Source organism: Salinibacillus aidingensis (assembly GCF_039522525.1).
In the GTDB taxonomy this organism is placed as follows: domain Bacteria; phylum Bacillota; class Bacilli; order Bacillales; family Alkalibacillaceae; genus Salinibacillus; species Salinibacillus aidingensis.
In genome coordinates, this window is the sequence record NZ_BAAADO010000004.1 from 1 (window position 1) to 451,371 (window position 451,371).

The following is a 451,371-nucleotide window of genomic DNA, read 5'->3' on the forward strand; positions in this document are numbered from 1 at the left end:
AAGGTGTTATTACATCATCAGTACAAAAATATAAAAGTTCGGGTCGCATAAATTAGGAGTGAGCGAAGTGCTCACCCCAACATTTGACTTGGAACCAAAATATTATAGCTCTTTAAAGATATCAACATCTTCAACAGAAGTATATGGAGAAAATGAAAATCTTACTGACTCTCTCACTTCATCTATGTTTAGGCCAATTTCCTGTAAAACATGAGACGGCTTTGTACTACTACAGGCAGAACCTGAGGAAGCAGCAATAATTGGCGATAATTTCTTTAACAGTATTTCATTATTTAAACCTTTGAATCTAACATTCACAATTCCTGGTATTTTGTTTTCAGAATCTGAATTATAGGCTATTCTATTGCCAAATTTTTCATTTAACAGTTGTAGCAATTTTGCTTCAAGCTGTTCCAAGGCGTATATATTGCGTTCAAAGTTCTCCTTAGCTATTCTTGCAGCTTCACCAAATCCAGCTATATTATGGACGGAATAAGTTCCACTTCTTATTCCTTCTTCCTGACCACCACCATGAAATAGGGGAGTGAGGGGTGTTAATTTTCCATATTCATCACTTCGAATGAATAATGCTCCAACACCTTTTGGACCGTGCATCTTGTGTGCTGAGCAGGATAGAAATGTAACACCATCCAAGAACTGCAAATCAATATTTAACTTACCTAATACTTGAGTAGCATCAGTATGAAAAAAAACGTCTCTTTCTAGGCAAATTTCAGAAATCCTCTTGATGTCATTAAGGGAGCCTATTTCATTATTACCCCACATAATACTAACTAAAATTGTATCTTGTCGAATAGAGTCTTTCAGATCTGACGGATTGATTCTGCCGTAATGATCGACGTCCAGGTACGTTACTTCAAAACCTTTTGTCTTAAGAAACTCACACACGTCTAAAACTGCGTTATGTTCTGTCTTTGTTGTGATAATGTGTTTACCTTTATCTGAGTAGTAGTCTGCTACACCTTTTATAACAATATTATTACTCTCAGTGGCTCCACTAGTAAAGATTACCTCATGTTCTTTAGATTGAATGAGATTAGCAACGTGTGTTCTTGCTTCTTTTACTGCTATTTTTGCATTTTCAGCTAATTCATAATACTTTCCTGAAGGATTACCAAATTCTTCTGATAAATAAGTAACCATTTTATCCTTAACTTGCGGAAGTATTGCGGTCGTAGCACTATTATCTAAATAGAGCATTAAACTTCCTCCTTAAAATGATCTTCAGACAGTTTGATTAAATTATTTAGTAGCTTTTGATAGTTACCAGCATGTTTATATTCATGTTCTAACAATTTTACCCCACGTTCCAAATGAGCATTAAATACAGCCGGAAAATAGGCTTCTTCAGGAATATTTCTTCTTGCATGCTGCCTAATTAAAGCCTTATAAAAGTAATCTCTTTCACCAGTTAAGGTGTTTCGATTAAATTCTAACCCGCTACTATCGGCTTGTACTTCTTCGGGCTCTGATGGGTCTAGAATTGATAATGAAATAGATATTCTTGCTAATAGATTAGGAGTTAAGCCTGTTGCACTTTGTAAGTTTTTAAGTGAATTGGCTGTGCTTGCTGTTGTTTTTAGACGGAAATTCAATTAACTCCCACCTTTACGTTATGATTAAAGAAATGTGATTCAATTTCTGTTTTCTTTTCTAAATTGTTGTAGTTCAAAGTATATTCATTTGAAATAAATGGAGACAATTTTTCATATAACTCCTCACTAATTTCAGAATCGGTAGACAAGATCATTATTTGATCACTAAATTTAGGTATTAGTTTCGTGATAATCGACTGTTTATGTTCTTTATCAAGTCTTCCTAGCAAAGTATCCAGAATAAATGGTAGTTGCTTTTTAGAAGAGGTTATAGTACCCCATATAACTGACAAGACAAGTAGTTCTTTCTCACCAGCGGAAAGTATCTCTTTGTCTATTTCTTCATTTTCATAACCTACAAGAGATAATTGGAAAGTCTTAAAGTCAATCTTGATTTGATTAATAAATAAATCTTTTCTTAATAATTCATTAATCATTTTAGAGGAGAAGTACTCAACATCTTTTAACTTCTTTCTTAATTGATTTTCTTGGAACTTTTTACTTATATTAATGACTTTCTGAGATTCATTGTAAGAAGACTTCGTTTTGTACAGGTTATGAAGATCATTTTTAACTTTCTCATACTTTTTATTAAGAGACTCAATCTCATCCTGTAGAGGAACAATTTGACCTTGTAATTGGCTAATCTCATTTTCTAATTTTGCGATCTCATGAGTATAACGCTCCATAGCAATAATCATCTCCGAAAATTCGGAAGATGTTTCGTTATCTTTTAATTTACGTCTAAGTTGTTGGAGTTCTTCTAGGTCATTTTTGTTTTTACTAATTAAATTGGATATTTCGTGTAATTTATTAATGTTGGTTTCAGATAACAAGGAAAAAACTGATTGTGCCTCAGTCTTTGAGGCATTGTGAATGATATCAACATCTTTATTTTCAGCTAAATGCCCCATTAAAGTATTCTTTAATTTTGCTTCCTTTTCATTGTTCTGTTGAATTCCTAATTCATTAACAATTTCACTTAATGGGAGATTGCTAATTTTATCTTTTAAAATATTTGATATATGATACTCTTCCTCATCTTTTAATTGTTGAACAAGATTAACTAAATTCGGGATAGCAATATAAAATGGTAGATCGGTAGCAATAAACTCTTTTATTTTGTCATTGACATGCTTTCTCTCCGTCTCTAATGCCGAAATTCTGTTTTCTACTTTTGTTCTTTCTTCATAAATTAATCCGCCATGAAGGGAGAACTCCTTTTTAGTTTCATCAAATTTTTGCTTATTGATTTCAAGCTCTTCTTTTTTTGTATTAAGGTCATCATTTAACTCCTTCAATAATTCAAGCTTAGAAGTTAAGTCTTCTTCAATTACTTCCTTGTCATTTTCTAAACTGGCTTCCTTACTCGTTTTAGAACTTTGAGAAATATAATTCTCTAGATCTTTTTCAAGGTTATGAAAAAGATCTAGATTGAATAAATGAGATGACAGATCCTTAATATATTTCGAAAGAGTATCTTCACTTGTCAATCTTGATATATCTTCCCCGTCAAATAGACAAAGTTCAAGAAGGGAAGGGGGAAATGTCGTTCTTAACGATTCAAAGAATTCATCTTTTTGTACTTCGTTTAAATGTTCATCATCTTTTATAACGGCTACTTTTTCTTTAATCGACTTTTCAGTAACATTCCAGCTTCTAACTATTGATACATTTATATTTTTGAAATTCTCAACTGTTTTAAAATCAATACGAATCTTAAAATGATTGTTAGAGTATGCTTCTAACGCATTAGAATTTAGCAACCCTCTTACTTTTTTTAAATATTCATTAGATTCTGTTTTGTACCCATAAGCAAGAGGTCCATAAAGAGCTAAACGAACACTATTTAAAAATGTTGTTTTACCTGAGCCGTTTTTCCCGCCTATTATAATAGTATTTTTATCATCTTTTGTGTCAAAAGAGAAGCGGTTTACTCCTAGATACGGGCCAATATTTGTTAAAACTAATTTCTTAAAGATCATCTCTTGTTGGTCCTTTCATTTCAAAGTTATAGGTGTAAGTAATCCTGTTTTAAAGCAGATGATATTTTATCCATTAATCCTCTCTTAACTTTGAAACCAGAATAGTCTTTTTCGATTAAGAGTAATTTTTTCATAAGTTTAAAGTCCAAGCCTTCTTCGTGGCACATCATTTCTAGCTGTGATAATTCTTCTTCGTCAAAAATTAAGCTCTCATCTTGTTCCCATTCTAAGTCATGACCCATTATATCTTTATATAGTTTTGGTAGGCTATCCTCAAAGTCACCATGGTCAAACCATATTTTTCTAATTTCCTTTAATTCATCCAGCCTGATTAATTCGTATTCCTCGTCGTGTGGGTGTTTTAAGTTCTTTTGTACTTTTAGAAGTCTTTCTAATATTTCTCGTCTAGCTTCTAGGGTAAAAGGTCCAAGTCCTAATCTACATAAATTACCATCTTCATCTTTAATTAAAATATTCGGATCATCAGATGTGGAGAGGTCAATATTATGCTCTTTAATATAATCATTTAGTTGATTCTTATCTACGATGTCAAAGTCATCAATTGGGATCAATTCTTTTTTTCTGTATCCTTTTTTAGGCACTAAAATACACTCTTTACCTTCATGTTCTTTGATCTGCATTGGTCTGAAGTAGATTTGTCCGTTCATTCGATATTTCATACGCATTGTACGGTCATCTCTTATTGATGTTAACCAATTCCTAAAATTAAGGAGAGGTTTCATCCAATCATGGCCATTATCTATAAAACCTGTTAATGCTTTATCTTCATTAACAACTGTACAAACCCAACAACCAAAACGTGAATTACCACATGAACCGGCTGATTCTTTAACAGTTTTATCAACCACGAGAGGACACTCACCACTATTTGAATCGCTGTATAAACGATAGAGTTCCTGATTGTCATCCCCCCATGGAGAATTAAAGTTTAGTAAATATCCCCAAACATCGTCTAGATCAAACCGCTTAATAGGAGCATAAACATATGCGTTTGAAAGAGTGGAATGTCTCATTAGAACTTTTCCGTCAACAGAATGTGATTTAATAACATTAGCACGAGTAGCACTTTCTTGCTCTCGAACACCTAACACCATAATTACCTCACCAAATGTATTTACTTTGTCCTTTATAAACTGATTTGCTGGATCAATTTTTAATCGATCTGTACACCATCTAAATTGCTGGTTTGGAGAAGGATAGCCTTTACCAATAATATTTACCCAGAAGGATTGATCAACCATTGGTTTAACCTTATGGGTTTCAATAGGAAGCCCTAATTCGATCGCTTTTTCTTCAACTCGCCTTAGAGTAGTGTTAATAGATTGGATAATCAATGGCGTTTCAACTAGGGTGTCTGAAGAAATTACATACACTTTCTTCGTTAATTGATAAGTTTCTAATTCAGAAAGTGCCTCAAAAACTAGTTGAACTACAACAGTTGAGTCCTTTCCACCACTATATCCGAGAACCCATGGTCGATCATCGGAAAGATAAACCTCTTTAATTTCTTTTTTGGCTTGTTCTACGAGGGAATTATCTATATCATTATTTTCTTTTTCATTATACATCTCAGTTATGATACCCATACTCATTTTGATACTCCTTTCAGAAACTCATCTTCCATACTAGATTCTTGTTGTGTTAAAGGTAGTCCTAGCAGCTTTTTAATTTGAATAGCCGTCAACTTTATGGTTTGTGCATTTTTTTGAACACGCCCATTTTTAATAGAACGTCCTTCCCATAATTCTGAATTTGTTCTAGACCAATCAATATTTTTTAGTTTTTTAATGTAAGATTTCCATTCATCTGTATGGTATTTTCTTAAATAATTACCAACAAGCCCAATTGCTTCAAAGAAAACACCATGTCCAATAATATAATTCATTCTCAAATCTTTCGGAGAAATCTGTTTATTTAACACTTGGTTCCATTCATCAAGAGAACTTGTTAAGGTTTCCCAAAAGAGTTTTAAGAATTCTTCATCATTATCACTAATTGAATCTCCCTTCGCCACTCCTAAAATTTTCAGATTACTATTAAAAATATGATTCAAGGCTACAAGTTTTGGGGAATTTTTTGATAAGGAGACTTTTTCTTTGTCCGTGTATCTTTTTAATAAAGGAATGGAATCAACAATATCCTTTGTAACCATAGAAAGTTTATCTCGGTAATCATATAAAATACCGATTGATGAAGTGGTATTCACCGCATGTCTATTTAAATCTGAAAAGATTTGTTGAGATTTTTTTAAACCTGTATCAATAAAAAATACAACAGAAATCGTCTCACTACCTAATTCAGGGTTAATTTTCAGTGCTTCTTCAATCGCTGCACGACGATGCTGTCCATCGTTAATTAAAAATCTTGAATCCAGGGAAATTGCTAGCATACCCATGTCCTTAAACGTGTTATCCTTAGAGACTGGGGTGAAATCAACGTCACCATCAATAGAAGCAGTAAGTGAAGAAAAGACGTAATCATCAGGGTTATCAATTATGTAATTGGTAATATCAGGTATTCTGTTTTTATTTAAAATTCGTTGAGCTCTATGTTCAGGTGGAATTTCATCCTCGTCAAACAGGAATATTTTTGGTATCACACGTAGTGGACACATTGCAATATAGTAATCTTGACCAGCCTGAACCCCTTTAATAGCTGGGAAGTTATAACTGAAACCAAAATCCATCCAATCACTCCTAATTACGTACGTAATCTTATGTATTTATTATGTAATTAAATCAGCTAAAAATCAAATGAAATCACTCAAAAATCATATCAATTCTAGTAGAACATTTGAACCGCATTTTTCCATTCTCTTATACTCCTTTTTTTAACAGTTTAAAAGTCTCTTTTCATACTAATAGACAAATAGACGAGAGATTCTGTTGAAGAAAAGAAAGATTAGTTCAATCATTAAGATATGCGTTGTTTTCATGTTTTTTATTTTTATTTAAAATCTCAATATTTACATTCATTTGGTAAACGGCAGGAAAGGTTGTGAATGTTGACTAGAGGCGTTTCTGTACATGCCGTTGGAAAACACAATGGCTGTATTTGAAAAGCTTTTTATATGAAATCCGATTATACTGAGATAGGTGTGGATAATGACCAAGGATGGAGAAGTAATTACCATTTCATTATACAAAAGTGGACAGGACAACAACGGAATTTGTTGGTGATTTTACATTGAAGGAAATTCTGCAATTGGATGCAGAAAGCATTTTAGTTGAAGAATTTACAGGCGAAAAGGTTCTAGTTTATGAAATATCGTGGATACTGTTCGTGAGAAAAACTGGGATATTAATTGAATTGAAATCACCAGGCTATATCCTGGAATTGTAGAATAAATTGGGGATTTATTAATAAAGCGTAACAGGCATCTTTCGAATAACAATAAGTTGATCATCAAATGTTCAACCATGAGTTGATCCAAAGATCCAATGAACTGCAATTGAATATTCTGTTTGATGCAATTGCAGGAAATACCTGGGATGATGTAACAAACGAACAGCTATTTATGAGAACCTGTATATTCTAGTAAGTGGCATTCTCTTTTTTATAAAGGAAGCGCTCTTCATAAGTATCCTAGTCGATGCAAGTATAGAAAAAACTATGTACATAAAAATGTTGGGTTTACACTAAGTCGAAGTAGGATGGGACATGGGGACTTCCCCCCACATCCCATATTATAGTATTTGTTTCAATTATTGAGTAGTCGTAAATGATTAACTCATTTGTCATAGAAAGGATTATCTCTACGATAGGGTAATTACTTAAATTTGAGTCTTTACATAATCACCTATAATCCCTTCAAAGCTTCCTCAATCGTCTGATCCCCTGATAGTAAATCAAAGGACTTTTTATAGGTATTTTCCTCATCAAGACAGGCGAGAACCGTTTTGGCTACATCTTCACGGGGGATGGAACCGCCTTCTGTCATATTTTCCGCAACCTGAATGTGGCCTGTTCCTGCTTCATTTAACAGGCCGCCGGGGCGCACGATGGTGTAGTTTAATTCGCTGTCAATTAAAGCCCGATCTGCATAATGCTTAGCGACATAGTAGGCCTTGAGCGGTTCATACCAGTTTTCCCGGTTGTTTGCCTGAAATGCACTGACCATGACAAATCGTTTCACATCCGCCTGCTGGGCTGCTTCAATGGTTTTGATGGCCCCATCCAGATCGACAAGCAACGTTTTATCGGAACCGGTGCTGCCACCTGAACCAGCGGTAAAGACCACGGCATCACAATCACTGGCAGCATGCTGAATGTCCTCCACAGACCCTTCCAGGTCCGCAAGTACGGTTTCAATTCCTTCCTGTTTGAATGCTTCTGCCTGCTCTTCTTTTCGAACCATCGCTTTAACGGTGTGTTTGTCGCTATTATGTAATAACTGGACAAGCTGCTTTCCAATTTGACCATTCGCTCCTGCGACGAGTGTTTTCATTTCTTTGCTCCTTTCGTTTTGCATCGTACATTTTCAGTATTTCAAACTCGCATCAAATTATCAAATCTTGTGATACATCCGGGTGAATAGGTTCAGGACAAGGATGTGAAATCCAGTGTTTGCTGGATGTTGTATTGCTTCAGTTTTTTATATAAGGTTGTTCGGCTGACCCCTAAGAGCTGTGCCGTCCTGGTACGATTTCCGCCACATTCCTTAAGCGCTTTCAAAATAGCCTGCTTTTCTGAACTGTGTACTGATTTTTTTCGCTTGTCGGCCAGGTCAAAATCAGGTTGATCACGTTTTTTGTGTGAATCCTGATTTGCCTCGAGTAGATTCAGTTCATCAGGCAAATGATGGGGTTCGATCCAATTGGATGGGCAAAAGTGAACCGCTCGTTCTAAAACATTTTCCAGTTCGCGAATATTCCCCGGCCAGTGATATTGTTCAAATTTCTGAATGACGTCAGGGGAGACGCCAGCAATGGTTTTATTGGTTTTGGCATTAATTTTCGTTATGAAATGTTTACAGAGAAGGGGGATGTCATCCAGGTGTTCCCGTAATGGCGGAATTTTGAGACGAATGACGTGGATCCGGTAAAACAAATCCTCTCTGAAATCCCCATTTCGGACCAGCTTGGCTAAGTCTTTATTCGTAGCTGCCAGGATCCGGACATCTACTTTGGTGGGCTGGGTTGCTCCGATTTTCTCGAATTCCTGCTCCTGAAGAACACGCAGCAGTTTGGTCTGCAAAGTTAAAGGCATATCCCCGATTTCATCGAGAAAAAGGGTGCCTTTGTGAGCCAGTTCGAACTTTCCGGGTTTTCCTCCTTTTTTCGCTCCTGTAAACGCCCCGTCCACATAGCCAAAAAACTCTGATTCCAATAGCTCCTCCGGGATAGCGGCACAGTTGACTTTGATAAAGGACCCTTTTCGGCCGGAATGATGATGGATCCCCTCTGCAAAAAGCTCCTTTCCTGTTCCGCTTTCCCCTGTAATCAGGATATTTGAAAAGGACTTGGAGGCAATCATCGCTTCATCCTTTACTTTATTCATTTGATCATTGGAGGTAATGATGGGGGTGAAAGGGTTTGATTTTTTGGACATTCGCATGAGTTCTTTCCGGTAAAAGGACACTTCACTTTCCAGTTTCTCCATATGTAATAAAATGTCCCGCCAAGTGTCCAGCTGTTGGAAGATGATCTTAAATATAGTACCGATTTTCTGTCCATTTTGATAAATAGGCATACTGGTTGCGATGCATTTTTTTCGGTTGATTTCGATGAGTTCTCCTTCCACTTTCTCCTTGTTTTTCAAGGTTTGATTCGTATGAATTTCTGGAGCAATCGCAGACAGAGGCTCACCCATAACTTCTTCCTTCGTTTGAATTTGATAAAGATTTAGAAAGCCGCGGTTGGTTCTCGTAATTTTTCCATGGTTATCGGTAATGATGACGGCATCATAAGCCAGTTCCAAAGCGCTGTCCAACAGCTGCTTTAGGTGGGTTGTTGTCTCCAGTTCATCAGCAATTTTTTCATAAGAGGTGACATCCCGCAGTACAACCATGGCTCCTGATACCCGGTTGAGTTCCCGAATGGGGATAAAGGAAGCGATAACGGTCTGGTTGTAAATGGTCATTCGTTTTGCATCAATGATGGTCCCTTTCCGGATGGCTTCGGACAACCTTTTTCCCAGTTCAGGAAAGAGCCTTATGATGTGTTCAGGCTGAAGATCCTGTTTCTCGATTTTTAGAAGCTTAAGAGCGGTTTGATTATAAGCTGTTACATTAAGGGATGAATCAACAGAAATAACGGATTCCTGGAGGTTTTCAATAAGCGAGGTCATGCGGTTGATGGTATGTTCCAATGCCGTCATGTGAGAGGTGACTAGGTCTGATTTTGACATTATGCCGAAAATTTTTTCCTGATGATCAAGAACAACCGCCTGGCTTACATTGCCTTCCATCATTTTGTCTCTGGCTTCATAGAGGGTCTGATCCTTATGAATGGTAATGACTCTGGTTTTCATCAGGGGCTCGATACCATCATCCAGGGAGGACTGATTGAGCAGCGCCCGGTAAATGGAATATTTGTGGACGATTCCCAGTAATTGATCCTGATCGGTTACGCAGCCCATATCGACCTGATGATGAAGGAACGCTGACAGGGCTTCTCTTATTGTGCTATCCAGTGAGAGTTGAACATAGTTTACCGTCGTAAAATTTTTTACCTTCAAGTATGCTCCCCCTCCTAAATTATTAGAAAATTCAAACGAAACTAATTTTATTATAGCGTAAGTCAACCGAACTGACAATGAACAGTTGTAAAGGGGAGTACACAATTGTAAACCTTTCTTTACACATGTGTACAGTTGACGGCCGTGTCTGAAAAAGAATTCTCTGACACAAGAAAAATTTTTACCCGGGAGGATCATGGGCGTAAGGGAATGATTGGGTAAAAAATAATTGAATATTATGAATTTGGCATGAATTTTGCATGATACATGTAGTGAAGAGGAAAATTGATATTTTTGGGGAGGCAGTCAATGAAGTATGAAACGATTCTTTATGAAGTGAAGGACTATGTCGCAAAGCTTACCATTAACCTGCCGGATATGCGCAATCCGCTGACAGAGCAATCAGCCGGGGAGCTGCTGTCAGCCATAAGAGAGGCGGACCGGGACCCTGAGGTAAGGGCGATTGTCATCACCGGGGCTGGCAAGGCTTTTTCTGCCGGTGGAAATTTAAATGAATTTAAGAAAAATCTCGAAAAAACCGCACCTGAACTGTATTTTGAAGGGCGGGGGAGTACGGAGCTTTTTAAGGCCGGAGCCGAAGTAAGGACACCGCTGATCGCCAGTGTAAATGGGCCGGCACTTGGAGGAGGGACCGGTCTGGTGGCGATGTGTCACATTGCAATTTCCTCCAGTGAAGCGAAATTGGGGCTTACAGAGCTAAAGCTTGGTCTTGTGCCCTTTGTCATTATGCCCTGGGTACGAAGGGCAGTAGGGGAAAGAAAGTTTCTTGAAATGATGCTGACCGCTCAAGTTTTTAAAGCAGAAGAGGCGAAGGAATGGAATCTTGTCCATCAGGTGGTCGAACCGGAAATTCTTGAAGAAGAAACGATGAAACTGGCCCATCAGGTGGCATCCTTCAGTCCGCTGGCCGTTCAGTTAAGCCTGGATGCCTATTTTCAGTCGGAACAGATGGATCGAATGAAGTCCTTTGATTTCCTGTCAGATTTACGCCTTGTCTCGTTTATGAGTGAGGATCTGAAAGAGGGAGCCAGTGCATTTCTGGAAAAGCGCACCCCGCAGTGGAAGGGGAAATAAATTTTTAAAGGGGGAAATGGGGATGGGTGATATTCAGGCCACCATGGCAGCGAATGTCTGGAAGGTAGAAGTGGAGGAAAAGGACGTGGTAAAAGCGGGAGATATTGTCGTCATCCTGGAATCTATGAAAATGGAAATTCCGATTGAAGCAGAACAGGATGGAGTGGTCACCGCAGTAGAAACTGCAGAAGGCGACTTTGTTCAGGAGGGCCAGGTGCTGTTAACCATAAGTGAAGAATCATAGAAAGGAGACAGATACGGTTATGAAAAAGGTGAGAATCGGAGCTGCACAGGGCTTTTACGGGGATACCATTGAACCTGCTGTCGCCACGGCAAAAAAAGGGGATGTGCAATATATCTGCTTTGATGCCCTGGCAGAACTGACGATGGCAATTTTGAAGAAGGACCAGATGAAAAATGAAAAGGCCGGCTACACGAAGGATATTTCCCTGCAGATGAAGGCGCTTCTTCCTTATGTGAGAGAGAAAGGAATAAAGCTCCTGACCAATGCAGGCGGCATTAATCCTGAAGGGGCCCAGCAGGAGATAATCCGGGTGGCTGAAGAGCTTGGCATGGATGATTTAAAAGTGGCTGTCGTTACGGGGGACAATGTACTCCACCGTATAGATGAATTTCAGGATCGGGGAATTTCACTCAACCACCTGGAAACGGATCAGCCGATCGAAACGGTAAAAGATAAACTTGTTTTTGCAAACGCATACATTGGAGCCAGACCCATTGTGAAGGCGCTGGAATCCGGCGCAGATATTGTGGTGACAGGCCGCACAACGGACACCGCCCAATTTCTTGCTCCCTTAATCCATGAATTTGGCTGGGGAGAAGAGGAGTGGGATAGACTTGCAAGCGGTGTGTTTATGGGGCATTTACTGGAATGCTCGGCCCAATCTACAGGTGGAAATTTTAGTGGGAACTGGTGGGAGATTGAGGGCTTTGACCGGATTGGCTATCCGATTGCAGAGTTCAGCGAAAATGGAGATTTTACCGTAAGCAAAGTGGAAGACCGTGGTGGATTAGTAACAGTGGACACCGTCAAAGAACAGATGCTTTATGAAATTCATGACCCCGCGAACTATATCACACCGGATGTGGTCGTTGATATTACAAATGTGCAACTCGAAAATACCGGTCCGAATAAGGTCAAAGTGACAGGCACCCGCGGGAAACCCCGTCCGGAAACCCTGAAAGTCGTCATGGGCTATGAAAATGGCTATACAGGTCAGGTGATGGTTGGATTTTCCTGGCCCGATCCTCTAAAAAAGGCGAGAAAAGTAGATGAAATCATCCGAAAGCAAATCAAGCAACGAGGGCTGGACTATGACGAGGTCAGAACGGATTTTGTCGGCTATAATTCCCTGCATGGACCGTTAGCTCATGAGTATGAAGAGGATTTAAATGAAATCTATTTACGCATGGCTGTTCGGGCGAAAACAAAAAAAGAGGCAGCAAAATTCAGCCGCTTATTCCCGCCATTAGCCCTGAATGGTCCTCCGACAATGAGTGGTTTTACCGGGAACACAGCACCACGGGCACTGATTGGAATGTGGTCAGCGTTAATACCCCGGGAGCTGGTTGAGGATCACATTCAGATAAAAAATGTGGAGGTGTCGGCCATTGGCTAGTGTGCAGTTAAAAGACGTAGCCCAGGCGCGGGCCGGAGATAAAGGGAACAAGGTGAATATTGGCCTGTTTGCACCTGATGAGGAGTGGTTTGAACGTTTTAAATCCCAGGTGACTCCTGAACGGGTAAAGGATCATTTCAAAGGGCTGGTAAAAGGGGATGTGGTCCGATATGAGCTTCCGAATATTCATGCCTTTAATTTTGTCTTAACAGAAGCGCTCGATGGTGGAGGTTCTTCTTCCATCAGGATGGATAATCTGGGGAAGTGCTTCGGCGCCAATTTGCTGCGAATGGAAATTAATGTAAGTAAAGAAGTGCGAAAAGAAGAAAAGAGGTGAAAGGAATGCCCTATGAACCTTATTTGACCGAAGAACATGATCAATTAAGGGCAACGATTCAGAAATTTGTGGAGAAGGAGATTTCCCCTTACGTCGATGAATGGGAAGCGGCCGGTGAATTTCCAAGAAATCTGTTTGAACGGATGGGAGAGCTGGGATTTTTAGGCTTTCATTATCCTGAATCTGTCGGAGGGCAGGGGGGCGATTATTTTACCAAGCTTGTCCTGGCAGAGGAATTAAATAAATGCGGCTGCGGCGGGGTACCGATGGCCATTGCGGTGCAGACGGATATGGCTACACCACCGATTTATAAGTTTGGCAATGCGGATCAGCATGAACGTTTTCTGACCCCTGCGATAAGAGGTGAAAAAATTGCCGCCATTGGCATTACGGAGACGAATAACGGTTCGGATGTACAGGGGATTCAGACGCGGGCGAGAAGAGATGGCGATGAATGGGTGATTAACGGAACGAAAACCTTTATTACCAATGGGACGAAAGCGGACTTTGTGATACTTGTTACCCGAACCTCGGATGAACCGGGCGCAGATGGAATCAGTCTGTTTCTGGTGGATACAGATACGCCTGGGTTTTCGGTTGGGAAAAAACTCGACAAAGTGGGGATGCGTTCCTCGGATACTGCTGAACTGATTTTTGATCAAGTCCGGGTTCCAAATGAAAATTTACTCGGGGAAGAAGGCAAGGGATTCTATCAAATTATGTGGCAGCTTCAGGGAGAACGGATGATAGGAGCTGCAGGTGCCATAGGCGGTGCTGATTTCGCTTATGAGCAGGCGCTGAACTATGCCCGAAATCGTATTGCTTTTGAACAGCCCATCAGCCGTTTTCAGGTGATCTCCCACTTGCTGGCGGAAATGAAAACGGAAATGGAAGTATGCCGTGAGCTCACCTATGCTACCGCTTACCGCTTCTCTAAGGGGGAGGTTCCGGCGAAAGAGATTTCCATGACGAAATTATCGGCGGTCCAGATGGCCCATTGGGTAGCGGATCGGGCTCTGCAAATCCATGGAGGACACGGGTACATGGCGGAGTATCCGATTGAGCGTAACTGGCGGGACAGCCGTCTGCCACGTATTGGCGGAGGGACAGACGAAATCATGAAAGAGATTATTGCCAAACAAATGGAAATTTAACATGGGAAGGGGGAAGGGCGATGGCGCATTGGATTTTTCAGGATGAACACCACATGTTCCGCAAAGCGGTGCGAAAATTTATTGAAAAGGAAATCATTCCGAATGTTGAAAAGTGGGAAAGAGAAGAGGAGGTTCCCAGGAGTCTGTATGAACGAATGGGAGAGTTAGGCTATTTGGGTATTAAATTTCCCGAAAAATACGGGGGAAGTGATTCAGATATCATTACGGAAGCCGTTCTGATTGAGGAAATGGCCAAATGCGGCTCCGGGGGTGTGGCAGCTGCCATTGGTGCTCATACAGGCATTGCAATGACAAACATTTGGAAGTATGGAAGTGAAGAGCAAAAGCAGAACTATCTTGTTCCAGGGATTAAAGGTGAAAAAATTTCCGCCTTAGCCATCACAGAGCCAAGTGGAGGATCGGACGTTTCTGCGATCAAAACGACAGCAAAGAAAAGCGGCAGCCACTATATTTTGAATGGCTCCAAAACGTTTATTACGAATGGGGTCAATGCGGACTATGTCATTGTCGCGGCGAAAACAAGAGAAGAGCCTGTTCATCGAAACATCAGCCTTTTTATCGTGGAAACGGACTGGGAAGGGTTCTCAGCAGGAAAGAAACTGAAAAAGCTGGGCTGGCATGCTTCAGATACAGGAGAATTATTTTTCGATGAGGTAAAAGTCCCGGAAGAAAATCTGATTGGCCGTGAACATGAAGGCTTTCTTTATATAATGGAAAACTTTCAATTTGAACGTCTCAGTATGGCCCTGGGCTGTGTGGGACTGGGTGAATTGGCGATTGAGACAGCGAAGAAATACAGTCAGGAGCGGATTCAGTTCAATCGTCCTTTATCAAAGTTTCAGGTACTGCGCCACAAGATGGTCGATATGGCTGTTGACCTTGAAAAGGCACGAAATATCACCTACCGTGCCCTGTATTTGTATAACAAAGGGGAGGATGTCGTTACAGAGGCGACCATGGCCAAGGTTTATGCGACCGAAATGATTCGCCGGGTAACGGACCAGGCCCTGCAAATTCATGGTGGAAACGGATATATGATGGAATATGACGTTCAGCGTTTCTGGCGTGACGCCCGTATTCAGTCGATTGGAGGCGGAACCACCCAGATCATGAATGAAATCCTGACGAAGCGTTTAGGAATTATCTCGTAAAAATGGAAAGGATGTGTGCCGTTTGGAAAGAGAGCGTAAAGTATTAGCGGAAAGAGAACGAATCCATAAAGGTGGAAAAAGCCACGATAAATTGGAGAAAGCGGGAAAACGGTTTGTGCGGGATCGTCTGAAGCTTTATTTTGATGAGGAAAAGCCTTTTTACGAAACCGGACTGTTTGCCCAGGTGCTGAATGAGAAGCTCCCGGCAGATGGGGTTGTAACCGGAACAGGGAAGATGGATGATCGAATCGTTTATTTTATGGCCAGTGATTTTACCGTGAAAGCGGGATCAATGGGGAAGTACCACAGTGAAAAAGTGCTGCGGATTCAGGAGGCTGCCATTCGCGGCAAGAGGCCTATTGTTTATATGATTGATTCTTCCGGTGGACGGATTGATGAAGCCGGTGGGTACCATGTTGAAAAATATTCAGGCGGGAAGATTTTCTATAATCATAGTATTCTATCAGGACGGGTGCCCCAGATTGCGGTGCTTTATGGTCCATGTTTTGCCGGAACAGCCTATATGCCTGTCTTTTCCGATTTCACCATTATGGTCGATAAAATGGCCGGAATGGCGATTGCCTCCCCAAGGATGGTTCAAATGGCGACGACGCAAAAGGTGGATATTGAGGAGCTGGGCGGGTCACATATGCACGCAACAAAGAGTGGATCGGCCGATTTTGTAGCAGAATCTGAAGAGCATGCTGCTGAAATCGTGAAAAAGCTGATGACCTATTTGCCGGATCATTTTGATGCTGAACTCCCGGAATTTCCTGCCGCGGATCCGAAACTGGACCCAAAGGACATCGACAATCTTATTCCCCAGGAGCCAAACCGGGCCTATGATGTCCATAAACTCATTGATTCCATAGTAGATGCGGATAGTTTCTTAGAGGTGAAAAAGGATTATGCAAAGGAACTGGTTACAGGCTTTGCCCGGCTGAATGGGAAAACAGTCGGTATTGTAGCTAATCAGCCGATGCATAAAGGGGGAGCCATTTTTCCGGAATCCTCTGATAAAGGAGCCAAATTTGTATGGACGTGTGATGCCTATAACATTCCGCTCTTATATCTTTGCGACACACCAGGCTTTATGGTGGGGACGAAGGTGGAACAGGAAGGCATTTTACGAAAGGGACGTAATTTTATCTTTGCCAGCTCCTGTGCTAATGTACCGAAACTGTGTGTGATCGTGCGGAAAGCCTATGGGGCAGGCATCTATGCCATGGCGGGCCCGGCCTATGAACCGGATACAACCATGGCTCTTCCGTCTGCTGAAATAGCCATCATGGGACCTGAAGCTGCGATCAATGCAGTCTATTACAATAAAATACAGGCGGTGGAGGATCCGAAAGAGCGGGCGGAATTAGTGAAAAAACTGCAGGAGGAATACCGGGAAGGCTATGATATTTTTAAGCTATCGGGTGAACTGGTTGTGGATGATTTAATAGTCCCAAGCGATTTACGTGAGGAGCTGATCAGCCGTTACGAAACCTTTGAAAATAAAGATTTTAAACTGCCTGAGAGGAAACACTCCACGATGTTGAGTTAATCCTCACTTGTTTTAAATATCTAAAGGAGGGTGATGTTTTGGAAACGACTGTTGGCAGCTGGATTACGAAGCATGCAAAGGCTGACCCTGATCGAATGGCCCTTATTTCACACGAAAAAAGGTTTACCTATGAGGAGTTTAATCATCGGGTGAACCGTCTGGGTCATGCTTTAATCTCACTTGGCGTCCGAAAGGGGGATCGGGTGGATGCACTTCTATTTAACACAAACGAAATTCTGGAGTCGATGTTTGCCTGTGCAAAAATAGGGGCCATATTTGTCCCGATCAATTTTCGCCTAAGTGTGGAGGAGGTTCATTATATTGTTCAGGATTCCCGGCCGAATCACTTTATTTATGATGAACGAATGAAGGCGCTGGTGGATCAATTGCGGGAGATGAAGTCCAGTATTTTAGAGTATGTTCACGTAGGCAATAATCCTCATGAGCTTGATTGGCGTTATGAACAGCTCATTGTCAATGCGCCACAGACAGAGCCTGTTATCAACGTATGGACAGAGGATATCCATATGATGATGTATACCTCAGGAACAACCGGTAAACCAAAAGGAGCGATGCTAAGCCACGGGAATACCCTGTGGAATGCGATTAACAGCATTCATGCCAGCCCTTTTGAGAAAAGTGATATTACCCTGTCCGCAGCACCTCTCTTTCATATCGGCGGCATGAGTGTTTTTACAACTCCTTTAATTTATAAGGGAGGAACCGTTATCCTGGATGACAGCTTTGATCCTGAGCGAACCCTGCAAAAAATACAGGAGGAAAACATCACAAGCCTCTTCTTAGTTCCTGCGATGTGGCAGGCGATCATGAATGTTGAGAACTTTGAAGACTACGATATATCATCCCTGCGCTTCTGTGTATCCGGGGGAGCTCCTTGTCCGATCACAGTGATTACCTTTTTCCAGGATAGGGGTATTCCTTTTTATGAAGGATTTGGACTTACGGAAACGGCTCCGTTTGTCTCGATTCTTGATGAAAAAAATACCTTGCGAAAAAATGGCTCTGTAGGCAAAGAACCGATGCACACCCGTGTCCGTATCGTAAACGACTATAACCAGGATGTGGAGACAGGGGAAGTAGGAGAGTTAATTGTTAAAGGTCCAAACGTTATGGCCGGCTACTGGAATAAACCAGAGGAGACAAGAAGGGTTCTGAAAAATGGCTGGTTTTATACAGGGGATTTGGCTAAATTTGATGAAGAAGGATTTATCTATATTGTGGACCGGAAAAAGGATATGATTATCACTGGAGGAGAAAATGTCTATCCCATTGAGGTTGAGCAGGCACTGTACCGTCATCCGAATATCCTGGAAACCGCGGTTGTCGGTTATCCTGATGAAGAGTGGGGAGAATCGGTTAAAGCTGTGATCGCACTGAAGAACAGTGAAGAAACATTAACACTGCAGGATATCCATGACTTTTTAGAAGGAAAAATTGCCCGGTTTAAAATGCCGAGAAAAATCGAAATGGTTGAGGAACTGCCAAGAAATGCAACAGGTAAAGTGTTAAAAACCAAACTGAGACAAAAAAGTCATTCCTGATTAGGAAGGGAGCGAGGAGCAAATGTACGATAAATATTTTGAATATTTTGAAAAAGGTGAAACGTGGAAGTCCAGAGCGAGGACCATAACGGAATCTGATCTCATCATGTTCAGTGCTTTGACCGGTGACTGGTATCCGCTTCATACCGACATAGAATACGCAAAAAAATCTCCTTTTAAACAGAGGATTGCCCACGGAATGCTGGTCCTTTCTATTGGAACAGGACTCACCAAAATGGAGCCTGAGATTATTGTGGCGAATTATGGGATTGATCAGCTGCGGTTCATTCAGCCTGTTTTTATTCATGACACCATCCATGTGGAATTAGAGGTTATGGATTTGAAAGATAAACAAAATGGTACCGGTGTTGTAACGGTGAAGCAGGCTACTTATAAACAAACCGGTGACCAGGTGATTACAGGGATTTCCAAGGCGTTAGTGAAAAAAGAATCGGAAAACTAAGGGAGGAATGAGGATGGAGAGTGTGGTAAGTCGAGTCGCTATTGGAGATATTATCCGGCGGAATGCAGGGAGGTTTCCGGATAAAAAGGCCATTATTGAGGGTGATAAGGAAATAACCTATCAGCAGCTGGATGAATTAACGAATCAGTTTGCCAACTATCTTCTTAATTCCGGGCATAAAAAAGGGGATAAGGTTCTGACGGTCTGCGGAAACCACTGGGAATATGTAGTGATTTCCAATGGGATTGCCAAAGCAGGTCTTATCTGGGTGCCTATCAACCCGGCTATATCTAAAGAGGAAAAGCAATATATTATGAATCTAATCGAACCCAAATTGATTATTGGTGATGCTGTCCTGATGGAGCCGGCTCTCGATGTATATCAAGAGTATTGCTCAACCTTTTTAGCCGTACGGGGAATTTTTGCCGGTGCCCAGCCATTTTTGCCTGCAATAGAAGATGAGGCGAAAAAAGAACCAGCTATAGAGATTCAGGATCGGGATACCGCTCAAATTATGTTTACCAGTGGTACGACCGGCAATCCAAAGGGGGTCATGATCAGTCATTTAGCCGTTTATATTGCCAGCCTGGGAAACATTATTGAAAGTAATTTTAATGAAGATGAAGTCGTCTTAACGATGATGCCCCTTTTCCATTGTGCCCAGCACACGTTTACGATGTCCACCCTTCATCGTGGGGCCACAACCGTCATTATCAGTGGCTTTGAACCGGAGCTGCTGATGAAAACGATACAGGATCATAAAATTTCGAATATGTTTGCACTGCCCATGATGTATCGAATGATTCTGGATCACCCGAAAAAAAGTGAATATGATTTGAGTTCATTAAGAAGGTGCACGTATGCGATGGCGCCTATGGATAAACGTTCCCTGGAGAGGTGCATCAATGAAATCTGCCCTCAGTTCGCTCTGGGTACAGGGCAGACCGAAATGTATCCATCAACCATGGTGTTCAGACCGGAAGAACAACTAAGAAGATTCGGCTCTTATTGGGGTACGTCTTCCCTGATTAATGATACGGCTGTTATGGATGATGAGGGCAATCTTTTACCTGAAGGCGAAGTCGGCGAAATTGTTCACAGAGGGCCGAACGTCATGAATGGCTATTACAAGAACGAAGAGGAAATGGAAAAAAGCCGGGCTTTCGGCTGGCATCATACAGGAGATTTGGGCTATTGGGATGAGGATCTGCAGCTGGTGTTTGTAGACCGGAAGAAAGACATCATTAAAACCGGCGGGGAAAATGTGCCATCGATTAAAGTGGAGAGTGTTTTACTGATGCATGAAGATATCGAAAATGCGGTTGCGGTCGGACTTCCGCATGAACATTGGTCCGAGGCTGTTACGGCATTTGTTGTAAGGAAGGAAGGAGCGGCCACCTCTTCCGATGATGTCATATCCTTCTGCAGGCAGCATTTAGGAGGCTTTCAGGTTCCAAAAGATGTTGTCTTTTTGGAGCAACTGCCGATGACATCAACAGGAAAAATTCAAAAACATATGCTCCGTCAGCAATATCAGAATCATTATCAAGTGACCAATGAACGATTTAAATGAAAGCGTTAACATATTGTGATAGAGTATAGAATAGAGATAGAAACAGTTAGTTCAGACAAAAGGAGGAACCGGTTTGTTTACGAAAATTTTAATCGCTAATCGTGGAGAAATTGCAGCCAGAGTCATTCGAACGTGTAAAAGAATGGGAATCCAAACCGTCGCCATTTATTCCGAGGCAGATGCAGACAGTCCACATGTGAAAATGGCGGATGAGTCGTATCTGGCTGGGGGCAATCAGGTCCAGGAAAGCTACTTAAATATGGACCGGATTTTTGAAATGATTCATGAAAGCGGCGCCGAGGCGGTACATCCCGGCTATGGATTGATGTCCGAAAATCCGGATTTTGCTAAACGGTGTCAGGAGGAGGGGATTGTTTTTATTGGCCCATCCCCTGATGTGATTGCCAGGATGGGAAGTAAAATTGAGGCGAGAAAAACGATGAAAGAGGCAGGTGTTCCCGTCGTACCCGGGATTCAATACCCGCTCGAGGATGGGGATGAGGCTGCCCGTGTGGCGAGTGAAATTGGCTACCCTGTTATGTTAAAGGCTTCTTCAGGTGGTGGCGGAATTGGTATGCAGCTTGCCCATAATGACGAAGAAGTGAAAAAAGCGTTCGAGGGAAATCAGAAGCGTGCGCAGACCTTCTTTGGAGACGGGGCAATGTATGTGGAAAAATCGATTCCGAACCCCCGTCATATAGAGATTCAGGTTTTAGCTGATCAGGCAGGAGAAACCGTTTATTTATGGGAACGGGAATGCTCCATTCAGCGACGGCATCAAAAGGTTGTCGAGGAGGCGCCTTCTCCATTTCTCGATGAAGCGACGAGAGAAAGGATGGGAATGGCGGCTGTCAAGGCGGCAAAATCTATTGGATATTGTAATGCCGGTACGATTGAGTTTTTAGTCGATGAGGATAAGAATTTTTATTTCCTGGAGATGAATACACGTCTTCAGGTGGAGCATCCGGTCACAGAAGAGATTACAGGCATTGATCTGGTGGAGGAGCAAATAAGGATTGCCAGTGGCGAGGCTCTAAGGCTTGAGCAGTCCGAGATAAAAAGGGAAGGGCATGCGATCGAGGTTAGAATTTATGCGGAGGATCCAAAGACCTTTTTCCCTTCCCCAGGGCAAATCACCCAACTGGACTATCCGGAAGGGGAACATATCCGTCATGAATTAGCCGTCCATTCTGAGTCCAAGGTTACTCCTTTTTATGATCCGATGATTGCAAAATTAATTGTAACAGGGCAGGATCGAAATGAAGGCATTGAAAGATTAGGAGATGTACTGGAGAACTATAAAGTAGAAGGAATTAAAACGAACATTCCGATGCTAAGGAAAGTGATTCAGCACCCAGCTTTTCAGGAAGGGAAAACAACCACAGATTTTGTCGAAAAATATTTGCAGGGAGAGCATGCGAAATCATAAAATTTGAAGATTTGATGTGACACTTACGGTTATAACGTCAGCATCTGATCTGGAGGTCCTGATCCAGGTCAGATGCTTTTTTATAGTATGGAAATTAAAAGAATAAAACAGGAATCTTCAGGAAAACGTAAGCGAAAAAAGGAGTACCATCTGCATATGCTTTCATGGATGATTCGTATAGGGCTGCTGGTGATTTCTTTTGTTTCATTGTTGTTTTATCCAGCAAAGGCCCTTCATAAATATTTTCCTGTCTCTTTATTTACGTCCGGCCTTGTTTTAATCATGTGCTCGCTCTCATTTCGATATAAGTTCTGGATGGTAAGTGGCAGTATTTTTAAGCGTCTGGCTAATGATTTAACCTTTGTGTTCGGCCCTTTTTTCGCCGGCACATTATGGACTTTCCATTTGACTTTTGGGAAGTTCTGGCGTTATGTGACCGTAAATGCCGCCCTGAGCATCGGGGTGTCCTTTCTGGTAAATCCGCTGCTTCAAAGATATAATGTATACAAATTTGTAAATTTTAACTCAGCCTATTTGTTTTTAACCTATATGGGCTATGCGCTCGTTATTTATCCTTATCAGCTGCTGATTAAGGATAGGAAGAAAAAGGCTTAGGCATTCCTATAACTGTTTTTCGATTTCATGCCGAACATGAGTGATTTCCGGCAGAATCAGGTCCTTCATCGCCAGCTTCACTGCACCTGATGAACCTGGCATGGAGAAGACGGCTGTGTTCTGATAGATTCCCCCAATCGCTCGGCTTAAAATGGCCGCGGAGCCAATGTCCTTCTGATAGCTCAGCATGCGGAAAAGCTCTCCAAAGCCTGGCATTTCCTTGTCCAGTAGATCCCGAACGGCTTCATAGGTTGTATCACGGGCTGAGATGCCTGTTCCTCCATTTAGCAGAAGGGTGTGGACATCCTCGCGTCTGGCTAAGTCCCGGATTGTGTCCTGGATGGAGGAGTAGTCATCCTTTAAAATCTGATAATCCACCCATTTATGCTGATTTTCCTCAAGTAAATCTTTTATGAGTTTCCCACTATTGTCCGTTTCTTCTGTTCTCGTATCTGAAACTGTAATAATCGCACATTGGACATTCTCAGGGGATGACTTGCGGTGATCGTGTACGCCCATTTCGTATTCCTCCTCATTTTCATTTTGTATACACAGTTTATCACGCATGAACTGGCCGTAATACCCCCACTGATGGAAGTTCCGCTTTTTTATACAAGGCTGTTCTTTAAAAGCATGGAGAATGATAAACTGGTTTAGGAAGACGTATAATGAAACAAAGGGATAGTGCTGAAGTAAAATTCTAGAATCTGCAGATAGAAAGGGAGAGTTTGATGAGCGATAATGAGCAATTTTCAAGATTTCGACGCAAGGCAGTGAAAGTAGAGGATGCCCTTGAATCGATTCTTTCTTACATACCAAAAGCGAAACATGAACAACTCCCGTTGGATCAGGCACTGGGATCCACACTTTCTGAGGATGTGAAGGCTCCTCATCCGATCCCCCATTTCCGTCGTTCAGGCTACGATGGCTATGCAGTCATTTCTCAAGACTTAAAGGACGCCTCGAAGGAACGACCGGTCTATTTAAAGCTGGTAGATGATATTCCTTGCGGGGAAGTGCCGGGTAAAAAGCTCGAAAGCGGCCAGACCGCAAGAATTATGACAGGTGCGATGGCTCCGGATGAGTCGGACAGTGTGATTATGCTGGAAGCGACAGAGCAGGAGGAGCGGGATGACGGAACCTATGTAAAATTCACCAAGCCGATTCCATCGGTAAAAAATATTACATCCATTGGTGAAGAAACGTCAGAAGGAGAGGTTCTTTTACGAGAAGGGACGACGATAAACCCCGGGGCAATGGCGGTATTATCCTCCTTAGGCTATGTACAGGTTCCCGTTTACAAAAAGCCAAAAATTGCGGTACTATCGACCGGTACAGAGCTCCTGGAGGTTGATGAGCCTCTAGAGCCGGGGAAGATCCGGAACAGCAATACGTACATGCTCGCCGGACAAATTCAGGCCAATGGCGGAGAGCCTGTACTAATTGGTAAGTTTCCTGATGAAGTAGGCCCGGCAAAGGCGAAAATTCAGTCCCTATTAGAGGATCCTGAAATAGACGTGATTGTGACTACAGGCGGTGTGTCCGTCGGGGATTACGATATTATGACCGATATTTTCTTGAATTGGGAAGGAAAAACCCTGTTTAACAAGGTTCAAATGAGACCGGGAAGTGTGACAACAGCCGGAGTCTTTAAGGATAAGCTTATGTTCGGACTCTCCGGCAATCCGGGAGCCTGTTATGTAGGATTTGAACTCTTTGTAAAACCGGCGATCGAACGTTTAAGCGGAAGAGAAGCAGGTCACGTAAAGAAAACGGCCTTTTTGGAGCAGGATTATACGAAGCTCAATGCCTTCCCCCGCTTTGTAAGAGGCTATTTTGATGAAAAGGACGGTCAGCTCTGGGCGCATCCGGTCGGCCTCGACATGTCCAGTGCGCTTCTGTCCATGAAGGATACGAATGCCCTGATCGTCATCCCTCCAACCAAAACAGGGTTAAAAGCCGGCGATCAAGTAGATGTAATTCCAGTATAAAAATGTAAAGAAAAGCGGAGGCGACCGTTCAGGCCAGACGGCATAAGCAGAATCTCCGGAGTGGCCGTACTTTGGCCATGGAGGGGATTCTGCTTATATCCGCTTGGGCCTGGGAGCCGCAGCTGGACAACGAAAAGCGGAGGCGACTGCTCAGGTCATGCGGGATAAGACGAAGACATGGAGTGGCATGGTTTTCGCCACGTATTGGCTTTGGCTTATATCCGCCTTGACCTAGGAGCCGTAGCTGGACAAAGAAAAGCGGAGGCGACCGTTTAGGCAAACGGACGCTTCCGCTTTTGTTCTGTACGAAAGCTTCTGAGCACTTAAATAGCGAATTTTCCGTCAAATCTGTTAATATAATAGTAACAGTGATTTTTCCTCTTTGGGTCTTCCTCAATTTTGATGAACACCCTTACTTTCCCATTTTTTATCACGCATGAAGTCCGTAATACCCCACTTCAGTTTTGAGGGTAACCCAACAAGACTAAAGTGGGGGAAAAACGGACAGTAAATTCCTGATAAGTTCAGCTAACCATCATGGGGGATGGAGATAACCCCCACTGATGGAAATTTCACTTTATATACACTTCATAAGTATGTTAAGGCCCGCTATGATTTTTCCATTCATTTAAGAAAGCTATCATTTTTTCATATCCGTATAGGTCTTGTCCGGGTACATAGACCGTTTTCTGTATTTATCACGTATTAACTGGCCGTAATACCCCCACTTCAAGTCTGGAGGGTACCCCAACAGGACTAAGTGGGGGATAAACGGCCAGTAAATCCCTGATAAGTTCAACGAACCATCAGTGGGGGATAGAGAAACCCCCCCACTGATGGAAGTTTCACTTTATCTACAAACGTGAAGGAAGGTTTTATATGGAGAATATTAAAGAAACCATTATGGAAGTGATTTATTCTGTACTGCCCATCACATTAGTGGTAACAGCCCTGCAGTTTACGATTATCTGGCTTCCCATGGAAACGTTTATCCAGTTTCTTGTTGGAGCGGTGATGGTCAGCATTGGACTTATTTTGTTTTTATTAGGAGTTAATGTAGGTTTGCAGCCTGTGGGGGAGATGATTGGTTCGGCTTTATCCAAAACGAGAAGTCTGTGGTTGATTCTCTTTTTTGCCTTCGTGCTGGGAGTGGTTGTTACAGTTGCCGAGCCTGATGTCCGGGTGTTAGCGACCCAGATTGATCAGGTGTCGAATGGAGAAATCCCTCAAAGCATTTTAATTATGTCTGTAGCCTTAGGTGTAGGGATATTTGTCGCCCTGGCGATGCTTAGAATCATTTTCTCTATTAAAATCGTTTACCTGCTTACGATTGGTTATGGACTTGTGTTTTTACTGGCTGCTTTTACACCCCCGATTTTCGTACCCATCTCCTTTGACTCAGGGGGAGTTACCACAGGTCCGTTAACGGTTCCCTTCATCCTTTCCTTAGGGTTAGGGGTAGCCTCGGTCCTGCGAGGGAAATCAGCCTCCAGAGATGGATTCGGACTGGTTGGCCTTGCTTCCATAGGTCCTATTCTGTCTGTCTTGATATTGGGGGTTATCTACGGATGAACATACACATCTTTCACGGGTTTGGTGATGTGCTTCGTGATGTCACCATGGCCCTTTCACCACTGCTCATCTTATTTTTATTCTTTCATTTTTTCTTTTTGAAATTACCGTTACGCAGACTCATAGATATCGGGGTAGGCTTTTTACTTTCCTATTTTGGCCTGGCCTTCTTTCTACAGGGGGTCCACATCGGTTTTCTTCCGATTGGTGAAATTATGGGGGAAAAACTGGGCACCTTCCCACACGAATGGGTGCTCGTGATCGTAGGATTTATTCTAGGGTTTTTCGCAGTATATGCTGAGCCTGCTGTTGCAGTCCTGAATCGGCAGGTGGAAAAGGTTTCAGCCGGATATATTCCGCAAAAGCTGTTATTGTATACACTCTCGATTGGCGTAGGGTTAGCTGTGGCTTTATCCATGCTTCGAATTATTTATGGAATTTCCCTATGGTATTTTATTCTTCCAGGTTATATAATAGCGTTAATCATGATAAACTACTCTTCAAAAGCCTTTACATTAATTGCTTTTGATTCGGGCGGTGTAGCCACCGGTCCGATGACAGCTACCTTTATTTTAGCAATGTTTGTAGGTATTGCCTCTGTTACAGAAGGGCGGGATCCCCTTCTTGATGGTTTCGGAATGGTCGCATTAGTTGCACTCGCTCCGATTCTATCTGTATTAACATTGGGGATTTTATTTGGTAGAAAGGAGAAGAGGCAGGATGGCGATCTTGAATAAGGGTCAAAAGGTAATCGTCACCATCGTGAAGAAGGATAGAGCCAAAAGAATCGTTCAGGCAGCGAAAAATGCCGGAGCCCAGGGCGGGACAACGCTTCTGGGGAATGGCATTAAAATGAATGAGAAAAGACGCGTTTTAGGGATACCTGTGGAGCGGGAGAGAGCGATTATTTTAACCCTCGTTCCAGATGATATATATGAAAGCGTTTTAACGGCAATTACAGAATCTGTGAACTTAAATCAGCCAAAACAGGGAATTGGCTTTGTTATCGATACGAAAAATGTTGCAGGTGTTTGCCATATGCTTGGCTTTGAGGCAGAGAAGGGAGCCTCAGAGGAAGAGGGGGTAAGGGATATGTCCGAAGATCAAAAGGTGCTCTATGATTTAATCGTCACTATTGTAAACAAAGGAGACTCCGATGAGGTTGTCGAAGCATCCAAATCAGCCGGAGCGGAAGGCGGTACAATCATTAATGGTCGGGGCACAGGCATTCATGAGAAGGCAAAGCTGTTTAATATTTTAATTGAACCGGAAAAAGAGGTTGTTTTAACCTTAATCAGCAGGGATAAAACCCAGGATGTACTGGAGGCCATTGAAGTAGAAGGAAAGCTGAATCAACCGGGCAAAGGAATCGCCTTTGTGATGGAAGTGGAGCGTACGGTGGGAATTAACCACATTTTAAATCGCATGGTTAATGAAGAATTCCGTGAAGTGAAAAGATAATCAAACCTTGAGATTGCTGAGTCCTGAAAACAGGGCTCAGCTTTTTTTAGGTCCTAGTGTAATCGGGAAATTTTTCTGTTGACAATCCAGTTTACAGTCGGTAATATACATATCGTGACTCTTCAGTCATACTTTTTGACTGGATGGTTTGTTCAATGTTTTAAAAGACTTTGGACGCGAATCTCACAAAATTTTTTAATGGAAGTGGAAATACAGGGATATATATGCTAAGGAGGGAAAGGTAATGACGGAACAGCAGCAGAAAATAAAAAAAGGACCGATGATTACCGTTATGCTCATTGGTGCCTTCTTTGCTTTACTTAATGAAACCTTGCTTGCAACTGCATTGCCAAAGATCATGAACGACTTTGGGATTACGGAAAATAAAGTGCAGTGGTTAACGACAGCCTTTTTATTGACCAATGGGGTGATGATTCCCATTTCTGCGTTTTTAATTGAACGCTTCAGCACAAGAAAAATCTTTTTAACAGCTATCAGTATCTTTACATTAGGGACGTTTGTCGCTTCGATTTCACATACGTTTCCCCTATTGCTGACGGCACGTGTCATACAGGCTATGGGGTCTGGTGTGATGCTTCCTCTGATGATGACGGTTGTACTTACCATCTTTCCTGCAGATAAAAGAGGGGCAGCGATGGGGACGGCAGGACTCGTCATTGCCTTTGCGCCAGCTATTGGGCCAACTTTATCAGGCTGGTTGCTGGCCCATTTCTCATGGCGGTCGCTGTTTTACGTCGTCTTGCCAATCGCTGTTTTAGCACTGGTGATTGCTTACTTTTATGTGCAGAATGTAACGAAATTGACTTATCCTAAAATTGATGTTTTATCGATTCTTTTATCCTCATTCGGATTTGGCGGTCTGTTATTTGGCTTCAGCAGTGCCGGTGAGGATGGCTGGACAGATCAGACCGTACTGACAAGTATTATTGGAGGGGCAGTGATTATCGGTTTGTTTATCTGGCGTCAGTTGAAAATGAAAACGCCCATGCTGGAGTTCAGGGTGTTTAAATTCAGCCGATTTACCATTGCGTTAATCATTACGATGGTTGTGATGATGTCCATGATTGGGGCAGAAACCATGCTGCCATTATATATGCAGAATACCCGCGGATTCAGTCCGCTTGAGTCTGGTTTAATGCTGCTGCCAGGAGCCATTGTGATGGGGATTATGTCTCCGATTGTAGGGTCTCTCTTTGATAAAATTGGAGCGAGAAAATTAGCCGTAACCGGACTGACGATTGTGGGAGTGACAACTTTAGTCTTTACCAATCTATCTATGGAAACGTCTTTCGTATTTCTGGCCACCATTTATGCCATTCGGATGTTTGGGTTATCCATGGCGATGATGCCAGTGATGACCAGTGGGTTGAATCAGCTGCCACAGGAGTGGAATGCTCACGGATCAGCAATGGCTAACACCATGCAGCAGGTGTCTGCTTCCATCGGTACAGCGATTCTAATGACAGTTATGACAACATCTGCGAAAAATTACGAGCCAAATATGGAAAGCCTTCAGGGATTAACACAGGCAGAAGCGCAGCAGCAAATCGCTGAACAGGCTTCCATCAACGGTTACAATATTGCCTTTATAGTGGCCACAGCACTATCCTTTGGCGGTATGCTTCTGTCATTCTTTTTGGAAAATAAGGCAGCAAAGGAAAAACAAGATCAGCAAGCAGCCACTTCAGCATCTGCTCAGACGGTAAATTAGAGTACTGAAAGCCTGATATCGGTATATATTCGAGGAATTTTAAGAGATTCGGAAAATTTCTTAAAAAAATGGGAAATTCTCTTGTTTATTTTAATTATTTCTGGTAAATTATACGTAATCAAAGGTATACATTCTTATTTTCAATATATTTGAAGTAAGGATAGAGGTGCAGTAACCATTAGTACTCATGTGGAGGGGAATGAGCTCTGAAGAAGCATGGGAAAAGGGGGAGCTGCCGAAGTGGATGGAGCCTCATTCTCCTGAAGCTGGTTCTGTTTTTGAATAAAATTCAGGACTGTCATATAGGAGACTATATGGAGGGCTATCTAATGCTTTAGAACGTAAAAGATATGTTCTATAAGCAACAGCGGGCTCTCTCGTTGTTGCTTTTTATTTTGGTCCTCCACACCTAAAAAAATTTATGAAAAGGGTGTGAAGCTATGAATTTCGGTCAAGTGCTAACAGCAATGGTCACACCATTTGATCAGAATGGTGAGCTTGATTTGGAGGCCGCGAGAGGATTAGTTCATTATTTAATTGCAAATGGTTCTGACGGTTTAGTCGTTGCCGGGACAACCGGTGAATCGCCAACTTTATCTCATGATGAAAAGCTTAGATTATTTCAGTTTGTTGTAGATGCTGTGGACGGAAGAGTACCCGTCATTGCAGGAACAGGTTCAAATAACACTCAGGCTTCCATCGATTTAACGAAAGAGGCAGAAGCTCTTGGAGTCGATGGGGCATTGCTTGTTACCCCTTATTACAACAAGCCTTCCCAGGAAGGAATGTATCAGCATTTCCGTGCGATTGCGGAACAGACCAATCTTCCTATCATGCTTTACAACATTCCTGGACGAAGCGTTGTAAATATGGAGGTTGAAACGATCAGCCGTCTGGCAAGGATCTCTAATATTTCTTCTATTAAAGAAGCAAGTGGGGATCTGGATCGTGTGTCTCAGATTATTACGGAGACACCTGATGATTTCACTGTATACAGCGGTGAGGACAGTCAGACTCTGCCTCACATGTCTGTGGGGGGAACGGGGATTGTGTCCGTTTCTTCCCATGTGATTGGCAATGAAATGCAGCAGATGATTAACCATTATAAAAATGGAGATACAGCCCATGCAGCGGCTATCCATCGTCATATTCTGCCGCTCATGAAAGAGATGTTTGCTGCACCAAGTCCTTCACCGGTGAAAGAGGCTTTAAACTGCATCGGTGTACCCGTAGGAAGCGTCCGTTTACCGCTTGTCCCATTAAATGATACGGAACGGGCTTCCCTTTATAAGGTATTGGCTAATCATCAGGTTGGTTCAGATGAAGCAGCAGGTTAATAAAGAGTGATCGAGAGAATAGGCACAGTCCTATTCTCTTTTTTTTGGCTCTAAAAACGATCATTGAAAAACATAAAACAAAGAATTACACGCAATCGATTTATTTTGTTACACTGAACTAAAAGGGAAATTTGATTCATTATTTAAAATTACTATAAATAAATATTGATTTTTATTTATTATTCATTATAATAATTAGTAGGCAAGCAAACATCTTATATTCATAGGATGAAAGGAGTGAATACACTCATATAAGGATGGATGGACGATTTCCTTAATTGCCTGCCGTTCTCACTTAGAAGGTTACATGTGAGAACATCAGGATGCATTTTTCTTTACATCCAATCTTGTTTTTTACTATTATTTAAGATGTCAGGTTTAATAAGGTTAGATAATAGTAGAATGATAGTTATTTATAATCAAATCTGTAGGAGGGTATTTCATGAGTGATAAGAAGAAAAAAATGACAACAGCCTTTGGAGCTCCAGTACCAAACGATGACAACTCCAAAACAGCTGGTAAGCGTGGTCCATTATTAATGGAAGACTACTGGTTCCTTGAAAAAATGGCGCATTTTGACAGAGAGGTTATTCCTGAGCGTCGTATGCACGCAAAAGGATCCGGAGCTTTTGGTACCTTCACTGTAACAAATGATATTACAAAATATACAAAAGCCGATCTTTTCTCAGAAGTTGGCAAAAAAACCGACATGTTTGTCCGTTTCTCCACGGTTGCAGGTGAGCGTGGTGCAGCTGATGCTGAGCGTGACATTCGTGGAACGGCTATTAAGTTCTATACAGAAGAAGGAAACTGGGACCTTGTTGGAAACAATACACCTGTTTTCTTTATGAGAGATCCTAAGAGATTCCCTGACTTAAACCACGTGGTTAAGCGTGATCCTAAAACAAACATGAAAAACCCACAGGCAAACTGGGATTTCTGGAGTTCACTTCCAGAAGCATTGCACCAGGTTACCGTTGTTATGAGTGACCGTGGTATTCCGGCCAGCTACCGTAACATGCATATGTTCGGAAGCCATACATACAGCATGATTAATGCTGAAAACGAGCGTGTATGGGTGAAATTCCACTTCAAAACACAGCAGGGTATTAAAAACCTGACGGATCAGGAAGCTGAAGAGCTCATTGGTAAAGACCGTGAAAGTCATCAACGAGATCTCTTTAATGCGATCGAAAATGGCGACTATCCAAAATGGACCCTGTACATCCAGGTCATGACTGAAGAGGAAGCACAAAAAGTACACTATAATCCATTTGACTTAACAAAAGTTTGGTATAAGGAAGACTTCCCTCTTATTGAAGTAGGAGAGGTAGAATTAAACCGTAACCCTGAAAACTACTTTGCAGATGTAGAACAAGCTGCCTTTGCACCTACAAATATTGTGCCTGGTATTGGCTTCTCACCAGATAAAATGCTGCAGGGCCGTCTGTTCTCATACGGAGATACGCAGCGTTATCGTCTGGGTGTAAACCATTGGCAAATTCCTGTTAACTATCCGAAGAATGCGAAAAACTTCCATCCATATCATCGCGATGGCGCAGGACGTGTGTTTAACACTTCTGAAGGCTCTGTATCCTACAGCCCTAACAGCTATGGTGAGTGGGAAGACAGCAAAGAGCATCAGGAGCCGGCACTTAATATTGATGGGCCAGCGGATTACCACAACTTCCGTGAAGACGATGACTTATACTATGAACAGCCAGGTAAACTCTTCCGTCTGATGAGTGCAGAAGAGCAGCAGCGCCTGTTCGAAAACACCGCTCGTGCGATGGACGGTACAACAAAAGAAATTCAATTACGTCATATCAACAACTGCTACAAAGCAGATCCTAAGTACGGTGAAGGTGTTGCCAACGCACTTGGTGTTTCCCTAAGTGAAGTTGAGGCAGCAGCCAGCAAAGAATAATGATTTTGATGAAAACTATCCAAGGTTTACCTTGGATAGTTTTTCGTATTATTTATCACGCATGAACTGGCCGTAATACCCCCACTTCAAGTCTTGAGGGTAAACCAAAAAGAATAAGTGGGGGATAAACGGCCAGTAAATTCCTGATAAGTTCAACTAACCATCAGTGGGGGATAGAGAAAACCCCCACTGATGGAAGTTTCCCTTTATGGAATTCCAGTTTCCAGTCAAAGAAGGCATAGAGAACAGAGATTTCATAGGAAGTAGTTCAATTTTGGAGTACACAATTGTAATTTGTACCCCTGATTGAACTGCTTTTTTTATGAAAATACAGCCTACAAAGGTAAGGCTTTTGTAATACAATTTATAAAGTTAATGAAGAGCGTCTTATGATAATCAACTCACATATGGTAAAATAAGGTAAATATGGTTATTCATCTATTCCGGCTAAAGAAGCAGGATTATTGAAAAAGAGAAAAGTAATAGTAGTTAAGAGAAAAAATATTAAAAGGGGAATATTTATGACTGCCGATTTTTATTGTGATGAAGTTTTAAGTGGTAAAACGCAAGTAGATACAGTAGTGGAGACGACTAATGTATTAGCATATTATCATACTCGTCCTTCTTACCCAGTACATATTGTGGCAATTCCTAAAAAACATATATCTTCATTGATTACATTGGAAGATAGTGATAATGAACTATTGTTAGAACTATTAGGAGTGATTAAACAGGTTGCAACTATGGTTACCGAAGAAAATGGGGCTTGTAGAGTTATTACAAATATAGGGGAATATCAGGATTCGAAACATCTCCATTGACGTTCGGTACGGAGCAGGGGAAAAGCCGGAGATAACTTCAAACGCTTACCTATTGCTAACTTTAGTAGAACAGGAAGTAATCAACTAACCTTCACAGAAATTTTACTTTTAATTAATACTAAATAGGCGGTGAATTTATGAAGGCATTACTCGTTATCGATGTTCAAAATGGATTAGTTAATAAGGGGAACTTTCAAGAAGAAATATCAAGGATAGAAAAAGTAATTGAGGATTTTAGAGAAAATAAAGAACCTGTACTTTTTATGAGACATCTAGATGATACAGAAAACAGCCCACTTTATAAAGGCTCTGCTGGGTCTGAACTACATAATTCAATTAAAAAATATGCTGACCATATTATTGAGAAACAGACACCAAATTCATTTCATAACACCGATTTAGAAGATATATTAAAAGACCTTGGGGTTACACATCTATTTATCACAGGTTTTAACACAGAGTATTGTTGTTTGTTTACAGCAATTACTGCTTTTGATAGAGGTTACAAAGTGACCTTTTTAGAAGACGCAACTGCAACGGTTAATACTGCTGAGACATATGAAATGAAAGGATTAGATATTAGAGACTTTGTAGGTTCCGTTTTGTATGTGTCCAATGTTATAGAAGTATTGGAATTTGAGGAATATGTTGAGGAATACAAACTTAACAAATCTGTTGAAGATTGATACGTCGGAAAATATAGTTTTGTGAATTATTGTACTTAAACAAACGGGTGCAAATATTGAATAAGAAGTTGTCGGTGGCAGCTCCTATTGTGTTAAAGGGCAGTTATGTTGAAGAAGGGTTATTGTCAATGATATTTGAGAAAACAGAGATTATTAGAAAAGGCGGGGAATTAACTTGGTTGAATTTAAAATAACAGAAAATAATCATACTTTTAATGGGTATCATTTGGGTAACCGAAACCTCCCAATTCTTGTTTGTCTTCATGGGATGACAGGTGACTTAAATAGCTTTTTGGGTCTTATTAATTTTCTTTCTAAAGACTTTCATCTCATTCTTTTAGATAGTCCCGGTCATGGGAAAACAGAACCATTCAAAAAGGAGGAAGATTATAGGTTTTCTTCGGTCGTAAAGAGGATTGATAAAGTATTAAACCGCATTGTTAATAAACCTTTTTATATAATGGGACATTCTTGGGGAGCAGACCTTGCACTAAGCTATGCAAAGAAGTTTCCAGATAAGGTAAAAGGAGTTGTTCTAATTGATGGAGGATATGTATTTCCTGAGCATGTGGATGGAATGACAGAAGAAAAGGCTCTTTTGGGATGGGAGGAGTATATAAAATCAAGTAGGTATAACTCTTGGAATGAAGTAGTAAAAACTTATCAGGATTACACGACAAAGGAATGGGGCAAAAGTCTGGATTCCATCATACACTCCAACTTTAAACAGGTCAGCGGGAAATACGTGTTAAAGGCTGATAGTTTTAGCATTTTAGCATCAATAAAAGCTTTTTTTAAGGAGCCTTGTTCAACTACATTTGGGAGCATTGAGTGTCCTGTATTATTGTTTTATGCAACGATTCCGGAGACAGACTCCTCCAGAAATAAGGGAATACAAAAAATACAAAAAAGTATTAAGGATGTAAAGATTGTAGGTATAAAAAATACGAAGCACAACATTCACTGGGACAACCCTAACGTAGTTGCTAAAGAATTGTTAATGTGGAGACAACAAAAGGAGACTTAGGATTTTATTCTTCAACTATCGGGTGCTTTAATTGAAGAAGAAAATCAAATATCACGTTTTAGTTTGTTATTAAACTGTTAAATATGGTTTGGATTGTATGCTAATTTATATGCTGTTTCTATTGTTATTAGCATTTTTCTCTCCCAAAACTGAACCCGTTAATCTGTAAATAAAGTTTTAATCGTTTGTAAGGTGATCACTTCGCAATAGAAAGGCAGCTTTAGTTAAAGAAAAATGAGCATCAAATTGCTATGCAACTCAATGCTCATTTTCCATACATTTTATATAGTTTTACTCCTGAAGTATCTGGGATTTATCCACCAATGACCATTTGCGCCAGTTTACCGGTTAACAGTGCCGCGTAGGTTCCGACCACATTACCGAGGATTCCCATTAACAGTCCGACAGGGGCAAGTGCAGGCTGGAATACAGACGCTACAATGGGCGCGGAGCTTGTTCCGCCGATATTTCCCTGTGATCCGACAGCTACGAAGAATAAAGGTGCTTTTAACAGTCGTGCAGCTGTGAAAATGGTAATGATGTGAATAGACAGCCACACAATTCCCATTAGAATAAATTCGGGAGACTCTTTAATATCAGCCAAATTGGCCTGGGCTCCCATACTTGTTAGGAAAAGAAAGATTCCGAGATACCCCACTTTACTTGCTCCGTAGTATTCAAGACGACGAACCTTTGTAAAGGATAGGGCGATACCAACAGCTGTAATAATGATAAAGGTCCAGGTGGAAACATTCATAATATCGCTTTTTGGAATAAAGTCCCACTTAGCCAGTACGCGAATCAGGTATGATCCGGCAAAACCAACTGCCATAATTCCAAACAATTGCGGGAGCTGAAGGGGCTTTGCATTCTTTTCAACATCCGTTGCAATCTCTTCGTTCACCTGCTTAATGGTGGAGTTATCCGCTTTATTCCATTTATTAAACCGATCCTGGAAGTTGGCAAGAGCAATCATAACCCCCATCCAGCTGATTCCAACCAGTGTATCGGTTAAAATAATCGGGCTTAAAATATCGTCTGGCGTACTGAAGGCTTCAAGCATGGCTCCCATGTTGGCTGATCCGCCAATCCAGCTTCCCGCTAGTGCACCAACACCTCTCCAGGCATCCTCTGGTAAAATTCCCTGGAACAAGCCAATCGCGATCGGTCCGCCGATGACAACCCCCAAGGTTCCGGCTAAGAAGACCAGGACGGCTTTTCCGCCGAGTTTAAAAGTAGCAGGAACATTCGTACTAATCATCAGCAGCAATAAACCTGCAGGAAGAATATAAGTGCCTAAGAAGTCATAAAGACCTGAGCTTTGCGGGATGATTCCGAATGTTGTGGAAAGCATCGGTAAAAAATACATCCAAATGACGGGTGGTGCATATTTAAAAAACTTTTGGACGCTCTTTTTCTTTACCGTTGATAGCATAAACATCAAACCCACAATGGCAATGAGATAAGCAAAAACCGCCATGGGTTCCTGTATCAATGGTTCTCCGTTATTCATGATGTTCACTCCTCTAGATGAAAAATATTGTTTTTTTGAATTGTGAAATAAATCACTTTTATAATGCAGAAGGTTAAATTTTAGCATATATGTTTTTAATTATGCAAAGGAATTTATCTCCAGTGCCAATCAAAGGGAGGGAAGAAGGTAAAAATAAGAGAACCCCGACTTAAAAAAAGCCGGGTTTTGTATGCACTGAAATGGAATGTCAGGAATGAGGAGGCAGGGAAAAGCTCATCTCAGATGGCAGAGCTATTATGTCATCTTTAGCACGAAAGGACTGATAGTGGGTAAGCGTCTCACCTCTCTGGCTGATGCGGCACGTAAGGATTTGCTCGTGCTTTTTTCCTTTCGTCTCTAAATAAATATCGAAATCATTCAGCTTTAAATAGCAATCATTGAAGGTCAGGTTTAAATATTCGTTCGGCTTCCTGACTGTTTCAGGATGATGGAGAATCATGACTGCTAAATCCCGAATGGTAATGTGCTCGGTTCCCTCGACCTTTTGCAGCGTCACCTTTATCGTTTCCGCCCATTTACCTGTTTTCTGTCTGACCTGTTTCCACAAACGATTCAGCATTTCATTCATAAACATGCCTCCCTTTTTAGCTTAGCTTTCTCACTTTTTATCACGTATTAACTGGCGATAATACCCCTACTTCAAGTTCTGAGGGTACCTCAACAAGACTAAGGGGGATGGAATGGAGAAAACCCCCACTGATGGAAGTTTCCCTTTATGGAACATGCAGTGTTAGGATGTGTTTCATTTTTATAATTTTGCATTGCTTCCTATTTCATTCAATGATGATTATGGTTATATTGTAGATAGGGTGTAAAATTCTCCGTAGTACGTTTGACGGGGAGTTGGGTGACAAAGCGTATCAGATGACCGATAGGTACGGAAAATAGCTCATGAATACGTTCATGCTACTGGCTGAAAGAGAGGGAGAGTCATGCAAATTGGCGTTGCTTTGTCCGGCGGGGCTGTCCCGAAATTTGCCTGCGTCGGCGTTATCAAAGCACTGGAGGAAATGGATATCGAGATCAGTCATATTGCCGGAACAAGTGCAGGCGGGATTGTAGCTGCTCTGTATGCCTATGGATATACACCGGATCAAATTGCTGATCAGCTCCAAAAGCTGAGTAAGTCCCATATTGATGTGGACTGGAAAGGGATTGGCCGACGTTTTCTTTTCTTCCGCCGAAATCTGGATGGAGGGGTGAAGGGGGAGAAATTGCAAAGGCTGGTTCACCAAATGACTGGAAACGATGATTTTTCTGCCTGTCAGATTCCCTGTGCCGTATCAGTGACGGATCTCAGAACCCAGAAAACGATGGCCATAAGCTCACAGAAGGTAAGGGACTATGAAACCATTCTGGACATGCCGATAGACGAAGCTGTACGGGCGAGCGCTTCCATTCCCGTGATGTATCAGCCGGTCCGATGGAAAGACTATATTTTCATCGATGGGGGTATGCTGAAAAACTGTCCGGTGGATATCGTTCAAGGGTTAGGCGCAGAGAAGGTGCTGGCGGTTGATCCTGTCTCGTCTTATTCACAGAAGGAAACGTTTGATGATCTGTCAACGATCTTAAGTCAGTCGATGAATATTCTGTTAGAGGCACAGATGAAGGAGGATCATAAAAAGGCAGAGCTGTGTTTAAAACCTGATCTGGGGGATACAGGTCTGTTTGACTTTAAGCGAATCGCGGAGTGCGTTGAAAAAGGGTACGCTTATACCAAAGAACGGAAGAACGATATTATGGCTGTATTGTCATGAATCATCCTTTTTGGCCACGATGATAGAATTTTTTCTGATAAGTTTTAGCTCTTCCTCAGGGCCCTGCAGTAGGTATTTCGCAAGCAGGGATCTGATGGTTTTCATGATGAATATCGTGAAAATGTTTCAAAATTGACAAAAAATCCGGGATGTCAGGTTGACTTTCATTTGGAATAAAATTATCATTGTCATTGAAAGGCTAATTGATAATCTTTTTCAATTAGTTTGAATATTCATACATGAATGCCATCGAATTTATTCATTCGTATTTGAAGAGAACGGAAATACAGACGGAAAATACATAACTGAGGAGGAGAATGAGATGAAAAAGCTCGTTATATTACTGCTGACAGGTCTGCTTGTACTCTTGGCGGCATGCGGAAATACGGAAGATACAGAGGATCATGCAAATTCCGATCAGAATAAAGAAGAGTCTGAATCAGCAAAGGAAGAGGCAACGGTTAAGATTAAAGATGTTTACGGTGAGAAAACCGTTGAGAAAAATCCTGAGCGAGTGGTTGTGCTTGAATGGGTTTATGCAGAGGATTTACTGGCCTTAGGTAAGCAGCCTGTGGGAATGGCTGATATTGAAGGCTACCATGACTGGGTAAACATTGAACCTGAATTGTCAGATGAGGTTAAGGATGTTGGAACACGCCAGGAGCCGAATCTTGAAGCGATTTCGCGTTTGAATCCGGACTTGATCATTACCGCCAGCTATCGTCATGACGCGATTATGGAGGACTTGGAATCGATTGCAACAACACTTGCATTCAACCCTTACCCTGAAGAGGGGCAAGGGGATCAATATCAGGAAATGCAGGATACGTTCAATAAGATTGCTAAGGTGATGGGCAAAGAGGATAAGGCCGAAGAGGTGCTGACCAGCATGGAGGATACCTTTAAAGAATCCGAACAGAAGCTCGCTGAAAATGGGTACGAGGATACACCATTTGTTTTAACACAAGCCTATAGCGGTCAAAACACTCCAACCATTCGTCTCTTTACCGAAAATGGAATGGCGACACAAATTATGGGAAAAATGGGGCTGCAAAATGCTTATGACGGAAGCGACTGGGAGCTGTACGGGTATAAACAGACAGACGTAGAGGCGCTCCAAAACTTCCAGAATGCTCATTTCTTCTACATTGTTCAGGAAGATGATAATGTATTTGAAAATCAATTAAGCGGAAATCCCGCTTGGGAAAATCTTGACTTTGTGAAAAATGACCGCCTCTATCAGCTGCCAGGGGATACGTGGACATTTGGAGGTCCTTTATCAGCTGAAACCTTTGCTAAGCAGATTACGAATGTGATGCTGGAAAAGAAGTGATGTAGATGAAGGGTACAAATAAGTGGATAAAAGCGGTTCTCACCTTTGGAGGGGGAGCCGCCCTTTTGTTTTTATTGATTTTTATACATATAAACCAGGGGAATGTACATATTCCCGTTTCAACCGTGCTTGAATCGATTTTTGCCCCAAAGGATCTGATCGAACACCATACGGTCCGCTATTTACGTATGCCTCGTGTTGTGATCGGCATTTTAGCCGGGGGAGCACTGGCTGTCTCAGGTGTCATTCTGCAGACGGTTACAAAGAACCCGCTCGCTTCAGCCAGTACGTTGGGGATTCATTCCGGAACGTACTTCGCTGTTGTGTTTGCCACGGTCTTTTTCCCGTCAGCTTTAGGGGCAAACGGCCTGTTTGTGGCGATGCTCGGTGGTCTGATTACCGCCTTTTTAGTCTATGCTCTGTCAGGTGCCGGTTCAACCGCAACGCCTGTAAAAATGGTGTTAGCGGGCATGGTCGTCAGTATCATGTTCTCCTCCTTTACGTCCGTGATTCAAATCTTTTATGAATATGAAACCAGTGGACTGTTTTTATGGGGATCGGGCTCGCTTGTGCAAAATAACTGGTCCGGGGTTCAGTTTGCCCTGCCATTGGTCATCATCAGTTTTATTATCCTGTTATTTATGTCCCAAAAGCTTGATATTTTGAGACTTGGTGAGGAAGTGTCCACTTCTCTTGGCCAAAATGTGAATCAGGTGAAATTATTTGCTTTACTGAATGCGGTCTTTTTAACGGCTGTAACGGTCAGTGTTGTAGGTCCGATTGGTTTTGTCGGTCTTATCGCCCCTCATCTAGTCAAGTTAATCGGATATCGTCATCACGGGCTACTGCTTCCGGCTGCTTTTTTGTGGGGAGCCAACGTATTAATCGGTGCAGACGTGCTGGCCCGTATTATGGATGATTCCTTCTCTGAGCTTCCGGTTGGTGCGGTGACCGCATTAATTGGGGCGCCGTGGTTAATCATTCTTGTTGTCCGGAATTTCCGGACAGGCTCAGGTGAAAAAGGGGCCATTTCAGCCGGTCGTGTACAGCTGCCCTTTTCTCCTAAGTGGTTGTTTCCATCGTTAATACTGGTTCTCATGCTGGCGATTTTTATCGGCATTTCGACCGGGAATTACGGAGTGGAGATAGGGGTTACCATAGATGCGATTACCGGAAACAGCAATGAATTTATGCGTAATTTAATTTTTGACTTGCGTCTGCCAAGAATACTCGTTGCCGCGGTCAGTGGCGCCGGCCTTGCCATTGCAGGTCTGGTTTTGCAGGGCATTCTGAGAAATCCGCTGGCTGATCCATCCGTCATCGGGATTACGTCAGGGGCAGGGGTTGGTGCCCTGATCGTTCTCTATGTCTTAAGTTTACCGGCGTTCTTTATTCCAATCGGAGCATTTATCGGTGCGATTCTTGCCTTCCTGCTGATTATGTTCTTTTCACTGAAATCCAATTTTCAGCCATCCGTTGTGGCCTTACTTGGAATTGGGGTATCGGCATTTGGTTCCTCGATTATTCAGATTTTAGTTGTGGAAGCAGATATGGGGGTTGCGGCTGCTTTAACCTGGCTGTCAGGAAGTACGTATGCTAAGGGGTGGACAGAGCTTGTTCAATATTTGATCATTCCTGTTCTCATCACTCTTCCGCTGTTATTCTTACACATGAAAAAGCTGGATGTCCTGTCTTTAGGGGATGAGGCTGCTTCAGGCCTGGGCTTAAAAGTCAAATCCACACGCTTTTTCATGGCGATGCTGGCAACGATTTTAGCAGCGGGCAGTGTAGCAACGGTCGGAACCATTGGATTTGTCGGGTTGATTGCACCCCATCTGTCCCGCATTTTAATTGGACCCAAGAATAAGCAGTTGTTGCCTTTAACGGCGATGACAGGGGCGATTTTCCTGACGATTGCTGATATATTAAGCCGCACCTTGCTCGTGCCAAAGGAAATCCCATCCGGAGTGCTCGTGGCTCTAATTGGTGCACCGTACTTTTTATGGCTCATGAAGCGGACGAATAAAGTACGGCGGTAACCGGGGGATTGTTCTTCCCTGTCATTCCAGTCATTGATGATAAGGAAGCAGAAACTCTTCAGGGGTTTCTGCTTTTTTCGTGGTAAATTCTCTATAAAAATGAACTTTTTGAGGCTTTCCATGCTCATATATACGAGAGAGGTGATAACTTGAAGGTAAGGCAGATGGTCAAGAAGGCAAAGAAGGGGGACAAAGAGTCACTCTTAAAACTCATCATGGATCAAAAGGAGGATTACTATAAAATCGCCTATTCATATATGGGAAATCAGCATGACGCACTTGATGCAATGGAAGATATGATTGTAAAACTTTATGAAAAAATTGATCAACTAAAGAAACATGACTCCTTCTATAGCTGGAGCAAAAAAATATTGGTTCATTGCTGTTATTCCATTTACAGAAGCAGAAGCAAAGTGGTTTTGGTTGATGAATGGCAGGACCAAATGAGCACTTCAGGTCATAGCCGTGAACACAACCAGGTCGATAAAAATATGGATATTCATCAATGGTTATCGATGATTAATCCCAGGCAGGCAGAGGCGATTAAACTTCGCTATTTTCAGGATTTGGATTACCAATCGATTGCGAACATGACAAATACATCCCTTGGCACAGTAAAATCCCGTATATTTAATGGTTTGAAAAAATTACATAAATTATCTGGAGGTGCCTTGAATGAAGAAAATTGAACGCATGTTAAATGAGGAAAAACAAAGAATTGACCATAAACAAGCACCACCTGAACTCGAGGAACGATTGAGAACGGCTTTATCCAATGAAGAAAAACATAGAAGCTTCCGAATTCCATTTATTTGGAAGACTGTTGCTGCCATCATGCTTGTTGTGATCCTGGCCGGGTATAACTATCAGGCATTAGCTTATTACGGGAAACGAATTACAGGTTTTGATGGAGTCGTGTCCGATACTTTGCAGGACTTAAATGAGGCTGGTTTGGGACAAGTAATCGATAAAGAGGTTCCTTTAAAGGAAGGAGTCACGATGAAAATCGATGGATTAATGTCTGATGAAAACAGGCTGATTCTCTACTATACTATGACTTCCGAAAAAGGAAACTTGGATGAGCCTGCCTACACCTTTCATCCGTCAAAAATAACCGGGTTGTTTACGGACGCTAAGTTTGAAAGTGGCGGAGGGCAAATGAACCAGGCAAACACTGAACTGAAGGGAACTTATACCTTTGAACCGCCATGTCCATTCGCGAAGGAGCTTACCCTTCACTTTAATCAGCTGAATAAGCAGGTGACCTTTGATTATGATCCATCAAAAGCGATGGAAGCAAGCATTAAACAGAACATCAATGAAGAGGTAACTGTAGACGCAGGGAAAATCCGCTTCGATACCATAACAGCAACTCCGACATTAACAACCATTAAAGGTACAACCGATGTGAATATCAACCAAATGATCCAGCCATTTGAAAACATCAGGTTAATGGCCAATGGTGAACCTGTTCAGCCAAAAGGCGGAGGATACAGTCATTCCTTTGGCAGGACAAATTTTGAATTAGAGTATGATGCACTGCCAAAGAACCTGGATAATCTCGAGCTTAAAGTGGAGAAGTTCCCAGGTTCTGAAATGGTCAATGAGAAATTCCCGCTAAAAAGGGGAGAAACGCTGAATGTTTCAGGTTATGACATCGTGATTAAAGATGTATCAGTGACCAATAAACAAACCAAACTCACGGTTGTTACAGACGAATCTGTCAAGCTTAAGAATGTTTCCATTGGGGATCAGTCACATCAGACGCCCCTTACAGAAACGGTGAACCAGAAGCTGAACAAGGAGAAGGATCATCTATCCGTAGAACGTACCCTTATATTCGATTCCCCAGCCTCCGCGGATTATCTTTATATAGAAAGTATGGAATTTATGAAGCCCTATAATAAAGGAATTCAGATTGTGGGAAATTGACAGGACGGGATAAGCTTCAAAACCTTCCACGACTAGTGCAGAATAGGTGGCAGGTTTTGAAGATTTTCTTTGTTTTTTATACTTACATGCAGTTCATTCAAATCGTTAATAGCCGCATAAAAGACCTCGTTTATATCACCAATATTTTTCCTTTTTTACTCCTCATAAAGCCATGATTCATTTAAATTCCTGGAATACAGGACCTTTTCATAAATCTCACCATCAATCACGATGGGTACATCCATTCCCTTACTGTAAGCATTCGGCTGTGGCAGAATATGTTCCGCTCGTGCCGCTTCCTTTTCAGGATACTGTTTAACAGATAAATACCCATTTGCTTCAATGATGGCCATTTCAACATCCTGCACATTAAAGATTTGCTGTTCTCGTAACATTTGTAATCATTTTAATATGACACAGATATTTAATAATTATTTACATGTAATAAAACGTGGTGACTATCATTCACAAAATCCTTTAGATAACTAAGAAACTTTTGGATGTTTTAAAACGTAGAACCATTTTAAAGACATCTAAAATAAAGAGGGAGGGGGCAAAACATGAAAAAAGTTGCGATTCATTCTTTTATATGGGCGGTCATGATCGCCGCTATTGTGTGGGGAGCAAGTTTGATCTTTGCTTTTTCATATGGTGAGTGGAGCTTTCTTATTGGACTGGGGTTATCGGTTGTCCTTTACTTTTTTAATAGTAGTGGTGGCGTATTATCAAAAATGGCTGCTTACGAGGCAAGTGAAACAGGCTGGAAAATTCAGAAAGACAGCAACGAACTGAAAGCGAACGTTGGTCCTTTATTCTTTGGCTCTGTATTGTATACGCTTATCAGCTTCATAGCGACGATCATCTTATATTTTTAACGATACTGAAACTGTAATGGAATTGTATTTATCAATGAGAAGGAGGAATAGGAAATCATGGAGTATGCCATTATCACTCTGCTTACTCTAATCATTTTATTTTTACTTATAAAAGTCAGTCGGCTGGAACGTCGTTTAAAAGGTCTGCAGGATACATTGCGCCAACAAACCCACCAGGGAAAATTTGACGAAAATCCGGTTGAGGAGGAATTGTATCGCCTCATTCGAGAAGGAAAAGATGTGAAAGCGGTGAAGAAGGCGAGAGAAGCATTTGGATTTTCCTTAATTGAAGGGAAGAGGTATATTGATCAGTTAAAGGCAGATAGATATTAAGGTTATCCTTAAATTAAAATAATCCCCGTTTAAGGGAGGTGGGGAAGTGCGGATTCGTCAAGCATTGGTGAGTGATGCGCTGGATATTGCAAAAGTACAGGTGAACAGCTGGAAGACAACTTATAAGGGGATTGTACCTTCTTCGTACTTAAATCAAATGACCTTTGAACGTCGCCAGCCTAAATGGGAGGAACTGATCCGTAAAACTCCTGTATTTGTGGCTGAAAATAAAAGTGGTGAGATTGTAGGCTTTGCTAATGGCGGAAATGAGCGAACAGGCACGTATCCCGGCTATCCAGGAGAGCTGTATGCCATTTATTTGTTACAGGAATATCAACGGATGGGAGTAGGACAGGAATTATGGAAGAACGTTGTTGATGTTCTCCGTCAAAATGGAATGGATGCGTTGCTTGTATGGGTGTTAAAGGATAATCCCTCCCGCTTCTTTTACGAAAGCCTAGGGGCTGAAGAGATCGACCAAAAAGAAATCGAAATCGGGGGTAAAAGACTTATAGAAGTGGCTTATGGCTGGTAGAGTGAAAAAATTCAGGGAGGGGAATCTAGTGAATGAGCAATCTTATGAAAGGATCCTCAGAAACTTTTTAAACTTTGCAGAGGAAAATGAAAATATTCGAGCTGTTGTGATGGTTGGATCAAGGGCCAGAAGCCATAAGACCGCTGATCAATGGTCTGACATGGATCTGGTGATAGTAGCGCAGAATCCTGACCTGCTGCTCTATCAAGAATCATGGCTTGGAAAAGTCGGAAAGTCGTATATTACTTTTTTGGAACAGACAGCTGTCGGGGATGGAACAGAGCGGAGAGTATTATTTGAAGACGGAGTGGATGTTGATTTTTCTATTATTCCTTTATCGGTCCTTCAAAACTTAATCCATAGTGATGAAGTGAAGGCTGTGTTTAGAAAAGGTTATAAAGTCCTGCTGGATAAGGATCAGTTGACATCGTTCTTAGAGGAAAACACTAAAGCCGTCCAAAAATCAATGGTTCCGCTCCAAGAAAAGGATTTACGCCAGCTGATCCATGACTTCTTGTATCATGCGGTTTTAGCTGCAAAGAAACTCCGGCGAGGGGAACTGCTGGAAGGGAAATCAATCAGTGACTCTTATATGAAGCATCAATTGGTTCAGCTCATTCGGGTTCAAACCCAAATCAAAAGAGGGGGGGATGCTGAAACCTGGCATGGCTATCGATTTTTTGAAGAATGGGCGGATTCATCGGTACTTCAACGATTTCAGGACTTGTATGCCAGATATGATCAGCAGGAAATATGGATAGCGCTTAAGAAGACGATGATGGTGTTCGGTGAAATTGCCAGGGAGGTTTGTGCTTCGATGGATGTTTCCTATCCGTTTGTGGCTGAACGTTATGCAAATCAACTTGTGAGTCGTCTGCATCGGGGTATACAATAAAGTTAGATAAGGAGATAAAACCATAACTACAGAAAAAGAAAAAATGCTAAACGGAAACGATTATTATGCAGATGATCCGGAATTAATAAAAGAACGATTGATGCCCCGCGGAATGCTGTGGTGGGTGGGAATCCTGCCAGGGTCATCAAAAATATGGAGAGTGGTCAATCAGGATCCAGGTGCAGAACTAATGCGGATGCTCTCCTCATTCAGTCTTTCATACTCTGCTGCTGACAGGGAAATACTAACGTTTAAGCAGAGGACAAGGAGGGTCAATCATGGGCAGGAAAAACCGTTTTGAAAAGGATATGGAAAATGTAAAAGCAGAAACAGACAGTTCAGCTGTATTAAACGATGTTGTGGATTCAGAATTTGAACAGTATCCCGGCCACCATGAAAAATTAACCGAAGACGATTCCCTTACACCTTATCAGGAAATTGTCCAAAATAACACAGACGGGAAGACATGGAGTACAAAGGATGATCAAGTGTGATAGCAACGGGACAGCCTACGTGTGAACTGTCCCGTTACATAGGCTTGCCTTCATTATGAATCGTGCTTCTTTAGTCTTCCATAAAGTGAAACTTCCATCAGTGGGGGTTTTCTCCATCCCCCACTGATGGTTAGTTGAACTGATCATGAATTTACTGGCCGTTTATCCCCGACTTCGTCTTGTTGGGGTACCTTCAAGACTTGAAGTGGGGGTATTACGGCCAGTTAATGTGTGAAAAACTGTTTAAAATTATGAAGTAGCCCGTTCCATCCTTCTCGGTAATCCTTTTCCCATGCAGGGTCTATCATTCCGTAAACAGTGTGGTCCAGCTGTAAAATTGTCTCATTTGCAGCCGTTTCTCTTAATTTAAACTTATAATAGCTGTTTACTGCTCCTGTTATTCCTAATGGTCCTTGAAAATGCAGTTCTTCATTCGGTTTGATGATCATGATCGTTGCCCATAGCGCCTGCTTTCCATCCGCGGATTTTTCCATAAACCTCCCTCCAATTTCGTTCTCCACAAAAAGCTCCGAATCATCAAATAAACGAATGGACCACCATTGATCAATATCCTCCGTCAATGCTTTAAATAGGTTTGTTTTACTGCCCTGAATGCTTATCTCCTGTGAAATTTGAAAGGAATCTTTCTCCCTCAGATTTGGCATACTGGAAACACGCTCCTTTTCCTCAAAAAAGTTTTTTACATTCATCAATGAATCGGCATCTTCAGCCTGAAATCGGTTCATCCACCTCCTGTAAACTTCCTGCAGAGGAACAGCATGAAAATAATTGATTTTTTCCCGCCCTTTTTTTCTTGTGAGGACAAGCTGGGAGGCTTCCAGTATATTCAAATGTTTCATTACGGCATATCTGGATACGTCAAAATGGTCACAAATTTCACCTGTTGTTAAAGGATGATGGGATAATACATCAATAATGGTTCTTCTGATGGGATGGGCAAGGGCCTGAAATACATCATTAAGGTTATCGTTTTCCATACAATTCCTCCTAATATGTTACCGATTCGTAACATATATATTATGTGATTAAAAAGTATCATAAATAAACGGATAAGTAAAGAAAATATTTTAATAATTTGAAAATTGAAAGGAAATCATGAAGTTTTAGCGAATCTTTATCACGTATTAACTGGCTGTAATACCCCCACTTCAAGTTTTGAGGCTAACCTAACAAGACTAAGTGGGGGATAAACGGCCAGTAAAAACCTGATAAGTTCAACTAACAAGAAAAGCGGAGGCGACCGTTTAGGCCCGACGGCATAAGCAGAATATCCGGAGTGGCCGAACTTTGGCCATGGAGGGTATTCTGCTTATGACCGCTTGGGCCTGGGAGCCGCAGCTGGACAAATCAGTGGTGGATGGAGAAAACCCCCACTGATGGAAGTTTCACTTTATTGTTAATCGTGATGAAAGGGGCGTTCGTATGTTTTTTGAGATGACGATTCAAATGAGGGTGGATGATTTCCTCAAGGGCCGGTTATGGTATATAAAGCTGCTTCAACGGCAACCAGATTTTGAGCCTCATGAGGGGATTGCTGAGTGGGAGATCGTACCTGGAAGCTGGTTACAACTGGCAGAAGGAACACCTGGTAAAGACAGTGGTCCTTTACGATTAGGAGTCGAGGACATCGAAACAGAACGACATAGACTGGTAAGCGAGCTCGATGTGGATGAGTTTTCCATATATACGAGGGATGAGGTTCCCGTTCACTGGGCTACATTTTTGGACCCTTGGGGGAATCGGTTAGGGTTATTTGAATATAAAAATAAACTTGAAGAGAAGGATAGGATTCAAACTGTATTAGGCAGGCGAAAGGTTTAAAAAGAGGAATAATAACGCTTGGATTGGTTAATCCAAGCGCTTAGGTAGTATGGAAGTTTCACTTTATACGTCGTCACTATGCTGTTCGACTTCCTGAATGTGCTGACGTGTATCATGGAGCTGCTCAAATGCCTGCTGGAATTGGGGATTTTCGGTTGCTTCCGTGCCTGATTGATCCTGAGCATTTTGCAGCTCCTGTTCCGCTTGTCTGAGCACCTGTTTTGCCTGTTCGACAAGCTGGGGGTCCGTTCCCTGAGACAGGCGCACAGCCTCCTGTGCTTTATCAATTTGCTGACTGGCCTGTTGCAATTTTTGATGTAAATGTTCCTGTGACATACTTTTATCCTCCATTATTGAATCATTTCGATACATAGTGTTTGTTATTTTGATACGATTATGTGTTTTTCTATATAGAGAAAGACAAAAAATGGTTTGATATTACTAATTTCATTTAATATCGCAGGGAATTTTTGGGATAGATAGAACTTATATAGAGTGAAACTTTACCTTAAAAGTAGAAAGGGGATCTTATATTTGGCAAGCCCAATCAAAAACAAAGTGCGCGCAGTGTTTATTCCGGTAAGTAATGTAAAAAAAGCAAAGGAATGGTACTCGAAAATGCTGGGGATTGAAAATGGAGAGGTTTATTTTGATCATATATTCGCAGCTGAGATGGATGGGGCAGGAATGATATTGGATACGATGCCGATGTGGCGTAAGGAAAATGAAGACCTTCCAACCTACAATGTACCAGCTGTTCAGTTTGGCACGAATGATATAAAGGCGTCCTTTCAATTTATGAAAGAGAATGGTGTTGAGCTCGTGACTGATATTCAGCATGATCATTTTTTTGTATTTAAAGATCCGGATGGAAATATGTTGATGGTGTGTGAAGATAAATGAGGAATAAGGAATAATCAAGGACTACATGACTATTCCCGTGAATTTGGTGTTATGAATGATGATCCGCGTTTTCAGCCTTTTCTTCTTTTGTTTTCTCCTGCAAATACTGTCCCAGGGCTGAACGCTCTATGCCATTTTTGACAGCCGTTTCAATGATTAAATATAAAATGCTTAAAAACACAATGGTCATGGTAATGTAGAGTAAAATGCCCATGTTTATCCTCCCTTGATTCATTCAAATACTATCTTACCATTGTATCGGAAAAATTTGAATTAATTTTTATCACGCATTACTGTCCGTATTACCCCCCACTTCAAGTCTTGAAAGTAACTCAACAAGAATAAGTGGGGGATATACGACCAGTAAATTTCTGATAAGTTCAACTAACCATCAGTGGGGGATGGAAAACCTCCACTGATGGAAGTTTCACCTTATTCTGTATTTTGGTTCAGCTGTTCCGAGGCCTTCCTCCCACGACGAATAGGACGTTATAGTGTCGGTGTGAGCACAGGACGTTCCGCTTTTAACCGACCAGGAGTCTCCGCTAAAACAGCGATTCACTCCGTTCTAACATTGGATACTATTGAGTTATGACCAGATTTCAATATACTTACATAAGAAAATCCCATTTAGTGGAGGCAGAACACGTAGACTCCTATGGGAACAGCCCGTGGTGAAGGCCCCGCAGGAAGCGTTTTTTGCTTCCGAGGAGACTGAGGCCGGGCCCATGGAAAGCGAAGTGTTCTGCCGGAACGTATGCATACACTCATCATGAATCAGAACAAATAAGTGTTATTTAAACGATATTGTCCTTTAAAAAGCAACAAATCGCTACAAAACGAGCCAATAAATAAAACTGGAGGATGAATAGATGAACTCAATCTCAATAAAAGAACTCACATCCCGGGAGGAAATTTTGGAAGCCTATCCGGTTATGCAGCAACTACGAACACACCTGACTGAAGAAGCGTATCTTGATCTCGTGATGGAAGCGCAGGAAAAGGATCAGTATAAACTGGCGGTATTATTAGATGGTGATAAAATCGTTGCTGTGACCGGTTTTAAGCCGATGATTACTCTCTATTACGGCAGATTCGTATGGGTGTGTGATCTCGTTACAGACGAAGCGGTACGTTCAAAGGGCTACGGAGAAAAACTATTAAGCTATGTGGAGTACTGGGCGAAAAAGCATGATTATGAGAGAATCGCTCTTTCTTCCGGACTACAACGAAAAGACGCCCATCGATTTTATGAGGAGAAAATGGACTATCATAAAGCAAGCTATGTCTTTAAGAAGGACGATCTTTAAATGGATGAAGGGGAGGTAGTAGTGAATTGGGGTTATATTCTAATCAGCGCCGTCTGGATTGCCTATTTTTTCAGAACCAGACGTGTAAAGGCGACGTTCGTACACTAGTTAAGATATGGATTTTAAGAAAAATTCAATCGAAATATCTTCTAAAACAGGAAATGGTGCATAAGATAATTTCGCAAAAGTTTTTTTAGGGGGGGAATTTGAGTGCAATTTATAGTCAACTTTGTCGGTTACTGTGTCTCAAAGAGAAAGAGTCTGGTTTATCGCACAACAAATCATCAGGACTATGTAAAAGTAATCGATCAATTAAATACAGCAGATGTCAGCTATAAGCAGGAAGTGACTGGCATGGTTTCATCGGTCCCGGGAGGTTCCTATGTTAACCTGGGTAATGATTATAGAATCTACGTAAACAATGAGAATAAGGGAAAAGCCCTTCGAGTGATCCATCGAATGGAGGATCAGAACATCCTTCAGGCCAGGTGATCCTAGATAAAAAGCAGTCTGATTCGGCTAGATATCAGACTGCTTACTTTTCCGTAGAATTCAAATGTGATTCGTTATTCTTTCCAATGTTCAGCTATAAACTCATCCCGACCTGACTTTGCCCGGTCTTCCGTGTAATAGTCAGGGTTTTTCTTGTAAAAATCCTGATGCTCCTCTTCCGCTTCATAAAAAGCCTGTGCGGGTAAAATCTCCGTAACGATCGGATCCTTAAATTTTCCGCTGGCTGCTAACTCCGCTTTTGTACGTTCGGCCAATTCTTTTTGGATTTCATTATGATAAAAAATAGCGGTACGATACTGGCTCCCCCGGTCATGAAACTGGCCGTCAGGATCTGTAGGATCAATTTGCTGCCAGTACAGTTCCAATAATTTTTCATAAGGAAAAAGCTTAGGATCATAGGTGATTTGCACGGATTCATAGTGACCGGTTTCACCTGTTTTCACCTGTTCATAAGAAGGATTCTCCACATGTCCGCCGGTATACCCGGAAACAATGCCGTGAATCCCCTCCCATTGATCAAACGGCTTAACCATACACCAGAAACAACCGCCGGCAAATGTCGCTTTTTGTAATTCACTCATAGTCATCATACTTTCTTTTTAAGGTGTAAAAATTATATCACTATCCTGCAAAAATCTTCAACGAATTTTCATCATTCGAAAAAAGGGAATGGATGTATGTTCCCTTCAAGTGCATGGAATCCTAAGAAGTACCAATATTATTAAAAGGAGATAAGTAAATGCTACAGGCATTGTTATGGGGTGGACTAGCTGGTTCAGCCCTTTTTATTGGGGGAATCATCGGTCTCTACTTTAACATAAAAAAGACCATGATTGCTTATGTTATGGCCTTTGGATCGGGGGTTTTAATCGGAGCTTCTTCGTTTGAAATGCTCTATCCATCAGCAGAAGACGAAGGGCTGGTACCAACAACGATCGGGTTTATTTCCGGTGCGTTATTTTTCACCATTATTAATCTTTTTCTCGATAAAAAAGGAGCGAATGAACGAAAACGATCACGGCAAAATCCTGAGGGGCATTCCGGTCTGGCGATTTTTATTGGAACCTTAATTGATTCCCTGCCTGAAGCTGTGGTCATCGGGATCAGCATGATTGATACAAAAGTGAGTATGGTTCTTGTGTCTGCCATTTTCATCAGTAATTTACCAGAAGGATTGTCCAGTACGATTGGGTTGAAGGAAAGCCAGTATTCCAAAGCTAAAATTTTGATTCTCTGGACGACCGTTTTTATCATAACAGGCCTGTGTTCTTTAGGGGGATATGTACTCTTAGATGATGTTTCCGGCCATGTGATCGCCATCATTAATACGTTTGCAGCAGGTGGAATTGTAGCCATGGTCAGCTCTACAATGATGCCTGAAGCCTATGAGGATGGTGGAGCCATAGTCGGGATGATTACATCTGTGGGATTGATTATTTCCTTGGTTTTATCGGTACTGTAAACAGGAGCAGGGATAAATTTAATGAAGATGACGCGAATCTCCGCGTCATTTTTTACTGCAATCTTAAGTTCGATTATGGTAAAATTATACAAGTAAAGTTTACGGAATATTATAAAAGATGATTCATCTTGAAACTTAGTGAACAGATAAGACGTAATGAGATTAGAAACTGAAAAGTAAAATGACACCAATACAAGAAGCGCAAGGAGGGAGAAGAACGTGACATTCAACCTTAAAAAGTCGGCAACAGATAAATCCATAGCCGGAGTCTGCGGAGGAATCGCATCGTTTTTCGGTATATCTTCTCTGCTTGTTCGGGTACTGTTTATTTTTATTCCTGTTAATCTGCTTATTTACATCATTCTGGCCAACCTCATGGACGAAACCCCATCTTCATTGTAGTTCATTTTTTTAATAAGGAGCGTTTGTATGTATATGACTTTTTTGATGGGGGTCGCTATAGCCTATACTTTGGCTTACCTGTTTTTACGGAAAAAATTCGACTTACCTAAAAAGCCGTACAAGGAGGAACCACCCTGGCCGGAATTTCCCGAAGCCTTTTTCATTATTTTTGTGGCAGTGCTGATGTTCATTCTGTCAGGTTTTGTCTGGGAATGGGATGACGGGCTGGAAGGGACCTATGGCCTGCTGTTATTAAGCGGATTATTTGGATTTCGGGCATTCTCGCAATGGAAACATAATAGGGCACAAAAATTTCACATCCTTAACTTTTTAAATAGCGGAATGGCCCTTTTGATCTTTTTTGGCTTTATCTTCATTTCCTATGCGAGAGATATTGAGTACACCTATGAGGCTATATATTTTACAGAGCAGGGGAGAGATCCTGAAGTCATTGAAATTGACTTTAGGGGAGAAAAGCAAAGGAATCTACTGTTCGGATATACTTTAGAAGGTCAATGGAACATTAATGATCATGAATTTTTCCTTTATTCAGGTCGAGATGAGTTTAGAGAAACCCCTTTTGTGGACCGATTCAATGGATCCAATCGACATTACAGACTGCATGAATTTAATGGTATTCGAAAAGGCGAGCTATGGATATCGAGGGATTTACAAACCTTTGCAGGATCCTTCCAAGATTCAGAAGAACGAGTCAGATTTGCGTTTCCCGCCGATAGCGTTCATGAAGCCGAGCAATTATTTGAGACGTTACCTGAAGAATAGATACATGCAGAATACAGCTGAAGGACAGAATTGGGTATAATGAACAGATCCATTCATAATAACTACAGAACCCTTTGCATTTTGTGTTAAAGTAAAAGATAAGGGTAAAGAAAATTGTGTTTTTATATGATTTGGAAGGGTATGACAAAAGGGGTAGGGGAGTGAATGAATTGTTCATCGGTCATATAAAAGAAATCGTTCGACATCCGGTAAAATCGTTTCGCGGGGAGCGTGTACAGAAAACAAAAATCATGGATTATGGGTTATACGGAGACCGCAGTCATGCTTATGCAGACGCAGATACAGGAAAATTTCTGACCATAACCCAGCTACAGGAAATGGTACAATATCAGGCCCGATTTGCGGGAGAACCCTCCATGGAACAATATCCTGATGTAGAGGTCATCACACCTGAAGGGAAGGTTTATCATTGGGATGATGAGGATCTCATAAAAGAATTGGAGCACCTATCAAACCGAACCATTACGACCAGAGAATATCGCCCGACACATGTGCCAATTGGACCTATTGCTGTGGAAAATATTTTGCTTGCGACAGATGCTTCTTTAGAGAAACTGGAGGATTTGTGGGGCAAGGATCAGGTGGATTCAAGGCGATTTCGTCCCAATTTAATACTTTCGTTAAATGAAAAGATTCCTTTTGTGGAAGATGATTGGATTGGACGTCGGATGAAAATTGGAAATGAAACGGAAATTGAATTCGTCGGACATTGTAAAAGGTGTATGATTATTACAGTTGATCCTGATCATGCTGGGCGGGATGCAAGTCTGCATAAAACACTTATAAAAGAAAGGAACAATAATTTTGGCGTATATGCTTCTGTCAAAAGAACAGGTGACATTTACGCCGGTGATGAAGTTCATCTTCTTGACTGATATCTTCACTCATAACCGGACCAGATACCAAATAAAAGTCTCACAGACGGAACAGCCAGTAAGAGCTACAATAATTCAAACAGAATGGAGGAACAAATATTGTACAAATCTGACTCACGATTACCCATGAAAAAATTGACGGATCATCCGGCTGCACTGATGTTTGCAGGAATTGCTTTTATACTATTAGGGGCAGAAGGGATGGTTCAGCTCTTTCATAGTACATATGGATTCGACATTTTCATGGGAATCGCACTTGGAGTAATTGGACTTTTCGCAGGCTTTTTCCTGATGAAACGTTCATTAAGCCTGAAAAATCAAAAAGAAGAGGAGCAGCGTTAGCCTGGGGAGGGCTAACGTCATTAGCCCATTAGGAAAGTTGCTTCAACCATAGATTTAATTAATCTGAATCCTTTGATTTGCCAGATCCATTTCCGGTAGAATAAAACTGAATAGAAAGGGTGTGTCTTATGAAAAAGTTAAAATTAGGGACTAGTGATTTAAACGTTTCCAACATTTCGTTAGGTTGCATGCGTATGGGAAAGTTGTCAAAAGATCAAGCAGCAAAGGTTATTAACAGTGCTCTAGATGCTGGTATTGATTTTTTTGACCATGCGGATATTTATGCTGATGGCAAATCAGAGGAGATTTTTTCTGATGCTATAGGTATGAACTCTTCTGTACGGGAGAACATTGTGCTACAGACAAAAACGGGTATACGTAAAGGATATTTTGATTTTTCCAAAGAACATATTGTAGGATCGGTTGAAGAAAGCTTAAAGCGTTTAAAAACAGATTATATTGATGTATTGCTATTGCATCGTCCAGACACATTGGTAGAACCAGAAGAGGTTGCAGAAGCCTTCCATGAGCTAAAGAAAAGTGGAAAAGTGAATCATTTTGGTGTAAGCAATCACAATCCTCTGCAAATTGAGCTGTTGAAAAAATATGTAGAGCAGGATTTGATTGTGAATCAGCTTCAGTTAAGTGTTATGCATACCGGAATGATTGATAAAGGCTTGTACGTGAACATGAAGCATGAAAATGGATTGGACAGGGATGGAAGTCTTCTGGATTACAGTCGCTTACATAATATGACCATCCAGGCCTGGTCTCCGTTTCAATATGGATTTTTTGAAGGAGTCTTTGTGGATCATGATCAATTTCCAGAGTTAAATGAAAAACTTAAGGAAGTTGGCGATAAGTATGGAATCAATAAATCTGCAACGGCCATTGCCTGGATCTTACGTCACCCGGCCAGGATTCAACCGATTCTGGGCTCGATGAATCCAGAGCGCATCACGAATATTGCCAAGGCATCTGAGGTGGTTATGACAAGGGAAGAATGGTATGAAATTTACCGTGCAGCAGGGAATGAACTGCCATAAGTAAACATGGTGGGGGGAGTCATAGATGAAAATTTTGAGGGCTTTAGTATTTGTGTGCACCATAGGTCTGTTCTTATATGCCGTAATAGGAACGTTGATCTGGGATTATGACGTTCCTCTTTATGGATATGGAGCACTGCTAATGGTCTCGGTTACTTCTGTTGTACTGGAAAAACAGGTGCAGATGAGTAAGGGTTAAGGGATGCGATATCGAGGGCTGTCCGCTTTACTTTTTATAAGGATGATGAACATTCCCTACTTTTCAGGATAGCCCTCGTTTAATATCGCTTCATGTCTGATGGATCTTTCCGAAAGGGTTCGAACGATTTTGTGCTGTACCGATAGATACTCCTCCAGATTTTGATAAGTTTCCGGAATCGCACCGATTTTCCGTTCAATTCTAATCAGTCCATCCCCAAATTGAGCCAGTTGTTTTTCAAATTGCTCTTGTTTCTCAGCAAATTGATGTTGTTCTTTGCTTAATTGATCAAGCTTTATGGCAAACTGATCTTGTCGTTCATCAAACTGATCCAATCGTTTCCCAAATTGATCAAGCTTTACGGCAAACTGATCCTGTCGTTCATCAAACTGATCCAATCGTTTCCCAAATTGATCAAGCTTTACGGCAAACTGATCTTGTCGTTCATCAAACTGATCCAATCGTTTTCCAAATTGATCAAGCTTTACGGCAAACTGATCTTGTCGTTCATCAAACTGATCCAATCGTTTTCCAAATTGATCAAGTTTTACGGCAAACTGATCCTGTCGCTTATCAAACTGATCCAATCGTTTTCCAAATTGATCAAGCTTTACGGCAAACTGATCTTGTCGTTCATCAAACTGATCCAATCGTTTCCCAAATTGATCAAGCTTTTCCGCAAACTGATCCTGTCGCTCATCAGACTTATCGAGTCTCACTGCGAATTGATCCAGTTTTTCGGAAAAATGCTTCTGGTTCTCCTCCAATTTTATTTGTCTGACCGTTAAATCAGATACCTTTTCTGATAGTTTGGCTTGTTCAGTTTCCAGACGTGCCTGTCCTTCCGATAGTTTATCGAAAGACTGCTGTAGTCGATCCTGTCCATTCTTAAGGTTAAGTAATAATTGCTTGGCTTCCTGGTCCACGACTTCACCTCCTTTTGGCAGTATATCCTTCTTTTGTGAATCTGTTAAATACAGACTTTTCCTTTTTTAGCTATGGAACGAATGAAGAATTTGCGAAATGGCTGGTGGGAATTTGTATTTTTAAGAGGTTGGATTTTATACACCTTAATTATATCAAACTTTTTCACGACCTAAATATCTTTTACAAATTTGTCCTGGTATTTCTATATTTCTATGCCTTCTTTTTACATTCCAGATATTCCTTGTAAGCGATTAGCCTTGCATTCATTTTGGATTTATGATGATCCTGAAGGTAGGGTTGCAGGCTGTTTACGTCATCCAGGAGAGTTAACAGCTTTCGTTCGTTGACCAGATAGTCGATTAAAAGTGTAAGGGAGGGGTAATCCTCCACAAAGGATTCATAATAGAGCTCTTTGATTTTCATCGTTTCACCTCATCAAAAAATGTATTGGTTTCCTTTTCAAAGGTCAGGGGAATGGTTCCGGTTGCACCGTTGCGATTTTTGGCAATAATCACTTCCGTCCGCTGATCGTTATCCTGATTCTGGTAATAGCCATCCCGATAAAGAAAGGTAACGACATCGGCAATCTGTTCAATGGAGCCGGATTCCCTTAAATCACTCATATTGGGGCGTTTATCCAGTCGCTTTTCAACACCCCGATTCAGTTGGGCCAAAACGATGACCGGTATTTTTAAGTCCTTGGCCATCTGTTTTAAGTCCTGCACAATATCTGTTACATCTTTATGGGTGTTCTGCGAAGGGCTCGGATGTTTCAGAAGCGTTAAAAAATCAATGGCCACGATATGCTTTTGCTCGGGATAATCCTTCATATTTTTCCGGACAGCCGCGCGAATATCAGGGACCGTATACTCCTCGCGAATGTCAAATTTCAGCCGTTCAAGCTCTCCGACTGTATGGCTGTATTTTTCCCAATCTTGATCCTGAAACACTTTGTTTGGATTTCGAAGTTTCATTAAATTAATGCGGCCTTCAATGGCGATCAGACGGTCAATAATCTGATCACTGGCCATTTCTATAGAGAAGAGGGTGGCAAAATAAGGTGTTTGTTTGGCGGCATAAAGAAGACTGTTTAAAACAAAGGCTGTTTTCCCCATGGAGGGGCGGCCGCCGACAATGATCAAATCAGCAGGCTGCCATCCATCCGTAAAGGCGTTAATCTCCTTAAACCCGGTATGAACACCGCTTAGACCGACTGTTGGACTGTTGTGATGATTAATCACCCGTTGTTTCAGCTGGTCATGAAAGGAAAGCTGCTTTTTTACGGTGGAGGCTTCGAGTTTACTCAGCTGGCTGATCATCGTTTCTAAATGAATCATATCGTGGCTGTGGTGGCATTCATTCAGAAACTGATTGGCAATATCCTGAGCCTTAAAAATCGCATGAAAGCTGCGAATCCCATCCTGATATCTGGAGAAGGCTTTAAGGGAGGGGACCGATTGATAGAGCTCCCTTAGTCGGTCCTTACCGCCAAACTGACTGACTTTAGTATCCTTCTGCTGGGAGAGGGAAATAATATCCGTATCGTTTCCCCGATTGTGTAAGTCCAGCATATTCTGGAATAAAGCGCGATTTTTTTCATGAATAAAATGAGCAGGTAGGAGGTTTACTTCCTCTATTAACTCAGGCTCCTGAAGAATAGACCCTAAGAGGAAGCATTCGTTATCATACTGAAATTGAAGATTGGCCATCGTTATCATTCCTTAAATAAAAAAGTATTTGGACTTGGTTGCTGATGATAAGGCATTGGAGTTGAGGGTTCCGAATTCTGTTCTCTTGCTGCTTTTATTTTGATGATCAGCTGATCGAATTTTTTACGAAGCTTGTCCATCGATAAAATATTGGATTTCCAGAATGAATCCGCTTGACTCCAGCGGATGAGCCATTCAATCTGTTCATACGTTCGCCGGTCCTGTTCATGCATCAGCCGGCAATCCTGGGCCCATTTTTCAATGTTGGGTTTCTTTACATGGGGATTGTTCTGTTTCATAAGGTCAAAGAGTAAGGTCGCCATTTCTAAATCCCTGGGGTTATACTTCGTGGGCGGAGATGTTTGTGTTTCTTTATTTTGCTTTTCTTTTCTTTGGGATTTTTGGCTGTCGGAATGCTGGCGTTCGACGGGGTTTTTGTTTACATTGACTTCCTTTCCGTCTTGATCAACCAGGTAAATCGCCGTTTTTGAATGCCCTAAAATGGATTCGAGATCCTCGAGTAAAAAGTAATGTTTACAAATGCGCACTTCTTTGCGACGTTTGACGGCTTCCAAGTAACGCTTCTGGATGCCATGACTAGTAAGCACACCGTATTTTTCATAGAGGGTCTTGTTAAACAGGCCTTCGTTTAAGCAATCTGAAACAATCTGCTGCACCTTTTCCTGATTCATATGGATCCGTTTGGAGAAGAGCAGTTCTTCCCGCTCGGACCACGCATACACATAGCCTTCCTTATAGATTTTCATCAGAAGCTTAATCATGACCCCAAACCCTTCAATGCCATGCCTGGCCTCAATCAGGGCTACTTTATCATCCTGATCAATATCAACATCTAATGGGAAATAATCAATCCCTGCTTTCAGTGGTCGAACCAATGGACGTCAACTCCTTTTCGATTTTGGATTTGGAACATTCGCGGCAATAGGCAAATGACTGGTGAATCAGCATTAACTCGCAGTCGGGAAAGGCTTTTGGTAACCAGCACTTGACTTCCTGAAAAAACTTCTTCGTATTCTCGTTTCGAATCATCATAAGTTCATAGGGAAGGGGGACTTTCACCCAATGCTTCAAACAATCACTCCTTTTTTGGTCAAATAGCTTTTCTGTGACTATAATCGTTCAGTCTGTGTTTTTCGTGTCTATCAAAATCAGAAAAGAGGTGCGTTTTTGTTAACAGAAACGGCTGACATAAAAAAAGCCCCACTTAGGGAAGTGGGGATGGGTTGATGGGTTACGGTAAAACAGGTTATGGCTGACTCAAAAAGGTTTACACATTAATAACCGCCAGAGAAACCGCCGTAGTTCGTGCCGACAATAATCAGCAGAATAAACAGTACGACGATCAGCACAAACATGCTATTCTGGCCTCCGTATCCGCCGCCGTATCCCATACGTTCACCTCCTTTTTCTTTTGTTAGTATTCTATGAAGACGTACCGAAAACTAGCATGATACCTATCTTGTTTCTATGAAAAATAGATTGATGAACGAGTTATGGCTATCATAAATTTAAGCGCAATGGCTATACTGCCTGGTAAAAGGATTCGTTAAAGAGGTGATGGAATGCATGCTGGAATGTTTTTGGACCGTGATGGAGTGATCAATGAAGTATTAAGTGAACGGGTAAAATTTGTGAACCAGCCTGAAGATTTTTACCTTCTTGAAGGAGCAGGTGAAGCGATTCGTATATTGAACGAAAAAGGGTATAAGGTGTTTGTCGTGACTAATCAGGGCGGGATTGGTCTTGGGTATATGGAGGAGGAAAATTTGCATGCGATCCATGAGAAAATGAGAGAGGACTTAGCAGCGTATGAAGCAAGGGTGGAGGAAATTGCCTATTGTCCCCATAAACCCCATGACCAATGCGCCTGCCGTAAGCCAAAGCCGAAAATGATTGAGGATCTCGCAGAAGCGTATGACATTGATTTATCCAGGAGCTATATGGTCGGGGACCGAAAGCCTGATATAGAAGCAGGCCAGGCAGCAGGAACAAAAACCGTATATGTTGGCCGTCGGAAAAAAGAAGCCCAGGCAGATTTATACTATGACGATTTGCTTTCCTTTGCCCGGGACTGTCCCCACGTGCTTTAAAGCGCTAAAGTGAACATAAATATTTTAAATTTTCGCTTTTTTATATTATGATAAAGGGGATGATCAATAAAGGGGAGGCGATTTTGTGAGTGAAAAGGTAACGATTAAGGTTAATGATAACGGATCTTACCGCATCAAAGGGGATGTAGAACTGGTGGATGCTGAAGGAAATGTATTTGAAACGAAATCAAGCTTTTCTCTGTGCCGCTGCGGTCATTCCGCCAACAAGCCATTTTGTGATGGTACACATAAGAAAATCGGCTTTGACAGTGAGCCAAGAGCGAAATAAGCTATGAATGGCATAAGGAAATCGAGTGTGTAACCGACAGGGCTCGCACTCGATTTCTCTTCCGCCTCATGCAGATATCAAAGGACTAATCAGCACCATAAGAATCACTTCTCGTCAAAGAACAGGAGATGGATTCACTCATCCACGCGAGTTATTTCCTGAACTTTCTTCCCATGAATCTGTTGGTACTCCACAAATTTTGAAACCTGCTCCTCCTACATTTCGTATACTGCATAAAAGCCCATATTTCAGAACCTGTCATCGTAAGAATCCAATCTGCGAATCATTAAAATTCGGCAAAAGATGAGGTGTGAACATGGAAATATCCATTCAAAAACCGAAGCCTGAACATGCGGAGGCCATTGCCTCTATATGTGCTAAGGGATGGCGCCAGACGGTTGAAGGGACATTAAGTGCGGAATATCAGCGTAAAAATATTGAATACTGGTACAATACAGATCGTGTCACGAAAGACATTCAAAATGGCGCTTATACTTATATTGCATCAGCAGGGAATAACGTGGCAGGAGTCATTGGCGGTGCCCCCACTGGACCTGAAGAAGGGGAGATTTTTGTTCTTTATGTAGATGAGCATTATCGCTATCAAGGGATTGGAAGGAAGCTGCTTAAAGCTTTGACAGATGACCAGCTGAAAGAAGGAGTGAAAAGGCAATGGGTGTCTGTCCAGGAGGATAATCAGTACGGCCTTCCTTTTTACCAAGCACGGGGATTTGTGTTTGACAGAAAAAGGGTGACACAAACAGAAACGGGAGAAGAGCAGGTTTCCTTAAGGTTTTCGAGATCGATTGGTTAAAGCGGTTCGTTTACCACTGAATCCTGAGGTACTTATAAATCACCTGAGAAGTCTTAATTCAAGGCTACCGCTAAAGACAGGTGATGATACATACTGAAAGGGGTGTGTTCGTTGCAGGACCCAGTCGGGAATTGTCAAAACTGTGGTGAAATGGTTTACTGTAAGGATGGGTTTTTAGACGGGGTTCATGAAGGAGGAAACCTGTTCTGTAACCCTTGTTATTCACAGCAGGAAAACTCCTCAGATGACTCAGACCGTTAAAGCTTTAAAAATCGGGTAAAGGAAGTTTGCAGAAAGAGATCAAATAAGAACGATAGCCGAACGAAAACATTTTAAGAACATAAAACCAAATTTTTTGTTGTTTAGGGGGAAAAGTATGTTAAAAAAATGGCTGGCGAGTGTAGGAATTGGAAGCGCAAAGGTGGACACACTGCTTGATAATGACCATCTTACGGCAGGAGAGACTTTCTCGGGCAAGGTGGTTATTGAGGGAGGAAATACCGATCAGCAGGTGAACCAGATCCGTTTGTTTGTCATGACCGAGGCGGTTCAGGAAAAGGATGATCGGAAGGTTTATAAGGATGTCATTCTGGCCTCTTTTTCGATTGATCAGTCTTTTACAGTTAAAGAAGGTGAAAGAAAAGAGATTTCATTTGAGGATACACTGCCTGTACATACGCCGCCAACATTGGGCCGGACCAAGGTTTGGGTGCAGACAGGCCTTGATGTTCCGAATGCGATTGACCCCAATGACCGGGACTATATAACGGTGGAGCCTCATCCGTTTATGAGAACCGCACTGGATGCCTTAACCAATGAGCTCGGCTTCCATTTGCGTAAGGTTGAAATGGAATTCTCCAGACGTCATGAATATATTCAGGAGTTTGAGTTTTATCCAGGCGGTGAATTCCGCGGAGATCTCGATGAACTGGAAGCGATGTTCTTTATGGGCCCCAATCAGCTGGAGATTATTCTGCAGGTAGATCGACGTGCCAAAGGACTTGGAGGGCTGTTTGCTGAAGCACTGGATATGGATGAGAGCTTTGTGAGGGTGACCTTGACCGAAGCAGAAATTAATGAAGGAGTTCCTGCTGTTGCCGAAAAGTTCCGTCAGACGATTCGACAATTTCGCTAACAGCTGTTTTGTTCGTTAGGTTTCATGATGGAAAAAGGAGGTGCTGCATTCATGGCTGCAAATGTATACGACTTTACAGCTAATCTTTCAAATGGAGAGGAAGTTTCTCTGGATAAATATAAAGGGCATGTACTGCTGATTGTCAATACGGCAAGCAAATGCGGGTTTACACCACAGTTTGAAGGCCTGCAAAGCTTATATGAACGTTTTAAGGATAAAAAGTTCACGGTTCTTGGTTTTCCTTGTGCCCAGTTTGCCAATCAGGAATTTGCCGAGCAGGAGGACATTATGGAATTCTGTCAAATGAATTATGGTGTGGATTTTCCGATTTTTCAAAGGATTGATGTAAAAGGAGACCAGGCCCATCCGCTGTTTCAATTTCTTACGAGTGCAAAACGGGGATTTTTAACAGAGAATATTAAGTGGAATTTCACCAAATTTCTGATCAATCGTGATGGTGAGGTTGTTAAGCGTTATGCGCCCAGTACAAAGCCTGAAAAAATTGCAGAAGATATCGAAGTGGAACTGCAAAAGTAATCTGGAATGAAAAGGTGGTGTTTCCATGAGTAAGACATCAACCATCTCTGGTATCATTGCGCTGCTCCTCTTAACGATTTTAATCGTACTGGACTTCTTTCCGCAATGGGCGTTTGCTGAAGGCATGGGAGACACCATGTTTTGGATACTGCTGATTGCTATGGCCATCTCAATCGTCATATCAGGCCGCAATCAGAAAGGTCATCATTTTAAAGAATCGCTTTTTATTTTTATCTATCTTATCGCGCTTATTCTTTTATTAACTGCGCTGGGCGGCGATTCTGTACGGGGATTTTCACCCGACCAGACGGGGTTTTGGGTGATTATTTTTATTAAATCATTGAGGTCTATACTCAGTGGAAGAGAAAAAGCGCTCTTAAACATGCTGAGAAATAGGAACGCTCAGATATAGTTAACAGATACGGTTTTCGAGTACAACCTTCGAACTAAGATACCAAAATAGCAGACTAAATCGCATAAGGTTTGGTCTGTACTTAATGCTTGTTATCTCAATGTTTACAGGTTTTTAAAATAAAAATGAACATACGAAATCGCAACCCAAATAGTATAGTGAAGAAATATGTTGTCAATGTGCTATTTCCTTTGTGAATTTGGATGTTATTTGCATTTCAGAAAATGGTTTATTTTAATATAATCACAGAAATTGTGAAGATATGTACTTAAACTATCTGGCAGTATGGTTGAACAAATTTACCAAGAAGGGACTAATCTTTTTTCTGTTAAAATTAAGGTATGTACTATTGAAAAGGGTGTGATTTCGTGAAAAAACATAATAAAATGGGCAGAGTATTATTTTTTATTGGAACGTTTTTAAGTGCATTTGGTATAGCATTTGAAATTATTAAAGATGCACCAGAGCCTTTTTCCGCATTTTCAATGCCTTTAATTATAATTGGGGTAATTTTATTGATTGCTTCAAACTTTTATAAGGGAAGTAAAGATAAATAATTAAATCTAAATAAGGGTGCGATTGTTGAAGGGAGGGATAAAATGTGCCAAAAGGATTAAAAATTATGTTATTTTGGTCGCTTGTATTCCCCACAATAATTACTATTCTTCGCATCATAACAGATTATGTTTTAGGCAAGGAGATTGAATTGTTTTCATATACAGCTGTTTTCTTAGGTATAGGTGCTGGAGGGTTAATTTTTGTTGGACCGCTAATGTATTTTGTATCAAAATCCAAAGAGAAAAAAATTAACAGTCTTGCGGTGCTAGGGGAGGAGATACATTTGCCGAATAAACAGAGAAGTATAGGGTTAGTTTCCTTTATTAGTCTGATTATTGGTATTATTTCTAGTGTTATTTATATATTAACGGGAAATTCATTTATTAATGATAGCCTAACAATGTTATTTAGCTTTGTTTTCTTGATACTGTCTTTTGTTTTATCCTTGTTTAGTAAAAAAGACAAATTCGGAAGGATTTCATTATATATTTTTCCAGTGTTGTTGGTTATTTATTTACTATTCTTTGGGGTTATGTCTGTATTTTGGAAACAACCGGAGTGACTTCAAGATTGGAGAGATTAACAAATGGAAGAAAAAAAATGTCCTAAATGTAATAACAGTCAAATAGAGAAAGGGGTTATTAGAGCAGGAAATGGTGCCGTAGTTCATATGTTTCCCTATAATAATCTAAGAAGTCAATCATCACCAATATCCTCATATTACTGCTCGAACTGTGGGTATGTGTTAGGTTTATATGTTGAAAATCCTGAAAACCTTAAAAAATAAATATCTAAGCTAACGGGTGCGTATCTGTAATATTTTTTCGCATAATTAAGAACAAAAATCCATTCTCAAATTGAAGAGAGAATGGATCTATAGTTTTTCGGTATGGTTCTTGATTGTTGAAACCATTTCCCCAAACTTGTATCTATGATTTACAACATCAACTGTAAAGTTTTGTTCTTCTTCAATGCCCATCGTCCAACGAAGATAGTTTATTTTCAAAAAGACAATTAAGGAAGCAAGGGCTGTTCGCTTATTCGCATTGTGGAAGGCATGGTTCTTAGCTATCGATTCAAAAAGTGCGGCTGCTTTTTCATAAACAGTTGGATAAGCATCACTGCCAAACACGGATTGCTTCGGTCGATTAATAGCTGAATCAAGTAGGCTTGGATCTTTGACTCCTAAAGATTCACCTGGTGAGTATAGACGAATTTGTACGGTATTTATAGCAATCACTTGGTTTGTGGTAAGATAAATGACGTCATCCATTATCGGTTCACTAACCCTTTAAACGCTTTATCATGCTCATTAATGACATCATTTAATATATCCATGAATTCTGCATCAATGCCTTCAGGAAGTGTCATCTGCTCTTTTTTTCTTAAAACAATCTTTCCATCTTTAACTTCAACTTGAACATCATCACCGTGTGTTAATCCGACTTGTTTAAGTAACTCATTAGGAAGGGTGATTCCAAAACTATTTCCAACCTTTGTAACTTTTCTTTCAAATTGTTCCAAAAAATCACATCCTTATTATAATTGTTATAACGATTATAACATATAAAAAGGAGATAGAATAAACTGTTAGTATGTTAATATTGAGCAGTTTAAGTTGGTCAGGGTTCTGTAGTAAAATTATACAAGAACATCACAGGGGAGATATTAAATGATTAAAGGAATATATGAATGTATAAGTGAAGCACAGTTAAAAAAGTATGCAGAACTTGCTGTACGAGTTGGTGTAAATCTGCAAAGAAATCAATTATTGATTATTCATAGTGATATACAAAATGCTGCGTTCGCACGTCTAATCCAAACGGTAGCCTACGAGGCAGGAGCTTCAAATGTATTTATAGATTGGACAGATGAACAGTCTGCCAAAGAATTTTACTTAAATGCTGCAGATAGTGTCATCGATCACTTTCCTGATTGGCAGGCGGCCCGTTTTAAGGAGTGGGACGATGCAGGTGCTGCTTACATCCATATTGTTTCTGAAAACTTAGATGTCTTTAAGGAGGTTCCTACAGAAAGAATAAGTCGTTTCCAAAAAGCTTCTCGTACCAAATTGAGGGATTATTATGCAAAAATTAGATCCCACGAGGTACGCTGGTGTCTTCTGGCTGTCCCGAACGTTGTATGGGCAACGAAAGTATTTCCCAACCTAAGTAAAGAAAGCGCTTTACAATCATTATGGAAATTCATTTTAAAAGGATCACGGGCAGATGGGAAAAATCCTATAAAAGATTGGGAGAGTCACAATAGAGCCTTCGAGTCTCGAAAACAAATCCTAAACGAGAGCCAATTTGAAGCCCTGCATTTTAAAAATAGCAGTGGAACCGATTTATTAGTTGGTCTACCTAAAAATCATCTCTATATCGGTGGGGGTGTCATAGATAAAAATGGAGTATCTTTCTTTCCGAACATTCCTACGGAGGAAATATTTACAGCTCCCCATAAAAATAAGGTGAATGGCAAATTGGCAGGTACGAAACCCCTTATCTATGGGGGAAGTGTCATCGATGAATTTTATTTAATTTTTAAAGATGGACGGATTACCGACTATTATGCCGCAAAGGGACAAGAAGTGTTACAAAATCTCATTGAAACAGACGAAGGTTCATCATTTTTAGGTGAAATTGCCTTGGTTTCGAATAAATCTCCTCTTGCTCAGACAGATACTCTTTTTTACAATACCTTGTTTGATGAAAATACGTCCTGTCACATTGGAATCGGAAATGCATCGCCCTCCAATATACAAAATGGCATGGACCAATCTGAGGAAGAGTTGAAGGCAGCGGGTCTGAATACTTCACTTTTATCAGTCAATGTGACCTTTGGTAGCGATGATATGAAAGTAGTGGGCATTAAAGAAGGTGGAACGGAAGTCCTGTTAATGAAGGATGGGGCTTTCCAATTCTAAAAATCGTCTGCAATTTAAAACAGAGGAGACTGATTTCTGGTGGATTGTACCTAGTTCTAGTTATATTAAAAACAAACTGGGCAGCATTCCTGTAAAAAATAAAGATTATGGTTATGTTTATGAAAAAATGTACATAAAAAACAGGGGCTGAGTATCACAGAGTATATGCCAATATTTGAAAATGATAAATAAACGAAAGGGGAGGATTTAATTAAGGCATTAGTTGATAAACACCAATTTTAAAATGCAATCAAAAGGTGACATTTTCTGTCCGGGCCTCATGATAAAACCGATCCCAAAAGGGTTTTAATACCTGGGAAGAGGACGTATCCAGCCTGAACGTCTCCTCGTTAATTCGGACATGCTGATTTCCTGCAAATTCAACATCTGCAATCATTTTGCCTTCTTTATTAAAAAGCTGGACTTCCTGTTCAGGTGTGGAGGCTTTCGAGCTTATCTTTTTAAATTCAAGCTGTTCAAGTGCTTGTAAAAATTGCTGAATGATCTCTTTGTCCCTGGTTGTATATAACATTTCCTGATGCTCAGCCGAATATCCTGCAAGCTTTGATGGCTCTTCCGTCATGACTTCATTGATTGTCGGTGTTTTCCGATCGTGTATAAACAAAGTCATCACAATCATGAAAAGCAAAATCACAAATCCAAGTTTTTTCATCGTAAATCTCCCCATATTTTCCCTTTACTCTATTTGACGATGATCCCTTCTAGTTGGTTTCAGATTTTTTTGCTTATTTTGGATATTTGTTAGAAATTGACGAGATTTGTATCATTGTGCGAGAAATGGACCCATTGTTTTAGTCATTATGAAGGGTACATACAAACAGCGCTATGCCAATACTCCCAATTTTTTCAAATTTAAAGGAACAGATGCCTGATTTGCAGAAGTTAAATCATGAAAATACAAAAGGGGAAAGGGAGTGTATGAATGAAAAGGATGAAGTTATCAGCCCTTTGGATGATGATGATGATGCTGGTGGCGACACCTGTGTTCGTCTCAGCGGAGGCTCAATCAAATGGAAAATCGGATCAGGCCTTCGATAACAAAATTGTTAAACGGATAAAAGTCGATAACATCTATGAGCATATTTCCTATCTGTCCGAAGAAATTGGCTCACGACCTGCTGGATCAGAAGGAGAACAGCAAACGGTTGACTACCTTGTGGATCAATTGAAAAGCTATGGATATGAGGGTGTTAAGGTAGAGGAGTTTACCGCTACAACCTGGTATGGGGAGGACATTACCTCATACAATGTGGAAGCTGTTAAGGAGCCGAAGAAAAATCACTATATGGGTCAGCAAATTGTGATCGGTGCCCACCATGATTCTGTTCCTAATGGCCCGGGAGCCAATGATGATGCTTCAGGTACAGGGGCATTGCTTGAGTTAGCCAGAGTTTTTGCCAATACTCCAACCGATACAACAATCAAATTTGTCGCATTTGGAGCAGAGGAAAATGGGCTGCTCGGCTCGCAGGAGTATGTAGAAGCCATGTCTGAAGAGGAGATTTCCAATACAGTTGCGATGTTCCAGCTGGATATGGTAGGCAGTGCAGACGCCGGGGATCTTGTGATGTTTACGGCTGATGGTGAACAGAACGTCGTTACCGATTTAGGTGCCGCTGCCGGATCCAGAGTCAGTGAAACCGTACCGTATAGTGAATTAGGGCGCAGTGATCATGTCGCCTTCCATGAGGCAGGAATTCCGGCTGCATTATTCATCCACACACCGCTTGAGCCGTGGTACCATACGGACGAAGATCTTATTCAGTACATCAGTAAGGAAAAATTGAAGGATGTAGGAAATATTGTCGGCGCAGCGGTTTATCAAATTGCACGGAAGGATACACCGGCACTTGAACGGGCCAATGTTGCACCTGAGCCTGTTGAGTATGATTATGAACCGCCGCAGTTGTAAACAGAGAACAGCACCGCAGCCTCTGCGGTGCTGTTTTGTCATTTATCATCTGAATGATTTCTCTTTTCTTCTTTGGCCACTTCCTCCGTATAAGGATCGATTTCATAAGGCTTTAAATCCCCGAATACACTCATGGTATCTTCTTCATCCAGGTTTTCCTCATATTCTTCATGCCTTGGGCTGGGATAGACAGTGACGTTTCGGCCTTCGATATCATTTCCGGCGAAGTTTTCATAATCCTCTACATAACCGACACGATCATCGGATTCAATGTAGGTTTCATTATAATGGTCGGGAGATACGGCAAAATCTGAAGGAGAATTGGAGGTTCCCCACTGTGCAACCTCCTGCCAGGAGTCTTCTGCATCAAACGCCTCGGTGTCTGTATCATCATATTCAAACTTCCCAAATGGGGGCAGAAGCACGCCTTCCTCCACAGGACGCTGTGTGGAAGAAACCTGATCAGGGGAGTGTTCCACACAATAGGTGGTGGTCGGGAGGGCTTCCAGGCGCTCCAGCGGGATTTCCTTTCCACATACCTGGCAGGTTCCATATGTGCCTTCATCGATAGCCTTTAACGCATGTTCAATATTTTTTAATTCATCCTCAGCATGGTCATTCAGGGCAATATCTTTTTCACGTTCATATAATGCCGACCCTTCATCAGCAGGATGATTGTCATAGCTGGACAATTCTCCCATGGATTGATGATAATGGCCATTTTCTATATCAAAATGATCATTTTCTTTTAACCGCTTTTCAATATCCTCTTTGGCCTTCTGCAGCTGTGAACGGAAGGTGGACATTTGCTCATTTGTCAGCATGATCATAACTCCTTCCTGAAACAATCTTATATGACTATTGTCTGTTGAATTTAAGGAAAAAATAAAGGTAAATCTAAGAGGAACTACTAAATGATGGAATGAAAAATTTTTATAAAAAATTCAGAAAAACAATTGACAGAAGATTTATTCTTCTCTATACTCTTTATTAACATTTCATTTCGCACAGGCGAAGGAAATTAAAAAAGTGAGACGAATCATCAAGCGTTTCGCCGGAAGAACAATAAAAGATCTCTTATCCAGAGTGGCGGAGGGAAAGGCCCTGTGAAGCCCGGCAACCTTCAAGTGACGACTTGAAAAGGTGCTAAGTCCTGCAGATCTGACAAACGGATCTGAAAGATAAGAGGAGGAATTGGAACTTACAACCCTCTTCTTATTGAAGAGGGTTTTTCATTTTCCCTCTTATCCCTTATTTGAGCACTTTAACGCTCTGGACATTCAAATCATGCGTTAAAACGGAGTAAGGAAGAGATTTTTTACAAAAACTATTAAAGGAGTGGTAAAATGAGTCAGGAAAAATTTGGATTGGAAACATTACATTTACATGGAGGTCAGGAGCCGGATCCAACAACAGGTTCCCGCGCAGTTCCGATTTATCAAACGACCTCATACGCATTTCGTGATACAGAACATGCCCAGAACTTATTTGGTCTTAAAGAAGAAGGAAATATTTATTCCCGAATTATGAACCCAACCGTTGATGTTTTTGAAAAACGAATCGCGCTTTTAGAGGGTGGAACCAATGCGGTTGGATTATCATCAGGGATGGCAGCTATTTCCTTATCCATTTTTAATCTTGCCAGAGCTGGAGATGAAATTGTTGCTGCCACGGACCTATATGGGGGAACCTATAACCTGTTTAACCATACCTTGCCGAAATACGGAATCAATGTAAAATTTGTGGACCCTAAAGATCCGGAAAACTTCAGAGAGGCCATTACAGACAAAACCAAAGCCGTATTTGCTGAGACAATCGGAAATCCAAGTCTTCATATTTTAGACATTGAAGCAGTAGCCGCTATTGCTCATGAAAACGGAATTCCATTACTTATTGATAACACATTTGCCACTCCTTATTCCTGCCGGCCTATTGAATACGGAGCAGATGTCGTTATTCATTCCGCTACAAAATGGATTGGGGGCCACGGAACGGTCATTGCCGGAGTTGTTGTAGATGGCGGAAGCTTTGACTGGAACAATGACAAATTCCCTGATTTTACAGAGCCTGATCCAAGCTATCATAATCTCGTATTTTCAGAGCTCGGGGAAGCAGCCTTTGGTACGAAGCTTCGTGTACAGCTTCTTCGTGACTTTGGACCATGCTTAAGTCCGCAAAGTGCATTCCAATTGCTGCAAGGTTTGGAAACCCTGCATCTCCGTGTTCCTAAACATAATGAAAATGCTCTGGAAATCGCGAAATTCCTGGAAAACCATGAGAACATAGAGTGGGTGGCTCACCCGGGGCTGAGCAGTCATCCTTCCCATGCACTGGCAGAAAAATATTTTGATCAGGGAGCAGGATCGATTGTCGTCTTTGGAATTAAAGGGGACCGTGAGGATGGACGTAAAGTTGTTGACAATGTCCAGCTATTTTCACACCTGGCAAATGTGGGCGATGCAAAATCCTTAATCATTCATCCAGCCTCAACGACACATCAGCAGCTAAATGAAGAAGAGTTAAAGCAGGCAGGCGTGACAGAGGAATTTATCCGTCTTTCCGTCGGCTTAGAGTCAACAAAAGACCTCATTCATGATTTAGATCAGGCCATCAAAGCAGCCGTCAAAGAGCCAGTATAATTTATCAAAGAAAAAATGACATTTATCAGTCAAACGTAAGTAGGGTGACTCCGGAATCAGGAGTCACCCATTTTTTATGCAAACAAATAAAAATTCAGGTTTTTTGTCATGCTGTTGGAAAATATAAAATATCCGACTTTTAGATCATAAGTCATGTGAGGCCACGTCCGGCTCCAGCGCCCAGCGACTAGCGTGACTTCCTTCACCTCCGTCCGATAAGTCAACATCGACTCACGCTGTTCGTCGTGTTTCCTTTTCCGCGTGTTAACTGGCTGTAAGTCCCCCTGTAGAAATAAAGGGGGGGTCAACAGCCAGTAAACACCCGATTTGTTCAACTAACAATCAGTGGGGATGAACCCCACTGATTAGAGTTTCACTTTATCTCCTACGGCTCAGTCCAGTCCGTACGTCGCTAATAGAAAAGCGGAGGCGACCGTTTAGGCCCGACGGCATAAGCAGAATATTCGGAATGGCCGTATTTTGGCCATGGAGGAGATTCTGCTTATGACCGCTTGGGCCTGGGAGCCGTAGCTGGACAAACGGGCGCTTCCGCCTTTGTCATGGGTAGAACAGTTTTCAACATTATTTTTCTAAATTATGACAGGTATTATACAAGTATGTTACATTCTGCCTATTTCTATTTATTTATGTTAATGTTTTTGGTAGAGTAGTAGAGTGAAAAAAATTAACGATATAACGAACCCTTTTCAGTGATGCTTCCGTGTCACTGGAAATGGACAACATTAATATAAATAGAGAGAACGGATTGGGAGGAACGAGAAGTGCTTGAACAAAATAAGCGCCAAACATCCATAAAGAATAAACAGAAGGCAAGGCTTCCAAAAGTTGTACTGACCACCTGTCTAAGTCTGGGTATTACGTTAGGTTCCGGTTCCATACAAGCTGTCGAATCAGATGAGGAGCTGCCTCGTGTTTACCACGTTTATATGGATGGTGAACATGTAGGTACGGTCGGCAGCAAAAAAGTCATCGAGTCCTTTTTGGATGAAAAAGTTACGGCCGAAGAGGAAAAACGAGGGGATGTTCAATTAGCTGTAAGCCAGGATATTGAATACATACCTGAGGTTACTTTCCAGCCTGTATTTGATAATCAGCGTGTTATGAATCAGCTGAAGGATGAAATCAGCTATAGTCTGGCAGCTGTTCAGCTTAAGGTTGGTGGAGAATTAGTCGGTTATTTTAAGGATGAAAAAGTTGCCAAGAAAGTTCTGGCTAAATATATGGAAAAATACCTGCCTGAAAAGGTGGTTAAGCAAACCATTCAGGATATTGTGAATGAATCAGAAAATACGGAAAAAACTTCTGAATCTGACGAAGATGAAAAGAAAGCGTCAGATGATAAGAAGATTAAAACAGAGGATTCTACTATACTAGACGTTTCTTTTTCAAAAAAGGTTTCACTTTCCGACGAAAAAGTGGATCCCAATGAAATTTTATCCGTCGAACAGGGAATAAAATTACTGGAAAAAGGAACACTCGGCCAAAAGCTTCACGAAGTAAAACAGGGAGAGGCTCTAAGCACGATTGCCTCCAAGCATGATTTAAGTGTAAGTGAACTATTATCCCTGAACCCTGATTTAGAGGAAAACTCCATTATTCAAATCGGGGATAAAGTCAATGTTACCGGTTATGAGCCTTTTTTAAATGTTGAAACAACCGAGGAAAAAACGGTTAAAGAAACGATCGATTATGAAACAGAATATAAACAGACGGATGATTTATTTAAAGGTCAGACCCGTGTTCAGCAGCAGGGGCAGGAAGGAACCAAAAAGATTCATTACCGCTTAAAGAAAAAGAATGGACAGGTTGTTGATCGTGAAGTGATGGACAGCGAAGTGATTAAAGAACCTGTGAAGAAAATTGTACTGGAAGGGACAAAAGTGATTCCGTCCAGGGGTACAGGCGACTTCAGATGGCCGGCAGCTGGTGGTTATGTTTCCAGCGGTATGGGCCAAAGATGGGGAAGCTTCCATAAAGGAATGGACATTGCCCGCCCAAGTAACCGGTCCATCTATGCGGCCGATAATGGTGTGGTCGTATCAGCAGGTTATGATGGCGGCTATGGAAACCGCATTGTGATCAACCATAAAAACGGATATCGTACCACTTACAGTCACTTATCTTCTATTCGGGTAAATGTGGGACAAACCGTACAAAAAGGTCAAGTGATTGGAATAATGGGATCGACAGGAAATTCCACAGGTGTCCATTTACACTTTGAGGTTTATAAAAACGGTGCCTTGAAAAACCCTGCTAATTTCTTTTAATACCTATGTTCAGCAAAAACGATAATAAAAATCCTGATAGGCAGCCACTCTCTATAAGAGGGTGGCTGTTTTTTATACTTTTAAAGTTACCCACCTTAAGAATAAAAACCTTGCAGCAATCCATGATAAAACTATAGAAATAAAGGAGGATGATGATGGGTAAACAATCACTTTTCAAGAAGCTTATGCTAATTGGGCTCATTTTTGTTATGATGGTCAGTTCAACACTTCCGGCCCATGCTCAAGTACAAAACGTTCCGACAGCAGGAGTGGCCATTAACGGAAAGGTCGTTGACGGGATCAATCCCATTAAAATCGATGGGACGTATTACTTACCCTTTGTAAGAATAGCCAAGATCCTGGGTTATAATCATATTAAATTTGAGAAGAGAACGAAAACCTACGAGATTACAGATGGTTCGACGACGATTCGGACAACCATGGGTGGAACGAAGGCGAAGAAGGGGAATGAGTATGTAAACATTAAGCCCCCGAGATGGATCCATGATACCGCATATATTTCGCTGCATGCGGCTGGTGCTTTATTTAATTCCTACATTCGCTTTAAAAAGGAAAATGGCTCTATCCAAATTCAGAAGCCTGCACAAAAATACGTTGTCCATTCCGGTGATACATTATGGAATATTTCCCGTATCCACCACACGAGCGTGCAAAAGCTGAAGTCACTGAATAACCTGAAAACAAATCTTATTGTCGATGGACAGGTCTTAAAATTACCTGCAGGCGACGACAGTGCAAAGGAAATGGAACCGATTCGTGAACGGGAGCCTGTTGAAAATAATAATAAGCTGACAGCCACCAAGCAAAGGGATAATATTATTCGTGAAGCCAAAAAATATCTTGGGGCAGGCTACAAATTTGGGGCAACATTAGCGGAAGCTCCTAAATTGTTTGATTGCTCTTCCTATACCCAGCTGGTCTTCAAAAATAACGGAATTCAGCTCCCAAGAGTCTCAAGAGATCAGGCGAAAAAAGGAAGATCCATCACCAAAAGTCAGCTAAAAACAGGAGATCTAATGTTTTTCACCACGAATGACTTATATTCAGACGGAAGAGTAGGGCATGTCGGCATTTATATGGGAAATGGAGACATGATTCATGCTTCTACCTCCAAAGGGGTAACCATTACGAAAAATGTTTTAAGTAACAGCTACTGGAAACGAAATTATTTGTTTTCCAAAAGAGTGATTGAATAAACAAAGCAATAGAAATGAACTCTTGATTTGAGGGTTTACCATCCGGCAGTCACCGTTCTGGGCTGATGTGCATAGGGTATTAGCACAAAATCACCCTGAGCGGTGAATGGATAAAGGATGGTGAACACTCATGGAGTTGGAATTCAGCCATTTTCTATACGGACTTTTCACAATACTGATTATTGTTACGATGGCCTTTCGAAAAGGTGTCGTTTTACCTACATTGCTGGGAACCTTTCTTGTCGCCTGGGCATTTAAAGGCAGTGTTATCAGTGGATTTACGGCGATATTTAATGCGAATTTAGTGGCGGCAAAGGAACTGTTTAATATTTTCCTCATCATTACCTTCATGGTTGCTCTGTTGCATGCCTTGAAGGACCTCGGAGCCGACCGGCGAATGATTGAACCGATTCAGAAATTCATGACCAATGCACATGTGGCCTTTTTTGTTCTGATCGGGGTTACTTATGTCATTTCGTTATTTTTCTGGCCAACACCAGCTGTCCCATTGATTTGTGCATTGCTTGTTCCTGCGGCTGTGCGATCGGGTCTGCCTGTTATGGTGGCAGCCGTTGCTATTGCTTTAGCGGGTCAGGGCATGGCGCTGTCCTCGGACTATATTATACAGGTCGCACCGGAATTATCTGCAAAAGCAGCAGGTGTGGAAACCGGCTTACTTGCAGACCGGGCACTGGTCCTTTCCCTTATAACCGGGATCATAGCTGTCGCTCTTGTTTATTTTTGGCATCGAAAATCGTTTCGGACCAAACACGATCCTGTCAATGAAAAAGAAATTCAGGCGATGCAGGGGCTTGAAGAAAGTCATCGCACATCAAAATCAAATAGCATTACTGCCTGGAGTAAAGTTTTTGCGGTATTGGTTCCATTATCGATGCTCGCGGTTATGATCACAATGATTTCCTCCAAGCTAACGTCCGGCCGGATGGGAAGCTTTGAAGGAGGAGACGGAGCTGCCTTTATTGGTGGCGTGGCTGTCATTCTGCTGCTGCTTGCATCGGTTGCGTTTGGAAAGCATAAGGCGCTGGATTATATTGGTGAGCATATCACAGAAGGTTTCGTGTTTGCCTTTAAGGCGATGGGACCGGTGATCCCCATTGCAGGCTTCTTCTTCTTAGGAAGCTCGGATTTTTCCGGCAGCATTTTATCGTTGGGCGATCAGTCTGCACCGGCCTTCCTGTTTGATATTGTTAAGGCATCACAGGATATTCTGCCTCAGAGCACCATTCTGGCCGGTTTAAGTATATTAGTTATTGGTATTATTACCGGTTTGGATGGTTCCGGATTTTCAGGATTACCCCTCACCGGTTCCTTATCTGGAGCATTAGCCACAACAGGGGCAGATCCGGCAACACTCGCAGCCATTGGGCAAATGGGCTCGATTTGGACCGGTGGCGGAACAATTATCGCCTGGTCTTCGTTAATCGCAATTGCCGGTTTTTGCGGAATTTCGGTTATGGATCTTGTCCGGAAAAATTTCGCGCCTGTTATTCTCGGCTTAACACTGTCAACGATCATCGCCCTGTTGATCTGGTAACGATTCAGCTTTAACGAACACAGGAACAGTCCCATTAGTGTGGCTGAAATGGGGGTGTTCCTTTGCCATTATTAAGGGTCTTTGGTTGTGTTTTATTTACCAAAAAATGGGACCTGGAATCCCAGGCCCCGTGCTTATTTTCGAACATGATTTTATAGTAGTGAAACGGCAGGCAGGCAAGTGATTGCGCAGAAGCAGTCTAAGTCAACAGTGATGCAGATTCCGGTACGTTCTAAATCGTTCACATTTAATCCATTCAGCTGGTCGCAAGGGTCTTCATCACATTTTGCTCCATGCTGATCTCCAGCCTGATCCGGGTCTCCGTCACAGGTCAGCAATTCCAGAACAGCGCAGCAATCGTCACCTACTTCATTTACACGGAATACAAAGCTTTCAATGCAATCAAAAAGTGCATTTATGCCAGCACCTTGAATGTCAGCTCCAAATCCTTTAAACGGTTTTAAATCTTTTCCATATAGAATAAAAGGTACAGTGTCAAGATTATTTCGGCTTACAGGGGATACAAGGCTGTTAATGGATCTTTCACAGCTAACATCACATAGTTCATCCGTTACATCATCCTGGGCATCTGCAATGGCACGAACAACATCGCACACGCAGTTATCATCAGTAAATTCGCCAGCTACTCGATTATCGTCTTTAAATTTTTTACCGCAACCCATCGATTGGAACACTCCTTTTTTTCTGATTTTTAAATTCTACACTAACAACGTATGAGATTTTCGTGGATAGGTATAGTCGAATATCCCAGGTCTGAGAGGAAAAGTATAAAAATAGGTGAATGTGCCAATGCAGGATTCCTTGTGATAGATATCTTTCATAGATAGGAGAGAAGCAGACCGTCATCTGCTATAATAGACCAAAAAGGGGGATTATTCATGCGAAAGCGAGTTCGGGAGCTGGATGTAAAGATAGGGACCCTTCACCCTGGAGAGCGAAATATGATTTCTGATGTTCCGGGTGTAATGGTGGGCCATGTGACCAAGTGTGAGGATCTGGACAATGAGACCTGCATCAGGACAGGCGTGACAGCCGTATTGCCTCATCAGGGGAATTTGTTTCAGGAAAAAGTACCAGCTGCATCGTTTGTCTTGAACGGTTTCGGGAAAACTGCCGGCCTTGTGCAGGTGGAGGAGCTGGGAACCATCGAATCTCCCATTATGCTTACCAATACGTTTCAGGTGGGAACCGTGTGGCAGGGGACCCTTTCCTATATGCTGGGGCAGAATCCGGATGTAGGGGATACAACAGGTTCACTGAACGTGGTTGTCGGGGAATGCAATGATATGTACTTAAACGATGCAAGAGTTCAACGTCTGACAAATAACGATGCCGTCCAAGCCATTGAGGCTGCAGAAACCGACATTGAAGAGGGCGCGGTCGGAGCAGGAACAGGGATGATGTGCTACCAGTATAAAGGAGGGGTTGGGACTTCATCCAGAAAAGTAAAGGATGGATATACCATTGGCGCGCTTGTGGTCAGTAATTTCGGAAAAAGGGAGGAATTAGAAGCGGCAAGGTATCAAAAAGCGGAGATGGATGAATCCGGCATTCCTGATGGTTCGATTATGATGATTGTGGCGACGAATGCCCCCGTTTCCGATCGTCAGCTAAAACGTATCGCCAGGCGGGCACCGATCGGACTGGCCCGTACCGGAAGCCGGGTACACCATGGAAGTGGAGATGTTGTGATTGCTTTTTCCAATGCCTATACCATTCCACATAATGATCAGGGAGACTATTTGGAAAAGCAGATGCTGATCAGGGATGATTCGCAGGTGATGAATGAGCTTTTTCAAGGGGTGGAGGAAGCAACAGAAGAGGCCATTTTAAACTCTTTAACCAAAGCTCAAACCATGGAGGGCAGAAAGGGAAGAGTTGCCGAGGGGATTCCTTATTCTCTGTTCCAACGCCAATAAAGTTTGACTCCATCGAGATACATATGAAAAAGGACATTATCATTCTTCTTTTGGATAAACTACGGAGTGTGGATGCAATCATACTTAACTCCAGAAGGAAAGGATGATTATGTGAACAGAAATCGTCTGATTGATTGGCCGACTTTTATTGGAGCATTGCTTCTTCTTTTGCTGGTTACTGTTCCGTTAATGATATGGCCTGAAAAAGGCGAGGATATTGTACTGAAAGCCAATGAATATATTACAACCAACTTTGGTGTTCTGTACTTATTGGTCGGTTTAGGGATCTTCTTTTTCCTGCTGGTGGTAGCCTTCAGCAAAAATGGCTGGGTAAAACTGGGGGAAAAAGAAGAAAAACCGGAATTTGGGAACTTTTCCTGGGCAGCCATGCTGTTTTGTGCAGGAATTGGCTCAAGTATTTTATATTGGGGAACGATTGAATGGGCGTATTACCTGCAGGGCCCACCCTTTGGAATTGAAGCCGGATCACAAGACGCCATTCGCTGGGCAGCCACCTATGGAATTTTCCATTGGGGACCGATCGCCTGGGCCATCTATACGCTGCCGGCACTGCCTATGGCTTATTTTTATTATGTACGGAAGAAGCCGGTGTTAAAGGTTAGTGAGGCTTGCCGCCCTCTCATCGGTCGGGCCGCAGATGGAATGATTGGTACAGTTATTGATGTTCTTTTTATGTTCGGACTGTTAGGTGGGGCTGGCACAACCCTTGCCCTTGGAACGCCAATGATTGCACAGGGAATTCATGTACTGACTGGTCTTGAGATTAATATGATTCTTCAAACCGCTATACTCTTAATCTGTACGACCATTTTTGCAATCAGTTCTTATACGGGCTTAAGAAAAGGGATCAAATACTTGAGTGATGTCAATTTATGGCTGGCGATCTTTTTGCTGGCTTTTACGTTGTTGTTTGGTCCAACGCTATTTATCCTGGAAACTACAACAAATAGTATAGGTTTGCTCTTAGATAATTTTTTCCATATGAGCACCTGGACAGAGCCTTTTCAGAATATAGGAGAATTTGAACAAACGGGTTTCCCGGAAGCCTGGACGGTTTTCTATTGGGCATGGTGGCTTGTGTATGCTCCGTTTGTAGGGCTTTTTGTAGCTAAAATTTCCCGGGGACGAACCGTAAGACAAATGGTACTGGGAACGATGATTTATGGAACCCTCGGCAGTGTTTTGTTCTTTGGGATCATGGGAAACTTTGGTTTGTACATGCAGCTAACCGGTGAATTTGATGTGCTACAGGTTTTAAACAACCAGGGAGCACCTGCTGCTATCATCAGTATCGTAAATCAGTTACCTATGGCAGGCTTCATGATTTTTATTTTCACCGTTCTGGCTATTATTTTCTTAGCGACGACGTTTGACTCCAGTTCGTACATTCTCGCTTCTGTTGTACAGACAGAGGTTGACGATGAGCCTATTCGCTGGAATCGTATGTTTTGGGCCTTTGGATTATCCTTTATGCCGTTAATTCTGATGTACCTGGGTGGATTATCTACACTGCAAACCGCAAGTATTGTCGGCGGCTTTCCACTGCTTATTATTTTGACGATGCTGGGCTGGTCGTTTATGAAAGCGTCGAATGGTGACATTAAAGCATCAGAAAATTACAAACCGAAAACCATTAACCTGGATCCGAAAAAGATCAGGGACCGGTTGAGGAGAAGGAAAAAGAGAGAGAAGAAGAAGGATGAGTAGGGTATTTCGGCAGGGGATACTGACTGCAGCAAACGCTAAATCATAAGAGTTTGCAGGATATGCCCGGGTTCAATCCGGGCATTTTTTATTTATTTTGATTATTGATATGAAGGACATATTCCTTGAGTCGCTGGAATGTTATGTCTTTCATCTGCGCCTATCGCGCCGTTCCCCTTTTCTACTTTTCAGAAAACTAGTAAAATAGTAGAGGATATCTCAAAAGACTACATACCACAGAAGGGGAATATGAGATGAACAAAGCCAAACTGATTGTATCACTAACAGCCGTTGTTATCTTTTTCGCTGCGTTTCAGGTGAATACGAAAGGGTACTTACTATTTGCTCCCCCATTAATCGAACAGGAAGTCATTGATCAGCGCTTTGAACTTCAGAAATACCAAATGGGAAATATTGAGGAGATGAATGTGAGTAAAAAAGAAATAAAAACGAGTATTATTGACAGCATCCTGGCCCAAAAAGCATTGGCGGAAAAAGCAAAAGAAGAAAATTTGGAAGTTCATGAAAAAGAGCTTGAGAAGCGGATGGAGCGGGCAATGGAGCAAGCCAGGGAATATAAGGATGAAAAATATGGAATTGGAGATTACCTTGAGACGAAAGATCTGACTATTGAAGAATATTTTAATCAGCATGTAAAGGAGCAAATAAGGGCTCAGCTGTTAGTGGATAAACTGCATGAAAAATGGATGGAGGAGACAGAAGATACTGGTGCATTCAGCGGCATAGAAAAGAAGAGACGGGAAATTATTGAAAGCTTTGAGCAGGAACATCAGGAGGAAATTCAGGAAATTAAAGAAGAGAATTTGTAGAAGAAAATACAATTTAAATAAAAATATATTCGATAGGTCGAAAGGAGTGTGATTAATGTCAGCCAATAGTAATATTTCTGTTACTCTCGATTTTTACAAAGAAGAGTATAAGTCTAAATTAGGTGACTATCACTTATCCGAAGAGCAAAGCACATATGCCCCCGTACCTTTTGAAGCACTTTTAAAATGTGAAGAAGACCGTACAAGATACCCTATTGTAATCCTGTATAATGGGGTGCCAGCAGGCTTTTTTGTTCTACATGGTTGGGAAGGAGTAAAGGCTTATAGCACGAACAAAGATGCAATTTTATTAAGGGGATATTCGGTTAATTCAATGTTTCAAGGTAAAGGGATTGCTAAAGGATCACTGATAGTATTAGACTCTTTTGTGAAAAGAGAATTCCCAAGTAAAAACGAGATTATATTAGCAGCTAATCATAAAAATAAAATTGCACAACACGTATATAAAAGTAGTGGCTTTGTAGATAAGGGTGTAAGAGTTATGGGACGAAAAGGAGAGTTATTTATTTTACATAAAGATCTTTAATACATATTTCAACAAACGGGGGCGAATGCTGTACAAGGGTATTCGCTCTTATCTGTTTAAGGCAGAACAGTGGAATAACATGAAACACTCCTTCAATAAAATTGTCTAAACGATGGGAGGGATAGGTACATATGAGACCAACAAAGATTTTATTTGTTTTAATAATTATAGTGTTAATGGCAGGTTGTCAGAATACAGAAAACTTACCAAATACAAATCAGAAAGAAGATAACATTCCAAATTACAATCCTTCATCTGAAGATATTGTAGATATGCACGGAGACATTGAAAATATAGATAGATTTAAGAAGTTTATAAACAATGTTGAGGCAGGACAGAAGGATAGTATTAGAGTAATCAGATATACAACAGAAGGTGACCCAGTGCTTCGTAACCTTGAATATGATGGTGAAGCTATCATATCAACATCTGACACACGAAGGGATAAATATGGGAAGGGGAGTATAAATACTGCAACTTGTGAATCAATTGAAGTGAATGAAACTACAGAAAGAACGGATTACTTACTTGATGATTGTGAAAATATTATAGATCATACGATTTTAGTGATCTGGAAATAGCAAATAACTTTTTGTTCTACAAACGGCGACGCGCAAATGTTCAAAATAATTGTCACCAATGTAAAACGAAATGAAAGCAGTAGAGGTGAAAATTGTACACACAGGGAAATAGTTATTGTGCTAACGCGGCCAAGAGTTGAACAAGGGCTAATAAGAGGGGGAAATAATGTTGACAGGGAGAAAAATCATTTCTATATCACTTATGGTCAGTTTAATAATATCATTGTGGTTTAATGTATCATATTATCAACAACAACAGCAGGTTCATGAATGGAAAGAAATAACCTACAATCAGTTTGTTTCAAAAATTTACTCGGGTGGTCAATTATTAGGTTTCCAAACATCTTGGTACAACAAAGAAAGAGCATCTTTAGAAATTGGTGAAGCTGCAATGGCTCTCTATCAGTGGTATATATACAGTGATAAAACGGAGACCGAAACAGCTCCACATGTAGAGGAAATTGCGAAATATTTAAGTTATGTTGCTTATATTTTGGTGAATCCTAATGGTCAGTTTGAAGGTGATGATTCCGAGAGTGAGGAATATGTTAAAAACATTGCCAACGTGCTCTATAAAGAATTAGGTGAAAATGGTGTCATTGGTGATATAACTGATGAAAAAGAAGAAAAAATCTTTCATAAATTATATGAGCTTATTCCAGAGTCAAAAGTAGAAGGAACAGAAAGTCGAATTGATTTTTTCTTTTAATTGTATAATTCTATCTCATTTATTGATTTTAATGGCTTATTTGGTCCATATAATCAACCCTCTAAAAGTGACTTTGCTATCTTGATCACTAAGCGAATTGAAGTAGCTGTAGGTTTACACGCATTAACTTGCCGTAATACCCCCACTGTTTGCAGTCACGCTTTACCACGTATTAACAATCTGTAATCCCTTTGTACTGATGAGGAAACAGCTTGAAAAAACCTGATAAGTCTCGCAAACAAACAGTGATCTCCACTGTTTGAAGTCTCGCTTTATTTACGAAAGGAGCTTTTATTTTGCTTGTATTTTTAAGTTTTATACTAATTATCCTCTCTGTTATATTTTTTCTATTGGGATATATGTACTTAAATAATAAAGCTGAAGGCCTGATTATGTGGAGTTTTACGGGAAAGGTTGAAAAAGTGAATGACAAAGAAGGCTATAAAAGACAACAAGGAAAGCATTCAATCCTAATTGGATTCATTTTCTTTTTTATACCAGTTTCTTTATATCTGGTTGAAAATTTGAATATAAATCCAAAATCACTTTACCTTTGGCTTATTGTTTTAGCTGGTGCGACGATTTTAAATGCGGTGCAGGAAAGAAAGTTTTTCAAATAAAAACAACATACTTAAGGGGGAAGAACCCCCTATTGAGCTCTCACTTCAGCTATTCAGCTTCGGTTCATTCCTTTACTTCTTACAAAATCAGTAACATCCTCGCGTTTAGGTTTGGATAATTTGCGGTGGATTTGTCCGGTAAAGGTGTCTGTTCGGCTGTTTTCGCTTCGGCTTTGATAGTAATTGTTTAAATGCTCATCAAATTGGTCTATTTGTTCTTCAATCGCAGTATCATCGGCATACTGGTTTTCAAAGTAAACGGCATCCAATGGCAGTCTTGGTTTCTTTTCCGGCTCATGATCGGGGTGACCAAAGGCCATGCCAAAGAGCGGAATGACATAGTCAGGAAGGCCAAGCAGCTCGCTTACTTTTGCAATGTCATTTCGTAAGCTTCCCAAGTAGCAGATTCCCAGACCCATGCTTTCGGCAGCAATGGCCGCATTTTGTGCAGCAAGCGCCGCATCAACCGTGGCAACAATAAAGTGCTCGGTATTTTGCAGATTTTCACTCATTTTTTCTTTAAGCTCCTCATCAGACTGTAGCTGGGCCCTGTGGAAATCTGCGCAAAAGACCATGAGATGGGCATTTTCCCGTACATAAAACTGTCCGGACACATTGGATAGTTCCTGCTTTATATGGGCATCGGTCACTCCAATGATGCTATAGGCCTGATAGTAGCTGGAGGTAGAGGCCTGCTGTGCCGATTTTACGATGGTACGGATTTGTTCATCAGATAATGGCTGGTCCTTGAATTGACGGATGGATCTGTGGTTTAAAAGGGTTTCAATCGTTTCGTTCATGGTTTTCTCTCCTCTCAATCTTCCTTAAGTGACTTCAAAAAGAATAAATTCTTCTCCTAAATTGTGAGAACTGTTTTCAAGGTTAACGTGCGAAGGGACTCGGACCTTTATGGTGTCGCTATCTGCCCATTCCATAGCCTCAATAGGGTTATTGTAGTTTAATACTTCTTCCGTTAAATCCTCATTTTGTAAGGAAAGCAGTTTATGCTCCGTTAAATCGACCACCTGGATGTCATGTGTTTTAGTCTCTTTTTGGCCCCGCTCAAAGAAAAGCATGATTTTTTCCTGATCCGGCGATAACTGATAGGATACAAAAGCAGCTAAATCGGTTAAGGGGACCGTGTTTTCCTCTTCTCCTTTTTGAATAAGGAGGTAGGAGCAGCTCCTTTTATCCTCCTGACAGGCATAGGACATCATGTATAAACCACCAGCTTCATCCGTCAGATGGCGCGCCTTAAAGGATTGAGCCATCTCCTCAGGCTGTTTTCCGGATGCTGCAATGTAGCGTCCAAGTAAGGGCGCATTCTCCAGATGAATGGTGACGGAATCCTCAGTGTCCGTAACAGGGATGGACAGCGTTTCGGGTAAAGCTTCTTCTTTATTCTCCGTTTCTTGTGTTACTTCTTCCTTATCGGTTGTTTCCTTGACCTGACTCTCGTTGTTATCCTCTGAGCATCCAATGAAAATCAGTGCCATCGATAGGAAAAGCAGCCATTTTTTCATGTTTCCACCTCAATTATGTACGCCTCTTGATTACCCAACTCCTTTTATTATATAGAAACATCCGATTTTTTTAAAATCCTGTGACTTTGCCGTGGGAGGTTTAACAGGTGCCAAAAGCATCACAATATTGTTTGTTCAGAAAAACTGGGCGTAATTATTCACCTGCCATACGTTTCGGCCATATTTTAATAGCAGGCAGGTGATACGTGTGAAGTATATTCATATCCTCCATATTTTTCTTCATCTGATACTGGTTGGGGTCATGGCTCTGCACTTTTTTAATAGGATTAATGATGTCATTGCAGCGTTTATCGTTATCCCCATTTTCGTATATTTTGTCATTCTGTTTGCATGGTTAAATAAACCCAACTCCAAAGATCCCTGACCACGCTTTACCGCTTTAAAGGATGTGGGGACAGTCCCCACATCCTTTAAAGCGCTTTTTTCTTCTTGGCTGTGGTTTTTTTCTTGGGCTTGGATTTGTTTCCTTTCTGGGAGCGTTCGAGGGAGGCTTCGAGGGCTTCCATGAGGTCGGTAACGTTATCCGGCTTTTCGGTTTTCTTTTCTTTCGCTGTTGTGACCTCATCATTCTCCTTTTTCGCCTCAATTAAATCCATTAATGCAGTCCGGTATTCATCAGTGTATTTCTCCGGTTCAAATTCAGTGGTCAGTTCATCAATGAGCATTTTGGCTGTGTTCAATTCCTTTTCGCCCAGGTCCGTCTCTGCAGGAACATTTGGAACCTGATCCACCGCGCGTACTTCATCCGGATAATGGATGGTTTCCATAACTATCGTATTTTCATATACCCTTACAATCGCGAGCTGTTCCTTGGAGCGGATCATGATCTTGGCAATTCCGATTTTACCAGTATCTTTAAGGGATTGCCTTAGAAGAGCATATGCCTTACCGCCACCTTCATTGGGCGACAGATAGTAACTCTTTTCAAAATAGATCGGATCGATTTCTTCCAGCTGTACAAAATCAACGATCTCAACAGCTTTATCATCCTGCTCCTTTTTTAGATTCTCCAGGTCCTCATCATCGAGAACGACAAACTTATTTTTGGCATATTCATACCCTTTCACAATATCATCATTGGAAACTTCTTTATCACAAACCGGACAGACCTTCTCATATTTAATGGGGCTTTCACATTCTTTATGCAAATTGCGAAGGCGGATATCTTTGTTTTCTGTTGCAGCGTGCAATTTTACCGGAATATTCACCAGGCCAAAGCTGATGGTACCCTTCCACATCGTATGCACGTTTCATCAACTCCTTTTCTTCTTAGCATTCATCGGAAGAAACGCTTTTATCCTGCCTGCAAAAAAGATAAACATGTATAAAATGGTCGTTTTCCCCAATTCTAAGGATGGATAAAGTACAGGTAAAGGAGCCATCATCATGTGGAAACCAATGCTCCCGACATTAGCCGATGAAATCCCCGAGGGAAAGGAGTGGGTATACGAGGTCAAATATGACGGCTTTCGTGCTGCCTTAGATTGGACAGAGGAAGGGGCAAGACTTGTTTCTCGCAATGGAAAGGATTTAACGAAACATTTTCCCGAAATCATGACGTTTCTACAGAGTCAGCAGAAAACGATAGAACCCTATTTGCCGCTTCATTTAGATGGAGAAGTGGTCATCCTGAAAACCCCGATGCATGCGGATTTCGGCTTACTCCAGCAACGGGGGAGGACGAAAAAGGAAGAAAAGATTCAGGAGCATGCCCGAAACCATCCGGCCCAATTTTTATGCTTCGATGGTTTGCAGATCGGAACTCAAAAGCTCCAGCATCTTTCTTACTTAGAACGGAAGGAAAAGCTCCGTCAGCTCTTTTCCTCTTTAGGCTGGTCCTTAAATATCTCTTTTATCCATCCTGTTTCTCTCATTCCTTATTATAAAGACAAGCACGCATTATGGAAACAGCTTACCCTTGAATACGGAGAAGGAATCGTGGCCAAGCAAAAGCACCAGACCTATCAGATGGGAAAAAGGGTCACTCACTGGTTAAAAATTAAAAATTGGCGAAAAGTTGCCGGGTTTATTACGGAATATGACCCTGAAAATGATTATTTTACCGCATCCATCTATCATGAAAATGAAATAGAAGCCCTAGGTGTTGTGAAGCATGGATTTTCAGAGGAAGCCTTTACCACGTTAACCAAACTGATGACGGAAAAAGGGGATAAGAGAAACGGAATTTTTCACCTTCCACCGGCCGTATGTGTTCAGATGAACTGCTTAGAGGCGGAGGATGGACAGCTGCGGGAGCCTAATTTTGATCAGTTCCGTTTCGATTTGTCGCCTGAGGAGTGCACGGCTTCAAAAAAAGAGCTCGATTTAGCGATGTTGCCGGAAAAGGTGGAGATCACAAATCCGGACAAGCCATTATGGCCAAAGCCAGGGTTCTTGAAACTGGATCATCTTATGTATTTGCGAAACATGGCCCCATACATGCTTCCTTTTTTGGAACAGAAAAAATTGACCTTAATCCGCTATCCTCATGGGGTTGGGGATGAATCCTTTTTCCAGAAGCACCGGCCTGATCATGCCCCTGACTTTGTGGGTGTCTATCAGGAGGGGGATGAGGAGTTTATCCTTTGTCACACGGTGGAGGCTCTCATATGGATTGGAAATCAGGGGACGCTGGAATTTCATATTCCCTTTCAGAAGACAGAGGAATCCTATCCGGATGAAATTGTGTTTGACCTTGACCCACCCTCAAGAAAAGAATTCTATTTAGCAGTAAAGGCGGCAAAGCTGTTAAAAACCATCTGTGACCAGCTTGACCTTTATGCGTTTGTTAAAACGTCGGGAAATAAAGGGCTCCAGGTTCATCTACCCTTACCTGAAAAAGCACTGACCTATGAGGAGACAAGAGCTTTTACCGAAGCGGCCGCCCAGCTCCTTGTTCAAAAGCATCCTGACGACTTTACAATGGAACGCCTGAAAAAGAATCGCGGGAACCGACTATATGTGGATTATGTGCAGCATGCGGAGGGCAAAACGATTATTGCCCCTTATTCTCCACGGTCGACAGAGGAAGGAACCGTAGCAACCCCTTTATACTGGGAAGAGGTCCATGAAGGATTGGACCCGGCTCAGTTCACAATAAAAACCGTACAGCAGAGAATTTTAAAAGCAGGAAGCCCCATGATAAAATATAAGGAAATTCGAGATCAGCAGACTTTTACGAAGCTTAAAGCATTGATTAATCACTAGGTTTTCATGCCATGGAGGTGCACACAAAACATGTCTGAAAAACGCTTTGATCCGAAAAAGGCAGATAAATTAATTGATCCCGGCCGGCAGGAAAAAGTACCCCAGGATAAAGTTGTGGAGCTTCTTGCACTGTCAGGGGACGAAAAAATTGTGGATCTTGGTGCAGGCAATGGGTATTTAACGCTTCCTTTAGCCCGGCAAACGTCAGAACGGGTGATGGCCGTTGATGTGGAAGATGGAATGTTAACCATGCTTGATCAGCGGGCAAAGGAAGCAGGAATACGCAATATTGACCGGATGATAAGTCAGATCGAACGATTAAAATTTCCAGATGCCATGTTTGATCGTGCAGTTGCAGCTTTTGTTCTGCATGAAGTGGATGGAATAGAGAGGACGCTGAAGGAAATTAGCAGGGTACTCAAAACAGAGGGAAAGCTCCTCGTCTTGGACTGGGAAGCGCACGAATCTGATGATGGTCCGCCTTTAGATCATCGTATCCATTCCAGCCGAATGAAAGGCTTTTTGGAAAACGCAGGATTTAAAACAGAGGAAGGTTATTTGAATTCGGATATTTACTACATATCAGCTCATAAATCCAGCTGAAGGCTAAATCGAACCAGTACCCGATATAACAGGTACTGGTTTTTCATTTGTGTTGAGGTTTGTCAAAGGCTAACAATATGCTTCGAATAAAAAGCCCCACTAACAGTCCCGGTATGAGGGAAAGCATGGGGAGCCAGACAGGTCCAAGCAGTACTCCAAAAATTCTTATCCTTTCAGCAAGCATTAATCCAACAGTGATAAAATATGCCCCAAACACAAAGGGAAGAAATGCATAACGAGTTTCCCCCTGATCCACTTCATAGAAGGCATCCCATAATGCAAACATATACAGGCATGGATAAAACATCAGAAATTGATAGTTGGTGACGGCAAATGCCTGATCGATTTCTCCTAAGAAGCTGTAGCGGATGGCCTCGTTAAAGCCACTGAAAATATTCAGGAAAATTTCCATAAATATGAAGATGAATCCAACTAAGTAACGTCTTTGCAAAACCTGAGCAAATCCCGGTAAGGCTATGTTCCATAAAATTGAAGATAGTTTTCTCTCTTTGTTCAATCTTAATCACTCTTTAACGAAGTATTGTTAATCATGAATTTGTAAAACTTTAGGAAAGTGTCTTATTACATAAAGTAACCTCCTGGCTATTTTTTATACGACCAGCCTGCAGGATCATTATTTTTGTAAAAAAATTTCCCTGTTTTTAATCTCTCCGCCTCAGGATGCAGATGAAAATCCTACTTTTTTCGGTTTTATCATTTTGGGTAAAAAGTTATGATTAAAGTATGTTCATTGAGGGTATATAGAAAAATGTAATCCTGCAATGAATGGAATAACTAAATGGTTGAATGACTGAAAGGACAGTAGTGACACAAATGCCATGAATTCCCCTTTAATGTGAAGTGACCATTTTTGACGTTGCCATAGCCTGACTGGACCATCAGGCTATGGTGTTTTTTTGTGCTTTTTCCAGTCTGTGGTTCCCAGGTCGCCTCTGCTTTTCTATGTCCAGCTGCGGCTCCCAGGCCCAAGCGGTCATAAGCCGAATACCCTACATGGCAAAAGCAGCCACTCCGGATATTCTGCTTATGCTGTCGGGCCTAACCGGTCGCCTCCGCTTTTCTATTGTCCAGCTGCGGCTCCTAGGTCAAGGCGGATATAAGCCAAAGCCATTGCGTGGCCAAAAACATGCCACTCCATGTCTTCGTCTTATCCCGCATGACCTGAACAGTCTCCTCCGCTTTTCTTTCCACCTGAATAATTTTTCGGGTTTCGCTGAAGACTTTTAAAGGAGTGGAATCTGATTGTTTGCAGGGATGATCCTTAAAAGTTGAACAATCAGCTGTTAAACCGAGGAAAAACATTTGCATTTTTTTCACGCATGAACTGGCCGTCATACCTCACTGATGGAAGATTCACTTTATAATTTTTGAAGGAGATTGGATATGGAAAAGCAGAAATGGGCTTTGTTTGCCTTAGCTTCTATACCGTTGATGATGACATTGGGAAATTCGATGTTTATTCCCGTTTTACCGACGATTGAAAAAGAGCTGGATATCAGTCCGTTTCAGTCAAGTTTAGTGATAACCGTTTATTCAGTGGTTGCGATTCCTTTAATCCCGATAGCCGGATATTTATCGGATAAATTTGGTCGTAAGAAAGTAATGATACCAAGTCTCATCATTACTGGCCTGGGAGGGGCGTTGGCGGCGTTTGCAGCCTGGAAAATTGATAGTCCATACATGATGATATTGATTGGCCGTTTTCTTCAGGGAATTGGAGCAGCTGGCGCCTTTCCTGTAGTCATTCCTACCGTTGGGGACTTGTTTAAGGATAAGGAAGACGTCACAAAAGGACTGGGCATTATTGAAACCTCCAATACATTTGGAAAAGTCCTAAGCCCTATACTTGGGGCATTGCTGGCCTTCCTGATCTGGTATGCTCCTTTTATCTCTGTACCTGTTTTGTCGGCGATATCGATTGTGCTGCTTGCTCTATTCGTCCATGCCCCTGAACAGGAACAGAAAGAGAAAAAGGGGACATTCCGGAAATATATTCAATCGATTAAAAAAGTTTTTCACTATAATGGACATTGGCTCACAGCAACCTTCATAATTGGATGTCTGAATATGCTGGTCTTATTCGGTTTTCTCTTCCATTTATCTGAACAATTAGAGCTGAGGTTTGAAATTGAAGGTGTGATGAAAGGGGTACTTTTAGCTGTTCCGCTGCTTGTCTTGTGTACAGCTTCTTTTTTTACGGGAAAAAAGGTAGGGGAGAACAAAAAGGCCATGAAGTGGGTCATCCTGATCGGCAATGCAGGGGCAGCGGTAGGATTATTTTTCATTCGTACCGATATGAACGTCACTTGGACGCTCATTCTGCTGTCTGTCACGGGGCTTGGGATTGGCCTCTCTTTACCTTGTCTGGATGCGTTAATTACAGAGGGGATAAAAAAGGATATCCGGGGCACCATTACATCGTTATACAGCAGCATGCGATTTATCGGCGTTGCTTTAGGTCCTCCTATCATTGCGATGATGATGGATTCATTATCCTCCTATATCTATTGGCTGTTGGGAGGTTTAAGTATCCTGGCAGCTGTTGCCACGTTTTTCTGGATTCGTCCTGATGAAGAGGAACAGAAGGGATAGCCCCTGTCGTACAGCTGGGGCGAATATATGGGATGACAAACGAACCAGTAGCAGGAAAAAGGATTAGAGTACATCGCGCTCTAATCCTTACTGTTTGATTTACCCGGTCATTTCCCGGTTCTTCTGAAAGGCATCCTTCAGTTTTTTCTCTTCGCCTTTGATGATCCGTGAAAAATTTTCCCTGTGCATAAGAACAGCCAGCAGGGTTAAGAAGGCAGCCGATAATAGAGCGAGGGCACCGAAATCAAGCAGATAAGTCGAAATGATAAAAAATGTATAAAGAGCCATCGCACCTATCACAATATAGCTGGTAAATATGGTAAACACAATAAATAAAAATAAACCTAAAAGTCCAAACTGCCAGTCTATAATTAAGAATAAACCGATGATCGATGCGGTTCCTTTTCCACCCTTGAAATTCATAAAGAAAGGAAAGTTATGACCTAATATCACAAAGACTCCATTTAAATAATAAATAAAATGCTCAAAATCACCTTGAAGCGTCCCGTTAAACAGGAAGGTGATCGTCATAACGGAAAGCACAGGCTTAAGAATATCAATTAGCGCAACAAGAGACCCGTATTTCCATCCGAATGTCATGGTTACATTGGAAGCTCCTGCATTTTTACTGCCCACATCTTTAATGTTCCGTTTTTTCCATTTCCCGATAAAGTACGAAGGCTGAATACACCCAAATACATACCCCGTCAAAATACTTGTGAGTACATAAACCATCCCCGTTCCCCCTTTAGTAAAAACATCTCTGGATGATCCTTTCAACTGCTGGTTATCCCTGTCTATTTAGAACATACCCGAAAATTTGGAATTTTCAAGTCTTTTTTTAAACGGCTGTTTGTGATTTGGTATAATACATAATTATAATAGGAAAAGACAGGATGTTTAGCATGGGCTCACGAGTAGATCGTCAATGAGACCGTCTTTTTATTTTGTCATCTCAGCAAGAGTAACTGGAATCCTAATTGTAACAAGTAAAGGCTGGATGTCATATATAATTGACACATATAACAAATGTCATATATAATGTACACATAGATGGTTGAAAGGGTGTTTGACTTGAATAGAGTCAAAGAGTTTAGGAAAAATCGAAACGTTACACAAATTGAGCTTGCGAAAAGAGTCGGTGTGGCAAGACAAACCATTAATTTAATTGAGAACGATAAGTACAACCCGTCTTTGTCATTATGTATATCTTTAGCCAAAGAACTTCATACAGATCTGAATACTTTATTTTGGGAGGAGAAGAACCATGAAGAATAAAATACTAAATCGTTTTATTGGAGCGGTTGATGATCGTGATGAATACCAGCGACATGAAATTTACAAAGAATTAGCTTTTTCCGGAATTTTGTTATGGTACTTAACCTTGTTCCTCATGTTTATCAGTCTTATTTTTGATACAATACATAACACACTATCGTTTGCTACACCCTCACTATTCATTATAAATATGGTTTACGCAGGTATAGTAATTGTGAAAATAAGGAGAAAAAATCTGGATGAAACAGACTGTGCGTCTTTAGAAGAATACGAAGAAAAGAAAAAACAATTGAAAATAACTTCCACTCTGTTTGCTGTCCAATGGGGATTTTTCATGTTGTTTTTTATGGAATATGTATCCCCTTATATTTCGACTGGTGAAATAGACGTGGATTGGTGGGATGTCGTTATATGGCTTATTGCTGGAGCATTTTTTGGTATGACACAATATTCGATTTCAAAATCAAAGATACAGAAACACTTCTAATTCATGAAGGGGGATTGCGAAATGATAAATGTGTGTGCATGTTGTCCATGTTTTAACAAGATGAATCGTGCCATAAAAGTCCTGGCCACTGCTTTAACGGTTATTATTTTTGGAGTACTTGGTTATTTTTTACTGCCTTACATTATGCCGGGCAATTCTGGTTTTGTCCTTTTAATATTCACGCCTTTTCTAATTGGTGGTCTTTTATTTGGTTTGGGGTTATTCGGACTGGCTTTTGCCTTAAGTAAATTATGCGAAAAGATGAAAAGAAAGTAACCGTTTAGTCTGGCATAGGAGACAATCGTATTTTTTTAAATAGATATGGGGGGAGAAGAGTGAATTTGTATTTCCAAAACTATTCGAAAGTATTTAGAAAGAATTTTATGTTAGTAATAATGGCATTAGTTTTATTGATCCTAACCTTCTTTATTTGGGCTGGTGTTCCGTTTTTTGTCATCGGGAATGCAGTTGCAGATTTAACCTCTAATTTGGTAGTTATCCTTCTATGTACTTCACTTTCAGGAGGATTTCTTTTTTCTTTATTTTTTGCTCCAATCAATCTAAAAGTTGCTGAAAATATAGCAAGCCTTAAACAGCGTGGTATATTACGATCTTTTGTGCGAATACAAACGATATGGATATTAGCAAGTTCCTTAATCTTTGCAGTCGTTATGGGTGTTGTTTGATCACGTATGATTCGGTCATAATCCCCCCTCTGATGGGAGTTTAACTGAGTTTCACTTTAATAAATAAAAGTAATATGAGTTTAGGATATTGAGCCTGGGAGCAGGAAAACTCGGATAAGGCTTGAATTGAAAGTGAGGGATAAGGTGAAGGTAATTAAAATCATACTATTTTCATTAATGATTTTTTTTGTTGCCTGCAATGACGAGGAACACCTTATTTTTCATAACATAGAAACTGCAGAACAGGAAATTGGCAAATTCAAAACCCCTGTAATGCCAGTGGGCTATGAGATGAAAAAAATAACATATGATAATGACGGTTTCACCCATCCAGTAACCAAAGTGTTCTATCAAAAGAAAGGGCATCGTATTACGTTTATGATTGCCTCATCCTGGTTTGATGATTATCCAGCGAAGAAGATGGAAAACAATCATATAGCCAATATGGTATGGATTTCAAAAAAACAAGAATTTGTCTTAAAGTGGAGAAATACCCCTAAACAAAGTTACAAATACCTGATCACTAAAAATAAACAGGACAAGGAATGGCTCGTTTCCCTTGCAGAAAATTATTAAATTAAGGAAAAGCGGAGGCGACCGTTTAGGCCCGACGGCATAAGCAGAATATCCGGAGTGGCCGCTTTTGGGCCATGTAGGGTATTTTGCTTATGACCGCTTGGGCCTGGGAGCCGCAGCTGGACAAAGAAAAGCGGAGGCGACTGACCAGGTCATGCGGGATAAGCCGAAGACATGAAGTGGCATGTTTTTGGCCACGTAAAGGCTTTGGCTTATATCCGCCCTGACCTAGGAGCCGCAGCTGGACAAGGAAAAGCGGAGGCGACCGTTCAGGTGCAAACGGGCGCTTCCGCCTTTGTTCTCAAACCTATCCTTTTACGTACGCTTCTGCTTTTTCCGGGATGAATCAGCCTTTTTTCTTCCGGTATCCCTATTTGTGGTGCCTTGTCCTTCCGTTTCCGGAGATCCCAGACCAACTTTAGATGGATTTGCTTTTCTTTCTTTCATTCTTCTCACCTCCAGTTATACGTTTTCCTTCCTATGATTTGGTTATGATTATTTTCATCATGAAGAGGACGATTTCCTTGGATCGTCCTAAACTAAACGCAGGGATCCGTTTGGTACTCGAACGCCATAAATAAAGGACTGCCATTACTTAGTAACAGGTTCAGTTTCGGGAGAGAAAATTGCTAATCACAATAGAAATAACATAATAATTAGCATACATTCCGCCTATATTTCGCAATATAAACGACAAAATTTCGCAATATAAACGACAAACAAAAACGCTCAGATTTTTCTGAGCGTTTTTTATCGTAAAATTTAATTTTTTTGTTAAACAAAAGCAACCGTTACTTTAAGTGTAAAGATTCACAAAGTCTTTATTTTAAATTTCTTCTATACAAAAAAAACACTTTTAATTATTTTTTGTTATAGCTCGCTTTACATCAAAAATTCCTATCGCTCCATATTTTTCTCTCCACTTTGCTAATTTTGAAGAACTATCATTACTCAAATAATCTTCTCTCCTTTTCTTACGCTAACGCACCCGTTGCTTAAAAGGATACAGGTCTTTATCTCATAGATTATTTATTTTTATTCCAATCATATGGCTTCTTTGCCCATTCCCATAAAATATTAATCAAAAATACAATAATTGAAATTCCAATATTATCTACCCACTGGATTTCTTCTGAAAATAAAATGTCCTTAATTGTGAATCCGACAAAAAATATTAATCCATATATCATGCTATTTTTAAACATATTATCCCCCAAAATAAGACATCAAAAGTTACTTACGCATCTGCATTATATACACTATTGGCACTAAACCTTCAGGGAAACGTTCCCGATAGTTTCCTAAGTTCTCTTTCTACTCTTTTTGTTGCTTTTTATTATAATTTTATTTTGACATCTTTTGGGTGTTAATACTTCCAATTACTTTACGAACATCAGCATTATCAGTGATTATCTCCATTGTTCAGTACCTTTCCTTATTCAACATTCGCACCCGTTTATTTAAGTACACTTATACATAAAGTTACTTCTTAGAAAACATTCGAAGTAATAACCAAATGCCTCCTACAATTACAGCAAGTACAACTACAGTTAAGATTAAACCTGGAACACCAACACTACTCATTTAAGCACCCCCTTTTTAGAATAAACGTACTGAGAGGAATTTAACTTTCTTAATTCATTCTTATTCAACTCTTCTGCTCGTTAGCTTAATATCTCCTAAACTAATGTTAACATAATATTCCAACTATTTATCGAATAAAATAAAGATGACCAAAATGTTGATCGCCTTGTTCAACTATTGCACCCCGTTACTTTAAGTGGATTGTTTCACATACTTTATACTTCCTGCACATTCTTTTTCCATTTTACATAATTGTAAGCAAGTGTCTATTAGTAATAAGAAAAGGAATATAATTCCAATAATTGACATTAAGTCACCCAGCCAATATATAACAAGATATATTATGAATACAAAAGGAATCCCCCACAAGGCACGTATAAACCTTCTTCTGTAAGTTAATTTGTGATAGTTTAGTGCGAAGCCTTTATCCTTTTTTTCTACATCCTTATATATTACCGACATTATTGTATTAACAATTAAAACCGCAATAACTGGTCCGACAAAATACAGTAGAATATCCACACTATCCCTCCCTTAAAAAATAACAGTTTTATAAAACAATTAAACAATCTTGCGTCTTTAGTACAATTGGCAGTTTATCATCTTTAACTATTGCACCCCGTTAGGGAGTTGAACAAGACTATCCTGTTCCTTTGTCTATATTTTAACATAAAATACCAAAAAACCTTTCCAAAAGATAGGACAAATCATGATTAGCATCACATATCACAATGAAAATAACATAGCTTTTAACAAGCGTTTTAGCACCCTAATTTCACGTTGTACATAAGTTTTGTTTCTTTGCTAAAAAGGTTGCGATTTATCACGTATTAACTGGCCGTAATACCCCCACTTAGTCTTGAGGGTAACCCAACAAGACTAAGTGGGGGATAAACGGCCAGTAAATCCCTGATAAGTTCAACTAACAAGGAAAGCGGAGGCGACCGGTTAGGTCATGCGGGATAAGATGAAGACATGGAGTGGTATAGGCATGGCCACGGAATGGCTTTGGCTTATATCCGCCTTGACCTGGGAGCCGCAGCTGGCCAAATCAGTGGGGGATGGAGAACCCCCCCCACTGATGGAAGTTTCACTTTATCATGTTAATTTAGGTGTTAGGACGTAATAAATGTTGTGAAATCAATAAAAACAGGAGTACGAAACGCTATGCGATTTGTACTCCTGTCTGGTGTGTGATTTATTGTTTTCTCTACTGGAACTGTAAGTGTTCATTACTTAGGTGCTTCCTCGTAAATCCGGGTCACATCGGTTCCGGGAAAATAAAATTGAAGAATCTCCTGATAGGTTTTCCCGGCCTCGGCCATTTTCTGTGCCCCCCACTGGCTCATGCCGACCCCGTGCCCATAGCCCTTTCCTTTCACCACATAGGCATCATCTGTAGATTCAGACGAGGTGATGAGGTAACTTTTAAAAATCGAACCGCCAATCATAGGGCGGATTTTCGATAGTGGGACATTCTCTAATGAAATTTCATCCATCATCATCATTCCGAGAATCCGGTGCATAAAGGTTATCGTCACCGATCCTCTCACCGAGCGATGGGCAGCGGTTTTCTGATCAGCTATGGAAAAGTGGGGAATCGCTAAAATTTTTACGTCCTGATACCCCTGGTTTTCCACCCAGCTTTCCATCGATTTCATCATTTTTTTGTCCTTGCCCTGTAAATGGGGCCAGACGTCCGGTGCATTCCAGGCCCAGACAAAGGTATCCATGGGCAGCTGCTGTTTATGCAGGGTAAATGTCCACGGACGTCCCGGATCATAAGGGTCCTTTTTGATGGGATAATAGCTGATGGGCTTGCTTCCCCAGACATTTGCATTGGATTCTGTAAACCCTCCATTGCTTGCCGAGTAGAAGGCTGTGATCGGTCTACCGTTATGAGTAATAATTTCGCCCTTCGTTTCCTCGACAGCCTTATTCGTTTTGGAAAAGGTGGAGTAGCCGCCATACACCTGAAATTGGATGGTGTCATTCATCTGTTTTTCCCCATTCAGGTGCATGAGCGCATAGGTTCTGGCGGCCAGACTTTGAGCCTTAAGAGCTTCCAGATTCCAGGTTGAAAAGACTTCAAAGGGAACGACACCTTTTAAATAGTCTTCCAGCAGCAATTGATTCACGGGGCGGACGTATTTTCCTTTTTCAACGGTAAACTCCATGGCCCCCTGGTAAGGACGGTCATTAATGTATAAAAGATTCTCCTCATAGGATTCAGGAATGAGGGTGATCGTGTCCGGAAGCTTATGTTTTCCGTCCTTATCCTTAAGATAAAGCTTTCCTTTCTTTACGAAAAGTGTATAATTCCCTCCTTTCTCAAGACGAAAAAAGGGGCTGAGTGTTCGATATTCCCCTTGAACCTGAATGTGAAGCTTCTTCGGATTGTCGATAAAGTTGACTAATTTGACCGAAACCATATCCTCTCCAGCGGCAGTTGTCAGCGGTACACAAATAACAATTAAACATACAAAGATAGACCATAATGTTTTCATATCCTTATTTTTCTAATTGTCCTTGTCATTATGTATGGTAAGTCGTGGCAGATGGGCAGGAGGTGTAAATGAGGGATCGATGTTCTAAACTTGTACAGCTGTTAATAAGTTGGTTAAAGAAAGGCTTTTCCAAGTTTCAGCGTACAAGGGGGGATGAAGGTGTTTGATTTTTTGCCGGCAAGTAATGATTTTGCACGGATGATTATTGTTGTTACGTTTGTATTTTTAGCCGTTGTGACGGTGCGTGTCATCTGGCAGAATCGCAGCATTTTTACCTTTTTAAGAGCGCAGTTGGATTCAGCTGAGCAAAAGGTAGAAGACAGCGAGTTCTGGCAGGGACTAAAGCAGCAATACGACCGGGCCAACAGCAAAGAAGATGATCATGTGGATGTGCAGGCCTTTGTGGAATCCTATATGTCAAAATTTTCGACTCCATATCAATCGACCAGTATTTTAAGTGGAATTAAACGAATTCAATCCTCGGGGTCTACCGTGATTTTAATCGGGGTGTTCGGTACCTTCGTCGGGCTTATCAGTGCCTTGTCAGGTCTTGATATAAATGGAGCCAATATGCAGTCCTCCATTCAGAATGTTTTAGATGGAATTTACACGGCCTTTTATACCAGTGTATGCGGAATTGCTGCTTCCCTTCTCATTACCTTTGTGTACCGGAATTGGGATGCAGAGAACTTAATGCTGCAGCTGACGTTAAAAGCGGAAAATATGCTTCAGTCCTATGGAAAGCATACGTGGGAAAGCCGAATGGTGGATTCCCTCAATCAGGTAAAGGAAGCTATCACCGATATGCATCAGAGCCTGGAGGAACTGGATGAATTTTCCGACACTATGGAGCAGGCTTCGAGTAATATGCGGGACTACAATGAGAAGTTTTCGGAGAGCACAGATACATTGTACAGAATTTTTGACAACCTGGAGGACGCATCTGATTCCTTCAATAAGCGGATGGACCATATCAATGATCAGTTTACTCAGTTTTTACAGCAGCTGCAATCACAGGAAAACTCCATCAAAAGTGTGGATGAAAGTGTGAAGGATCTGTCAAGCGATATTTCCACGTTTGTCAAAGATACCAGTGCCCACGTACAGCAATTGACGAGCGATAGCAAGGGCTATATGGAGCGGCTGGATGAAAAAATGGAGCAGACGTATCAGAAAATGGCGGACTTTTACAACCATAATGTCAATCAGCTGGAAAAGGTCGCTTACAGTATGGAACAGCTGGAGACGAAAAATCAGAACTATATTACGAATGTCGGGAAAGCCACAGATACAATCAAAAATGTCTTACAGGATCGTTCCTTTGATCAGTTGCTGCATGTGACGAAAAGCTTTGCCGAAAATGTCATGGTGCTGGAGAGTCATCTGGAACGTCTCCAGAATCAATATACAAGTTTAGGACAGGAAAAACAGGAATTTATGAAATTTTACCAGAGCCAAAAGGACGAATTACAGCGTCTGCGGGATGAGATCCAGAGCTTTTCCTCACAAAATGAAGGCATGCGCAGACAGTTTGAGGCTATTAAATACGGCTTTGAGCAGGCGGATAAGTCCAATCGGGAGTTTATTCAGCAATCCTATCAGCTCATCCGTGATGTGAATGACGGTCTGAAGCAGAGCAATCAGGATCAGGCGAATCAGTTAAAACAGGTGATGAATGACATGACGAATCAAATGAATGATGCCTTCCGTAATTTAGACGCGATTATGTCGAAAAATCTGGATAACAGCATCCAGAAGTTTGAGCAATTTGTCTCGAACACCAATCAGGCCATGGAGCGTCAGTTCTCAGCTGTAAATAATTATGTTAACAACCATATGGAATCAAGTCATAACGCGAATCGGGAGGTCATTCATGCTGTTGGTGACATACGGAACCGAATTGATGACTGGGATCAGCGCATGAGGCAATCGGTTCGTACAATAGGTGCCAGGGAGAATGGTAGGCCATGAATTCCAAATATAATCGTTTATTTAAAGCAAGCACCCGGGAAGGAAACTTCTGGCCTGCTTTCACGGACATTTTAGCGACGATTTTGCTGGTGATTCTGCTGATATTAATTACGCTGATGTTTACGAAGCAGCAGCAAATTGAAGGGAAAGAAAAGGAAGTACAGGAGAAAGAAGAGATTATCGATTCGCTCGTTGGCTATGAACGGGGCATGATTGAACAGCTATCCATGGCCTTTCAGCAGGAAGGGGTGGATGTTCAAGTCGACAAGGAATCCGGTGCCATTAAGTTTGATAGTGATCTTCTATTTGACTATAATAAATCCGATTTAAAACCTGAGTTTAAGCAGCAGCTCAAACAAATTATCCCTGTCTATGCTTCGGTTCTGCTGAATGAGAAAAATCGGGATAAAATTGATGCGATTTTAATTGAAGGCCATACTGATTCCGACGGCTCCTATATGTATAATCTGGAGCTTTCACAGGACCGTGCCTTCAGTATTGTCCGTTACATTTTAAGTGATGAGTTCGGGGATTTTCCCCATAAGGATGCCCTGCGTGAAAAAATTTCAGCGATAGGCAAGTCTGAAAGTCATCCGATTCTCGTCGATGGACAGGAGGATATGGACCAGTCCAGACGGGTGGAACTAAAATTCCGCCTTTCCATGAATGAACAGATGGAGGGGGTCTTGAGTGATCTAAATGAGAAAACACAATAAAACTTCTTACTGCTGAGGCTTTATCCCGATAAAAAATACCCGGCTTAGTTAGGCATCTTTAGGAACCATGTTGATTCCATTAAAGAGCGCCTGGATCACTACGTCAATCCAGGCGCTTTTCTATGCTCTTTTTTATTCCAGGACATATTCATACGACCTTCCAGCCGTTTTTATAAAATATATAAGCTCCCGACTCTTGCGCTTTATTTATCCTATCAGCTTTTGCAGACTCATGATTGTTAAGCCCTCCTTAAAGTATAACTCCTCATATTTCATATTTTCGTCTTTCGTTGCTGTGGTCATTTGTTGGACAACTCTTACGTAAAGGTTTTGGTTATTTTAGGGTTTCTGCCATCATAAAATAATCTCGTATGGTGAAATAAGCACACCATGGCTATTATTCATAACCATTGCTGTCATTTAAGGGGGTGAAAGATATGTGGAAGACACCCGAGTACAAAATAATTAATACGGCTTCAGAGGTGACCATGTATTCGTACATCAGTAAGGGGTTTCGGTCAAAAAAGCGTGGACAATAATTTGTAGTTAACAAGCTGAAATAGTATGTGGATGGGGAAACATGCTGTAAATATGGTTGAAAGGATGGAAGAAAAATTCGTATTAGAGTCTTAGGTGTAGCGGCGGGTGGAGGTTTCCCGCAATGGAATTGTGCTTGTCCCAATTGTCGTGATGTTCGTGATGGAGAAAGTGAGCTTAGGCCTTTATTACAGTCTTCTCTTGCAGTAAGTACAAATAATAAGGACTGGTATCTAATCAATGCAGGCCCGGATGTAAGCAGGCAAATTGAGTCATTTGCCTCGCTGCATGCGGGTCGCGGAATTAGGGAAACACCTTTGTCTGGTGTTATTTTAACTGACGCTGAGCTTGATCATACCATTGGTTTATTATCACTTAGAGAAGGTTCCCATTTGACCATATATGGAACGGATACTGTACAGAAGTGTTTACATTCATCTTTCCCAGTGAAGCCGATGCTGCAAAATTATTGCACATGGGAATGGCAGACCCTTCACCACAATGGAAAACAACGTATTGGAAGCCCAGATGAAGGATCTATAATTGTTGAGACTGTCCCTGTTTCAAGAAAACCGCCACTTTATGCCAAGTCAAATGGGGGAAATGATGGCGAAGAAGGTGTTTGGGAGGTGGGTTTGCTTTTTTATAATGAGATTTCCAGTAAATGTATTGCCTATTTCCCTGCAATCGAAACCATCACTCCCGAAATAGAATCTTGTCTACAGAAAGCTGATGTTTTAATGGTTGACGGAACCTTTTGGTCGGATGAGGAATTGGTTGTAATGGGAGCAACGGAAAGAAATGCAAAAAAGATGGGGCATTTACCGATTAGTGGTCCATCGGGGATAATGGAGCAATTAACATCGTTTTCAGCCGAACGAAAAATCCTGATTCACATTAATAATAGCAACCCTATTCTGAGAAAGGATTCAAAGGAAGCGTATGCTTTGGAACAACATGGGTTTGAGATAGCTTATGAAGGTATGGAACTGGAGGTTTGAGAATGATAGAGCAGGGCGGATTCATTAGTAAGGATAAGGAGATTAAAAAAAGAGAAAAGCCTTTGACTCAGGCAGAATTTAAGGAGCAATTAATAGATGTGGGGCGTTTGTTCTATCATGATAAACACCCTTTTCATGTGGCCATGCACGAAGGAAAATTAAGCCGTGAGCAAATTCAGGGCTGGGTGGCCAACCGATATTACTATCAGAAATCTGTCCCGATAAAAGATGCAGTGATCTTATCGAAACTGCCATCAAGGGAGTTCCGTCGGGATTGGATCCAGCGAATAACTGATCATGATGGTAGAAATGAGGGTGAGGGAGGAATTGAAGCGTGGTTAAAACTGGGAGAAGCTGTCGGGTTGTCCCGGGAGGAACTATTAGAAGAAGACCATATCGTCCCTGGGGTTCGATTTTCCGTCGATGCCTACGTTAACTTTGTGCAGGAAAAAACTTGGATTGAAGCTGTTGCCTCCTCGTTAACTGAACTATTTTCTCCTGACCTCATTTCAAATCGAATTCAGGTGTTGGAAGACTTATATCCTTGGATTAATCACTCAGGACTGGGGTACTTTCATAATCGCTTAACACAGGCACCGCGTGATACGAATATTGCACTTAAGATTGTTATGGACTATTGCCAGACCCCCGAAGAACAACAGCGGGCGATTGATGCTTTACGTTTTAAGTGTGATGTGTTGTGGGCGCAGCTTGATGCAATCGAACACGCTTTTCCTCACTAAAAGCACTTTTTTAGGAAACTTAAAAAGATTGGTGGTGGAATAATTTTTGACTGCCAGTTTTCCAAAGCTTTCAACAAAAGGAAGACTAAAATATGATCAGATAAGGGAAAAACATCTTCTTTTGCTGCCAGAAAAGGTTGTGGTCTTAAACGAAACGGCTGCTTCTATTCTGGCTCTTTGTGACGGAAACGAAACGATTCACACCATCACCGGGAAATTGAGGGATTCACTTATGGAAGGTTCAGAAAACACAGAAACAGAAGCCTTACCCAGTTTCGAAAAAATGAAGAGAGAAATCACTCAGTTTCTCCATGACATGGTAGATTATGGATGGGTGGTGATACAATATGATAGAGTCAAAGACAAATAGAGTCGAGCCTCCTTACTCGTTACTGGCTGAATTAACGCATCGTTGTCCCTTGCATTGTCCATATTGTTCGAACCCGATCGAAATGATACAGAAGGAAAGGGAACTCACAACAGAAGACTGGCTTCATGTTTTATCAGAAGCAGCAGAACTTGGGGTTGTAGAGGTTCATTTTTCTGGTGGTGAGCCACTTTTATGGAAGGACCTGGATGTTCTCGTTCAACACGCTTATTCATTAGAGATGTATACGAACCTAATTACAAGTGGCATCGGATTAACAATGGAAAAGGCTAAACACCTTAAAGAAGCGGGTTTAGACAACGTGCAGATAAGCTTTCAGGCAGGTGAAAAAACACAATCGGATAGAATTGGTGGTTATAAGGCCTTTGATAGGAAACGGGAAGCGGTCAGAGCGGTAAAAAAGAGTGGCATGCATTTATCATTGAATTTTGTTTTACACCGTTTAAACATTGATGACTTAGATAAGATTATTGCCCTTGCGGAGGAAATGAAAGCAGAACGTGTGGAGTTAGCTAATACACAGTACTATAACTGGGCCTTACTCAATCGAAACCAGCTTTTACCAACTCGAGAGCAAATCGAACGGGCAAGTGAAGTTTATGAAGCAGCAAAAGCCCGTCTCAAAAATGAAATGGAAATGATTTGGGTTATTCCTGATTATTACGCATCGACCCCCAAACCTTGTATGGGGGGCTGGGGACAGATTGGACTTACGGTAGCACCGAATGGGGATGTCCTTCCTTGCCCAACTGCCGGGATGATTGAGGGTCTCTTCTTTGAAAATGTGCGGGAGTCATCCCTGCGCTATATTTGGAATGATTCAAAGTCTTTCAATCAATTCCGTGGGGAAGAATGGATGCCTGAAACTTGTCGTTCATGTGATCTGAGGCACGTGGATGGAGGCGGATGTCGATGTCAGGCGTTTGCTTTGACCGGGGATGCCTATGCAACCGATCCAGTTTGTCAATGGGCACCACACCACCATATTATTGAAAAGGCTGTAAAGGATACGAATAGCAAAACGGAAAAGCTGTCATCTTCCATAATTTATCGGCAATACGCCCGTAAGCTAAAATAGGGAAGAGTACATATTTGGTGCTAGAGGTGATCAAAAATTACCTTTAGCACCTTTTTTTATGGTATAGGAAATTATAAAATTACTGATTTGTGGATAAAAAATAGGGAGAGGCGACGTCCGGCTCCAGCGCCCAGCGACTAGCGAGACTTCCTTCACCTCTGTCCGATAAGTCAACATCGACTCACGCTGTTCGTCGTGTTTGTTTTATCTCCTCCGGCTCAGTCCAGTCCGTACGTCGCTAAACGGGCGCTTCCGCCTTTGTTCTTAACGTACCAGGAGACTGGAACGTTTGTGCATAAATGGCAGTACAGACTGGAATAATAGATAGGGTTGCTTGAACTTAGCAAAGTTAGCAGCGTACATAAACCTTCATGATAAATTTTACAATAAAGTGAGGAATGAAGTGGTAATATATGTTAGGTGAAGTAAAAGTAGATCATGTACAAAACAAACCCATACATCCAGCGGTTAGAAAACTTATGCTGGTCAATGCCATACGGAGTATTGGAAAAGGTATGATGATTGTTATCTTAGCTTTATACCTCGGCGCATTAGGGTGGAGTTCAGTAGCAATCGGAAGTGTGCTCGCTGCTGGTGGTCTTCTCGGTGTTCTGCTTGCACCATTCATCGGTGTTTTTAGTGATCGATCAGGCAGGAAACCATTCGTACTTTTTTCTGAACTATTAACAGCTGGGTGTGCATTAATAGGAATCCTTTCAACAAGCCCTGTTTTGTTGTTTATTGCCATCACACTTGCTGGTTTCGGGAAAGCTGATGCAGGTTCGTCCAGTCCGTTTGCCCCGGTGGAACAGGCATGGCTTGCCTCCTTTATTCCTGCAACTGAACGTGGAAGGGTATATAGTCTTAATAATGCTCTTAGTTTTTTCGGAATGGCGATGGGCGCATTACTGATTGGGACTTTAAGCACAGGAGGAAATCATATTTCTGGAATTTCCTCTTACCGACTTGCATTTTATTTCACGTTTGTTTTTTCACTTGTAACTACTTTGATTATTTTAACCATTCGGGAAGAAAGCAGTATAAAACAGCAGGAATCCAGACATGAGGAATTTGGTAGTGAGGAAACCGGGAATAGGGAAGAAAACATAATAAAAGAAGAAAATGCTGCGATCTTAAAACTTGCATTGATTAATGTTCTAAATGGGATTGCCATTGGATTAACAGGACCAATGATGTCTTATTGGTTTTCAGTAAAATTTGGGGTTAGCAGCACTCAAATTGGGGGTACATTGGCTATGACCTTTTTTGCAACAGGTGTTGCCTCCATTTTACAAGCAAGACATTCTCATAAACATGGAACCGTTCAATCCGTTGTGTTTATTCGGTTCATTGCAAGCCTGCTTTTGATTTTAATGCCAATCATATCCTCTTACGCTCTTGTCTCAATCGTTTATATCCTCCGAACAGCTTTAAATCGGGGGACACAAGGGGCTCAACAAGCGTTAAGTGTCAGTCTGACTCGTGGAAAGCGCCGTGGTTTCGCATCTAGTATTAATCTTTTTTCCATGCGACTGCCTATCTCAATTGGGCCGTATATAGCAGGGTACTTATATGGGTTAGGTTCACTTTCACTGCCATTTTATCTAGCATCTGGCTTACAATTCAGTTTTGCTTTTTTATATGGTAAAATTTTCAGCTCTTATGATGCCAGAATGAAAGTGAATGTTTCATCCGGGTGATGTTCGTTCTAAGGGAACAGTCACCCTTATATGGTCTCCAAATCAAATTTTTAACCATCACAACTTCAGCTTAAACCAGTCTGCTCCTATTTCAAATTCAGTCGGAATAGCAAATTTCATAATATTTTTTTAGAATAGATAATGAAAAATTTAGCAATAATGGTAAGATAGTAGAAAAGGAAATTTGAAATAGGAATGGTAGGATATGATGGATTTAACAAAAACTAAGTGGTTTCGTGTTTGTATAGGGATTATCCTGTTTTTAACGATTATCTGGCTGATTAATGAAGTGCAGTTCGTTTTTACGCCTGTAGTCGTTTTCTTTCAGACGTTATTTATCCCATTTTTACTGGGAGGCATTCTCTTCTATTTATTCCGGCCCTTTATTCATTTGCTCGAAAAAATAAAGGTACCCCGGAAACTGGGAATTTTGCTTCTTTATCTTATTTTTATCGGTCTATTAACCTTTATTATTTCCGTTATTGCACCCGTGGTCCATCAGCAATTTTCGAATTTGATTGATAATATTCCGGAAATGGTGGATGTGGTGGAACAGGGCATCACTTATTGGCAGGCCAATCAGGAAATGCTTCCACAATATGTGAAGGATGCCATTGATTATGTAAGTACCCGGCTTGAGGATATCCTGATGTCAACAGGAAATTATATAGGTTCTGTTTTAGGCAATGTTGTCAGCTTTATCGTTTCCCTGGTCATTGTACCGTTTATTTTATTCTATTTATTAAGTGATCAGGAAAAATTTGTTCCCAATGTTACCCGTTACTTTTCAAAAACACAGTCCCATCAGATAAGAGAAGTTCTGGGAGATATGGATAAGGCTATTGCCAGCTACATACAGGGGCAATTAATCGTAAGCTCCTTTGTAGGGATTGTGCTCTTTATTGGCTATCTCATCATTGGCCTCGATTATTCACTTTTACTGGCTTTATTTGGAATGGTCACGAATGTGATTCCGTTTTTAGGACCGTTCCTTGCAGCCATTCCAGCTGTCATTGCCGGCTGGTTCCAGGACCCGATCATGTCTCTGTATGTCATTATCGTCATGGTTGTTGCCCAGCAGGCCGAGAGTAATCTGATTTCCCCGGTCGTGATGGGTAAATCCCTGAATGTTCACCCACTGACGATTATTCTCTTAGTATTAGTCGGGGGGAACTTAGCAGGGGTTCTTGGGATGATTTTAATCATTCCTTCCTATGCTGTAGGAAAAGTTATTGTCCAGCATATTTATCGACTCTGGAATATCCACAAACAGACAAAAGTAGAGAAGGCTTAAATATCCTGTTCATGAAGGATGAAATGATGATCATTTCATCCTTTTTTTAATGTCTGGAAAAGGCCGGCTGCAGTTCTTACTTCTATCAATCTTCCTTTCTGCATATACCAGAAATAAGAAAAACATAGGGAGATTGTCCTGTGATGATATGCAGGATGATTTCAGGAAAGGAAGGAATATGAAGAAAGTTGGGTTCATTGGTGCCGGGATATTGCTTGTTCTGCTATTTATGGGAATGTTTTTGTTTGGACAAGAAGACAGCAGGAAAACCTACGCCTACCACCACTCGCTGGAGCATGATGTTTTACAGAAATCAATGCCTGAATCCCCTTTGCCTCTCATACCTCAAGAACCTATCTCCATTTCGTTTGCAGGTGATACGATGTTTGATGGTTCCATAAGATCAGCTATCAATCAGCAGGGGCCGGATTATCCCTTTCAGTATGTAAAGAAGGAAGTAAGAAAATCCGACTATGCCATTCTTAATCTGGAGACGGCCGTAACGACGGAGCAGGAAAAGGATACAGTCCAGCTTTATAATTTCAAAGCAGATCCTAAAGCCTTGTCAGGGATCAAGCAGGCGGGTTTTGATATGGTTACCCTTGCGAACAATCATGCACTGGATTATCAGAAGGATGGATTTAAGGATACGATTAAACATTTGAACAAACACGATTTGAAATATTTTGGGGCAGGGGTTAATCGGGACAGGGCCTATGAAGCACAGACAATAGAGATAAAAGGGAGGACGATTAAGTTTTTAGGGTTTTCCCGCTTTTTACCGGCTGTACGCTGGTATGAAGGAAAGGGACCGGTCATTGCCAGTGCCTATCAGCAGGAGCAGGTTTTGAATACCATCAAACAGGAAAAAGGGGATGCCGACTATTTGTTTGTATACATCCATTGGGGAGTGGAAGGCAATGTCCGGCCAGAGGCGTGGCAGCGGGATTATGCGAGGAAAATGATTGATGCAGGTGCAGATGGAATTATAGGTGCACATCCTCATGTTTTACAGGGCTTTGAGTATTATCAGAATAAACCGATTGCTTATTCTTTAGGGAATTTTTTGTTCCCGGATTATGTTCAGGGAAATACGGCGGAAACAGGTGTACTGACACTGAAAATAGACGGAGACAACCTAACGATGGCATTTACGCCTTATCGTATACGTTCAAATCAGATTCATCCTCTTAACAGGGAAGAAAAAGAACGGATATTACAGAAATTGGAGGAATTGTCCTTTGAAATCAGACGGGAAGGCACACATATTTATTCCTCCTGATATCCAATTCACTCCACCTGTAAAGTAGACGAATGCCTCAGAATATGTCATACTTTTTGAGTAACCATAAGGAGTTCTACAGCTTTTCGAATCATTCTTTTCCTTATTGGGAAACGGTACGTGGAGGCACTCGTATGTTTTTGGATTATTTTTCCTATGAAAATCCAGGAGATCCATTTTCGCTGTTTTCAGCCTCTCACCTGGTTATGCTGGTCAATGGGGTACTTTTCGTCATTGTATTCATGGTTTTTGGAAAGTACATCCGAAATCATTCTCTTTTGCATACATGGGTACGATACATACTGATTGCCGTTTTACTTTTAAGTGAGGCAACTCTAAATCTCTGGTACCTTACAGCGGGAGAATGGGATATTCGGGAAACCTTACCGCTTCAGCTGTGCTCCTTATCCTTAATTATGAGCATTGTTATGCTTGTGACACGTTCAGAAAAATGGTTTGAAATCGTCTATTTTCTGGGAGTTGGAGGTGCCCTGCAAGCCCTGATCACCCCGGAATTATTTTATGATTTTCCCCATTACCGATATTTTCACTTTTTTATTGCCCATATTTTCATCATTTTGGCGTCCATCTACATGATCGTCGTTGAGAGAAAACGGGTAACCATTCATTCGGTGTGGAGGACGATGCTGGTGTTAAATGGAATAGCGGTTGTTATTTTCTTTTTTAACCGGTGGATTGGAGCCAATTACATGTTTTTGGCTCACAAGCCTGCGAATCCAAGCTTGCTGGACTATTTACCTGAATTCCCTTGGTATATTTTATGGCTGGAGATCATCGCTGCATTTATTTTTTTGCTATTATATCTACCTTTTCTTTTAATAAAAAATCTAGACAGTAAGGACATATGAAAGGGGAAGACAGATGTCTATTATGAAGATGCTGCTTATTTCGATTGTAATTGGAATAGCAGTTGGGTATGGATCCGGATATCTGCTGGATGGACGCTTTCAGCCGGATTTCTTTGTTATTTTCACCATTATTTCCTTTATTTCACTTCTGTTAAGGGAAATAAGAAAGGATAAACAAAAGGAGACGGATCAAGAGTAGAAAAGAATCGTCTCTTTTAGCCATTAATCTACTCCTCCAGACTTATTATTAGGAAAATTGCAAAAATATAGTGGATAGATTGGAAAAAATCCTGTATAGTTTAGAAGAGGCAGAGAGGAGTTTTTTGGAAAATGGCTAAAGTTTACATAGTATTAACGAAAACAGGCACAATTTTTTCCCAGACCATCCGCCTTTATACGAAAGAGCCTTATAATCATGTGTCCCTATCGCTTGATAAGGAACTGACTGAGCTGTACAGTTTTGGACGGAAAAAGGCTTATAATCCACTTCGAGCGGGTTTTGTAAAAGAAAATGTGAAGCACGGAATTTATGCCAGATTTCCCGACACAACCTGTGAAATTTTCGAACTGGAAGTAAGTGATCGTCAGAAGGAAAAAATGAGAAAGGTCATTCGTCATTTTCAACTGAATCAACACAACTACCGATATAATCTTTTGGGAATTGCTACTATACCATTTGGCAAATCGCTGGAGCGGAAATATGCGTATTTTTGCTCTCAGTTTGTAGCTACCGTTTTAAATATGGCAGGGATTCGTTTATGGGAAAAACCTCTGGGGCTTATTACGCCGGGAGAATACCGAACCGCTCGTTTGCTGAAAAAGGTTTATGAAGGACCTTTAAGCATTTATGAAGACCATTTAGAAGAGCAGGAGTCCGTCTCTCTGCAGGACGAAATGCTCCAGATTTAGCAGGACTGTTTTCTGATCTATTTTCCGATCCAGCTATTCATAATATTTATATAAAAATCAGAAAACTGGCAGAAAAAGCCTTATTTGTATTTCTTTATACAAATAAGGCTTTTTTGTTCTCCGGATCTTCTGCTTATGCCGTGGGGCCTAAACGCTCGCCTCCGCTTTTCTATTGTCCAGCTCCAGGGCCCAGACCCTCGCTGATGTAAGCAGGGCCCCTCCGCTTTTCTATTAATCTTTACTTTGGATGATGTCGTGGTCTACGTAGCGTTGGCCGTTTAGTTCGCTGATGATGTTAATGGCTACTTTTGCGCCGTGGCCGGATGTGATGATGGTGTGGACACTTTCACCAGCTACAGTTCCGGCTGCCCAAACATTCTTTTTGTTCGTTTTACCTTCGTGATCGACTTTAATATTTCTTGCTATACGCGGCTCCTGCCCATCAACAATTTTTAAGCCCATATCCTCGGCTAAATCTACGGATAAACCGGTCGCAAGGAGAATGTGCTCGGCTTCATATTGATGCTGTCCCATATGAACCAGGTAATGCCTTCCTTTACTCTCAATTTTTGTTACTTCCTCCGTCTTTAATTCAGCTCCTAATGCTTTTGCCTGCTGCATACCTGTTTCAAGCAAATCAGGACCTTCAATTTCCTTTATCCCATAATGGTTTTTTACCCATGCTTTTTTTGTAATACTCTTTCCTGTATCAGTCAGCAGGGTTTTCTTTCCTGCTTTTGCTGCAAAAATGGCTGCACTTGATCCTGCAGGTCCAGCTCCAATAATGGCGATATCGTACATCATTTCGTCCACTCCTTTTCTTATATATTGAATCACTCAGTATGTAAGAATATGAAAGTTGCTATCATTAATATAGCCATTATCAGACCAGATAAAACATCCTGGAACCCAATTGGCGTGATAAGTCAACTAACCATCTGTGGGAGATGGAGAAAATCCCCACTGATGGTAGTTTCACTTTATGTATAATTCTATTTGAAATACTTGGGATAAGATATATAATAGGGGCACAAGGTGGTGCATATGAAAACATTTAAATTGATTTCTTTAGATGTTTTAGAAAAGCAGGGCGACGAACTTAAAAACATGCCTATAGATTTAACGGACGGATTAATCATTAATCGTGAAGATGAAGATAACCATTGGCTGGTCGAGGCGTACATGGATGACTCTTATAAAGATTATTTTCAGCAAATGCAGGACGAAAACAGGGAATATGTCCTGCAGGTAAAAATCTCCAAGGAATCCAATGAGCCTGCAACGATGATGGTGAAATTGGTTGGGTTGAATCAAATCGGTTCGTCTATGAATGTCCTGTTTTTAGGAACATTATTAAATCGAAAACAGGAAAAGGTGGAGGAAATGCTTCAGGCATTAATCCAGGAAGGCTATCAAGGTACAGAGCTGCTGGAGAAGTTTAAGGAAAAAAGCAAACTGTTCGACATTTCTTCTTCCTCTAAATAAAAATCACCCCGCTTTTATGGAGTGGGGTCATTTTTTTAACGTTCGTGAATAAAAAACTTGTCAAAATCGGTTGATAAACGGAAAAAATCTTGTCATGATAAGAAGGATTTTGGTGTATAAAGGGAGAAAGTGTTATGAGAAGTAAAAACAAATTTTCAGAATGGTTAAACCAGCGCTCGCCGGTGCAACTGATCATTATTTTTTATATCATTGCGGTAACCGTATCCTGTTTATTATTGGCCATGCCTGTTGCCCACAAAGATGGGGTCGATTTAACCTTTATGGAGGTCCTTTTCACATCCGTCAGTGCTGTAAGTGTAACAGGATTATCTGTGGTTTCCATAGTGGATAGTTTTAACCAGCTGGGCATCGTCCTGTTAGCGGTTGTTCTTCAATTTGGCGGAGTCGGGGTTATGACCCTGGGTACATTTATATGGCTTGTCGTTGGTAAGAAAATAGGTTTGAAAGAGCGCCGGCTGATTATGGCCGACCAGAACCAATATTCCTTTAATGGAATCGTCAAGCTGATGAAAGGTGTCTTCAAGCTTATATTATGGATCGAGCTTGTTGGCTTTCTTATCCTTGGTACGTATTACTTAACGTATTTTTCAAGCTGGAAGGAGGCTTATTTTCACGGATTCTTTGCCTCTATAAGTGCTACAACCAATGGGGGATTTGATATTACAGGTCAATCTCTCACGCCGTTCAAAGATGATTATTTTGTGCAGATAATCCACATTGCCCTTATTATATTTGGATCTATTGGCTTTCCGGTATTAGTTGAGGTGAAGGATTATTTATTCGCTTCCCAAGAGGAAAGAAAGTTTATGCGTTTTTCCTTATTTACAAAGGTTACATCCATAACATACCTTGGATTATTGATATTTGGGTTTATCATCATGATTGTACTTGAATGGAATCACTTCTATGCTGATAAGTCCTGGCATGAAATGATTTTTTACAGTTTATTTCAATCGACTACGAGCAGAAGTGGCGGTCTTGCTACCTTTGATATGAGCCTTCTGACCGAACAAACGCAATTAGTCACATCTGTGCTGATGTTTATCGGGGCTTCTCCAAGCAGTGTGGGGGGAGGTATACGAACAACCACATTTGCTTTAGTTATTATTTTTATTTTGACCTTTGCCAGAGGAAAGAGCAAGGTTTCGGTATTTAAAAGGGAGATTTTTGAAGAAGACCTGTACAAAGCAGTAGTTGTTGTGCTAATGGCGGTTGGTCTCTGTATCACTGCTATTGTATTGCTAACGATTTTTGAGGATTCTTCACTGATAGCGATTATTTTTGAGGTTTGTTCAGCATTCGGTACAACCGGACTTTCGATGGGCGTCACAGCTGAACTCACAAACATTAGCAAAGTCATCTTAATGGTACTGATGTTTATTGGAAGAATCGGAATTTTAACCTTGCTCTTTTCATTTAATGATGTAACAAAGAAAGGCGAATTCCATTATCCAAAAGAAAAAATTATCATCGGCTAGGAAGTCAGACTTTTAGGAGGAATTACCTTGGGGAAAGGATCTCAGCATACAGAACTCATGACACCAGCCCGGATGCTGGAACAATTGAATGATGCGATTGTCATTTTACATGCGGAAGGGCAGGTTCTGTTTGCCAATCAAGCAGCACATATCTTGCTGGGTGAAGAAGACCTGACGGGACAATCCATAGAGCTGTTCCTTGAGCATGGAACTGTGATGCAAAAGGAAAGAGAACCGATTTTACTTGAATTAAACTCCGCAGATCAGACGCTGGTTCAAATTCGAACTTGGAAGCTTAACGATGGTCATATCTGTTTGTTTATCCATCCTGTTCGTTTCAATGATCAAAAAGAAAACCAGATGTATGCACTGAAATATCGGATGAATCAGTCACATGAAGGGATGGTTTTGCATCAAGCCGGTCAGATTATAGATTGTGATGATTCACTGGCCAAAATTTTTGGCTATAAGAAGTCAGAATTAATCCGTGCATCTATTGATGAATTTATCGATTCCTCTTATTTTCATACGCTTAAAGAGAATATGAAACAGGATCATGATAAGCCTTATTTACTAAAAGGATACAAAAAGACGGGGGAGCCTCTGTACATTGACGTATTACCGCAGCCATATCCCGACAAGGATGGGGACTTGCGCATTGCTGTCATTCGGGATGTCACCGAACGTGTACATAATGAAAAGCAGATCCAGTTTATGGCTTATTATGATGAGCTGACAGACTTGCCGAACCGAAATTATTTTGTAAAGACATTGGAAGAAGCCATTGCTGAATGTCGAAAGGATAACGGTCAGATCGCAGTTCATTTTGTGGATATTGATTATTTTAAACAAATTAATGATACGTTAGGCTATCAGTTTGGCGATGCTTTGCTGCAGGCATGCTCCGATCGCTTAAAGCAGCTGCTGGATGGGAAGAATTTCATTGCCCGTATGAGTGGAGATGAATTTTTGATCCTGCAGCGTGATATTCAGAACAAAGATGAGGCGGAAGCATTTGCGGAAAAGGTGATTCGGGCTTTTCAAATCCCAATAGATGTTCAGGATTTTGAAATTTTTACGACGGTAAGTATCGGAATCAGTCTATTTCCGGAAAATGGAAAACATCCAAATGAGTTAATTAAACAGGCAGACTCTGCGATGTATGTGATTAAGGAGAATCAGCGGAATCATTATAAAATATTTGAATCATCGATCACAGAAGATTTTAAAGAGATGCTTACCATTGAAAATGAGTTAAGAAGAGCCATTAAACAAAAGCAATTTGAGGTTCATTATCAGCCACAGGTGGATATTTCAAATAATCAGGTCATCGGCTTTGAAGCCCTTCTTCGCTGGAAGCATCCATCCAGAGGCTATATATCACCGGGAATGTTTATACCACTGGCTGAGAAAACCGGACTTATTATTGAAATTGGAGATTGGGTGCTGCGGGAAGCCTGCCGTCAAAACCGGAAATGGCATGAAAAAGGCTATGGCCCGACAAAAGTCAGTGTGAACTTATCCGTAAAGCAGTTCCTGCAAAAAGATTTGGTGAAGAAGGTCCGGGACATCTTACAGGAGTCAAAGCTCGATGCGAAATATTTAGAGCTGGAAATAACCGAAAGTATGGCGATGTCCAATGAAGCTTATATTATGGATACGCTTAAGGGTTTGAGAGAGCTCGGAGTAAATGTCTCCATTGATGATTTTGGAACCGGGTATTCCTCAATGAAATATTTGAGTCAGTTCCCTTTGAGTAAGCTGAAGATTGATCAGCTATTTATCAGGGGAGAACAAAAGCAGAATCAGGCGATCGTGAAGTCGATTATTCATCTGTCGCACTCCCTGGATATGAAAGTGATTGCAGAAGGTGTGGAAACCAAGGAACAGCTCGAATTCCTTAAAGGTGAAAAATGTGATGAAATTCAGGGCTTTTATTTTAGTAAGCCTGTAGCTCCAGGAAAAGCTGAGCGATTTTTTTCGTATAGTTAGATGAATCATTTTTCCAAGGTTCATGGTTCGTAAAAAGGAGGAAGCCTCTATTTCAGAGGTTTCCTCCTTTTTTACTTCTCATGTCCTTTGATACCAATTAAAATCTCCAGATCAACTGTAATGGAAGATAAGGAGTGCTTGTCCAGTACCGCTTGAATGTCCGTTTCAGATATGGACCAGGTAAGGGGTGTCATTTGAATTAAGGATTGCATCGATGACGGATTTAAATCCACGTTGTAGGTCACACGAATTCGATCCTTCAGTTGGAAATGGCGTGTGAAAAGGTCAACGGTATCATCATTGGAATACGAAGCCCGGTCGGTATCCTTGAAAAAGGCATCTCTCAATTCCGTTAAATAATTCTGTTGAGGCACGACTTTCAGGACATACCCGCCATTTTTTAACAGCCTGGAAAATTCACCATAATTAGAAGGGGAGAGAATGTTTAAGAGAAGCTGGAAGGACTGATCCCGAAAAGGAGAGTGAGCAAGGTCAGCAACCGCCCAAATCGTCTCTGGATAGTTTTTGGCAGCAGTCATGATTCCCTCTTTTGACAGGTCAATACCAACTCCCGTTACCCCGTTTGTAAATGTGTTGTGCAGTTTTTCGGTAATCCTGGCAAGATGTGAGCCTTCACCACAGCCAGTATCCAGTATGGTAAGGGCATCCTGTCTGGAAACGGTGTTCTGTATCCACGCGTCTATTTTTTCGAGCAGGGGCTCAAACAGCTGCTGCTCGACCATTAATTCTCTCCGGGCCTCAAATAACTCTTTGGTATATTTCGTTTTGGATGGCCGGGTAGTAAGGTTTATATAGCCTTTTTTGGTAAAGTCAAATGTATGACCTTTCTGACATATAAAGCTTTTCGATTCATGTACCTCCATGAATGATTGGCAAATAGGGCAATGAAATAGGGATTGGTGCTGTTGAACCTGCCGTGCACTTTTGATTCTCTTATTCATAGGAATACGCTTCCTCCTTTGTTCTAAAAAAATCCCCTATACGTGGAAATGGTATAGAGGATGACAGGTCAGGATTGTGATGAGTCTTCCTGCTTTCCATCATTGGCAGGGGTTGGTTCTTTCTTTGTCGTCGAGAGAGATGTCTGATTTTTTTCCAGGATCTTTAACTGGTCATTTTCGTAACCAACGATAAATGTCGTTTCATAATGCTCAGTAATTTGAACCTGATTTTTATTTCTGGAAACATGATCAGCGTTTAACGTTATTTTGACTTTCTGATTGGATTGCAATTCAGTATTGAGATTATTGATCGTTAAATCATGTATATGCACATATTCGTTTCGAAAATCCTGATAGCTTTTCTGTCTTTGCCGCTCGATTCCCAGCAGTTTATAAGCATTTAAGTAATCCCGCATTTCAACGTTCTCATAAAAATAATTTACAATATAGGTTGCATCCTGAATCAGTTGCTCCTCATTGACTGTATCCTTTGTTTTCAGAGCTCCATCAAAGCTTAGTTCCTCATCATCCGCCTGGTCTGACCACATATTCACCCGGTCTACTACCTGACCGATAGGAAGACTGAAGCCAATTTGTCCCTCATTGGAACCTGCTGAATTAATCGCAATAATTTTCCCTGACGGACGGTGGATGAGAGGCCCGCCGCTGTTTCCATTCGTAATAGGAGCAGAAATTTGATATAAACCTTCATAATTATACTGATCATCTACATTAAAAGTCCGATTTTTGCCGGAGATAATTCCTGTTGTAACCGTGTTTTGAAAGCCTAATGGACTCCCGACGGCAATAATTTCATCGCCAATCTCAGCTTCATAGTCCGGATTTAACGATAACGTTTTTCGGTCCACCAGCTGGGGAACACGCAGAACAGCAATATCCTTTTTCGTTCCCAGTCCGATAACGGCTGCCGGATACGTACGGGCATCAGAGGTTTTCACATAGACAGAGTCTGCATTTGCTACAACATGAGCGTTTGTCATGATGTCTCCTTTATTGTTATAGATAAAACCAGAACCAATGTTTTTTCCTGATTCACTTTCTGCCTCAATTTGGACAACGGATTTTTGTGCTTCGTGAATAATCGTTTTCAGCGTCGTTTCATTCTCCTGATCATCCGCACGGACCAGACTGGCAATGCTGTTATCGACATCAATGGCTTTCTTGCTCCAATTCTGATAGTAAAGGACCATCGTTAAAATGAGACAAATAGTCATGATAACGGTTATAACAACAGGCCAGAATAAGCGATTCTTTATCATTAAGGTCACTCCTCATTACGGTGAGTCAAGAAACCATTTGACTTGGTCTACTTCCGCTTTTAGTTCTTTATCCATTTCATAATGGGTAAATTCAAAATTTCCCTCTTCTTCAGGGTAGAGGGTATCAGGGTAAATATATACTTCATTGGTTTCAACGATTTCACCATTTTTGTCCAGCAGATTATAGGAAACAGAAACAGAGTAAATCGGGACCGTGGCGACGCTTTTTAAAGTACCTGAGACGATTAAATCGCCAAAGTCATCCTTCTTAGCTTCAATGGAAACCATCTCAATGGCATCATTTTTATTGAGCTTATACTCCTGCTCAGCTGCATTTATGGCCTGTTCAATCCGTTTCTGCTGCTCGGTTTCAAAGGCAACCTTTTCTTTTTCAATGGTCGTCTTCAGGCTTTGCAGCTTTTCACTTTCCGGAGCGTATCTCAGTCCATCCTCTATAATCGCCATCGCATCTGTAAAATGATTGGATTTTAAGCTTTCATTGGCTTTGGAATACGTATAATTCACCAGTCTTGTACGAATTTTCTTCGTTATGTTTCTTGCTTTATCGGTTTGTATACCTTCTGCCTCCCAAAGAAGCAATTTTAACTCTTCTACGGAAGGCTCCTGACTTAATCTTTCTGTTACCTCAGCAGTCTTGATTTCATTTCGTGTCTTAACGAGCTGATCCAGTAATTTATCCACTACTTCGCCATTATAGTTCTGCAGGTCTTCTTCCGCCTGTTTTGTAATTTTAATGGCCTGCTGAAAGGCATTTTCATCTTGTAGATTCTTTGCTGAGTTCAATTGCTGCTGAATAGACATCGCGATATCCATAAACTGGGCATTTTGTACAGCTGCAGGAAACTCAGACTTATATTGCTGTGCTTCTTTATACAGTTTTTTTGCCTGCTGAAAATTTCCATCCACTGCAACTTTGTCCGCCTGTTTATAGGTTTCCAGGGCTTGATTTTCCTGAGATGATAGAAAAAAATAATAGCCTATAAATACGAGGATCGCAAGGAATAGTGCGCCAATGGGTAAAAACCACCATTTATTAAAACCTTGATTTTTCGGCATTCTCTCAGCTAAATCGGTAGGCATTTCTTTTCCACAGTTAATACAATACTCTTCTCCCTGTTTTACCTCTGTTCCGCAAAACGGGCAATGGGCCATCGAAATCACCTGCTTAAGCTTCTATTAATAATGTAAGTCAAATAAATTTTAACATAGAATTTAAAAATTGAGGCTTAAAAGTACGTTTTTTTTGTTAAAATAAAAATGGTAGAATTGACATATATACCTTGTATTTTCCAGTACATTTGTGTGAAAAGACTAATTATCTTTTGGAAAATTGTACTTACAGGAGGTGTGCTTGATTATGCTTGAAACCATTTTGGGTATTGTAGGTGTGGGGATTATTCTTCTTTATATTGGCTTTTGTATTTTTGATAACGCATAAGCTTCATAAAAAGAATGGTTGTTCCTGAAACCCTGTCACATTTTGATGTGACAGGGTTTTTTATGTCCGGGGAAATTATAGAACACTTTTCTCTGTCTTCTTTCGATTATAAAAGTGAAAGGAGGTGGGGGAGATGGCTGTTTCACAAATGATTCGTTCACAGTTACAGCTTGTATTTGAATCAGGTCCTGACAGCGATGGGGAGATTACCTATAAGAACAAAAACTTTAACAATGTAAAAACCGAAGCAACCGCCGATCAGTTAATGGCTGTGACAAACGCGCTGGTGCCTCTGCAGGAGCGTACGTTGTATTCTGTTGAGCGAAATGATTCATCCGTATTGGTTATCTAAAAAATGAAAGCAGTGGATAGAAGGAGGTGGAAAACATGGCAAAGAAGCTGGAGCTGAAGTTTACAAATGCTGATGGCAAGACGGTGACCTATTCTTTAGATCAGCCGGTGGAACCTGTTGATACAGCCCTCATTAATCAGGCAATGGACGAAATTATTACTCAGAATGCTTTTACTTCTTCAGGTGGGGATCTAATCGAGAAGAAAAGTGCCCGAATCGTCGAACGCAATGTACAGGAAATTGAATTGTAAGAATGAAAAGGAGCGAGAAGTCGCTCCTTTTTCTGGTAGATGAAAGGATAGAACCATGGAGATTTGAATGAGGGGGTGAATGGATCATGTTGGAAAGCTGGGCCAATTGGATACCGGAAATCGGTTTTCCTGTTGTGGTTACGTTTTATTTACTGCACCGCATTGAAGGAAAACTTGATATTCTGATTGAATCCATTACGGCTTTACCCGAAAAAATGAGATAAAGCAAACCCCATTGTGAAGAACCACCTCGGTCCACACAATGGGGTTTGCTTATGCTCTCGGGTCTAAGTGGTCATAAGCAGAATACCCTCCATGGCCAAAGTACGGCCACTCCGGAGATTCTGCTTATGCCGTCGGGCCTAAGCGGTCGCCTCCGCTTTTCTATGTCCAGCTGCGGCTCCCAGGCCTAAGCGGTCGCCTCCGCTTTTCTATCTACCTCGTTAGGGAGAATTCGTCGAAGGGGTAGATGATGAGTTCGCTTCGGCCGATGATTTCATCTTCTTTTATAAGTCCTAATCCGTTTCGGCTGTCCTTGCTGATTGACCGGTTGTCTCCCATCACGAAATATTCGCCTTCAGGTACGGTGATAGGTCCAAAATCGGAGGTGGACTTAATAGCTTCATCGTCCAGATAGCTCTGAGTCTGCTTTTGGCTATTAATATATAAGGAATGATTTTTCACCTCAACGACATCATTGGGTAGTCCAATAACACGTTTTACATAATTCTTTGACGGTCTCTGAATGATAACAATATCTCCGCGGTCTGGTTCGCTTAAGTAATAAATAGCCTTATTAAATACAACTCTTTCTCCGTTTTCTAAAGTAGGATGCATGCTTGCTCCTTCTACAACAGATGTAGCAAATATAAAGGATCGAATAATGAACGCAAGAATAATTGCGATAATAATAGCTTTGGTCCATTCCCAAATCTCTTTTGCCAAAATAATTCTTCCCTTCTTAATTAGTCATATATATAACTATTACCATGTTATCACAAGTATTAACAAAAGATGATGGTTTTATATCATATTATAATATTGTTTAAAAAACATTTAAAATGTTAAATCCCTTCTATCAATATTCCTGGATTATTCTCGGGATGTTCTTTGTAAACCCCCCGATAATTGTCGGATATTCTACGTATAAGATGTCGAAAAGCCGGTGAAATAAGGGTCTGTTCCTGTTTTTTCTGAAAACTTTGTCTAATATTGCGATATGGTTTACTTTCTCTATTACTTTTGCCATAATCATAAACGTTGTTTAATATAAAAATAGAAAGGGAATTGGATATGGGAAAGTCTACACAAAAGAACGAATTATTATATGAAGAAATTTTAGAAAAGAGAGAAAAAATGCATGAGGTTGCTGATGATCATGGCATCTCAAGTATTAAAACACTGACGGTCAGTCAGGAGCTGGACCATTTACTCAATCAGTATATAAAAAGTAAATTGCGAGAAAAGCAGGAATTGAAATTGTCAAAAAGTTAAACCATTCCCTGAAATTTTCGGGTTCTATTATGGTATAATAGAACAGAAGCAGTTAATTTTGGGGGGCTCCAGAAGTGGCGTCTACTGAAGATGCAGTAAAACTGAGAAAAGAGATAGAGACAGTTCGTTTTAAAATGGTCGAAGTTGCTACGTGGTATGGTTTTACAAGTAAGGAATCCGTTGAGATTAGTCAGGAGCTTGATACCTTGTTAAATTTATACCAAGCGATCGAGCAAACTCGAAACTAATTCCTTACAAGACTCCTCATGCTTCCTTCAAACTTCATTTTAAAAAAATCAGCGGTTTGGGGCCGCTGATTTTTTTATCACGGATAAACGGCCAGTAAATTCCTGATAAGTTCAACTAACCATCAGTGAGGGATGGAGAAAACCCCCACTGATGGAAGTTTCACTTTATGGTTATTTTAAAGATATTTCCTCAATCTCTTCATTCCTTCTTTGAGGGTTTCCATATCATAGGCATAGGAAATTCTCATATAGCCTTGGCCCAATGGAGAAAAGGCATCACCTGGAACAAGAGCCAGTCCCGCTTTTTTGACTAAATCAAGTCCCAAATCAAATGAGGAACTGTCCCCCACAGGGAATTTAGGGAATAAGTAAAAGGCGCCATCCGGCATAACGGTCTCCAGCCCCATATCTACCAGCTCCTGATAGACAAAATCCCGTCTTCTTTTATATTCCTCCCGCATGAACGTCGCATCTGATTTTCCTTCCGTCAAAGCCTCCAGTGCTGCATATTGACTAATACTTGAAGGACAGGAAACATTATACTGGTGAACCTTAAGAAGATGTTTGGCAATGTTTTCTGATGCCAGTACGTAACCAATTCTCCAGCCGGTCATCGAGTGGGATTTTGACAGTCCCTGAATAATAATGGTCTGTTCACGAACAGCAGGGAAGCTCCCAATGGATACGTGAGGCTTTTCATAGGTTAATTCAGCATAGATTTCATCTGCCAGAAGAAAAATAGATTTTCCCTGGATCAGTTCAGCAATCTCCTGTAATTCCTCCTTTGTTAAGGTTACCCCTGTAGGATTGGAGGGATAAGGAAGGACAATGCATTTAGTCCGGTCCGTTATGTATGACTCCAGAACGTCAGCCGTAGCTTTAAAATCATGATTTCTTGTATCTGCAAAAACAGGCGTTGCTCCAGCTAAACGAATGAGAGGTTCGTACCCGGGATAAACCGGTCCAGGGAGAATGACTTCATCACCAGGAGACAAAATAGTCCGGAACGTAATATCAATGGCCTGAGATGCACCCACAGTTGCAATAATTTCATGTTTTGGATCATACTGCAGCCCATATTTCTCACTGACAAAGGAAGAAATCGCCTCTCTAAGAGGAAGCATCCCTGCATTGTGTGTATAGGTTGTACGATTTTGGTCAATCGCTGTTTTTCCTGCCTCTTTCACATGGTCCGGTGTGTAAAAGTCGGGCTGTCCTATGGTTAAAGAAACAATATCCGACTCTCCGGAAACGAGGTTGAAAAACTTTCGTATCCCGGATATTTCAATGTTTTTTACGTTAGTATTAATGAATGATTCCATGTTATCCCTCCAAAGTTGTTACAAAATGTTCAAAATCTTTCAATGTATTCAGAAAATTCTTTGTTAAAATAGAATTGTAAGAAAATTTAAGGCATTGAAAGGGGTTATCGTATGAGACCGAGATTACCAGGATTTCAGGATTTAGTAAATGAATATAAAGAAGAATTAATGCGTGACGAGAAAATCATGAAAGAAATTGATATAAAAATAGAGAAAAAGCATAGTGATTCAGAAAAAGAAACGACAAAGCCATCATTTAACTAAAACCATTCACACCAAACCTATCATACCATTCCTGATTTTAATTGAAAAAAATATACCAGGGAAGAAGGGGGTTATTACCGCGTAACCCCTTTTTTTCCTGCTGTGCCCGCAATGCTGTTCTGATTTCTGTCCGGCCATTTTTCCAATAGAATCACAGCCCCTATAATACACGCCATACCAGCTGCTTGAAAGACCGAAAAAGCTTCACTGAACAATGTGATTCCAATGACGGTCGCAACAACAGGCTCAATCGTGGAAAATATAGCGGCTTTGGATGCTTCCACTTCTTTCAGCCCGATCGTATAAATGATATAAGCAACGGCCGTTGGGAGCAATCCCAGTCCAATCGCATAGAACAAGGCAGCTGGCTGTGTGAAGATGTATATTTTATCATAGGGAAAAAACGGTAAACAGCCGGCGGTGGCAACGATAAATGTATATAAGGTAATCGTTTTGCTGTGATAGGTTTCCAAGGCATATTTGCTGAAAATACTGTAAAGAGCATAGCCTAATCCGGAGCCAAGACCAAATACAAGAGCCAGCCATTGAAAATTCTGCCCCAGTGAAGGAAGGATTTCAACAATCAGAAGAATCCCCATCATGGACAATAACAGGGCTATAAATTTTTTCTTCGTAAAGGCTTCCTTAAATAAAATTCTCGACAATATAGCAACGATAATAGGTGCTGTATATAATAGAGCTGTTGCAATAGGTAAAGTAGATAAATTCATCGTGGTAAAAAGACAGAAATTAAAAAACACAATACTGAAAATTCCGGTTCCAATAAAATATTTTCCATCCTTAATGGTTTTAAGCTTAAACATCTTCTTTTCCGTCAGTCCGAAATACAGGATTAACAGAATAGCCGTGCTCGTTACCCGAAGAGTCACAACTTCAAAAGGTGTAAAGCCAAATTCATATAAATGGTTGACGTACCAGCCAATCGTTCCCCATAGGGCCGCCCCTGTAATAATAAGAATAAGTGCACGCTTCATGGAATGCTGCCTCCTTCATTACGGCTATTATACGCAAATCACAGAAAAACATAAAGATTATAAAGTGAAACTTCCATCATTGGGGGGGTTCTCCATCACCCACCTAGTCTTGTTGGGTTACCCTCAAGACTTAAAGTGGGGGTATTACGGCCAGTACATGCGTGATGAAAATTCCCGGTTCCTATGTATATCCTTCGTAAAATTATGCAAGAATGCTAATGCCAGGAGGGATATATATGAATCCACTATTCGAATGGGCGGTGAATCCTGCAAAGCTTGCTCCGTTAGGGTTCACAGATGCTCATATTCATTTTGGAGCAGGTTTTCTCGCCATCATAGCTTTCTATTTTTTCTTTCGCCCGATTATACGCTGGTTAATCGATCTCGATTGGAAAAAAGCACTGACCTTCCTAACGGTTAGTGGAATCTACCTGTTTATCACAACCTGGATTGAGCTGTATCAGGGATTAACAGGGACAGGAAATATGGAATGGAGAGATTTAGCCAATTCCACGTTAGCTATGATCTCGTTTGGAATATTCCTGTTTATCAGTCATCTGATTTCTTCTATAATAAACTATATGAAAACACGGAAAAAGAAAACCGTTCCACAGCAAAATGCCAGAGTTTGAAGAGCATGCACTTATCATGCTCTTTTTTTGTGGTATTTCACATCATAACATTTCACACAGAGTTTAAGTACGTCTTCAAGTGTTTCATCACGTCTGAGTTCATAAAAATAAAATCTTTTAGAATACATCATTTTTATAAAACTATTTTCCCATCAAAATGGTCATATATAGTGAAGTGTTAAAAGGGGAGATTTTTCATGGGAGAACAACAGCTGGTAAAAAGGGCCAGAAAAGGGGACGATGAAGCTTTTTATGAACTGCTTCAAACGGTAAAGTCATCACTTTATCGAACGGCATACCGGTATTTTGGGAATGAACATGATGCCCTTGATGCTGTCCAGGAGGTTACTTGTAAAGCTTATTTAAAGCTACATAACCTGCGAAAACCAGGACATTTTAAGCCCTGGATATTAAGGATTATGATGAACTATTGTCATGATGAATGGAGGAGACGAAAGCGAACACTTCCGGTAGAAGAGATTTTCTCAGTTACATCTTATGATGAAGATACAGATAGGTATTTAATACTAAGAGATTTACTGCTTGATCTTGATCCAAAAATGCAGGAGATTATCCAGTTAAAATATTTTGAGGATTGGACATTAAGTCAAATCGCGGAGTGGAAAAGAGTCCCTGAAGGCACCATTAAAACCAGGCTGAATCGCGCTTTGAAACAGCTGCGATTCGAGTGGGAGAAAGGAGAGGAAAGGCATGTCTGATAAGGATAAGTGGTTGAAAGAGTGCAAAGAGTCTGATATGCAGATTCCAATATCTCCAAAAATTGATGATCATATTAAAGCCGGGATCCAGCAGGCACGGCTGAAGCAAACCAGGAAAAGGAGGATCTCGCAAATATTCAGCGCTTCTGCTGCAACCGTGATGGCGGCTTCGATTTTATTCATTGCAGGTCTTTCTGTTTTCCAGGATCAGGACCATTCAAATCAACAGGGTGATTCACTGCGAAATTCGGATCAAGAAATGAAGGATCAGCCTTCTCCACAGGACCATGAAGCGGAATTTACGAATTGGACAGAACCCAATGAGAACTATACAGGATTTGCAAGGCAAATAGAGCAGAAGGAGACACATGATGATATAACATTTACTGTAAAAGAGGTAGTGGCAGATTCAAACCAGCTTGTCATTAACTATTCTATCCATATAGATGGACCACCTGTAAAAGAACTCACAATAAGTAACCTGAATCTTGCAGGAGAGAATGGGGAATCACCAATAGGCAAGGTGGCTGAAAGGAAAAAGAGTATCGCAATTAACAATGAGAGCAATAGCCGGTCAGGAGAAATGAAAATCGAATTAGCCGGTTTATCGGCCGAGCAATTACAGTCCTCTGGAGATACATGGACACTTGAATTACAATTTAGCCGAGCTGAACAACCATTTACTTATAAACTGCCCATCAATTCAAACTGGTTTAATAGTAAGCATTATGAACTGAATAAAGTAGTAGACGTAAACGGACAAAAACTAGTGATTCATGATGTTATCCTTCACCCAACAGTTTCCAAAGTAATCTTATCAAGACATCCGGATAATGATGAGCAAATTTTAGGTATTCATCGATTAGCTCTTCGAAATGGGGAGATCAATCAGTGGTCATCACTGGAACCTGTATTTTTCACTTTGGATAGTGGTAAAAGAATGATTACCCTGCAGAATAATTACAGGCAGGTACCTGATGATTTATTATTAAGTTTTTCCAAGGTACTTGCTGTCGATGAAGGAAAAGAGGAGATTGTATTAAATCTGAAAAATGAAAAATTGGAAGGGGCACCGGATTGGATGTCTGTAGAACAAGTTGAAAAGAAGAATGACGACTACCACGTTACATTCCAAGTAAGACGTGAATTGAAAACTCCTCAATTCCTTCAACCAGTCTACAAAACGCCGGATGGAGAAAAAGGCTCAGTATCACCCTTTAGCAGGAGAACAAATCAAACACAATCGAACACAGTGACCCTTATATCTTCTGTTTTTTACAATGTTCCAGAAACGAATAAGCTTCGTTTTCACACTCAGATCATCGACAAGGAATATAATGAGGAAATTACAATTCCTTTAACAAGCCAGAACTAATGACAAATCCTTACACATAAAACATGTGTAGGGATTTTCATTTTCCTGAAACCTTTGGAAAGCCTATGTCGTATAGAGAAATGGAGGTGAAACACTTGGAAGTCATATCTCTAATCATGGTCTTTTTATTTTTCGGTTTTATTCTTTTAGTATTAAATGTCATCACAAGTATATGGGCTTATCGTGATTCAGTACGTAAAGGAAACAGCAAGGAATATGCCATTGTCGTTCTCATTGGTACCTTGTTTTTTCCTATCATAGGACTCATTGTTTATTTAATCATACGGAATGATTAGCTTCACAATACTAAGGTAGTAGCTGTTACATCGTTTACTAATCATAAATCTATGCACTAGATATTATGTATAAATGAAATCTGTAAAGAAAGGATTGATTTTTGATGATTGTAACAACAACAAGTACATTGCAAAATAAAGAAATTGTGGAGTATATCGATGTGGTATATGGCGAGGCGATTATGGGTGCCAATGTTGTACGGGATTTTCTTGCGGGGATTTCCGATATTGTGGGCGGACGAAGCGGAACCTATGAAGGCAAACTGTCAGAAGGCCGGGAAATCGCTGTGCGTGAGATGAAGGAGAAGGCCTCCAATTTAGGAGCAAACGCAGTGATCGGTGTCGATTTGGACTTTGAAACACTGCGGGACGGAATGATGATGGTAGTAGCCTCGGGTACAGCTGTAAAAATAAACTAAACAGAAAGCCAGCCATCACACAAGTGATGGCTGGCGTTTTTTAACGGTCAAAATAGCTTCTGGAGGCCGGATTCCGCCTTCCTCTGCCAAGCAGGGAAGTGGTAGCCGCTTGCTGGTAGGCTGAATAACGATTTCCGCGGTTTTGGGGCTTCCACCCTAAATAGGAATACAACGTTTGCTTTGCTTTTCTCAGATTCAACTGAGGTTTAGGGTTCCGATAGGATTCATCAAGAGCTCCAAGATGTTTGTACTGCTTAAAATCATCCCGCTTAGGTGGTACATGAAAATAATAGTCGTCAACCTGAATTAATAGTGTGGAATGCTGTTGACTATACTTGGGGTGATTGGAATAGTGGAGGCCTATTTTTTTGGCCTTTTTTTGTTCAAATAGCTTTTGAATGGTTTTTTGCTTTAATGTATAAAGCTGCCGTGGGTCTGGTGCTGCTTTTGCATGTCGATTGACGACAGCAAGTGCTTCGGCAATTTGTCTTGTTGAAATAGGCTGTTCGTCCTGTTTCATTTAGATATCTCCTTTTAATCTATCTCTTATTAACTAGAGTTTAACACAATTTTCAGGAAAAAGGGGGAAAAATCAGTAAGACTTCTCTTACTGATTCATATATTTTTTCAAATCACTCATAAGATTTTTAATTCCTTTTGGTTGTAGGCCATTGTACTTGTTAATGACGTGTCCATTCGGGGCAATTAAATAGAATGACGTGCCGTGTGCAACCTGCCCGTCCATTTTTGTAACCAGGGTTTTAAAAGAATCGGCAGCAAAGGTTTCAATTTCCTTCTGAGAATATCCGGTCAGAAAGTCCCAGGTGGAGAAATCCGCATTGAAATTCTTCCCGTATTTTTTCAGAATTTCGGGTGTATCAACATTCGGATCGACACTAAAAGAAATCAGGCGTGTATTTAAGCCTTCATCCTTCAGCATATTTTGTAAACGTACCATATTAGGTGTCATGGTAAGGCATACATCCGGGCATTGTGTGTAGATAAAATCAGCAACCCAAAATTCACCCTTCAGATCCTTTAATGTTACTTCCTTACCGTCCTGATTTACCGCTGTAAAATCCTGTACTTCAATATCCAGCGTACCTTCATAGCTTTGTTCTGACTGATTACCATCTCCGGATCCATCCTTTTGTCCGGACTGATTTCCTTCGCCACAGGCCGATAAAATCAGAACCGCGGAACTTAGCAGGATGAATAAAAAAACGTTCCATTTCATATTTCTTCCTCCATTGGTTATATTCAGCTTCATTGTAACAAGAAGTATCGTCTTGTTAATATCCCATTGTGACAAAATCCTAACAATATATCACGAACTGTAACCCCTGTTGATTTTAAACATTTTCGAGCTTTTCTAAATAATAGATGTTGATTTCCGGGCGGCACAGAAAACGGAATGGGAGGCGTGTTGTACCGATTCCGCGACTGACAAACAATTGAAGCTGCTGATCGCCCAGTGTGAATTTTCCCTCTACATACTTATTGGCATAGGGCGGGGTGATCAAATGTCCAAAAAAGGGGATCTGAATTTGTCCGCCATGACTGTGAGCGGAGAGCTGAACGTCCACGGGGTACCGCAACGTTTGATCAGCAAAATCAGGCTCATGACACATTAACAAAGTAAACTTATCAGGGTCTGTACCTTCCAAGGTTTGGTGCAGATCCGGCTGTCCCAGCATAACATCATCGAGTCCTGCTAACTGAATCCTGGCATCCTTTAATGGAATATCTGCTGACTGATTCTGCAATAATTGGAAGCCTCCAGAATCCATCACCATCTGAATTTTTTCTGTCCCGTATCCACCGTGATCATGATTCCCATATACCCAGTACTTCCCATAGGGGGCCTTGATATCCTTAAGAATCGGAATACACGCTTCAAGCTGAGCCGATGAATAGCTGTTCGGATCATCCGCTAAATCGCCGGTAAACAATACTAAATCAGGGGTTTGATCATTTATCTTTTTTACAAGATCCCGCAACTTAGTTAAGTCATAGTGGAAGCCCAGGTGAGTATCACTGAATTGCAGAATTTTAAACTGGTTAAAGGAGCTGGGCACCCTGGGAGATTGAATGGTTTCCTCCTTGATGGTTAACATGGAGGGCTCTATATATTTGGAGTAATAATAGGTTCCGCCGCTAAGGCCTAATGTACCTAATAGTCCATATGTAAACCGTTTTAAAAAAGAACGTCTTGATATTTTCTGGTTTCTCATCGTATTCTCCCTTAAATAAAATGAATCATTTGTATTATAGCATGTTCGTTTATGGTATTGACAGCTAAAAATAAGTGCTTTAAAAGAAGGAGTTTTCATTTTTTCAACGAATGGTTTCAGTAGATGAAAGGGAAGGCACAAAAAAGCCGGCTAATGTAGCCGACTGTCAGAGGAATCATTTTAGTCATGATTTATGCGACAATATAATAAAATATGGAGAAGAAGTGAAATCCGCTGCCAAATAAAACAAAAATGTGCCAGATTGCATGATGGTAGGGGAACCCTCTCCACAGGTAAAAGATCGTCCCAATGGAATAGCACAATCCACCAGTGATCAAAAGCACAATTCCATTATAGGCCATTTTGGATGTTAGCGGTTCCCACGCAACGACGACAAACCATCCGAGCAGGATATAAAGAACAGTAGTCAGGATGGTATATTTGCGGATGAAAATCATTTTAAAGATTATCCCGAACAATGCAATTCCCCAAACGGAACAAAACAAAATCCAGCCAATCTTTCCTTTTAATAATAGCAAAGTAATAGGTGTATAGCTCCCGGCAATAAACAAAAAGATGGAGCTGTGATCCAGCTTGAGGAAAAGCTCCTTTAATCTGCCTGAGGGCACTAAATGGACAAACGTTGACGAGGTATACATGAAAAACATAGACAAGCCATATACGGACACAGAAAAGATGCGCCAGAAGCTGCCTGATTCCGCAGCATAAAGAATCAGATAGGAAAGGGCAAATAAACTAAGTATGGCACCAATGGCATGGGTGATTCCATTTACCAGCTCTTCTTTTTTGGTGTAAGTATACATGTGATCACCATTTCCGATGAATTTTAGAGTTTTTACACAGGAACGAGCTGCAATCCCGCCTCCATGCTTCTGTAAAAACGAAAGGTGAAAGGTAGGGTACAGCTCGTAAAAAAACCTGATAAGTTTCGTTCGCAATGAATAGCGACGCGGGCCAAAATTAAGGAAGTCTCAAATTTGTATGTATGCTTTAGGGTTCACGATTTCTTATGATTTACACCTGTTATCATTTGCCATAGCTATTAATTCATACGTCATCATAGAATTTGCTTATATTCAGTTTACGTATAAGCCCAAAAAGTGTGTCTCGTTTTAAAAAGAGAACAATGAGCCGAACCACATTTTTACCTTTCACATATTATATTAAAAAGATTGAAGTGGGTGATTTTATGTACTTTTACTGTTTAGAATGCTGTTCTATGACGGAAGATGAGCATTTTTGTCCTGAATGCGGAAGTATGACCATCCAGCCCATCGAAATCAACGTACATGACCAATATCGTAAATATGACGACCACAATGAAGACTAGTGTTTTATAGCGGACAGTACATCTTTCTAATATTACTGGGTTTTTCCAGTAAACCGGATACGTGTACCTTGAGATTGAGGGATAAATGGCCCAATAAAAAGGTACACGTTATAAGTAGGATTTTGTGAGCAAATATGTTAAACTATAATTGGTTTGTTTTGGTATTCGCTGCAAACCGGGATCAGAACAATCCCGCCTCATTTTATCCCTGCAAAGCCCCCACTGACGGAAGTTTCACTTTATCTCCTGTGCGTAAAGGAGTGACGGAAAATGTTAAGCATACAAAGCACAGAAATTCAGCAAACAAAAGTAAAAGATTTAATGATTCACGCAGAAAAGGTAGCAAATGTACAAAGTCAGAACCCTTTGGAACACGCGTTATTGGTTCTTGTGAAAACGGGATATTCAGCCGTACCAGTATTAGATTCCGATTTTCATTTTGAAGGCGTTATCAGTAAGACGATGATTATTGAAAGCATTCTTGGCATTGAACGGATTGAGGTTGAGAAGCTGTCGAATTTACGGGTCAAATCCGTAATGGAGAAAGAATTTCCTACCTTAAACAAAGAAGACGGATTTATGCAGGGGTTAAAAGTTGTGGTTGACCATCCATTTGTGTGTGTCGTGGATGAGGATGGTTATTTTGATGGCATACTCACGAGAAGAGCCATACTGAAGAGACTCAATCAGTACTTACATGAAAACTTTTACCAGAATGAACAGTCTCAGGGATAACCCTTTACTAATCATAATAATACAAACAGTAGTGAGCATCGACTTTATGTCGGTGCTTTTCCTATGTTTAAAATATTTCTCGGGGGTATTAGGAGCCAAATTATGGTAAAAAAAGAGAGAAGGCACTCGATCATAAATGTATGCTTATATCTTCAAGTCTTTTTTGAATCTTGAGGCAGGGGTCTTACTGCCCGATAAGACGGGAAAAAGAAAGAAAAGGATGGTTAAGGCCATGTACCTTACCATTGTTTCACACACCTTTAGGGGTTTTAATGTCATTTTATTACGCATTAACTGGCCGTAATACCCCCACAGCCCCCACTGATGGAAGTTTTACTTTATGTTTCTAATTAAAAATACCACAAATGGCCTTAATTGAATATAAGTAAATGTTCCGATTAGAAATACAAAACACATACATACCTGTACATTTTTTGTAAAGTGGTTTATTGAGCTAATAGACCTGTTGGAATTGATCAAATCGCTTTAGAACCATCGGGAAAACTTGACACACACTTTCCCTTGCCAGTGTTCGGGTGTTTTGGTAAAGTTAGAGGAAAATGGAATAGAAGAGGTGAATAGGGATGAAGATGATGGATGCAAATGAAATTATTCAATTTATATCCGATAGTGAAAAATCCACTCCTGTTAAGGTTTATGTGAAGGGTGGAGGACTGAATAATCTTGAATTTGGTGAGAACATTCAGGCTTTTGTTGAGGATACAACCGGTGTTTTATTCGGTGAGTGGAAGGATATCAAAGCCTTTTTAGATGTACATAAGGATGAAATCGCGGATTATAAAATTGAAAATGACCGCCGTAATTCAGCGATTCCGTTGCTGGATCTTAAAAATGTCAATGCACGGATTGAGCCGGGTGCGATTATCCGCGACCAGGTTGAGATTGGTGATGGGGCAGTCATTATGATGGGGGCAAGCATTAACATCGGCTCGGTTGTTGGTGAAGGAACCATGATTGATATGAATGTTGTCCTTGGTGGACGAGCTACCGTAGGAAAGAACTGTCATATCGGTGCAGGCTCCGTGCTGGCAGGTGTGATTGAGCCACCTTCTGCCCAGCCTGTTGTGATTGAAGATGAGGTTGTTCTTGGCGCAAATGTTGTTGTCCTTGAAGGAGTTACAGTTGGTAAGGGGGCTGTTGTTGCAGCAGGTGCCATTGTAACAGAGGATGTACCGCCAAACACCGTTGTCGCTGGTACGCCGGCAAAAGTGATTAAAGAAATTGATGAACAGACGAAAGGAAAAACGGAAATTAAGCAGGAGCTTCGAAAATTAGATCAGTAAAAAGGAGAGTAGCAGGAGGGTAAATCTTCCTGCTATTCCTTTTGAAAAGAGGGGTTTTTTATGAACTTTAATGAGATGATTCGAATACGACGCGAGCTGCATCAAATTCCTGAGCTTGGGTTTAAGGAAGTAAAAACCCAAAAGTATTTGCTGGACTATATTCACTCCCTGCCTGACGACCATATTGAAGTGGAAACATGGCGAACAGGAATATTTGTCAGAGTCGAGGGGACAGTTGGAGAAAAAACCATTGGGTACCGGACGGATATAGATGGTCTCCCGATTACGGAGGAAACAGGATTTGAGTTTCAATCCAGGCATGAAGGTCAAATGCATGCATGCGGTCATGACTTTCATATGACGATTGCACTCGGAATTTTAACCGAATTAGTCGAGCATCGCCCGGAACATCACGTGTTAATGATATTTCAGCCTGCAGAAGAAGGGCCGGGTGGAGCAGCACCAATGCTGGAGTCAGAACCGATGAAGAAATGGTGGCCGGATACAATCTTTGCCTTACATATTGCCTCGGAATTACCGGCGGGAACAGTTTCCACCAAAGAAGGACTGCTTTTTGCCAACACAAGTGAATTGTTTATTGATTTAAAAGGAAAAGGCGGGCATGCTGCTTATCCTCATCAGACAAAGGATATGGTCGTTGGCGCAAGTGCACTCGTCACCGATTTACAGCAAATTGTAGCTCGTATGATTGATCCACTGGATGCTGCTGTTCTTTCCATTGGGAAAATTACCGGGGGAACCGTGCAAAATATTATTGCAGAGGAAGCCAGGCTGGAAGGAACGATTCGCACCCTTAATGCCAGCACGATGGATTTTATCAAGTCCAGAATTGAGAAAATGACAGAGGCGATCGAACTGCGTTTTGATTGTAAAGCAACCATTGACTACGGTTCAAATTATTATCAGGTGTGGAATCAGAAAACATACACGGACCAATTCGAAACGGAAATGAATCGTATTCATGTTCCCTTCCAAAAGGCGAATGAGGCCATGACAGGAGAAGATTTTGGCTACATGTTAAAGGAAATTCCAGGTTTTATGTACTGGCTTGGGGTAGATTCTCCTAATGGTTTACATCACGCTAAATTGAATCCGAAAGAGGAAGCGATCCAAACAGGGGTAAAGGCTGGCGTACAAATGCTTCATCATCTGAAGTAATGATTTGTATACTTTTCCATCACCTGGATAAACTATGAGGGATGATTAACATACGTGGATTTCGCCAAGTGTTGAATCCCGGATTAAAAACGGGGTAAATCCACGATGCAACACCATTCATAATAATGATTAATCAACTAGGAGGAATAACATGAGTCGTGTTGGCGTAGAAGAGTCCCTTACAGATGTGAAAAGTGCATTGCAGGAAAAAGGATATGATGTGGTTGATCTGCACAGCATGAATGATGCTCAGAATTGTGATTGCTGTGTAGTAACCGGCCAGGATCAGAATGTGATGGGAATGACTTCAGATGTTCCGGACGCATCCGTTATCCAGGCGAAAGGAATGACTGCCCAGGATGTGTTACAGGAAGTAGAGGAAAGATTGGATCGTACATCCTGATTACTTAGTGACGTCGTCGGAATTTTAGAATTCAAAATAAAAGAGGCTGGGACATAGTCGATTTACCTTTAGCGATAACACTTTTGTCCCAGCCTCTTTTGTTATTTCTGTTCCGTCAGAATTTTTGGTCCTTCTTTCGTAATGGCGATGGTATGTTCATATTGCGCGGATAACTTTCCATCGATGGTTCTTGCAGTCCAGCCATTATCATCCATCATAGACTGCCAGGCACCAACGTTTACCATAGGTTCAATGGTAATGACCATGCCTTCCTTCAAACGAGGACCTTTACCAGGAAGTCCGTAGTGCAGGATTGACGGCTCCTCATGCATGGATTCACCGATTCCATGTCCAGTGAATTCACGGACAACAGAGAAATTTTCGCCTTCTACATAGGATTGAATGGCATGCCCAATATCTCCAACCCGATTACCTGGAACAGCCTGCTCAATTCCTTTATAGAGACTGGTTTTGGTTACATCCAGCAGGCGCTGCTTCTCCTCATCAACCTCTCCAACAGCATAGGACCAGGCTGAATCGGCCAGTGCACCATTTAATTTGACGACCATATCAATGGTTACGATATCCCCATCTTTTAATGGCTCATTCCGGGGAAATCCATGACAAATCTCATCGTTTACAGATGCACAGGTTGCATAGGGATATCCCTGATAGCCCTTTTGCTCTGCTGTAGCTCCATGCTTAGCTAAATACTTTTCAACAAACTGGTCTATTTCCTGGGTCGTAACTCCAGGTTTTATCATTTTGGCAATTTCTTTGTGGGTAGATGCCAGCAGTTCTCCTGCTTCGTGCATTAACGTGATTTCACGTTCACTTTTTCGACTGATCATAAGGTGATTCTCTCCTGACTTTTTTTGTTTCTTCTATCCCATTATACACAAATAAAGGAAAAGTTTGAACTTATCCCTGTTCTGATTTTGAAATGTACACCTGGTGTGGGTAAGGAATTTCAATACCGGCGTTTTCAAGGCCCTGCTTAATTTCTTTTCTTAAGTCCCGTTCGACTGCCCATTGTTCCATGTTTTCTGTCTGGGCAATAATTCTAATCACCACATCAGAGGAGCCGAAGCTTTGGACTCCAACAACATCCGGGCCTTCCTTAACCCGATCATCCTTGTCTGCGAACTGATCACATACATTTTGCAGTACTCGTAAGGCTTCGTCAATATTTTCATTATAGGAAATCCCAATATCCACTAAAGCCTGCATATTGCCGCGGGAATGATTACTGACATTAGAGATGTTTCGGTTCGGGATATAGTGAAGGGTCCCATCAAATCCGCGCATTTGCGTCGTTCTTAAGCCAACCTCTTCCACAATTCCGGATAGACCGCTCATCGTTACATAATCGTCCACTTCAATTTGCTTTTCCAGCAGAATAAAAAAGCCGGTCACCACATCACTGACAAGCCCTTGTGCTCCAAAGCCGACAGCCAGTCCGATCACGCCGGCTCCAGCAAGCATAGGAGTAACCGGGATATTAAAAATTCCGAGAATAGTAATCACCAGAATAAAGATAAGGACGTAGCCGTAAATATTTTTCAGCAGCTTTTCCAGCGTTTTTGCCCTGGCCTCACTTAACCGCTGCTTTTTACTGGTTTTGGTCATGACAGATGATATAAGACGCTTTCCGAGTGGGGAAAGGATAGCATATGCAATAAATACCAGTAAAATTTTAAAAGCGGTCGTCATGATATTCTGTAAAACAGGATGAAGCTGAAAATCGAAAAATTCCACTTTTATCTCTCCTATTCTTGATTCGTTGATCGCAGGGGAATGATCAGAAAATTTCGATTTCTGTCTCTTATTGAAGATTCCTTATTATGTATACCACAAATCTGTTCGGTTAAACAATGAATGAGAAAAGACTGTCGAATAAGCGGAATATTTTGGGTATTCTGGTTTAATTTGCAGGAAAGTGGCGATAATAAATTACTGGGTGTAAGAAAGATTATTTTCACTTACTTGATTTGGAGGGATTACATATGGCAGAACGTATGATAGGAAAACAGGCCCCACGATTTGAAATGGATGCGGTACTTCCAAACAGAGAATTCGGCAAGGTTTCACTGGAGGAAAATATGAAGCATGAGAAGTGGACGGTCTTATTTTTTTACCCGATGGATTTCACCTTTGTGTGTCCGACTGAAATCACCGCTTTATCTGACCGTTATGAGGAGTTTGAGGATCTGGATGCTGAGGTTATCGGGGCTTCAACGGACACGATTCATACCCATTTAGCCTGGATCAAAACGTCCAGAGAGGATAATGGACTTGGAGATGTAAAATATCCGCTCGCGGCAGATACCAATCATGTAGTGTCCCGGGAATATGGGGTAATAATTGAAGAAGAAGGGGTAGCGCTAAGAGGGTTATTTATTATTAACCCTGAAGGTGAACTCATGTATCAGACCGTCAATCATAATAATATCGGGCGGAGTGTAGATGAAACGTTAAGAGTCCTGCAGGCCCTTCAGACAGGAGGACTTTGCCCCGTTAACTGGAAGCCCGGACAGGAAACATTGGAAGTGTAACACATCATAATACAATCACATTTAATAAAGAAAAAAGGTCTAACATTTCGTTAGGCCTTTTTAAATGAAAAGAAGGGGAGGAGAATTGATGAGATTAAGACAGGAAATGCCTGATTTGTCAGGAGCAACTGCCACAATAAATGGACGTAGGACGAAAGAGGAACTGATAGGGGAAGAGCCTGTACTTATCCATTTTTGGTCCACAAGCTGCGGAACCTGCAAAAAAGTCATGCCAAAGATCCACCAAATCCGTGATCATTACGCGGACTATCTGAATGTCGTATCCGTTCACATGCCAAGGAGTGAGTCAGATAAGGATATTGACCATGTAAAGGCAACAGCAAATGAATACCATATCACTGAGCCCATATTTGTCGATAATGATTTAACTTTAACCAATGCTTTTAAGATTAAGCAGGTACCTGCGTATTTTGTTTTTGATAAGGAAGGAAAGCTTCGTCATACACAGACAGGAGGAAATGGTCTGAGGATGCTGACAAAACGAATTCAGCGGGTTTTAAGCCAAAGGTAAGAATTCGTAAGGGAACATTCTTCACCAGTAACGGAACTTTTTTCATTGGTTGTGCCAGGCCATCTGAATCCATACTAAAGGTGTATCCATCCTTTAAAGGAGTGATTCAGATTGGCCAACCAGCAGATGAACAATCCATCCATGAATCCAGTTCCGACACCTGGTGGAAATGTTACATTTAACCATGGTGGTCATGAAGTTCTTGATCTTCATGAGGTTCTATCCGGGCTTATTGGGCAAATGGAGCAGTATATGCTTTATAAAGAGCATATTCAGGATCAGGAGCTCATGACGATTTGCCAAAATCAATCTGCGTTTATGAACTCACAGTACAACATTATGGTAGAGGCCTTTTCTACAGGGAAGGACCCATCCATGCCAACATCGAGCTATAAAATGAATCAGAGCAATGATGTCACTTATGGTTTAACCCCATCCCAGCCATCCAAACCAAAACAATCGGTTAGTGAATTGGATGACAAATGTATATCCAGCTTTATGATGGGGCTTGCAAAGGCAAATGCCACGGCCATGACTACGGCGTCATTAGAAGCAACAAATCCTGTCGTGCGTCGGGTTTTAGCAGACAGCATACCAAACTTTATTGAAATGGCCTATGAGCTGTTCCTTTATCAGAATAAAAATGGCTACTATCAGGTTCCGCAGTTAGCCCAACAGGATATGCAGCAGATTTTGAATTCATTTGCTAAATCTCCAATGCCAGGGCAACCGGGACAAAATAATCTTCAATAAATGCACAGTAAAGGCTTAGAGGTTGTTTCCTCTAAGCCTTTACTGTGCATTTATACGCGATCCTTTAATCAAAATAAGATTAGAAAAACTCATATAATCCCTGTTCAAAATATTGAAATTCCTCTTTCGAAATCTTGTAACGTTTATAGCCCTCGTAAAAAGTATTTAAGTACTCTTCATTCCCCATAATTCCTCTTATTGCTAAGGATTCATCTTACCTAGGGTCTCCAATTGTCATCCCTCTACATCGATAAATAATCCAACTTCTCCGTTTGATACGAGTACATTGTCAGTTGTACAATCTCTTTCACTATTTATATCTGCGTCTTTTTTCCTGTTCCATAAATAAGAAAAGGGTTTCATATGGCGAATGATTAATGTATATAATAATCAGAAAATCAGAAAATTATGAAATAGGAGAGTGAATATGATAGCATTAAGCAGAGTTATGTTAATTTTAAGTCTCGTTTTAGCCTTGTTATCTGTACCTTTTACAAGTCTTGCTGAGGAAAATCAAAAGAAAAACTCGGGGAATAGCTATCCCATTGTAATGGTTCATGGTCTGATGGGCTGGGGAGAAGGTGAAATGGGTGGCTTTCATTACTGGGGTGGACTGCAGGATATTCAAGCTAACCTGAATGAACAAGGTTTTCAGACTTATGTAGCTACTGTAGGGCCTGTATCCAGCAACTGGGATCGTGCCGTTGAGCTATATCATTACATAAATGGGGGCACTGTTGATTATGGAGCCCGGCACGCCAAAGAACATGGTCATGATCAATACGGAAAAACCTTCCCGGGGATTTATACAGAATGGAATCAAAAAAATAAAATTCATCTCGTTGGTCACAGCATGGGCGGACAGACGATTCGAACGCTTGTGGACTTGCTGAAGGATGGATCCGAGGCAGAACGAAGCTACGCGAAAGAGCAGGGGATGGAGTTATCGCCATTGTTTAAGGATGGAAAGAGCCAGGTTCAGAGCGTGACGTCACTGGCCACCCCTCATAATGGTTCAACCTTTGCTGATGAAGAGCTTGTGGTTCCTTTAATTAAGAAAATGGTTATGCATGCAGCAGCTATGGGTGGATTGTCACAGGACAGCCTGGTTTATGATTTTAAGCTCGAGCATTGGGGATTGGAAAGAGAAGAGGGAGAGTCCTTCCTGTCCTATGCTGATCGCATTTACAATAGTTCTGTCTGGGAAAGGCGGGATATTAGTCTTTATGATTTGACGACTCCCGGGGCAAAGGAGCTGAATGAATGGGTCGGGACACATCCGGATGTCTATTACTTTTCCTTTATAGGCCAGGCCACTTATGAGGATTGGTTAACCGGACGTTCTCTGCCTTCCTTATCCATGAGTGCAATGCTGGTCCCTTCCAGCCTCTTTATGGGATCGTATACAAGGAATCATCCGGACCCTGCTATTGATGAAAGCTGGTGGCCGAACGATGGGCTGGTAAACGTGGTTTCAGGGAAGTATCCATTCAGCCAAAAGCATGAAGCGTACGATTATGGAGAAAAAGCGCAAAAAGGTGTGTGGAACCATTTTTCAGTGCAAAATGGCTGGGATCACCTCGATCACATTGGCATTAATGCAAAGGATGCTTTAGGAATCCATGACCTTGATGGCTTTTATCAAAAACTGGCCGCACATCTGCAAAGACTGCCTTAGCTTATACAATGCCTGTCTGAAATGATGACAGGCATATTTTTATGTTCAATTATAAAAATTAAAAAAATTTAAGCAAAAGGGTAGATATTTATTTCGGAACTCGATATATTTATATATACGCGATTTTAAAAATAGAGGAAAGGGAGGGACAACATTGGATACTTTTAAGAAGCTTAAACAATTTTTCTGGCCTTATAAACGGCTGTTATTTATCTCTTTATTTGCCTTACTGTTCGTAACAGGAATTACGGTCGTTTATCCAATCGTCCTTCAGATAACCATTGATGAAGTGGTACTGGGAGAAAGGTATCAGCTGATTCCTTACTTAGCTTTCGGATTTATTGGAATTATGGCTGTGAAAGGTCTGGCTACTTATATTCATCAGTACCTTGGTGAATTATTCGGAATAAAGTCAGTGTTTGATTTGCGGAATGCATTGTATAAAAAGCTGCAGAAATTATCCTTTAAATACTATGATAATGCGAAGACCGGTGACCTGATGTCACGCCTGACATCGGATGTGGAGAGCTTCAGGGCTTTCTTATCCTTTGGTTTTACATCTGTAGTCCGTATTACCTTATTGATTTTCATAAGTCTGGGGGTCATGTTCTATTATTCTGTTCCCCTTGCATTGGTAACCATGGCTTCCATGCCGTTTCTTGCCGTGGTAACCTGGCGATTTGATAAAAAAGTGCATCCGGCCTTTCGCGGGGTGCGGAAGTCACTGGGACGCTTAAATACGAGAGTACAGGAAAATGTCAGCGGAATTCATACGGTTAAATCCCTATCCAGAGAGGATTTTGAGATTGGCCGCTTTGCCGACTCCAATGAGAATTACCGGGACCATTATTTACATACAGCGAGTATCTGGGCAAAATTTTTCCCTTTAATGGAGCTGCTGGGAAACATTAGTGTAGTTGTGCTGCTTGGATTCGGCGGTCACTTAGTCATCCAGGGTGACCTGCAACCAGGTCAATTAGTGGCCTTTTTCAGTTTAGTATGGTATATCGTCTGGCCTTTAACAGACTTTGGTTTTGTTATTAACCAGTTCTCCCAGGCGAAAGCTTCCGGTGAACGTCTGCTGGAGATTCTGGAGCAAAAGGAAGATATACAGGAACGGCCGAATGCTGTAAAAGAACATTCCATACAGGGTCATGTAACATTTCATGATGTCACGCTAACATATGTAGAGGATGATGATGCCGCCTTGAAAGATGTTTCCTTCGATGCACCCCCAGGGAAGGTAATGGGACTGATTGGAGCAACAGGATCCGGAAAAACGAGCATCACACAGCTGATTACCCGTTTTTATGAACCGGAACAGGGACAGGTGCTGATTGACGGAAAACCTGTACAGGAATATGGATTAAAAACCCTGCGGAAGAGCATTGGCTTTGTGCTTCAGGAGGCTTTTCTATTTTCTACGACCATCCTGGAAAATATCCGCTACGGAAATCCGGATGCAACGATGGATGAGGTTATCGATGCAGCTAAGCGGGCTCAGGCTCATGATTTTATTATGGATATGCCTAAAGGCTATGAAACCTTACTCGGTGAAAGGGGAATGGGCCTATCCGGAGGGCAGAAGCAGCGTATTGCCATTGCCCGTGCAATTTTGATTAACCCGCGGATTCTCGTGTTGGATGATGCCACATCAGCGGTGGATATGGAAACAGAATTTAAAATCCAAAAAGCCCTTCGAGAGGTCATGAAAGGAAGAACGACCTTTATTATTGCTCACCGGATTTCAGCTCTTAAACATGCAGACGAAATTCTCGTTCTTGAGGATGGAAAGGTTGCAGAGCGAGGGCAGCATGAGGATCTCCTGAATAATGGAGGCCCTTATCAAAGAATTTATAACATTCAATATCAGGATCAGGATACCGTTTTGGAAAAGCATCCAGGATAGGGGGGGAGAATATGAGTCAAACAAGTTCAGCAACAGAAAGCAAGCATTTAAAACGTTTTTATTACACGATTGATACAGCCGTTGATAAGCCATTTAACTGGAAGCAGACGATACGCTTATTAAAATATATGAAGCCTTATGCCAAGACACTGCTGCCTGCAGCTGTTATTGCGATGTTAGTCTCAACAGCTGTGCGGTTAATTGTCCCGATTATTATTGGACGCTATACGATTGATAAGGCGTTAGCTAACCAGGATGTCAACCTGCTTATTCAATTTGTCATTCTCATCGGCTTCTTATATGTATTTAATTTTATTGCCAATACCTTGCGAATACGCTGGGTCAATAAACTCGGGCAGGGTGTCATCTATGACTTAAGAGATGGGTTGTTTTCCCATGTGCAGCGCCTGTCCCATCGGTTTTTTGATTCCAGGTCAGCCGGTTCTATTCTCGTCAGAATTTTAAATGATGTAAACTCTTTACAGGAGCTGTTTACGAATGGAATTATCAACCTTCTGACAGATGTGATCACATTGCTCGGAATTGTGGTGATTATGTTCGTGTTAAGTCCTAAACTGGCCTTAGCCGTAATGATTGTCATACCGATTATGTTCTTTATTTCAACAAAGCTGCGGAAAAACATCCGCCGTTCCTGGCAGCAGGTGCGAATCCAGCAGTCCCGGTTAAATTCTCATTTAAATGAGAGCATCCAGGGCATTCGAATCACTCAGTCCTTTTCACAGGAAGGGGAAAATACAGAATTCTTTAATGGTGTAAATACAGATAACTATGAAAGATGGAGAATTGCAACGAAGAAGAGTGCCATGTTCCGGCCACTTGTGGAAATGTGTAATGCAGTCGGAACCGCTATTCTTATCTCATATGGGGCTCATTTAATTTTAAATGATCCTTATGTTACAACGGGTATTTTTGTATCCTTTGCCTTTTATTTAGGTATGTTCTGGGATCCGATTTCCCGCCTCGGACAAAGCTATAATCAATTGCTTATGGCCATGTCCTCATCTGAACGTATTTTTGAGTTTCTTGATGAGAGACCAAATGTGAAGGAAAAACCAGACGCGATCGAGTTTAATGACATGAAAGGAAATGTTGAATTTGATCGGGTGCAATTTTCCTACGACAATGATCGTATCGCTCTTCATGAGATATCTCTCAAGATGAAGCAGGGACAGACAGTGGCCCTGGTCGGCCATACTGGCTCAGGAAAATCAACCATCGCCAACCTGATCAGCCGCTTTTACGATCCAACACAGGGGGCTGTAAGAATTGATGGAACAGACCTGCGTGATGTCACCCTTGACAGCTTGCGGCAAAATATCAGTGTAGTTCTGCAGGATACCTTTATTTTCTCAGGAAAGATTAAGGAAAACATCCGTTTCGGACGTCCGGATGCGACGGATAAAGAGGTCATTGAAGCTGCGAAGGTTGTAGGGGCACATGACTTCATTCAACGCCTGGCAGATGGCTATGAGACGGAAGTGGAAGAGAGAGGAAATATCCTGTCCGTAGGCGAAAGACAGCTGCTGTCCTTTGCCCGAGCTTTACTGGCGGATCCAAAGATTATTATTCTGGACGAAGCAACTGCAAGTATTGACACAGAAACAGAGCAGAAAATACAAAAAGCCCTTAAAAGGCTGCTTGACGGCCGCACATCGATTTTAATTGCGCACCGGTTATCAACTATTCGTGAGGCCGATCATATCATTGTTTTAGAAAATGGACACATCATTGAACAGGGCAACCACGATGAGCTCATGGATCACCAGGGAGAATACTATCACCTTGTCAAAGCCCAGTTCCAAATGCTAGGCGCTTAGGCAAGAAAAGCGAAGGCGACTGATCAGGAGCCGCAGCTGGACAAAGAAAAGCGAAGGCGAGCGTTTAGGCCCGACGGCATAAGCAGAATATCCGGAGTGGCCGCTTTTTGGCCATGTAGGGGATTCTGCTTATGACCGCTTGGGCCTGGGAGCCGCAGCTGGACAGAGAAAAGCGAAGGCGACTGATCAGGAGCCGTAGCTGGACAAAAAAAGCGGAGGTGACCGTTTATGACCGCTTAGGCTTACGAGTCACGGTTGAACAAACGGGCACTCCGCTTTTGCTATTTAAATTAAGCCTTAGGAAACGGATAAAAGCTATATAATATCAGTCCCACAATCAGTCCGAACAGAGCGCCAAAAAAGACTTCTAAGGGTTTATGACCTAAAAGCTCCTTAAGCTGCTCTCTCTTTTCATAATTGTTCAGGTTGTGATGCTTCAGAGTGCCCACCAGCTGCTGGAAATCCTTTGCCATTTGATTTAATGCCACAGCGTGCTGCCCAGCCTGTCTTCTGACTCCTGTTGCATCGTGCATAACGATAATGGTTAAAATGAGACTAATCGCAAATGCATTGGATTGAATACCCTCTGTCAGTGCCATGGCGGTTGTAAGTGACACCACAGTTGCCGTATGGGAGCTTGGCATTCCTCCAGTACTGAAAAACAGCTCAAACTTCCATTCCCGCTTTTTTATGTAATGAAGAGGAATTTTTATCACTTGAGCAAGTAAAGAAGCAAGTAAAGCGGCTAAGATTGGATAAGAAATGACCATGGTGTACCTCCTGACTTTCTGTTTAGCAGAGTGAGCTGCAGGGTTTGTATTTTAAAGGAAGTTTTTACAACAATCAAGTGAGCCATTTTGTAGTCTTCCTAATTTCCGTAAACTTATGATAGACTATAGCCATGTACAAACACAGTAGGGAGAGTTAGCCATGAAAAAAAAGGATTATGCAGTCATTGGACTTGGGCGATTTGGCGGTAGTATTTGCCTTGAGCTGAGTAAAGAAGGAATGGATGTCATGGCCATTGACCTGGATCCTGACCGGGTAAATGAATTTAAAGATATCGCTTCTCATTCAGTCATTGCAGATACAACAGATGAAAAGGTTTTAAGAGAGATAGGTATACAAAATATAGATCATGTGATCGTAGCCATCGGTGATAACATTCAGTCCAGTATTTTATCAACCCTTATGTTAAAGGAACTGGGGATAAAGAGGATTACCGTAAAAGCACAAAATGATTATCATGAGAAAGTTTTAAACAAGATTGGTGCCGATTATGTTGTCCATCCTGAACGTGATATGGGACGCCGAATTGCCCATAATATCATTTCCAGTAACGTCTTAGATTATCTGGAGCTTTCCGATGAGCATAGTGTGGTCGAAGTAAAAGCCGGGGAGAAAATGGATGGGCAGACCCTTGTTGATCTCGATATTCGTGCAGAATATGGATGTAATATTGTAGCGATAAAAAGGGATAAAGAAGTGCTTGTATCCCCGCTGGCGACAGAGGAAATTCGCGGAAATGATATTCTGATTGTCATTGGTGCTGATAAGGATATTTCCAGATTTGAGAAAAATTTAGTTGTGGAAGATGACTAAGCACCTGTGGGGAGGAGTCGGGACATAACAAATAGCTTGGTCCTAAACCGAATGACAGGATGTCTTAGCGGAGTATTTTTCCGGAGCGGTGGTTTCTAAACATATCTTAATACTATAAATTGCTGCAACACAAAAAGCTGCCTCTTAATGAGACAGCTTTTTATTATATGACCGTTGATTCTAAACCTCCATAATAATAGGGAGAATCATCGGCTTTCTCTTTGTTTTTTCGTAGAGGAACGGTGCAATGGTGTCGGTAATTTCATTTTTAATTTCGGACCATTGGCTGGTTCTGCGTTCCATTACTTTTAGCAGGTGTTTGGAAACCAGCTTCTGTGCTTCTTTTATTAAATCCTCAGACTCTCTCATATAGACAAACCCTCGAGAGATAATGTCCGGGCCAGAAGCAATCTTAAATTCCTTCATATTGATACTTACGACAACAATTACAAGGCCTTCTTCTGAAAGGATTCTGCGGTCCCGCAAAACAATGTTTCCGATATCGCCTATACCACTACCATCGACGTAAATCGAACCAGAAGGAATTTTACCGGCAAATGAGGCAGTGTCTTTTCCTAATGCAAGTACATCCCCATTATCTAGAATAAATGAATCTTTTGGGTCAACTCCACAATCACTGGCCAGTTTCATATGCTCCACTAACATACGGTATTCACCGTGAATAGGCATGAAGTATTTTGGTTTTAGTAAACGAAGCATAAGCTTTTGTTCTTCCTGGGATCCATGCCCGGAAGTATGGATATCATTTAATGAACCATGAATAACTTCTGCCCCGGCACGGTAAAGCATGTTAATCATACGACTGACACTGATTGTGTTACCTGGGATTGGTGACGAAGAAAATACCACCGTGTCATCAGGCTGAATCTGGATCTGTCTGTGTGTTCCATTGGCAATACGGGAAAGGGCTGCCATTGGTTCACCTTGAGATCCCGTGCATAGTATTGCCACTTCATTACTTGGGAGACGGTTAATCTGGGATGCCTCAATAAAAGCATCCTCAGGTGCCTGAATATAACCTAATTCTTTTCCTACCTGAATATTTTTTTCCATACTGCGTCCAAATACAGCAATTTTTCGATTATTGTTTACAGCTGCTTCGACAGCCTGTTGTAAGCGGTGGATATTGGAAGCGAATGTTGCAAAAATAATTCTTCCTTCCACATTACTGAAAATCTCTCGTATACTTTGTCCTACTACACGTTCAGACAGAGTGAATCCAGGGACTTCACTGTTTGTACTATCTGATAATAAACACAATACCCCATCTCGTCCGATTTCTGCCATTTTCGTCAAGTTGGCAGGTTCACCTACAGGAGTGAAGTCAAATTTGAAATCTCCTGTATGAACAATATTTCCTGGTGGTGTTTTTACAACAATACCGTAAGAGTCAGGAATACTATGCGTTGTGCGGAAAAAGGATACGGATGTCTTACGGAATTTAATCACATCTTCCTCTTGAATGGTATGAAGCTTTGCATTCCGTAATAACCCATGTTCTTCTAATTTACTTTTTACTAAACCGATCGCAAGCTTACCCCCATAAATAGGGATATTAATTTCACGTAATAAATAAGGGATGCCTCCGATGTGGTCCTCATGCCCGTGGGTGAGGAATAATCCCTTAATTTTGTCCTGGTTTTGAACAAGGTAGGTATAGTCTGGAATGACATAATCAATTCCTAAGAGTTCGTCTTCAGGAAACTTAATTCCTGCATCAATTAAAATGATTTCATCCTGGAATTGAATGCCATACGTATTTTTTCCGATCTCACCTAGACCACCTAGTGCAAAAACCGCTGCCTGATCATTTTTAACGAATTTCATTTATAGTTTCTCCACTTCGAAGTTTTCTGAGCCCTGCTCATATTCCAAGTGTTTTTCACTTAGTTGAATAATATGCTCAATATGAACATTGCGATCGGATAGTTTTTTACGAATTTCACGTTCACTTTCTGCTTCCACATACATGGCTTGGGTCCGTTCTCTAATTGGAACTTCCTCCGGGCTTTCTTGATAAAGTACTTTATAAATCATGTCGATCTCTCCTTACTAGATAAAAATTCATATCCTGATTCCACTGTAAATTGTTGTATTGGACAAACGTATATTATATTGATTTAAACAGGTACGGAGGAAATACTATGCATATTTTTTTCGACCCAAAAGATCCTTCCAACGTCTTTTTAGCTTTTCCCTTAAACGTTTCAATCGCATATCGAAGCTCCTTTCATGTGTATTGAAAAGCTAAGAAAAAACGCTATCTATTTATTTGCCGACCCTTTCCCAAGTACTTTTAGTATAATATGGTTTGCGCAAGAATGAAATAGATAAACCTTAAAGTTTATAAAAATTATTTATATCACGCATTGCTTACATGCATTATTCTAACCAGAAAAACCAAATTTCATGAATAGAAGAAAATATAAATTGCTGAAGAACGAACATACAATTTGCAGGAATATAAAAAAGTCGCCAAAACAGAAATGACATCCTGTTTAAGCGACTCTTCGGACATAATATTCAGCCTTGCTCCTGGTCAACAGGCTTTGCGTTTTCCGGAGGGTGGAAGGGATTTTCTTCATTGATATGGTCATAAAACATGACACCGTTAAGATGATCAATTTCATGTTGAATGACAATGGCAGGATAGCCTTTTAATCTTAGTTTCACCTGATTCCCATCAATGTCGTATGCTTTCACGGTTACCCGTGCATGGCGGGGCACAATGCCTGGCACCTCACGATCAACACTTAAACAGCCTTCTCCGCTTGAAAGATAACCACCTTCAACCGAATGACTGACAATTTTAGGATTAAACAATGCATAGCTATGCAATTTTCCTTTTATATCTTCTACATGTATGGCAAGCATACGTTTATCCAAACCTAACTGAGGTGCTGCCAGTCCAACACCAGGACGCAGGTTATATTTTTCAGCCGTTTCTTCATCCTGACTGTTTTTTAAGAATTGAAGCATCTCTTTAAGGGTTTCCTGATCTTCCGTTGTGGGAGGAATCGGAACTTCTTTTGTTACGGTTCGAAGCATTGGATGGCCTTCGCGGACGATATCATCCATTGTAATCATGTTTGACACTCCTCTATATTTCATTGTTCCTATATATTGTATATTATCATAAGGAGTATGAAAATGTTTAAAGATTGAATGCCTAATTGGCTTTTAAAAAACATATTATAGAAAAAACATGTGTGGTATACTTATAAAGAAGTAGCCATAAGGAGGAAGGAAATGTTGCGAAAAGGAAAAGGAATCTTAGTAATGATTTTCGTAATGTTCTTAATGGCCTCGTGTCAACAGGGTCCTTCTGCTTCGGAACAAATGTACAATCATTTAGAGAAAGCAGTTGAGTTGGAAAAGAACTTCGGGGAACAGCAGGAACAGCTGGTTTCATTACAAAATGAAGAACAAGCATTGTATGAACAGATTTTAGAATTGCCGGAAAGTGAAATGGCCAAGATAAAGAAGCTCTCCGATGAAGCCGTTTCGATTTTAGAGCAACGCAAGGAGATCATTCAGTCAGAAAAAGAAAGCATTGATGCGGCAAAAGAAGAATTTGATAACGTTGATTCCGTGATAGAGGATCTGGAATCAGAGGAACTTCAGTCAAAGGCTAATGAATTGAAAAAAGCAATGGAAACACGATACAGTGCCTATGAAGATTTACATAAGGCCTATAAAGAAGCTCTGAAACGTGATGAGAAACTGTACAGCATGCTGAAAAATGAAGAGCTGAAAATGGAAGATCTGGAAGCCCAAATTGAAAAAATCAATGAGAGCTATGACCAGTATAAAGAAGCCAGAGCTGCGTTTAATACTGCTACGGAAAATTATAATGATTTAAAAATTGAGTTTTACGAGGCAACAGACCTGAATATTAAGTTTGAAGGCAATAACCAGGACTCTCAGACAGAGGAAGAGTCTACAGAGGGTGAAGGAAAAGAAAAACAGGATACAGAAGAAAATAATGAAAACAATGAAGAAAATAAAAAAGATGAAAAGGAAAAAAGCACAGATGACTCTAAATCTAAGGAAGACTCCGAGTAGGTAGTTTGATCGTGTGTGTATTCCAAAATAATCGTCTGAATGGCAAAACTTAAAGAAAGGCATACCCGTCGAATGTTGATGGTTATGCCTTTTTATTGTTTTAAAGATAAGATCTCAGGAGAGGCAACATTCGTTCATAACACTGAAGATGAATTAAAAGTGCTGAAGGCAGGCAGATATAAAATAGATAAAACCGCTACAAAGGGTACTTATTCACTAAGATTTAATCCCGGCTTTTATCTGTATCATCAGTAAGTTGTAACAGTTGGGTACTTAAAGTGATACAGTTTGGGCAAAAACTGATACAGAACACCAGGTATACATGCGTGTTATAAAACACTTGTAACACGCTATTTGGAAAGATTTTAAAGAAACAAATTAAATGTTTGACGTATAAATAACTTTGAGCTAAACTCAAATTGTACTAATGAAAAACACCTTTCATTGTGTAACAGTTTTGCACCGATCAGTTCTCAAATAATTGAGCACGAAAAATACAAAAATATTGAGTACTTCTCCTCAATTTTTGGGAAACCTAATGATGGAGATGATTTTTCAAAGGAAAGGATAGGTGATTGAGTTGTTCAAAAATTCACTTGAAAACATCGAGAATCAATTTGAAATGATTCAAATTTTGAATGAAGAAGGCGAAGTTGTAAATAAAGAGGAAATGCCTGATTTATCAGATGATGATTTGAAAGAACTTATGCGCCGCATGGTATATACACGAGTGCTGGATCAGCGTTCTATTGCCTTAAACCGTCAAGGTCGTTTAGGCTTCTATGCACCAACAGCTGGTCAGGAGGCTTCCCAATTAGGCAGTCAATTTGCTCTTGATCAGGAGGATTATCTCCTTCCGGCTTATCGTGATGTGCCTCAATTAATCTGGCAGGGTCTGCCTCTTTATAAGGCTTTCTTATTCTCCCGTGGTCATTATAAAGGGAATCAAATGCCAGAGGGTGTTAATGCTTTAAGCCCGCAAATCATCATTGGTGCCCAATATACTCAGGCTGCAGGTGTTGGCTTAGGCTTGAAAAAACGTGGAGAAAAAGCTGTTGCTATTACATATACAGGCGATGGTGGAGCTTCCCAGGGTGACTTTTACGAAGGGATTAACTTTGCAGGTGCTTATAAAGCGAATAACGTATTTGTTGTTCAAAACAACCACTTTGCCATTTCTGTTCCTGTTGAAAAGCAATCAGCAGCAAGCAGTGTAGCCCAGAAATCAGTTGCAGCAGGTATTCCTGGTATACGTGTAGACGGAATGGATGTATTGGCTGTTTATAAGGCTGTTCGTGAAGCAAGAGAACGCGCAATTAACGGTGAAGGTCCTGCCCTTATTGAGACTGTTACGTACCGTTATGGTCCTCATACTATGGCTGGGGATGACCCTACACGTTATCGTACGGAAGAATTAGATGATGAATGGGAAAAGAAGGATCCATTAATCCGTTTCCGTAAATACCTGGAAGCTAAAGGACTATGGTCTGAAGAAGAAGAGAACAATACCATTGAAACGGCTAAAGAAGAGATTAAAGCCGCTATCAAGGAAGCAGATGGAGTGGAAAAACAAAAGGTAACAGACCTGATCTCCATTATGCATGAAGAACTTCCATCTAACCTTAAAGAACAAATGGAAGAATATAAAGAGAAGGAGTCGAAGTAGATCATGGCACAAATGACGATGATTCAAGCGATAACTGATGCTATGCGTACGGAGTTAAAAAATGACGAAAACGTATTAGTTTTCGGTGAAGATGTCGGTCAAAACGGCGGTGTGTTCCGTGCAACTGAAGGTTTGCAGAAAGAATTTGGCGAAGATCGTGTATTTGATACGCCGCTTGCAGAGTCAGGAATAATTGGTATGTCTGTAGGTCTATCGACACAAGGTTTTCGTCCTGTGCCTGAAATTCAATTCTTTGGCTTCGTCTTTGAGGCAATGGATGCGATTAATGGTCAGGCAGCACGTATGCGTTACCGCACCGGCGATACCAAAAACGCACCAATCACTATCCGTTCTCCATTTGGCGGCGGCGTACACACACCTGAGCTGCACGCAGACAGCTTAGAGGGTCTTATTGCACAGCAACCAGGTGTACGAGTGGTTATTCCATCTACACCATATGATGCAAAAGGTTTGTTGATTTCATCCATTCGTAATAACGACCCTGTTGTTTACTTAGAGCACATGAAGCTTTATCGCTCATTCCGCGAAGAAGTTCCGGAAGAAGAATACACAGTTGATTTAGATAAAGCGAATGTAAAACGTGAAGGCTCAGATATTACACTTATTGCTTATGGTGCAATGGTACACTCTGCCTTAAAAGCTGCAGAAGAACTTGAAAATGATGGCATTAGCGCTGAGGTTATTGACCTTCGTACGGTAAGTCCGGTCGATTACGAGACGATTCTTGAATCTGTGAAGAAGACCAATCGTGTTGTAATGGTTCAGGAAGCACAGCGTCAAGCAGGAATTGGCGGACAGGTAATGTCAGAGATCCAGGAACGTGCAATCCTGCACTTAGAGGCTCCTGTATTAAGAGTTGCGGCTCCAGATACCGTATATCCATTTACAGCAGCAGAAGAGGTATGGTTACCAAATCATCAGGACATTATTGAAAAGGCAAAAGAAGCGATTAACTTTTAATAGAATGAATAGGAGGGAACTCTAGTGGCCTTTAATTTCAAACTCCCAGACATTGGTGAAGGTATACACGAAGGTGAAATTGTAAAATGGTTTGTTAAACCAGGAGACGAAGTAAAAGAAGATGATGTACTTTGTGAGGTACAAAACGATAAATCTGTTGTAGAAATCCCATCTCCTGTTGACGGTACAGTCACAGACGTAAAAGTAGACGAAGGTCAAGTAGCCACCGTAGGCGATACACTAATCGTGTTTGACGCTGAAGGGTATGATGAAGAGCCGGATACAGGTGGAGGCGAAGAAGCCCCTAAAGAAGACGCGCAGGAAGAAACGAAAGAACAGCCTGCACAAGCAGACGAACAGGAAGCTGCAGAAGGCGGACGTGTAATCGCAATGCCATCTGTACGCAAATATGCCCGTGACAAGGGAGTAAACATTCAGCAGGTTAGCGGTTCCGGTAAGAATAATCGTGTGCTGAAAGAAGATATTGATCGTTACCTGAGCGGTGACCAGGCAGACACTGCTCAAGCGGCTGAAGCAGCAGAGCCAGCAGCTGCATCTGGTGCACAGCAGGTGGCAGCAGAAGGACAATATCCAGAAACTCGCGAAAAAATGAGCGGAATCCGTCGTTCTATTGCCAAAGCTATGGTAAAATCGAAACAGACTGCACCGCATGTTACACTTATGGATGATGTGGATGTAACAGAACTTGTTGCACACCGTAAGAAATTCAAACAAGCGGCATTAGACCAGGATATTAAACTTACGTATCTTCCATATGTCGTAAGAGCTCTTGTTTCAACGTTGAAGAAATATCCAACATTGAATACATCCATTGATGATGAAACCGATGAAATCGTTCATAAGCATTACTACAACATTGGTATTGCAGCAGATACAGACAAAGGACTTCTTGTTCCTGTTGTCAAAGATGCTGACCGTAAGTCCATCTTTGAAACCTCTGCAGAAATCAATGAATTGGCAGCCAAAGCTCGTGATGGCAAGCTGGCACCAGACGAAATGAAAGGTGCATCATGCACAATTACCAACATTGGTTCTGCTGGCGGACAGTGGTTCACTCCAGTTATCAACCATCCAGAGGTAGCGATCCTTGGAATTGGCCGAATCGCTGAAAAACCAGTGGTACGCGATGGTGAGGTTGTTGTAGCTCCAGTATTAGCATTGTCATTAAGCTTTGACCACCGTATCATTGACGGTGCAACTGCTCAAGAAGCGTTGAACCATGTTAAACGCTTGTTGAATGATCCACAATTAATCATGATGGAGGCGTAATATTATGGTAGTAGGAGATTTTCCAGTTGAAGTAGACACACTTGTCGTAGGAGCAGGCCCAGGCGGATACGTTGCAGCTATCCGCGCTGCTCAAATGGGCCAAAAAGTTACGATTGCTGACAAAGGCGATCTTGGCGGGGTTTGTTTAAACGTTGGCTGTATCCCATCCAAAGCCTTAATTTCAGCAGCTCATCGTTATGAAAATGCCAATCATTCCGATGATATGGGAATTACGGCAGAAAATGTGTCTGTAGACTTTTCAAAAGTTCAAAAGTGGAAGTCCGGTGTTGTTCATAAGCTTACCAGTGGTGTTGAAGGCTTACTTAAAGCAAACAAAGTGGACATTGTAAAAGGTGAAGTTTACTTTGTTGATCAAAACACAGCAAAGATTATGGATGAGAAAAATTCTCAGACCTATAAGTTCAACAATTGCATTATTGCAACCGGATCCCGTCCAATTGAGCTTAAACCATTTCCATATTCAGATCGTGTATTAGATTCTACCGGAGCGCTAAACCTTTCCGAGATTCCGGAAAAATTAGTGGTTATCGGTGGAGGCTACATCGGTTCTGAGCTTGGTACCGCTTATGCAAACTTTGGTACGGAAGTTACTGTTCTTGAAGGTACAGATGACATCCTTGGCGGTTTTGACAAATCCATGACTTCTATTGTAAAACGTCGCCTGAAGAAAAAAGGTGTAAACGTCATTACAAACGCTATGGCACAAGGCGTTGAAGAAAAGAAAGATGGCGTAACGGTTAAATATGAAGTAAAAGGAAAAGAAGAAACCGTTGATGCTGACTATGTACTTGTTACAGTCGGTCGTCGTCCAAATACAGACGAACTTGGATTAGAGCAAGCAGGTGTGGAACTGACGGATAAAGGTCTGATTAAGATTGATAAGCAGTGCCGTACCAATGTATCCAACATCTATGCTATTGGTGACATTGTTGAAGGACCACCACTTGCACATAAAGCATCCTATGAAGGAAAAATTGCCGCAGAAGCCATCAGTGGTGAAGCATCCGAAATTGACTACATGGGGATTCCAGCTGTAGCCTTTACAGATCCTGAGCTTGCAAGCGTTGGTTATACAGAGGACGCTGCAAAAGAGGATGGATATGATGTAAAAGTAGCGAAGTTCCCATATGCAGCCAATGGTCGTGCTTTATCTCTGAATGACACAGACGGCTTTGTCCAGCTTGTCACTCGTAAAGAGGACGGTCTCGTCATCGGCGGACAAGTAGCAGGTGCAAATGCAAGTGACGTCATTGCTGAAATAGGTCTTGCTATTGAAGCAGGCATGACTGCAGAAGATATTTCTCTAACCATTCATGCACACCCAACATTGGGCGAAATGACTATGGAAGCTTCTGAAGTTGCGCTTGGCATGCCAATCCACGTACCAAAATAAAGGTAATAACATAAAAAAGCTGCTCCTTTTTGGGGCAGCTTTTTTAATGCAACAATATAGTAAAAACGCTATGTCTATTTCAGATTCCTTATTTTTTCTTTTAGGCAATTTTCTAAAAGGTTGTTGTTTTGCACAAAGGATATACGATGTGCAATAAATTCGGAGCTTTAGGATGTGTGCTATCTCGTCGCTACGGGAATATACTTCGCTTTCACCAAAAGGGCACAAATGCGACATCTATTCAACTCCCTAAGGTCGTTTTCATAGTGTCTTCTTTGCCGTGGGCGGCTCCGGTCGCCTTCGCTTTTCTTTGTGGGGTCTCACCTAGGCCTTCCTCCCACGACGAACAGGACGTTCTAATGTCGGTGTTGGCACAGGACGTGCCGCTTTTAACCGACAAGGAGTCTACGCATATTCCCTCCGCTAAAACAGCGATTCACTCGTTACTAACATTGGATAATATAGGTATGACAAGATCTCAATATACTTACAATCAGAACATCCATTTAGTGGAGGCAGAACACGTAGACTCCTATGGGAACAGCCCGTGGTGAAGACCCCGCAGGAAGCGTTTTTTGCTTCCGAGGAGGCTGAGGCCGGGCCCATGGAAAGCGAAGTGTTCTGCCGGAACGTATGCATCCACTCATCTTGATTCAGAACAATCTAGCTGTATTTTAAGGATTTTATCTATGGCGCATGATCTATCAAAAACAACAATCACTATGAAAAGAGCCTTCCTTTAACAGTAAAATCCATTCAGCTTTTTCCCATATTTTATTCCTCTGTTTCATAAATATAAAATACAGGATATTGAAACGATGAGGATGATAGGGATGTATAAATGGACATTTTTACAGCTCCTGATCATTTTATGGAGTGTATACATATTGACAACCTACCTGTCTGCTAAGGATCATCCGGTTGTGAATGTACTATTTTTTATCTGGTTTTTTGTTTTAGCCTTTTATGGAGGAAAGTATTTTATTTCAAACTCTAAAATCCGACTCTTGTACATTGCGCTTGCATTTGGTGCCGTTTATGGAGGTTACTGTCTTTGGCATCTCTTTACATAAAAAGACTCCCTTGACCTTAACTGGACAAGGGAGTCGTGTTTTCTATTCCTGCTTTTGAGCCTGTGCGTGCCTTTTTCGACGTTGTAAAGGATAATACTTCGCTTCTTCATCAAATTCTTTCAGTAAAGCAAATATAATCAGCAGCAATACAAAGGTGAAAGGGAAGGCGGCAATAATTGAAGCTGTCTGCAGTGCTCCTAAGCCACCCTGCCATAACAGCACTGCCGCGGTTGCAGAAATAATAATTCCCCATATAAATTTCACCTTTTTCCCTGGGTTTAAATCTCCATGAGTTGTCTGAGTTCCTAAAACAAAGGTTGCTGAATCTGCAGATGTAATGAAAAACGTACTAATAAGCAAAATCGCCAGGGTTGACGTAATAATACTAATAGGGTATTTCTGTAATACCGTAAATAAAGCTACTTCATTTCCTTGGTCATTAATTACATTAATAATATTTAATCCCTGGTGATATTCAAGGGATATAGCTGAGCCGCCGAATACGGAAAACCATAATGCACCAAAAAGGGTTGGTACTAACAGAACGCCGAGCACAAATTCCCGTACGGTTCGCCCTCTGGAAACACGGGCAATAAAGGTACCGACAAATGGTGCCCAGGCGATCCACCAGGCCCAGTAGAAAATGGTCCAGTCCTGAACCCAGGTGCTATTTTCATCAAACGGTGTCATTCGAAAACTCATCGAAGGAAGGTTTTGAACATAGCTTCCTAATGTGGTTGTAAATAAATCCATGATAAAGTTTGTCGGTGCTGCGAACAGCAGGAAAAACATGAGTAAAATGGCAAGGACAATATTTGTATTACTGAGATATCTTATTCCTTTGTCCAAACCTGTCATAGCTGAGAATAAAAATAATACGGTTACGATGGCTATGATAATCAGTTGTAAACTCATGCTTGTTTCGACACCAGGAAATAAGAAGCCTATACCACCATTAATTTGCTGGGCACCTAATCCAAGCGAGGTGGCAACACCGAAAATGGTGGCAAAAACGGCAATAAAGTTAACGGTTGTACCCCATCCGCCTTTCATTTTATCTCCAAATAAAGGCTCTAAAATGCTGCTTACCAGACCAGGGGACTCTTTTCTAAATTGAAAGTAAGCAAGGGCTAAAGCAAGAATAGAGTAAATAGCCCAAGGATGCAGTCCCCAGTGAAAGAAGCTGTATCGTAAGGCCATTTTTGCTGTATCCTCTTCTTCCAATCCTATTTCAGGCGGATTATGAAAGTGGGAAATCGGCTCAGCCGCTCCCCAGAAGACAAGCCCAATCCCCATACCTGCACTAAATAACATCGCAAACCAGGTAATATAAGGGTACTCAGGTTTGTCTGAATCCTTTCCAAGAACAATATTCCCATACTTAGAGGCAATAAGGAAAATAGCAAAAATTAAAAAGGCTGTAGCTGATAGTAGGTAAAACCAGCCAAACTTATCAACCAGGAAGCCTTGTATATTAGATGTAACATTTTGTAAACTCCAATCTCCTACCCAATCATTTGGCAATACACCCCAAACGATGAAGAGTAAAGAGACGACTAAACTGATATAAAATACTTTTGAAACTTTACCCATAGCTGATAATCTCCTCTGCTGTTATTTATTATTTATCTTCTTCAATTTTGTGTTCATTATGTGTCATTCGTTGAAGTTCTTCTAATATGCGATGTAAAAATAACAGCTCATACAGAACAATCGTCTGGGGTGGCAGGTGTTCAGCAGATTCAGCTTTTTTTATATGTTCCTCCTTCCAGTGCCAGAATTCATCATCTAAGGTTTCGATCCGCTTATAATGTGCCTCTGAAATGACGTGCTCAGGATTTCTCAAAATATCTGCAATCGATACAAAAATCTTATGTAAAAGCTTCCTTTCCTCTTCATTAAAAGCATTTTTCTTTAATTGTACAAATTGTAAATTTCCCACATGATCAATCATTTGCTGTAAGTAGGTTAATTTCTTCTGGCAAAAGTGAAGTTGACGAAAAGCCTCCTTGGAGTATCTATGGTATCTCCACTCTTCCCGCTGAAAAGCGATGAGCCGATAAGTCTGATTAATCTCCCGGATAATCTGCTGATATAGGATTCGATTTCTCTGTTTTCGATTTTGCTTATGATCCAATACAAATTCACTAATTGTAAGGTTTAAACGGGCCGCTTTCTCAAATAGCCGGTTCATGTTGTTATGTATTTTGTCTGTATAATCCGGAGGGAGTAAGAAAAAATTGACACCTGTTGAGACGATAATCCCTATGGATGTTGTCGCTAATCGTACCAGAAAGGACTCAAAAGAATTTCCCTGAAAATCCGGGATCATCGCAATAGCCGTTAAAGTAGCAACAACGATTCCTTCATCCAGCTTTAGCTTATGACAAATCGCAATGGTTAACATAGCCGCAAGGGCGTAGGTAGCCGCACTTTTTCCAAATGCCGTATAAAAGGATACAGATAAAAACGCTCCAATAGCCGATGCTGGAAATCGAACCATCGCTTTTTTGATAGAATCAGCAGCTGTATGTTCAATGGTAACGATAGCTGTCATTACAGCGAATATAACTGGGAACTGAAAAATTTGACATATAAGTGCCGTAAGAAAAACGGATATACCGGTTTTAATGGTTCTTCCGCCTATTTGGAAATGTTTTTTTATAGATGTAAGCATTTTTTAATTCCTCCAAGCATGCCCTGTAAACTCTTGATGTCATGTATATCCAATCATCCTTAAATATAACATAATCTAAGTGAAATGAAATTCCATGCCCATGATCTATAGTATTTTCTGTATAATAAACTTAAGATTATTTTTTACATCATTTGGGGGGATGAACATGAAGAAATTTGGCATTTTCATGTTGCTTCTTATCTTAATGGGATTGACAGCATGTAATACCAATGAAAGTGCAGACCAAGAGAATAAGAAAAAAGAACAGGAAATCAATGAACAGCAGCAAAAGGATCAGGCTGGACAAAGTGAAGAAGAAAAAGAAAAAGAAGCCCCTGCTAAAGAGGACGAGGGTACTGGCAATCCCCCGGAAGATTCTGCAGAGAAAGAAGAACAGGATAAAACTGAAAATAAAAAACCCCAGTATGAGATTTCCGAAGTCTGGAGCGTACAGCCAATCGTTGAAGATGCGAATGAGAAAGTTGTCTTATTAACCTTTGATGATGCACCCGATGAGCACGCTGTGGAGATGGCAAAGACCCTGAAAAATATGGATGCACCTGCCATTTTCTTTATAAACGGACATTTTATTGATACGGAAGAGGAACAGGCCAAACTTAAGGAAATTGCAGACATGGGATTTGCCATTGGAAACCATACGTTTAACCATACGAAATTAGACGATGTTTCTAAGGAAAAGCAGAAGGAAGAAATTGTGAGATTAAATGATGTAATTGAGGAAGTCACAGGAGAGAGACCAAAATTTTTCCGAGCCCCTCATGGAGTGAATACAGAATATGCAAAACAGGTAGTAAAAGAAGAGGGAATGACCTTAATGAACTGGTCTTATGGCTATGACTTTAAGCAGGAGTATATGTCAGAGGAAGCCATCGCAGATATTATGGTTAATACAGAGCTATTATCCAATGGCGCCAATCTGTTAATGCATGACAGAAAATGGACCGCTGCAGCCCTGGAAGAAATTGTAACAGGACTACGGGAAAAAGGATATGAAATGGTTGATCCTCAACTTATAAAAACCCCTTAGGGATTAAAGCCCCAATGTCAGGAATTCTGATGTTGGGGCTTTTTGTGTTAGAATGCCTTAACACGTTTTCCTTATTTACTCATCACTCTGCCGTTAAATAATTGCAGTTTGCCTCCGGTTTTTTTGCGGAAGAACTTTGCAAATTCATTTGCCTTGCTTTTATCTCCATGCGTTGCGGTGGATGGGAGGGTGATTTGGATTTTGTTGGCTTCTTCACTCACGCCCATCAGAATGGTGTCATAACGGTCAAGGATTCCTTTTAACTGCAAATAGTGCCCCTGATCGTTCTCTTTTTCTTCAATGTTGTATGGAAAGGCGTGATTTTCATAATTCCAGTCCAGCTGTTGACCCGTCTTTGTGGTCATCTCCTGATAAACATTCAGCCATTCCTTCACATTTTCCAGGGTTATCGAGTTGCTTTCATCTGCATACACAAAGGAACTTCGACTCAAATCCCTCACCCCTAATCATGGCATTTCTTTTATCTTATCATGAAACACACATAAGTAACAGAATATTGTGTCAAATAGTTAAGGCACAAAAAAATGACATATAAATTTTAAAATGTCATACTAATTGGGCTTGAAAAATAAAATGTGACATATTAAAATAAACCCATAGGAATCATAACGTTAAGGAGCTGGTTTCGGTGATAGGTACCATTGTTTGTCAGGACTGCCAACGTGTGATTGATCATTTTGAAGATGAGAAAGTGACGACCCTGTACGGAAAAGGATGCGAATGTCATAACAAACGTAAATAAGAAGAGATTTGAGCTGTCCCCACAATAGGCGGACGGTTCTTTTTTTACAATAATGATCACTTCATCCCGGTTCACAAATGATTTACTTATGATACGATGAAGAAAAGAAAAAGGGGAGGAGATTTATGTGGGCATTGAAACAAGAATAACAAAACTGTTACATATCGATTATCCTGTGATTCAGGGAGGGCTTGCTCATCTGGCTTATGCCGAATTAGCTGCTGCGGTTTCCAATGCTGGAGGTCTCGGCCAAATTACAGCCATGAGTTTGGAAAACGAGGATCAGCTACGGGATGAAATCCATAAAGTTCGTTCATTAACAGATAAACCATTCGGTGTTAATTTTGCTATTGGCCAGCATGGGCGTGCATTCGAACACATGGTAGCTGTAGCCCGTGAAGAACAGGTTCCTGTCATTACGGTTACAGGAGGAAATCCAAAGCCTGTTTTAGATATGGTAAAAGGTACGGACATTAAAAAGATGGTTCTTGTTGCTGCAAAGAGACAGGCTGTAAAAGCAGAAGAACTTGGTGCTGATGCTGTTATGGTAGTCGGCCATGAAGGTGGAGGACATCTGGGACGTGATGATATCGGAACCTTTGTGTTAACACCACAAGTTGCCGATGCCGTTGATATTCCTGTTGTAGCCTCAGGCGGAATCTCTGATGGGAAAGGACTAATGGCTGCTTTGGCTTTGGGAGCTGAGGGAATTGAAATGGGTACACGCTTTATAGCAACAAAAGAATGTGTTCATGCCCATGAGTCCCATAAAAAGCAACTCGTGGAAGCAGATGAAAAATCCACGGTTGTCATTAAACGTTCTCTTGGCGCACCTGCAAGAGCATTAAAGAATCAGTGGACAGATAAAATTCTTGAATTGGAAGAGGCTGAGCCAGGGTTTGAGACATTGAAACCGTATATAAGTGGTGAAACGAATAAACGCTATATATACGGAGAATCTGAAGATGGATTTGGATGGGCCGGACAGGTAACCGGCCGAATTCATGATATACCATCCGTAAAAGAACTGTTCGACCGGATTCAAAACGATATTGAACAAATCAAAGCAAAATGGAGTCAGGGTTAATAGAAAGGGGACAACCAATGGAGTACAACTACCCAATAGATGAATCATGGGATACCAATGAAGTTATGGACGTCATACACTTTCTGCAGCTGGTGGAAACCGCCTATGAAGATAAAGTCGGACGTGATGACGTATTAAAGGCTTACAATCGCTTCAAGGAAATTGTTCCTTCCAAGACAGAGGAAAAACAATTGGACAAAGAATTTCAAAAGCAGTCAGGCTACTCGACCTATCGAACTGTTCAAAAGGCTAAACAGGCCGATAATGGGGAATCCATAACTATGAAATAAAGAAAAAGCGGAAGCAACCGATTGTCCAATTATGGCTATCGAGCGCTTCCGCTTTTCTCTTGTCCAGCTCCAGGGCCCAGCCCCTCGCTGATGTAAGCAACCCTCATTGCGTGGCCAAATCCATGCCACTTCATGTCTTCGTCTTATCCCGCATGACCTGAGCAGTCGCCTCCGCTTTTCTCTGTCCAGCTGCGGCTCCCAGGCCCAAGCGGTCATAAGCAGAATCCCCTCCATGGCCAAAGTACGGCCACTCCGGAGATTCTGCTTATGCCGTCGAGCCTAAACAGTCGCCTCCGCTTTTCTGCCTTATATTTCTTTTGTGTATTGATAGAGTGGTTCCAGGGTTTGGAATGTGTTTTCACACATTTTCAGAAATTCATCTGGCTTCGTTAGAATCGGATCATTCCGGTCAATGTTTACCCCACACAGAATTTCTGCTTTTTTTACGTTGGATAATCGGTCGACAAGCTTGTCCAGATCAACTTCATTGTGTCGTTCAGCGTCTGGCCGGGTATGGTCGCCGGACCACACAAAGTTGTCAGGTATTTGCTTTTTGACTTTCTCCATGTTCTTCTTTAATACTTCGCCATATTCCTGTTTTACAGGGTTTTCATAAATCATGGCAAACCATATAAATAAGTGTGTCTCCCAAAGTCCAATTTGAAAGTGGGGGAGCTTTTTGTAGCCGCGGTTGCTGCAGGCTAATGCTGCCCAGGTGTCATTGGGTGGATTTTTTGTACGGCGGGCATGCTTAGCAACATGAACAAACATTTCATCGCCTGTCATCGTCGTTAATGCCGGTGCCAATTCCTCGGCTACAGCCTCTAATTTGGGCGAAACATTGCCCCGCAGCTTTTCCATGCGAGCGTCTAGCCCCGGAATGGTAAATACATCGAAATCCTCCTGCGTAAATCCCTTAAATTCTGTCATATATGTACTCCTTTCTATGTACAAGTTTGATTACAGTTAAAAATAACGTCAATATTTGTCTTATTATCGTAACATAGTGGCGCCGTTGACAAAATGAATTTGCTTACATAGCGTTTTTAATGAAATTTTGTTAGGATATACGTAATACATAAAAAGGAGTTTGCGGAATGGAAGCTGAGCAAAAACATGCGTTATTTATCCAGGCAAAAGAGTGGACAATCGAGGCTGGTGAACGGATTAAAGAAAGGGTCCAGCAGCCATTTAAAGTAAATACAAAACGGGACCGCAAAGATTTAGTTACCGAGGTAGACGAGGATACGGAAAAGTTTTTTGCGGAAAAGATAAGAAATACTTACCCTGATCATCAGGTTTTGGGTGAGGAAGGCTTTGGTGATGATGTGACCAGCCTTGACGGAATGGTCTGGATTATTGATCCTATTGACGGGACGATGAATTTCGTGCATCAGAAACGAAACTTTGCCATTTCAGTCGCTATATATCAGGATGGTGAGGGGATCATTGGCCTCATTTATAACGTTATGACCGGAGATTTATACTCGGCGAAAAAGGGAGAGGGAGCCTATAAAAACAAGGATCTGCTTCCGAAATTGGATCGTACCAGGAAACTCGAGGATTGTTTAATCGGAATTAATCAGTTCTGGGCTGTACCTAATCGCCGACTTGATGAAACAGGTGTACATCAGCTAATACGAAAAGTTCGCGGGACCCGTTCCTATGGTTCTGCTGCTCTGGAGTTCGCTTTTGTTGCGGAAGGAATTATGGATGGCTACATAACGATGAGATTAGCTCCATGGGATATTGCAGCAGGGGTTATCATCGTCCAGGAAGTCGGTGGTATGGCTACCAGAGCAGATGGAAAGCCTTTGGATATGCTTCGTGAAAATACGGTGATTACATGTAATCCCGCTGTTCACAAAGAAATTATTGACAACTATCTTATCCTGAAAGACTGACAAAAGGACTGACAAAGTCATATGAAGGCTTTGTCAGTCCTTTTTCGCTTTGTTCACAATCCCTGTTTTCTTTTCATTCTTAGTCCGAATCCCATGATCACAAACCCGAGCAGAAATAAGCCGGCTGCCAGGAGATATTGCTGGAATCCGATAGCAATTCCCACAGCAACATAGCTTAAAATAACGAAAAGAGCCAGGATAAATGCCTTGTGTTCATACTTCATAATTCCACCTCTTTATCTTTAAGTGTACACGAAGAAAACAGGAATCAACAAGAGGTTATTTCCGTAGCGGCGGTTCCTGCACCTATAATAATCGGATTAAATTTTTAGCGAAAACATTTTTGTCCCAGCCTCTTTGATTGAAGTTTCAAGGTAGTATTATTTGAAAAAATTTAGTATGATAATAGTGATGACGTCATTAGGAGGAAGCACTATGTCAGACCAGGAAATTATTGCTAGCCAGGGATTTCGGCCATTGACGGAGTTCATGTTAAATGATGTCGGTGGGCAAACTGGAATCATTCTGTTATATGCAACAATTTTTATTTTTGCAGCTATCACCTATAAACTTGGGTTTGCACGGAAGATCCCTTTATTAAAATCAATCATTATATACATACTACTAGCTTTAGGATGCTACGTACTTTTATTTTTTGCCGTTTTATTACCAATTCTTGAGGTCTTAGTGATTTCTTCGCTTGTTCTGGCGATTTACAGGTACCGTTTAGCTCAGGAACGAAAACGAAGAAATGGGGAAGGAGTTGGAAAACAAACGTGAAGTCTTTACAGGACGTTGTGTATAATTGGTTATCCATTCAGTTGGTGGCGGATGCGAGGCCTGACGATCAAGCTGCAGTTGAAACAGCGGCTTTTTTTAAACAAATGCTGGAGAAAGAACACAACGTAACAAGCATTCACGTGGATAAACGTGAGGATATGTATAGCGTCAGAGTCCAAAAAAAGGAGGAAGATCGCTCCTTTCGTTTTCCAGTAGAATTAATCGAATGTATTTATGATCAAATTCATGAAGAACCAGAAAAGTTCACCATCTATTCATAATAAACAAAGGCGGAAGCGCCCGCTTAGCGACGTACGAACTGGACTGAGCCGGAGGAGATAAAGTGAAACTACAATCAGTGGGGGTTCATTCCCCAGTGATTGTTAGTTGAACAAATCAGGTGTTTACTGGCTGTTGCCCCCATCTTACAGGGGTCTTACAGCCAGTTAACACGCGGAAAAGGAAATACGACGAACCTTGTGAGTCGATGTTGACTTATCGGACGGAGGTGAAGGAAGTCACGCTAGTCGCTGGGCGCTGGAGCCGGACGTGGCCTAACTTGTTTGCCTTATCCACAAATGGTTTATTTTATAATTTCCTAGACCAGTACAAAATCCGATTCAGAACATTGAATCGGATTTTCCCATGTGCTATAAAATTTTTAAAGATAAGGATCTTTTTTCTTTTCGCGGTATTCCCGGTAGTTGCCGGTTTCCAGTCTCTTTTCCGTTTTGTTATCAATGCGTTCCCTGCATGTATCACACATATAGGTCATGACACGTTTTTTACGAAGCTGTTTAGCCAATAGACTATTCTCTGCAATTTTCTCTACTTTATCACATAAGATGCATTTTACTTTCAAGTGATCACCTCATTCCCCATAAGTATAACATGTAATTGAGTTTTATGTCATAATTTGGCTGAATGAGCTTCCCGACTTGACATATATCTGGAAAAATAAAACGAGGCTAAGCTGGTAAGCCTCGTTTTATGATTAATCTTCATTCTTCATTTGCTGATTGGATTGATCGTTCTGGGCTTTATCCAATTGTTCTTTCTTTTTCTGGTCTTTCAGCATTTCGCTGTTTGAATCAGGTTCTGTGGGTTGTTTTTGTTTTGGCGGTACTTCAGGCATGAATCTGCCTACTATAGCTGCCAGTTCATCGATGATGGCATCTTCCGGGTGTCCCTGCCTGACCTTATACGCCAGTCGCCGGAGTCGCTCGTTCACATCTCCGTCTGCCGTTACCATCGTGTTGTTTCCGTGAATATCTTCTTTAAGGGCTTCTGAAACCGAAAATTTTATGGTTCCGACCCTTGAGCGGTCCAGTTCTTCATCTACATCTATTCCCACGATTGAATAAGGACCTGCAGCAACAGCTGTGGCCCCATTAACACCTGGTACATCTGTCGCTATTTCGGCCAGATGTTGAGCCATTTCCTGATTGGAATATTCTTTATCCTCATGGGTAACTTCCGAATCCTTTACCTTTAAGTACTTATCCATGTTATTGTCATTTCGTGCTTCTTCGTTATTCTGACAAGCACTAAGTGTGATCGCGAGAAACAAAATGGCAAAGGAGTACATAACATTCCTCATTATTCGAACCTCCTTTTATAAATATATTGTTTCTCATTCGTCTAACTTTATGATTTTCGTCATATATTTAAAATACGGAAGCCTTGCCAATTCTTAATTATTAGAAACTTAGGAGGCGGCATTTTGGACATAACTTATGTTTTAGATACAAATGTTTTACTTCAGGATCCACGTGCAATTTTTTCATTTGACGAGCATGAGGTGGTGATTCCGGCCGTTGTTTTAGAAGAAGTGGATTCCAAGAAGCGCAATATGGATGAAGTAGGCCATAATGCAAGAGAAACCTCAAGAATTATTGATCGCTTTCGTCAAATCGGTGAGCTTTATAATGGTGTGAAACTGCCTAATGGTGGAAGCTTGCGGATCGAATTAAATCATCGCTCTTTTTCCAAACTTGGTGAAATTTTTCTGGAGAGGACCAATGATAATCGAATACTGGCCGTTGCTTTAAATTTACACCTCGAAGCTCAAAAGGAGGACATGAATCATAAAGTTATCTTAGTGTCTAAAGATATCTTAATGAGGGTAAAAGCAGATGCACTGGGTCTGACTGCTGAAAATTATTTAAATGAACGCGCCGTCAACGAGGACAATGTTTATGAGGGCTATCAACAATGGATGATTAAAGAGGAGGAGTTAAATGACTTTTTCCAAAACGGAACCTTAAAGATTCCTGAAGCGGAAAAGAAGCATCTATATCCAAATGAATTTGTTGTGATGAAAAATGAATTAAATCCATCTCAATCTGCAATCGGTGTTGTGCGTTCAGACCGGGAATGTATAGAAAAATGCAGGCTGTCGATTGAAAATGCCTGGGGGATAAAACCGCGAAACGCCCAGCAGACAATGGCCCTTGAGCTTTTGTTCCGTAATGATATCCAGCTAGTGACCATGACTGGAAAAGCCGGTACAGGTAAAACCTTACTGGCACTTGCGTCAGGACTCATGCAAGTAGAAGATATGCGATTATATAAAAAAATGCTTGTGGCAAGGCCCGTAGTTCCATTAGGTAACGATATCGGCTACTTACCGGGAGAGAAGGAAGAAAAACTAAAGCCCTGGATGCAACCGATTTATGATAACCTCGAATATTTATTTGATGTACAAAAAACAGAAGAGCTTGACCAGATCCTGACCGGTCTGGGTTCAATCCAGGTGGAAGCCTTAACCTACATAAGAGGCAGAAGTATTCCACAGCAGTTAATTTTGATTGATGAAGCGCAAAATCTAACAAAGCATGAAGTGAAAACGATTTTAACACGAATAGGAGAGGGGAGTAAGGTCATTTTGCTCGGAGACCCCGGGCAGATCGATCATCCTTATTTAGATGAGTATAATAATGGTCTCATTCATGTGGTTGAGAAGTTTAAGGATTCTTCTTTAAGTGGACACGTTAAATTTCACAAGGGTGAGCGATCCTCTCTGGCACAGCTGTCGGCAGATTTGTTGTGATGTACCTGGCTCATGTTTCCTGCATGAGCCAGGTTTTATAAAGGATTTATATTACCTTTTATAAATTTTGGTAATTGAACATTCCCATCAAGCCAATCTTTAAATGAAATGATACACGGTACACAATGTTCACCAACGCCAATTATAATACGCAAATCCCGAGGTGAATAAACAACTGTGTGAAGCGTACCAAAAAAGTTTTTATAATCCCGTAAAAATAATGGTGACGAAGAATGATTAAAAGCATGATATGCATCAATAGGTTTTAAGTGTTCTTTGGATATTTGGGATAAAAACTGTTTGCGAAGCTGAGAGTTTTTGATGAGTGGGCGATTATACTTTCTTAAGGAATTCGTTTCGAAATGATTTGTACATAAAAGGGGAGAAGTTTCATTTGAGATTTGTTTTTCAGGTGATGCTTCAACAATAGCACAATTTCCATTTTGGTCTGTAAGTGAAAAATTCAGACAATGTCCATGAGGCACAGACATGATTAAATCTACAGCTTCCTGGACTGTGCTGCAATTATTCAAGACAAGTCGGGCTATAGTTGTCGGAAGGAACCTCTTGGGCTGCTTTCGTTCATGAACAAGATGAATACCTGCCACAAGCCCTTTTTCGTTCATCCCGTCCAGTCGACCTGTAAGCTGTTGACTAAACCCTGCGCTTGCATATCCTTTGTCGGGATTAAGCAATACAAACTGCGCATCATATAATTTCGTACTAAAATCATAGTTACGAACGTAAAAAGAATCATTCCCAAATGCAGAACATCCCATGAAAGGCATAGCGACATCATATCCCCCATATAAGCGGGTGGCTTCCTCTGAAGAAATTTGTAATCCTTTTGCTAAACCTGTTAACTCATATACCATTTCCTTATCATATTTTCTCAAGTTATTAAATGCCTCTTCAATGTTAATATGTTTTTGCATTTTTAGCATAGCATGGTCATTTTCTGTTAATCTCCGTTTTGTACCCTGTTTAAAACCAATTTGCTGACTGCTACCCGACAATTCAATAACTTGAATCTCCAATTCCTTACTCATAGGATTCCCCTCCCATTTGTCTCACAGGCATAATGATATCCATTTTATTGATTTGATCTCCTCTATACCATTCCAAAACCTCTCCACGGGGTACCCAATCATATTTCAGCGCATATTGAAATAATTGACGATAGCCTGATTCGATATTTGAAAAATGATCATCGTAAGGGAATCCAATACATAACGAGGCATCCATTTTCTCAATATGGCCAGCTGAAAAGGTCAATTCCTGGTTTGGTTCTATGGCAAACCCAATCTCACCTTTGATCCATTTTCGGTTTCCGGATAAATATCTAAAATAAGTATTATGAATGGTCTGTTTTACAGTTTTAAGTTCATGACGTCTCTTTAAAAAAGTTTCTCTAAATTGTCCCGGTGGTGCCTCTGCCGGAAACCAGATAATATTCTCCTGTTTTCTGTCAATTAAATAAACAGTTTCTAATTCATTGCTTTCCAGATAGTTTAGACTTATCGTCAACTGTGCCTGTTTTTCCTTGATAGCCAGGGCCCAATTCTTTTTCATATTTTCTTTTTCCTCTTTTTCAGCTGTCAGGTAGGTTTGTATCTCGGTAATAGGGATATCTGCTATCCGTAAACTCGCTATAAACTTTGCTGTAGCAATTTGATCGTGTGAATATAAGCGATATCCACTTTTCTTAGTTCGCTGCATCGGTATCAGAAGATTCTTTTGTTCATAATACCGCAGCGCACTAGTTGGAATTCCTGTAAATTTCGAAAACACTTTAATGGTTAAATAATTTTTCAAATAACCACCTCCTTGTAACATCATAAACGTTAAAGTTACTTTAAGGTCAATACCTTTTAGAAAATTATAGAAACTTTAGAATTTGTCAGGGATTTCATGATGATAACAGTAAGCATTTTTGTGACGGTCCTAACTAGTTTAGTGTGTGTAAAAGATTTAGCAGCAATAGGGACATTTGGTTTATATGAGTCCATAACAAAAGCCGGAAGGGAATTCCTTCCGGCTTTTGTCACAGCATAATCTGTATATTAAAATCTTTATTTAATCTTTATTCCGGTTATTCCTTTAACAGGTGTATTTTTATTGGATCCATCGCCAAAATAAAAATGAAGGGGGCCGTCTTCTTTTATTGGTTTTCCTTCGACTGCAAACAGAAAATAGCCGTCTTTCAGGGTATCAAGGGTGATTTCTTCTTCGCCGTTTTCGGTTTCAAGCAGGGCGGCTGTTGCGGACTCATTGACTTCTGCGGTTTCCAGAAAGGGCTTTATATTCATTACATATGTACTATCTAAGATTTTTTTACGCTCATATTTGGAAATGCTTTTGTTCACCGGCGGATTCAGTTTTTGCTGATAAACTTCACGATTCCACCGATTTGAGGCTTTTTCCAGTTCGTCTTCGGGATTCTCTTCCTGTTCATCATTACTGTTAAAGGCTTTATCAAATTCTACTTTGCGATCATCAAAAATCCAGACACTTGCATCAAGCGTGAGTGGGAATTTTACGTTGCCAGCTAGTTGTACGATCAATTTTTTCACCTCTGTATTTTAGCGTTTACAAAACAAGTATAACGGATTTTTCAGCTGTATGCATTAAGGAGGAAAAGATTCATGGAAAAAGTTACGGAAAAACAATTGGAAAAATGGGTCGATCATATTCGGATTTATGCAAATAATGGAAAGGTTGCGGACTATATTCCGGCCCTTAAAAGGCAGAATCCGGAAATTAATGCAGCATCCTTTTTTCATTTAGATGGGGAATGTGTACAAGCCGGAGAAGCCGACTATTTTTTTACGATTCAAAGTGTATCCAAAGTGCTTGCTTTAGCTGTAGCACTGATGAATCACGGAGAAGATGCGGTTTTTTCGAGGGTGGGAAAGGAACCGACAAGCGATCCTTTCTATTCCATATCGAAATTGGAGGTTGAAAAGCCTTCAAAACCCATCAACCCGATGATCAATGCCGGTGCTTTGGCTGTTACGAATATGATGTCAGGGAAAACGACAGACGATATGCTTCATGAGATTTTAGACTTTGTACACCTGCTTACAGGTGATGAAACGATTGATTATGATAAGGAAGTCGCCCAGTCTGAATATAATTCCGCCTTTTTAAATCGATCGTTATGCTATTTTATGAAACAGAATGGGATTATCACTGGAAGTGTGGAAGAACTGCACGATGTGTATACGAAACAATGCGCAATTCAGATGAATGTAAAGCAGCTGGCAAAGGTTGCGGGTATTTTTGCCAATGAAGGAAAGGATATCGAGACAGGGGAGCAGCTCATTCCCCATCATTATGCCCGTATATGTAATACATTTATGGGGACCTGCGGGATGTATAATCAATCCGGCTCCTTTGCTATAAATGTGGGAATTCCTGCAAAAAGCGGAGTTTCCGGTGTCATTATGGGAGTCGTGAACGATGTTGGTGGTGTTGCAGTGTTTGGACCTGCTTTAGATAAACAGGGAAATAGTGTTATAGGGGTTAAATTGCTGGAAATCATGTCCCGTTATTATCAATGGTCCATTTTTTGAAGGTGGGATTCTGCTTTATTCCCGCCTTCGCTTTTCTAAATTCTCCGGTTGCATTTTTTTTGGTTTGACGTTAATATATTGAAGTAGAAGGTATTTTTAAATTAGGTATTCGTTTACATAAAATCGGATGAAAATAGGAATTTATGAAACTATGAGGTGATAGATTCCTTCATAAGATCGACAGGAAAGAGGGGGATGTCCGTGTCTTCGGAAGTGGCAATGGACCGGGAACAAGCATTGGCTATTTTGAAACAGGATGCTGATAAAATATTACAGCTTATAAAAGTGCAGATGGATAATTTGACGATGCCGCAGTGTCCACTGTATGAGGAAGTTTTAGATACACAGATGTTTGGATTATCAAGAGAAGTTCATTTTGCGGTCAGGCTTCAACTAATAAGTGAAGAGACCGGTAAAGAGATACTGGAAAACCTGGAACGACAGGTAAGTGCATTGCATGAAGCCTTTCAAGCTCAAAAATCCCCTGAATAAACTCAAATTACAACAACAATCTGTTGTAATTTGAGTTTTTTATTCCAATACATAATCTGAGAAAAAGGTCACATTTAACTGATTTTTCAGTTCTTTCCCTGTTGATTTTAGAATAATCTTAAAAATTAAGAAGGAAAATCCTCTTTCACGTCGTATTTATAACAAATACGGATTTTTTGATATCCAACGAAACAGCAAAAAGTTTTTCATTCTTAGAACAACAAAAAAATATCAATCACCATAAGGATGACAGTTATGAAAAAACGATTAAAACATTTGGATTTTACTTTAATATTTACACCACTGGCTCTAAGTATTTTTGGACTTGTTATGATTTATAGTGCCAGCATGGTGTTAGCGGTATATGAAGGAATGGGCAGTAATCACTATTTAATAAAACAAATTCAGTGGCTGATTTTAGGTACAGGCCTGCTCTTTTTTACTGCTTTGATCCCTTATCAAAAATACCAAAGGATTATAAAACCTACCGTTATTGGTATGCTGCTTCTTCTTATTTTTGTTTTTCCTTTTGGAGAGGAAGTCAACTATGCCAAATCATGGTACGATTTTAAAATCTTTAGTTTTCAGCCTGCAGAGGTAGCCAAGCTAGGTCTTATTTTGTATTTGGCCTCTGTTTATTCAAAGAAGCTGTCCTATATTCATCAATTCGGCAAAGCTGTTATACCGCCGCTGGTAATAACAGGGTTAACCATTATTCTGATTGTCTTACAGCCGGATATAGGTACAGCGGCTATTATTATGTGTATCGCACTGAGTGTCATTGTAAGTTCAGGCATTCGTTTACGGCACCTTTTTATTTTAGGTGCAGTTGGAGCTCTTTTTCTTGCCATTGCCATCCCGAATCTGGTTACTGATGAACGGGTAGAACGATTCACTGGGGCATATGAGCCATTTTCGGATTCCAGTGGCGGAGGTTATCAGTTAATTCAATCGTATTTAGCCATTGGATCTGGAGGATTAACAGGAGAAGGTTTAGGTGAATCCGTTCAAAAATTAGGATATTTAACCCAGCCACATACAGACTTTATTTTAGCAGTTGTTGCTGAAGAGTTGGGTCTCATTGGTGTGGCAATCAGTATCGGGGCTATTGCTGTAATTGTTTTAAGAGGATTATATTTTGCCAGAAAGTGTGAAGATGCTTTTGGATCCCTGTTAGCGATAGGGATTTCCTTCATGGTAGGGATTCAGGCATTTATAAATATAGGTTCTATGAGTGGTGTGCTGCCTATAACAGGTGTAACACTGCCATTTATAAGCTATGGAGGCAGTTCCCTCTTAATCTTGATGATCTCCATGGGTATTTTAAATAATATTGCTATGCAAGTAAAATCCAGTGAACAAACCTACACCAAAACACGTTCACAAATTCCAGATGCATCAGAAGAATCAGTGTTTTCAATCAATGAAAGGAGAGGAAGAAAAGCATGGGTGAAATAAAACAAATCAATAAAGTTTTAGTGGCAAATCGAGGAGAAATTGCCATCCGTGTATTTCGAGCCTGTACGGAGCTTAATATCCGTACAGTGGCGATTTATTCCCAGGAAGATACGGGATCCTATCATCGCTATAAGGCTGATGAAGCATACTTAGTGGGGAAAGGGAAAAAACCGATCGATGCATACTTGGATATTGAAGGAATCATCGAAATTGCAAAACGGGTTGGAGTGGATGCCATTCATCCCGGTTACGGTTTTTTGTCTGAAAATATTGAATTTGCAAAACGTTGTGAAGAAGAGGGGATTATATTCATAGGACCAAACAGTGAGCATCTGGAGATTTTTGGTGATAAGGTGAAAGCCCGTCATCAGGCCATTAAAGCCGGTATACCAGTTATTCCTGGCAGTGATGGACCTGTGAAGCATTTAGAGGAAGTAAAAGAATTTGGCCAGAAGCATGAATTTCCTATTATTATTAAAGCTGCTTTAGGAGGCGGGGGGCGCGGAATGCGGATTGTCCGGAGTCCTGAATCGTTAAATGATGCCTTTGACCGGGCTAAATCAGAAGCGAATGCAGCTTTTGGCAGTGATGAGGTCTATGTCGAAAAGCTGGTTGAAAATCCGAAACATATTGAAGTGCAAATTTTAGGGGATAAAGCTGGTAATATTGTTCATTTATATGAAAGGGACTGCTCAGTGCAGCGACGTCACCAGAAAGTGGTTGAAGTAGCCCCGAGTGTTTCGCTTCCTGACAAGCTGAGACAGGAAATCTGTGATGCTGCCGTTCAGTTAATGAATGAAGTAGATTATATCAATGCTGGAACGGTAGAGTTTCTGGTGACCGATAAAGAGTTTTACTTTATAGAGGTTAATCCAAGAGTACAGGTAGAGCATACCATTACAGAGCAAATCACAGGTATTGATATAGTACAGACTCAAATTATGATTGCTGAAGGACATCATTTATTTGATGATAAAATTTCCATCCCACATCAAGAAGACATTCAAACCACAGGATATGCCATTCAATCACGTGTAACCACAGAGGATCCCCTGAATAACTTTATGCCTGATACGGGTAAAATTATGGCCTATCGTACAGGTGGAGGATTTGGCGTAAGGCTTGATGCCGGAAATGGCTATCAGGGTGCCGTTATTTCTCCGCATTATGATTCTCTTTTAGTAAAAGTATCTACATGGGCCCTGACTTTTGAAAAAGCTGCAAGTAAAATGGTCAGAAATTTAAAGGAATTTAGAATTCGCGGGATCAAAACCAATATTCCGTTTTTGGAGAATGTAATCCAGCATTCAAGGTTCTTAACAGGGGAATATGACACAACTTTTATCGATCAGACCCCGGAACTGTTTGTCTTTCCGAAGCGTAAGGATAGAGGAACAAAGATGCTTAGTTACATTGGTTATACAACCATCAATGGTTTTGACGGAGATGGAAAAAAGAAGAAGCCAGGCTTTTTAAATCCAAGAATACCAAAAGTGAAACAGTCGGAAAAATACCCGTCAGGAACGAAGCAAATCCTGGATGAACAAGGACCTGAAGGCTTAGCAGACTGGCTGAAGAATCAGAAAGAAGTCTTATATACGGATACAACCTTCCGGGATGCCCATCAGTCTCTGCTTGCCACTCGTGTAAGGACCAAGGATTTGTTACAAATCGCTGATCCAACTGCACGACTGTTGCCTGAGCTATTCTCTGTAGAAATGTGGGGAGGAGCAACGTTTGATGTGTCCTACCGTTTCCTGAAGGAGGACCCATGGGATCGATTACTGAAGTTGCGTGATAAAATGCCGAATGTTTTATTTCAAATGCTGCTTCGTGCCAATAACGCAGTCGGTTACAAAAACTATCCTGATAATGTCATTCAGGAGTTTGTCGAGAAAAGTTCAAATGCAGGAATCGATGTGTTCAGAATTTTCGATAGTTTAAATTGGGTAAAAGGAATGACACTTGCGATTGACTCTGTTCGATCAAACGAAAAGGTTGCTGAGGCTGCGATGTGTTACACAGGGGATATTCTTGATCCTTCAAGACCCAAGTATGATTTAGCTTATTATCGAAATTTAGCCAAGGAACTGGAGAACGCCGGAGCTCATATTCTCGGCATTAAAGATATGGCCGGCCTGTTAAAACCTGAAGCAGCCTATCAATTGATCTCTACGTTAAAAGAGTCTATTGACATTCCTATTCATTTGCATACCCATGACACAAGCGGCAATGGAATCTTTACTTATGCTAAGGCCATCGATGCAGGAGTCGATGTAGTAGACGTAGCGAGTGGTCCAATGTCTGGTTTAACTTCACAGCCTAGTGCAAATAGTTTATTCTATGCACTGGATCACAATGAACGCAAACCACAGGTGGACATTCAATCTTATGAAAAAATTGGCCATTACTGGGAGGACATCCGCAAATATTACCAGGGATTTGAAAGTGGGATGAAGGCGCCACATTCAGAAATTTATCTGCACGAAATGCCGGGTGGTCAGTATAGTAATCTGCAGCAGCAGGCAAAAGCTGTAGGTCTTGAAGAACGCTGGGATGATGTGAAGCAAATGTATCGACGTGTCAATGACATGTTCGGGGACATTGTTAAAGTGACACCATCCTCTAAAGTGGTTGGGGATATGGCCCTTTACATGGTTCAGAATGATTTGACTGAGGATGACATTTACGAGCGGGGAGAATCCCTGGACTTCCCTGATAGTGTTGTTCAATTGTTCCAGGGTTACCTTGGTCAGCCGTATCAAGGGTTCCCGCAGGAGCTGCAAAGAATCATCCTGAAAGGGAGAGAGCCGATTAAAGAACGTCCTGGGGAATTGCTTGAAAATGTAGATTTCCATGAGTTACGTGATAATTTATATCATAAGCTTAACCGTCAGATTACAAATTTTGAATTAATCACCTATGCTCTATATCCAAAGGTTTATATGGATTATAACAAGTTCTATGATCAGTATGGAGACCTGTCTGTTCTGGACACGCCGACATTCTTCTATGGAATGCGCTTGGGAGAAGAAATTGAAGTGGAAATTGAACAGGGAAAGACCCTAATTGTTAAATTGGTTTCTATAGGTGAACCACAGCAGAATGGTACACGGGTCATTTATTTTGAGTTAAACGGTCAGCCGCGGGAAGTAATTGTCAGGGACGAGAGCATTCAAAATCTTATCCAGGAACGACCAAAGGCTGATAAGGATAATGATCATCAGATTGGTGCAACCATGCCTGGAACTGTCATTGATGTTTTAGTTGAAAAAGGGGAAAAGGTCCAAAAAGGTGATCATTTAATGATTACAGAAGCGATGAAGATGGAGACAACTGTACAGGCGCCGTTTGATGGTAAAATTAAAAAGGTTTATGTGAAAAACGCAGAAGCTATTGAAACAGGTGACCTGCTCATAGAGTTTGAATAAAAAGACAAAAAAGCGGACTTCAGAAACTGAAGTCCGCTTTTTTCGTGGTGCGTCCAGCACTTAGTTTCTCTCGTTCTGTGCGCTTCTTGTGGAAAGAAGGATGAAGTAGCAGAGAAGCCCAAAGAAAACGGAGATAACCAGAGCATGGAATAATGCGATATATAAGTTTGCAATAGTAAAAATGATCATTGCTCCCAAAGCAACCTGTAAAATAATCAGCAGCAGAGCAATCGTCCATCCATAATACATGACCTTATGCTTTTTATAGTTTCGGGAAATTCTAAAGAATAAAAAGATAACCCAGACAAACAAAAGGCCTGCTGCAAATCGATGGCCCATTTGTACCCATTGTATAAAGCTATAGTCAACAGGAGATAATCCCGGCTCACAGAATGGCCAGCTTATACAGGCCAGGCTTGCTTGCGCGTGCCGTACCAGCGCTCCTGTATAGACGACCACTAGAGTGTAAGCAAATAACAAATAAAATTGTCGTCTTAACGCGAAATCAATATACAGGGCCTGAGCATCAAATTTCTTATCAATTTCAAAGATGATAATCATGAGCAGGAACACAGCCGCAAAAGAAATCAGCGAAATGCCAAAATGCAGCGCTAAAACAAAATCAGACTGTCCCCATACTACAGCAGCAGCGCCTATAAGTCCCTGTACTAGAAGGAAGAATATCGACATAAAGGCAAGAAATTTTGTTTCTCGTACATTCCCGTAGTATTTCCAGGCAAGAATAGATAATATTAAAACCAGGATTCCCACTGTACCGGAAACCAGTCTGTGACTTAATTCTATAATCAATTCAAATGTTAAATCAGAAGGGATGATTTCTCCTTCACACAAAGGCCAGCTTCTTCCACAGCCCAGTCCGGATTCTGTTTTGGTAACGAGGGCTCCACCTACCAAAACAAACAGCATACCTATTGTTGATAGAACTGACAACCATTTTAAAAACTTTATCATGATTCCTACCTACCATTCTAATATTAAAGTCCAAATTACATTTTAATATAAAAAAATGCGATGTACAAAAGAAATTGTCACAATTTGATTACAAAAATGTGCTATTATGGATATATAAGGTTTTCACTATTTTCACGTAAATAAGCATAAAAAGGTTGCATCTTTACCATATCTTTGCTAGAAATAAATAGGGTTGGTCATTTCATAATAATCCCATAACTACATATCTTTACTAATTTGATGTCAAAACTGAATTTAGGGTAAAAATCAATTTTAAGGGAAATGTCATAAATTTGTCACACAAACGGTGATGATGTGTGATTAAATAGATGTAAGCAATCATTATGATGAACTATAATGGGGATTTTGAAGTGTATTTTAAGGACGATTCAAACGGTCGTACTTCCTGATATAGCAGAATGAATGTGTACTTAATGAACAGAGAGGAAGGTAACGTTTAAAAATGAGTAACCCTAAATCAATTGGGACTAATCCTGCACTGATTGAAACATCAGACAAGGACTACGATAAAACGAATTCGCTTTGGTCCGATTTTCTGGCTTTGATAAAAATTGGGATTATTAATTCAAATTTGATGACAACCTTTGCCGGCTTCTGGCTTGCATTATTTATTACGCAATCACAGTTTTTACAGTATTGGGATAACCTGATCATTACGTTGGCTGGTACAGCATTAGTGATTGCCGGAGGATGTATTTTAAACAATTATTATGATCGGGATATTGATCAAAAGATGTCCAGGACAATTAAACGTCCAACGGTAACAGGAACAATGTCGAATTCTTTTGTTATCAGATTGGGTATTGGTTTTTCGGTTGCTGGACTGCTGGCCCTGTGGCTGACTTCACCTATGTCAGCGCTTTTTGGGTTTATAGGCTGGTTTACTTATGTGGTTCTATATACGATGTGGTCCAAGCGACGCTATACAATCAATACCATTATTGGAAGCTTTTCAGGTGCAGCACCTCCATTAATTGGCTGGTTTGCTGTAGATACCGGCTTTCATCCGCTTGCTTTTGTACTATTTCTTATCTTATTTATTTGGCAGACACCACACTTTTTGGCTTTGGCCATGATGAAAACAAAGGAGTATAAGGAAGCTGGCATTCCAATGCTTCCGGTTGTCCATGGATTTTCCATTACCAAAAGGCAAATGACAATTTATGTAGCATGTTTACTGCCATTACCTTTTTATTTTGGTTCATTAGGGACAATCTTTTTAGTATTGGCTTCTATATTAAATATAGGTTGGTTAATACTATCAATAAGTGGCTTCTTTATGAAAGATGATTTAAAGTGGGCCAAACGTATGTTTATTTATTCACTGAATTATTTAACCATCATTTCTTTAGCAATGGTGATTGCCACCATTCCGTCATTTTTCTAATATCGTTAGGTGAATAAACCATTATTCCCTAACTTTATATTCATATTTAACACAACATAAAAGAGAAAGAGGGGTATGAATTCATGAAAGGATGGATGGGCAGGTTTCGAGCACTGTTTTTACTAGGTGGATTAGCACTAGTTCTTTCAGGTTGTGGAAACCCGTACTTAAGTGCCTTGCAGCCGAAAGGTGAAGGCGCAGACATGATTATGGACCTTATGATCCTTAGTATTGTTATCATGCTGTTTGTATTTTTGGTTGTTATGGCAATTTATGTATTTGTTTTAGTTAAGTTCCGTCAGAAAAAAGGACAGGAAGATTATATTCCTAAACAGGTTGAGGGGAACCGTGTATTGGAAACAATATGGACTGTTATTCCTATTATTTTGCTGCTGATTTTAGCGGTTCCAACTGTACAATATACATTTGCATTATCTGATACAACCCCTGAAACACAAGAAGGCGAGGAAGCAGAAAATGCGGAAGAAGCCCTCTGGATTGATGTAACAGGTAAGCAGTTCTGGTGGAATTTTGATTATCGGGATAAAAACGTTCAAACCAGTCAGGATTTATATATTCCGACTGACAGACGAGTTTACATTAAGTTGAGTTCAGGAGATGTTATCCATTCCTTCTGGGTACCGACAATTTCAGGTAAGATGGACGTAAACCCTGGAAAAAATGAAAATGAAATGTTTATTCAAGCAGATGAAGAAGGGGTTTACTGGGGCCAGTGTGCTGAATTTTGCGGACCTTCTCACTCCTTAATGGACTTTAGAATTGTAGCTGTTAGTCCAGGAGAGTTTGATCAGTGGTTATCCGACATGCAGAATGTGGATCCGGAAGCTGAGCCGGAAAGTGAACCGGCCAGAGAAGGTAAGAAATTATTCTCAGAAAACAGCTGTTTAGGCTGTCACGCTGTAGGTTCTTCACCAGCTATGATGGGACCGAATGTAACAAACTTCGGTGACCGTTCCAAAGTTGCCGGTATTCTTGATTACAATAAAGATAATATTGTGAGCTGGATTCTGAACCCTGAGAAACATAAGCCTGGAAACCAGATGACAGGTAACTATACAGTTCCAAGCAAAGAGGATGCTGAAAAGATTGCTGATTATCTCATGTCTCTAAGTCCAAGTGAAATTGGACCAGACGATGCAAAAGATGATGACTACATCAAGCCACAGAAGGATGAAGAATCTGACAATAAGAACGAAGAAAATAATGAAGCAGAAGATAGTGATGAAAACACAAATGAAGAACAATCAGAAGAAGAGTAATTTGTGAAAGTCGTCAAGATCTTTTAAAGGGAGGTTATTGAGGTGAGTACAGCTGCGTTAGAGAAGCAAGGCTTTGGCGCTACCTTATGGGATTACTTAACAACCGTTGACCATAAGAAAATAGGAATTCTCTATTTACTTGGTGGAGGTTTCTTTTTCCTGCTTGGCGGACTCGAAGCAATGCTTATTCGTTTACAGCTAATGTTGCCTGATAATGAATTAATTGGTGCACAGTTTTATAATGAAGTTATGACCATGCACGGAACAACGATGATCTTTTTGGCTGCTATGCCACTCATCTTCGCATTTATGAATGCGATTGTTCCATTACAAATCGGTGCCCGTGATGTGGCATTCCCGTTTGTAAATGCTTTAGGATTCTGGTTATTTTTATTTGGAGGTTTACTCTTAAATTTATCATGGTTCATGGGTGGTGCACCGGATGGGGGCTGGACAGCATACGCTCCGTTTTCCATCTGGTCACCGACTCACGGATTTGACTTTTATGCAATAGGATTACAGATAACTGGTTTTGGTACCCTTATGGGTGGAATTAACTTTATTGTGACGATTGTAAACATGCGTGCTCCGGGTATGACTTATATGCGTATGCCACTATTCACCTGGACAGCACTAATTGCCAGTGTATTAATTTTATTTGCATTCCCGGCATTAACTGTAGGTTTATTTCTAATGACGTTCGACCGTCTCTTTGGGGCCAATTTCTTTGTTCCTGAAATGGGCGGTAATGAAATTATCTGGGAACACCTATTCTGGATTTTTGGTCACCCGGAAGTATACATTCTTGTATTGCCAGCTTTCGGTATATTCAGTGAAGTTATTACAACTTTCTCCAAGAAGCGTTTATTTGGTTATTCAGCAATGGTATTCGCAACCGTACTTATTGCATTCTTTGGTTTTATGGTTTGGGCTCACCACATGTTCACAGTAGGTATGGGACCAATTGCTAACTCCATCTTTGCGATTGCGACCATGGCGATTGCTGTGCCAACGGGTATCAAAATATTTAACTGGCTGTTTACCATGTGGGGTGGAAACATCCGACTTACAACTCCAATGCTGTGGGCAGCAGGATTTATACCAACATTTACGATTGGTGGTATGACAGGTGTAATGGTTGCTGTGGCAGCGGCCGACCTGCAATATCATGATACGTATTTCGTTGTTGCACACTTCCACTACGTAATCGTAGGCGGGGTTGTATTCGGCCTTATCGCCGCAACACATTACTGGTGGCCGACGATGTTTGGTAAGATATTAAATGAGAAACTCGGAAAATGGACTTTCTGGCTCTTTTTTATCGGTTTCCATTTAACATTCTTTATCCAGCATTTCCTTGGTCTTATGGGTATGCCACGAAGATACTGGAAGTTTCTGCCTGGTCAGGAATTAGAAGTAGGGAACTTCATCAGTACCATCGGGGCATTACTGATGGCTGTTGGTACGATCATTCTGCTTTACAATATCGTTAAAACAACTGTGAGTGGAGAAAAATGTGATTCTGATCCTTGGGATGGACGTACACTTGAATGGAGTTTACCAAACCCAACACCACACTATAATTTTAAACAATTACCACTTGTGCGCGGATTGGATCCACTATGGATTGAAAAAACTCAGGGAAATGGAAAAATGATTCCGGCTGAGCCTGTGAATGATATTCACATGCCGAATAATTCATTCTTACCTTTTATGATGTCTTTAGGTTTATTTATTGCAGGCCTTGGATTTATCTTCCGCACAGATTCAACAATGGGGTATATCGGCATTGTTGCTGGTCTCGTTATTTTCTTTGGAAGTATGATTATCCGTTCTGTAAAAGATGATCTAGGTTATCACATTCATAAAGAAGATCTTGAAGAAGAGGGGGCTGGGGCAGAATGAGTACACACGAAGATGTTCTAAGCTCAGAAAATTTACCACATGAACCCGAGCGTGCAACCCTTGAAGGTAAAAATAAATTTATGGGTTTCTGGTTCTTTCTTGGTGGCGAAACAGTCCTTTTCGCAAGTCTGTTTGGTACCTATCTTGCACTGAAAAATTCCTTTGGTGAAGCTGAAGGAACACCTTCGCAGGATTTATTCGGATTACCTTTAGTCTTTATAATGACGATGATTCTGCTTACAAGTTCATTAACCAGTGTATATGCCATCTATCATATGAAAAATCATGCATTTAAGAAGATGATGGTTTGGTTTGGGATTACTGTACTATTAGGGGCTGCGTTTCTTGGGCTTGAAGTATATGAGTTTAATCATTATGTTCACGATTATGGTCATACATTTACTGCACATGCCTTTGGTTCAGCTTTTTATGCGCTAGTAGGCTTCCATGGTGCACACGTTGCGTTTGGCCTTGGATGGTTCATTGTTCTAATGATTCGAAATGCCAGACGAGGCTTGAATTTATATAATGCCCCTAAATTTTATTTAGCCAGTTTATATTGGCACTTTATTGATGTTGTTTGGGTATTTATTTTCACAGTAGTTTATCTCATGGGAAAGGTGGGGTAATGAATGGCAGATAACACCAATTCCAATATTCATGATCAATTTCATAAAGAAAAGCACAAAGAGGAAATGAAGCATCAGGTCATTACATTTGCTATGATGATTGCTTTTACCATCATTGCTTTTGGCCTGGTAGCCGGAGATTTCAGTAAGCTTTTCGTCGTACCAATCATATTGGTTTTAGCAGCTGTTCAGGTACTTTTTCAGCTATATTATTTCATGCATTTAAATCAAAAAGGTCATGAAATGCCAGCTCTTATGATTTACTCTGGTGTATTTGCAGCTGTATTAACCATCTTAGCTCTAACAACGATCACATGGATTTAAAAAAGATCGAGGCCAGCGCCTCGATCTTTTTCATTTCACGAAAGTGATGCTGTAGTAAGTGTGAATAATTTATGACAGTTGTTTGACTTATGGTTTATTTGTTTAGGTTAACCATATAAAATCAGTTATAATAATGGTAATAGATAATTAAAATGGAGTGACAAACATGTGGTCAAAACTACAATTATTTGGATTTCAGGCTCTGTGGAGTCCATATTTTCTCGTCTACATAATTATACTGGGTTTGCTTTACTATGTCGTTACAGGCCCCTTACGTCATAAATTCGGTGGCCAGGGTGAGGATGATCCAACAGGAAGGCAGAAACGAATGTTTTATCTCGGATTGCTCTTACTGTATATAATCAAAGGAGCACCGGTCGATTTACTATCTCACATTTCTCTTATGGCGCACATGATTCAAATGGCCTTGTACTATTTATTATTTCCAATTCTTATTATCAAGGGAATACCGGTCTGGATCTGGAAAAAGGTTTTTGATGTGAAGCTGATAGGCTCTGTCTTAAGGCTATTAACCAAACCACTGGTAGCGGTGCTGCTCTTTAACTTTACTTTTTCCATTTATCATATACCGGCGATTTTGGACTTTTCCAAATCCCATCAATTAGCTCATTCAAGTATTTCGGTCTTTATTCTTTTTACGGCGTTTTGTATGTGGTGGCCGCTTATGTCACCTTTACAGAATCATCAGATAAAGAAACCTTTTGCTAAAATTTTATATATATTTGGAAATGGGATGCTTATCACACCTGCATGTGCCCTTATCATTTTTTCAAGTGAACCAATCTATGCCACTTACTCTGAGATGCAGGCATGGACAACTGCTTTAAGTTTATGTGTTCCTTCAGACGTACTAAGTGGAATTTCATTTGGTGGTCCGCAAATTATAACGAATGTAAGTGTTTTATATGACCAGCAGGCTGGTGGAATTATCATGAAAGTTATGCAGGAAATTATATACGGGTTTGTTTTGGCGAAAGTATTCTTTAAATGGTTTAAAAATGAGTCGAGCAGAGGTGTTGATCCGATTCCCAATCAATCCTGAGACTGCATAGGAACTATAGGAGGACAAGTATGGCGACAATTTTGCCCACATTAAGTACAGTATTTATTATTATTTCGGCCATTTTAGTGGCTATTGGATGGATTTTAATCGCAAAAAATAAGCGAAAGGCTCATAAAAAGGTTATGATCAGTGGCGCTTTAGCTGCACTGGCTTTCTTTACGATTTACATGTCCCGAACAATATTTATCGGGAATACGTCATTTGGCGGTCCTGATGATATTAAAATCTATTATACGGTATTTCTGATTTTCCATATAATTCTGGCAACAACAGCAGCTGTCTTTGGGGTAGTTACATTATACTTAGCATTTAAACGAAAGATTTCCAAGCACCGTAAAATCGGCCCCATTACAAGTGTCATCTGGTTTTTCTCAGCTGTAACAGGTGTTGTCGTCTATCTCCTTTTATATGTTATCTATGATGGGGGACAGACAACAAGCATGTTAAAGGCTATTTTTGGTTTTTGATTTAACAATTGAGCTGCTGATGGAGGGAGTTGCTGTGATCATAACAGGTCAGGAACTAACACTAAGAGCAGTTACTAAAAAAGATGCAGAGCTGCTCTTGGTACAACCGGAAAAGTATGCTGAAAAACACGGGATAACCATACCTGAACGCTGGCCACATGTTCATTTAAATATTTATTTGCCTCTTTATCATGAGTTATTGCTGAGAGATATCCGTAATCAGGGCTATGGTCCATGGGTGATTACAACAGACACCTCCATTGCTGGAGATATTACCATACAGTCAATGCCCAACGATAAAGGGGAGATATGGATAGGCTATCATATTGAACCTGAGGAGCGTAATAAGGGGGTTGCTTCAAAAGCCATTAAGTATCTTAGTGAATGGGCGATATCCCAGTCTGATATAAAGAGAATATATGCGGAGTGTAATCACTCGAATGTTTCTTCAATGAAGGCATTAAAAAATGCAGGTTATTTGCTGCATCATCGTTTTAAGACAGTTGACGTATATGCCTATCCATAAACATTAAGGAGCTGTCTCATACAACGTGAGACAGCTCCTTTGCTGTTCTTAACTATATTTTTATTTTCCATTTGATAATTCCGGCTTCTCTGGCGGAATTGTAGGCGATGACTAATAGTGGACCAATGATGAAACCTAAAATACCAATCAATTTCAGTCCTAAATACATGGCAATGAGTGTCACAAGAGGGGACAGGCCCATGTGTCGTCCCATGACTTTTGGTTCAACCGTTCTCCTGATGGCTAAGAGAATAATGGCCAGCACACCTAGCTGAATTCCCATAGCTAATTCACCAGTGATCAGCATGTAAAGGGACCATGGTCCAAGAATAATAATGGATCCAATGATCGGAATAAAATCAATTAACCAGATAATAATTGACATAATGATGGCTACATCAGGTGCAATATACCAAAGCCCTAATAAACTTACGGTAAATATGATGATACTGACCAGAAATTGAGCCTTTAAAAATCCTACAATCACATAAGAGAAACGGGCGGTCATAAAGCTTACTTTTTCAGCCGTTTCTTCCTTCATTAAAGAATAAGCATTTTTTCTTAATTTAGGCAGCTCCAGCATAAATAAAAACAGGGCAATTAAATATACGAGGAAACTGACCAGGTATTCCGGTACTTTGGCGACAATACCGGCTACATTTTCAATGGTAATCGTTTCGTTTATGTTTTCACGAATTCCTCCAATATTGTCGTGCAGGGTAGTTGTGACTTCATCTACAAAGTCTTCAGGCATCCCTTGAGTAAAGGTATTCATATCTGATTCTAAGTTGTTCACCACATGCGTAATATTGTTTATGTAATTTGGAGCATTCTCTGTCAGTTTCACAAGCTGTGCAACGGATTTTGTTGTAACATATGTACCTATCGTGGATATAATCAGTAAAAATACAATAAAAATAATGGTTACACTTATTTTCCGGGTGATGCCAAATTTAAATTTTAATAACCGAACAAGTGGGTTTAATATAAAAGCGGTAAGTAACGCCAGTATCAGTGGAACAGATACAGGTAATATGAAAATGATGATGAGTATAGCAATGATGGAAAGGATAATTTTTGTCCATTGTGATTTAGTTAATTTATTGAACAATTTAAGTATGCGGCTCCCTTCTAAAAAACTCTATCTTAAATATAGCACAAGGAGAACTTTTTGAACATCAATATGGAACAAATTTAACAAAAAAAGGCTATTGAATGTTAAGGATTCAATAGCCTTTCCCTTTATACACAGGAAGCCCTAAGAGGCCACGTATGGTCCAATTATGCATTTTCTTCCACTTTAAATTGATCAATGGACTCTTTTACCTTTTTAAGGATCTGATTTGATTTTTGAACAATATTTTCAGGAAATTCTTCACCATCCCCATATTCAATCCCATGAGGATAATAATGCTTTCCTAAAAGAGGCGTTAACAATTTAATAATGGCATTCCCTTTGTCAACGTCACCTTCAATGGCATACCCCTGAATTCGAAGGTAATAGGTAACATTCTTCACATTGGTTTCCATTTTGTAATCATATGTAACACGCTCATAATCCCAGCCGGATGCACGAATAAGACCGGCTTTCTCCATAAGATGATCCAAAGGCTTAAGATTTACAACAGAATCTTCAATACCATGTCCTTCTAATTTCATATATTTCACCTCTATTTTAACTTTTCAATCTAAATCCATCATAGTAAAAAAATGCTGATTAATCAATTCTTAAACTGGAAATCCCCATTTTTTCAGAAATATATGTATCAAAATGGACACAATAAAGAAAGGAGAACACTTTGTCTGTTGTCCAATAAAGACTATTTAAGGAGGATGATGTATGAAATCCATACAGGACATTATGACTCGGGACGTATCCAGCTGCAGTCCGGATGATACCCTCTATGATGCAGCGGTTAAAATGAAAGATCTGGATGTAGGAGTGATTCCGGTCACCGACAATCAGAATCACCTTATGGGGCTTGTAACGGACCGGGATTTAGTGCTTCGAGGCTACGCTGCTAAAAAGTCTGAATCAACGAAAATACAGGAAGTAATCAGTGATGACTTATATTCCGTTTCACCTGCGACTGATGTACAGGAGGCAAGCCAGCTTATGGCTGAAAAACAAGTGAGACGCCTGCCAGTTGTCGATAATGGTGAGCTGGTTGGGATCGTATCCTTAGGTGACCTTTCCCTGGAAAAGAAATCTGACCATGCTGCCGGGGTAGCCCTTAACGAAATTTCCGAAAAACGTGATGAGCTTCATTAATTTATCAAAAACCGCCGATTCGGCGGTTTTTTTATTTTCATCCCACACTGGAAGATGGAATCATGTATAATTTTAAATAAATTCGCGTATAACGGAAGTGGAGGGAAGTGTCGATGAGGAAAATGACCGGAATTTTGTTACTGGCGATTGTGCTTTTTTTTATAATTGAACAGCGTCCTGAAATCATAAATAAAACCAGGGATTTACTTTTTTCGTTTAAGGAAGAGATTTCTCAAATAGATCCTGATATAGCGGATTTACAGACCGAAAAGGCACAACCTGAAGATTCATCTCCTAAACAACAGTTTGAAGGAGAGCTCTTCAGCCTGTTCACAGCTAATCGGGAATCAATTATTGAAACTCTGGGTCAGCCGACTCGTAAGGATCCTACACCATTCGGGTATCAGTGGTGGGTTTATGAAAATGTAGCCGGTCAGTATATACAGGTAGGAATGAAGGAAGGGAAAGCTGTAACCATTTATGCCACGGGTGACAGTTTATCAATCGATCCTATTTCCATCGGCGATTCCTATGACAAGGTTCAGGAGCACTTTCCGGCACAAACCAAGGTTGACATGGAATTATCCAGAGGGAGTTATCAATTTCAATTAAAGGAAGAAGAAAAACGACGCAATCCATTGATAAAATTGTCTGATCAGCGTTTTATGCAATTATATTTTGATACGTTTACAAAGCAACTTTCCTCTGTAAGGTTACTGGATGCGGAGACATTATTGCATCTGAAGCCCTATGCAGTGAAGTACAGAGGTGATTTGCCGGAGATTAACCTTTCAGATAAGGAGTGGCAAAACATACAGGAAGGAAGGGAAAAACAAATATTTGCTCTCAGCAATGAAATCCGTAAACGGTTTTCACTAACGACATTTAGCTGGTATGAGCCTGTATCAGAGGTTGCGTTTTCCCATAGTGAGGATATGGCCAAAAAGAATTACTTTTCCCATTACGCACCTGATGGAGATGGGCTTCAGGAACGACTGGCAGAACGGCAAATTAAATACTTATCAGCCGGTGAAAATATTGCGGCTCAGTACCCGGATGCAGCAGCGGCTGTAGAAGGATGGTTAAATAGCAAAGGGCACAGGGAAGCCTTGCTAAACGGAGATTTCACCCATTTAGGAACAGGCGTTTACAGAGATTATTATACCCAGAATTTTCTGCAAAAAATACAATAATCGCCCATGCACACCTGCACAATTGCTGGATGTTTTACATAAAATACTAGTAGTTATTTGTGCACAGGTGGTGAAAAGCAAATGTCCAGTTTGCATCCCAAGGTGGAACAATTTAAGTCATTCGTTGAAAAACATCCGAAATTAATTGAGCACGTACGAAATCGGAAAGAAAGCTGGCAGCCTTACTATGAAAAATGGCTGCTTTACGGGGAAGAGGACGAGTATTGGGACGACTTTAAAGAAGATGGGCAAAGGTCTGCAACTAAAGAAAAACGCGCCAATAATCAGGAGCTGTTTCAAAAGCTCTCAAACATGATGAATAATATGGATATGAATAAGCTGCAGGATCAGATGAACCAATTGAATGGAGTGATTTCCAATGTTCAAAGCCTGATTCAGCAATTTCAGCAGCAAAATTCCGGCTCAGACTGGTCTCAGGGTGCCCAGCAACACCGGCCTGATCCATTTAAGTTTGGCAAAGATTAAGGAGGGGAAAGGATGCAGCCAAGTGTTTATCATTTTTTAAAAAGACGCCCTGATCTTCTTCATTTTGTCCGGATGAATCCATCCTGGTACCGTATTCTTACACGTAATCCAGAGCGCATAAATGTTCTTGAAGAGACCTCTAAAACTTTTTATGGTCAGACGTTCTCTCAGAAGGCCGGGAAATTAAGCGAACAGCTAAATTTATTGTCTATGCTGCTTTCTATGTCCGAATATATGAACACGGACGGTTAGATAGGGAAATCCAATTACACGAGGGTCGTTAAAATATTGAAAATAATAGGAAAAGATTTTCATCTCCGGTTATCTTTGATATGATGAAAGTGGAGGTGGAATCATGATAGCCACAATGGAAGTTGTTGACATATTAGATAAAGCCGAAAATATTGGTCAAATGGTCCTTCAGTCCGAAACCATGCACCGCTATGAAGAAGCTAAACATAAATTAGAGCAGGATGATGAGGCCCAGAAGCTTATCGCCGATTTTCAAAATATGAAAGAAAAATATGAAGAGGTTCAGCGTTTTGGACGCTATCATCCGGATTATAGTAAAATCACCAAGGAAGTACGTTCAGTAAAACGTGAAATGGATATGCACGAAACGGTTGCTTTATATAAAAGAGCAGAAACAGAACTACAGGCCCTGCTGGACGATATCAGCGGAATTTTGGCTGAAGAAGTGAGTTCAACCATTAAAGTTCCTCGTGATGGTGCAGTTTTCAAAGACAAAGGTGGTTGTGGCTGTGGAAGTGGTGGTTCCTGCGGCTGCGCATCCTGATTTTTATCCGGATAAAACTTTGAAGAACGATGAGGACGATGATATGTTTACAAAAAGGCAAGGAATTTTTGTTTGGGTAAAAAACATAAAAAATGGACGTAAGCTTCGAAGGTTTGGTCATATCATAACCATGTCGAAAAAGCAAAGATATGTGCTGCTTTATGTGAATCAGGAGGATACAGAGGATAAATTACAACAATTACAAAAGCTTCCTTTTGTTATAAAGGCTGAACCATCTTATAAACCATTTATCCGAACAGAATTTGAAAACGAAAAGGCAAAAGAAATAAAAGAAGAAGAATCTAAATACGGTTTTTAGCCTGAAAAGGTTCCCCGGGGATACGTCCTCAGGGAACCTTTTTTAAAGAAATAATTTTAAAAACTTCTCTGTAATCGAGGTAAATAATGGTTGGTTCGCAATATGCCGATTAAATGCTGAAAAAATATTTCCTGATCACTAAATTTACCGGAAGGAGACACGGTAAGTTCAATCACATCATGCTGGAGTTCATCGGCCAGTTCTCTCCATAAATCATAACGTTTACTTGGAATCGGAACTCCTTCCAGACAAATATAGATGGGCTGAAAGTTTCCGGGATTGGTCGGTTTCATCACTAAAGCTAATGAAGCTTCAGGATTATTTTCATCGAACGGATGTAACACCAGCATATGCCGTACTCGCTCCGGCATGGCTCTGCCTATGTACATCAATTCATATATATCAGAATATCCGTTTCCTAAAGGGATAAATCGCTGCATCATTTTATGTCACCTCATTCCCTATTAATATGTCCAATACCTAATTTAGCATGAATGATGACAAAAATGAACATTTATCAAACTTGAAATTTTGCTTATGCCGTCGGGCCTAACCCGGTCGCCTCCGCTTTTCTAAAAAAAATGCCTGCAGATACATATCTGCAGGCTCTCTTTGTTTCGCAACAAAGAGACAAAAAAGGGAGAGGAGAAACCGGAGGAAGAACTTATGGGGAAACGTAAGCCTTCTCCGTTTTAGAACGAATTTTATTTCGTTCTCATCTATCATTGTGACCATTGATGAAAGAACTTATTCATTTTGGGAGCAAAAATTTTTTTTCATCTTTTAGCTTTTAGAAAAGGTGCCATTAAAATCCAAATGTGGTAGCATAAAACTATTGTAAAGGTTTTTTATGAATATGAATGGGGTGACGTGAACATGCGAGTGATTTCCGGTACATATAAAGGCCATCCTTTAAAAACCATCTCAGGCAAAAATACCCGGCCTACAACCGATAAAGTGAAAGAAGCGATTTTTCAAAGGATTGGGCCTTATTTTGATGGTGGAACAGGGCTGGATTTATTCGCTGGCAGTGGTGGACTGGGAATTGAAGCCATCAGCCGTGGCGCGGATAAAGTCCTCTTTGTGGATAAACATCCAAAAGCAATTCAGACGATTTATCAAAATATTAATAGCTTAAAAATATCAGATCAGGCAGAAGTATACAGAAATGATGCTTTTCGAGCGCTAAAAGCAGCTTCAAAGCGAAATCTTGTCTTTGACTGGATATTTCTGGACCCTCCGTACAACCGTGTTTCCTTTGAAAGCCTGTTTGAAGCAATTTTTGAATTGGAATTGGTTCAAACAGGAAGCATGCTAGTATGTGAGCATTCTACTGATGATCGATTACCAGAAGGTTTTGAGCGATTGAAAAGACAGAAGACCGATGAGTATGGCAGTACAATTTCTGTCACTTTATTTAAGGTCATAGAAGGAGGAATGGACAAATGACAAAAACAGCCGTTTTCCCGGGAAGCTTTGATCCGGTAACCAATGGACATGTGGATATTATTGAACGCTGCGCAAAGATTTTTGATCACGTTGTTGTGGCTGTTCTTCACAATCAGGCTAAATCCCCATTATTTTCTCTGGAAGAAAAAATAGAGCTGCTGAATTCAGTAACTGCAGAGTGGTCCAACGTTTCTGTAGATGCTTCAAAAGGTTTATTGGTCGATTATGCAAAAGAAAGGAATGCTGAGGTTATTATTCGGGGATTACGTTCAGTCAGTGATTTTGAATATGAAGTTCCTCAGGCATTAATGAATCGAAAACTGAACGGTGAAATTGAAACGTTTTTTATGATGACAAAGGATGAGTATTCTGCCGTAAGCTCCAGTTTAGTAAAGGAAATTGCCAAATTTAATGGAGATATTTCAACCTTCGTTCCAGCAATCGTCAGTGAAAAAGTATACAAAAAAATGAATGGATAATAGGCTCAGGTGTAGAGCCAATTATCCATTTCTGCTTCTGTTAAACATGATCAGCACACCAATGAGCAGGAAGGTAAGGGTAAACACAGGTCCATAATGCTGAAAATAGTGCAAAGTCTCACTCCAGAACGATGGGGCATTTACATAATCCGTAACAGGAACATCCCCACTGGTGGTCTGCTTTACATCAGCATACAAAGGTTTAAATAATATAAGTGCTAATAGACTGGCAAAGATTCCATGTAAGATTCGGCCGAGAAAATATGGGAAAAAGCGAATATCGGTTTCTGCTAAGATACTTGCAACCTGGGCCTGTACGGAAAGCCCGTTAAAGCCTAATACAAAACAGACAATGATAATTTGCTGCAATAAAGTAGATGTCGTCTCAGAAGTCATTTGAGCTCCGAGGGTAATTTCAAACAGGCCTGCAATAAAGGGTAAGGATAAAACATCAGGTAAGCCGAAGATCGAAAAAATCGATTGAAATAGCTGACCAATTAAAGGTGTAATATCCATTAAGAGTAATAAACGATTGATAACAGAAAAAACAATGATAAATCCACCGATCATCATTAATGTCTGTATGGAATTGGTAACAGAATCACCTAAAATTTTTCCGAAAGGCCTTTGATCTTTCATTCTGGTTTCATGCAATTCCTGAAAGGCACGTTTAATAGAAAAGGTTCGTTTTATTTGATGGCTGTATTCCTTTTTTCCATAAAATCGCATACAGATACCGACGAAAAAATTTCCCAGATAGTGACACACAGCTAATAAAATTCCCAGTTGTTCATCATGGAAAAATCCTATGGAGATAGCAGCAATGATAAACAACGGATTGGATGCATTGGTAAAAGATACGAGTCGTTCTGCTTCTATTTTGGATATTTGCTTTTCCTGTCTGAGTCTGGCTGTCAACTTAGCACCGGATGGATAGCCACTGGCCATTCCCATTGCCCAGACAAAACTTCCCGCACCTGGTACGTTGAATAATGGCCTCATAAAAGGCTCACATAAAACGCCAAAAAAACGAACGACACCAAAGGCGATCAGAACTTCTGCTGTAATAAAAAAAGGGAGGAGTGAAGGAAAAACGATTTCCCACCATAAACTTATTCCGCGTTGGGATGCATCAAGTGCTTCCTTGGGATTTTGAATAATGGCAATCCCGATAAATAGTGCTCCCGATGCAAAGAGTATAGATTTTACTTTTCCATTCATGAAGTTCGTCCTCCTGCAGTATTTAATATGATATTCTGTACGAATCATCTCCAGGGTAGTAAAATGTTATTGAAGTAAGGTTAGCCATCATCGTACAAGCACTTCTATACAATATACGCTCATGAATAAGCTTGTTATGCATATTATGTTTAAAAAGAGCAAAGGGTGGTCAGCTTGGAAAGACCCAAAATCGGCCTGGTGCTTGGATCAGGGGGAGCCAGAGGATTATCACATTTGGGCGTTATAAAAATACTGGAGGATTATCATATTCCCATTGATTACATTGCCGGGAGCAGTATGGGAGCGTTAGTAGGTGCTTTATTTGGAGCAGGCCAGTCCATTGAACATCTATATCAAGCGGCCAAGTATTCCAGAAGAAATTACTTTCTGGATGTTACTGTACCGAAAATGGGGTTTTTTCAAGGTCACCGCATTGAAGAATATGTCCGATTATTTACCCATGGCAGGAAGCTTGAGGATTTTCCCATCCCTGTCAGTATCGTAGCCACAGACTTACATTCGGGAAAAAGAGTGGTGTTTACAGAGGGGGATGCAGCTGAAGCGGTCCGGGCCAGTGTTTCCATTCCCGGTATCTTTGTCCCTGTAAGGAAGGACGGCCGTTTACTTGTCGATGGCGGTGTCGTTGATCGTGTCCCCATTACTGCTGTACAGGAAATGGGAGCAGACATCACCATTGCTGTCGACTGTGCTCATTATCAATCGGTTGCAGAAGTGAATTCCATATATGATGTCATTATGCAAAGCATTGATATTATGCAGGATGAAGTGGTAAAAGCCAGATCAGCAAATGCAGATGTTTTGCTGCGACCAGACGTATCACGTTTTAGTTCACGCGCATTCACCAATATTTCAGAAATCATTCAGGAAGGTGAAAAAGAAACGTTGAAGCATATCGACGTGATCCAAAAAAAGATGAACAACTGGAAGGAGACCCCATAAATATGAAAAATCGATCAACCCAATTAGCTGTTATGGCTATTGTACTCATTATCGTAATCTTTCTGACAACCTATCAGTTACCTTATTATGTGTATCAGCCGGGCAATGCTTCAGAACTGGATCCTATGGTAACTGTGGAAGATGGTTATAAAAGCGGGGGAGACATGCATCTTGTAACAGTCAGGGGCGGACAAGCAACACCTGTCTATTATTTATGGTCAATGCTGCAGCCCTATCATGATATTCACCCGCTGGATGAAATCAGACCAGAAGGCATCAGTCAGGAAGAATACAATCATATTCAAATGGAGTATATGGATTCAAGTCAAAATCAGGCCATTGCTCTTGCTTTTAAAAAGGCCGGCTTAGAGGTTTCCTATGAAAATGACGGGGTTTATGTATCTTATGTGGAAGATGACATGCCTGCAGGTGAGGTATTCAAAGCGGGAGATAAAATTATCTCTATTGATGGTAAAAAGGTTGAACACTCCGAGGAATCGGTTGAGTATGTGACAAATAAGGAAGAGGGAGAAATGGTAGATATTGTTCTCCGGCGCAATGGAGAAAACATTGAAGAGCAGGTAGAGCTTGCCCCATTTCCGGATCAGCCGGACAAGGTTGGGATGGGCGTTGGCCTGGTTACGAAAAGAAGTATTATCACTGACCCTGAAGTGAAAATTAACAGCCGGAAAATCGGGGGGCCAAGTGCGGGCTTAATGTTCACTCTTGAAATTTTCGATCAATTAACAGAAAAAGATTACACAAAGGGAAAACAGGTATGTGGTACAGGGACCATTAATCGTGATGGTAAAGTTGGCAGTATAGGAGGTATTGATCAGAAGGTCGTAGCCTCTGAAAACGATGGGTGTGACATCTTTTTTGCACCGAATGAAGGCGGAAAGAAAAATTCTAATTATGAAGTAGCCTCCCAAACGGCAAAAGAGATTGAGAGCAGTATGAAGGTTGTCCCCGTAGATACGTTTCAGGATGCCGTCGATTATCTGGAAAAGATAGAATGAATTTATAAATTAAAAAGGGATTGACATGCGAAGTCAATCCCTTTTTGGTGGTTCTATATAATTATAGGCGGGCCGACTTCCCGCTTTCGCATTTCCATTTGTTTGGAACGTTGAACGGGCAGGTAATAGGTGTCTGCCGCTTTCTCCTCGATTTCCAGAAAAGGGTGAGCCCCCTGCTGAAGCTGCGAAAGAAGAGGGGTGTCCATATCCTTTTTCTGTGAATGTAAATAGGTTCTCCCTTTTTCCGTCATTCCCAATACCCGTGTGTATGGAGCTACATGCAGTGATTGAATGATGTTGATCTCTTCGCTGGTTGTATTGGTTAACAGGTGAACGAACATTCTTTGCAATCTTGTCCACGTATATCTTTTCGTCTTAATGAGCTCCATCCAGTGCTGAAAGGATTTGGCCTGTTTAACGGTTTTCTTTAAACGATATTCCAGCCCCTCCTCCATACCATGTATTGCTTGAAGGTTTGAAATGCTGGTTGTTATGACTTTATATTGTACGTAGGGAAAGTAGGGTTCCCAGTGGTGAAACATACCGGATTTCTTTTTGTAGTCTGTAAGTACATGGTAAGTTGCGGGCGGGATGGAGTCTTTGACCGGCTCCTGAATTTCCATGGTTTTTAAGATTTCGTTTCGAATGCTTGTGGCACTCGCAATGTCCTGTTTGATTTCCTGATCATGATAACCGCTTTTTGTTCTGCGAATCGTTTCAGGTTTCATGGTCTTTTTCTCATCAAAGATTGCTTTTACATAGCTGAAACCTAAGATATTATTTGGCTGTGTCAGGTCCAAATGATCCGTTTTTAATCCAATGTATTCATAAGCCTTTCTGCCGGCTTCAGGAAAGGAATAGCCTTTTCTTAAAAACTCCTGCAGAATAGTCTTATAATCTTCCTCCTTTTGTTTATACTGTTGATAGGATTGAATAAATGGGTCAATATCTCCCAGTTCACTTCCAAAAACCACAGTGTGAGCATTTAAACTGTCCAGAGTTAAAATCGCTCCTTTTGCGAATAAATCCGCATGCTGTACAGCGAATACATAGGGTAGTTCGAGTACCAGATCCATCCCTGTTTTTAGAGCTGCTTCCGCACGATGCCATTTATCGATGATTGCTGGTTCACCGCGCTGAAGAAAGTTGCCGCTCATCACACCAATAACAACATCCGAGTTCGTCTTTTTCTTTGCTTCTTCCAGATGATAGACATGGCCATTATGAAATGGATTATATTCGACAATTAAACCACAAGCCTTCATGATTCATATACTCCCTTACACGTTACTCTAGTTCTATTGAGAAGGAACTGACGGGAAAAGTCAAGTATAATCAGGGAGAAAACCATGTGAGGAAAAAGCTATCGGAATAAGATAGACCTGTTAAGAAAAAATATTGACAAAATGCGCTTTTCCTTTTAAAATAACTCTTGTTGCCATGAGGTGATGATTCATGAAAATTTCGATTCAAAAAATCAAAGCAAAGTCACCTCTTCCATTAGAAGAAGATGTTGACGTATCTGAATTGGAAGAGCTGAACAATGACATTCGTAAAATCCCACCCGTTCATGTGAAAGGTGAAGCAACAACACAAGGAAATCAGATCACTTTTGATTTAACCATATCAGGGACAATGATTCTGCCTTGTGCCCGGACGCTTGCGGATGTGGAGTATCCTTTTACGATTAAGGCAGTCGAGATGTTTTCCACTTCTCCTTATCATAAAGAGGGAGAAGATGAAATACATGAAGTTCATGGGGAAGTGCTTGACTTAACGCCTTATATTAAGGAAAATATTTTATTAGAAGTCCCTTTGCAAGTTTTTGCGGATGATGTGGAAGAGAAAACTGTAGATGAAGGTCAAGGCTGGAATCTGGTTGATGAGAATTCCAAACAAGAGCCAAAAATAGATCCAAGACTTGCAAAGTTAAATCAGTTTTTTGATGATTCATCAAACCAGAAAGACTGATCGTTGTTTTGTTTATATTAAGGAGGTGTAACACATGGCAGTACCAAAGCGAAGAACTTCTAAAAAGAAAAAGAACATGCGTCGTACACATAAAAAGCTACATGTACCAGGCATGGTAGAATGCCCAAACTGTGGTGAATATAAAAAATCTCACCATGTTTGTGCTTCATGTGGACATTACGATGGTAAAGAGGTAGTTGAGAAGTAAAGAACAGCAAAGAGGATGTCTCATAACGAGGCATCCTCTTTTTTTTAAATAGGGGGGATATTTTTGTTTGATACGATTCGCTATGAATATGATTCACAGAACCATTTCGCTAAGATTACGCTAAATCGTCCTGAAAAACGGAATGCAGTCTCTCTGAAAATGGGACAGGAATTAAATGAGATTTTAGATAATCTATCGCAAAATAAAGAGTTGAAATTTTTAGTTATCACCGGTTCAGGTAATCAGTCCTTTTGTTCCGGTGGAGATTTGTATGATTTCCATGGGGCTATGGATGAGGCTAAGGCTTATGAACAATTACGCAGTCTGAAAACCGTTCTCTATAAGCTTGCTTCCTTTCCTTTGCCGACCATCTGTATATTAAATGGAGATGCAAGAGGAGGCGGCTGCGAGCTTGCTACGGCATGTGATTTTCGCTTCGCTGAGAAGAACACCAGGCACGGGTTTATTCAGGGAAAGCTCGGAATAACACCTGGATGGGGTGGAGGAGTTCTTTTGTATAAAAGAATGCAGCCTTCGTTGGCTTATCAATGGCTGCTTGAGTCAGATATGAGAGATGCCGGGCAATTACAGCAGATGGGATGGATACAGAAGCTTTTTTCAGAAGGTCAGGATATAAATGAGCTTGTTAAACCTTTTATAGAGAAACAAAGGGGACAACTCAATTCCTTTAAACAGCAATACATAAATCAGTATTCTTTCGATCAGCTGGCTGATGACATGGATATGGAAGTGAAGAACTGCGCACGTTTATGGGTTTCGGATGAACACAAACAAGCCGTAGAAGCGTTTTTCAGCAGGGACCGAAAAAAATAGTCTACCATACCTGTTTCTTGCATAGATTGATAGTAAAAGAAATAGGAGGGATAGAATGGTCCATAATAGACAGGATGCCTGGACAGAGGATGAAGATAGACAGTTGGCAGAAACAGTTCTCCAATTTATACGCGATGGCAGAACTCAACTTGAAGCTTTTGAAGAGGTAGCCAGACAATTATCCAGAACTTCAGCAGCCTGCGGGTTTCGCTGGAATGCCACAGTCAGGAAGCAATATGATCAGGAAATTCTTTTAGCAAAAAAAGAGCGAAGAAAAAAAGCCTCCCCGAAAGCTTCAGAAGAGAACAACTCCTCGCAGGAACAGCCATTTGAATTTGATGAAGCCATTGATTTGCTGAAAAAAATAAAGCAGACTTATGAAATCAGTACGAGCTCATCAGATATCGTTGATGAGCGGATGCAGGAGATCGCCCGGGAAAATGAAATACTGCGTAAAAAAATTGAGAAATATGAAGAGGCACTTAGACAGATTATGACCATATGGGAAACGGTTTCGTCTGAGAGTGATGAAAGGCAAGGCTGAATGATATAAGCCTTGCCTTTCGTTCATTTCATCAGTATCCGGACAGGATTACTGAGTCCGATTTTGTTCTTCTACACCATCTGGCAGCCAAATTAATGGGTTTTCACCTAAGTCACGCTCCATATCGTAGTGAACCTTTTGAAAGCCCATTTTCTCCCAGAAGCTATGTGAATTAATGCGAGGATTTGTTTTAATTGGGAGTTTGAAGCTTTTGGCAAAATCAACAAGTTCCCGGCCTAACCCCTTTCCACGATAATCGTAGAGTACTTCTAATTTCCAGAGTTCGAGATAATCCTGTGGTGGTTCAAAATATTCATCATACTTTTTATCAATTCGATACAAACTCATTCTTGCTACGAGTGAGTTTCCGTAATAGATCCCGTAAAAAGGGGATTCACTATTATTTTCCACCATATTGTTTTCCAAATCTTCCAGCATAGATAATTCCTGAATCCCGTATTCTTTAAAGCGTTTAAATTCTTCCAGTGTTTTATAATTAATTAATAATCGTTCTACTTTAACCGTTTTCATTTTTCTAATCCCCCTAACCCCTAATGGTTTATACCTTTATTATAATATAAAATGGACCGAAACAAAATGTTTAATAATATAAATGTTCAAAAAACTGAAAAACTTTAAACACCAGGAAAAAAGTCTGGTAAAATGTACAGGAGAAAAGGAGGGGGACAGATATGGATATCGGGATTATCGGTGCAGGTTCAATAGGACTATTGCTGGCCGCTTATCTGGCCAAAGACCATCAGGTTACCTGCTATGTGCGCAGGGACGAGCAGAAAGATCAGATCCTCAGAAAAGGTATAGTATTACATGATTCCCAGCACACCCCCCACAAGTCCTTTCGGGTAAATGCCGAAAAGCTGGAAGTCCTGGACAGGCATGACTTCTATATGGTCTGTGTCAAATACCCGCAGCTGGCGGATGTTTTGCAGATGTTGGAAGAAAAAGCAGATACTCAGAAACCTGTGCTTTTTATCCAAAATGGTATGGCACATGTTGATGTGATCTCCTGTATGCAGCGGACTGTTTTTGTTGCTGTTTTAGATCACGGAGCTAAGCGTATTAATGACCATACTGTTATACATACAGGAAAAGGAAGCGTTCAGGCAGGGGTCATTGAAAAACGGGAGGAAACACTCCTTCAGGATATGTTAAAGGCCTTACATACCCACGAATTTCCCTGGCTTTATCATGACGACCCTGTAAACCTGTTAAAACAAAAGCTGGTGGTTAATGCCGCCATAAATCCACTGACAGCCCTATTTGATGTTCAAAATGGGGAGATTCTTACCAATCCCTATTTAAACCACCTGGCGAAAGGCTTATGTGAAGAGACCTGTCAGGTGCTGGAGCTGGAGTTTGGTCAAAATTGGGAGTATGTACAAAGTGTGGCTGACCGAACAAAGCTGAATTCCTCTTCCATGAGAGAGGATATTCGGCGTGGAAAGCCCTCTGAAATTGATACCATAAGTGGTTATATTCTGAGTAAGGGCTCTCAAAATTCGTATACCTCTTTTGTCTATAACGGAATTAAGGCAAAGGAACGGTCAGGGAGGGAGTCCTTTGATTGATATGATCGCCATTATCGTCGCGACAATCACCACTGTGCCATTTCTGGTTTTTATCTTCAGCTATTATCTAATCAAAAGAACGACGAACAATGATAGAAAGGCAGTAAGAACCAGTGCAGATATGACAACCTTTATTTTGATTCTATCTGTTACCTTCAGTTTCCAGATGGGAATCAATATGAATATATTCTGGTGGATCATTGTCTTTATGATTTTTCTTCTTGCATTATTTGTTTTTTTACAGTGGAAATATCAACAGGAGATTATTTTAAGAACCGTTTTCAAGCGATTCTGGAGAGTATCCTTTTTTATTTTCAGTTTTTTATACCTTTTTGGCGTTGTTTATGGAATTATTTATCGGATCATTATCTGACTAAACAGAAGAGATGCAACAGGAAGCCGTTTTCGTTACAATAACAAAAGATGCATTAATCTGGCAGTCAAAAGGAGAAGGATGTATGAGAGTCAAGCCGATTTCACTTGAGAATCAATCGAAACTCGTAACGGATTACAGGAATCGTAAACAGAATATTTTGCAGTATTTCCATTATGATCCATTTGATAAAAAAGTGTTTGCGCAGCGGTTAAAGGATATTGCTGCGATGAAATATAAGCGTGAAGAACTTAGTGACGTGCTGAAGAAGTGCAATCAGAAATGGGGAGCAGGAGAAAGGACCCTTTCCAATATTGAACGCCTGAAGGATGAAAAAAGTGTTACGGTAGTGGGCGGACAACAGGCAGGCTTACTGACCGGGCCATTATATTCCATACATAAAATGATCAGCATTATTAAACTTGCACGTGAACAGGAAGAAGCCCTGGGTGTACCAGTTATACCGCTGTTTTGGATTGCAGGTGAGGATCATGATTACGAAGAGATTAATCATGTATATCTTCCCCGCGATGATCGAATGAAAAAATTCAGAACCCTGCAACAACAGGAAGGGAAAAAATCGGTATCTCACATGAAGCTTGATCAGGAAGTCACCGGGCAATGGCTGGATAATTTGTTTGTAAACCTTAAGGAAACCCAATACACGAAGGAACTGCACAAAAAATTAAAAGAGCTGATCAAACATAGTGAAACGTTCGTCGATTTTTTTGCACAGGTCACCTTTGCTTTGTTCCGGGATGAAGGACTTGTTCTCCTTGATTCTGGCGATCAGGAAATTCGTGCGTTAGAAGGTGAATATTTTCAGTCGATGATGACGCATCAGCCTGAAATAGCCTCAGGAGTTGCAGAAGCACTCCACCAGACCAGCCAATCAGGGTATACCATTCCGGTAGATGCTGACAATACCGATGGCCATTTATTCTATCATCACAATGGGGAAAGGGTATTGCTTACTGTAAATGAAGGCGGCTGGAGCGGGAAAAACGGTGAGTGTTCGCTTACGGAAGATGAAATAAGGGAAATCGCTGAAAATTCCCCGGAATTGTTGAGCAATAATGTTGTAACCAGACCGATGATGCAGGAGCTTCTGCTGCCTGTCCTGGCCTTTGTTGGAGGCGGGGGAGAGGTTGCCTACTGGTCCCTTTTAAAAGCAGGATTTGAGGCGTTGGAGCTTAAAGTTCCACCAGTCCTCCCACGGTTATCTTTTACCTTAATTGATCCGAAGCGTGAGAAAACATTACGGTCTCTTTCTTTATCTGTTGATCATGTCATTCCGAATGGCGTTGATGTGGAGCGGATTGCATGGCTTAAACGGCAAACCCATGCTCCTTTAGAAGAGGTTAGCGATCAGGTTAAATTAACGATTGAAAAAGTTCATGAACCATTACGTGACATCGCTAAGGAAGCTGGAGACGATGTGGCTCAGATGGCTGACAAAAATCTTACCCATATATTAAGAGAGGTCGAGTACCTGGAACAACGGATTGACTACTCGATAAGAATGAAACATCAGGAAACGGTGCAGAAATTTAATGATTTAGAGCTGTTCCTTTATCCTGAAGGTGGCCTGCAGGAGCGAACCTGGAATGTTCTGTATTGGATCAATACATATGGGGAGGATTGGATTCACGAACTTATGGACAAAGAAATGGATTGGGAACAGTCCCATTATGCCCTTTATTTATAAATAAACAGAAAATCCCCCACCTTCCACCACCTGGGATGAAAAATACGAATCGACCAATGATAAGAAAGATCTGCCTTTTATGAGGTAGGTCTTTTTTCTTGTTTTCACAGCCTTTCAGCCAGTTCTTCAACAGATTCCTTAGCGTCAGCTCCCTGTTTAAGCTGCCTATTTATATTTTAAATCCATCAATCGATTTGCACAAAGTTAAAAATTCATGTGGAGGAAAGTGGGGGATTGTGGTACACTATAATCAGAAAGTGGGGGCGATGTATATGTTCATGGGGGAATTTCAACATAATATCGACTCAAAAGGCCGTATTATCATGCCTGCCAAATTCCGTGAAGAATTAGGTGAAGGCTTCATCATCACCCGCGGTCTTGATAAATGTCTATTTGCCTATCCCATGGACGAATGGCGCCAATTGGAAGAGAAGCTGAAAAAACTTCCCCTTACAAAAAAAGATGCCCGTTCTTTCACCCGCTTCTTCTTCTCAGGCGCAGTTGAATGTGAAGTAGATAAACAGGGAAGAATAAACATTCCATCGCCCCTTAGAAAATATGCGGACTTAGATAAAGAATGTGTGATTATTGGTGTTTCCAATCGAATCGAGATTTGGTCACAGGATAAATGGGAAGTTTACTTTGAGGAATCTGAGGAATCTTTTGCCGAAATTGCAGAAAACATGATGGATTTTGATATTTAAACTTCATCGGTAAAAGCGGGTGTTAAAATGTTTGAACATTACAGTGTACTAAAAAATGAAGCAATAGAAGGTCTGAATATAAAGCAGGATGGAATTTATGTGGACTGTACCTTAGGAGGTGGAGGGCATTCTGAGCAGATCGTCCAAGCCTTAGGGCCTGAAGGAAGGCTGGTTGCATTTGATCAGGACATAGAGGCCCTTGAGTTTGCTAAAAGCCGTCTTAAAGCGTATGAAGGACAATGTTTGTTTGTTCATGCGAATTTCCAACTCTTGAAGGAGAAACTGCATGAAAATGGCATCGATGAAGTTGATGGGGTTCTATTTGACCTGGGTGTATCCTCCCCGCAATTAGATCAGGATGAACGGGGCTTCAGCTATCATCAGGATGCACCTTTGGACATGCGCATGGACCAATCACAAGCGTTGTCAGCTTATGAAGTGGTTAATACGTGGCCATACGAAAATTTAGTAAAGATCTTTTTCAGATATGGGGAAGAGAAGTTTTCTAAGCAAGTGGCAAGAAAAATCGAACAGGCAAGACAGGAACATCCTATAGAAACGACCTCCCAATTGGTTGAGATTATTAAAGAAGGGATTCCTGCTGCAGCAAGAAGAAAAGGAGGGCACCCTGCCAAGCGTATATTTCAGGCGATTCGAATTGCCGTAAACAATGAATTAAACGTTTTTCGTGACGCTCTCCATCAGGCAGCAGAAGTCACAAGCTTAGGTGGAAGAATTTCAGTCATTACTTTTCATTCTCTGGAAGACCGTATCTGTAAAAAAAGTATGAAGAAATGGAGTACACCTCCGCCCATTCCAAAGAATATTCCCATTATTCCGGAAGAGGCGCAACCACCGTTTGAACTTATTACACGAAAGCCGATTACTCCAGCTGAGGAGGAAATTGAAGAAAATCGGCGCTCCCGATCGGCTAAACTGCGTATTGCTGAAAAAGTAAAAGCCTGGGATGATAAGTTTCGATATGAAGAAAGGGGCAATGCATAGTGGCTTCAGTATTTGCACGTAATTTAGATTCCTATCAAACACAAGAACAACAGCAAAAACAGACCAAGGTTCATGTGAAGGTACATAAAAAGCGCTGGATTTCTAAAGGGGAAAAGTTCCTGTATTCCTTTTTCGCAGGCGTTACTGCTCTGGCAAGTGTTTTTGTGATTTCCTACGCTTCTGATCTTCATAGTGTGAACCGGGACGTTCAGGAACTGCAAAGTCAGGTAAACCAGAAACAAGTAACAGTTGAAAACCTTGAGGCCGAAGTAAAGGTGCTTAGTGAACCAAGCCGTATTTTACAAGTAGCTAAGGAAAATGGCCTTCAAATTCAGAATTCGAAAGTAGAACAGGCAAATAAAGTACGTTAAAGGAGAACCACACAATGAAGAAACTGCCATCCACAAACGTATTTGCCATCCTTTTTATGGTTATATTCGGGATTATATTTGTTTTTTTGTTCAGCCGTTTAATGTATATTCAGGCCTCAGGAGAAGTCGATGGAGTTGACCTGAATAAATGGGCAGAGAAGCAAAGAACAGCTTCCTATACATTAGATGCGGAGCGGGGCCGGATCCTGGACAGGACCGGTATGGTGCTTGCTGACAACCGGCCTTCTTATAGAGTATATGCTGTACTGGATGAGGATTATTCCAAGAATTCAGAAGAAGCGTTGCATGTTAAGGATCCTGTGAAAACAGCAAATAAACTCGCTCCTGTTCTGGGAATGGATGCGAATAAAATCGCAGAGGTCATCCAAAACGGACAGGAACGGGATGCCTTTCAAGTAGAATTTGGTGCGAGTGGTGAGGATTTAACGGAAGAGAAAAAAGAAGAAATAGAAAAGCTGGATTTGCCGGGAATCTATTTTCAGGAGGGGCAGAAGCGCTATTACCCGAATGACCGGTTTGCTTCCCATGTGATTGGTTTTACTCAGCAGGAAGAGGATAAGTTAAAAGGAATTTTAGGTATTGAAAAATCTATGAACTCTCAATTGACAGGGCAGGATGGATATATTTCCTATCAGCAGGATCAGTATGCCAACAAGCTGTTAAACCCAAATGAAATTCTGAAGCAGCCACAAGACGGGGAAAATGTCTACTTAACTCTTGATCAGAAAATCCAAACCTTCCTGGAAGATACAATGTCAGATATCTATGAACAATATAACCCCAAACAGATGATGGCTGTTGTTATGAATCCGGAGACCGGAGAGGTTCTGGCTATGGCAAATCGGCCTACCTTTAATCCAAACACGAGAGAAAATATCGATAATTGGTATAATGACATTGTATCTTATCCCTTCGCTCCTGGTTCAACCATGAAAATATTCACGGTTGCCGCAGCTATGGATGCAGGCGTTTATAATGGAAATGAAACCTTTCAATCCGGGAGATATAAATTTATGGATGGAGCAAAACCGGTCAGAGATCATAACTGGGGAAAAGGATGGGGAACCATTACATATGATGAGGGGATTCGCCGTTCCTCAAACGTGGCGGTATCCAAGCTAGTCTGGGAAAAGCTTGGTACGGAAAAATTTCTTGAGTATTTAAAAAGATTTGATTTTCATCAGAAAACAGGAATTGATCTTTCAGGTGAGGCAGCAGGACAGATTACTTACAAATGGCCATCTGATAAAGTAAGAACGGCATTTGGTCAGAGTACAACTTTAACACCGATTCAATTAATGAAGGGTGCGACCGCTATAGCTAATGATGGGAAAATGATGAAGCCCTATGTAATTTCCAAAGTGAAGGATGCAGATGACAGTAAAACGATTAAGGAAACGAAGCCACAGGTTGTTGATGAACCTATTAAAGCAGAAACGGCAAAAAAAGTTAGAGACCTGCTTGGGACTGTTATTTCCAGTGAAGACGGAACAGGTCAGGAATATCAATTAGACGATTATTCTGTTGCCGGAAAAACCGGCACAGCCCAGCTTCCTGATCCTGAAAATGGCGGATTTTTGACAGGAAGAGAAAACTATATCTTTTCCTTTTTAGGAATGGCGCCTAAAGAGGATCCAGAACTTATGATGTATGTAGCCGTTAAGCAGCCGGAGTTGGAGAATACTGAAGCAGGTTCGGAGCCTGTGTCGTATATTTTTAAGTCTGTTATGGAAAAGAGCCTCCACTATCTGAACATTACTCCAGATAAGAAAACAAAAGGACTATCCGTTGATTCTATTGAACTATCTGACTATAAAGGACAGTCAGTAGAAGCTGTTAAACAAAGCTTAGGGAAGCAAAAAGTCCAGACAGAAGTCATAGGGAATGGAGACAAAGTAAGAGCGACGTTACCACAGGCTGGCAACAAAGTTCTGCCGGAAAGTACCGTGATGCTTCTGACAGATGGCGATGCTGTTATCCCGGATTTAACAGGCTGGTCGCTTCGTGAAGTATTGAAATATGCGTCTGTTTATGATCTGAAGGTTGAGCATATTGGAAATGGGTACGTTGTTCATCAGAGCGTGGACCCTGGAGCTAATGTGAAAAAGGGATCTTACCTGAGCATTAAGCTGGAGCTGCCAAATGGCAGTGACAATGAAAAATCCGGGACGGAAGACCGTGCAGATGCCGACACAGAAAACCTGGAAGAAACAGATGAATCCGGATAATGAGCCAGGCAGGGGCCTATTTAAGGTCCCTGCCTTATTTATCACGCATGAACTGGCCGTAATACTCCCACTTGAAGTCTTGAGGGTAACCCAAACAAGGCTAAGTGGGGGAAAAACGGCCAGCAAATTCCTGATAAGCTCAACTAACCATCAGTGTGGGATGAAGCCCCCCACTGATGGAAGTTTCACTTTATGTCTCCTCCGCTTTTCTGTTCTACTTTGTGATTTAGGTTCATATATTGTGATACAAGCCTGCCTTGTAAGACGAGTGAAATGTGTTAAAGGATGATGCGGTGTGAAACGTGTATCACAGGTTACTGTGCGGAGACGATTAGTCGCTGCTTTTCTTTTTGCTTTGGTTTTCTTTTTAGTCATGTGTATTCGATTAGGCTATGTTCAGTTTATTGTCGGGGATGAAATTACAGAAAAAGCGGAAGATTTATGGAGCAGAGATATTCCATTAAAGCCTGAAAGAGGAGAAATCCTGGATCGAAACGGGGAGGTTCTCGTGGGCAATGTTTCAGCTCCAACTGTTGCTGTTGTTCCCCGGCAGATTCAAAACCCGCAGGTTACAGCAGAACAGCTGGCGGATGTTCTGAATATGGATGTTCAGGAAGCTTATGAATATGTGACGAAAAATGTATCTGTGGAAATTATTCACCCTGAGGGAAGAAAAATTTCCGAAGATCAAGCGATTAAACTGCAGGAGCTTAATCTAGAAGGGGTATATATTGCGGAAGACTCTAAAAGACACTATCCGCATGGAAAGTATCTATCACATGTTTTAGGTTTTACCGGGATTGATAATCAGGGCTTAGCTGGTATTGAGTTATATTATGATGACAAATTAAATGGAAAAGAAGGCTCTCTTTCCTTCTTTTCTGACAACAAAGGGCATAAACTCAAAGATATAGCCGAAAATTATAACGCTCCAGAAGATGGGTTAGACTTAAGATTAACCATTAATGAAGATATACAGACCATTATCGACAGAGAATTAGATTTAGCGGAGTCAAAATACAATCCTGATGGAGCCTGGGCCATTGCTATGGATCCTGATTCAGGTGAAATCTTAGCTATGGACAGTCGCCCTGACTTCCATCCGGCTAATTATAAAGAAGTAGATGCGGAAATTTACAATCGAAATCTCCCTATATGGAGTACATATGAGCCAGGTTCAACCTTTAAAATTATCACCCTTGCATCTGCGTTGGAAGAGGGGTTAGTGGATTTGCAGGAGGATAAATTTAATGATACAGGCTCAATCGAAGTATCAGGGGCCAAAATCAGCTGCTGGCAGGATGGGGGACATGGCCATCAGACGTATTTGGAAGTCGTCCAAAACTCCTGTAACCCAGGTTTTGTTTCCATGGGAGAAAAAGTCGGCAAGGAAAAGCTGTTCAGCTATATTAAGGATTTTGGGTTTGGAAAAAAGACTGGAATTGATCTGCACGGAGAAGGCTCCGGTATTTTATTTAATGAAGAAGACGTTGGCCCAGTAGAGCTTGCCACAACTTCTTTTGGCCAGGGTGTTTCTGTAACCCCTATACAGCAGGTGGCAGCTGTGTCTGCAGCTGTGAATGGGGGCTATTTATACAAACCATTTGTTGCGAAAGAATGGCTCGACCCGGTAACCGGAGAGGTTGTAGAAAAGACGGAACCAGCGTTAAAAGAACAGGTGATCTCCAATGACACCTCAGAGGAAATTCGTAAGACCCTTGAAAGCGTAGTTGCAAAGGGTACAGGTCGAGGGGCTTATGTTGATGGATACCGAGTTGGCGGGAAAACAGGTACAGCACAAAAAGTTGGCGAAAACGGACAGTATTTAAGCAATAACCATATTGTTTCCTTTATCGGATTTGCTCCCGCAGATGACCCTGAAATCGTTGTGTATGTTGCGATCGACAATCCGAAAAACACCGTTCAATTTGGCGGAGTTGTAACCGCACCGATAGTTGGTACCATTATTGAAGACAGTCTGCGGGCAATGGATGTGGAAGAGCGTACGGATGGTTTAGAAAAGGAATATAAGTGGCCTGAACAGCCAAAAGTGAAGGTGCCTGATTTAGTAGGCCGAACGACGAAGGATCTGCAGGAATATCTGGTTCATCTTTCTGTTGATAAAGAAGGGGAAGGAAATACCATTATTAAACAGTCCCCTCAGGCAGGAAAAATGGTAGAGCAGGGTTCCACGATTCGAATCTTTTTAGGAGATGAAGGCTCGTCGGAGAAAGAAGAGTGATTTTTTCATCGTTAAGAACCCTTAATTTTGCTATAATATAAACGAATGTTTTAAAACGAGGCAGGCGAATTGAATATGAAACTAAAACAATTACTAAAACCATTAAAATTTTACAAATGTGAACAAAATATTCATGATATTGAAGCAGAGGGAATTGAAATGGATTCCCGGCAAGTGAAAGCAAATGATTTATTTGTTTGTATAGATGGCTTTACCGTGGATGGACACGATTTTGCAGAAATGGCAGAAATGCAGGGGGCTTGTGCAGTTGTGGCTGAACGCCCCCTGTCTTTGAACATCCCTGTCATCATTGTCAATGATTCGGTAAAAGCTCTGGCTCAACTGGCAAATCAGTTTTATCAACAGCCCAGTGAAAAATTTCAGTTAATTGGAGTTACAGGTACGAACGGAAAAACAACACTTACCTATCTGCTTGACGAAATATTCCGGAATCACGGTCATGAAACAGGTTTGCTTGGTACCATCCAGATGAAGATAGGGGATGAAACCTATCCTGTAAAAAATACAACTCCTGATTCATTATTTTTGCAGAAAAACCTACATAAGATGGTTGAAAAAGATGTAAATACCGTGATGATGGAAGTCTCCTCACACGCTCTTGATCTGGGAAGAGTCTACGGATTGGATTTTGATATCACTGTCTTTACAAACCTCTCACAGGATCATTTAGATTACCACAAAAATATGGATGATTACTTAAGAGCCAAAAGTCTGCTATTTGCACAGATGGGAAATCAATATTATTCTCGCAGAAAGCTGGCTGTTTTAAATTATGATGATGATGCCTACGATCTGCTTTCGAGAAGTACGGCGCATGAGGTGCTTTCCTATGGTTTATCCGATGGTGCCGATGTTCAGGCGAAAAATATTATGCTGCGTCCGGATGGAACCACATTTGATATGATTACACCCATTGGAGAAATTCAGATTCAAAGTAAATTGGCGGGAGAATTCAGTGTGTATAATATGCTGGCTGCCAGCAGTGCGGCCATTAGTGCAGATATTCCACTGGAGACCATCAAGACATCCCTTGCCACAACAAACGGTGTACCAGGCCGTTTTGAACCTGTACAACGAGGACAGAAATTTGGGGTTATTGTTGATTATGCACATACACCAGATTCCTTAGAAAACGTTGTGAAAACCGTGCAAACATTTACAGAGGGGAAAACCTATGTTGTTGTTGGATGCGGCGGGGACCGGGATAGAGGAAAACGTCCGAAAATGGCAAATGTCGCCGTCAACTATAGTGATCTGGCCATTTTCACTTCTGATAACCCGAGAACGGAGGACCCGGACCAGATTCTTCAGGACATGACGGAAGATTTAAAAGTACAGAATTATGAAGTAGAACCAGATCGGAAACAGGCGATTGCTAGAGCCGTTCAATATTGTAATCCGGGAGATGTCGTGATTATCGCCGGAAAGGGTCATGAAACCTATCAGGAAATTGGTACTGAGCGGTTTGATTTCGATGATCGGGAAGTTGCATCAAATATGATTGACGAGAAATTAAAGGAGCGTTCATAATGGCAAAATTTACCGCAAATTGGCTTGCATCCCTGTTTCCTGAGTACCAAGGAATAGGTTCAGTCCCGGTTCAGATAGACGATGTTTTTACGGATAGTCGTCAGTATACCCACTTTGGATTATTTATACCCATTGAGGGCGAACGCTTTGATGGCCATGAATTTTTAAAGGATGCCATAAAAAATGGTGCAGCAGCTTCCCTCTGGAATAAACAGAAATCAGTCCCTGAATTCGTACCTGCTGATTTCCCCCTCTTTTTTGTTGAGGATACACTGGAAGGCATGCAGCGGTTAGCGAATGCCTACCGGTTAAAAATAAATCCAAAGGTGATCGGGATTACCGGCTCAAATGGAAAGACAACCACAAAAGACCTTACAGCTAATGTTCTAAGTGAGAAATATAAAACGTGGAAAACAAAAGGGAACTTTAATAATCATATCGGACTTCCTTTATCGATTCTGCAAATGCCTCCTGATACGGAAGCATTAATTTTGGAAATGGGAATGAATCATTTTGGGGAAATCGAAGTCTTAACCAATATTGCTCAGCCGGATATAGCGATGATTACAAATATAGGGGAATCCCATATTGAATATCTGGGCTCCCGTGAAGGGATTGCGAAGGCAAAAAGTGAAATTGTCGAAGGATTAAAGCAGGATGGCTGTTTGCTGATTGATGGGGATGAACCTTTATTAGATCCTGTTGCACGCAAAACGAGAAGTTACCGGATCGGAGAAGGCACAGATAATGATTACGTAATCAAATCGATCCAGCTTTCGAATGAAGAAACCACATTTGAAGTGGAGAATCATCCCTATTCCATCCCGGCATTAGGCAGGCATCAAGCTAAAAATGCTACATTTGCAATCGTGACAGCAAAAATCCTTGGTTTGGATAAAAGTCAAATCGAATCAGGGTTGCAACAAGTTGAATTAACGGGAATGCGATTTGAAAAAATAAAAACAACAGAAGGAACGGAAATCATCAATGACGCTTATAACGCATCTGCGACGTCAATGAAGGCATCTATCAATGTTATTAAAGAAATGGATGCGAAAAGGAAGATCCTGGTTTTAGGGGATATTTTAGAACTCGGAGCGTTTTCCAAAAAGATTCATCGTTCGGTCGCAGATGTCATTTATCCACCGATTGATATCCTGTATACTTATGGGGAAGAAAGTAAGGAAATGGTTGAGTCCTTAAGAAAGAGAGAGGAAAATCGTGTGGAAGCTTATTCGTTTAACACGAAAGAAGGGCTTATTGAACAGCTGCGGAATGACCTGAAACCGGAAACCATCATCCTGTTCAAAGGTTCGAGAGGGATGAAATTAGAAAAGGTTATTGAAGAAATAACGAATTAGGTGTCCGCAGTGAAGAGGGAGGAACTCAGATAATGTCACAAACTATATTGTTAATCACCATAGCTGTATCATTTTTAATAGCAGTACTAATATCACCAATTTTAATTCCTTTCCTACGTCGTTTAAAATTTGGTCAGAGTATCAGGGAGGAAGGGCCGGAATCCCATCAGAAAAAAGCCGGTACTCCAACTATGGGCGGTTTAATTATCATTATTTCTGTTGCGTTTACTGCTCTTTTTATAGTTTTTAAATTTAAGCCTTCTCCGGTAAACTTTGAAATTTATTTACTTTTATTTGTGATAGTCGGTTACGGTTTAATTGGATTTTTAGATGATATTATCAAAATTATGAAAAAGCGGAATCTGGGATTAACATCCTTACAAAAAATGATTGGACAGATTATTATCGCTGTCGTTGTCTATTTCATTTTAAAAGAGCATGGTTTCCCTACGGACATTGGAATTCCAGGTACGGATTTCACCGTTGATTTAGGTGTCTGGTATGCACTCTTTATTTTATTTATGCTTGTCGGTTCATCCAATGCAGTGAACTTAACCGATGGCCTTGATGGACTGCTGGCAGGTACAGCTGCAGTCGCATTCGGAGCCTTTGGTATTTTAGCATGGAATGGCAACCTTCAATTTGAAGTCGCCATTTTTGCTCTATCCATCGTAGGAGCACTGTTAGGGTTTCTCGTCTTTAATGCTCATCCGGCTAAGGTGTTTATGGGGGATACAGGTTCCCTGGCTCTGGGTGGCGCGATTGCTATCATAGCGATTTTAACGAAATTGGAATTATTACTCATAATTATTGGTGGAGTATTTGTGCTTGAAACCTTATCTGTGATTATTCAGGTCATATCATTTAAGACAACGGGCAAAAGAGTATTTAAAATGAGTCCGCTTCATCATCACTATGAACTTAAAGGCTGGTCTGAATGGCGGGTAGTGGCCACATTCTGGGTAGTCGGAATATTATTTGCAGCATTAGGAATTTACATCGAGGTGTGGTTAACGTGAATACAATAAAACAGTTTCCGTATGAACAAGTGCTTGTGCTAGGTTTAGCCAAAAGTGGAGCAGCAGCAGCACGTATCCTGCTGGAGAATGGAAAAAAGGTACGGGTGAATGATTTTAAGAAAGAAGAGGAAAATCAGGCAGCACAGGAGCTGCGGCATTTTGGCATCGAAGTGATTACAGGAGGCCATCCGCTTTCGGTTCTGGATGATGTAGAAGTCGTGATTAAGAATCCAGGGATACCGTATGATAATGTAATTGTCAAAGAAGCGATCCACCGGAACATACCTGTGATAACGGAAATTGAACTGGCCGGATTATTAACGGATGGACCGATTGTTGGTATAACGGGCTCCAATGGGAAAACAACGACAACAACGTTAATTTATGAAATGCTTCGCAGCAGTGGAGAAAAGGCAAAATTATCCGGGAATATCGGTACCGTAGCAAGTGAGGTAGCTAGAGACAGTGACCCGGACGATATTCTTGTCATGGAGTTATCCTCTTTCCAGCTGCTGGGCATTCAGACTTTTAAAGCAAATATCTCAGTGTTACTGAATATCTTTGAGGCTCATTTGGACTATCATAAGACAATGAGTCACTATGCAAATGCGAAGGCCAAGATATTTGAAAATCAGACAGAAGATGATTATGCCGTATATAACTTAGATGATGAAAGGGTTGTAGAGCTGGCCGATCGAACCAATGCCCGGAAAGTTCCTTTTTCGGTAACCCGGCCATGTAAGGATGGGGTCTGGTTTGACGGGGATACCGTCTATTTTAAAGATGAGCCAATCATCAAACGAAATGAGATTGTACTCGTCGGGGATCATAACTTTGAAAATATTCTTGCGGCCATAGCTGCCTCCAGATTAATGGGTGCTACTCCTGAAGCCATACGCAATGTATTGACCACTTTCCAGGGTGTACGACACAGGATGCAGTTCGTCAGGGAATTTGAAAACCGGACCTTTTATAACGATTCAAAAGCTACGAATATACTCGCAACCTCGAGTGCTTTAAATGCTTTTAAACAACCAATTATACTGCTGGCTGGCGGTCTTGACCGTGGAAATGACTTTGATGAATTAATTCCGTATTTGGACAACGTGAAGTCAATGGTCCTTTTTGGACAAACGGCGGAAAAAATTAAAAATACTGCTAATCAGGCAGGAATACATGATGTAAAAATCGTCGATAATGTAGAACAAGCGGTACAACATGCTTATGCCCAATCAGAGAGTGGAGATGTAGTTCTTTTGTCTCCAGCGTGTGCGAGCTGGGATCAATATCGCTCTTTTGAAGAGAGAGGAGACATGTTTGTACGAGCCGTGCATAAGTTATAGTAGGGGCTTGTTTTACATATAGCCCCAAATTCCATGGTGTGGAAATTGGGGGTGTTTTTTGTTTTGAACCGTAGCCATAGAAAAAAGAAAATGCCGGATTTAACCCTGCTGATTGTTGTGTTTGCTCTCCTGTTCATTGGGGTTGTTATGGTTTATAGCTCATCTGCTATCTGGTCCTCTTATAAATTTGAAGATCCTTTTTTCTATGCAAAGCGACAGCTGCTATTTGCTGTAATCGGATTAATCGCCATGTATTTCATGATGAATATTCCCTACCAGAAATGGCGTGAATATTCGAATCTGATTTTAATTATTTGCTTTGTTCTGTTAATTGCCGTACTGATTCCAGGTATTGGTTTAGAACGAAATGGGGCAAAAAGCTGGATAGGAATTGGAGCTTTCAGTATACAGCCTTCAGAATTCATGAAAATAGGTCTTATCATCTTTATGGCTAAAATTCTGAGTGATAATCAAAAATATATTACGACCTTTAAGCAGGGGTTTCTGCCTGCCATGTTACTGGTTTTTGTCCCTTTTGGTCTCATTATGCTGCAGCCGGATCTTGGTACGGGTATGGTACTCGTCGGGACCTGTTTTGTCATGATATTTATTGCCGGGGGAAAAATTTCTCATTTTATGGGCTTAGGTATGATCGGGGTTATTGGTTTTATCGGTCTAATTTTATCCGCTCCGTATCGGATCAGCCGGATACAGGCTTTTTTAAATCCCTGGGAAGATCCGCTGGGAGATGGCTTCCAAATCATTCAGTCTTTATATGCGATCGGACCTGGCGGCTTAATGGGAATGGGATTAGGCCAAAGCCTGCAGAAGTTTTTTTACCTGCCCGAACCTCAGAATGATTTTATCTTTGCGATCCTGGCAGAAGAGTTAGGATTTATAGGAGGAAGCTTTGTTATCCTGCTGTTTTTCTTACTCATGTGGCGCGGGATAAGAATTGCTCTGGGTGCCCAGGATTTATTTGGCAGCCTGCTTGCTCTTGGGATTATAGGAATGATTGTCATTCAGGTATTTATCAATATCAGCGTGGTGATAGGGCTGATTCCTGTAACAGGGATTACCCTTCCGTTTATCAGCTACGGAGGTTCCTCATTAACCTTAACCTTATTATCAATGGGGATTCTACTAAATATTAGCAGATATGCTAAAATTTGAAGAGATAACCAGCTCAAACAAGAGCTGGTTATTTTAATGCAGAAAATTATATACCAGTTGATTTGTGGATTGGAACTCTGGAACTATGTCGATTTCCTTCCCAAATAAAAATTATTCGTAAATAATTTATAAAGGACGGAAATTTGCTTAGGTTTATGTCACAAAATTACACAAAGAATGATAAAATGTAAGATAGGTCACACTTTGTTAAAAAAGCAAGAACGAAGGAGGATACCCGACGGAGGGGATTCTGTCAGCAGCTAAATGACCTGCATGTTGGGAAAATCATAATAAATGAACCATTATCCAAACTTACTACCATAAACATTTAGGGGTCTGGTGATTTATGGGTGGTGCCGGACAGGAACCAGTATTACAGAAGAGGTTCCAATCGAGTTCATGGCTCAGATATTTTGAAAATACTCATTAAAGCCCATATTCTGTTTCCGGGTGGTACGTTAAAATGGCTTACAAATGAGGAAATTTTCTTACCGTACATCTGTATCACAGAAGGAAGGATATTGGGCAGATGATTATGTTTTAAGGAGATTACGGTAAAATGGCAGAAAAAAAAGTAATATCCATTGAGAATCGCATACCAAAACTGAAGGAAGCCAGAAAGAAAAAGGCAAACAAACGTCTGATTTTTTACTTGTTGCTCTTCTTTTTGCTCATATCCATCATTGTTTACCTTCAATCTCCGTTAAGTCATGTGAAGCACATTACAGTAAAGGGCAATGATTTTGTAGAAGAATCCAAAATTGTGAAGCTGAGCGGGATTACGAATCAAAACAATATTTGGAATTTGGAATTTGAGCAAATGGAAAAACAAATTTCCAATCAGCCGGCGATAAAAGAAGTATCGATTGAACGTCGCCTTCCAAGAACCGTTCATATTTCTGTGGAGGAATATGTGCGTGTGGGCTATGTAAAAGGAGAGGGCCAATTTATTCCGATTTTGGAAAATGGCAAGTTCTTAAGTGACAGTGCGATAGACACTCCGAATGGCGATGCTCCTATCCTGATTGGCTGGGAGAAAAACAGTACGTATTTAAAAGAAATGACGGAGGAGCTTCGCAATGTAAAACCCTCATTAGCAGCACAGATCTCTGAAATTCATTGGGATCCGAAAGAGTCGAACCCTTACACTATTCAGTTATATATGAATAATGGACAAGAAGTTGTAGCTTCTATTCGAAATTTCTCTGAAAAGATTCAGGTCTATCCATCAATTGCCTCTCAAATTAGTCCGGAACAGAAAGGAATTGTGTATATTGATGTAGGAGCATTTTTTGTTCCTTATGACCAGGTACAGGAAGAGACACCTGCTGAATCTGACGAGGCAGAACAAGAAGGGGAGAATGCGAATGAAACTGAAGGGTAAGCATGTCATATTCTCCTTTATTTTCCTTGTAGCCGGTTTTTTGTTAGCCCTGGGTTATAAAATAGCCAGCGAAGAACCTAAGATTATACGTATGAATGATGAAGAGCTTCAGGAAGAACTGGAATATCAGGCACAATTAAATAATATTGACCAGGAGAATAAGGAATTAAGAGCTGAACTGGAGTCCTTAAGAAGTGATATCCGTGATTTTGAGGAAAATTTAGGCGGTCAGGAAAAACAGCTGGCATCGTACATAGAAGAGAGAAATAAGCTGGAGCTGATTACCGGGGATGTACCAGTAGAAGGGCCAGGGATTTCGGTTACGCTGAGTGATGCTGAATATATTCCGAACGAGGAAAACGTGAATGATTATATTGTCCATGATCTGCATGTGCATCTGGTAATAAATGAATTGCTCGCTTCAGGGGCGAATGCAATTGCGATAAATGGACAGCGGATATTAGGTGACAGCTATATAGCTTGTACAGGTCCGGTTATAACCGTTGATGGAAAGCAGCACCCAGCCCCTTTTGTTATCCAGGCCATTGGAGATCCTGAGGTATTACAGGCAAGCATGAATCTGCAGAATGGTGTGCTTGATAAATTGGTGAGTGACCATGTAGAAGTGAACATAAAAACAAGTGATCATATACAAATGGATGCAGTTTTTTCGAGTGAAGGGTGGTAAGTCTGGATTGAAACGAAAAGTTTTAATAGCATTAACGGCCTTAGTGGTTGGACTCTTGGGAGCCATCCTGTTTCAGTCAAATCAGGCACATCAGGAAAGGGATTCAAGAGATACCTGGGAAATTCGAACTGAAATACGGGAAAAGCAGGAAATCCAGGAAAGTCTGTTACAGCAAATTCGGGAGGCTGAGCAGAGGCTTGATGAATATCAGCATCAGAATAATCAGGAACAAGTTGAACTACTAAAAGAATCTGTGGAAACGCTAAGAAAACGAGCAGGATTAACCGAAGTACAAGGAGAGGGGATCAAAATTACGATTGAGCCGATTATGGCAGATTCGGATCGTGTACAGAAATACCCGGAAATCCCGCCCGAGTTGCTTCAAAGACTGTTTAATGAACTGAATACCTACGGAGCAAAGGATATCGCCATTGAAAATGAAAGAATCATTCAGACATCACCAATAAGGGATGTTAATGGGCAAACCTACGTCAATAATCGCCCCATTCCTGCAGTTCCAGTTGAAATATTCGTCTTAGCTGAGGATGCAAGGGAGCTTATTGAATATATGGAAGTAAGCAAAGTGAACGATTATTTTGCTGTTGAGAATTTAGGGATAAACTATCAACTGGATTTTCACATAACGTTACCTGCCTATCAGCAGCGTATTGATTTCGAATACATTCGTTCTGCAGAAACTGAAGAGGGTGGCAATTAAAGCATGTGGTTAACTTTACTTTTTTTAATCATAGGAGTTGTTTTAGGATTACTGACGGATATACGAATCCCTGAATTATATGCCAGTTATTTAGCCGTTGCCGTTTTGGCAGCATTTGATACACTAATTGGTGGAATCCGATCTCATCTGGAGGAAAAATTTGATGAGCAAATATTTGTAACAGGTTTTTTTACGAACATCTCATTAGCGGCACTATTAGTGTTTGTGGGGGTTCAGCTTGGGATAGATTTATATCTCGCAGCCGTATTTGCTTTTGGTATCCGGCTCTTTCAAAATATTGCAATGATAAGGCGGATTTTACTTGAAAGATTCAGATATAAAAGAATGAAAAAAAACTAAAAAAATAAAAGGGAATGCTTGATTTTATGTTGAATTAATAAATATCAAAAATACTTTTTTATTTTCTACTTGTTCTATAGTAGAATAGTCTATATGAACCTTATTTAATAAATATGTAATTCAAAACTCAAATGAACATTAAAATTGGCCCGTTTCCCTTTCCAGGAGGTGCAAAGATTGAACAACAATGAAATACTTGTAAGTTTAGACATCGGAACATCCCGAGTAAAAATAATTATCGGTGAAGTGACAAAAGATTCATTAAATATTATTGGAGTAGGAACGGCTAAATCAAACGGCATGAAAAAAGGAGCCATTGTTGACATAGATCAGTCGGTACATGCTATAAGGTCCGCAGTAGAACAGGCTGAACGTATGGTTGATATGCAAATTGACCGGGTTGTTGTAAATATTAATGGCAATCACGTACAACTGCTTCCGTGCCATGGGGTAGTAGCCGTATCAAGTGAAAACCGTGAAATAGGACAGGATGATATTGCCAGAGTCATAGATGCTGCACAGGTTCTGTCTATACCACCTGAACGAGCCATCGTGGATGTTTTTCCAAAGCAATTTATTGTTGATGGTCAGGATGAAATTACAGATCCACGTGGAATGATTGGTGTTCGTCTTGAGATGGAAGGAACACTCATTACCTGCTCAAAAACGGTGTTACATAATATTCTCAAGTGTGTTGAAGGAGCAGGCCTTGAAGTTCAGGATATTTGCCTGCAGCCTCTTGCATCCGGCTCCGTTGCCTTATCAGAGGACGAAAAAGCACTGGGAGTGGCACTTATTGATATTGGTGCCGGGAGTACAACCGTTTCTGTTTATGAATCAGGTTACTTAAAGGATACAACCGTCTTTCCATTGGGCGGAGACAACATTACCAAGGATTTATCCATTGGAATGAAAACCTCTACTGAAGAAGCCGAAGAAGTAAAACACCAGCATGGACATGCCTTTTATGATACAGCTTCTGAAGATGAGGTGTTTGAGGTAACAACGATAGGAAGCAACCAAAAGCAAACATTTAATCAAGTACAGATTTCTGATATGATAGAAGCAAGATTAGAAGAAATCTACGTATTTGCCAGTCAGGAAATACGTAAAATGGGCTATCAGGATCTTCCGGGCGGCTTTGTCCTGACGGGAGGAGTTATGAGTATGCCTGGTGTATTAGAACTGGCACAGGATCTATTAAGGGTAAATGTACGGATTGCAATCCCTGATTACATAGGTGTAAGAGATCCTCAATATACAGCCGGGGTCGGCACTTTACAATTCGCTTATCGAAATTCTCAGGTTCAGGGAAAAGAAATATACCCGTCTGTTCAAATGAGCAATGTTGAACAAAAAACGGTAAAACAGAAAAAGCCAAAATCGAGTCAAACAGCGAATCAGGCGCACGAAAAGAAGAAAGATAAAGAATCAGGTTTCGCAAAATTATTTAGTTACTTCTTTGACTAATTTGGCGTTTCCTTCAAACCATAAAAAACAAATCTGGTAAACTTGCAAAGTGGGAGGAACGATGTATGTTAGATTTTGATACAGGTAGGGAACAATTGGCAACGATCAAAGTAATCGGTGTTGGCGGTGGAGGCAGTAATGCTGTAAACCGTATGATTGAGCATGGAGTTCAAGGCGTGGAGTTTATTGCCGTTAATACAGATGCTCAGGCACTGAATCTATCAAAAGCAGAAGTTAAATTACAAATCGGTGAAAAACTGACAAGAGGTTTAGGCGCTGGAGCTAACCCTGAAGTTGGTCGAAAAGCAGCAGAAGAGAGCCGTGAGCAAATTGAAGAAGCTCTTCAAGGTGCCGATATGATTTTTGTAACAGCAGGTATGGGAGGCGGAACCGGTACCGGAGCAGCTCCTGTCATTGCGCAAATCGCCAAGGAACTGGACACATTAACAGTTGGAGTGGTTACGAAGCCATTTCTATTTGAAGGCCGCAAACGTTCAACCCAGGCCGTTTCAGGAACAGATGCATTAAAGTCAAGCGTGGACACGTTAATCGTTATTCCAAATGATCGTCTGCTTGAAATGGTTGACAAAAATACACCAATGCTTGAGGCGTTCCGTGAAGCCGATAATGTTTTACGGCAAGGTGTACAGGGAATTTCAGATTTAATTGCTGTTCCTGGACTCATTAATGTCGACTTTGCAGACGTCAAAACCATTATGGAGGATAAAGGCTCCGCACTAATGGGAATTGGTGTTGCAACTGGTGAAAATCGTTCACCGGAAGCAGCTAAGAAAGCAATCTCCTCCCCATTATTGGAAACCAGCATTGATGGGGCTCGCGGTATCTTAATGAATATTTCCGGTGGAGAAAACTTAAGTCTCTTTGAAGTACAGGAGGCAGCTGATATTGTCACTTCAGCGGCTGACCAGGAAGTAAATGTGATTTTTGGATCGGTAATTAATGAAGACTTGAAGGATGAAATTGTAGTAACAGTTATTGCTACAGGCTTTGATGAGGCGGCCAAAACCGCTCAGCCTAAGTCACGCCCATCAGTGGGAGCTGAAAAGAAAGAACGACCAGCGGAACAGCGCAGAACAAACCGCACAGAAAATCAGCCGGCATTTGAAGAGGATACTCTGGATATCCCGGCCTTTCTGAGAAACCGTAATCGTCGTTAACTAAATGCGTTGAGCAAATCAATTTGCATTATGATTACTCTTAATGGAGTATAAAGTTCATCTTTTCAAAAATTCATAACCAAAAATTTAGCAGGGGTATTTAACTCCTGCTTTTTTTGGTTTCAGAATGATTTAGGATTTATGAATATGAAGGGTGAAACTTAAGCATTTTTAATATTGAAATGCAGGAAACGGGAATGACTGCAATTATTATGTAAAAATCCTTCGCTAACCTTTCAAAAATGGAACCTTTTTCCTTCACAATCGTATGTAAATATAGAATTCCTGTTATTTGGTTTGGAATACCGCTCAAAACTAAACGTGGACGTATCCATTAAAGGTGGGGAGGAATAAAACATGACCAAAGTATCAGAAGTTCATTCTTTAAAAAATACGTGGAAAGGATATGTATGTTAAAGTTCATGGAAATACAGATGCTGAACCGTTACTATATCTTCATGGCGGACCTGGGGAGAGCTGCTACGAATTCTGTTATCATCAGGCAAAACGATTGAAGGAGAATATCCGACTTATTGCTATTGATCAGAGGGTTGTCTGCAGGTCTGAAGGGATTAACGACAATGAGGATTTTTCTCTTGATGATATTATAAAGGATTGTGAAGAACTAAGGGAAAAATTGGGCATTGAAAAATGGGCTTTACTGGGACATTCATTTGGTGGTTTTATTGCTCTTAAGTATGCTGTAATGTTTCCGAATTCAAACTTACACGTATAATATTTGAATGTCCAACATTTGATTTTGGGCTTTCAGGCCGAAATCTTTTTCGGAAAATGGGACAGATTGCACATAGTCAAAAAAAACGGAACTTGCAAAGGAATCTTTTATGTTGGCAGAGTCAGATAAGTCAGCCAGAGAGCTTATGCTGAAATTTATTGAAATGCGCCCTGAGCTTGGAGATTATGGCATAAAAATTCATGTTCATAATACAGAGCATAAGACAGATTACGCCAGGTATACAAATGAAGAGTGGAATCAGTTTTTGGATAGAACGAATGTGCATAATAGCAGATTAATCGAAGGAGAGGAGATTTTTAAATCCATTCTTCCTATGTTGAAAGAAGTAAAACAGCCCTCATTGTTAATTGGAGGACAGTATGATCCTGTTACTTGTAACCAGCATTTAGAGAAATTTTGTGAAGATGTTAAGGCTGGCAATGCCATAATGTTCAGGGATAGTGGACACTTCTCCCACTCAGAAGTTCCTGATGCATTTGCTGAGGCAGTTGTTAAATTTTTAAATTAAGGCAAAAAGTTCAAGTTTTACTCTGGTCAGTTCAGATCATTTGTAAATAGCAAAAGAGGCCGGGATATTATTATTTCGCTGAGCCATAAACCGAATGATAGGCTATCTTCCCTTAGCGGTGTTTTCTAAACCTATCAAAATTCGAATTAATGTTTAGCGAAAATACTTTTGTCCCTGCCTCTTTTTTTGTGTGGATTGGAAAAATTGGATGATACGCGATAGAATTATTCCGTTTTTTATCCGACAAAATGGGAAAATATAAGTTTTTTTTTGCATACAGGATGTGACAGACTTTTTGGCCAGGTTTTTTTATACTTACCGTTGAGAGTAAAGTTGTCCAATGGAAAGGCGGAAATATTGTGGCTTTATATTTGGATGCTGTCTGGCTTTTGAATTTTTTAATCGATTGGATGATTTTACAGATTGTACATTGGATAACAAGGTCGGAAACACACAGAGGTTGGCTGATAGCAGGAGCTTTCATTGCATCGCTTCTGGTTCCTGTAAATATATTTTTTCCAGAAAATATATTGGCAACTTTACCAGGGAAAATCATTTTTTCCTTTTTCATTTTAATTAGTTCTTTTGGCTTTAAGAACACTAAATTGTTCTTAAAGCAATTTTTCACTTTTTATTTTGTAACGTTTACTATTGGTGGTGGTTTATTCGGGATTTACTTTTTAATGGGGCAGCAATTTCAGTCACAGGACGGTTTATTTATCACCTATAACAGTGGCTATGGAGATATGATTAGCTGGATTTTCGTGTTGATTGCTTTTCCGATCGTCTGGTGGTTTACACGACGAAGGTTGGACCAGATCAATTTTGATAACATACGCTTTCAGGAATTATGCCCGGTCAAAATTCGTGTAAATAACCAAATTCATGAGACGACCGGATTTTTTGATAGTGGAAATCATCTGATGGATCCATTTACGAAGAAGCCGGTCATTGTATGCGACGAAAAAATCCTTAAGCCGTTTTTTTCAGATAAGGAGTGGCATGCGATTAAAAGCTGTCATGAGAACTGGTCGTTTGAAGAACTGCCGGATCGATGGATTTCCAGAATTCGTATGATTCCTTTTCAGGGGGTTGGAGGCAAGCGCACATTTATACTTATATTCAAACCGGATTCACTTTATGTCCGCTATCAGGATCGGGACTATGCCTTTGACCAGGTTTTTATAGGTATCCAATTTGGTGAACTCTCATCTGATGGAACCTATCATTGTTTATTACACCCAAAAATGATGCAATCTTCAAAACTGCAGGCATCTTCTTAATTTAACCGAAAAAAGCAGGTCGATGTTTTCCTATCTTGCTTAACATTTAAAAGGAGGAAGTTCGGGCAAATGAAAAGATTTAAAATGAAACTCCAGATACTGTGGTATAAAATCCTGATAAAACTCGGAATAAAATCTGATGAAATTTATTACATAGGAGGAAATGAAGCCCTTCCTCCACCACTTTCAAAGGAAGAAGAGCAGGAACTCTTAAAGAAGTTACCAGAGGGTGATATGGGTGCACGCTCTATTTTAATTGAGCGAAATTTGCGACTCGTGGTTTATATTGCCAGAAAGTTTGAAAACACAGGCATTAATATCGAGGATCTTATTAGTATCGGTACCATTGGCCTGATCAAAGCCGTTAATACGTTTAATCCGGAAAAGAAAATCAAATTGGCAACGTATGCTTCCCGTTGTATCGAAAATGAAATATTAATGTATCTGAGACGGAATAATAAAATACGTTCGGAGGTCTCCTTTGATGAGCCTCTCAACGTAGACTGGGATGGAAATGAACTGTTGCTTTCGGATGTCCTTGGTACAGATGAAGATATTATAACCCGGGGACTGGAGTTTAATGTAGATAAAAAGCTTCTTCATAAAGCGTTGTCCACATTGAATGACCGTGAAAAACAAATCATGGAGCTTCGTTTTGGTTTGATTGGGAAAGAAGAAAAAACGCAAAAGGATGTCGCTGATATGCTGGGAATCTCCCAATCGTATATTTCAAGGCTTGAGAAAAAAATTATCAAGCGGTTACGGAAAGAGTTTAATAAAATGGTCTAAGATTTTGTAATTTTAGAATACAATGGATGATTTCAGGTGCTGCATAAAAATCCCTCCAATGGAGAAACTGTTTGGTGACACTATCTCCACTTAGGAGGGGTTTTAGATTGACGCGACATAAGGTAGAAATATGCGGTGTCGACACATCAAAGCTGCCCGTACTAAAGAACGACGAAATGCGGAAATTATTTATGAGAATGCATGAAGGTGATGAATTCGCAAGAGAGGAACTAGTAAACGGAAATCTGCGACTCGTTTTAAGTGTCATTCAGAGGTTTCATCATCGTGGTGAATATGTTGACGACTTATTTCAAGTTGGTTGTATTGGACTAATGAAATCCATAGATAATTTTGATTTAAGTCAGAATGTAAAATTTTCAACATATGCAGTTCCAATGATTATTGGTGAAATTCGCAGATACTTACGTGATAACAATCCAATAAGGGTATCCCGTTCTCTGAGGGACATTGCCTATAAAGCCCTTCAGGTGAGAGAACGTTTAATGAGTAAAACCTCAAAGGATCCCACACCAATGGAAATCGCTGAAGAAATGGGAATTCCCCACTCTGATGTTGTTTTTGCTCTTGATGCCATTCAGGATCCTGTTTCACTATTTGAGCCTATTTATAATGATGGTGGAGATCCGATTTTTGTTATGGATCAATTAAAGGATGATAAAAATAAGGATTCCATCTGGATTGATGAAATCGCATTAAAAGAAGGGATGAGAAGACTAAACGAACGGGAAAAAATGATCTTAAACAAACGTTTTTTTCAAGGAAAAACCCAAATGGAAGTGGCAGACGAAATCGGAATCTCGCAGGCTCAGGTGTCCAGGCTTGAAAAAGCAGCGATTGACCAGATGAATAAAAACATTAATCAATAATGAGCATTTATATCCGTTTTGAACCTTGTCCATAGATTCGTGGACAGGGTTTTTTATATTTTTAAACGAATGATAGCTCATTCGTGCATATATTAGAAGTAAGGTGGTGAGAAAAATGACCATATCAGAATTACAGGTAAAAGATATTGTGGCGATTGAAGATGGAAGGAAATTAGGCTATATTACAGACTTGGAAATTGATGTAGACAGAGGCTATATCGTAGCCCTTGTTATTGCTTTGAAAGGCAAAATGTTTGGTTTATTCGGTAATGAGGAAGAAATGGTCATTCCGTGGAATCATATTGTGACCATTGGGGCTGATGTGATCTTAGTAAGAACAGAAACTCCTAAACTAACCCATAGCATGAATACAAATGAATACGATGCGCAGTAAAGGTGATCAGGATAGATAACACAAGAAATAAGACGAAAAATGTGGTAAAATAAATACGTCTAATACTTTTAGGAGAATAAACATGAGTGAGTTATTTAGTAAGTCAAGAACATCCTCTTATTTGGAAATTCCTGATTGGAAGAAAAAAGGAATTACAGCAGGTATAACGACGAGAAAAGGTGGTTTCAGCCAACAACCTTATGATACATTGAATATGGGATTCCATGTACAGGATGATTATGATCTGGTTTTAAAGAATTATGAACGTATGGAAAACATTATCGGAATTCCTGCCAGGTACTGGATCAGTTCAAAACAGGTTCACAGGACAGATGTACTTGAATGGGACGATTCTTTGAACAGGGACAATATTACTCATCCGCCTAACTTTGAGCTTGAATATGATGGCTGGATGACCAATCAGAGAAATGTATTGTTAACCGGGGTATTTGCTGATTGTGTACCACTGTTTTTCCGCTCGGAGGAATGGGTAGCTTTAGCTCATGCCGGATGGAAGGGAACGGTAAAGGGGATGGGACCTAAAGTCATCGATCATTTTTTAACCCATCAGGTTCCACTGGAAGAAATCGAGGTTGTCGTAGGACCTAGTATTAGTTCCCGCCATTATGAAGTGGATCATCATGTTGTTCAGCACATTCCCTTTGATATGCAAACAGAGGATGTATTGACGAGGAGCGATGAAACCCATTATTATCTGGACCTTAAACAGCTTCATAAAAACCTTCTTTTAAAGAAAGGACTAAAGGAACAGCAGATTACCTTAACCAATTATTGTACATACGAAAATGAGGATTTATTTTATTCACATAGAAGAGATCAGGGAAAAACCGGCAGAATGATGGCATTTATCGGATTTGAATAGGAAAAAGGGGGATTTTTGCAGTGAATGTAGCTGAAAACCTGGCTTCTATCAGGGAAAATATTGAACAGGCCTGCCGGAAGAGCGGACGTGACCCGCAGGAGGTTTCCATTATAGCCGTTACAAAGTATGTGTCGATAGAAACGGCTAATCAAGCAATACAGGCAGGTATTAAAGATATTGGAGAAAATCGCAAGGAAGGTTTTCTGGAAAAATATAATGAACTCGGGACTGAAGCAACCTGGCATTTTATTGGTACTCTGCAGTCAAGAAAAGTAAAGGATGTTATTGATCAAATTGACTATCTTCATTCGCTGGACAGGCTTTCTTTGGCTAAAGAAGTCAATAAACGGGCGTCTGAAAAGATCAAATGCTTTGTACAGGTGAATGTAAGCGGGGAAGACTCAAAACATGGAATCAACCCTGAGGAAGTGATCCCTTTTGTTGAAAAGCTCGGTAACTATGAACATATCGAGGTCTCAGGCCTTATGACAATGGCCCCGCAAACAGAAAATGAAGATCTTTTAAGAGGGTGTTTTCAAAATCTCCGGAAACTAAAGGAACAAATACAGAATCTGCAGCTTCCCCATGCACCCTGCACTTATTTGTCCATGGGAATGAGCAATGATTATTCGATAGCTGTCGAAGAAGGAGCGACCCACATACGTATTGGTACAAAACTTGTAGGGAAAGAATTTTAGAATTGGAGGGTAAATGGTGAGCATCAAAAATAAGTTTAAATCCCTTTTTACATTTGAAGACGAATATGAATATATAGAAGAGGAAACAGAGGTCCCAGAACAGCCAGACTCTCCGGCAGCGAGCCGCCGTGCTCAAAATGTGGTACACTTGGAAAGTATTCAATCCTCAACATCCAAGGTAGTATTATGTGAACCTGAAAGTTATGATGACTGTCAGGAAATTGCGGATCATTTGAAGAATCGCAGGGCGGTTGTGATTAATCTACAAAGGACGAATCATCAGGAGTCAAAGCGAATTGTAGATTTTTTAAGCGGAACCGTTTATGCTATTGGTGGGATTATTCAAAAATTGGGACAGCAAACCTTTATCTGTGCACCTGATAACATCGATGTATCAGGCAGTATCACGGATCTGATGGATGAAGATTTATTGTAAAGGTGGGAAGTAGATGATCGAAATCTATAATTTGTTGCAAACGGCTTTATTAATTTACATGTATGCAATCGTTGTGTATATTTTAATGTCCTGGTTTCCTGGTGCCCGGGAATCCTCGTTCGGGCAGATGCTCGGGAAAATTGTAGAACCTTATTTGGAGCCATTCCGGAAGTTTATTCCACCACTTGGGATGATAGACATTTCTCCTATCGTGGCGATTTTTGCTATTCAATTTGCTAAATTAGGATTGGAACAACTCTTTATTATGGTTTTCTTTTAATAGGTGTTTAGGAGATTTTTATGGATATCTATCAGCATTTTCGAAAAGAAGAACAGGCATTTATAGATCAGGCTTTAGCGTGGAGAGATGAGGTAGAGCAGACGTATCAGCGAAAGCTCACAGACTTTTTAGACCCCAGAGAGCAGATTATTCTTTCTTCGGTTATTGGGAATCATCCTGATATGAACCTTCATTTTTTTGGAGGCGATGATAAAACAGAGAGAAAAAGAGCAATTCTGGCACCTTTCTATGAAGAGATACATAATGAAGACTTCGATATTGTTGTGCTTCAAAGTCAGTTTGCCAGAAAGTTTGTTGAGATTACCCATCGTGATGTCTTAGGTGCTCTTATGTCGCTTGGAATAAAGCGTAAAAAGGCAGGCGACCTTATGGTGGTGGACGATACGGTTCAAATTGTTGCAGATAAGGAACTTGCCACCTTTCTTGAACTTCACTTAACGGGTATTAAGAAGACCCGACTGCACTTTAAATCGGTTCCACTGGATGAAATGAAACCTTCTCCGGAGCAGTGGCAGACGAAGGAAGGTACCGTTTCCTCTCTCAGATTAGACACCGTTATGAAAGAAATCTACAATCTTTCACGCAATAAAACCAGCGAGTGGATTCAAAAAGGCTATGTTAAAGTGAATCACCGAGTGGTTGAAGATCCGTCCTTCCAAATGGAGGAAGGAGATATGATATCCGTTCGAAAAAAGGGCCGAAGCAAGCTTATTCAAATATCGGGCCAGACCAAAAAAGAAAAATGGCGGATATTAACCGGTGTTTTAAAATAAAAGGAAAAATAAGCAGGAAAAAGACAAATCACGTCGAATTACTTGAAAGTACAGACGAAGAATTATTTCAAATAAAAGAGATTAAATTCAAGGGGGTTACCTTTGTGGCGTTAACACCACTCGATATTCATAATAAAGAATTTACCCGCACATTCAGAGGATACGATGAAGATGAGGTCAACGAATTTCTTGACCAGGTCATAAAAGACTATGAGAAAGTTATTCGTGAAAAAAAGGAATATGAAGAAGAAGTAGCCGATTTAAAGGAAAGAATTGGTCATTTTAATGATATTGAAACAACTTTAAATAAATCCATTTTAGTTGCTCAGGAAACAGCTGAAGACGTGAAAAATAATGCGAATAAAGAAGCTAAGCTTATTATAAAAGAAGCAGAAAAGAATGCAGACAGAATTATTAATGAAGCTTTGTCCAAGTCGAGAAAAATTACATTGGAAGTAGAAGAGCTGAAAAAACAGGCTAAGGTATTTCGAACTCGCATGAAAATGATTGTACAGGCTCAGCTTGATATGATTGAAAACGATGACTGGGATGAGCTCTTTGAAATGGAATTGGACCAGACGGATGAAGAGCAGAATACAGTGGAATATCAACTTTCAGACAACCAATCTTGACGCCGGAATCATTTTTGAATATAATGCAAAAGTATAAAGTAAAGCACACTGACAGGACTTTTTACCTGCCGATGGTTTAAAATCTTAACAGGGAACTGCAGACCTTTTATGTTACTCTGAATGTTATATTTGTGTATCTGAGTAACGGCTAAGGTCCGTTTTCCCTCGTAAAACCTAAACATTTAGAAAGACGATGACAGGGACAGTACATTGAATGATGAATGCAAAGCGAGCCGGGGATGGTGGAAGCCCGGACAGCACATTTCATGGAAGATCACCCTTGAGTCTCCTGGTGAATAGAGTAAATAACAAGTAGCCAAGGACGATTCATTCACGTTACGAATGATAAAGAGGATGGATAAAATATCTGTATGTTTATTCATCAATCAGGGTGGTAACGCGAGGCGCCTCGTCCCTTTTATTCGGGATGAGGTGCCTTTTTTGTACTAAACATTAAAAATCCTGGAAATAACTGTTTTACTATAAAAGAAAAAGGAGAATAGGAATGAGCTATAAAGAAACCTTATTAATGCCAAAAACGAAATTTCCTATGCGTGGAAATCTTCCAAACAAAGAACCTGAAATGCAGCAAAAATGGGAAGAAGAAAAAATCTATGAAAAGGTTCAAATGAGAACAGAAGGAAGACCCATGTTTATTCTTCATGATGGCCCTCCATATGCAAATGGTGATTTACATATGGGGCATGCCCTTAACAAAATTCTGAAGGATATCATTGTTCGTTATAAGTCAATGGCTGGTTTTCATGCACCCTATGTTCCTGGTTGGGATACCCATGGATTACCAATCGAACAGGCGCTTGCGAAGAAAAAAGTCGATCGTAAATCTATGAGCGAATCTGAATTCAGAAAAATTTGTGAAGAATATGCACGTGAGCAAATTGAACGCCAGCGACAGCAATTTAAACAGCTCGGTGTACGCGGAGACTGGGAGAATCCTTACATTACGCTGACAAAGGATTATGAAGCAGCACAAATTCAGGTGTTTGGTGAAATGGCGAAAAAGGGCTATATTTATAAAGGTCATAAGCCTGTGTACTGGTCACCATCATCAGAATCTGCGTTGGCAGAAGCTGAAATTGAATATAAGGATAAGCGTTCCCCGTCGATTTATGTTGCCTTTGATGTAAAAGATGGCAAAAACGTCCTAAAAGGTGATGAGAAATTTATTATCTGGACGACAACACCGTGGACGATTCCTGCAAACCTTGCCATTACCGTACATCCGGAGCTGGAATATTCGGTTGTTTCTGTTCAATCTGAAAAATATATTGTAGCTTCTGAACTGGTGGAGGAAGTTGCGAATGAATTGGAATGGCAGGATTACAACGTTCAGCAAACTTACAAAGGTGAGGAGCTTGATCGTACAGTCGCTAAACATCCTTTCTATGATCGTGATTCACTCGTTATTTTAGGAGAGCATGTTACAACAGATGCGGGTACAGGATGTGTTCATACCGCTCCAGGACACGGGGAGGATGACTTCTGGGTTGGTCAGCAGTACAATCTTGATGTATTATGCCCGGTTGATGAAAAAGGGGTATTCACTTCTGATGCACCAGGCTTTGAAGGAGTATTCTACGATAAAGCGAATAAATTGATTACGGAAAAACTGGAAGAGTCCGGGGCACTATTAAAACTGAACTTTATGACACACTCTTACCCGCATGACTGGAGAACGAAAAAGCCAACCATTTTCCGTGCAACTTCCCAATGGTTCGCATCCATCAAGGACTTCCGTGAAGATATTCTTAAAGAGATTGAGCGTATCCAGTGGGTACCGGAATGGGGAGAGACAAGACTCTATAATATGGTTCGGGATCGTCAGGACTGGTGTATTTCCCGTCAGCGTGTCTGGGGAGTGCCAATCCCTGTATTCTATGGGGAAAATGGCGAGCCTATTATCAATGATGAAACCATTAACCACGTTTCTGAATTATTTAGAGAGCATGGATCCAATGTATGGTTTGAGCGTGAAGCTAAAGATCTACTTCCTGAGGGGTTTACACATCCATCCAGTCCAAATGGGGAATTTACAAAAGAAACGGACATTATGGATGTCTGGTTTGATTCAGGTTCATCTCACCAGGGTGTATTAGTTGAACGGCCTGAATTACAACGTCCGGCGGATATGTATTTAGAAGGATCCGACCAATACCGCGGCTGGTTTAATTCGTCGATTTCAACTGCGGTTGCTGTAACAGGAGAAGCCCCGTATAAATCGATTTTAAGTCATGGTTTCGCTCTTGATGGTGATGGACGCAAGATGAGTAAATCCCTGGGGAATGTAATGATTCCAAGCAAGATTATGAAGCAATTTGGGGCCGACATTTTACGACTATGGGTTGCCAGTGTAGATTACCAGGCTGATGTTCGTATCTCCAATGAAATTTTAAAACAGGTGTCTGAGGTTTACCGTAAAATTCGTAACACCGTCCGTTTTATGCTTGGAAACTTAAATGATTTTGACCCTCAAACGGATAAGCTGAAAGATGGGGATTTAGAGGAAATCGATCGTTACATGCTCATTCGATTACAAAACCTGATTAAAAAAGTGGATCATGCTTATGACACGTATGATTTCTCTGCCATTTATCAGGCGATTCATAACTTCTGTACGATTGACTTAAGCTCTTTCTATCTCGATTTTGCCAAGGATATTCTCTATATTGAGCCGGAGAATGATCAGCGTCGCCGCAGTATCCAGACAGTGTATTATGAAATCATTACATCGTTGACAAAGCTGCTGTCCCCAATTCTGTCTCACACAATGGATGAGGTATGGAGCTATATTCCTGGAACCGAAGAGGAAAGCGTACAGTTAACCGATATGCCTGAAGTGCGTGAACTCCCTAATCAGGACGAACTAAAAGCAAAATGGGATCATTTCATGGAAGTACGTGATGATGTCTTAAAGGCTCTTGAAGAGGCAAGAAATGAAAAAGTCATAGGTAAATCATTGGAAGCCAAAGTTACCTTATCAGCCAAGGACGAACGTACCAAGAACCTGCTGGAGGAAATTGAGCACCTGCATCAGTATTTAATTGTCTCTGAAGTAGAGCTGACGGAAAGCTTGTCAGAAGCAAAGGAATATGATTATGTGAAGGTTGCCGTTGAAAAACATCCAGGAGAAACCTGTCAGCGCTGCTGGGTATCCTCTGAATCAGTCGGCTCCCATGAAAAGCATGAAGACCTATGTGACCGCTGCGCAGATATTGTTGAAAAACATTATTCTTAATAACAACAAAGGCTGTCTCAGCTTCTCCTGAGGCAGCCTTTTCTTCTAAAATCCTTTGTTCATAGGATTTTTTTTCATGGATGTGGTAAAATGCTTGAAGAATGAATCTAACCAGATGGGGGAAAATGATGTGTGGTATTATCTTGCAGCATTTATAATCATTGCAATTGATCAGGTCACAAAATGGATCGTTGATAAACAAATGGCCCTATATGAAAGTATTCCTGTCATCGAAAATTTCTTTTACATAACTTCCCATCGTAATAAAGGCGCAGCGTGGGGGATTTTACAAGGACAAATGTGGTTTTTCTACATTGTAACAACGATTGTCGTCATTTTCGTGATTTACTATATGCAAAAACATGTAAAGGAGCACCCTCTTTTAGGATGGTCCTTAAGCCTGATTCTGGCTGGAGCGATAGGTAATTTTATCGATCGTATCTTTCGCCAGGAGGTCGTGGACTTTTTTGATTTCATTATTTTTGGCTACGACTACCCAATTTTTAATGTCGCAGATTCTTCACTCGTGGTTGGTGTCATCCTAATGTTAATCTACACCCTTTTTGAAGAACGGTTTAAAGGAGAGGCAAAGCAATGAGTGTACATTCTTACACAGTAACAGAGACAGAACAAGATGAACGTATTGACAAGATTTTAACGAAAATCAACGATAAGGTCTCCAGATCACAGGTGCAATCATGGGTAAAGGATCAGCTTGTGAAAGTCAATCATCAAAAGGTGAAAAGCAATTATAAATGTCAGGCAGGGGATGAGATTACCTGGACCATTCCTGAACCTGAACCGCTTGATATCAAGGCAGAGAATATTCCTATTGATATCGTCTATGAGGATGAGGATGTGCTGGTCGTTAATAAACCAAATGGCATGGTTGTCCATCCTTCTGCGGGTCATACAACCGGAACACTGGTCAATGCCGTTCTCTACCATTGTGATGATCTATCGGGAATTAATGGAGTGATGAGGCCGGGGATTGTCCATCGCATTGATAAGGACACGAGCGGACTGCTCATGGTGGCGAAAAATGACCAGGCTCATATGGGATTGGCAGATCAATTAGCAAAAAAAACCATTAAACGTAAATATGAAGCTATAATTCATGGAGTGCTGGAGCATGATATCGGTACAATCGATGCGCCGATTGGACGAGATCCAAATGACCGCCAAAGGATGGCTGTCGTGGATAAAGGGAAGGACGCCGTTACTCATTTTCACGTGCTGGACCGTTTTGCGGAATTTACTCATGTTGAATGTGAGCTGGAAACCGGGAGAACCCATCAAATACGGGTACATTTCAGATATATTGGTTACCCTCTGGCCGGTGATCCTAAATATGGTCCACGTAAAACATTGGATATCAATGGACAGGCTCTTCATGCAAGAAAACTTGGGTTTGAGCATCCGATAACGAAAGAATGGCTTGAGTTTCAAGCAGATCCACCTGATGACTTTCAGCAACTGTTGAAGGAATTAAGAATCCGTGGTTGACAGGTGCTGCGGATTCTGTAATAATTAATTTTGAAAATAATAAAGAACCTTTAAAATCAGTCCAGTGAGACTGAGAAGGTGGCGGATAAAAGGAACAGCAGGTAAAGTATGTTGACGTGAACCCTTTTGCCATCTTTGGCAAAAGGGTTTTTTTACGGAAAAATCCTTTATTCAGCTATTATGGTTCGGAAAAAGGAGGGGCAAATTGAATTTTAAAGCACAGTTACTCGATCAGGCTGCAATGGGCCGGGGACTAACCAGAATCGCTCATGAAATTCTCGAAAAAAACAAAGGTACGGATGGCTTAATTTTAGTCGGTATTAAAACGAGAGGCGCCCCGATTGCTTATCGTCTTGCAAAAAGGATACAGGACATTGAAGGAGCAAGTGTCCCGGTTGGTGAACTGGATATAACCTTTTACAGAGATGATTTAAGCAGGAAGGAAAACCTGGAAGAACCAGAACTAAAGGCTGCTCAGATTGAAGCAGATGTCAATAATAAGACGGTTGTTCTTGTCGATGATGTCCTTTTCACAGGTAGAACCGTGCGGGCCGCCATGGACGCTGTTATGGATCTTGGAAGGCCTCATCAAGTACAACTAGCCGTATTAGTGGATCGGGGTCATCGTGAACTGCCTATTCGTGCGGACTATGTCGGAAAAAATATTCCTACTTCAAAAGAAGAGGTCATTGTGGTTCATGTGGATGAGATTGATCAGGAAGATGAAGTAACGATTTATGATTAAGAGAATACGAACTGAATAACGAATGGAGGACCTTTAACTGAGTCCAGAGAGGCTACAGAAGGTCGCAAAAATGATTGGCGTAACTTATTTCAGGTTACGTATACCTCTTTGCGACTTGTGCAAAGAGGTTTTTTTAATGACAAAAAGGGAGAGTGTTTATATGAGTAATGAAAACATGGTTATGGGTGTAAGAGATATACCAAAGAAAAGCAGATGGTTCATATTAAGCCTGCAGCACTTATTTGCTATGTTTGGCGCTACAATTTTAGTGCCCCTTCTAACCGAAATGTCTCAATCGGCTGCTTTAGTTTCCAGTGGATTAGGAACATTGGCCTATCTATTTATCACGAAAGGAAGGATACCCGCTTATCTTGGTTCAAGCTTTGCCTTTATTACTCCTATAACACTGGCAGATGCTGCTTATGGAATGCCGGGAGTAATGGTGGGAAGCTTTCTGGCCGGCGTTGTTTATGGACTGATTTCAGTATTTATTCGTATACTCGGAACCAAATGGTTAATGAATATTTTACCTCCTGTTGTAGTCGGACCCATAATCATCGTCATTGGACTTGGTCTCGCTCCTACAGCCGTAGATATGGCCATGAATGTAAATGGTGAATACAGCTCTGCTCATTTTACAGTAGCACTTGTGGCATTAGGAATTACGATTTTAGCGACGATGTTTTTTAAAGGCTTCTTTGGCTTAATTCCGATTTTAATAGGAATTATTGGAGGATATGTATTCGCCCTGACTCAGGGAATTGTCAATACAGAGGCGTTAAGCCAGCATTGGAATGAATTGGTGAACAGTGGTTCGATTGCCGGATTTTTCGCAGCCTTCTTTCAAGTGCCTGACTTCACGGTACCATTTAAAGATTACAATCCATTAGAGGTTGTAAATGCAGGAATTTTCTGGATTATGGTTCCTATTGCTCTTGTGACAGTAGCGGAGCATATTGGAGATCAGATGGTGCTATCCAAAGTAGCCGGACGTAATTTTCTTGAAAAACCAGGGCTGCATCGCTCCATTATGGGAGATGGTGTGGCAACAATGATCGCTTCCTTCCTTGGAGGGCCACCAAATACCACTTACGGGGAAAATATCGGTGTCCTGGCAATAACACGCGTATTCAGTGTGTTTGTTATAGGGGGAGCGGCAGTTATTGCTATCTTTTTCGGTTTTACGACCAGTATTGTCCTTTTAATCGAATCCATTCCTTCTGCTGTAATGGGGGGAGTCTCCATTCTATTGTTTGGGATTATCGCTTCAAGCGGTCTTCGCATGTTAGTTGATAATCAAGTAGATTTGGGTGAAAAAAGAAACTTAATCATTTCTTCTGTAATCCTTGTCCTGGGAATTGGTGGAGCCTATATACAGGTAAATGAAAACCTGCAAATCGCAGGCATGGCTCTATCGGCGATTGTCGGAGTTTTATTAAACCTGGTATTACCAGGCAAAGAAAAGAGCTTTGGTAACGGAAATATGTTTGAAGCATCAGAAGAAATAACCACAGACAACGAAGCAGCTTAATTAGAAAAGCGGAGGCGACCGTTTAGGCCTGGGAGCCGCAGCTGGACAGAGAAAAGCGGAGGCGAGTGGTCAGGTCATGCGGGATAAGACGAAGACATGGAGTGGCATGGTTTTCGCCACGTAAGGGCTTTGGCTTATATCCGCCTTGACCTAGGAGCCGCAGCTGGACAATTAAAAGCAGATTACCGGAGTGTTGCATTTTTCCAGATTAGCATTGTACAATAGGTTTCAGAAAATAGATAAAAGGCTGTGATGTTGTGAAAATATCAAAATGGGCCTGGCTCATGATTGGAAATGCAGCACTCGGACTCATTACGTGTTACCTTTATATTTTGTTCTGGGTCGCCTTTTCCATGGGGGACACAGAAACGATTCTCTCCTGGAAAGCGAGTACAAGCTTTTTGACTGGAGTGCTCCTTTTTGCAGTATGGAACTATTTTATGATCCGTAACCATGATCGAAAATATTGGGGGCACAGTGCTTTTACTTATCTGGCTACGATTCTGCTATTTATTCTACTGTTTCAGACTATTTAACATCCTTTTGGCCTATTAAAAAAACGAGCATACCCAATGAGGTTATGCTCGTTTTTTTCATTTATTTTTCATCAAACGTGAAATTATGTCTGACTTCTTTTCATCTGATTAACCTTTCGCTCATCAGGGGTAACATAAACGGTCTTCTGATTGTCATAGATAACATATCCGGGTTTGGCACCAGATGGCTTACGCACATGCTTAACCTGTGTATAATCAATCGGAACGGTAGAAGACATTTTTGATTTGCTGTAAAAAGCGGCAAGTTCAGCTGCCTCTTCAATGGTCTCCTGGCTTGGATTTTGCGTTCGAATAACGACATGGGATCCAGGTATATCCTTCGCGTGCAGCCATATTTCGTCTTTATTGGCCAGTCGATTCGTTAAATATTCATTTTGTTTATTGTTGCGTCCGACTAGAATGAGTGTACCATCTGCAGCCTCGTATTCATCCAGTTGGGGCTTCTGGTTTTGCTTTTTCTTAGACTTCTTAGCTTTTTTCCTGATATAGCCCTGCTCCTGCAGTTCCTCACGTATTTCCTCTAAATCTTGTTCCCGTGCAGTTTCTAACTGCTGCATTAACTGCTCTAAATATTGAATTTCATCCTTGGCCCTGTCAATTTCCGTGGTCACAACCTGTTTTGATTTCTTCAGTTTCTGATAGGTCTGGAATAGACTTTGTGCATTTTCACTTGGTGTTTTATTCGGATTCAGTTCAATTTCCAGTTCTGATTGGTCCGGATCGTAGTAATCAACCACCTTAACGACTGTATCCCCTGTTTTAACAAGGTGCATATTCGCTGTTAATAACTCCCCGAGCTTCTGATATTGCTCAGCCTTTTCAGCTTTTTTTAACGTCTGCTGATGTTTTTTAATTTTACGTTTGTTTTTGTCCCGCTCATTTTTCAGCAGTCGGTAAATATCCGCTGTCTGCTGTTTGACCCGGTCCCGTTCAGCTTTTCCACGATAGTAGGCATCCAGCATTTCGCTGACAGAAGAAAAGGTGATTCGTTCGTTTGGAAGCGAATCAAGTATAAATACATAAAATTGTTCTTTGCCGCCCTGATAAACGGCAGGTGTGTAGTTGTGTTCCCTTAAATCCTTTTGGAACCTTTCAAAAACCTCCTGATACTTTTGGGTGGAACCCAGGTGAGCGCGGTGCTGTAATTCCTTGGCTATTAATGGAGAAATCCCCATTAAAGTATGAACCATTTGCTGATCCAGCTTTCCTTTATTAAAATCCAGTTTTTTTATAAATCTTTCACCGTCTATTTCTAAGGGGTGCAGTTTATTCTGCTCAGGAGGAAAAACATACGGCTGTCCTGGTAATATAGTACGATGACGGTTCTGAGCAGGTGAAATATGCTTCATGCTGTCTAAAATCACATTTTTTTCGTCATCCACCAGCATGATATTGCTATGTTTTCCCATAATTTCCACCATAAGAGTTTTGCTCGTAATATCCCCGATTTCATCCTTACTGTAAATTCGAAAGGCAATTATACGCTCCATGTTTTTTTGCTCAATCTTCTCAATAAATCCACCAGCCAGATACTTTCTTAAAAGCATACAGAACATTGGTGGCTCCTTAGGATTGGTCAGGGATTCACTGGTTAAATGTATACGGGCGTAGCTTGGGTGTACAGACAGGAGAAGCTTATGATTTTCTCCGTGGCTACGCACAGTCATCACTAATTCAGTGCTTGTTGGCTGATAAATTTTCAGTATTCGGCCGCTCGTTAGCTTCGTTGATAATTCATCAACAACGGCTCGTGTTACAACTCCATCAAATGACATCTTCATCACCTCATATCATACAAAGTATAGCATTTTTTAAGGCTTGTCTGAATAGATATACACAAGAAGCTCGGTATGGGGGTAATAACCGTGAAGTGGTATACGAAAAATCAAAGAGAAATAGAAGAGCAGTTACAGACAAATGCAGGCCATGGGTTATCGGAAAAACAAGCGGAGGAGCGTTTAAGACAACACGGCGAAAATGAAATTGCTGAACAGGTGTCAGTATCCAGAATCTATTTGTTTGTCCAGCAGTTTAAAGATTTTATGGTGCTTGTTTTACTTGGAGCAACTCTGATCTCTGGTTTGTTGGGCGAATATATCGATGCTATTGCCATTATGGCCATTGTTCTACTAAATGGTCTTTTAGGCTATTTTCAGGAGCAGAAGGCTGAAAAATCGATGGCAAAATTAAAAGAATTATCCGCTCCGGTTGTCACGGTATTACAAGATGGCGTCTGGGTCAATAAAACAAGTCGTGAACTTGTCCCCGGGGACATTGTAAAAGTGAAAACAGGTGACAGAATCAGTGCGGATCTTCGTTTGCTGGATGTAAATGCACTTGAGATAGAGGAATCCGTTTTAACCGGGGAATCGATTCCTGCGGTTAAGAATGAACAGCCTATTCCAAAAGAAAATGTTGAGCTTGGCGATCAGCACAATATGGCCTTTTCCGGTACATTAGTCACCAGAGGAAGTGGGACCGGAGTGGTTGTAGCCACTGGAATGTCAACCGCCATGGGACAGATTGCTTCAATGCTGTCTTCCACAGAGCGAATACCAACACCTCTCGAAAGAAAGCTTGAAGAACTAGGGAAGATCCTCATTGTCGGTGCCATTCTATTAACTGTTGCTGTCGCCCTATTAGGAATTTATCAGGGACACCCAATCTATGAAATGTTTCTAGCGGGCGTATCCTTAGCTGTTGCTGCTATCCCTGAAGGACTTCCGGCTATTGTAACGGTTGCTCTGTCCTTAGGTGTGCAGCGGATGATTAAGCGAAAAGCTGTAGTTCGCAAGCTGTCAGCGGTCGAAACCCTGGGGTCAGCCTCCGTTGTCTGCTCAGATAAAACGGGAACTCTGACCCAGAATCAAATGACTGTGCAACAGATATATGTACCAAAGCAGCACTATTTTGTTACAGGACAGGGCTATCATCCTAAGGGAAAGTTTTACCTCAATCGAAAGAAAATCGATCCATTAAGCACGAGCGCTTTGAGTCAAATACTGAAAAACACCCTTTTATGCAGCCATGCTGAAATTTTGAAAACCAATGGCCGTTTTCAAATTGATGGGGATCCTACTGAAGGTGCACTGGTGGTTGCGGCAGAAAAAGCAGGTTTATCCCGACAAAATCTGCAGGGGTTGAACGTGATTCATGAGATTCCGTTTGATTCGGCCAGGAAGCGTATGACGGTTGTTGTAAAAGACGAAAAAGGGAAACGGTTTGTTATTTCTAAAGGGGCTCCTGATGTATTGCTGAAACGGACAAGCTGGATACAGGAAGGCAGTGAAAGACGCCCCTTTACACCTAAAAAAGAAAAGCATATTCATCACATGATGGAAAGAATGACGAATGAAGCCTTACGGACAATTGCTGTCTGTGTTAAAGAACTGGACCCTTCAGAAAACGAAAAGGACTTTCAACTGGAAAATCATTTAACCTTTGCAGGATTATTTGGTTTGATGGATCCACCACGGGAGGAAGCAGCAGAGGCAATTGAAACCTGCCGACAAGCTGGTGTAAAAACGGTGATGATCACCGGCGATCACGTAAATACGGCACAGGCTATTGCCCGACAGCTGAAGCTGCTTCCTCCTCATGGAAAAGTTTTAGGTGGGTACCAATTAAGTCAAATGACCGATGAGGAACTGGAAGCCATCATTCCTGAGGTGTATGTCTTTGCCCGTGTTTCCCCTGAGCATAAATTAAGAATTGTAAAAGCCTTTCAAAATCGTGGTCATGTTGTAGCCATGACAGGGGATGGAGTCAATGATGCCCCTGCCATAAAAGCCAGCGATATTGGAATAAGTATGGGAAAAGGCGGGACAGATGTCACCAAGGAAGCCTCCTCATTAATTTTAATGGACGATCATTTTGCGACCATAAAATCTGCTATTGAAGAAGGACGAAATATTTATGAAAATATCAGGAAATTTATCCGATATCTGTTAGCTTCCAATGTAGGAGAAATTCTGGTGATGCTGTTTGCCATGATGCTAGCTATGCCTCTCCCATTAGTTCCAGTACAAATTCTTTGGGTAAATTTAGTTACAGATGGACTGCCTGCACTCGCCTTAGGTCTGGACCAGCCTGAAAAAGATGTAATGAAACGTCCACCTCGAAGCCAGAAGGAAAGTGTATTCGCCAGAGGACTGGGTTTTAAAATTGTAAGCAGAGGATTTTTAATTGGTCTGGTCACATTGATAGCCTTTATCTTTACCTATCAAAAAAGTCCTGATCATTTAGCCTACGCCCAGACGGTAGCCTTTGTCACATTAGTAATGGCCCAGCTTATTCATGTATTTGATTGCCGATCGGATTATTCGGTCTTCTCACGCAATCCATTGGGAAATCTTTCTCTGGTAGGAGCAGTGATTTCCTCGATTCTGCTATTACTGGTTGTTGTGTATTTTGAACCTCTACAGCCAATTTTTCATACAGTAGAGTTGCCTCTGACCGAATGGATTTATATTCTGGCATTAAGCGCTATACCAACGTTTATCTGGATGCCTTCAGGGAAGGAAAAAAATCATTCGATTCATGTCTGAAACGGTGTATTTTGACAAATTTATTAGAAATTCCAAGTAAATCATGATAAAATAATGTATATCGTAGCAATTATCCTATAATTGGTAAGAGAAATGGAAGTGAGAAGTCTTGGTTAAGAGTATGACAGGCTACGGTAGAGAAATCGCAGCAATAGGGGAAACAAGAATTACAGTAGAAGTGCGCACTGTTAATCATCGTTTTTTAGACCTGTCAATTAAAATGCCAAAGATGCTTCTGTATATTGAAGAGAAAATTAAGGAACAGGCCAGATCATTCTTTACACGTGGACGGATTGATGTCATGGTGACGATAGAAGGGGAAGGTCTGGTTAACGAACCATTAACATTGATTGGGATCTATTAGATCAATATATTGAGAAGTTGTCCTCCATACAGAATCATTATCAGCTGTCCGGATCTGTTCGTGTACAGGATATTCTGAAGCTTGAGGATGCGTTTTCTATTGTGGAACAGGAAAATACCAGTAGTGATTTTGAAGATGTATTACTCCGCACCTGTTATACTGCCTGCAAAAAAGCCTTGGAAATGAGAGAACATGAAGGGAACGCTCTCTTTAATGATCTAAAGCAGCGCATTCATTTTGTACAGACGGTCGTGCAAAAGCTGGAGAAACAACGGGACATCATTATGGAAGAATATCGTCAGCGCATTCGCCAGAGAATTGAAGAGTATATGAATGAAGAGCTTTATGAGGAGCGCAGAATGATGCAGGAGGTGGCCTTACTGGCTGAAAAGGGGGATATTACAGAAGAAGTTACAAGGCTTTTCAGTCATATCCATCAATTTGTGTCAACGTTGGAGCAGGATGATGAATCAATTGGAAGGAAGCTTGATTTTATTGTCCAGGAAATGCATCGGGAGGTTAACACGATAGGCTCCAAATCAAATGACGGTGATTTGTCAGAATGGGTTGTAAGTATCAAAAGTGAAGTCGAAAAGCTTAAAGAACAAATCCAGAATGTTGAATAAACCCAAAAAATCCTGTATATTTTGAAGAAAAGCGGAGGCGACTGTTCAGGTCTGGAGGTATAAGGCGAAGACATGTAGTGGCATGTTTTTGCCACGTAATGGCTTTGGCTTATATCCGCAAAGGCCTGGGAGCCGCAGCTGGACAAAGAATAGCGGAGGCGACCGGCACTTTATTACATAATAAATGTTGCGATAAGAGACAGAAAAGCGTAAATTAGAGGAGGAACCATACTTGAGTTTAAAATTAATTAATATTGGCTTTGGGAATGTTGTATCAGCAAATCGGATTATTTCCATTGTTTCACCAGAATCAGCGCCTATTAAGCGTATTATAACGGTTGCAAGAGACAATAATAAATTGATAGATGCTACATATGGAAGACGTACACGTGCAGTCATCGTTGCAGATAGTGATCATGTTATCCTTTCTGCAGTTCAACCAGAAACAGTTGGTCAACGTGTCATTAGTAATGATGACATGTCGGATGAAGGCTAGGAGGCAATATTGTGATTGAGAATAAAGGTATACTTTTTGTTTTATCTGGCCCATCAGGAGTCGGAAAAGGCACAGTAAGAAAAGCATTATTTGATCAGGCAACAGATTTGCAATATTCGATTTCTGTTACAACACGTAAGCCAAGAAATGGGGAAAAACACGGAGTTGACTACTTCTTTCATGAAAAAGATGAAGTAGAGAAAATGATTGAAGAGAGTAAGCTGCTTGAGTGGGCAGAATATGTCGGAAATTATTATGGAACTCCAAGAGAATACGTGGAACAGACACTTGAATCAGGTAAGGATGTATTCCTCGAAATCGAAGTTCAGGGTGCTCTGCAAGTAAAAGAAAATTTTCCAGAGGGAGTCTTTATTTTCCTGTTCCCGCCTAGTCTCGATGAGCTAAAAAATCGTATTGTAAACAGAGGCACAGAAACAGAGGACCTGGTTCGAAATCGGCTGTTAGCTGCTAAAGAAGAAATTGAAATGATGGAAGCCTATGATTATGTAGTGGTTAATGATACAGTAAGTCATGCTGTAGAAAAAATAAATTCCATTGTTCAGGCAGAACATTGTAAAAGAGAAAGAATTGCCGAAGAATATAAAAAAGCATTGGAGAGTGATATAGAATGATGTTGGAACCATCTGTTGATGAATTGCTTGAAAAAATCAATTCGAAATATGCATTAGTTATTCTGTCGGCTAAACGTGCAAGAGAACTACAATTCACGGATGATCCGATGATTGATGATGTGAAATCCAATAAATTAGTCGGGACTGCTTTGGAAGAAATTCGTGCCGAAAAACTTGAAACGGCTAATCATGACTATGAATAATCACCTATGATTAATTGAAATAACAACCTTAACAGGGTTGTTATTTTTTGCACTTAATGACACCATTTTGTTCATGGTCTTCTCTATTAAAGGGTTAAGGAAAGAGGGGAATGAAGGATGTTAAAAGGAAAAAAGGTCGTATTAGGAGTATCAGGAGGCATTGCCGCTTATAAGGCATGTGCACTGACAAGTAAGCTTGTCCAGAGAGGAGCCATCGTAAAGGTTATAATGACCAATCATGCGACTCAATTTGTCAGTCCCCTGACATTTCAGGCTTTATCCAGGCAGCCGGTTTATACGGACACCTTTGATGAAAAGGATCCGGAAAAAATTGCTCACATCGATTTGGCAGATTGGGCCGATTTATTTATTCTTGCTCCAGCAACAGCAAATGTGATCGGAAAAGCTGCAAATGGAATAGCAGATGATATGCTGACAACGACGCTGCTTGCTACAGAAGCAACCGTGTATGTAGCTCCGGCGATGAATGTTCATATGTATGCCCACCCAGCTGTTCAGAAGAATATGCAGACCTTACATGATTTTGGTTATCAGTTTATCGAACCTGGCGAAGGTTTTCTTGCGTGTGGTTATGTAGGCAAAGGCAGGCTGGAAGAACCTGAATCAATCCTTGACGTTATTGAAGAGCATATAGGGACAAAAGAATCCTCTTCTTATTATAATGGCAAACACATATTAGTCACAGCCGGCCCTACACGGGAATCGATTGATCCTGTCCGCTTTTTTACCAATCATTCTTCAGGAAAAATGGGCTACGCGATTGCCGAAACTGCTGCAAAACTGGGTGCGAGCGTTACCTTAATTTCCGGACCATCCAATCTGGGAGTACCGAATGGAGTCAGTCGAATGGAAGTTGAGAGCGCCCGGGATATGTATCATGAAGTATTCCGCCATTATGATAAGGCTGATATTATTATTAAAGCAGCCGCAGTTGCAGATTACCGGCCTAAGGAAACCTTTGATCAAAAAATGAAAAAGCAGGAGGGTTCGCTCGTCATTGAACTAGAGCGGACAGAGGATATTTTAAAAGCTTTAGGGGAGAAAAAACAAAAGCACCAATACTTAGTTGGGTTTGCCGCCGAAACATCAAATGTGATTCAATATGGCAGGGAAAAGCTCGAAAGAAAAAATCTGGATGCCATTGTCGTTAACGATGTCAGTCAGGAGAATGCCGGTTTTTCAGCTGATACAAATGAAGCAGCTTTTATTTCAAAGACAGGAAAACAGCAAAAGCTGTCACTAAACTCAAAAGTTAAAATTGCTCAACAGCTATTTTCTCTAATTGAGGAAGACTTAAAGGGAGGAGAACAGTGAAAATTGCAAGTGTAATTGTTGATGTCCCTTCCATGGCTATTGATCATGTGTTTGATTATCGAATTCCTGATCGATATAAAGACAGCCTGGAAGAGGGGATGAGGGTAATTATTCCTTTTGGACCGAGAAAGGTCATGGGCTTTGTTATTGAAATCAAAACGAATACAGAAGTGAAAGAATTAAAAGAAATCGACGAAGTTCTGGATTACACACCTGTTCTGACTCAGGAACTTTTACAACTGGGGACATGGATTGCCAATCGGACTTTAAGCTTCCAGATAACCTCTTTACAAGTGATGCTCCCTCAGATACTGAAGGCTAAATATAAAAAAGAATTGTGGCTGCTAGCTGAGGAGGAAGAGCTGTCGGAAACTTTACAGATACTATTTGCCGGGCGGGTTATGGTCACGTTTGAGGAGATAGAGGAGAGGAACATCCCTTATATTAAAATTCGCACTGCAATCAAAGATGGTTTGGCTGAGGTCAGATATGTCGTCAAAAGTAAAGAAACCAGAAAGAAAATGACCTGGGCAGAACCGGTGGATGCCTTTCAGTTAGAGGAAGGCTTCATGGAAACTTCCAATCAGGCCAAAAAACAGAAAGCCATTATCGGATTTTTTCTTGAGAATCCTGAGCCCATTCTTTTAAAGCAATTGTTAACAAAGCTCCATACAACTCGGTCCACCGTTCAATCATTAGTCAGTCGGGGTTTGATCCGCTTATATGAAAAAGAAGTTTATCGGGATCCCTATGAAAATCGTAATTTTGAAAGAACCGAACCTTTACCTTTAACAGAGGAACAAGCGAAAGCGATAAAACCCATTCATCAGACGATGGATCATCATGAGCATGAAGTTTTCCTGCTCCATGGTGTTACAGGAAGCGGAAAGACTGAAATTTATCTGCAGTCTATTCAGAATGCATTAGACAAAGGACAGGAAGCGATCGTGCTGGTGCCGGAAATATCCTTAACCCCTCAAATGGTACAGCGCTTTAAAGGACGATTTGGCTCAGACGTAGCTGTGATGCATAGTGGGTTATCCGCTGGAGAAAAATTTGATGAGTGGCGGAAAGTTCAGCGTAAGGAAGTCCGTGTCGTCGTAGGGGCCAGGTCCGCTATCTTTGCTCCTTTTGAAAATCTGGGTATTATTATCATTGATGAAGAGCATGAAAACAGCTATAAACAGGACGATACCCCTCGCTATCATGCACGTGATATAGCGATTTTCCGGGGAGAGTATCACCATTGCCCTGTTATTCTCGGAAGTGCGACGCCAACTCTGGAATCTTTTGCACGAGCGAAAAAGGGCGTTTATCATTTGCTTACATTGTCGAAACGGATGAACAATCAAAGCATGCCAGAGGTTGAAATTGTAGATATGCGGGACGAACTTCACCAGGGTAATCGTTCCATGTTTTCCTTTCCATTACAGGAACGTATTCGTGAGCGTTTAGAGCGAAAAGAACAAATTGTCCTGCTTTTAAATCGCAGAGGGTATTCAACCTTCGTCATCTGCCGGGATTGTGGGACGACCATTCAGTGTCCCCATTGTGATATTTCTCTAACCTATCATAGGAAGCAGGAGAGATTAAAATGCCATTATTGCTCCTATGAAATTCCTATGCCACAGGTGTGTCCGGAATGCGGAAGTGACTCTATCCGCTATTTTGGTACAGGAACTCAGAAAGTGGAGGAATCCCTTCAGCAGACATTCCCGGAAGCCGGTATCATTAGAATGGATGTGGATACCACACGGAGAAAGGGCTCCCATGAAAAATTATTAAATCAATTCAGGGAGAGAAAAGCGGATATTTTATTGGGGACGCAAATGATAGCAAAAGGACTTGATTTTAGTAATGTTACATTAGTAGGCGTGCTTGCTGCTGATTCCATGTTACATATTCCGGACTTTCGCTCAGCTGAAAAAACCTTTCAATTATTAACACAGGTTAGTGGCAGAGCCGGCCGTCATGAATTACCAGGTGAGGTGGTCGTTCAATCTTACACACCGGATCATTACAGTATTGAACTGGCAAGTCAGTATCAATTTGAACCCTTTTTTCAATATGAAATGAAAATGAGAAAAAGATTTAAATATCCACCCTATTATTTTCTGGCTTTAGTAACGATTTCCCATCCCAATCATGCTTATGCCGTTCAAGTTACGCAGAAAATTGTAAAATCCTTACACGAGATGAGTATGAACCGTACACAGATTATGGGGCCCACGCCATCCCCTATTACAAGGATTAAAAATAGATATCGCTATCAATGCATGATAAAATACAAAAATGAACCAAATCTGTATGAGAATATGAAGAAAATTATCCAGCAATATGAAAAAGAAATTCAGACAAAGGATTTACAAATATCTGTTGACTTTCAACCAACGCAAATGATGTAAAAGGAGTGACCCAAATGACAAAACGTATCGTATTTATGGGGACCCCGGACTTTGCCGTTCCTGTCCTGCAATCCATTATCCAAGCGGGCTATGAAGTGGCTGCAGTCGTTACCCAGCCAGATCGGCCCAAGGGGAGAAAGCGTGTATTAACCCCACCACCAGTAAAGGCTGAAGCCGAGAAGCATAATATTCCTGTCATACAGCCGGAGAAAATCAAACATGAATATGACAAGGTGCTTGAATACCGTCCGGACCTTATTGTCACAGCTGCCTTTGGTCAGATTCTGCCTAAGGAATTACTTGATGAGCCCGAGTATGGATGTATTAATGTACACGCTTCTTTACTTCCGGAATTAAGAGGTGGTGCGCCCATTCACTATGCAATTTTACAGGGCAAACATGAAACAGGAGTCACCATTATGTATATGGTAGAGGCCCTGGATGCAGGTGATATGTTAGCGAAAGTCAGGGTTCCTATTGATGAAAAAGATCATGTCGGCTCTTTGCATAACAAACTGGCTGACGCCGGTGCCAGACTCTTAATTGAAACCTTGCCTGAAATCTTTAATCGCTCCATTGAACCTGAAAAACAGAATCATGAACAGGCCACATTTGCTTATAATATTAAACGAGAACAGGAAAGAATAAACTGGAATCAGTCACAGGAAGAAGTCTATAACCATATTCGCGGTCTCCATCCCTGGCCAGTGGCATCGACTACGCTTAACGGAAAAAACGTAAAAATCTGGTGGGGGGAAAAGATTGAAAGCACCTTTCAGGAAACACCCGGTACGATAAGTGAATTGGATGATGACGGGTTTACAGTCGTATGCGGGGATCAAAAAGGAATTCGCATTACAGATCTTCAGCCCTCAGGCAAAAAACGAATGAATGCTGAGTCCTTTTTACGTGGTGCAGGAAGTAATCTTACTAAAGGAGACAGGTTAGGAGAGTAACATGGCACAAAAAACAGTACGTGAAGCAGCTTTAAATATATTAGTACGTGTTGGACAAGGTGGTGGCTACAGTCACTTACTCATTCAGCAGGAAATAAGCAAAGATGATCTGAATCAGAAAGATGTTTCCCTGCTTACTGAACTGGTCTACGGAACGCTGCAGCGAAGAGACACCTTGGCTTTTTTTCTTAAACCATTCGTTCGAAAGCGTGTAAAACCCTGGGTAAGATGGCTTTTGTATCTGGCCATTTATCAGATGCATTACCTGGAACGGGTTCCCGATCATGCGATCATTTATGAAGCTGTGGAATTGGCTAAGAAAAAAGGCGGTAAAAGCTTAAGCTCATTTGTCAATGGTGTCCTGCGAAATGTTCAACGAAAGGGAGTCCCTTCCTTTGATTCCATTGAGGACCCGGTAAAACGGCTGGCTGTCGAAATGAGTCATCCCGAATGGCTGGTGAAACGGTTTGTCAGATGGTACGGATTTGATATTGCACGGTCCATGTGCCTTAAAAACTTACACGAAAAGGATGTTTCCGTTCGTGTACAATCCACAAAAATGAGTCGTGAGGATGCGATAAAACGTCTTGAACAGGATGGCTTTGAGGTGGAACGCTCTCTATTATCTTCACAGGGAATCATTATGAAAAGCGGAAACATCTTTCGTCATCCATTATTTAAAGAATATTTCACCGTACAGGATGAGAGCTCAATGTTAGTGGGTGAAATGATGGATGTGGAGCCGGGTATGTTTGTACTTGATGCTTGCAGTGCTCCAGGTGGGAAAACGACCCACATTGCGGAAAAGATGAAAGACAATGGAGAAATTCATGCCTATGATCTCCACGCAAAAAAAGCGAAGCTGGTAGAAGAAAAAGCCAAGGACCTTGGGCTGAGTATTATTACTGCCAAGCCTGCCGACAGCCGTACACTGCCTGATATTTATGAAAAAGAGACCTTTGACCGGATTCTATTGGACGCACCTTGTTCGGGATTGGGCGTATTACGAGGTAAACCTGATATTAAGTATCAGAAATCAGCGGAGGATGTCACCAATTTATCTGGCATACAGACCGATTTACTTGAGGCCGTTGCACCGCTTTTAAAGACCGGCGGGAAGCTTGTTTACAGCACATGCACAGTTGATAGGGAAGAAAATGAGCATGTTATTCAGCAATTTTTGAAAAATCATCCTGAATACGAAATCGATCCATCCTTTCGAGAATCCCTGCCAGTTGTTTGCAGAGAATTAAGCGGTTTGTCACAATGGGGACTCCAGCTTTTTCCCCATGATTTAGACACAGATGGATTTTTCTTAACAAGATTAATCAAAAAATCATAAATATGGTATTCTATAGTAGATAGATATTGAGGAGAGTTTAGGTGTTAGATTTTTTGTAAGCTTATCCTGAAAAGCGAAATCATGATAGTGCCAGGAGCTTATCATTTAAACTGGATAAGCATGTAAGAAAAGACGGGGTGATACGAGTGTTAGGAAATTTTCTAACCGATACAGGGCATGTCAGAAGTCATAATGAAGACTCAGGTGGAATTTATTTTAATCAGCAAAATCAAATGCTTGCGATTGTTGCTGATGGAATGGGGGGACACAGTGCAGGTGATGTAGCCAGTTCCCTCGCAACGACAGAACTACATAACAGATGGAAGAACACAGAATCCATTACATCACCCGACGAAGCACAGACATGGCTTGAAGATCAAATCAAGGATATTAATCAGATTATTTTACAGTATGCGATTGACCATGAAGAGTGTAAGGGTATGGGAACTACCATTGTTGCAGCAGTTTGTACAGATGAGTTTATTACGATTGCCCATATTGGAGACAGCAGATGTTACTTGTCAAACAGTAACGGTTTCTCTCAAGTAACAGAAGACCATTCCCTTGTAAACGAGCTTGTGAGAACGGGACAATTATCACCTGAAGATGCGGAACATCATCCGAGAAAGAATGTTCTCCTGAAAGCATTGGGAACAGAGAAGGATGTGGAAATTGACACCAAAACCATCACTTGGGATTCTGGAAATTATTTAATTTTATGTTCGGATGGTTTGACAAATAAGGTAGAAGATCATGAGCTTCATCAGTATATTATAGAGGCCGATTCGATTGAAGAGTCCATGAGAAGTCTGATTGATCTGGCCAATGAACGAGGCGGCGAGGATAACATTTCCTTAGCCATTGTACAAAATTCCCCTCAAGAGAAAGAGGGTGAATAAACGTGTTTGAAGGACAAGTCTTAAATGATCGTTATAAAATACTGAATGCAATAGGTGGCGGGGGGATGGCCAATGTTTATCTCGGCCATGACACCATTCTTGATCGTAAGGTTGCCATTAAGGCTTTACGGATGGAATACGCCCATGACGAAGAGTTTATTGAAAGGTTCAGGCGTGAAGCTCAATCAACCATCAGCCTGTCACATCCAAATATCGTCAGTATTTATGATGTAGGGGAAGAAGATGACAATGACAATATTTATTATATTGTCATGGAATATGTAAGGGGAATGACTCTTAAGCAGTACATCCAGCAGTATGGGCCTCTTCCTGCAGAGGAAGCTGTGGATGTCATGAAGCAGATTACTTCTGCCATTAGTCATGCCCATCATAACGAAATTATTCACAGAGATATAAAGCCTCAAAATATCCTGATTGATAATAAAGGGAATGCTAAAGTAACAGATTTTGGTATTGCTATGGCACTTAGTCATACAAGTGTAACCCAGACGAACTCAGTGCTGGGCTCTGTTCATTATCTATCGCCCGAACAGGCCAGAGGTGGCACAGCCATCAAAAAATCTGATATTTATTCATTAGGTATTGTATTTTTTGAAATGCTGACAGGCAGACTCCCATTTTCAGGGGAATCAGCTGTATCTATTGCATTAAAGCATTTACAAAGCAAAACACCGTCTGTACGCAGATGGATTCCTGATATTCCCCAGAGTGTTGAAAATGTTGTATTAAAGGCGACAGCAAAAAATCCTTTTCATCGCTATGAAAATACAGCACAAATTGAAGAAGATTTGGCGACCGTGTTGCTCCCGAGCCGAATGAACGAAGAAAAATTTTCGCCTCCTGAGGAAGAGGGAGAAGAAACTAAAGCAATACCCGTTATCCCGAATGATCACCAATTGGCTGGCAATCAGAACGGGGATACGGTTATTCATAAGAAACCAGAGTCGGAAACTGAAGAGGAACCAAAAAAGAAGAAAAGGAACTGGAAGGCATGGACCTTCTCTATTTTAGGCGTTTTACTTGCAGCCGCTATATTTTCCATTTTTGTTTTACCTAAATTGTTAATGCCGGATGAAGTCGAAGTTATGGATGTTTCCGGATTAACCTATGAAGAGGCTGTGAACCGCCTGAATGAACTGGATGTGGAAATTGATCATGACCAGGAAAATTCTGATGAAATTGAAGAAGGAAAAGTCATTGAAACAGACCCGGAAGCAGGGTCCATTATCAGGGAAGGTACAACTGTAACCATTATTACCAGCCTAGGACCTGAAAAAGAAGCTTTTGGTGATTACGTTGGTCAGCAATATGACCAGGTGAAACAAATCCTCGAAGGTTTGGGCTATGATGATATTAAAAAATTTGATGTAGAATCAGAAAAACCTGAGGGGGAGATCATTTCACAGGATCCAGAGGCTGAAGCTCCCGTTATTCCAGAGGATACCTCTGTAAGATTTGAGGTTAGCAGTGGCCCTCCTATGGTAACAATACCTTCATTTAAAGGATCAGCGTTAGAGGAAGTCGATCAATTTATTAGCAACAACAACTTAGTTATGTCTTCAGAACCTGAGGAAGAGTACTCCGCTGACGTGAAAGAAGGACATGTTATTCGTCAGGATCCTGCTCCAGATGAGGAAGTGGAGGAAGGTACTGAAATTTCTGTAGTGATTTCAAAAGGTCCGGAACCAAAGCCTGAAACAAATCCTGTTGAATATACAGTAGAAGTAAATCAGAGTAATGGAAATGAAAATGACGATGATTCCGGGAATAAACAGGAACCAGAGCCTGTAAAGGTAGAAATTTATATAGAGGATATGAATAACGATGGTTCTGTTCCATATATAAGTGAAGAGATTACTAGTACCAAACCCTATAAGTTTGATGTAGTCGTTGCTCCAGGAGAGACAGGCAGCTACCGCATCCTTGTTAATGGAAATGTAGTCGATACGAATACATTCACGAATAATCCAGAAGGTGGAGATTAAGTACATGGAGAAAGGAAAAATTGTAAAAGCATTAAGCGGGTTTTATTATGTAGAAGTACCAAATAAGGGCATTTATCAATGCAGAGGCAGAGGCCTTTTCCGTAAACAGAAGATTACCCCTCTTGTTGGGGACAGGGTAGAGATTGATATTACCGATAATGGAGACGGTTATGTCACAAAAATTTACGAACGAAACAATGAATTAGTCCGGCCTCCTGTATCCAATATTGATCAGGCGATTATCGTAACCTCTGCAGCCAAACCTGACTTTAATGCTTTACTATTGGACCGCTTCCTTGTATTAATCGAGGCCAAAAGGATTGAACCTGTTATTGTCCTTACAAAAATGGATCTCGTAAGTTCTGAGGCTGAGAGGCAAATGGAAGCCGTTCAGAAAATCTATGAGAACATTGGTTATTCCGTTGTCCGGCTAAGCTCTAAAGATAAAAACCAGGTTCAGCAGCTTGTCCCTTATATAGAAGGGAAAACGTCCGTGATAGCAGGTCAGTCGGGAGTCGGAAAGTCTTCACTGCTTAATGCACTTAAACCAGGTCTGGATCTGGAAATTGGAGATATTTCTGAAACATTAGGTCGTGGAAAACACACAACAAGACATGTTGAATTCATTTCAATGAATGATGGGTATGTAGCTGATACTCCCGGCTTTAGTTCACTTGACTTCCGGGAGATTGTGGCTGAAGAGCTCCCTGAATGCTTTCCGGAAATGGTGGATAGGCAGGATGGCTGTAAATTCAGGGGCTGTAAGCATTTTAAAGAGCCGAAATGTGCGGTGAAAGATGCTGTCCAAACAGGGGATATCCCCGAATTTCGCTATAACCATTATTTGCAGTTTTTAGAAGAAATCCAGTCAAGAAAGCCGAGGTATTAAAAGTGACAAAATTAGCTCCTTCTATATTATCAGCCGATTTTGCCAGGCTTGGAGAAGAAGTAAAGGATGTTGAGCAGGCCGGTGCCGATTATATTCATGTCGATGTGATGGATGGGCATTTTGTTCCTAATATCACTATCGGGCCACTTATAGTTAAAGCCATCAGGCCGGTGACTGCTCTGCCGCTTGACGTTCATTTAATGATTGAAAAGCCCGAAGATTATGTAGAAGCTTTTGCAAATGCAGGTGCAGATATTATTACAGTCCACCAGGAGGCCTGTGTGCATCTACACAGAACGATTCAGATGATTAAGCAAAATGGAGTTAAGGCAGGTGTGGTCATTAATCCTGCAACGCCTGTAGAAACCATACGGCCGATATTGCCTGATGTTGATTTAGTCTTATTAATGACCGTTAATCCCGGATTTGGCGGACAGGCATTCATCGAATCGGTCATTCCAAAGATTGAAGAAGTAGCAGCTCTAAAACAGGAGCAAAACCTCTCGTTTGAAATTGAAGTGGATGGTGGAGTGAATAAAGACACAGCAAAGCGTTGTACGGATGCCGGGACCAATGTACTTGTGGCTGGCAGTGCGATTTTTAATTCAGAAAATCGTAAACAGGCTATGGAGGAAATACGTCAGGAGATTATTTAAAGTAAAATTTGATTCTATTGAAAAGCTGCCTTCAGGAGGCGGCTTTCTTTATTGAGGAGGAAGCAATCATGACTATAGTGGGTATAGTTGGTGGAGGTCCTGAAGATAGACTCCCGGATCTCCATTTGTATAATGAACAGAATGTGCAATGGATAGGAGCAGATCGGGGAAGTATCTATTTGCTTAATCAAGGAATTGTTCCGGACTACGCGATGGGGGATTTTGATTCGACTTCTGAAGATGAAAAAGCCATGCTTCATACAAAAATCAATCAGGTGGACACTTATCCTATTGAAAAAGACCAGACTGATTTGGAAATTGCTGTTCAAAAAGCCATAGAGCTAAAGCCTGATAAAATCTATCTATTTGGGGTTACAGGTGGAAGACTGGATCATGAACTCGTTAATATACAGCTGCTGTATCAGCTTTCCGAACAAAATTTAAGAGGAATAATCATAGATAAAGGAAATCTAATTGAACTAAAGAGGGCGGGTGTGCATATAGTAGAATATGATGAAAATTATGAGAATATTTCATTGATTCCACAGACACCCTTGATTAAAAACCTGACTCTGAAAAATTTTTATTATCCGTTAACCAACGCAACTCTTGAATTTGGAACTACCCTGTCCACGTCTAATCGTTTAATTGGAAAAAAAGGTACTTTTTCATTTGATGAAGGCATATTATTAGTGGTAAGGAGCGATGCTGTCCACCAATAATGCGTCTTCATTTCATCATACGGGTGTTGTGGAATTTTGATTTGATCGCTAGAGGAGGGGGATCTAATGAAATTTTATACGATTAAACTCCCAAGGTTTCTCGGTGGCATGGTTAGAGGGATAATTGGGATATTCAGAAAAGAATGAATTTGCTCATGTGCAACCCGGAAAAGAAGCATGGGCTAACAGAAAAAGCTGTCAATCAGGAAAACTGACAGCTTTTTTTGTGAAAAACAAAGGCGGAAGCGCCCGTTAGCGACGTACGGACTGGACTGAGCCGGACGTGGCCTCACCTGTTTTTCTTAGCCACAAATTGCTTATTTTATAATTTCCTAGGCCAAGAAGAAAAACGGAATCGCCCCGGGAGCAGGTGTTGGACAAAGAAACGGATTCAACCGTTCGGAATCACACCAATTGAGTAAAGAAAAAAACGCATTCGTAAAAAATACGAATGCGTTTCTTTCCATCAGGAACTTTTATTATACACGCTTGATTTTACCTGATTTTAAAGCGCGAGCAGAAACATATACCTTCTGAGGCTTTCCGTCAATCATTACACGTACTTTTTGTACATTGGATTTCCACTTACGTTTATTAGCATTCATTGCGTGTGAACGACTATTTCCAGAACGTGTTTTACGTCCAGTTACAGCACATTTACGAGCCATTTACATTCCCTCCTAATTCAAGTAAAACTATATATATTCAGTACATACTAAATTAATTTATCATAAGAAGCAGTAAAATGCAATGTGGAACGAATGATTTCATCCGCTGTCTGCTTTTCTGTGTTGAGCTGTGGCCTGGGCTTCCTGTTTGAATCATACCCCTAAAGTAAAAATACTTGACATTATGTTTATTTTAGGCCATTGTATGAAGAGAAATTGTATTCATACATAGCTTATCTTTTAAAACAAAGGTCTTTGTAGTAAAATATCCATGAGTTAAGTGAATTGTAGAGGAGGATTCATATGTCCATTGATTTACAAAATGAATATGGTCATGTCACCATTTCAAATGAAGTGATTTCCACAGTAGCAGGTGGTGCTGCCGTAGAATGCTACGGAATTGTAGGCATGGCTTCTAAAAAGCAATTAAGAGATGGACTTGCTGAAATATTAAGAAGAGAAAATTTCTCTAAGGGAATTGTTGTACGTCAGGATAATGATAAAATCCATATTGATATGTATATTATTGTAAGTTATGGAACAAAAATTTCTGAAGTAGCTCACAATGTTCAAAATCAGGTTAAATATACACTAAATAAAACGGTAGGATTATCTGTTGACTCCGTGAATATTTATGTTCAGGGTGTCCGGGTTATTAATGCTTAACAGATCGGTACTGTCTAAGCACGTGTGAGTATTTACTCACACGAAATCGTATGAAGGAGGAAGTGTCGTGACGGTAAAGACGATAGATGGTGAAACGTTTTCCCAAATGGTTCTGCTCGGAGCAAGCCATTTAACCAATAATGCTAAAATGATTGATGCACTGAATGTATTCCCAGTTCCTGATGGTGATACAGGTACGAATATGAACTTAACCATGACTTCCGGTGCTGAAGAAGTTAAAAAAGCATCCGGTAATCATGTCGGTTCAATCGGCGAATCCCTGGCAAAAGGGTTATTAATGGGAGCAAGAGGAAATTCCGGAGTTATATTATCTCAATTATTTCGAGGCTTCTCTAAATCAATAAAAGATAAAGAAGTTTTACATATATCAGATTTTGCTGATGCATTTGAAGCAGGAGTAGAGACAGCTTACAAAGCAGTTATGAAGCCGGTTGAAGGAACGATCCTGACAGTTGCCAAGGATGCAGCAAAGGCCGGTAAAGATGCTGAGAATTCAGTGGAAGATATCGTTGAATTAATGGAAACCATTTTAAAGGCAGCTAAGGAATCCTTAGAGAGAACACCTGAACTCCTGCCAGTCCTAAAAGAAGTAGGAGTTGTTGATAGTGGAGGCCAGGGTCTGGTAACCGTCTATGAAGGATTTCTTGCTTCATTGCGTGGAGAAGAAGTTCCTGAACAGAAAGATTCCCAGGTTCGTATGGATGATATGGTGAGTGCTGAACACCATAAAATGCACCAGGACTTTATGGATACTTCTGAGATTGAATATGGATATTGCACAGAATTTATGGTTCAGTTTGAAAAAGATAAGCTTAAGGAAAATCCCTTTGATGAAGAATCCTTCCGTAACACCTTAAGTGAGATTGGAGACTCATTGCTTGTTGTATCAGACGATGAGCTTGTTAAGGTACATGTACATGCAGAATATCCGGGGGAAGTTCTTAATATAGGTCAGAAATATGGCAGCTTAATCAACTTAAAAATTGAAAATATGCGTAAACAACATACGGATATAGTCGGGCAAGAAAATAAAGAACCCCCTGAGGTTAAACAGGAACAGGCTGAGTTTGGTATTGTAACAGTCGCAATGGGGGATGGCATTAAGAAATTATTTGAAAGCCTGGGTGCCACGGTGGTTATTGAAGGTGGACAAACCATGAATCCGAGCACACAGGATATTGCCGAGGCCATCAGTCAGGCTAATGCTAAAAAAGTCATTGTTATGCCAAATAACAAAAATGTTCTTATGTCAGCCGAACAGGCAGCAGAACTGGCCGATTCCGAGGTGGAAGTGGTTCCAACCAAAACTGTTCCACAGGGCATGAGCGCACTACTTATGTTCCATCCCGAGAAGTCGTTAGAGGAAAATGGAAAATTAATGAGAAATGCAGCTCAGGATGTAAAAACAGGTCAAATCACTTATGCTGTCCGTGATACACAAATCGATGGTATGACGATTGAAAAAGGAAATTATATGGGAATCGCTGATGGAAGCATTACTTCTACCAATGAAGATAAAATCAGCGTAATGAAGGAATTGCTAACCAGTATGATTGATGATGAAGAAGATGAAATCATTACAATCCTGCAAGGTGAAGAAGGTACAGATGAAGAAGTATCTGAAATTCAGACCTTTATTGAAGAAAATTTTGAAGAACTAGAGGTTGAAGTCCATCAGGGGAAACAGCCAATCTATTCCTTTATTTTTTCAGTTGAATAATATTAGCTTAAAAACCAGAGAACAGATTCTCTGGTTTTTAATTTGGCATATTTGTGTTTTGCGGATAAAATAGAAGTAAGAGACAATTTGTGGGGTGGTTAGGAGTATGAAATATCGATCCGTTTTTGATATTATTGGTCCGGTCATGGTGGGTCCGTCCAGCTCGCATACTGCCGGTGCTCTTCGTATTGGGCGTATGGCAAGACAGCTATTAGGGCGGGAGCCGAAATGGGCAAAAATTTATTTGTATGGTTCGTTTGCGGACACATACAAAGGTCACGGAACCGATGTTGCCATCACCGGTGGTTTATTGGACTTTGATACGTTTGACACAAGAATGGGCGATTCCATGAAAATAGCCAGTGAAAAAGGTATAGATATCGAATTTTTTGAGGAATCGGCTAAAACGGACCATCCGAACACGGCCAAAATACGAATTGGTGATGATGAAGAGGATATTGAACTGGTTGGCATTTCAATTGGTGGCGGGAAAGCTGAAATTACAGAACTGAATGGTTTTGATTTAAGATTGAGCGGCCATCACCCTGCCATACTGGTTATGCATAACGACAGATTTGGTGCGATTGCCTCTGTGACACAAATACTAGCAAAATATGAAATTAATATAGGTCATATGGAAGTTTCAAGACGGGAGCAGGGACAGGATGCGCTGATGGTCATTGAAACCGATCAGAATATTGACCCTGAAATTGTTACGCAACTGGAAAAAGAGGAACATATCATGCAAGTAGTAAAGGTATCTGACTGAGTTTTTGAGAAAGGGAGGGAGAGGTTTGTTTAAAAATGTCCGAGAATTGGTTGAGCTTGCTGAAAACGAGAATATCCCCATTTCAGAAGTAATGATACGACAGGAAATGGAAGTTACTGAAAAATCAAGAGATAAAGTGATGGGACAGATGGAAGAGAATTTGTCTGTAATGGAAAAGTCGGTAGATGATGGCTTGAAGGGCGTCGAATCCCGATCAGGTTTAACGGGTGGAGACGCCGTATTAATCCAGGACTATATGAAAAATGCTGAGCCGTTATCCGGTCACTTACTTTTGGATGCTGTGAGTAAAGCTGTGGCCACGAATGAAGTGAACGCAGCGATGGGAATTATCTGTGCGACGCCAACAGCCGGGAGTGCAGGATGCGTACCTGGAACATTATTTGCTGTTAAAGAAAAACTGAATCCTACAAGAGAAGATATGATCCGCTATTTATTTACTTCAGGAGCTTTCGGTCAGGTGATAGCCAATAACGCTTCCATTTCAGGTGCTGCAGGAGGCTGTCAGGCAGAAGTAGGATCAGCTGCGGGGATGGCCTCTGCCGCTATTGTTGAAATGGCAGGAGGCACGCCGCAGCAGTCTGCTGAAGCGATGGCTATTACTCTGAAAAATATGCTTGGCTTAGTTTGTGATCCTGTTGCAGGACTTGTTGAAGTACCGTGTGTGAAACGGAACGCAATGGGGGCTTCAAATGCTATTGTCTCTGCTGATATGGCTTTAGCAGGGGTCACAAGCCGAATTCCATGCGATGAGGTAATCGAAGCCATGTTCAGAATTGGACAGCGTATGCCTTCTGCTTATAAAGAAACCGCACAGGGAGGCCTTGCAGCTACGCCAACAGGAAGAGCAATTGAACAACAGATCTACGGAACGTCTTTACAGAAAGAGTGAGGAATGTGTTAGCGAATATACCCGTTTCAAATCTAAAAGGAATTGGAGAAAAAATTGAAAACGACTTGCAGACAATGGGAATTGAAACCGTTGAGGATTTACTCTTCTATTTTCCATTTCGCTATGATGTACATGAAATAAAGCCTCTGACAGAGCTCGAACATCATGAGAAAGCTACACTGGTAGGGAAGGTTATCTCAGAACCTTCCCTCACCTTTTATGGACGAAAAAAATCACGGCTCATGGTCACTCTGGAAATTGATCAGATTGCGGTGAAGGCAGTCTTTTTTAATCAGGCATTTGTAAAAAAGCATTTAAAGCAGGGGGAGCTTATTACAGTTATCGGGAAATGGGATCAGCACCGCCTGCAGATTACCGTAAGCCAGTTTAAAAAAGGACAAGTAAAAGAAAAGGACACCATTCAGCCTGTTTACTCCTTAAAAGGGAAGGTGTCACTGGGATTCTTACGAAAAACGATGAGACAGGCTCTTCAATCCTATAAGAACCAAATTGATGAAATTCTTCCAGAAAGTTTTCTCACAAACTATAAGCTCCCTCCTCGTGAAGAAGCATTAACACAAATGCATTTTCCTGGTAACGGTCACCGATTAAAGCATGCTAAAAGAAGATTTATCTATGAAGAATTGCTTTTATTCCAGTTAAAAATGCAATGGCTTCGGAAACAAAAAAGAGAGGCGACCATGGGAAATGCCATAAAGGTTGACTCGGAGCAGACAAATGCTTTTGTTGACAGTCTTCCCTTTTCTCTCACAAATGCCCAGCAAAACGTTTTAAAAGAGATCCTGAACGACCTGAAACAGCCTTATCGTATGAATCGATTGCTGCAAGGGGATGTAGGGTCAGGTAAAACCGTTGTTGCTGCCATTGGACTCTATGCGACAATCAGCGCAGGAAAACAAGGTGCATTAATGGTTCCAACTGAAATTCTGGCAGAGCAGCATCATGAATCTTTACAGGAGCTTTTTGGAGATCAGGCTGAAGTTGTGTTATTGACAGGCTCTGTAAAAGGGAAGAAAAGACGGGAAGTTCTACATAAAATTGAAACGAATGAAGCTCAGATTGTTGTAGGTACCCATGCATTAATCCAGGATGATGTGTTCTTTCATGATTTAGGCTTTGTTATTGTGGATGAGCAGCATCGTTTTGGCGTTGAACAAAGGCGTGCTTTAAGGGATAAAGGTCTGCATCCTGATGTCTTATTTATGACAGCCACACCTATTCCGAGAACCCTGGCCATTTCTTCGTTTGGAGATATGGATGTTTCGGTAATTGATGAAATGCCGGCCGGTCGTAAGCCGGTAGAAACCTATTGGGTAAAGGAAAATATGCTGAAGCGGGTATTACGATTTATATATAAAGAAATTCAGAACGGCCATCAGGCTTACGTTATCTGTCCTCTGGTAGAAGAATCGGACAAGCTTGATATTCAAAATGCAGTTGACCTCCATCAGCAATTAGAGGAAATTTTTCCGGATGACGTCAATGTTGGCCTGATGCACGGTCGCCTTCATTCAGATGAGAAGGATGACGTTATGAAAAGTTTTGCCGAAAATGAAATCGATGTCCTCGTATCAACAACAGTCGTTGAAGTAGGGGTTAACGTACCGAATGCCACCCTTATGCTGATTTATGATGCTGAACGTTTTGGTTTGTCACAGCTCCATCAATTACGGGGGCGAGTGGGAAGAGGAGATGCGCAAAGCTATTGTATTTTACTGGCAGACCCTAAAGGCGAAACGGGGAAAGAAAGAATGCGTATTATGTCTGAGACAAACGATGGCTTTGAGCTTTCAGAACATGATCTCAAATTAAGAGGCCCTGGAGATTTCTTCGGTAAAAAACAGAGTGGCTTGCCCGAATTTAAAGTAGCTGATTTAGTGCAGGATTACCGTGCATTGGAAACGGCAAGAAAAGACGCTGTTGAAATTATTGAATCAGGAAAACTATTTGATGATTCCTCCTATCAAAAAATGAAGCGAATCATAGAAGATGATCCATTTATAAAAGGACAGGTATTGGATTAAAAAAGTATTGCATATAATCTTCAGGTATTATATATTACTATTAGTACCTAGTCATAATTGTGGACGGTGTCATACATGAAGAAACCAAAAAAAGCAAGACAGGCAGAACTGAAAGAAACGATTTCCCGAATGCCATTTATTACAGATGAAGAGCTTGCGAAACAGTTCAGTGTAAGTATTCAAACTATTCGTTTAGATCGAATGGAACTGTCTATCCCTGAGGTTCGGGAGCGCATTAAATCTGTAGCCACACACGAATGGAATGAAACCGTTAAGGCTTTACCTATTGATGAAGTCATCGGTGAAATTATTGATTTGGAACTGGATCAACGTGCGATCTCCATTTTAGATATTGGGAGAGAACACGTTTTTTCACGTAATAAAATCGCCCGAGGGCACCATTTATTTGCCCAGGCAAATTCATTAGCGGTTGCCGTTATTAATGATGAACTGGCGCTGACAGCCAAATCTGATCTTAAGTTTAAACGACAGGTAAAAGAAGGAGAACGAGTCGTAGCTAAAGCAGATGTTAAAGGAAGTGACGAAAAAGGGCGTACGATGGTTTCGGTACAAAGCTTTGTTGACAATGAACCCGTATTTCAGGGGTTGTTCGAAATGTACCGCTCAAATGACCAAAAAGGAGAGGCAAACGAATGAAACTAGCAATCGATGCAATGGGGGGCGATCATGCTCCAGAAGCTATTGTAAAAGGAGCTTGTACTGCTGTTCAGAATATACCTGATTTATCCATTGTCCTTGTCGGCGATCAGGAGCAGATCAAACCCTTCCTAACTCATACAGAACGAATCGATATTATACATACAACAGATGTTATTAAATCAGAAGATGAACCGGTAAAAGCTGTTAGAAGAAAGAAAAACGCTTCTATGGTTCTTATGGCTAATGAAGTGAAGGAAGGAAGAGCTGATGCGTGTATCTCAGCTGGAAATACCGGGGCATTAATGAGTGCGGGTTTATTCATTGTTGGCCGGATCAAAGGAATTGACCGTCCAGCCTTAAGTCCAACCCTTCCAACCCTTGATGGGAAAGGCTTTTTGCTGTTGGATGTTGGAGCAAATGTGGATGCAAAACCTCAGCACTTATTGCAGTACGGACTGATGGGTTCCATTTATGCTGAAAAAGTGAGAGGCATAACAAATCCGAGGGTGGGTCTGTTAAACGTTGGAACCGAAAGTCAAAAAGGAAGTGACTTAGCGAAAAAGGCTTTTGATTTAATGGAAGATGCCCCCATTCACTTTGTGGGTAATGTTGAAGCCAGAGACTTTTTAAATGGTGTGGCAGATGTCGTTGTCACCGATGGATTTTCCGGCAACATCGCCCTTAAATCCATAGAGGGAACTGCTCTAGGCATGTTTTCCATGATGAAGGAAGTTTTTATGAAAAATGTAAAGACAAAAGTAGCAGCAGGTGTTTTAAAATCCGATTTAAAAGGTCTTAAGGACAAGCTGGACTACTCAGAATATGGAGGTGCCGGATTATTTGGACTGGCAGCTCCAGTGATAAAAGCGCATGGTTCTTCTAATGAAACAGCTGTATATAATGCTATTCAGCAGGCCTGTCAACTGGTTGAACAGGATGTAACAGCGAAAATAGAAGAAACAGTCCAATCCTATAAAGCAGAGGAGGGGAATGAATGAAAAAAGTAGCGTTTCTATTTCCCGGGCAGGGATCTCAGGAGACTGGTATGACAAAAGCCTTTTATGAAAAGGATGAAGATGTAAGGACTTTAGTGGATCAGGCCGAGGAAATTCTTCAAGTACCTATAAAAAAGCTAATGTTTGAAGGTCCTCAGGAAGACCTGACAAAAACAGAGCATGCCCAGCCAGCTTTGCTATTATCCAGTTTAGCTGCGTTAAGGGTTCTTGAAAAGGAAGGGATCCGTCCTGAAATGGCAGCAGGACACAGCCTCGGAGAATACAGTGCATTAGTAAATGCCGGTGCTCTTTCCGCTGAAGATGGCTTAAAACTTGTTCAAAAAAGAGGACAATTAATGGAAAAAGCTTATCCCGCCGGCAAAGGTTCTATGGCTGCTGTGTTAGGGCTTGATGAATCTACCATTCAAAGTACGATCAATGAGATATCCGAACAGGGTGAAGTCGTTGATATTGCTAATGACAATTGCCCTGGACAAATCGTTATCTCTGGTACGAAACAGGGAATTGAACAAGCAGTTGACAAACTGAAGGAGAATGGTGCTAAACGGGTGCTTCCATTAAATGTGAGCGGGCCGTTCCATTCCAGATTAATGGAGCCTGCCAGTAGTGAATTGGCAGCAGAGCTTAATCAGATAAACATAAAGGATGCGGATTTCCCGGTTTATGCAAATGTCACTGCAGCACCAGTTCAGGACCAGACAGAAATTAGAGACCTCCTTGTTAAACAGCTTTACTCACCGGTTCGATTTTCAGAAACCATTTCAAATATGCTTGAGAAGGATATTGATGCGTTTGTCGAGGTGGGTAATGGCAAGGTTTTATCCGGATTGGTCCGTAAAGTGAAAAGAAGAGCGAAAACATTCTCTGTTCAGGATCCGGATTCCATGAACGCTTTTCTTGAGTGGTATAAGGAGGATTCATAATGTTAGACGGAAAAAATGCGTTGGTAACAGGAGCATCACGGGGGATTGGTCGTGCTATTGCGCTTGAGCTAGCCAAAAATGGTGCAAACGTTGCGGTTAATTATGCAGGAAACGAACAGAAAGCAAATGAAGTCGTTAAGGAAATTGAAGACTTAGGCGGCCGGGCATTCCCTGTGCAGGCGAATGTTTCCAATTCAGAAGATGTTAAGGGAATGATAAAGAGCGTCATTGACACATTTGGTTCCCTTGATATTCTGGTAAACAATGCAGGCATCACTCGGGATAATTTACTAATGAGAATGAAGGAAGAAGAGTTTGAAGACGTCATTGATACGAACTTAAAAGGGGTCTTCTTAACAACAAAGGCTGTAACAAGGCAAATGATGAAACAAAAGGGTGGCCGAATCATTAACATTGCTTCCATAGTTGGAGTGGCAGGAAATCCGGGTCAGGCAAATTATGTAGCCGCTAAAGCCGGAGTCATTGGCCTGACGAAAACGACGGCCAAAGAGCTTGCTTCCCGTAATATCCTGGTAAATGCCGTTGCACCCGGATATATCTCAACAGATATGACGGATGAACTGGATGAGGAAACCCGTGAAATGATGCTATCTGCCATTCCGTTAAACCGTTTGGGTAAACCAGAGAACGTAGCAAAAGTCGTGAAATTCCTAGCCTCCGACGACGCTGCATACATGACAGGCCAGACCCTCCATGTAGACGGCGGAATGGTTATGTAGGCAGAAAAGCGGAGGCGACCGATTAGGTCCGACGGCATAAGCAGAATATCCGGAGTGGCCGCTTTTTGGCCATGGAGGTTATTCTGCTTATGACCGCTTGGGCCTGGGAGCCGCAGCTGGACAAAGAAAAGCGAAGGCGACTGTTCAGGTCATGCGGGATAAGACAAAGACATGAAGTGGCATGTTTTTGGCCACGGAATGGCTTTGACTTATATCCGCCTTGACCTAGGAGCCGCAGCTGGACAGAGAAAAGCGGAGGCGACCGTTTCTTTAAATTCCATCGAAGGGAGGTGACAACAATGGCAGACGTTTTTGAACGCGTAAAAAAAGTAATTGTTGACCAGTTAGAGGTCGATGAAGCAAAAGTTACCATGGAAGCATCTTTCAGCGATGACCTTGAAGCTGATTCACTTGATGTAGTTGAGTTAGTGATGGAGCTGGAAGATGAATTCGATATGGAAATCTCCGATGAAGACGCAGAAAAAATTGCAACTGTAGGAGATGCTGTGGACTACATAAATAAGTCACAGTCCTAATGAATGTATATCAACTTTATGTTTGAAATTATAGGAAAGCCTTGTTTTTTAACAGGGCTTTCCATTCATTTATTTTAATGAATAACTATATCTAAAGATAGGTGGAAGTAAAGGTGAATTTTGAACAATTCCAAGAGCAAATTGGTGTCCATTTTCAGAACCAGGCACTATTAAAAAAGGCTTTTACACATTCATCGTATGTGAATGAACATCGGAATCGCGGTTTGGAAGATAATGAGCGGCTTGAATTTTTGGGTGATGCGGTTTTGGAACTTGCTGTATCCCAATTTTTATACCGTAAATTTCAGAAAATGAATGAAGGAGAGATGACAAAATTCAGGGCTTCGATTGTATGTGAGCCTTCTCTTGTTCATTTTGCCGAGAAGCTTCAATTTAATGATTTGGTATTGCTGGGAAAAGGAGAAGAAATGACGGGTGGACGAACCAGACCGGCATTACTGGCTGATGCCTTTGAAGGATTTATTGGAGCTTTGTACCTTGATCAGGGCTTTGACACTGTTCTGAGTTTTCTGGATGAATATGTCTTTCCTGAAATAAAACCTGGTGCTTTTTCTCATGCAATGGATTATAAGAGTATGCTTCAGGAGGTTGTACAACAGGATCAGGAGGGGGACATTGATTATAACATTGTTGATGAAAAAGGACCTGCTCATAACCGGGAATTTATTGCAGAGGTAACCATCCAAAGTGAAGGATTTGGAAAGGGAAGCGGCCGGACGAAAAAGGAAGCAGAACAAAATGCGGCTAAAGAAGCTCTGGATAAAATAAAAGAACAACAATCATAATAGGTGCCAAAGCTTTCGAATTCCTGTTTTGAAGGCTTTGGCACCTATTAACTTAGGTTCTTTTATTTTACCCTGTATTTTCTCAGTTCTTCAATGATGGCCTGTATTTCCGGTACACTTAATTGACCCTTACTTTTAACCATTTCATAGACCGACTTTATTTCATGATAATCTTTGACATCGAAATACTTAGGGTCCAATACGCCCCGATTAATAACCTGTAAATCATTCATGAGTTCTTCAACCATAAATGATAAATTCTGCTCGGATACTTCATTTAAGTTCACGTCAACACTCCTTTAAGTAGAAACATTCTTCTTTCCTATTATATTCTATGATAAAATATACAAGGTTAAAAAGAAACCTATGATAGAAAAAATGATGATAACAAACATCTCTCTATAAAGTAAGTTGTATGAAAATAGATTACAGGAGGAAAACGTTATGTTCCTCAAACGATTGGATACAGTAGGATTTAAATCATTTGCTGAACGAATTTCCGTAGATTTTGTCCCGGGTGTTACGGCTGTTGTCGGCCCCAATGGAAGCGGGAAAAGTAATATAACAGATGCCATTCGCTGGGTTTTAGGAGAACAGTCTGCGAAATCCCTGCGTGGTTCAAAAATGGAGGATATCATTTTTGCAGGCAGTGATACACGGAAGGCACTCAATTTTGCAGAAGTTTCGCTTGTTTTAGATAACGAGGATAGTGCTTTGCCGATTGACTATCAGGAGGTTGATATCACTCGTCGTGTTTACAGATCCGGTGAAAGTGAATTTTTAATTAATCAGCAGCCGTGTCGACTAAAGGATATCATTGATCTATTTATGGATTCAGGTCTGGGAAAGGAAGCCTTTTCGATTATCAGTCAAGGAAAGGTTGAAGAAATTTTAAGCTCCAAACCTGAAGAACGGCGGGCGATTTTTGAAGAAGCTGCTGGAGTGTTAAAGTATAAGCAGCGGAAGAAAAAAGCGGAAATGAAGCTGGCTGAAACCCAGGAAAATCTTTACCGTGTAGAAGATATTATTTATGAAATTGAAGGTCAGCTTGAACCTCTGAAAGAACAGGCTGAGACAGCAGAAACCTATTTACAGAAAAAGGACGAACTGAAAAAGCATGAAGTCTCCTTACTCGTCACAGAGATTGAAAGGTTAAATGAAGAATGGCAATCTCTGCTTAGCCAAATTGAAGAACAAAAGCAGGAGATTCTACATAAACAGACGGGGATTCAACAGGAAGAAGCTGAGCTTGAAAAGGAAAGGGCTGAGATACAGGGACTGGATCAGGCCATTGAACAGATGCAAAATCAAATGCTTTCCCTAACTCAGGAATTGGAAAATCTTGAGGGACGCAAGCGGTTGTTTAATGAACGCTGGAAGCATTATGAAGAAAACAAGGATAAATTGGCAGATGAAGAAAAGCGTTTAGATGAGAAGATAGCTAATGTTACGAAACAGCTGACAGAAGATGAAGAGCAGCTGAATGTGCTGGTTTCTGAGAGAAAAGAAACAAAGGAAAGAATGGCAGATCTGGAGCAAAGCCTTGGCACCTCGAGGGAAAGTATGGAGGAGAAGATAGAGGAGCTGAAAAGTGAGTACATTGAGGTATTAAATGAACAGGCAGCTAAACGGAATGAACTGCAGGGGATCGAACGCAGTCTGGAACAGAATAAGCAAAAGAAAAATAGAATGACTGATCGTTTTCAGGGGTTATTGGATCAGCGAAAAGAGATCGATCAGGAACAGGAAACCATTACAGACCAACTAAAGACGATTGAACAAACCCTTACTGAAAAACAAAAGCTATTAAATGGAGAAAAGTCTGCTCTTGAGGAACAAAAATCCCAAGTTGAAGAAGAGCAGAAAAAATTAAATCAGGGATATCAGTTCATCCACAAGCTTAGGTCAAAAAAAGAAATGCTTGAAGAGATGAAGGAGGACTTTTCCGGGTTTTTCCATGGTGTAAAGGCTGTTCTGAAAGCGAGAGAACGGAAGGAATTAAGTGGCATTCATGGAGCTGTTGCCGAAACGATTCAAATTGGGGATGATTATGTTCTCGCGATTGAAACGGCGCTTGGGGGACAAGCCCAGCACATTATAATGGAAAGTGAAAATGATGCTCGTCAGGCCATTCAATGGCTTAAAAAGACGAACAATGGCAGAGCAACTTTTCTTCCGTTACCTTCTATGCAGCCCAAGCGAATACCTGAACATCTGATTCGTAATATCGAAAACCACCAGGGCTTTATAGGCGTAGCTGAGCAATTGGTGGATTATGATCAAAAGTTTTCAAATGCCATTCAGTCTTTACTTGGAAACATTGTGATTGCACGAACTCTGAAAGACGCCAATGAATTGGCAGGCTTACTGAATCGTCGTTTTCGGATTGTCACACTTGACGGAGATGTAGTGAATCCTGGGGGTTCAATGACTGGTGGAGCTCAGAAGAAGAAAAACCAATCTTTATTTACCAGGGAAAAAGAGTTAGGTCAGGTGTCTGAAAAGCTGCAGGAATTTGAAGAAAGAACAAAAAGCTTTGAACATCAGCTTGATGATCATATCCAGTCTCAGAAGCAGAAAGAGAAGCGTGTCCAGGAACTGGAGGATGAAATAAACCAGCTCCAATCACAGGTCAGTAAGCTTCAGGGATACTTAAGAGAGGTTAAATTGAAGCGTGAGAATGTGAATGACCACTTATCTCTTTATGATCAGGAGCAGGAGCAGTTCCAGGAAGAAGAACAGGAACTTAAGAACTCTACTGATGCGTTATCCAGTCGTCTTCAGGAACTTGAAGATGAGGCGGAGAACCTGCAAAATCAAATTGATACCCTTACCCATGAGCTTACCAATCAACAGGAATCCAGTGAAAAAATTCAACAGGAATATCATCAGCTCCAGGTCATGCTAGCTGAGCAGGATACAAACGTGAAGAACCAGAAAGAAAAAGTAAACAGCTTGAAGCGTGACTTATCTGATTTTCAGTCCCAAAAAGATCAGTTAAAAGAAGAGCATATAGCACTGGAGGAAATTAAGGAACAGGGACAGACAGCTGAGGAAATTGAAAAGGAAATTGAGAATAAGCGTAAGGAGAAACGGGAAACCCAAAACACTTTAAAGTCAAAACGGGAAGAAAGACAGCAGCGTAACCAAATGACGGAGGATCTGGAAAAAGAAATAAAAGAGAGAAATCGTATTCTTAATCAATCGACCGATGATCTGCAACAGAAGGAAGTAAAAGCGAACCGTCTGGATGTTGAGTTGGAAAATAATCTCAGTGTCTTGCAAGAGGAATATATGCTGTCCTTTGACAAGGCACTTTCAGACTTTGGCAGAACCGACAATACAGATGAAGCGAAACAAACCGTTCAGCAAATCAAACAGGAGATTGATCGTCTGGGAACGGTGAACTTAGGTGCGATTGATGAGTATAAACGAATTCAGGAACGGTATGAGTTTTTAACGACTCAACGTCAGGATTTATTGGAGGCCAAGGATACCCTTTATGCTGTTATTAAAGAAATGGATGGGGAAATGGTCACCCGTTTTGAAGGCACTTTTAATCAGATTCAAAAGGAATTCACTGATGTATTTAAGAAATTATTTGGCGGTGGCCGGGCCGATTTAAAATTAACGGATCCCAAAGATTTACTTGAAACAGGTGTTGATATTGTTGCCCAGCCTCCAGGTAAAAAGCTGCAAAATCTCGGACTTCTTTCAGGAGGGGAACGAGCCCTCACAGCCATTGCCCTTCTGTTTGCGATTTTAAGAGTCCGGCCAGTTCCATTCTGTGTATTGGATGAAGTGGAGGCTGCGCTTGATGAAGCAAATGTCAACCGTTTTGCCCAGTATTTAAAAGAATTTAGTGAAAATACACAGTTTATTGTCATCACCCACCGGAAAGGAACGATGGAGGAAGCGGATGTCCTCTACGGTGTAACCATGCAGGAGTCAGGTGTCTCGAAATTGGTTTCTGTACGACTGGAAGAAACCGACCAAATGGTAAATGCTTAAAAGAAAGGAAGATTCTACTTGAGTTTCTTTAAAAAGCTAAAGGATAAAATCAACAAACAAACGGAACAAGTGACAGATAAATTTAAGGATGGATTGACAAAAACAAGAGATTCGTTTGCGACCAAAATGAATGATTTGGTAGCGAAATATCGAAAAGTCGATGAAGAATTTTTTGAGGAACTGGAAGAAGTACTGATCTCCGCAGATGTTGGTGTGGAAACTGTTATGGAACTCATTGAAGAATTAGAAATGGAAGTGAAACGCCGTAATATCAAAGACACTTCAGAGGTTGTGGAAGTTATCTCTGAAAAGCTGGTGGAAATTTATTATGGAGATGCGGATGAAGAGATAGAAGAGCTGAATTTAAATGAGGACGGCTTATCCGTGGTTCTGTTTGTAGGAGTTAATGGTGTTGGAAAAACAACAACCATTGGAAAGCTTGCTCATCGACTCAAAGAGGAAGGCAAAACTGTGATGCTTGCAGCAGGAGATACCTTTAGGGCAGGTGCCATTGAACAGCTTGATGTATGGGGAGAACGCGTCGGTGTTGAAGTCATTAAACATAGTGAGGGCAGTGATCCGGCTGCTGTCATTTATGATGGAATTCAGGCTGCGAAATCAAGAAATGCCGATGTTCTTCTGTGTGATACGGCAGGACGTCTGCAAAATAAAGTGAATTTAATGAACGAACTTTCTAAGGTTAAGCGCGTCATCTCACGTGAGATCCCGGAAGCCCCTCATGAAGTTTTACTTGTTCTGGATGCTACGACGGGGCAAAATGCCATGAGTCAGGCCAAAACCTTTTCAGAATCAACAGATGTTTCCGGAATTGTGTTGTCCAAACTGGATGGGACGGCTAAAGGAGGCATTGTTTTAGCGATTCGGAATGAGTTGTCCATTCCGGTTAAATATGTCGGACTTGGTGAAAAGGTAACAGATTTACAGCCGTTTAATGCCAATTCCTTTGTTTATGGTTTATTTGCTGACATAGTTGATCAGGACACGAACACAGATGCAAGAGATGACTAGCTGTATCTTGACACAGTGCAGCATTCCCCTTTACCATTTAAATGTAAAGGATATTCCCTTAACAAGAGGTGTTTACCTTGCTTGAAAAAACAACCCGAATGAACTATTTATTTGATTTTTATCAGAAATTGCTAACACCTAAACAAAAGAGTTATATGGAACTATACTATCTTGAAGATTATTCTTTAGGTGAAATTGCAGAGGAATTTGATGTGAGCAGACAGGCGGTTTATGATAATATTAGAAGAACAGAGTCTATGCTTGAAGAATATGAAGAGAAGCTGGATCTTTATCATAAATTCAAACAGAGAAACGAGCTTATTCATGAATTGAAAGAAACCATTGAAAGCAGAGACGCAATGGATAAATCTGAATTGTTGAGGTTTATTCAAAGGTATGAAAATCTAGATTAGGAGGCGGCTGTATGGCATTTGAAGGGTTAGCCGACCGGCTGCAGAAAACGATTCAGAAGGTAAAGGGCAAAGGTAAAGTTACCGAAGCCGATGTAAAAGAAATGACTCGTGAAGTGCGGTTGGCTTTATTAGAGGCCGACGTTAATTTTAAAGTCGTAAAAGATTTTATTAAGAGGGTTAAGGAACGCGCCATTGGTCAGGAAGTTATGGAGAGTTTAACTCCGGGCCAGCAGGTTATTAAAGTTGTAAAAGAAGAGCTGTCTGACTTAATGGGCGGTGAGCAAAGTAAGATTGCAACAGCTAATAAGCCACCAACCGTTATCATGATGACGGGTTTGCAGGGTGCCGGTAAAACTACTACCACCGGAAAACTGGCAAATCTTCTACGGAAAAAGCATAATCGCAATCCTATGCTTGTAGCCGCTGACGTTTATCGTCCGGCAGCGATTAACCAGCTGGAAACACTGGGGAAACAGCTGGATATGCCTGTCTTTTCTTTAGGCACAGATGCCAATCCTGTTGACATAGCTAAGCAGGCGATTGACAAAGCAAAGGAAGACCATAACGACTATGTCATTATTGATACTGCTGGTCGTTTACATGTTGATGAACAGTTAATGGATGAACTGCAGAGTATTAAAGAGGTCACCACACCAGATGAAATTTTCCTCGTTGTGGATTCCATGACTGGACAGGATGCAGTAAATGTCGCTCAAAGCTTTGATGATCAGCTGGATATTTCAGGTGTTGTGTTAACCAAGCTGGATGGGGATACACGAGGAGGAGCGGCTATTTCTATTAAAGCTGTTACCGGAAAACCGATTAAATATGCGGGTATGGGTGAAAAACTTGACGAACTCGAAGCCTTTCATCCCGATCGCATGGCTTCCAGGATATTAGGAATGGGAGATGTCCTTTCCTTAATTGAAAAAGCGCAGGATAATGTTAATGAAAAGCAGGCAAAAGAGCTTGAAGAAAAAATGCGTTCGGCTTCATTTACATTTGAAGACTTTCTGGAGCAGATGCAGCAGGTCAAAAATATGGGTCCTCTGGATGAACTGATAAACATGATGCCCGGGGCCAATAAAATGAAAGGAATGAAGAATCTCCAGGTTGATGAAAAACAAATCAGTCATGTGGAGGCCATCATTCAATCCATGACGAAGAAAGAAAGAATTGACCCAAGTATCATGAATGCGAGTCGTAAACGGAGGATTGCAAAGGGATCCGGAACCTCTGTATCAGAAGTAAACCGGCTCCTTAAGCAATTCGACGAAATGAAGAAAATGATGAAACAAATGACCAACTCAGGCAAAAAAGGCAAAAAGAAAAAAGGCATGATGAACTTCCCTTTTATGTAGACAGAACAGCGAAGGCGACTGACCAGGTCATGCGGGATAAGACAAAGACATGAAGTGGCATGGTTTTGGCCACGGAATGGCTTTGACTTATATCCGCCTTGACCTAGGAGCCGCAGCTGGACAGAAAAAAGCCGAGGCGACCGTTTAGGCCCGACGGCATAAGCAGAATATCCGGAATGGCCGCTTTTTGGCCATGTAGGATATTTTGCTTATGACCGCTTGGGCCTGGGAGCCGCAGCTGGACAGAGAAAAGCGAAGGCGACTGACCAGGTCATGCGGGATAAGCCGAAGACAAATGCGATTTTTTGAAATGTAATGGAAATATACTTTACAGCAAATAAAATATCTGCTACAATCTACACTTGTGTAAGATAATTATTTGGAGGTGCAGAAACATGGCAGTAAAAATTCGCCTAAGAAGAATGGGTTCAAAGAGAAATCCATATTATCGTGTAGTCGTTGCCGATTCACGTTCTCCTCGTGATGGACGTTTTATTGAACAGATTGGAACATATAATCCAGTAGTTGAACCAGCAAAAGTTGATTTGGATGAAGAAAAAGCACTTGACTGGATGCAAAAAGGTGCAAAACCAAGTGACACCGTTCGTAATCTGTTTTCAGAGCAAGGCATCATGAAGAAGTTCCACGAAGCTAAAAACCAAAATTAAAGTAGTGTGATATCATGAAAGCCTTAATAGAAACCATTGTTCGTCCTCTTGTTGATTATCCTGAGGAAGTCGTGGTGACTGAGGAAGAAACAGATAAAAAAATCCGGTATCATCTTACTGTTCATGAACAGGATGTCGGTAAAGTAATCGGCAAAAACGGACGTATTGCCAAAGCCATTCGAACCGTTGTATATGCAGCTGGTTCGGACAAGGATAAAAAATTATATTTAGATATCATGTAAACAACAGGGAAGGGGCAGACCTTTCCCTGTTGTTTACTAATAGCTGTTTTTTTGTGAGAACTTATCTATCAGGAGTGCCGCCAGTTAAATATCTATTTAACGTGGTCCAAACTATTGCTGGTGAAAGACTGTTGATGGACACTTTACATAATGGTGTGGTTTGAAAAAATGGAGGTATTCCCTCGTGAAAATAATAAGAAAAACTTCTGTTAAACAGGTGATTACCGAAAAAAGCAAGGAACGATTGGAGTTAAAATTTCATCGTCAGCTGTCCCAGCTTGAAAATGAGTGTCATCAGCTTCAGTTTGAGAAACGAAAACTGCAATCAAAAAAAGGGATTTCACCACAGGATGTTAAGACCCGGTTTCAAAAAGAAATAGACCGGCGACAAAACAAGATGAAATGGCTTGAATATCAGCTTGAGCAACTGGATATTTTACCAGTAGGCAGTGAAATCACTGAAAGCGAAATTGATGAGATTGTAGAGGTTTCCGTTGGAGATCGCTGGTCAGATGTTATGGGTGAACATTCCATTACCATAAAAGATGACACGATTATTCGAATCGATTAATATTAGGTGATGGGTGATACATAATGGAAATGTTTAATGTCGGAAAAATAGTAAATACTCATGGAATAAAAGGTGAAGTTAAAGTTATTAAAATTACGGATTTTGATGAGCGATTAGAGCCGGGCTCCAAACTTTACTGGGTTTCGGATGATGGTTCAATCACCATTCCCCTTGAAGTGGACGGACACCGCATCCATAAAAACTTTCATTTGCTCCATTTTGACGGGTACTCCTCCATTAATGATGTTGAACCGTTAAAAAATGGAATGCTGAAAGTCTCCGAGGAGCAGCTGTTGACTCTCGATGAAGGAGAGTATTATTACCATGAAATTATTGGCTGTGAAGTAGTGACGGAAGAAGGCGAAAAAGTGGGTATTATTAAGGAAATTCTGTCACCAGGAGCTAATGACATTTGGGTAGTGAAACGGTCGGGGGAGAAAGATGGCTTAATCCCTTACATAGAGGAGATTGTAAAACAAGTGGATGTAGAACATAAAAAAGTTGTGATACATCCGATGGAGGGTTTACTGGATTGATGCATATAGATATTTTAACCCTGTTTCCTGAAATGTTCGAGGGCGTACTTAATTCCTCCATTTTAAAAAAAGCGAAGGATATGGAAGCTGTCCAATATAATACGATTAATTTTCGCTCGTATTCAGATAATAAACATCAGAAAGTGGACGACTACCCATATGGGGGAGGAGCGGGCATGGTCCTGACACCACAGCCCTTATTTGATGCAGTTGAAGATCTGTCATCAAATCGTTCTTCAAAGCCCCGTGTTATTTTAATGTCTCCACAAGGGGAGCCCTATACCCAGAAAAAAGCAGAGGAGTTTTCCCGGGAAGAGCACTTAATTCTGATTTGCGGCCATTATGAAGGGTATGATGAGCGCATTCGCACGCATCTGGCTACGGATGAAATTTCCGTTGGTGATTACATTTTAACCGGTGGTGAACTTGGGGCCATGGTTGTGACAGACAGTGTGGTAAGGCTCCTTCCAGGTGTGCTTGGCAACGATCATTCTGCAATACAGGATTCTTTTTCAACCGGTCTTCTCGAACACCCCCATTACACCCGTCCCAGGGAGTTCCGGGGGATGAATGTACCAGATGTTATTTTGTCCGGTGATCATCAAAAGATAGAGGATTGGCGGCAAAAGGAATCGTTAAAAAGAACCTGGGAGCGTAGGCCTGATTTATTAGAAAATGTTGTCTTAACCGATAAACAAAAACAGTGGATAAAGCAATGGAAGATGGACAAATAATCTTGCATTGAAAGGGTCATTATGATATATTAATTGTTGTGCTTAAGAGTTCGCTTAGGCAAAGAAAAACGATACTCCGCTGTCGCAAATAAAGGCAAGAGTGTTAGTTGGAAGGAGTGAAGACTTGTGCAAAACATCATTGAACAAGTTACCAAAGACCAATTACGCACGGACCATCCGGATTTTCGTCCTGGGGATACGGTAAAGGTTCACGTGAAAGTTGTTGAGGGGAACCGTGAACGTATTCAGGTATTTGAAGGTGTCGTACTTAAGCGTCGTGGTGGCGGAATAAGTGAAACCTTCACTGTACGTAAAATCTCTTATGGCGTGGGAATTGAACGTACGTTCCCAGTACATTCCCCACGTATTGCTAAGATTGAAGTACCTCGCCGTGGTAAAGTACGTCGTGCGAAGCTTTATTACCTTCGTGGGCGTCGTGGTAAAGCAGCACGTATTAAAGAAATCCGATAAGATAATTAAAGCTGTATGAGCTTTAATTCAGTGGAGAAGGAGCTTGCATGGTCAGGCTCCTTTTTCTATTATATATACATATCGATTATTCCATTGAAAATGAAAGCTAAACTTTTGTACATATGCTCGGGGGTTTTGACATGTCCACGAAGAACAGAGAATGGCTAAGCTGGATTAAAGTTATTGTCATTTCAGCTATTATTGCATTAGGAATTCGAACATTTTTATTTACCCCAATTATTGTGGACGGGCCATCCATGCTACCTACACTTGAAAACGGGGATCATCTGATTGTAAATAAATTAAATTATCAGATTGGTGAGCCGGAACGCTTTGACATTGTTGTCTTTCATGCTACACAAAAAAGAGACTACATAAAAAGGGTGATTGGCCTGCCGGGAGAACATATAGCTTATCGTAACGAAACTCTCTATGTAAATGGAACCCCTGTGGAGGAACCGTTTATTCAGGAAAGAGTGGAAAGCCTGCAGGAAGGAAGTCACTATACGCATGATTTTACTCTTGAAGACTTACCTGGAGAATATGAAAAAATACCTGAGGGATATGTATTAGTCCTTGGAGATAATCGTATGAACTCAACAGACAGTCGAATGATAGGGTTAATTCCTGTGGATCAGATTGTGGGGGAAGCCCAACTCACTTACTGGCCTCTCTCTCATTTTGAGTGGAAAACATAAAGAAGGTGATAATGTGACGATACAATGGTTTCCGGGCCATATGGCAAAGGCAAAGAGAGAAGTAGAAGAAAAATTAAAGCTCGTCGATTTTGTGATTGAATTGGTGGACGCAAGAGTGCCAAAATCCTCACAAAACCCTATGCTCCAGGATGTGTTAGGAGATAAGGACAAGCTTGTACTCCTTATGAAAAAGGACCTGGCAGACCCTGAAGTGACAAAGGAATGGGAAGACTATTTTGACCACATGGGGATCCCTCATTTAGCTGTAAATGTACAGGAGCAAAAAGATATTCAAACCCTAATCAAAAAAGCAAAAACGATCGGTGAGCAGAAGCTGGAACGTTTAACACAAAAGGGAATAAAGCCAAGACCAATCAGAGCCATGATAGTGGGGATTCCTAATGTAGGGAAATCTACCCTTATTAATCGACTGGTTAACAAAAAAATAGCACTAACCGGAGATCGTCCAGGAGTAACGAAATCCCAGACCTGGATGAAAGTGAAAAAGGATTTCGAGCTTCTCGATACGCCGGGGATTTTATGGCCGAAATTTGAGGATGAAGAGGTGGGCCTTAAACTGGCCGCTATTGGCACAATTAAGGATCAGCTATTACACCTTGATGATGTTGCCGTTTTTGTGCTTAAATTTTTAAAACAGTATTATCCTGCTCAACTTAAAGAGCGTTATGGCATCGATTTAGATGCTGAAGATATTGTGACATGGTTTGATGAAATCGGGAAAAAACGAGGCTGCCTGGCCAGTGGTGGTATGATTGATTACGAAAAAACAGCTGATGTGATTATTCGTGATTTGCGAACGGGAAAATTAGGACATTTCACCTTCGATCGTCCTTAAATAGAAAAAGGCTGTCCTCTTAAACCTCAACAGTTATTGCAAATAATCATTAATATTTCCTGTTTAGCAGCCGATAAATCAAGTAATGGAGGAAAAGGATGACCAGCAAAGAAACCATAAAAGAAATACGCGAAAAATTAACGAATGAAAGCTATTCAGCCGCTGATTGGCAAGCCTATCAGGAGGATAACCGAAAAGGTGTACAGGCATTAGTTCTCAAGGAACAAAAAAAGCACGCTGAAAGACAGAAGAATTTAGAGCATTTTCAGGGAATGCTGATGTGGGAACATCGCCTTTGGGAACAGGGATATACATATATTGCAGGAATCGATGAAGCTGGCCGCGGACCGTTAGCAGGCCCGGTCGTGGCAGCTGCTGTGATCATTGATGATTCCTTTTATCTGGAAGGTCTGGACGACTCCAAAAAATTATCGGAGTCAGTGAGGGAAAGATTTTTTGATACGATTAAAGAAAAGGCTGTGGATTACGGTATAGGAATCGTTAATGCCAAAACCATTGATCAGATTAATATCTATCAGGCCTCAAAATTAGCGATGAAAAAGGCTGTTTTAGAATTAAAACATCAGCCTCAGTTTCTGCTTATTGATGCGGTAAAACTGCCGGAACTGCCCATTCAGCAGGAATCCATTGTTAAAGGGGATCAAAAGTCTGTATCCATTGCAGCAGCAAGTGTATTAGCTAAAGTAACAAGGGATCGAATGATGAAAGAAATAGATCGTCAATATCCTTCCTATCAGTTCGGATCAAACATGGGATATGGGACAAAAATGCATTTGGAAGCACTGGAGCAATTTGGACCTACCCCTTACCACAGAAAGTCGTTTTCACCAGTCAAAGAAGCAACTCAATCCTAAAGGGAGAGATTTGGAATGCAAAATTCCGGGATTACAAAAGCTCTTCAATCAATACGAATAAGGTCTGTCCAGAATTCAGGTTTATCCTTTAAAACAGGTCAGATCGTGACAGGAAAAGTGGAAAAATTTCTACCTCAAAATAAAGCGATGATACAGATGGGCGGACAGAAGCTTATCGCTCAATTAGAGCATTTCCTGCAGGCCAATAAGCGCTATGTTTTTCAGGTGAAACAAGCTTCTCCTTTTGTAAAACTTCAGGTGGTGAGTGAAAAGCCGGTGAAAAATCAGCAGGAGTCAGCGGCTATTTTGCTAAAGGAGATGGGCATGAAAGGAACGAGGAATCAGCATACGTTCCTTTCTTTTCTATTGGATCATCAACTCCCCGTTCAAAAACAGGTGCTAAGTCAGGCTTTTGGTTTACTGGATAGGGGTTCCTCTTTTGATGAATCGAGAATGGTTCTGCTGGAAATGCTGCAAAGAAACCTGCCGATGACAAAAGAGGTTTTTGATACTACTTATGCGCGGTTGTTTCGGCCTATATCCATTTCAAATGCAGCAGAAATTCTCACTCAATCCCTTCCCGACGAATTTTCAAATGAAACGATACAGCTCAGAAATATCCTTCATTTATTTCATTCAGGAGAATCGAATTTTAGTACCAGACAATTAGCTTCCTATATTTTATCGGATATTCATAAAGGTTCGACACAGACATTTTCACTGCTGAAAGCCTCAGGGCTAATACCCGGGAAGATGGATTTCACCAGCTGGAAGCAGGAATGGACGAGCTGGGCTGAACAAAATCAGATCCAACTAGGTCGACCGTTTTTTAACAAGCAAGTAGTGATGAAGGATTCGCCTCTTCCCTTTGAGTCCATGGAGGAATTTTATCAGGGAATCAGAGCATTGTGGAAATCGATGAAATCTACCGGTAATCAGGACTTCCAACGTGCACTGGATTTTTGGCTGCTTCAGGGGGCTGGGTCAGAAAAGTATGCTCATGTATTTACTGCTGCCGAAAAAGCAGCCATTAAATTTAGAGGGTTTACATCGCTATTAAGCAGTCAGCCAGACTTGAATTCCCCCGGCATGTCAGATACCTACAAGCCTTTAACGGAACTTCTGCAATCAGTTCAACAGCAAGTTAACGGACAGAAGTTAAAGCAGCCGCTCCAGCAGCTGATGCAGGTGTTTTCAGGCATACAACTGCTGTCTAATGATTATGGAGAATGGACACAGTTCAGTGTTCAATTTCCGGGTGAACTATTTGGGCTTCAGGAAGATTTTTTTATGGATTTTGAAGGTAAAAAGAAGGATGACGATCAGCTGGATTCTGATTATTGCCGGGTAATGTTTTATCTGCAGCTCCATCAACTTAAAGAAACGGTCATGGATATGAATATACAAAACAAGCAGATCTCATTGACCATTTTCAATCAGAATCCCAGCCGCATAAGACCAATTGCAAAGCTATTTGAGCCTGTTCTTAAAGACAATCTATCTCAATTAAACTTTCCACTTATGTCTGTCCAAATAAAAGAATTTCGACATAATACAGGTTTTCCGGGGACTAATCGTTTGGGGTCTGCCTATACTCAGGAGAAAGGACTGGATATTAAAATATGACACAGCCGTCTGAAGATAAACGGAAAAAAGCAGTGGCCTTATCTTATGATGAAACAATAGAGAATGCCCCAAAAGTTGCAGCTTCAGGGCAGGGGAAGGTCGCTGAGAGAATTCTGTCAAAGGCGAAGGAACATGATGTACCTGTACAGGAGGATGAAACGCTCGTTGAACTTCTTTCAGCGTTAAATATTAATGAAACGATTCCGGAAGATTTATATCAGGTAGTAGCTGAAGTTTTCGCATTTATTTATCAGGTCGATCGTCATGAAGAGGAGAGAACATAAATAAAATAGTTTGGACAACTGATCGTGAGGGAGGTAAAGAAAATGAAACTATTACGGAGACTTTGCATATTTCTGCTGTTAATAGGTGTTCTTGGTTTAGGAATTTACCATTTCGGTACAAAAATTGCTGCGGAGAAGATTGTGGAGTCTTATGCAGAGGAATTGTCAGCAAGCCCTGTTATGAATCAGCTGGAAGATCAAATGAACAATCATTCGGAATTACAGCAGATGGTTAAGGATGGAGCCAAGGCAGCCGAGGAGGGTTTGCCATTTTCTACAAAGGATGAGGCTGCTAAGGAACTAGTCTCCAGGTTCAGTGTCAGGGAATTAATTGAACTTGGAAACATGGCAAAGGACGGTCTGAGTCAGGATGAAAAACTGGAAATGGTCAACCAGTTAGAAAGAAAGCTATCGGAAAAAGAGCTTCTGGCCTTAAAAGCTATTGCCTATAAAGAACTTAATCAATAAATATTCGGCTATGTTTGTTATTTTTATAGAATCGTCTTATAATAGAAAAGTGTGGACAAATTCCAACAATTTTGTATACAATGTACACGCAATTTGAATTTCAGATGGGAGGATGGAAGATGAACATTCACGAGTATCAAGCAAAAGAGATTTTTCGCCAATTCGGCGTTGCTGTACCCAATAATCGTGTTGCGTTTTCAGTAGATGAAGCTGTCCAGGCGGCACAGGAATTAGGTTCAGATGTAAGCGTTGTAAAAGCTCAAATTCATGCAGGCGGCCGCGGGAAAGCAGGCGGAGTAAAAATTGCCAAGAGCCAGGAAGATGTACGTACATATGCTGAAGAGCTTCTTGGTAAAACATTAGTGACGCATCAGACTGGACCTGAAGGAAAGGAAGTAAAACGTCTTCTGGTTGAAGAAGGCTGCGATATTCAAAATGAGTACTATATTGGTGTTGTTCTTGATCGTGCAACCTCCCGTGTGGTGATGATGGGTTCCGAAGAAGGAGGAACTGAAATTGAAGAGGTTGCTTCCAATACACCTGAAAAGATCTTTCAGGAGGTTATTGATCCTGTAACGGGGCTTATGCCTTATCAGGCGAGAAGATTAGCGTTTAATATTAATATTCCGAAAGAGCTCGTTTCCAAAGCTGTTAAATTTATGATGGGACTTTATGATGTATTTATTAAAAAAGATTGCTCTGTAGCTGAAATTAACCCGCTTGTTACAACAGGTGACGGTGAAGTTTTAGCTTTAGATGCGAAACTGAACTTTGATGACAACGCTTTATTCCGTCAAAAGGATTTATTGGAGTATCGTGATCTTGATGAAGAGGATCCAAAAGAAATTGAAGCTTCAAAATATGATCTCAGCTATGTAGCTCTTGATGGGAATATTGGCTGTATGGTTAATGGCGCTGGTCTTGCTATGTCTACCATGGATATTATTAAACATTCAGGTGGAGAGCCGGCGAACTTCCTTGATGTAGGTGGAGGAGCAACTGCGGAAAAAGTTACCGAAGCCTTTAAAATTATTCTTGCTGATGACAACGTAAAGGGAATCTTTGTGAATATCTTTGGCGGTATTATGAAATGTGATGTAATTGCTGAAGGTGTTGTAGAGGCGACAAAGCAGGTAGGCCTTGAACTGCCATTGGTTGTTCGTCTTGAAGGAACAAACGTAGAGCAAGGGAAGAAGATTTTGTCTGAATCCGGTTTGAATATCACATCCGCAAATTCCATGGCTGATGGAGCACAAAAAATCGTTGAACTGGTTAAGTAATGTAGAAAGGTGGGAGAGAAATCATGAGTATCTATATAAATAAGAATACAAAAGTAATCGTTCAGGGTATTACTGGTTCTACAGCTTTATTCCATACGAAGCAAATGCTTGAATATGGCACTGAAATTGTAGGAGGTACTTCCCCAGGAAAAGGCGGACAGACAGTAGAAGGTGTACCTGTTTTTAATACCGTCCAGGAAGCGAAAGAAAAAACCGGTGCAACTGCATCTGTTATTTATGTACCCGCACCATTTGCCGCAGACGCCATTCTGGAAGCTGTGGATGCCGAGCTGGACACTGTCATCTGTATTACAGAACATATTCCGGTTATGGATATGGTTAAGGTAAAGCGGCAAATGGAAGGGAAGAAAACCCGTCTTGTAGGACCAAACTGCCCAGGTGTGATTACTCCCGAAGAGTGTAAGATTGGTATTATGCCTGGTTATATTCATAAAAAAGGTCATGTAGGAGTTGTATCACGTTCCGGTACATTAACCTATGAGGCTGTTCACCAGCTGTCTGAAGAAGGAATTGGCCAATCTACTGCTGTTGGTATTGGCGGGGACCCGGTCAATGGTACAAATTTCATTGATGTACTAAAAGCTTTTAATGAAGATCCTGATACAGAAGCTGTGATTATGATCGGTGAAATTGGTGGTACAGCTGAAGAGGAAGCAGCTCAATGGATTAAAGAAAATATGAGTAAACCTGTCGTAGGCTTTATCGGGGGACGTACAGCACCTCCAGGAAAACGTATGGGTCATGCTGGTGCCATTATTTCTGGTGGAAAAGGAACGGCAGACGAAAAAATCCGGATTATGAATGACTCTGGAATTAAAGTAGCAGAAACACCAGCTGTAATGGGTGAAACTTTAATAGAAGTTCTAAAAGAAAACAACCTTTACGAAAAATGTAAAACGTATTAATGTTGTTAAAGGGGACTGATCCAATCGATTTGGATGAGTCCCTCCCTTTATACTTTGGAAGGATGTGTGTGTATTGGTATCTGAAAATGAATTAAGATTGGCCCATTTGCTTCGGGTGCAGGGGCTTGGTCGAAGAAGAATCCGGCACTTATTAGAGTTAGATTCCAGTCTCTCCTCTATATACCAATTCTCCATCAGCGATCTTCAGGCAATTTTCCGCCTGACCCCGATGAAAGCTCAGAAAGTTCATCAAGGACTCCATAGCCCAAAATTGCTAAATAGTGTCGAACAGGACCTTAAAAAAACAACGATTATCTCTCTGAATCATCCCCACTACCCTTCATCACTGAAAATGATTCCTGATCCACCTTTACTGCTTTACATCAAAGGTTCGCCTGAGTTTTTAGAACATGAGCCTAAGCTGAGTGTTGTAGGTACAAGAGCCCATTCCGGAGAAGCCAGACGTAAAGTTCATTCCCTGCTAAAACCAGTGATAGAACGTGATTGGTTAATCGTCAGCGGAATGGCAAAAGGAATTGATTCTTTTTCTCATCAGGCTGCTTTGACGTATAACGGGAAAACCATTGGTGTTTTAGGATTTGGCTTTCATCATATTTATCCGAAAGAAAACATACAGTTAATGAAAACCCTGGAGCAGGAGCATCTGCTGATTTCTGAATATCCCCCGGATGCATCTCCTAAGCCCTGGCATTTTCCTGAACGCAACCGGATTATTAGTGGTCTTTCCTTTGGTACACTGGTTGTGGAGGCTAAAGAGAGGAGTGGAACATTTATAACGGCTGAGCAGGCCTTAGAGCAAGGACGAGAGGTGTTTGTTGTCCCTGGTTCTATTCTGCTGCCACAAACCAAAGGGTGCCATCGTCTCATTCAGGAAGGGGCTCAACTTATTCATAGTGCAGAAGATTTAATTGAGGCCAGAAATTCTTATGAAAACTGGAGTTTAACACCTAAAAAGGTATGAATTGTTGATTCTGTTGTAAAAAATGGTTTGACAAATGTAATACTTGTATTTAATAATAAGGAAGATTTCAAAAAACGTTTTCCATTATATGAATTTGTTCCTTCATGAAACCGTTAACCTTATATGTAATAGATAAAAAATAGAAAAGAAAAAGAGAGAAAACCTCTTAGGAGGATGAATATGGCAGATTATTTAGTAATTGTCGAATCACCGGCAAAAGCAAAAACAATTGAACGATATTTAGGAAAAAAATATAAAGTAAAGGCATCCATGGGACACGTGCGTGACCTGCCAAAAAGTCAAACAGGCGTTGATGTGGATGAAAACTATAAACCAAAGTATATAACCATACGGGGAAAAGGGCCTGTATTGAAAGAATTAAAAACGGCTGCTAAGAAAGCCAAAAAAGTATTTTTAGCAGCCGACCCGGACCGAGAGGGAGAGGCTATTGCCTGGCATTTGGCATATAGCCTGGACGTGGATGAAAGTTCCAAATGTCGTGTTGTATTTAATGAGATTACCAAGGATGCAGTAAAGGAATCCTTTAAACATCCGCGACATATTGATATGGATTTAGTTGATGCGCAGCAGGCAAGAAGAATTCTGGATCGTCTGGTAGGTTACAATATTAGCCCATTGCTTTGGCAAAAAGTAAAGAAAGGCCTAAGTGCGGGCCGTGTACAGTCTGTAGCTGTTCGTCTTGTTATTGAACGGGAAAGAGAGATTCAGAACTTCCAGCCGGAAGAATACTGGACGATAGAAACAGATTTTATGAAAGGCAAAGATACCTTTCAGGGTTCTTTTTATGGATTGAACGGAAAAAAACAGAAGCTGAGCTCACAAGAAGATGTTAATGAGATTTTAAATAAAATGGATGGAGACCAATTTAAAGTTGATAAAGTCAATAAAAGGGAAAGAAAAAGGAATCCAGCAGCTCCATTTACAACATCGTCTTTACAGCAGGAAGCTGCCCGTAAGCTGAATTTCCGTGCGAAAAAGACAATGATGCTGGCCCAGCAATTATACGAAGGAATTGATTTAGGAAAGAAAGAGGGAACAGTTGGTCTGATCACGTATATGAGAACCGACTCTACCCGGATTTCTAATACGGCTAAGCAGGAAGCTGCAGAGTTCATTGAAACTTCCTATGGAAAAGAATATTTGGGCTCTTATAAAAAGAAGAAGGATTCTGAAGGGGCTCAGGATGCTCACGAGGCAGTTCGTCCTACTTCAGTAAATCGAACTCCCCAATCTCTCAAATCCGTTCTGTCACGCGATCAGCTCCGTTTATATCGCCTGATCTGGGAACGTTTCTTAGCCAGTCAAATGGCTCCGGCTGTTATGGATACTGTTACAGCTCATTTAATAAACAATGATGTTGAGTTTCGTGCCAGTGGATCACAGGTAAAGTTCAAGGGCTTTATGAAAGTGTATGTGGAAGGCCAGGATGATAAAAAGAAAGAAGAAAATAAGCTCCTTCCACCACTTGAAGAGGGAGAGACGGTAAAAGCACAGGAGATTAATCCGAGTCAGCATTTTACTCAGCCGCCTCCAAGATATACAGAGGCGCGGTTAGTTAAAACGCTTGAAGAGCTTGGTATAGGAAGACCATCAACTTATGCACCTACACTGGATACGATTCAGCGAAGAAATTATGTTACTCTGGAAAACCGCCGTTTCGTTCCTACCGAGCTCGGAGAAATTGTCGTCAATATTCTGATGGAATACTTTCCTGAAATCATAGACATAGAGTTTACTGCAAAAATGGAAAATGACCTGGATAGCATTGAGGAAGGAAAGACCGAGTGGGTAAACATTATTGACGATTTTTATCAGGGATTTGAAAAAAGACTGAAAACGGCAGAACAGGAAATGGAAAAGATTGAGATAAAGGATGAACCTGCAGGGGAAGATTGTGAGGAATGCGGACACCCTATGGTTTATAAAATGGGTCGCTACGGGAAGTTTATGGCGTGCTCCAATTTTCCTGAATGCCGGAATACGAAACCCATTTTAAAGGAGATTGGGGTTAAGTGTCCCAACTGTAAGGATGGAAATATTGTTGAGCGAAAGTCGAAAAAGAACCGTACATTTTATGGATGTGACAATTATCCGGAATGTGAATTTATTTCCTGGGATAAACCTATTGCAAGGCCATGTCCAAAATGTGAAGGTTTATTAGTAGAAAAGAAAAGAAAAAAAGCAACGCAGGTTCAATGTACGCAATGTGATTATAAAGAAGAAAAGCAGGAATAGTGTAAGAACAAAGGCGGAAGCGCCCGTTTAGCGACGTACGGACTGGACTGAGCCGGAGGAGATAAAGGAAACACGACGAACCTTGTGAGTCGATGTTGACTTATCGGACGGAGGTGAAGGAAGTCACGCTAGTCGCTGGGCGCTGGAGCCGGACGTCCTCTGATTGATTTTTTATCCACAAATCTTAAATTATATAATATCCTAGACAACGAAAAATCCCTCCAATAGTTCGCTTATGCAACTTTGGAGGGATTTTTTAATGCTTTTGTTTGACAGTGAACAATCCTATAGCTATAATTACCATTTGGTAAGGTTATTTACTTGACACAACTTACATACATTTGAAATATTTAGAAAGATGATACGCCCGGGGACATTTCAGAATTTTGTTACAATTTAGTCAAATTTATTGCAACCTATCCTTTAACTATGTTAAGATTTATACGCTCCAGGCAGGAAAGAAGAACATTTACCTGGTCTCCATACACACCTGCATATACTTTACTCTATATATTTGAACTAAAGTAAGGTGGGGAAACATGAATTCTGATTACTTACGTGAGGTATTTACTGAATATTTGCAGGTTGAAAAAAATGCCTCACCTTATACGGTGAAGTTTTATCAAGAGGATCTTGATACCTTTTTTTTGTTTTTAGAGGAAGAAGGTATTGAACATGTTAAAGATGTCGATTATGCAGCTATAAGAGTATTTTTAACGAAACAATACGAACAAAAGCTTTCCAGAAGAAGTGTATCAAGGAGACTGTCAACCTTACGAACGTTTTATCGTTTTCTGGAAAGAGAGGAGAAAGTAGACTCAAATCCATTTTTGCAGGTTTCTCAACCAAAGGTATCAAAACCTATACCAGGATTTTTATATGAAGAAGAGATTGAAAAACTGTTTCATGTAAATGATTTAACCAGCCCCCTCGGTCAGCGGGATCAGGCGATTTTGGAATTACTTTATGCGACAGGGATGCGGGTGAGTGAGTGTGCCAATTTAAAACTTGTCCATGTGGATTTTTCAATTGGAACTGTCTTAGTCAGAGGAAAAGGGAATAAGGAAAGATATATTCCATTTGGACGATATGCGCAGGATGCTTTAGAACAATATATCCATGATGGCAGAGCGAAACTGGTAAATAAAGCGAACGAAGATAGTGGATCGTTATTTTTAAATGCGCGTGGGACGACATTATCAACCCGGGGATTTCGCCTTGTATTAAACAAAATGGTAAAGAATGCTGCGCTGACGATTAACGTGCATCCGCATAAGCTAAGACATACCTTTGCGACGCATTTACTTAATGCAGGGGCCGATATGAGGTCGGTTCAGGAGTTGCTCGGGCATAAAAATTTATCGTCAACACAGATATACACACACGTTACAAAGGATCATTTACGTAACATATATAAAAATTCGCATCCTCGAGCTTAAAGCATTGTAGAGGAGGACTTTCAATTGTCAAATGAATTTCATGCAACCACCATATTTGCTGTGCGACATAATGGCCAATGTGCAATGAGTGGTGATGGTCAGGTTACCTTGGGAAATCAAGTGGTCATGAAGCATACGGCTCGAAAGGTCAGACGTCTGTTTAATGGCAATGTATTAGCTGGGTTTGCCGGCTCTGTCGCGGATGCTTTCACGCTATTTGAGAAATTTGAAAGCTACCTGGAGAAATATAATGGCAATTTGGCCAGGGCTTCTGTGGAGCTTGCCAAAGAGTGGAGAAGTGATAAAGTGCTTCGAAAGCTTGAAGCCATGTTAATTGTCATGGATAAGGAAAAGATGTTTTTAGTCTCCGGAACGGGTGAGGTCATTGAACCGGATGATGACCTTTTAGCTATTGGATCCGGTGGCAATTATGCCCTTAGTGCCGGTCGTGCTTTGAAGCGGTATTCACAGGAAAAGACAGCACCTGAAATTGCGCAGGCAGCACTGGAGATAGCTGGAGAAATCTGTGTCTTCACGAATGATCAGATTGTTTTAGAAGTGTTGGAATAAGGAGGTTGAACAATGGATGAGATGAACCTCACCCCAAGACAAATTGTTGAGAAGTTAGATCAATTTATTATTGGGCAAAACCAGGCGAAAAGGGCTGTAGCTGTGGCGCTAAGGAATCGGTTTCGCCGGTTGCAGATGGATGAAAAGCTTAGAGATGAAATTGTTCCCAAAAATATTCTGATGATCGGTCCAACTGGTGTAGGGAAGACCGAAATAGCCAGACGTCTCGCCAAATTAACCGGTGCCCCTTTTGTGAAAGTAGAAGCAACAAAGTTTACAGAAGTAGGTTATGTGGGGCGTGATGTGGAATCGATGGTTCGCGATCTGGTGGAAATATCCATCCGAATCGTGAAAGAAGAAAAGATGAAGCAAGTGAAGGGAAAAGCAGAGGACTTAGCCAACAATCGGCTTGTGAAACTCTTAGTTCCGGAAAAGAAAAAAAATCAATCCATGAAAAATCCTTTTGAAATGCTGTTTTCCAATCAGCAAAACGATGAACCAGCTCAGGAGGATGAACAACAAACTGAAATTGAACAAAAACGCAAGCGAATCAGACATCAGCTTGACCTTGGAGAATTAGAGGATCAGATGGTTACTGTTGAAGTAGACGAACAGCAATCTTCTATGCTTGATATGCTTCAGGGATCAGGAATGGAGCAATTCGGCATGAACATGCAGGATGCTTTTGGACAGCTGATGCCTAAGAAGAAAAAGAAGAGAAGACTTCCTGTGAGAGAAGCGCGAAAATTGCTGACTCACGACGAAGCCCAGAAATTGATTGATATGGATGAAGTCTCTCAGGAGGCTATAGAAAAAACAGAGCAGTCAGGGATTATTTTTATCGATGAGATTGATAAAGTTTCCGGAAAAAATGAATCACAGGCAAATGTTTCGAGAGAAGGAGTTCAGCGTGATATCCTGCCTATTGTTGAAGGTTCAACAATTACGACAAAATATGGCCCTGTAAAAACAGATCATATTTTATTTGTGGCTGCAGGGGCTTTTCATATGTCAAAGCCTTCAGATTTAATACCGGAGCTTCAGGGACGTTTCCCTACAAGGGTGGAGCTTCAGAAGCTTAACGTCGAGGATTTCATCAATATTTTAACAGAGCCTTCAAATGCATTACTTAAACAATACTCTGCATTATTGAAAACAGAAGGTATAAATGTTGAATTTTCTGACGATGCTGTAAATAGAATTGCTGAAATTGCTTATGAGGTAAACCAGGACTCCGATAATATTGGAGCAAGAAGACTCCATACAATTCTGGAGAAACTTCTGGAGGATTTATCCTTTGAAGCACCGGACATTAATATGGAAAAGGTGGATATCACCAGAGAGTATGTCAATGATAAGCTGGGCTCAATTGTGAAAAACAAAGACTTATCCCAATACATCTTATAGGGACTCGTCAAGAATTAGGAGGATGAAAATGGAGTTATTAGAAAGAGCAAGAATGATTAATTCGATGTTACAAAAAACAACAGGAAAGACCGTTAATTTTAGTGATATGTCCGCAACATTAAGAGATGCAATTAGCGCAAATGTATTTGTACTTAGTCGCAGAGGAAAGCTGTTAGGATTCTCCATTAAGCAGGAGATTGAAAATGAACGAATGAAGCAAATGCTGGAGGAAAGACAATTTCCTGAGGAATACACAGAGAATCTATTTACGATTTCGAGAACAACACCAAACTTAGACATCCACAGTGAATATACAGCATTTCCGGTAGAAAATAAGGATTTATTCCAAAATGGACTTACCACAATTGTACCAATCATTGGTGGCGGTGAGCGTCTTGGAACATTAATTTTAAGTCGTTTACAGGATCACTTTAATGATGACGATCTGTTGCTGGCTGAATATGGAGCAACCGTTGTTGGAATGGAGATTCTTCATCAGAAAGCCGAGGAAATTGAAGAAGAAGCCAGAAGTAAAGCAGTCGTACAAATGGCTATCAGTTCATTATCCTACAGTGAATTAGAGGCTATTGAACATATATTTGATGAACTCGGTGGAAATGAGGGTCTTTTAGTAGCCAGTAAAATAGCAGACCGTGTTGGAATCACCCGTTCGGTTATTGTAAACGCCCTTCGTAAACTGGAAAGTGCAGGCGTCATTGAATCCAGATCATTGGGAATGAAGGGTACGTATATTAAAGTGTTAAACGATAAGTTTCTTGTTGAACTGCGAAAACTTACGACCTGATAGGCCTATACACATATAACCCATAAAAAGGGGACTGACTCAAAATTGGAGTCAGTCCCCTTTTTATGGGTGAAGCCATGCATAAATGCAATTTTCTGACTAGTGAATGTATTCGAATGTTTTAAAACCTAACAAAAACATGGTCCTTTTGACCTAAACTAAAGAATGATAGCTCTATGTCTTTTGTAGTATTCTCTGTAAAATTTACGAAAATATCGATTTGATAATTTTCTTGAAGGATTTTTTATGTAATAATCTAATATAGTATGTAACGACAAAAAACTACAAAATAAGATGATAAACTACAAATTCTTTGAAAAATTTCTAACCAAAGGAGGGGTTCTTTTATGGCCTTGTTTGGGAATACATTCCAGATCCTTGACCGATCCCTTGATTATGCATCAGTAAAAAATCAGACTATATCAAACAATATCGCTAATGTGGATACTCCGAACTATAAAGCAAAAGATGTCGATTTCAAAAGTGCGTTAAATAAAGCACAATCCTCACTGGAGGCTGTGCGGACGCATGAGAAACACCTTCCATTTCAGTCTGGACATGGTTTGCCTGAATTTGAAGTTGTAAGCAGACAGAATACAACCTACAATCATAACGGAAACAATGTCGATGTAGATAAAGAAATGACAGATCTTGCGAAAAATCAAATCTACTATCAGGCAATTGCCGACCGCCTGAATGGGAAATTTAACAGCCTGAAAACAGTCATAAGGGGAGGTCAATAATGGGAATCTTTAATTCTATCAATACCAGTGCGAGTGGATTAACGGCTCAGAGATTGAGGATGGATGTCATATCTTCAAACATCGCTAATGCGGAAACAACCAGAGCTCAATTAAATGAGGATGGAGAATGGGTACCCTATCGCAGAAAAATGGTTTCTTTTGAAGAAAAAGGTTCATCCTTTCATTCCAAGTTCCAACACGCTCTGCACTCTCATTCCGATAACAATGCGAGTAATCAGAATACCGGTGTTCGGGTTGCAGAAATTTCAGAGGACGAACAACCGTTTAAAATGGTCTATAAGCCAAACCATCCAGATGCGAATGAACAGGGGTATGTTGCTATGCCGAATGTAGATCCATTAAAAGAAATGGTTGATTTGATGAGTACAACCAGATCCTATGAGGCAAATGTTACATCCATGAATGCATCAAAGGATATGTTAATGAAAGCTCTTGAAATAGGAAAATAGGAGTGTGTAATCCATAATGCCAACTGTTAATCAACTGATGCTAAACCAGGCTGCATCAATGAAGAATGTAAGTCAGAATCGTACGACGCCATTTGAAGCGCAGCAGAATTTCGCCGACTCATTGAAAAATGCAATTAATCACGTGAATGAAACACAAATTAATTCCGACCAGAAAACAAAGGCGCTTGCAGCCGGGGAAATAGACAACCTGCATGACGTTATGATTGCTGCACAGAAAAGCAGTATTACTCTTCAAACAGCTGTAGAAGTACAATCTAAAGCAATTGATGCTTATAAGCGAGTCATGCGAATGCAAATTTAAGTTATTGCTTTGCTTTTCTATTAAATAGTACGAATCCTATTAATAGTTTTTGAGGGTACCTTAAGAAATTTTTTAGTAATCTTTTCTGCATATCACATAGAAAATCAATGATTTGCAGTTGTTTTTCAATGTTATCCTCCAGATATCATTAAAAACTAGAGAAGAAATGCGGAGGCAGCAGCAGTGAATAAAGTTCGTGAATATTACCAGAAAACAATAGAATTTTGGAAGAGCCGTTCTCTCCTGCAAAAGTCACTTATGATTGGTGCTATAGTTGGCTTGCTGATGATTATTTTGGTTTTCAGTCTACTTGCCAATCGATCGAATCTCGTTCCTTTGTACAGTGATCTTTCTCTTCAGGAAACGGGACAGATAAAAACTGAACTTGAAGCTAGAGGGATTACCTATGAAGTTGCGGATGGCGGGTCTTCTATTTTAGTTCCTAAAGAAAACGTTGATTCTTTACTCGTTGACTTAGCTGCCCAGGGTATCCCGGATAGTGGAAGTATAGACTATTCGTTCTTTAGTGAAAATGCTTCCTGGGGGATGACTGATGGGCAACGGGAAATGATTGAGTTGGACACTCTGCAAACAGAAATATCCAATTTAATTAATAGTATTCAGGGTATTCAAGGCTCTGAAGTGTTAATTACGAAGCCTGAAGAAAGTGTTTTTATGAATGAACAGCCTAAAGAAGCATCTGCTTCGGTGGTTGTTCATACCCAGCCTGGTTATGAATTTAATCAGGGTCAGATTAACGGGCTTTATCATCTCGTTTCAAAAGCGGTTCCTAACCTTCCTACTGATAATATCGTCTTAATGAACCAATATTTTGAGTATTTTGATCAGAAAAATTCAAATAATGCTACAGCAGGAAATACGTATATGGAACAGCAGGATATCAAAAAGGACATTGAGCGTGATATTCAAAGCAGAGTTCAACAGCTTTTAGGCACCATGATTGGACGGGAAAATGTAGTCGTATCTGTTACCACCGATGTTGACTTTACTAAGGAAAACAGGACTGAAGAGTTAGTAGAGCCGATTAATGAAGAAGATATGGAAGGTCTTCCGGTAAGTGTAGAGCGTATTACCGAAACGTATTCCGGTACAGGTGCACCACCGGATGAAGCTGGTGTGGGAGATGAGAACGTACCAGGATATCCAGGTCAAGATGGGGAAGGTACGGACTCCGAATATGAAATGGTCCAGGAAACGATTAATAATGAGTTTAATAGAATACAGAAGGATATTGTAGAGAGTCCTTATAAGGTAAGAGATTTAGGAATTCAGGTCGCCGTAGACTCAAAAAAAGCACAGCCTGATGAGGAAGGAAATGCTCAATTCTTAACAGCTCAGGAACAGGCAACAGTCAGGGAGAGTATCTCTTCTATTTTAAATTCCATGATTTCAACAACCGTATCCGGTGAGTATGGGGAAATAAATCCTGAAGAAAAAGTTTCGATTGTGTTCCAGGAATTCAACTCACAGCCGGCAGCAGAACCTGCACCAACTCCTGTTATTCCGACATGGCTGTATATAGCAGGTGGTGTATTGCTATTAGCAGTCATCCTTCTATTAATTCTGCTGTTCAGAAGAAAGAATCAGGATGATGTAAGTGGATATAATGAAGAAGTTACTGAGGAACAGGTTTCAGTACCAGATATCGAACAACCACAGGAAACGGAAGAAACAATGCGAAAAAGACAGCTTGAAAATATGGCTAAAGATAAACCAGAAGAATTTGCAAAATTATTAAGATCATGGATTTCAGAGGATTAAGGGGGCACAAGGAATGGTCAAAGCCAAAACAGAGTTAACAGGAAAACAAAAAGCAGCCATTCTATTGATTTCTTTAGGTCCTGATGTATCTGCTGAGGTTTATAAGCATTTGTCAGAAGAAGAAATTGAACAATTAACCCTGGAGATTTCATCTGTACGCAAGGTGGACTCAAACCAAAAGGAACAGGTGATTGATCAGTTTCACCAGATTGCATTAGCACAGGATTATATTACACAAGGTGGAATTGGCTATGCCAAAACCATTTTGGAAAAAGCTCTTGGTGATGGAGAAGCATCACAAATTATCAATCGACTTACTTCATCCTTACAAGTAAGGCCTTTTGATTTTGCAAGAAAAGCTGATCCCACTCAAATCCTGAACTTTATCCAAAATGAACATCCTCAAACCATCGCGCTGATTCTTTCCTATCTGGATTCAGAACAATCGGCGCAGATTCTATCGGAGCTGCCTGAAGATATTCAGGCAGATATAGCCAGAAGAATCGCAGTTATGGATTCGACCTCTCCTGATGTCATTAATGAGGTTGAAGAGATATTGGAGAAGAAATTATCTGCTACGGTTACACAGGATTACACACAGACTGGTGGTGTTCAAGCTGTCGTGGAAGTTCTTAACGGGGTAGACCGGTCTACAGAAAGAACAATTCTGGACGAACTCGAAACACAGGATCCGGAACTGGCGGAGGAAATTAAGAAACGAATGTTTGTCTTTGAAGATATTGTCACTCTTGATAATCGTGCGATACAGAAAGTCATCAGAGAAGTGGACAATGAGGATCTTATTCTATCCCTTAAAGTGGCCAGTGAGGAAGTACAGCAGGTCTTATTCAGTAATATGTCTAATCGAATGGCCGAGAATTTCAAGGAGGAAATGGAATTTATGGGGCCTGTTCGCCTGCGGAATGTAGAAGAAGCACAAACAAGAATTGTATCAACTGTCCGTCACCTGGAAGAGATTGGCGAAATTGTCATTGCCCGCGGTGGAGGGGATGATATCATTGTCTAATCTTTACAGAGTTAATATTTCCAATGCACCTGAAAGTTCGAAAACAATCTCCATTAAACCTTTCAAGTCTATGGAGGATGAAGAGCAGAATACGTCAAGTGCACATGATGATGCTGTGATAGAAATGGAAAAACAACGTGAAGAGCTTCTTTTGGATGCAAAGCAACAACGTGAAGATGCCAAAGCAGAGGCAGAACAAATCATAAAAGATGCAAGGGCTCAAATTCAACAGGAGCACGAGAACTGGCAGCATGAAAAAGAGGAACTCTATAAAGAAGCAGAACAAAATGGTTTTCAGGATGGATATAAGGAAGGGAAAAAAAAGGCTGAATCTGATTTCAGATCCTATGTAGATGAGGCAACTTCTCTTATAACACTAGCGAAGAATGAGTATACACACATTGTTAATCGAAGCGAAAAAGATATTCTTATAATGGCGCTAAAAGCCGCTGAAAAAATGATTGGTCATAAACTCGATGAAGATCATGATGAAGTGTTTCTTTCGATTGTCAAACAGGCCATATCAGCCGTGAAAGATTCTCCTGAGATTAACCTTTATGTGTCGGTACAGGAATATGAACAGCTTCTTCAATATAAAGAAGAACTGCAAAATGTATTAAGCGATCAGGCAGAGCTAACCCTTTATCCCAGCCGTGAAATGGAACAATACGGCTGTATAATCGATACGCCCAGTGGACAGGTGGATGCAGGGGTTGATACACAGCTGAACATTCTGAAACAAAGGTTATTGGATTTGCTTGAGGAGGATCAATGGAGTGGAAACCAATCAATGGCTGAAACGGATTGAGGATACAGCAACCGTTAAAAAATATGGAAAAGTAACCCGGATTGTCGGACTAATGATTGAAGCAACAGGTCCCGAAACAAGTATAGGCGATGTTTGCTTCGTTTACACAAATGGTAAATCAAGTAAACCAATCAAGGCAGAAGTGGTAGGTTTTCAGCAAAAAAGTGTTCTTTTAATGCCTTATTCAGAATTAAAGCATATAGGCCCTGGCTGCCTGGTAGAGTCAACGAATCAATCTCTTGTCGTTAAAGCCGGAAACAGCTTAATAGGGAATGTCCTGAATGGATTAGGAGAGCCTCTGGATGGTTCAAGCCTTCCTGAAAATCTCACATATGTGCCAACCGACCAGGATCCGCCGAATCCGATGGAACGAGCCCCTATAAGAGAGCCCATTTCCATTGGTATTAGAGCTATTGATGGTCTGTTGACCGTAGGTAAAGGACAGCGGGTAGGTATTTTTGCCGGCAGTGGTGTGGGTAAGAGCACATTACTCGGTATGATTGCAAGAAATAGCGATGCTGATATAAATGTAATTGCTTTAATTGGGGAAAGAGGCAGGGAGGTACGTGAGTTCATTGAAAAAGACCTGGGCGATGAAGGGTTAAAAAAATCGATTGTAGTCGTGGCCACATCTGATCAGCCTGCTCTTCAGCGAATTAAAGGAGCTTATACAGCAACTGCCATCTGTGAGTATTTCCGTGATCAGGGATTGAATGTAAACCTGATGATGGATTCCGTTACACGAGTAGCCATGGCTCAGCGTGAAGTTGGACTGGCATCAGGAGAACCGCCAACAACGAAAGGTTACACACCAAGTGTCTTTGCTATTTTGCCAAAGCTTTTGGAACGAACCGGAGCGAATAATCGCGGCTCCATTACGGCATTTTATACGGTGCTTGTAGATGGGGATGACATGAATGAACCTGTAGCCGATGCGGTTCGGGGGACATTGGATGGTCACTTTGTTCTGGATCGCTCGATTGCTGAACAGGGACGTTATCCGGCTATCAGTATTTTGAAATCGATAAGCAGGGTTATGCAGAACATTTCTTCAAGAGAACACTTGCAGGCTGCAGAATATATTCGCAATATCCTTGCAACATATGAAGAAAATAAAGAACTCATACAAATAGGCGCCTATAAAAAGGGAGCATCAAGAGAGGTTGACCAGGCCATTTCCTTCTATCCTCAAATTGTTAAATATTTAAAACAGGATGTACATGAGAATGTTACAGGTGGAGAAGGAATTCAGATGCTATTGGAGCTTGCTAATGGGAGTGAGCGGTAATGTCCAGTGTGGAAACCTTTAAAAAAATATTAAATATCAAAATGATAGAAAAAGATCAGGCACAAAAGGATTACCAGAATGCGATGGATCAATTTGAAGCCAGTGCTACGGAATTATATTATCTTCTGAAAGAGAAGGAAGATTTCGAAGCGCATATGAAAGAACAGATTCAGTCACGGATTCGAGCTTATGAAATACGAAATTACCACCAATACATTCAGAGTCTGAATCAAAAAATAAATGAGCTGCAGCAGCATGTACAAAGAACCAGGGCGAATATGGAGAATAAGCAGCAGTCATTGACAGAGTCCTATATAGAAGTGAAGAAATATGAAAAAATTGTCTTTGACCGAAAGCTCAAGTTCAAGCAAATGGTGGAAAAACAGGAAAATGAAGTGATCGATGAAGCTTCGGTACAGCAATATATTCGTCATAGGGAAAAGGTGAAACCATGAGTCAAAAAAACTACGAAAAGGAAAAGACCAGTAAAATCCAATGGTTTTTGTTCGTTATCGTTATTCCTGTTATCTTTGCGATCACCCTTCTTTTCGTTGTATTAAGCATAGCCGGGATTAATGTTGTCGATATGGCGGAAAAACATAACATTCCTGTGGTTTCGGCGCTGGTTCAGGGTGATGAAAAAACGAAGAATGAAAAGAAAGACACACAAATTTCCGAATTACAGGAAACGGTCAAAAATAAAGAAACCAGTATTGAACAACTGGAGACGAAGGTTGAATCAAAAGAAGAAAAGATTGCAGAACTGGAGCAGACCATTAGTGAACTGACCAATCAGCTGAATGACCAGAAGGAAAAACAGCAAAATCAGGAGGAACAGGTAAAAGAGGTATCTCTTACATTTGAAGAAATGGATCCTGAATCGGCTGCACCCGTTATTGAAAATATGGATCAGGAAGTGGCTGTAAAAATTCTGACCGAAATTCCTTCCGAACAAAGAGGGGCCATTCTTTCGGCCATGAATCCAGAAATGGCCGCTTCATTTACAAGTGAACTATTAAACAATTAATAAGGACACTTGGAACGACCTTTGAAAGGGGGTGAAAAAACTTGAATGTCGCACTTCTTCAATCAATGCTGTCTCAGACAACAGCCAATCAGGAAGGAAAAATAATGACTGACAAGTCGAAGGATGGGGATAGCTCAAAAAACTTTTTAGCTTTACTTTCGAGCCTGCAGCCAACGGAGAAAGGAAACGCTGGTGCCGATTCAGCGCAGTCAGTTTTTCTTGGAGATTTGGCAAGTCAGCTCAGAGATGTCCTGCAAAGTCTGGAAGGAAAAGTGAACGAAGAATCTCTGAATCAACTAACAGCCACTCTGACAAAGCTGGCTAACGAATTATTACAAAATGATACATTCAGGTCGGCGGGGGGAGAAACTTCCCGTAACTCTGATGATCCGTTCACGCTTATCGACAACTCCTCCTTCTCTATTTCCAAGCTGCTTGAGAACATTAATGAAAATAAGGAGATAAAGCAGCAGCTTCTTACATTGGCTGGAGATTTCGTCAAAATGACAGAACAATTTATCAGTGCTGATAAAAGTCAGCGATTAAGTATGAGCAGGGAACTCCAATCTGCGTTGGTCAAGATATCAAATTTTCTATCTCAGGCAGGCCATACTTTAAAGCAAAACGGGCAAAGTACCCAGGCGAATTTTTTATTTCAGCAAAAGTTGACGGATACCAATCTGACTGGAAAACATGGGAATGGAAATTTGACGGCTCAGGTTAATCAGAACCAGTCGAACGCTTCCTTAACCAGAAGTATAAATCCTGTTTCAAATCATGGCAGTCAAACGATTCAAACGAAGGCAGCTCAGGAATTGTCTACTATAAAAACTGGCACTGCGGTTTCAGTTGACTCCATGCCGATGTCAAAAGTAGAGCAATTCACCATTTATCTTCAGCGAAACGGGGGTAACCAGGCAGCAACCAATAACAGCCATGATTTTATGGAGCAATTTCAAAAAATTATAAAGTCCAGCCGTTTTATTCAAAATGAAGGATCTTCACAGCTGACTCTAAAGCTGAAACCGGCCCATCTCGGAGACATGGTTGTTAAGTTTACACAGATAAATGGAGAGATGGCGGTACGAATTGCCGTTTCCTCACAAGCGGCTAAGGAAATGTTAGAGAGCAATATTAACCAGCTCAGACATATGTTTCAGCCCAATCAGGTTGTCATCGATAAGCAGGCTGAACCCATTTTGGCCCAACCGTCCTCATCCTATTTGAACTTTAGTCAGAATGAGGAAGAACAGGAGCAAAGAGGGGATACTTACCATCATGATCAGCTCGAGGATGAGGAAAATACAGATGAAGATTATGAGGACAAAAGCTTTGAGGACTATTTAAATCAGACGAAGGCAGGTGATCACTTTGACGCAGATTGATACATCGCTGTATTTGTCCAGTCAGAAAAATCAGGGAACAGGAAGCAGTACGCTTGGTAAGGATGATTTTTTAAAAATCCTGATGACGCAATTACAAAATCAAAGTCCTTCAGACCCTATGAAGGATAAGGAATTCATCTCGCAAATGGCTACTTTTTCTTCATTAGAACAGATGATGTCTATCTCCGGATCTGTAGACCAGCTTGTACAGCAGCAAGCCTATACACCGGTTGTTGAGTACAGCCATCTAATTGGTAAAGAGGTAGAATTTAAGACGAAGAATGAGGATGGAGAAGTCCAAACAGAAGGAAGTGGAACCGTTTCGGGTATTGCAGCGGGTCAGGATGGAACGGAAATCATTTTGCAGAATGAGAAGAGAATTCAGGTTCATTCGATCATAGAGGTAAGGGATTCTGAGTAATAAGCTGTTTCATAGAAAGAAGGGATGAGATGGATCATCGTATACATCAATTGCACAATCATCCGTTACAGCAGCAATCGTTAAAGACGTCACAGCCTGCAAAGCATAGTTCTGCAAAATCCTTTCAGACCCATTTACAGGAAGCACAGACTCAGCAGCCTTTGAAAATCAGTAAACATGCACAAAAACGTCTGGATGAACGAAATATCCAAATAAATGAATCAAAGTGGTCTGAAATTCAGGATCAAATGAACAAAGCAAAAACGAAAGGTGTAACGGACTCACTTGTTGTATTAGACGATGCCACCCTTGTTGTGAATACGAAGAACAATACTGTAATTACAGCAATGGGGCGTAAAGAAACCAATCATCATGTTTTTACAAACATTAATGGCACGATTGTATTACAGGATTCATAAAGGCTGGACCGTATGGGGGCCTTAGGCTGCGGACCGATCGAAGCAGCTATATGAAAATATTCCTAAGAGGAAAGGAAGATGTTACGTGTTACGTTCCATGTATGCCGGTATTTCCGGAATGAAAGGTTTTCAAACAAAATTAGATGTTGTTGGAAATAACATAGCAAATGTAAATACCTTTGGGTTTAAAAAAGGGAGAGTAACGTTTCAGGATATGATGAGTCAAACTATTCAGGGTGCTCAAGCTCCCCAAATTAATGAGAATGGTGAGCAAGTATTAGGTGGTAAAAATCCTATGCAAGTAGGATTGGGAGTTAACACTGGTAGTATTGATACGATTCATGATGGAGGTAATACACAGACAACAAATCGTTCATTGGATTTTGCTCTTGAAGGTGATGGAATGTTTGTTGTGGCAAAGAATACAGATTCTGGAGTTAACTATAACTATGATGGTAACGATATACCAGGAATAACTTTAGGGGAAAATGGCGATAACGTGAATTTCACAAGAGCAGGTAATTTTTACCTGGATGATAATGGTCATATTGTAGATCCAAATGGAAATTATTTAGTGGGAAATCCTACAACAAATGATGGTGTTGCACTTTCTCAAGTGAATATAGATGGGGTTAATCACACCGTATACTATAATTCAGATAATAATTCATATATCGACTCAGATGACAATGTATTTGAATATAATCCAGATACAGAAGAGTATGAAAATACAGCCAATGATGATTCTTTTGTAGAACAACAGGTTCAGCCAGTTTTAAGCCCATTACAAATCCCTGAAGATGCCGAGAGTTTTAGCATAGCCTCTGATGGAACTGTTAACTATGTTCAGGATGGTAATCCGCAGGTAGCGGGTCAAATTCAAATTGCTAAATTTTCAAATGCAGAAGGATTACAGAAAGCAGGAAACAATTTATTTCAATTGACTCCGAATGCGGGGGCTTATGATTCTGATAACGACGGAGTAATGGATTTACTGTCACCTGGTGAACAGGGTTCTGCTACTCTTCGCTCAGGTGCTTTGGAAATGTCCAATGTAGACTTGTCTGAAGAGTTCACTGAAATGATTACGGCTCAAAGAGGATTTCAGGCCAACACAAGAATTATCACAACGTCTGATGAAATCCTTCAGGAGCTTGTAAACCTGAAAAGATAATAAGCAGGGGAGGTAGAGTGAGGCTGGGACATGCAAATATTTTTGTCCAAGCCTTGCTCATGTAATCTATGATTCAAGTAACCAGGTTAAATGGAGAATCCTTTGTATTAAATGCTCTCTATATAGAAAAAATCCAGAACTTACCGGATACAACCATTACGATGATTTCCGGCAAGAAATATTTTGTGAAAGAAGAAAAACTGGAGATTGCTGAAAAAACCGCCCAATTTTATAAACGAATTGGCTTAATGGGTGTTCAGGCAAATTTGGAGGAGTCTTATGAACAAAAAAGTGATTAATATCATGTTAACCCTTTTAATCATCATCACGCTTGCTGGTATTGTTACCCTGGTGCTGATTATGAATAATAAAGACGAGAAAACCCATGCAGATGATGAAAAAAATGTTGAGGAAATGATTGAGACTTCATTTGAAACCGAAGAGATGACAACAGATCTGAAGGATGGAAACTTTATCCGCATACAGTTTCAAATTGTTACGGATAACAAGGAAACTATGAAAAAATTAAAAAAGGATTTTCGTTTAAAGAATGTGATGATCAAGGAGTTATCCAAAAAGGAATCTTCGGACTTTCGAGCAGGATTAGGAGAAATGGAGTCAGCGATTAAGGAAGAACTCAATCAACTATTAGATACTGGAATGGTTACAGATGTTTACACAACAAGCAAAATACTGCAGTAATATTTTATCTTAACCCATTCTCCATACAGGAGGTGAACTTTTTGGCCGAGGATGTTCTGTCACAAAATGAAATTGATGCGCTCTTATCCGCCTTGTCTTCAGGGGAAATGGATGCGGATGAGTTAAAAAATGAAGAGAAAGAAAAGAAAGTAAGAGTTTATGACTTTAAACGTGCCTTAAGATTTTCGAAAGATCAGATTCGTGGTATTACAAGGATTCATGAGAATTATGCCAGATTATTAACAACCTTTCTGTCCACACAGCTTCGTACATATTCTTCTGTGTCCGTAGCTTCTGTTGATCAGATTCCATATGAAGAATTTATTCGTTCGATCCCTAAACAAACCATCTTAAATATATTTTCTTTATCTCCTCTGGAGGGGAGAATTTTGATGGAAGTAAACCCCAATATAGCTTATGCCATATTAGATCGGGTTTTAGGTGGAAAGGGAGTCAGCTTTAACAAAGTTGAAAATCTAACCGAGATCGAAACAAAAATTATGTCCGCTTTTTTTGAGAAAACGATAGGAACTTTACAGGAGGCTTGGAGTTCATTAATGGATATTGATCCATTTTTAGAGGACTTTGAAATCAATCCTCAGTTTCTGCAAATGGTTTCGCCAAATGAAACGGTTGTTGTCATTTCTTTAAATACCTCGATTGGTGAATCCAGTGGAATGATTAACATATGTATTCCGCATATTGTGCTTGAACCGATTATTTCGAAGCTGTCTGTTCATTATTGGATGCAGAATCAATCCAGTAATGCCAAACCTGAAGATGCCAAAAAGATATCGAAACAGATCAAAATGGCTAAGGTTGATGTTAAGGCTGTACTCGGTGAATCTTCCATTACGATAGACGAGTTTTTGCAGCTAAAGGAAAATGATGTGATTCAACTAGAACAAAGCATTGAGGAGCCGCTGACCGTTTATGTTCATCAGGAACCTAAATTTCAGGCTCAGCCGGGTAAAAGAAAAAATAATTTAGCCGTACAGATACTCAATGAGATTAATAGGGGGGATGAACTTGAGTAATCGCGAAGAAATGCTTTCACAGGAAGAAATTGATGCACTGCTAAACGGCAATCAGAATCTCATGAGTGAAGAAAAACAATCAGACGAGGAAACATCGGACTCTCAGGAAATTACTGATGTTGAACGGGATGCTCTTGGTGAAATTGGAAATATATCATTTGGGACGTCTGCTACCACTCTTTCAACTCTATTAAATCAAAAAGTTGAAATAACCACACCAGCTGTTTCTGTGGTGGAGAACAAAAATCTCAGTGATGAATTTCCACACCCTCATGTAGCGATTTCTGTAGATTACACGGATGGATTCACGGGAATAAATCTGTTTGTCATTAAAGTAGAGGATGCTGCCATCATTGCCGACTTAATGCTTGGTGGGGATGGTACGTCGCCGGATACAGAATTGAATGATATACATCTAAGTGCTGTACAGGAAGCAATGAATCAAATGATGGGTTCAGCTGCAACAAGTATGTCGAGTATCTTTGATAAAAGAGTGGATATTTCTCCGCCTTCAATTACTCTAATGGATGTAAATAACGATGAAGGTACGGATAAGATTCCGGACAACGATTTGCTGGTGAAGGTTTCCTTCCGATTAAAGGTTGGTGAGCTCATTGATTCAAACATCATGCAACTCCTTCCTATTGATTTTGCCAGAGAGTTTGTGGATGAATTGTTAAATGGTCATGAAGATGAGCAGACGCAAACTGAAAAACCGGTTCAGGAAGAAAAGACGATGAATGTGCAGAACGATTTTGATTCTGTAAAGGAACCCGTTTCTTCTGCAGCCAATCATTCATACAGTCAGGAGCAAATTCCGGCAAGTCATACAAACCAGCAGCATTTTGGTTCGGAACGTCCTGTTGCTGAACCAAACATACAATCCGCGGCATTTTCGGAATTTGAAAATAACAAACTGGAAGCCCATCAGCAGCAAAACCTTGATATGTTAATGGATATTCCATTGAAGGTGTCTGTTGAATTAGGACGAACCAAAAAAACCATTAAGGAGATTTTGGAAATGGGCTCTGGTTCTATTGTTGAACTGGATAAATTAGCAGGAGAGCCTGTAGATATTCATGTGAATGACAAATTAATAGCCAAGGGTGAGGTTGTTGTTATAGATGAAAACTTTGGTGTTCGGGTTACGGATATCGTAAGCCAGACAGAAAGAATACAAAAGCTCAGATAAGGGGGAAGGTAAAATGGCACATAAAGTATTAGTTGTCGATGATGCAGCATTCATGAGAATGATGATAAAGGATATTCTGGAGAAAAATGACTTCGAAGTCGTTGGTGAAGCACAGGATGGAAATCAGGCCGTTGAAAAATATAAGGAATTAGAGCCGGATTTAGTTACTCTTGATATTACGATGCCTGAAAAAGATGGCATAACCGCTCTAAAAGAAATTAAGGAAAGTAACCCGGATGCAAAGATCATTATGTGTTCAGCAATGGGACAACAGGCAATGGTTATTGATGCGATTCAGGCAGGAGCAAAGGATTTTATTGTCAAACCTTTTCAGTCTGATCGTGTTATTGAGGCCATAAATAAAACTTTAGATATTTAATCGATTACGTGCGATAACGAAGTGGGGAAACGTTATGAACAGATATGTAAGGCCGATTCTATCATTAGTATTTATTATTGCTTTTATCGTACAGCCGATAAACCTTGGCTATGTACAGGCAGCTATGAATGTTGATGAATATTTCGACCAGAAACAAAACGAACAGCAAGAAGAAGAAAACAATGAGAGTAATTCTTCCGCTGAACAGGAACCGGAATTACAGGCAGACAACGGTTCTTTAATGGGGAATTTAATTAAAATGGTTATTATGCTTCTGATTGTTTTGGCTCTTATTTATTTCTTATTAAAGTTTTTACAAAAGCGAAATAAAATGTTTCAGCAGGTGCAGGCATTGGAGAATTTAGGCGGGATATCCTTAGGCTCTAATAAATCTGTTCAAATGGTCAGAATAGCTGATCGTGTCTTTGTCATCGGTGTGGGTGAGGATATCTCAATGCTGACAGAAATTGAGGATGAGGAAACGAAAGAAGAGTTATTAAAAGAAGATCAGGAAGCAAATACCAACCAGCCGTTTAAAGCCATGCTGAAATCCTTGGAGCAGAGAAAAGAACAGCAGAGTGATAAGGAATCAGTTACGAATTCCTTCAAAGAGCAATTTAACAGTGAGCTTAAGAAATTAAAAAATGGGAGACAAAAGCTGATGGAAAATAACAGGGATACCGGAAAAGAGGATCAGGATGGGTGAATTTGTAGACTTTTTTAATAACACGGATCCCCAGAGTGTCTCAACATCCGTTAAATTATTACTCTTATTAACTGTTCTGGCTCTTGCTCCAAGTATCCTGATATTGATGACAAGCTTTGCAAGAATAATCATTGTTTTGTCCTTTGTTCGTACATCTCTGGCTACACAGCAAATGCCGCCGAATCAAATATTAATTGCGCTGGCACTGTTTTTAACCTTCTTTATCATGGCACCTACTTTTCAGGAAGTTAATGAAGAAGCCTTACAGCCATTATTCAATGAAGAAATTACCATTGATGAAGCCTATGATCAGGCCAGTATGCCAATGAAGGAATTTATGGCCAAGCACACACGACAAAAAGATATGGCTTTATTTATGGATTATACCCAAATGGAGGCACCTGAGACATTAGAAGATGTGCCTCTTACAACATTAATCCCTGCTTTTGCCATTAGTGAATTAAAAACAGCTTTTCAAATGGGATTTATGATTTTTGTTCCCTTTTTAATCATTGATATGGCCGTTGCCAGTATTTTAATGTCGATGGGAATGATGATGTTACCACCAGTCATGATCTCTTTACCTTTTAAAATCTTATTATTTGTACTTGTGGATGGCTGGTATCTGATCACCCATTCATTATTAGAAAGCTTCTAGCTTTGGAAGGGAGCGCATCATTTTGAATAGTGAATTTGTTATCTCCTTGGCAGAGACTGCGGTGTACACGTTGCTTACGGTTATTGGTCCCATATTAATTCTGGCTCTGGTTGTAGGTTTATTAGTGAGTATTTTTCAGGCAACGACACAAATCCAGGAACAAACCCTTGCCTTTATTCCGAAAATCATAGCTGTTTTTATAGGGATTATTTTCTTTGGTCCCTGGATGCTTGTTCAGGTTGTGGACTTTACCGCAAATATATTTAACAATCTCCATCAAGTGATTGGTTAATATGTTAGAAGTCTTTGAACTTAGTAAACTGCCAGGATTTATCTTGATTTTTGCAAGGGTCATTGGTTTTTTCTTAACAATACCTGTATTTTCTTATCGTAATCTTCCCAGAACTCATAAGCTAGGTTTTGCGATTTTTTTATCATGGATCATGTTTTATACCGTAGATATCCCTGTTTTCCTGTTAAATGGGCAATTTATTCTCTTAATACTGAAAGAGCTTATTGTCGGGATACTTATCGGTTTAATTGCCTTTATTATATTAGGTGCTATTCAAATTGCAGGCGGATTTATTGATTTCCAGATGGGTTTTGCCATTGCCAATGTGATGGATCCGCAAACAGGGATCCAGAGTCCTTTAATTGGTCAATTTTTATATACCATTACCTTGCTTTTTCTCATAACGGTTGATGCCCATCATTTATTGCTTGATGGTATTTTTTACAGCTATCAATATATCGAAATCGATCAAATGGTTCCGTTTCAGAACGATTCGATTGTGCAATTTGTGATGGAAAGCTTTAGCCAAATGTTTTTAATCGCATTTCAAATGTCCATCCCCATCGTAGGCTGTCTGTTTCTGGTTGATGTTGCTTTAGGGATTGTGGCAAGAACCGTTCCACAATTGAACGTGTTTGTTGTAGGGCTGCCTTTGAAAATTTTTGTCAGCTTTGTCGTGATTTTTGTTTTTCTGGGTATTTATGTAACCTTAATACAACAATTATTTGAAACCATTCTCAACGCTATGAGAGGATTAATGTCTTTATTTGGGGGTGCTTAGTATGAAATGGTTATCCTTGGATTTGCAATATTTCGCAGGGGAAAAGACCGAAAAAGCTACCCCGAAAAAGCGTCAGGATTCAAGAAAAAAAGGACAGGTTGTGAAAAGTCAGGATGTTAATACCGCAATCCTTCTGTTTATGATGTTTATTTTATTTTTTGTCATGGGCGGGTACCTGAAAGAACGATTAATGGCGATCTATGAAAAAGGGTTTGTGGAATATATCCAGTGGAACGTAACAGCAGATACTGTCCAGTCCATGTTTTTTCAATACACGGTTGATGGGGTTATGGTGTTACTTCCCGTTATGATTGTGGCGGTTATTGCCGGACTGGCTTCTAACTTTCTGCAGATAGGGTTTTTATTTACCACCGAACCTCTAAAGTTTAACCTTGGGAAATTAAATCCTATAAAAGGAGCCAAGAAGATATTTTCGGCCCGGGCTCTGGTGGAGCTTCTGAAATCTTTATTAAAGATTACTGTCATCGGCAGTATTACATTTACGGTTATCTGGATGAACAAAGACCAAATGATGATCATGTCCTTAAAAGGCCTTGATAGTGCCCTCGCTTTTTTTGGACAGATGACGATAACCATGGGGATTGCAGCTTCCATAGGGCTTTTAATCATTTCCGTCATCGATTATATCTATCAAAGGTATGATCATGAAAAAAACATTCGAATGTCCAAGCAGGATATTAAAGATGAACATAAGAACATGGAAGGCGATCCACAAATAAAGTCCAAAGTAAAAGAAAGACAGAGGCAGATGGCTAATTCACGAATGATGAGTGAAGTACCAGATGCGGATGTAGTGATTACCAATCCGACGCACTATTCTATTGCGATTAAGTATGATGAAGATAAATATGATGCTCCTTATGTAGCAGCAAAAGGGGTTGACTATATCGCTTTTAAAATTAGGGAAGTGGCCAAACACCACGATATTCCCATGGTGGAAAATCGGTCACTGGCACGTTCCTTATACGCAAAGGTTGAAATAGGAGAAGTCATTCATGAAGACTTTTATCAGGCTGTTGCCGAAGTTCTTGCTTACGTATATCGATTGCAAAATAAAGTTTGAAGCAATGAGGAGAGACCATCATGAAACTTAAAGATTTATCTGTATTATCAGCTGTTATATTAATTATTGTTATGCTCGTCATTCCTATGCCGGGCTGGCTTTTAAGTGTATTCATTTTAATTAACATCACACTCGCTTTAATCGTGATCCTTGTTGCTATGAATACAACTGAGGCACTGGAATTTGCAGTGTTTCCTTCTCTCTTATTGCTTTTAACTTTATTCAGATTGGGATTAAACGTATCCACAACACGATCCATTCTATCTGAAGGGGATGCGGGAGTCGTTATTGATACATTCGGAAGTTTTGTTATCGGGGATAACTCATTGGTTGGTTTTGTGATTTTCCTGATTTTAATTATTATCCAGTTTATCGTCATTACGAAAGGCTCTGAGCGTGTATCAGAGGTTTCCGCACGATTTACATTAGATGCGATGCCTGGTAAGCAAATGAGTATTGATGCTGATCTTAACTCAGGATTAATTTCTGAACAGCAGGCAAAGGATCGCAGAGAAAAAATTGAACAGGAGGCGGATTTCTACGGTGCCATGGATGGTGCCAGTAAATTTGTTAAGGGTGATGCGATTGCAGGGATTGTTATTGTTATTATCAATATTATCTTTGGATTAATTATTGGTGTGGCTCAGATGGGCTTAACGTTTGGTGAAGCTTCGAATCAATTCCTGCGCCTTACAGTTGGAGATGGACTTGTATCACAAATTCCGGCGTTACTCATTTCCACCGCAACAGGTATTGTCGTTACACGAGTAGCTTCTGAAGGAAATTTGGGTACCGATATTACAAATCAGCTGCTGCGATTCCCTAAATTACTATATGTTGCTGCCGTCACCATATTTATGTTTGGGCTGACGCCAATTAACTTTGGGTTAACTACCATGATTGCAGGTGTTCTGGCCTTCGGAGGCTTTCAATTAAGTAAAACAAAAGCCGAAGAAGAGGGTGAAGAATGGCAGGAGGAGGAAGAAATCGAATCTCAAGATATGTCTTCACCTGACAGCATTATTCAGATGATTAGTCACGATCCGATTGAATTCGAATTTGGTTATGCTCTGATTCCTCTGGCAGATGCGAATCAGGGAGGAGATTTACTGGACCGGGTTGTGATGATCCGCCGCCAGTTGGCCATAGAGCTGGGAATGGTTATCCCGGTTGTCCGGATACGTGACAATGTTCAGCTGAATCCTAATGAATACAGTTTAAAAGTAAAGGGGAATGAAGTGGCCAGAGGTGAGATTTACCTTGATCACTATATGGCCATGATGCCTGGAATCGAGGAAGAAGATCTCGATGGCATTGATACGATGGAACCTGCTTTTGGCTTACCGGCAAAATGGATTTCAGAGGATCTTAAAGATGAGGCCGAAATGCTGGGAGCAACTGTGGTAGACCCGCCATCCGTTGTATCCACGCACATTACAGAGGTTATTAAGCGGCAGGCACATGAATTGCTGGGCAGAGAGGAAACGAAGCAGTTAATCGATCATCTGAAAGAAAGTAATCCAATTCTTGTGGAGGAAGTTACCCCAGAGCCTTTATCCACTGGAGAAGTCCAGAAAGTTCTGGCCAAGCTGTTACGAGAGCAGGTATCCATCCGGAATTTGCCTGTCATTTTTGAAACCTTGGCTGACTTCGGTAAAATGACAAATGATACAGATCTTCTGGGAGAATATGCCAGACAGGCCTTAGCCAGCCAAATATCTAGTCAATATATAAATGATGATCAGATTTTAAAGGTGGTAACTTTATCAGGGCAAGTAGAAAAGCTTATTGCAGATCATGTTCAGCAGACAGAGCACGGCAGTTATTTAGCTCTTGACCCTGAATCCCAGCAAAAGATCATTCAATCGATTAATCAGCAAATCGAAAAACTGTCATTACAGGAAGCTACACCCGTTCTTCTTTGCTCACCAGCGATTCGGATGTATGTGAAGCAGTTAATTGAGAGATTTCTCCCTCAAGTTGTGGTTCTTTCCTACAATGAAATAGAACCATCTGTTGAGGTACAAAGTACAGGGGTGGTGAATAGCTAATGAAGGTTAAAAAATACACAGCCCAGACCATGCCGGAAGCCATGAAACAGGTTCGTAATGAACTGGGCAGTGATGCGGTGATTTTAAATTCAAAAATTGTCAAGCCTAAGGGGATTTTTGGAATTTTTAAGAAAAACAGCATAGAAGTTATCGCTGCTATCGATCCAAATCCTACACACGAGAAAAAACAAAAGCCTTCGCTGCAGCCAAGGCATAATATCAGTGAACGAAAGCCTCAAAATAATCAAAAGGTAACAGGACCATCCGGATCCGATAAACAGGTTTCTGATGAAGTCATTAGAGAACTTCGTGAATTAAGGGAGACGGTGACAGCACAACAAAACTCAGCTGCCGGTTCACAGGACTACTTACCGGCTCCAATTAATAAAGCCTATCAATATTTAATAAACCAGGAACTTTATGAAGAAACTGTGAGATTGATCATAGACCCCTTGCTGGAAAAGTATTATCTTCATAATAAACAGGTGAATGATCAGCTTATCTTTCAATGGTTAAGAGAAGAATTGGAAGAGCATTTGCAGGCTTATTCAAATGGTTTTAAAGAATTTTCATCTAAAGTCATGTTTTTCGTAGGGCCTACTGGTGTAGGAAAAACAACCACAATTGCCAAAGTAGCAGCCAAGGCTGTGGTGGAGGAAAAGAAGAAGGTAGCTTTTTTAACGACCGACACTTACCGTATTGGTGCGATTGATCAGTTAAAAACCTATGGCAAAATTTTAGACGTTCCTGTAGAAATTGCTTATAACCAGGATGATTTTCAAAAAGCAAAAGAAAAATTTTCAAATTTCGACATAATTTTAGTGGATACAGCAGGACGTAACTATAAACAAGTCGAATTTATAAAACAGCTGGAGGATACCATCGATTTCGAGCAGGATGATGAAATGTTTCTCGTGCTATCTGCTACAACAAAAAACAAAGAACTATCAGCTGTACAGTGGCAGTTTCATCAATTTCCGATTAAGAAGCTTATTTTTACCAAATTAGATGAAACCTCTGAATATGGACCAATATTAAACATTATGAAGGAAGGGAATGCCGGTCTTGCCTTTTTATCCGATGGTCAGGATGTCCCGGATGATATAAAGGAAGGATCTACGGAACAAATCATTTCCTTAATTCTTGGTGGTTGGAACCATGACTGATCAGGCGCAAAAGTTAAGAGATCTGCTTAAAAAGAAGAAGGATATTAAAGAAGCCAAAACGATTGCCATTCTGAGCGGCAAAGGAGGAGTGGGGAAATCCAATTTTGCGCTTAATTTTGCTATTGGACTTCAGCAAAAAGGAAAAAGAGTTCTTTTATTTGATTTGGATTTTGGAATGGGCAATATTGATGTATTAATGGGGGTAGCCCCGAAGAAGACAATCATTCAAATGTTTCAGGAATCGTTGGAAATTGGAGATATTATAGAAAAAGGTCCGAATTCGCTATCTTATGTGGCTGCTGGTTCAGGATTAACCAATATTTTTCACTTTAATCCTCATTATTTTGATTATTTTGCAGACCAGCTGCAGTCGATCTCTATGCAATATGATTATATTCTTTTTGATCTGGGAGCCGGTATGCAGGATCAGCATTTACAGTTTGCATTTGCTGCGAATGAATGCTTTGTTTTAACAAATACTGAGCCAACTTCCATAACAGATGCATATGCGGTGATGAAGCATCTGTACTATGAGCAGAGTTCCATACCCGTTTATCTTATTGTTAATCGAGCAGAACCTGAGGATGGTGACCTGACCATTAAAAAATTTAAAGCTGTGGTTGAACAGTATTTGAAGCAATCGTTTATTCCTTTAGGTGTTTTACCGGATGACCACGCTCTAGTCAAGGCGGTTAAAGATCAGATTCCATTCCTTTTGCATAATAAACGGTCGGCAATTAGTTTGCAGCTAGCACAACTGATTGACAACTATTTAGGTGAGCAATCCAAGGAAAGAATGGCCATACGTCACTCCTTTGTTACAAAGCTGAAAATGCTATTTAAGAGAAAGGTAGATTAATATGCAAAACATCCGAGTACTGGTCATAGATGATTCGGCATTTATGCGTAAAATGATTTCAGATATTTTAAATCAGGATGATCAAATCCAGGTTGTTGGAACAGCACGAAATGGACAGGACGGTATTCAAAAAATCAAAAGTCTTTCACCTGATGTCATTACTTTAGACGTGGAAATGCCTGTCATGAATGGGATTGAAGCATTAGAAAAGATTATGAAGGAATGTCCAGTACCGGCTGTTATGGTTTCAAGTGTGACTAAATCCGGAGCAGACAGCACTCTTCAGGCCTTACACCTGGGTGCGATTGACTTTATTACGAAACCTTCCGGGTCTATTTCGCTCGATATCTACAAAACAGAGTATGAAATCATTTCGAAAGTAAAACACGCCGCAACTGTTAATGTCCATCAAATTCATACAAAAGCAACTTTGCCAAAACCCGCATCTTCTCGAACTGACAGTACCGTCAGCCAAAAGAAGAAGATTGTTGTTATAGGTGTTTCAACTGGTGGACCTAGAGCTTTACAATCTCTGATCCCTGCTTTGCCTGATGATTTCCCGGCTCCAATTTTAATTGTCCAGCATATGCCTGCTGCATTTACAAAATCACTGGCTGAACGTTTAGATCGCGAGTCCAAACTGTCTGTTAAGGAGGCAGTGAATGGAGAAATATTATCTAAAGGTGTGGTTTACATTGCCGCTGGCGATTATCACTTAGAAATTAAACGAACAGGAACTTCATTGACTGCTTTAGTTGTACAATCCGAGCCGGTGAACGGACATCGCCCTTCTGTCAATAAATTGTTTGAATCTGCAGCAGATCTGAAACATTATGAAAAATATGCATTAATTCTGACAGGTATGGGTTCGGATGGATCGAAAGGGATTCAAACATTGAAGGAAAAGGATAAGGGGACAAAGGTCATTGTCGAATCTGAAGAATCAGCTGTGATTTTCGGGATGCCCAAAGCAGCTCTAAATACAAAAGAGGTCAATCATGTAGTAAGCATAGATCAAATGGGATCCCTGCTATGTGAGCTTGTTCAAAATTGAAGGGGATTTGCAGATAATAACGTAAGGGGGAATGATGCAGATGACAAAAGAACAACGGAATGAAAAAGTAATCGTTTTTCAATTAAAGAATGAAGAGTACGGAGCCCCGGTGGACGCTGTAGGTTCCATTGAGCGTATGGTGGAAGTAACACGAGTTCCCGGGACACCTCAATTTGTAAAAGGAGTTATTAATCTTCGAGGTGTGGTAACTCCGATTATTGATTTAAGGGAAAGATTCGGAATAGAGCCAGCGGAATATGACGACAGCACCAGAATAATTATTGTTTCACTGGAAGATAAAGAAGTTGGAATGATTGTCGACACTGCTAATGATGTTATCGATGTTTCAGCCGATGCGATTGAGCCTCCGCCAGAAGTAATAGGATCAGTGGATGTAGATTATATCCGGGGAGTTGCAAAATTAGACAATCGATTATTAATTCTTTTAAACATTGAAAAAGTCCTTTCGGAAGAGGAGATAACTGAAATATCACAGGTAGAAGGGTAGAACATTATGAATGATTCGTTTTCTTTTTCCAGCTTACATTTAGATATATTAAAAGAGATTGGAAATATCGGTTCCGGAAATGCAACTACATCTTTATCAGCTTTATTAAACCGGAAAATACAAATGAAAGTTCCTGAAGTAAATATCGTCAGTTTTGATGAAATGATGGACATGACAGGTGGTCCGGAGAAAGAAATTGCTTCTATTTTTGTGAAAATTCAAGGGGATATTTCCGGCAGTATGTTTTTTGTACTCCCTCCGCACGAGGCAAGTATGCTTATAAGGGAAATGACGGGGAATGACGACTTCCATTTTCAGTCTCCACCCTATTCTGATCTTGCTGTTTCCGCTTATGTGGAGTTGGGAAACATATTATGCGGATCGTACCTAAGTGCCTTATCCGATATGACAAACCTCAACATTCAGCCGTCTGTACCATCAGCAGCTTTTGATATGGTTGGTGCTATTTTAACGGCAGGATTAGTGGAGATTTCCCAGGTTGCTGACCAGGCGATTTTTATTGAAACGCTGTTATTAGATGAAAAGGATCAGTATGACCAGATGAAAGGACAGTTCTTTCTCCTGCCTGACCCTAATTCCTTTGACAAAATTTTTAATGCTTTAGGAGCTCCTCGTTAGTATGGAGACTGCAGGAGAAATTGTAAAAGTAGGTATAGCAGATATAGGGATTTTAAAAGGTCCAGGTAAAATTCGTACTTCCGGACTTGGCTCTTGTGTTGGAGTTTTGATTTATGATCTTCGTGAACAGTTGGCTGCTTTAGTACACATCATGCTCCCTGATTCATCATCGTTCAGGGGAGATAATTTAAACAGGGCAAAATATGCAGACACAGGAATCCGGGAAGCCATAACCTTATTAAAACAAAATGGAGCACGTTCCCATTACTTAAAAGCCAAAATAGCCGGGGGTGCGCAAATGTTTCAGCTCTCTGCAGCACAGGATATGATGAGAATTGGACCTCGTAATATAGAAGCGGTTAAGCAGGTGCTATCAAGCCTTCGTATTCCATTGATTAGTGAAGAGGTTGGAGGTTCAAACGGTCGAACGATTGAATTTAGTTTTGTGACCGGCATGCTGACGATACGTACAGTAAATGAGGGAATAAAAGAAATTTAACAGGATTTACCGTCTGAAGGAGGTCAAGGGATGAAGCAGCAGGAGGCTCCCGATTTACAGTCATTATGGAATAAGTGGCAACAACATAGAAATGAGGATGCGGGGAACGAACTTGTTGCCCAATACATGCCTTTAGTCGATTATCACGTAAGAAGAATTTCTGCCCATTTGCCTGGAAATGTCAGTCGGCAGGAAATTAAAAGTCTCGGATTATTAGGATTGGTGGATGCTATTGAGAAGTTTGATTATAAGAGAGACTTGAAATTTGATACCTATGCGTCTTTCCGGGTTCGCGGTGCTATCATGGATGGATTAAGAAGAGAGGATTGGCTTCCACGAACAGTCCGTGAGAAATCGAAAAAAATAGATGCTGTTGCAGAAGACTTGGAGCAGGTGCTGGGCAGAGAGCCTGAGCCTGAGGAAATTGCGGATAAGATGGGAATCTCCAGTCAGGAAGTATTAACAGTCATGAAAGATACCCTTTATGCAAACACCTTATCCATTGAGGAAAAATCAAGTGATGAGGATGGCCAGCACGCAGAAGGTATTGGTTACATGATTCCGGATGAAAAGGAATCCCTGCCAGAGGATCAGCTTATCGATCAGGAAAAAGTTGGTGAATTAAGTAAGGCAATTAAAACTTTAAATGAAAAGGAACAAATGGTCATTAGTTTATTTTATCATAAGGAATTAACTTTAACTGAAATAGGAGAGGTATTAGAGCTTTCAACATCAAGAATTTCACAAATCCACAGCCGTGCAGTTTTTAAGCTCAGAAAGGTCCTTTTACAAGTCATTGACTAAGGTCTTCAGAAGTTATATCCGTATTTAGTCCATAAATGGGGGGAAGGACAATATGGTATCATTAAATTCAGCAAAGGATTGGTTCAGGATTAGCGTTACAGAGGATCAAATGGAAGCTTATCTTGAGTTAAGAGGGGATTTTGAAAGAGATTTTGAAAGAGATGAGATCACGATTGAGGATCTACAGGAGCTATTTGATGAGAGTAATATTACTTTCGGTCATCTTGATGAACAAATAAACAGGATTACGGAAAATCCATCCTTAGTCACATTTCCCTGTTTGATTGCAGCTGGACAACCAGTTGAACACGGAAAGGATGGCAGGGTTGAATTTTTCATAAATTTGCAATCAGACCTTTCTATTGAGGAAAAGGAAAACCTGGATTTCCGGGAAGTTATGAAAATTCCAAAGGTTACAGGCGGAGAACCGATTTTAAAGATGATTCCACCAACAGATGGAAATTCAGGTTTAAACGTTTTCGGCGCAGAAGTGAAGCCGCAGGAGGGAAAGATTGCCCGTGTGAAGGCAGGTAAAAACACAAAATGGGCAAGCGAGGATACCCTTATAGCAACAATGGATGGTCAGGTTTCTCTTGTAGATCGTTCCATACAAGTATTACCGACTTATGAGGTCAATCATGATGTTGATTTGCGGTCCGGAAATATTGATTTTAACGGTTCAGTGGTTATACATGGCGATATTCCCTCAGGCTTTACCGTTAAAGCAAAGGGTGATATCCACGTTATGGGTTTAGTTGAAAGTGCAGTATTAGAAGCTGGTGGCTCTATTTTTATACAAAAAGGAATATCAGCGGTTCATAAAGGTATGGTGCGTTCCGGCCTGGACGTCCATACAAAATATATAAATCAGGGAAATGTGGAAGCTGGAAGAAACATTTTTGTTGAACAATCTATTTTGCTCAGTCAGTGTACAGCAAGGGAAACCATCTTCTGTCAAAGAGGAAGTATCATTGGTGGCCATTTGTCTGCCGGACAGCATATATATGTGAAGGATCTGGGGAATCGCCTGGAAGCGGAAACAAATATATATTTAGGTGAAAATAAGGATCATTTAGATACCTTACAGCATTTAGAGGATCGTTTAACAGAACTTAAAAATACCATTAATAAACTGAAACAACTAGGTGAAAAGTTGAAAAAAATAGCATCCATAAGAGGAGAATTAACATTCAGTGAAAAAGATACTCTCCTAAAGCAGGAAAAGTCCTTGCGAGCAGCAACATCAGAATATTTAGAAGTACAAAAACAGCTTTCGGAAAAGAAGGAAATAAATGTTGATTTTTCCCAGCCTGTTTTTTATATTCATGGTATACTGTACCCAAACTCTAAAGTCAACTTTGGTAAATACCAGAAGAATTTTTTGACTCAATCCAGAAATGTGAAAATAAAGTTAGAGGGCTCTGAAATTCAGGTTTCACCATTTCATTAATGGGATGGAGGTTGACTCTTTATGAGCTGGAAAGCTGTAGAAATGCAGGTTGCTCTGCCACGGACACAGGATGCCGGCCAGATTCAGGAACAGCTTGAACAAAGATCGGCGAATAGTCAGCATTATCTGGCTCAGGCTAAGCAGCAGGAAGAGGAGAGGCGACGAAAAAAGGTTAATGAACTCAGACAAAAAGAGCACAAACGTCTCCAGAATGATGATGCACGTTCTGACTCTCCCGGGACCTCCTTGAACAGACGGGAAATGGAAAGAAATTTATTCAGACAGAAACAGAAACATCCTTATTTAGGAAATCGATTTGACTTAACAAGATAGGAATGGAAGCTATGATAGAATTTTTAGTTATATTCAGTCTGATTTTACATGCGATTGTATTTATATTTATCATTTATCTTTATCGACGGTTTTCACAGAATTCATCAGGTATGTCCGTGCAGGAAAGAAAAGAAATGGAAGAAATGCTTTCCTCCTATATTACCGAGATGAAAAAGGAAAATGAACGTCTATTGAATATTCTGAATGAAAATGGCAAAAATGTGAAAGAAAAACAAACAGCACCAGATTCCCGGCAAAACTCAAGTCCAACCCTGGATACATACGTGGAACCGGTACAGAAAAAGGAAACAACTGCAAAGGAAACCAAAAACGTGGAGAAATATAATCCGGAATCCATTATAGTGGAGGATGAAGCAGAGGGAGTATCAGATCACGCAAAAGCGCTGCAATTATATAATGAGGGACTTTCTACTGAAGAAATTGCTCAAAAATTGAACAAAGGGAAAACAGAAATTGAGTTGTTTATTAAATTTCAATCACAATCATAAATTTCTGCTTGAATGAATACTGTCCATATGATATATTTACTTTTGGTGTAAAACACACGTCTGTCGATTGTGCAGGAGGTGCTTTCAAGTAGGGAAGTCCCTGTATAAAGATGAGACAGACGGAGGCCAAAACCATTTTATAGGAGGAAGAAAGAATGTCAGTAATTTCAATGAAACAACTTTTAGAGGCTGGTGTACATTTTGGTCACCAAACTCGCCGTTGGAATCCAAAAATGAAGAAGTATATCTTCACAGAGAGAAACGGCATTTATATTATTGACCTTCAAAAAACAGTTAAGAAGGTTGAGGAAGCATACGAATACGTGAAGAATGTAGCTGCTGATGGAGGTACTGTTCTATTTGTAGGTACTAAGAAGCAGGCACAGGATACTGTTCGTGAAGAAGCAGCACGTTCCGGTATGTTCTACGTAAACCAGCGCTGGTTAGGTGGTACGTTAACGAACTTTGAAACGATTCGCAAACGTATCCAGCGTCTTAAAGATATTGAGCGCATGGAAGAGGACGGAACTTTTGATGTTCTTCCTAAAAAAGAAGTTGTTATGATTAAGAAGGAACAAGATCGCCTTGAAAAATTCCTTGGCGGTATTAAGGATATGGAAGGAATTCCTGACGTGCTATTTGTTATTGACCCTCGTAAAGAGCGTATCGCAATAGCTGAAGCACATAAATTAAACATTCCAATTGTAGCAATGGTTGATACGAATTGTGATCCGGATGAGGTGGATTATGTTATCCCGGCAAACGATGATGCAATTCGTGCTGTAAAACTTCTTACCGGCAAAATGGCTGATGCAATTCTTGAAGCTCGTCAAGGTGAAACAAGCGAAGAAGTAGCAGAAGAAGAAGAAGAAGAAGCACAACCAGTAGAAGAGTAAGAAAGGTTTTGAAGGTGATAAGAGGGAAAAAGCCTTTTATCACCTTTTTTATCAAAGAGAATGGATATGAAAGCTGTACCATTTGAATAATAATAAAGACCATTATTATCATGGAAGGTTAAGGAGGAAATGTCATGGCTGTAACAGCAAAAATGGTAAAAGAGTTACGTGAAAAAACAGGTGCAGGAATGATGGACTGCAAAAAAGCATTAACAGAAACAGATGGTGACATGGAAAAAGCAGTTGATTTTCTTCGTGAGAAAGGTATTGCAAAAGCGGCAAAGAAAGCTGATCGTATCGCTGCAGAAGGATCTACATACATCGAAGTGGATGGAAATACTGCTGTAATTTTTGAAGTGAACGCTGAAACAGACTTTGTTGCAAAAAATGATCAGTTTAAAAATCTTCTTGCTGATCTTGGAAAACACCTTGTTAAACAAAAGCCTGCAACCGTTGAAGAAGCTCTGCAGCAAAAATTACATGGTGAAGGCGAAACTTTAGAATCTTACATCACAGATGCGATTGCTAAAATTGGGGAGAAAATTTCTCTTCGCCGTTTCACAGTAGCCGAAAAAACAGATAGTGATGCATTTGGTACTTACCTTCATATGGGTGGACGTATTGGTGTACTAACTGTTCTTGAGGGAACAACAGATGAGTCCGTTGCTAAAGATGTTGCTATGCACGTAGCTGCTGTAAATCCTAAGTATCTATCCCGTGATGATGTACCTAAAGAAGAAGTAGATAGTGAGCGCGAAGTACTTAAGCAGCAGTCCCTGAATGAAGGGAAACCAGAGCATATTGTTGAAAAAATGGTAGAAGGGCGTCTCGGCAAGTTCTTCCAGGGCATCTGTCTTCTTGAACAGGAATTTGTAAAAGACCCTGATCAAACCGTTAAGAAATTTGTAGAATCCAACAATGCGACTGTGAAACAATTTGTACGTTATGAAGTAGGAGAAGGAATGGAAAAACGTGAAGAAAACTTCGCTGATGAAGTTATGGGTCAAGTTAAAAAATAACACCACAAAAGAGTTTTGACTTTGAAAATAGGGGACACGTGGTGTTCCCTATTTTCAAAAATCCTACATACTAAAGATATCCCGGAAATAAACACATTTAAACCAAATCATAATTTTATCAATTTTTCGCTATCTTATAAGGGTGAACTTTATAGAATGTGAAAAATTGATAATAGATGGAGGTTACTATGACATCAGTCCAGTATAAACGAATTGTACTTAAGTTAAGTGGAGAAGCTCTAAGTGGAAATGCCGGCTATGGACTTGACCCTGTTATTGTAAAATCAATTGCCCAGCAAGTGAAAGAAGTAGCAGAGCTTGGTGTGGAAGTCGCAGTCGTTGTAGGTGGCGGAAACATATGGCGCGGTAAAGTAGGCAGTGAGGTAGGTATGGACAGGGCTACTGCTGACTATATGGGAATGCTGGCAACTGTCATGAATTCACTGGCTTTACAGGATAGTCTCGAGAACATTGGAATTCCAACCAGAGTGCAGACATCTATAGAAATGAGGCAGGTTGCAGAGCCATACATTAGGAGAAAAGCTATGCGTCATCTGGAGAAAAAACGTGTGGTGATCTTTGCAGGGGGTACAGGTAATCCGTACTTTTCAACAGATACAACGGCAGCATTGCGGGCTGCTGAAATTGAAGCCAATGTTATCTTAATGGCCAAAAATAATGTTGATGGGGTTTACAATGCTGACCCTGTAAAAAATAAGGATGCTAAAAAGTATACACAGTTATCCTATTTAGATATTTTAAATGAAGGATTAGAAGTTATGGATTCAACAGCATCTTCACTCTGTATGGACAATGATATCCCGCTTATTGTGTTTTCTATTACGGAAGAAGGAAATATTAAACGTGTTGTTCAAGGAGAAAATATTGGAACTATTGTTAGGGGGAAAGAAAAATGAGTCAAGCAGTCATTAAAGAAACCCAGGAGAAAATGGAAAAAGCAAAAGATGCCTATCAAAAACAATTAGCAACCATACGTACAGGCCGCGCGAATCCATCTATTTTAGATGGCGTATTAGTGGAATATTACGGTACAATGACCCCATTGAACCAATTAGCAAATGTTTCAGCACCAGAGGCTCGTTTACTTGTGATTACTCCATTTGATAAAAGTGCATTAGGTGACATGGAAAAAGCTATTCAAAAAGCAGATTTAGGGTTAACTCCAAATAATGACGGGAATATGATTCGTATTAATATTCCAGCATTAACGGAAGAACGCCGTAAGGAATTGGTGAAAATTGTCCGTAAATATGCCGAAGAAGCAAGAGTACAAATCCGTAATATTCGTCGTGACAGTAATGATCAGCTGAAGAAAATGGAGAAAGATGGAGAGCTGACAGAAGACGAACTGCATGGCTTTCAGGATGATGTTCAAAAAGAAACAGACAAATACATTGATAAAATTGATCAACTAACAAAAGAAAAAGAAGATGGAATCCTGGAGGTTTAATGCTCACATCTGCTTGTTTATGTGAGCTCCTTATTCATTCCATAAAAAAAGAAAAGGATTGATAAATCTCCCACTGCATGGGGGATTTTTCACATCCAATTATCATTAACTCGAAAGAAAGTCTTTCTTTCTCCTTAGTGATTGATTTATAATATTTGTACTTATTAAATGGATAGATAAATCCTGACTGGAGGATTTAATTTATGGCAATACGGATTCCTTTTTTAAAAAGTAAGAATAGAAAACGCAGTACGATACAAACAAATGAAAGCCTGCCAGGACATGTCGCTATTATTATGGATGGAAATGGAAGATGGGCGAAAAAACGAGGTCTGCCAAGAGCTGCGGGACACAAAGAAGGAATGAAAACAATAAAAAAAATTGTAAAAAAAGCGGTTGAACTTAAGCTGAATGTTCTAACATTATATGCTTTCTCCACAGAGAACTGGAAGCGCCCTAAATCTGAAGTGGATTATATTATGAAATTACCAAGTGAATTTTTAGATACATATTTACAAGAATTAATAGATAACAATGTTCAAGTACGAACAATCGGTGATTTTAGTGCCCTTCCTGTTCATACTCAAAAGGCTGTTCAGACTTCTATAGACGAAACTGCTCAGAATGATGGGCTCATCCTGAATTTTGCTTTAAATTATGGAAGCAGAAATGAAATCGTTGGTGCTGTGAAGGATATTGTTCATGATATTGAACAGCAGCAGATGTCAAAGGATGATATTAATGAGGAAGCGATTTCGGAAAGATTGTATACGAAGGACTATGAAGATCCAGACTTGTTAATACGCACCAGTGGAGAAATTCGCATTAGTAATTTTTTATTATGGCAGATTGCTTACGCTGAATTTTACTTTACAGAAGTACTATGGCCGGACTTTGACGAAATTGAATTTGAAAAATCCCTCATAGATTATCAGAACCGTAAAAGAAGATATGGGGGAATTTAAGGTGTTGAAGAAAGCATGAAAGAAAGAGTATTGACCGCTATTATAGCATTACTTTTATTTGTACCCATTGTCATATATGGACAATGGCTATTTCAGCTTGTTATTTACCTTTTAGCCTCCGTATCACTCTTGGAATTGCTCAAAATGCGTAATATTCCTATCATATCCTGGCCGACAACCATTTCAATGCTTTCATTATGGATCCTTTTATATGATTCCTCTATGTTACCCATAACTTTTCTTGAAAACTATAGTAAGCTGGAGTGGCTTGCTTTAGGCGTATTTGTATTATTAGGGTATATGGTGCTGAAAAAGAACACTTTTACTTTTGAGGATACTGGTTTTTTAGCAACCTCTATTGTTTATGTGGGAATTGGCTTTTATTGTCTCATGCTGGCTAGAGAGTCAGGTCTTGAATACCTGCTTTATGTATTGGTTGTCATCTGGGCAACTGATACAGGAGCATATTTTGTGGGCCGATCATTAGGAAAGAGAAAGCTTTGGCCGAACATTAGTCCGAAAAAGACTGTCGAAGGGTTTATAGGTGGAATTATACTGGCTTGCGTAGTAGCTGTTATTTTTCAATTCATCTATGCTATTGGGGACTATTCGGTTTTATCTATGATCGGGATTACAATCATTGCTTCAATGGTAGGTCAAATTGGTGATTTAGTGGAATCGGCCATTAAACGTACATATGATGTGAAAGATTCCGGTAAGATTTTACCGGGTCATGGTGGCATATTAGATCGGTTTGACAGCTTAATCTTTATGTTGCCTGTGTTATATTTTATTGGCTTTTTTAATTAACAGGTTTAGGAGCGGTGTTGATGCAAAATATTACCCTGCTTGGTGCTACAGGATCCGTAGGCCTTCAAACAGTTGAGGTCATACGGGAGTTAAAAGAACAATTTCACATTTATGCCATTGCTTATGGAACAAGCACAGAAAAAGCCCTTCCTATCATCGAGGAGTTTCGCCCTCAATATATTGTTGTGAGTAATAAAGAGGCGAAACAGGAATTGGAAAGGAAAATCACTTACAATCCCGTACTATTAGTTGGAAATGAGGGAATGACTGAAGTTGCCACCCTTCCTGAAGTGGACATGGTTGTGAATGCTGTCCTGGGAAGTGTTGGTCTTGAACCAACTTTGGCCGCTATAAAGGAGAAGAAAAGAATTGCCTTTGCTAATAAGGAAACACTGGTAACCGCCGGACATCTTGTTATGAAAGAGGCACGTAAACATGGAGTTCAGCTTCTTCCTGTTGACAGTGAGCATGCCGCCATCCATCAATGTCTGAAAGGTGAGCGGGCAGATGAGGTTAAAAGACTTATCATTACAGCCTCAGGAGGCAGTTTTAGAGATAAATCAAGAGAAGAGCTTCAGAATGTGACCAGGCATGATGCTCTTAAACATCCTAATTGGAGTATGGGAGCTAAAATAACGATTGATTCGGCTACCATGATGAATAAAGGTTTGGAAGTCATAGAGGCCCATTGGTTGTTTGATATTCCTTTCGAGCAGATTGATGTAATTTTACATAGAGAAAGCATTATTCATTCCATGGTTGAGTTTAAGGATCATAGTATAATGGCACAGCTTGGGACCACAGATATGAAAGGACCCATACAATATGCATTAACGTATCCAAACAGGCTTGATATTTCAAATGCAAAAGCGTTAAACTTAATGGATATAGGAAAACTGCAATTTGAAAGGATGAGCCTGGAACGCTTTCCTTGTTTAAAAATGGCTTATGATGCAGGAAAAATCGGTGGCACCATGCCGACAGTGCTGAATGCTGCCAATGAACAGGCGGTAGAATTGTTTTTAAATAATAAAATTTCTTTCCTTGAGATAGAAGATTTTATTCAAAAAACAATGGATAAGCATACAATAATACAGGAACCAGATTTATCTACAATTATAGAAGTGGATCAATCAACAAGGCAACGAGTAAAATCTTATGTAAACTAAAGGAAGGTGCTTTCTTTGAATACGGTTATTGCTTTTATTTTTATGTTCGGTCTGCTCGTCTTTATTCATGAGTTTGGCCATATGATTTTCGCGAAAAGAGCAGGGATGTTAGTTCGCGAATTTGCCATTGGGTTTGGACCCAAAATTTTTTCATATCGAAAAAATGAAACTCTATATACAGTCAGACTGCTTCCTATTGGTGGTTATGTAAGAGTTGCAGGGGAAGATCCTGAAATTATTGAACTGAAGCCTGGTCAGCATATTGGTCTTGAGTTTAATCAAATTGGAAAAGTCAATAAAATTATTGTAAATAATAAATCCAAGCATCCAAATGCCCGTGTGATTGAAGTAGAACGTGTTGATTTGGATCATGAATTAATGATTACCGGTTATGATGTGGATAGTGAAGAGCGTTTAACATTTGACGTTGATCCAAAAGCGTTTTTCATTATGGATGAAAACGAAACACAAATAGCGCCTTATAATCGTCAATTTGCATCAAAATCAGTGCCCAAAAAAGCTATGCAGATTTTTGCGGGGCCGATGATGAATTTTATACTGGCCATCGTCGTGTTTATCATCCTTGGTTTTGCACAGGGCGTACCTGTTGAGGAAGCACAACTGGGTGAAATCAGCGAAAATTATCCTGCTGACGAATCAGGATTACAGCAGGGAGATCGAATTTTACAAGTCGATAATACATCCATTGATACTTGGGTCGATTTTGTAATGGAAATCCAGGCGCATCCAAATGAAGAGGTTGAATTGACCGTGGACCGCAATGGAGAAATCATGAATTTATCGGTTACACCAAGAGCCATAGAAGGGCAGCAAGGTGAAGAAATTGGGCAAATCGGGGTTCGACAGGCATTTGATGAATCGCCGGGTGAAATTGTGAAATATGGGTTTACAGAGACCTATGAATTGTCAACGCTGATTTTAACAAGTGTTGGACAACTCGTTACAGGACAACTATCCATTGACAATCTCGCTGGACCTGTAGGTATTTATGATGTCACCGACCAGGCTGTTCAGACAGGTTTCTACACATTCCTGACCTGGATGGCGATGTTAAGTGTGAACTTAGGAATTATTAATTTATTGCCACTGCCTGCCTTAGATGGGGGACGGTTGTTATTTGTGGGGTATGAAGCAGTTCGGGGCAAACCTATTGATCCTCAAAAGGAAGGGATTGTTCACTTTCTCGGATTTGCGCTGCTCATGTTATTGATGATCGTCGTAACATGGAATGATATCCAGCGATTATTCACTCCATAGGCTGTGTAAAGCACCCTTAGATTGAACAGGTTATTAGATTAAATAAGAAATCGAGGTGCATGTTTATGCGACAAAGCAATTTACTAATACCTACCTTAAAAGAAAATCCAAATGATGCTGAAATAAAAAGTCACCAATTATTGGTTCGTGCAGGCTTTATGCGACAAATTGCGTCCGGCCTTTACAGCTTTCTGCCTTTAGGAAATCGTGTGCTAAGAAAAGTGGAACAGATTGTAAGGGAAGAGATGGATGAAGCAGGAGCCTCAGAAATGCTGATGCCTGCATTACAGCCATCCGAATTATGGAAGGAATCCGGACGCTGGGAAACGTTTGGACCAGAACTTATGCGAATCAATGACCGCCATGAACGGGAATTTGCCTTAGGTGCAACACATGAAGAGGTTATTACAAGTATTATTCGTGATGAACTGAAGAGTTATAAAAAACTGCCTTTAACCGTCTATCAGATCCAATCGAAGTTTAGAGATGAAAAAAGACCTCGATTTGGGTTGCTACGCGGGCGTGAATTTTTAATGAAGGATGCTTATTCCTTCCATGAGAGTTTTGAAAGTCTTGATGAGACCTATGAAAAATTATTTAATGCCTATAAAAATATTTTCAGCCGATGTGGTTTGGATTTCCGCGCTGTTATTGCCGACTCTGGAGCTATGGGCGGAAAGGATACCCATGAGTTTATGGTTCTGTCAGAGGTTGGAGAAGATGTGATCGCCTATTCTGACACATCTGACTATGCAGCCAACATCGAAATGGCACCTGTTATAACAACATATGAAACTTCAGATGAAAAATTAAAAGAATTGCAAAAAGTGGAAACACCGAATCAGAAAACGATGGAAGAAGTGGCAGATTATCTGGGACACTCATTGGATCAGGGTATAAAAGCTCTCATGTTTAAAGTGGACGAGCAATTAGTTTTAGTCATTACACGAGGGGATCACGAAGTCAATGATGTTAAGTTAAAGAACTTATATGATGCAAGTTTCGTTGATTTAGCCAGTGAAGAGGAAACCAGACAGGCTATGAATGCCGGATTTGGCTCATTAGGGCCAGTAGGTGTCCCTGAAGATATTGATATTGTTGCCGATCATGCCGTACAATCTCTGGTTAATGTTTCCTGCGGGGCAAATGAGGATGGCTATCACTATATGAATGTTACCCCTGATCGTGATTTTAAAGTAAGCCAATATGCAGATTTAAGGTTTATTCAGGAAGGTGATCCATCCCCTGATGGGAACGGTAAAATTAAGTTTGCCAGAGGTATTGAAGTGGGTCACGTGTTTAAACTGGGAAGGTACTATTCTGAAAAGATGAATGCTACCTATTTGGACCAGAATGGAAAGGCCAATTCATTTATCATGGGCTGTTATGGTATAGGAGTTTCACGTACCCTTGCCGCTATCGTTGAACAGCATCATGACGACAATGGTATCACCTGGCCGGCTCAGGTTGCTCCATATCATGTTCACCTGCTGGCATTAAATGTGAAAAAAAATGAACAACTGGAGCTTGCTGAGGAAATTTATGAATCATTGAAAAAAGCTGGTATTGAAGTGTTATTTGATGATCGTCAGGAACGCGCAGGTGTGAAGTTTGCGGATAGTGATCTTATGGGCATACCTTTGAGAATAACTGTTGGTAAACGTGCAGCTGAAGGCTATGTCGAGGTTAAATATCGAGATTCCGGAGAGCAGGAAGATGTTCAGCAAACAGAAATTATTAATACTGTACGTTCTTTTATCAGTGAGGTAAAATAGAATAGAGCATTTTTCAACCCTTGTCACTAATTTACGACAGGGGTTTTCCAGTTTAACAGGGGGAGATTTAATTATGCCGGTCACCAGCCGTGAAAAAATGGAGATTTTGCTGGAGCAAATTCAATTACCCAATGACATTATCAATAAATATTTTCAAGAAGCCTCCTTAGAGAAATTAACCGTTTTTAAGAAGGAGAAAATGTGGCGCTTTACATTCCGTGTTCAGAGTGTACTGCCGCCGGATGTATTTCAGTTATTTGAAACCAAAATTCATGAAGCTTTTGATCATATAGCTTCTGTAGATTTTAAAATAGAAGCGGAAAATCAAGAATTTAAGAGGGAGTATATAGATGAGTACTGGTCTGTTTTCATTCAATCTGTCCCTGATTTGCTGCCTGCCTACAAGGATATTCTTCATCAGCAGACACCGGAATTGGATGGCAATAAACTAACGATTTTGGCCAGAAATGAGGCGGAATCCCACGCCATTAAAAAACGCTTGCAGCAGCCTGTAAGTGATTTTTGTGCCAAGATTGGCTGTGCTCCTTTTCAAATTCACGTGAATGTCAAAGAGTCTGAAGAGGACTTGAAACGATTTATCGAAATGAGAGAGCAGGAAGATCAAAATCTTATACAAAAGGCTGTAAAAGATAAAGAAGAAAGAGCAAAAAAACAAAGTGAAGAAAAAAGTAATGAGCCCTTTACCATTGGTTATCCTATTCAGGAAGATAAGGTTGAGATGGAAACCATTGTGGAAGAGGAGCGGAGAATTACGATAGAAGGCTATGTTTTTGACGTTGATATTCGTGAGTTGCGATCTGGTCGTCATTTATTAATTGCAAAATTAACAGACTACACAGACTCTCTTACTGTAAAAATGTTTTCCAATGGTGAAAGTGATCAGGAGAAGTTTAAACAGTTAAAGAAAGGGATGTGGGTGAAAGCACGAGGGAGTATTCAAACGGATACTTTTACAAATGAATTAACCATGATGGGCCGGGATATTAACCAGATCCAAAAAGGTGAACGCTCTGATCAGGCTCCAGAGGGAGAAAAAAGGGTGGAATTACATGCGCATACCATGATGAGTCAAATGGATGCGCCAGTATCAGCATCCCGCCTCATTGAAACAGCTGCTAAGTGGCAGCACCCTGCTGTTGCAATTACTGACCATGCTGTCGTACAGTCCTTTCCTGAAGCGTATGCTGCAGGAGAAAAGCATAATATTAAAGTGTTATATGGGGTAGAAGCTAATGTAGTCGATGACGGTGTTCCAATTGCTTATAATGAGCATGATCGAATGCTGGAAGATGCAGAATATGTGGTCTATGACGTTGAAACAACGGGGTTATCGGCAATATATGATACGATCATTGAACTTGCGGCAGTCAAAGTGAAGAAGGGGGAAATTATCGACAGATTCGAATCGTTTGCCAATCCTCATCATCCATTGAGTGAGACAACAACAGAATTAACCGGAATCACGGATGAAATGGTTCAAAATGCACCTGAAGTAGATGAAGTGCTGGAAGATTTCCACACCTGGATGGGGGATGCCATTCTTGTTGCACATAATGCAAGCTTCGATATGGGATTCCTGAATGCCGGACTTAAAAAAATCGGGAAAGAAAAGGCGCCAAACCCTGTGATTGATACGCTTGAGCTCGCAAGGTTTTTGCTGCCTAATTTAAAGAATCATCGTTTAAATACTCTATGTAAAGTGTTTAACATTGAATTAACCCAGCATCACCGGGCCATTTATGATGCAGAAGCAACAGGATATTTACTCTGGAAGCTTGTAGAGGAATGCTTTAAAAAAGATATTTCCAACCATAATCAGCTGAATAACCATATGGGTGAAGGAAATGCCTATCAACGGTCAAGACCTTTTCATGCAACATTATTAGCACAAAATCAGGAAGGGCTTAAAAATTTATATAAACTAGTTTCGATTTCTCATATTGATTATTTTTACCGAGTTCCAAGAATCCCACGGTCAAAATTGCAAAAGTATCGTGAGGGTATTTTAATAGGTTCCGGCTGTGATAAAGGTGAGCTTTTTGAAACCATGATGCAAAAGTCAAAGGAAGAAGCGGAAGATGTGGCAGCCTTTTACGATTATATTGAAATACAGCCTCCGTCCAATTATGCGCATCTGATTGAAAAGGAACTGGTCCGGGATGAGCATGATTTACTCGATATTTTGAAAAATTTAACGGAGCTTGGAGAAAAATTAAACAAGCCTGTGGTGGCTACGGGGAATACCCACTACATTGAAAAGCATGAAAGAGTTTATCGACAAATATTAATTGCTTCACAGAGCGGAAATCCATTAAACCGGCAGACATTACCTGATGTTTATTTCAAAACAACGGATGAAATGCTGAATGAACTCTCCTTTTTAGGTGAGGATAAGGCTTTTGAAGTTGTAGTTGAGAATACACAGAAAATCAGTGAATGGATCGATGAAATTAAACCGGTGAAAGAAGACTTGTATACGCCTAACATTGACGGAGCCGAGGACGAAATGCGGGATATGACGTATGGGCGTGCGAAGAGCATTTATGGAGATCCTCTGCCGGACATTGTTAAAAACCGTCTTGATAAAGAATTGGACAGTATTATCGGTAACGGATTTGCCGTTATTTATCTGATTTCGCAAAAACTCGTTAAAAAGTCGCTGGATGATGGTTATCTGGTTGGCTCAAGGGGATCTGTCGGTTCGTCGTTAGTTGCTACAATGACAGAAATTACTGAAGTGAATCCTCTTCCACCACATTATGTTTGTCCAAACTGTCAGCACTCTGAGTTTTTTAATGATGGATCTGTTGGCTCCGGATTTGATTTACCAGAAAAGGATTGCCCTAAATGCGGGACCAGTCTGAATAAAGATGGACAGGATATTCCATTTGAAACCTTCTTAGGATTTAAAGGTGATAAAGTTCCCGATATTGATTTGAATTTCTCAGGGGAATATCAGCCACGGGCACATAATTACACAAAGGTTCTATTCGGTGAGGACAAGGTGTATCGTGCAGGAACCATTGGTACCGTTGCAGATAAGACCGCATATGGCTATGTGAAGGGGTATGCATCCGATCACGATATTACGTATAAACAGACTGAGGTAGATCGCCTGGTTCAGGGCTGTACGGGAGTTAAACGAACAACCGGGCAGCATCCGGGCGGGATAATCGTTGTGCCGGATGACAGGGAAATATATGATTTTACACCAATACAGTATCCAGCAGATGACCGGAGTTCTGAGTGGAGAACAACTCACTTTGACTTCCATTCCATTCATGACAATTTGCTTAAGCTGGATATACTCGGACACGATGATCCCACAGTTATCCGTATGCTGCAGGACTTAACCGGAATTGATCCTCAGGAGGTACCAACAGACGATCCTGAGGTCATGAAAATATTCAGTGGTCCTGAATCTCTTGGTGTAGATGCTGAACAAATTATGTGTAAAACAGGAACATTAGGTGTCCCTGAATTTGGTACCAGGTTTGTTCGGCAGATGCTGGAAGATACAAAGCCGTCTACCTTTGCAGAATTAGTCATGATATCGGGATTATCACATGGTACAGATGTATGGTTGGGCAATGCTCAGGAATTGATTAATAAAGGTATTTGTACACTGCCCGAGGTAATCGGCTGTCGTGATGATATCATGGTATATTTGCTCCACAAAGGGTTAGAAGCTTCTCTTGCCTTTAAAATTATGGAGTTTGTACGTAAGGGGAAAGGACTGCAGGATGACTGGATTGAAGAGATGAAGAAGCATGGTGTACCAGACTGGTATATTGAATCCTGTAAGAAGATTAAGTACATGTTCCCGAAAGCTCACGCAGCTGCTTATGTATTGATGGCCATTCGAATCGCCTATTTTAAAGTACATTATCCGATTTACTTTTATGCAGCCTACTTTAGTGTGCGCGCCAGTGACTTTGAGCTGGATACCATGATAAAGGGAAGTCAGGCCATTCGGAAACGGATTGAAGAGATTCAGAACAAAGGGAATGACGCCTCTCCAAAAGAAAAAAGTTTACTGACTGTCCTTGAAGTCGCCTTAGAGATGAACGAAAGAGGCTATTCATTCCAAAAGGTAGACCTGTATCGCTCAGACGCCAAGGATTTTCTAGTAGACGGGGATACGCTCATCCCTCCATTTAATGCAATTGACGGTCTGGGTACAAACGCCGCTTTAAATATCCAGAAAGTCAGAGAAGATGGCGAATTTCTATCAAAAGAAGACTTGCGCGAAAGAAGTCGAATATCCAAAACCGTATTGGAGTACCTTGATCAGCATGGCTGTTTAGAAGGATTACCGGATGCCAATCAGTTATCTCTCTTTTAGTATGTTTGCAAAGTTTATGAAGTTATGGTATATTTTTGTTGGTATAACAAAGGATACGAAGTAAGGATAAAGAGTGGGGCAGCCCACTCTTTCCTATTACCTGAAGGTTTATTACTTTATTGGCAGCCGTAAAGGAAGAAACTGGTTGTCATAAACTTCTATTTTGTTATGGGTGAGTTTTTGTTCTTTTGATTCTGTTAGTGATTCAAATGGCTCTGAAGGAAAATTCCCTGCTTGTATAGCAGGGAATTTTATCGTAAATGATGTATCATTTGAATCCTGCGGCAAAAGGGTAAATCTACATAAACGCTAAAGGAGTGATCGGAATGGGAAAAAAAGTAACAGAGACGACAGAAGAGCTCGTACAACCCATTTTGGACGATATGAACCTGGAACTTGTAGATACAGAGTTTGTGAAGGAAGGGAAGAACTGGTTTCTTCGTGTTTATATCGATAAAGAAGGCGGTGTGGATATAGAAGAGTGCGGAAAAGTGAGTGAAGCGCTCAGTGAGAAATTAGATGAAGCAGAGCCTGTAAAAGACCCCTATTATCTTGAAGTATCTTCGCCAGGGGTAGAGAGACCGCTGAAAAAGGAGCAGGACTTTATCGATCATACAGGTGAAAACGTGTATGTGAAGGTTTATAAGGCTATTGATGGTGAAAAAGAATTTGAAGGAAAGCTGCGTTCTGTTGAAAATGGGATTGTTAATTTGGAAGTGAAAGTTAAAACCAGAACAAAGAATGTTGAAATTCCCTTCGATCAGATAGCTAAAGCTCACTTAGCTGTTACATTTAATTAAAAGGAGGATATCAAGGTGAACAACGCCGATCTTTTTGAGGCAATCCAATATTTAGAGAAAGAGAAGGGTATCGATAAAGAAATTTTAATGGATGCCCTGGAAGCTGCCTTAATTTCAGCTTATAAAAAGAATTTTAAATCAAAAACAAATGTACGTGTGGATCTGAATGAAGAAACAGGCTCAATGCATGTACTGGCACGAAAAACGGTTGTTGACTCTGTTGAAGACGACCAGACCGAAATCACCTTACACGAAGCCCAGCAAATAGATCCAAGCTACGAAGAAGGGGATATTGTAGAGCTTGAGGTAACACCTAAGGACTTTGGCAGGATTGCGGCTCAGGCTGCAAAGCAGGTCGTTACTCAGCGTGTTCGGGAAGCTGAGCGCGGTGTCATTTATAATGATTATATTGATCGTGTAGAAGATGTTATGACGGGAATTATTCAACGTAAAGATCATCGCTTTATTTATATCGATTTAGGAAAAGCAGAAGGTCGCTTACCGCATAATGAAGTTATGCCAAATGAATCTTATGAAGTACATGACCGGATTAAAGTTTTTCTGACAAAAGTGGAGAGCACAAATAAGGGACCGCAAATTTTTGTTTCCCGTACACACCCTGGACTTTTAAAACGTTTGTTTGAGATGGAAGTCCCTGAAATTTATGATGGTATTGTTGAGGTTAAATCTGTTTCAAGAGAGGCTGGAGACCGCTCAAAGATTTCCGTACATGCCGAGGATCCTGAAATTGATCCTGTTGGTTCTTGTGTTGGTCAGCGTGGTCAAAGGGTTCAGGCTGTAGTGGATGAGCTAAAAGGAGAAAAAATTGATATCGTAGAGTGGTCAGAGGATCCTGTCGTTTATATCTCGAATGCTCTTAGCCCGGCCAAGGTGCTTTCTGTATTAGTGGATGAGGAAGATAATGCCACAACAGTTATCGTTCCGGATTATCAGTTATCATTAGCTATTGGAAAGCGTGGCCAGAATGCTCGTCTTGCTGCTAAATTAACAGGATGGAAAATTGATATAAAGAGTGAATCTGTAGCTTTGGAAGAGGGGCTGCTTGAGGAAAACCATGAGGAAGAAGAAGCTGATTCTGAACCAGAAGAAGAAAATTCTTTTGAGTAAGGGGAGATTTTCTTATGGCTAAAAATAAAAAAGCACCTTTGCGAAAATGTGTGATGACGAAAGATATGAAGCCTAAGAAGGAACTTATCCGCGTAGTGAAAAATAAAGACGGCGATATCTTTATAGATGAAACAGGAAAGAAAAATGGCCGTGGAGCTTATTTAACAAAGGATAAACATGTTATTGAACAGGCAAAAGCGAAAGATGTTTTATCTCAAACCTTTAATGTAAAGGTGGATACAGAAATATATCAGGAATTACTAGACTACGTTGAAGGTGTAAAACATTGAAAAATTCCTACTTAAATCTAGTTGGATTGGCATTCAGAGCTGGAAAATGCAGTTTAGGAGAGGAAGCCATTTTAAAAGATATTCGCTCGAAGCAGATGAAGCTGTTAATTATAGCAAAAGATGCAGCACCAAACACAAAAAAGAAATTTACAGATAAGTGTACGTATTATGATATACCGTTTGTCATTGGAGATGATCGTGACCAATTATCACAGGCCATGGGTAAAAATGGTCGTGTGGCTGTAGGTATTAAAGACGACGGATTTGCGAAAAAGATTATCTCCATGCTCGAAGAAACTAACCGGGGGTGAATGTATGAGTAAATTGCGAATTTACGAATACGCAAAACAGAACCAATTAAAAAGTAAGGAAGTTATTGAAAAACTAAAAAGTTTAGATATAGAGGTATCCAATCACATGTCCACCATTACAGATGGAACCAAAGCTATTCTGGATAAGGAATTTGGATTTGGTGGTACGGTGAAGGATGACCAGCCCAAACAGCAGGGTAATAAGCCTGAGCAAACTAAGCAAAACAACAGTAACCCTAAGAATAAGAAAAACAACCAATCTCAAAATGCCGGTCAAAAGCAACAGGAAAACAAAAAAAATGGTCATAAAAAAGGGAAACAAAAGAAAAATAAAAATACTATGAAACAACAAAATCAAAATCAGAATGAAAAACAACAATCAAATAAAAAACCGGCATCACCTGAAAAAATAACTTTCTCCGGCTCTTTAACAGTTGGTGAACTGGCGGAGAAATTAAATAAAGAGCCTTCCGAGCTTATTAAAAAATTGATGTTTCTTGGTGTGATGGCCACAATTAATCAGGATCTTGATAAGGATACCATCGAACTTCTTTGTGAGGAATATGGGGTAGAAGTTGAAGAAGAAGTGGTGGTTGATGAAACAGACATCGAAAATTATGATTTTGAAGATGCTGAAGAGGATTTAATTGAGCGTCCATCTGTAGTGACGATTATGGGTCACGTTGACCACGGAAAAACCACTTTACTTGATTCCATTCGCCATACAAAGGTGACGGAGGGAGAAGCAGGTGGAATTACTCAACATATTGGTGCCTACCAAATTGAGCCGGAAAATGGAAAGAAAGTTACCTTCTTGGATACACCGGGTCACGCAGCTTTTACAAGTATGCGCTCAAGAGGTGCTCAGGTAACCGACATTGCCATCCTGGTGGTGGCTGCTGATGACGGCGTTATGCCACAAACTGTTGAAGCCATCAATCATGCGAAAGCAGCTGAAGTGCCTATTATTATCGCTGTTAATAAGATTGATAAAGAGGGAGCCAATCCTGACCGTGTCATGCAGGAATTGACGGAGTACGAGCTCGTTCCGGAAGACTGGGGTGGAGATACGATTTATGTTCCTGTGTCTGCACTTAAAGGAGAAGGCATTGATGATTTACTTGAAATGATTACCCTGGTTGCAGAGGTTGAAGAGCTGAAGGCTAACCCTGATCGCCTTGCTGTCGGTACAGTAATAGAAGCTGAATTAGACAAAGGCCGTGGTCCAGTTGCCACTCTACTTGTTCAAAATGGAACACTGAATGTCAGTGATTCATTAGTTGTGGGTCATACATTTGGCCGTGTAAGAGCTATGGTCAATGATGAAGGACGTCGTATACAAGAAGCAGGCCCATCTACTCCAGTTGAGATTACAGGTCTGAATGAAGTACCTGAAGCAGGTGACCGATTTGTTGTCTTTGAAGACGAAAAGAAAGCGCGTCAAATTGGTGAAGCAAGACAACAGCAGCAAATTGAAGCACAGCGTAACGATTCCGCGAAAGTAAATATTGATGATCTGTTTGAACAAATAAAACAGCAGGATATGAAGGAAATTAACCTTATTGTAAAAGCAGATGTTCAGGGATCCGTTGAGGCTGTTGCAGCATCCTTGCGTAAGATTGAGGTTGAAGGTGTTAAAGTTAAAATTATTCACACGGGTGTAGGTGCCATTACAGAGTCTGATATTATCCTTGCCTCTGCATCTAACGCTATTGTTATTGGTTTTAACGTAAGACCGGATGCCAATGCGAAGAATGCAGCTGAAACAGAAAATGTAGATGTAAGACTTCATCGTGTTATTTATAAAGCCATTGAAGAGATTGAATCGGCGATGAAAGGTATGCTGGACCCTGAGTATCATGAAAAGATAACAGGTCAGGCAGAAGTCCGTGAAACCTTTAAAGTTTCTAAAGTAGGAACCATTGCGGGTTGTTATATTACTGAAGGTAAAGTTACCCGAAATGCTGGTGTACGTCTTATTAGAGATGGTATTGTCCAATTTGAAGGTGAAATTGATTCATTAAAGCGTTATAAAGATGATGTAAAAGAAGTTGCTCAAGGGTATGAGTGCGGAATTACAATTAAAAACTACAATGATATTAAAGAAGGAGACATTATTGAAGCCTTTGTTATGGAGGAAGTTAAGCCTGTATGATCGTGTATCTTGAAATCGAATGCTTCATTTATGACACCCATTCATTAAAGCAGAAACGGTCCGTGTTAAAACGGTTTTTGCACAGGATCAGGCAATCATTTAATGTGTCCATAAGTGAACTTGATTATCAGGATTTGTGGCAAAGAACATTAGTAGGCATCGCACATGTCTCATCTGACAAAATACAGGCAGAAAAGGTTCTTCAGGAAATCGTAAAATTAACAGACTCCTTTTCTGAACTTGAAGTAACAAATAAACAAATTGAGTGGTTATAGACTCATCCCTTGTTATAAAGAGGTGTTAGCAAATGAGTGAACTTCGTGTCAATCGAATTGCAGAACAGATGAAAAAAGAACTTGGGGATATTATTGGCAAGAAAATTAAAGACCCCCGTATTGGATTTGTTACAGTAACAGATGTAAAAGTCACCGGTGATCTGCAGCAGGCAAAAATTTTCATTTCTGTTTTAGGAGATGACGAGCAAAAGTATGATACACTCGCCGGACTTGCAAAAGCGAAAGGGTTTATCCGCTCCGAAATAGGGAAACGAATTCGCTTACGAAAGACTCCTGAGATCACCTTTGAGTTTGATGAGACGATTGAATACGGAAATCGAATTGAACGGATTATAAGTGAACTCAACGAAGACACGGATGAACAGTAGGCATGAAAGGATAGGCATTTATGTCTATCCTTTTCACTTGTTTAAACAAAGAAGATTGGAGGGTCAAATATGGATGGAATCCTCCCTTTATGGAAAGAACCTGGTTTGACCTCACACGACTGCGTGTTTAAGGTTCGAAAGCTTTTGAAAATGAAAAAAGTCGGTCATACAGGAACGCTGGACCCCCAGGTTGATGGAATTTTACCGATTTGTATTGGACAAGCCACTAAAATATCTTCTATTATTATGGAATCTCCAAAAGTTTACGAAGCGGAAATAACGCTGGGAATTGCCACTGAAACAGAGGATCAGGAAGGACAAATCATCAAAAAGGAAAAGGTTTCAGACACTCTCACGATTGATGATATTGTACAGACACTATCTGAATTCGAAGGGGAAATCGAGCAGACTCCACCCATGTATTCTGCTGTAAAAGTAAAAGGGAAAAAGCTTTACGAGTATGCGAGAATGGGGGTAGAAGTGGAGCGCCCGCAAAGAAGTATAACCATTCATCATCTGAAGCTTTTGTCTGAAAGCATTGACTGGTCACAGGATCATTCAACAGCTTCCTTTCGTATACGTGTAAAATGTTCAAAAGGTACGTATATCCGTACATTATGTGTAGATATAGGTTCCGCTTTAGGCTATCCTGCACATATGTCACAGCTGACTCGAACGGAATCGGGGACATTTCGTCAGACACAATCCCTAACGATAGAGGATCTTAAGAAGGCTGTATTGGAAGATAAAATTGAAGAAAATCTGTACTCAATCGACTTTGCTCTACAAAAATTTGATACACTGTATATAAGTGAACAGGATGTCTCCCGCTATAAACATGGACAAGTGTTACCTTTACCTGAAAACATGCCGAGTACAGACCCTTTTCGGATTAAAGCTGAAACGACAAATGAATTAATCGCTCTCTATCAGATTCATCCCAGTAAGAAGGATTTTATGAAGCCCTATAAAATGTTTCAGGTTCCTGCTCAAACGTAGGCGAAACAAACATACTTGCTGCTGTAAAGAAGGTGGAAAAATGGAAGTATTTGAACTGGAATATCCAATTGAAAAATCCTTGGATGTACAGGATATGGCTCTGGCTATTGGTTATTTTGACGGGGTTCACCTTGGTCATCAGAAGGTCATTGGTGAGGCAAAAAAAGCAGCCGAAGAAAAACATTTGAAAAGTGCAGTGATGACCTTTCATCCTCACCCTTCTGTTGTTTTAAATAAAGAAATTCAGGAGGTCCATTATCTTACTCCAAAAAGAGCTAAGCTGGAGCAATTTGAAAATTTAGGGATTGATTATGTCTTTATTGTAAAGTTTAATGAATCTCTGGCGCAATTGGAACCCGATAAATTTGCAGAAGAGTTTTTAATTAAACTTGGTGTTAAGCACTTAGTTGCAGGCTTTGATTTTACATATGGTCATAAGGGTAAAGGAAATATGGATACCATGAAGGAACATTCCAAAGGTGAGTTTACCCTGTCGATGATAGAAAAAGTGAGTCATAATAATGAAAAGATTAGTTCTACAGCCATTCGTAACAAGATAGCTGAAGGCCGGATGAATGATGCCCGCCAGCTGTTAGGAAGACCTTATCGTTTAAAAGGAAGAGTTAAAAAGGGAAGTCAAAGGGGTCATACAATCGGATTTCCCACAGCAAATATACAGCTTTCTGATGACTATTATTTGCCCAAAGTAGGCGTATATGCAGTACAGCTTGCCTTAAATGGGTCAACTTATTACGGAATGGCTAACCTTGGCTACAAACCTACATTTAAGGAAGGTGATGCAAAACCATCCTTAGAAGTGTATATTTTTGATTTTTCTGGCAATATTTATGGTAAAGAGGCAGAGGTGGACTTCTTTACGTATATACGGGAAGAACAAAAATTTTCTGGTATTGAGGAGTTAAAGTCACAGCTCCGTCATGATGAGGAAATGATACGACAATTTTTTGCGATTTCTTCATAAACCTCTTGCATTTTTAGTCAAAAAGTTGTATCGTATAATCCGTACGTTATTCAACCATCGCTTGGCTTAGCGCTTCACCAACGCTATGCTAGGAGAATGGGGATTATAATAATAGGAGGTGAAACAGGATGGCTTTAACACAAGAACGTAAGAATGAAATCATCAATGAGTTTAAGACACATGAAAACGATACTGGATCTCCAGAGGTTCAAGTTGCTGTCCTAACTGAAGAGATTACCAAGCTTAACGAGCATTTGCGTGATCATAAGAAGGATCACCATTCACGTCGTGGTCTTTTGAAGATGGTAGGTAAACGCCGTAACTTGCTGAACTACTTACGTAAAAAAGATGTAACTCGCTACCGTGAGTTAATTAAAAAACTTGGTCTGCGTCGCTAATTTTGTTTTTATCCGCGGATCAGCAGAGAAAGATAAAAAGCGGGATAGAATCCCGCTTTTTCTATAGGAAGAATTTTTGTTATATTTTGGATAGGAGTATTTTTTACATAAATTTATACGCAGTAGTTACAATCTAACTATAAACGTAATTTTTTTGTTTGAGAGGAGTAGTACAAAATGGCAGAAGATAAAAAGGAGTACTCCATTGATATAGCTGGCCGTACGCTTAAAGTTGAAATTGGCGAACTTGCTAAACAGGCAAACGGCGCATGCATGATACGATATGGAGAAACAGCTGTATTATGTACAGCCACTGCATCAAATGAACCGAAGAATCTAAACTTTTTCCCGCTTACAGTGAACTATGAAGAAAGATTATATGCTGTAGGTAAAATTCCGGGTGGTTTTATCAAGCGTGAAGGGAGACCAAGCGAAAAAGCAATTTTAACCTCCAGACTCATTGACCGTCCAATAAGACCGCTATTCCCGGATGGATTCCGTAATGAGGTACAGGTGATCAGTACAGTTATGAGTGTTGATCAGGACTGCTCATCAGAAGTAGCCGCCATGATTGGGTCTTCCATTGCGTTGGGAGTTTCTGATATTCCATTTAACGGACCGATTGCAGGTGTTATTGTTGGACGAATTGATGGCGAATTCATTATTAATCCTACTGTAGATCAGTTGGAGAAAAGTGATATCAATCTGTCTGTTGCAGGTACGAAGGATGCCGTTAACATGGTAGAAGCTGGAGCGAATGAAGTTCCGGAAGAAGTCATGCTGGAAGCCATCATGTTTGGTCATAAAGAAATTCAAAGACTGGTTGAATTTCAGGAAAAAATTATTGAAGAAGCCGGCAAAGAAAAAATGGAAGTTGAACTTTTCCAACCAGAAGCATCCATCAGGGAACAGGTTGAAAAAGATGCTAAGGAAGAATTAATCCAGGCTATTCAGGTAGAGGAAAAACACGCAAGAGATGAAGCGATTGAAAAAGTAAAAAATGAAGTACTGGAGAAATATACAGAAGAGGAACAGGATGAAGATGTCCTTGGACAAGTTCGGGATGTACTGGATGCATTGGTTAAGGATGAAGTACGCCGTTTAATCACAAAAGAAAATGTACGTCCGGATGGTCGTGCTCCGGATGAAATCAGACCATTGTCTTCCCGTGTGGGTGTGTTGCCAAGAGCACATGGATCGGGTCTGTTTACAAGAGGTCAAACCCAGGCCTTAAGTGTATGTACATTAGGAGCATTGGGCGATGTTCAGATTTTGGATGGACTTGACCTGGAAGAATCAAAGCGCTTTATGCATCACTATAATTTCCCTTCCTTTAGTGTAGGTGAGACCGGTCCAATTAGAGGGCCAGGACGTCGTGAAATTGGACATGGTGCACTGGGTGAACGTGCTTTAGAGCCTATTGTTCCTTCTGAAAAGGAATTCCCATACACAATCAGGGTTGTTTCTGAAGTGTTGGAATCAAACGGTTCAACATCGCAGGCAAGTATTTGTGGAAGCACGATGGCTATGATGGATGCAGGTGTGCCTATAAAAGCTCCAGTAGCGGGTATTGCTATGGGACTTGTGAAACAGGACGAAGATTATACGATTTTAACAGATATTCAGGGCATGGAAGACCATCTTGGTGACATGGACTTTAAAGTTGCCGGAACAAAAGATGGAGTAACCGCTCTTCAGATGGATATTAAAATTGAAGGCCTGTCACGTGAGATTTTGAAAGAAGCTCTGACACAAGCGAAAAAAGGGCGTATGCATATTCTCGGCCATATGCTTGAAACCATACAGCAGCCACGTCACGAGCTTTCTGCACATGCACCAAAAATCTTAACGATGAGCATTAACCCGGATAAAATCAGAGATGTCATCGGACCAAGCGGTAAACAAATTAACCAGATTATCGAAGAAACAGGCGTAAAAATTGATATTGAACAGGATGGAAACATCTTTATCTCATCAGCCGATATGGATATGAACAAACAGGCGAAGCAAATTATTGAAGACCTGGTTCGTGAGGTTGAAGTAGGTAAGACATATCTTGGTAAAGTTAAGCGCATTGAAAAGTTTGGAGCCTTTGTAGAGCTTTTCAAAGGTAAAGAAGGTCTTGTTCATATTTCACAGCTTGATGAACGTCATATTAAGAATGTTTCAGACGTTGTTTCCATTGGAGATGACATTCTGGTTAAAGTAAAAGAAATCGACAACCAGGGAAGAGTTAATCTTTCACGAAAGGATGCAATGAAGGAACAAGGAGTTGCGAATAAGGAAACTGAATAGACGATAAAGTAAGAAGCTGGCCTGCCAGTTTCTTTTTTATTGGATTTTTTGGGCATTCTGCTTATGCCGGACCTAACCGCTCGCCTTCGCTTTTCTATGTCCAGCTACGGCTCCCAGGTCAAGGCGGATATAAGCCAAAGCCATTCCGTGGCCAAACCCATGCCACTCCATGTCTTCGTCTTATCCCGCATGACCTAACCGCTCGCCTTCGCTTTTCTATGTTCTACACGGGGCTTGTTTTTCATAGGGTTTAGGGAGAGGGGGATTTTATGAGGCGGCGTTATTGGATTCAGGGTATATTATTTGTCGTTCTTGTTATGCTGTCATATGGTTTATTTGAGAATACTTATACTAAAGACTATGTTTCCGTTATGGAAAATATTTCAGTATCCTCTGTCGATAAAAGTGATTCACTTTATAAGGAAATTGAACAAAAGGCTCCAAGCTTTGAGGTAGAGCCTCAAAATGCTAAAATACATAAAGTGTGGAAAAAAATGCCGGGTTTAAATGGTTTAGAGGTAAATGTGGATAAATCCTATTTAAAAATGGAGGATACAGGGGAATTTAATAAAGAGAAGCTCGTGTATAATGAAACAGAGCCTGAGGTTACGTTTGATGACCTCCCTGCCGCTCCTGTTTACCGGGGACATCCGGACAAAAAAATGGTTTCTTTTCTCATCAATGTTTCCTGGGGAGAAGAATATATACCAAACATGATTAAAGCGCTAAAAAAACATAACCTGAAGGCAACATTTTTTATAGATGGAAAATGGGCACAGGATCATGTTGAGCTATTAAAGATGATTAATGAGGAAGGTCATGAAATCGGCAGTCACGGCTATAATCATCCTGATATGAGTCAAATGAACAAAGAACAAATTACCGATCAGATTACAAAGACCAACGGCATTATTAAATCTATTATTAAAAAGAAGCCTGAATTTTTAGCTCCACCTGCGGGTAACTTTAATAAATATGTTGTCAACGTCGCTGCTGAACATAACATGGAGACGATTATGTGGACGATTGACACCATTGACTGGGATAATCCTTCTAAGGCTCAAGTTATGAATCGTGTTATACCAAAATTAGAAGGGGGATCCATGATTTTAATGCACCCGACAAAAGTAATGGAGGATACACTTGAGGACTTAATTTTGAAAATCAAGGAAAAAAACTATAAAATTGGTACCGTTGGAAATTTATTATCAGAGAACAGATCATGAAATGAATATGTTTTATTTAGGAGGATGAATTTTGGTTAAAAAATATACATGTGATAATGGACTCCGTATCGTATTAGAAGAAATCCCGACTGTCAGATCTGTATCGATTGGAATATGGGTTTTAGCAGGCTCCCGAAATGAAGGAAATCTGAATAATGGGATCTCCCATTTTATCGAACATATGATGTTTAAAGGGACTGAAAATCGGAACGCTCGTGAAATTGCAGAAAGCTTTGATTCAATTGGAGGACAAGTGAATGCCTTTACCTCCAAGGAGTATACCTGTTACTTTGCAAAGGTTATGGATACACATGCAAGCTATGCGCTGGATATTCTGGCTGATATGTTTTTCCATTCCACCTTTGATCAGGAAGAAATGGAACGGGAAAAGAAGGTTGTTAATGAGGAAATTAAGATGTATGAAGATACCCCGGATGACATTGTTCATGACTTGCTGTCGGAAGCAAGCTATGGGAAGCATCCATTGGGCTATCCAATCTTAGGCACGGAAGAAACCCTGGCATCCTTTAAACCTGAGGATTTGCGAGCCTATATGGAGGAGAATTACAGCCCGGAAAATGTTGTGGTTTCTGTGGCGGGAAATGTGGATGAAGGATTTTTCAAAGATGTTGAAAAGCTGTTCGGCACCTTTGAGCGTAAGGGCGGGAAGAATCAATTTGATAAACCCGACTTTCAGCATCAGCACTTTAAGCGAAAGAAGGATACCGAACAGGCTCATCTTTGCCTGGGGTACCAGGGGCTTCCTGTAGGTCATGATGATATTTACAGTCTTGTCGTTGTGAATAATGTATTAGGTGGCAGTATGAGTTCCCGATTATTCCAGGAGGTAAGGGAAACAAAAGGTCTGGCCTATTCAGTGTTTTCCTATCATAGCTCCTTCCTTGATGATGGTCTGTTAACCATTTATGGAGGAACAGGTAATGATCAATTAGAGGTACTGGAAGAAACGATTCACGATACGGTTCAAAAATTAATTTCTGATGGTCTGACAGATAAGGAGCTGAAGAACAGTAAGGAACAGCTGAAAGGGAATTTAATGCTGGGTTTAGAAAGCACAAACAGCAGGATGAGCCGCAACGGTAAAAATGAGCTGCTGCTTAAGCGCCATCGCTCTCTTGATGATATTATTCAGCTCATTGATAACGTAGACCATCATTTAATCAATAACAGTATTCAGCAAATATTTAATCAGCCTTATTCAAGTGCATTAATCTCAGCAAAAGATTAAAAATAACTTTCATTCCCTGCGCATAAAGTAATAGTGGGAGGGAACAAAATGAGATTTAAAGACTTGAGCGGGAAGGAATTGATTGATGTATCCAAAGGTACCCGCCTGGGGATTTTAGGTCAGACAGATTTAGATATTGATATCAAAACAGGAAAGATTGAATCCATATTAATTCCGGATTATAAATGGTTCGGTGTTAAAAAGGGAGAAATGCAGGATAAGATTCATTGGAGTGAAATTGAAACGATCGGAGACGATATTGTCGTTGTAAAGCCCTATCAGGATCCATATCAAGGTTAAATCAGCAGGAAAAAACCTTTGTTTTCGCATTTGAATGGCGGAAACAAAGGTTTTTTTATTCGTCATTTTTCAAAGAGAAGAAAACATTCACGTTATTGGCTTATGGTCATAAGATAACATCGTAAATGAATTTGGGCTTATTCATTAAAAATAACGGTTCTCTATAGTGAGGTGCTGACATGTTAACAGGTTATCAAATAGGTGTGCTTGGTGGTGATGCCAGGCAGCTGCAAATCATTAAGAAGCTTTGTGATTGGGATGCAACCCTGTATTTAGTCGGGTATGACGAGTTAGAAGAGGATATACCAGGCGTTAATAAGACCAATATGGAGGAAATTAAACCAGATCATTTAGATGCAGTACTTCTGCCTGTACGTGGGGTAGATCAGGAAGGCTATTTAGATACTGATTTTTCCAGTTATTCTCCAAGATTAACGGAAGAATGGTTAGACCAACTGTCACCATCCTGTCAGGTCTTTACTGGTATTACAAATTCATATTTAACCAATTTATGCGAAGAAAAGGATCTTACATTGATCCCGTTATTCAATCGCGATGATGTAGCGATTTATAATTCGATTCCAACCGTTGAAGGATTACTCATGTTAGCCATACAGTACACAGATTTCACCATACATGGATCAAAAGTAGTGGTTCTTGGCTTTGGAAGAGTTGGAATTACGATTGCAAGGACATTTCAGGCTTTGGGAGCCAAAGTAAAGGTAGGGGCAAGATGTCAAAAGGATCTTGCTCGTATTTATGAAATGGGATTTGAACCCTTTGAAATGAAAGAAGTAAGTGAAGCCGTATATGATTGTGATATTTTATTAAATACCATTCCAGCACCAGTAGTGAATGTGAAGGTCATTCAAAACCTGCCTCTCACGTCTATTATTCTGGATGTAGCGTCAAAACCTGGAGGCACTGATTTTCGCTACGCCAGACGCAGAGGGGTAAAGGCGATATTAACACCCAGTCTGCCCTCCATTGTGGCTCCAAAAACAGCAGGAGATATATTGGCTGGTGTCATCACTCAAATTTTAACGGATGAACAATAAGAAAGGAGTTATGACGTATGGATATCAAAGGGAAACGTATTGGATTTGGAGTGACCGGTTCTCATTGTACGTATGAGGAAATTTTTCCACAGATTCAACAGCTGGTAGATGCAGGTGCTGAAGTGGTTCCTGTGATTTCCAATACTGTAAAATTTGTAGATTCTAAGTTTGGGAAAGCGGTGGATCATGTCAATAAAATTGAGGAAATCACCGGACAAAAAGTGATTTCAACCATTCCGGATGCAGAACCTCTTGGACCGAAGTATCCGTTAGATTGTATGGTCATTGCGCCATTAACAGGAAATTCTTTAAGTAAATTGGCAAATGCATTAACCGATTCGCCGGTATTAATGGCTGCTAAAGCAACCATGAGAAATCAGAACCCAATTGTATTAGGGTTGTCGACAAATGATGCTTTAGGCATGAATGGTGTTAATTTAATGAGATTGATGGCCAGTGAATACTTCTACTTTATACCTTTAGGCCAGGATCACCCATTTAAAAAGCCAAATTCCCTTGTTGCTGATATGACTCAGCTTCAAGCAGCGGTAGAAAGTGCACTGGACCGGGAACAGTATCAACCGGTACTAATTCAGCGCATGTTTAACGAAAATTAAGGAAAACCATACTTTTCAACCTGTGAGTATGCTAGAATGGAGATAATTATATCAAGTTATCATTGAATTTAAAATTGAGTATTGTAAACTTGTGATTAGAGCAACTTTTCAATCTATTTATATTCTTAGTGAAGATTTAAACGATTAATGATTTAGGAAAGGAGAAACATTTATGTCACAAAATCAACAAAGCTATCATGTTGCAGTTGTTGGTGCAACAGGTGCAGTTGGCCAAAAAATGATCCAGACACTCGAAGCACAGAACTTTCCAATTGATAAAATCTCCCTTCTGGCATCTGAACGCTCAGCAGGTAAGAAGGTTTTGTTTAATGGGGAAGAAGTTGAGATAAAAGAAGCGTTGCCTGAAGCCTTTGAAGGCGTGGATATCGCTTTGTTTTCAGCAGGAGGAAGTATTTCAAAAAAACTGGCACCCGAAGCTGTAAAACGTGGTGCAGTGGTTGTCGATAATACAAGTGCCTATCGTATGGACCCCGAAGTACCTCTGGTTGTTCCTGAGGTGAATGAGGAGGATATTAAGGAGCACAATGGAATTATTGCCAATCCAAATTGTTCAACCATTCAAATGGTCGCTGCCCTTGAACCTATTCGTGAAGCATACGGTCTGAAAAGAGTGATCGTATCGACCTATCAGGCAGTATCTGGAGCGGGAAACGCAGCCGCAGATGAATTAAAAGAACAATCTCAGTCCTTTTTAAATGGTGATGAGTTAAATGCCGAGATTCTGCCAGTTAAAGGCGATGAGAAGCATTATCCAATCGCATTTAACGCATTACCGCAAATTGATGTCTTCCAGGACAATGGATATACATTTGAAGAAATGAAAATGATTAATGAAACGAAAAAAATCATGCATTTAACCGAATTACCTGTTTCTGCAACCTGTGTACGACTTCCATTTTTCACATCACATGCAGAAAGCGTGTATGTTGAAGTGGAGCAGGAAGGAGCATCTGTCGGACAGATAAAAGAACTATTCCAGAACGCTCCAGGGGTTGTACTGGAAGATGATCCGGAAACACAAACCTATCCAACGCCTTTAAGTGCGGAAGGAAAACGGGATGTGTTTATCGGTCGTATTCGTCAGGATCTCGATCAGGCCAATGGATACCATCTATGGGTTGTATCTGACAATCTATTAAAAGGTGCAGCATGGAATTCTGTTCAGATTGCACAAAGTATAATAGAAAATAATTGGTTAAAAAAATAACGTTATAGAGGTGTATCAATGAAACTAGTCGTTCAAAAATTCGGTGGAACTTCTGTACGTTCAAAGGATACTAGAAGTAGCGCTATCTCTCATATTAAGAAAGCGATGGATGATGGATATAAGGTGGTTATTGTCGTTTCAGCCATAGGCAGACAGGGGGATCCATATGCCACGGATACCCTTTTGTCCCTGGTTAATGACACCCATTCGTATATTTCAGATCGTGAAAAAGATTTGCTGGTCTCTTGTGGGGAAACTATTTCATCCATTGTGTTTTCCAATGAACTTAATGAGCAAAATGTCAAAGCTGCAGCATTGACAGGTGCACAAGCTGGATTTTTAACTAACAGTGAATTTACAAACGCCAAAATTGAAAGAGTAAATACAGATCGGATTTTAAAAGAATTAGAGGTTTATGATGCGGTTGTCGTTGCAGGCTTTCAGGGGAAAGATGAAAATGGAGAAACAACCACAATAGGCAGAGGAGGATCAGATACTACAGCAGCAGCATTAGGAGCTGCGCTTAAGTCAGAATATGTAGATATCTTTACAGATGTTGAAGGCATTATGACAGCTGATCCGCGAATCGTAGAAAAGGCACGACCGTTATCTGTAGTTACGTATAATGAAATCAACAACCTGGCTCATCAAGGTGCAAAGGTGATTCATCCAAGGGCAGTAGAACTGGCCATGCAGGCAGAAATCCCTTTGCGAATACGCTCCACTTATTCAGATGATGAGGGAACGCTCGTAACCTCCTCAAGAACAGAAGCCAATGGTCAGGATATTCCTGATCGGCTTATCACCGGTATTGCTCATTTATCCAACATTACACAGATTAATGTAAAGTCGGAAACCAATACGGATAAACTTCATGAAGATGTTTTTACAACAATGGCTGAAGCGAACATTTCTGTAGACTTTATTAATATTTCACCAGATGGGGTAACCTATACTGTACCAGGTGCATCAGCAGATCAGGCTGTAAAACTGCTTCAAAAATTGGGTTATCAGCCGGAAACCGTTCCAAATTGTGCAAAAGTGTCTACAGTTGGAGCAGGTATGACCGGTGTCCCTGGTGTCACTTCAAAAATTGTCAGTTCCTTAGCTGCTGAAGGAATTCAGATCTTGCAATCCGCTGACAGTCACACAACGATTTGGGTACTGATTCATGAGGATGACTTAAAAAAGGCAGTCACTGCATTACATGACACATTTGAACTAGGGTGAGATCAGGAGAGAAGGGAGTCTTTTTCGTGAGTTTCGGCAGGATTTTAACGGCTATGGTTACTCCTTTTGATGATAATAGCAAAGTAGATCTGTTTAAAACGACAGAATTAGTTGAGTATTTAATTGAGAATGGTTCTGATGGTTTAGTTGTGGCTGGAACAACTGGTGAGTCACCCACCTTGTCAGTGGATGAAAAAGTTCAGTTATTTAATCATGTAGTGAAGGTTGTCGATGGCAGAGCAACTGTCATTGCCGGAACAGGGAGCAATGACACTCAGGCTTCCATTGAGCTGACAAAAAGAACAGAACAAACAGGTGTAGACGGGATTATGCTAGTAGGCCCTTATTATAATAAACCAAGTCAGCAAGGTCTATATGAGCACTTTAAGTCAATTGCTGAATCCACATCCTTACCCGTTATTCTGTACGATGTACCAGGAAGAACGGTTGTACGCCTGGAAGCCGACACAGTGGTCCGTCTCTCTAAAATCGATAACATTGTCGCCATTAAGGATGCAAGTGGTGACTTAAATAAAATGGCTGAGGTCATTGAACAGACAGATGATGAGTTCGTATTGTATACAGGTGAAGATCCTTTAACTCTCCCTACCAGAGCGATTGGCGGGGAAGGAGTTATTTCTGTATCCGCTCATATCATTGGAAATGAGATGCAGGAAATGCTTCAACATTATGATCAGGGAAATGTGCAGCAGGCAGCCTACCTTCACCGTCATCTGCTGCCGGTCATGAAAGGAGTCTTTTTAGCTCCTTCACCAGCACCTGTAAAAGCTGCATTACACTGGAAGGGGATTGATGCAGGTGGAGTACGCTTGCCAATTATCCCCCTAAATGATGATGAGAATAAACAATTAGTCAGTATTTTAGAAGGAATTCATGAAAGCCGGCAATAATTTATGCCGGCTTTTTTGCATGTCTATACGTCCTATCGGTCATAATAAGATGTAAACATAGAAAAGGGGCGTAGATAGAGTGAGTAACGAACAAAATCCACAAAAAGATGGAAATCAGGATGGACAGCAACAAGGGAATGACCAGAATAGCAGTAGTCTGGTACAGAAATTACAGCAATTAGGTCAAACCAACGTTGCCCAAACCCCTGATTCCAACGTTCATATACTGCCCATTATTGGCCAGATTGAGGGTCATGTGCAATTACCGCCAAAGAATAAAACAACAAAATATGAGCATATGATACCGCAAATTATAGCTGTTGAACAAAATCCTAAAATTGAAGGGTTAATTGTTCTTTTGAATACTGTAGGTGGGGATGTAGAAGCAGGTCTGGCCATATCCGAAATGATTGCCTCGATTTCAAAGCCCACAGTCTCCATTGTTTTAGGCGGTGGACACTCTATTGGTGTTCCTATTGCTGTGTCAACGGATTACTCGTTTATAGCCGAAACGGCAACGATGACCATTCACCCGATTCGTCTGAATGGTCTTGTGATAGGTGTGCCGCAGACTTTTGAGTACTTAGATAAGATGCAGGATCGAGTGATTAACTTTGTCACTCGTCACTCTAATGTTGAAGAGGAAAAATTTAAGGAGTTAATGTTTGAAAAAGGGAACTTAACGAGAGATATTGGCACTAACGTTGTAGGAACAGATGCAGTAAATTTTGGACTTATTGACGAAATAGGCGGTGTAAAGGAAGCTATGGAAAAGCTGAATCAAATGATTGATGACAACAAAGATAACGGTAATGAGAGTCAGGTGATACAATGATTCTTTACACACCTTTAAGCGAACATGATATTTTTCCACCAGATGAGGAGGAATACAGCCAGTGTAAATGGGTCACCGTTGAAAATCGCGTATTAAAGGTACAGGATATGAAGGATGGATCTTACGAAATTCTGCAGACCATGTCAACAGACCCAAATGATTATTTAAACCAGCAGTATACACCAGGTAATCGGATCCGATTATAAGTTCCCTTCATGATTACAAGCGTGTCTACACTGTGATATAATAAGAATGGAAAAAGCAGCCACGAGGTATGGCTGCTTATCTTTTACATAATAGAAAAGCGGAGGCGACCGTTTAGGCCCGACGGCATAAGCAGGATATCCGGAGTGGCCGTATTTTGGCCATGGAGGAGATTCTGCTTATGACCGCTTGGGCCTGGGAGCCGCAGCTGGACAGAGAAAAGCGGAGGCGACTGTTCAGGTCATGCGGGATAAGACGAAGACATGGAGTGGCATGGGTTTGGCCACGGAATGGCTTTGGCTTATATCCGCCTTGACCTAGGAAGCCGCAGCTGGACAGAGAAAAGCGGAGGCGACCGTATATTGAGGTGAACATCTATGGCAAAGAAAAAGAGGAAAAGAAGTAAAAAAACAATAAAAAAAGGTCTGAAGTTTGAATTACTAGGCCTATTATTCATAGCCCTTGCGATTTTTTCAAGTGGAATAAGTGCTATTGGTGCAGGTTATATTCCAAGAGGTCTGGAGCACTTATTACGGTTGTTTTTCGGGATATGGTTTGTTATTCCTTCTATATTTCTATTTGGGTTAGGGATATCGCTAATGGTTAAGAGAACCTGGCCTAAATTCTTTCAGCCCAAACTTACAGGTTTTTATATTATTATTTCATCACTTTTATTGTTTACCCATATCCAAACCTTTGAATCTATTATGACTTCAGCTGCTGACCCATCGATTCTAAAGACAACCTGGAGTCATTTTACGGGTTTTCTCAGTGGTGAACTCGAAGCTTCCTATTTAGGGGGAGGATTAATTGGTGCCAGTCTTTATGCGTTCAGCTTTTACTTATTTTCACCGGATGGAGCACGAATTTTGTCTGTTTTCGGTTTTATTATAGGTATTCTCTTTTTGACACAAATTTCATTAGGAGATCTTTTAAAGAAAAGCTATGAAAAAAGTAAAGACAAATGGTTGGAACAAAAAAACAATCTCCAGCAAAAATGGCTCGAACATAAAGCAGATAAACTGGAAAAGAAGGCAGCTTCGACAGATATAGATGCTTCTCCGGAAATTGATATGGGACAAGCTGCGCCTGAAATTGCAGATAAGGGTGAAGAGCCGATTATTGAAGATTTTACAGACGCTGTATATCATACCCATGACTTTCATGAACCTGGTTCTGATGGAGAAGAGGAGACTGGTCAATCAAGCCAAAATCAAACTCAAGAAGTTCAGGAGGATTCCGGGTCACAGGAGGATCAGACAGAACTGGACGAGTCGTTGCCATTGGCAGAGAAGGAAAACATAGAATATATCTTGCCATCGCCGGAACTGCTTGTTGAACCGGTTCAGAACTCTCAGCAACAAGAAAAGTCCCATATTCAGGCTACGGTTCGAAAGCTGGAAAAAACTTTTGAAAGCTTTGGTGTTAAAGCAAGAGTCTCCAAAGTTCATGTAGGGCCTTCGGTTACAAAGTATGAGGTATATCCCAGTGCTGGTGTAAAAGTAAGTAAAATCGTCAATCTTCACGATGATCTGGCTTTGGCATTAGCTGCCAAGGATTTACGAATTGAAGCGCCAATACCGGGGAAATCTGCCATTGGTATTGAAGTTCCCAATCAGGAAATTGCAACAGTCTCTTTAAAAGAAGTTATGGATGCATATCCGAAAGGCAATTCCTCCAAGCTGCTATTTGGGCTGGGAAGAGATATCTCCGGCGAAGTTATAACAGCTGAACTGAATAAAATGCCGCATATGTTAATTGCTGGTGCAACAGGAAGCGGAAAAAGTGTCTGTGTAAATGGAATTATTACCAGTATCCTAATGAGAGCCAAGCCTCACGAGGTTAAAATGATGATGATTGACCCGAAAAAAGTAGAGCTGAATGTCTATAATGGAATTCCTCATTTACTTACACCTGTTGTTACCGATCCTAAAAAAGCTTCGAGAGCATTAAAAAAGGTTGTAGCAGAAATGGAGCGGCGTTATGACTTATTCTCGGAAACAGGTACACGGAATATAGAAGGATACAATGAATATGTGAAACGAATGAACAGCATTAGCCCAGAGGAAGAAGAACAGCCATTATTACCTTATATTGTTGTTCTGATTGATGAGTTAGCGGACCTGATGATGGTGGCTTCCAATGAAGTGGAAGATGCGATTACACGACTGGCTCAAATGGCACGGGCTGCCGGTATTCATCTGATCATTGCAACTCAGAGGCCTTCTGTTGATGTTATTACAGGAGTCATTAAGGCGAATATCCCATCAAGAATCGCCTTTAGTGTATCTTCACAGACTGACTCGAGAACGATTTTGGACTCTGGTGGAGCTGAAAAGTTATTAGGTCGAGGAGATATGCTCTTTATCCCGGTAGGAGCTTCCAAACCTACACGTATTCAGGGTGCTTTTCTATCAGATGAAGAGGTTGAACGTATTGTCGATCACTGTGTCGAACAGCAGAAGGCTCAGTATCAGGAGGATATGATCCCTGAGGAAGAGTCTGAAGTTGTACAGGAAGTGGATGATGAATTATATGATGATGCTGTACAGCTCGTCCTGGAGATGCAAAGTGCAAGTGTATCCATGCTCCAGAGAAGATTCCGAATTGGGTACACGCGTGCGGCTCGTTTAATTGACGCAATGGAAGATCGGGGAATCGTTGGTCCTTATGAAGGAAGCAAGCCACGAAAAGTTTTAACGAATCATGTTGAAGAAGAACAAACCTCATGAAGCAGCCTTTCCTTTAAGGCTGCTTTTCGTCCAATTAATAGTAAAACAGGAGCTTGGTCCATACAGTTCGGAACCTTATTCTGATTGAAGTTTTGCTTTATTTGCATGTCGAATAATGATATAGTAATTTAAGGTTCATCGTTGTTCCAAAGAAAGTGATTTGAGGTGAATGTAATGTCCATTCGTGATGATTCACGTCATTTATATTTACAGGTCATAGACCAAATTAAACATGACATAGAAAAAAACAAATATCGGGAAGGCGAAAAATTACCTTCTGAATTTCAATTGTCCAGGGATTTAGGAGTTTCCCGGGCCACATTGCGGGAAGCGCTCCGTATTCTGGAGGAAGACAATATTGTCATTCGAAAGCATGGTGTGGGTACATATGTGAAGGAAAAGTCCGTTTTTGCTTCTGGGATTGAGCAATTGCATAGTGTAACGGATATGATCGCTCAAACCGGAATGACCCCTGGCTCCCGCTACCTTGCAACTGAAATCATTCAATCATCATCGGAAGACAGGGTTCAGTTTAATGACAATTCGTTATCTGAAATCGTCGAAATTGAGCGAATTCGTACAGCAGATGATACTCCTGTGATTTACTGTATTGATCACATTCTTCCAGATTCCATTGACCTTGAAAATGTGCACAAAAATACCTCCTTGCTGAAGGTTATAGAGGATTACACGGGTTATCGAATAACGTATGCTGTAACGAAAATCGAACCGGTAAGTTTTCATGAAAAAGCTTCATTATTACTTGATTGTCAACCTGATCAATCTCTTCTTTTATTAAAACAAATGCATTATAACGAAAAGGATGAGCCTGTGTTATATTCGAAAAATTATTTCAGAGCGGACAAATTCAGCTTTTACGTTATAAGGAAGAGAATTTGAGTACGTGTTTAACTTAAGGGGATGGTTAAGGAATAAGTTCATACGAAATCCAGGACTCTTTATTTCTAATAATAAAGGGTTTTTTTTACGCTTTAATTTATGCTTATAGAAGGATACTTTTTCTAATTCATGATAAGCTATATGGAGAGATTGTATGTTTAAGGAGGTAAAAAGGAATGGCTGAATTGACTGAACATCAGTTTGATATGGAAGGATATCAGCTGCATGTAATTCCTACAAAAAAGTTTAAAACCAATGTGCTGGTTATCCGATTCCTTGCTCCTTTGCAAAGGGATATAGCCACCAGACGTGCCTTACTTTCTTTTGTAATGCAGAAAGGAACAAAGGATTATCCGAGTGAGAGAAAATTACGAACCAGACTCGATGAGTTATACGGAGCAGATTTGAATATCGATGTTTCAAAGAAAGGTGAAAATCACTTAATTACGATTCGTATGTCATTTGTGAATGAGAAATTTTTACCTGATGAAAATTCACTGATGGATGAGGTTATGGAACTTGTTCAGCAAATTCTTCTTAAACCTCTTCTCGAGGAAAATGTTTTTAAGTCAGAAATCGTAGAAAAAGAAAAGGAAACCCTCAGACAGAAAATTGAATCCATTAAAGATCAGAAGATGAGTTATGCCAATATGCGTTTAATTGATGAAATGTGCCAAAATGAGCCTTATGCCACTCATGTACACGGATATTTGGAAGATTTGGAATCCATTGATGGCCAAACTTTGTACAACACATTCCAATCGATGCTAAAAGAGGATCGTATGGATGTTTATCTTTTAGGAGATGTGGATGTTGAGGAGACTAAGCAAACCATTGGTCAATCGCTCAGCTTTGACCGTTATCCTGTTCATTCCTCTTCACTGGTACAGTCACCATCAGAATCAAAACAGGGGCAGGAGGTAACGGAAAAACAAAAAATACAACAGGGTAAGCTGCACTTAGGTTTTAGAACGCAAACCACATTTAAGGACTCCGACTATTTTACGATGCAGGTGTTTAATGGCTTATTTGGCGGATTTCCTCATTCAAAATTATTTGCCAATGTTCGGGAAAAGCATCAGCTGGCCTACTATGCTGCTTCCAGATTTGAAAGTCACAAAGGATTATTACTTGTTTTCAGCGGTATTGCTCCTGAAGCATATGATAAAGCGAAAGAGATTATCATCAAGCAGTTTGAAGAAATGCAGAAAGGAAACTTCACGGATACTGAGGTTGAGGAAACAAAAAGGCTTACGATTCATCAGTTAAAAGAAACTTTTGATCATCCAGTCGGAATTATTGAGATAATGTATCATCAGGTTCTGGCCAATCAAAAGAGAACCCCCGGTGAAATGTTTGAGGGAGTCGAACAAGTAACGAAACAGGATTTAATATCTTTTGCTGATAAGGTTAAGTTGGATACGATTTACTTTTTAACGAGTGAAGGTGATAACGCATGAAATCAAAAACATTAAATCAGATTCAGGAAACCTTATATTTTGATACGTTGGAAAATGGATTAGATGTATATCTATTACCCAGAGATGAAATGGAGAAGACGTTTGGCATATTTTCAACAAAATACGGCTCCGTTGATCGTACATTTACTCCTCTTAATAAAGATGAATATGTAACGGTTCCAGATGGGATTGCCCATTTTCTTGAGCATAAAATGTTTGAAAAAGAGGATGGGGATGTTTTTCAGCAATTTACAAAGCAGGGAGCATCGGCAAACGCCTTCACATCATTTACTAGAACAGCTTACTTATTTACGTCCACGGAAAATGTTACAGAAAATGTTGAAACACTTTTAGACTTTGTTCAGGAGCCTTATTTTACGGAAGAAACCGTTGAAAAAGAGAAAGGAATCATTGCCCAGGAGATCAAGATGTATGATGATCAGCCGGATTGGCGGTTGTTTTTTGGAACGATCGGCTCTATGTATGAAAATCATCCGGTCAAAATCGATATTGCCGGTACAGTCGATTCTATACAGGAAATTACGAAGGATGACTTATATACATGCTATGAGACGTTTTATCATCCCTCTAACATGATTTTATTTGTGACCGGAAAGTTCGAGCCAGAGGATATGATGGGAAAAATTAAAGAAAATCAGGAAAGAAAATCCTTTCACCCTGCTGACGAAATTAAACGTTCCTTCCCGGAAGAGACTGTTCAGGTGGCAAAAAAGGAAGAAGAAATTTACATGCCCGTTTCAGTTTCTAAATGTCTTGTCGGGATTAAGGAAGACCCGTCTCAGCTGACGAAGGATAAATTACCGAAATTAAAACTGGTCACTCAAATGGTTTATGACTTTCTGTTTTCGAAAAGTGGTCCTTATTATGAAGAATTATATAATGAAAACCTTATTGAAGATGGATTTGATTACGAAGTTCATATTGAAGAAAATTTTGCATTTTCCTTTGTCGGTGGGAATACACAGAAGCCCAAAGAATTATCTGCTAAATTAAAGGAAATGCTCTTGAAAATCAAGAATGAACAATGGTCAGATGAAGTTTTCACCCGGATGAAGCGTAAGCAAACCGGTGATCTTCTGAAAACCTTAAATTCTCTGGAGGGAACGGCGAATCAATTTATTGATTATCATCAGCTGGGTCTGAATTATTTTGATTTATACGAAACGTTAAACGAAATGACGAAGGAAGAGTTTGAGCAAATTGTGCAGGATTGGATCAGCGAGGAACGTATTAGTACGTGTTATATCCTTCCCGAGTAAGACAGAAAGGAATAGTTAAAGATGAAAACATGTTTGGTCACAGGGGCGAGTGGAGATATAGGAGGAAACATTGCTAAGGATCTGGTGCAGGATGGCTGGCAGGTCATTCTGCATTGTAATCAGAATCTTGAACGTTTACAGGAGCAGACGAAGCACTTTCCAAGCGAGTCCATCCTATCCTGTATTCAGGCAGATCTTTCAACCTCGGAAGGAATTCAAACACTAATGGATCAGCTTTATTTTAAAGTGGATGCACTGGTTTATGCGAGTGGAAAAGCATTATTCAGCCTGTTTCAGGATGTAACCGATGAGGATATGGAGGAAATGATACTCCTCCATATGCAGGCGCCTATGAAAATTGCCCGTTATCTTCTTCCCGATATGATTAAGCAAAAGAGTGGGCATATTGTGCTCATTAGTTCGATTTGGGGAGAAATTGGTGCCAGTAATGAAGTCTTATATTCAACAGTTAAAGGAGCTCAAAACAGCTTTGTAAAGGCGTTATCAAAAGAAGTTGCCGCTAGTGGTATCCGGGTAAATGCAGTAAGTCCAGGTGTAATTGATACGAAAATGAATGAACATTTATCAGCGGAGGAACGGGATGCATTATTTGAGACGATTCCTCAAAAGAAATTTGGGAGCACACAGGATGTTTCCAATGTGGTGCAGTTTCTTTTTAGTGAACGCGCACAGTATATAGATGGGCAAATCATTAACGTTAATGGTGGGTTTTCCTCCTGAAATGGTATTTCTTTTGTGAATAATCACCTGCTTCCGGTTCAAACTAAAGATGAAAGGTCCAATTTGAAGGAGGAAAGAATATGTCCATCTTAGATAATTTTGAATCATGGAAGGATTTCCTGGGTGACAAAATGCATAACGCAGAAGGTCAAGGGCTGTCCCAGCAGGAAATTAGCGACCTTGCTTATGAGGTTGGAGATTATTTAGCCACTCAGGTAGATGCAAAAAATGACCAGGAAGCAGTTCTCAGAGATTTATGGAATGTAGCTTCAAATGATGAGAAACATGCAATTGCTAATATGATGGTTAAGATGGTACAAAATAACGGGATACAATAAAAACAAGAGGGTGCTTCCCTCTTGTTTTTATTGTGCCAGAAACTTTTGAATGCATAAGCCGTAATACCCCCAACTTTGGGGCGTTAGTAAAACGAACTGTAAAAATGAGAGCCTCGTATATGGCCTTATAAGTTTATCTGCCTATGAATGGGAGGGAGGATCTTCTCCCTCATTTTAAAGTCCTATCTTTTCTCTTTTTAAATGAATTACAGGATTATGCTTTTATGTCCTTTTCTAATATTGAAAAATCATTTATCATAGTAATTAATAAACGTTTTATGTTACGTAATGAAGGGGTTTATCTATGGGAGAGAGACAGGAATGGTACCTGGAGTATGAAATTCAAACCAACAGGCCTGGACTGTTAGGCGATATTTCTTCTTTGTTAGGGATGCTGTCGATTAATATCGTCACGATTAATGGAGTGGAAAATTCCCGCAGAGGGATGTTGCTCTTAAGTAAACACGAAGAACAGATACAACGATTGAAATCGATATTAGATACAATGGATACGATACGCGTCACCAAGCTGAGACTGCCTAAATTACGAGATCGACTTGCGGTTAGGCATGGAAGATACATACATAGTGATGTGGATGATAAAAAGACCTTCCGCTTTGTCCGTGATGAATTGGGACTTCTTGTGGATTTTATGGCTGAATTATATAAAAAGGAAGGACACAAACTAATTGGGTTAAGAGGTATGCCCAGGGTTGGGAAAACGGAATCAGTCGTGGCAGCCAGTGTATGTGCAAATAAGAAATGGTTATTTGTATCCAGTACGTTATTAAAGCAAACGGTCAGAAGTAAGCTGATCAGAGACGAATATGATGAGAATAATCTTTTCATTATAGATGGGATTGTATCCACCAGACGAGCAAGTGAAAGACATTGGCAACTAATTCGTGAAATTATGCATATGCCAGCTACAAAAGTTGTCGAACATCCGGATATTCTTGTGCAGCACACAGAATATACCTTAGATGATTTTGATTATATTATAGAATTACGAACAGACGAAGAGGAAGAAATCACGTATGAAAATCTTGAACGTCCAGCATTTTCTCAAGATGATGGTTTCTCAATGTTTGACTTTTAAGGATGGATGGTGTTAAAGAATGGAATTAGGACAAAGATTAAAAGAAGCAAGAGAAGAAAAAGGCCTTTCTCTATCTGATATTCAGGAAATGACGAAGATTCAAAGGCGCTATTTAAATGCCATAGAGGAAGGTCAATTCAACATCCTGCCAGGCAGTTTTTATACAAGAGCATTTATTCGTGAATATGCGAACACCGTTGGATTAAATGCAGATCAGCTCTTTGAAGAGTATGAAAATGAACTTCCATCCCCTGAACAGGAAGAATATGAACGTATCAGTCGTGTTCAGAAGCATAGTAAACAGCCATCTTCTGAGAAACATTCCGCACTGTTTTCTGTTATCCCGAAAATATTAACCGTTCTCTTAATTGTCGCTATTATTGTTTTTGCCTATTTCTTTTATCAGCAAACGATTGATCCCGAAGAATCTCCGGAACAGGACAATCCGGATGAGGTGGAAATTACGCGTGGGGACCAATCTCAGCAGGAAAATAAGAATGATGACAATGGCTCGGACCAGAAAGAGACAGAAAAAAAGGAAAATGGTGATCAAAATAGCGAAGAAAATGAAAATAGCGGGTCAAGCGAGTCAAATAGTGACACGGGCGATGCAGAAAAACCTCAAACAGAAGTAAATTTAACAAACCAATCCAAAAGCGGAGGTCTCTCAGCAGAATATGAAGTAAAACTCCCTGATGATAAGTTTAATGTAACCTTAACAACGTCTAAAAAAAGCTGGCTGACGATAAGAGATGCGAATGAACAAGTTATTTTTGATAAAATGTTAACATCAGATAACTCCCCTAAGGAATTTGATTTTTCGGACCAAAAGTCAGTAACGATGAGAATCGGACAAGCAGCAGCGGTTGATATAAAGGTAAATGACACAAACCTTAAATATGCCTTTGACCCTAAAAAACCAAAAAATTATGTTCAAGATATTACTTTAAAAGTGGTACAATAAAAAATATAAATGAATAAAGTGGAGTCATCGAATACCGATGACTCTTTATTTCGTTAGCAGGAGGCGTTAAAATTGAATATTCCCAATCGAATTACTTTATCTCGTATAATGTTAATCCCATTTTTTATTCTGTTACTAGCTATCTCTTTTGAATGGGGAGAAATAACCGTTGGTGAGCGTATTTTACCTGTGTCTCATTTAGCAGCAGCAATTCTTTTTATTGTTGCTTCTACAACGGACTGGATTGATGGGTATTATGCCAGAAAACATAATCTGGTAACCAACTTAGGGAAATTTTTGGATCCATTAGCTGATAAATTGCTCGTTTCAGCGGCATTTATTCTTTTGGTTGAACAGGGGTTAGCACCGGCCTGGATTGTTATTATTATAATTAGCAGAGAATTTGCAATTACAGGTTTAAGGTTAGTCGCTGCCGGTGAAGGGATTGTTCTGGCAGCCAGTCAGATGGGAAAATTAAAAACATGGATTCAAATTATTGCTGTATCTGCATTATTACTGCATAATTTTCCTTTTTCTTATCTGGGGCTTCCCTTTGACATCATTGCCTTATATGCCGCTATGATTATTACCGTTGTTTCAGGTGTTGAATACTTTATCAAAAATTGGCATGTGATGAGGGATTCCAAATGAAGAAGGACATAAATGCCGAAATTATATCCGTCGGGTCTGAGCTCCTGTTAGGGCAGATTGCCGACACGAATGCGCAGTGGATTTCCCAGAATCTTGCACATATGGGCATCAACGTTTATTTTCACCATACCGTGGGTGACAATTATGACCGTCTTAAAAGCGTTATGGAGCTGGCAGACAGGCGTTCCGATCTGGTTATTGTTACAGGAGGACTGGGACCTACGGAAGATGATTTAACCAGAGAGGTTGGGGCAGATATCCTAAGTCAGCAGCTTGAGATTCATCCCCAGGTGCTGACAAAGGTTGAATCCTTCTTTGAACGCCGTGGGATATCTATGACTGAAAATAATCGCAAACAGGCTCTTGTCTTTAAAGATGGAAAGGTTTTTCCAAATGAAGAAGGGATGGCCCCAGGGATGTTTGTGGATCATATGCAAAAAGGCTGGATTTTCCTTCCTGGTGTCCCACGGGAAATGAAATCCATTTTTTCAAAAAGTATCATCCCATTTCTTAAGGAAAGGTATCCATTTAAAAATCAAATTGTGTCACGAGTGCTGAAATTTATTGGAATCGGAGAATCTATTCTTGAAGAACGGGTTTCAGATTTGATAAGAACCCAAACCAATCCTACCATCGCCCCACTGGCTGGAGAAGGTGAGGTTACCTTACGTTTAACAGCAAAAGCTGAAACTGCTGAAGAAGCGTTATCCTCTATTTCCAATGTCCAGGAGCAATTAATGCAGCGGATTGGTGATTATTATTATGGCCGGAATGATGAAACGCTTGAGCAAAAGGTGCTGGAAATGCTTAAGTCACATTCGTACACACTTGCTTCTGCGGAAAGCCTGACAGGGGGAAGGTTCATTGACCAGTTAATATCTATACAGGGCGCTTCGGATGTTATTGCCGGGTCGATTGTGGGCTATCAGACTAAAATTAAAGAAAATGTGTTACATATTCCTGACTCCCTGATTAAAAAGCACGGCACAGTCAGTGAGCAATGTGCACGTGAGATGGCGGAACAGGTTCAGCGGAAAATGCAGTCAGCGGTCGGTATCAGTTTCACTGGTAATGCAGGACCGGATGCCAGTGAGGGAAAACCGGTCGGACTTGTATATATAGGTCTGAAAATAGGTGATCAGGATTCAGTTGTAAAAGCTTATCAATTAAACGGAAGCAGAGAAAAAATCCGCCAGCATACAGTGAAAAAGGGATTGGAATGGTTATTCTATTCATTAAAAGAAATGCCTGAAAAATAATTTGAAATTCATTTATTAGTGCGTCTATTTTAGCCGAATTTAAAAAATGGACAGGGAAAACCTCACTTTTTGGCCATTATTTTTCATGAAATTAACAGAACATTTATTCGCATTTCTGTTGGCAAATCCCTTAAAAAAGGTTATGATAGACATAACGATGATAGATTGTTAAAGGAGGAAAAACTGTGAGCGAACGTAAGCAGGCGCTTGATATGGCGTTAAAACAAATAGAAAAGCAATTTGGCAAAGGCTCCATTATGAAACTTGGGGAACAGGAAGGACAAAAAGTTTCAACGGTTTCAAGTGGATCAATTACACTTGATGTTGCATTAGGTGTTGGCGGGTACCCACGAGGACGTGTGGTGGAAATTTATGGTCCTGAATCCTCTGGTAAAACAACGGTAGCTTTACATGCGATTGCAGAGGCACAGCGTAATGGAGGTCAGGCTGCGTTTATTGATGCAGAGCATGCACTGGATCCTGTCTATGCAAGAAAATTAGGGGTAAACATTGAAGAATTACTATTATCACAGCCTGATACTGGTGAGCAGGCATTGGAAATCGCGGAAGCCCTTGTACGTAGTGGAGCTATTGACATGATTGTTGTTGACTCTGTTGCAGCCCTTGTACCTAAAGCAGAAATCGAAGGGGAAATGGGTGACTCCCACGTTGGTTTACAGGCACGTTTAATGTCTCAGGCACTGCGTAAATTATCTGGTGCCATCAATAAATCGAAAACAACGGCTATTTTTATTAATCAGATTCGTGAAAAAGTCGGTGTTATGTTTGGTAATCCGGAAACCACTCCAGGTGGACGTGCATTGAAATTCTATTCCTCTGTTCGTCTGGAAGTCCGCAGAGCCGAAACCTTAAAACAAGGAAATGAGATGGTTGGTAACAAAACCAAGATTAAGGTTGTTAAAAACAAGGTTGCCCCACCATTTAAAACAGCTGAGGTTGATATTATGTATGGAGAAGGTATCTCTAAGGAAGGCGAGATTCTTGATATTGGAGCCGATTTAGATATCATCCAGAAGAGTGGAGCCTGGTATTCTTATAATAATGAAAAAATGGGTCAGGGAAGAGAAAATGCGAAGAAATTCCTGAGTGAGAATGAAGATATAGCCGAAGAAGTAAAAAGTGCAATCAGAAAGCATCATAATCTTGATGAAGATGATGGAGACGAAGGTAAGGAAGTAAATAATGATGAGGCCCAGGAAATGTTAGATGTTTAATAGGGATGAATTCAAAAGGCTGTCCGTTATAGGGACAGCCTTTTGAATTTTGTATATTGGACAGGCAAACCTTGACAATAAAATTTGGCAAGCTTAAAATTAATATGTATAATTTTATTTTTATATTTCAACAAATTTTTGAAGTGCTGACTTAAATTTGAATCTTTGTACATGCCGACTTGAAATAGTACGAGCATTACAGCAAGAGGAGGTGAACGAAATGGAACCAGTTGTCACCATAATCATCTCCGCTTTGCTAGCCTTAATTGTCGGTATTGTTGTTGGCTATTTAATTCGCAAGTCTATTTCAGAGGCGAAAATTTCGAGTGCTGAGGACTTGGCAAAACAAATTGTCGAAGAAGGTCGGAGGAATGCTGAATCCGCAAAACGTGAGGCGCTTTTAGAAGCGAAGGATGAAAATCACCGATTGCGTCAGGAAACAGAAAACGAACTTCGTGAACGGCAAATGGAAGTAAAAACCCAGGAAAATCGTTTATTGCAACGAGAAGAAAACCTGGATCGAAAATCTGAATCTCTGGATAAGCGCGAGCTCATGTTAGAACGTAAAGAAGAATCACTTGCTGAAAAACAACAACAAATTGAAGAAATGGAAAGCAAAGTGGAAGAGTTGATGAATGAACAGCAAGCTGAGCTTGAACGCGTTTCTGGATACACAACTGATCAGGCTAAACAGGTTATTTTAGAACGTGTGGAGAAGGAAATTAAACACGAAACGGCTATTATGATAAAGGATGCTGAAAATCGTGCAAAAGAAGAGGCGGATAAGAAAGCCAAGAAGGTATTATCCCTAGCTATGCAACGATGTGCAGCAGATCATGTCGCCGAAACAACGGTTTCAGTCGTGAATTTGCCAAACGATGAAATGAAAGGCCGTATCATCGGAAGAGAAGGTCGTAATATTCGGGCATTGGAAACCCTGACAGGTATTGATTTGATTATTGATGATACACCTGAAGCTGTTATACTGTCAGGATTTGATCCAATAAGAAGAGAAACAGCACGCCTGGCACTTGAAAAATTAGTGCAGGATGGACGTATTCATCCGGCTCGAATTGAAGAAATGGTCGAAAAATCTCGTCGTGAAATTGACGAATATATTCGTGAGGTTGGTGAAGAGACTACATTTGAAATTGGTGTACATGGGCTACATCCAGACTTAGTCAAAATCTTAGGTCGACTAAAATATCGTACAAGCTATGGTCAAAATGTGTTGAAACATTCAATGGAAGTCGCGTATTTAGCTGGCTTGTTAGCAGCAGAATTAGGAGAAGACGAACGATTGGCACGGCGTGCAGGCTTATTGCATGATGTTGGTAAAGCAATAGACCATGAGGTGGAAGGCAGCCACGTAGAAATTGGAAAAGAGCTTGCTCAAAAATATAAAGAGCATGAAGTGGTCATTAATTCCATTGCCTCTCACCACGGTGATGAAGAACCTACATCGATTATATCCATACTTGTAGCCGCTGCTGACGCACTTTCTGCTGCACGTCCAGGTGCACGTAGTGAGACGTTGGAAAATTACATTAAACGTCTGGAGAAATTAGAGGAAATTTCTGATTCGTATGAAGGAGTCGAGAAATCCTACGCTATTCAGGCTGGACGGGAAATTCGAATTATGGTTCGTCCTGATTCAATTGGAGATGACGAATCCTTAATTCTGGCAAGAGATATCAAGAAGAAAATTGAAGATGAATTAGATTATCCTGGTCATATTAAAGTTACCGTGATCCGGGAGACAAGGGCAGTAGAATATGCCAAATAAGCGATCCTTTTCAGGGTCGCTTTTGTTTTGGTTTTGACAAAATATACCTGATATGTAAAACTGAACTTGTATTTAAAGGACATAAAATTATAGTTATAGAAAGAGGACGAACACATGAAGATATTATTCATCGGAGACGTGGTGGGGTCACCAGGAAGAGAGATGTTAAAGGAAAATCTTCCTCATCTTAAGAAGCAATATCATCCTGATGTCACCATTGTAAACGGAGAAAATGCAGCTCATGGAAAAGGGATCACCGAAAAAATTTATCGCCAGATGAAAGAATGGGGAGCAAATGTCATTACACTTGGCAACCATGCCTGGGATAAAAAGGACATCTTTGAGTTTATTGATGATGTGAATGACATGGTCCGACCAGCTAATTTTCCTCCTGATACACCAGGTAAAGGGATGACCTTTTACAAGGCTGGCAATAAAGAAATAGCTGTCATTAATGCGCAAGGCAGAACCTTCCTTCCTCCTATCGAGGATCCTTTCCGTGTTGTAGATGAACTGGTAAAAGAAGCGAAGAAAAGAACTCCCTATATTTTCGTAGATTTTCATGCAGAAGCTACCAGCGAGAAACAGGCAATCGGATGGTTTTTAGATGGAAGAGTGGGGGGCGTTGCCGGTACACATACCCATGTGCAGACAGCGGACAACAGGATTTTACCTAAAGGCACTGCTTATATTACTGATGCCGGTATGACGGGCCCCTATAATGGAATTTTAGGTATGGATAAAGATAGCGTTCTAAGAAGGTTTCACACTGCACTGCCTGTCCGCTTTGAAGTGGCTGAAGACGGACCGACTCAATTAAGTGGTGTATTTATTGAGATGAATAAGGATAATGGAATGGCAAGACGAATCGAACGTATTCTTATAAACAATGATCATCCGTTTTTTCACTAATTAGACTGTGTAAACGTTATATAAGAGGAGGAACTCCGGCCTCCTCCTTTTATAAAGGAATGGCAGCGCTAACAAAAACAGGCCTCAAAATTTGAATTTTTCAGAAAAATCCTTCATAATAAAAAGGAATATCTAAAAAAATAGTGAATATAGTAATTATGGAAGAATTATAGTAAATAAAGGAGGAACTAGTAATGGAAATATTAAAAGTTTCAGCAAAATCAAATCCTAACTCTGTAGCAGGTGCTCTTGCAAACGTTTTACGCGAACGTGGATCCGCGGAAATTCAGGCAATCGGTGCAGGTGCGTTAAACCAGGCAGTTAAAGCGGTAGCCATTGCAAGAGGTTTTGTTGCTCCTAGTGGTGTTGACTTGATTTGTATTCCAGCTTTCACAGACATTATGATTGATAATGAAGAGCGTACAGCTATCAAGTTGATTGTTGAACCTAGATAAACGTAGTTAACCTGTTTGCGAAGCGGGCAAACAGGTTTTTATTTTACGATAGAATTCATCATAGGAGGACTCAGCGTGATTATCGACGGACATTGTGACGTATTATATCAACTATGGAGAAATCCTGATTGGTCTTTTGACAATCAGCAGGAATTACGGGTGAATTATAATAGATGGATGAATAATGATGTGAAGGTTCAATGTTTTGCTATTTTTGTACCACCACATATACCTGAGGATTTACAGTTTCATAGTGCATTAGAAATGGCTAATATTTTCTATGAACGAATTCTGAAACCCTACCCCAAAATTAAAATGGTTACCTCCCGGGACGATATTCTTCAGTTAAAAGAAGATGAAAAAGGGGCCATGCTTACGTTGGAGGGGATGCATCCCGTAGGTAATGATATTACCAAACTAAAGACATTACTTCATCTGGGTGTAAAAGCAGCAGGCCTTACATGGAACAATGCAAATGCTGTATCTGATGGAATCGGGGAAGTAAGAGGCGCTGGTTTATCTGAATTCGGGAAACAGGTTGTGGAAGTACTGAATACATATGAAGTATTAACGGATGTTTCTCATCTATCTTATCGAGGCTTTTGGGATGTTATGGACACAGCAGAATATCCGATAGCCAGCCACTCAAATAGCTTCAGTGTCTGTAAGCATCGAAGGAATCTGGATAATAAACAAATTAAAGCATTAATTTCCAGAGATGCTTTTATGGGGGTAACCTTTGTCCCGGAGTTTTTAGCAGATACTGATCAGACTAGTACAAAAGATATTCTTAACCATATTGAAAAGATCATGACTCTTGGCGGTGAAGATATCGTAGGATTAGGATCGGATTTTGATGGAACAGATGGAATTGTGAAAGGGATAGAGGATTATTCAAAGTATAATTCTTTTATTCAGGAATTAGAAGGTCGATTTTCCAGCGATTTTGTCCGGAAGATTACCCATGAAAATTTTCTTAAAGCATTACCGCGTTAGATAGTAATAAGCCTAATCGCTTATTCTATTATATTTATTATAAGATGAGGCATTCCCGGGTAATTTGGGATGCTTCCATCTGAACTTTATTAAGGGGGTGTCTAATTCAATGATAAGTCAGCTTTCATGGAAAGTAGGAGGACAGCAGGGAGAGGGAATTGAAAGTACCGGTGAAATTTTTGCTGCGGCGATGAATCACTTAGGCTACTATCTTTATGGTTACAGACATTTTTCATCACGTATTAAAGGAGGTCATACGAATAATAAAATAAGAGTTTCAACAACACCTGTTCGTTCTTTGCAGGATGGATTAGATATTTTAGTAGCATTTGATCAGGAAACAATTGATGTGAATGTCCACGAACTTCAGGATGAAGGAATTGTGATTGCTGATGCGAAATTCAAGCCAACCATACCTGAGGGCTCTAATGTAATTCTTTATGCCGTTCCGTTTACTGAAATAGCGAGAGAATTAGGAAGTTCATTAATGAAAAATATGGTGGCTATTGGTGCATCCAGTGCCATTCTTGATTTGGACACGAATGAATACTATGATATTGTCTATCAGACCTTTGGCAGAAAAGGAACTAAAGTAGTAGAGAATAATATGAAAGCAATAGGAAAGGGCGCTGCATTTGTTCAATCCCAATCACAGGGGAAGCCCTCGAACCTGAAGCTGATGCCTGCGGACGGTCAAAAACGAATGTATATGATTGGAAATGACGCCATTTCAATCGGATTATTAGCAGGGGGCTGTCGCTTTATGGCTGCTTACCCTATTACGCCGGCTTCTGAAATTATGGAATTTATGATTAAGCATTTGCCTGACTATGGTGGAACCGTCATTCAGACAGAGGATGAAATGGCTGCAGCCACAATGGCAATTGGCGCTAATTATGCAGGCGTACGCGCGATAACCGCTTCCGCTGGACCAGGCCTGTCTTTAATGATGGAGTCGATTGGATTAGCCGGAATGACCGAAACACCACTCGTTGTCGTAGATACTCAACGCGGCGGGCCGAGTACAGGACTTCCCACAAAACAGGAACAGTCCGATTTAATGGCTATGATTTATGGAACGCATGGGGAAATACCAAAAATTGTTATGGCGCCAAGTACAGTGGAAGAAGGGTTCTATGACGCAGTAGAAGCGCTGAATCTGGCAGAGGAATATCAATGTCCGGTTATTTTATTATCTGATTTACAATTATCCTTAGGCAAACAGACCGTTGATTATCTCGACTATGATCAGGTGGAAATTAGAAGAGGAAACCTTGATATTGATCCTGATTTACCTGAATTAGAGAAAGGTCATTACTTTAAACGATACAAAGTTACAGAAAATGGAATATCCCCGCGAATATTACCTGGAACCAAAAACGGTATCTTCCATGTTACCGGAGTTGAGCATGATGAAACAGGTAAACCTTCAGAAAAAGCTCCGAACCGAAGAGAACAAATGGAAAAGAGACTTCGCAAATTAAAAGACCTGCCGAAAAAATTTCCTGCACCTGTCACAAAAACAACAATAAATGATGAAAATCCCGATCTATTATTTGTTGGATATATTTCCACAAGAGGAGCCATTGAAGAAGCGATGGCACGATTACGCCAGGATGGATTTAAAGTGAACCATGCCCACATTCGATTGCTGCATCCTTTTCCATCTGAAGAAATAACCCCTTTATTAGAAAACGCTAAACAGGTAATCGTTGTGGAACATAATGCTACTGGTCAATTAGCCAATATTTTAAAAATGAATACCGGTTATGGGGATAAAATCACAAGTGTATTGAAATTTGATGGCACCCCATTCCTGCCAGGTGAAATTTATCATGAATGCATGCAGGAGGTGGTTGTTTATGGCAACCGTTAAGGATTTCCGAAACAATGTGAAGCCGAACTGGTGTCCTGGATGTGGTGATTTTTCTGTGCAGGCATCTATTCAACGGGCATGTGCCAACATAGGCTTAGAACCAGATGATCTGGCACTTGTTTCCGGAATTGGCTGTTCAGGAAGAATATCAGGCTATGTAAACGCCTATGGTTTTCACGGCACACATGGACGTGTGCTGCCGATTGCGCAAGGGGTGAAAATGGCGAATCGGGATTTAACCGTTATCGCGGCCGGTGGTGATGGAGACGGGTTAGCGATTGGAATGGGGCATACCATTCATGCAATTAGGAGAAATATTGATATCACTTATATCATCATGGACAACCAAATTTATGGTTTAACCAAAGGGCAGACATCCCCCAGAAGTGAGGCCGGGTTTGTAACGAAAAGTACACCTGAGGGCTCCATTGAACCTTCCGTCAATTTAATGGAAATGGCCCTATCCTCTGGTGCAACATTCGTAGCTCAAAGCTTCTCAAGTGATATTAAGGATTTAATGTCTATCATTGAACAAGGTATACAGCATAAAGGATTCTCCCTGATTAATGTGTTCAGCCCCTGTGTAACCTACAATAAAGTAAACACTTATGAATGGTTTAAGGAAAATCTGGTGAAGCTTTCGTCTATTGAGGATTATGATTCCGGTGACAGAGGGATGGCCATGAAAACATTAATGGAGCACGACAGTCTGGTAACAGGATTAATCTATCAGGATTCGGTCAGAAAATCCTATCAGGAAATGGTGAAAGGGTATAAGGAAGAACCTTTAAAAGACGAAGAGTTAGGCATGGATCGTGAAAAATTTGATGAGCTGGTTCAGCAATTTATTTAACGCAACTTGGGCAATGAATGGATATTTCCTGGGAAAGCGCATAATGTGAGGCAATAGTTTAATTTCTGAATCATTTCAAGGGTATTTGACAAATAAGGGCTGACGTCCATTTGAAAAGGGACTCAGCCTTCATTTGTGTCTTCACTTAAAATTTGCGGCAAAGCCTGACCACACTTTGAATAGTGAAATTCAAATCCATGCTTTAATGCTTTGTCAGGAATCACTTTTTGTCCTTCTGTTAAAAACTCACTCATTTCTCCAAAAATGACCTTCAATATCCATGATGGTACAGGAAACCAGTGAGGCCTCCTTAAGGTTTCCCCAATCTTCTTTCCCATCGTATCCATTTTTACCGGATTTGGAGCCGTAATGTTTATCGGCCCTTCAATGGCTTCCTGGTGGATGATATAGTCAAATAGCTGCGTGAGGTCATAAATGTGTATCCACGACAGCCATTGTTTTCCTGATGCCACTCGACCACCGGCAAATAATTTATAGGGCATAATCATTCGCGGCAAAGCCCCGCCATCTTTCCCTAAAACAATACCAATTCTTGCAATCACGGTTCGTATCCCAAATTGTTCTGCCTTAATGGCTTCCTGCTCCCACATACTGCATACCCTCGCCGGAAAACTATTTTTTCGGGGTGCAGATTTTTCTGTGAATTCCTGCTCGTTTGAATTCCCATAAACGCCAATAGCCGAAGCATTGATAAATACCTTTGGCTTTATCTCAGAGCTTTGCATAAACTGCAGAAGTTTTTGCGTGGCTTGTTTTCTGCTATCCCATATTTTTGTCTTCTTTTTCCTTGTCCATCTTCCTTTATTAATTGGTTCACCAGCCAGGTTGATGACAGCATCGATAGGTGGAAGGGTTTCAAAAGTGTGTTCATCCTGATTAAACCATGTGATATAGTGAAGATAGGGAGAACTTTTTGGATTGTGATGGGACGATCTTGTGAGGACATAAACATGATACTGTTTCTGAACCATGGATTGTACCAGGTGACGTCCTATAAAACCTGTGCCGCCTGCAATTAATACATTCACGTATACCAACTCCTGTCGATAGATTTGTATGGTTTGAAAGAAGGAGGCTGTTATAATGAAACATCCTGATAAAATCTTGTATGTATTCTATGATAGCTGGTGTCCAATCTGCCGCAAAGCTAAAGCTAAAATTGAAAAAGCAGATAAAAATCACGTGATAATACTGCTATCCATCCGGGACTCAAGTGTTTACGAAGAGTATCATTTAACAGGGAAGAATGTAGAAGAACGAATATACAGCATTCGTAATCAGGATGGGAAGTCATTTACCGGAATTTTTGCCATTTTGGAAATTGCTAAACGTATCCCTAAATACAAGCCTCTCGTTCCTTTTCTATATATTTCCATTATACTTGGTTTCGGACAAAAAGTATATGATTACATTGCTTCAAGAAGGGAAATCGTCCCAACCGGTCATTGCAATGAGGATTCCTGTTCCATTCATCTCAAGGAGGATTAGGAAATATGTACGCAGCCTGAATCAGTCATTTGAAAAGGTGACAAAAGTTTGAATATAGACAAAACAACATTTTCATTTTTAATGTCGGGCTGATATAATAATACAGTTAGAAGCTATAAGGAAAGGAGTTTTGAAATGAATGAGCAGCAGCGTAAAGAAATGTCCCAGATACGTCAGGGGAATCCAGCGGACGTAAAATCCGAACAGGATAATCTTGAACGTATAAAGAATAAGAAACCAGATGATTTCGTGAAATATTTTCAAACTACATATGAAACTCCAAACTTAAACAAAGCAAGAAAGCGCGGCAAGCAGGATATTAAGTATCATGAGGACTTTACGATTCCTGATGAACTTCAGAACATAGGTCAGGGGAAGAAATATTTGATTCGAACCTATGGCTGCCAAATGAATGAACATGACACAGAGGTTATGGCAGGAATTTTAACAGAATTAGGCTTTGAATCAACATCGGATGCTAATGAAGCGGATATTATCCTGCTGAACACATGTGCCATCCGTGAAAATGCAGAAAATAAGGTATTTGGTGAGCTGGGCCACTTAAAGCCGCTGAAGCAGAATCGTCCGGACCTGATTTTGGGTGTATGCGGTTGTATGTCCCAGGAAGAATCTGTAGTAAATAAAATTTTGGAAAAGCATCAGCATGTTGACCTTATTTTTGGTACCCATAATATTCATCGTCTTCCACAGCTAATCCAGGAAGCTATTTTTGGTAAGGAAATGGTCGTTGAAGTATGGTCAAAAGAAGGCGATGTCATTGAAAACCTTCCAAAAGCCCGTAACGGTAAGACAAAGGCATGGGTAAACATTATGTACGGCTGCGATAAGTTCTGTACCTATTGCATTGTCCCTATGACCCGTGGTAAAGAACGCTCCAGACGTCCTGAAGATATCATTCAGGAAATCAGGCATTTGGCAGCACAAGGGTATCAGGAAGTTACGCTGTTAGGCCAAAATGTGAATGCTTATGGAAAAGATTTAGCCGATATGGACTACGGCTTAGGCGATCTGATGGATGAAATTCGTAAAATTGATATTCCAAGGGTTCGCTTTACCACATCCCATCCTAGAGATTTTGATGACCGATTAATTGAAGTACTGGCTAAGGGTGGGAATTTAATGCCGTACATTCATTTACCTGTACAGTCCGGAAGCTCCGAAGTATTGAAACGAATGAATCGTAAATATACAAGGGAAAGTTATCTTGAACTGGTACGTAAAATTAAGAAGGCTATTCCACACGCGGCCTTAACTACAGATATCATTGTCGGTTTCCCTAATGAGACCGAAGAACAATTTGAAGAAACGATGACTTTATATGAAGAAGTTGGATTTGAAGGTGCGTACACATTTATTTATTCTCCGCGTGAAGGTACACCAGCGGCTAAAAAAGAAGACAATGTACCGATGGATGTGAAAAAACAACGCCTTTATCGTTTGAATGAACGCGTCAATCAATATTCCAGAGAAGCATTGAAGAAGTATCAGGATCAGGTTGTGGACGTCCTCGTGGAAGGGGAAAGTAAAAATAACCCGGATGTATTGGCAGGATATACACCTGAAAGCAAGCTTGTGAACTTTAGAGGACCAAAATCAGTTATTGGTAAGATTGTAAAAGTGAAGATTACAAATACAAAAAGCTGGACTCTTGATGGAGAAATGGCAGAGGAAGCTGTAGAGGTGAATTAATATGGCAGAATATACACGTAAAGAGGTTGTAGAAGAAGCAAATAAATTGGCGAATATGCTGGCTAATATTGAGGAAATCGACCGCTTTAAACAGATTGAAGCAAAACTTAATGAAAATCAAAAAGTACAGGATCTCATCCGGCGAATTAAAGCGATGCAGAAGCAGGCCGTCAATTTACAGCATTATGGAAAAAAAGAAGCACAGCAGAAAGCAGAAAAAGAGCTGGAGCGTCTTCAGGATGAACTGGATGAAATTCCAATTGTAGCAGAGTTTAAGGAAATCCAGGTTGTTGTAAACGACATTTTACAAATGGTTACTGGAACGATTGCACGTAAAGTAACCAATGAAATTGTCCGTTCCACCGGTGGCGATGTATTAACCGGCCAGACAAAAGCACAAATGGAAAATGATTTGACTCACCATCATCATTAAAAAAGTCAGCCTTTGGGGCTGACTTTTTTTAACCAGGAAAATCACACTGATCAGTTGCCTCCGCTTTTCTTTATACACACATTCACCCATTTCTGCATAAGCTTTATTAGACAGATAACTAGATATTACATTCATGGCTATTATCTTAAACGTTGCTGCAAAAACATCGAAATGTTTTGTTCAGGTTCATGCACTTCGGGCGAATGCCTTGAATAAAATGTCATGGAATCAAATTGAAGGAGGGTAAACGTACATGTCAATGGTTGATAGAGAAACACGGCAGATTATTACAAAAGCAGTGATCGGGAAAGGTAAGAAATTTAAAGAAGCAACACATACAATAACACCGCACCACAGTCCATCAAGCATTTTAGGTTGCTGGGTCATTAATCATCAATATAAAGCAAGGAAAAAAGGAGACTTTGTGGAGGTTTCCGGAAGCTACGACATTAATGTGTGGTATTCCTATAATAATAATACAAAAACTGAGGTTGTCAGTGATCGCGTAAATTATTCAGATCGTGTACCACTCGTTATCAAAGATGAAAACTGTATTTCTGATGATCTTGAAGTAATAGCACGTGCGACCCAACAGCCAAACTGTCTTGAATGCACCATAAATGAAGCAGGCAATCGTATCGTTGTAGAAGTAGAAAGAGAGTTTGTTGTTGAAGTGATCGGTGAGACGAAAGTAGTGGTTAAGCTTGATCCACATGGATATGTAAATGATGACGATTTTGAATATGATGAACTTGAAGCTGAGCTTGCAGATGTAGATCCTGATATTTCATCATCCCATTCAGCTGAAAAAGATTAATATCATTCCCCTTTTACCTGGCTCTGAAAAGCCGGGTTTTTCTTTTTTTATGCCCTTTTCTTGTATTTAAGACTCTAAAGAATTCAATCAGATATGCTATAATAAAAAGATGTAGAAAAAGATCACATGGAGTATAATTTTTGGAGGAAGTCTTATGGCTCAGTATACGCCGATGATTCAGCAATACTTACAAGTTAAAGAACAATATAAAGATACATTTCTCTTTTTTCGGTTAGGTGACTTTTACGAAATGTTTTTCGATGATGCCCTGCTAGCATCTAAAGAACTGGAAATAACGCTGACCAGCAGGGATGGAGGAGGGGAGGAACGGATACCCATGTGCGGGATTCCTTTTCATTCCTCTGCTAACTATATTAAAAATTTAATAGAAAAAGGATATAAAGTTGCCATTTGTGAACAAGTAGAGGATCCAAAACAGGCGAAAGGGGTCGTTCGCAGAGAGGTCATACAGGTTATTACCCCCGGAACAGTCATGGAAGGGGAGTTGCTGGATGAAAAGGAAAATAACTTCATCGCCTCTCTGACCCCATTGGATGATGAACGTTTTGTTGTGGCTTATAATGACCTTTCCACCGGGGAAAACAGTGTTTCTTTTATCAGAGATGGATTTGATTCTGTTTTAAGTGAACTTTTTAACCGCCCCGTAAAAGAAATTGTTGTACCATCCGATCTACAGGAAACATGGGCGGAAATGCTTACGCAAAGGTTAAATGTCACCATATCTCAGGAAGACAGTGTGGACATTCCGGATGAAAGTAAGGAATTAGTGCAAAACCTGAAACAGAAGGAATTGATTACAGGGTTTGCCCGTCTGTTTCAATATTTAGCACGCACCCAAAAACGGGCGATGACCCATTTGCAGCCTGTACAGTATATTGAACTTAGTCAGTATATGAAATTGGACATGTATTCAAAGCGCAATCTGGAACTGACGGAAACGATTCGAAAAAAAGGCAAGGAAGGATCATTACTATGGGTACTGGATAAAACGGTTACCGCTATGGGAGCAAGAATGCTTAAGAAATGGCTGGACAGGCCATTATTATCAACCACGGAAATGGAAAGACGTCACCAGCAGGTAGAAGGATTGCTGGAGCAGTATTTTGAAAGAGAAGCACTTAGGGAAGCCTTGAAAGAGGTTTATGATTTAGAGCGTTTATCAGGAAGAGTTGCATATGGAAACGTCAACGCCAGAGATTTAATTCAACTGAAAAAGTCCCTGCATCAAATTCCGGAAATCATTCAGGTGCTGCAGGATTTTCAGCAGGAGGAGCTTGCTCAGCTGGCCGACACCATTAATCCACTTGAATCCTTAAAAGAAATCCTTGAGAAGAGCATTGCGGAAACGCCTCCTTTATCGATTAAAGAGGGGGATATTATAAAGGATGGCTATCATGAGCAGCTGGATCAATACAGAGATGCTTCAAGAAATGGTAAGCAATGGATTGCCGAGTTGGAGAGGAAGGAAAGAGAAGCTACTGGTATCAAATCTTTAAAGGTTGGTTTTAATAAAGTATTTGGCTATTATATCGAAGTGACCAAGGCCAATCTTCATTTGATTCCTGAAGGACGTTATGAACGTAAGCAGACACTTAGCAATGCCGAACGTTTTATTACTCCGGAACTTAAAGAAAAAGAGTCATTAATTCTGGAGTCCGAGGAGAAAAGTGTAGAGCTTGAATATGAGATCTTTATAGATATCCGGGAACAGGTAAAGACATTTATTCCAGAACTTCAAAAGTTGGCTGAACAAATGAGTGAATTGGATGTCTTACAGAGCTTTGCTGTTGTGAGTGATGAAAATCGGTATACCAGGCCATCATTTACAAATGGACATGAGCTTCATATAGAAAATGGACGGCATCCCGTTGTAGAACAAGTGATGAAGGATGATCATTATGTTCCCAATGATGTAAGGATGGATGAAAATCGTGACATTTTGTTAATTACGGGTCCGAATATGGCCGGTAAAAGTACTTATATGCGTCAGCTGGCTCTTATTGTAATTATGGGCCAAGTCGGATGTTTTGTCCCTGCTGATCGCGCGGAACTTCCGGTTTTTGATCAGATTTTCACTAGAATTGGCGCTGCAGATGACCTGGTAGCCGGACAAAGTACCTTTATGGTGGAGATGCTTGAAGCTAAACATGCGTTAACGAAAGCAACCGAGAACAGCCTGATATTGCTTGATGAAATAGGAAGAGGCACAAGCACGTATGATGGTATGTCTCTGGCCCAGGCCATTGTAGAATATATTCATAACCACATCCATGCGAAGACGTTATTTTCCACCCATTATCATGAACTCACAAGTTTAAGTGATTCTCTGGAGCGGTTAAGTAACGTGCATGTGAAGGCAGAAGAGCATGATGGGAATGTTGTGTTTCTTCATAAAATCCAGGACGGAGCAGCTGATGAAAGCTACGGTATTCATGTGGCAAAGCTTGCCGAACTGCCTTCACCTTTAATTGATCGGGCCTATGAAATTTTAAACCAGTTTGAACACTCGGAATCCTCTCGAGTACCATCAGCTAATGAAGAAGAGCAGCTGGACTTTTTTGCTTTTAAAGAACCTGCCCAAAAAAAGCAGGAAACGGAAAATTCCAAGTCGGTTTCAACTGCAGAAAAAACTATAATGGACGAGATTAAAGGATTAAACATGTTAAATATGACACCAATGGAAGCCATGAACACCTTATTTGCCATCCAGCAAAAATTGAATAAATGACGAGGGGAGGGATAAGAAATGGGAAGTATACAATTAATGCCTGACCATCTGGCCAATAAAATTGCTGCCGGCGAAGTAGTGGAAAGGCCGTCATCGGTTATTAAAGAATTAGTTGAAAACAGTATTGATGCCAATAGTACCTGGATTAAAATTGAACTGGAGGAAGCAGGTTTAACCTCCATTAAAGTAAGTGATAACGGAAATGGAATGTCAGCTGAGGATTGTGAAAAAGCCTTTTTGCGTCACGCCACCAGTAAAATTAACTCTGAAGGTGATTTGTTCAGGGTTCGTACGCTGGGCTTTCGCGGTGAGGCATTAGCCAGTATTGCAGCTGTAAGCCGCTTAATCGTACGTACATCAGATGGCGTAAGTGCGGGTACGCAATTAGAAATTGAAGGTGGAAAACTCATTAGCCGTGATAAAGGGGATGCGAGAAAAGGTACAGATATTCTTGTCAAAGATATTTTCTTTAATACGCCTGCGCGTTTAAAATATATGAAAACAATTCATACAGAGCTTGGTCATATTACAGATGTACTCAATCGGATTGCCTTGTCTCATCCGGATATACGATTTGAGTGTATTCACAATCAAAAACGCTTATTTTATACCTCAGGAAGAGGGGACCAGAGGCAGGTTATTGGTCAAATTTATGGAATGCAGACAGCAAAGAAAATGCTTCCGATTGAATATGAAACTCTAGACTTCAAAATTACTGGTTATGCTGCACGTCCTGAGGTGACAAGAGCGAATCGAAATTATATTTCCAGCATCATTAATGGTCGCTATATTCGAAACCCAATGATTAATAAGGCGATTCTCAAGGGCTATCATACACTATTACCTATCGGGCGGTATCCGGTGGTTGTAATTAATATTGACATGGATCCGTATTTAGTGGATGTCAATGTTCATCCAAGTAAGCTTGAAGTCAGGTTCAGTAAGGAGCAGGAGCTATTCGCTGCTGTTGAAACGGCAATAAAAGATGTATTTAAGCAGGAAACTTTAATACCTGAACCTGCTGCTGCTGAAAAGACTAAGAGAGAACAGCCTAAACAAAGCTATTTCACCTTTGAGCAGCAATCCAGGCCAACTGTGAAGGATGATACACCCTGGGAGGATTTACTTGCGAAAACGGACGTGAATCCAGGGACTCAGAGACAGGAGATTGAATTGGATTATATCACAGACAGTCAGACTTCTTCTGTTCATGAACAGTGGTCCGAAGAGTTGGATTTACAGCAGGAAGAAGAAGCGATTACTACTCAAACCGAAAATACAGAGGAAAACCGGGTGCCTGTGTTATACCCCGTCGGTCAGGCTCATGGCACTTATATTATCGCACAGAACAATCAGGGACTTTATTTAATTGATCAGCATGCTGCACAAGAGCGGATCAAATATGAATTCTATCGGGAGAAGGTAGGGATTGTGCCGGAAGAGGTCCAGGAGCTGCTTGTCCCGTTAACCTTTGAATTCTCGAAACAGGAAGCGATCTTCATTCAAGCCCATCAGGAGGAGCTGAAGCAGGTAGGTCTTTTCTTTGAAACATTTGGAGAGCATACGTTTATTATCCGTTCTCATCCTCAATGGCTGCCTAAGGGAGAAGAGGAAGAGACAATCAGGGAAATGGTAGATCAGGTCCTGGAAAATCAAAAGGTAGATATTAAACAATTACGTGAGGATGCAGCAATTTTAATGTCGTGTAAACGATCGATAAAAGCGAACCACCATTTGAATTATGATGATATGTACCGTCTTCTGGAAGATTTACGTCAGTGTCAGGATCCTTTTACCTGTCCACATGGACGTCCCATTATCATCTTCTTTTCCGAGTATGATCTGGAGAAAATGTTTAAACGTGTCATGTAGCAAATATTCATCATCCAATCAGAAGAGCTGATACGCTGAGTCACGGCTCTCTCTGGTTGGATTTTTCCATACCCATTGAAATAGGCTTGTAAAATTTTGCATATATACCCATATCATGTATAATATGAGAAGCAAGTGATATACACATTCGGTTGCTGTATGATACTTGTTTCAGGCATCTGGAGGTCTACTAAAATGAAAACAAATGTTATTGCTGTGGTCGGACCTACTGCCGTTGGAAAAACGAAGCTCAGTGTAGAGCTGGCCAAACGGTTTCATGGAGAAATTATAAGCGGCGATTCGATGCAGGTTTATCAAGGATTAGATATTGGAACAGCGAAGGTTACTGATGAGGAAAGGCAGGGAATTCCTCACTACATGATTGATATAAGAGAGCCGGACCAGGATTTCTCGGTGGCCGATTTTCAGGATCATGTTCAGCATTATATCAATTATATCGACAGCCGTAATAGGCTTCCCATTATTGCGGGAGGTACCGGTTTATACATACAATCAACGTTATATAATTTTAATTTTTCATCTCAAAAGCGGGATGAACAGTTCGAAAAAGACATGCTGGCTGCCATTCAGGAAAAGGGGGTAGAGCCCTTTTATCATAAACTTAAAAAAGTAGATCCCGAACAGGCGGAAAAAATTCATCCAAATAATTTGCGAAGAGTCATACGAGCTTTGGAAGTCTATGAAAGAACAGGGTTAACAATGTCTGACCTGCAGCAAAAGCAGGCGGATCAATCACCCTATAATCCTACTTTAATAGGACTCTCTATGGACCGTGAAGAATTATACAGGAGAATTAACCATAGAGTGGATCTAATGATGGAGGAAGGACTCCTGGATGAAGCCAAACGACTTTATGACCAGGGGCTGAAGAATGCTCAATCGATGCAGGGGATTGGGTATAAAGAATTTATTCCTTATTTTGAGGGGGAGTGGTCACTGGAAGAGTCCATTGAGCGGTTAAAACGTAATTCCCGCAGGTATGCCAAACGTCAATATACATACTTTCGGAATAAAATGGATGTCCATTGGTATTCCATTTCAGAGCTCAATCTTCAGGAAACTTTTTCATTAATTTTTCGAGATTTAGAAGGATTGCTTCAAAATATCACGAAATAATCAAATATAGATAATTAGAGGAGGAAAGTTTCATGGCACAAACTGTAAATATTCAGGACCAATTTCTAAACCAGATTCGGAAAGGACATGTCCCAGTGACGCTATTTCTGACCAATGGTTTTCAATTAAAAGGTGTTGTAAAGTCGTTTGATAATTTCACCGTGCTTTTGGAAACAGATGGCAAACAGCAATTAATTTTCAAGCATGCGATTTCAACCTTTGCACCGTCAAAACAGGTCACTTTAGAAAAAGAATAAGGTCAGCATAACGGATGCAATTCAGGCATCCGTTTTATTTTGCACGCGCTTCCGCCTTTGTATTGTCCAGCTGCGGCTCCCAGGTCTGGGCGGACATAAGCCAAAGCCATTACGTGGCCAAGCCCATGCCACTCCATGTCTTCGTCTTATACCGCCAGACCTAACCGGTCGCCTCCGCTTTTCTTTATAGGCGGGTGTCACAAAAATCCTTTGTTTACGTATAGTAATCGTAGATAAGGGGTGAAGTGATGTGAATATAGAGGCGAAGCGTAAAGGACAGATCAATGTTGTTTTACATGATCAGGATCAAACCCATTCATTAAAATCCTATGAATTTAATCATAAAAGTGATCAGCGTTTTCGTTTTATTGATCAGGCCTTTTCATCATATATCGGCATGGAAACGTTAAAGCAGACATTAAAGGAAATTTACGCGAAAGTTCTGGTTAACCGTAAAAGAGAGGAAGCGGGTTTAAAGGCTGAAAATCAGATGCTGCACATGATGTTTAAGGGAAACCCCGGTACTGGTAAAACTTCGGTAGCAAGGGAGATTGCCCGCTTATTCCATCAAATGAATCTGCTTTCCAAGGGTCATTTGATAGAAGCGGAGCGTGCAGATCTCGTTGGTGAATACATCGGACATACAGCCCAGAAAACCAGAGATTTAATAAAAAAAGCCATGGGTGGTGTATTATTTATTGATGAAGCCTACTCGCTGGGGCGAGGAGGAGAAAAGGATTTTGGTAAAGAAGCGATTGATACATTGGTGAAACACATGGAGGATTATCATGAAGATTTTGTACTGATCCTTGCAGGTTATCCGGATGAAATGGATCACTTTTTGTATTTAAATCCCGGACTCAAATCCAGATTTCCGATTATTGTTGATTTTAAAGACTATACAATTGATGAATTAATAGAAATTGCACAAATTATAACTGAGCAGAAACAATATGAACTGACACAATCTGCCTATAGAAAGCTGCGAACTCATTTAAGGGAATTACAGGAGCAGGAATGGGAAAATTTTTCGAATGGAAGATATATCCGAAACAAGGTTGAAGAAGCTATCCGAAGGCAGGCGCTGCGCCTTGTGGCAACAAATCAGTTCGGTGCAAAGGATCTAGTTTCCTTAAAACCGGAAGACTTTAATTTTCGGGTGGAGACATATTCATAGCAAAAGGAGTTCTGATGATGGAAAATAAAGAACAGGTATTACTCATCGCCTGTCAGATTAAAGGCACGAATGAACAAAAATTTCATACGTCATTGGAAGAACTAAAACAATTAACAGAAACTGCAAATGGAGAAGTTGCAGATGTCGTCATTCAAAAGAGAGATAAAATACACGCGGCGTTATATATCGGTGAAGGAAAATTAGAGGAGATTCAGTACACCCTTGAAATGAATCCAGTTGACCTCGTCATCCTTAATGACGAGGTTTCACCTGGACAGTTAAAAAATTTGAGTGACCGTTTGGACGCCAGGGTCATTGATCGAACCCAGCTCATTCTTGATATTTTTGCGGGACGAGCAAGGACAAGAGAAGGAAAACTGCAGGTTGAGCTGGCGCAAATGCAGTACTTACTTCCCAGGTTAGCAGGCCAGGGGACAGAATTATCCCGTCTTGGTGCAGGTATTGGTACAAGAGGGCCCGGGGAAACCAAGCTGGAAACCGACCGACGCCATATCAGGCGAAGAATTACTGAAATTAAGGAGCAATTACGAGCCGTTGTGAATCAGCGCAGTCAGTATCGTAAACGCAGAAAAGAAAATCAGGCCTTTCAAATTGCGATTGTCGGATACACCAATGCAGGTAAGTCTACTTTATTTAACCGATTAACGAAAAGTGAATCGCTGGAAGAAAACCAATTGTTTGCGACATTAGATCCACTGTCAAGAAGAATCAGATTGGATAATGGATTTGAAGCTATTATTACAGATACGGTTGGTTTTATACAGGATTTACCTACAACTTTGGTGGCTGCCTTCCGCTCTACGTTAGAGGAAGTGACAGAGGCGGATTTCATTTTACATGTCGTCGATGGTTCAAATGAGGATTTTCCGCAGCATGAGCAAACGGTCTATAACCTATTGGATGAACTGGGTGCTGATGGACTGCCTATGTTAACCATTTATAACAAACGGGATCAATTCAAGGCTGATTTTATCCCGAACTCCTATCCTTACATTACCATCAGCGCCTTTGATGATGAGGATTTAAACAGGCTTCTGAAAAAAATTGAAGAGGTTGTAAAATCTGAATGGAAATATTACGAATTGCAGGTACCTGTTCAGGATGGCCGTCTCCTGCATCGTATCAAGAACCATACGATTGTGGAAACCGAGGATTTTGAACCGGACACAGAGGATTATATGCTGACAGGATATGTTGACCCCAATCACCCTATTTATGAACATTATATCAATAAGGAGCAGTAGCTATGGAAACAGAAGCAATTGAAAAGTTGGCGAACAAAATCGAAACAGACTTATTTCCTTTTCACAAAAAAATTCGAACCATTGTTGAAGCGAATCAGAAAAAAGTTTTAGAGGCTTTTCAGAAACATCAGGTAAGTGATAGTCACTTTAACCCAACAACCGGATATGGCTATGACGATAGAGGCAGAGAGGTGTTAGAGGAAATTTATGCGGAGGTATTCGGCACCGAGGATGCATTAGTAAGACCTCAGATTATCTCCGGCACTCACGCCATTACATTAAGTTTATTTGGTGTATTAAGGCCGGGGGATGAGCTTCTTTATATCACTGGTAAACCTTACGATACATTAGAAGAAATTGTCGGTACCAGAGGTGAGGGTTCAGGTTCATTAAGGGACTTTAATATTAACTATAAGCATGTTGATTTAACAGAGGATGGTTCTGTTAATTTTGCTCAGGTAAAGAATGCCATCCATGAAGATACCAGAATGATAGGGATTCAGCGGTCAAAGGGATACGACAGCCGCCCATCGTTTACGGTGCATCAAATAAGGGAAATGATCAGCTTTGTTAAGTCTGTTGCTCCTTCCTGTATTGTTTTTGTTGATAATTGTTATGGAGAGCTTGTGGAATTGGAGGAGCCGACAGATGTTGGAGCAGATTTGATGGCAGGTTCTTTAATTAAAAATCCCGGTGGCGGACTGGCCAAAACAGGTGGCTATATTGTTGGCAGGAAGGATCTGATTGAAAAATGTGCCAACCGTCTGACAGCGCCTGGAATTGGTAAAGAAGCAGGCGCTTCACTGTACAGCCTTCAGGAAATGTTTCAGGGGCTGTTTATGGCCCCTCATGTTGTAGGTGAATCGTTAAAAGGAGCTTTATTTACCTCCCGTATATTGGAGGAATTCGGATTTGAAACGATGCCATCTTATAAGGAAGAGCGGACAGACCTCATTCAATCTGTGAATTTTCCTGACGCAGATATGATGATTACTTTCTGTCAGGCCATACAAAAGGCTTCTCCAATAAACTCACACGTTGTTCCTTACCCGAGCCCTATGCCAGGGTATGAACACCATGTTATTATGGCTGCAGGAACATTTATCCAGGGTGCAAGTATAGAATTATCGGCTGATGGCCCCATAAGACCTCCTTATACAGCATATGTTCAAGGTGGACTCACTTACGAACATATTAAAATTGCCATTGTATCTGCTATAGAGATGATGGTGGAAAAGGGCTATAATCTTACAGTTAAATAATCAGATATTCAGATCACAACAATTACATACACCTTTTGTAAAGTTTCCTTACATGCCTTGACAGATATACAAACAAAAAGTATAATCAATATTAATTAAAGATTGGAGGTGCGTTTATGAGTGATCTCAACCGACGCTCAACGCCTCTTTTCCCAATGAGCATTATAACCTCTCTTACTGATTTAACCGCACGCCAGATCCGTTACTATGAGGAACATGGACTGGTGCATCCTGCCCGCTCGAAAGGCAATCGGCGTTTATTTTCTTTTAACGATGTTGACCGGTTATTAGAAATAAAAGATCTGATTGATAAAGGAGTTAACTTAGCGGGTATTAAAGAGATGTTATCTAACAAAAACACAAAAGATCAGCCTGAGGAAACAGTAAAGGAAGAAAAAACGGAGGAGAAGCAGCCTTTAACGGATAAAGAGTTAAGGAACTTATTGCGTAAAGAGCTGTTAGATGCAGGGAGGTTAAACAAAAATTCGTTAAGACAGGGAGAATTATCACGATTCTTCCATTAAAAAATATAGGAGGCTACTTATGGGGAAAAAATTTACTAAAGAAGAGATCCTGAAAAGAATTGAAGAAGAAGATGTAAAATTTATTCGTCTGCAGTTTACAGACATGCTGGGAACCATCAAAAATGTGGAAATTCCTTTAAGCCAATTGGAAAAAGCCCTGGATAACAAAATTACTTTTGATGGATCATCTATTGAAGGGTTTGTACGCATCGAAGAATCTGATATGTTCCTTTATCCTGATCTGGATACGTTCGTTGTCTTCCCTTGGACTTCTGAAAAAGGAAGAGTGGCACGTTTTATTTGTGACATATTTAATCCAGATGGGACGCCATTTGAAGGCTGCCCTCGTTATAACTTAAAGAAGAACGTCGAGAAAATGGAGGAGCATGGTTTTACGGCCTTTAATATTGGAACTGAACCGGAATTTTTCCTGTTTAAGCTAGACGAAAATGCAGAACCAACGATGGAACTTAATGATAAAGGCGGATACTTTGACTTAGCACCAACCGATTTAGGGGAAAATTGCCGTCGTGATATCGTATTAGAGCTTGAAGAAATGGGATTTGAAATAGAAGCTTCCCACCATGAAGTTGCCCCGGGACAGCATGAAATTGATTTTAAATATTCGGATGCCGTTAAGCACTGTGATGATATTCAAACCTTTAAGTTAGTCGTAAAAACAATTGCAAGAAAGCATGGTTTACACGCGACCTTTATGCCTAAGCCATTATTTGGCATGAATGGTTCAGGCATGCATTGCAATATGTCCTTATTTAAAGATGGCGAAAACAGCTTTTTTGATGAGAAAGGTGATTTGCAGTTAAGCAAAACCGCTTATCAGTTTATTGCTGGTGTCATCAAGCATGCTACAAGCTTTACGGCGGTTACCAATCCAATCGTAAACTCTTATAAGCGTCTTGTTCCAGGTTTTGAAGCTCCAAGCTATGTAGCCTGGTCCGGTCAGAACCGCAGCCCGTTAGTCCGGGTACCATCTTCACGCGGTTTAAGTACACGGATTGAAGTAAGAAGTGTGGATCCAGCTGCGAACCCTTATATGGCCATGAGTGTATTACTTGCTTCCGGACTTGACGGTATTAAGAATAATTTAACCGCACCAGCGCCTATAGACCGGAATATTTACGTTATGGAAAGAGAAGAACGGGAGGAACAGGGAATTGAGGATCTCCCGGCAACTCTGTATGACGCACTTCAGGAGCTAAAGAGTGATGAAGTACTTGTAGAGACTCTGGGTGAGCATTTATTCGAGCACTTTGTAGAAGCTAAAGAAATTGAATGGAATATGTTCCGTACTCAGGTACATCCGTGGGAGCGGGAGCAATACCTGCAGACGTATTAATGATTCAGAAAACCCCTGATAAAAATTTTATCAGGGGTTTTATTACGGGCATATAAGATCATCATTTACTCTTTAGAGAGTCTAAAGAATTTCTAATTGTAAAATGATGAATAAGTGTCAAAACAATTAGAAGAATATTTAATATGCTATTAAGCTTTACAAGCCGACTCATTCCATCACCACTTTTTTAGTTATTATGTGGCTTTGTGCAGCTTTTATTCTTAAATCCTGGTTTCAAAAACTTGAAAAAAGACTCTTACAATTAAGTTAAGTAGTTCACTTACCGTGGAGAAAATATCAAATCACATAACAAATAGCATATGGTTTCGAAGCATCTTTAATAACCATTTTAACACTTGTTTTAACCGCAAAAACGTTTGGATATACATAACTTATCCAAGCGTTTTTCTTTGTTTTCAATTATATTGTCTTGTTCAACTAAAGCACCTGTTTGTTGAATAAGACATCTATTATTTTCCAGACAACTTAAACCGTTTAAGCAAACTTACATTTACAACATCATTAGATTTTCTTTCCAAAGAATAAACTGATACCGTATCAAGAATAAATTCCTCGCTAATTTCCTTTGATAATAATTCTTGAGTTTCTATATCTGTTAGAGATGAATTGTTACATAATGTGCAATGTGGCTTATAAGGAAATGGGTTTTCTAAAAATTTTATATCCGATTTTACAAGTTCTTTGTGTAATTCTCGAATAGGACCTTCATCTTGTAAGGTAAAAAAGAAAATATCTGTATTTGGAAAGCTACTAACTTCTCCGAAATTACATTTAATCGGTTTTATTCGTGAGGTCACATCTTTAATCGTTGAATAGACATTACTTGGATTTTGTTCATATTGTAATACTCCTATTCCACTTGACCCAGTAACCGTTATTTCTGCGGGTAAAGACATTGTATAGTTATGTTCAGACCTTATCTTCTTTACTTTATCAGCAATTTTTTTAGGTAAATCCAATACTATGTATGTATCATTTTTAAAATCTTCCATACTAAGTCCCCCAAACTTTTATTAAACTCTTCTGCCTCTTTAGTTTAAGTATATAATTTCACAATATCTTATATCTCTTTTATAACATATACTCGGATTTACCCTAAAATTCACAAAAGATAATACAATTACCCTATTTAACGTTAAAAATAACATAGCAATTATCACCCTACTAATCAACTGTTAGTGGACTGTTAATTTGTGTGCTAAATATAAAGCTAAAAGTGATGTTATTTATAAGTAAACATTGATATATAAACAAAAAATAGCATACCAAACAATGTGCTATTTGGTATGCTATTTAATCATTTATTTAGGTTTTTCTCCATCGAAAGTGAACTACTTACAATTAAGTAAGAGTCTTTTCTAAACTATAAATCTAGTTTTAAAAGTTAGTGTATTTCCCTGAATAATCCAATCACTTTCCCCAATATCGTCACATCACTAACAATAATCGGATCCATTGTTGCGTTTTCAGGCTGGAGTCGGATATAATCCTTTTCCTTAAAGAAACGCTTCACGGTTGCCTCCTCATCCTCCGTCATAGCGACAACGATTTCTCCGTTTTGAGCGGATCGCTGCTTACGAATAATTACCCGGTCGCCATCAAGAATACCGGCTTCAATCATACTTTCTCCAGCAACATTCAAAACAAATAGATCGTCTTCTGAAATGGCCAGATGTTCTGGAACAGGTACATATTCCTCAATATTTTCGATTGCTGTAATAGGTTCACCGGCTGTTACCTTACCAATGACCGGTGCGTAAAAGGCTTCTGTTTTTGGAGCATTATTCATTTCCTCTTCCAGTTCCAGCACTTCAATCGCTCTTGGTTTTGTTGGGTCTCTGCGTATAAAGCCCTTTTCTTCAAGTCTTGATAAATGTCCATGAACAGTAGAGCTGGAAGCGAGTCCTACTGCTTGCGCAATTTCCCTTACTGAAGGTGGATAGCCTTTAGCCGTTACCTGCTCTTTTATGTATTCCATGATCGCCTCTTGCCTTTTGGATAGCTTGGTCATATTTTTCTCACCTCGTACATATATATCAATTGTCTGTATTATAGCATGTATTTCCACTTTTCACAAACATTCGTTCGGAAAAAACGGTTGACAGGAACAGGTGTTCTGATATAATGAAAATAGACAAAAGCGAACAAAGGTTCTATTTTTGTTAGGAGGCGATTTTAATGTTTAATAAAGTATCAAAAATCGACATTGCGTTTTATTCACTTTTCGGACTGACTCTAGTAATCTTATATTATGCATTATCTATTAGCTAAGAGTTTTTTACATAGTTAAGAGGTGGAATTATTGAGGGCGGTTATATACTGTCGTGTCAGCACAGACAAAGAAGAACAGACAACATCTATTAAAAGACAGAAGGAAGAACTCATTCAACTGGCAAATCAAAGCCATTATGAGATAGCAGATATCATTGAAGAAAAACAAAGTGGTTATGAAATCGAGCGTGAAGGTATTTTCAGGATGCTGGAGCTTTTCTCATCAAATGAAGCGGACGTACTCTTTATTCAGGACGAGACAAGGCTTGGCAGGGGCAATACAAAAATAGCTTTGCTCCACCAGCTTCAAAAACTGGGCATCCCAATATATACAATTTCCCACCAGGGAGAGATTCAACTCTCTGAATCGGACTCCATGGTTTTACAAATTGTATCGATCGTAGAAGAGTATCAGAGAAAGCTCCATAATATAAAGATTAAAAGAGGAATGAAAAAGGCCGTATCAAATGGGTACAGGCCTGAAAATAATCTATCAAATATTCATGAGTCTCCTGGAAGAGAACGTAAGACATTTCCAATTGATGAAGTGGTTAAACTTAGAAATAACGGCTTAACTTTTGCTGAAATTGCTTCTACACTACGAGGTATGGGGTATGACGTATCAAAAGCAACCGTTCATCGCAGATTCCAGGAGTATACGCTTGAAAATCAAAATAAATCCATGTAAGATTAACAAAAGAGCAAGCAAGAGTCTGTAATAGTGACGCTTGCTTTTTGTTTTTGGCAAGGGCTCTGCAGGCAAAACGTGGCAAGCGGTGTGTGTTTCCTGTAAGCAGAGTCAGTAGAAATTGTGAAAATTGTCTTGATTATAAATGTAAGGAGCGTTCATATGTTATCACAGGATAAAATTGATCGTATCAATTATTTAGCCAATAAATCGAAAAATGAAGGATTAACTGAAGAGGAGAAAAAAGAGCAGAATGATTTACGTCAGGCCTATTTAAAAAACTTGCGTAAATCTTTTAAGAGTCAGCTTACTTCCATGAAGGTTGTTGATCCAGAGGGGAATGATGTGACCCCGCAGAAGGTTAAGGACGAAAAAGAACGAAAGAAAAAGCATTAAAATACTATTTTGAAAAGCCTTATTCAGTTCGATGGATAGGGCTTTTTATATGTATAAAAGTCTTGGTTTAATTGATAATAATAAGAGATTTTATTGAACATTTCCTTACGTATAACGATTTTTGCTTGTATCCTTTGATGTTTCATTATACGATAAATAATGTGGATTACATAATTGCAAGGATGAAAGGAGATTGCGACATGTCAGCAGACATTGAACAAAAATCAATAAATACGATACGAACATTAACCATTGATGCCGTACAAAAGGCTAATTCAGGACATCCTGGAATGCCAATGGGAACGGCTCCAATGGCCTATACACTTTGGACAGAATTTATGAATCAGAACCCTGAAAATGCCAGCTGGTTTAACAGGGATCGTTTTGTCCTTTCCGCAGGTCATGGTTCTATGCTTTTATATTCATTATTACATTTATCAGGCTATGATGTGACCATGGATGATATAAAGAACTTCCGTCAATGGGGTTCAAGAACACCAGGACACCCTGAATTCGGACATACAAATGGAGTAGAGGCTACAACAGGTCCATTAGGACAAGGACTGTCTATGGCAGTTGGAATGGCTATGGCTGAACAGTACTTAGCCGGAAAATACAATCGCGACAAATATAATGTCATTGATCATTATACCTATACCGTCTGTGGTGATGGGGATTTAATGGAAGGTATCTCTCATGAAGCAGCATCCTTAGCTGGTCACTTAAAGCTTGGTAAGCTCGTCATGCTATATGATTCCAATGATATTTCCTTAGACGGTGATTTGGATCGTTCTTTCTCAGAAAACGTTCAGCAGCGTTTCGAAGCATATGGATGGCAGGTTATCCGTGTAGAAGACGGCAATGATCTGGCAGCTATTCGCAAGGCAATTAAAGAAGCGAAAGCTAATACAGATCAGCCTACACTCATTGAAGTAAAAACGGTTATCGGCTTTGGTGCGCCAAATAAATCAGGCAAATCAGACGCTCATGGTGCTCCGTTAGGTGAGACGGAAATCACGATGACAAAGGAATACTATCAGTGGGAGCATGAACCGTTTCATGTACCTCATGAAGTTTATGAAGACTTCAAGCATAAAGTTCAGGAGGCTGGCGCAAAAAAAGAAAACGAATGGAACGAATTATTTTCCAAATATAAGGAGCAACACCCAGAGTTGGCTAAGGAATTAGAAACAGCTATCAACGAAGAGCTTCCAGAAGGCTGGTATAATGACCTTCCTGACTATGAAGTGGGAGAAGACTCCCCGGCAACACGCGCAGCTTCAGGATCAGCATTAAATGCTATCGCCAAACGGGTTCCAAACTTTATTGGTGGCAGTGCAGATCTTGCCGGATCTAATAAGACCACCATTAAAGATGAAGCTGATTTTACATCTAAAGACTACAGTGGTCGTAATATCTGGTTTGGTGTCCGCGAATTTGGAATGGCTGCGGCTATTAATGGAATGACATTGCATGGCGGGCTGAAAGTATTTGGCGGTACATTCTTTGTATTTAGTGATTACTTACGTCCGGCCATACGTTTATCATCACTAATGAATCTGCCTGTTACCTATGTGCTTACACACGATTCAATAGCTGTAGGGGAGGATGGACCTACCCACGAGCCAGTAGAACAGCTTCCATCATTACGTGCAATGCCAAACCTTTCCTTAATTAGACCTGCAGATGGTTATGAAACGAATGCAGCATGGAGATTAGCCCTTGAGGCTGAAGATCATCCAACCGCACTAGTATTAACCAGACAGGGATTACCTACATTAGAAGGAACAAAGGAAAAGGCATATGAAGGTGTAAAGAAAGGGGCCTATGTAGTATCCCCGGCAGAAAAAGAAACAGCTGATGTCTTATTACTTGCTTCAGGATCCGAAGTACAGTTGGCTGTAAAAGCCCAACAGGAACTCAAATCAAAAGATATTGATGCATCCGTTGTGAGTATGCCTTCCTGGGATCGCTTTGAGAAGCAATCTGAGCAATATAAAGAGGAAGTCCTTCCTGGAAATGTGAAAAAGCGTTTGGGAATTGAAATGGCTGCCCCATTTGGCTGGGAGCGTTATGTAGGGGATGAAGGAAAAGTGCTTGGCATTGATAAATATGGAGCATCTGCCCCTGGCGATAAAGTCGTTGCTGAATATGGATTTACAGTTGAAAATGTTGTTAAGCAAGTAGAGGATTTACTTAAATAATGATCTCTCTTTGCGGCGCCAATAGCATTATTGGCGTCGCTTTCTGTTGAAAATGCTGCAAAAAAACCAAAGACTATTCGACTGAATTTGGCAGATTTTTGATTAGGATTTCTGATAGAATGGACTCTAATAAGGAGGACTGGCTATGCAGAAATTCTCGCTGTTTTTAATAAAGGAAAATGTAGCAGATGCGTATTATCATAAGAGTGATATCCTGTTTCACTTTTTGCAAAAGTATCCCTCACTAAAAAGTGATGAAGTTTACAGAAAACAGTTTCTTTATATTACTCAGGAGATTTCTACAGATCACCTGATTCAGTTTATTCAAAAGCAATATCCGACTCAAAGTGTGAGGACAAGCGCTCATCAGCTTTACATAACCTACCAGTCAACTCATATAAAAATAACAGTAAATCCAACAGAGTGTACGGTGGAAGGCTCATCCTTGCATGAGGTTGAACAGTTCGTTTTTGAATATTTACGATCCTTTTATTCCACATTTTTTGTTGTAAACATAGCTGACCAGCAATTCGGCTGGCTGTCGCCACAACGAAAAAGACTAATGATTTAACACGCGACTATTGTCATATGATGCGGTTTTTACTATACTGTATGAGAAACAACACGAAGGAGGAAACGTTTTTATGAGTACGTTATGGGTTGTACTTATTGCTATTCTTGCTTTAATAGCCGGTGTTGCCCTCGGTTTCTTTATAGCAAGAAAGTACATGATGAATTACCTGAAGAAAAATCCACCAATTAATGAACAAATGCTTCGTACAATGATGATGCAAATGGGGCAAAAGCCATCACAGAAAAAAATCAAACAAATGATGCGTTCCATGAACAATCAGATGGACAAATAGAGATAAATCCTTCTTCGCCTGGAAGAAGGATTTATTTTTAATGAATGTTCACGAAATTGTCATGATTGATATAGTGTGAAAAGAGGGAAGCGGTGGTTTCTCTGTTAAAATTGACTTGGGTATCTGGTAAGGTAAAGGAGAGATTACATAATGGGAGAAGAAGTTAACCTTTTATTAGCATTTGGAGCAGGATTTTTATCTTTTATATCTCCGTGTGTATTGCCGCTTTACCCTGTTGTTCTATCTTATGTGACAGGAATGAGTGTAAGTGAATTAAAATCAGAGAATGCAGTCATGAGTCGTCGCAGCTTATTTCACATGATTGCCTTTTTAATTGGTTTCTCCATCATATTTCTTATATTAGGCTTCAGTACTACAGCGTTTGGAGAGTTCTTTAAGGAATACCGGGAATTTATTCGACAGATCGGAGCCATACTAATGGTGTTTTTCGGTTTAGTGATGGCAGGGCTGTTTAACTTTGAATTTTTAATGAAGGAAAGACGAATGTCCTTTAAAAACCGGCCATCCGGTTATATTGGTTCAGCTTTTATAGGACTGGCATTTTCGATGAGCTGGACACCGTGTACAGGACCGATTTTAGGTGCTGTACTGGGGCTTGTAGGAACACAGCCGGAAACAGGAATCTTTTTAATGATTGCTTATACTTTAGGTTTTTCCATTCCATTTTTAGCTTTATCCTTCTTTGTAGGTAAACTTGACTGGATGAAACGAAACAGTGAAAAAATTGTTAAAATTGGCGGTTACGTCATGATTATTCTGGGAATTGTGCTCTTTTTTGACTGGATGCGTTTTATCACAGCTTATCTTGCTGGTCTCTTTGATTTCCAGGGTTTTTAATTTAACAAAAGGGAAAAAGTTGTTAAAATGATTAATTTTATATTAAGATAGAAAACATAAGGGAAAAGTAGGAGGATTTTATGAGACATAACGATTTAATTTTAAGAACAATGACAGCACTAATCGCTTTTATACTCCTGGGTTTTTCCATTTATTTATTTTTGGCTGGTCACCAGTCTCCTGGTGGTGGATTTATAGGAGGACTCATGACCTCCGCAGCCATTGTATTAATGTATATGGCGTATGGTTTAAGACCAATAGAAAAAATCTTACCTGTTAATTTTAAACTTTTAATACCAACAGGCTTGCTGATTGCCACGTTAACCGGAATTGGATCTTTTATATTTGGAGAACCATTTTTAAGTCAGACATATGGACATTTCCACTTACCAATTTTCGGGGATTCAGAGCTTGCAACAGCTATGCTGTTTGATTTAGGTGTGTACTTAACCGTTGTAGGTGTAACGCTGACAATCATGCTTACGATTGCAAGTGATGAATAAAGTAGATAAAGTTCATTATAAATTGGGGAGAGATCGGAATGGGGAAAGTCCTTGTAGTAGATGATGCACAGTTTATGAGATTAACGTTATCAAATATTCTGACAAAAGGTGGCCATGAAGTGGTTGGGGAAGCTTCAGACGGCCAGGAAGCGATTGATCTGTATAAACAATTACAGCCGGAACTCGTTACGATGGATATTACGATGCCCAATCTGGATGGCATGGATGCGGCTGAAGCAATCATAGAAAATGATCCTGATGCAAGGATTATTATGTGCTCAGCTGTTGGACAGCAGAAAGTAGTGGTACAGGCCATTCAGCTGGGAGCCAAAGATTTTATTGTGAAACCCTTTGATGAGTCGAGGGTATTAGATACAATAAACCGTGTATTACATAATTAGATGAGCTTTGGATTCGAGAACGTACCGAAAGAGTGAAAACCATGTTCTGGATTATTACAAGTACAGCTGTAGCGTTTGTTATGGCAACGACTATGATTTTTGTACGAATGAAAGCAGCCAAAAAACCGGCATCCATCAAAAAGATTATACTTCCTCCTCTCTTTATGAGTACAGGAGCTTTTATGTTTGTTTTTCCTGTATTTCATATCAGCTGGCTGCAGGTTATGGAGGCACTGCTGGTGGGCGTTGTTTTTTCAGTGTTCTTAATTATCACCTCAAATTTTGAAGTGAAAGATCATGACATTTATCTTATACCTTCAAAAGCTTTTATATTTATTTTATTTGGGCTATTAATTTTACGATTAGTTCTAAAGACACTTATCGGACAGACGATATCCTTTGGAGAAACGAGCGGAATGTTCTTTTTATTAGCATTCGGTATGATTTTAACTTGGAGAATAGCGATGCTCATCAAATATTTAAAATTAAAAAAATCGCTAGAAAGCAAAACACTCATGGCTTAAGTCAATAAAAAAACCGTCACCATATTGTGGTAACGGTTTTTTTATTGACTTTTATAATTTGGCTCTAATATAGAGAGGTAAGGGGTATAGTCGATGTTCTTTTCATCGAGCTTTTTGATTAAAAATTTATGATCACGTTTTGGTGTAGCTAATATGTAACCTTCAATAAGTATATCTCTTGTAATCTCCTTACTATTCCTTTCTAGCGCTAATTGGCCAATCCTGCCGGCTATTTTCTGCTTGGCAACATCCCGGAATAGCTGCGGTACCGGGGATACAAGTTCGTTAAGGAGTTCCTTTTCGTCTTCTTTCCAGAGATGAGCCGTTTGTTCTACATAATATTCCTCCCAGTCAAGCGTGGACTTTCCATCCTCTTTTGGCATACGCTTCAAAAATTTCCGAAACATAAAAAAACCGCCAATCCCCATGAAACCAAGCAATATAAATGTCCAGATAATGATGATTGTAATAAATAGATCTGACATATTTCCACCTACTATTTAATCGATGTATGTATTCTCATTAAAATATAGCATATTTCCTGGCTAAATTCTATCATGCTATCCCGAAACTACTATAATAACATTATGTAAACTCGATGTAAATTTATGTTATAAAAACCACTTTAAATGAATAGATGTTTTTAGGTAAGAGTATAAACAGATTTTAAAAGAGGGGTATGCTGTGAATGTCAAAATTAGTATTGCCGGGTATTTATTAGGACTGACTTGTTTTGGGACTGGCGAATTATATTGTTCTGTACAATTGCAGGGGCAGGAATTCTTTCCATTCTCCTGGGATTTACGAATGATGATGATGAACTATATTTATTTGTTTATCACTTATATTACGGCCACGATATTGCTTCAATGGAATGCGCTGCAAATGACCAGGCAGATAATGAGAAGCCGATCCTTAAGTCCTCGTAACATTAGTTTGTCCTTGCTGCTTTTCACCTTGTTCTGCTTAAGTTTTCCAGGAGTGGTTATAATGAAATTCACCTATTATATTACTTTGGGGAATTATGACTTATTTACCATTTCTATTGTGTTAATGGTGTCGCTATCCCTTGTTGAATTAATTAAATACTTATTATCTCAAGAACGGGAAAAAGTAAGGTTTGTAAACGGCGATGTCATCTTGAAAAATCAGCATGGCTGAGTAATTAACTTAATAAACTGTAATTTGTGGTACATACATTTGTTCGGTATGGAGTTGTGAATGAAATTAGGAGAATTAAAAAAGCTTCCCAAATTTCCAGTAGAAGGCCAAATTGGGTAGCTTTTATCATTTCTGTTTGTTTGATTTTGAGCTTTGATATAAATCGTTATAAAATATGCTTAATTGGCGGGATTGTGTGGGAATCGAACCCACCGGAGACGGCACGCGCCTCCCGGACAGTTTTGAAGACTGCGACGGGCACCAGCACCGTAACCAACCCCAGCTGACAGAAAACAATTATACCCTGTCAATATAAAATATGCAAACCACTGGGCTGACAAATGCAATTAAGACGGATCTTCTGTTTTGTATTATTTAATTGATGAATGATAAAATAAATTAGATGAAGTATATATCAAATCATTGGAATCCAACATTGATCCTCCTGTCTGAAACAGGAGGATTTTATAAAATGATAGAATGTATCATGTATGAAGGCCTAATCTGTTGTGGAACAGTTGATTTTTTTAAATAGTAGAGGGATAATAAAATTGGATATATATAGATATAAAATATGGAAAATAGTCTGCCCTCTTTCAAACATTCATCCATCTTGAAAATACATAAGCAAATATTTCTTTTCATTTATCACAATGAAAAGAGTGGAGGGAGAAGGATGAAAAAAAGTAATCAATTAGTCAATGGGGATTTAACAGGAGCTCAGCAAAATAATTGTCAGGACACACTCATTAAAGATGAGGATTTTCAGCACTTAAGTGCACTTCCTTTGCCTTTTCTGGAATGGATTGACAAAGAGAGCAATCACATCTTCACAGTGAATTCCATCAACGGTGATTTTCGTTACATTTCAAACAATGTTCAGCAAATACTCGGACATAACAAGGAAGATGTTACAAGGACAAATGTTCTGTCCTGGGTACATCCGGATGATTATCACTATCTCCGTTCAAAGCTGCCTAAAGAAACACAACATCATGTTCATTTAACTTATCGCATGAAGAGTAAGGATGGACACTACAAATGGATTGAGTCAGTGATTAGTCGCATCAGGTATAAACACCGCGAATATTTTGTTGCCTATTCTATTGACATCTCCAGGATGAAGGAAACAACGAAACACCTCGCTCAATCTGAAAAAATGAATGTCGCCGGTCAGTTGGCTGCAGGTATTGCTCATGAAATACGGAATCCTTTGACTTCACTTAAAGGCTTTTTACAGCTAATGGAAGCTGGTGTGGACGTGGATGGACAATATTTTAAGATAATGAAAGAAGAAATTGAAAAGATGGAAACCATCACTTCAGAACTCTTATACATCTCTAAACCTCAACCTCACCATCGAAAAACTGTCTCACTTGCAGAATTATTAGCCGATGTATGTACATTGATGCGTTCCCAGGCCAATATGCATGAAATTGATATTCGTCTTACAACTGATACAGACCCTAGTGATATTGAATGTGCTCCTTCTCAAATGAAGCAGGTATTTATAAATTTAATTAAGAATGCTATTGAGGAAATGGAAGATGGAGGAGTTGTTCAGGTTCAGCTCCAGCAGACAGAAACTGAGACAATAGTGGAAGTCCAAGATGAAGGGCCTGGCATTCCCGAAAAAATTAAGGAGAAAATTCATGAGCCTTTTTTTACCACAAAAGAGAACGGAACAGGTTTAGGCCTTATGATAACAGATCAGATTATTAAAGAACATTATGGTCATTTAACCATTAAGGACGCACCAGTAAAGGGTACAATCATACGTGTAACATTACCTAATCATTCAGGATAAAAGGAAGTATGTGATTTAGTCATGAAAAAAAGAAATTTCACCATAGGAATGGCGGGACATATAGACCACGGGAAAACCGCCCTTACCAAAGCTTTAACAAAAACAGATACAGACAGGCTGAAGGAAGAAAAAGAACGGAAAATTTCGATTGAATTGGGCTTTGCACCGTTAAAGTTAAAGGATACTGATACCCATGTATCGATTGTTGATGTACCTGGCCATGAAAGATTTATACGTCAAATGATTGCCGGAGTGGCCGGTATTGATTTAGTCATCATAACTGTTGCAGCCGATGAAGGCATTATGCCGCAGACTAAAGAGCACATTGATATTCTATCCCTTCTTGATATAAAACAGGCCATGATTGTCATCACGAAGATTGATAAAGTTGACCATGAGCTTTTGGAACTCGTTAAAGATGATGTTCAGCAGTTTTTCCAAGGGTCTTATTTTAGCCAGTCCCCAGTTATATTAGTTGACAGTCTTTCAGGTAAGGGAATTTCGGAGTTGAAGGAACGTATTGAAGTACAACTGAAGAATACTCCTTCAAGGAAATCACATAGTCCTTTTCGAATGCCCATAGACCAGGTATTTACCATGAAAGGGATAGGTTCTGTTGTACGAGGAACCATTTATGAAGGGACCATTAGGAAGGGAGAACGCTTTTTCGTATTACCCGGGCAAGCGAAGGAAGCAAAAGCCCGTCAAATTCAGGTACATAATCAGGAGGTAGAAGAGGCTTTTGCGGGACAGCGTACAGCGATTAATATTTCTGGTGTCTCCAGGGAAGACCTGGATCGAGGAGATGTATTAGTAAAAAATCCGATGTATTTTGAGGAATCTGATACGATTGACCTGTCTCTGCAACTATTAGAGGATATTAAATACCCTGTGAAGCAGCGTGCACCTATTAAGTTTCATAGTGGAGCAAATGAAGTTTATGGTAAAATCGTATTTTTTGACCGGAATGAAGTCCAGCAGGCTAAGGAGGAAATTCTTTGTCAGGTTCGACTGCAGGAACCTATTGTCATAAATCGGGGAGATCGATTTATCCTACGGCGTGCCACACCAGTTGAAACTCTTGGAGGCGGGTGGGTAATCAATCCTGATGGAGAAAAGTACAGATTCGGAAACGAGACGATACAAAAGCTGCAGCAGCTAAAGGAAGGTACGCCTGAATCTCTTGTACTGCAGCTACTGCAGGAAGAAAAATGGGTCGAACATGCTGACCTTATGCGCAGGTTATCCCTTTCTCAAACGGCGCTTGACCATATCCTTCATGAACAGATTGAAAAGGGGCAAGCGGTGCAAATAGAAGGTTATTATTCCACTTCTGACATTATAAAGGAAGTAAAGGCCCATCTGTTTTCAAAATTATCTGCCTTTCATGAAGATTATCCATTAAAGGAAGGTGTGAATAAACCTGAACTTCTGCAATCAGATGATACACCGGATAACGTCCTTGAAAAGCTGATTAATCAATGGATCTCAGAAAAAGAGTTGAAGCAGTATCAGCAATATATTTCGTTATACTCATTTTCTCCAGCTATGCCACCAGAATGGCAAAAACGAATGGAGAATGTCATTCATCATATCTTTGAGGATCAAATTCAGGTGAAAGAATGGATAACCTATCTGGAAAAAGAAGGGATACCGAAAGAGCTGCATGAGGATTTCAGGAATTTTTTAATCAGTCATAAAATGGCTTATCCATTAACGGATAAGCATCTGATTCACAGCCGTACGCTGGACGTTCAAGCGAGGAGGCTAAGTGAGAACACGGATGAGTATTTTACGCTTAAAGAAGCGAAGGAAGCATGGGATATATCAAGAAAATATTTGATTCCATTACTGGAGCTAATGGACGCATTGCATTTTACGGAAAGAGTGGATGGTGATCGCAGGTGGATTTGCCGGCCAAATTAATCTGAAATGAGAATAACAAGGGGGCTAAGTCTGGCCCCTTATTTTTATGCAATTTAAAGGTAACAAGGGAAATGGCGGGTCGAGAATTTGTATTCCTCGGCCTTATTTATTAAAATGTGGGTGATAAGGAGATAAGGTTGATAAGGAGGAAATTTTATGGAATTACGTATTTCGGTTGAATTCTGCATGATGTGAAACTATGCACCAAAGGCTGCGAGTTTCGCAGAACAGTTATTCAGTCATTTTCGGCATGATATTAAAGAAATGAAGCTTATCCCTGGTTCAGGAGGAGTCTTTGAAATTTCGGTAAACGAAGAAACGATTTACTCAAAAAAGGAAACAGGAATTTTCCCTGACCCTAATCAGATCATCGAAATAGTAGAAGATCTGAAACAGACATAAAGCATGTTCACACATAGCAGGACATGGTTTTACGATATTATTGGAGCTTTGTTTCATATGGCGTGGAGGTAATAATCGTGAAAGAATTGCTTAGAAGAATCCCACCTGTTCATGAAATTCAAAGGAAGCCAGAAATTAAGGACATTCAGGAGCGTTTGAATATTACGAGAGAGAAGCTAAAGCATTGGATACAAACGGAAATCGAACATGTCCGTCAATTGATGATGACAAACAAACGGGAATTTCAACATAAAGAAGAAATTGAAGAATATATTATTTATCAGGTAAAGCAGAAGAGTATGAATTGGGAGAAGGACAATCTCACAAGGGTCATAAATGCCACCGGAACCATCTTACATACAAATTTAGGCCGGGCAAGATTATCGGACGAGGCCCTTGAACATGTGGCGAATGTGGCTAAGCATTATTCAAACTTGGAGTATAGCACAAAGAAGGGGGAACGGGGCTCCAGACACAGCATTGTTGAAGAGCTTATTAAAGAAGTGACAGGGGCTGAGGCTGCACTTGTTGTGAATAACAATGCGGCAGCTGTTTATTTAACCTTACGAGCCCTGGCTAAAAATCAGGAAGTCATTGTCTCACGGGGAGAGCTTGTTGAAATCGGCGGGAGCTTTCGAGTTTCCTCTATTATGTCGGAAAGCGATGCACAATTAGTTGAAGTAGGAACGACGAATAAAACCCATGATTTTGATTATCTGGACGCTATAAATGAACAAACTGTGATGATCCTGAAAGTACATACGAGTAACTTTAAAATAACTGGTTTTACTGACCAAGTAAACACAGAGGATCTTGCTACTATCGCAAATAAGAATGGTTTGATTTATTACGAAGATTTGGGAAGCGGGGCTCTCATCAATTTGGAGGACTATGGAATTGGCGATGAACCCGTTGTAAGAGATATATTAGAAGCGGGAGCACATTTAGTTTCTTTTAGTGGTGACAAGCTATTAGGGGGACCGCAGGCAGGTATAGTTGCGGGCAGAAAAGATCTAATTGACGTGTTAAAACGCCATCAACTGGCAAGAGTTCTGCGAGTGGACAAAATGACATTGGCCGCTCTGGAAACCACGTTAAGAATGTACGCCAAAGGGACACACTCTTCACTAATGAGTATACCAGCTATAAGAGATATTTTAAGACCCGCCTCAGAAATCAAGGAAAATGTTCAGGCATTTTTGGAGAAGGCAACTGCAAACACCATGCTGACTTTTGACATCCGTGATAGCTATGCAACGATTGGTGGGGGGACCATGCCGGATGAGCAAGTTCAAAGCTATGGTGTTCTTGTTCAATCCAGTGTTATATCTCCTGAACAGCTTGAAATCCGTTTGCGAAATCAGGACACTCCCGTTATTGGGCGGTTCTTAGATGAACAGCTGTTTCTGGATTTCAGAACATTGGACCATAATGATATTGATCAGTTGCACAGAATACTCGCCAGTATTAATCAGGATTTAGAGGTCATGTGATGCGCCCTTTTTCTGTCTGGTATGGTTACGGTTTTTTACTTTTTTTGAACCTTTCATGGGGACGCCATACGGTTGCTTGGCCTGGCGATTTAATTTGGAATTTTTTTGTTCAGCCAAATCAATCTCCTCCTTTCAAAAAGTATGTTGTGAAAAATCAGGGGTTTCTATCCGCCGCGCATCGAAAGTTCAAGAGAAAGAATGGATATGAATAATTGTTTTTAGAAATTTTTCTAAAAGATTTTACTTATTGAACATTTTGATTTAAAATGAGAGTGCAAACTGCCTATAGGGATGAAAGTAGATGAAAGTTTAATAGGAAATGAAGCCACATGGTTTCTGTACATAATCTATTAGAGGGGGTAAAAGATATGGCAGACAACGCCTTTAACGCGAGAAAGAATTTTGAAGTTAATGGCAAAACTTATCATTACTATGATTTGAAAGCGCTAGAAAATGCAGGAATTGGAAAAATATCTCGTTTGCCTTTTTCTGTTCGTGTTTTACTGGAATCGATTTTAAGACAGCATGATGGTACCGTTATCAAAGATGAGCACGTGGAAAAACTGGCTAAATGGGGAACAAAAGATGGAAATGTTGATGTACCATTTAAACCATCCCGTGTTATTTTACAGGACTTCACAGGTGTACCAGCTGTAGTTGATCTGGCCTCCTTACGTAAAGCCATGGTTGATATGGGAGGAAGTCCGGATTCTATTAATCCTGAGGTCCCTGTTGACCTGGTTATTGACCACTCTGTACAGGTTGATAAATACGGGTCTCCTGACGCATTAAATTTAAATATGGAGCTTGAATTTGACCGTAATAAAGAGCGCTATGAGTTCCTTCACTGGGCTCAGAAAGCATTTGATAACTACCGCGCTGTTCCACCTGCAACGGGTATTGTTCACCAGGTAAACCTGGAATACCTTGCTAACGTTGTTCATTCAGCTGAAACCGAAGATGGTGAAGTGGAAGCTTTCCCTGATACCCTAGTTGGTACAGACTCTCATACCACGATGATTAACGGTCTGGGTATTCTGGGCTGGGGTGTTGGTGGAATCGAAGCTGAAGCAGGTATGCTTGGTCAGCCTTCCTATGTTCCAGCACCTGAGGTAATCGGTGTTAAGCTTACCGGTAAATTTCCTGAAGGGACAACAGCAACCGACTTGGCCTTAAAAGTAACACAGGCTCTTCGTGAGAAAAATGTCGTTGGAAAATTTGTTGAATTCTTTGGCCCAGGTTTAAGCGAAATGCCACTTGCCGATAGGGCTACCATTTCTAATATGGCGCCTGAATATGGTGCAACTTGTGGTTTCTTCCCGGTCGACAACGAATCTCTTGAGTATCTTCGTCTGACTGGACGCAGTGAAGAGCAAATTAAACTTGTTGAAACTTATTGTAAACAAAATGAGCTATTTTATACACCGGACCAGGAAGATCCTGAATTTACTGATCTTGTTGAGATTGATCTTTATGAGCTTGAACCAAACCTGTCCGGTCCAAAACGCCCGCAGGATCGTATTCCACTGTCCCAAATGAAGGAATCTTTCAATAAGGCGTTAACAGATCCAGCCGGCAACCATGGTTTTGGTTTAGATGAAAATGAGAAGGATAAAGAGGCTGTAGTTAAGTTCTCCAATGGCGAAGAAACGGTTATGAAAACAGGAGCTCTTGCTATTGCAGCTATTACGTCCTGTACAAATACATCAAACCCGCATGTCATGTTAGGAGCAGGCTTACTTGCTAAAAATGCCGTTGAAAAAGGACTTGAGGTACCTTCATATGTAAAAACATCACTGGCACCAGGTTCTAAGGTTGTTACGCGTTACTTAGAAGATGCAGGTCTTATGGAATACCTGGATAAACTTGGTTTTAACCTGGTTGGTTACGGTTGTACAACATGTATCGGTAACTCCGGACCACTTCTTCCTGAAATTGAAGAAGCTATTGCAGAGAGTGATTTAACAGCTTCATCCGTCCTTTCCGGTAACCGGAACTTTGAGGGTCGTATTCATCCACTAGTAAAAGCAAACTACCTTGCTTCACCACCATTGGTTGTTGCTTATGCACTTGCTGGTACTGTGGACATTGATCTGAAAAACGAACCACTTGGCAAAGATAAGGATGGAAATGATGTTTACTTTAAAGACATCTGGCCATCAAGTGAAGCAGTAAAAGAGGAAATATCAAAGGTTGTTACACCGGACATCTTCCGTAAAGAATATGAGGAAGTGTTCAATTCCAATGAAAAATGGAACCAGATTGATACTACGGATGAGCCACTTTACGAGTGGGATGAAAACTCTACTTATATCCAGAACCCTCCATTCTTTGAAGGGCTGGCGAAAGATCCTGAAACCGTAAAACCTTTGAAGGATTTACGTGTAGTGGGTAAATTTGGAGATTCTGTCACTACAGACCATATTTCCCCGGCTGGTGCTATTCCAAGAGATATGCCTGCTGGTAAGTACTTAATTGAAAAAGGCGTTTCTCCACGTAACTTCAACTCCTATGGTTCCCGTCGCGGAAACCATGAAGTGATGATGCGCGGAACGTTTGGTAACATCCGAATTCGAAATGAGATTGCCCCTGGGACAGAAGGCGGATATACGACTTATTGGCCAACAGAAGAAGTTATGCCAATTTATGATGCTGCCATGAAATACCAGGAGGACAATACAGGATTAATGGTTATTGCCGGTAAGGATTATGGTATGGGAAGTTCCCGTGACTGGGCTGCAAAAGGTACAAATCTTTTAGGTATTAAAACCGTTATTGCTGAAAGCTTTGAGCGTATCCACCGCTCCAACCTTGTTATGATGGGTGTGCTGCCTCTCCAGTTTAAAGAAGGAGAAAGCATTGAATCCCTTGGTTTAACCGGTAAGGAAACCTACAACGTTGAAGTTGACGAAAGCGTTAAGCCACATGGTCTGGTTAAGGTTACAGCAACAGACGAAGAAGGCAATAAGAAAGAGTTTGAAGTTGTTGCCCGTTTTGATAGTGATGTGGAAGTAGATTATTACCGTCACGGCGGAATTCTTCAAATGGTACTGCGCAACAAGCTCAAATAAAATATGTTTTGGTTGTGATGAAAGCACCTCTTCGGGGGTGCTTTTCTTTGTTAAAGCGGGCCAGCATGATAAAATATGATTTAGAACATAAATTCTAACCTATAAGTGGAGAAGGAGAAATATGAAACTCATCAAACGTTTGATTGGACCAGCGATCATTTTAACCATGTTTACCATTGTGGTTTTTAATTTTGCCCAGGAACAGGTAAATGATAGCCGTGCAAATAAAGAGGAAGAATTTGACGGGGTTGCCGTAGCTGTTCCAGATGAATACGAATCAGAGAATCAAACTTCCGTCGAAATAGGGGAAACTGCCCCTGACTTCACCTTACATACCCTTGAGGGGGAGCAGGTGAAATTATCCGAACTTAATGGTGAGAAAGTTATGCTTAACTTTTGGGCAACATGGTGTAAGCCGTGCAGAAAAGAAATGCCGGAAATGCAGAAATTTCATGAAAAATACGGAGATAAAATGAACATTATTGCGGTAAATGCAACAGGATATGAGACTTCAGAAAACAATGTCCAGGACTTCGTAAACAAATATCATCTGACCTTTCCTGTACCTTTAGATCAGGAACTAACCGTAACGATGGATCAATACCAGGTATTTAATCTTCCCTCCAGTTACTTTATTAATACAGAGGGGAAGGTTATTGAAAAGTATTCCGGTTCCATTACCTTTGAAGTCCTAAAAGAAAAGATGTCAAATTTACAGTAATTCCGTATAATCCTTTTATTCATTGGAAATATTGTTTATAAAGGAGAGATATTCCAATGAATAAAAGACGAAAGCTAAGTTTTACTGAAATGTTAGAACTGGAACGTGAACAAATCAGACAAAATCCGGAACTCATGGATAAAATTGAACAAAAGCTTGAGGATAGACTTGCCTCAGGTACTATGGAGACAGCTGAAGAGTAATCTTAGCTGTCTTTTTTTGGTATATGAAATAAATAGCCTATTTTCGATAAGGAATCAGGAGGGTGCAAGACTGGCTTCAGCACCCAACGATTTTATTTTTCCATCATTTTCACTTACATACTTCAACCGCTATAACAAAACATAAGCATGAACGACTTCTTCAAAAAAGGGGTTAAACGAATGGGAAATCCAAGAAAAAACTCTGAACAATATAAACCGAATAAGCATGGGCATATCAGTAAAAGTTTTGATGGAAACAAAGGCCGGAAATATCAGACCAAAGGAAAAGAAGCACAGTGGATTCAGCCTAAAGGAAATTAATATGGGAGGAGTATGGCCATGAATCATCGACACAATCAGCCTAAACCAGATGATCGTTCAGATAACGTTGAAAAACTTCAGGAAATGGTACAAAACACAATTGAAAATATGGAAGAAGCCGAGGAAACAGCACAGTATGCATCCGGAAATGACCGTGCCGATATCGAAGCAAAAAATGAACGTAGAAGAGAATCCATTGAAGCTATGCGAAATGAAATTAAAGATGAAGCCCGCGATCAGAACCATTAAGCCGAATGAGGAAAACCTGCCTTTTAACAGGCAGGTTTTTCATGTGTGAGCTCTGCTAAAAGTAATTGATTATGTTAAAATAATTTTTAGTTGAGTTCATAATTAGGGGGAAAGATACGTGAAAGTAGTAGAAACAGACATACAGGTAAGATACCAGGAAACCGATCAAATGGGAGTCGTATACCATGCTAATTACTTAGTATGGTTTGAGATAGGACGGACCCGTTTTCTGGAGGAATTGGGCTTCCAATATCATGAGATGGAAAAAGAAGATATTGTTTCTCCGGTACTGGATGCCGATGTACAATTTAAAACCCCGGTTCGATATGGAGAGCAAGCACGTGTGAAAACATGGATTGATTCTTACGACGGTCTGAAAGTGGTTTATGCCTATGAAATACGTAACGGAAATGATGAAGTGTCTGTGACGGGCAAAACCTCACATGTCTGTGTGAAAAAAGACAGCTTCAGGCCTGTTTCGACCCGGAAAAAATTCCCGGCACTTCACGAGGCCTATCTTGAAGCAAAGGGTGATTGATAACATATGGCTTTTGGTGTAAAAAGAGCTGAAGTAAACAAGTGGAAGCAGGATGTGAAGGATGGGAAAATAGCCTTTATTACACATTATTGGCTTGATGATCGTTTTCCTGACAGTCGGACCGTTACAAAAGCCGGATGTAATGACCTCGAGAAATTAAAGGCATGGGGGAAAAAATATGGATTGAAGCCGGAATGGATTCACCAGGATGAAGAATTTCCGCACTTTGATCTGATAGGGAAGTTTCAAAAGGATATTTTAAAAGCTGAGAATCAACTAGAACAAATCAATCGTTTTGAATTATAAAAAGGCTATATGTGGCAAGGATAACTTCTGTCACATATAGCCTTTGTTTTTTATAAATCTGAGCTATTTTTGTTATTCTGACGCTGCTTTTCCGGTACAGGATCAAATCCTCCGGGATGAAAGGGATGGCATTTTAAAATTCGTTTTACCGTTAAATAAGTCCCTTTTATAGCCCCAAACCTTTTATAGGCTTCCAATCCGTATTCAGAACAAGTAGGCTGAAAACGGCAGGAAGGCGGTTTTAGTGGTGAAATATATTTGCGATACAAATTAAGAATAGAGATAAAAAAATACTTCATTAAGAACCCTTCTAATCGATTTCCTTGGTTTTATCATAATGAATACTTGCCACTGCATCATGAAGGTGTATGGACTCTTCATTTACACATTTTACATCGAAGACTTTTACAAAGGGCATTTCATATAAATCAGCAGCAACCAATCGCACAATATCCTCGACAAACCGTGGATTCTCATAAGCGGTCTCTGTTACCATTTTCTCATCCGGACGCTTTAATACAGGATGGATACGAGCACTTGCATTGGATTCCGCAGCTTCCAATAGAGCCAGTTTCCAATCTATTTCCTGTTCGTTAAAGTCATCGGATAAAGTCGCAGCCATGGTGACCTTCCCCCTCTGGTTATGAGCGCTGTATTCACTGATTTCTTTTGAACAAGGGCAGAGAGTGGTAATGGTTCCTTCCAATGATACGTTTACATCAAAATTGGTTTGAGCATGATATTCCACACGTATAGAAGCGGTGGCATGATTCATGCCTGCAAGTTCAGAATCAGGTCCTTTACGCTCAAAAAACCATGGGAAAGTAACCTCCATCGTTGCATCCTGTTGTTTGAGACGCTGGGCAAGTTCTTTCGTGAATTCCTTCATCATCTCAATATCAAGCGTAAACCCATTTTCGTAATAGCGATTCAACTGCTCAGTAAAACGACTCATATTTGTTCCTTTACTTTCCTGCCGTATACTAGATGAAAAAGAAAATGTACCAATGGTCGTCTGATTAAATGGCTTCATTTTACTGTGAATCACAATGGGATGCTTCACATTCTGAATACCAACTGCATCCAGTTCAAATAGAAAATCTCTGCTTGTATTTTGAAGGTCAGGCATCTGATCCTTTTCTGTAGGTTTTGTTTTTGGACCTGGAGGGACCGATCCGAATAACTCATGACGTTCTTCTTTGGAAGGTAATTTCTTTTTCTGTTTTTGTACTTTAGACATATCTATGACTCCTTTCAGCCTCTGATAGTATATCCATAATAAGGTTGTGTATTGATAACTTTGAAGTGAAAATTTGAAAACTTATTAGATTAGAATCACTTAAAAAAAGTATACATTATAAATCTTGTTTTGTTCAATTTTTAGGCTCTAAAGTTCCGGAACAACTTTTATTTTATCGGTATAAGTTTTCATATGTCCCTGTATCTCCTGATATAATTCCTTTGCCTGTTTCAGACCATACTGATCTGCTTGATGAAGAGGTACAATTTTATAGTTTTTGTAATTTGGCCGATACATGTAAGTTGGCATGATCCTGGCATTTGATAGACTGTATTGTGTATCATTATTTTGATCGATGGATTTCTCTAAATCGATGTGTAAGACCCCACCAATTCTTTGATAAAGCTCAGACTGTCCGGATAGAAAATTTCCCAAAGAGTAAATGACAAACGATCTCTCTCCATTTTCTTTCTTAATCCAGTCAACAGGCTGAAGTACATGTGGATGGTGTCCAAGTATAATATCTGCACCAGCCTGACTTGCCTCTTTTACGAGTAATTTTTGTGCTTCATTAGCCAGCCGTACATACTGCTGACCAAAATGTAAACTGACAACGACGAAATCAGCTTTTTGTTTTAATTTCTTTATATCCTTGATGAGAGTATTATCATCTATATATTGAACAAGATAAGGCTTGTCTGAAGGCCTCTGAAGTCCATTGGTTCCATAAGTATAAGCCAGAAAACCGATGGAAATTCCATTAGCTTTTAGAATTCGGTCGCGTTTTTGATCTTCAAGACTGCGGTTTGCTCCAACATAGGAGATATTTAATTGATTAAAATGATTTGTCGCATTCATTATCCCTTCTTCACCCACATCAAGAGTATGGTTATTGGCCATAGATACGACATCCACACCTGAGTCTTTCAGAGCATCCCCTACTGCATAAGGAGAATTGAACTGAGGATAAGAGGATAATCCTAGCTCCTTGCCACCAATGATGGTTTCCTGGTTAGCAAACGTTATTTCAGGCGTCTGCATTGAATTTCTGACTAATTCAAACATAGGCCTGAAGTCAAATCCATTTGGGGTACGGGCATCCTGATAGACTGTATTATGAACGAGAATATCACCTACCGCCCCAAGCGTAATCTCTGTCTGATACTCTCTATGATCCATCTTTTGCTGCCGAACCTTATCATGCTGCTGGAACGTATACTCGTTTTCTGCATGGTTGTTTTCTTCAGTTGTTAGTAAAAAGACCATTAGGATTAGAATAATTACACCAAAAAAACAGGTAAGCATCCATGACCACTTATTCATGCTGTCCACACCCTTTCATTTCTTTCTGTACTTAGTTTACAGGAGATTGAAGCCGGACGTGGTCTCTCCTGATTTCCTAACTATAAATCGTTTATTTATCATTCCCTGGGACAAAAGAAAATACAACACCTTGCGGAACAGGTGTTGTATAAATCTACATCCAGGTTATTTTTGGTTCCGTTTTGTTGAGAATCCGTTTAATATTTGTACGGTGCCGATAAATTACAAACAGTGTAAGAACCGAAGTAATGATAATTAATCCGACATGCTGGAGAATAGCTGAGCTGATTACGGCGACAATACCTGTTACCATAGAGGATAAGGAAACGTACTTCGTGATTTTTAGAATAAGTAAAAATGAAAGCACCATAATGGCAAAGAGTAAAGGACTTACGGCGAGTATTACTCCACCTGATGTGGCTACTGCCTTTCCCCCTTTAAATTTTGCAAACAGCGGATATGTATGACCTAAAACAGCAAATAGACCAATAATTAATGGGTCAGCTGTTGTCCCGAATAATACAGGAAGCGCTGCTGCCAGAGTACCTTTCAATATATCTGCCACTGTGACAATTAACCCGGCTTTTATCCCGAGGATTCTAAAGGTGTTTGTTGCTCCTAAATTACCACTTCCATATTCTCTTATATCCAGGTTATAACCTACTTTTCCTACTAACAATGCAGAAGGAATGGAGCCCAGCATATAAGCTGTGATCGCAAAAATAACATATATCATCATTCATTTACTCCCTTTTCATGGAATAAGTGCATCATTGTGATATAAAGCGTAATCGCTTTCTTACCTGATACTACTATCAATCACCATTCTACCATGAAAACAACCAAATCCGAATATTTTTTTGAAATTCTATTCTTTCCAGAAAAGCACAGATCCTTAAGCGATAGCTTTTGATATTGAAACCACTTTCATTATATAAAATTTTCCTTTAAGATAAAAGGAAAGGGGGTAAGGATTTATGACGATACAAAATCCTGAACAGGATAAAATCAAGGAAATTCTGGAAGAGGCGAAAACCATCGCTGTTGTGGGGTTGTCCGATAACCCTGAACGTACAAGCTATCAAATTTCAAAAATTATGCAGGAAAATGGATATCGGATTATCCCGGTAAACCCAAAGGTGAACGAAGTACTCGGCGAGAAAGCATACCCTGCTTTAAAAGATATTGATATTCCTTTTGATATTATCAATGTATTCCGGCGATCTGAATTTTTACCTGAGATTGCGGAAGAAGCCGTCCAGACAGACGCCAGTATTTTCTGGGCTCAGCAGGGTGTTGAGAATGAAGAAGCCTATCAATACTTAAAGCAACATGATTTTACGGTCATTATGGATACTTGTATCAAAGTAGCCCATGCTGTTACAATTGGTAAATAAACAAACGTTTGCTTAAGGAAAAAGTCCCTGTTATAGCAGGGATTTTTTCTTTTTTGTTGAAAAAGGTTATTTGCGAAACCTGAAAAAAAGCTTAAAATAAAGAATACATGTCACATTATGTTGATGTTTGGAACATTCGTTCTATAATAGTAATATGATGAAGTTTAAAATGCATCCAAATAGAATCGAATTTGTTTGGGATTGAAAGGGGAACAGGCAATTGAGTAGTCAAAATTCGTATAATGATGACTCTATTCAGGTGTTGGAAGGCTTAGAAGCTGTACGAAAACGACCTGGAATGTACATTGGAAGTACCGATCATCGTGGATTGCATCACCTTGTTTTTGAAATTGTGGATAATGCGGTAGATGAAGCATTATCAGGATTCGGTAATGAAATTAATGTTAAAATACATAAAGATGGAAGCATTTCCGTCCGGGATCATGGACGTGGGATGCCCACAGGTATGCATAAGATGGGAAAGCCTACTCCTGAAGTTATATTAACGGTATTGCATGCCGGCGGTAAGTTTGGACAAGGTGGTTATAAGACGAGCGGAGGTTTGCATGGTGTAGGCGCATCTGTAGTAAATGCCCTGTCCGAATGGCTAGAAGTCACGATCTACCGCGACAAAATGGTATATAAGCAAAGGTTTGAAGATGGCGGAAAGCCGGTTACCGGTCTGGAGCAGCATGGCGGAACCAGAAAAACAGGAACGGAAATTCGCTTTAAACCAGATTCGAATATTTTCTCCACTACCGCATTTCAATTTGAAATATTGGCGGAAAGGCTAAGAGAAGCAGCCTTTTTATTAAAGGGTCTGAAAATCGAATTAACAGATGAAATTCAGGAATTATCTGAAACTTATCAATATCCGGAAGGGTTAAAATCCTTTGTTGATTATTTAAATGAAGAGAAGGATACATTACATCCTGTTGTTGCTTTCGAAGGTGAAAGCCATGGAATTGAGGTTGATTTTGCATTTCAATTTAATGACGGTTATGCGGAAAGTATGCTGTCATTTGTCAATAATGTCCGCACACAGGATGGAGGTACACACGAATCAGGAACCCGTTCAGCCTTAACCCGGAGTATCAATGATCATGCGCGAAAGAATGGCTTGCTAAAAGAGAAGGATAAAAATTTAGATGGAAGTGACATTCGGGAAGGATTTACGGCGATTATATCTGTACGTATTCCCGAGGAGATACTGCAATTTGAAGGTCAGACCAAGAGTAAACTCGGGACTTCAGAGGCTCGTTCTGCTGTTGATAATGTGATATCGGAAAAGCTTTCTTACTTCCTTGAAGAGAATCCCGAAACAGCTACACAGCTGATTAAAAAGGCAATAAAGGCAAGAGAGGCCCGGGAAGCAGCCAGGAAGGCCAGAGAGGATGCCCGCACTGGGAAAAAACGCAAAAAACGGGATGCACTACTAAGTGGAAAGCTTACCCCTGCTCAATCGAAAAATGCTAAAAAAAATGAATTATATTTAGTAGAGGGGGACTCTGCCGGAGGATCAGCCAAACAAGGCAGGGACAGACGCTTTCAGGCCGTTCTTCCTCTTAGGGGTAAGGTTATTAACACGGAGAAAGCGAAAATATCCGATATCTTCAAAAACGAAGAAATCTCCACCATTATTCATACGATAGGTGCGGATGTGGGCGCAGATTTTAATATTGAGGATATTCAATATGATAAGATTATTATTATGACGGATGCGGATACAGATGGAGCGCATATTCAGGTACTCCTGCTAACCTTTTTCTATCGCTATATGAGACCTTTAATTGAAGCTGGAAAAGTTTATATTGCATTGCCTCCTCTGTATAAGGTTTCAAAAGGAAAAGGGAAAAAGGAGAAAACCGAGTACGCTTGGGAAGAAGATGCTCTAAAGGATATCCTGAGTAAATTTAAGAATGGGTACACGATTCAACGCTATAAAGGTTTAGGTGAGATGAACGCAGACCAGCTCTGGGAAACAACGATGAATCCGGACACACGTACCCTCATTCGTGTTACTATTGAGGACTTAGCGCGGGCGGAACGGAGAATTACCACATTGATGGGCGATAAAGTAGAACCCCGGAGAAACTGGATTGAATCGAATGTAGCCTTCAGTCTTGATGATGATGAAAACATTCTGGAAAACGATAAACTTCATACGTAATAAAATAGGAAAAGGAGGACAAGTCATTGGCTGATCAAGCACAATTTTTAGACCTCCCCTTTGAAGAAGTCATTGGGGACAGGTTTGGACGATACAGTAAATATATTATTCAGGAACGGGCCTTGCCAGATGCCAGGGACGGATTAAAGCCCGTACAGCGTCGTATTTTATACGCTATGCATCAGGAGAAAAATACCCATGACAAGCCATTCCGAAAGTCCGCTAAAACCGTGGGAACGGTAATCGGAAACTACCATCCACATGGAGATTCATCTGTATATGAAGCACTGGTACGTATGAGTCAGACGTGGAAGGTGCGAAATGTTTTAGTTGAGATGCATGGAAACAACGGGAGTATCGATGGAGACCCACCAGCAGCCATGCGTTATACGGAGGCGCGTTTAGCCAGTATCACTTCACAATTGTTACGTGATATTGAAAAGGAAACGGTTGATTTTATCCCTAATTTTGATGATACCGACTATGAACCGGTTGTTTTACCAGCGAAATTTCCTAACTTATTAGTCAATGGTTCAACAGGGATTTCGGCAGGCTATGCTACAGATATTCCTCCTCATAACCTGAAAGAGGTCATTGATGCTGTTATCATGAGGATTGATAAGCCAGATGCTGATGTTGAGCAACTAATGAAGGTTTTAAAAGGACCGGACTTCCCTACAGGAGGTATTATTCAGGGAATTGAAGGAATTAAAAAAGCCTATAAAACCGGAAAAGGAAAAGTGGTTGTTCGGGGTAAAGCAGAAATCGAAGAGCTCCGCAGCGGCCGGGAGCAAATCGTCATTAATGAGCTTCCTTATGAGGTTAACAAAGCTAATCTGGTTAAGAAGTTTGATGAATTCCGGCTTGACCGGAAAGTGGAGGGAATAGCAGAGGTCCGTGATGAAACGGATCGGACCGGACTGCAAATTGTGATTGAATTAAAAAAAGATGCGGATAGTGAAGGTATTTTAAATTATTTTTATAAAAATACCGATTTACAAATTACATATAACTTTAATATGGTAGCCATCCATAATAAGACTCCACAATTAATGAGCCTGTCAGCGATATTAGATTCCTACATTCAGCACCAGCGGGATGTCATGATTCGTCAATCCCGTTTTGATTTAAGGAAGGCAAAGGATCGTGCCCATATTGTGGAAGGCTTGATTAAAGCTATTTCCATTTTAGATGATGTGATTGCAGCCATTCGCGCTTCGAAGGATAAACAGGATGCCAAAAATCGTCTGATAGAACTTTTTGATTTTACTGAGAAGCAGTCAGAAGCGATTGTCACATTACAGCTTTATCGATTAACCAATACAGATGTGACAGCGTTGCAGGAAGAGGCGGAGGAACTGAAGAAGCAAATTGAAGAATTAGAATCTATTCTTAATAGTGAAACTAAATTGCTGAAAGAAATTAAAAACGATCTAAAACAGCTTCAAAAGCAGTATAAAACCGATCGTTTAACGAAAATTGAAGAGCAGGTAGAAGAATTAAAGATTAATCTGGAAGTTATGGTAGCAAGTGAGGATGTACTTGTATCCGTTACGAAGGATGGTTACGTGAAGCGGACCAGTCTCAGATCCTATTCTGCATCGAATGAAAGTGATTTACCGGTAAAAGAAGGAGACCATCTCTTAACCTTACAGGAGTTAAATACAACGGATAAAATTCTTCTATTTACAAACAAAGGGAATTACTTATACATTCATGTCCACGAGCTTCCGGATATCAGGTGGAAGGATTTAGGTCAGCATGTGGCTAACTTAGTTACTATAGAACCGGATGAAAAAATCATTAACGTTCTTCCTGTCAGAGAGTTTTCAGATGATCAATACCTGCTGTTCTTTACGCGAAACGGAATGGTGAAAAAGACGGAGCTAAAACAGTATGATGCGCAGAGACGCTCGAAACCATTGGTAGCTATAAATCTAAAAAACGATGATGAAGTCGTCAGTGTTCATCAGACAGATGGCAATCAGGATTTATTTATTACATCCAATAAAGGCTTCGGCTTATGGTACCATGAATCAGAAGTGAAACCCGTGGGTCAGCGTGCTGCTGGTGTGAAGGCCATTCAGTTGAAAAAGGATGAATTTGTTATCAGTGGTGAAGTCTTTGATGAATTAACAGCTCCTTCTATCGTACTGATAACACAAAGGGGAGCATGTAAACGTATGGCCCTGTCTGACTTCGAACAATCCTCACGGGCTAAAAGAGGACTGGTTATGCTTAAAGAGCTGAAATCTAAGCCGCACCGTGCTGTTGGGTTACATTTAATCCAGGAAGAAGAGTTTGTTATATTTCAAACTGAAGATGACCAAATTCATGAGTTGTATCCCTTGGAATTGAAGAAACACGACCGGTACAGTAATGGTTCATTTGTTGTTGATACTGACTTAACAGGGAATGTCATAAGTACTTGGAAAAAACCTTCTTATATAAAACCATTTGAAGAATTAAAAGAAGAATAAATCTAAGATTAAAATAGGGTCTGTTTATATAAGCAGATCCTATTTTTTTCGAACTAGTACGTCAAAATATCCTTCCCGGAATAGGGTTCACTTTAACTCATTTATTGAATACCTGGTTCAAATCATGTATATTAGAACCAGGTATTAATAATAGATAACAACGTATCTTAGGAGGATTTTGAAGTGGATTTATTAAAATTAAAGGATAAAAACATCGTTGTAATGGGTGTTGCGAATGAGAGAAGTCTGGCTTGGGGTGTGGCTCAATCCCTTTATGGGGCAGGTGCAAACGTAATTTTTACATATCGACAGGAGCGCTCCAAAAAGAAATTGGAGAAACTATTGGAGAAGCATGAATACGATGCTGAGCTTGTTGTACAGTGTGATGTGAATGATGATGAAAGTATTAAAGGAACGTTCAAAGAAATAGGCGATAAGGTTGGAACAATACATGGAATTGTTCATTCGATTGCATTTGCTCATGGAGAGGATTTAAAGGGAGATTTTGTTGAAACCTCCCGTGATGGATTTGCCTATGCACATGATACCAGTGCATATTCCATTATTGCTGTTGCCAGAGAGGCAAAACCTTATATGACTGAAGGAGGCTCAATCATTGGAATGACCTTCCTGGGAGCACAAAGAGTGATTCCTGAATATAAGGTTATGGGTATTGCAAAATCAGCATTGGAATCTTCTGTGAAGTATTTGGCAGAGGATTTAGGGGAAGATCAAATTCGTGTAAATGCCCTGTCGGCTGGACCTGTTCGTACCCTGGCCGCAAAAGGAATTTCCTCCTTCAATGAAATTCTTAGTGAAGTTGAAGAAAGAGCACCATTACGAAAGAACGTGACTAAGGAAGAAGTAGGGGATATGGCATTGGTTATGCTAAGTCACTTATCCCGTGGTGTAACCGGAGAAATTATTTACGTTGACTCCGGATATAACATTCTTTAAAGAAAAGCGAAGGCGATTCGGGAGCCCGTAGCAGGACATAGAAAAGCGGAGGTGACTTTCGAGTGCTTCCCTTTTTCTTTTTGTTGAAAGGTTTCTGAATATTGTGATATAATCACTTTATATGAAAGGATGGGAGTTGATGTATGGCTGAATTAAAGGAGCGTATCGTTGAATCTTCTTTATACTTATTTGAACAGTATGGGTTTCATGGTGTTACGGTCAATGATATTGTCCAGCATTCTAGGACGTCAAAAGGAGGGTTTTACCACCATTTTCAATCTAAAGATGAGCTCTTATTTATGATTCATGATACATTTATCACATACGTTTTAGCAAAAGCAGACGAAGCTATTTCTACTTATGAAAAACCTGCTCTGCAGCTTCATGCAATCATCCAGTCATTTGTAAAAGTCTTTGATTTATATAAACCCCACATTTCAGTCTTCTACCAGGAAAGCAATTATCTTAAACCTCACTTTGATCAGCTTATCAAGAGAAAACGGGATCAATTTAAACAAATGATCTTCCAGGTTATCCAACAGGGACAAAGCTCAGGGGAATTTCGTGCATCTCTTCCTGCCGAAATAACCGGAATGTCGATTCTGGGAATGGTAAACTGGACGTATAAATGGTATCAGAAAGATGGAGAGAAAACGATTGAAGAAATTGCCCATACATTTTCGGATATTATTTTACAGGGCATTTTAACACCATCTGCAAAAGAAAATCCGCAACTTAAACCCTTATTACTTTAAAATTATGGGCAAAAATAAAAGCGCTTACATTTGTGGTATTTACAGACCAACTGGTCGGTCTTAAACGATAAGTTTTTAAGGGGGAGTTTGATGAACTTTGAATTGACAAAGGAACAGGAAATGACCAAAAGAATGGTGAGGAATTTCGCTGAAGATGTTATACGGCCAAGAACCATTGATATAGACAGGAAAGCGGAATTTCCTCGTGACATTTTTAGGGATATGGGTGAATTAGGATTATTAGGGATTCCCTTTCCTGAGAAATATGGGGGTACTGGCGGGGATACCGTGATGTATGCCCTCGCAGTGGAGGAAATTGGTCGTGTATGCGGAAGCACAGGCTTAAGTTATGCTGCAGCTGTTTCTTTGGGTGCTTCACCGATTTATTATTTTGGAACAGAGGAGCAGAAGGAAAAATATCTTATTCCCCTGGCTACAGGAAAGGCTCTGGGTTCATTTGGCCTAACAGAGCCTAACGCAGGTTCCGATGCAGGTGGAACACAAACGTCAGCAAGCATATCCGGCGATGAATACATTATCAATGGGGAAAAATGCTTCATAACGAATGCGAGTTTCGCTAAAACACTAATCGTAACCGCTGTAACAAACGAGAACGATCAGTCTGAGGATAAAAAAGTATCCGCACTGATTGTACCAACTGATGCTGATGGGCTAACCATCAGAAATCCCTATGAAAAAATGGGGGTCCGGGGATCAGATACCGCAGAGATTGTGATTGAAGACGTTCGAGTGCCCAGGGAAAACTTACTGGGAGATCCGACAAAAGGATTTAAGCAATTTTTATATACGTTGGATGGCGGACGAATATCCATCGGTGCTCTCGGTGTAGGAATTGCTCAGGCTGCTTATGAAAAGGCCTTAGCGTATGCAAAGGAACGAAAGCAGTTCGGAAAATCCATATCCAGATTTCAGGCAATTCAGTTTAAATTAGCTGATATGGCGATGGAGATAGAATTAGCAAGAAATATGGTTCATAAGGCAGCCTGGTTGAAAGATCAGAACAAACCTTTCACGAAAGAAGCTGCCTACGCAAAGCTTTACGCAACCGAAGCAGCTTTCAGAGCAGCAAATCAGGCGATTCAAATTCATGGGGGTTATGGATATATGCGTGAATATGAAGTTGAGCGATATCTACGTGATGCGAAGCTGCTTGAAATCGGTGAAGGGACATCAGAGATTCAGAGATTAGTCATTGCAAGACAAATAGGATGCTGAATCTAAATAATAATAAGGAGGAATCATAATGAAGGAAGTAAAATCTACAATGGCAGGTAACGTGTGGAAAATCGTGGTCGAAGCAGGACAGGAAATAACAAATGGGGAGGATGTTGTCATTCTGGAATCTATGAAAATGGAAATCCCCGTCTCAGCAGAATCAGATGGTGTTGTAAAGGAAGTAAAAGTAAAGGAGGGTGACTTCGTGAATGAAGGAGACCGCCTGGTTATTTTGGAGTAACTGCAATAGCACTTATTTTTTACACACGGGGGAGTCCAAACGGAAAATCCGGTAAAAAAAAATCCGGTAAAAATGGACCGGAGAAGAGTCTGCTAAAGGGGAGGTAACGGTGAATACTGTTTTATTTGATGTCGTTGAAGATTATATCGGACTGATTACGCTTAATCGTCCAAAGGCTGCAAATGCCTTTTCGACTGAATTACTGCAGGATTTAAATGACTGTATGGATTTAATTGAGGCCAGGGACGATTTACGTGTTTTAATTATTAAAGGAAGCGGTGAGAAGGCATTTTGTGCAGGTGCAGACTTAAAAGAGCGGGCCAGCATGTCAAAGAATGAAGTGGTTCAGACTGTAAAAACGATTAAAGAAACCGTAAATCGAGTGGAGGCTTTGCCGATGCCTGTTATTGCAGCCATTAATGGGGCTGCATTTGGTGGAGGACTGGAGCTTGCGCTTGCATGCGATATACGCATGGCCAGTACAGAAGCGTCTTTAGGGCTGACGGAAACCTCTCTCGGCATCATTCCTGGTGCCGGGGGAACCCAAAGACTGCCCCGATTAATCGGGCCAGGCCGGGCGAAGTACCTTATTTATTCTGCCCGTCGAGTCTCCAGTCAGGAGGCTTATCAACTGGGAATGATAGAGGTGCTTGTAGAGCGGGGAAAGCTTGTGGAACAAGTATTATCCGAGGCATCTATCATTGCCGGCAATGGCCCGATCGGGGTGAGACAGGCTAAAGAAGCGATTCAGTCAGGCCTCAATACCAATATTGAGACAGGCTTAGATATTGAAGAGGCATGCTATAAACGAACCATTCCAACCAACGATCGTTTGGAAGGAATACAGGCTTTTAAGGAGAAACGTAAACCGAATTTTTCAGGAAACTAAAGGGGTGGAAACATGGGAATGGACGAACAACTTTCTGAAGCTGTTGAACGGATTAGACAAGGAGGCGGCGAGAAATATCATAGAAAAAATCAGGAAAAGAATAAATTATTTGTTCGTGATCGATTAAAGGAATTATTTGATGACAATTTAAATATAGAGGATGCTTTTTTTGCCAACTGTATGGATGGGAATTTTCCGGCTGATGGGGTCGTAACCGGAATGGGTCAAATCAATGGTCAAACCGTATGTGTAATGGCAAATGATTCAACGGTAAAAGCCGGGTCCTGGGGAGCTCGTACAGTCGAAAAAATCATTCGTATCCAAGAGACCGCAGAAAAGCTGAATGTTCCCATGCTGTACCTGGTAGACTCTGCGGGAGCTCGTATTACCGATCAGGTCGAAATGTTTCCAGGAAGACGTGGCGCCGGACGAATCTTTTATAATCAGGTGAAATTATCAGGACGTGTTCCGCAAATTTGTCTGTTATTTGGACCTTCAGCTGCTGGTGGTGCATATATTCCTGCCTTTTGCGATATTGTAGTTATGGTGGACGGCAATGCATCTATGTACCTTGGTTCGCCTCGTATGGCAGAAAAAGTTATTGGAGAAAAGGTTTCGTTAGAAGAAATGGGCGGGGCGCAGATGCATTGTTCCGTATCAGGAGTTGGTGATGTGCTGGCAAAAACGGAAGAAGAGGCAATATCCTTTGCCAGAAAATATTTATCATACTTTCCTGCTAACTACAAAGAAAGACCACCAAAAGTACAACACGAGTCTCCAAAGGCTTTTGAAAAGACGATTTCGGACATCCTGCCAGAGAACCAGAATGCACCATTTGATATGTATGAGCTTATTCACAGACTTATCGACGAAGAAAGTTTTTGTGAAATTAAGCGGAATTTTGCCAGGGAAATCATTACAGGTCTAGCCCGAATAGATGGCCGGTCAGTCGGTATTATTGCCAATCAGCCACGCATGAAAGGTGGCGTATTATTTCATGATTCAGCCGATAAAGCTGCGAAGTTCATTACGCTTTGTGATGCCTTTCATATTCCGCTGCTCTTTCTTGCTGATATTCCGGGATTTATGATTGGTACAAAAGTTGAGCAGGCAGGTATTATTCGTCATGGGGCAAAGATGATTGCAGCCATGAGTGAGGCCACTGTTCCAAAAGTATCTGTCATAGTTCGCAAAGCGTACGGTGCAGGCCTGTATGCCATGGCAGGTCCCGCCTTTGAACCGGATTGCTGTTTAGCTTTACCTACAGCTCAAATTGCTGTCATGGGGCCTGAGGCAGCGGTGAATGCCGTTTATGCAAATAAGATTGCTGAATTACCGGAAGAAGAGCGACGATCATTTATCCAGGAAAAGCAAAAGGAGTATAAGGAGAATATCGATATTTACCGACTCGCTTCAGAAATGGTCATTGACGATATTGTACAGCCTGATCAGCTGCGTCAAGAGTTAATGACCAGGTTTTCCTCATACGAAACAAAAGATATAACGTTTAGTGAGCGAAAACACGGAGTATATCCAGTATAACAATAGATAATTAACGTTGAGGGTGCTGATCAGACAAACAGCACCCTTTTTCTGTATGGTAAAATAAAAATAACTTGATGGAGGAGGGAGATCTATGAATAACGATCAAAAAGCTAAAGTTATAGAGCAGTTTTCAAAGAATGCTGACTCCTACGTAACGAGTCATTCTCATGCAAAGGGGAATGATTTACAACACATAAAAAAATGGTTACATCCTGAATCAAACTGGAAGGTTCTTGATATTGCCACAGGTGGAGGGCATGTAGCCAAAACTCTTGGACCTGTGGTTAGCCAGGTATTTGCCAGTGACCTCACGAAAACAATGCTTCAGAATACAGCATCCCACCTCAGAAACTATGAGAATATCTTTTTTATTCTTGCAGATGCAGAAAATCTTCCATTTTTAGATGAAACCTTCGATGCTGTTACTTGCAGAATCGCAGCCCACCATTTTCCAAAGCCGGAGTTTTTCATAAAGGAAACGTCCAGAGTTCTTAAGCCAGAGGGAAAGTTTCTCCTGATTGATAATGTTGTTCCAGAAGAAGAGGCGTTAGCTGATTTTATGAATCGCTTCGAAAAATTGCGTGATGGAAGTCATGCTAACTGTCTTTCGCCTTCTGAATGGAACCAGTTAAGCTCAAAATATCAATTAAAGGAGCTAAAAAGAGATGTACATAAAAAAACCTATCCATTTAAAACCTGGGTGCAGCGAACTACAGAAAGTGAAAACGACTGGAAGCAGGTGGAGGACTATATTTTAAGCGGATCTCATGAGGCACTTTCCTATTTTTCTGTCAGGACAGAAGATAATCGTATTGTTTCGCTTGAAGTAGATGAGATGATGAGTGTATATGAAAAGCGATGAATTCAAACTATGTTGGGTATTAAATAGAGAGAGGAGATTAATAGAAGACATACGAAACTCACGTATCACAAGTAAATGGAGAGGGAGGGTGATGAAAGAATGGTTAGGTTCTGCAGCGATTTGTTTCAATGAAAATACTGAAGTTCTTATGGTTAGAAGTAATGACTCTGAGGGCTGGAGTGTCCCTCTGGCGAAATTGAAAAAGGAGAGACACCTGAAGAATGCTGCATTAGAGAAGTGAAAGAAGAAACAGGATATGACGTTAGAATTATTAAAAATTTGTTTGTTAAGGAGACTGTAATAAAGGGGATAAACGTAAAGACCTATTATTTTAAAGTAGAGAAAATAGGAGAAAGTGAGGGGATAAATGACCCTGATAAAACCATTATAGAAGCCGCCTGGAAGTCTTTATCAGAAATAGATAATATGATTCATATATATCCAGAAGATTTAAAGACAATTCAAAAAAGCAGTGATGAATATAGGGAGAAAATATGATAAATATTATGAAGGCGAATGAAAGCCATGTCAAAGGAATTTCAAACGTATGTATTAGAGGGTATTGGGCGACATATGGGGAAAGTCACTCAAAAGAGTGGATTGAAAGAGTGATAAAAGATTTTTATAATCACAAAAGAATATTAAGAGAAGTAACAGAATTTAATCGTGATTGGGGCGGATATTTTGTAGCCGTTGAGAACGGAAAAATAATTGGTGCAGCAGGTGGAGGAATGATAGATTCAGAAATTGGAGAGTTATTCGTTATATACATTGACCCTGCAAGAAGAAATGAAGGGATTGGCACTAAATTATTGGATGCCGTCACGAAACAACAGAAAGAAAAATAGGGTGCCAAAGAACAATGGGTCTCTGTTCAAAAAGGAAAATATGAAAGGAATTCCATTTTATGAAGGCAAAGGTTTCAAATTTCAATATGAAAATCCAACGTATTAAATTAAGATATTGCAGAGAGATATGAATTTTTTCAAAAAAAGGCCGGAGTTTTGTAAATAAGTGAGCATCATGTATTACTCTATATAAATAATTTACGCAAAAGAGGATGGGACATAACGAATTCGATTGGTAATAAACCGAATAATAGGATTCTTTAGCGAAGTATTTTCTGGAGTAGTGGTTCCTCACCTATTATATTTCGGATTTACCTTTAGCGAAAACACTTTTGTCCCAGCCTCTTTTGACTTGCGAATTATAATTGTAATGAGCATCCAAAGCGTTTTCTACTTCAATTTCATATCTGATACATCTCTAATTTCTTCAAGACATTTCGGATTTTCCAGAGCGGATAGATCCCCACTTTCCTTTTGTAAAAATGCGGACTTTATCGCACGTCGCATAACCTTAGCATTTCTGGTTTTTGGTAAATCCTGAACAAAAAAGAGTCTGCTTGGGGCTATTGCTTTACCCAACTTGGCGATAGCTAATGTTGTAAGCTCTTCTTTAAGTAATGTTTTATTTACATTATCGTTATTGCACACGACGAAAGCGACCGGAGTTTCTCCTTTAACGTCATGGGGAACACCGATGACTCCGGCTTCCAGAACGTCCTCATGTTCCACAAGTACGGACTCAATTTCAGCAGGTCCCAGACGCTTTCCTGCCACATTCAATGTATCATCAGAACGCCCGGTAATGGTGAAATAACCTTCATCATCTTTTATGACCCAATCTCCATGTACCCATGTATCCTTGAAGCGGCTCCAGTACGTATTTTCATAGCGGTCATTCTCTTTATAAAATCCATTTGTCATTCCCACCCATGGCTGTTTGATCACTAATTCGCCAACTTCATTGGATACAGACTGACCATTTTGATCAAATACATCCACATCCATACCAGGTAATGCAGCATTAAAGGAAATAGGAGCAATCGGCTTCACTAGGACATTACCAAAAATCCCACCTGAGATTTCCGTTCCACCTGAATAGTTAAAAATAGGAATCTTCCTGCGACACACCTTTTCATAAAGCCACATCCATGGCTCCCGATTCCATGGTTCACCTGTAGAACCAATCATCTTTAAAGTTGATAAATCTTTTGGTTCAATCCATTCCTCGCCTTGCCCCATTAATGAACGTATGAGGGTGGGGGAGATGCCTAAATGGGTCACACGATGCCGCTCGACCAGCTGCCAAATACGATCTGGATTTGGATAATCAGGAGTTCCTTCAAAAAGAATCATACGGGCACCATTCATCAATGCGCCATAAACAAGAAAGGGTCCCATCATCCAGCCCATATCTGTATACCAGAACAAGGTATCCTCGGGTTGAACATCCATACATATTCCAGCATCAAAGGCGGCTTTTACAGGAAATCCGTGGTGGGTATGAAGGGCACCTTTTGGCTTTCCTGTCGTTCCTGAGGTGTATATAATCATGTAGGGGTCGTTTCCGGCAGTCCTGCTCCTTCTGTAATCGCTTACATTTTGTCGAATTTCCTTCCATGCTACATCCTGATTGGTATTCCAGTTTATATCCCGTTGTGTACGTTCAACGACAATAACTTTTTCGATGGAGGACGATTGCTTAACAGCCTTATCCGCTTCTTCCTTCATACGAATTTCAGATCCTCTGCGATAAAAACCATCCACAGTAATCAGCCATTTTGCTTCTGCAGCATTCATCCTTTTCGCTACAGCTTCTGCCTTATATCCTGAAAAAGCAGGGGAAAATATGGCACCAATCTTGGATATAGCCAGCATTGCAATAACTGTTTCCGGAAGCATTGGCATGTAAAGTGTGACCACATCTTTACGTTGAACGCCCAACTGTTCAAGTCCGTTAGCAACCTTGTTAATTTCTTTTTCCAATTCGGCAAATGTGTACGTTTTTGTCTGACCATCGTCACCTTCCCATATCAGTGCCTGTTTTTTTGATGTCGTTGCATTTTCAGCCCATTTGTCTACACAATTGTATGTAACATTCATTTCACCATTTACAAACCATTCCGGATACATCTTTCCATTTGTTAAATCGAGAGTTTTTGTATACGGTTGATCCCATTTCACATTTAATGCCTTGGTGGCCTGATCCCAAAACCAGGCAATATCCTCGACAGACTGTTGGTGAAACGTGTCATAATCCTCGTAACCAAGTGAGTTCATCCATTGAAACAGGCGAGTGGATCTTTTAAATGTTTCACTTGGGAACCACATAGCTTTTGACATTCTAAACCTCCTTTGACAGTAATGAAAATTCTGAAAAGTATCTCACATTTATTATAATATAAAAGGGAGGGAAGTGAAAAGCAAATAGAGAAAAGATTAATATATAGGAGTTTTATAAAAAATCATTATTCAGAGGTGACCTATCTATATGACGATAACCATCCGTAAGTGTACCAGGAAGGATTTAAACAAACTTCAGGAAATAAGTTATGAAACATTTAATGAGACATTTAAGCACCAGAATTCACCTGAAAATATGAAAACCTATCTGAAGAATGCATTTAATTCTAAACAGTTGGAGACTGAATTGTCCAATGAATCCTCACAGTTCTTTTTTATTTATTTACATCATGAAATTGCCGGCTATCTGAAGGTTAATATCGATGATGCCCAGTCTGAAATAATGGGGGATGAAGCTCTCGAAATTGAAAGAATTTATATCAGGAGCAAATTTCAAAATCATGGACTGGGCAAAGATCTTTTAAATAAAGCTGAAGAAATGGCTGTGAAATGTGACAAAAGGAAGATCTGGCTGGGTGTCTGGGAGAAAAACGAACATGCGATTGCTTTTTATAAGAAACAGGGGTTTGTAAAAACAGGAGATCATGCATTTTATATGGGAGATGAAAAACAAATCGATTTTATAATGACGAAAAACCTTTAATTGAGAGAAATTATTTCATTAAAACACAATCAGAAGTAACTATGACTCTGATTATGTTTTAATGAAAGAGTTGTATGCTTAATTTTGCATATGCTGGTGCAACTGATGTTTACGACCCTTTATATAATAATAGGTATATAGAATTATAGACAAAAATACGGAAATTGCTGCGGTTAAATAAATCACTGAATAATTAAAAATAAAAGCAATTTGTCCGAAAATAATCGCTCCAGTACCTACACCTAAGTCAAATGAAGAAAAAAACGTAGCATTTGCCATTCCTTTACGATTTTCAGCTGCCTTTTCAACCGCCCATGCCTGCAGTGTCGGCTGTACAGCACCAAAGCCCAGACCATATAAGGACGCAGCAATAAGCATCACAAATGTTCCGGGTAACCAGGAAAGTAACAGCATGGCTATGCAAATCAGAAAGGCTCCTGGAGGGAATACATACAAGTGGCCCTTATTGTCGTAAATTTTACCTGAAAAGGTTCTTGAGATCATTAAAAAGATAGCAAAGGTTAAAAAATAAAGTTCAATACCATACACACCTTTTTGTTCAGCATACAAAGGGAGAAAGGAAGCAATCCCTCCGAATGTTACCGTAATAAAAAACAACAGGGAGGCAGGCTGTAAAGCTGTCTTTTCAAAAACATCCAGTTTCATCGCTGTTGTTTGATTCGGTGACTGTTCGGCTTTTTTATATTGGATTTTTGATGAAAGTAACAACGAAATGAGACCGAGGGCTGCACAGATTAAAAATAAATATGTAAACGACATAACCCCGGCTAACGTTAAACCCAAGGATGGTCCAAAGGCCAAGGCGAGATTCCCTGAGAGTCCGAAATAACCCATACCTTCACCACGGCGTTTAGGCGGGATAATATCTGTTGCAATGGTCCCCGTGGCTGTTGTAGAAAATCCCCAGCCCATACCTTGAAGAATTCTCATGAGGAATAGAAAAACGATACTGGCAGCGAAGGCGTATGAACCGACAGAAATGACAAATACGCCAAGGCCAGTCATATATACGATTTGACGGCCTTTCGACTCGAGCGCATGACCTGCGAATGGCCGGAGAAGCAGGGCAGAAAAGGTGAAAACCCCCACAATAACACCAATCAGCTTATCATTTCCACCTAATTCTTCCACAAATAATGGAATGGTGGGAAGAGTCATTTGAAAACCTAAAAATATAAAAAAGTTAGCCAGACAAATGAGAATAAAATCCCGAGTCCAGATTTTATCCGGGTGATCTTTGGATTCGACGCTTTGATTTACAGACATAAGTTAAACGCACCTTTCTTCGATACTCGAAATATATTATACATGAGGGAAGTGCAGATTGAAATGATGTTTTGTAAATCAGGACAAGCTGCAGCATGAAATCTGGCCATATCGATGACGATGAGATCACTAGACTTTGAAATTACGTATGATGATAATGATTAGGCTTCCGTTTAAAATTCATTTTGTCTCACTATCCTGAGAATACTTCGTTAATGAGACTTGATTATTCAATTTTGGATAACTTCCGATAATATATGTTATGTAAACTTATAGAATATAGAAAATCTATATCGATTAATCTCCAAGTTCTTGGTTCTCTCCCTATTGTCATTGTTCGGTACATATTTAATAAAGTCATTTTACTTTTAGCAGTTTTCCTCTCTTAATTTTATGTGTATTAATTAGTTGTGTTCAGTATTTAAATACTTTAGTTCAAACACTTTTAACTAACATTCAGCTGCTTTAAAATCAAAAATTTATAACATATTGTCCGACCAGATCTTTACCATCCAAGATGTTAATTTTTTATTATAAAATTCTTGATCCTTTCACGTACTCGAACCTTTAATAAAACACAATAGACAACCCTTATATTTGGGTTGTCTAAACAGAATTACGTTATAGGTGCTGGATTGAACAAGCTTAGATCATTGTTTATTCCCCAATGGTCAGCCCATGTTTGTTTACGTCCGCTAGCAACATCTAATATAAAATGGAAAACTTCCCATCCTACTTCCTCAATTGTAGCTTCACCAGTTGCAATTTGACCTGCGTTAACATCAATCAAATCATCCCATTGCTCTTTTAACTCATTTCGCGTAGAAACTTTAATTACTGGAGCTATTGGTAAACTATATGGGGTACCTCGACCTGTAGTGAAAACTTGAAGATGCATGCCAGAGGCGAGTTGCAACGTACCACAAACAAAGTCACTAGCAGGTGTAGCAGCAAATATTAGACCTTTTTTTGTTGCCTTTTCTCCTGGAGACAAAACTCCTGAAATAGGACTACTTCCAGACTTGGCAATTGAACCCAGTGATTTCTCAACTACGTTTACTAAACCACCTTTTTTATTTCCAGGAGAGGGATTTGCATTTCGATCGGATTTTCCGGAATTTAAATAATTGTCGTACCATTTCATTTCTTCAATGAGCGCATGACCGATATCCTCATTAACAGCTCGAGGTGTTAATAAGTGAACAGCATCTCTTACCTCTGTAACTTCTGAAAATAGTACAGTTGCACCGGCACGGACTAATAAATCTGCAGCATATCCTACAGCAGGATTGGCAGTAACACCGGAGAAAGCATCACTTCCCCCACATTGTAATCCTACAACTAAATCTGAAACAGAACAGGTCTCTCGCTCTCGATTGTTTAACTTCTCCAGTCTTTCCTCGGCCATATCCATAATTGCATCAACCATATTAATAAAGCCTTGTTGGCCTTGTAATGAAAGGATACTATCATCTTTATTATCACCTTCTATTAGCCTCTCAGGTGACAATTTTTCACAACCCAGACCGACCACCATTACCTCCCCACCAAAATTGGGATGAGTGGACATACTTTGAAGGGTACGAATGGGTATATTTGCTTCAGGTGCATTTATGGCCACACCACACCCATAAGAATGATTTATTGCAACTACATCGTGTACATTAGGGAATTTTGGAAGAAGTTCTTTTTTAATTTTATTTACTGCATAATCAAGAACTCCCACTACACATTGAACACTTGTAGTAATACCCAGGATATTTTTAATTCCAGCAGTTCCATCTGCATTTCGATATCCCTCAAAGGTATATCCTTCTAAAGGTTGTATGCTTGATTGATCTCTTGTTGCAATAGGCAATTTCTCTATTTCAGGAGGGTTCGGCACATCTACTAAAGGTTCCTTGACCCATCTTCCTTTCTTTATGTGGGTATTTGCAAAACCAATGACTTCTCCATAACGAATAATCTCTTGACCTTGTTGCAAATCAATCAATGCTACTTTATGCCCCCCTGGAATGTACTCGTGCAGTTCCAGACCACATTGAAATACAGTTCCTGGCTTCAATCCACCTGAATTAACAATCGTTGCAACATTATCCTCTTTATTTACTTTAATATAAAGCGGAATATCACTCTTCGTGTTATTTATTGGCATAAGGAATGTTTCCCCTCCCAATTTAGTATGATTATTGATGATAAAAGTCCATCATCTTACCAGACATGGTCTTTTATTATCAAATTTCCATCCAGGAATTAAATATTGCATAGCAATAGAATCATCACGGGCACCCAGATTCATTTTTTTATAAAGATTATGGGCTTTATCAATTTGATCCAAATCAATCTTAATACCTAATCCTGGCTGATCTGGAACTTTTACATTTCCATTTTTTATTTCAAAGGGTTCTTTGGTTAAACGTTGACCATCCTGCCATATCCAGTGTGTATCGATAGCAGTAATATTTCCAGGGGCAGCCGCTGCAACATGAGTAAACATAGCTAAAGAAATATCAAAGTGATTGTTAGAATGAGATCCCCAGGTTCTTCCCCAATCGTGACACATTTGTGCAACACGCACTGACCCTTGCATCGTCCAAAAATGGGGATCTGCTAGTGGTATATCAACTGCATTTAATTGCATCGCATGACCCATTTCGCGCCAATCTGTTGCCATCATATTAGTAGCAGTAGGTAAACCTGTTTCACGTCTAAACTCTGCCATGATCTCACGGGAAGAAAAGCCATGTTCAGCGCCACATGGATCTTCGGCATATGCCAACACGTCATGTTTGTTTTTACACAGTCTTATGGCATCCTTTAAATACCAGCAACCATTTGGGTCCAACGTGATTCGCGCTTCAGGGAAACGTTCAGCCAACGCAGTTACAGCTTCCATCTCTTCTTCACCGCGAAGGACCCCGCCCTTTAATTTGAAATCACGAAATCCATACCGTTCTTTTGCAGCTTCTGCCAGTCTTACAATGGATTCCGGGGTTAAGGCTTCCTTCCGTCGTAATCGAAACCATTCATCGTTTGCGTTATCTTCACTTATATAAGGCAAATCAGTTTTAGAACTGTCACCAATGTAAAACAGGTATCCTAGCATTTTTACTTCAGCTCTCTGTTGACCTTCACCTAGCAAAGCTGCTACTGGAACTTCCAAATGTTTTCCTAATAAATCTAAAAAAGCAGCTTCTAATGCAGTGACAGCATGAATCATAATTCGCAAATCAAAAGTCTGTAAACCACGACCGGAAGCATCCCTGTCTGCGAATGTACTTCTAACTTTATTTAAAATATTGTTATAGTTGCCTATTGAATGACCAATTACCATCGATTTTGAATCGGCTATTGTTTTACGTATTTCTTCTCCCCCAGGAACTTCTCCAACCCCCATATTTCCACTGCTATCCTTAAGAATTACGATATTTCTAGTGAAGAAAGGACTATGTGCTCCACTTAAATTTAATAACATACTATCTTGACCAGCCACCGGAATCACTGACATATCTACAATGGTTGGAGTGCTTTTTTTCGTAATTATAGTCATCGTCATATATAATCAACCCCTAATTTTTGTATTAAAATTACTTCAGATTTTCCCGTACTGATATTCAATTGTTTATAAACATGAACTAGCTATTTAGAGGGTTTTCTGATGCTTCTGAATTTCTTTCCTCTCGTTTCTCCTTTTTTGTTTTTCGACTATCATATATGGCATAGATAACCGAAGCCAAAATTAGAACCCATAGTACAATGGCAATAGGACCTTTTGTAAAGAAGATCATTAAATCCCCATTACTTCCTTTCAAGCTATCGATAAAATATTTTTCAGATTGTCTTCCTAAAATAAATCCAATTAAAAATGGGGCAATTTGTACTCCGATTTTCATAAATAAATAGCCTAGAAAACCAAATAATAGTAACGTCCATACATCAAACATCACGCCAGAATTAATGGCATAAGAACCAACAACACACATCACAATGATAATTGGATAAATGGTATGTTTAGGGATATAGACAATCTTTGCCATATATTTAATCGAAAAAAACATGAGAATGAACATGACAATGTTTGCAATAATAAGTGAGAATACAATACCATTCCAAAGGTCAGGGTTGGTTGTAATAAATAAAGGACCTACTTGTATACCTTGCAATAGAAAGGCTCCAATTAGTACGGCTGTTGTACTATCACCCGGTATTCCCAAGGATAGTAGTGGTATTAACGCTCCACCTATTAATCCATTATTGGCTGATTCACTGGCAATAAGTCCTTCTGGTTCTCCAGTGCCCAGCTTCTCAGGTTTTTTTGAAAAGTTTTTTGTCTGTGAATATGATGTGATCGACGCGGCACTTCCTCCCACACCTGGCAGCATACCTATAAAAGTACCTATTACAGAGGAACGAATCGTATTTACTAATTGGCCATTAAATATTTTAAATGTGAATTTATTCTTTTTATTTTTGCTTAAATCAAAATTTTGATGGGCTGCTGGTTTCATTCCCTCCTCAGCCTCATGGATAATTTGACCAATTGCAAATAAACCGATAAGGACAGGGAGAAGGGCAAACCCATAATATAATTGCTCTTCTAATCCTAATGGAATCATTCGTAATTTATTGTTGTCAGGAAACATACCTATTAGACTTATAAAGACCCCCAGTACGCCACTAAAAATTCCTACAAGCAAGCTTCCTTTAGAGATTGATGCTATGACCGTCAGAGCAAAAAGGATAATTAAAAATTTCTCAACTGAAGAAAATTCTATTGCGATCGATGAAAGTAATGGAGCAAAGAAATATAGAATCGTTAAACTAAAGAAACCACCGATAATGGAAGCTGAAATTGCTACCTTTAATGCTTTCTCCCCTTGGCCTTTTTGAGTCATAGGAAAACCATCAAAAGTAGTACATAACGAAGAAGGAGTTCCCGGAATATTTAGTAGAATTGCAGGAACTAAGCCTCCACTAATTCCGCCAACATATAGCCCTATTAATAATGCAATAGCATCAACCATGTCGAGTGCATAGGTAAGGGGAAGGAAGAGGGCAATCGACATCGTTGCCGTCATCCCAGGTATTGCGCCAAATACGATACCAAGCATTACACCTGTAAATACTAAGACTACAGACAATGGAGTGAGTATCCCGATTATTTCCATAAATTGCTACCCTCCTTATGGTAAAGTTATATTGAACATTTGACCGAATAAAAACCAAATGAAAACTGATGTTATTATTGAATTGGCAAGAGATAGGAGAATTGATTTCCGTTTTAGATCACCAATAAATAAAAGCATAATAAGAAACATAAAAAGAATACTAGATAGTAGAAAGCCAATTGGCTCCATTATGATTCCATAACCCAGGAGTAAAATAATGGTTCCGTAAAATTTAGGTTTATCATAATTGTCTATGAAAAAATTAAAATTAAACTTCTTTGATTTCCCTTCCTTTATTCTTGTAACGATCCTTCTTACTATTATCAGAATCAATAAAGTAATGAGAATTGATAATACGATTTTAGGAAAAATGGTATGCGATTCACTAAATGTAATCTCAAGACTAAGAAGATCACTCATCAGCTCACCTTCTTCTATTCAAACTTTTATAAATTTAGAGGCTGTCTGTATTGTTATACAAACAACCTCTTATTAAATTTTCATTCACTTATTTACTCTGTAAGCTCATCCACGGACGGGGCATTTTTAATAATGTTTTGAAGGGTAGACCTCTTCTCTAGTAAATAATCATCGGCCTTATCAGCTGGGATATAATTAGGAATATAGGCATTTTTGCTTAAATCATTAATATAATCAGAGTTTTCTACAACTTCTGCAACTGCTTTATCTAAGGCTTTAGCAAAGTCTGGGTTTATATCTTTTGGTAATAGGAAGAAAAATTCCTTGTCAAAAACAAATTTCTCTCCGTCAAAAGTGATTCCCTGTTCCGAAAATGTAGGAATGTCATATCCTTCAACTCGTTCACCAGCTGTAATTCCTAAGAACTTCATCTTAACATCGGAATCTACGCCATCTTTTGTATATTCGCTATTACCACCAATAGATCCGTTAATGATATCGGCATTACCATCCCATAATGCCTGATTCTTATCCTGCTGTGATCCTGTTGGATAAACTTTAATTCGATTCGCAACTTCTTCCCCATATTTTTCCTCAACCCATAAATAATAGCCATCAAAAGAGATTTCAGAAGTGCCACCAGCTTCTATAGCAACAGTAATAGTTTCATTGGGATTGCTTTGTAACCATTCAGCCGAATCAGCCATTGTATCGTATGGTGCATCTGAACGAGCTAAAAATGCGTTACCTGGGTTTGTTGAAACAACCGGACCAATTTTCCAGTTTTCTAATTTATTTTTCTTATTGATACTTCCATATTCAATACCTAAATATGACATGTCATGGAAAAACATGATCGTACTTCCATCAGTGTCAGCATTGGATAGCTCACTAAAAGCCTTAACAGCACCAACAGCATCTACCTTCATATTTGTACCTAATGAATCCTCCAGATATCTGCTAACAGCATCTGCATTTTGATAGGTATCCCCTCCTGTTGAAGTGGAGCCAATCACCACACGAATTCTATCAGGGACCTCTGCACCGCTGCCACCACCTTTATCATCTCCAGTCGATTTACTATTACAAGCAACTAGCAATGCAGAAAGAACCAAAACCATTAAAACCGACAAAACCCTCCTCATAGATAAACACCCCTTTATAATTTTTTATAACTTATTTACAACCTAATTTTCACTTTAAAGATCTGCGCAGTAATTTAAGCGCTTTCACTAAAGATTTACTTTAACCATTTAAAATTAAATGGATTCCCTAGTTCCTAAGTTTAGCTATTAAAGAAAAGGATAGGGAGGGGAAAGTCCCATCCCCCCTCAATAAAAATAAAATTATTTAACAAAAACTGTTTTAATAGAAGTAAAGAATTCAATTGCTGCTTGACCTTGTTCACGCGAATGTGAGCTAGATTGCTTCATGCCACCAAATGGAGCCTGAAGCTCAACTCCGGCACTCTCTGCATTAATTCTAACTAGACCCGCATCCATCTCTTCAATAAATGAAAGCATTTGCTGAATATTTGTTGTAAAGATTGAGGCACTTAAACCATATTCAACATCATTTGCCACATGCACGCCTTCCTCCATGCTATCAACTTTTATTAATGCAATAACTGGGCCAAAAATCTCTTCTTGGGCTATTGTCATGTCTGAGTTTACATGATCAAATATAGTGGGTTCTACATAGTATCCATTATCATAGTCTTCACCTGTGAGCCTCTCACCACCTAACAGCAGTGTTGCACCCTCTTCTTTTCCCTTTTGAATATAGGAAAGTACTGTATTTAGTTGTTTTTCATTTGCACTTGGTCCCATCCAAATACCATCATTTAAGCCATTCCCAATGGTAATGTCTTTTGTTTTGGCAAGTAGGCGTTTCTTAAATTCATCGTAAACATCACTTTGAACGATTACCCGGCTTGTCGCTGTGCATTTTTGGCCGGTTGAGCGAAATGCGCCACTTATTGTAGCGTCTACGGCTAAGTCAAGATCTGCGTCCGCTGATACAATGACAGGATTTTTCCCGCCCATTTCAAGTTGGTATTTTGCACCTCTTGCAAGAGCTGATTGACCAATTTGTTTACCAACGGTATTTGATCCCGTAAATGTGATCCCATTAATATCAGGGTGTTCTGCTAACCCCTGGCCAATAACTGATCCTTGGCCGGTAACTAGGTTCACAACTCCGGATGGAAATCCTGCTTCTGCAAAACATTCAAATATTTTTGCACAAGTAACCGCTGTTTCTGTAGCTGGTTTCATAACAATTGAGTTCCCATATATTAAAGCAGGTGCAGCCTTCCACATCGGAATCGCTACTGGGAAATTCCAAGGTGTAATAATGCCCACTACCCCTAACGGAACACGAGTCGTAAACATAAGTGCATCTTTGTCTGTCGAAGGGATGACATCTCCAACCTTTCTCATTCCTTCACCTGCATAGTAACGAAGGATGGCAACTCCTCGCGCTGTTTCACCTTTTGCTTCAGAAAGGGTTTTTCCCATTTCTCTTGTCATGATCTCTGCTACTTCATCCAAGCGCTGTTCAAGAATATCAGCAGCCTTAAAAAGAATTTTTCCTCTGGCATCACCAGATAATTTTTTCCAATCCTTTTGTGCTTTGTTTGCAGCAGCAACAGCACTCTCAAGATCATCTTTAGTTGATACTTGTACATAGCCAACCACATCTTCAATATTGGCAGGGTTCGTGTTTTTAATCACCTCATCTGATGATGAAGACGTCCACTCCCCATCGATGTAGTTTAAATAAGTTTTAATTTCACTTTGAACTACCACATCAACACCTCCATTTAGTAATTTTATAAATATAGCTTAATTGGTAGCTATTTTTGCTGGATATTTGTCAAATGCTGTCTTTAAAATTTTCTCAAGTTGTTCGTAATGCTCTTTTTCAACAGGAGTGACTGGTGGCCTTACAGTATTTTCAACTGGCAAACCTACAATCTCCATACCTGCCTTAATTAAAGAAATGGCATAACCGCTTCTTTGTTTTCTAATTTGTGATATTGGTAGAATGACATCTTGATAGATATCTTGGACGGTATGCATATCGTTGTTAAGTAAAGATTCATAAAATAGCCTTGAGATATGCGGTATATAGTTTGAAATGGCTGATGAATATGAATCAAATCCTAACTGCACATAAGCAGGCATTGTAACTTCTGCCATTGGCATTCCATTCAGCCAGCGTAAGCGTCTTCCTATTGTTTGAGTTAACTCAACATTTAATTCCATATTCCCAATTCCATCTTTTAAACCTACCACTTGTGGGAATTCGACCAGTTTTTCTAAGGTTTCTAGTTGAAGGACTGCATTTGCACGTTGGTAGACGATTGCATTAAGTTCTGTACTTCCAACAATGGTTTTATAATACTCATAAAGTCCATCCTGCTCACTATTTATTAGATATGGTGGCAGAACTAAATATCCATCTACACCATGTTTTTCCGAAACTTTTGCCTGATCCAGAGCCGTAGACAAATTCCCACCAACGCCTGTATAGACTGGGACTCTCCCGTTTACTTCGGAAGTCGCAAGTTCAACCATCGATTCATATTCTTTGGTACTAATTGCATTAAATTCACCTGAACCACACGCTATAAAGATAGCTTCCAAACCTTCATCCAATAAAAACTCAATATTTTTAGATAAGCTTTTTTCACAGATATTTCCCCTTTCATTATAGGGTGTAATAGGAAACCCTAAAATTCCTTTAGGTGTTTGTCTTTCATTTGTCATACCCACTTCGCCCCTTTCATGGCCTATTTATTATGAATACTCTTAAACATTCTCTGCCTAACATTATCAAGGTGTCTATACATGCAGATATATGTTTCAATAGGATCTCTTTTTGCCAGTGCATTGTATATATCCTTGTGCTGTTGAACAGTAAGCTCTTTATTCCTATGGTTTAGAGAGACACTTCCCAATGTTTCATCAAACATATTTAATAGCGGGTCAATAATGCCTTCTGTTATAGAGTTACTTGCGCTATGTGCGATAATCCTATGGAACTCTTTATCTGCATTGTTGTAATTTTCTTCTTTTTCTTCCATTACCTTAATCGTCTCTGCTAATTTTTCTAAACTTTCATCTGATATCTTTTCTGCGGCAAGTGTAACTAATCCTAATTCCTGGGACAGCCTTGTTTCCATAATGGATTCAATATCCCCGGCAGATAGCGCCAGCATAATCCTAAATGGATTGCTGCCAATTCGATCTGAGAAAAACGTTCCTTCTTTTGTCTTTCTGTGTACAACTCCTACTGTTTCCAGAGAACTCATTGCTTCTCTAAGAACAGGTCTACTTACATATAACATTTCCATTAATTCCATTTCGGAAGGAAGCTTATCTCCTGGCTTTAACTGACCAGTCATAAGTAACTCAATAATTTGATCAATTACTTGTTCAGATAAAGTTTTACGCTTAACGGATTTCATCTTAAGCAAGCCTGATTGTTCTTCCATCATCTCTCACCTTTCAACTTAAAAACATATTTACCGGTAGAATATGTTTATTTATTTGTATAAATTGTAAGACAAATAAAATATTCTGTCAATTTAAAATTTTAAGAGGATTTGATTGTAAGACAAATAAAAATTTTAAGAGTTTAGGTTTGTATAATATTAAAAGGCATAATAGCTGATATAGTATTTTTTGTTACTCTCAACAAGCACAAGTAGTAAAGTTCACCGCGACATGACCATCAATCATAGTAAATTGTTGTCTATAAACTAAAAAAAGCTCGCAAAATTATTTGAAAGCAATCTTTTTATGGGAATTTTATTCGATTCCATTGTCTGTGAAAGACATTTCTAATTCAGGTAATACAAATTGTCAAATTGGTAAATAATGAATATGAAGTAATGTTTAGAGGTGGTGTATCCTTCTATGGAAGACAATCGCTTTACTATGAAAATTAATGACCAGGAATTCGAAGCTATTGAAGGTCAATCAATTTTGGAAGCAGCATTGGAAAATAATATTTATATTCCGGGTATCTGCTCCTCCCAGCCGGATCTCGGGATTGGGGCTATTCAGACTTGTGATACCTGCTATGTGGATGTAAATGGTGACTTAAAACGTGCCTGTTCTACGGATGCACAGCCAAATATGGTTGTCAATTCAGTGTCCGAAACGGCTAAAGAGGCTCAATTAGAAGGAATGTCACGTATTTTGAAGAATCACGAGCTGTATTGCACCGTTTGTGACAACAATAATGGAAATTGTGAGGTACATAACACAGCTGAGTATTTACAGCTCGACCATCAGAAATATGAATTTACTCCAAAACCATATCCGCCTGACAACTCCCACCCTTTTTACCGGTATGAACCGGACCAGTGTATTTTATGCGGTTTGTGTGTGGAGGCCTGTCAGGATCTTCAGGTCAGTGAAGTGCTAAGCATTGATTGGGAACGCGAACAGCCACGAGTCATTTGGGATGATGATGTTCCGATTAATGAATCATCCTGCGTTTCCTGTGGTCATTGTGTTTCCGTCTGTCCTTGTAACGCACTAATGGAGAAATCCATGCTTGGAGAAGCCGGTTATATGACAGGAACTCCTAAAAATATTTTAGAGCCTATGATTGATTTAACTAAAGAAGTAGAGCCTGGCTATCAGGAGATTTTCACCATATCAAATGTTGAAGCAACGATGCGTGAAGACAGGATTAACAAAACGAAAACGGTTTGTACGTATTGCGGGGTTGGCTGCAGCTTTGAGGTTTGGACAAAAGATCGGGAAATCCTGAAAGTCCAGCCTACCAGCGATGCTCCTGTAAATGGAATTTCCACTTGTGTAAAAGGAAAATTTGGCTGGGATTTTGTAAATAGTGAAGAACGTCTGACAAAACCACTTATCCGTAAAGGGGATAAATTTTACGAAGCAACCTGGGAAGAAGCATTAACCCTTATGGCTGATAAATTTACTGAGCTAAAGGATAAGGAAGGCTCTGATTCTCTCGGTTTTATTGCTTCCTCCAAGTGTACAAATGAAGAAAATTATCTGTTCCAAAAGCTGGCCCGGTCTGTATTTGGTACAAACAATATTGATAACTGCTCAAGATATTGTCAAACCCCTGCGTCTGCAGGACTCATGCGGACAGTTGGTATCGGTGGTGACTCTGGTACGATGGAAGACATTGCAACATCTGATTTAGTTATTGTTGTCGGAGCAAATCCAACCGAGTCCCATCCAGTGCTGGCTACAAGAGTTAAAAGAGCACACAAACTTCACGGTCAAAAGTTAATCGTATCTGATTTGAGAAAAAATGAATTAGCTGATCGTGCTGATTTGCATATTCACCCTGAACCTGGTTCTGATCTTGTATGGATTTCAGCTGTAACCAAGTACATTTTGGATCAGGGCTGGGAAGCCAAAGAATTTTTAGAAAATCGCGTAAATAATGTGGAAGAATTTAAGCAATCCCTGGAAAAGTTCACACTTGAATACGCAGAAAAGCATGCCGGTTTATCAAAGGAAACACTTATTCAAACAGCTGAAATGATTCGGGACGCAGAAGGTACATGTATTTTATGGGCTATGGGCGTTACGCAGCACATGGGTGGTACAGATACAAGCACAGCTATTGCTAACCTGTTATTAGTTACAGGGAACTTTGGGAAGCCTGGTGCAGGAGCCTATCCTCTCCGTGGCCATAACAACGTACAAGGAGCCAGTGATTTTGGTACAATGCCAAACTTCCTCCCTGGTTATGAGCCGGTGGAAAAGGATGAGGTACGTTCCCGCTACGAACAGGCATGGGGGACTGAACTTCCAAAATACCCTGGTTTAAACAATCATCAAATCGTAGAAGCAATCATGGATGGAAACGTCAAAGGAATGTATCTTTTTGGAGAAGAAATGGGCCTCGTTGATTCAAATATCAATTATGTTGAAGAAGCTTTTGAAAAACTCGATTTCTTTGTCGTTCAGGACATTTTCTTCTCTAAAACTGCCCAGTATGCAGACGTTGTCCTCCCTGCTGCTCCAAGTTTGGAGAAAGAAGGAACTTTTACAAATACGGAAAGAAGAATTCAGCGTTTTTATCAGGTCATGGACCCGCTTGATGACTGTAAGCCTGATTGGCAGATTTTCCAGGAGTTTGCTAACAAAATGGGCGCCAACTGGGATTATAGTCATCCATCAGACATTATGGATGAAGTAGCAAAGTTGGCCCCGGTCTTTGCCGGCGTGAGCTATGATCGTATGGAGGGCTGGGACAGTCAAGTGTGGCCGGTAAAACCAAATGGGGAAAGTACACCGTTACTTTATGAAGAGCGTTTTAAGTTCCTGGACGGAAAAGCGCGCTTATTCCCTGTTGACTGGACTCCTCCTCTGCAGATGGGAGAAGAATTTGATCTTCACTTAAACAATGGTCGTCTTCTGGAACAGTTCCATGAAGGAAACATGACCAATAAATCAGAGGGAATCAATCATAAAGTATCTAACCCATGGCTGGAGGTTTCACACGAGCTTGCTAAAGAACGTAATTTACAGTCAGGCTCACTGGTACGTCTCACCTCCCCTTATGGAAAAGTAAAGGTACGAGTCTTAGTAACCAATCGCGTGACCGGCAACGAATTGTATTTGCCAATGAACACAACGGAAAATGAAAAAGCCGTGAATAAATTGACCAGCAGCTATTATGATAAGGACACCCATACACCAAACTATAAAGAGACACAGGTGAAAATGGAATTACTGGAAAAAGCCGGAGAGCCTCCTCTCCCTGCGCATAACCACCGTTTTGGCAATCCACAGCCCCACATCGGTGTAGAGGTAGAGAAAAAGTGGAACAGAAAGGACTTCACGCCTGTACCCGAAACGTTGAAAAGAGAGGGATCTTATCATGGCAAAAGCAATCACGCAAATTGAGCAAAAGAGGAAAAGTAAGCAGGAAGAACGTTCAGAGGATTTATCGGCAATCATTAATCAGATTGCCGATAATCGGGAGGTCATTCAGGATACATTAATTATTCTTCAGGAACTTCACGCAACAGGAGTTCTTGATATGCTGAAAGGTCTGCTTCGTACACGGGAAAAGGTTGGTCAAATTGCCATTGAGCAGATTAATCAGCCAGGCATGCATAACATCATTAAAAACGGGATGAATACCATTGGATTACTTGCTGAGATGGAATCCGATCAACTGAAGGCCATGTTCAGTGGCTTGAATACTGGCCTGGAAAAAGCAGCTGAGAGTGCTAAAACCCAAGAAGAAGTTGGACTCTGGGGTCTTATGAAATCTGTAAGAGACCCCAACGTCCGCACATCCATGAATACGATGGTCAACTTTCTTGAAGGTATGGGAAATGGCCTGAATCAACAGAAAACACACTAATACAGGTGGTGTTATTCAATGATACAACATAAGCTATCCATTCCAAATCTGAAAAAAGAGGATGAGCGAAAAATCAGTGAGGCTCTGCATGATGTCTGGGGTGTACGCAATGTAAAAATTAACACCCAGACGAATGAAGCGATTATTTCCTATGACGAAGATGCAGGTTCATTACAGGACTTTCAACAGGCTGTGATCGATATGGGCTATGAAGCAAATACGAATGAAGAAGAAATTTAACAGGAGGTGTGCATAGTGCCCCGTATTTGTGAGGTATGCGGTCGTGTGGATGATGTGAACCATGAGGAGTTTCCATATGAAATTCTTGATGTCTGCCCTGATTGCTCAGACCATTTAATTCACCCCACTCATGAACATGAGGAATAAAATAAAGGCTTTAGCCATCAATCATTGGCTAAAGCCTTTTGTTTAAAAGTATTTGTTTTACACATCATTACGCAAATAAGCAAACCAGTAAAATGCTCCTACGAATATCGCTCCTCCTACTGCATTTCCCAGGAACACAGCCAGAAAATTCATCAGATAATCAAACCAAGTATAATACCCGGCGAATATGGCGGCAGGAATCACAAACATATTTGCGACCACGTGCTGAAAACCAATCGCTACAAAGGCCATAATCGGAAACCAGATACCCAGGATCTTCCCTGCAACATCTTCAGCTGCATAATTGAGCCATACAGCTAAGCAGACCAGCCAGTTTGCACCAACACCGGATACAAAGGCTTCAAAAAAATTATCTTCAATTTTAGCACCTGCAATATCAACGGTTTTATCCAAAAACGGCCCGGTTTCCGTTAAACCTAAAATATGACCAAAAAAGTATGCTACAAAAATGGATCCGATAAAATTACTAATCGTTATGATCAACCAATTGTTTAACACATGACTGGTCTTAATCTTGCCGGAAAATCTCGCAGTTGCAACGGCCATCATATTTCCTGTTAACAGTTCTCCGCCGGCGATTAAGACAAAAACCAGTCCTACCGGGAAGACTGCTCCACCAATAAATGCAGCCATGGATCCCCAGATTTCCTCAGGGAGATTTCCTGTTATCCTTATATCCAATAAAAATCCAAAAGCAATGAAAGCACCTGCTAAAAACCCTAATGCAAGCATTGTTGATAATGGTAAATGTGCTTTCTTTTCACCATGGTCTCTGGCTAGTTGTGCCGTTTTCTTGGGAGGATGAAAAGACATTTATAACCACCTAATCCTATATTTTTGTTCAATATCCTGGTGATATTTTTCCACTAACAACAATTACTTTATTCACAATCCTAGGAACCATAAGTTGCCTGTCCCTTTTAATTTTTAATGAATTATATTAATGACCGCAAAAAAAGAACATAAAAAGGATAACTTTTTAATCATAACTTGTCCCCTATTCATTCATATCCTGACACCAATGCTGAAAAACTTTACTCCCCTGATAAAAGTCTTCATTATAGTTGTTCTCATGATCAACCGTCCAACACGTGGCAAGTACCGAATGGCAAAATCCCCATTCTATCAAGCGATCTTTATTCAAATTTCCTTCTTCGACTAAAATTTGAATACGTCTATTAATTGTGGTTGATCTATTTTTCTTAGGAAGTTGATTTAGTAAAAATTGTACAAAGTCATACTCTCTTTCCCCAATCAAACCTTTAGGATCAATGGTCGTCCACTCACCTTCCACTCCTGTAGCAAGAATATTATCATGGTGGAAATCTCCATGCAGGAGCCATCTCTGTTCACTTGTAGTGTTCAAATGAGAGTACATGGAGAGAGCATTATTTAGTATTGTTACCGAATAAGGACCTAGACCATTTGGGTTTTTGATAGTTATATTCCGAAGATGATTTTCCATTGTTTCTGTTGTAGGAAAAGATGTTGTATTATGTACAGGATACGTCAAAGTCTCATGCACTTTTGCAGCTATTTGTGTTCTTTTTTCATCATTTGACATATTAGATAAGGGGTGCCCAGGTTCGACTTTTGTTAATAACAGGATCCCTCGTTCTCTATCATAATCAAGAAGCTCAACCATATTCATGGTGTCATATCGTTTCAATGCTCTTAATTCATTTAAAAATTCTTCTCCAGGAATACATATCTTCACCATAATTTGTTCCCCATGTTCACGAATAGCTGGTGCTACATAATTTATCGAAAGGGATAGAGGTTCTTTCATTTGTAAGCCCCATCTCTGCTTACTATAGGCGATTAACTCAGGTAATTGGTTTAACCATTTCCTCCCTTCTTCTTTAAAATGAAATTTTACATTATTCACAAAATCAGTTGGCAGCTGCACTGAATTCCTCCCCTCTATAATTCAAATTGGTTCTTTATGATGCGGGCAACCTCCTCTGGACTTTTATTAGTATTATTTATTCGCATATAATTTTTCCGGGTAATTTCTCCCGGTTTGGAATTTAGTCGATATTGATCCATGGATTTTATCAGTTCATTCTCTGAAAATTGAACATCTCTTTTTGTTGGCTTTTGCTCTAAACGATAAGGAGTTTTGTTACGTAAAACTCTTTCGTCCTTGTCCGCTTCAAGCTCCACAAAATAAACCTCTCCTCCATTCGATTCAAAAATGGAACAAATCTCATCAACAAATTGCCAGTCCTCCTGTTCATTAAAGGCCCACACATATGTGAAGATAAGCCCTTCCAGGTCACTCCTGGCGACTTCACGAAAGATTTCATAGCGAAACATATCATTCAGATGGTTAAACGACTTACTCCCAAATTCAAAGAAATTCAGCACTAAGTCAATCGTCATATGGTTATGAAACAGCTTTAAATCTGATACTTTCGTTAAGGCATGGCCTACTGTCATCTTCCCGACCGCTTGTGGTCCGAAAATTAAAACAAATTTCATCGTCGTTCTCCTTCCCCTCTTTATTTATTTACATCTGCCCTAACCTTCTGAAAAATGGGACAATATTCCTTTATTAAAACACAACGTTTGGTTCTATTTCAAGATACGGTTATTTAGTATCATGACAATAACGACAAAGAACTGTACACATCATCCCAATATAAGGAGGTTTTTTGAGTGCTGGAACAAGTTCGTTTAATTGATTATCAGGTGATTGAGCAAATGGATAATACCAATCAAGTGCCTGAGGGTGTACGTTTTATACGAGCCCCGGAAGTCTGGGAAAAGTCAAGGGGGAGAAATCAGACCATTGCCGTTTTAGATACAGGGTGCGCGGACCATAAGGATTTAAGAAATAACATTACAGGTGGGCGCAACTTTACAAATGACGACAATGGAAATACTGAGATTTATACGGATTATAATGGTCACGGGACACATGTAGCAGGTACAATAGCGGCAACAGAGGATGGAGATGGAATTGCGGGTGTTGCTCCTGAAGCACAATTACTGATTGTAAAAGTTTTAGATGAAAATGGTTCCGGACAGTATGATTGGATCATTCAAGGGATTCAATATGCTGTCGAACAAGAGGTTGATATGATATCCATGTCTTTAGGGGGACCTGAGGATGTTCCGGAGCTCCATGAAGCCATTAAAACGGCCGTGCATGAGCATAACATTCCTGTCGTTTGTGCGGCAGGAAATGAGGGGGATGGCGACCATGAAACCAAGGAATTAGCCTACCCTGGATCCTATAATGAAGTAATCAGTGTAGGTGCAATAGATTTGGAAAGAAACTCCTCTGATTTTTCAAATTCCAATAAACAAGTTGATCTGGTCGCTCCAGGAGAACAAATTACATCTACCTATCTTGATGGGAAATACGCAACGCTAAATGGAACTTCTATGGCTGCTCCCCATATCACAGGTTCCCTGGCGCTTATTAAGAGCATTGAAAATGAAAACTTTGGACGGAATCTAACAGAAGCTGAATTATACGCTCAGCTTATTAAGCGTACAGTTCCATTAGGATTTTCACCAAAAGTTGAGGGGAATGGAGTTATCTTTTTGCCTCTGCTGGATTATATACAGGACGTTTATCGGGAGTTAAATATTCAGCTTAAAAATCCTTCGTCTAATTAAATGAACTGCTTCACCAGGACTCAGTCACCAAATCCAATAAAAGCTATATTCAGCTTAAAAGGGATAAAAAGCGCAATCTTCAGATAATAAATCGCTGACTATTTACATTTGGTCACATCGACCGTAGAACGATTACATCCTCTGTTAGCAAACTTGAACGCCGGCTGCTTTATCCATACAATGGGCAGTGTAAAGGGATTAATACTTGATTTAGAGGAGGAGTGATCGTATGAAAGACTTCTATCCATCCAGAGTAAACCCAGAGCCTTCTATTATGGAAAGGAAGGATCCGGTGCTTTATGGATCTCAATCAGATGGACCTCTAAACAACACAGAACTGGATTTTTACAAACAAAACGGCTACATATTCCTGGAAAAGATGTTCACAGATGATGAAGTAGATGTTCTGCGCAAAGAATTAGATCAGACGATGAATGACCACAAATCTGTTGAGAGACCTGATGTTGTCCGTGAGCAAGGTAGTGATGAAATTCGTTCCATTTTTGACGTACACAAGAATACGGAATTTTTTCAGAAGCTATCTTCACATGAACGTCTGGTCAATATCGCCCGTCAACTGCTTGGAGACGATGTTTACATCAACCAGTCGAGAATTAACTTTAAACCTGGTTTTAAAGGAAAAGAGTTCTACTGGCATTCTGACTTTGAAACCTGGCATGTGGAGGACGGAATGCCGCGTATGCGTGCCGTAAGCTGTTCTATTATTTTAACCGATAACTATGAATATAATGGGCCGCTTATGCTCATTCCTGGTTCACAGAATTATTATGTGCAATGTGCGAGCGGAACACCGGACAGCCACTTTGAGCAGTCCTTAAAGAAACAGGAATTTGGAACACCGGATAATGAGAGTCTGAAATGGCTGGTCGACCAAAGCGGTGGAAGAATTGATCGTGCAACAGGTCCGGCTGGCTCTGTATTATTCTTTGAGAGTAACATTATGCACGGGTCGAGCGGTAATATTTCACCATTCCCGCGCAGCAATGTGTTCTTCGTCTTTAACAGTATCCAGAATAAATTGGAGAAGCCATTCTCGGACCTGACACCAAGACCTGAATTTTTGGCCAACCGGGAAAATATTAAGCCAATTCAGCCGAAACCGTTTGATTTAACAAAGAAACTCATACAATCTTAGTGGAAAGTTTAGGGAAAAGGTTCTTGCCTTTTCCCTTTTCGATTTTATGGTGATATTTTAGAGGATTAACGCTGTGGAATGATGAATACGTTACAATAGATGAGTAAGGAGGAATGAACAATGAAGAATGTAAAAATTATACGTATACCAGTTGCTACGCCAACATTATGGCCAAACACCGAAACAAACTGTTATCTAATCGGGAGTGAACACGAATCATTACTGATAGATGCCGGGTATGATACAGAAGAAACGAAAGATAAAATTGAGCAGGCTGTTGAAAAACATGAAGTTCAGCCTCCTGAGTCGATTTTATTAACCCATTCGCATCCGGACCATGCCCCTGGTGTACGTCAGCTAAGGGATTTATCTCCAACCGTTTATTGTCATCAGGCAGAATATGACCCTATCGCCGATTCAATCTCCCCTGTTAAAGACATTAAAACGTTAAATGACGGTGATATTTTAACGATTAACCAAACAAAAATGGAAGTTATTCATGGCCCCGGTCATACTGCCGGCCAATTAAATTTATACATTCCATCAGAAAAAATGTTATTAGCCGGAGACAATGTTGTATCTGAAGGAACAACCTGGATTGGCCCACCGGATGGAGATATGAGTGACTATTTAAATACCTTACACCGTTTAAAAAAGTTAGATATTGATAAAATCGGTCCGGGGCATGGAGAATGGGTTGTAAATCCAAAAGAAAAGCTGGAATTTATTATTGCCCGTAGATTAAAACGTGAACAGCAAATTAAAGACTTGCTTAATGAATATGAGCAATTGTCTGCAAGTGAGTTAACACAGTATATTTATAAAGATCAGATTCATCCAAGTGTATTTGATGTTGCTAAGCGTACGATTGAGGCTCATTTAAACAAATTAATTAAAGAAGGTCAGGTGAAGCAACAAAATAACAGCTACACAACTTCCATATAATCATTATTCTATTACGTTGTCCGGCATTTTGAGCGGTCCGCCATTGTTGTAATGCTTAAGGGTTCGCAAGGATGTAATCGTAGGTGGAACAAGCTTTAAATTCCCTTTTTCAAAATCTTCAAGGGCCTCTTCAGGTGTCGTCCAGAATGCATGATCAATTTCCTTCCAATCCGGAGAAGGTGTTTGATGATTAGGTAAGTCTGCGATAAAAAAACGGGTATCGAAACGGATTGGGCTCGTTGGTGGGGTTATACGGCGCCCAAAATAGCGTAGAGCTGAACTGTCATATTTAAAATTTTCCTTTTTCAACATCTCCAAAAGGGAAATACGATTGTTCACCAATAATTTTCGATAATCGTCTTTGGAATGTTGCTTAAAAGTCAAGTCATTGTTCTCCGATTTGGCTAACAATACACCAACTTCTTCAAACAGCTCCCTGGCGGCTGCGATATAATGAGCGGACGAAAAGGAATGGTGCTGAAATTCTGGAAAAGATTCATGTTCTTTTGGTTCATCTTCTCTCTCAACCGCTCCTCCCGGAAAGACGTAGTACCCACCAAGAAACTTCATCGTTTCCGGTCGTTTTGTAAGATAAACCTTTCCCTTATTCATAAGAATGACCGTTGAAGCAGGTCTTGGATTTGAACTCAATTGGTTTCTCTCCTTTATCCGGCATTAAAAATATGCTTTTATATACATATTCAACACAAAAACTCTTATCCCTTTTCACTGGTTCCAAGTCAAATGTTGGGGTGAGCACTTCGCTCACTCCTAATTTATGCGACCCGAACTTTTATATTTTTGTACTGATGATGTAATAACACCTT

Annotated in this window: 474 protein-coding genes, 1 tRNA gene, 3 pseudogenes, 2 riboswitches and 1 other annotated feature; of the genes and pseudogenes, 381 read left to right on the plus strand and 97 right to left on the minus strand. The window is 40.4% G+C overall.

Annotated features, from left to right (window positions below):
- Positions 1–102 precede the first annotated feature (102 nt).
- Genes ABD006_RS09940 through dndB form a run of 5 tightly spaced genes read right to left on the minus strand, consistent with a single transcriptional unit; the run spans position 103 to position 6,308 of the window.
- Positions 103–1,221, minus strand: coding sequence for a cysteine desulfurase family protein (locus tag ABD006_RS09940; protein ID WP_343840359.1), 1,119 nt, complete (start codon positions 1,219–1,221; stop codon positions 103–105).
- A complete protein-coding gene (gene dndE, locus ABD006_RS09945; RefSeq protein ID WP_343840362.1) occupies positions 1,221–1,616 on the minus strand; it encodes a DNA sulfur modification protein DndE in 396 nt (131 codons plus the stop codon). Before dndE ends, ABD006_RS09940 begins: the two co-directional genes overlap by 1 nt.
- The gene (dndD, locus tag ABD006_RS09950) at positions 1,613–3,601 is read right to left on the minus strand and encodes a DNA sulfur modification protein DndD (RefSeq protein WP_343840364.1); all 1,989 of its coding nucleotides are present in this window, start codon (positions 3,599–3,601) and stop codon (positions 1,613–1,615) included. Before dndD ends, dndE begins: the two co-directional genes overlap by 4 nt.
- A 26-nt stretch (positions 3,602–3,627) precedes the next feature.
- A complete protein-coding gene (gene dndC / locus ABD006_RS09955; RefSeq protein WP_343840366.1) occupies positions 3,628–5,214 on the minus strand; it encodes a DNA phosphorothioation system sulfurtransferase DndC in 1,587 nt (528 codons plus the stop codon).
- On the minus strand, positions 5,211–6,308 hold the full coding sequence (gene dndB, locus ABD006_RS09960; protein ID WP_343840369.1) for a DNA sulfur modification protein DndB: 1,098 nt from the start codon (positions 6,306–6,308) through the stop codon (positions 5,211–5,213). The genes dndC and dndB overlap by 4 nt, the downstream gene beginning before the upstream one ends.
- A gap of 461 nt (positions 6,309–6,769) precedes the next feature.
- On the opposite strand from dndB, the gene ABD006_RS09965 reads away from it, so the two are divergent.
- Positions 6,770–6,964: a hypothetical protein gene (locus ABD006_RS09965; RefSeq protein ID WP_343840371.1), complete on the plus strand. Its 195-nt coding sequence runs from the start codon at positions 6,770–6,772 to the stop codon at positions 6,962–6,964.
- 457 nt (positions 6,965–7,421) lie between these two features.
- On the opposite strand, the gene ABD006_RS09970 is transcribed toward ABD006_RS09965, so the two are convergent.
- Both ABD006_RS09970 and ABD006_RS09975 read right to left on the minus strand, forming a co-directional pair.
- Complete coding sequence (locus tag ABD006_RS09970; protein ID WP_343840374.1) at positions 7,422–8,069, minus strand: SDR family oxidoreductase; 648 nt, start codon at positions 8,067–8,069, stop codon at positions 7,422–7,424.
- Between the two features lie 92 nt (positions 8,070–8,161).
- Positions 8,162–10,300 carry a sigma 54-interacting transcriptional regulator gene (locus tag ABD006_RS09975; RefSeq protein WP_343840375.1) on the minus strand — a complete coding sequence of 713 codons (2,139 nt, stop codon included), beginning with the start codon at positions 10,298–10,300 and terminating at the stop codon, positions 8,162–8,164.
- A gap of 309 nt (positions 10,301–10,609) precedes the next feature.
- Here ABD006_RS09975 and ABD006_RS09980 point away from each other — a divergent pair, with 309 nt between their 5' ends.
- The 12 genes from ABD006_RS09980 to ABD006_RS10035 all read left to right on the plus strand — a co-directional run bounded on the left by ABD006_RS09980 (position 10,610) and on the right by ABD006_RS10035 (position 22,892).
- Positions 10,610–11,395, plus strand: coding sequence for an enoyl-CoA hydratase/isomerase family protein (locus ABD006_RS09980; RefSeq protein ID WP_343840378.1), 786 nt, complete (start codon positions 10,610–10,612; stop codon positions 11,393–11,395).
- A 22-nt stretch (positions 11,396–11,417) separates the two neighbouring features.
- Entirely contained in the window at positions 11,418–11,639 is a 222-nt protein-coding gene (locus ABD006_RS09985; RefSeq protein ID WP_343840381.1) for a biotin/lipoyl-binding carrier protein, read from the plus strand.
- Entirely contained in the window at positions 11,626–13,035 is a 1,410-nt protein-coding gene (locus ABD006_RS09990; RefSeq protein WP_343840383.1) for an acyclic terpene utilization AtuA family protein, read from the plus strand. The genes ABD006_RS09985 and ABD006_RS09990 overlap by 14 nt, the downstream gene beginning before the upstream one ends.
- A 1-nt stretch (position 13,036) precedes the next feature.
- Entirely contained in the window at positions 13,037–13,372 is a 336-nt protein-coding gene (locus ABD006_RS09995) for an AtuA-related protein (RefSeq protein ID WP_343841486.1), read from the plus strand.
- A gap of 5 nt (positions 13,373–13,377) precedes the next feature.
- Entirely contained in the window at positions 13,378–14,526 is a 1,149-nt protein-coding gene (locus ABD006_RS10000) for an acyl-CoA dehydrogenase family protein (protein ID WP_343840385.1), read from the plus strand.
- Between the two features lie 20 nt (positions 14,527–14,546).
- Positions 14,547–15,698: an acyl-CoA dehydrogenase family protein gene (locus tag ABD006_RS10005; RefSeq protein ID WP_343840387.1), complete on the plus strand. Its 1,152-nt coding sequence runs from the start codon at positions 14,547–14,549 to the stop codon at positions 15,696–15,698.
- A 13-nt stretch (positions 15,699–15,711) separates the two neighbouring features.
- Positions 15,712–17,250 (plus strand): acyl-CoA carboxylase subunit beta, encoded by a 1,539-nt coding sequence (locus ABD006_RS10010; RefSeq protein ID WP_343840390.1) that lies wholly within the window; start codon positions 15,712–15,714, stop codon positions 17,248–17,250.
- Between the two features lie 38 nt (positions 17,251–17,288).
- Positions 17,289–18,812 (plus strand): acyl-CoA synthetase, encoded by a 1,524-nt coding sequence (locus tag ABD006_RS10015; RefSeq protein WP_343840393.1) that lies wholly within the window; start codon positions 17,289–17,291, stop codon positions 18,810–18,812.
- A 22-nt stretch (positions 18,813–18,834) separates the two neighbouring features.
- A complete protein-coding gene (locus tag ABD006_RS10020) occupies positions 18,835–19,275 on the plus strand; it encodes a MaoC/PaaZ C-terminal domain-containing protein (protein WP_343840394.1) in 441 nt (146 codons plus the stop codon).
- Between the two features lie 13 nt (positions 19,276–19,288).
- Positions 19,289–20,848: a class I adenylate-forming enzyme family protein gene (locus tag ABD006_RS10025; RefSeq protein ID WP_343840396.1), complete on the plus strand. Its 1,560-nt coding sequence runs from the start codon at positions 19,289–19,291 to the stop codon at positions 20,846–20,848.
- Positions 20,849–20,921: 73 nt separating this feature from the next.
- Positions 20,922–22,277 (plus strand): acetyl-CoA carboxylase biotin carboxylase subunit, encoded by a 1,356-nt coding sequence (locus ABD006_RS10030; RefSeq protein WP_343840399.1) that lies wholly within the window; start codon positions 20,922–20,924, stop codon positions 22,275–22,277.
- A gap of 87 nt (positions 22,278–22,364) precedes the next feature.
- Complete coding sequence (locus ABD006_RS10035; RefSeq protein ID WP_343840401.1) at positions 22,365–22,892, plus strand: hypothetical protein; 528 nt, start codon at positions 22,365–22,367, stop codon at positions 22,890–22,892.
- Positions 22,893–22,898: 6 nt separating this feature from the next.
- On the opposite strand, the gene ABD006_RS10040 is transcribed toward ABD006_RS10035, so the two are convergent.
- Positions 22,899–23,411, minus strand: coding sequence for a MogA/MoaB family molybdenum cofactor biosynthesis protein (locus ABD006_RS10040; RefSeq protein ID WP_343840403.1), 513 nt, complete (start codon positions 23,409–23,411; stop codon positions 22,899–22,901).
- A 212-nt stretch (positions 23,412–23,623) separates the two neighbouring features.
- Between ABD006_RS10040 and ABD006_RS10045 the strand changes: the two genes are divergently transcribed.
- From ABD006_RS10045 to ABD006_RS10090, 10 genes are all read left to right on the plus strand, one after another.
- Positions 23,624–24,883, plus strand: a complete 1,260-nt coding sequence (locus ABD006_RS10045; protein ID WP_343840406.1) for a molybdopterin molybdotransferase MoeA — start codon at positions 23,624–23,626, stop codon at positions 24,881–24,883.
- Between the two features lie 879 nt (positions 24,884–25,762).
- Entirely contained in the window at positions 25,763–26,455 is a 693-nt protein-coding gene (locus ABD006_RS10050) for a DUF1538 domain-containing protein (protein WP_343840409.1), read from the plus strand.
- On the plus strand, positions 26,452–27,192 hold the full coding sequence (locus ABD006_RS10055; protein WP_343840411.1) for a DUF1538 domain-containing protein: 741 nt from the start codon (positions 26,452–26,454) through the stop codon (positions 27,190–27,192). The genes ABD006_RS10050 and ABD006_RS10055 overlap by 4 nt, the downstream gene beginning before the upstream one ends.
- Positions 27,176–27,916, plus strand: coding sequence for a P-II family nitrogen regulator (locus ABD006_RS10060; protein ID WP_343840414.1), 741 nt, complete (start codon positions 27,176–27,178; stop codon positions 27,914–27,916). The genes ABD006_RS10055 and ABD006_RS10060 overlap by 17 nt, the downstream gene beginning before the upstream one ends.
- Before the next feature lie 244 nt (positions 27,917–28,160).
- Entirely contained in the window at positions 28,161–29,648 is a 1,488-nt protein-coding gene (locus ABD006_RS10065) for an MDR family MFS transporter (RefSeq protein ID WP_343840417.1), read from the plus strand.
- 153 nt (positions 29,649–29,801) lie between these two features.
- Positions 29,802–29,981, plus strand: a riboswitch (Lysine riboswitch).
- Between the two features lie 107 nt (positions 29,982–30,088).
- On the plus strand, positions 30,089–30,985 hold the full coding sequence (gene dapA, locus ABD006_RS10070; protein ID WP_343840420.1) for a 4-hydroxy-tetrahydrodipicolinate synthase: 897 nt from the start codon (positions 30,089–30,091) through the stop codon (positions 30,983–30,985).
- A 442-nt stretch (positions 30,986–31,427) separates the two neighbouring features.
- The gene (locus tag ABD006_RS10075; RefSeq protein WP_343840422.1) at positions 31,428–32,912 is read left to right on the plus strand and encodes a catalase; all 1,485 of its coding nucleotides are present in this window, start codon (positions 31,428–31,430) and stop codon (positions 32,910–32,912) included.
- 521 nt (positions 32,913–33,433) lie between these two features.
- Positions 33,434–33,733, plus strand: coding sequence for an HIT domain-containing protein (locus tag ABD006_RS10080; protein ID WP_343841488.1), 300 nt, complete (start codon positions 33,434–33,436; stop codon positions 33,731–33,733).
- 137 nt (positions 33,734–33,870) lie between these two features.
- Positions 33,871–34,419: a cysteine hydrolase family protein gene (locus ABD006_RS10085; protein ID WP_343840424.1), complete on the plus strand. Its 549-nt coding sequence runs from the start codon at positions 33,871–33,873 to the stop codon at positions 34,417–34,419.
- Between the two features lie 175 nt (positions 34,420–34,594).
- Positions 34,595–35,446 carry an alpha/beta hydrolase gene (locus ABD006_RS10090; protein ID WP_343840426.1) on the plus strand — a complete coding sequence of 284 codons (852 nt, stop codon included), beginning with the start codon at positions 34,595–34,597 and terminating at the stop codon, positions 35,444–35,446.
- A 313-nt stretch (positions 35,447–35,759) separates the two neighbouring features.
- On the opposite strand, the gene ABD006_RS10095 is transcribed toward ABD006_RS10090, so the two are convergent.
- Together ABD006_RS10095 and ABD006_RS10100 are read right to left on the minus strand one after the other, a co-directional pair.
- Complete coding sequence (locus tag ABD006_RS10095) at positions 35,760–36,959, minus strand: DUF819 family protein (RefSeq protein WP_343840428.1); 1,200 nt, start codon at positions 36,957–36,959, stop codon at positions 35,760–35,762.
- 208 nt (positions 36,960–37,167) lie between these two features.
- Positions 37,168–37,548 (minus strand): hypothetical protein, encoded by a 381-nt coding sequence (locus tag ABD006_RS10100; RefSeq protein ID WP_343840431.1) that lies wholly within the window; start codon positions 37,546–37,548, stop codon positions 37,168–37,170.
- 364 nt (positions 37,549–37,912) lie between these two features.
- Here ABD006_RS10100 and ABD006_RS10105 point away from each other — a divergent pair, with 364 nt between their 5' ends.
- The 5 genes from ABD006_RS10105 to ABD006_RS10125 all read left to right on the plus strand — a co-directional run bounded on the left by ABD006_RS10105 (position 37,913) and on the right by ABD006_RS10125 (position 44,044).
- Positions 37,913–38,740 carry a patatin-like phospholipase family protein gene (locus ABD006_RS10105; protein WP_343840434.1) on the plus strand — a complete coding sequence of 276 codons (828 nt, stop codon included), beginning with the start codon at positions 37,913–37,915 and terminating at the stop codon, positions 38,738–38,740.
- 322 nt (positions 38,741–39,062) lie between these two features.
- Positions 39,063–40,073, plus strand: coding sequence for an ABC transporter substrate-binding protein (locus ABD006_RS10110; protein WP_343840437.1), 1,011 nt, complete (start codon positions 39,063–39,065; stop codon positions 40,071–40,073).
- Positions 40,074–40,078: 5 nt separating this feature from the next.
- Positions 40,079–42,112 carry an iron ABC transporter permease gene (locus tag ABD006_RS10115; protein WP_343840440.1) on the plus strand — a complete coding sequence of 678 codons (2,034 nt, stop codon included), beginning with the start codon at positions 40,079–40,081 and terminating at the stop codon, positions 42,110–42,112.
- A gap of 215 nt (positions 42,113–42,327) precedes the next feature.
- Positions 42,328–42,801, plus strand: coding sequence for an RNA polymerase sigma factor (locus ABD006_RS10120; protein WP_343840443.1), 474 nt, complete (start codon positions 42,328–42,330; stop codon positions 42,799–42,801).
- The gene (locus ABD006_RS10125) at positions 42,788–44,044 is read left to right on the plus strand and encodes a DUF4179 domain-containing protein (protein ID WP_343840446.1); all 1,257 of its coding nucleotides are present in this window, start codon (positions 42,788–42,790) and stop codon (positions 44,042–44,044) included. The genes ABD006_RS10120 and ABD006_RS10125 overlap by 14 nt, the downstream gene beginning before the upstream one ends.
- A gap of 155 nt (positions 44,045–44,199) precedes the next feature.
- Here the strand turns inward: ABD006_RS10125 and ABD006_RS10130 are convergent, their stop codons facing one another.
- Entirely contained in the window at positions 44,200–44,439 is a 240-nt protein-coding gene (locus ABD006_RS10130) for a YetF domain-containing protein (RefSeq protein ID WP_343840449.1), read from the minus strand.
- 165 nt (positions 44,440–44,604) lie between these two features.
- Here ABD006_RS10130 and ABD006_RS10135 point away from each other — a divergent pair, with 165 nt between their 5' ends.
- The 6 genes from ABD006_RS10135 to ABD006_RS10160 are packed head-to-tail and all read left to right on the plus strand — an operon-like array spanning position 44,605 to position 47,176.
- Complete coding sequence (locus ABD006_RS10135) at positions 44,605–44,919, plus strand: hypothetical protein (RefSeq protein ID WP_343840453.1); 315 nt, start codon at positions 44,605–44,607, stop codon at positions 44,917–44,919.
- 57 nt (positions 44,920–44,976) lie between these two features.
- Positions 44,977–45,252: a hypothetical protein gene (locus ABD006_RS10140; protein ID WP_343840456.1), complete on the plus strand. Its 276-nt coding sequence runs from the start codon at positions 44,977–44,979 to the stop codon at positions 45,250–45,252.
- Between the two features lie 46 nt (positions 45,253–45,298).
- Complete coding sequence (locus ABD006_RS10145; protein WP_343840459.1) at positions 45,299–45,787, plus strand: GNAT family N-acetyltransferase; 489 nt, start codon at positions 45,299–45,301, stop codon at positions 45,785–45,787.
- A gap of 28 nt (positions 45,788–45,815) precedes the next feature.
- Positions 45,816–46,682 carry an aminoglycoside 6-adenylyltransferase gene (locus tag ABD006_RS10150; protein WP_343840462.1) on the plus strand — a complete coding sequence of 289 codons (867 nt, stop codon included), beginning with the start codon at positions 45,816–45,818 and terminating at the stop codon, positions 46,680–46,682.
- A gap of 43 nt (positions 46,683–46,725) precedes the next feature.
- The gene (locus ABD006_RS10155; protein WP_343840465.1) at positions 46,726–46,983 is read left to right on the plus strand and encodes a hypothetical protein; all 258 of its coding nucleotides are present in this window, start codon (positions 46,726–46,728) and stop codon (positions 46,981–46,983) included.
- The gene (locus ABD006_RS10160) at positions 46,961–47,176 is read left to right on the plus strand and encodes a hypothetical protein (protein ID WP_343840468.1); all 216 of its coding nucleotides are present in this window, start codon (positions 46,961–46,963) and stop codon (positions 47,174–47,176) included. The genes ABD006_RS10155 and ABD006_RS10160 overlap by 23 nt, the downstream gene beginning before the upstream one ends.
- A gap of 224 nt (positions 47,177–47,400) precedes the next feature.
- Here ABD006_RS10160 and ABD006_RS10165 read toward each other — a convergent pair whose 3' ends face one another.
- The gene (locus tag ABD006_RS10165; RefSeq protein WP_343840471.1) at positions 47,401–48,174 is read right to left on the minus strand and encodes an ArsR/SmtB family transcription factor; all 774 of its coding nucleotides are present in this window, start codon (positions 48,172–48,174) and stop codon (positions 47,401–47,403) included.
- A gap of 445 nt (positions 48,175–48,619) precedes the next feature.
- On the opposite strand from ABD006_RS10165, the gene ABD006_RS10170 reads away from it, so the two are divergent.
- A complete protein-coding gene (locus ABD006_RS10170; RefSeq protein ID WP_343840474.1) occupies positions 48,620–49,018 on the plus strand; it encodes a VOC family protein in 399 nt (132 codons plus the stop codon).
- A gap of 63 nt (positions 49,019–49,081) precedes the next feature.
- Here ABD006_RS10170 and ABD006_RS10175 read toward each other — a convergent pair whose 3' ends face one another.
- Positions 49,082–49,354, minus strand: coding sequence for a hypothetical protein (locus ABD006_RS10175; protein WP_343840477.1), 273 nt, complete (start codon positions 49,352–49,354; stop codon positions 49,082–49,084).
- A 222-nt stretch (positions 49,355–49,576) separates the two neighbouring features.
- On the opposite strand from ABD006_RS10175, the gene ABD006_RS10180 reads away from it, so the two are divergent.
- Positions 49,577–49,921 carry a VOC family protein gene (locus tag ABD006_RS10180; protein ID WP_343840480.1) on the plus strand — a complete coding sequence of 115 codons (345 nt, stop codon included), beginning with the start codon at positions 49,577–49,579 and terminating at the stop codon, positions 49,919–49,921.
- Between the two features lie 49 nt (positions 49,922–49,970).
- Here ABD006_RS10180 and ABD006_RS10185 read toward each other — a convergent pair whose 3' ends face one another.
- The gene (locus ABD006_RS10185; RefSeq protein WP_343840483.1) at positions 49,971–50,135 is read right to left on the minus strand and encodes a hypothetical protein; all 165 of its coding nucleotides are present in this window, start codon (positions 50,133–50,135) and stop codon (positions 49,971–49,973) included.
- A 658-nt stretch (positions 50,136–50,793) separates the two neighbouring features.
- Between ABD006_RS10185 and ABD006_RS10190 the strand changes: the two genes are divergently transcribed.
- Together ABD006_RS10190 and ABD006_RS10195 are read left to right on the plus strand one after the other, a co-directional pair.
- Positions 50,794–51,231, plus strand: a complete 438-nt coding sequence (locus ABD006_RS10190) for a GNAT family N-acetyltransferase (RefSeq protein WP_343840486.1) — start codon at positions 50,794–50,796, stop codon at positions 51,229–51,231.
- Between the two features lie 210 nt (positions 51,232–51,441).
- A complete protein-coding gene (locus ABD006_RS10195; protein WP_343840488.1) occupies positions 51,442–51,723 on the plus strand; it encodes a hypothetical protein in 282 nt (93 codons plus the stop codon).
- 74 nt (positions 51,724–51,797) lie between these two features.
- Here ABD006_RS10195 and msrA read toward each other — a convergent pair whose 3' ends face one another.
- On the minus strand, positions 51,798–52,325 hold the full coding sequence (gene msrA / locus ABD006_RS10200) for a peptide-methionine (S)-S-oxide reductase MsrA (RefSeq protein WP_343840490.1): 528 nt from the start codon (positions 52,323–52,325) through the stop codon (positions 51,798–51,800).
- Between the two features lie 158 nt (positions 52,326–52,483).
- On the opposite strand from msrA, the gene ABD006_RS10205 reads away from it, so the two are divergent.
- The 7 genes from ABD006_RS10205 (at position 52,484) to ABD006_RS10235 (ending at position 56,874) form a co-directional block, all read left to right on the plus strand.
- On the plus strand, positions 52,484–53,206 hold the full coding sequence (locus ABD006_RS10205; RefSeq protein WP_343840493.1) for a ZIP family metal transporter: 723 nt from the start codon (positions 52,484–52,486) through the stop codon (positions 53,204–53,206).
- A 219-nt stretch (positions 53,207–53,425) separates the two neighbouring features.
- The gene (locus ABD006_RS10210; RefSeq protein ID WP_343840495.1) at positions 53,426–53,608 is read left to right on the plus strand and encodes a PspC domain-containing protein; all 183 of its coding nucleotides are present in this window, start codon (positions 53,426–53,428) and stop codon (positions 53,606–53,608) included.
- 27 nt (positions 53,609–53,635) lie between these two features.
- On the plus strand, positions 53,636–54,391 hold the full coding sequence (locus ABD006_RS10215) for a DUF4181 domain-containing protein (RefSeq protein WP_343840497.1): 756 nt from the start codon (positions 53,636–53,638) through the stop codon (positions 54,389–54,391).
- Positions 54,392–54,561: 170 nt separating this feature from the next.
- On the plus strand, positions 54,562–55,287 hold the full coding sequence (locus ABD006_RS10220) for an MOSC domain-containing protein (RefSeq protein WP_343841492.1): 726 nt from the start codon (positions 54,562–54,564) through the stop codon (positions 55,285–55,287).
- Between the two features lie 126 nt (positions 55,288–55,413).
- Complete coding sequence (locus ABD006_RS10225; protein WP_343840499.1) at positions 55,414–55,629, plus strand: hypothetical protein; 216 nt, start codon at positions 55,414–55,416, stop codon at positions 55,627–55,629.
- A 128-nt stretch (positions 55,630–55,757) separates the two neighbouring features.
- A complete protein-coding gene (locus ABD006_RS10230) occupies positions 55,758–56,675 on the plus strand; it encodes an aldo/keto reductase (protein ID WP_343840500.1) in 918 nt (305 codons plus the stop codon).
- A gap of 25 nt (positions 56,676–56,700) precedes the next feature.
- Entirely contained in the window at positions 56,701–56,874 is a 174-nt protein-coding gene (locus ABD006_RS10235) for a hypothetical protein (protein ID WP_343840503.1), read from the plus strand.
- A gap of 56 nt (positions 56,875–56,930) precedes the next feature.
- Here the strand turns inward: ABD006_RS10235 and ABD006_RS10240 are convergent, their stop codons facing one another.
- From ABD006_RS10240 to ABD006_RS10265, 6 genes are all read right to left on the minus strand, one after another.
- Positions 56,931–57,800, minus strand: coding sequence for a coiled-coil domain-containing protein (locus ABD006_RS10240; protein ID WP_343840506.1), 870 nt, complete (start codon positions 57,798–57,800; stop codon positions 56,931–56,933).
- Positions 57,801–58,011: 211 nt separating this feature from the next.
- On the minus strand, positions 58,012–58,224 hold the full coding sequence (locus tag ABD006_RS10245) for a hypothetical protein (protein ID WP_343840507.1): 213 nt from the start codon (positions 58,222–58,224) through the stop codon (positions 58,012–58,014).
- Positions 58,221–59,510 carry a replicative DNA helicase gene (locus ABD006_RS10250; protein WP_343840510.1) on the minus strand — a complete coding sequence of 430 codons (1,290 nt, stop codon included), beginning with the start codon at positions 59,508–59,510 and terminating at the stop codon, positions 58,221–58,223. Before ABD006_RS10250 ends, ABD006_RS10245 begins: the two co-directional genes overlap by 4 nt.
- A 5-nt stretch (positions 59,511–59,515) precedes the next feature.
- Positions 59,516–60,406 (minus strand): DUF4373 domain-containing protein, encoded by an 891-nt coding sequence (locus ABD006_RS10255; RefSeq protein WP_343840513.1) that lies wholly within the window; start codon positions 60,404–60,406, stop codon positions 59,516–59,518.
- Complete coding sequence (locus tag ABD006_RS10260) at positions 60,378–60,602, minus strand: hypothetical protein (RefSeq protein ID WP_343840516.1); 225 nt, start codon at positions 60,600–60,602, stop codon at positions 60,378–60,380. The genes ABD006_RS10255 and ABD006_RS10260 overlap by 29 nt, the downstream gene beginning before the upstream one ends.
- A 203-nt stretch (positions 60,603–60,805) precedes the next feature.
- Positions 60,806–60,922, minus strand: coding sequence for a YjcZ family sporulation protein (locus tag ABD006_RS10265; protein ID WP_162038774.1), 117 nt, complete (start codon positions 60,920–60,922; stop codon positions 60,806–60,808).
- Between the two features lie 171 nt (positions 60,923–61,093).
- Here ABD006_RS10265 and ABD006_RS10270 point away from each other — a divergent pair, with 171 nt between their 5' ends.
- The 9 genes from ABD006_RS10270 (at position 61,094) to ABD006_RS10310 (ending at position 66,153) form a co-directional block, all read left to right on the plus strand.
- Positions 61,094–61,621: a D-glycero-alpha-D-manno-heptose-1,7-bisphosphate 7-phosphatase gene (locus ABD006_RS10270; RefSeq protein WP_343840521.1), complete on the plus strand. Its 528-nt coding sequence runs from the start codon at positions 61,094–61,096 to the stop codon at positions 61,619–61,621.
- 85 nt (positions 61,622–61,706) lie between these two features.
- Positions 61,707–61,910: a CDGSH iron-sulfur domain-containing protein gene (locus ABD006_RS10275; RefSeq protein WP_343840525.1), complete on the plus strand. Its 204-nt coding sequence runs from the start codon at positions 61,707–61,709 to the stop codon at positions 61,908–61,910.
- 316 nt (positions 61,911–62,226) lie between these two features.
- Positions 62,227–62,724 carry a GNAT family N-acetyltransferase gene (locus ABD006_RS10280; protein ID WP_343840528.1) on the plus strand — a complete coding sequence of 166 codons (498 nt, stop codon included), beginning with the start codon at positions 62,227–62,229 and terminating at the stop codon, positions 62,722–62,724.
- Between the two features lie 376 nt (positions 62,725–63,100).
- Positions 63,101–63,859, plus strand: a complete 759-nt coding sequence (locus ABD006_RS10285) for a sporulation protein (protein ID WP_343840531.1) — start codon at positions 63,101–63,103, stop codon at positions 63,857–63,859.
- 51 nt (positions 63,860–63,910) lie between these two features.
- Positions 63,911–64,396 (plus strand): glutathione peroxidase, encoded by a 486-nt coding sequence (locus tag ABD006_RS10290; RefSeq protein WP_343840533.1) that lies wholly within the window; start codon positions 63,911–63,913, stop codon positions 64,394–64,396.
- Between the two features lie 25 nt (positions 64,397–64,421).
- Positions 64,422–64,808, plus strand: coding sequence for a hypothetical protein (locus ABD006_RS10295; protein WP_343840536.1), 387 nt, complete (start codon positions 64,422–64,424; stop codon positions 64,806–64,808).
- Between the two features lie 368 nt (positions 64,809–65,176).
- On the plus strand, positions 65,177–65,365 hold the full coding sequence (locus ABD006_RS10300; RefSeq protein ID WP_343840539.1) for a hypothetical protein: 189 nt from the start codon (positions 65,177–65,179) through the stop codon (positions 65,363–65,365).
- A 44-nt stretch (positions 65,366–65,409) separates the two neighbouring features.
- Entirely contained in the window at positions 65,410–65,928 is a 519-nt protein-coding gene (locus tag ABD006_RS10305; RefSeq protein ID WP_343840542.1) for a hypothetical protein, read from the plus strand.
- A gap of 24 nt (positions 65,929–65,952) precedes the next feature.
- Positions 65,953–66,153 (plus strand): zinc ribbon domain-containing protein, encoded by a 201-nt coding sequence (locus tag ABD006_RS10310; protein ID WP_343840545.1) that lies wholly within the window; start codon positions 65,953–65,955, stop codon positions 66,151–66,153.
- Between the two features lie 87 nt (positions 66,154–66,240).
- On the opposite strand, the gene ABD006_RS10315 is transcribed toward ABD006_RS10310, so the two are convergent.
- Entirely contained in the window at positions 66,241–66,639 is a 399-nt protein-coding gene (locus ABD006_RS10315) for a type II toxin-antitoxin system death-on-curing family toxin (RefSeq protein WP_343840547.1), read from the minus strand.
- On the minus strand, positions 66,639–66,890 hold the full coding sequence (locus tag ABD006_RS10320) for an AbrB/MazE/SpoVT family DNA-binding domain-containing protein (RefSeq protein ID WP_343840549.1): 252 nt from the start codon (positions 66,888–66,890) through the stop codon (positions 66,639–66,641). Before ABD006_RS10320 ends, ABD006_RS10315 begins: the two co-directional genes overlap by 1 nt.
- A gap of 148 nt (positions 66,891–67,038) precedes the next feature.
- Here ABD006_RS10320 and ABD006_RS10325 point away from each other — a divergent pair, with 148 nt between their 5' ends.
- Positions 67,039–68,292, plus strand: coding sequence for an aminopeptidase (locus tag ABD006_RS10325; RefSeq protein ID WP_343840552.1), 1,254 nt, complete (start codon positions 67,039–67,041; stop codon positions 68,290–68,292).
- Between the two features lie 250 nt (positions 68,293–68,542).
- Here ABD006_RS10325 and ABD006_RS10330 read toward each other — a convergent pair whose 3' ends face one another.
- Positions 68,543–68,965 carry a hypothetical protein gene (locus ABD006_RS10330; protein WP_343840555.1) on the minus strand — a complete coding sequence of 141 codons (423 nt, stop codon included), beginning with the start codon at positions 68,963–68,965 and terminating at the stop codon, positions 68,543–68,545.
- A 270-nt stretch (positions 68,966–69,235) separates the two neighbouring features.
- Between ABD006_RS10330 and ABD006_RS10335 the strand changes: the two genes are divergently transcribed.
- Entirely contained in the window at positions 69,236–70,225 is a 990-nt protein-coding gene (locus tag ABD006_RS10335) for a M20/M25/M40 family metallo-hydrolase (protein WP_343840558.1), read from the plus strand.
- A 38-nt stretch (positions 70,226–70,263) separates the two neighbouring features.
- Here ABD006_RS10335 and ABD006_RS10340 read toward each other — a convergent pair whose 3' ends face one another.
- Positions 70,264–71,049 (minus strand): yteA family sporulation protein, encoded by a 786-nt coding sequence (locus ABD006_RS10340; protein WP_343840561.1) that lies wholly within the window; start codon positions 71,047–71,049, stop codon positions 70,264–70,266.
- A gap of 250 nt (positions 71,050–71,299) precedes the next feature.
- A riboswitch (SAM riboswitch) is annotated at positions 71,300–71,413 on the plus strand.
- Positions 71,414–71,571: 158 nt separating this feature from the next.
- Between ABD006_RS10340 and ABD006_RS10345 the strand changes: the two genes are divergently transcribed.
- The 4 genes from ABD006_RS10345 to ABD006_RS10360 all read left to right on the plus strand — a co-directional run bounded on the left by ABD006_RS10345 (position 71,572) and on the right by ABD006_RS10360 (position 77,924).
- The gene (locus ABD006_RS10345; RefSeq protein WP_343840564.1) at positions 71,572–72,864 is read left to right on the plus strand and encodes an O-acetylhomoserine aminocarboxypropyltransferase/cysteine synthase family protein; all 1,293 of its coding nucleotides are present in this window, start codon (positions 71,572–71,574) and stop codon (positions 72,862–72,864) included.
- A 782-nt stretch (positions 72,865–73,646) separates the two neighbouring features.
- Positions 73,647–75,152, plus strand: a complete 1,506-nt coding sequence (locus ABD006_RS10350) for a peptidoglycan DD-metalloendopeptidase family protein (protein ID WP_343840567.1) — start codon at positions 73,647–73,649, stop codon at positions 75,150–75,152.
- A 155-nt stretch (positions 75,153–75,307) separates the two neighbouring features.
- Entirely contained in the window at positions 75,308–76,369 is a 1,062-nt protein-coding gene (locus ABD006_RS10355) for a C40 family peptidase (protein WP_343840569.1), read from the plus strand.
- Between the two features lie 130 nt (positions 76,370–76,499).
- A complete protein-coding gene (locus ABD006_RS10360; protein ID WP_343840571.1) occupies positions 76,500–77,924 on the plus strand; it encodes a hypothetical protein in 1,425 nt (474 codons plus the stop codon).
- A gap of 152 nt (positions 77,925–78,076) precedes the next feature.
- On the opposite strand, the gene ABD006_RS10365 is transcribed toward ABD006_RS10360, so the two are convergent.
- Complete coding sequence (locus ABD006_RS10365) at positions 78,077–78,607, minus strand: CotY/CotZ family spore coat protein (RefSeq protein WP_343840574.1); 531 nt, start codon at positions 78,605–78,607, stop codon at positions 78,077–78,079.
- 216 nt (positions 78,608–78,823) lie between these two features.
- On the opposite strand from ABD006_RS10365, the gene ABD006_RS10370 reads away from it, so the two are divergent.
- From ABD006_RS10370 to ABD006_RS10400, 7 genes are all read left to right on the plus strand, one after another.
- Positions 78,824–79,864, plus strand: coding sequence for a DmpA family aminopeptidase (locus ABD006_RS10370; protein WP_343840576.1), 1,041 nt, complete (start codon positions 78,824–78,826; stop codon positions 79,862–79,864).
- 72 nt (positions 79,865–79,936) lie between these two features.
- Positions 79,937–81,592 (plus strand): BCCT family transporter, encoded by a 1,656-nt coding sequence (locus ABD006_RS10375; RefSeq protein WP_343841493.1) that lies wholly within the window; start codon positions 79,937–79,939, stop codon positions 81,590–81,592.
- A 251-nt stretch (positions 81,593–81,843) separates the two neighbouring features.
- Positions 81,844–82,419: a hypothetical protein gene (locus ABD006_RS10380; protein WP_343840578.1), complete on the plus strand. Its 576-nt coding sequence runs from the start codon at positions 81,844–81,846 to the stop codon at positions 82,417–82,419.
- A 55-nt stretch (positions 82,420–82,474) separates the two neighbouring features.
- Positions 82,475–82,966, plus strand: coding sequence for a GNAT family N-acetyltransferase (locus ABD006_RS10385; RefSeq protein ID WP_343840581.1), 492 nt, complete (start codon positions 82,475–82,477; stop codon positions 82,964–82,966).
- A 131-nt stretch (positions 82,967–83,097) separates the two neighbouring features.
- Positions 83,098–83,547, plus strand: a complete 450-nt coding sequence (locus tag ABD006_RS10390) for a DUF4362 domain-containing protein (RefSeq protein WP_343840584.1) — start codon at positions 83,098–83,100, stop codon at positions 83,545–83,547.
- Between the two features lie 169 nt (positions 83,548–83,716).
- Complete coding sequence (locus ABD006_RS10395) at positions 83,717–84,256, plus strand: hypothetical protein (RefSeq protein WP_343840587.1); 540 nt, start codon at positions 83,717–83,719, stop codon at positions 84,254–84,256.
- A 296-nt stretch (positions 84,257–84,552) separates the two neighbouring features.
- On the plus strand, positions 84,553–84,876 hold the full coding sequence (locus tag ABD006_RS10400; protein WP_343840590.1) for a hypothetical protein: 324 nt from the start codon (positions 84,553–84,555) through the stop codon (positions 84,874–84,876).
- Positions 84,877–84,929: 53 nt separating this feature from the next.
- Here the strand turns inward: ABD006_RS10400 and nfsA are convergent, their stop codons facing one another.
- The 3 genes from nfsA to ku all read right to left on the minus strand — a co-directional run bounded on the left by nfsA (position 84,930) and on the right by ku (position 87,667).
- Complete coding sequence (gene nfsA / locus ABD006_RS10405) at positions 84,930–85,676, minus strand: oxygen-insensitive NADPH nitroreductase (RefSeq protein ID WP_343840593.1); 747 nt, start codon at positions 85,674–85,676, stop codon at positions 84,930–84,932.
- A gap of 24 nt (positions 85,677–85,700) precedes the next feature.
- Positions 85,701–86,399: a hypothetical protein gene (locus ABD006_RS10410; RefSeq protein ID WP_343840597.1), complete on the minus strand. Its 699-nt coding sequence runs from the start codon at positions 86,397–86,399 to the stop codon at positions 85,701–85,703.
- A 431-nt stretch (positions 86,400–86,830) separates the two neighbouring features.
- A complete protein-coding gene (gene ku, locus ABD006_RS10415; protein WP_343840600.1) occupies positions 86,831–87,667 on the minus strand; it encodes a non-homologous end joining protein Ku in 837 nt (278 codons plus the stop codon).
- 139 nt (positions 87,668–87,806) lie between these two features.
- Here ku and ABD006_RS10420 point away from each other — a divergent pair, with 139 nt between their 5' ends.
- Positions 87,807–89,627: a DNA ligase D gene (locus ABD006_RS10420; RefSeq protein WP_343840603.1), complete on the plus strand. Its 1,821-nt coding sequence runs from the start codon at positions 87,807–87,809 to the stop codon at positions 89,625–89,627.
- Positions 89,628–89,657: 30 nt separating this feature from the next.
- Entirely contained in the window at positions 89,658–90,230 is a 573-nt protein-coding gene (locus ABD006_RS10425; RefSeq protein ID WP_343840606.1) for a class I SAM-dependent methyltransferase, read from the plus strand.
- A 43-nt stretch (positions 90,231–90,273) separates the two neighbouring features.
- On the opposite strand, the gene ABD006_RS10430 is transcribed toward ABD006_RS10425, so the two are convergent.
- The gene (locus tag ABD006_RS10430; protein WP_343840609.1) at positions 90,274–90,747 is read right to left on the minus strand and encodes a hypothetical protein; all 474 of its coding nucleotides are present in this window, start codon (positions 90,745–90,747) and stop codon (positions 90,274–90,276) included.
- A gap of 887 nt (positions 90,748–91,634) precedes the next feature.
- Here ABD006_RS10430 and bcbE point away from each other — a divergent pair.
- Positions 91,635–92,843, plus strand: coding sequence for a bacillibactin exporter BcbE (gene bcbE / locus ABD006_RS10435; protein ID WP_343840612.1), 1,209 nt, complete (start codon positions 91,635–91,637; stop codon positions 92,841–92,843).
- 99 nt (positions 92,844–92,942) lie between these two features.
- Here the strand turns inward: bcbE and ABD006_RS10440 are convergent, their stop codons facing one another.
- Entirely contained in the window at positions 92,943–93,578 is a 636-nt protein-coding gene (locus ABD006_RS10440) for a glycerol-3-phosphate acyltransferase (RefSeq protein WP_343840615.1), read from the minus strand.
- A gap of 339 nt (positions 93,579–93,917) precedes the next feature.
- On the opposite strand from ABD006_RS10440, the gene ABD006_RS10445 reads away from it, so the two are divergent.
- The 5 genes from ABD006_RS10445 to ABD006_RS10465 all read left to right on the plus strand — a co-directional run bounded on the left by ABD006_RS10445 (position 93,918) and on the right by ABD006_RS10465 (position 95,870).
- A complete protein-coding gene (locus tag ABD006_RS10445) occupies positions 93,918–94,121 on the plus strand; it encodes a helix-turn-helix transcriptional regulator (RefSeq protein WP_343840618.1) in 204 nt (67 codons plus the stop codon).
- The gene (locus ABD006_RS10450; RefSeq protein WP_343840621.1) at positions 94,111–94,608 is read left to right on the plus strand and encodes a DUF3278 domain-containing protein; all 498 of its coding nucleotides are present in this window, start codon (positions 94,111–94,113) and stop codon (positions 94,606–94,608) included. Before ABD006_RS10445 ends, ABD006_RS10450 begins: the two co-directional genes overlap by 11 nt.
- Positions 94,609–94,668: 60 nt before the next feature.
- The gene (locus tag ABD006_RS10455) at positions 94,669–94,884 is read left to right on the plus strand and encodes a hypothetical protein (RefSeq protein WP_343840624.1); all 216 of its coding nucleotides are present in this window, start codon (positions 94,669–94,671) and stop codon (positions 94,882–94,884) included.
- A 59-nt stretch (positions 94,885–94,943) separates the two neighbouring features.
- Positions 94,944–95,294 carry a hypothetical protein gene (locus ABD006_RS10460; RefSeq protein WP_343840627.1) on the plus strand — a complete coding sequence of 117 codons (351 nt, stop codon included), beginning with the start codon at positions 94,944–94,946 and terminating at the stop codon, positions 95,292–95,294.
- Positions 95,295–95,471: 177 nt separating this feature from the next.
- On the plus strand, positions 95,472–95,870 hold the full coding sequence (locus tag ABD006_RS10465) for a hypothetical protein (protein WP_343840629.1): 399 nt from the start codon (positions 95,472–95,474) through the stop codon (positions 95,868–95,870).
- A 315-nt stretch (positions 95,871–96,185) separates the two neighbouring features.
- On the opposite strand, the gene ABD006_RS10470 is transcribed toward ABD006_RS10465, so the two are convergent.
- The 4 genes from ABD006_RS10470 to ABD006_RS10485 all read right to left on the minus strand — a co-directional run bounded on the left by ABD006_RS10470 (position 96,186) and on the right by ABD006_RS10485 (position 99,961).
- Complete coding sequence (locus ABD006_RS10470) at positions 96,186–96,317, minus strand: YuzL family protein (protein ID WP_343840631.1); 132 nt, start codon at positions 96,315–96,317, stop codon at positions 96,186–96,188.
- Between the two features lie 578 nt (positions 96,318–96,895).
- Positions 96,896–97,075, minus strand: a complete 180-nt coding sequence (locus tag ABD006_RS10475; protein WP_343840634.1) for a hypothetical protein — start codon at positions 97,073–97,075, stop codon at positions 96,896–96,898.
- Positions 97,076–97,646: 571 nt separating this feature from the next.
- Entirely contained in the window at positions 97,647–97,976 is a 330-nt protein-coding gene (locus ABD006_RS10480) for a hypothetical protein (RefSeq protein WP_343840636.1), read from the minus strand.
- A 710-nt stretch (positions 97,977–98,686) separates the two neighbouring features.
- Positions 98,687–99,961 (minus strand): SpoIID/LytB domain-containing protein, encoded by a 1,275-nt coding sequence (locus tag ABD006_RS10485; protein ID WP_343840640.1) that lies wholly within the window; start codon positions 99,959–99,961, stop codon positions 98,687–98,689.
- 159 nt (positions 99,962–100,120) lie between these two features.
- Here ABD006_RS10485 and ABD006_RS10490 point away from each other — a divergent pair, with 159 nt between their 5' ends.
- The 13 genes from ABD006_RS10490 (at position 100,121) to ABD006_RS10545 (ending at position 112,449) form a co-directional block, all read left to right on the plus strand.
- Complete coding sequence (locus ABD006_RS10490; protein WP_343840643.1) at positions 100,121–101,932, plus strand: MotA/TolQ/ExbB proton channel family protein; 1,812 nt, start codon at positions 100,121–100,123, stop codon at positions 101,930–101,932.
- Entirely contained in the window at positions 101,929–102,648 is a 720-nt protein-coding gene (locus ABD006_RS10495) for an OmpA family protein (protein ID WP_343840645.1), read from the plus strand. Before ABD006_RS10490 ends, ABD006_RS10495 begins: the two co-directional genes overlap by 4 nt.
- A 437-nt stretch (positions 102,649–103,085) precedes the next feature.
- Entirely contained in the window at positions 103,086–103,187 is a 102-nt protein-coding gene (gene pqqA / locus ABD006_RS18010; protein WP_425542213.1) for a pyrroloquinoline quinone precursor peptide PqqA, read from the plus strand.
- An 81-nt stretch (positions 103,188–103,268) separates the two neighbouring features.
- Positions 103,269–104,186, plus strand: a complete 918-nt coding sequence (pqqB, locus tag ABD006_RS10500) for a pyrroloquinoline quinone biosynthesis protein PqqB (RefSeq protein WP_343841494.1) — start codon at positions 103,269–103,271, stop codon at positions 104,184–104,186.
- Positions 104,187–104,188: 2 nt separating this feature from the next.
- Positions 104,189–104,929 carry a pyrroloquinoline-quinone synthase PqqC gene (gene pqqC, locus ABD006_RS10505; protein ID WP_343840647.1) on the plus strand — a complete coding sequence of 247 codons (741 nt, stop codon included), beginning with the start codon at positions 104,189–104,191 and terminating at the stop codon, positions 104,927–104,929.
- Positions 104,930–104,975: 46 nt separating this feature from the next.
- Entirely contained in the window at positions 104,976–105,299 is a 324-nt protein-coding gene (pqqD, locus tag ABD006_RS10510) for a pyrroloquinoline quinone biosynthesis peptide chaperone PqqD (RefSeq protein ID WP_343840650.1), read from the plus strand.
- On the plus strand, positions 105,277–106,395 hold the full coding sequence (pqqE, locus tag ABD006_RS10515) for a pyrroloquinoline quinone biosynthesis protein PqqE (protein ID WP_343840653.1): 1,119 nt from the start codon (positions 105,277–105,279) through the stop codon (positions 106,393–106,395). Before pqqD ends, pqqE begins: the two co-directional genes overlap by 23 nt.
- A 413-nt stretch (positions 106,396–106,808) precedes the next feature.
- Entirely contained in the window at positions 106,809–108,095 is a 1,287-nt protein-coding gene (locus ABD006_RS10520) for an MFS transporter (protein WP_343840656.1), read from the plus strand.
- Between the two features lie 205 nt (positions 108,096–108,300).
- Positions 108,301–109,389: an AI-2E family transporter gene (locus tag ABD006_RS10525; protein WP_343840659.1), complete on the plus strand. Its 1,089-nt coding sequence runs from the start codon at positions 108,301–108,303 to the stop codon at positions 109,387–109,389.
- 178 nt (positions 109,390–109,567) lie between these two features.
- Positions 109,568–110,671 (plus strand): CapA family protein, encoded by a 1,104-nt coding sequence (locus ABD006_RS10530; protein WP_343840662.1) that lies wholly within the window; start codon positions 109,568–109,570, stop codon positions 110,669–110,671.
- A gap of 134 nt (positions 110,672–110,805) precedes the next feature.
- Positions 110,806–111,540, plus strand: a complete 735-nt coding sequence (locus ABD006_RS10535; RefSeq protein ID WP_343840664.1) for a YwaF family protein — start codon at positions 110,806–110,808, stop codon at positions 111,538–111,540.
- A gap of 13 nt (positions 111,541–111,553) precedes the next feature.
- Complete coding sequence (locus ABD006_RS10540) at positions 111,554–111,739, plus strand: hypothetical protein (protein WP_343840666.1); 186 nt, start codon at positions 111,554–111,556, stop codon at positions 111,737–111,739.
- Between the two features lie 131 nt (positions 111,740–111,870).
- Positions 111,871–112,449 carry a C40 family peptidase gene (locus tag ABD006_RS10545; protein ID WP_343840668.1) on the plus strand — a complete coding sequence of 193 codons (579 nt, stop codon included), beginning with the start codon at positions 111,871–111,873 and terminating at the stop codon, positions 112,447–112,449.
- A gap of 231 nt (positions 112,450–112,680) precedes the next feature.
- Here ABD006_RS10545 and ABD006_RS10550 read toward each other — a convergent pair whose 3' ends face one another.
- Entirely contained in the window at positions 112,681–113,250 is a 570-nt protein-coding gene (locus ABD006_RS10550) for an NAD(P)/FAD-dependent oxidoreductase (RefSeq protein WP_343841497.1), read from the minus strand.
- A 243-nt stretch (positions 113,251–113,493) separates the two neighbouring features.
- Here ABD006_RS10550 and ABD006_RS10555 point away from each other — a divergent pair, with 243 nt between their 5' ends.
- The 3 genes from ABD006_RS10555 to ABD006_RS10565 all read left to right on the plus strand — a co-directional run bounded on the left by ABD006_RS10555 (position 113,494) and on the right by ABD006_RS10565 (position 117,425).
- On the plus strand, positions 113,494–113,934 hold the full coding sequence (locus ABD006_RS10555; protein ID WP_343840670.1) for a YwpF-like family protein: 441 nt from the start codon (positions 113,494–113,496) through the stop codon (positions 113,932–113,934).
- Positions 113,935–114,068: 134 nt separating this feature from the next.
- Positions 114,069–115,433 (plus strand): TrkH family potassium uptake protein, encoded by a 1,365-nt coding sequence (locus ABD006_RS10560; protein ID WP_343840673.1) that lies wholly within the window; start codon positions 114,069–114,071, stop codon positions 115,431–115,433.
- A 27-nt stretch (positions 115,434–115,460) separates the two neighbouring features.
- Complete coding sequence (locus ABD006_RS10565) at positions 115,461–117,425, plus strand: sensor domain-containing protein (RefSeq protein WP_343840675.1); 1,965 nt, start codon at positions 115,461–115,463, stop codon at positions 117,423–117,425.
- A 71-nt stretch (positions 117,426–117,496) separates the two neighbouring features.
- Here the strand turns inward: ABD006_RS10565 and ABD006_RS10570 are convergent, their stop codons facing one another.
- From ABD006_RS10570 to ABD006_RS10580, 3 genes are all read right to left on the minus strand, one after another.
- Positions 117,497–118,387: a putative RNA methyltransferase gene (locus ABD006_RS10570; RefSeq protein WP_343840678.1), complete on the minus strand. Its 891-nt coding sequence runs from the start codon at positions 118,385–118,387 to the stop codon at positions 117,497–117,499.
- Between the two features lie 68 nt (positions 118,388–118,455).
- Positions 118,456–119,667, minus strand: a complete 1,212-nt coding sequence (locus tag ABD006_RS10575; RefSeq protein ID WP_343840680.1) for a S1C family serine protease — start codon at positions 119,665–119,667, stop codon at positions 118,456–118,458.
- Between the two features lie 15 nt (positions 119,668–119,682).
- Entirely contained in the window at positions 119,683–120,840 is a 1,158-nt protein-coding gene (locus ABD006_RS10580) for an FxLYD domain-containing protein (protein WP_343840683.1), read from the minus strand.
- A gap of 419 nt (positions 120,841–121,259) precedes the next feature.
- On the opposite strand from ABD006_RS10580, the gene ABD006_RS10585 reads away from it, so the two are divergent.
- The 3 genes from ABD006_RS10585 (at position 121,260) to ABD006_RS10595 (ending at position 121,953) form a co-directional block, all read left to right on the plus strand.
- Entirely contained in the window at positions 121,260–121,478 is a 219-nt protein-coding gene (locus ABD006_RS10585; RefSeq protein WP_343840685.1) for a DUF1659 domain-containing protein, read from the plus strand.
- 35 nt (positions 121,479–121,513) lie between these two features.
- Entirely contained in the window at positions 121,514–121,729 is a 216-nt protein-coding gene (locus ABD006_RS10590; protein WP_343840687.1) for a DUF2922 domain-containing protein, read from the plus strand.
- Positions 121,730–121,815: 86 nt separating this feature from the next.
- Positions 121,816–121,953: a YvrJ family protein gene (locus ABD006_RS10595; RefSeq protein WP_370521800.1), complete on the plus strand. Its 138-nt coding sequence runs from the start codon at positions 121,816–121,818 to the stop codon at positions 121,951–121,953.
- A 211-nt stretch (positions 121,954–122,164) separates the two neighbouring features.
- Here the strand turns inward: ABD006_RS10595 and lepB (ABD006_RS10600) are convergent, their stop codons facing one another.
- Positions 122,165–122,680, minus strand: a complete 516-nt coding sequence (lepB, locus tag ABD006_RS10600; RefSeq protein WP_425542220.1) for a signal peptidase I — start codon at positions 122,678–122,680, stop codon at positions 122,165–122,167.
- 342 nt (positions 122,681–123,022) lie between these two features.
- On the opposite strand from lepB (ABD006_RS10600), the gene ABD006_RS10605 reads away from it, so the two are divergent.
- Positions 123,023–123,223 (plus strand): aspartyl-phosphate phosphatase Spo0E family protein, encoded by a 201-nt coding sequence (locus ABD006_RS10605; RefSeq protein ID WP_044157143.1) that lies wholly within the window; start codon positions 123,023–123,025, stop codon positions 123,221–123,223.
- Between the two features lie 74 nt (positions 123,224–123,297).
- The gene (locus ABD006_RS10610; RefSeq protein ID WP_343840692.1) at positions 123,298–123,471 is read left to right on the plus strand and encodes an aspartyl-phosphate phosphatase Spo0E family protein; all 174 of its coding nucleotides are present in this window, start codon (positions 123,298–123,300) and stop codon (positions 123,469–123,471) included.
- Positions 123,472–123,647: 176 nt separating this feature from the next.
- On the opposite strand, the gene ABD006_RS10615 is transcribed toward ABD006_RS10610, so the two are convergent.
- Positions 123,648–124,793: an aminotransferase A gene (locus tag ABD006_RS10615; RefSeq protein ID WP_343840694.1), complete on the minus strand. Its 1,146-nt coding sequence runs from the start codon at positions 124,791–124,793 to the stop codon at positions 123,648–123,650.
- A 111-nt stretch (positions 124,794–124,904) separates the two neighbouring features.
- Here ABD006_RS10615 and ABD006_RS10620 point away from each other — a divergent pair, with 111 nt between their 5' ends.
- On the plus strand, positions 124,905–125,057 hold the full coding sequence (locus ABD006_RS10620; protein WP_343840696.1) for an FbpB family small basic protein: 153 nt from the start codon (positions 124,905–124,907) through the stop codon (positions 125,055–125,057).
- A 74-nt stretch (positions 125,058–125,131) separates the two neighbouring features.
- Here ABD006_RS10620 and ABD006_RS10625 read toward each other — a convergent pair whose 3' ends face one another.
- On the minus strand, positions 125,132–126,052 hold the full coding sequence (locus ABD006_RS10625) for a DMT family transporter (protein ID WP_343840698.1): 921 nt from the start codon (positions 126,050–126,052) through the stop codon (positions 125,132–125,134).
- A gap of 236 nt (positions 126,053–126,288) precedes the next feature.
- Between ABD006_RS10625 and ABD006_RS10630 the strand changes: the two genes are divergently transcribed.
- The 5 genes from ABD006_RS10630 to ABD006_RS10650 all read left to right on the plus strand — a co-directional run bounded on the left by ABD006_RS10630 (position 126,289) and on the right by ABD006_RS10650 (position 129,493).
- Positions 126,289–126,684, plus strand: a complete 396-nt coding sequence (locus tag ABD006_RS10630; protein ID WP_343840700.1) for a hypothetical protein — start codon at positions 126,289–126,291, stop codon at positions 126,682–126,684.
- A gap of 197 nt (positions 126,685–126,881) precedes the next feature.
- Complete coding sequence (locus ABD006_RS10635) at positions 126,882–127,403, plus strand: sigma-70 family RNA polymerase sigma factor (protein WP_343840703.1); 522 nt, start codon at positions 126,882–126,884, stop codon at positions 127,401–127,403.
- Positions 127,396–128,778, plus strand: coding sequence for a DUF4179 domain-containing protein (locus tag ABD006_RS10640; RefSeq protein ID WP_343840705.1), 1,383 nt, complete (start codon positions 127,396–127,398; stop codon positions 128,776–128,778). The genes ABD006_RS10635 and ABD006_RS10640 overlap by 8 nt, the downstream gene beginning before the upstream one ends.
- 116 nt (positions 128,779–128,894) lie before the next feature.
- Positions 128,895–129,074, plus strand: coding sequence for a PLDc N-terminal domain-containing protein (locus tag ABD006_RS10645; protein ID WP_343841500.1), 180 nt, complete (start codon positions 128,895–128,897; stop codon positions 129,072–129,074).
- A 104-nt stretch (positions 129,075–129,178) separates the two neighbouring features.
- On the plus strand, positions 129,179–129,493 hold the full coding sequence (locus ABD006_RS10650; protein WP_343840707.1) for a YbjQ family protein: 315 nt from the start codon (positions 129,179–129,181) through the stop codon (positions 129,491–129,493).
- A 40-nt stretch (positions 129,494–129,533) separates the two neighbouring features.
- On the opposite strand, the gene ABD006_RS10655 is transcribed toward ABD006_RS10650, so the two are convergent.
- The 4 genes from ABD006_RS10655 to trhA form a co-directional block, all read right to left on the minus strand.
- Complete coding sequence (locus ABD006_RS10655) at positions 129,534–130,013, minus strand: YkyB family protein (RefSeq protein WP_343840709.1); 480 nt, start codon at positions 130,011–130,013, stop codon at positions 129,534–129,536.
- A gap of 87 nt (positions 130,014–130,100) precedes the next feature.
- Positions 130,101–130,730 carry an SCO family protein gene (locus tag ABD006_RS10660; RefSeq protein WP_343840712.1) on the minus strand — a complete coding sequence of 210 codons (630 nt, stop codon included), beginning with the start codon at positions 130,728–130,730 and terminating at the stop codon, positions 130,101–130,103.
- 115 nt (positions 130,731–130,845) lie between these two features.
- Entirely contained in the window at positions 130,846–131,727 is an 882-nt protein-coding gene (locus ABD006_RS10665; protein WP_343840715.1) for a metallophosphoesterase, read from the minus strand.
- Positions 131,728–131,918: 191 nt separating this feature from the next.
- The gene (trhA, locus tag ABD006_RS10670; protein WP_343840718.1) at positions 131,919–132,551 is read right to left on the minus strand and encodes a PAQR family membrane homeostasis protein TrhA; all 633 of its coding nucleotides are present in this window, start codon (positions 132,549–132,551) and stop codon (positions 131,919–131,921) included.
- A gap of 323 nt (positions 132,552–132,874) precedes the next feature.
- On the opposite strand from trhA, the gene ABD006_RS10675 reads away from it, so the two are divergent.
- From ABD006_RS10675 to ABD006_RS10695, 5 genes are all read left to right on the plus strand, one after another.
- Positions 132,875–133,078 (plus strand): hypothetical protein, encoded by a 204-nt coding sequence (locus ABD006_RS10675; RefSeq protein ID WP_343840721.1) that lies wholly within the window; start codon positions 132,875–132,877, stop codon positions 133,076–133,078.
- Between the two features lie 270 nt (positions 133,079–133,348).
- Positions 133,349–133,813 carry a cyclic-di-AMP-binding protein CbpB gene (cbpB, locus tag ABD006_RS10680; RefSeq protein ID WP_343840724.1) on the plus strand — a complete coding sequence of 155 codons (465 nt, stop codon included), beginning with the start codon at positions 133,349–133,351 and terminating at the stop codon, positions 133,811–133,813.
- A gap of 584 nt (positions 133,814–134,397) precedes the next feature.
- Entirely contained in the window at positions 134,398–135,117 is a 720-nt protein-coding gene (dapD, locus tag ABD006_RS10685; RefSeq protein ID WP_343840726.1) for a 2,3,4,5-tetrahydropyridine-2,6-dicarboxylate N-acetyltransferase, read from the plus strand.
- A gap of 60 nt (positions 135,118–135,177) precedes the next feature.
- Positions 135,178–136,296 (plus strand): N-acetyldiaminopimelate deacetylase, encoded by a 1,119-nt coding sequence (locus ABD006_RS10690; protein WP_343840728.1) that lies wholly within the window; start codon positions 135,178–135,180, stop codon positions 136,294–136,296.
- Positions 136,297–136,447: 151 nt separating this feature from the next.
- On the plus strand, positions 136,448–136,699 hold the full coding sequence (locus ABD006_RS10695) for a YkuS family protein (RefSeq protein ID WP_343840731.1): 252 nt from the start codon (positions 136,448–136,450) through the stop codon (positions 136,697–136,699).
- Between the two features lie 101 nt (positions 136,700–136,800).
- Here the strand turns inward: ABD006_RS10695 and map are convergent, their stop codons facing one another.
- Both map and ABD006_RS10705 read right to left on the minus strand, forming a co-directional pair.
- Positions 136,801–137,550: a type I methionyl aminopeptidase gene (gene map, locus ABD006_RS10700; protein ID WP_343840734.1), complete on the minus strand. Its 750-nt coding sequence runs from the start codon at positions 137,548–137,550 to the stop codon at positions 136,801–136,803.
- Between the two features lie 70 nt (positions 137,551–137,620).
- Positions 137,621–138,412 carry a mechanosensitive ion channel family protein gene (locus tag ABD006_RS10705; protein ID WP_343841503.1) on the minus strand — a complete coding sequence of 264 codons (792 nt, stop codon included), beginning with the start codon at positions 138,410–138,412 and terminating at the stop codon, positions 137,621–137,623.
- Positions 138,413–138,705: 293 nt separating this feature from the next.
- Between ABD006_RS10705 and ABD006_RS10710 the strand changes: the two genes are divergently transcribed.
- The 3 genes from ABD006_RS10710 to ABD006_RS10720 all read left to right on the plus strand — a co-directional run bounded on the left by ABD006_RS10710 (position 138,706) and on the right by ABD006_RS10720 (position 140,539).
- Positions 138,706–139,254 (plus strand): peroxiredoxin, encoded by a 549-nt coding sequence (locus ABD006_RS10710; RefSeq protein WP_343840738.1) that lies wholly within the window; start codon positions 138,706–138,708, stop codon positions 139,252–139,254.
- 88 nt (positions 139,255–139,342) lie between these two features.
- Positions 139,343–139,786 carry a TlpA family protein disulfide reductase gene (locus ABD006_RS10715; RefSeq protein ID WP_343840741.1) on the plus strand — a complete coding sequence of 148 codons (444 nt, stop codon included), beginning with the start codon at positions 139,343–139,345 and terminating at the stop codon, positions 139,784–139,786.
- A gap of 126 nt (positions 139,787–139,912) precedes the next feature.
- Positions 139,913–140,539 carry a spore coat protein gene (locus tag ABD006_RS10720; protein WP_425542221.1) on the plus strand — a complete coding sequence of 209 codons (627 nt, stop codon included), beginning with the start codon at positions 139,913–139,915 and terminating at the stop codon, positions 140,537–140,539.
- Between the two features lie 79 nt (positions 140,540–140,618).
- Here the strand turns inward: ABD006_RS10720 and ABD006_RS10725 are convergent.
- Positions 140,619–140,842, minus strand: a pseudogene (locus ABD006_RS10725) (aminoglycoside phosphotransferase family protein); the annotation flags it as partial.
- 124 nt (positions 140,843–140,966) lie between these two features.
- On the opposite strand from ABD006_RS10725, the gene ABD006_RS10730 reads away from it, so the two are divergent.
- The 3 genes from ABD006_RS10730 (at position 140,967) to ABD006_RS10740 (ending at position 145,964) form a co-directional block, all read left to right on the plus strand.
- On the plus strand, positions 140,967–142,217 hold the full coding sequence (locus ABD006_RS10730; RefSeq protein ID WP_343840746.1) for an esterase/lipase family protein: 1,251 nt from the start codon (positions 140,967–140,969) through the stop codon (positions 142,215–142,217).
- A gap of 154 nt (positions 142,218–142,371) precedes the next feature.
- The gene (locus tag ABD006_RS10735) at positions 142,372–144,126 is read left to right on the plus strand and encodes an ABC transporter ATP-binding protein (protein WP_343840748.1); all 1,755 of its coding nucleotides are present in this window, start codon (positions 142,372–142,374) and stop codon (positions 144,124–144,126) included.
- 11 nt (positions 144,127–144,137) lie between these two features.
- A complete protein-coding gene (locus tag ABD006_RS10740; protein ID WP_343840751.1) occupies positions 144,138–145,964 on the plus strand; it encodes an ABC transporter ATP-binding protein in 1,827 nt (608 codons plus the stop codon).
- Positions 145,965–146,254: 290 nt separating this feature from the next.
- Here ABD006_RS10740 and ABD006_RS10745 read toward each other — a convergent pair whose 3' ends face one another.
- On the minus strand, positions 146,255–146,734 hold the full coding sequence (locus ABD006_RS10745; protein WP_343840754.1) for a divergent PAP2 family protein: 480 nt from the start codon (positions 146,732–146,734) through the stop codon (positions 146,255–146,257).
- 160 nt (positions 146,735–146,894) lie between these two features.
- On the opposite strand from ABD006_RS10745, the gene ABD006_RS10750 reads away from it, so the two are divergent.
- Positions 146,895–147,566, plus strand: a complete 672-nt coding sequence (locus ABD006_RS10750; protein WP_343840757.1) for a potassium channel family protein — start codon at positions 146,895–146,897, stop codon at positions 147,564–147,566.
- A gap of 180 nt (positions 147,567–147,746) precedes the next feature.
- On the opposite strand, the gene rnjA is transcribed toward ABD006_RS10750, so the two are convergent.
- From rnjA to def, 3 genes are all read right to left on the minus strand, one after another.
- Positions 147,747–149,414, minus strand: coding sequence for a ribonuclease J1 (rnjA, locus tag ABD006_RS10755; RefSeq protein ID WP_343840759.1), 1,668 nt, complete (start codon positions 149,412–149,414; stop codon positions 147,747–147,749).
- Entirely contained in the window at positions 149,415–149,624 is a 210-nt protein-coding gene (locus tag ABD006_RS10760; RefSeq protein ID WP_343840761.1) for a DNA-dependent RNA polymerase subunit epsilon, read from the minus strand.
- Between the two features lie 486 nt (positions 149,625–150,110).
- Positions 150,111–150,674: a peptide deformylase gene (gene def, locus ABD006_RS10765; protein ID WP_343840764.1), complete on the minus strand. Its 564-nt coding sequence runs from the start codon at positions 150,672–150,674 to the stop codon at positions 150,111–150,113.
- 162 nt (positions 150,675–150,836) lie between these two features.
- On the opposite strand from def, the gene ABD006_RS10770 reads away from it, so the two are divergent.
- The 7 genes from ABD006_RS10770 to ABD006_RS10800 all read left to right on the plus strand — a co-directional run bounded on the left by ABD006_RS10770 (position 150,837) and on the right by ABD006_RS10800 (position 158,076).
- Entirely contained in the window at positions 150,837–151,652 is an 816-nt protein-coding gene (locus ABD006_RS10770) for a YkyA family protein (RefSeq protein WP_343840767.1), read from the plus strand.
- Between the two features lie 72 nt (positions 151,653–151,724).
- Positions 151,725–151,907: a hypothetical protein gene (locus ABD006_RS10775; RefSeq protein WP_343840770.1), complete on the plus strand. Its 183-nt coding sequence runs from the start codon at positions 151,725–151,727 to the stop codon at positions 151,905–151,907.
- A gap of 367 nt (positions 151,908–152,274) precedes the next feature.
- Positions 152,275–153,318 carry a pyruvate dehydrogenase (acetyl-transferring) E1 component subunit alpha gene (pdhA, locus tag ABD006_RS10780; protein ID WP_343841506.1) on the plus strand — a complete coding sequence of 348 codons (1,044 nt, stop codon included), beginning with the start codon at positions 152,275–152,277 and terminating at the stop codon, positions 153,316–153,318.
- A gap of 3 nt (positions 153,319–153,321) precedes the next feature.
- Positions 153,322–154,299 carry an alpha-ketoacid dehydrogenase subunit beta gene (locus tag ABD006_RS10785; protein WP_343840773.1) on the plus strand — a complete coding sequence of 326 codons (978 nt, stop codon included), beginning with the start codon at positions 153,322–153,324 and terminating at the stop codon, positions 154,297–154,299.
- 24 nt (positions 154,300–154,323) lie between these two features.
- Positions 154,324–155,589: a dihydrolipoamide acetyltransferase family protein gene (locus ABD006_RS10790; protein WP_343840774.1), complete on the plus strand. Its 1,266-nt coding sequence runs from the start codon at positions 154,324–154,326 to the stop codon at positions 155,587–155,589.
- A gap of 4 nt (positions 155,590–155,593) precedes the next feature.
- Positions 155,594–157,003, plus strand: coding sequence for a dihydrolipoyl dehydrogenase (lpdA, locus tag ABD006_RS10795; protein WP_162038782.1), 1,410 nt, complete (start codon positions 155,594–155,596; stop codon positions 157,001–157,003).
- An 833-nt stretch (positions 157,004–157,836) separates the two neighbouring features.
- Positions 157,837–158,076, plus strand: coding sequence for a hypothetical protein (locus ABD006_RS10800; protein ID WP_343840778.1), 240 nt, complete (start codon positions 157,837–157,839; stop codon positions 158,074–158,076).
- Positions 158,077–158,118: 42 nt separating this feature from the next.
- Here ABD006_RS10800 and ABD006_RS10805 read toward each other — a convergent pair whose 3' ends face one another.
- Both ABD006_RS10805 and ABD006_RS10810 read right to left on the minus strand, forming a co-directional pair.
- The gene (locus tag ABD006_RS10805) at positions 158,119–159,669 is read right to left on the minus strand and encodes a glycine betaine uptake BCCT transporter (RefSeq protein WP_343840781.1); all 1,551 of its coding nucleotides are present in this window, start codon (positions 159,667–159,669) and stop codon (positions 158,119–158,121) included.
- 28 nt (positions 159,670–159,697) lie between these two features.
- On the minus strand, positions 159,698–160,753 hold the full coding sequence (locus ABD006_RS10810; protein ID WP_343840783.1) for an aromatic acid exporter family protein: 1,056 nt from the start codon (positions 160,751–160,753) through the stop codon (positions 159,698–159,700).
- Positions 160,754–160,919: 166 nt separating this feature from the next.
- On the opposite strand from ABD006_RS10810, the gene ABD006_RS10815 reads away from it, so the two are divergent.
- The gene (locus ABD006_RS10815) at positions 160,920–161,801 is read left to right on the plus strand and encodes a polysaccharide deacetylase family protein (RefSeq protein WP_343840785.1); all 882 of its coding nucleotides are present in this window, start codon (positions 160,920–160,922) and stop codon (positions 161,799–161,801) included.
- 71 nt (positions 161,802–161,872) lie between these two features.
- On the opposite strand, the gene ABD006_RS10820 is transcribed toward ABD006_RS10815, so the two are convergent.
- Positions 161,873–162,253, minus strand: coding sequence for a DUF1885 family protein (locus ABD006_RS10820; RefSeq protein WP_343840787.1), 381 nt, complete (start codon positions 162,251–162,253; stop codon positions 161,873–161,875).
- Between the two features lie 200 nt (positions 162,254–162,453).
- Between ABD006_RS10820 and ABD006_RS10825 the strand changes: the two genes are divergently transcribed.
- From ABD006_RS10825 to ABD006_RS10835, 3 genes are all read left to right on the plus strand, one after another.
- Positions 162,454–162,564 carry a GapA-binding peptide SR1P gene (locus tag ABD006_RS10825; RefSeq protein WP_343841507.1) on the plus strand — a complete coding sequence of 37 codons (111 nt, stop codon included), beginning with the start codon at positions 162,454–162,456 and terminating at the stop codon, positions 162,562–162,564.
- A gap of 127 nt (positions 162,565–162,691) precedes the next feature.
- A complete protein-coding gene (locus ABD006_RS10830; protein WP_343840789.1) occupies positions 162,692–163,651 on the plus strand; it encodes an NAD(P)H-dependent flavin oxidoreductase in 960 nt (319 codons plus the stop codon).
- A 17-nt stretch (positions 163,652–163,668) separates the two neighbouring features.
- The gene (locus tag ABD006_RS10835; protein WP_343840791.1) at positions 163,669–163,941 is read left to right on the plus strand and encodes a UPF0223 family protein; all 273 of its coding nucleotides are present in this window, start codon (positions 163,669–163,671) and stop codon (positions 163,939–163,941) included.
- Positions 163,942–164,247: 306 nt separating this feature from the next.
- Here ABD006_RS10835 and ABD006_RS10840 read toward each other — a convergent pair whose 3' ends face one another.
- Positions 164,248–164,871, minus strand: a complete 624-nt coding sequence (locus ABD006_RS10840) for a YktB family protein (protein WP_343840793.1) — start codon at positions 164,869–164,871, stop codon at positions 164,248–164,250.
- 167 nt (positions 164,872–165,038) lie between these two features.
- On the opposite strand from ABD006_RS10840, the gene ABD006_RS10845 reads away from it, so the two are divergent.
- Positions 165,039–165,845, plus strand: a complete 807-nt coding sequence (locus ABD006_RS10845; protein ID WP_343840795.1) for an inositol monophosphatase family protein — start codon at positions 165,039–165,041, stop codon at positions 165,843–165,845.
- 53 nt (positions 165,846–165,898) lie between these two features.
- Here ABD006_RS10845 and ABD006_RS10850 read toward each other — a convergent pair whose 3' ends face one another.
- Positions 165,899–166,069 (minus strand): DUF5325 family protein, encoded by a 171-nt coding sequence (locus tag ABD006_RS10850; protein ID WP_343840797.1) that lies wholly within the window; start codon positions 166,067–166,069, stop codon positions 165,899–165,901.
- Between the two features lie 211 nt (positions 166,070–166,280).
- Here ABD006_RS10850 and ABD006_RS10855 point away from each other — a divergent pair, with 211 nt between their 5' ends.
- On the plus strand, positions 166,281–166,625 hold the full coding sequence (locus ABD006_RS10855; protein WP_425542216.1) for a YlaH-like family protein: 345 nt from the start codon (positions 166,281–166,283) through the stop codon (positions 166,623–166,625).
- Positions 166,622–166,906 (plus strand): hypothetical protein, encoded by a 285-nt coding sequence (locus ABD006_RS10860; protein ID WP_343840800.1) that lies wholly within the window; start codon positions 166,622–166,624, stop codon positions 166,904–166,906. The genes ABD006_RS10855 and ABD006_RS10860 overlap by 4 nt, the downstream gene beginning before the upstream one ends.
- A 380-nt stretch (positions 166,907–167,286) precedes the next feature.
- On the opposite strand, the gene ABD006_RS10865 is transcribed toward ABD006_RS10860, so the two are convergent.
- On the minus strand, positions 167,287–167,487 hold the full coding sequence (locus ABD006_RS10865; RefSeq protein ID WP_343840802.1) for a YlaI family protein: 201 nt from the start codon (positions 167,485–167,487) through the stop codon (positions 167,287–167,289).
- Between the two features lie 132 nt (positions 167,488–167,619).
- Positions 167,620–168,225 carry a YhcN/YlaJ family sporulation lipoprotein gene (locus ABD006_RS10870; protein ID WP_343840805.1) on the minus strand — a complete coding sequence of 202 codons (606 nt, stop codon included), beginning with the start codon at positions 168,223–168,225 and terminating at the stop codon, positions 167,620–167,622.
- Positions 168,226–168,348: 123 nt separating this feature from the next.
- Here ABD006_RS10870 and ABD006_RS10875 point away from each other — a divergent pair, with 123 nt between their 5' ends.
- Positions 168,349–169,677, plus strand: coding sequence for a PhoH family protein (locus tag ABD006_RS10875; RefSeq protein ID WP_343840808.1), 1,329 nt, complete (start codon positions 168,349–168,351; stop codon positions 169,675–169,677).
- 35 nt (positions 169,678–169,712) lie between these two features.
- On the opposite strand, the gene ABD006_RS10880 is transcribed toward ABD006_RS10875, so the two are convergent.
- The 3 genes from ABD006_RS10880 to ABD006_RS10890 form a co-directional block, all read right to left on the minus strand.
- Positions 169,713–170,726 carry a C45 family autoproteolytic acyltransferase/hydrolase gene (locus tag ABD006_RS10880; protein ID WP_343840811.1) on the minus strand — a complete coding sequence of 338 codons (1,014 nt, stop codon included), beginning with the start codon at positions 170,724–170,726 and terminating at the stop codon, positions 169,713–169,715.
- On the minus strand, positions 170,719–171,492 hold the full coding sequence (locus ABD006_RS10885; protein ID WP_343840813.1) for a MerR family transcriptional regulator: 774 nt from the start codon (positions 171,490–171,492) through the stop codon (positions 170,719–170,721). The genes ABD006_RS10880 and ABD006_RS10885 overlap by 8 nt, the downstream gene beginning before the upstream one ends.
- 257 nt (positions 171,493–171,749) lie before the next feature.
- Complete coding sequence (locus ABD006_RS10890; protein ID WP_343840816.1) at positions 171,750–172,241, minus strand: hypothetical protein; 492 nt, start codon at positions 172,239–172,241, stop codon at positions 171,750–171,752.
- Between the two features lie 81 nt (positions 172,242–172,322).
- Between ABD006_RS10890 and glsA the strand changes: the two genes are divergently transcribed.
- The 4 genes from glsA (at position 172,323) to pyc (ending at position 178,633) form a co-directional block, all read left to right on the plus strand.
- Positions 172,323–173,252: a glutaminase A gene (gene glsA / locus ABD006_RS10895; protein ID WP_343840819.1), complete on the plus strand. Its 930-nt coding sequence runs from the start codon at positions 172,323–172,325 to the stop codon at positions 173,250–173,252.
- A 195-nt stretch (positions 173,253–173,447) separates the two neighbouring features.
- The gene (locus ABD006_RS10900) at positions 173,448–173,744 is read left to right on the plus strand and encodes an Fpa/YlaN family protein (RefSeq protein ID WP_425542217.1); all 297 of its coding nucleotides are present in this window, start codon (positions 173,448–173,450) and stop codon (positions 173,742–173,744) included.
- A 255-nt stretch (positions 173,745–173,999) separates the two neighbouring features.
- Positions 174,000–175,202, plus strand: coding sequence for a putative lipid II flippase FtsW (ftsW, locus tag ABD006_RS10905; protein WP_343840825.1), 1,203 nt, complete (start codon positions 174,000–174,002; stop codon positions 175,200–175,202).
- Positions 175,190–178,633 (plus strand): pyruvate carboxylase, encoded by a 3,444-nt coding sequence (gene pyc / locus ABD006_RS10910; RefSeq protein ID WP_343840827.1) that lies wholly within the window; start codon positions 175,190–175,192, stop codon positions 178,631–178,633. The genes ftsW and pyc overlap by 13 nt, the downstream gene beginning before the upstream one ends.
- Before the next feature lie 60 nt (positions 178,634–178,693).
- Here the strand turns inward: pyc and ABD006_RS10915 are convergent, their stop codons facing one another.
- Positions 178,694–179,605, minus strand: coding sequence for a COX15/CtaA family protein (locus tag ABD006_RS10915; RefSeq protein ID WP_343840830.1), 912 nt, complete (start codon positions 179,603–179,605; stop codon positions 178,694–178,696).
- Positions 179,606–180,068: 463 nt separating this feature from the next.
- Here ABD006_RS10915 and cyoE point away from each other — a divergent pair, with 463 nt between their 5' ends.
- The 8 genes from cyoE to ABD006_RS10955 all read left to right on the plus strand — a co-directional run bounded on the left by cyoE (position 180,069) and on the right by ABD006_RS10955 (position 187,228).
- Positions 180,069–181,013, plus strand: a complete 945-nt coding sequence (cyoE, locus tag ABD006_RS10920) for a heme o synthase (RefSeq protein ID WP_343840832.1) — start codon at positions 180,069–180,071, stop codon at positions 181,011–181,013.
- 83 nt (positions 181,014–181,096) lie between these two features.
- Positions 181,097–182,293, plus strand: a complete 1,197-nt coding sequence (coxB, locus tag ABD006_RS10925; RefSeq protein WP_343840834.1) for a cytochrome c oxidase subunit II — start codon at positions 181,097–181,099, stop codon at positions 182,291–182,293.
- Positions 182,294–182,335: 42 nt separating this feature from the next.
- Entirely contained in the window at positions 182,336–184,198 is a 1,863-nt protein-coding gene (ctaD, locus tag ABD006_RS10930; RefSeq protein WP_343840837.1) for a cytochrome c oxidase subunit I, read from the plus strand.
- Positions 184,195–184,827: a cytochrome (ubi)quinol oxidase subunit III gene (locus ABD006_RS10935; RefSeq protein WP_343840839.1), complete on the plus strand. Its 633-nt coding sequence runs from the start codon at positions 184,195–184,197 to the stop codon at positions 184,825–184,827. Before ctaD ends, ABD006_RS10935 begins: the two co-directional genes overlap by 4 nt.
- Positions 184,828–184,830: 3 nt before the next feature.
- Complete coding sequence (gene ctaF / locus ABD006_RS10940; protein ID WP_343840842.1) at positions 184,831–185,151, plus strand: cytochrome c oxidase subunit IVB; 321 nt, start codon at positions 184,831–184,833, stop codon at positions 185,149–185,151.
- Positions 185,152–185,317: 166 nt separating this feature from the next.
- A complete protein-coding gene (gene ctaG / locus ABD006_RS10945) occupies positions 185,318–186,214 on the plus strand; it encodes a cytochrome c oxidase assembly factor CtaG (protein WP_343840844.1) in 897 nt (298 codons plus the stop codon).
- Between the two features lie 29 nt (positions 186,215–186,243).
- Positions 186,244–186,702, plus strand: a complete 459-nt coding sequence (locus ABD006_RS10950) for a DUF420 domain-containing protein (RefSeq protein WP_343840847.1) — start codon at positions 186,244–186,246, stop codon at positions 186,700–186,702.
- A complete protein-coding gene (locus ABD006_RS10955) occupies positions 186,692–187,228 on the plus strand; it encodes a GNAT family N-acetyltransferase (protein WP_343840850.1) in 537 nt (178 codons plus the stop codon). The genes ABD006_RS10950 and ABD006_RS10955 overlap by 11 nt, the downstream gene beginning before the upstream one ends.
- 52 nt (positions 187,229–187,280) lie before the next feature.
- Here the strand turns inward: ABD006_RS10955 and ytvI are convergent, their stop codons facing one another.
- Together ytvI and ABD006_RS10965 are read right to left on the minus strand one after the other, a co-directional pair.
- Complete coding sequence (ytvI, locus tag ABD006_RS10960; protein ID WP_044157263.1) at positions 187,281–188,339, minus strand: sporulation integral membrane protein YtvI; 1,059 nt, start codon at positions 188,337–188,339, stop codon at positions 187,281–187,283.
- Positions 188,340–188,509: 170 nt separating this feature from the next.
- Entirely contained in the window at positions 188,510–188,887 is a 378-nt protein-coding gene (locus tag ABD006_RS10965; protein ID WP_343840855.1) for a YugN family protein, read from the minus strand.
- A gap of 181 nt (positions 188,888–189,068) precedes the next feature.
- On the opposite strand from ABD006_RS10965, the gene ABD006_RS10970 reads away from it, so the two are divergent.
- From ABD006_RS10970 to ABD006_RS10995, 6 genes are all read left to right on the plus strand, one after another.
- Positions 189,069–189,500, plus strand: a complete 432-nt coding sequence (locus ABD006_RS10970; RefSeq protein ID WP_343840858.1) for a CBS domain-containing protein — start codon at positions 189,069–189,071, stop codon at positions 189,498–189,500.
- Positions 189,501–189,613: 113 nt separating this feature from the next.
- Complete coding sequence (locus ABD006_RS10975; protein ID WP_343840861.1) at positions 189,614–190,693, plus strand: CAP domain-containing protein; 1,080 nt, start codon at positions 189,614–189,616, stop codon at positions 190,691–190,693.
- 102 nt (positions 190,694–190,795) lie between these two features.
- Positions 190,796–191,179, plus strand: a complete 384-nt coding sequence (gene ylbD, locus ABD006_RS10980) for a spore coat protein YlbD (RefSeq protein WP_343840864.1) — start codon at positions 190,796–190,798, stop codon at positions 191,177–191,179.
- Between the two features lie 12 nt (positions 191,180–191,191).
- A complete protein-coding gene (locus ABD006_RS10985) occupies positions 191,192–191,431 on the plus strand; it encodes a YlbE-like family protein (protein ID WP_343840867.1) in 240 nt (79 codons plus the stop codon).
- A gap of 103 nt (positions 191,432–191,534) precedes the next feature.
- Complete coding sequence (locus ABD006_RS10990; protein WP_343840870.1) at positions 191,535–191,975, plus strand: YlbF/YmcA family competence regulator; 441 nt, start codon at positions 191,535–191,537, stop codon at positions 191,973–191,975.
- Entirely contained in the window at positions 191,941–192,294 is a 354-nt protein-coding gene (locus ABD006_RS10995) for a YlbG family protein (RefSeq protein ID WP_343840873.1), read from the plus strand. Before ABD006_RS10990 ends, ABD006_RS10995 begins: the two co-directional genes overlap by 35 nt.
- Before the next feature lie 56 nt (positions 192,295–192,350).
- Here the strand turns inward: ABD006_RS10995 and ABD006_RS11000 are convergent, their stop codons facing one another.
- Positions 192,351–192,734, minus strand: a complete 384-nt coding sequence (locus tag ABD006_RS11000; RefSeq protein ID WP_343840876.1) for a DUF7147 family protein — start codon at positions 192,732–192,734, stop codon at positions 192,351–192,353.
- A 436-nt stretch (positions 192,735–193,170) separates the two neighbouring features.
- Between ABD006_RS11000 and rsmD the strand changes: the two genes are divergently transcribed.
- Both rsmD and coaD read left to right on the plus strand, forming a co-directional pair.
- A complete protein-coding gene (gene rsmD, locus ABD006_RS11005; RefSeq protein WP_343840878.1) occupies positions 193,171–193,743 on the plus strand; it encodes a 16S rRNA (guanine(966)-N(2))-methyltransferase RsmD in 573 nt (190 codons plus the stop codon).
- Positions 193,740–194,222 (plus strand): pantetheine-phosphate adenylyltransferase, encoded by a 483-nt coding sequence (gene coaD, locus ABD006_RS11010; RefSeq protein ID WP_343840880.1) that lies wholly within the window; start codon positions 193,740–193,742, stop codon positions 194,220–194,222. The genes rsmD and coaD overlap by 4 nt, the downstream gene beginning before the upstream one ends.
- Positions 194,223–194,243: 21 nt before the next feature.
- Here the strand turns inward: coaD and ylbJ are convergent, their stop codons facing one another.
- Positions 194,244–195,443: a sporulation integral membrane protein YlbJ gene (ylbJ, locus tag ABD006_RS11015; protein WP_343840882.1), complete on the minus strand. Its 1,200-nt coding sequence runs from the start codon at positions 195,441–195,443 to the stop codon at positions 194,244–194,246.
- Between the two features lie 174 nt (positions 195,444–195,617).
- Between ylbJ and ABD006_RS11020 the strand changes: the two genes are divergently transcribed.
- Both ABD006_RS11020 and ABD006_RS11025 read left to right on the plus strand, forming a co-directional pair.
- Positions 195,618–196,403 carry a patatin-like phospholipase family protein gene (locus tag ABD006_RS11020; protein ID WP_343840885.1) on the plus strand — a complete coding sequence of 262 codons (786 nt, stop codon included), beginning with the start codon at positions 195,618–195,620 and terminating at the stop codon, positions 196,401–196,403.
- Between the two features lie 2 nt (positions 196,404–196,405).
- Positions 196,406–197,422, plus strand: a complete 1,017-nt coding sequence (locus ABD006_RS11025) for a SepM family pheromone-processing serine protease (protein ID WP_343840887.1) — start codon at positions 196,406–196,408, stop codon at positions 197,420–197,422.
- Positions 197,423–197,475: 53 nt separating this feature from the next.
- Here ABD006_RS11025 and ABD006_RS11030 read toward each other — a convergent pair whose 3' ends face one another.
- Positions 197,476–198,687 (minus strand): nucleotidyltransferase, encoded by a 1,212-nt coding sequence (locus ABD006_RS11030; RefSeq protein WP_343840888.1) that lies wholly within the window; start codon positions 198,685–198,687, stop codon positions 197,476–197,478.
- 190 nt (positions 198,688–198,877) lie between these two features.
- Between ABD006_RS11030 and ABD006_RS11035 the strand changes: the two genes are divergently transcribed.
- From ABD006_RS11035 to ABD006_RS11050, 4 genes are all read left to right on the plus strand, one after another.
- Positions 198,878–199,393 (plus strand): YceD family protein, encoded by a 516-nt coding sequence (locus ABD006_RS11035; protein WP_343840889.1) that lies wholly within the window; start codon positions 198,878–198,880, stop codon positions 199,391–199,393.
- A 34-nt stretch (positions 199,394–199,427) separates the two neighbouring features.
- Positions 199,428–199,601, plus strand: coding sequence for a 50S ribosomal protein L32 (rpmF, locus tag ABD006_RS11040; RefSeq protein WP_044157285.1), 174 nt, complete (start codon positions 199,428–199,430; stop codon positions 199,599–199,601).
- 63 nt (positions 199,602–199,664) lie between these two features.
- Entirely contained in the window at positions 199,665–200,435 is a 771-nt protein-coding gene (locus ABD006_RS11045; RefSeq protein WP_343840890.1) for an enoyl-CoA hydratase/isomerase family protein, read from the plus strand.
- 55 nt (positions 200,436–200,490) lie between these two features.
- Positions 200,491–200,979, plus strand: a complete 489-nt coding sequence (locus tag ABD006_RS11050; RefSeq protein WP_343840892.1) for an RsfA family transcriptional regulator — start codon at positions 200,491–200,493, stop codon at positions 200,977–200,979.
- A 48-nt stretch (positions 200,980–201,027) separates the two neighbouring features.
- On the opposite strand, the gene ABD006_RS11055 is transcribed toward ABD006_RS11050, so the two are convergent.
- A complete protein-coding gene (locus ABD006_RS11055) occupies positions 201,028–201,510 on the minus strand; it encodes an N-acetyltransferase (protein WP_343840893.1) in 483 nt (160 codons plus the stop codon).
- Between the two features lie 161 nt (positions 201,511–201,671).
- Here ABD006_RS11055 and ABD006_RS11060 point away from each other — a divergent pair, with 161 nt between their 5' ends.
- The 38 genes and pseudogenes from ABD006_RS11060 to ABD006_RS11245 all read left to right on the plus strand — a co-directional run bounded on the left by ABD006_RS11060 (position 201,672) and on the right by ABD006_RS11245 (position 239,380).
- A complete protein-coding gene (locus ABD006_RS11060; protein WP_343840895.1) occupies positions 201,672–202,568 on the plus strand; it encodes a 2-dehydropantoate 2-reductase in 897 nt (298 codons plus the stop codon).
- A gap of 1 nt (position 202,569) precedes the next feature.
- Positions 202,570–202,941 carry a DUF3397 domain-containing protein gene (locus ABD006_RS11065; RefSeq protein ID WP_343841512.1) on the plus strand — a complete coding sequence of 124 codons (372 nt, stop codon included), beginning with the start codon at positions 202,570–202,572 and terminating at the stop codon, positions 202,939–202,941.
- Between the two features lie 85 nt (positions 202,942–203,026).
- Entirely contained in the window at positions 203,027–204,649 is a 1,623-nt protein-coding gene (gene bshC / locus ABD006_RS11070) for a bacillithiol biosynthesis cysteine-adding enzyme BshC (RefSeq protein ID WP_343840898.1), read from the plus strand.
- 272 nt (positions 204,650–204,921) lie between these two features.
- Positions 204,922–205,353 (plus strand): division/cell wall cluster transcriptional repressor MraZ, encoded by a 432-nt coding sequence (gene mraZ / locus ABD006_RS11075; RefSeq protein ID WP_343840900.1) that lies wholly within the window; start codon positions 204,922–204,924, stop codon positions 205,351–205,353.
- Positions 205,354–205,380: 27 nt separating this feature from the next.
- Positions 205,381–206,358 carry a 16S rRNA (cytosine(1402)-N(4))-methyltransferase RsmH gene (gene rsmH / locus ABD006_RS11080; protein ID WP_343840902.1) on the plus strand — a complete coding sequence of 326 codons (978 nt, stop codon included), beginning with the start codon at positions 205,381–205,383 and terminating at the stop codon, positions 206,356–206,358.
- Positions 206,358–206,729 carry a cell division protein FtsL gene (ftsL, locus tag ABD006_RS11085; protein ID WP_343840904.1) on the plus strand — a complete coding sequence of 124 codons (372 nt, stop codon included), beginning with the start codon at positions 206,358–206,360 and terminating at the stop codon, positions 206,727–206,729. Before rsmH ends, ftsL begins: the two co-directional genes overlap by 1 nt.
- A 14-nt stretch (positions 206,730–206,743) precedes the next feature.
- Entirely contained in the window at positions 206,744–208,978 is a 2,235-nt protein-coding gene (locus tag ABD006_RS11090; RefSeq protein WP_343840906.1) for a penicillin-binding protein, read from the plus strand.
- Positions 208,979–209,273: 295 nt separating this feature from the next.
- Complete coding sequence (locus tag ABD006_RS11095; protein WP_343840909.1) at positions 209,274–211,220, plus strand: stage V sporulation protein D; 1,947 nt, start codon at positions 209,274–209,276, stop codon at positions 211,218–211,220.
- A gap of 75 nt (positions 211,221–211,295) precedes the next feature.
- A complete protein-coding gene (locus ABD006_RS11100; RefSeq protein WP_343840912.1) occupies positions 211,296–212,771 on the plus strand; it encodes a UDP-N-acetylmuramoyl-L-alanyl-D-glutamate--2,6-diaminopimelate ligase in 1,476 nt (491 codons plus the stop codon).
- On the plus strand, positions 212,771–214,132 hold the full coding sequence (locus ABD006_RS11105; RefSeq protein ID WP_343840915.1) for a UDP-N-acetylmuramoyl-tripeptide--D-alanyl-D-alanine ligase: 1,362 nt from the start codon (positions 212,771–212,773) through the stop codon (positions 214,130–214,132). Before ABD006_RS11100 ends, ABD006_RS11105 begins: the two co-directional genes overlap by 1 nt.
- A gap of 32 nt (positions 214,133–214,164) precedes the next feature.
- Entirely contained in the window at positions 214,165–215,151 is a 987-nt protein-coding gene (gene mraY, locus ABD006_RS11110; RefSeq protein WP_343840918.1) for a phospho-N-acetylmuramoyl-pentapeptide-transferase, read from the plus strand.
- Complete coding sequence (gene murD / locus ABD006_RS11115) at positions 215,148–216,494, plus strand: UDP-N-acetylmuramoyl-L-alanine--D-glutamate ligase (RefSeq protein WP_343840920.1); 1,347 nt, start codon at positions 215,148–215,150, stop codon at positions 216,492–216,494. The genes mraY and murD overlap by 4 nt, the downstream gene beginning before the upstream one ends.
- 90 nt (positions 216,495–216,584) lie before the next feature.
- Entirely contained in the window at positions 216,585–217,667 is a 1,083-nt protein-coding gene (spoVE, locus tag ABD006_RS11120; protein ID WP_343841516.1) for a stage V sporulation protein E, read from the plus strand.
- 398 nt (positions 217,668–218,065) lie between these two features.
- Positions 218,066–218,183 (plus strand): annotated as a pseudogene (locus ABD006_RS11125) (UDP-N-acetylmuramate dehydrogenase); the annotation flags it as partial.
- Between the two features lie 43 nt (positions 218,184–218,226).
- A complete protein-coding gene (locus ABD006_RS11130; RefSeq protein ID WP_343840923.1) occupies positions 218,227–219,051 on the plus strand; it encodes a cell division protein FtsQ/DivIB in 825 nt (274 codons plus the stop codon).
- Positions 219,035–219,739: a DUF881 domain-containing protein gene (locus tag ABD006_RS11135; RefSeq protein ID WP_343840926.1), complete on the plus strand. Its 705-nt coding sequence runs from the start codon at positions 219,035–219,037 to the stop codon at positions 219,737–219,739. Before ABD006_RS11130 ends, ABD006_RS11135 begins: the two co-directional genes overlap by 17 nt.
- A 7-nt stretch (positions 219,740–219,746) precedes the next feature.
- On the plus strand, positions 219,747–220,457 hold the full coding sequence (locus ABD006_RS11140; RefSeq protein WP_343840928.1) for a DUF881 domain-containing protein: 711 nt from the start codon (positions 219,747–219,749) through the stop codon (positions 220,455–220,457).
- Between the two features lie 3 nt (positions 220,458–220,460).
- Entirely contained in the window at positions 220,461–220,817 is a 357-nt protein-coding gene (locus tag ABD006_RS11145) for a small basic family protein (RefSeq protein ID WP_343840930.1), read from the plus strand.
- 177 nt (positions 220,818–220,994) lie between these two features.
- On the plus strand, positions 220,995–222,287 hold the full coding sequence (ftsA, locus tag ABD006_RS11150; protein WP_343840932.1) for a cell division protein FtsA: 1,293 nt from the start codon (positions 220,995–220,997) through the stop codon (positions 222,285–222,287).
- Positions 222,288–222,352: 65 nt separating this feature from the next.
- Positions 222,353–223,465 (plus strand): cell division protein FtsZ, encoded by a 1,113-nt coding sequence (gene ftsZ / locus ABD006_RS11155; RefSeq protein WP_343840935.1) that lies wholly within the window; start codon positions 222,353–222,355, stop codon positions 223,463–223,465.
- A 406-nt stretch (positions 223,466–223,871) separates the two neighbouring features.
- Positions 223,872–224,201 (plus strand): alpha/beta fold hydrolase, encoded by a 330-nt coding sequence (locus tag ABD006_RS11160; protein WP_343840937.1) that lies wholly within the window; start codon positions 223,872–223,874, stop codon positions 224,199–224,201.
- 112 nt (positions 224,202–224,313) lie between these two features.
- Positions 224,314–224,730: an alpha/beta fold hydrolase gene (locus ABD006_RS11165; RefSeq protein ID WP_343840939.1), complete on the plus strand. Its 417-nt coding sequence runs from the start codon at positions 224,314–224,316 to the stop codon at positions 224,728–224,730.
- 359 nt (positions 224,731–225,089) lie between these two features.
- A complete protein-coding gene (gene spoIIGA / locus ABD006_RS11170) occupies positions 225,090–226,013 on the plus strand; it encodes a sigma-E processing peptidase SpoIIGA (RefSeq protein ID WP_343840941.1) in 924 nt (307 codons plus the stop codon).
- 69 nt (positions 226,014–226,082) lie between these two features.
- The gene (sigE, locus tag ABD006_RS11175; protein ID WP_044157311.1) at positions 226,083–226,802 is read left to right on the plus strand and encodes an RNA polymerase sporulation sigma factor SigE; all 720 of its coding nucleotides are present in this window, start codon (positions 226,083–226,085) and stop codon (positions 226,800–226,802) included.
- A gap of 107 nt (positions 226,803–226,909) precedes the next feature.
- Entirely contained in the window at positions 226,910–227,689 is a 780-nt protein-coding gene (gene sigG, locus ABD006_RS11180) for an RNA polymerase sporulation sigma factor SigG (protein WP_044157312.1), read from the plus strand.
- A 115-nt stretch (positions 227,690–227,804) separates the two neighbouring features.
- Complete coding sequence (locus ABD006_RS11185) at positions 227,805–228,083, plus strand: YlmC/YmxH family sporulation protein (protein WP_343840945.1); 279 nt, start codon at positions 227,805–227,807, stop codon at positions 228,081–228,083.
- Between the two features lie 82 nt (positions 228,084–228,165).
- The gene (gene pgeF / locus ABD006_RS11190) at positions 228,166–228,966 is read left to right on the plus strand and encodes a peptidoglycan editing factor PgeF (protein WP_343840947.1); all 801 of its coding nucleotides are present in this window, start codon (positions 228,166–228,168) and stop codon (positions 228,964–228,966) included.
- A gap of 20 nt (positions 228,967–228,986) precedes the next feature.
- Positions 228,987–229,664 carry a YggS family pyridoxal phosphate-dependent enzyme gene (locus ABD006_RS11195; RefSeq protein WP_343840949.1) on the plus strand — a complete coding sequence of 226 codons (678 nt, stop codon included), beginning with the start codon at positions 228,987–228,989 and terminating at the stop codon, positions 229,662–229,664.
- Between the two features lie 16 nt (positions 229,665–229,680).
- A complete protein-coding gene (locus ABD006_RS11200) occupies positions 229,681–230,100 on the plus strand; it encodes a cell division protein SepF (protein ID WP_343840952.1) in 420 nt (139 codons plus the stop codon).
- Positions 230,101–230,113: 13 nt separating this feature from the next.
- Positions 230,114–230,380 carry a YggT family protein gene (locus tag ABD006_RS11205; RefSeq protein ID WP_343840954.1) on the plus strand — a complete coding sequence of 89 codons (267 nt, stop codon included), beginning with the start codon at positions 230,114–230,116 and terminating at the stop codon, positions 230,378–230,380.
- Positions 230,381–230,400: 20 nt separating this feature from the next.
- A complete protein-coding gene (locus ABD006_RS11210; RefSeq protein WP_343840957.1) occupies positions 230,401–231,174 on the plus strand; it encodes a YlmH family RNA-binding protein in 774 nt (257 codons plus the stop codon).
- Between the two features lie 104 nt (positions 231,175–231,278).
- Complete coding sequence (locus tag ABD006_RS11215; RefSeq protein WP_343840959.1) at positions 231,279–231,806, plus strand: DivIVA domain-containing protein; 528 nt, start codon at positions 231,279–231,281, stop codon at positions 231,804–231,806.
- 184 nt (positions 231,807–231,990) lie between these two features.
- Positions 231,991–232,226 (plus strand) — a binding site (T-box leader).
- 85 nt (positions 232,227–232,311) lie between these two features.
- The gene (gene ileS, locus ABD006_RS11220; protein WP_343840962.1) at positions 232,312–235,062 is read left to right on the plus strand and encodes an isoleucine--tRNA ligase; all 2,751 of its coding nucleotides are present in this window, start codon (positions 232,312–232,314) and stop codon (positions 235,060–235,062) included.
- A 76-nt stretch (positions 235,063–235,138) separates the two neighbouring features.
- Positions 235,139–235,660 (plus strand): signal peptidase II, encoded by a 522-nt coding sequence (gene lspA, locus ABD006_RS11225; RefSeq protein WP_343840964.1) that lies wholly within the window; start codon positions 235,139–235,141, stop codon positions 235,658–235,660.
- On the plus strand, positions 235,657–236,568 hold the full coding sequence (locus tag ABD006_RS11230) for an RluA family pseudouridine synthase (protein WP_343840967.1): 912 nt from the start codon (positions 235,657–235,659) through the stop codon (positions 236,566–236,568). The genes lspA and ABD006_RS11230 overlap by 4 nt, the downstream gene beginning before the upstream one ends.
- A gap of 205 nt (positions 236,569–236,773) precedes the next feature.
- Entirely contained in the window at positions 236,774–237,313 is a 540-nt protein-coding gene (gene pyrR / locus ABD006_RS11235; protein WP_343840970.1) for a bifunctional pyr operon transcriptional regulator/uracil phosphoribosyltransferase PyrR, read from the plus strand.
- Positions 237,314–237,473: 160 nt separating this feature from the next.
- A complete protein-coding gene (locus ABD006_RS11240; protein WP_343840973.1) occupies positions 237,474–238,844 on the plus strand; it encodes a solute carrier family 23 protein in 1,371 nt (456 codons plus the stop codon).
- A 257-nt stretch (positions 238,845–239,101) separates the two neighbouring features.
- Positions 239,102–239,380, plus strand: coding sequence for a hypothetical protein (locus ABD006_RS11245; protein ID WP_343840974.1), 279 nt, complete (start codon positions 239,102–239,104; stop codon positions 239,378–239,380).
- Between the two features lie 83 nt (positions 239,381–239,463).
- Here ABD006_RS11245 and ABD006_RS11250 read toward each other — a convergent pair whose 3' ends face one another.
- Positions 239,464–241,176, minus strand: coding sequence for an Rqc2 family fibronectin-binding protein (locus tag ABD006_RS11250; protein WP_343840977.1), 1,713 nt, complete (start codon positions 241,174–241,176; stop codon positions 239,464–239,466).
- A gap of 90 nt (positions 241,177–241,266) precedes the next feature.
- On the opposite strand from ABD006_RS11250, the gene ABD006_RS11255 reads away from it, so the two are divergent.
- From ABD006_RS11255 to spoVM, 16 genes are all read left to right on the plus strand, one after another.
- A complete protein-coding gene (locus tag ABD006_RS11255) occupies positions 241,267–243,948 on the plus strand; it encodes a calcium-translocating P-type ATPase, SERCA-type (RefSeq protein WP_343840979.1) in 2,682 nt (893 codons plus the stop codon).
- Between the two features lie 121 nt (positions 243,949–244,069).
- The gene (locus ABD006_RS11260) at positions 244,070–244,312 is read left to right on the plus strand and encodes a YicC/YloC family endoribonuclease (protein WP_343840982.1); all 243 of its coding nucleotides are present in this window, start codon (positions 244,070–244,072) and stop codon (positions 244,310–244,312) included.
- 17 nt (positions 244,313–244,329) lie between these two features.
- Positions 244,330–244,938 carry a YicC/YloC family endoribonuclease gene (locus ABD006_RS11265; protein WP_343840985.1) on the plus strand — a complete coding sequence of 203 codons (609 nt, stop codon included), beginning with the start codon at positions 244,330–244,332 and terminating at the stop codon, positions 244,936–244,938.
- Between the two features lie 232 nt (positions 244,939–245,170).
- Positions 245,171–245,434 (plus strand): extracellular matrix/biofilm regulator RemA, encoded by a 264-nt coding sequence (remA, locus tag ABD006_RS11270; protein WP_093136413.1) that lies wholly within the window; start codon positions 245,171–245,173, stop codon positions 245,432–245,434.
- Positions 245,435–245,445: 11 nt separating this feature from the next.
- Positions 245,446–246,066 carry a guanylate kinase gene (gene gmk, locus ABD006_RS11275; RefSeq protein ID WP_343840989.1) on the plus strand — a complete coding sequence of 207 codons (621 nt, stop codon included), beginning with the start codon at positions 245,446–245,448 and terminating at the stop codon, positions 246,064–246,066.
- On the plus strand, positions 246,063–246,269 hold the full coding sequence (gene rpoZ, locus ABD006_RS11280; RefSeq protein ID WP_343840991.1) for a DNA-directed RNA polymerase subunit omega: 207 nt from the start codon (positions 246,063–246,065) through the stop codon (positions 246,267–246,269). Before gmk ends, rpoZ begins: the two co-directional genes overlap by 4 nt.
- 117 nt (positions 246,270–246,386) lie before the next feature.
- Positions 246,387–247,604 carry a bifunctional phosphopantothenoylcysteine decarboxylase/phosphopantothenate--cysteine ligase CoaBC gene (gene coaBC / locus ABD006_RS11285; RefSeq protein ID WP_343840993.1) on the plus strand — a complete coding sequence of 406 codons (1,218 nt, stop codon included), beginning with the start codon at positions 246,387–246,389 and terminating at the stop codon, positions 247,602–247,604.
- Complete coding sequence (gene priA, locus ABD006_RS11290) at positions 247,601–250,009, plus strand: primosomal protein N' (protein WP_343840996.1); 2,409 nt, start codon at positions 247,601–247,603, stop codon at positions 250,007–250,009. Before coaBC ends, priA begins: the two co-directional genes overlap by 4 nt.
- 14 nt (positions 250,010–250,023) lie before the next feature.
- On the plus strand, positions 250,024–250,965 hold the full coding sequence (gene fmt, locus ABD006_RS11295; RefSeq protein WP_343840999.1) for a methionyl-tRNA formyltransferase: 942 nt from the start codon (positions 250,024–250,026) through the stop codon (positions 250,963–250,965).
- A 1-nt stretch (position 250,966) separates the two neighbouring features.
- On the plus strand, positions 250,967–252,307 hold the full coding sequence (rsmB, locus tag ABD006_RS11300) for a 16S rRNA (cytosine(967)-C(5))-methyltransferase RsmB (RefSeq protein WP_343841002.1): 1,341 nt from the start codon (positions 250,967–250,969) through the stop codon (positions 252,305–252,307).
- A gap of 146 nt (positions 252,308–252,453) precedes the next feature.
- A complete protein-coding gene (locus tag ABD006_RS11305; RefSeq protein ID WP_343841005.1) occupies positions 252,454–253,206 on the plus strand; it encodes a Stp1/IreP family PP2C-type Ser/Thr phosphatase in 753 nt (250 codons plus the stop codon).
- A gap of 2 nt (positions 253,207–253,208) precedes the next feature.
- The gene (gene pknB, locus ABD006_RS11310; protein ID WP_343841008.1) at positions 253,209–255,212 is read left to right on the plus strand and encodes a Stk1 family PASTA domain-containing Ser/Thr kinase; all 2,004 of its coding nucleotides are present in this window, start codon (positions 253,209–253,211) and stop codon (positions 255,210–255,212) included.
- A gap of 4 nt (positions 255,213–255,216) precedes the next feature.
- Entirely contained in the window at positions 255,217–256,101 is an 885-nt protein-coding gene (rsgA, locus tag ABD006_RS11315) for a ribosome small subunit-dependent GTPase A (RefSeq protein WP_343841011.1), read from the plus strand.
- Positions 256,102–256,103: 2 nt separating this feature from the next.
- Positions 256,104–256,757: a ribulose-phosphate 3-epimerase gene (rpe, locus tag ABD006_RS11320; RefSeq protein ID WP_343841014.1), complete on the plus strand. Its 654-nt coding sequence runs from the start codon at positions 256,104–256,106 to the stop codon at positions 256,755–256,757.
- 68 nt (positions 256,758–256,825) lie between these two features.
- Entirely contained in the window at positions 256,826–257,479 is a 654-nt protein-coding gene (locus tag ABD006_RS11325) for a thiamine diphosphokinase (protein ID WP_343841017.1), read from the plus strand.
- 66 nt (positions 257,480–257,545) lie between these two features.
- Positions 257,546–257,626, plus strand: coding sequence for a stage V sporulation protein SpoVM (spoVM, locus tag ABD006_RS11330; protein ID WP_044157353.1), 81 nt, complete (start codon positions 257,546–257,548; stop codon positions 257,624–257,626).
- 332 nt (positions 257,627–257,958) lie between these two features.
- Here the strand turns inward: spoVM and rpmB are convergent, their stop codons facing one another.
- Positions 257,959–258,147 (minus strand): 50S ribosomal protein L28, encoded by a 189-nt coding sequence (rpmB, locus tag ABD006_RS11335; RefSeq protein WP_044157354.1) that lies wholly within the window; start codon positions 258,145–258,147, stop codon positions 257,959–257,961.
- A gap of 303 nt (positions 258,148–258,450) precedes the next feature.
- On the opposite strand from rpmB, the gene ABD006_RS11340 reads away from it, so the two are divergent.
- From ABD006_RS11340 to rnc, 11 genes are all read left to right on the plus strand, one after another.
- Entirely contained in the window at positions 258,451–258,813 is a 363-nt protein-coding gene (locus ABD006_RS11340; protein ID WP_044157356.1) for an Asp23/Gls24 family envelope stress response protein, read from the plus strand.
- A 67-nt stretch (positions 258,814–258,880) separates the two neighbouring features.
- Positions 258,881–260,554, plus strand: coding sequence for a DAK2 domain-containing protein (locus tag ABD006_RS11345; RefSeq protein ID WP_343841022.1), 1,674 nt, complete (start codon positions 258,881–258,883; stop codon positions 260,552–260,554).
- 106 nt (positions 260,555–260,660) lie between these two features.
- Positions 260,661–261,323 carry an L-serine ammonia-lyase, iron-sulfur-dependent subunit beta gene (sdaAB, locus tag ABD006_RS11350; RefSeq protein WP_343841025.1) on the plus strand — a complete coding sequence of 221 codons (663 nt, stop codon included), beginning with the start codon at positions 260,661–260,663 and terminating at the stop codon, positions 261,321–261,323.
- A gap of 25 nt (positions 261,324–261,348) precedes the next feature.
- Positions 261,349–262,233 (plus strand): L-serine ammonia-lyase, iron-sulfur-dependent, subunit alpha, encoded by an 885-nt coding sequence (sdaAA, locus tag ABD006_RS11355; RefSeq protein ID WP_343841027.1) that lies wholly within the window; start codon positions 261,349–261,351, stop codon positions 262,231–262,233.
- The gene (gene recG / locus ABD006_RS11360; protein ID WP_343841030.1) at positions 262,230–264,278 is read left to right on the plus strand and encodes an ATP-dependent DNA helicase RecG; all 2,049 of its coding nucleotides are present in this window, start codon (positions 262,230–262,232) and stop codon (positions 264,276–264,278) included. Before sdaAA ends, recG begins: the two co-directional genes overlap by 4 nt.
- Positions 264,279–264,353: 75 nt before the next feature.
- On the plus strand, positions 264,354–264,935 hold the full coding sequence (gene fapR / locus ABD006_RS11365) for a transcription factor FapR (protein WP_343841033.1): 582 nt from the start codon (positions 264,354–264,356) through the stop codon (positions 264,933–264,935).
- The gene (plsX, locus tag ABD006_RS11370) at positions 264,932–265,936 is read left to right on the plus strand and encodes a phosphate acyltransferase PlsX (RefSeq protein ID WP_343841035.1); all 1,005 of its coding nucleotides are present in this window, start codon (positions 264,932–264,934) and stop codon (positions 265,934–265,936) included. The genes fapR and plsX overlap by 4 nt, the downstream gene beginning before the upstream one ends.
- Positions 265,933–266,877 (plus strand): ACP S-malonyltransferase, encoded by a 945-nt coding sequence (gene fabD / locus ABD006_RS11375; RefSeq protein WP_343841037.1) that lies wholly within the window; start codon positions 265,933–265,935, stop codon positions 266,875–266,877. Before plsX ends, fabD begins: the two co-directional genes overlap by 4 nt.
- Positions 266,877–267,617 carry a 3-oxoacyl-[acyl-carrier-protein] reductase gene (gene fabG, locus ABD006_RS11380; RefSeq protein WP_343841040.1) on the plus strand — a complete coding sequence of 247 codons (741 nt, stop codon included), beginning with the start codon at positions 266,877–266,879 and terminating at the stop codon, positions 267,615–267,617. Before fabD ends, fabG begins: the two co-directional genes overlap by 1 nt.
- A 299-nt stretch (positions 267,618–267,916) precedes the next feature.
- Entirely contained in the window at positions 267,917–268,153 is a 237-nt protein-coding gene (gene acpP / locus ABD006_RS11385; protein WP_343841042.1) for an acyl carrier protein, read from the plus strand.
- A 101-nt stretch (positions 268,154–268,254) separates the two neighbouring features.
- Positions 268,255–268,959 (plus strand): ribonuclease III, encoded by a 705-nt coding sequence (gene rnc / locus ABD006_RS11390; RefSeq protein ID WP_343841044.1) that lies wholly within the window; start codon positions 268,255–268,257, stop codon positions 268,957–268,959.
- 62 nt (positions 268,960–269,021) lie between these two features.
- On the opposite strand, the gene ABD006_RS11395 is transcribed toward rnc, so the two are convergent.
- The gene (locus tag ABD006_RS11395) at positions 269,022–269,246 is read right to left on the minus strand and encodes a DUF1128 domain-containing protein (RefSeq protein ID WP_343841047.1); all 225 of its coding nucleotides are present in this window, start codon (positions 269,244–269,246) and stop codon (positions 269,022–269,024) included.
- A 157-nt stretch (positions 269,247–269,403) separates the two neighbouring features.
- On the opposite strand from ABD006_RS11395, the gene smc reads away from it, so the two are divergent.
- The 106 genes from smc (at position 269,404) to ABD006_RS11925 (ending at position 373,202) form a co-directional block, all read left to right on the plus strand.
- The gene (gene smc, locus ABD006_RS11400; RefSeq protein ID WP_343841049.1) at positions 269,404–272,970 is read left to right on the plus strand and encodes a chromosome segregation protein SMC; all 3,567 of its coding nucleotides are present in this window, start codon (positions 269,404–269,406) and stop codon (positions 272,968–272,970) included.
- A gap of 18 nt (positions 272,971–272,988) precedes the next feature.
- The gene (ftsY, locus tag ABD006_RS11405; RefSeq protein WP_343841052.1) at positions 272,989–273,999 is read left to right on the plus strand and encodes a signal recognition particle-docking protein FtsY; all 1,011 of its coding nucleotides are present in this window, start codon (positions 272,989–272,991) and stop codon (positions 273,997–273,999) included.
- 77 nt (positions 274,000–274,076) lie between these two features.
- Positions 274,077–274,412, plus strand: a complete 336-nt coding sequence (locus tag ABD006_RS11410) for a putative DNA-binding protein (RefSeq protein ID WP_044157380.1) — start codon at positions 274,077–274,079, stop codon at positions 274,410–274,412.
- 11 nt (positions 274,413–274,423) lie between these two features.
- Positions 274,424–275,773 carry a signal recognition particle protein gene (ffh, locus tag ABD006_RS11415; RefSeq protein ID WP_343841055.1) on the plus strand — a complete coding sequence of 450 codons (1,350 nt, stop codon included), beginning with the start codon at positions 274,424–274,426 and terminating at the stop codon, positions 275,771–275,773.
- Positions 275,774–276,168: 395 nt separating this feature from the next.
- Complete coding sequence (gene rpsP / locus ABD006_RS11420) at positions 276,169–276,441, plus strand: 30S ribosomal protein S16 (RefSeq protein ID WP_343841058.1); 273 nt, start codon at positions 276,169–276,171, stop codon at positions 276,439–276,441.
- 14 nt (positions 276,442–276,455) lie between these two features.
- Positions 276,456–276,683, plus strand: a complete 228-nt coding sequence (locus tag ABD006_RS11425; RefSeq protein WP_343841060.1) for a KH domain-containing protein — start codon at positions 276,456–276,458, stop codon at positions 276,681–276,683.
- Positions 276,684–276,867: 184 nt separating this feature from the next.
- On the plus strand, positions 276,868–277,254 hold the full coding sequence (locus ABD006_RS11430; protein ID WP_343841063.1) for a YlqD family protein: 387 nt from the start codon (positions 276,868–276,870) through the stop codon (positions 277,252–277,254).
- A 23-nt stretch (positions 277,255–277,277) separates the two neighbouring features.
- The gene (rimM, locus tag ABD006_RS11435) at positions 277,278–277,790 is read left to right on the plus strand and encodes a ribosome maturation factor RimM (RefSeq protein WP_343841066.1); all 513 of its coding nucleotides are present in this window, start codon (positions 277,278–277,280) and stop codon (positions 277,788–277,790) included.
- Positions 277,790–278,524, plus strand: a complete 735-nt coding sequence (trmD, locus tag ABD006_RS11440) for a tRNA (guanosine(37)-N1)-methyltransferase TrmD (RefSeq protein ID WP_343841069.1) — start codon at positions 277,790–277,792, stop codon at positions 278,522–278,524. The genes rimM and trmD overlap by 1 nt, the downstream gene beginning before the upstream one ends.
- Positions 278,525–278,650: 126 nt before the next feature.
- Entirely contained in the window at positions 278,651–278,995 is a 345-nt protein-coding gene (gene rplS / locus ABD006_RS11445) for a 50S ribosomal protein L19 (protein WP_343841071.1), read from the plus strand.
- A gap of 140 nt (positions 278,996–279,135) precedes the next feature.
- A complete protein-coding gene (gene lepB / locus ABD006_RS11450; RefSeq protein ID WP_343841073.1) occupies positions 279,136–279,693 on the plus strand; it encodes a signal peptidase I in 558 nt (185 codons plus the stop codon).
- Between the two features lie 13 nt (positions 279,694–279,706).
- Positions 279,707–280,549, plus strand: coding sequence for a ribosome biogenesis GTPase YlqF (gene ylqF / locus ABD006_RS11455; RefSeq protein ID WP_343841075.1), 843 nt, complete (start codon positions 279,707–279,709; stop codon positions 280,547–280,549).
- A 98-nt stretch (positions 280,550–280,647) separates the two neighbouring features.
- A complete protein-coding gene (locus ABD006_RS11460; protein WP_343841078.1) occupies positions 280,648–281,424 on the plus strand; it encodes a ribonuclease HII in 777 nt (258 codons plus the stop codon).
- A gap of 15 nt (positions 281,425–281,439) precedes the next feature.
- A complete protein-coding gene (locus ABD006_RS11465; RefSeq protein ID WP_343841081.1) occupies positions 281,440–283,050 on the plus strand; it encodes a hypothetical protein in 1,611 nt (536 codons plus the stop codon).
- The gene (locus tag ABD006_RS11470) at positions 283,047–283,334 is read left to right on the plus strand and encodes a FlhB-like flagellar biosynthesis protein (RefSeq protein ID WP_343841083.1); all 288 of its coding nucleotides are present in this window, start codon (positions 283,047–283,049) and stop codon (positions 283,332–283,334) included. The genes ABD006_RS11465 and ABD006_RS11470 overlap by 4 nt, the downstream gene beginning before the upstream one ends.
- A 42-nt stretch (positions 283,335–283,376) precedes the next feature.
- Positions 283,377–283,802: a hypothetical protein gene (locus ABD006_RS11475; RefSeq protein WP_343841085.1), complete on the plus strand. Its 426-nt coding sequence runs from the start codon at positions 283,377–283,379 to the stop codon at positions 283,800–283,802.
- A 119-nt stretch (positions 283,803–283,921) separates the two neighbouring features.
- A complete protein-coding gene (sucC, locus tag ABD006_RS11480; protein WP_343841087.1) occupies positions 283,922–285,082 on the plus strand; it encodes an ADP-forming succinate--CoA ligase subunit beta in 1,161 nt (386 codons plus the stop codon).
- Positions 285,083–285,105: 23 nt separating this feature from the next.
- Positions 285,106–286,008: a succinate--CoA ligase subunit alpha gene (gene sucD, locus ABD006_RS11485; RefSeq protein WP_343841089.1), complete on the plus strand. Its 903-nt coding sequence runs from the start codon at positions 285,106–285,108 to the stop codon at positions 286,006–286,008.
- 73 nt (positions 286,009–286,081) lie between these two features.
- On the plus strand, positions 286,082–286,990 hold the full coding sequence (dprA, locus tag ABD006_RS11490) for a DNA-processing protein DprA (RefSeq protein ID WP_343841092.1): 909 nt from the start codon (positions 286,082–286,084) through the stop codon (positions 286,988–286,990).
- 180 nt (positions 286,991–287,170) lie between these two features.
- The gene (topA, locus tag ABD006_RS11495; protein ID WP_343841094.1) at positions 287,171–289,246 is read left to right on the plus strand and encodes a type I DNA topoisomerase; all 2,076 of its coding nucleotides are present in this window, start codon (positions 287,171–287,173) and stop codon (positions 289,244–289,246) included.
- Positions 289,247–289,785: 539 nt separating this feature from the next.
- On the plus strand, positions 289,786–290,685 hold the full coding sequence (gene xerC, locus ABD006_RS11500; protein ID WP_343841096.1) for a tyrosine recombinase XerC: 900 nt from the start codon (positions 289,786–289,788) through the stop codon (positions 290,683–290,685).
- Positions 290,686–290,709: 24 nt separating this feature from the next.
- Entirely contained in the window at positions 290,710–291,255 is a 546-nt protein-coding gene (gene hslV, locus ABD006_RS11505; RefSeq protein WP_343841098.1) for an ATP-dependent protease subunit HslV, read from the plus strand.
- Positions 291,256–291,267: 12 nt separating this feature from the next.
- Positions 291,268–292,662: an ATP-dependent protease ATPase subunit HslU gene (gene hslU / locus ABD006_RS11510; RefSeq protein ID WP_343841099.1), complete on the plus strand. Its 1,395-nt coding sequence runs from the start codon at positions 291,268–291,270 to the stop codon at positions 292,660–292,662.
- A gap of 28 nt (positions 292,663–292,690) precedes the next feature.
- Complete coding sequence (gene codY, locus ABD006_RS11515; protein ID WP_343841101.1) at positions 292,691–293,467, plus strand: GTP-sensing pleiotropic transcriptional regulator CodY; 777 nt, start codon at positions 292,691–292,693, stop codon at positions 293,465–293,467.
- A 347-nt stretch (positions 293,468–293,814) separates the two neighbouring features.
- Entirely contained in the window at positions 293,815–294,210 is a 396-nt protein-coding gene (gene flgB / locus ABD006_RS11520) for a flagellar basal body rod protein FlgB (RefSeq protein WP_343841104.1), read from the plus strand.
- Positions 294,210–294,680, plus strand: a complete 471-nt coding sequence (flgC, locus tag ABD006_RS11525; RefSeq protein ID WP_343841106.1) for a flagellar basal body rod protein FlgC — start codon at positions 294,210–294,212, stop codon at positions 294,678–294,680. The genes flgB and flgC overlap by 1 nt, the downstream gene beginning before the upstream one ends.
- Before the next feature lie 37 nt (positions 294,681–294,717).
- The gene (fliE, locus tag ABD006_RS11530) at positions 294,718–295,002 is read left to right on the plus strand and encodes a flagellar hook-basal body complex protein FliE (protein ID WP_486367185.1); all 285 of its coding nucleotides are present in this window, start codon (positions 294,718–294,720) and stop codon (positions 295,000–295,002) included.
- Positions 295,003–295,185: 183 nt separating this feature from the next.
- Positions 295,186–296,784: a flagellar basal-body MS-ring/collar protein FliF gene (gene fliF, locus ABD006_RS11535; protein WP_343841110.1), complete on the plus strand. Its 1,599-nt coding sequence runs from the start codon at positions 295,186–295,188 to the stop codon at positions 296,782–296,784.
- 13 nt (positions 296,785–296,797) lie between these two features.
- Complete coding sequence (gene fliG / locus ABD006_RS11540; RefSeq protein ID WP_343841112.1) at positions 296,798–297,811, plus strand: flagellar motor switch protein FliG; 1,014 nt, start codon at positions 296,798–296,800, stop codon at positions 297,809–297,811.
- The gene (gene fliH / locus ABD006_RS11545) at positions 297,804–298,619 is read left to right on the plus strand and encodes a flagellar assembly protein FliH (protein ID WP_343841114.1); all 816 of its coding nucleotides are present in this window, start codon (positions 297,804–297,806) and stop codon (positions 298,617–298,619) included. The genes fliG and fliH overlap by 8 nt, the downstream gene beginning before the upstream one ends.
- Positions 298,588–299,907, plus strand: coding sequence for a flagellar protein export ATPase FliI (fliI, locus tag ABD006_RS11550; protein WP_343841117.1), 1,320 nt, complete (start codon positions 298,588–298,590; stop codon positions 299,905–299,907). The genes fliH and fliI overlap by 32 nt, the downstream gene beginning before the upstream one ends.
- Positions 299,907–300,362: a flagellar export protein FliJ gene (fliJ, locus tag ABD006_RS11555; protein ID WP_343841120.1), complete on the plus strand. Its 456-nt coding sequence runs from the start codon at positions 299,907–299,909 to the stop codon at positions 300,360–300,362. Before fliI ends, fliJ begins: the two co-directional genes overlap by 1 nt.
- The gene (locus ABD006_RS11560; protein WP_343841123.1) at positions 300,359–300,934 is read left to right on the plus strand and encodes a MotE family protein; all 576 of its coding nucleotides are present in this window, start codon (positions 300,359–300,361) and stop codon (positions 300,932–300,934) included. The genes fliJ and ABD006_RS11560 overlap by 4 nt, the downstream gene beginning before the upstream one ends.
- A gap of 41 nt (positions 300,935–300,975) precedes the next feature.
- A complete protein-coding gene (locus ABD006_RS11565; RefSeq protein WP_343841125.1) occupies positions 300,976–302,319 on the plus strand; it encodes a flagellar hook-length control protein FliK in 1,344 nt (447 codons plus the stop codon).
- Complete coding sequence (gene flgD / locus ABD006_RS11570; RefSeq protein WP_343841128.1) at positions 302,297–302,740, plus strand: flagellar hook assembly protein FlgD; 444 nt, start codon at positions 302,297–302,299, stop codon at positions 302,738–302,740. The genes ABD006_RS11565 and flgD overlap by 23 nt, the downstream gene beginning before the upstream one ends.
- A 29-nt stretch (positions 302,741–302,769) precedes the next feature.
- The gene (locus tag ABD006_RS11575; RefSeq protein WP_343841130.1) at positions 302,770–303,159 is read left to right on the plus strand and encodes a TIGR02530 family flagellar biosynthesis protein; all 390 of its coding nucleotides are present in this window, start codon (positions 302,770–302,772) and stop codon (positions 303,157–303,159) included.
- 97 nt (positions 303,160–303,256) lie between these two features.
- Positions 303,257–304,333, plus strand: a complete 1,077-nt coding sequence (locus ABD006_RS11580; protein WP_425542218.1) for a flagellar hook-basal body complex protein — start codon at positions 303,257–303,259, stop codon at positions 304,331–304,333.
- Positions 304,334–304,401: 68 nt separating this feature from the next.
- Entirely contained in the window at positions 304,402–304,632 is a 231-nt protein-coding gene (locus ABD006_RS11585) for a flagellar FlbD family protein (RefSeq protein WP_343841134.1), read from the plus strand.
- Positions 304,613–305,035, plus strand: coding sequence for a flagellar basal body-associated FliL family protein (locus ABD006_RS11590; RefSeq protein WP_343841137.1), 423 nt, complete (start codon positions 304,613–304,615; stop codon positions 305,033–305,035). The genes ABD006_RS11585 and ABD006_RS11590 overlap by 20 nt, the downstream gene beginning before the upstream one ends.
- A 41-nt stretch (positions 305,036–305,076) precedes the next feature.
- The gene (gene fliM / locus ABD006_RS11595; protein WP_343841138.1) at positions 305,077–306,072 is read left to right on the plus strand and encodes a flagellar motor switch protein FliM; all 996 of its coding nucleotides are present in this window, start codon (positions 305,077–305,079) and stop codon (positions 306,070–306,072) included.
- Positions 306,059–307,264: a flagellar motor switch phosphatase FliY gene (gene fliY, locus ABD006_RS11600; protein WP_343841139.1), complete on the plus strand. Its 1,206-nt coding sequence runs from the start codon at positions 306,059–306,061 to the stop codon at positions 307,262–307,264. Before fliM ends, fliY begins: the two co-directional genes overlap by 14 nt.
- 13 nt (positions 307,265–307,277) lie before the next feature.
- Positions 307,278–307,643: a response regulator gene (locus ABD006_RS11605; protein ID WP_343841141.1), complete on the plus strand. Its 366-nt coding sequence runs from the start codon at positions 307,278–307,280 to the stop codon at positions 307,641–307,643.
- Between the two features lie 34 nt (positions 307,644–307,677).
- On the plus strand, positions 307,678–308,349 hold the full coding sequence (locus tag ABD006_RS11610) for a flagellar biosynthetic protein FliO (RefSeq protein WP_343841142.1): 672 nt from the start codon (positions 307,678–307,680) through the stop codon (positions 308,347–308,349).
- Positions 308,342–309,007: a flagellar type III secretion system pore protein FliP gene (gene fliP / locus ABD006_RS11615; RefSeq protein WP_343841144.1), complete on the plus strand. Its 666-nt coding sequence runs from the start codon at positions 308,342–308,344 to the stop codon at positions 309,005–309,007. The genes ABD006_RS11610 and fliP overlap by 8 nt, the downstream gene beginning before the upstream one ends.
- A 22-nt stretch (positions 309,008–309,029) precedes the next feature.
- Positions 309,030–309,299, plus strand: coding sequence for a flagellar biosynthesis protein FliQ (gene fliQ / locus ABD006_RS11620; protein WP_343841146.1), 270 nt, complete (start codon positions 309,030–309,032; stop codon positions 309,297–309,299).
- Between the two features lies 1 nt (position 309,300).
- Entirely contained in the window at positions 309,301–310,080 is a 780-nt protein-coding gene (fliR, locus tag ABD006_RS11625) for a flagellar biosynthetic protein FliR (RefSeq protein WP_343841148.1), read from the plus strand.
- A 1-nt stretch (position 310,081) separates the two neighbouring features.
- Positions 310,082–311,164, plus strand: coding sequence for a flagellar biosynthesis protein FlhB (gene flhB, locus ABD006_RS11630; RefSeq protein WP_343841150.1), 1,083 nt, complete (start codon positions 310,082–310,084; stop codon positions 311,162–311,164).
- A gap of 20 nt (positions 311,165–311,184) precedes the next feature.
- The gene (flhA, locus tag ABD006_RS11635; protein WP_343841152.1) at positions 311,185–313,215 is read left to right on the plus strand and encodes a flagellar biosynthesis protein FlhA; all 2,031 of its coding nucleotides are present in this window, start codon (positions 311,185–311,187) and stop codon (positions 313,213–313,215) included.
- Positions 313,215–314,381 (plus strand): flagellar biosynthesis GTPase FlhF, encoded by a 1,167-nt coding sequence (flhF, locus tag ABD006_RS11640; RefSeq protein WP_343841155.1) that lies wholly within the window; start codon positions 313,215–313,217, stop codon positions 314,379–314,381. The genes flhA and flhF overlap by 1 nt, the downstream gene beginning before the upstream one ends.
- Positions 314,374–315,240, plus strand: a complete 867-nt coding sequence (locus tag ABD006_RS11645; RefSeq protein ID WP_343841157.1) for a MinD/ParA family protein — start codon at positions 314,374–314,376, stop codon at positions 315,238–315,240. The genes flhF and ABD006_RS11645 overlap by 8 nt, the downstream gene beginning before the upstream one ends.
- Before the next feature lies 1 nt (position 315,241).
- Positions 315,242–316,294, plus strand: coding sequence for a protein-glutamate methylesterase/protein-glutamine glutaminase (locus ABD006_RS11650; RefSeq protein ID WP_343841160.1), 1,053 nt, complete (start codon positions 315,242–315,244; stop codon positions 316,292–316,294).
- A gap of 40 nt (positions 316,295–316,334) precedes the next feature.
- Entirely contained in the window at positions 316,335–316,802 is a 468-nt protein-coding gene (locus tag ABD006_RS11655) for a chemotaxis protein CheW (RefSeq protein ID WP_343841162.1), read from the plus strand.
- Between the two features lie 6 nt (positions 316,803–316,808).
- Positions 316,809–317,441: a chemotaxis protein CheC gene (locus ABD006_RS11660; protein WP_343841166.1), complete on the plus strand. Its 633-nt coding sequence runs from the start codon at positions 316,809–316,811 to the stop codon at positions 317,439–317,441.
- A gap of 1 nt (position 317,442) precedes the next feature.
- Complete coding sequence (locus ABD006_RS11665) at positions 317,443–317,940, plus strand: chemotaxis protein CheD (protein WP_343841169.1); 498 nt, start codon at positions 317,443–317,445, stop codon at positions 317,938–317,940.
- Positions 317,941–317,970: 30 nt separating this feature from the next.
- Entirely contained in the window at positions 317,971–318,744 is a 774-nt protein-coding gene (locus ABD006_RS11670) for a FliA/WhiG family RNA polymerase sigma factor (RefSeq protein WP_343841171.1), read from the plus strand.
- Between the two features lie 52 nt (positions 318,745–318,796).
- Complete coding sequence (locus tag ABD006_RS11675; protein WP_343841173.1) at positions 318,797–320,194, plus strand: FapA family protein; 1,398 nt, start codon at positions 318,797–318,799, stop codon at positions 320,192–320,194.
- Between the two features lie 21 nt (positions 320,195–320,215).
- The gene (locus ABD006_RS11680) at positions 320,216–320,527 is read left to right on the plus strand and encodes a hypothetical protein (RefSeq protein WP_343841176.1); all 312 of its coding nucleotides are present in this window, start codon (positions 320,216–320,218) and stop codon (positions 320,525–320,527) included.
- A gap of 11 nt (positions 320,528–320,538) precedes the next feature.
- The gene (locus ABD006_RS11685) at positions 320,539–321,036 is read left to right on the plus strand and encodes a DUF6115 domain-containing protein (protein WP_343841179.1); all 498 of its coding nucleotides are present in this window, start codon (positions 320,539–320,541) and stop codon (positions 321,034–321,036) included.
- A 155-nt stretch (positions 321,037–321,191) separates the two neighbouring features.
- Entirely contained in the window at positions 321,192–321,932 is a 741-nt protein-coding gene (gene rpsB / locus ABD006_RS11690; protein WP_343841181.1) for a 30S ribosomal protein S2, read from the plus strand.
- A 134-nt stretch (positions 321,933–322,066) separates the two neighbouring features.
- Positions 322,067–322,951, plus strand: a complete 885-nt coding sequence (tsf, locus tag ABD006_RS11695; RefSeq protein WP_343841184.1) for a translation elongation factor Ts — start codon at positions 322,067–322,069, stop codon at positions 322,949–322,951.
- 188 nt (positions 322,952–323,139) lie between these two features.
- Entirely contained in the window at positions 323,140–323,868 is a 729-nt protein-coding gene (gene pyrH / locus ABD006_RS11700; protein ID WP_343841187.1) for a UMP kinase, read from the plus strand.
- A complete protein-coding gene (frr, locus tag ABD006_RS11705; RefSeq protein WP_343841190.1) occupies positions 323,865–324,422 on the plus strand; it encodes a ribosome recycling factor in 558 nt (185 codons plus the stop codon). Before pyrH ends, frr begins: the two co-directional genes overlap by 4 nt.
- A gap of 203 nt (positions 324,423–324,625) precedes the next feature.
- The gene (uppS, locus tag ABD006_RS11710) at positions 324,626–325,387 is read left to right on the plus strand and encodes an undecaprenyl pyrophosphate synthase (protein WP_343841193.1); all 762 of its coding nucleotides are present in this window, start codon (positions 324,626–324,628) and stop codon (positions 325,385–325,387) included.
- A gap of 15 nt (positions 325,388–325,402) precedes the next feature.
- Positions 325,403–326,197 carry a phosphatidate cytidylyltransferase gene (locus ABD006_RS11715; protein ID WP_343841196.1) on the plus strand — a complete coding sequence of 265 codons (795 nt, stop codon included), beginning with the start codon at positions 325,403–325,405 and terminating at the stop codon, positions 326,195–326,197.
- Between the two features lie 20 nt (positions 326,198–326,217).
- Positions 326,218–327,366: a 1-deoxy-D-xylulose-5-phosphate reductoisomerase gene (locus ABD006_RS11720; protein WP_343841198.1), complete on the plus strand. Its 1,149-nt coding sequence runs from the start codon at positions 326,218–326,220 to the stop codon at positions 327,364–327,366.
- A 15-nt stretch (positions 327,367–327,381) separates the two neighbouring features.
- The gene (rseP, locus tag ABD006_RS11725; protein ID WP_343841200.1) at positions 327,382–328,644 is read left to right on the plus strand and encodes an RIP metalloprotease RseP; all 1,263 of its coding nucleotides are present in this window, start codon (positions 327,382–327,384) and stop codon (positions 328,642–328,644) included.
- 65 nt (positions 328,645–328,709) lie between these two features.
- A complete protein-coding gene (locus ABD006_RS11730; protein WP_343841203.1) occupies positions 328,710–330,419 on the plus strand; it encodes a proline--tRNA ligase in 1,710 nt (569 codons plus the stop codon).
- A gap of 73 nt (positions 330,420–330,492) precedes the next feature.
- Positions 330,493–334,785 carry a PolC-type DNA polymerase III gene (locus tag ABD006_RS11735; protein ID WP_343841206.1) on the plus strand — a complete coding sequence of 1,431 codons (4,293 nt, stop codon included), beginning with the start codon at positions 330,493–330,495 and terminating at the stop codon, positions 334,783–334,785.
- Between the two features lie 326 nt (positions 334,786–335,111).
- A complete protein-coding gene (rimP, locus tag ABD006_RS11740; RefSeq protein ID WP_343841209.1) occupies positions 335,112–335,585 on the plus strand; it encodes a ribosome maturation factor RimP in 474 nt (157 codons plus the stop codon).
- 15 nt (positions 335,586–335,600) lie between these two features.
- On the plus strand, positions 335,601–336,713 hold the full coding sequence (gene nusA / locus ABD006_RS11745; RefSeq protein WP_343841211.1) for a transcription termination factor NusA: 1,113 nt from the start codon (positions 335,601–335,603) through the stop codon (positions 336,711–336,713).
- 14 nt (positions 336,714–336,727) lie between these two features.
- Positions 336,728–337,003 carry an RNase P modulator RnpM gene (gene rnpM, locus ABD006_RS11750; protein WP_044157463.1) on the plus strand — a complete coding sequence of 92 codons (276 nt, stop codon included), beginning with the start codon at positions 336,728–336,730 and terminating at the stop codon, positions 337,001–337,003.
- Positions 337,000–337,314: a L7Ae/L30e/S12e/Gadd45 family ribosomal protein gene (locus ABD006_RS11755; RefSeq protein WP_343841215.1), complete on the plus strand. Its 315-nt coding sequence runs from the start codon at positions 337,000–337,002 to the stop codon at positions 337,312–337,314. The genes rnpM and ABD006_RS11755 overlap by 4 nt, the downstream gene beginning before the upstream one ends.
- 4 nt (positions 337,315–337,318) lie before the next feature.
- A complete protein-coding gene (gene infB, locus ABD006_RS11760) occupies positions 337,319–339,469 on the plus strand; it encodes a translation initiation factor IF-2 (RefSeq protein WP_343841218.1) in 2,151 nt (716 codons plus the stop codon).
- Positions 339,466–339,744 (plus strand): DUF503 domain-containing protein, encoded by a 279-nt coding sequence (locus ABD006_RS11765; protein ID WP_343841221.1) that lies wholly within the window; start codon positions 339,466–339,468, stop codon positions 339,742–339,744. Before infB ends, ABD006_RS11765 begins: the two co-directional genes overlap by 4 nt.
- 32 nt (positions 339,745–339,776) lie before the next feature.
- Positions 339,777–340,133 (plus strand): 30S ribosome-binding factor RbfA, encoded by a 357-nt coding sequence (gene rbfA, locus ABD006_RS11770; RefSeq protein ID WP_343841223.1) that lies wholly within the window; start codon positions 339,777–339,779, stop codon positions 340,131–340,133.
- A 69-nt stretch (positions 340,134–340,202) separates the two neighbouring features.
- Positions 340,203–341,132, plus strand: a complete 930-nt coding sequence (truB, locus tag ABD006_RS11775) for a tRNA pseudouridine(55) synthase TruB (RefSeq protein WP_343841226.1) — start codon at positions 340,203–340,205, stop codon at positions 341,130–341,132.
- Between the two features lie 40 nt (positions 341,133–341,172).
- Positions 341,173–342,114, plus strand: a complete 942-nt coding sequence (ribF, locus tag ABD006_RS11780; protein ID WP_343841229.1) for a riboflavin biosynthesis protein RibF — start codon at positions 341,173–341,175, stop codon at positions 342,112–342,114.
- Between the two features lie 128 nt (positions 342,115–342,242).
- On the plus strand, positions 342,243–342,512 hold the full coding sequence (gene rpsO, locus ABD006_RS11785; RefSeq protein WP_044157470.1) for a 30S ribosomal protein S15: 270 nt from the start codon (positions 342,243–342,245) through the stop codon (positions 342,510–342,512).
- Between the two features lie 177 nt (positions 342,513–342,689).
- Positions 342,690–344,807 (plus strand): polyribonucleotide nucleotidyltransferase, encoded by a 2,118-nt coding sequence (gene pnp, locus ABD006_RS11790; protein ID WP_343841234.1) that lies wholly within the window; start codon positions 342,690–342,692, stop codon positions 344,805–344,807.
- A 269-nt stretch (positions 344,808–345,076) separates the two neighbouring features.
- Positions 345,077–346,033 carry a polysaccharide deacetylase family protein gene (locus ABD006_RS11795; protein WP_343841237.1) on the plus strand — a complete coding sequence of 319 codons (957 nt, stop codon included), beginning with the start codon at positions 345,077–345,079 and terminating at the stop codon, positions 346,031–346,033.
- Between the two features lie 31 nt (positions 346,034–346,064).
- A complete protein-coding gene (locus ABD006_RS11800; protein WP_343841240.1) occupies positions 346,065–347,282 on the plus strand; it encodes a M16 family metallopeptidase in 1,218 nt (405 codons plus the stop codon).
- A gap of 48 nt (positions 347,283–347,330) precedes the next feature.
- Positions 347,331–347,582, plus strand: coding sequence for a YlmC/YmxH family sporulation protein (locus ABD006_RS11805; RefSeq protein WP_343841242.1), 252 nt, complete (start codon positions 347,331–347,333; stop codon positions 347,580–347,582).
- A gap of 179 nt (positions 347,583–347,761) precedes the next feature.
- A complete protein-coding gene (gene dpaA, locus ABD006_RS11810; RefSeq protein ID WP_343841245.1) occupies positions 347,762–348,640 on the plus strand; it encodes a dipicolinic acid synthetase subunit A in 879 nt (292 codons plus the stop codon).
- Between the two features lie 17 nt (positions 348,641–348,657).
- A complete protein-coding gene (locus tag ABD006_RS11815; RefSeq protein ID WP_343841248.1) occupies positions 348,658–349,257 on the plus strand; it encodes a dipicolinate synthase subunit B in 600 nt (199 codons plus the stop codon).
- Positions 349,258–349,429: 172 nt separating this feature from the next.
- Entirely contained in the window at positions 349,430–350,485 is a 1,056-nt protein-coding gene (gene asd, locus ABD006_RS11820) for an aspartate-semialdehyde dehydrogenase (RefSeq protein ID WP_343841250.1), read from the plus strand.
- Positions 350,486–350,503: 18 nt separating this feature from the next.
- The gene (gene dapG / locus ABD006_RS11825) at positions 350,504–351,715 is read left to right on the plus strand and encodes an aspartate kinase (protein ID WP_343841252.1); all 1,212 of its coding nucleotides are present in this window, start codon (positions 350,504–350,506) and stop codon (positions 351,713–351,715) included.
- 26 nt (positions 351,716–351,741) lie between these two features.
- Positions 351,742–352,626 (plus strand): 4-hydroxy-tetrahydrodipicolinate synthase, encoded by an 885-nt coding sequence (gene dapA, locus ABD006_RS11830; RefSeq protein WP_343841256.1) that lies wholly within the window; start codon positions 351,742–351,744, stop codon positions 352,624–352,626.
- Positions 352,627–352,705: 79 nt separating this feature from the next.
- Positions 352,706–353,461 (plus strand): ClpP family protease, encoded by a 756-nt coding sequence (locus ABD006_RS11835; protein ID WP_343841258.1) that lies wholly within the window; start codon positions 352,706–352,708, stop codon positions 353,459–353,461.
- Entirely contained in the window at positions 353,458–353,667 is a 210-nt protein-coding gene (locus ABD006_RS11840; protein WP_343841261.1) for a YlzJ-like family protein, read from the plus strand. Before ABD006_RS11835 ends, ABD006_RS11840 begins: the two co-directional genes overlap by 4 nt.
- A gap of 375 nt (positions 353,668–354,042) precedes the next feature.
- Positions 354,043–356,397, plus strand: a complete 2,355-nt coding sequence (locus ABD006_RS11845) for a DNA translocase FtsK (protein ID WP_343841264.1) — start codon at positions 354,043–354,045, stop codon at positions 356,395–356,397.
- A gap of 174 nt (positions 356,398–356,571) precedes the next feature.
- Positions 356,572–357,297, plus strand: a complete 726-nt coding sequence (locus ABD006_RS11850; RefSeq protein ID WP_343841266.1) for a GntR family transcriptional regulator — start codon at positions 356,572–356,574, stop codon at positions 357,295–357,297.
- 176 nt (positions 357,298–357,473) lie between these two features.
- On the plus strand, positions 357,474–358,757 hold the full coding sequence (yfmF, locus tag ABD006_RS11855) for an EF-P 5-aminopentanol modification-associated protein YfmF (RefSeq protein ID WP_343841267.1): 1,284 nt from the start codon (positions 357,474–357,476) through the stop codon (positions 358,755–358,757).
- Positions 358,754–360,037 (plus strand): EF-P 5-aminopentanol modification-associated protein YfmH, encoded by a 1,284-nt coding sequence (gene yfmH, locus ABD006_RS11860; protein WP_343841270.1) that lies wholly within the window; start codon positions 358,754–358,756, stop codon positions 360,035–360,037. Before yfmF ends, yfmH begins: the two co-directional genes overlap by 4 nt.
- 21 nt (positions 360,038–360,058) lie before the next feature.
- Entirely contained in the window at positions 360,059–360,778 is a 720-nt protein-coding gene (gene ymfI / locus ABD006_RS11865) for an elongation factor P 5-aminopentanone reductase (RefSeq protein ID WP_343841272.1), read from the plus strand.
- 80 nt (positions 360,779–360,858) lie between these two features.
- Entirely contained in the window at positions 360,859–361,116 is a 258-nt protein-coding gene (locus ABD006_RS11870; RefSeq protein WP_044157489.1) for a DUF3243 domain-containing protein, read from the plus strand.
- 304 nt (positions 361,117–361,420) lie between these two features.
- On the plus strand, positions 361,421–362,215 hold the full coding sequence (locus ABD006_RS11875; RefSeq protein ID WP_343841274.1) for a DUF3388 domain-containing protein: 795 nt from the start codon (positions 361,421–361,423) through the stop codon (positions 362,213–362,215).
- 19 nt (positions 362,216–362,234) lie between these two features.
- Positions 362,235–363,179, plus strand: a complete 945-nt coding sequence (locus ABD006_RS11880) for a helix-turn-helix domain-containing protein (RefSeq protein WP_343841276.1) — start codon at positions 362,235–362,237, stop codon at positions 363,177–363,179.
- Positions 363,180–363,251: 72 nt separating this feature from the next.
- A complete protein-coding gene (pgsA, locus tag ABD006_RS11885; protein ID WP_343841279.1) occupies positions 363,252–363,830 on the plus strand; it encodes a CDP-diacylglycerol--glycerol-3-phosphate 3-phosphatidyltransferase in 579 nt (192 codons plus the stop codon).
- Positions 363,827–365,089, plus strand: a complete 1,263-nt coding sequence (locus ABD006_RS11890; protein WP_343841280.1) for a competence/damage-inducible protein A — start codon at positions 363,827–363,829, stop codon at positions 365,087–365,089. Before pgsA ends, ABD006_RS11890 begins: the two co-directional genes overlap by 4 nt.
- A gap of 185 nt (positions 365,090–365,274) precedes the next feature.
- Positions 365,275–366,324, plus strand: a complete 1,050-nt coding sequence (recA, locus tag ABD006_RS11895) for a recombinase RecA (protein ID WP_343841283.1) — start codon at positions 365,275–365,277, stop codon at positions 366,322–366,324.
- Positions 366,325–366,544: 220 nt separating this feature from the next.
- Complete coding sequence (rny, locus tag ABD006_RS11900) at positions 366,545–368,110, plus strand: ribonuclease Y (protein WP_343841286.1); 1,566 nt, start codon at positions 366,545–366,547, stop codon at positions 368,108–368,110.
- A 114-nt stretch (positions 368,111–368,224) separates the two neighbouring features.
- Positions 368,225–369,022, plus strand: a complete 798-nt coding sequence (locus tag ABD006_RS11905; RefSeq protein ID WP_343841289.1) for a TIGR00282 family metallophosphoesterase — start codon at positions 368,225–368,227, stop codon at positions 369,020–369,022.
- A gap of 194 nt (positions 369,023–369,216) precedes the next feature.
- Positions 369,217–369,477 (plus strand): stage V sporulation protein SpoVS, encoded by a 261-nt coding sequence (gene spoVS / locus ABD006_RS11910; protein WP_044157499.1) that lies wholly within the window; start codon positions 369,217–369,219, stop codon positions 369,475–369,477.
- A 75-nt stretch (positions 369,478–369,552) separates the two neighbouring features.
- Positions 369,553–370,473: a dipeptidase gene (locus tag ABD006_RS11915; protein ID WP_343841300.1), complete on the plus strand. Its 921-nt coding sequence runs from the start codon at positions 369,553–369,555 to the stop codon at positions 370,471–370,473.
- Between the two features lie 109 nt (positions 370,474–370,582).
- The gene (locus tag ABD006_RS11920; RefSeq protein WP_343841302.1) at positions 370,583–372,349 is read left to right on the plus strand and encodes a 2-oxoacid:acceptor oxidoreductase subunit alpha; all 1,767 of its coding nucleotides are present in this window, start codon (positions 370,583–370,585) and stop codon (positions 372,347–372,349) included.
- Entirely contained in the window at positions 372,336–373,202 is an 867-nt protein-coding gene (locus tag ABD006_RS11925) for a 2-oxoacid:ferredoxin oxidoreductase subunit beta (protein ID WP_343841304.1), read from the plus strand. The genes ABD006_RS11920 and ABD006_RS11925 overlap by 14 nt, the downstream gene beginning before the upstream one ends.
- A 122-nt stretch (positions 373,203–373,324) precedes the next feature.
- On the opposite strand, the gene ABD006_RS11930 is transcribed toward ABD006_RS11925, so the two are convergent.
- A complete protein-coding gene (locus ABD006_RS11930) occupies positions 373,325–374,251 on the minus strand; it encodes a TIGR01777 family oxidoreductase (RefSeq protein WP_343841307.1) in 927 nt (308 codons plus the stop codon).
- Positions 374,252–374,306: 55 nt separating this feature from the next.
- Here ABD006_RS11930 and ABD006_RS11935 point away from each other — a divergent pair, with 55 nt between their 5' ends.
- The 13 genes from ABD006_RS11935 (at position 374,307) to glnA (ending at position 389,271) form a co-directional block, all read left to right on the plus strand.
- On the plus strand, positions 374,307–374,711 hold the full coding sequence (locus ABD006_RS11935; RefSeq protein WP_343841310.1) for a thiol-disulfide oxidoreductase DCC family protein: 405 nt from the start codon (positions 374,307–374,309) through the stop codon (positions 374,709–374,711).
- A gap of 135 nt (positions 374,712–374,846) precedes the next feature.
- Positions 374,847–376,421 carry a tRNA (N6-isopentenyl adenosine(37)-C2)-methylthiotransferase MiaB gene (gene miaB / locus ABD006_RS11940; protein WP_343841312.1) on the plus strand — a complete coding sequence of 525 codons (1,575 nt, stop codon included), beginning with the start codon at positions 374,847–374,849 and terminating at the stop codon, positions 376,419–376,421.
- Between the two features lies 1 nt (position 376,422).
- Positions 376,423–376,854 carry a YlbF/YmcA family competence regulator gene (locus ABD006_RS11945; protein WP_343841315.1) on the plus strand — a complete coding sequence of 144 codons (432 nt, stop codon included), beginning with the start codon at positions 376,423–376,425 and terminating at the stop codon, positions 376,852–376,854.
- Between the two features lie 253 nt (positions 376,855–377,107).
- Entirely contained in the window at positions 377,108–377,671 is a 564-nt protein-coding gene (gene cotE, locus ABD006_RS11950) for an outer spore coat protein CotE (protein ID WP_044157509.1), read from the plus strand.
- A gap of 154 nt (positions 377,672–377,825) precedes the next feature.
- On the plus strand, positions 377,826–380,420 hold the full coding sequence (gene mutS / locus ABD006_RS11955) for a DNA mismatch repair protein MutS (protein WP_343841320.1): 2,595 nt from the start codon (positions 377,826–377,828) through the stop codon (positions 380,418–380,420).
- Between the two features lie 18 nt (positions 380,421–380,438).
- Positions 380,439–382,292 carry a DNA mismatch repair endonuclease MutL gene (gene mutL / locus ABD006_RS11960; protein WP_343841323.1) on the plus strand — a complete coding sequence of 618 codons (1,854 nt, stop codon included), beginning with the start codon at positions 380,439–380,441 and terminating at the stop codon, positions 382,290–382,292.
- A gap of 195 nt (positions 382,293–382,487) precedes the next feature.
- Positions 382,488–383,429 carry a tRNA (adenosine(37)-N6)-dimethylallyltransferase MiaA gene (miaA, locus tag ABD006_RS11965; RefSeq protein ID WP_343841326.1) on the plus strand — a complete coding sequence of 314 codons (942 nt, stop codon included), beginning with the start codon at positions 382,488–382,490 and terminating at the stop codon, positions 383,427–383,429.
- 32 nt (positions 383,430–383,461) lie between these two features.
- Positions 383,462–383,686, plus strand: coding sequence for an RNA chaperone Hfq (gene hfq, locus ABD006_RS11970; protein ID WP_343841329.1), 225 nt, complete (start codon positions 383,462–383,464; stop codon positions 383,684–383,686).
- A 250-nt stretch (positions 383,687–383,936) separates the two neighbouring features.
- On the plus strand, positions 383,937–384,863 hold the full coding sequence (locus ABD006_RS11975) for an AAA family ATPase (protein WP_343841332.1): 927 nt from the start codon (positions 383,937–383,939) through the stop codon (positions 384,861–384,863).
- Between the two features lie 17 nt (positions 384,864–384,880).
- A complete protein-coding gene (hflX, locus tag ABD006_RS11980) occupies positions 384,881–386,128 on the plus strand; it encodes a GTPase HflX (RefSeq protein WP_343841335.1) in 1,248 nt (415 codons plus the stop codon).
- A gap of 2 nt (positions 386,129–386,130) precedes the next feature.
- Complete coding sequence (locus ABD006_RS11985; RefSeq protein WP_343841337.1) at positions 386,131–387,390, plus strand: methionine gamma-lyase family protein; 1,260 nt, start codon at positions 386,131–386,133, stop codon at positions 387,388–387,390.
- Positions 387,391–387,506: 116 nt separating this feature from the next.
- The gene (locus tag ABD006_RS11990) at positions 387,507–387,914 is read left to right on the plus strand and encodes a MerR family transcriptional regulator (protein WP_343841340.1); all 408 of its coding nucleotides are present in this window, start codon (positions 387,507–387,509) and stop codon (positions 387,912–387,914) included.
- 19 nt (positions 387,915–387,933) lie between these two features.
- A complete protein-coding gene (gene glnA / locus ABD006_RS11995; RefSeq protein WP_343841343.1) occupies positions 387,934–389,271 on the plus strand; it encodes a type I glutamate--ammonia ligase in 1,338 nt (445 codons plus the stop codon).
- A 470-nt stretch (positions 389,272–389,741) separates the two neighbouring features.
- On the opposite strand, the gene ABD006_RS12000 is transcribed toward glnA, so the two are convergent.
- Both ABD006_RS12000 and lexA read right to left on the minus strand, forming a co-directional pair.
- Positions 389,742–390,284, minus strand: a complete 543-nt coding sequence (locus tag ABD006_RS12000; protein ID WP_343841345.1) for a 2'-5' RNA ligase family protein — start codon at positions 390,282–390,284, stop codon at positions 389,742–389,744.
- 392 nt (positions 390,285–390,676) lie between these two features.
- Positions 390,677–391,303 carry a transcriptional repressor LexA gene (gene lexA, locus ABD006_RS12005; protein WP_343841348.1) on the minus strand — a complete coding sequence of 209 codons (627 nt, stop codon included), beginning with the start codon at positions 391,301–391,303 and terminating at the stop codon, positions 390,677–390,679.
- 291 nt (positions 391,304–391,594) lie between these two features.
- Between lexA and ABD006_RS12010 the strand changes: the two genes are divergently transcribed.
- The 9 genes from ABD006_RS12010 to ABD006_RS12050 all read left to right on the plus strand — a co-directional run bounded on the left by ABD006_RS12010 (position 391,595) and on the right by ABD006_RS12050 (position 398,003).
- The gene (locus tag ABD006_RS12010; RefSeq protein ID WP_343841351.1) at positions 391,595–392,251 is read left to right on the plus strand and encodes a YneB family resolvase-like protein; all 657 of its coding nucleotides are present in this window, start codon (positions 391,595–391,597) and stop codon (positions 392,249–392,251) included.
- 162 nt (positions 392,252–392,413) lie between these two features.
- Positions 392,414–392,647 (plus strand): DUF896 domain-containing protein, encoded by a 234-nt coding sequence (locus tag ABD006_RS12015; RefSeq protein ID WP_044157525.1) that lies wholly within the window; start codon positions 392,414–392,416, stop codon positions 392,645–392,647.
- A gap of 200 nt (positions 392,648–392,847) precedes the next feature.
- On the plus strand, positions 392,848–394,851 hold the full coding sequence (tkt, locus tag ABD006_RS12020) for a transketolase (protein WP_343841356.1): 2,004 nt from the start codon (positions 392,848–392,850) through the stop codon (positions 394,849–394,851).
- A 145-nt stretch (positions 394,852–394,996) separates the two neighbouring features.
- Positions 394,997–395,422, plus strand: a complete 426-nt coding sequence (sirA, locus tag ABD006_RS12025) for a sporulation inhibitor of replication protein SirA (protein WP_343841358.1) — start codon at positions 394,997–394,999, stop codon at positions 395,420–395,422.
- 73 nt (positions 395,423–395,495) lie between these two features.
- Positions 395,496–395,717 carry a YneF family protein gene (locus tag ABD006_RS12030; protein ID WP_343841360.1) on the plus strand — a complete coding sequence of 74 codons (222 nt, stop codon included), beginning with the start codon at positions 395,496–395,498 and terminating at the stop codon, positions 395,715–395,717.
- A 150-nt stretch (positions 395,718–395,867) separates the two neighbouring features.
- Positions 395,868–396,575: a cytochrome c biogenesis CcdA family protein gene (locus ABD006_RS12035; RefSeq protein ID WP_343841362.1), complete on the plus strand. Its 708-nt coding sequence runs from the start codon at positions 395,868–395,870 to the stop codon at positions 396,573–396,575.
- A gap of 80 nt (positions 396,576–396,655) precedes the next feature.
- Positions 396,656–397,078, plus strand: a complete 423-nt coding sequence (locus ABD006_RS12040; protein WP_343841364.1) for a Na(+)/H(+) antiporter subunit B — start codon at positions 396,656–396,658, stop codon at positions 397,076–397,078.
- 38 nt (positions 397,079–397,116) lie between these two features.
- On the plus strand, positions 397,117–397,479 hold the full coding sequence (locus tag ABD006_RS12045) for a response regulator (RefSeq protein ID WP_343841366.1): 363 nt from the start codon (positions 397,117–397,119) through the stop codon (positions 397,477–397,479).
- 41 nt (positions 397,480–397,520) lie between these two features.
- Positions 397,521–398,003, plus strand: a complete 483-nt coding sequence (locus ABD006_RS12050) for a CcdC family protein (protein ID WP_343841368.1) — start codon at positions 397,521–397,523, stop codon at positions 398,001–398,003.
- 41 nt (positions 398,004–398,044) lie between these two features.
- On the opposite strand, the gene ABD006_RS12055 is transcribed toward ABD006_RS12050, so the two are convergent.
- A complete protein-coding gene (locus tag ABD006_RS12055) occupies positions 398,045–398,488 on the minus strand; it encodes a DUF2621 family protein (RefSeq protein ID WP_343841370.1) in 444 nt (147 codons plus the stop codon).
- A gap of 199 nt (positions 398,489–398,687) precedes the next feature.
- On the opposite strand from ABD006_RS12055, the gene ABD006_RS12060 reads away from it, so the two are divergent.
- Positions 398,688–399,164: a hypothetical protein gene (locus ABD006_RS12060; protein WP_343841372.1), complete on the plus strand. Its 477-nt coding sequence runs from the start codon at positions 398,688–398,690 to the stop codon at positions 399,162–399,164.
- A gap of 184 nt (positions 399,165–399,348) precedes the next feature.
- Here the strand turns inward: ABD006_RS12060 and ABD006_RS12065 are convergent.
- Positions 399,349–399,445: transfer RNA gene (locus ABD006_RS12065), tRNA-Sec, on the minus strand.
- A gap of 395 nt (positions 399,446–399,840) precedes the next feature.
- Here ABD006_RS12065 and ABD006_RS12070 point away from each other — a divergent pair.
- The 4 genes and pseudogenes from ABD006_RS12070 (at position 399,841) to selA (ending at position 404,792) form a co-directional block, all read left to right on the plus strand.
- Positions 399,841–400,971: an ATP-binding protein gene (locus tag ABD006_RS12070; RefSeq protein WP_343841374.1), complete on the plus strand. Its 1,131-nt coding sequence runs from the start codon at positions 399,841–399,843 to the stop codon at positions 400,969–400,971.
- Positions 400,972–400,992: 21 nt separating this feature from the next.
- Positions 400,993–402,897, plus strand: coding sequence for a selenocysteine-specific translation elongation factor (gene selB / locus ABD006_RS12075; RefSeq protein WP_343841376.1), 1,905 nt, complete (start codon positions 400,993–400,995; stop codon positions 402,895–402,897).
- Between the two features lie 207 nt (positions 402,898–403,104).
- Positions 403,105–403,299, plus strand: a pseudogene (locus ABD006_RS12080) (Rdx family protein); the annotation flags it as partial.
- Positions 403,300–403,376: 77 nt separating this feature from the next.
- Positions 403,377–404,792: an L-seryl-tRNA(Sec) selenium transferase gene (selA, locus tag ABD006_RS12085; RefSeq protein ID WP_343841379.1), complete on the plus strand. Its 1,416-nt coding sequence runs from the start codon at positions 403,377–403,379 to the stop codon at positions 404,790–404,792.
- Here the strand turns inward: selA and ABD006_RS12090 are convergent.
- Positions 404,778–404,909, minus strand: coding sequence for a small acid-soluble spore protein P (locus ABD006_RS12090; protein WP_343841381.1), 132 nt, complete (start codon positions 404,907–404,909; stop codon positions 404,778–404,780). The two genes, selA and ABD006_RS12090, sit on opposite strands and share 15 nt — an antisense overlap.
- A 251-nt stretch (positions 404,910–405,160) precedes the next feature.
- On the opposite strand from ABD006_RS12090, the gene acnA reads away from it, so the two are divergent.
- The 7 genes from acnA to ABD006_RS12125 all read left to right on the plus strand — a co-directional run bounded on the left by acnA (position 405,161) and on the right by ABD006_RS12125 (position 410,201).
- Positions 405,161–407,863, plus strand: coding sequence for an aconitate hydratase AcnA (gene acnA / locus ABD006_RS12095; RefSeq protein ID WP_343841383.1), 2,703 nt, complete (start codon positions 405,161–405,163; stop codon positions 407,861–407,863).
- 121 nt (positions 407,864–407,984) lie between these two features.
- Positions 407,985–408,584: a redoxin domain-containing protein gene (locus tag ABD006_RS12100; RefSeq protein ID WP_343841385.1), complete on the plus strand. Its 600-nt coding sequence runs from the start codon at positions 407,985–407,987 to the stop codon at positions 408,582–408,584.
- A gap of 56 nt (positions 408,585–408,640) precedes the next feature.
- Complete coding sequence (locus tag ABD006_RS12105; RefSeq protein ID WP_343841388.1) at positions 408,641–408,787, plus strand: FbpB family small basic protein; 147 nt, start codon at positions 408,641–408,643, stop codon at positions 408,785–408,787.
- Positions 408,788–408,967: 180 nt separating this feature from the next.
- Complete coding sequence (gene sspN, locus ABD006_RS12110) at positions 408,968–409,108, plus strand: small acid-soluble spore protein N (protein ID WP_162038796.1); 141 nt, start codon at positions 408,968–408,970, stop codon at positions 409,106–409,108.
- A gap of 18 nt (positions 409,109–409,126) precedes the next feature.
- Positions 409,127–409,357, plus strand: coding sequence for a small acid-soluble spore protein Tlp (gene tlp, locus ABD006_RS12115; RefSeq protein ID WP_343841392.1), 231 nt, complete (start codon positions 409,127–409,129; stop codon positions 409,355–409,357).
- A 118-nt stretch (positions 409,358–409,475) separates the two neighbouring features.
- A complete protein-coding gene (locus ABD006_RS12120; RefSeq protein WP_343841393.1) occupies positions 409,476–409,895 on the plus strand; it encodes an acyl-CoA thioesterase in 420 nt (139 codons plus the stop codon).
- A 6-nt stretch (positions 409,896–409,901) separates the two neighbouring features.
- A complete protein-coding gene (locus tag ABD006_RS12125; protein WP_343841395.1) occupies positions 409,902–410,201 on the plus strand; it encodes a hypothetical protein in 300 nt (99 codons plus the stop codon).
- Between the two features lie 50 nt (positions 410,202–410,251).
- On the opposite strand, the gene yidD is transcribed toward ABD006_RS12125, so the two are convergent.
- The 4 genes from yidD to plsY form a co-directional block, all read right to left on the minus strand.
- Positions 410,252–410,500 carry a membrane protein insertion efficiency factor YidD gene (yidD, locus tag ABD006_RS12130; RefSeq protein ID WP_343841397.1) on the minus strand — a complete coding sequence of 83 codons (249 nt, stop codon included), beginning with the start codon at positions 410,498–410,500 and terminating at the stop codon, positions 410,252–410,254.
- 11 nt (positions 410,501–410,511) lie between these two features.
- Positions 410,512–411,441, minus strand: coding sequence for a GTP cyclohydrolase FolE2 (folE2, locus tag ABD006_RS12135; RefSeq protein WP_343841399.1), 930 nt, complete (start codon positions 411,439–411,441; stop codon positions 410,512–410,514).
- A 147-nt stretch (positions 411,442–411,588) separates the two neighbouring features.
- Entirely contained in the window at positions 411,589–412,764 is a 1,176-nt protein-coding gene (locus ABD006_RS12140; RefSeq protein WP_343841401.1) for a CapA family protein, read from the minus strand.
- 154 nt (positions 412,765–412,918) lie between these two features.
- Positions 412,919–413,500, minus strand: a complete 582-nt coding sequence (plsY, locus tag ABD006_RS12145) for a glycerol-3-phosphate 1-O-acyltransferase PlsY (RefSeq protein WP_343841520.1) — start codon at positions 413,498–413,500, stop codon at positions 412,919–412,921.
- Between the two features lie 247 nt (positions 413,501–413,747).
- Between plsY and ABD006_RS12150 the strand changes: the two genes are divergently transcribed.
- The 13 genes from ABD006_RS12150 to ABD006_RS12210 all read left to right on the plus strand — a co-directional run bounded on the left by ABD006_RS12150 (position 413,748) and on the right by ABD006_RS12210 (position 426,144).
- Entirely contained in the window at positions 413,748–414,161 is a 414-nt protein-coding gene (locus ABD006_RS12150) for a CoA-binding protein (protein ID WP_343841524.1), read from the plus strand.
- 220 nt (positions 414,162–414,381) lie between these two features.
- Positions 414,382–416,331, plus strand: coding sequence for a DNA topoisomerase IV subunit B (gene parE / locus ABD006_RS12155; RefSeq protein WP_343841403.1), 1,950 nt, complete (start codon positions 414,382–414,384; stop codon positions 416,329–416,331).
- Between the two features lie 26 nt (positions 416,332–416,357).
- Entirely contained in the window at positions 416,358–418,811 is a 2,454-nt protein-coding gene (gene parC, locus ABD006_RS12160; RefSeq protein WP_343841406.1) for a DNA topoisomerase IV subunit A, read from the plus strand.
- A gap of 183 nt (positions 418,812–418,994) precedes the next feature.
- Positions 418,995–419,768, plus strand: a complete 774-nt coding sequence (fabI, locus tag ABD006_RS12165) for an enoyl-ACP reductase FabI (RefSeq protein WP_343841408.1) — start codon at positions 418,995–418,997, stop codon at positions 419,766–419,768.
- Positions 419,769–419,911: 143 nt separating this feature from the next.
- Positions 419,912–420,523, plus strand: coding sequence for a TetR/AcrR family transcriptional regulator (locus tag ABD006_RS12170; RefSeq protein WP_343841411.1), 612 nt, complete (start codon positions 419,912–419,914; stop codon positions 420,521–420,523).
- A 90-nt stretch (positions 420,524–420,613) separates the two neighbouring features.
- The gene (locus ABD006_RS12175; RefSeq protein ID WP_343841414.1) at positions 420,614–421,759 is read left to right on the plus strand and encodes an acyl-CoA dehydrogenase family protein; all 1,146 of its coding nucleotides are present in this window, start codon (positions 420,614–420,616) and stop codon (positions 421,757–421,759) included.
- 28 nt (positions 421,760–421,787) lie between these two features.
- A complete protein-coding gene (locus ABD006_RS12180) occupies positions 421,788–422,000 on the plus strand; it encodes an acetyl-CoA carboxylase biotin carboxyl carrier protein subunit (protein WP_343841416.1) in 213 nt (70 codons plus the stop codon).
- Between the two features lie 109 nt (positions 422,001–422,109).
- Positions 422,110–422,889: an enoyl-CoA hydratase gene (locus ABD006_RS12185; RefSeq protein WP_343841418.1), complete on the plus strand. Its 780-nt coding sequence runs from the start codon at positions 422,110–422,112 to the stop codon at positions 422,887–422,889.
- A gap of 12 nt (positions 422,890–422,901) precedes the next feature.
- Positions 422,902–424,431 (plus strand): acyl-CoA carboxylase subunit beta, encoded by a 1,530-nt coding sequence (locus ABD006_RS12190; RefSeq protein ID WP_343841420.1) that lies wholly within the window; start codon positions 422,902–422,904, stop codon positions 424,429–424,431.
- Positions 424,432–424,525: 94 nt separating this feature from the next.
- Positions 424,526–425,296, plus strand: a complete 771-nt coding sequence (locus ABD006_RS12195) for a class I SAM-dependent methyltransferase (RefSeq protein ID WP_343841422.1) — start codon at positions 424,526–424,528, stop codon at positions 425,294–425,296.
- A 91-nt stretch (positions 425,297–425,387) separates the two neighbouring features.
- On the plus strand, positions 425,388–425,537 hold the full coding sequence (locus tag ABD006_RS12200; protein ID WP_343841424.1) for a hypothetical protein: 150 nt from the start codon (positions 425,388–425,390) through the stop codon (positions 425,535–425,537).
- Positions 425,534–425,794, plus strand: coding sequence for an NUDIX hydrolase (locus ABD006_RS12205; protein WP_343841426.1), 261 nt, complete (start codon positions 425,534–425,536; stop codon positions 425,792–425,794). Before ABD006_RS12200 ends, ABD006_RS12205 begins: the two co-directional genes overlap by 4 nt.
- Positions 425,795–425,802: 8 nt before the next feature.
- Complete coding sequence (locus ABD006_RS12210) at positions 425,803–426,144, plus strand: GNAT family N-acetyltransferase (protein WP_343841428.1); 342 nt, start codon at positions 425,803–425,805, stop codon at positions 426,142–426,144.
- Positions 426,145–426,534: 390 nt separating this feature from the next.
- Here the strand turns inward: ABD006_RS12210 and ABD006_RS12215 are convergent, their stop codons facing one another.
- Positions 426,535–428,484 carry an AMP-binding protein gene (locus ABD006_RS12215; protein WP_343841430.1) on the minus strand — a complete coding sequence of 650 codons (1,950 nt, stop codon included), beginning with the start codon at positions 428,482–428,484 and terminating at the stop codon, positions 426,535–426,537.
- A gap of 148 nt (positions 428,485–428,632) precedes the next feature.
- Here ABD006_RS12215 and paiA point away from each other — a divergent pair, with 148 nt between their 5' ends.
- Positions 428,633–429,148, plus strand: coding sequence for a spermidine/spermine N(1)-acetyltransferase (gene paiA / locus ABD006_RS12220; RefSeq protein WP_343841432.1), 516 nt, complete (start codon positions 428,633–428,635; stop codon positions 429,146–429,148).
- A 78-nt stretch (positions 429,149–429,226) separates the two neighbouring features.
- Here the strand turns inward: paiA and ABD006_RS12225 are convergent, their stop codons facing one another.
- The 9 genes from ABD006_RS12225 to ABD006_RS12260 form a co-directional block, all read right to left on the minus strand.
- A complete protein-coding gene (locus tag ABD006_RS12225; RefSeq protein WP_343841435.1) occupies positions 429,227–430,435 on the minus strand; it encodes an MFS transporter in 1,209 nt (402 codons plus the stop codon).
- Between the two features lie 616 nt (positions 430,436–431,051).
- Positions 431,052–432,590, minus strand: coding sequence for a galactarate dehydratase (garD, locus tag ABD006_RS12230; protein WP_343841437.1), 1,539 nt, complete (start codon positions 432,588–432,590; stop codon positions 431,052–431,054).
- A gap of 51 nt (positions 432,591–432,641) precedes the next feature.
- Entirely contained in the window at positions 432,642–433,991 is a 1,350-nt protein-coding gene (gene gudD / locus ABD006_RS12235; protein ID WP_343841440.1) for a glucarate dehydratase, read from the minus strand.
- A 79-nt stretch (positions 433,992–434,070) separates the two neighbouring features.
- On the minus strand, positions 434,071–435,603 hold the full coding sequence (locus ABD006_RS12240) for a tripartite tricarboxylate transporter permease (RefSeq protein ID WP_343841442.1): 1,533 nt from the start codon (positions 435,601–435,603) through the stop codon (positions 434,071–434,073).
- Between the two features lie 15 nt (positions 435,604–435,618).
- Positions 435,619–436,023, minus strand: coding sequence for a tripartite tricarboxylate transporter TctB family protein (locus ABD006_RS18015; RefSeq protein WP_425542219.1), 405 nt, complete (start codon positions 436,021–436,023; stop codon positions 435,619–435,621).
- Between the two features lie 92 nt (positions 436,024–436,115).
- A complete protein-coding gene (locus ABD006_RS12245; protein WP_343841445.1) occupies positions 436,116–437,156 on the minus strand; it encodes a type 2 periplasmic-binding domain-containing protein in 1,041 nt (346 codons plus the stop codon).
- 213 nt (positions 437,157–437,369) lie between these two features.
- Positions 437,370–438,833 (minus strand): alpha-ketoglutaric semialdehyde dehydrogenase GucD, encoded by a 1,464-nt coding sequence (gucD, locus tag ABD006_RS12250; RefSeq protein WP_343841448.1) that lies wholly within the window; start codon positions 438,831–438,833, stop codon positions 437,370–437,372.
- A gap of 36 nt (positions 438,834–438,869) precedes the next feature.
- On the minus strand, positions 438,870–439,796 hold the full coding sequence (gene kdgD, locus ABD006_RS12255) for a 5-dehydro-4-deoxyglucarate dehydratase (RefSeq protein ID WP_343841450.1): 927 nt from the start codon (positions 439,794–439,796) through the stop codon (positions 438,870–438,872).
- A 23-nt stretch (positions 439,797–439,819) separates the two neighbouring features.
- Positions 439,820–440,524: a FadR/GntR family transcriptional regulator gene (locus ABD006_RS12260; protein ID WP_343841453.1), complete on the minus strand. Its 705-nt coding sequence runs from the start codon at positions 440,522–440,524 to the stop codon at positions 439,820–439,822.
- 424 nt (positions 440,525–440,948) lie between these two features.
- Here ABD006_RS12260 and fdhF point away from each other — a divergent pair, with 424 nt between their 5' ends.
- Genes fdhF through ABD006_RS12280 form a run of 4 tightly spaced genes read left to right on the plus strand, consistent with a single transcriptional unit; the run spans position 440,949 to position 444,792 of the window.
- The gene (gene fdhF, locus ABD006_RS12265) at positions 440,949–443,939 is read left to right on the plus strand and encodes a formate dehydrogenase subunit alpha (RefSeq protein WP_343841456.1); all 2,991 of its coding nucleotides are present in this window, start codon (positions 440,949–440,951) and stop codon (positions 443,937–443,939) included.
- Positions 443,914–444,405 carry a helical membrane plugin domain-containing protein gene (locus ABD006_RS12270; RefSeq protein WP_343841458.1) on the plus strand — a complete coding sequence of 164 codons (492 nt, stop codon included), beginning with the start codon at positions 443,914–443,916 and terminating at the stop codon, positions 444,403–444,405. The genes fdhF and ABD006_RS12270 overlap by 26 nt, the downstream gene beginning before the upstream one ends.
- An 18-nt stretch (positions 444,406–444,423) precedes the next feature.
- Positions 444,424–444,645: a heavy-metal-associated domain-containing protein gene (locus ABD006_RS12275; protein WP_343841461.1), complete on the plus strand. Its 222-nt coding sequence runs from the start codon at positions 444,424–444,426 to the stop codon at positions 444,643–444,645.
- A gap of 15 nt (positions 444,646–444,660) precedes the next feature.
- A complete protein-coding gene (locus tag ABD006_RS12280) occupies positions 444,661–444,792 on the plus strand; it encodes a hypothetical protein (protein WP_255453292.1) in 132 nt (43 codons plus the stop codon).
- Between the two features lie 57 nt (positions 444,793–444,849).
- On the opposite strand, the gene ABD006_RS12285 is transcribed toward ABD006_RS12280, so the two are convergent.
- From ABD006_RS12285 to ABD006_RS12295, 3 genes are all read right to left on the minus strand, one after another.
- Positions 444,850–445,626 (minus strand): formate/nitrite transporter family protein, encoded by a 777-nt coding sequence (locus tag ABD006_RS12285; RefSeq protein WP_343841467.1) that lies wholly within the window; start codon positions 445,624–445,626, stop codon positions 444,850–444,852.
- Between the two features lie 184 nt (positions 445,627–445,810).
- Positions 445,811–446,701 carry an aminoglycoside phosphotransferase family protein gene (locus ABD006_RS12290; protein WP_343841470.1) on the minus strand — a complete coding sequence of 297 codons (891 nt, stop codon included), beginning with the start codon at positions 446,699–446,701 and terminating at the stop codon, positions 445,811–445,813.
- A gap of 35 nt (positions 446,702–446,736) precedes the next feature.
- Positions 446,737–447,297: a DEAD/DEAH box helicase family protein gene (locus ABD006_RS12295; protein WP_343841473.1), complete on the minus strand. Its 561-nt coding sequence runs from the start codon at positions 447,295–447,297 to the stop codon at positions 446,737–446,739.
- Between the two features lie 177 nt (positions 447,298–447,474).
- On the opposite strand from ABD006_RS12295, the gene ABD006_RS12300 reads away from it, so the two are divergent.
- From ABD006_RS12300 to ABD006_RS12310, 3 genes are all read left to right on the plus strand, one after another.
- Complete coding sequence (locus tag ABD006_RS12300) at positions 447,475–448,443, plus strand: S8 family peptidase (protein ID WP_343841476.1); 969 nt, start codon at positions 447,475–447,477, stop codon at positions 448,441–448,443.
- A 229-nt stretch (positions 448,444–448,672) separates the two neighbouring features.
- Complete coding sequence (thpD, locus tag ABD006_RS12305; RefSeq protein ID WP_343841478.1) at positions 448,673–449,599, plus strand: ectoine hydroxylase; 927 nt, start codon at positions 448,673–448,675, stop codon at positions 449,597–449,599.
- 120 nt (positions 449,600–449,719) lie between these two features.
- Positions 449,720–450,544 (plus strand): MBL fold metallo-hydrolase, encoded by an 825-nt coding sequence (locus tag ABD006_RS12310; RefSeq protein WP_343841479.1) that lies wholly within the window; start codon positions 449,720–449,722, stop codon positions 450,542–450,544.
- A 3-nt stretch (positions 450,545–450,547) separates the two neighbouring features.
- Here the strand turns inward: ABD006_RS12310 and ABD006_RS12315 are convergent, their stop codons facing one another.
- Complete coding sequence (locus ABD006_RS12315; RefSeq protein ID WP_343841483.1) at positions 450,548–451,195, minus strand: NUDIX hydrolase; 648 nt, start codon at positions 451,193–451,195, stop codon at positions 450,548–450,550.
- Positions 451,196–451,371: the final 176 nt, after the last annotated feature.

Coding starts and splice junctions, on each gene's coding strand:
- ABD006_RS09940 (WP_343840359.1), bottom strand. CDS start 1,221: ATGCTCTATTTAGATAATAGTGCTACGACCGCAATACTTCCGCAAGTT.
- dndD (WP_343840364.1), bottom strand. CDS start 3,601: ATGATCTTTAAGAAATTAGTTTTAACAAATATTGGCCCGTATCTAGGA.
- dndC (WP_343840366.1), bottom strand. CDS start 5,214: ATGAGTATGGGTATCATAACTGAGATGTATAATGAAAAAGAAAATAAT.
- dndB (WP_343840369.1), bottom strand. CDS start 6,308: ATGGATTTTGGTTTCAGTTATAACTTCCCAGCTATTAAAGGGGTTCAG.
- ABD006_RS09970 (WP_343840374.1), bottom strand. CDS start 8,069: ATGAAAACACTCGTCGCAGGAGCGAATGGTCAAATTGGAAAGCAGCTT.
- ABD006_RS09980 (WP_343840378.1), top strand. CDS start 10,610: ATGAAGTATGAAACGATTCTTTATGAAGTGAAGGACTATGTCGCAAAG.
- ABD006_RS09985 (WP_343840381.1), top strand. CDS start 11,418: ATGGGTGATATTCAGGCCACCATGGCAGCGAATGTCTGGAAGGTAGAA.
- ABD006_RS10000 (WP_343840385.1), top strand. CDS start 13,378: ATGCCCTATGAACCTTATTTGACCGAAGAACATGATCAATTAAGGGCA.
- ABD006_RS10005 (WP_343840387.1), top strand. CDS start 14,547: ATGGCGCATTGGATTTTTCAGGATGAACACCACATGTTCCGCAAAGCG.
- ABD006_RS10020 (WP_343840394.1), top strand. CDS start 18,835: ATGTACGATAAATATTTTGAATATTTTGAAAAAGGTGAAACGTGGAAG.
- ABD006_RS10025 (WP_343840396.1), top strand. CDS start 19,289: ATGGAGAGTGTGGTAAGTCGAGTCGCTATTGGAGATATTATCCGGCGG.
- ABD006_RS10035 (WP_343840401.1), top strand. CDS start 22,365: ATGGAAATTAAAAGAATAAAACAGGAATCTTCAGGAAAACGTAAGCGA.
- ABD006_RS10040 (WP_343840403.1), bottom strand. CDS start 23,411: ATGGGCGTACACGATCACCGCAAGTCATCCCCTGAGAATGTCCAATGT.
- ABD006_RS10045 (WP_343840406.1), top strand. CDS start 23,624: ATGAGCGATAATGAGCAATTTTCAAGATTTCGACGCAAGGCAGTGAAA.
- ABD006_RS10050 (WP_343840409.1), top strand. CDS start 25,763: ATGGAGAATATTAAAGAAACCATTATGGAAGTGATTTATTCTGTACTG.
- ABD006_RS10055 (WP_343840411.1), top strand. CDS start 26,452: ATGAACATACACATCTTTCACGGGTTTGGTGATGTGCTTCGTGATGTC.
- ABD006_RS10060 (WP_343840414.1), top strand. CDS start 27,176: ATGGCGATCTTGAATAAGGGTCAAAAGGTAATCGTCACCATCGTGAAG.
- ABD006_RS10065 (WP_343840417.1), top strand. CDS start 28,161: ATGACGGAACAGCAGCAGAAAATAAAAAAAGGACCGATGATTACCGTT.
- dapA (WP_343840420.1), top strand. CDS start 30,089: ATGAATTTCGGTCAAGTGCTAACAGCAATGGTCACACCATTTGATCAG.
- ABD006_RS10075 (WP_343840422.1), top strand. CDS start 31,428: ATGAGTGATAAGAAGAAAAAAATGACAACAGCCTTTGGAGCTCCAGTA.
- ABD006_RS10080 (WP_343841488.1), top strand. CDS start 33,434: ATGACTGCCGATTTTTATTGTGATGAAGTTTTAAGTGGTAAAACGCAA.
- ABD006_RS10085 (WP_343840424.1), top strand. CDS start 33,871: ATGAAGGCATTACTCGTTATCGATGTTCAAAATGGATTAGTTAATAAG.
- ABD006_RS10095 (WP_343840428.1), bottom strand. CDS start 36,959: ATGAATAACGGAGAACCATTGATACAGGAACCCATGGCGGTTTTTGCT.
- ABD006_RS10100 (WP_343840431.1), bottom strand. CDS start 37,548: ATGAATGAAATGCTGAATCGTTTGTGGAAACAGGTCAGACAGAAAACA.
- ABD006_RS10105 (WP_343840434.1), top strand. CDS start 37,913: ATGCAAATTGGCGTTGCTTTGTCCGGCGGGGCTGTCCCGAAATTTGCC.
- ABD006_RS10110 (WP_343840437.1), top strand. CDS start 39,063: ATGAAAAAGCTCGTTATATTACTGCTGACAGGTCTGCTTGTACTCTTG.
- ABD006_RS10115 (WP_343840440.1), top strand. CDS start 40,079: ATGAAGGGTACAAATAAGTGGATAAAAGCGGTTCTCACCTTTGGAGGG.
- ABD006_RS10120 (WP_343840443.1), top strand. CDS start 42,328: ATGGATCAAAAGGAGGATTACTATAAAATCGCCTATTCATATATGGGA.
- ABD006_RS10125 (WP_343840446.1), top strand. CDS start 42,788: ATGAAGAAAATTGAACGCATGTTAAATGAGGAAAAACAAAGAATTGAC.
- ABD006_RS10130 (WP_343840449.1), bottom strand. CDS start 44,439: ATGTTACGAGAACAGCAAATCTTTAATGTGCAGGATGTTGAAATGGCC.
- ABD006_RS10135 (WP_343840453.1), top strand. CDS start 44,605: ATGAAAAAAGTTGCGATTCATTCTTTTATATGGGCGGTCATGATCGCC.
- ABD006_RS10140 (WP_343840456.1), top strand. CDS start 44,977: ATGGAGTATGCCATTATCACTCTGCTTACTCTAATCATTTTATTTTTA.
- ABD006_RS10155 (WP_343840465.1), top strand. CDS start 46,726: ATGCTAAACGGAAACGATTATTATGCAGATGATCCGGAATTAATAAAA.
- ABD006_RS10160 (WP_343840468.1), top strand. CDS start 46,961: ATGGGCAGGAAAAACCGTTTTGAAAAGGATATGGAAAATGTAAAAGCA.
- ABD006_RS10165 (WP_343840471.1), bottom strand. CDS start 48,174: ATGGAAAACGATAACCTTAATGATGTATTTCAGGCCCTTGCCCATCCC.
- ABD006_RS10170 (WP_343840474.1), top strand. CDS start 48,620: ATGTTTTTTGAGATGACGATTCAAATGAGGGTGGATGATTTCCTCAAG.
- ABD006_RS10175 (WP_343840477.1), bottom strand. CDS start 49,354: ATGTCACAGGAACATTTACATCAAAAATTGCAACAGGCCAGTCAGCAA.
- ABD006_RS10185 (WP_343840483.1), bottom strand. CDS start 50,135: ATGGGCATTTTACTCTACATTACCATGACCATTGTGTTTTTAAGCATT.
- ABD006_RS10190 (WP_343840486.1), top strand. CDS start 50,794: ATGAACTCAATCTCAATAAAAGAACTCACATCCCGGGAGGAAATTTTG.
- msrA (WP_343840490.1), bottom strand. CDS start 52,325: ATGAGTGAATTACAAAAAGCGACATTTGCCGGCGGTTGTTTCTGGTGT.
- ABD006_RS10205 (WP_343840493.1), top strand. CDS start 52,484: ATGCTACAGGCATTGTTATGGGGTGGACTAGCTGGTTCAGCCCTTTTT.
- ABD006_RS10215 (WP_343840497.1), top strand. CDS start 53,636: ATGTATATGACTTTTTTGATGGGGGTCGCTATAGCCTATACTTTGGCT.
- ABD006_RS10225 (WP_343840499.1), top strand. CDS start 55,414: ATGAAAAAATTGACGGATCATCCGGCTGCACTGATGTTTGCAGGAATT.
- ABD006_RS10230 (WP_343840500.1), top strand. CDS start 55,758: ATGAAAAAGTTAAAATTAGGGACTAGTGATTTAAACGTTTCCAACATT.
- ABD006_RS10235 (WP_343840503.1), top strand. CDS start 56,701: ATGAAAATTTTGAGGGCTTTAGTATTTGTGTGCACCATAGGTCTGTTC.
- ABD006_RS10245 (WP_343840507.1), bottom strand. CDS start 58,224: ATGAAAATCAAAGAGCTCTATTATGAATCCTTTGTGGAGGATTACCCC.
- ABD006_RS10250 (WP_343840510.1), bottom strand. CDS start 59,510: ATGGCCAATCTTCAATTTCAGTATGATAACGAATGCTTCCTCTTAGGG.
- ABD006_RS10265 (WP_162038774.1), bottom strand. CDS start 60,922: ATGGGATACGGCGGCGGATACGGAGGCCAGAATAGCATGTTTGTGCTG.
- ABD006_RS10270 (WP_343840521.1), top strand. CDS start 61,094: ATGCATGCTGGAATGTTTTTGGACCGTGATGGAGTGATCAATGAAGTA.
- ABD006_RS10280 (WP_343840528.1), top strand. CDS start 62,227: ATGGAAATATCCATTCAAAAACCGAAGCCTGAACATGCGGAGGCCATT.
- ABD006_RS10285 (WP_343840531.1), top strand. CDS start 63,101: ATGTTAAAAAAATGGCTGGCGAGTGTAGGAATTGGAAGCGCAAAGGTG.
- ABD006_RS10290 (WP_343840533.1), top strand. CDS start 63,911: ATGGCTGCAAATGTATACGACTTTACAGCTAATCTTTCAAATGGAGAG.
- ABD006_RS10295 (WP_343840536.1), top strand. CDS start 64,422: ATGAGTAAGACATCAACCATCTCTGGTATCATTGCGCTGCTCCTCTTA.
- ABD006_RS10310 (WP_343840545.1), top strand. CDS start 65,953: ATGGAAGAAAAAAAATGTCCTAAATGTAATAACAGTCAAATAGAGAAA.
- ABD006_RS10315 (WP_343840547.1), bottom strand. CDS start 66,639: ATGGATGACGTCATTTATCTTACCACAAACCAAGTGATTGCTATAAAT.
- ABD006_RS10325 (WP_343840552.1), top strand. CDS start 67,039: ATGATTAAAGGAATATATGAATGTATAAGTGAAGCACAGTTAAAAAAG.
- ABD006_RS10330 (WP_343840555.1), bottom strand. CDS start 68,965: ATGAAAAAACTTGGATTTGTGATTTTGCTTTTCATGATTGTGATGACT.
- ABD006_RS10335 (WP_343840558.1), top strand. CDS start 69,236: ATGAAAAGGATGAAGTTATCAGCCCTTTGGATGATGATGATGATGCTG.
- ABD006_RS10340 (WP_343840561.1), bottom strand. CDS start 71,049: ATGCTGACAAATGAGCAAATGTCCACCTTCCGTTCACAGCTGCAGAAG.
- ABD006_RS10345 (WP_343840564.1), top strand. CDS start 71,572: ATGAGTCAGGAAAAATTTGGATTGGAAACATTACATTTACATGGAGGT.
- ABD006_RS10355 (WP_343840569.1), top strand. CDS start 75,308: ATGGGTAAACAATCACTTTTCAAGAAGCTTATGCTAATTGGGCTCATT.
- ABD006_RS10360 (WP_343840571.1), top strand. CDS start 76,500: ATGGAGTTGGAATTCAGCCATTTTCTATACGGACTTTTCACAATACTG.
- ABD006_RS10365 (WP_343840574.1), bottom strand. CDS start 78,607: ATGGGTTGCGGTAAAAAATTTAAAGACGATAATCGAGTAGCTGGCGAA.
- ABD006_RS10370 (WP_343840576.1), top strand. CDS start 78,824: ATGCGAAAGCGAGTTCGGGAGCTGGATGTAAAGATAGGGACCCTTCAC.
- ABD006_RS10375 (WP_343841493.1), top strand. CDS start 79,937: ATGCAATCATACTTAACTCCAGAAGGAAAGGATGATTATGTGAACAGA.
- ABD006_RS10380 (WP_343840578.1), top strand. CDS start 81,844: ATGAACAAAGCCAAACTGATTGTATCACTAACAGCCGTTGTTATCTTT.
- ABD006_RS10385 (WP_343840581.1), top strand. CDS start 82,475: ATGTCAGCCAATAGTAATATTTCTGTTACTCTCGATTTTTACAAAGAA.
- ABD006_RS10390 (WP_343840584.1), top strand. CDS start 83,098: ATGAGACCAACAAAGATTTTATTTGTTTTAATAATTATAGTGTTAATG.
- nfsA (WP_343840593.1), bottom strand. CDS start 85,676: ATGAACGAAACGATTGAAACCCTTTTAAACCACAGATCCATCCGTCAA.
- ABD006_RS10410 (WP_343840597.1), bottom strand. CDS start 86,399: ATGAAAAAATGGCTGCTTTTCCTATCGATGGCACTGATTTTCATTGGA.
- ABD006_RS10420 (WP_343840603.1), top strand. CDS start 87,807: ATGTGGAAACCAATGCTCCCGACATTAGCCGATGAAATCCCCGAGGGA.
- ABD006_RS10425 (WP_343840606.1), top strand. CDS start 89,658: ATGTCTGAAAAACGCTTTGATCCGAAAAAGGCAGATAAATTAATTGAT.
- bcbE (WP_343840612.1), top strand. CDS start 91,635: ATGGAAAAGCAGAAATGGGCTTTGTTTGCCTTAGCTTCTATACCGTTG.
- ABD006_RS10440 (WP_343840615.1), bottom strand. CDS start 93,578: ATGGTTTATGTACTCACAAGTATTTTGACGGGGTATGTATTTGGGTGT.
- ABD006_RS10450 (WP_343840621.1), top strand. CDS start 94,111: ATGAAGAATAAAATACTAAATCGTTTTATTGGAGCGGTTGATGATCGT.
- ABD006_RS10455 (WP_343840624.1), top strand. CDS start 94,669: ATGAATCGTGCCATAAAAGTCCTGGCCACTGCTTTAACGGTTATTATT.
- ABD006_RS10465 (WP_343840629.1), top strand. CDS start 95,472: ATGATTTTTTTTGTTGCCTGCAATGACGAGGAACACCTTATTTTTCAT.
- ABD006_RS10470 (WP_343840631.1), bottom strand. CDS start 96,317: ATGAAAGAAAGAAAAGCAAATCCATCTAAAGTTGGTCTGGGATCTCCG.
- ABD006_RS10475 (WP_343840634.1), bottom strand. CDS start 97,075: ATGTTTAAAAATAGCATGATATATGGATTAATATTTTTTGTCGGATTC.
- ABD006_RS10485 (WP_343840640.1), bottom strand. CDS start 99,961: ATGAAAACATTATGGTCTATCTTTGTATGTTTAATTGTTATTTGTGTA.
- ABD006_RS10495 (WP_343840645.1), top strand. CDS start 101,929: ATGAATTCCAAATATAATCGTTTATTTAAAGCAAGCACCCGGGAAGGA.
- pqqA (WP_425542213.1), top strand. CDS start 103,086: ATGTGGAAGACACCCGAGTACAAAATAATTAATACGGCTTCAGAGGTG.
- pqqC (WP_343840647.1), top strand. CDS start 104,189: ATGATAGAGCAGGGCGGATTCATTAGTAAGGATAAGGAGATTAAAAAA.
- pqqE (WP_343840653.1), top strand. CDS start 105,277: ATGATAGAGTCAAAGACAAATAGAGTCGAGCCTCCTTACTCGTTACTG.
- ABD006_RS10520 (WP_343840656.1), top strand. CDS start 106,809: ATGTTAGGTGAAGTAAAAGTAGATCATGTACAAAACAAACCCATACAT.
- ABD006_RS10525 (WP_343840659.1), top strand. CDS start 108,301: ATGATGGATTTAACAAAAACTAAGTGGTTTCGTGTTTGTATAGGGATT.
- ABD006_RS10530 (WP_343840662.1), top strand. CDS start 109,568: ATGAAGAAAGTTGGGTTCATTGGTGCCGGGATATTGCTTGTTCTGCTA.
- ABD006_RS10535 (WP_343840664.1), top strand. CDS start 110,806: ATGTTTTTGGATTATTTTTCCTATGAAAATCCAGGAGATCCATTTTCG.
- ABD006_RS10540 (WP_343840666.1), top strand. CDS start 111,554: ATGTCTATTATGAAGATGCTGCTTATTTCGATTGTAATTGGAATAGCA.
- ABD006_RS10545 (WP_343840668.1), top strand. CDS start 111,871: ATGGCTAAAGTTTACATAGTATTAACGAAAACAGGCACAATTTTTTCC.
- ABD006_RS10550 (WP_343841497.1), bottom strand. CDS start 113,250: ATGTACGATATCGCCATTATTGGAGCTGGACCTGCAGGATCAAGTGCA.
- ABD006_RS10555 (WP_343840670.1), top strand. CDS start 113,494: ATGAAAACATTTAAATTGATTTCTTTAGATGTTTTAGAAAAGCAGGGC.
- ABD006_RS10560 (WP_343840673.1), top strand. CDS start 114,069: ATGAGAAGTAAAAACAAATTTTCAGAATGGTTAAACCAGCGCTCGCCG.
- ABD006_RS10570 (WP_343840678.1), bottom strand. CDS start 118,387: ATGAATAAGAGAATCAAAAGTGCACGGCAGGTTCAACAGCACCAATCC.
- ABD006_RS10575 (WP_343840680.1), bottom strand. CDS start 119,667: ATGATAAAGAATCGCTTATTCTGGCCTGTTGTTATAACCGTTATCATG.
- ABD006_RS10580 (WP_343840683.1), bottom strand. CDS start 120,840: ATGGCCCATTGCCCGTTTTGCGGAACAGAGGTAAAACAGGGAGAAGAG.
- ABD006_RS10585 (WP_343840685.1), top strand. CDS start 121,260: ATGGCTGTTTCACAAATGATTCGTTCACAGTTACAGCTTGTATTTGAA.
- ABD006_RS10590 (WP_343840687.1), top strand. CDS start 121,514: ATGGCAAAGAAGCTGGAGCTGAAGTTTACAAATGCTGATGGCAAGACG.
- ABD006_RS10595 (WP_370521800.1), top strand. CDS start 121,816: ATGTTGGAAAGCTGGGCCAATTGGATACCGGAAATCGGTTTTCCTGTT.
- ABD006_RS10605 (WP_044157143.1), top strand. CDS start 123,023: ATGGGAAAGTCTACACAAAAGAACGAATTATTATATGAAGAAATTTTA.
- ABD006_RS10615 (WP_343840694.1), bottom strand. CDS start 124,793: ATGGAATCATTCATTAATACTAACGTAAAAAACATTGAAATATCCGGG.
- ABD006_RS10620 (WP_343840696.1), top strand. CDS start 124,905: ATGAGACCGAGATTACCAGGATTTCAGGATTTAGTAAATGAATATAAA.
- ABD006_RS10625 (WP_343840698.1), bottom strand. CDS start 126,052: ATGAAGCGTGCACTTATTCTTATTATTACAGGGGCGGCCCTATGGGGA.
- ABD006_RS10630 (WP_343840700.1), top strand. CDS start 126,289: ATGAATCCACTATTCGAATGGGCGGTGAATCCTGCAAAGCTTGCTCCG.
- ABD006_RS10635 (WP_343840703.1), top strand. CDS start 126,882: ATGGGAGAACAACAGCTGGTAAAAAGGGCCAGAAAAGGGGACGATGAA.
- ABD006_RS10640 (WP_343840705.1), top strand. CDS start 127,396: ATGTCTGATAAGGATAAGTGGTTGAAAGAGTGCAAAGAGTCTGATATG.
- ABD006_RS10645 (WP_343841500.1), top strand. CDS start 128,895: ATGGTCTTTTTATTTTTCGGTTTTATTCTTTTAGTATTAAATGTCATC.
- ABD006_RS10650 (WP_343840707.1), top strand. CDS start 129,179: ATGATTGTAACAACAACAAGTACATTGCAAAATAAAGAAATTGTGGAG.
- ABD006_RS10655 (WP_343840709.1), bottom strand. CDS start 130,013: ATGAAACAGGACGAACAGCCTATTTCAACAAGACAAATTGCCGAAGCA.
- ABD006_RS10660 (WP_343840712.1), bottom strand. CDS start 130,730: ATGAAATGGAACGTTTTTTTATTCATCCTGCTAAGTTCCGCGGTTCTG.
- ABD006_RS10665 (WP_343840715.1), bottom strand. CDS start 131,727: ATGAGAAACCAGAAAATATCAAGACGTTCTTTTTTAAAACGGTTTACA.
- trhA (WP_343840718.1), bottom strand. CDS start 132,551: ATGTATACTTACACCAAAAAAGAAGAGCTGGTAAATGGAATCACCCAT.
- ABD006_RS10675 (WP_343840721.1), top strand. CDS start 132,875: ATGAGCCGAACCACATTTTTACCTTTCACATATTATATTAAAAAGATT.
- cbpB (WP_343840724.1), top strand. CDS start 133,349: ATGTTAAGCATACAAAGCACAGAAATTCAGCAAACAAAAGTAAAAGAT.
- dapD (WP_343840726.1), top strand. CDS start 134,398: ATGAAGATGATGGATGCAAATGAAATTATTCAATTTATATCCGATAGT.
- ABD006_RS10690 (WP_343840728.1), top strand. CDS start 135,178: ATGAACTTTAATGAGATGATTCGAATACGACGCGAGCTGCATCAAATT.
- ABD006_RS10695 (WP_343840731.1), top strand. CDS start 136,448: ATGAGTCGTGTTGGCGTAGAAGAGTCCCTTACAGATGTGAAAAGTGCA.
- map (WP_343840734.1), bottom strand. CDS start 137,550: ATGATCAGTCGAAAAAGTGAACGTGAAATCACGTTAATGCACGAAGCA.
- ABD006_RS10705 (WP_343841503.1), bottom strand. CDS start 138,412: ATGACGACCGCTTTTAAAATTTTACTGGTATTTATTGCATATGCTATC.
- ABD006_RS10710 (WP_343840738.1), top strand. CDS start 138,706: ATGGCAGAACGTATGATAGGAAAACAGGCCCCACGATTTGAAATGGAT.
- ABD006_RS10715 (WP_343840741.1), top strand. CDS start 139,343: ATGAGATTAAGACAGGAAATGCCTGATTTGTCAGGAGCAACTGCCACA.
- ABD006_RS10720 (WP_425542221.1), top strand. CDS start 139,913: ATGAACAATCCATCCATGAATCCAGTTCCGACACCTGGTGGAAATGTT.
- ABD006_RS10730 (WP_343840746.1), top strand. CDS start 140,967: ATGATAGCATTAAGCAGAGTTATGTTAATTTTAAGTCTCGTTTTAGCC.
- ABD006_RS10740 (WP_343840751.1), top strand. CDS start 144,138: ATGAGTCAAACAAGTTCAGCAACAGAAAGCAAGCATTTAAAACGTTTT.
- ABD006_RS10745 (WP_343840754.1), bottom strand. CDS start 146,734: ATGGTCATTTCTTATCCAATCTTAGCCGCTTTACTTGCTTCTTTACTT.
- ABD006_RS10750 (WP_343840757.1), top strand. CDS start 146,895: ATGAAAAAAAAGGATTATGCAGTCATTGGACTTGGGCGATTTGGCGGT.
- rnjA (WP_343840759.1), bottom strand. CDS start 149,414: ATGAAATTCGTTAAAAATGATCAGGCAGCGGTTTTTGCACTAGGTGGT.
- ABD006_RS10760 (WP_343840761.1), bottom strand. CDS start 149,624: ATGATTTATAAAGTACTTTATCAAGAAAGCCCGGAGGAAGTTCCAATT.
- def (WP_343840764.1), bottom strand. CDS start 150,674: ATGATTACAATGGATGATATCGTCCGCGAAGGCCATCCAATGCTTCGA.
- ABD006_RS10770 (WP_343840767.1), top strand. CDS start 150,837: ATGTTGCGAAAAGGAAAAGGAATCTTAGTAATGATTTTCGTAATGTTC.
- ABD006_RS10775 (WP_343840770.1), top strand. CDS start 151,725: ATGTTGATGGTTATGCCTTTTTATTGTTTTAAAGATAAGATCTCAGGA.
- pdhA (WP_343841506.1), top strand. CDS start 152,275: ATGATTCAAATTTTGAATGAAGAAGGCGAAGTTGTAAATAAAGAGGAA.
- ABD006_RS10785 (WP_343840773.1), top strand. CDS start 153,322: ATGGCACAAATGACGATGATTCAAGCGATAACTGATGCTATGCGTACG.
- lpdA (WP_162038782.1), top strand. CDS start 155,594: ATGGTAGTAGGAGATTTTCCAGTTGAAGTAGACACACTTGTCGTAGGA.
- ABD006_RS10800 (WP_343840778.1), top strand. CDS start 157,837: ATGTATAAATGGACATTTTTACAGCTCCTGATCATTTTATGGAGTGTA.
- ABD006_RS10805 (WP_343840781.1), bottom strand. CDS start 159,669: ATGGGTAAAGTTTCAAAAGTATTTTATATCAGTTTAGTCGTCTCTTTA.
- ABD006_RS10810 (WP_343840783.1), bottom strand. CDS start 160,753: ATGCTTACATCTATAAAAAAACATTTCCAAATAGGCGGAAGAACCATT.
- ABD006_RS10815 (WP_343840785.1), top strand. CDS start 160,920: ATGAAGAAATTTGGCATTTTCATGTTGCTTCTTATCTTAATGGGATTG.
- ABD006_RS10835 (WP_343840791.1), top strand. CDS start 163,669: ATGGAGTACAACTACCCAATAGATGAATCATGGGATACCAATGAAGTT.
- ABD006_RS10840 (WP_343840793.1), bottom strand. CDS start 164,871: ATGACAGAATTTAAGGGATTTACGCAGGAGGATTTCGATGTATTTACC.
- ABD006_RS10845 (WP_343840795.1), top strand. CDS start 165,039: ATGGAAGCTGAGCAAAAACATGCGTTATTTATCCAGGCAAAAGAGTGG.
- ABD006_RS10850 (WP_343840797.1), bottom strand. CDS start 166,069: ATGAAGTATGAACACAAGGCATTTATCCTGGCTCTTTTCGTTATTTTA.
- ABD006_RS10855 (WP_425542216.1), top strand. CDS start 166,281: ATGTCAGACCAGGAAATTATTGCTAGCCAGGGATTTCGGCCATTGACG.
- ABD006_RS10870 (WP_343840805.1), bottom strand. CDS start 168,225: ATGAGGAATGTTATGTACTCCTTTGCCATTTTGTTTCTCGCGATCACA.
- ABD006_RS10880 (WP_343840811.1), bottom strand. CDS start 170,726: ATGAGTAAGGAATTGGAGATTCAAGTTATTGAATTGTCGGGTAGCAGT.
- glsA (WP_343840819.1), top strand. CDS start 172,323: ATGGAAAAAGTTACGGAAAAACAATTGGAAAAATGGGTCGATCATATT.
- ABD006_RS10900 (WP_425542217.1), top strand. CDS start 173,448: ATGTCCGTGTCTTCGGAAGTGGCAATGGACCGGGAACAAGCATTGGCT.
- ftsW (WP_343840825.1), top strand. CDS start 174,000: ATGAAAAAACGATTAAAACATTTGGATTTTACTTTAATATTTACACCA.
- pyc (WP_343840827.1), top strand. CDS start 175,190: ATGGGTGAAATAAAACAAATCAATAAAGTTTTAGTGGCAAATCGAGGA.
- ABD006_RS10915 (WP_343840830.1), bottom strand. CDS start 179,605: ATGATAAAGTTTTTAAAATGGTTGTCAGTTCTATCAACAATAGGTATG.
- cyoE (WP_343840832.1), top strand. CDS start 180,069: ATGAGTAACCCTAAATCAATTGGGACTAATCCTGCACTGATTGAAACA.
- coxB (WP_343840834.1), top strand. CDS start 181,097: ATGAAAGGATGGATGGGCAGGTTTCGAGCACTGTTTTTACTAGGTGGA.
- ABD006_RS10935 (WP_343840839.1), top strand. CDS start 184,195: ATGAGTACACACGAAGATGTTCTAAGCTCAGAAAATTTACCACATGAA.
- ctaF (WP_343840842.1), top strand. CDS start 184,831: ATGGCAGATAACACCAATTCCAATATTCATGATCAATTTCATAAAGAA.
- ctaG (WP_343840844.1), top strand. CDS start 185,318: ATGTGGTCAAAACTACAATTATTTGGATTTCAGGCTCTGTGGAGTCCA.
- ABD006_RS10950 (WP_343840847.1), top strand. CDS start 186,244: ATGGCGACAATTTTGCCCACATTAAGTACAGTATTTATTATTATTTCG.
- ABD006_RS10965 (WP_343840855.1), bottom strand. CDS start 188,887: ATGAAATTAGAAGGACATGGTATTGAAGATTCTGTTGTAAATCTTAAG.
- ABD006_RS10970 (WP_343840858.1), top strand. CDS start 189,069: ATGAAATCCATACAGGACATTATGACTCGGGACGTATCCAGCTGCAGT.
- ABD006_RS10975 (WP_343840861.1), top strand. CDS start 189,614: ATGAGGAAAATGACCGGAATTTTGTTACTGGCGATTGTGCTTTTTTTT.
- ABD006_RS10985 (WP_343840867.1), top strand. CDS start 191,192: ATGCAGCCAAGTGTTTATCATTTTTTAAAAAGACGCCCTGATCTTCTT.
- ABD006_RS10990 (WP_343840870.1), top strand. CDS start 191,535: ATGATAGCCACAATGGAAGTTGTTGACATATTAGATAAAGCCGAAAAT.
- ABD006_RS11000 (WP_343840876.1), bottom strand. CDS start 192,734: ATGCAGCGATTTATCCCTTTAGGAAACGGATATTCTGATATATATGAA.
- rsmD (WP_343840878.1), top strand. CDS start 193,171: ATGCGAGTGATTTCCGGTACATATAAAGGCCATCCTTTAAAAACCATC.
- coaD (WP_343840880.1), top strand. CDS start 193,740: ATGACAAAAACAGCCGTTTTCCCGGGAAGCTTTGATCCGGTAACCAAT.
- ylbJ (WP_343840882.1), bottom strand. CDS start 195,443: ATGAATGGAAAAGTAAAATCTATACTCTTTGCATCGGGAGCACTATTT.
- ABD006_RS11025 (WP_343840887.1), top strand. CDS start 196,406: ATGAAAAATCGATCAACCCAATTAGCTGTTATGGCTATTGTACTCATT.
- ABD006_RS11030 (WP_343840888.1), bottom strand. CDS start 198,687: ATGAAGGCTTGTGGTTTAATTGTCGAATATAATCCATTTCATAATGGC.
- ABD006_RS11035 (WP_343840889.1), top strand. CDS start 198,878: ATGAAAATTTCGATTCAAAAAATCAAAGCAAAGTCACCTCTTCCATTA.
- rpmF (WP_044157285.1), top strand. CDS start 199,428: ATGGCAGTACCAAAGCGAAGAACTTCTAAAAAGAAAAAGAACATGCGT.
- ABD006_RS11050 (WP_343840892.1), top strand. CDS start 200,491: ATGGTCCATAATAGACAGGATGCCTGGACAGAGGATGAAGATAGACAG.
- ABD006_RS11055 (WP_343840893.1), bottom strand. CDS start 201,510: ATGAAAACGGTTAAAGTAGAACGATTATTAATTAATTATAAAACACTG.
- ABD006_RS11060 (WP_343840895.1), top strand. CDS start 201,672: ATGGATATCGGGATTATCGGTGCAGGTTCAATAGGACTATTGCTGGCC.
- ABD006_RS11065 (WP_343841512.1), top strand. CDS start 202,570: ATGATCGCCATTATCGTCGCGACAATCACCACTGTGCCATTTCTGGTT.
- bshC (WP_343840898.1), top strand. CDS start 203,027: ATGAGAGTCAAGCCGATTTCACTTGAGAATCAATCGAAACTCGTAACG.
- mraZ (WP_343840900.1), top strand. CDS start 204,922: ATGTTCATGGGGGAATTTCAACATAATATCGACTCAAAAGGCCGTATT.
- rsmH (WP_343840902.1), top strand. CDS start 205,381: ATGTTTGAACATTACAGTGTACTAAAAAATGAAGCAATAGAAGGTCTG.
- ABD006_RS11090 (WP_343840906.1), top strand. CDS start 206,744: ATGAAGAAACTGCCATCCACAAACGTATTTGCCATCCTTTTTATGGTT.
- ABD006_RS11100 (WP_343840912.1), top strand. CDS start 211,296: ATGAAACTAAAACAATTACTAAAACCATTAAAATTTTACAAATGTGAA.
- ABD006_RS11105 (WP_343840915.1), top strand. CDS start 212,771: ATGGCAAAATTTACCGCAAATTGGCTTGCATCCCTGTTTCCTGAGTAC.
- mraY (WP_343840918.1), top strand. CDS start 214,165: ATGTCACAAACTATATTGTTAATCACCATAGCTGTATCATTTTTAATA.
- spoVE (WP_343841516.1), top strand. CDS start 216,585: ATGCCGGATTTAACCCTGCTGATTGTTGTGTTTGCTCTCCTGTTCATT.
- ABD006_RS11130 (WP_343840923.1), top strand. CDS start 218,227: ATGGCAGAAAAAAAAGTAATATCCATTGAGAATCGCATACCAAAACTG.
- ABD006_RS11135 (WP_343840926.1), top strand. CDS start 219,035: ATGAAACTGAAGGGTAAGCATGTCATATTCTCCTTTATTTTCCTTGTA.
- ABD006_RS11145 (WP_343840930.1), top strand. CDS start 220,461: ATGTGGTTAACTTTACTTTTTTTAATCATAGGAGTTGTTTTAGGATTA.
- ftsZ (WP_343840935.1), top strand. CDS start 222,353: ATGTTAGATTTTGATACAGGTAGGGAACAATTGGCAACGATCAAAGTA.
- ABD006_RS11160 (WP_343840937.1), top strand. CDS start 223,872: ATGTATGTTAAAGTTCATGGAAATACAGATGCTGAACCGTTACTATAT.
- sigE (WP_044157311.1), top strand. CDS start 226,083: ATGAAAAGATTTAAAATGAAACTCCAGATACTGTGGTATAAAATCCTG.
- ABD006_RS11185 (WP_343840945.1), top strand. CDS start 227,805: ATGACCATATCAGAATTACAGGTAAAAGATATTGTGGCGATTGAAGAT.
- pgeF (WP_343840947.1), top strand. CDS start 228,166: ATGAGTGAGTTATTTAGTAAGTCAAGAACATCCTCTTATTTGGAAATT.
- ABD006_RS11205 (WP_343840954.1), top strand. CDS start 230,114: ATGATCGAAATCTATAATTTGTTGCAAACGGCTTTATTAATTTACATG.
- ABD006_RS11210 (WP_343840957.1), top strand. CDS start 230,401: ATGGATATCTATCAGCATTTTCGAAAAGAAGAACAGGCATTTATAGAT.
- ileS (WP_343840962.1), top strand. CDS start 232,312: ATGAGCTATAAAGAAACCTTATTAATGCCAAAAACGAAATTTCCTATG.
- lspA (WP_343840964.1), top strand. CDS start 235,139: ATGGATGTGGTAAAATGCTTGAAGAATGAATCTAACCAGATGGGGGAA.
- ABD006_RS11230 (WP_343840967.1), top strand. CDS start 235,657: ATGAGTGTACATTCTTACACAGTAACAGAGACAGAACAAGATGAACGT.
- ABD006_RS11240 (WP_343840973.1), top strand. CDS start 237,474: ATGAGTAATGAAAACATGGTTATGGGTGTAAGAGATATACCAAAGAAA.
- ABD006_RS11250 (WP_343840977.1), bottom strand. CDS start 241,176: ATGTCATTTGATGGAGTTGTAACACGAGCCGTTGTTGATGAATTATCA.
- ABD006_RS11260 (WP_343840982.1), top strand. CDS start 244,070: ATGACAGGCTACGGTAGAGAAATCGCAGCAATAGGGGAAACAAGAATT.
- rpoZ (WP_343840991.1), top strand. CDS start 246,063: ATGATGTTGGAACCATCTGTTGATGAATTGCTTGAAAAAATCAATTCG.
- coaBC (WP_343840993.1), top strand. CDS start 246,387: ATGTTAAAAGGAAAAAAGGTCGTATTAGGAGTATCAGGAGGCATTGCC.
- fmt (WP_343840999.1), top strand. CDS start 250,024: ATGACAAAACGTATCGTATTTATGGGGACCCCGGACTTTGCCGTTCCT.
- rsmB (WP_343841002.1), top strand. CDS start 250,967: ATGGCACAAAAAACAGTACGTGAAGCAGCTTTAAATATATTAGTACGT.
- rsgA (WP_343841011.1), top strand. CDS start 255,217: ATGGAGAAAGGAAAAATTGTAAAAGCATTAAGCGGGTTTTATTATGTA.
- ABD006_RS11325 (WP_343841017.1), top strand. CDS start 256,826: ATGACTATAGTGGGTATAGTTGGTGGAGGTCCTGAAGATAGACTCCCG.
- spoVM (WP_044157353.1), top strand. CDS start 257,546: ATGAAATTTTATACGATTAAACTCCCAAGGTTTCTCGGTGGCATGGTT.
- rpmB (WP_044157354.1), bottom strand. CDS start 258,147: ATGGCTCGTAAATGTGCTGTAACTGGACGTAAAACACGTTCTGGAAAT.
- ABD006_RS11340 (WP_044157356.1), top strand. CDS start 258,451: ATGTCCATTGATTTACAAAATGAATATGGTCATGTCACCATTTCAAAT.
- sdaAB (WP_343841025.1), top strand. CDS start 260,661: ATGAAATATCGATCCGTTTTTGATATTATTGGTCCGGTCATGGTGGGT.
- fapR (WP_343841033.1), top strand. CDS start 264,354: ATGAAGAAACCAAAAAAAGCAAGACAGGCAGAACTGAAAGAAACGATT.
- plsX (WP_343841035.1), top strand. CDS start 264,932: ATGAAACTAGCAATCGATGCAATGGGGGGCGATCATGCTCCAGAAGCT.
- fabD (WP_343841037.1), top strand. CDS start 265,933: ATGAAAAAAGTAGCGTTTCTATTTCCCGGGCAGGGATCTCAGGAGACT.
- fabG (WP_343841040.1), top strand. CDS start 266,877: ATGTTAGACGGAAAAAATGCGTTGGTAACAGGAGCATCACGGGGGATT.
- acpP (WP_343841042.1), top strand. CDS start 267,917: ATGGCAGACGTTTTTGAACGCGTAAAAAAAGTAATTGTTGACCAGTTA.
- smc (WP_343841049.1), top strand. CDS start 269,404: ATGTTCCTCAAACGATTGGATACAGTAGGATTTAAATCATTTGCTGAA.
- ffh (WP_343841055.1), top strand. CDS start 274,424: ATGGCATTTGAAGGGTTAGCCGACCGGCTGCAGAAAACGATTCAGAAG.
- rpsP (WP_343841058.1), top strand. CDS start 276,169: ATGGCAGTAAAAATTCGCCTAAGAAGAATGGGTTCAAAGAGAAATCCA.
- ABD006_RS11425 (WP_343841060.1), top strand. CDS start 276,456: ATGAAAGCCTTAATAGAAACCATTGTTCGTCCTCTTGTTGATTATCCT.
- rimM (WP_343841066.1), top strand. CDS start 277,278: ATGGAAATGTTTAATGTCGGAAAAATAGTAAATACTCATGGAATAAAA.
- trmD (WP_343841069.1), top strand. CDS start 277,790: ATGCATATAGATATTTTAACCCTGTTTCCTGAAATGTTCGAGGGCGTA.
- lepB (WP_343841073.1), top strand. CDS start 279,136: ATGTCCACGAAGAACAGAGAATGGCTAAGCTGGATTAAAGTTATTGTC.
- ABD006_RS11460 (WP_343841078.1), top strand. CDS start 280,648: ATGACCAGCAAAGAAACCATAAAAGAAATACGCGAAAAATTAACGAAT.
- ABD006_RS11465 (WP_343841081.1), top strand. CDS start 281,440: ATGCAAAATTCCGGGATTACAAAAGCTCTTCAATCAATACGAATAAGG.
- ABD006_RS11470 (WP_343841083.1), top strand. CDS start 283,047: ATGACACAGCCGTCTGAAGATAAACGGAAAAAAGCAGTGGCCTTATCT.
- ABD006_RS11475 (WP_343841085.1), top strand. CDS start 283,377: ATGAAACTATTACGGAGACTTTGCATATTTCTGCTGTTAATAGGTGTT.
- sucC (WP_343841087.1), top strand. CDS start 283,922: ATGAACATTCACGAGTATCAAGCAAAAGAGATTTTTCGCCAATTCGGC.
- sucD (WP_343841089.1), top strand. CDS start 285,106: ATGAGTATCTATATAAATAAGAATACAAAAGTAATCGTTCAGGGTATT.
- topA (WP_343841094.1), top strand. CDS start 287,171: ATGGCAGATTATTTAGTAATTGTCGAATCACCGGCAAAAGCAAAAACA.
- xerC (WP_343841096.1), top strand. CDS start 289,786: ATGAATTCTGATTACTTACGTGAGGTATTTACTGAATATTTGCAGGTT.
- hslU (WP_343841099.1), top strand. CDS start 291,268: ATGGATGAGATGAACCTCACCCCAAGACAAATTGTTGAGAAGTTAGAT.
- codY (WP_343841101.1), top strand. CDS start 292,691: ATGGAGTTATTAGAAAGAGCAAGAATGATTAATTCGATGTTACAAAAA.
- flgB (WP_343841104.1), top strand. CDS start 293,815: ATGGCCTTGTTTGGGAATACATTCCAGATCCTTGACCGATCCCTTGAT.
- flgC (WP_343841106.1), top strand. CDS start 294,210: ATGGGAATCTTTAATTCTATCAATACCAGTGCGAGTGGATTAACGGCT.
- fliE (WP_486367185.1), top strand. CDS start 294,718: ATGCTAAACCAGGCTGCATCAATGAAGAATGTAAGTCAGAATCGTACG.
- fliG (WP_343841112.1), top strand. CDS start 296,798: ATGGTCAAAGCCAAAACAGAGTTAACAGGAAAACAAAAAGCAGCCATT.
- fliJ (WP_343841120.1), top strand. CDS start 299,907: ATGTCCAGTGTGGAAACCTTTAAAAAAATATTAAATATCAAAATGATA.
- ABD006_RS11560 (WP_343841123.1), top strand. CDS start 300,359: ATGAGTCAAAAAAACTACGAAAAGGAAAAGACCAGTAAAATCCAATGG.
- ABD006_RS11575 (WP_343841130.1), top strand. CDS start 302,770: ATGGATCATCGTATACATCAATTGCACAATCATCCGTTACAGCAGCAA.
- ABD006_RS11580 (WP_425542218.1), top strand. CDS start 303,257: ATGTATGCCGGTATTTCCGGAATGAAAGGTTTTCAAACAAAATTAGAT.
- ABD006_RS11585 (WP_343841134.1), top strand. CDS start 304,402: ATGATTCAAGTAACCAGGTTAAATGGAGAATCCTTTGTATTAAATGCT.
- ABD006_RS11590 (WP_343841137.1), top strand. CDS start 304,613: ATGAACAAAAAAGTGATTAATATCATGTTAACCCTTTTAATCATCATC.
- fliY (WP_343841139.1), top strand. CDS start 306,059: ATGAACTTGAGTAATCGCGAAGAAATGCTTTCACAGGAAGAAATTGAT.
- ABD006_RS11605 (WP_343841141.1), top strand. CDS start 307,278: ATGGCACATAAAGTATTAGTTGTCGATGATGCAGCATTCATGAGAATG.
- ABD006_RS11610 (WP_343841142.1), top strand. CDS start 307,678: ATGAACAGATATGTAAGGCCGATTCTATCATTAGTATTTATTATTGCT.
- fliP (WP_343841144.1), top strand. CDS start 308,342: ATGGGTGAATTTGTAGACTTTTTTAATAACACGGATCCCCAGAGTGTC.
- fliR (WP_343841148.1), top strand. CDS start 309,301: ATGTTAGAAGTCTTTGAACTTAGTAAACTGCCAGGATTTATCTTGATT.
- flhB (WP_343841150.1), top strand. CDS start 310,082: ATGAAATGGTTATCCTTGGATTTGCAATATTTCGCAGGGGAAAAGACC.
- flhA (WP_343841152.1), top strand. CDS start 311,185: ATGAAACTTAAAGATTTATCTGTATTATCAGCTGTTATATTAATTATT.
- flhF (WP_343841155.1), top strand. CDS start 313,215: ATGAAGGTTAAAAAATACACAGCCCAGACCATGCCGGAAGCCATGAAA.
- ABD006_RS11645 (WP_343841157.1), top strand. CDS start 314,374: ATGACTGATCAGGCGCAAAAGTTAAGAGATCTGCTTAAAAAGAAGAAG.
- ABD006_RS11650 (WP_343841160.1), top strand. CDS start 315,242: ATGCAAAACATCCGAGTACTGGTCATAGATGATTCGGCATTTATGCGT.
- ABD006_RS11655 (WP_343841162.1), top strand. CDS start 316,335: ATGACAAAAGAACAACGGAATGAAAAAGTAATCGTTTTTCAATTAAAG.
- ABD006_RS11660 (WP_343841166.1), top strand. CDS start 316,809: ATGAATGATTCGTTTTCTTTTTCCAGCTTACATTTAGATATATTAAAA.
- ABD006_RS11665 (WP_343841169.1), top strand. CDS start 317,443: ATGGAGACTGCAGGAGAAATTGTAAAAGTAGGTATAGCAGATATAGGG.
- ABD006_RS11670 (WP_343841171.1), top strand. CDS start 317,971: ATGAAGCAGCAGGAGGCTCCCGATTTACAGTCATTATGGAATAAGTGG.
- ABD006_RS11675 (WP_343841173.1), top strand. CDS start 318,797: ATGGTATCATTAAATTCAGCAAAGGATTGGTTCAGGATTAGCGTTACA.
- ABD006_RS11680 (WP_343841176.1), top strand. CDS start 320,216: ATGAGCTGGAAAGCTGTAGAAATGCAGGTTGCTCTGCCACGGACACAG.
- ABD006_RS11685 (WP_343841179.1), top strand. CDS start 320,539: ATGATAGAATTTTTAGTTATATTCAGTCTGATTTTACATGCGATTGTA.
- rpsB (WP_343841181.1), top strand. CDS start 321,192: ATGTCAGTAATTTCAATGAAACAACTTTTAGAGGCTGGTGTACATTTT.
- tsf (WP_343841184.1), top strand. CDS start 322,067: ATGGCTGTAACAGCAAAAATGGTAAAAGAGTTACGTGAAAAAACAGGT.
- pyrH (WP_343841187.1), top strand. CDS start 323,140: ATGACATCAGTCCAGTATAAACGAATTGTACTTAAGTTAAGTGGAGAA.
- frr (WP_343841190.1), top strand. CDS start 323,865: ATGAGTCAAGCAGTCATTAAAGAAACCCAGGAGAAAATGGAAAAAGCA.
- uppS (WP_343841193.1), top strand. CDS start 324,626: ATGGCAATACGGATTCCTTTTTTAAAAAGTAAGAATAGAAAACGCAGT.
- ABD006_RS11715 (WP_343841196.1), top strand. CDS start 325,403: ATGAAAGAAAGAGTATTGACCGCTATTATAGCATTACTTTTATTTGTA.
- ABD006_RS11720 (WP_343841198.1), top strand. CDS start 326,218: ATGCAAAATATTACCCTGCTTGGTGCTACAGGATCCGTAGGCCTTCAA.
- ABD006_RS11730 (WP_343841203.1), top strand. CDS start 328,710: ATGCGACAAAGCAATTTACTAATACCTACCTTAAAAGAAAATCCAAAT.
- ABD006_RS11735 (WP_343841206.1), top strand. CDS start 330,493: ATGCCGGTCACCAGCCGTGAAAAAATGGAGATTTTGCTGGAGCAAATT.
- rimP (WP_343841209.1), top strand. CDS start 335,112: ATGGGAAAAAAAGTAACAGAGACGACAGAAGAGCTCGTACAACCCATT.
- rnpM (WP_044157463.1), top strand. CDS start 336,728: ATGGCTAAAAATAAAAAAGCACCTTTGCGAAAATGTGTGATGACGAAA.
- infB (WP_343841218.1), top strand. CDS start 337,319: ATGAGTAAATTGCGAATTTACGAATACGCAAAACAGAACCAATTAAAA.
- ABD006_RS11765 (WP_343841221.1), top strand. CDS start 339,466: ATGATCGTGTATCTTGAAATCGAATGCTTCATTTATGACACCCATTCA.
- rbfA (WP_343841223.1), top strand. CDS start 339,777: ATGAGTGAACTTCGTGTCAATCGAATTGCAGAACAGATGAAAAAAGAA.
- truB (WP_343841226.1), top strand. CDS start 340,203: ATGGATGGAATCCTCCCTTTATGGAAAGAACCTGGTTTGACCTCACAC.
- ribF (WP_343841229.1), top strand. CDS start 341,173: ATGGAAGTATTTGAACTGGAATATCCAATTGAAAAATCCTTGGATGTA.
- rpsO (WP_044157470.1), top strand. CDS start 342,243: ATGGCTTTAACACAAGAACGTAAGAATGAAATCATCAATGAGTTTAAG.
- pnp (WP_343841234.1), top strand. CDS start 342,690: ATGGCAGAAGATAAAAAGGAGTACTCCATTGATATAGCTGGCCGTACG.
- ABD006_RS11795 (WP_343841237.1), top strand. CDS start 345,077: ATGAGGCGGCGTTATTGGATTCAGGGTATATTATTTGTCGTTCTTGTT.
- ABD006_RS11805 (WP_343841242.1), top strand. CDS start 347,331: ATGAGATTTAAAGACTTGAGCGGGAAGGAATTGATTGATGTATCCAAA.
- dpaA (WP_343841245.1), top strand. CDS start 347,762: ATGTTAACAGGTTATCAAATAGGTGTGCTTGGTGGTGATGCCAGGCAG.
- ABD006_RS11815 (WP_343841248.1), top strand. CDS start 348,658: ATGGATATCAAAGGGAAACGTATTGGATTTGGAGTGACCGGTTCTCAT.
- asd (WP_343841250.1), top strand. CDS start 349,430: ATGTCACAAAATCAACAAAGCTATCATGTTGCAGTTGTTGGTGCAACA.
- dapG (WP_343841252.1), top strand. CDS start 350,504: ATGAAACTAGTCGTTCAAAAATTCGGTGGAACTTCTGTACGTTCAAAG.
- ABD006_RS11840 (WP_343841261.1), top strand. CDS start 353,458: ATGATTCTTTACACACCTTTAAGCGAACATGATATTTTTCCACCAGAT.
- ABD006_RS11845 (WP_343841264.1), top strand. CDS start 354,043: ATGGCAAAGAAAAAGAGGAAAAGAAGTAAAAAAACAATAAAAAAAGGT.
- ABD006_RS11850 (WP_343841266.1), top strand. CDS start 356,572: ATGTCCATTCGTGATGATTCACGTCATTTATATTTACAGGTCATAGAC.
- yfmF (WP_343841267.1), top strand. CDS start 357,474: ATGGCTGAATTGACTGAACATCAGTTTGATATGGAAGGATATCAGCTG.
- yfmH (WP_343841270.1), top strand. CDS start 358,754: ATGAAATCAAAAACATTAAATCAGATTCAGGAAACCTTATATTTTGAT.
- ymfI (WP_343841272.1), top strand. CDS start 360,059: ATGAAAACATGTTTGGTCACAGGGGCGAGTGGAGATATAGGAGGAAAC.
- ABD006_RS11870 (WP_044157489.1), top strand. CDS start 360,859: ATGTCCATCTTAGATAATTTTGAATCATGGAAGGATTTCCTGGGTGAC.
- ABD006_RS11875 (WP_343841274.1), top strand. CDS start 361,421: ATGGGAGAGAGACAGGAATGGTACCTGGAGTATGAAATTCAAACCAAC.
- ABD006_RS11880 (WP_343841276.1), top strand. CDS start 362,235: ATGGAATTAGGACAAAGATTAAAAGAAGCAAGAGAAGAAAAAGGCCTT.
- ABD006_RS11890 (WP_343841280.1), top strand. CDS start 363,827: ATGAAGAAGGACATAAATGCCGAAATTATATCCGTCGGGTCTGAGCTC.
- rny (WP_343841286.1), top strand. CDS start 366,545: ATGGAACCAGTTGTCACCATAATCATCTCCGCTTTGCTAGCCTTAATT.
- ABD006_RS11905 (WP_343841289.1), top strand. CDS start 368,225: ATGAAGATATTATTCATCGGAGACGTGGTGGGGTCACCAGGAAGAGAG.
- spoVS (WP_044157499.1), top strand. CDS start 369,217: ATGGAAATATTAAAAGTTTCAGCAAAATCAAATCCTAACTCTGTAGCA.
- ABD006_RS11920 (WP_343841302.1), top strand. CDS start 370,583: ATGATAAGTCAGCTTTCATGGAAAGTAGGAGGACAGCAGGGAGAGGGA.
- ABD006_RS11925 (WP_343841304.1), top strand. CDS start 372,336: ATGGCAACCGTTAAGGATTTCCGAAACAATGTGAAGCCGAACTGGTGT.
- ABD006_RS11935 (WP_343841310.1), top strand. CDS start 374,307: ATGAAACATCCTGATAAAATCTTGTATGTATTCTATGATAGCTGGTGT.
- miaB (WP_343841312.1), top strand. CDS start 374,847: ATGAATGAGCAGCAGCGTAAAGAAATGTCCCAGATACGTCAGGGGAAT.
- ABD006_RS11945 (WP_343841315.1), top strand. CDS start 376,423: ATGGCAGAATATACACGTAAAGAGGTTGTAGAAGAAGCAAATAAATTG.
- cotE (WP_044157509.1), top strand. CDS start 377,108: ATGTCAATGGTTGATAGAGAAACACGGCAGATTATTACAAAAGCAGTG.
- mutS (WP_343841320.1), top strand. CDS start 377,826: ATGGCTCAGTATACGCCGATGATTCAGCAATACTTACAAGTTAAAGAA.
- mutL (WP_343841323.1), top strand. CDS start 380,439: ATGGGAAGTATACAATTAATGCCTGACCATCTGGCCAATAAAATTGCT.
- miaA (WP_343841326.1), top strand. CDS start 382,488: ATGAAAACAAATGTTATTGCTGTGGTCGGACCTACTGCCGTTGGAAAA.
- hfq (WP_343841329.1), top strand. CDS start 383,462: ATGGCACAAACTGTAAATATTCAGGACCAATTTCTAAACCAGATTCGG.
- hflX (WP_343841335.1), top strand. CDS start 384,881: ATGGAAAATAAAGAACAGGTATTACTCATCGCCTGTCAGATTAAAGGC.
- ABD006_RS11985 (WP_343841337.1), top strand. CDS start 386,131: ATGGAAACAGAAGCAATTGAAAAGTTGGCGAACAAAATCGAAACAGAC.
- ABD006_RS11990 (WP_343841340.1), top strand. CDS start 387,507: ATGAGTGATCTCAACCGACGCTCAACGCCTCTTTTCCCAATGAGCATT.
- glnA (WP_343841343.1), top strand. CDS start 387,934: ATGGGGAAAAAATTTACTAAAGAAGAGATCCTGAAAAGAATTGAAGAA.
- ABD006_RS12000 (WP_343841345.1), bottom strand. CDS start 390,284: ATGGAAGATTTTAAAAATGATACATACATAGTATTGGATTTACCTAAA.
- lexA (WP_343841348.1), bottom strand. CDS start 391,303: ATGACCAAGCTATCCAAAAGGCAAGAGGCGATCATGGAATACATAAAA.
- ABD006_RS12015 (WP_044157525.1), top strand. CDS start 392,414: ATGTTATCACAGGATAAAATTGATCGTATCAATTATTTAGCCAATAAA.
- tkt (WP_343841356.1), top strand. CDS start 392,848: ATGTCAGCAGACATTGAACAAAAATCAATAAATACGATACGAACATTA.
- sirA (WP_343841358.1), top strand. CDS start 394,997: ATGCAGAAATTCTCGCTGTTTTTAATAAAGGAAAATGTAGCAGATGCG.
- ABD006_RS12030 (WP_343841360.1), top strand. CDS start 395,496: ATGAGTACGTTATGGGTTGTACTTATTGCTATTCTTGCTTTAATAGCC.
- ABD006_RS12035 (WP_343841362.1), top strand. CDS start 395,868: ATGGGAGAAGAAGTTAACCTTTTATTAGCATTTGGAGCAGGATTTTTA.
- ABD006_RS12040 (WP_343841364.1), top strand. CDS start 396,656: ATGAGACATAACGATTTAATTTTAAGAACAATGACAGCACTAATCGCT.
- ABD006_RS12045 (WP_343841366.1), top strand. CDS start 397,117: ATGGGGAAAGTCCTTGTAGTAGATGATGCACAGTTTATGAGATTAACG.
- ABD006_RS12050 (WP_343841368.1), top strand. CDS start 397,521: ATGTTCTGGATTATTACAAGTACAGCTGTAGCGTTTGTTATGGCAACG.
- ABD006_RS12055 (WP_343841370.1), bottom strand. CDS start 398,488: ATGTCAGATCTATTTATTACAATCATCATTATCTGGACATTTATATTG.
- ABD006_RS12070 (WP_343841374.1), top strand. CDS start 399,841: ATGAAAAAAAGTAATCAATTAGTCAATGGGGATTTAACAGGAGCTCAG.
- selB (WP_343841376.1), top strand. CDS start 400,993: ATGAAAAAAAGAAATTTCACCATAGGAATGGCGGGACATATAGACCAC.
- acnA (WP_343841383.1), top strand. CDS start 405,161: ATGGCAGACAACGCCTTTAACGCGAGAAAGAATTTTGAAGTTAATGGC.
- ABD006_RS12100 (WP_343841385.1), top strand. CDS start 407,985: ATGAAACTCATCAAACGTTTGATTGGACCAGCGATCATTTTAACCATG.
- ABD006_RS12105 (WP_343841388.1), top strand. CDS start 408,641: ATGAATAAAAGACGAAAGCTAAGTTTTACTGAAATGTTAGAACTGGAA.
- sspN (WP_162038796.1), top strand. CDS start 408,968: ATGGGAAATCCAAGAAAAAACTCTGAACAATATAAACCGAATAAGCAT.
- tlp (WP_343841392.1), top strand. CDS start 409,127: ATGAATCATCGACACAATCAGCCTAAACCAGATGATCGTTCAGATAAC.
- ABD006_RS12125 (WP_343841395.1), top strand. CDS start 409,902: ATGGCTTTTGGTGTAAAAAGAGCTGAAGTAAACAAGTGGAAGCAGGAT.
- yidD (WP_343841397.1), bottom strand. CDS start 410,500: ATGAAGTATTTTTTTATCTCTATTCTTAATTTGTATCGCAAATATATT.
- folE2 (WP_343841399.1), bottom strand. CDS start 411,441: ATGTCTAAAGTACAAAAACAGAAAAAGAAATTACCTTCCAAAGAAGAA.
- ABD006_RS12140 (WP_343841401.1), bottom strand. CDS start 412,764: ATGAATAAGTGGTCATGGATGCTTACCTGTTTTTTTGGTGTAATTATT.
- plsY (WP_343841520.1), bottom strand. CDS start 413,500: ATGATATATGTTATTTTTGCGATCACAGCTTATATGCTGGGCTCCATT.
- ABD006_RS12170 (WP_343841411.1), top strand. CDS start 419,912: ATGGCTGAATTAAAGGAGCGTATCGTTGAATCTTCTTTATACTTATTT.
- ABD006_RS12175 (WP_343841414.1), top strand. CDS start 420,614: ATGAACTTTGAATTGACAAAGGAACAGGAAATGACCAAAAGAATGGTG.
- ABD006_RS12180 (WP_343841416.1), top strand. CDS start 421,788: ATGAAGGAAGTAAAATCTACAATGGCAGGTAACGTGTGGAAAATCGTG.
- ABD006_RS12190 (WP_343841420.1), top strand. CDS start 422,902: ATGGGAATGGACGAACAACTTTCTGAAGCTGTTGAACGGATTAGACAA.
- ABD006_RS12195 (WP_343841422.1), top strand. CDS start 424,526: ATGAATAACGATCAAAAAGCTAAAGTTATAGAGCAGTTTTCAAAGAAT.
- ABD006_RS12200 (WP_343841424.1), top strand. CDS start 425,388: ATGAAAGAATGGTTAGGTTCTGCAGCGATTTGTTTCAATGAAAATACT.
- ABD006_RS12210 (WP_343841428.1), top strand. CDS start 425,803: ATGAAGGCGAATGAAAGCCATGTCAAAGGAATTTCAAACGTATGTATT.
- ABD006_RS12215 (WP_343841430.1), bottom strand. CDS start 428,484: ATGTCAAAAGCTATGTGGTTCCCAAGTGAAACATTTAAAAGATCCACT.
- paiA (WP_343841432.1), top strand. CDS start 428,633: ATGACGATAACCATCCGTAAGTGTACCAGGAAGGATTTAAACAAACTT.
- ABD006_RS12225 (WP_343841435.1), bottom strand. CDS start 430,435: ATGTCTGTAAATCAAAGCGTCGAATCCAAAGATCACCCGGATAAAATC.
- garD (WP_343841437.1), bottom strand. CDS start 432,590: ATGCCAATAAATAACACGAAGAGTGATATTCCGCTTTATATTAAAGTA.
- gudD (WP_343841440.1), bottom strand. CDS start 433,991: ATGACGATGACTATAATTACGAAAAAAAGCACTCCAACCATTGTAGAT.
- ABD006_RS12240 (WP_343841442.1), bottom strand. CDS start 435,603: ATGGAAATAATCGGGATACTCACTCCATTGTCTGTAGTCTTAGTATTT.
- ABD006_RS18015 (WP_425542219.1), bottom strand. CDS start 436,023: ATGAGTGATCTTCTTAGTCTTGAGATTACATTTAGTGAATCGCATACC.
- kdgD (WP_343841450.1), bottom strand. CDS start 439,796: ATGACAAATGAAAGACAAACACCTAAAGGAATTTTAGGGTTTCCTATT.
- ABD006_RS12260 (WP_343841453.1), bottom strand. CDS start 440,524: ATGGAAGAACAATCAGGCTTGCTTAAGATGAAATCCGTTAAGCGTAAA.
- fdhF (WP_343841456.1), top strand. CDS start 440,949: ATGGAAGACAATCGCTTTACTATGAAAATTAATGACCAGGAATTCGAA.
- ABD006_RS12270 (WP_343841458.1), top strand. CDS start 443,914: ATGGCAAAAGCAATCACGCAAATTGAGCAAAAGAGGAAAAGTAAGCAG.
- ABD006_RS12275 (WP_343841461.1), top strand. CDS start 444,424: ATGATACAACATAAGCTATCCATTCCAAATCTGAAAAAAGAGGATGAG.
- ABD006_RS12285 (WP_343841467.1), bottom strand. CDS start 445,626: ATGTCTTTTCATCCTCCCAAGAAAACGGCACAACTAGCCAGAGACCAT.
- ABD006_RS12295 (WP_343841473.1), bottom strand. CDS start 447,297: ATGAAATTTGTTTTAATTTTCGGACCACAAGCGGTCGGGAAGATGACA.
- thpD (WP_343841478.1), top strand. CDS start 448,673: ATGAAAGACTTCTATCCATCCAGAGTAAACCCAGAGCCTTCTATTATG.
- ABD006_RS12310 (WP_343841479.1), top strand. CDS start 449,720: ATGAAGAATGTAAAAATTATACGTATACCAGTTGCTACGCCAACATTA.